The organism is Paenisporosarcina indica, from assembly GCF_001939075.1.
GTDB classification, from domain to species: Bacteria; Bacillota; Bacilli; order Bacillales_A; family Planococcaceae; genus Paenisporosarcina; species Paenisporosarcina indica.
In genome coordinates, this window is the sequence record NZ_MPTA01000002.1 from 1 (window position 1) to 461,373 (window position 461,373).

Below are 461,373 nucleotides of genomic sequence, written 5' to 3' on the forward strand. Positions count from 1 at the left end.
CTGTTTTGGCTACATCAGCATTTGCAATTGTTAAATTTGCTGACTCCATTGCTTGTGCCATTTTAGTGATCAGGACTGCTGTTTCATTGTTAAGGACTGCGGTTGCACTCGCTAATTTAGCCGATGCTGTATCTATATCAGCTCTCACTTTAAACGATTTGTTCACCGCTGTTTTTAATTCAGAAATTGCGGTATTTACTGCGACGTAGCTTGTGTCAGTCGTTAATCCGTAAGCTGCTGAATATGCTGCTTTGGCTACATCGGCATTTGCAATTGTTAAATTTGCAGACTCAATTGCTTGTTGCATTTTAGTGATCAGGACTGCGGTTTCATTGTTAAGGACTGCGGTTGCACCCGCTAATTTAGCCGATGCTACATCTATATCAGCTCTCACTTTAAACGATGCTTTCACCGTTGTTTCTAATTCTGAAATTGCTGTTTCTACTGCGACGTAGCTTGTGTCAGTCGTTAATCCGTAAGCTGCTGAATATGCTGCTTTGGCTACATCAGCATTTGCAATTGTTAGATTTGCAGACTCAATTGCTTGTTGCATATTAGTGATCAGGACTGCGGTTTCAACGTTAAGAACTGCGGTTGCACTCGCTAATTTAGCCGTTGCTGTATCTATATCAGCTCTCACTTTAAACTCTGCTTTTACCGCTGTTTCTAATTCTGAAATGGCCGTTTCAACCGCGACGTAGCTTGTGTCTGTCTTTAATCCGTAAGCTGCTGAATATGCTACTTTTGCTACATCAGCATTTGCAATTGATAAATTTGCAGACTCAATTGCTTGTTGCATTTCAGTGACCAGGACTGCTGTCCTATCGTTAAGGACTGCAACTACACTCGATAAATTAGCCGTTGCTGTTTCAATATCTGTTCTTACTTTAAATTCTGCATTAACCGCTGTTTCCAATTCTGCAATTGCTGTTTCCACCGCGACGTAGCTAGCGTCTGTCGTTAAGCCGTAGGCGGCACGATACGCGATTTGCGCTAAATTGGCATCTGCAACTGTAAGGTTTGCAGACTCAATCGCTTGTTGCATTTCGGTGATCAAGACTGCTGTTTCGTCGGTAAGGACGGCAACTGCACTAACTAACTTAGCCGTAGCCACATCAATATCTGCACTCACTTTAAACGATTCATTCACTTCTGTTTCCAACTGTGAAATAGCTGTTACAACTGCCACATATGTTTCATCCGTTGTTAACCCGTAAGCAGCACGATACGCAGCTTTTGCTAAATCCGCATCCGCTATTGCTAGATTTGCAGACTCAATTACTAGTTGCATTTCAGTGATCAGGACTGCTGTTTCGCCGCTAAGGACTGCGACTGCACTCGATAAATTAGCCGTTGCTGTATCAATATCAGCTCTTACTTTAAATTCTGCATTCACTGCTGTTTTCAAATCTGATATTGCGGTTTCTACTGCAACGTAGCTTGTGTCAGTCGTTAACCCGTAAGCAGCACGATACGCAACTTTTGCTGCATCAGCATCCGCTATTGCTAGATTTGCAGACTCAATTGCTTGTTGCATTTTACTAATCAAAACTTGTGTTTCTGCTTCCATTACGGCAACAGCACTCACTAAATTAGCCGTTGCTGTATCAATATCAGCTCTCACTTTAAACGTTGCGTTCACCGTTGTTTTTAACTCTGAAACTGCAGCTTCAACTGCCACATACGTTTTATCTGTCGTTAAACCGTAAGCAGCACGATAGGCAGTTTTTGCTGAATCGGAGTCTGCAATTGCTTCATTTGCAGAACCAATCGCTTCCTTCATCTCTGCGATTAAGACTTCAGTCTCTTGTTGTAATGCTGTTACTGCACTGACTAAATTAGCGGTTGCCGCTTGAATGTCCGACTTGAATACAAACGTTGCAGTTAGAGTCTTTTCTAAAGCGATTAAGCTCGTTTCAACAGCCACATATGTTTTATCTGTCGAGGAACCATAAGCCTCTATATGTGCAATTTTTGCTGAGTCTGCAGTCGTTTTAGTTAAGTTTGCATTTTCAATGGCTTGCTGTAAACCAGGTTCTATAGGCACTGGACTTAAATCAGGATTCAGCACTCCATTGATCTTTTCAATGAACTTTTTCACAACGTCATAGTTTTGGATCAAGGCACTTATTTGAGTCCCTTCAGGAATGACAATATTTCCAATCATCAAGCCTACTTTTAAGATGATTTTCGCATTAGGGTCAGTAACTTCCAAATACTGTATTCTTCCATTAAAATCTAAGTTTATGACTCTATTATTCCCGTTCGGTTGCACAATTAGTTTATTAATAATTGCGTTACCATTCAATAATACATTCTCAGTATTGAAGATATTGAGCTGATTAATTGAACCCGATATCCCGACGTTATTAGCACCAATTTGAAGATTGACTTTGTTGACAGTCACTCCAGAAGTTGCTGAAATGCTCGCATTTGCAGAGATATTCACCTCATTCAATACGGTCGATCCTGTTGCTTCAATGGAAACATTTGCTTTGTTTACGTTCACTGTATTTAGTTTAGAACTTTCTAGGATGACATGAGAAAGCTCATTCGCTGCAGCCATTTGTAATTCATCGACAGATACGGTTTTAGTTAATGTTTTATAGAATTTATCGTGGCTCGCAATCTTTGCACCGTCTGAAATGATAGTCGTTTTTCCTTCAACCGATACATGATCGGCAGTAATCCGATTTTGAACCTGTGTCCCAATTTCAAAATTACCCTTAACTACAAGATTCGAAAGTAAAACGTAATCAGCACTAATCTTCAAATCTCCAGCAATTGCAGCACCACGTGCGTTCAATTCCACCGCTGCATTAAAGGTTCCATTATTAGTCAATTCTAAGTAAGTAATGGAAGTAATAACCCCAGCTTTTTCAACAAATTTGATTTTGGCATTTTTCAAAGCATTCGCATTGGATGCATTGAAAATGGAAGCCAATGATGGGTCTACTTTATAACTAGATCCGTTAATTGTAATGGTTTGATCCGTTACTTTTTCGATTATGAAAGGTTTAACCGATTGCGTTTCTGCACGGAACATAAATAAAGCGATTTGTCCCCTAGTTAGGGCTTGATTTGAACCAAAAACAGTCGGAGAAACCCCCTCTGTGATTTGATTTTCGATCAATGCTCCGACATATCCACTGTACCAAGAGTTCACATGTACATCTGTAAACTTTGTTGCGGGTTCTTTGTTTTCTGTTAATCCGTAAGCCAATGATAGGACTTTCGCAAATTCTGATCGAGTAATCGGTTCATTCGGCATAAAGCTATTTTTCGTTTTCCCTTGAAACACGCCAGCTTCAACTAAAGCTGCCACTGCCTCGTAGTACCAGACTCCTTTTTTCACATCAGAAAAACCAGGATCCTTTGAAACCTTTCCTTTCAAATTCATGGACGACGCAACAATCGAAGCCACTTCAGCTCGTGTAATCACTCGATTTGGTTTAAAAGTACCGTCTGTATATCCCTTAATCGTCCCTTGACCAGCTAAATAAGCAACCGCTTCATAATAGACATTTCCTTTTTTTACATCCGTGAAATCTTTGGCATCTGCGTACACATTAAAAGGCACCAAAGATGTAGCTACAACAGCAGTCGATACAGCTGCTGCTAAAAAATGATAACGAGACATCGATCTTTTCAGATATAGCCCTCCCATTTCCAATAAGGCATATTTTCCTAGATTCAAGACACTGTGCAAACGTAGATACAGGCATCATATCATGACTTTCGTTCTAATTAATCTAACTTTAGTAATATTCACGCAACTTTTTTGTTTCTTTCGAACTACATATAGGTATGTTAAAAAACATGATTTAGTTCGTACAAAAAAAGCGATCGAAGTTTTAGGATCGACCGCTATCTGCAAAAGATATGCTATTGAGGGAACTATGAAATTACCCTAATTCTTTATGGGTTCGCCATAATGTTTCACTTTCCAAAGGGGCGTTACTTAAATAACGTTGTGCAAATTGGACCATTGGTTTGTTCCGATCTTCTACAAAGAAAATGCCGTTGGTATAGTTCGATTTTGCAATCACATGCCGACTTGTTTCTGCCAATAATACTACTCCTTGACCTGTACGCTGATATCTCGGATACATATACATCGTTTTAAATAACACTGTATCTTGATTAAAAGCCTCAAGCATCAACCATCCCGCTAGTTTTCCTTTATATCTGACTAGCAAACTCAGTTCTTTATCAATCAGTTCTTCTTCCGGGAATGGGGAAAACATCTCGAGAAACACAACATCTACTTCAGATTTTACTTTTTCCCTCTCAGCTGGAGTAATCGATGTCCACGGCTCAATTTTATACCCCTCGGGGAAAGTGAGTGTCATCCATTCCAATTCCATTAAATACGCTAATGGACCTTGTCGAATATGAATTCCTGGTTGAGGGCTTTGAAAACCACAGCTTTCCAGAAATAGATGTATGTCCATTTGATCTTTTTCTGGTAAGAACTCAACACTCAAAAATCTAATCTCGCTCGACTGTAAGGTTTGTTCAAACGTTCTGATCAAACCTTTGCCAATTCCCTGTCTTCTAAAATCAGGAGTTACATAAATCATTTTTACATGTGCCACCGATTGGTTACTATCCAGCTCGGCTAATGCCAATCCAACCGGACGCCCTGAAAAGGTGGCTCCGATTGCATACAGGGAAGAGGGAAATTCCATAAACAGTGCTTTTGCTTCAGGTAATACGAAATGTGAGAAGTTCGATGAAGAGGTTTGATCTAGATGTACGTATTCTAACAACTAATTGACCTCCTTTTATTAGCATTCCAATGAGATTCTTAGATTTTGCAGTCATATTAGAAAGTATCTTACCACAATTTAGGTTACATATAATTATTTTTCGTAATTTTCTATCATTTGTTTTAATTCATTCGAACTACATTGTAATAGGTATGGATACATGCCTTCGTTCATGAAAAAGTGCGGTTTGAATGCACAATTTCAACTCCGATTATATAAGTAAATGCCGTGGGCAAGTTTGATTGATTTATCGTGACTTAATACTTTATTCCTGGTTTTTTTGATTTATTCCTGTTCACTGAGTATTTTTTCTCACTTGCGATACATTGTTTCTACACAAAAACACCCCTCAAAAGAAAGTATGAGGAGGCTAAGTTGTTTAATTTTCGCTGCGTTACTGTTTGGAGAGTAGCTGCAAATCCCAGTTTTTCAGAAGTAAACGCCAAAAAGCCCGACTGAGCAACTGCCCACTCGAACTTTTTACTGATCGATCCTATTCCTGACCTTTTTTGTAGCCTAAAGTAGACTCTCTTTTCCTTAATTGCACATCTAGCTTTGTGTATTCGCTGTTAACATTCTTTTTTTCAATCATATCAATCAGGTGTGTGGTTGCCATGGCGCCTAATTCGAAAATCGGTTGTTCGATCGTGCTGATTTCTGGGGCAACCATTTCTGTCAATTTGATTCCATCAAAGCCAATGATCGCTACGTCTTCCGGAACACGTATGTTCATTAATTTCAACGTTTTTAAGGCGCCTATGGCCATAAGATCATTGGCTAGAAAAATCCCATCACAATTGGGATAGTCAGTCATTAACTGCTTCGTGAGTTTTTGACCGCTTTCCAATGAGAAATCCCCCTCGTACACAGGTGTCTTCTGTTTTGGAAAATATCTTTCTATCGTTGCCGCATACCCCTTCAGACGCTCGGATGATGAAGGATATGAGTTCGGACCACTGATGTGGGCAATCTTCTTACAGCCTACCTCGATCAAGTGCTCGACAGCGAGTCTTGCTCCTTTGTGGTTATCTACACCAAAAGAATTGTTTTCATCATCTTCCGCAGCACGGTCAATGCGTACAAAAGGCAGGTTCATATTTTCCATCCCTTTTAGGACATTGCCGGTGAATTGAAAGGACACTAAGATCAAGCCATCGATAAAGCGGCTTTCTAGGTTTCTCCAAAATCCATTTGAATGAAGGACTTCTTCCTGTGTATTAATTAACACTAGATTGTAGCCTTTTTCTTTGGCTAGTCCTTCTATGGAAACAACCAATTCAGGAAAGAACGGATTGGTAATGTCTGGAATGATCAGTGCAATGGTATTGGTTTTTCGATTGGATAAACTTCTGGCAATTTCATTCGGCTTATAATCCAGACGAGCCATCACATCTTTGATTTTTTTCTCAGCCTGTTCGCTGATTGACCCTTTTCCGTTTAGATGCCTAGACACGGTAGCAATGGATAAACCAGCCTCTTTTGCCACGTCCCTGATCGTTACATTTTTTTTCACTCGAGCTCAAACTCCTTGTCACACATGTATTAGATAAGATAAAAAGGCTTAGAGAAAAGCCGAGAACCGATTCGACCCACTCTAAACCTTTCAGTTTAATTTATTTCCTTCACATGAAACGAGAAGATATCGGTTTCTCCCTTATCAAGACACCCAATTCCAACCATTCCGGAAGACAATTGGTGATCTTCATGTTCAATTACTAGTTGATCATCAATAAAGAAGCGAATCGAACTTTTTTTGAATTCAACCTTAAAGCAATAGTTTTTCCCAGCGTTCCATTCAAATGGCACGGTAGCCAATCTCTGATAGCCAAAATCATTTAATAGTAAGGATACTTTCCCATCACCATCAAAACCGACAAGATAGTGTCTTTGCGTTCCTTGAGCTCTGAAAATCAGGTTGTGGCTACCGCCAGTAATTGCTTGGATTTCAGCTTCAAGGATCGCATCTTTCGTGTAATAGTTTCCTGTATAACTTGAACAATTGTCCTCACATATACACTTCATTTTATGATCACTAAGCAGCCACTGGCCATTTTGATGAGCAAATGGCGTGACACATCTGTATTCGATCACTTGCTTTGAAAAATCGATTGAATACTCGGCTTTTCCGTGAATGTGGAAATTCTTCAGAAATACGGAACCAAACGCGCGTTCCAGTAAGATTGATGGACTCTCAAGAATGTAGCCAATTTCATCAATCATGGCGCCTTCCGTATTCGGGAGTGTGAACTGGATGTGATTCCAAGCCTGATTGTTAAGCTCGATTTCTTCCAATTTCACGCATTCTTTTGAATAGGTATTACGGATATATGGAGTGATGAAGATACCCGATCCTTGCATTTTATCCAAATAGATGTCGACTGACACTTGTTGCCCGCTATATGCGGTTGGTGCAAAAGTAGGTTTATATTTCTCATCATAGAATTCTTCACGTCGATAGAAAGGCTTGTAAAATATCTTGGCTTGGTCGCCTTCAAACATTCTATCAATAATGACTTCCAATGAACCGTCTCCCACTTGATCGCTATGACGCAAGAAGGCTTTAAATGCACGATCCATTTTGAAGCCATGAGTAGATCCGGGCATTTCGAAATCAAAAAATACTTCACCTGGTTTCACTTTATCCACAAGCTTTTCAGGAGGAGTCTCCCCTGCCATTTTATATCCTAACAGTGCAAGTTCTGCTGAAAAAGTTGGGATATCAAGTATATTCAAGTAACCAGATACACTAGAAGCTACGATGCAATCGTTTATCGGCTCTCTGTAGTGTGCTGGAATGCTGTCAATTCCACCTAATACACCTGTGATTGTTCCAACATTTCCAGCATTACAGTCGGTATCCCATGAACACATGGTAGCAATCTCTATGGTTCTAGCAAAATCACCTTCTCCATAAACTAGTGCTAGAATACAAACTCCCGCATTCGGAATGATGTGACAAATGCCAGGGTATTTATCGTAGCCCCATTCGTCTTCAAGATATTGACGGCAAGCCCGGAAATCGTTCGGATTTTGCTTATGAAAATCCAACACAGCATGGACAACTTTGGCGTAAGTTGAATCTGCAGGAATCATGGATAATCCAGCATCGATTGTTTCATCAACCGATTTTGCCGAGTAAGCTTTCGCAATAGCCGCTGCCATAAATCGAGCACCATATAGACCTTCTTTATCATGTGATACACTGGCAGCCATTTCTGCATAGTGAGCTGCTTTTTCGATATTGTCCGGGAACATCAACCCCCAGGTGTCAATGAAGATTTGCCCGCCGATTTGCTCAGCCAAGACAATTCCATTTTGTTCAACTGAACCTGATTCAGGTGCTTTGATCCCTCTTTTTAAATTGAGATAAGCGCGATGCTCTGTGCTTACATCTTCCCCGCCCCACCAAATCATGCCGATGCCTTCGCGACAATAATTGAGCCATGCTTTTCCTACGTCATCTGCTTGCATCTCTCGATTATATGCATCATCATAGAGCGCTCTAATAAAGAAAATAGGCCCATTAGCATCATCATCAGCAGAAAACATAGTATAGTCTTTTACATATCCTTTAATTTCCCCATGCACTTGTAAAATTCGTTCGTAAGTCCACTCCGCTGGTTCCAATGGTGCACCGAGACGAATTCCTACGTTCATTCCCAAGAATCCCGCGTACACCTTCTCTGCATATTTTTCGGGTATCACGTGATCCACTCCAATTCATGTATTAACGGTTAAATAAGGAAACTCGCTTATCGTTCAGAGCAAGATCCTCTTTTATGATCATTTCAGCCACTTCAGCGAACTGCTCCGCCAAGTACGTGTAATTTGTTTTATTGGTTTCTTCAAGCAATTGGATATCTTCGCTCTTTAGTGTACTAACGCCGTGCATCGCTCCAAGAATGACACCAGCCATTACACCAATCGAGTCTGTATCACGACCTGAGTTAATGCCGTCATAAATCGAATTGTAAAGGTCGCCATCATTTAACACGATGAATGCCAATGCCATTGGTAGTTCCTCGATTGAGAATAGTCTGCTCGGTGTATAGTGATTCGAAGGAACCCCTATTTTTTCAAATTTGCGGTGAACATCGTCTTTCATAGGAGAATACTTAGCCATCTCCCCATGAAGGACTTCGATTACCTCATCCATTTCTGCTTGACGATCGCGTAAATCTTTTGCAGCATCGGTCAAATCCTTGATGGCTGCCTTTGTGCCATCCTTCGCATACAATAGCGCTGTTTCAATGATTTCCTCGACCGTTACATTTGCTTCAAACGCTTTCGCTACGCAGGCGGCTAGAACTCCAGCCGCCTCCAAACCGTAACTACTTTGGTGTCCGATCGCGAAAAGAATCGCTTCATCATACGCTGCTTTAGGATTCCCTGCGTTCACCACGCCGATTGGTGCGATATACATCGCGGCACCACAGTTGATCATATTGCCGATGCCGCCTTCTCTTGGCTCACAGTTCGCTAACACATGTCTGATAAAGATATTTTTCTCGGGATAAAACAAGCGATCCATGATCATGGCTTCTTTGCCGAATTCAGGAATGAACGTCTTTTTATAGGCAATTTCTTTGACGAATTCATTCCCCATATCATAGGCATCTAGATGTCTTTTCTCTGTCATATAAACGTTCATTAACGCAGTCGTCATTAACGTGTCGTCTGTAACAATGCCGTTGCCACGCATTTTCCCTTGGGTTACTTCAAATGGAGCGTCCGCCTTATACCATTTTGTCTTTAAGGATTCGACGCGACCATATTGTTTTTTGATTTCTTGATAACTTAATTTTTCAATCGTTGCTCCCATTGCATCACCTAATGCTGTGGCTAAAACAACTCCCTTTACTCGATCTTGAAAAGAAATCATATTTAAAACCCCTTACTTTAATTGTTCATTCGCATATTCAGTAATTTCGTCGCCACCAGCTTTTTTCCATTCTTCAACGTATTTATCGAAGTCACTAACTGGGCGTTTTCCTGTAATTACATCAGCTGAGAAGTCTTTGTAGATGTTTTCCATCGCATCCCATTTAGAAACAAATTCTTCTGGAATAATAAAGTTGTTATCTGCACTGTAGTATTCATTTGCAAGGTCTCTAGATTCTTGAGCTGGCACACTTAGTAATGGTGTTACAAGTGGTTTTTCAGTTTCAAATGCCTCTGGCTCCCAGAAACGTGAGTACCATTCATTGTAATATTTCTCTGTTAATTCGTAGCCAGCGTCTGTTACGTTGTAATGTTCGCCTTCAAAACCTAGACGATCAAATAATTGACCTTCAGGACTTGCTAAATAATCAAGGATTTCAAATACCGTATCTTTGTGTTTTGATTGTGAAGAAATAGCTACACCGCGCGACTCTTTTGTAATGTCAGTTGCATTGAAGCCTTGGAATTCACCTTTTGCTGGAGGAAGAACGACAACTTCTGCTTCTGCACCATTTACTTGTTTCATTTTTCCGTTATAGATATCAATGATTTTACCGTTAGTTCCAACAATCACACCTGAATCTCCATCATAGAAAGCTTCTTCTTTTGTATCCCATTGTTTTGTTAAGTACTGAGGATCCAATAAGCCTTCTTCATATAATTCATTGTAGAACGTTAATTTCGCTTTTTCTTGTTCTGAAATCTTAGAGTTGATATATTTGCCATCTTCTTCAAGCCATGTTTGGTTTAGACCGAAAGCCATTTTGAAGATGAAATCTAGTTCAGAAATATCGCCAGCTACTGTTACAGCATTTGCAGGCTTGCCAGCTCCACCAGGAGGATTAGCAACTAGTTCTTTGAAGAATGTATGATAATTTTCAATTGATGGATCGGCCATTAGTGCTTCTGAACTAGCTACACTTTCAAACCAATCTTTACGAATAACCGGTGTTTTTGAGTCAAGTGGCTTAACCCAAAGTAGGTATGGATAGTTTTTCAGTCTGTCAACGTTATGTGGCAGCATTGCGTCCTTGATGTATTCAGATTTCTCAACATAAGGAGTTAGATCTTCTAGCAAATCTTGATTCGCAATTTGTTGATCCCCACCTTGGAAGTAAATCAAGTCTGGGATATCTCCACTCATTAATAATAAATTTAACTTTTCAGCATAGTTTCCTTGTGGCATTTCCACTAATTCAAACTTAACGTTAATGTCTTTTGCATCTTTTAATTTCTTAGCTAAGTTATCAAAATATGATACTGCAACTGGATTTGATGGACCTTCGTCTTTATAGGCAACTTTAATTGTTGCAACTCCATCTTTGTCTACCTTCGCATCTTCTTTTTTATCACTACAAGCAGTAGCGAATAGCATGACTAAAGCAATGATCAATACGAGCAATTTCTTCATTATTGTTCCCCCTAATATTTTGTTATTTCAATTAAACATGAACACCTGCAATCAATCTTTCACTCCGCCCTCCAGCGCCCCTTTCGCATAATACTTAAGAATAAATGGGTAGAAAATAAGCAGTGGTACTATGGAAATAATAATTGTTCCCGCTTGGAGTGAACCAAAATCTAGTGCTTGAACTTGATCATAAGAAAGGACATTTTGCGCCCCAAGTAAGGTGGTATTGTCTCTTTCTACGACAAATTGTCGTAAGACTACTTGTAACGGCCACTTATTTGGGTCCGTTAAGTATATTGTCGCTCTGAAATATTCATTCCAATGATAGACCCCATAAAATAATCCCAATGTAGCCAAACCAGGTTTGGATAACGGCAGCATGATTCTTGTGAAAATCCGGAAATGTCCGGCACCATCAATGCGTGCCGCTTCAAGGATACTATCAGGTACATCCTCGAAAAATCTCATTAATATAAACAGATAGAAAATGTTAATCGCTTTATATAGTAGTAGAGACCAGTAACTATTCAAGAGACCAAGATCTTTTACAAGAAGATATTCAGGAATAAGACCTGGTTCAAATACCATAATGACAATTAGGAAGAGAATCACAAATTTCTTTCCTACAAAGTTGGTTTTCGCTAACACATAGGCTGCGAGAGCCGTTAAAAACAGATTGAGTGCTGTCCCACAAATGGTTAGGAACAGACTGTTGAATATACTCCGCACAATCAGTGGATTTGAAAACAGCACCTCATAGTTGATGAAAGAGAATCCTTGTGGAAGAATCCCTAGCCCGCTAAGTTTATGCACTTTCAATGGATCCGAAAAGGACATCGCCAACAAGTTCAGAATCGGAATTAAAACTGAAAATGAAAGTAACAATAAGATTGAAGCGATAATAAACTGAGACCATGTAAATTTCTTAAATATACGACGCATCGCTTACCACACTCCTTTCCCCGTTAGCCTTTTCGAAACAAAGTGCGTGCTGAGAATTAAAATAACCCCAATCACACCTTTAAACAAACTGGCTGCCGTGGCATAAGCATATTGCCCGTTGAGTATCCCGATTCGATACACATACGTATCGAGGATATCGATTTTGCTGATGGTTGAGTCATTGATCAAGTTAAATACTTGGTCAAAACCAGCATTCATGAAGAACCCTAAATTCAGGATGAACACCACTACAACCGTATTCATCAGCTGTGGCAACGTGATAAACCGCATCTGCTGGAACGTCGTAGCACCATCAATTCGTGCCGCTTCATATAAGGCAGGGCTGAATTTCATGATGGCTGCGAGATAGATAATGGAATCCCAACCTGCACTGCGCCACATTTCAGAAAATACGAGCACCCATCGAATATGATCTTTACTTGTCATAAAATCGAGTGAAGGCAGTTGGAAAAAGTTTCGGATGACATTCACGCCACCGTCAACTGGACTTAGTAAACTAATCCATACACCTGCAATGACGACCCATGAAAGGAAATGGGGCAAATAGACAACAGATTGTATGTATTTTCTGAACGGACCGTTTCTAAGTTCATTGATCATCAATGAAAGGATGATCGGGATCGGGAAGAAGAATATCATTTTCATTGAGCTGATGATGACTGTATTTTTCAACACATCCATAAAAGCAGGAGAACTGAGCAATACTTCAAAGTGCTTCATGCCGACCCAAATATTATCCCCAATAATTCGGTAATCTTGGAAAGCCAATTTCATTCCAATGATTGGAATGACATGGAAGATTGAAAAATATAAGATGGCCGGAAACAGCATCAGGTAGATAACCCAGTCTTTTTTAATTCGTTGGAATATGCCCTTTTCGGTCATGGGAAAGCTCCTTTGTCATAATTTGGTCTACTTCTTGTCGATTGGGCATTCCAGCTTGAGCACCCCTCTTTCGAACTGACAAGGCTGCGGCTATATTTCCAAAACGAATACTTTCGCTTAACCCTTTTTCATCCGCAATTGCAGCGGCAAACGCCCCACAGAATGTATCTCCGGCACCCGTTGTGTCAACGGCATTTACTGTATGGGCCGGGACATGGATGATTTGATTTCCATCAAAGAATTTAACCCCGTTGTGCCCCCATGTAATCATAAGCTGATTTGGATAAAGAGACAATGCTTCTTCCATAGTTCCTGACTGATTGAGAACCACTTGATACTCATGTTCATTCGGTGTCAGGTAGGTGATTTTTTCAAGAATCTCCTGTTTGATCGACAACGCTGGAGCTGGGTTCACGATAATCGTCTTGTTGTTCGCGTGCAAGATTGGAATGAGATATTCAATCGTTTCCATCGGGATTTCAAGTTGGAAGATAAAGATATCATGTTCCAAGATTCTTTCTAAGTGCTCCTTTACATAGACCGTATTCGTAAAGTTATTCGCACCCGGAATCACGATGATGCGATTTTCCGAGTTACTGATTTCAACGAATGCCGCACCAGTATGAGCGTCATCTGTGAAGTTTAGATAAGAAGTATCGATTTTCTCCTGACTGAATGTCTCTTTTACAAACTTCCCATGATCGTCATTGCCGACAGAGCCAAAGAATGAAACTTCAGCACCCAAACGTGAAGCGGCCACTGCCTGGTTGGCACCCTTGCCGCCCAGTGCCATGAAAAAGCTGTTCCCGAGAATCGTCTCTCCTGACTTCGGAAGTCGGTCCATCTCCACAAAAAAGTCACTATTTATACTGCCGATGACTGCGATTTTTTTCATAAGTCCAACACCCTAATCTATTAGTATGTTCATCAATGGAGCGTGCTGCTGTGCGCCATAAACATCACGGTCGCCTACTGTTCCAGAAGAAACGTCTCTCAGAATCGTGATTTTTATCCCCATTGCTGGATCAAAGAACACAATATGTCGAACTTCGTTTTCCGTAATGTTATACAGGTCACAGATTGTCTCCATCGAAATTTTATTCGAATCTTTCACTCTTTGATATTTTTCTGCACTATCAAACAAAATATCCATCGTCAGCTCAAATGGTCCTGAGTTTTTACTTCTTAATACCTTTGCCATATCGAATAGTGTTTCCATGGTTGCAAGCTCCTATCTATATTCAATTGGAAACGGATTCGTTTCTATCTCCATCAGGTGATAGACAGAGAACTCATATACGGGTCCGAACTCGATGTCACTTGGTGCAAATGGAAAAGCAAGATTTCCTGCTGTAGACTTTCTCTTTTCATGTGCAAAATGCAAGAAGGTTGATCTAGCTGTTGCACAAATACTGTTGGCTAGCTCTTGATCTTTTCCAATGACTTCTATCATGACACCGATTTCATGTCCACTGAAGACCGCTTTTTCCTTATTTCCAAGTACTGCGTTCATTCCATAATTATAAAAATTCACATCGTAATCACTTTGTGGAATTTCATCATAATAATCATTCACCTGTTCTTTGACTCTGCGTTCAATGTCATCGATGTTTTCCAACAAAATTGGATCTCTTATACCGGCTAATACAAATGTACGATATGCTACTTTTCGTGCGCCTTCCAGCTTAATGAAATGTTGTTCAGCTGGAATGTACTTACTATTCGAAACCTCTACGATTTCGCCTTCCAATTCTTTAAATTCGCACTCTTTTAAGTCCAATGTGAAACCAGGACCGTGCAGAATGTAAGGATGTTCTTTTTCATAGAATGTGTGTGCAGCAACCGAGATTGGCGTACATCTGCGTGCTGGGTTCAATGATTTCACCTTAAATGAAGTGTCCCCAATCATCCCCAAAATACTATCTTTCGTAGTTCCAGGTTCTGCACAAAGCGCTCCACATTCAAGGATCTTTCCTAGATGGTATGAAAGACCAGGATCTTTCCCATGGAAGATTCCAATAGCCGCAAACGGTGAAGGGTCATATGCTCTTCCGCAGACAATAATATCTGCACCCTCTCGTAGGGCTTCAAGGATAGGCTCATGTCCCATTTGTGCCACAATGCCATTTGTCTGTTCGATGATTTCATCTGTCAATGCAGGGATGTTCGGGCTTAACGGATTGACTTTCCCTTGACGATTTGCTTCGATGACCATTTCATTTGGAATATCTGCCCAAATGATGGCAATCTTCGCTTGTAGATTTTGTTCCTGTAAAATTTCATTAATGATGTCCAATGTCCACTCAACATGGACGCGAGCCCCTGCTCCACCGGCTGAACCAATGATGATTGGTACTTTTTTAGGAACGCCATTTTCAAGGATAATTGTTAAATCTTTCTTTGCAGCGCGTCTACTGACAATCGACACACCAGCTCCAAGTTTATGAGGTCCCGCATCAGTTGACCCGGCATCCACCACTATCCCATGTGGCTGTTCTTCCATCCCTCTTAAAAATGATTGTTCGGGAAATCCATATCCCAACATACCGCACGGAGATAAAATTTTTATTTCATTGGTCATTAATGGTCACCTCTCTGTATTTACAGCTATTTTATATCATATATCAGTTCTTTAGTTACTAGTCTTGTAACCGGTTACATATTGATGAAAAAAATAAGACTCCTAATGTAACCGGTTACAAATATAATAATTCTCAATACTCTAACAGTCAATAGAATTTTATAAATTTATATATTAAGAGTGTATTATTGCGAGGGTGAGTTCATACGTGGAAGGTGATTTTTCCTATATAACGTCCATAATTCCTACGTCACGATCTATTTTTCCTACGTGACCCTAGATTATTACAACTGAGCAGTTGCTCAGTCATATCGTAATCTTGTCTTTCACAAAAATACCCGCTAAGCGTCAGCGTGCGGAGCATTCAAAGGTTTTCGAGTGATATAAAAAACCGCTGAATGGGGCTATGCGCTACGCTCGGCAGCCTTTTCTGTGAAGGGAAGAATCGAAAAACTTTCTAGTTTGAGCTAATTCCTACGTGAATGGCAATTTTTCCTACGTGACCGCCCAATATTCCTACGTCACGATCTATTTTTCCTACGTGAACCTTGATTTTTACAACTGAGCAATTGCTCAGTCATATCGTAATCTCGTCTTTCACAAAAATACCCGCTAAGCGTCGGCGTGCGGAGCATTCAAAGGTTTTCGAGTGATATAAAAACCGCTGAATGGGGCTGTGCGCTACGCTCGGCAGCCTTTTCTGTGAAGGGAAGAATCGAAAAACTTTCTAGTTTGGGCTAATTCCTACGTGAATGGCAATTTTTCCTACGTGACCGCCCAAAATTCCTACGTCACGATCTACTTTTCCTACGTGACCCTAGATTATTACAACTGAGCAGTTGCTCAGTCCATAAGGATTAATAATTACTATCTAAAAAGAGAGGGTATACCTAAAAATCCTTTATACTGATAAGAACAGTTAAATTCAATCCATATTTATGAGTAACTCGCATCGATAAAGGAGAGCCGTCGCAGTGAAGACTAAATTAACCGAATTATTCCCATCGTACCAGCTATTGTCCGAATGCCCTGTTGAGGACGATAACGAGTCGTACATATTTCACAATACCTATACGAATAATTATATGAAGATTAAAAAGAAAGAAGTATCTGCTCGCGAATTCGCTTTGCTTTTATCTTTATATAAATTAATTACAATAAATACTAGAGCCAGTGATTCCGTATCGAAAAAATGGATTCAGTTTTTGTATGAAAATGGTGATGCGCCAGTTAAAGAAACAACCGATATCCGAGTCATTCAACTCCTATATCAAACGGACACCGTCAAAGAATCTGATTTGGAAGAAGCGGTCACGGCCTACTTTGGCGATTCTTTGCAACTCGTCGTCCTCTCTTCTCAAGAAGCAGTCCTTATTGAACAGAGGTCAGAATATATTCAGACTGTCGAAGATTTCTCTTCTTTTCTAGTTGCACTTGAAAGTGATTTCTTTATTAACGTAAAAATGTATATTGGAAAATTCCATTCGATATCTCCCCCCTTCTCCAGTCATTTCTTAACCGAAAAAGAATGGTTTAGTAAAGGGATCTCGACAATCCGGGCTGAACGAATCTACACGATGGAAAAAGTGTTCCCGTTTAGCTTGATTGCCCAAATGTCTGATGAAATGAAAGAAATCATCATCAAAGAAGTGCTGCTGCCAATAAACTATGACATGGAGTTACTGCAAACGATGCAACAATTTTTCGAAAGTGGCTTCAATGCATCAGTTACAGCAAAGAAATTGCATGTCCACCGCAACACGCTACAATATCGCCTGACTAAGTTTCAGGACATGACGGGTCTGTCCATCCGTAACTTTGATGGTGCACTGGTTGCGTTTTGTGCAAGTTTAATTGCCACCGAACAATAATCCAACGTGCACAATGAAACTATCAAAATATTGTGCACTTGGTACATATCCTTTTCTTGCAACTATTTGTTAGGCTTGTTTTATAGAAAACAAGCCTAAAGGGGTGCTGACCATGGCGAAAATGGTGCTAGAAAATGTATTTAAAATTTATGATAAAAACGTAACCGCTGTATCGGATTTCAATATAAGTGTAGAAGATCAAGAGTTTATTGTTCTAGTTGGTCCTTCGGGATGCGGAAAATCGACGACACTTCGGATGATTGCAGGTCTTGAAGAAATCTCTAAAGGAGAATTTCGCATCGATGACAAGTTGATGAACGACGTCCAACCAAAAGACCGCGATATCGCAATGGTGTTCCAAAACTATGCGCTTTATCCTCATATGACCGTCTATGATAATATGGCTTTCGGCTTGAAATTAAGAAAGTTTAATAAAGCGGATATTGATCAACGTGTGAAAAATGCTGCTGAAATTCTTGGTCTAGAGACTTTCTTGAAAAGAAAACCAGCAGCTTTGTCAGGTGGGCAACGTCAACGTGTTGCACTCGGTCGTGCGATTGTACGTGATGCTAAATTATTCTTGATGGATGAACCATTATCAAATCTTGATGCCAAACTACGTGTTCAAATGCGTGCGGAAATCGCTAAATTACACCGTCGCTTGAAAACGACAACGATTTACGTAACACATGACCAAACAGAAGCGATGACGATGGCGAGCCGTCTAGTTGTAATGAAAGACGGATTTATTCAACAAATCGGGACGCCAAAAGAAGTGTATGAAACGCCTGAAAACGTATTTGTAGGCAGCTTTATCGGCTCACCTGCGATGAACTTCTTTAATGGGAAAGTTGTTAATGGCTATTTCGAGGTTGGGAAAGTTAAGTTGAAAATCCCTGCAAATAAACTGACTCAATTGATTGATCAAGGATACAATGGCAAAGATATGATTATTGGGGTAAGACCTGAACATATTTCGGAAGATGCTTCGTCACTGGCTAAATTTGCCGAATCTACAGTGAATGCACATGTGGAAGTTTCTGAATTAACGGGGGCTGAAATTATTATTTATTCATCGCTCGAAGGTCAACAGTATGTGGCACGTGTAAGCTCAGAGTCATTTATCCAACCTGGTCAAAATCTTAAACTTGCGTTTGATTTAGATAGTGCTCATTTCTTTGATAAAGATACTGAGAGTCGTATTCGATAATTAAATTTGAAACCTTAAATAGGGCTGCCGATAATTACGGCAGCCCTTTTTGTTTGCATATCCTTTATTTCAGACGTAGATTTCTATTTCCCATGCGTTTTCCTTGTAGATATTTACAAATTTTTCGTTTGCAAATGTTTAATATGGGCGTTTTTTACACCATCATCAACACGAACATAACTTTGCAAATAATTATATAATTGGTCAACCTCTGCGATGGTCATAAATTTATACGAGCTTTCCATATCCCGCATAATTATTTTTGTTAATGCATTTCGTTTTAGCACGATCACATTTGGAGAACTGACCGTTATTTTCTTAAGTGTACAACGTTCACTGAACACAATGTAGGACTTAAAGAGGTTGTCGTCTTCTAAATCTATAACGGATTTTAAAGCACTGATATGCCCTTTATTCTGCCAAATGGGATTATAAAAGTGATTTTTTTGCCTGTTCTCAAAAGTCTGCATCCAATTTTTGCTCTTCTCATCACCAAAAATCCAGCCACTATAATTCTTTGATTCAACTACATAAATACCTGTTTGGGAAAGCATGATCAAATCAATCTCTGTTGTGGAGCCGTCTTTCTTCGGTATGTATAGATTGGTCATGAGCTTATGAGGACCTTTCAACTTTTCAAGGATGACAAAAGTCAAAAACTCCCCATGGTTTCCTTTATCTAATAGGGTTTTCCAAAAGCTATTTCCACTTGCTGCTTTGTATTTCGAGTTTTTATATGTAAAATACTTTGGTAAAATAATTGCAGCAATTATGAAAACCGGAATCAAATAACCCAACATTATTCCCATTACTATCTTGTCTCCATTCCTTGATATAAGTAAAGCGACTGGATTTCGGCCTCTCCGTTCTGATGTTTATCACGATTGATATTCAAGCTTCGCTAAAGGGAGAATCATGCTGATAATATTTTGGTCTTCTTCATTAAATTTCGTAATGAATGGGCGATTGATCTTAAGCGTCGAGATCAGATTCTTAAACTTGGTTAAATAATTTAGGGAAGAATAGCTGGTCTTTCGATTAGTACCTATTAGTTTAGCACCTATTTATGTAAATATATTGAATTTATTATATGTCCAACTACTCATTTTCGCAACCAATTTATTACTAAAACTGTAAATTCTCGAGTAAATTGAAAAAGAACCGGATACCTTTAACGGATAAGGTACTCAAAAACTAGGTTGCCAATGTTCATGCCATGTAGTCATTTGCTCATACTTAAAAAGTTTTTCAGATAGGTCCCTTCACAGAAGAAGATGCCGAGAGTTACGACAAGCGTTATTCTGGGGTTTTCCATCACTAAAATAAAAAGAGAGTACCATTAGAATACATACGTATTCCCATGGCGGCTCTCTTGGCTGTAGTTTTATTAGGCTCTATTAAAGAACAAGGTTGATTAATCATGAAGGAAATTTGAGAATGGGTTTCCCTATATAATTTTGCGCTGGATATTTATATTAAAATAAATATAAGATCGTGAAAGTGTCCACTTAAACTAACGAGGCAGGTTAGTTCAAGAAGGAATTGTTACTATTTTGTCGGTCATTACGTCTTATAATTGAGGTGAAGTTGATGAAAAGATTGTTTGTTTTAATACTTGCAATTGGACTTATTTTAGTTGGATGTAATCAAGATGTAACGTTTAGTAATGATGAAAAAACCAATGCGACGAAAGACAGGGTTTATAGCAATTCGTGGGATGGCAATCCCATAATTGTTAAACAAAAAAACGTTAATGAGGATTACGAAAAAGTTAATGAAGTAACTGATAGTATTGAAGTAGAGAAAGTAATAGAAGCCTTGGGAAATGCGGACTGGCAAGAGAATATTAAAGTAGATATACGTCCCCCAGATTATAGTTTTACTTGGAATTCATATAAACACAACGTTTGGATAAATGAAGAATCTGATAGATTAGAACTTATAATTGAAGGGCAATCAAATTATGGAACTTTATCTAAAGAATCTTCTAAAATTGTATTCGAAATCTTGACAGGCAAAAAACGCAAGTAACCAGGTTGACTTATTCAACTAACGGGTGCTTTAGTAAAAATAAGACAGAAAAAAATGAGCTTGAAAATGCTTATCCAAGCTCATTTTTTTCTATACAAAACCAACTATTATCTTTAACATAGCCTTTTATTAAAGCAACTTAATTATTCCCACCCAACTCACTAGTGGCGGTTATATCTACTCCATTTAGTGCCTGGGTAGCGAGTCGATCTGCTTCTGCGTTTGACTTTCTTGGTACCAACTCAAATTCTGGTTGGATGCCAAGGTTTTTTAGTTTTTCATCAATGCGATCCGCCCAATTTGATAAGTCTCTCTCGAGTGCCGGCCAATCGCCTTTCATTTGATTGATGACCACTTGCGAATCTCCGATAAAGTGTACCGGCATATGATGGACATTTAGTAGTTCGAGCTCTTGTATACTCAGAAAAAGTGCGGCATATTCGGCCTCGTTATTGGATGTGAGCTCAGCAGAAGGTGCGTTTCGACGCAACCTGTATGATTTCCCACTTTGCTCATAATAAATGACACAACCGAGTCCTGAGTTGCTGGTTGGATGATCGAAACCACCATCAAAATAGACTTTAACATTATGCGGTTCGGTTTCGATTCCTTTTAGATAGGCTTTTAACTCTTTGACCGTCCAGGTGCTGTCGAATCGGTCAGTAAGTGTCATGCTTTTTGTACGCTTGGTACGCTCCAAGTCTTCCACAATGAGCAGCGCATGTGCTGCTGGCATTTCATCGGAGTGGAATGTGGTTTCAGTACCCTTGGGTGTTTTGTATTGCCATTCAATTCGGATATGCATCAATCAGTCCTCCTTACTCCTTTGAGTTGGTCTATAAAACATATTTCCTTTTCATACACATATAAACAGGATTAGTTTCCCCAAAGTAGTCTTGATTTATAAATCAACCCATAGTAAAAGGCCAGACCGGACATCGTATTAACTAATTACGTGCAACTTAAGTGGTCTTCAACAGGTATGCCTTCGAGGTTAAAGGCATTTACGAAAATGGAAGCCATTGAATTTGAACTGGTAGTCGGGTTAATCAAATGTGTAAAACTCTTCACTAGTGGTTACTTGATATGGAGAAAATTCTTCAATCCTTCCACTTAATGTAGTGTCGTATTCCAAACCATCAGGAGTGAATCGATAAATATCAGTTCCAAACACACGGTAACCAGTTTCGTAAAACAATTCCATCCATCCATCTTGTTCGATGTCATAGAGGTATAGAACTGGTGCATTGTCAGCACTCACTGTAGTGGAAGCTCTACTTCCATCTTTGAACTCAACTGTGATTTCTACATTAGAATTGGAGTAACTGTCATCTTCATCAGTACCGCCTGTAAATGTAACGGTTTCTAACAATCCATCATTGTTTACATCAATATCCTGAGTTTCATAAAAACCGAACATGTCAGGAGCTTCCAAAACGAAATAGTCAAATGCAGCTGGGACGGCATCTTCTAAAGTTTGATCACGATTCGTTTCATCAAAATACGATACGGACTCTACTTCACTTGTCGAAAACTTCCATGTCCCGTCTTGTGGTTTAAATGTATGAATGAGAATCGAATCATTATCTCGGAAGTCATCTCCTCCCTCTAACAATGTTGTCGTTTGTGTTAATCGTACTTTTACTTGTTCATCTGTTACTGATAGGAACTCAATATCACGTATGTCATAGGCAATGTCATAGTAGTCAAACAACGATTCGATTGTCTCTTTCGTTTGTTCGTATAACGAAATGTCACTGTTTTTATGGATCATGGACATATACTTTTCCTGGTCTTCACTTTCAAGAGCCCGTGTATTTTCTTGGATAAGGTCCAAAATCTCTTCTTCAATAATCGATTGTGAATCTTCTACATCTGATGTTTGACGGGAAGCATTCACTAGCAATGCTTCCTGTGACTGGTTAATGGAAGGAATATACGTGAAAATCACCATCGTCACCACTAAATAAAGTGCAAATAACCCTAGTGTCAAAAATACACCAGTCCAACTACCATTACCTTTCAACTTAATGTTGTGTTGTAGTTGTGCAGGATCCTGGTAATAACCCTTCATTTTATGAATGTTCTTGTTGGCATGATGGCGGTAAAGGGAATTCCCCAAAATTCCTAATGTACACCCAACACCAATGCCAATTGCATTACTCTGATAGGTGTCTTCTATTCCAAGTAGGGCCATTCCTAGATCAATCACCATGAAAATACCCAGCATGATGAAGATAGGCGTGAACATCTTGCGATAACCCAACCAAAAAACCCCAAAGATAAATGCTGCCCAATTCCAGGTATAATCCTTTTTAGACCATTTATGTAAGTAATAATCCTGCTTTTTTCCTCCTACAAACAGCCTCAGTAACTGTTCGTCACTAGCGGAAGTGCTATTTAGGAGTGATGGTTCTTGATGATCGCTACTTCTGGAAAGTACTCCACTGTCTTCTTCTTTGCTAAGATTCACTTCTTTTTTTATCGAAATCGCATTTCCACAAACTTGGCAAAACTTTGCTTCATTATCTAACTTTGAACCGCACTGACCACAAAACACGTACTCTCCTCCTAATAATTCACACTACATATAGTTATATTCTACTAAATTTATAAATAATTTAATAGTCTAAATTTACTGTGATTGAAAAGCGGTTTATTGGTCCAACGTTGGCAAAGTGACTGTCTGGATTAAATGATTTCTTCAGCACCTTATTAAGTATGTAGTAGAAGCTAACGTTATTCAGAGGTCACCTCGATTTTTCAGATATAACCCTCTAAAAGTCAGATTGAGCCATTGCTCACCCTTCTCATGCCAACAATCTGTCCACGAAAAAAGAGCCGAAACGATTTCGGCTCTTTTCCCCATTACTATTTCAGTAGTTCAAGTTTGTCCAATGCACGATACAGCATAACTGCTGCTTCAGCACGTGTTGCATTGTTCTTAGGATTGAACTGACCTTCATTCCCTAGAATTACACCAAGTGCAGTTGCTTTGTAGACGGATTCAATGGCAAATGCACCAATTGAACCATGGTCCTTAAAGTTAGCTGGTGTTTCAAGGTTGTCAAGTTTTGCTTTGTTTTGGTATTCAACTGCTCGTACGACCATCGCAGCAATTTCTTCTCGTTTGATTGGAGCGTCCGGATTGAATGAACCATCCGTTGTTCCGTTAACGATTCCTGCTTTAGCAGCAGCTTCAATGGCAGCGAATGCCCACTTCTTGCTTGTGTTGACGTCATTAAACGTACCTTCATAAGCATTTAATGGAAGGTTTAGTGCACGGGCAAGCAATACAGCGAACTCGGCACGTGTAATTTGTGCGTTTGGTGCAAAGTTAGTTTCAGTTTTCCCTTGGATAATTCCTTTCGCTGCAAGAATATTAATCTCTTTTTTAGCGAAAATATTTGTAATATCCGAGAATACTGGTGGTGTTACTGGTTTAGGGTCCACTGGTTTTGGATCTACTGGTGGGTTCACGATAACAGGATCTGCCACTGACACATTGACAGTCACAGTTTTACCGCCGTAAGAAACAGTGATAGTTGTCGTACCTTTTGCTTTCGCAGTCACTAAACCTTTCGTGACGGTTACCACTTTTGGATCTGTTACTGTATAAGTCGCTTCTTTCGTTACGTCTTTTTCAGTTGGTTCCCCATCTTTAGCTGTTGTTATTTCTTTAACTGTCAGCTGGGATGTAAACCCTGTTGTTAAGCTAACTGTTGTTTTGTCTACTGAAAGTGATTTTACTGGTTCAGGAGTCGATTCCACAACTGTTACCTTCACTTCGACAGTATTACCGTCTAGTCTAATGGAGACGGTAGCAGTACCTACACCTTTAGCTGTAATCAGGCCTCTGTCTACGTTTACGACTTGACCATTTTCAAACGAGTAATGCACTTCATCCGTAACATCAGTTGTTACAGGATCTTTGCCTTCTTCTTTCACTGTTTTGAATACAGTGATTTGTTCAGTTTCGCCTACCTTCAGGCTGACATTTTCCTTGTCTACCGATAAAGTTACTTTTGGATCTGGAGTCGGGTCTTTTACTGTTACATAAACTGTTACTTCATTGCCACCGTAGGAAACGGTAATAGAAGTGGAACCTTCTCCAACAGCATCTAAGTAACCTTTACTTGCTAATACCACATTTTCATCCGCCACAGTATACGTAGCTTTTGCAGTCACGTCTTCAGTTGTTGCTTCACCTTCATAAGGTGTTGTTGTTTGCGTAACGGTAACTTTTGCCATATCACCTGTTGTTAAATCAAATAGTGATTGATTAACAGAAAGTGTGACAACCGGTTCTGGAATCGGATCTGTCACGGTTACTTTCACAGTCAATTCATGACCGCCGTAAGAAACGGTAACATTTGTTGAACCTGCAGACACTGCTGTAACCACGCCTTTATTAACAGTTGCTACTTCTTCGTTCGCCACAGTGTACGTAGCTTCAGTTGTTACGTCTTTGTTTGTTGCTTCACCATTATAAGGTTTTGTTGTTTGTGTAACCGTAAGGCTTGCTGTGTCACCTGCTGTCAGATCAAGTGTTGCTTGGTCAACAGAAAGTGATACCACTGGTGCCGGAATGACGGTTACTTCTACAGTCACTTCGTTTCCACCATATGAAACAGTGATGGTTGTTGAACCTGCAGATACTGCTGTAACCACGCCTTTATTCACAGTTGCTACTTCTTCGTTCGCCACAGTGTACGTAGCTTCAGTTGTTACGTCTTTGTTTGTTGCTTCACCATTATAAGGTTTTGTTGTTTGTGTAACAGTAAGTTTCGCTGTGTCACCTGCTGTCAGATCAAGTGTTGCTTGGTCAACAGAAAGTGATACTCCTGGTACCGGAATTACGGTTACTTCTACAGTCACTTTGTTTCCACCGTATGAAACAGTGATGGTTGTTGAACCTGCAGACACTGCCGTAACCACGCCTTTATTCACAGTTGCTACTTCTTCGTTCGCCACAGTGTACGTAGCTTCAGTTGTTACGTCTTTGTTTGTTGCTTCACCATTATAAGGTTTAGTTGTTTGTGTAACCGTGAGGCTTGCTTTGTCACCTGCTGTCAGATCAAGTGTTGCTTGGTCAACAGAAAGTGATACCACTGGTGCCGGAATGACGGTTACTTCTACAGTCACTTTGTTTCCACCGTATGAAACAGTGATCGTAGTTGAACCTGCAGACACTGCCGTAACCACGCCTTTATTTACGGTTGCTACTTCTTCATCGGCAACTGTATAGGTAGCTAAAGCAGTCACGTTTTCTTTAGTCGCTTCCTCTTTATGAGGTGTTGTTGTTTGTGTTACTGTAAGATTTGCTGTATCTCCTGCTGTCAAATCAAGTTCTGTTTGGTCGACAGATAGAGTGACAACATCAGGGATCGCCACAGTTTCTACTGTGTATTCCTTAAGTGCCGTGTTACCTGCAATGTCTTGAACAACGACAGATACGATATATTTTTGACCTTTTTCAAGATTCGTTAAATTGATGGAGTATGAACCATCCGCACCAATTGTGAATATACCTTCATCAACTGTTGTATTTTCTCTGTCCTGAACGACATATTTTGCTTTAAGATAGTTATTCACGTCGAAGTTCACGACTTTGAAATGCTGTTCCAAAGGTGCCTTGAAGTCAAAGAACTGATCGGTTACTTTTCCTTTCATTGCATATTCAGGACCTTCTACGTCTGTAGCACTTCTACCCGTAATGACAGGCACCGCCGTTTTCACGAACATAGGCTGGATTGTTGCGTCCAAGGCAGGTTTCCCGGTGCCCGTTCCATTCAATCTAAATCCATACACGCCGTTTTTCAATGGTCCTTTTGCAAAAGTATAGGCACTTGTATAACTCCCATCGAAAGTACCCGATTTTGATAAGGACTTTGTGGTATCAAACAAAATATCACCGATATATCCCCCTGGTTTCGGAGTGTTGGTGTATTTCTGTGGATCCAAAACGTAAAGTGTCATAATATCGCGCGTTTCTTTTAAGTTAAATGACCAATTCGCCGTATCATTGATCCCGTCCCCATTTGGAGAAATCGCGATGCTACTGAAACCAAATGAATTGACATATGGATTGGTTGCAATCGGTTCAGATGGTATCGGAGGAAGCGGTGTTACTTTGATTGGTTGTCGTGGCTCGACAACACCTAAGATTAATTTTTCACTAACATTACCTGACGCATCTTCAACACGGATTGTAATAGAGTCTTTTTCAGCATCCAATGACCCTACAGGAATTGCGAACGAACCATTCTGAGCCAATTTGAATGATACACGTGGTTTGGCAACCCCATTTTTAGTAATTACATAGGAAGCCTTCAACTTTTCATTCAAATCATAGCTAAGAGAATAATTAGCCAACGCTGCATTATAGTCGATATACTTATCGGTTACCTGTCCTGTTACCTGTCCACTTGCAACAGAGCCAGCGATAGCAGGTTTGGTAGTCTTGACGACAATAGGTCCGACAAAGTCACCGATGCTAGCTGGATTGCCTGATACCGGTATTGCCGAGAAGTCCATTGTGTATAGTCCATCCGGAATGGTCGTTGTCGGAGCAGACCCCCATGGCTTGTACTGCCCTTTAATCGGTAGCGTATAAGAACCCGTAGCTAAAGTAGTACCTGCATATACATATCCAATGTATCCATCTTTGTAGAACCCACCGGTAGGATTATTGATGTCCCAAAGTTCGACGTAGGTTGTTTTAACATCACCTTTTAGTGTGAATGAAAGCACCGCTTCATCCTGCACTCCATCGCCATCGAATGACAAGTCGGTTTGAGTAATGTTCATGTTCGTGACTTCTGTTAAAGGTTTTCCGTTAAAGTCTGCCGCGAATGGTAAAGACAGGTCTTTGCCACCTACAGACGTGATGTGGATGTAACCTAAAATTTCATCACCTGCTTTGGTCGCCGTATTTTTCGAAGCCGTCAATGTTACGTTCAACAGTTGCTCGCCATTTAACGTGAATGAAGATTTATCAACCGTCAGTTTTGCATCGGCAAACGGTTTTGTCACCTCAATTGTTACGTTGTAGTCTCCACCGAGACCTTTCAGATCTTTGACAAGAATCTGTTTCTTCACTGAAATATTTTCAGCTAGTGGCTGTGGACCGAATGTGACAGTTCCTTTCAGGTTTTCCACGATTGCCCCTGTTGCATCGCGCTTCGCTGTATCAAGAGCGTAAGCTAGAACACCTGAATGTGCTGCAGCATAGGCATCTACGCGTCCAGCACCTTGGGAAAAGACATCGTATTTCGTTGTATCAAGTATTTTTGCTGTATTGGATAATGCCACTTTTACGTCAAAAGCGCTCCAAGTTGGGTTTGCCTGTTTGACAAGTGCAGCAATTGCCGCGATATGTGGCGTTGCCATAGATGTTCCAGTGTAGCGATCATATGCTGCCGCATAAGATGCGTTCGGGAAATCCGCTCCGTACATCGCAATCGATGACATGATGTTCGTACCAGGTGCCGTGACATCCGGTTTGATATCGAAGTTCGGAGTGGATGGACCACGTGAACTTGAGCTGTTGACATCGTCACCCAAAGTCGAAGTGGATGCAAAGTTTCCGAATGTCACTTTTCCAGCTCCGCTTTGCAATGCTGTACGCATCGCTTGTCCGTCTGTTTGAGACAGGTCAAACGTCGGAAGGAACCCGAATGAATCACCTAGGAAAGTGCCCGATGGATTCGGTGCATTCGTTCCACCAGCTATGTTGTGGATGATAACCCCTGCTGCCCCATTTGCTTTTGCAAAGGCGATCTTGTCTACAAATGCAATATCACCACGTGCAACTAGGACGATTTTTCCAGTCACATTTAGACCATTATAGTTCGTTGCTGAACCGCTACCTGGAACAGCTATCAAATCAAATTCACCTTGAAGTTGCGTTGCTACATTTTTTCCGAAAGTTGTACCCATCAAGTTCAGTTGTTTAGAAAGTGAATAACTGCCAACAGTAACATTCACTTTTCCATTATGCATCGTTTCAGGATTCGTCGAGTTACCGACCGCGATTCCTAAACGTGAACTCCCAGGTGTTCCCAATGTTCCACGGTTAGGACCAGAGTTCCCTGTCGCTAAAACAGAAATCGTCCCAGCCATCATGGCGTTGTTGATGGCAAAAGATCCACTGTCTGTTTCCGTGTTCGTTCCCCCACCAAGTGATAGGTTGATGACGTCCATTTTTTGTATTACAGCGTGTTCAATAGCAGCGATGATGCCTGAAGTAGCGCCACTGCCGTAAGCACCGAGTACTCGGTATGCATAAAGTTCTACTTTAGGTGCAATCCCGCTGATTCCGTATTCGTTCGCTCCAATTGCAGCAATCGTTCCCGCTACGTGCGTACCGTGTGATGTGTAGAATGAACTGCCGTTTGTGTTGAATTCCGGTGTACCTGCTGGACGATCAAGTGGCGATGTCTCAGAAGGATCATTATCGGCACGTGGTCGAGCATACGTAGTTCCAGTGTGGGGAACAAAGTTTTTACCGCCTTTGTAGACACCCTGAAATTCCGGATGGTTCATGTCAATCCCCGTATCGATTACAGCAACCTTGATGCCTTGTCCTTTATAGCCTTCATCCCATAGTTTTTTGATTCCCAGGAATGATAGGCTTGTATTCATTGCCGCTTCAATTTGATCATCCTTTATCAATTTCGATGATGTGGTTGGAGCAGGTGATTTCGAATCTTCCAATGCGTAGACCGTTGTGTCAGGTTCAACTAACGTAACGCCTTCTATTGAAAGGATTTTTTCTAGGTCATCCGCTTTTACAGTCGCTGAAAAACCGTTCAGTACTGTATTGAATGTATGACCTTGTTTCAAAGAGATTCCTTTTGTCGTGAATTCTTTTTTGACAAAAGCCTGCTGAGCTTGTACATTCTCTTTCACTTTTTCTGCTTGAGCAGTCGTGAATTTTTTACCTGCCAGCTCCGCGATTCCTTTTTCGAGAGCTACCGGTTTTTCAGACAGGTGAATGATGACTGAAATTTCTTCACTACCTGATACCCCTTGCAGCTCTTTATGCAGCTTGGATCCGCCTTCCAACATGCTAACTTGCTCAGCAATGGCTGCTTTCAGTTGCATCGTGCTCTCACTTTGACCATTCGGCTTGAATGGTTCTACTTGGTTCTCGTTTGCAGATGCCGAGAATGGCGTCAACAACGAAAGAACCATAACGAAAGCTAGAAAACTACTGAAATACTTCTTAAAATAAAGTCTCTTCAACTTTCATTTCCCCTTTTTCTTGGTATTATCGGACTAATGCAAATAGTGCGATAATACCGATTATACAGAAGTTTAATAGAATATAAAGTGCTATTCAGAAAATTTTTATTTATTAGTTTAGTTCTATTTTTCGTCTTTGTGACCATAGTATTTTGGAATAGAAGATTGGATTTGGACTTTTTTCAAACTGACGAGCAGTCTATTTAAAGTTTTTCAAACACTTACTGGTCACGAATACTAACGCTTAGCGGGTGTTTTTGTGAATAAGTGAAGGAATTTTGACTGAGCGTTGGCTCAGTTGTAAAAATGGAGGGTCACGTAGGAAGAATGGGGTGTGATGTAGGAAAAAAATGAGTTCACGTAGGAATAAACGACCTTCACGTAGGAAACACCTTTTTCCACAAAGGAGAGGCAACAGAAAACTATCATTTTAATAATTTGTAAGTATGGATAATAATAAAAGGCGGCATTTCGTTCTATTTTGAACGAAATGCCGCTTCTTTTACTTACTTTATTCAACTAATTCAGACACATGCATCATGATTCGATAATTACAAACGCACTGGCATTATTTTCAGTATGTGTAATGGTAAGGTGGTAAATGGTGTTTTCAGGATACAATGCTCTTACTTTATCGGACAAGACTAAATCGGGTTTCCCAAGAGAATCACAACTAATTTCGATATCCTTTAGGTTTACCTGTTTTCCGATGCCAGTACCAACTGCTTTGGCAAGGGCTTCTTTTGCTGCAAATCGACCTGATAACCATTCCATCTTTCTTTTTTCTGAGTCCAGTCGGTGAAATTCTTTGAATTCCTTTACAGTTAGGATCCGTTTAACAAAGCCAATGGATCTTCTATTATAAGCTTTACTAATTCGTTGGATTTCAACTAAATCGGTTCCAATTCCTAGAATCATATTTACCCCCATTAAACATTTCTACTGGTGTTTCTTCCTATTTATATTGACCGACAACGAGTGAATTGTAATTGCCACCGTAAGCAAACGAGCTGATGACAGCATTCTTAACACTAGTTTTGCGTTTTTCTGTTACTAAGTCCAGATCGATTTTAGTATTTGGTTTAGTTAAGTTTTGAATGGAAGGAATCGAACCTTTAAATGCTAATATGGCACTCAATATGCCTATTGCACCAGCCGTTCCATGGGTTTCTCCAAACACTGACTTTGGTGCACTTACCGGTATTTGATTTCCGAAAACCTCTGACAAGACGTTTGATTCAACTAAATCAAATGCTTTATGTCCACTGGCAGCTGAAGCAACATAATCTACCTCACTCGTAGATATTCCGGCTTCTTCCAATGCGTCTTCAAAGGATTGTTTCCACGCTTCCCCTTTTGTATCAATTCGACCGATTCTAGTATTGTCACTCGTCATACCAAAACCTTTAATTTCTGAAAGGATTTCTACTCCACGAGCCTTAGCAGATTCATCACTTTCAAGGATAAATGCTACGCTACCTGAGCCAAGCACAATTCCATTTGATTCCTCATCGTAGGGTTTCGGTTTATCCTTTGTTAAGTAACCAGGTATCCGGTCCATTCCTGCTAACATGGGTTCATTGAACTCATCCGAAGAAACCACCACTACTTGTTGGCAAATTCCTTGTTGAATCAGGCTATTCGCATAGAAAAGCGCATTTATAGAAGACACGCCCCCTGCACAAATCGTAGATGTAGAGCCTTTTAATTTGAAATTCAGCCCAATATGGCCAGCTGCTGCGTTCATTACTGTGTTTGGAAATAGACGTGCATTTGCTTTTTGAGCACCTTCGGAAATAACGACACGATTAAAAGCTTCAACCGTTTCAATCGGACCCGTGCCAGTTGCAAAAATTAAGCCAATTTCTTCACTATTATCACGCGTGATTTTTAAACTTGAATTCTTGATTGCCATATTAGTAGCCACAGCCGCCTGTTTACTAATTGAATCCATTTTGCGAAGTAGTTTAGGATTCACAAACTTTCCGTACTTCATTTCCGGGATAATGCCTGCTTCGGTAAACCCATAGCTACTGGCATCAAATTCCTTGATTTCGGAAAGACCACTTTCCCCGTTTTCAAGTAATGAATAAATATCTTCTACATTTTCGGCATTCCCTGCTATCGCACCAATTCCAGTTATAACGATCCTTTTTTTATCAAACTCTACGACTGGTTTTTCATTTTCAGTGTGAGCACCAATCATAATCGTTGCGTTGTTACCACCAAATGCAAATGAGTTGGATAACACCAAATTGAGATCTGCTTTACGTGATTCATTTGGAACAAAGTCTAAATCAAATTGGGCACTTTCCGCTTTGAAATTGATCGTTGGTGGGATGATGCCGTTTTTTATTGCTAGAACACTGGTCACTGCTTCAGCCGCTCCAGCTGCCCCAAGCATATGTCCAATCATTGATTTGGTTGAAGAAATAGGTGGTGAATATTCCTTTAACAACGAACGCATTGCTTTAGGTTCTGATGAATCATTGGCAGGAGTGCCTGTCCCATGCCCATTTATGTAGGAAATATCTTTCGGCTCGTAACCCGCTTGTTTTAGGACATTTTTCATCGATTGAAGTGCACCCGATCCTGCTGGGTCTGGGGCAGTCTGATGGTAACAATCGGCTGACATCGAATAGTCCATCACTTCTGCAAGGATCTCTGCACCTCGATTTTTAGCGTAGTCCAGTCTTTCAAGAACCAAGAAAGCTGCCCCTTCACCGATGTTAACCCCATTACTTTCACTATACGGGGAACACACACCATCACATAAAGCTTGTAGACTGTTGAACCCACTAAGTGATAGTTTGGTTAATGGATCTACTCCCCCTGCTAACATCACATCTGCTTTTCCAGAACGAATGGTATCCAGTGCATATCCGATAGAGTTTGTTCCCGCTGCACAAGCATTCGATATGATGCTTTTATGTCCTTTTATTCCGAGATCACTTGCCACATTGTCTGCTGGTACATGGATCGGATATTTATAAAGGAGTGAACGGTCTGAGTTTTCAATTCCTTTATTAATCCACTGCTCATGGAATTGTTCACCGCTAAGTATGCCACCTAGTGACGTTCCTAAAATGAGACCAACACGATAGGCATCGGTTTTCTTGAAGTCGATTTTTGCTGATGCCACAGCTTCACGAGCTGCGAGGACAGCGAACTGCCCCGCTCGATCAAATTGCAATAGTTCTCTTTTCGAAAAATGTTCTGTAGGGTTAAAATCTGCTACTTCTCCACCAAAGCCAGTAGTCAGGTCAGACATATCTATTTCTTTAACCAACTTAATCCCACTCTTACCCTCGACAATATTCGTCCAGAAATCTTCCACTTTTTTTCCGTTTGCACAGATAATGCCGATGCCTGTTACTACAACTTGATATTTTTTGTATTGCATACTATTTCCCCCCTCTTACTAAACGATTTTAATTCCCCATGATTTCGGTGTAATGTAAGGTGAAGAGGCTGTTTTGATATCTACTCTGTTGCCTGTTTCACTACTCATGGCGCCCATTTCCAAGCCTGATACGACAAATTCGTCATTGACCAGTGCCAATCCTAATTTCTTACCAAGAGAATAGCTGTACTCAACTTGGACAACTGAGCCGATATTTTCATTTTCAACTAGGATGGTATCGCCAATTGTCAAGGTCTCTTTTTCATCAAATACAAACCCAACAAGTCGTCGTTCTACAGGCTGTTCTTTTAATTGATCGATTGCTTCCTTAGCTAAAAACTCTTCTTTTTCGAAACTAATCAACCATTCTAAACAAGATTCAAAGATCGATAGATGATTGACTTCAAATTCAACATTTGGCTGTCTTACCTCTAACATCGCGATATTAATTGCCTGCGTGCCAACAGGTTGAACCGTAAATTGGTCGTCACTTTGTGTTAATAAAAAACTCCAAATTTTCAATGCGGATACCGTCGGTAGAAACACTTTATATCCATATTCACCAGTAACTCCTGTACGCGCAAAAATCAATTTCTCATCGTTCCAAGTTGTTTCCACAAATGATTGGAATGGTAAGGAAGAAATATCAAAATCAATAAGTGGTTGTCCAAGTTTCCAAGCATATGGACCTTCAAAAGCAATCGCAGATAATGTATTACTAACGTCTTCGATCACGATTTCATCACTGTCGTTATTCTTACTTAAAAATTCATATACTTCATTACGTTTAGCAACAGATGTTTCAATCAATAGGTAATCTTCCTGTTTATAAAGAGTAACTAAATCAACAACTTGACCTTCTTCATTTAAAATTAGGCTGAATGCCGTTTTTTCAATATCCAAATACTCAATATCAAATGACAGTAAGTTGTTTACAAATTCAACATGTTCGTCACCGGTCACCTTGAATTTCCCGTTAGCCGAATAGTCGATTAGCGCGACCTGATTCCGGATTACATTGTACTCAGATTCCACGTCACTATATGAACCTACTACCTCATAACCACCCTTATTTAAAATGTTTGAGAAGTCTTTTACACTTTGAGTCAAGATCTCTGTATTTGCATTCTCTGTTATCATCTTGAAATCCCTGCTTTCTGTTTTTGGTTTAGTATGAACTCTAGCATCTCAGTGGCATCAGGCGTTTTGAGAATCATGTCAATATACGTCTGTTGCTTGTCATGAACTTGTTGTTTCGTCTTTTCCGCGTATAGTAATCGATGAATCATTTCACCTGTTTGACGAATATTGAAGATCTCGGAAACATCGATTGCTTCCATAAGCGGATTGTTCGTTAACAGTGGTTTCAACTCTTCTACCCAGCCGTTAGGAAAAGTTAAAAATGGGTAAATCCCTGTTGGTAAAACCTTGGTCCACTTCTCTAAAATGGACGCTCGTCCTTCGTGTTCTTCCCACTCATCTGGGAAAACAGTTTCACCATGTTCATCCGTGTAAACTTTGGTGTTCACTAAGCTAAGCACGGGAACGTAGCCAAATAATGCCTTAGCCATAGAACAGGACGTAATATTATCTGTGATAAAAAGATCACAAGAGAATAATAAATCTTCATATTCATCTAAGTTCATAAAAGGCATTCCAACAAACTCGATCATCGAATTTTCGGCATTTCTAATAAAACTGTTCTCTGGAGCGATTCCGACAATTATTACTTTAGAAGGGAGCTCGTGTACTTCCAAATAACATTCAATCAATTGCTGAATGAAGAATTCATAACTATAGTTTTTATTTGTATATAGTTTAGCTTCCATCAATCGCATTTTGACAAATAAACTTGCCCATGCTGCTTTTGAAACCATCACTAATTTATCTTGTGGAGAAGTACACCCAAACCGGGTACGCATCGATTCTTTTACTGTTTCTTCTATATAAAAGGGTTCCTTGTAGAGAGTAACCGGCTGAATCCTTTCATTCTTAATGCGCGGGTCATTGATCGGACACGTGCGAATTACCTTCATCGATTCAGGGATTTCTCTTAAAAGAACCTTTGCTTTACTACCGATTCTAGATTTTTCAGTAGAGGCTTCATGGAATAACTGGTTTGTTAATACTTTGGCGTCTACCCCTAAATGTAAGGAGTCAATGGTAGCTGTTGGTATGCCTAAATTCATGACATAATCCAGGTCAATTAAAGGTGATTCCAAATCAAGGTTATGGTAATCTGCTACAATGATCGCATTTGGTTTGAATTCGTCTACCAGTTCTTTAATAGCCGTTGTTTGCATCGTATTCTTCTTTAATGGAGTGGCTTCAACTCCTGAGTTTAATGCGTAGTCGATATGATTTTTGCTCGTTAAAAAGTGAGTCTTAATCCCGTTTGATTCCAACTGCCTTGATAAATAGATGGCATTGTGTAACTCCCCAATACTAAATTGGCTGGGGGCGATAAATAGTACCTTCATTTACTCCCTCCTCTCAGTTCTAGTTGATGTACTTCAACGCCTCATTTAACGTACGGCTAACAGCCACATAAATCGAAAATTGACGATTCTTCATTTCACTCTTTTTCAGTCGTTGTAAAAAAGATAATTGAAAGCCTTTGTCTGGCCATTCAGACATGACAAATTGCAAATCTTGTTCATTTCCCCAAATAGATATATAGAAGTTATTGCCTAAATCCAAAACTGCTTTTGACTCATTTGAATGGAAGTTGCGTCTTGTTTTTGATTCTTTAAGTGTTTTCTCCCCTAAAGAATTCCAGTAATACAGCTGGCGTTCTTTGCCGAATTTATTCCAAAAAGCGTGCAAGGCAAAGTTTTCAATTTTAGAGATTTGATGATTGTCTGAAAAAGTTACATCTATTTTTACTAGCGGCGTGTTTGGTAGAGTCAAGTAATCGATGGTATAATCCAACGTACTGCAACGAACCCCTTGCCAAACTTTCTCATGCTTTTCAGTACTTTTAATTTCACTGCAAGTAAATGTATCGAGATCACCTTGATGAAAAACAATTCCTTTATCTATGTTCACCTCATGTGTTAGCTTGTGTGGATGGATTCCAGCAGGTGTCGACGTATTTTGACCATAAGACTTTAATGCAGGAAAATGTGAACTCACGAGATTTTTGGATTCATATTTCAAACTTGTCAATGATGCTTGAAGATCAGCTGAAATCTCAAACTCGAGACACCCATTATTAACTGAATAGACAGGGATGTTCTTTTTTTCTGTTCGTTCGATCTTTACTTTTGCAAGTTGATCCACAATGTGAAAATGAAAGTGTTTAGAAATGACAATCCCTTTTGCTTCATTTGTAAACGTAATCGTTCCAACAATTCTCTTCTTATCTGTCTCGATTTCAATTGGAAAAGAATGAACAACAGGATGTTGTGATGTGAATTTTTCTACTGTTTTCATTTCATGAATGTGTAGATCCGGAATATTCATCTCCAATTGTCCGGTTAAGCCGCTAGCATGTTGAGTATCCAAGTTAACTAGTAATGAAAGTGATTCCCCGTTCATTACTACGTCAGGATTATTCACCTGAATTGTTGCTCTGCCTATGTAGTCCCGATTAATTTCTTTAACGCCACCCAAGGATTTCCATACTCGTTCAACTTCATTTCCCCCAGCATAACCAACCGTATAATAATGAGTGGCATCTGGCGTCATAGTCGTCGTTAGCTTTTCTGCTATTTTCAAACTCTGTTTTTTGAGTGAATCATCAACATTGATCAGTCCAAACAACGAGTTTGCTGTTGGTGTTTGTATGGTCCTTTCTTGCGACAGGCGATTAAAAACAACGGAAGGCATCCAGCGTAATCCATATAAAATCGATTCTTCTTCCCCTTCCCAAATTAAACCGACTGCCAGCTCTTTATTTTCAAATGAACTCCACGGCATCGAGTAGGCATTCGGATCACTAGGATAATCTTGATCACGCATATATTCAAAATCATTTGTAAGGAATGGGAAGTCTTCATATACAAAAGTGTCTTTAACGGAACCTGCCTTAAACGGGATTGTGACTACAGCTTCTTGTAATGTGCACCAAGGAGTGATTTTCAAGAGTTTCCCTTCACCAAGTGCAAAGTCTTCTATTTTTACCAACCCATCGCTGCCAAGCAAACATTTTCGCACTACGTTTAGTTGGTTATCTTTAATTTCTATCACTATCAGCACATTTACTTCACTTGGTTCAACTACGATTAATTTTCGGTTTGTCATACGCTTGACCGTTCCTCTAAACGGGGAACCTAAATCGGGCCAGGCTTCTTCCACCAATTGTTTTCCTGTCGTTCGCTCAATCACACGCAAGCCGCCAGTTTTGTGATTCATTTCCACTCGTATTCGAAGATTTTCCAAGTAAGAGTGATCATGACTACTAAACCGTATTGTAGAAAGAGACGTTAATACCGGTATTTTTATTTCTGTCGATCTTATTTTTTCTCGATTGCTGTTATATAGAGAAACCTCAGCTTTACTAATGCCGTGTTGCGAACAAGTTAGTTTAAGTGGAAGTAATATCCCTTCATGTCCATCTATTGAAATTGGGTTGAATTCAACCGCATCATCCAATCTCATCACGGAACGGTCAATTGGCAACATACGTATATATCCCTGAAATGGCTCAGACGTATTGTTCTTGATTTTCAAATCAATCGTTGCAGGTCTATCACGATTAATGGACGTCATTTCGTTTAATGAAAGTTCAATTGGGATCGTTGCCTTAAATCCGTAATGGAACGTAAATGCACATTCGCCAAACCGTATACTGGTTTGTAAGGAACTACTATCTTCCATTTGAGAAGAAATTATCGTCTTTTCTTCCCAGCTAATCGATTCACCGGGGTCTAGTAATCGTCTTTTCTTCCCATTTTTATAGGAAAGTGATGTCTTTCCCATGTGTGTGTTAAAGGTTACTAATACTCTCCGATCCAGTCGATTTTCATATTCAAATCGAAGAGTTACTTCTTGCCCCACATTTAGTTGCTGCCCCTCTAGGATATAGCTACAAAAACGAAACCGTGGATCCTCCATCATGGCGACTTTTTCCGTCATTAAATCCATCCAGCATGAGATGATGTCATCTCCGAATTTCATTTCGTATTGATAGGTTTCCATGCCATTGATGTCAAACGTATCGCTGTCGAATGAACGGATATCCTTTGCACTGACTAAACTTCTCCAGCCGCTTTCAACTAAAGAATCATCCAATTCTTCAACCTTATAGCCAGTTTTCAGGAAATTGATGATCAGTGGAAGGTAACTCCGTAATTCCAAATAGCCGTCATAGTCAATATACGATTGCTTATTTCGAATGAAACCGACACGCTTATAGAGCGGTAAAGCAGCTGAATTTGTTGGATCAACATCAACATCGATGTACTTATATCCCAATTCGGTTAATTGTTTAATAGAATCCGAAAAAAATTTCCCCGGTAAAGGTCCATTACGAAATTGGGGGTGAATCAAAAATTTACTTCCCCACACGGAGTCAGGGCCTGCCGCTTTTTGTCCACAGTACTTTGAAAACAGCATCGTCCCGATAATTTTCTCTTCATACTCCAAGCACAGGAACAAAATAATCTCGGTGTGAGCAAACAATCCACGGATATCACTTTCTTTTATTGGGTATCCAGCTGTCACTGGGCCATATCCAAACTTATTAAATAAACTTGAAATTTGCCCTGCATCTTCTATCAAACACTTGCGAATTTTAACTTTACCTAGCTCCATAATGGATAACCCCAATCAATTCTTTGTTACTCAGGACGTTGTGAAACTACGAGTACTCCTGATGCTACACACTCATGATTGACATGAGCCGAAACCTTTACTTTTGATAGGATTCCATAGCTCTTCCCTATATCTGCTCGTAGTCGCAGCTGATCTCCAGGAACGACAGGCTTCATAAACTTCATATCTTTTATTGAAACGAGATAGCCAACTCGCGAGGAAATATCAATGTCTTCCGCGACAGTTTCTGCGGTTGCTGCTACTTCCTCATTCGATTCCTTCATTGCTTCCAAAGCTCCCTTACAGTACACGACCGCTGTAAGTTGAGCCATTGCTTCTACAATCAGAACGCCTGGCATGATCGACTCATTCGGAAAGTGTCCTTCAAAAAAAGGCTCACTGATGGTCACGTTTTTAAGCCCAACGCCCGTCACGCCTGGTTTGAGCTCAACAATGCGATCTAATAAAAGAAAGGGCCATCGATGTGGAATTGTTTTCTTGATTTCATTTACATCCATTACCACTTTCATCGCCATCACTCCTCCGTGTTCTCAACAATATAATCGGCTAACTTGTTGATCGAGCTAAATACCTCAATATTGTCATCATAAACAGTGACATTAAACTCATCTTCAATCACAACAAATAATTCAAGTGCGTCAATTGAGTCCAATCCTAAGCCCCGTCCGAATATAGGTTGATCATCGGTGATCAATTTCGGATCGATTTCCAAATCCAATCTTTCGACAATAATTTCCTTCAATCGATCTGTTAGTTGTCTTCTTTCTTGTGCAAGTTCTTTCGTTTCTAAATATGTAAGCATGTTTTCACTACCCTCTCTCTTTTCATTATCCGTTTATTAATCCACCATCGATGGTGAAGACTTTTCCTGTGATATAGGAAGAATCATTTGAACTTAAGAACGATACTAATTTCGCGACTTCTGCTGGCTTGCCCATCCGTTTTAAGGGGACTAATTCCATCATTTGAGCCAATGTTGCCTGATCCATTGATTTAGTCATATCTGTTTCGATAAACCCTGGTGCTACAACATTTGCACGAATATTGTACTGCGATGCTTCTAAAGCTAAACTTTTTGTAAATGCGATAATTCCACCTTTTGAGGCAGAATAATTTGCTTGCCCCCTTGCACCTGAAATCCCACTAGTAGAGGCCACATTTACGATGGTTCCTTTTTTATGGATCATCATTTGCTTGACGGCTTCTCTTGTACACAAGTAAGTACCGCGGAGATTGACATTGATTACATCATCCCACTTAGCGCTGCTCATCAATGGAAGGAAACCATCTTTAGTAATCCCGCTGTTATTGACGAGAATATCCAGTCTTCCATAGAGTTTTTTCACTTCTTTAAATAACATTTTGATTTCTTTCTCGTCTGACACATCGACTTTCATGGCAATTGCTTTGCCGCCTGCGTTCTTGATTTCTGAAAGTGTTTCTTCCATTTGAGTGCTACTGCTCACATACGTCAGGACCGTAGTGACCCCTCGTTGTGTCAATTCCATTGCAATGGCTTTTCCAATTCCTTTAGATGCACCAGTCACAATCGCGACTTCATCTCCTGTATACAATCACTTCACCTCTTTTTGAAATGTAACTCCCTTTTTATAGGGAAACTCTTTATACCTGCAAAGATAGTTTCTTAACCTTTTTCATGTTCTTTTTATAAGACATGACAGATTCAGTAGAGATCGTTACGACGTCTTGTAAATCAAATGCTCTCAATAAACCCGATAAGTTTTTACTCGGCCCTACTTCAAAAATATCTGTTGTGTCAAAAGTGGAAAGACAGTCAATCGTTTGTCTCCATAAAACTGGTCGTGTACATTGTAGTTGGATGTCTTCAAGGATTTCATTTTTATTTGTTGCTACTTTCGCATTGCAATTCAAGATGACGGGGATTGCTGCATCTTCTACTGAAAACTGATAGATATAGTCCATGAATTCCTGTTCCATTTCTTGCATTAAACTTGAATGGAACGCTTGGCTGACATTCAATAGTTTTGTTTTGATACCAGGAATTTCGTCTACGGATTGTTTAAACTTTGCAATCTTTTCGAGTTCACCCGAGAAAACAACTTGTATGGGCGAGTTATGAGCGGACATCTCGACTCCAAAATCAAACGCTTTTTCAAGAACCTCTTCTAATTGTTCTTCTCTTGATCCCACTACCGCTACCATATTTCCGAGTTTCTTGACTGCCGCCATACACTTCCCTCGTTGATGAACAATCTGTAAAGCATCTGCAAAAGTAAGTGAACCCGCAGCGACCAATGCGGAGAATTGCCCGACACTATGACCAGCCACAACATTTGGTGTAATCCCTTCGCTTTTCAATAAGCGATACATCCCAATACTGGAGGTCACAATTGCAGGTTGAGCGATCTGAGTTGCGGTCAATTGATCATTTGGACCAGAAAAACAGAAATTTTTTAGATCGACCCCCAGAATGTCGTTTGCTTCCTCGAATAACTCTTCATAAATGAATTCGTATTGGTTATAGAAGTCTTTTCCCATCCCTACATGTTGAGATCCTTGTCCAGGAAATATAAAAGCTGTACTCATATGTCGCCTCCAAAGAATGTATCAATTTTTTCATTAATATGATCTGGCAGCCTTAAAATCAATGTCCCATCCGTTCGAGTGAAGGCATGTTCAGAACTCCCTTTTGCTAAGAGCGTTCTGCCATGTTTTCTGTAAACGTTGTAAACAAACGTAAGATAAGCTTTACTAGGTTTGATCAATGCCGTCTCCACAATGACGGTCTCTCCAAATTTTGCTGATTGCTTATAGTTACAATTGATGTTGATGACGGGCATATAGAGTTGATTATGGGCTTTCCCAAAATCGATGCCCGCCTCTTTGGAAAGTTGAATTCTCCCCATTTCAAACCAAGTAAAATAATTGGAATGATGGACAACCCCCATCGGATCACATTCCTTATACCGAACAGGAATCTCAACTTTAATCCATTTCATTTAAGTACATCCCTCCATTCGATGCGTTGATTGTTTTCATGCAAATCCCATCTTTTTGAAGTCAGTTAAAACGGAACATACGGACAGATAGGAATAGAAAGACAACGCCCATCCCGAATAGAACACTGATTGAAGGCAAAATGGATGCCATTCCTTCTCCATAGATTAAGAGATTATTAAATGCACTCATGGACCAAGCTGTTAATGTAACGTGTGCAACGGTTTGAAGCCATTCAGGGACGATATATAACGGCCACCAAGAACCACCAAGTGCTGACATGGATAAAACAATTAGTAGAGATACACCACTAGCTTGGGCACGCGTCTTGCAAACGGATGCAATCAACATAGCTAGTCCAGTTGCAGCAAAAGCGGTTGCTACGATTAATGTAATTAAACCTAGGATTGAATTTCCTACCCACATGCCAAATGCGAAATGTCCGACTAAAAAGAGGACAAACATTTGGAAGAGCGCGGTTAAAAAGTTTGAAAGCATTTTTCCACCTAAAATGGACAGTCTCGAAATGGGCAGTGTTTGCAGTTTACGCAATGTCCCGCGTTCACGTTCCTCTAGTAAACTAGTTGCCGCAGCAGTTGTTCCTAAAAGGACAAACATGACCGCATAACCTGGAACATTTGATTCAAACGGCGTGGTTTCACGTGCTTTGTCGCTAGTTTCCATCTTTTCAACTTTCACTTGAACGGGTGGATTTGCAGTGAAATGCTCACTTTGCTCACCAATGGTTGCGATCTCGTTCGTCGGATCGATGGTCACACCGTTCAGCTCTTGCGTTTTGCTTACAATACTTTGTACAGCTGTAACACCAACTGAATTCACGACGTTTGCCATGGATAGTTTTGAGGTATATTGAGACAATACATCCGTTACTACACCAGGAATCACTCGGTCTACTGGATCCGTCAAGACGATGAGTTCAGCGTTCTCACCATTTTTCACATTTTCAGAAAAACCTTTCGGAATGATAATCGCTGCTTTCTTATCGACGACCAAACGTTGAGCTTCTTTCCGAGTCATCAGGGATTCTTTGCCATCATCTGATTCATACGTATCGATTAATTTCAAGATTGGTGTTTCCTTCAATACACTGAGCAATTCATCTGTAACTTCACCTTGATCTTCTACCACGATTGGAATGGAAAACTGTTCCACTTCACCTTCCGTAAACATTCCGGATAATGCAAAACTAGCAATCGCGATAATGATGACGGGAGTTAAGATTAAATAAACAAGTCCCGGTATATCCCGTAAGAAAATACGTAAATCTTTAGCTGCCATGTTCCAAATATTCAATTTTTTCTCTCCGTTCTAATCCCGTAATTTTTTCCCTGTGAGCTTCAAAAACACATCTTCTAAATTTGATTCCCTCACATTAAATTTACTGACAACCAATCCTTTCTCACGTATGATACGCAACACTTCTTCAGTTCTTTCTAGTAGTTCACTGGAATTAATATACAAGGTTTCATCTATGTAATTAACTGAATCCACATTTTTCATATTCTTGATTTTTTCAATGAGACTTTCATCAACATCTTTCATCTTGATTTCCAGTTGTTTATGTCCATGTTTCTGCAATAAAGAAGAGGTATCGTCAATATCCAACACAGTTCCTTGATCATATATGGCTACTCGATCACAAAGGGTTTCTGCTTCCTCCATGTAATGCGTGGTGTAAACTACGCTCATATTAAAGTCACTAACTAACTTCTTGATCGTTTCAAAAATATGATTACGAGATTGTGGATCGACTCCAACAGTTGGCTCATCCAGGAGCATTAATTTTGGATGATTTAATATACCAATTGCTAAATTCAGACGTCGTTTCATCCCTCCTGAAAACGATCCGACTTTTTTGTTAGCGTATTTATGAAGTTGGGCCATTTCTAGTGCTTCATGAATTCGTTCTTTTTTCAGTTTCCCTCTTAACCCATACAAGTTTGCAAAAAAAGCAAGGTTATCATAGGCCGTAAGTTCCATATAGAGTGCGAGATCTTGAGGGACCAAACTGACCATTTTCTTGATTTTGTTTAAATCTTTTAGGATATCGTGTCCACCAACTGTGGCTTTCCCTCCATCAGGTCTTAATACCCCAGAGAGCATCGAAATTAATGTGGTTTTCCCTGCGCCATTCGGACCAAGGAGACCAAGTACCTCACCTTCATACATTTCAAAATCCACACTCTTTACAGCAACAAAATTACCGAAGGATTTTGATAACCCTGTGGCAGAAACAATCTTGTTCTTGCTAATACTTCCTCCAACATGTATCTCATCATTTTGATCAACATCTGCTAATAACACGCTCATTTTCCCCCACCTTTATTCAATTTCCCTTTTTAAATATGCACAAATTAATCACCTAAACTAACAGTAAATAACGTACCACATTACTATTACTGCAGTATTAATTTAGTGTAAATTCATGCTGATTCTTCAATAAAAGGATAAATTTGAGAAACACAACTTTACTCACACTCCAAAATCTATATGTAGTGTACATAGAGCTATATTCTATTGCTTTCGTCTATATCCTTTATATTTCTACAGTTTTTTCAATACACTGATTTTAAAATTATGTAAATTAATGTATTTTAACTAGGTATAAATATTTTCTTAATTGGTTCTATTGTTATTATTTTCTAATTATTATTTCAAGTTTTCTTGCTAATATTCATTTTTACTGGATATTTACTCCCTCTTAATTGGTATTATTTTCATTGTTTTTATTTTACAATTCCATTATTTGAGTTTTCTTTTTATTTTCAAAATCACTAAAATTAATCATTTTGTCCTATAAATAATTAATCGCGCGTAAACTAAATTAAAGGAAAAAACAGGAAACACTAGGTGGATTCACCTGGAAGTTCCCTGTCTTTGTGAATAATTTGGCACAAATCTACTACTTTTCTTGTAAGTCAAAGTAAGTCTGATAGGACCCATCAATAATTTGTTCCCACCATTCTTTATTTTCCAAGTACCACCCGATTGTTTGGAAAATTCCTGTTTCAAATGTAAAGATAGGGGTCCATCCCAATTTCTCTAATTTAGATGGATCAATTGCATAGCGTTTATCATGCCCTAGACGATCTTCGACAAACTTGATTAATTCTTCCGATTTACCTAGCGTGCGTATGATTGTTTTCACCACGTCTAAATTGGTCCGTTCATTATGACCACCGACATTATATACTTCCCCATTTACCCCTTTATGTAGAACTAAGTCAATGGCCGTGCAATGATCGTGAACATGCAACCAATCCCGAATATTCTTGCCATCCCCATACACTGGTACTGCTTGGTCATTTACAACTCTTGAAATCGTTAAAGGAATCAATTTTTCAGGGAAATGATAGGGTCCATAATTATTTGAACATCGCGTAATGTTCACTGGAAGATGGAAAGTTTCATGATATGCCCGTACGAGTAAATCAGATGAAGCTTTACTGGCACTATATGGGCTATTCGGTTGCAATGGAGTTTCTTCCGTGAAGAAAGTGGTCGGATCAAAATCCAATTCTCCATATACTTCATCTGTTGAGACATGGACAAATTTTTGAATTTTGTATTCTTTCGCTGCATCTAACAGAACTTGCGTACCCAATACATTGGTCACGACAAAAATCTCTGGATTCGTAATGGAGCGATCGACGTGACTTTCTGCAGCAAAATGAACCACATAGTCAAATTTTTCGGATTCAAAAAGAGATTGAATGGTACCATTATTCGTAATATCTGCGTGAATAAAATGATAATTAGGTTGGTCCTCTATATCTTGATGTTTCGTCAAATCACCTGCATAGGTCAACACATCTAAATTGTAAATATCATAATCTGGATACTTTTCCACCATATATTGAACGAAATTCCCTCCAATGAAACCTGCTCCACCAGTCACTAACACCTTCTGTTTCTTCATACTTCCACCTCCTGTTTTAATTCAGCCAAATAGCGTCCAACTGCGTCTTGCCAGGATGGTAACACGTTAAATCCACATTCTCTCAGTTTTTGTTTGGACATTTTTGAATTTTTTGGTCGTATTGCTCTTGTTGGATACTCCTCTGTTGTAATGGAATTGACGATTACTTGTTTACCCGCTTGCTTAAAAATTTCCTCGGCAAACTCAGACCAACTACAGACCCCCTCATTCGACGCATGGTAGAGACCATAGTTTTCCGTTTCTATCATATCTAGTATTAAACGAGATAGGTCTGCCGTATAGGTCGGTGAACCCATTTGATCATGTACAACGTTTACTGTGTCATGTGTTTCCGAAAGTCGCAGCATGGTCTTAATAAAGTTATGCCCATTTATTCCAAACACCCAAGAAACACGAACAATAAACCATGCATCAAGAATTAGTTGAAGTACTTGCTCCCCCTCAAGTTTTGTTTTTCCGTAATACCCAACAGGTTGAGGGACACTCATTTCAGTAAAAGGCTCTGTTCCTTGACCATCAAACACATAATCGGTACTGATATAAACCAATTTAGCCCCGATTTTTTTCGCTACTTGAGCAATATTTTTTGTGCCAATGACATTGACGTTATAACACATCTCTTGATCATCCTCAGCTTGGTCCACTGCGGTATAAGCAGCACAATGAATAATCACAGTTGGATTTAATGTCTCTACATATGTATGTACCTTTTGTTTGTCGGTTATATCTAAATCACTTGAACTCGTTCCATACATGTCATAGTTTCTCGACTTTCCTTCTTTCACCACATCATAGCCAAGTTGACCACTATACCCGGTAACTAACACTCTCATTGCTTGTCACCAAATATAAAATCATTTTCTGCTTCTTTTAATAAGGGAGCTTGTTCATCCTTTGCTGAAAGGACCGGTATTAGATCAACCGGCCATTCAATCGCAAGTTCAGGATCATTCCAACTAATTCCGCGATCATGTTCAGGTGAATATAAAGCGTCCACTTTATACTGTACCTCCACATCATCCGTTAACGTCATAAATCCATGAGCAAATCCTTTTGGCACGTATAATTGCTTTTTATTGTCTGCACTTAACTCAATTCCAACCCAACCGCCAAATGTTGGACTGCCTTTTCTGATATCTACAGCCACATCAAAAATCGAGCCGCGGGTACATCTGACGAGCTTCGTTTGTGCTTGTTGATTCAATTGATAATGTAGGCCACGTAATGTACCTTTTGACGCAGAAAATGAATGATTATCTTGAACAAACGAATGTGGAAGTCCAGCTTGTATAAGAGTTTGATCGCTATACGTTTCCATAAACCACCCACGGTGATCACCAAAAACAGCTGGCTCAATGACCACCACTCCGTCCAGTTTGGTTTTATTAATATTCACCCATTGCCACCGCCTCTAGCTTTTTCTCCAGTTCTACTTGGTTAGCTAACCGTAATAAATAGTGTCCATATTCACTTTTTGTTAATGGTAGTGCCAATTCTAGCAATTGTTCTTTCGAAATATATCCCTTTCGATAGGCAATTTCTTCTAGGCAGGCGACTTTTAAACTTTGACGTTTTTCAACTGTTTCGATAAAAATGGATGCTTCCAATAATGATTCATGTGTCCCAGTATCTAGCCAAGCAAAGCCCCGACCCAACAATTCGACCCTCAATTTACCACGTCGCAAATAGATCTCGTTGACTGTGGTGATTTCTAATTCCCCTCGTGCAGAAGGTTTGATTGATTTTGCAATTTCAACCACATCGTTATCATAAAAATAGAGACCTGTAACCGCATAGGTAGACTTTGGCACAAGAGGTTTTTCGACGATGGAGATGGCTTGTCCTGCTTCATCAAACTCCACTACACCAAAACGCTCTGGATCTTTGACGTTATAACCAAAGACAGTTGCCCCCTCAGTCCGACCGGCTGCACGCTCCAATGTTTTGGTAAATCCATGTCCATAGAAAATATTATCTCCTAATACTAAAGCAACCGAATCCTGACCAATAAATGATTCTCCGATAATAAACGCCTGGGCAAGTCCATCTGGAGAGTGTTGAACTTCGTAGGTTAAAGTAATCCCAAGATCGCTTCCGTCACCTAGAAGTTGTTCGAACCTTGGGGTATCCTCTGGTGTTGAGATAATCAAGATTTCACGAATACCTGCCAGCATTAAGACAGATAAGGGGTAGTAAATCATCGGTTTGTCATAGATTGGAATGAGTTGCTTTGATATGGATCGAGTTATCGGGTAAAGTCTTGTTCCGCTTCCACCAGCTAGAATGATGCCTTTCACATGATCTACTCCATTCAATTTAGATTATTCAAAAAGTGTTATCATTTTCCTAATTTCGACAGATAGTTGGAAAATCCTTCAATCCATATGAAATGGCATGGTGAATTCAAACAATAGTCCTCGCAGGAATGCCAAACCCTTTGAGATTCATAGCTTCCTTAACAAACATAAAAGGATTCATTTTGCTTCAGTAATGCCTATATCTCTAATCATATTTTATTATGTGAATTATTAATGTTTTTTTCTTGTAAATTCTTGGTTCACTTTATAGAAAAAAGCCGTCGAGTATACAAATTCGGCAGCTTGATACTTCAATTGCGACGGCAAAATGTTTAGCATGAGATTCAAGAAGTATGATATGCACATACCCGTGGGCCTCATGCTGAACTCTCTTGCGGAAGATGTTCTTTCAGACGTCGGTCCCTATTTTTCAGACGTTACCTCGCTTTTTTCAGACGTCGCCCCTCTTTTTTCAGACGTGAAGTTCAAAAAGTCAGATTGAACCACCACTCACCCATCCAATCTATTATCCTGAGAGTTAGATCAAAGGGTAAGTAAATAATGCAACATGTAAATAAGAAACGACCGAATAATTTCGGTCGTTGTCTGCTATCTATATTAAGAACTCATTTAATAACTTCAAACTCATCCTCTAGTAAAAACCTATTCTCGGAAGATCCTAGTTTGCCCACTAGCTTATACTGTCCTTTTTTTAGCGAAAACCTATCTAAAACTATTCTGACATGATTACCGGGTATTAAGAGGACAGAAGTATCGTCTACATCCAAGTAATCCATATTCCATGCCGATGGGATGATTGCATGGCCAATATCAGTGAATGGACCTTTTTCTTCTTCCTGAGCAACTTTTTCCCATTCATCGATCTTTTTCTTATAGATCTTCCAATCCATGCTGCAGGTTATATGGTTAGGTCCCCAGTTTTCAACCATTAACGTGATGGTCTCATTTTCTTTGTAAGTAGGCTTCATGACATTAATGGCCATATTGTAATCTTCGAAGCTTGTATAAAGGGGATCAAATCGCACGTCCTTAAAATCTCTGTTTGCATCTCTGATCGTGATCGTATAACGATATAATTTTCCTTTTTCATCCGGCATTTTCACTTTAGCAATTCATAATCAAGGATAGGGCTCGTCACAACATTATGTTTATATTGGCAAACCTTCGCAGAGAATCCTTCCACTTTACTATCTTCATCTAAGAAAATCTCATCTATTTCAAACCCAACCATATCCGGTCTCTTAATGGTCGGGCCCATGATATTATAGTAGTGTTTTTGAGTTTTATCTAAATCGAATTTGGGGATTTCTGTACTCGTAAGTTTGGAAAACCGCAAAAGATTTTCCTTAAGCGGATAAGAAAAATTTTCTTTCGCCTCGTGAATGACGATAGGATATTTCTTATCAAATAAAGCTAATAACTCATACTCGAAATATATTTTTTGTAAGATTTTATTTTGATAGTCCACAAACTCTGGTCGAGTGGAAACATGATAAAAATCTTCTCTTTCTTCGTCATACTTATTTTTATTTGGACCATTCTTTATAAATCCCACTAGCTTTTTAAGTAGATTCACTTCGAAATGTTCTTTCAGTGTTCGATTAACAAACAGCGATTAATATAAATAAAATGATGGATCCCATTATGCCATTTGGACTACCCATAACTTTGAAAAGCTTTCCTAACGCTGACCAGTTAAACACTTCGCTGAAATTTTCCATCAACAAAACCTCTTTAATCTATGTAATTTGTCATATAAAGCTTATTATATTGGAATTACTTATGAATAAACAGATAAGAATCTCGACAACGTTCGACATGAAAAGGACTACTTTTATGAAGGACCTACTAGTTTTATAGGTTGACGTCGATTATGATTAATCTAAAAGAATTAGGAATATTGGCGTATCTATAATGAAGCAAAATAGGAGTGGGATAAATGGAGATTAGTTATAACCTAACGGAAGACGATTACATATCATTTAACTTGTACCATATGAACAATTCAAAAACTGGCATCCGAGCTTTAAGGATCCAAAGATTTTTACTTCCAGTCTTTATTATTGCGTTATCTTATTTTATGACGCTTATTTTGGATACATCTTTGTCTGCGATGCTAGTAACTAGCTTATTGTTTAGCATTGTATGGATCATCTTCTATCCAAAATATTTCACACGTACCATTGCTAAAAATGTAAAGAAAATGCTAAAAGAAGGTGACAACAAAGGGATTCTTGGTGACCAGCACATGTCGATTAAAGAGGATGGCATAGTCGTTACCACCAAATTTGGTGAAACCAAAGTGAGTTGGGAAGGCTTAAAAACCTTGAAAGAGGACGACAACAATTTTTATCTTTATGTTGGCGCAATGAATGCTTACTTAATTCCTAAGAGACAGATAGCGGTTTCAAATGAGTTAAGAACTTATATTAATTCGAAAATCGAGTACAACTAATCAATGAAAAGGCGGCTGATGAGACAAAATCAGCCGCCTTTTTCAACTTCAATTTCTGGCAGATTTCCGTAACACCGTAATAAAACCATCCAATATGTCATGACTGACAGAAAACCCTTTTCGTTTATAGAATTCCAATGCATCATCATTGCCATTTGAGACAAAGATAAAATAATCCTCAACATCTTCAAATTGCTTCAACCACTCCATCGACATAGTGAAAAGGGTAGATCCAATCCCATACTTTCTGTATCCTTCTTTAATATAAAATTGGGACAGACAGCCTACATTATTTCCACTGACAGTGGCAAGATTAAAGAAAGTTGCAAAGTCATTTGAATAGGTCTCTTTTGGAGAAATATTTGAATATACATACCCTACTATTTGATCTTCATCTTTAACTATCACTGTATAATTGTGGATTGCTTTATTAATGGAAGGAATCAACCGTGTGTCAAAATTCATGTTGTCAAACAGTTCGGGTGTGATGGAAGCTTTCGATTTCTGAAAGGCCATAAGTTCATTGCAGGCATCTCTACAGAGTTCAATATTTTCATCTGGCAGTACTTCATAGGTTAAGTTCATATTTCTCCACTCCTTTTATCATAATCCGTCTTTATATATCTAAAATAAATTATACAATTGTTGTACATAAACAGGTATCTGCTGATTATAAAAAAAGAAACCAACACCTAACTAGCTGTTGGATTCCCTAATTCACACTATTAAACTATTACAATACTTCGAATCGAATGCCACCAAAAGATTCATTATCGATTGTCATAGTGACCGATAGGAGTAGATGATGGGCAGGTGTCATCCAGTATGCATATAACGAATAGTCTTCTTCGTCATCATTCCAGTCACGATTCAGGTCATCCGCTACTCCATATGTTTCCACGAGATCATCATACATTCCATAGAAGTAATCTTCCAAAATCTCAACCTCGGTTTGATTTGCAATATAGTGATAGACAGTCATGGCAAACAGTTTATTGTTCTGGAATTCGTAAATGACGTCTGCTTGATAGCCGAATGCATTTACATCCGAATAGAACAGTTCAGTTGCATCTTCTTCTACATAGTTTCCTTGTGTCAATTGTTTCACTTGTTCCATCGTCATACCCAAAGCCACGTTCCCAAGAACAGGGACCTGTGTTGGTGATGGAATGAAAGAAGCAGGGACGCTGCCGAAGTTCATCGTTTTATACTTGTTTACGAGTGGTACAAACTCTTCAGTGGCAATAGCAAAATTGAGATTAGCCATTACGTCGTCATAACCACTGCTGGTCATGCCGATTAGTTGTCCATTTTCATTGAACAATGCCCCACCAGAACTTCCTTGGTCAATATCGGCATTTGTTTGGATGGTGGATACCCCATCAATGACTCTTAATGCACTGATAATTCCATCCGAAACAGTGTTTTGTAAGCCTTGTGGACTGCCAATCGCGACCACTTTTTCACCTTTTGACAACCCTTGGCTTGAAGACCTTACGTTAACACCCGAAACATTGAAAGTCTTGGATGTTTTGATAATGGCAATATCCTTCTTAGGGTTTGATTCAACAACCCCGCTAACCTGATATTCTGTTCCGTCATTGAAAATAACTGTTGCACTGCTTGCGCCCCTCATGACATGATGGTTCGTCAAGATTAAGCCATTGGCAATAACGATCCCGCTTCCTTGAGAGACATCCGTCTCGATCAACACTACTTTACTATCATTCATAGCCACGATTTGTTTCGTGCTATAAGTCTTAGCGGCTCCGCTTTCCTTCCCTGCACCCATTGCACGAGCCAGGAATGCGGAAATCTGACCGCGTGTCAATGTTTGAGTCGGTCGGAATGTACTGTCAGAGTAACCGGTTGTTATTTTGGCCTGAACAATCTTCTTGACTGAAATGTAAGAAGCCATTGATGAAGACATATCTTTGAATTTTGTTGTGGATTCTGTCGTTAACTTGAATGCCTTGGCAAGGAAAATTGCCATTTCACCACGATTAACGATTTGTTTAGGACGGAATGTGCCATCCGTAAAACCTGACAGGACACCTGCATCCACTGCAGATTTGATGTAACCTGATGATGCAGATGTTGAAGGAACGTCTTTAAAAGGCGTTTTTGTCTTTCCTCCACTCAACCCGACAGCTTTTGATACCATGACAGCCACTTCTTCACGTGTCACTTTCTGATCGACACCAAATGTGCCAGTCTGAGAAATGACCCCTTTATCTACTAAATACATAATCTCAGTATAGAAGCCATGATTCGATGGTACATCACTAAATCCAGCTGCACTGACGCGCGAAAAGCTGAATGTTGAAACGGTTAAAATGACAACCAATATAAGTGCTAATAACTTCTTCAATTACTTCTCCTACCTCTCATACTTCCTTTATATTACAATAGTATAGGAGAAGTCAATGGGATGAATAGTTATTTATTTTCATCTGCTCAACCACAATATTTAACGAATACTAGAGGTTTCAACAGTATTGTATATATGTAGTGAATATTTTGATTACGATCGACATTCACTACTATATATATGTCTAGCAACCATTAGAGACGATCTTCACTTTATCCTCGATAGAGTTTGAGTTTGGACGAACGAAAGAATCGATTCCGGTTACATAGAAAAAAGCAGCCGAAGGTTTTTCTCTGGCTTCCAGGCTTTGCATTTCCAGTTAATCGTCCAGTTCACTTGTATAGTTCATCATTAGGGTCTCACCTCTTAGTTTATAATTTTTCAATAGTATTTCTTCGTTTTTCAATTCGTCCATCTATTCTAGAAAAGAAAAAACCCAACTCCATTGGAATCAGGTTCAAATCTTTAATAATTAAACAGCTATTTATTATGGCCGTTTTCCTTGGCTGCCGACGAGAGTAAAAATTCCATCTTGTTTTGCATAAAATCTGATCATTTTTTGATCGTTATTAACCAGAACCATATACAAGTTTATTGTTTCGATGGTATTTTCGATGTCATCTTCAATGGTTTGTCGAACTCCTTTACGGTTTCGCCGCATAAATAGATGACACAAGTTTCCATTTTGTGAATACAGGGTCCAACCAATGTAGTTAATCATCTTAGTTGCTTAATACAAAGGTTCCTGATATCAAAAATTCCTTCCAGTAAATCCAGAGTAATGATGTACATGGCCATCATTAAAGGTAGTGGTTCCTGCAAATTCATGGTAGTGTGTCCCATCGCTCAAATATACAGGAGGTCTCGTCATTCCTGAAAAATGATGAACATGCCCATCTACAAGAGTAGTGGTTCCCTCATAATAGTGAACATGGGCCATCATATTATGGGCTGGAGCGGTTTCTCCCTGCACGGTATGTGCATGCCCATCATTTATCGTCGTTTCCGTGGAATATTGGTGAATATGAACATCTTGGTCGTTCCATCTCATTCCTAAAATATCATGTCCGTGCACAAAATCCACTCCTTATTCTTTACGTACCATTTATATGTTTATGTTAATTGCATCTAATTCGACACATGAACTTTGTTCTAAGGAAAGGCTGTTCCGTTTAATCGATCACAGTCTTGATTATTTGTAGTCAAATATCTAACTTGTTTTCTTGAGTGGCACGATGAAATTCATGACTACTTATGCACCTTCATCACTATGCACCCAAAGAAGCCAACAACTAATTCGTTGATGGCTTCTAGAAAATTTATATAAATATAGCTAAGAATCTTATTTGTTTGCTACAAAGGTACCAGTAAATAAATATTTTTCCTGAACATACATACAATTATTATCATTTTTGGTACTCTTATAGTGTCTATTAGAATAGATACATACTATATTAAGATAGGGGATTAACAATGCACTGTACTAATTGTAGTGAGACAATTTCTGATCAAGCTGAAATTTGTCCTAAATGCGGGGTTCGTACTTTTACCGTCAAAAATTATTGTCATGGTTGCGGTTCAAGTGTTAAAGAGAATCAGGAAATATGTATCTCATGTGGGGTCAGTTTGAAACGTAAGAATAATAATTCAAACGGCGAAAAAGAACCTTGGTTAATGGCATTACTTTCATTTTTCATTTTAGGATTAGGTCAAATTGTTTTGGGTCAAACGGCTAAAGGTATAACAATGCTTGTTGTAGGCATCATTATTGGAATGATAACATTTGGTTTATCTGCTATTATTACGTTGCCTCTTGCTGTTATCGACGCGTATTTAATAGCGAAGAAGAAGAAAGAAGGTAAAGTGGTTCGAGATTGGGAATTTTTCTGATTCCTAATGGTTTAGTGAGGTGAAAAGCATGGACAGATTAGTAAGTTCCTTATTTATGTGTCATCGAATACCAGAACGATCCTTCTTTTTTAGAGGAAAACAATTTCCTATTTGTGCTAGGTGTACCGGAATTATGTGTGGTTATTTAGTTGCAATCATTTGTTTACTTTTTGTTATTTCTTTTACTTTCATAGTTTCAATTCTATTACTCATACCTATGGTTATTGATGGTACCGGCCAACTTTATAAGAAGTGGGAAAGCACGAATAGTAGAAGATTTATAACAGGCTTATTAGCAGGCGTTGGGATCATTTTATTCATTGTAGATGTTACCATGTTTAATGTTCATCTAGGTCAAAATTTATATCAATTATTTAGTGAGTAGATTCATAATATATTATTTCTGGTTGGAGGTTTTTTTATGTATTGTCCACATTGTGGTGAGCAGATTTCTGCTCAAGCTGAAATTTGTCCTAAGTGCGGAGTTCGTATTAAAAATGGGCATGCAGGAAATGTAGGAGATGATAAGCCGAATATTGCGGTAAACTTACTTTCATTTTGCTGTATCCCAATTTTAGGTGTTGTATTATTTTTCGTTTGGAAGGATAGTAAGCCAATTGCTGCAAAATCAGCACTCATTTGGTCATTAGTTTCATTGGGTATTTGGATTATCTTGTCGGTTGTTTTTGGCATCTTTGGCGCAATGTTTAGCGATCCATCTTATTATTATTAATAATTTAGTAAAGAGTAGCGTTCAAAATGAATGCTACTCTTTTTTTATGTCGTCTCGGGGAAGGTTTCTTGGAGGGGATTACGTTACCATCTAAGATATTTAGTGTCGGATTTTTATGGCTTGAATGCTGGATTCCAATAAATCTCATATACATTTGCAAATTTATCTGTCAATGATTGAGATGCTCTGCAAACTGTTCCACTTCAGTCGACCCTTTCAAAGCAGTGGTGGATGAAGTGCCTCCTGAAATGACTAGGGAAACTTCGTCAAAGTATCCTGTTCCGACTTCACGTTGATGTCGAGTTGCGGTATAGCCACTTTCTTCAGCCGCGAACTCAGCTTCTTGTAATTCGGAATAAGCCGCCATTCCAGATTCTTTATAGCGTTTGGCTAAATCGAACATGCCATAGTTCAGAGCATGGAAGCCTGCCAGTGTAACGAACTGGAATTTGTACCCCATCTTGCCTAGCTCCTGTTGGAAGGTTGCAATCGTTACCTGGTCCAGTTTCTTTTTCCAGTTGAAAGACGGTGAGCAATTGTATGCCAGAAGCTTTCCTGGGAATTTTTCGTGAATCGCATCTGCAAACTTTCTTGCTTCCTCAATGCTCGGCTCGGAAGTTTCACACCAAATCAAATCAGCATAAGGCGCATACGCCAGCCCACGGGAGATGGCTTGATCGATTCCATCCTTTGTATGGTAGAAACCCTCCGGCGTGCGTTGTCCTGTAATGAATGGGTGATCATACGGATCAACATCACTCGTGATCAGGTTTGCCGCATTGGCATCGGTACGTGCAATAATAATCGTTGGCACGCCCATGACATCCGCTGCCAATCGTGCAGCAATCAAATTGCGTACTGCTGTTTGAGTTGGGAGCAATACTTTGCCACCTAAGTGACCACATTTCTTTTCGGAAGATAACTGATCTTCCAAGTGAACACCGGCAGCTCCTGCTTCAATCATCGACTTGGTCAGTTCAAACACGTTTAGCGTTCCTCCAAATCCGGCTTCCATATCTGCGACGATTGGAGCGTACCAATACGTATCGCCTTTTCCTTCAGCTTGCTGGATTTGATCGGCACGTTGTAGCGTTTGGTTTATTCTTTTTACAACTTGAGGTACGCTATTGCTTGGATATAGGCTTTGGTCTGGATACATGTGACCAGATAGATTGGCATCTGCAGCTACTTGCCATCCACTCAGATAGATGGCTTGTAAACCTGCTTTGACTTGTTGCATCGCTTGATTGCCTGTCAGAGCTCCAAGTGCATTCACATAGTCTTCCGTATTTACAAGATTCCATAGTCGATTCGCGCCTAAAGTCGCAAGTGTTTGTTCCACCACAATTGATCCTCTTAGCTTCACTACATCTTCCGCGGTATATGGTCGTTCTACTCCTTTCCAACGCTTTTGATTCCAACTCTCCATTAATTGTTCCGCTTGCAGCTTGTGATTTGTCATTAAATTCTCTCCCTTTACAATTTTTGTTATAATACATACTTATAATTAATTATTTGTTATATAACAGATGAGACAAAAAATTAATCCAGATAGGCACAGCACTGAATGGAGTCTTTAAAACTAGCGTAATCCTGACCGCATGCACAGCACATATTGATTGGTTCGGATTCTTCTTCTTTTCTAAAGACAACTACCTGCGGAACATCTTGGGGCTCTAACACCCAATCTCCCGCTGATGTTTTTAGTAAGCTATGAACTTCGTTGCCATATACAAATAGTGTTCCTTCAAGTTCATCATTTGTTTTTCCATTTAATACATGCTGGTTAATCCATCTCTCAATCAGTTCTCTACTATGCTGTACCGCTTGTCGTAATCTCAATTAAATTCCTCCATCATTTTATTTTTATTCTTACATTTAAATTCTCGGCGTCGGCGATGTAAAATAGGCTCTGTATAACCACTTGGCTGGTTGTGTCCATTAAATATCAACTCACAGGCTGCTTGGAAAGCAATGGATTGTTCAAAATCGGACGACATAGATTTATAAGCTGGATCTTCACTGTTTTGTTCATCCACGACTTTGGCCATTCTTTTGAGCGTTTCCATTATTTGATCCTCTGTGCAGACCCCATGATGAAGCCAATTGGCCATATGCTGACTCGAAATACGAAGCGTCGCCCGGTCTTCCATCAAACCAACATCATGAATATCAGGCACTTTTGAGCAGCCAATGCCATGCTCTACCCAACGAACCACGTATCCAAGAAGCCCTTGCGCATTGTTATCGAGCTCTTGTTGGATTTCACTTGGTGACCATCCGTCTTCAGCTAATGGTAGTGTTAATATATCTGTACTTCTGTCGCGAATCTCGTGTATTAGTTTTTCATGGACACGTGCAACAGACAATTGATGATAATGTAATGCATGCAATGTTGCAGCCGTTGGAGAGGGTACCCAGGCTGTATTGCCTCCTGCTAGTAGATGACCCATTTTCTGTTCCAGCATATCCTTCATACGATCCGGCATTGCCCACATGCCTTTTCCGATTTGTCCACGACCTGGAAGTCCACAAGTCAACCCCGTATCCACATTCGATTTTTCATAGGACTGAAGCCATGTGGAATGTTTCATTTCATTCTTACGAATAACTGGACCGGCATACATGGAAGTATGAATTTCATCTCCTGTTCGATCCAAAAAACCAGTGTTGATGAAAACGATTCGTTCTTTAACTTGACGTATACAATTTTCAAGGTTCAAGGAAGTTCTTCTTTCCTCATCCATGACACCGATTTTCAGCGTATAACGGACAAGCCCAAGTAAATCTTCCACTCGGTTAAACAGCTCATTGGCAAAAGCAACTTCTGCCGATCCATGCATTTTCGGTTTGACGATATAAACAGAACCCTTTTCGGAATTATGCAAATTGCCTTTTCGTAGTAAGTCGTGTTTAGCTAGTAAACTGGTGATCACTGTATCTATTATTCCCTCAGGAACTTCATGATTTTGTTGATCCAATATCATATTGGATGTCATTAAATGACCAACATTGCGGATAAGTAATAGCGAACGTCCACGTATAATAAGTTCTTTTCCGCTAATCGTGTGATACATTCTGTCAGCATTTAACTTTCTAGTTACATCACGCTGCCCCTTTTTGAAAGTTGCGGTGAGTGTTCCGTTCATCAGGCCCAGCCAGTTTTGATACACAAGCACCTTGTCTTCTGCATCAACCGCTGTCACTGAATCCTCGCAATCCATAATGGTTGTTAAAGCCGATTCAATCAGTAAGTCTTTTACTCCTGCTGCATCCGTTTTTCCAATGGAATGGTGTCGATCAACTTGAATCTCTACATGCAGCCCATTATTTTGAAGAAGGATTGCAGTGGGCGAAGCTTTGTCACCAGTGAATCCGATACATTTTGAGGGGTCTTGCAAAACCGTTTTCTCTGTCCCTTGAACAATGACCAGTTTATCTTGTTCCATTCGATATTCTGTCGTAAGAGTGTGTGATCCCTTAACTAAAGGAGCAATCTGGTCTAAGAAGTTACGGGCAAACTCAACCACTTTTTGTCCCCTAACCGGATTATATGCAGCTCCCCTTTCCGCACCATTTTGTTCACCAATTGCATCTGTTCCATAAAGAGCATCATACAAGCTTCCCCATCGCGCATTTGCTGCATTTATGGCATAGCGCGCATTATTAACCGGGACTACTAACTGGGGTCCTGCCAGTATGGCAACTTCATCATCTACATTAGTTGTGGAAATCTTGAAGGACTCCCCTTTTTGCTCCCAATACCCAATCTCTTTTAAAAAGGACTCATACTTTTGTCGATTTCCAGTCCAAGTGTTTTGCTGATGCCACTGATCAATCCTCTCTTGGAGCTGTTCCCTGTTGTGTAACAGTTCTCGATTCCTTGGACCCAGTTCGTTGATAATCTGACTGAATCCAGCCCAAAATGCATCACTTGAAACTTCGCTTCCCGGTAACGCCTCTTCTTCAACAAAGCGATACAACTCACTTGCGATCTTTAAGCCGTTTCGTTCAATCACCTGATCGCCCCTTTATTTGTTATATAACAGATTTTATTTTTTATATTATTATATAACAATCGATTTTGTGAATAATTTTATTAATTTTTTCAGAAGCAAAGGAGAAGCAAAGGAGAAGCAAAGGGACGGTTCTCTTGCTTCCTACTTTCCTGCTTTAAAAATAAGGTTGGGAGAAACACCCAAAATTCTTGCAGCTTGTCGTTGTGATAATCCATCAATTACTTTTACTTGGCACAATATTTCATTTCTTTTCGCCTTACACAAACTCTTTACTTGGGGAAGCTCAATCGCGCCAAGCAACTGCTTGATTTCTTGCCTTGCCTCTTCATCTGATAAACTTCTTCTTTCATTCACTCGATCATCTAGACATTGGTCTATATTTTTTCTTTCGTTGAATTCTTTAAACCTTTCTTTTGCAATTTTTAAATCCTCAGAAATCAGCCTAAGAATAAACTCACCATTCAGTAAATTCCTCGGATGAACATATTTATCGTAGTACTCCGGGCAACTACTCCATTTAAGAAGCAAGAGAACCGTCCCCTTGCTTCGGTTAGTGAAAAGGATATTTATGAAGAAATAGAGAATATAGTACTTTAATCACAAATTAGGAGGTGAAGTTTTGGGGAAGAATATTTTTGACGGTAGGTTTACTGCAAATACTGAGGAGAGTTTAGTCTTATTTATTATTGGAATGCGTATTAATAAATTTTTTTCATTTACAAAGTGGGTACCAGTTTTTCAGGCAATGGGTCCTATGATAAAAGAATTATATCAAAATCCTGAACTGGGGTTCCGCCACACTGAATTTCTTTTTAGCTGGAGAGGAGTCACACTGATCCAGTATTGGAGGAGCTTTGATGATTTGGAGGCATATGCTCATGGGAATACTCATGCTGTTGCTTGGAAAAACTTTAACCAAAAGATTAAAGATGACGGTAGTGTTGGGATATACCATGAAACATACATAATTGAAAAGGGTGCATCAGAGGCTATCTATAACAATATGCCAAAGTTCGGACTTTCCAAAGCCACTTCTCATTTGCCTGTAGCTTCAAAGAAAGATTCAGCTAGGAGTAGAATAAGTAAATAATTTATTGTTGCCTTTCCTTCATATGAAATGATTGGAGTCGTAATATTTGGGCGGAACACTACAACTTGGAACTTTATCTGACGGAGCTACAAAATCATAGAAATAATTGGAGGACTATAATGTATACAAAAACCGAAATCACACGTAGTTTCAACGCTCCTCTTGAGCTGGTATTCAAGGCATTTACCGAATCAGAACATCTGCAGAACTGGTGGGGCCCAAAAGGATGGGCTTTTGATATTTCAAAGTTTGAGCTTCATCAGGATGGTGTCTTCCATTACAGCCAGACGTCTCCTGACGGTCATGAAATGTGGGTCAAATTTGTTTATCATGAAGTAATTGCTCCAGAAAAACTCGTTTACACCTCTTTCTTTTCTGATGAAAAGGGGAACATCGTACGTGCTCCTTTTCACGACAACTGGCCATTGGAAATTCTCAATACTTTTACATTCACCGAGCATGAAGGTAAAACCATATTGACGATGATTGGAACACCTGTATCCCCAACTGAGGAGGAAATGAAAACTTACGAAGAGTCGCAAGAAATGATTCATGAAGGCTTTTCAGGAACCTTCGATCACCTGGCTGATTACCTCTCAACTATTCCAGAACACTGATATAGGTCGCTGACGAACAAAAGAACACTGAGAACACTGTCATAATAGCAATGTTCTCAGTGTTCTTGGTAATTATTTTCACTGATTTTAAACGATGTGCTTTAGTTGAACTAATAACCATTGTTGGAGTTCCCGCTGTCGTTAGTGCATTAACAAAGCAAACAACAGTCCCACTCAATATTTGCTTCATTCAGTACAAAAACCATTTCTGCGCCCGTGGACAAAATAGTTTGGGGAAATGAAAGAAGTGACAAACTAATGATTTATGCTTTCCTATATTACCTACTTTACATTGTTCTTAAATTTTATGATAACGTTCATCATATTTTTATTATAGACATTTCTCATTTTCTATTTGCCCACTAAGAGGTACTTATTATCTTTGGTCTATTTGTAACTTATCGCGAGTTCCTTGCTTAACAGGATCAGACTTTCCATAATGTAATAATGCATAGGTTGTACAAATGGTAATAATAGCCAGAACAATACTCTTCCAATTCATTATTATTATATATGGCCAATTCGTACTAAGTTCTAAATTTAATTTGAATATTAGATGATTCAGACCTACAAAGAACCAAATGGCAACGACATATAAACTTAAGAGTTGATTAACTTTTGAAACTGAGTATTTATCCTCTTTATGTAAATGCCACCATTTTAAGTCCCCAGTCTGAATTACCGTCTTATAAAGTGGTCCCATAAATTCGTCTTCTAGTAAATCAACATGTCTCTCCCAGTTATTTTGCCAGAATTTACTCCCCCTATTAACTAGGAACCAACTGAGAGAAAATATAAATCCAACACAATTAACCAGAAAAACTAAATTTGGATACTTCATTAAACCACCGGCATTAACTAATAAAAAATAACCAGTAAAAATGACTGCAATAATTGTCCAAAAATACGTGGCTCGTTTCCAATACATCTCAATTTCAAATTTCCGAATTTCTAAAGCATTCTTTAATGCTTCTTTTCTTTCATCTCTTGACTTATATCTTTTGTTATATACATTTTTCACTTCTGCATTTGTATTTTGTCTATGATTTTCTGCATCCATAAGTTACCTCTTCTATTTTATTGTTACAAATTTTGCCAACCATGATAGCCACTTCTTCACGCGCCACTTTCTGATATACCAAATGTACCAGCCTGTGAAATGACTCCTTTATCTAATAAATGCATAATCTCACTATTAAAGCAATGATTCGAAGTAATATCACTAAATCCACCTGCACTGACGCGTGAAATGCTAAACTTTAATACTTTAATATGAAAACCAATATAAGTTCCAATAACTTCCTTAATTACTTTTCCCATCTCTCTACTTCCGTTATACTACATTTTTGTAATTGAAGTCACTGGAGTAATAATTTCACAAAATGAATCCTTCTGCCTTAATCCACCTACTTCCTCTGTAAATAAAGGAATATACTCCCATCAATAGTTTATATCATTTGTAGACTTTAATATAAGTAACTATTACAATCTTTTAAAAAGAAGAACATATTAATTTGTACAATTTACCTCTGATAAACTTCATTTTGTTTTTAGCCACTTTATTAACCATGTCGAATAAACTCGAACCATAACAGGAAATATTTTATACCAAATTAATTATGTATTATCCATATTCCTACCATCCAATATGATATTATTAAGACACTTTAACATCTTACTTTTTAAGGAGTTTGTTATGACCATTAAATTAGATACTCAGTTTCTTAAGTTAGACTATCAAAAGTATGACAAGATTGATTTAGTTCCTGTTATTCATACGATGATTCATGAGCATACTGGTGAAGGGTCTGACTACCTTGGATGGTTGGATTGGGCTAGTCGTGTGGACGAGCGTTTCTTTCAGGAGATTGAAGAGACGGCTAAGAGAATACAAGAGAATTCGAATGTTTTAGTGGTGATTGGAATTGGTGGTTCTTATTTAGGATCGAAAGCGATCATTGAGATGCTGAAACCACATTTTCCGGAAGATAATCAAACTGAAGTTATTTATGCAGGTCAACATGTCAGTGGTTCTTACTTGAAACAATTGATGAAGTATTTGGATTCAAAAGAAGTTACGTTGAATGTCATTTCGAAGTCTGGCACTACAACTGAACCCGCTATTGCGTTTCGTGTGTTAAGACAGTACATGGAAGATCGGTATGGCTTTGAAGCGAAAAGTCGGATTATTGCGACTACCGATGGTGAATCAGGGGCACTTCTTGAATTGGCTGCTCAAAATGGCTATCAACGATTTGTTATTCCAAGTGATATTGGTGGAAGATACTCGGTGTTCACTGCGGTGGGCATGTTACCGGTAGCTGTTGCGGGACTTTCCTTTCGTGACTTGCTTGATGGGGCAAAAAACGCTGAACTTGAGTTGAATGAAGCTGACATCGAGAAAAATGTTGCTTATCAATACGCAGTTCTTCGTCAAGATTTTTATAACAATGATTATTCAACAGAGATTTTGGCAAGTTTCGAACCTCAATTGATGTACTTGCATGAATGGTGGAAACAGCTTTTTGGGGAAAGTGAGGGGAAACAACAACGTGGGATCTTCCCGGCTTCCGTTGTATATACGACCGATTTACATTCTTTAGGTCAGTATATTCAAGATGGAAAACGTAATATATTTGAAACGATGGTTTCTTTTGTGAATAAAGCAGATGATTTTTACATTAGTGAAGATCGACAAAATCTTGATAAATTGAACTATTTATGTGATACATCACTCCATGACTTTAACAAAAAGTCACTTATTGGTTCAGCTTCTGCTCATACGGATGGCGGCGTACCGGTGATGCATTTAGAAATTGAGAACTTTGATGCCTATCATGTCGGTTATTTAATGTACTTCTTTATGAAAGCATGTACGATGAGTGCCTACTTAATGGACGTCAATCCGTTTGATCAGCCAGGAGTGGAGTTTTATAAAAAGAATACATATAAATTGTTACAGAAAAATAAAAAGCAGGAAGCATAGGGACGGTTCTCTTGCTTCCTACTCCCCTATACTATCACCCCCTGCAAAGTTGTTTAACAACCATGCAGGGGGTTTTTTATTCAAAAAGAAAACCTAACATCTTAGTGATTGATAGGTTTTCTTATATGACCACCTGGTGATTTACTGATTTAAGGTGGTCTTGTTATCTTTAATTCAATTGTGGTTCATAATCCAAGTTATTTGTTGCACTTGTAACTGTCACTCAAAATTCCTTCTTGTAAATCCCGAGTAATAATTACGTGGCCATCTTCAAAGGTGGTAGTACCTGAAAATTCATGAACATGCCCATCTACAAAACTAGAGGTTCCCTAATAATAATGAACGTGGCCCATCATGTTATAGGCTGGTGAGGTTTCTCCCTGCACTGTATGAGAAAGGCCATCATTGATTGTTGTTTGCGTGGAATATTGGTGAATATGAACACCTTGGTTGTTCAATCTCATTCCCAAAATTTCATGTCCATGCACAAAATCCCCTCCTTTTTTACGTGCCATATATATGTTTATGTAACCTTCATCTTTTTCGTCACATGAACTTTTGGAATAAGGTAAGGGATGTCCAGATATCTGAACTGCTTCCTTGGGTGGCACCCAACCTATATCTTTATACATATAGAAGAATCCAACAATTGTATCGGTTATTGGATTCATGAAATTCTATATGCAGCTATATCTGTCAAAAGAAAAAGAAGCAAGAGAACCGTCCCCTTGCTTCCTAAATTCGTTTTTCACTCATAAGTTCGCTGACGGTACCTAGTTGGTATCCTTTTTCATGAATACCATTGATCATCATCTTCAGCCCCTCGGCGGTAGGTTTTGTAGGATGCATAAGAACCATTGAGCCATTTCCCACTCCTGTCACAACTCGCCTAACCATTTCTGATGTCGATGGTTTTTTCCAATCAACCGTATCGACCGTCCATAGAATGGTTTTCATGCCGAGTTCATTGGCAACATGAATCGTTTCCTGATTAAAACTTCCGCTTGGCGGAGCAAACCAGATCGGTTTCAGACCAAGTGTTTCTTCAATAACATCATTCGTTTTTTTCAATTCCTCCATTGTCTCATCCCTAGAACGTTGTTTAAGATTAGGATGACTGTACGCATGGTTTCCGATTTCATGTCCCGCTAGATTAATCATTGTAACTAAATCCGGGTTTTTTTTAACCCAACTGCCATCAAAAAAGAAGGTAGCCTTGACTTTTGACTCATTCAGAACTTCTAGGATGTCTGGGATGTATTCGTTGCCCCACGCAACATTTATTAATAAAGCGACCATAGGTTTTTCAGGGTTTCCTTTATAAATAGGTGATGGGGGTAAGTCTTCCAAATGAACTTTTGGTGAAACCTCTTTATAAACCAGCTGATTGGTTTTAAAATCGTTACCTGCCAACATCTTTCGGTAACTTGCTTCGATATCAACTAGTAATCCGTTATAGCCTGGAATTGCTTTCCATACTCTATCAACAGTTGCATCAATTGGTTTTATATCATGCTCCTCTGCATATGATTGAATCTTCCTATGTAAATCTTCATTTTCTACATTCTTTTGTGGTGCCAGTGTTGTAATGGAATCCCCTGAGATCTCCATTGGTTTCGTCGTGGATGAACCTTTCAAATTCCCTAGATTCAACATAACCGCACTAATCAATAACACGCTAAGTATTAGAAATGTATTTTTCACGTTATCCTCCTAAAATGCAATTGTATTCATCATAATCTCCCCCAATTTTGATTTTCAATACAAAAAAAGAAGCAGAGGGACGGTTCTCTTGCTTCCCACTTGCCTATGCCTTAAATATAAGGTTTGGTGAAAAACCCAAAATTCTTGCAGCTTGACGTTGTGATAATCCATTGATTAATTTTACTTGCCGCAACACTTCATTTCTTTTCACCTTAGATAAACTCTTAACTTGTGCAATCTCAATCGTGCCAAGCAACTGTCTAATTTCTTGCCGTGCCTCCTGATCTGATAATCTTTTTCTTTCATTTACTCGATCATCTAGACATTGATCATTACTTTTTCTTTCATTAAATTCTTTAAATCTATCTTTAGCAATCGATGTATCCTCAGAAATCAGCCTAAAAATATAATCAGCATCCAGTAAACCCCTAAGATGTACATGTTTACCGTAGTACTCTCGACAACTACTCCATCTCCATTCATCCGCTCGATTGACGATTCCCGCTTTTACTGGATTTTGGTGGATATATCTGATGACCGTTAGTAAATATCTACGCGTTTCTACATTTTCACTTCTAAACCGATCCTGAAATAGATGACCAGTTGTGCTGTACTTCCAGTTATAGAACCAGACAAAACTCACACCTATACGTTTCATTGTAATTGAAATTGGTTCATTGCCTTCTTTTATAAGAAGATGTACATGATTATTCATTAAACACCAAGCAAATACTTTCATTTCTGATAACCTTTTATATTTTTCGATAATCTCGAGAAACCTTACACAGTCCTCATCATCGTGAAATATCTCCTGCTTATTGGCACCTCTCAACATAATGTGATAGATTCCATTTTTACTGCTTACCCTAGCTACCCGAGGCATCTTGATCACCACTTTGAACTGGATTTTTCTTTCTCATTTTCATTGGCTCCTTACGAAATCTGAATTATCAACAAAAAAATTGGGAATAAAAGTTAAATAAAACCGGGAGTGGGAGGGAAATGACATTAGGAAAAAAAGGGGGGATCATTCTATGTTTTATTCCACATCTAAATCGGTAATCCTTCAAAACCTACTGATAAATTCAATAAAACAAATAAAAAAAAGAAGCAAGAGAACCGTCCCCTTGCTTCCTTCATCATGCAATATAATCCTCTTCTGGTATGTCATCTGGATCCTTTTTAACATAGTACTTCCCTTTTGTTGTAATCGCTATAATAACAGTGAGGATCGCTGCTAGAATTGCTGCAAAAAATGCGGCTGTGCTTTGTAAAAATGGACCCATGTATCCCAAGGCCGCAATCGTGCCTAAACCACTTGCTACAATTAAAGGAACGACTCCAACTGGATTCCATCTATACAGATTCTCTTGTCTTGCTTCAAAATAACGTGGACCAATCTTTAATAGTTTTTTCACGATTAAAGCGTCAGTCACTAAAATGGCTGCCCAAGTTAACAAAAAGACTCCCTGGAACGTCATGGCAGTATCTAAATGATTCACGATGCCACCTAGCATCAATATCATCGATACTACACCAGCCACTACAACCCAAAATCGTCTGCCTGGTTTGAATCTAAAAACATTTTCAAAGAAATTGGAAAGTGACAGGGAACTACTGTATATATTCGTGATATTAATTCGGATTTGAGTCAGCATTGTAAACAATACGCCCCCAAGACCTAAGAGTAAAACAATGTAAATGCCCGGATTTGACTCTCCTATACGAACCCCAAACCATATTCCAAGGCCGCCCATGACACCAAAACAAAAAATTTGCGGAATAAATCCGATTGCTAAAGATCCGATTTTAAGATCTTTTGGTTTAAGGAAACGTGCATAATCTGATGCAAGGAGAGCTGTTAAGCCCATTATTCCGTGTTGCATACCGATACAAAGCAGCAAAGCAGAACCACCAGCTTGTACCCCTTCAGGCATATAAGTCCAAAAACTTCCCTCATATATTGATGGTTTGTTGAGCGCAACTAAAATAGCTGATATTAAAAAAATACCGAATAACGGTAAGGACCATTTTTGCAATTTATCTAGTTGCTTAATACCAAACCAATTTAATGGAATAACGATTGTTCCAAAAATAATAATTAAAATCCACATGGGGATGGATGGGAAGTATGCTTTGATAGCGGATACTAATATCATGCCTTCAAATGCACAATACATAATAAAATTAGATGCGTAAATTAATGAGGTTAAAGAAGCGCCTATGTAGCCAAATCCCCCTCTAGATAACAAGTTTACGTTCATGCCAGATTTAGCAGACAAATATACAATGATTGTGCCCAGAATACCTGCAACAATGATTGCATAAATGGCTGAGATGATGGCATTTATAGCACCAAATTGAAGCGCCATAACACTGCCCATTTGAAAGTAAAAAATGGCTGTGGCGATTCCAAAAGTAATATTGGTAATACTCAACCAACCCATAGTCCTTTTTGGACGTGGGATCCTATCTAATGAATAATCATCATTCATTCCTTCTACTATGTGATCTGCTACTTGGCCAGATCTCATACATATCAACTTCCTTTCTATGTGTGAAACTTCAAATTTTATTCCTGCCTTTTGTGGGAGAATTCAAAATTTTGTAAAACCCAATAGTTAATAAAACAAACAAATCAAAAAAAAAAATCTCATGGTTCTTATTTGGTTGGAATAACTGCTAATAAAGATGTGTATCATGGGTAACTTATTAGTCAGGTCTGTTAGTGAAAACACGTTTGTCAATATGGTTTTTCACTTATTAAATGATAAACAATTTAATGGTCATTTATCGGAGCTCATTGCGATGGTCTAAATCTGGGTGGATAAAGTGGGTTTGGAAAGGCCATTCATTTCTTTCTCCAAAAGGACAGGAAAACAGGTAAACCCTGACTTAATCGAGCTGAGCATGTTGATAATTACAACAACAGTCTACCCATTAAGTGGTTACTTGCATAACTATTATAACATACTTGGCTTTATTTTTTTGTGTAGCCATTTGTGCCCATAAACACGATGAGTTCATCTCTGATTGGTTGTCTGAAAATGGCATTCTTTCTTATTACACAGGTACTTGCAAACAAGACCTATGCTCAATCAATCGCATTCGTTGGATTTGAGTTCTATCTGGCTTCGCTTCTGCCCACTCTCCTATTTGTGCACCTAAAATGGACGTACAACTAAAGTAAGCTGCCGTAGATGCGATTTCGGCTGCCTTTTGCTTATTTTAAGTTGGAAATGATTTTCTCCACAAAACTTGTTGCAATCAAAAGCGTTCTATAAGCCCACCCCTTATGTTCGAAGCTCCCATATGTTAAAAGGAAAGAAAAAAGGAGTGATCGAATGGTTAGACCATTTCAAGGAAGAGAGTTTGAGCATGAAAGAGATTTTCGTCATGAAAGAGAGCATCGTCATGAAAGTCCCAACTTTCATTTTGGACACCAGATATATCCAATTTATCAATACCCTTATTATCCGTATCCTTATTATCCGTATCCATATCCATATTGGAATCAAGGGCATTCATACCCATATGGACATCAAGGGTATCCCATGCATCATGATCATATGGGGCATCAAGGACATTACTAAAAACCAGGACTTACGATTATTTAGCAGTCTCATAAATAAACACAGAGTAGGGGTACCTTTACAAAGGCTACCCCTACTCTTAATCATACATAGCCCATTCTGGAAGCTTTACCATACGTTTTTCGAATTTTATGTAGACAAGCTTTAAACAACTTTCACTTTTCTCACAACGTACGGAATAAAATAGTTCAACTCGTTTTCTTTCATTAATACTAGGACTAGAATCTACAAAAATGCTGGTCTAAGAATCAAGGCACGTTTTTAAAAATTATGCAGACGTTATAGTTAATAATCCGAATAGGTTTTTGCACAGGTTACTGTTTTTTAACACCGTAGTTTAATCGCTTTTTCTATCTACTCTCTTCTCGATCATTAAAGATCTTGTACCTTTCAGAATTCGAGCTCTTTTATAAGGTGGTTCATAGGCGTATACCTTAAATAAGGTGTGATCAATTGCATCTACAAATGCTTGGTCGACAAATGTAAAGTCTTTTTGTTTGTGTACTCCTTTGACAGTATGATCCACGATGAATACAACTTCATGTCGGTTTTGAAGATATTTTGCCGGACCTATTGAGTCCTCATTTAACCCCATTATTAGATGAATATTTAACCTCATAGTATCGATATCACTCCTTTATTAAAAGATTTATTTTCTTACTGGCTATGTACTTTCCTTCCATCCGAATTCATTTTAGTATCAACCTTATTTCGACAAATATCTGGAAAATCCTTTAGAAAACAAATAAATTGTAAATTTTATCCCATTAAAAAAGGCAGTCGAAGATGCAATTCTGGCTGCCTTTTTCTTTCATTATTTTAGTTGTTAACCCTAACATTTATCACGTGCGAAGTTCTTAGAGAAATTTGTATTTCTATTCGGACACTAGCACGTGATCTCAGAATTGTTTCATTGGGTCGCACTTGAAAATCAATCGATATTCTCTATTTATACACTTATAATTCTATGCATATCAGGATTGTGTTGAATTTTTGGATTTTACAATTGTAGTTATATCGTTTACACACGCCAGGGACCTGTTTTTAACAAGGAGATCTCATTTTTTATTTATTTCATGTTCAATTAAAGTTGATGACCTTATTCCAAGTTTAGTACAGTACGAGATTTTTCAATGTAGATTTTTTTGCGATGCATCGACCGATATGCTTCCATCGTAGAATATAACCTCTGTTGTTGTTTTGTTATCACTTTTTTGGAAACATTGACTTGAATGGTATAACCATTGCTGAAAATGATTTCCGATACGTTAGGACTCAACGCATTAATCTGGTAATGGTGATTGAATAGCCAGACACATTCCGCTTGTAAATGCGAAATAGTTGGAACTGCCCCCACCGTATCCGGAATTATCAGAAGAGGTGTTTTATGCCGATATTCCATAAACTTTTGAATCGCCTGTATACGACCATCAAACGTTGAAGCATAGCGAATACATGCCTCTTCCAATAAGGATCTTATCGACATCTTTGAATAATATACCCCATGCATCGTTCCGATTCGACTCTGGAAGCCATCCACAAAAACGGGTTCCAATGTCAATGTATCTTCATTGATATAATACGAATCACACTGCAACATATATTCTCCCTTTCGATCTCCCTTGACATAATTCTACTAAATAATACTTAAATTGTAAACTTATAATCCGAATAATCAGTTTATATTAAGAGTTTTTTTAAAAATTTTTAAACTTGTTGGCACTTTGAAGTTTACTAGAAGGAAACGTCTTCTTTTACTAGCTCGAAACATGGCGTTTCTCCCCCTCAAACGTCATGTTTCGTCATTCGAACGCATCAGGTACATGTCGTACAATGACGTCACCTAGGAATAACTCTGATGTGCACATTGGCAAGGCAGCAGCTTAAAATGGAGATTTTCGAACAGTTATTGGATCAGTATGAACCGATGATTTATTCGTGTATGCGGAAATTGCACATCTATAAAAATCAAGATTTATTTGCTCAAGTTGGGAGAGTAGGACTTTGGCATGCTTGGCAGCGCTATGATGAATCAAAAGGCGATTTTGCACCTTTTGCTTATCGTAGTATTTATGGGAGCTTGCTGGATGAACTGAAAAAAGCATCGAAAGAAGAGAACCATATTCCAACTGAACATCAGATACTTGAACTTATAGCAAATCCTCAGATGAGCCATTCCGATTGGTCCGAGGGGGTATTGGTGGCACTAAGCCAATTAAACAGGAAAGAAAAGCAATTGATCCAGCTGTTGTTCATTGATTGCTGTTCATTAGATGAAGTGGCGCTTCATGTCGGGATCAGCAAAGCTGGGGTTAAAAAAAGAAGAGAACGTACATTGGAAAAACTGAAACATATTTTGTTGGAGACGAAGAAGTAGTAGAAATTATCTTGGTAAACAAAGGTTGAGTTTACCTCTCTTACAATGGAATAAATATAGGCTGAGGATTCAATTTCAGCCTATTTTTATTCTATATACCATTTCTTTGTAATGGACAATAGCTTCAAGGTGAGATTAAGTACCTGGTTCTCCAGTGGAATTGTAGTTAATGATCGGAACAACCGTTTAGGAATTTTTAGGAATTCATGGGAAACCGTACAGTCACAGTAGTACCTTGATTCACCGCACTCTGAAACCGGATTGTTCCTTTATATTTTTCAACAATGTTAAAGCAGATCATGAGCCCGAGTCCGGTCCCTTTCGTTTTTAATGAGTAAAATGGAGTACCCAAGGCCTGTACCTGTTCTTCGGACATGCCAAATCCTGCATCAATTACTTTTATTTCAATTTCATTGTTTTTTTCTTCTGCTCTGATTACGACAGAATCATCTTTTGTAGAAACTTCAATGGCATTTTTCACTAAGTTCATGAATAATTGCTTAAATTCTATGGTATTGGCCGCTATGTATAGGTCTTCGTCCACTTGCAAGAGGATCTTATTTTGATGGAAAAGTCCATAGGACATGAGCAAACCTGTCACACTTTGCAAGGCATCGCGGACATTTACGGTTTCCATATGTTGATGCTCATCCGGTTTTGCTATAGACAAAAATTGGGATAAGACATGTTCCGCCGTCTTCAGCTCATCAATCATCAAAGTTAAGTGCATTTTCCCTTCCTTGCTGAATGAGTTGTTACTATCATAAAACTGCAATAGACCCTTTACGACCGTCAACGGATTTCGTATTTCATGTGCGACTGCGGCTGCTAATTGGCCGGTTGTTTTCAGTTTCTCTGATTGCTGCAACTTTTCAAAAAACATTTGCTGTTTTTTGATCCTTTCAGAAGTTAAATGGAAAATGAAATAAAGGATGACTTGGGTTCCCATGAAATTGTTGACATTCCCGAATAAGTCCTGCTTGATATGCGCAAAATCATTCCCCTGGTCAAAGAACAGAATATAAATGAACGTCGAAGTGATCAATAGTATATTAAAAACAAAAGAGAAATAAAACAGCTTCGAATCGAAAAACAAGATTGAAAACGCCGGAATAAAACAGAGCAACGTAAAAGAAGACCATGTATCAGGATATAAAAAGAAAAGCATATATAAGTAAATAGAGGCAATGGTAATAATGAGCTTTCTAAAAAAGTGGTTTTCATACCTCGGATAGATAAACAAACTCGTTGACAATAATAAGACTACTACACATTGAAAAATGAATCCGAGGTCTGTCCCTCCAGATCTCGGATTGAAGAACAAAAGTCCAATCACCATCAGCACGGTGGAAACAAATGCGGTGAGGTAATATAATTTTTGGTTTCTATCTTGTTTAAAATACTTCACGGTCACACACCTTTTGTAATCATAAATTCCTCAATTATTCTATTATACTCGCTTTGACACTTTCTGACTATATAGAAAATTCAAATATAGGAAACTGGAACTATTTCAGGTTTTGATATTCTCCGATTCGTATCTCACATCTGGGCCGAATTCCCCTCCTCAACACTACTAAATGATCTGCAAAGACTGGCGAAGTGAAATTATAGCCTACTTCGATCGTCTATTTTCACCGGGAGGAAAGTGGCAGAATTATAGGACAGCATTCATTTGAATGTTGTCCCCCCCCTCCTAATTCGAATGATACAGAGCACCGTAATATCGTGCATAATCAGTCGCTCTAATTGCAGCTGGAGGATAGTAGCTTTCATTAATACATAGTTAATAGTTTCTTATACTGACTCCTGTTTTTCATAGTATCTTAGAACTACATATAGTAAAATTCTCAGAGAAGGTATTATTTCCCTATTAATTCCGTTAATCTAAATAAAAAGGGGGAATCGACATTGAAAAAATTATTGATAAGTGGTTTAGTTGCTTTAAGTTTCGCACTCACTACGACAACATTCGCTGAAGCGAATGAATTCACAGATGTACCCAAGACACATCCAAACTATGAACATATTCACTATTTATTTAATGAAGGCGTAATAAAAGGTATCGATAAAGACAGCTTTGAACCTGATTTAAACCTTACACGAGGACAAGCAGCACTTATGTTAGCTCGTGCTTTCGATTTAGACCTTACACCTCGTGAGACAGTTTTTAAAGATGTTAATAAAAATTTATCTGGGGCTGTTCAATCAGCGTTTGAAGCAAAGATTATTAATGGAAAAAGTGCGACTTCATTTGAGCCAGATGCCAAAATTACTCGAGAGCAAATGGCCATGTTATTGGCAAGAGCATTCAAGCTTGAAGAAGAATCGGCAAAAGAATTTAGTGATGTCGGGATGCAGACTACAGCCTATACGGCAGTGAGAAAAATTCATGCATTTGGGATAACAGGTGGAGTGGATGAAAATCACTTTAATCCTACAGGCCTCGTTTCACGAAAACATTTCTCAGCATTTCTTGCCAGGGGATTGAACGAAGATCTTAGACTCAACACATCAAGTTGTGGATATGATAAAAATTCACGACTCAACCCTAATCGTCAAACACTCAATTGTATGATTACGAATGAAGCTCGTAACGCTAATGGAATCATTCCTCCTGAAATTGTTAAAGGAATTGTTAACGTTGAGAATGGTGAATGGAAACATTTTACATCTAATGGTGAACCTATTATTTCTTTTGATGGCGGAATCGGGTTGATGCAAATTACTAACTTACAAGATTATGATGTAGAGAAATTAAAATACGACATTGAATACAATATTGAAGTCGCAATTGATATGCTTCTCTATCATTTTAAACGGTCAGACTTACCAAAAATAGGTGCTCATGATCCGAAACAATTGGAAAGTTGGTATTTTGCGGTTATGGCTTATAACGGGACTAAATCAGTAAATAGTCCTTTCTACAAAACGACTGGTGAACCTAATCCAACTGCTTATCAAGAAAAAGTATTCTCGGCTATCAATACTTCTAGCCAATTAGCAACAAATATTCCAGCGATTCAAATGTCTTTAAAAGACTTTACCTATGGTTCAGAAACGAATGAAAGAATTATTTTTAATCAACTTAAATTTACAATGAGTTCGGATGGGACTCTTACGAAAGACCGATACAAAACAGGTGACCGATCAAAGATGGTTAATACTCGTCTTCGTGAAAAACCAAGTACTTCCTCTTTAAAAACAGAGGTACCGGTTGGAACGCCAATTAAAATAATTGGTGGTCCATTATATGACTTCTCATCAACTGCCCCAAATAACTTTATTTGGTATCCAGTTGAAATAGTGATTAACGGGAAAAAAAATTATCTATATGCTCCTTCACAAAGCATAGAATAATAGAATCGAGCCAATAGTTAATGAAACTAATAAATCTAACAAAAAGAGCGTTACACTTCGATAAGTTTTGAAGTGTAACGCTCTTTTTGAATAGCTTACATTTGATGGATTCGGCTGAAGATTCCGTCCATAAGAGTCCGTTTAGTCCTTACTTCAAGAAAGACAAACGGACGGCTAAACAAATCGAACAGACCTATCGGTTGGCAGGCTTCACGATTTCCAATCTTCCTTGCTCACCATCATCGCTGAAGAACGGCGTTTGACAGCAGGAAAGTAAGAATGGTTCTACCTGCAATTCGTGGAGGAGAATCTTTACACAGTTACCTGTTTTATGACGGGATATTAATTAAAATGAGAAACGTCATTTCGCTAACGCTATTCCTCATCTTTCCACTCAATTTCATCGGTTATATCCACTGCCTCGACCTTTAACTCAAACCCTTTAAAGGACCTCAACATCTTCACGATTTCCTCCCATGTATAAGGCTTTCCATCCAAAACCAGAACCGGGTGCCGTCTTCTTCCCTGCTTGATTCAACTATTCCTACCAATCGTTCTTTCTTCAGAGAATGATATTGGTTATCTATATTTCTGTTGTTTCTAACAGCCAATTAATTAAACAGTAATTTACTAATCGTTCAAATAAATCAAGAATTGTATGGTCTATTAATGATAGTGTCCCATAATTTATTCGGAGAATGCCCTTCATGTACATGATTATTTCTAGATTTATAAATCATTCCAATGAAAGATCTCCTGTCCAAAGTTGTATTTCCCTTTCCAGTCTTTAAGCCATCTCTCATTAAATCTTTAGCAATACTTGGACATCCGTTCCCACCTAAAATCTCCCGGAAAATTCTTCTTCCCACTTCTGCCTGTTCATCGTCAACAACAATTCCCCCATCTTCAGTCGTGTCATATCCCAGGAAAAACGTGGTCGGCATATGAACATTTCATTGTTGGAACCGCTTCTGCACGCCCCATTTCGTATTTTCACTCACAGAACGACTTTCTTCTTGCGCAAATGGTAGATAGAATGGTTAAGAAAAGCTCTGACTTGGAATCTAATGTGTAAATATTCCCCTTTTCAAAGAACACACACGGCAGGTTTTAGCTCATTAATCGCCTAGTAAGCTACTCATGTCGAGTTTCTTCTAAATAATAAACTCTAGTTATCTTGTTCCACGGAAAATAAAACTTTTTCTTCTTTTAAAATGCTGTTTGACTTTTTATAATTTCGGTAACCATATTGGACCTCAGATACTACTTGATCTGTTCCAGAAGTTATAGGTTTTGCACTTAAATGATAGTACATATCAAACTTTTGTAATAACTCCACTTTTACTAACTCAGGTGGGGTTACAACAATCCATTGGAACTTCAGCTCCTCAGCGATAGCCAAAATTGGATCAACGATATGATCACTAACAGCTACACTAAACGGGTTATCCGTTATTAAAAGCTTCCAACTGCTATTATCTTCATTTGTGCGTTTAAACGAGGTCAACATCATTAATATTAATGTTCTGGCGCTAAATAACTGTCCACCACTTCCAGAAGGATCCGTTTTAGAAGATTCATTAATTGTTTCCCACTCTGTATAGAACTCTTCTTTTGGCGGCTCATATAAGAAGCTATTTTCTTCGTGTAAACGATACATCCATAAAACAGGATATTGATAATTGAATGCAGCCAAGATAATATTTTTTGTGCTTATCTTATCTTTGAATACCTTTTGTGGAATTTCATTCACATCTTGATATTCAACAAACATTTCAGTTATAACCCTGTCGAACAAATCATCAATATTTCCTTTAATTTGATCTGTTTCTCTTGGAAGTAAATTATCCCTTTTTAATTTAACAAGCGGAAAGTTCAGTCCACTTCTATTAGTAATACGCATAGCTTTAATCATTTTTCGTAAATGTTCAACTATTTGAAGTGCATATTTACAAGCGTGTTCTACCCACTCTTTTTTGGCTTCTTCTGCTGTGTTTCTTTCTTCCTCAGCTTCTGCAATTTCATTACTTGCCAATAAATCTAAACCTTCGATAGATGCCTTTACTTCCTGTAATTCTTCAAAGTCCATATCACTGTATACTTTTAAAGCAACATCTTTAATTTCTAAAACCCACTCACTTCGTTCAAAAACTTCTTTCTTCTTTCGATGGATTGATTGTACGGCTGACTTTTTAGTAATTACATTTCTTTGTAATGTCATGAATGTTTTAATCCATTCATCACCAGTTTTGACAGGATTCTTTTTGACAATTTCCTGCACATAAGGCACAGGGTTTAAACCACTACTAATATTTAATGTATTCAAAGTCGCACTCAACTTTTGAAATATAGTATTAAAATTACTTACCTTAGTTTCAATGTCTCTAATAATAGCATTTGTATCATTTAAATCATTTTTATTTTCATTAATTGAATGCTCAATTTCAATTTTCATTTTATTAAAATCATCATGCTTCCATATTTCAGGTTGCTTCCGAAAGTCTTTAATAATAGATGCTTTCATTTCATCCAATTCTTTTCCTAATCTTTCTTTCTGTGAATTAGCATGTTTTATATCTGATTTTAATAGAAGAATGGCCTCTTTAATTTCATTCACACTTTCCTCCTTCTGTTCCAGCCTTTTCTTTAATACTGGGATTGGTTCCTGTGGTACTCGGAACTTCATCCACTCATTATTTAATCGAGACAATTCCTTTTCTTCATTATGAACTGCCTTCTGAAAATGTTCTAAGTTAACTCCTAACTTCACTAACTCAGTATTACGGCTTTCCATTTCTTGTTGTACAGCTTTCCATTTGTAAGAATGGTCCCTTAGGTTATCTACATCCATATTAAAATTAGGTTGAACTTCACGAAGAGCTTCTGTTTTTACATCTTCAAAGTAAATCAAAGGAAGGACTTCCTTGACTGTTTCCATTAATTTATTCTTACTGTCCTTCCAGTCACGATAAGAATCCTTCCAATCATCAAAATCATCATTTAGTGTACTAAGTTCCTTTTGTTTAGAACTTATTTTACTGTTCATGCTTTGAACCTTAAGTGATAAATCATATTGTCTTTGCTTTTCGCTCTCGTATATTTTCTTATTTTCTAACCAAGTTTTGAGGCTATCTATTTCTTTTTTCAAACTCTCTATCGCATTTGAAACGGAAACGATTGAATCCGATACAATTTTTAGTTCTTCTTTAATGACTTCTATTTGTTTTTCTACCTCAGGTTTTTCTTTTATTTTTTTAACCAGCTGTGTTCGAAAAGTATGATATTGCTTCTCTAATTCCACAGCGGTAGTACTATGGTCAAAAGATTCTAGTTCTGCAACGACTGCTGTAAGTTTATCTATATATTCCTTCGTGTTCTCAATTTCTGATTTAACTTCATCGCTTTTTAAGTATAAAGCTTGTTTACGTTCTGACAATTTGTCATCATGGATGGAAAACTCTGCTGCTTTCTGGTCTAAAATAACAAACTGCATATCACTTTTCTTTTCTAATTGGTTCACCCAAAAAATAGGAATAGGAACATGGAAGAACTCTTTATCTAGCTTTTTAATCTCATCAACATATGCCTTATTTTGATTTGGCACTATTAACCCGTATTTTAAAAGTGAATGATTCTTATTAAGTTCTTCCCGTTTTTCCGGCCCTTGTTGTTTTATGTATTCATCTCCGTATAGGACAGGAACTCCTTTTTCCGCTAGTAGGGATTTTACTTTATAAACTTCCTCATTCGGAATCAAATAAGGTTTATCATTTTGTTTCACTTCAAATGCTATCTCATATAATTGAATGTTTAACTGATTTAGAGTAAGTTCCCACTCACTTTTTCTGTTTTTTAAAACAGGAATCTGCTCATTCAACCATTTACGGAAAACTACTACTTCTACAGGATTTATGCGAAGAACATTCCATACCTTTTGCATGATCCCACGTTCTTTTTCTTTTTGTTGCTCCCATTGTTGTTTGATTCTTTTTACTTCTTTTTCTTCTGATACTATTTCCACTTCTAAAGTTGCATGCCTACGATCTAAACTAGTTTTTTCATCTGCTTTTTCAGTTTGATCTTTAGTTAATTTGGAATAGTTTTTTTCAGTGTCTTTTAACTCTTTACTTTTTTGTGAATGAATTTTTTCGATATCGTAATAAAAATATTCGCCATATATTTCTTTTTGTTTATCAAGTTCCAATTTAAATTTTTCAATTGACTTTTCAATGACTCCTTTGTCAACTTCATATTTCGTAAGCTGCTCCGTAAAGGACCTAACTTGTGTGTTTTTAGATTCACGTAATTTACGAATATAGTTTTTGTATGATTCACTTTCCGTACTTATTCTGTTGATTTCCATAAGTACAGCATTCCATTCACTTTCAATTTCAATTTCTAGTTGAATTTGCAGCTCTTTTGATTCACGATAATCTTGCGATTGTTCAATGGCATTTTTTTTTCTACGAATATTTTGAAGTTCCTGTTCGGCCTCATTCCATTTCTTTAACTGTAGTTGAAGTTCCGCTTCATCTTTTTGGTTTGTTAAAGTCACTTTTTGTTGTTCTTTATCATTTTGATTTTGTCCAAAAGATAGGAGGGAAGCATTGAGTTCATTTAACTCATAATGTTTAATTACATATTGGAGGTTTCTTTGCTTCCAATCTAGCTCTTGTTTTAGTTTATTTAACTCAATTAATTGCTCCTTATGGTCGTTTGTCTCTTTTTCTAGCGAGGATATTTCATTTGATAGAGCTGTTAATATGGAGCGCCCTTTTTCAATATGTATATCGAATTTTTCCCTTTCTTGTATGAGCTCCGATAAACTAGAGTAAACTTCTTCATTATGACGCTTAATTTCAGCATATGCCGAAGCATTCTTTTTCAATTCAGGAAGGTTTTTAGTTATTGAAGCTATGTTTTTAAATAGAGTAATAAGGTCACTTTCTTCACCCTTTTCATTCAATCTAGCCTCAATTGCTGGAATAATCATTTTAGAGAAAAGACCGTGATTTGTAGTCGCGTTCTTATCATCGAAATAATATGCCACACCGCCTTCATATTGGTTTATATCGATTAGTTGTTCCCAATCTTTTTTAATAATCCCGTAACTATCTAAGGTGCTATAAAATTTTGATTTAGAATTTTCGTTAAAAGTAAGAAATTCTTTTTTATTTTCCCTTAGGTACTCCAAAAATTCACTATATGGTGTTGGAGCTCCTTTTTCTTTGTTATAAAGGGGAATATTATCGATAGTATATGGATCGTATAAGCTGTAACCATACTCCCTTACGAATAGTGTATATAAAGGTTCACAATCGTTCTTCTCATTCAAATGCGAAGTCATAGCTACCCCAACCAACAAGTGCCTACCGAAATCTAAATGAAAATCTATACAACTATAAAATGTATAAGGTTTAAATTGACCTTTACTTGCATAGAAAAAGTGATTAACTTTATTTTTCCCACGACTCCAAGAAGTCTTTGGAATCATAGGTTGAAATAATAGCTGCAACAGTACACCTTTACCAAACGTGTTTTTAGCTGTAATAATCGCGTTTTTTGGTCCCTCATCAGAACTAAACTGAAAGACTTCATCTTTATAAATTCTGGTTTGCTGTTTGTAACGTGTACCAACTACTCGGTATTTATTTATAGCTGTCATTAACCTCACCCTCCTTTCTTCGTTTGGCTTCTACGATTACATCTCGTAACATCGTATACCTTTCATAATTGTGGAAAAGCCCCTCAATTCGTTCAAATAATTCAGGATAAGCATAAACAATATGTTCATCTCCTTCTAGAATGACATTTAATAAGTGTTCATTCTCAAACAGATTTAGTGCTTTTTTCATAATGCTAAATTTAGTTTTCATAGAAGGAGTTAACTTGTTGCTATCGTCTTTCAGATCTTTACTTAACCAAAACTCTACTTGTTCCCTAATATTCATAGCCCATTTTTTCTCGTAATCTTCTTCGATTTCAATCTTTTCTTTCCAATGGCTAAAAACATTCGTTACAAGTTCTTCCATCCTAAATAAAGATAAACCACGCAGTTCATATCGGGAACGAACAGATAAGTCACCATCAATTTCACTAAGGTAAATCATTAAAATATTACATAACAAGTAAAACTCTTTTTTATTTTCAATGTCACTATATTTTTCTTTTAAATGAGTGAATGATGTAGCAAAAATAGACTCTTTACCATCGGAGATTAGTTGGAGCTTTTCATGTCCTTCTAAAATTATCGTTCCGAAACTTCGTGCAATTTGTTGAACTAAGTCATGTACTTGAGTGTCATCAAAGTAAGATCTTAAGACACTTTCATTCCGATCGACCATTTTGTGCTTCATCAACTTAGCATAAATATCTGTGGCTATTTTTATCTTTTCAGCAGCCATTCATTATACTCCCCTTTTATATCGTAGTACGTAGGAAGACATCTGAACATCTTCTGTTACGATTTTCTCACCAGGCTCATACGTAGCATAAATTATTTTCCCTTCAAAGAAGCTTATATCAGCATCTAGTTTTAGCATCTTTTGTAATAGTGTAAACCGTTCATCATTATACTTTCGATTCTCCTGTATTTCCCCAACAGTCAATTTAGATTGTGCAAACAATGGCCAGAAGTCAATAGCATCCCGATTCCAATGATCAAAAGAACTAATATCCTTTGCATGAAATTCACCAGTGCTAGCTAACCCTTTAAATATTGGATACCAACAAGTTACTACCACATCCCAATTCACTTCATGCACATATTTATTCCAAATCTCCTCTTTTTCTTCTTTAAAGTCTGTTTCTATCAGTTCTTGTTCATTTACCAATTCCTGTTCCTGCCATATCCATTCCATCGGAAGAATGACATCCTGTTTTGGAGAAAATAATGGACCTAATATTAATTCATATATCTCTTCGGTTGGAATACCGTTCTGATAAATATGCTTTTCCCATATTTCTTGATGAAAGTTAGCCGTTTTTCTATAAACAAGGGATAATGGATTGTTTTTTCGAATATCTAGTTCTAGAGCAATATTTTTATAAACCTCGTCCGATAAACTAAGGTGTAATTTCGAGGTAGAGAAGATTTTATTTTCAAGCTCTATGTGCTCCAATCGTGATAATTCGTTACCTCTTTCAATCATTTTTAAAGTAGATAACATTTTCTTGTATAATTCCTGTGCTTCCTCTGATTGGTTCCAGACATCTTCTTTAGATTTTTTCCTAACTTCCCTATTAGTAAGGAGCACCTTTGGATTTCTCTCTAATTCATATCTATAATCCTTTTCTTTTGCTAATAAACGTCTTATTCTCAATGTCAATGCGTCTAATACACCAACTGCCTGATTAACTCTACCAGCTCTAATGAGTTGCAATGTATACAATTGTTCAACACTCATATCCATTTCTTCTTCAAATTCTCGAGACATTAAAATCATTCGGATGCTTTCATCCGTCAACTTATAAACTACTGTCCCTTTTTTAAGTTTCGTATATTCCCTGTCTTGTTCTAAGTAAGAAAAACGTTGGTCTTCAAATGTCTGTTTTTCATGATTATAATAATGACCTTTAAAAGAATCCATTCGTTTACTATCACCAAAATAAAAGATGCCATTTCCTAACCTCATCACATCTTCTTCTTTATGATCAAGTTTAAAGGTTTCAATTACATCACGTACAACTTCATATATATCATCCTTTGTCCTGGCTTCATCATCACGCAGCTCTCGATAATAGATTTCTAACAAGACGCATAGCAATATATCACGAACATAAGGATTTAATTTTTCACCGAGACTCATCCCCGCACCAAACAAAAAAATTGGATTTAACGACCTTTTTCTTTTCTCTATTCCAAACCATATATCTTCATTAAGCATGATTACCTTCTCCTTTTAATAGTAGGTCAATTGGTAGGACTTCTTGAGGGATACGCTTATCTTCATTCCAAATCTGATAAGCAATCGCAGTGAAGCCTTCATTATCCCTCCCAATTTCATCTAAGAAATAATTAAAATGATCGTTGTTTTTTGGCTGATCCTTTTTTATAGTGGTCGGGCAATGACATTCTTTCACCATCATGTAGTAAATATGTTTTGCTAAAGTTATGTAAAACTCTGGGTTTTTAGTTTTCAGTCGAGCATAGATGGAATATCCTGATGGATCCATATCTCCTACATAAAAAAGTTGAAAGTCGTTATGCTCTAATATGTCTTTTATATATTTAATGCTTGATTCGATATGTGTTCCTTCTGCGTATATAATCATATCCAATTCCATTCCAATAATCGGTTTGTACATTTTAAATAATCTTCTACAAGCATGGAAAAATGATAAATTTTCAATGATTAAAATACGTTTAATTTCAGTGAAATTATTAACTCTAGGATGTACAAAATATGAGAATGGCTCACCATAGTTTTCAATTTCCAAATCGTTTTCAGTTAATTTTAATCTACTTAAAAGGTGTCGACCTTCTTCATTAAGGAACTTCTCATCCTTAAATAATTGATAGGACCGACTAGCTTTAGATTCCCACTCCCATTTATCCTTTTCCCCTAAAAAATTATAAATGCTTAATATGTTTTCCCAGGTTGATACATTCTGCTTTTCAGGATTAGTGATAAAATAATTAATATCTAACCGGTCTGACACCTGAAAAATTTGTTCTTGGGTCCAAGTAGGAATAGCCCTTGTTCTAATGATTCTCCATCTTATTGGTAATGGTGTTTTACGGTTGTTAGTTTTTTTGATAGAAGATTTTATTGGTTCAATCTTTGAGGAGGAACTTAGTTCATTTATGATGGTGTAAAATAAATCATACCCTCCATCATCTTGATAATCATTAAGGCTGTCATATCTATCAATAATATAATTCTCCAGTTCTAAAATATTGAACTCTACATTTTAATGCTGATTTAAGAAGGCGATTATTAAATCCTTCATTTTCTCAAATTTGTTCATCCAGTTCACCCTCTTTACAGTGGTCTTAATAGTAGTTAGTTCTAAATTCCTATCTAAATAAGATATTGAAATAACCCCTCTCATCGATTCTTGAAAGGGGTTGCTGTCAATTTGCCCATTTATATGACTTTTTTAATCGATTTAACTTTGTTGGAAATGGAATATGTCCATCTTGCTGAAGCCTTCCAAGAACAACCCCCGGTGCAATATTAATTTCACTTTGCAAAAGTGAGGCAAATGCCTCACCAATTATGTTACAGTTATTTACTACTTTTACCTAAGGGGATAGGTATCAAATACCACTCTTCATTCAATATCTCAACTACCTCATTATTAATCACTAGTGTTCTAGAGATTGGTACTATACTAAATGATCGTTGTGATCTAAGTTATGTACTCAGATCTATTGCAGCACAAAACTTAAGAACAAGTATCCTTTTACAATCAAATAAACTGAACTTAGATGTTTCATTACTATAATCATACGACAAATGAACTGCATATTCGTTATATTCTTATCGACAATATCCGACAGATATTCAAGTAGTTCAAACACAGGATTCCAGTTATCACTAACCCTCTATTCTTCAGGGGCGCGTTTTTAAATCCATTTGATCAACCTGGTGTTGAATTTTATAAAAAGAATACCAATACTCTATTACAGAAAAACAAAAAACAGGATGCACAAGGCCAAAAGCCGAGTGTTTCCTGTTTTTTGACTAATCATTTGAACCTTCATTATAAGTTCTTCAACAATTATACTCAATAAACATTTCATCCTGGTAAAATTTATTAATACAACTGTATCCGGCTCCATGATTTTTAAAAGTAAATTGTAGTTAATTGTCAGAATTCTGTAGAATTGTTTTCAACATAGGGGCCGTTTTTAACCAATTATTCCTGTTTTGATTTTTTATGGAGTCCACTATTCTCTAGTTCCTTAATTGCCTCTATTAAAAAACTAACATCACCGATTAGTGGATGGTTAAATAACTGTGGTATTGATTTATCTTGAAAAGGAAATTTCTCTTGCTCATTTAAGCTTTTAGAAAGAAATAGAACCAGCAAACTAAATGCAGCTGCCGTAACCAATCTTATTTCTTCACTAAAATATTGGAAGCTTTCCTTCCCACCGTGTGCATATTTATTTCGATATTTTTGAATAACGTTAAAAGTTTTATTTTTACTAAACCCTAGTTCAGATATATAGTCAAATAAAGCTTTTTTATTAACGGATGGCCTAGTGACATTGATATGTCCACACTTTTCGCACGTATTTTTAATTTCGGTTTCTTCAGAAGTTAGCTTAGATATTAGTTCTAAAGCTGTAATCCAAAAAATTATTTTTTCCTCGGGAAAATAAGAAAGGGTTCCTTTTCTGTACCATCTTAAAATTGATTTATATTCATTAGGAATTTTTATTTTCATCCATTTTCCCAAGTGATTAATGGTGGTGCTGGATTCGATTTTATGAGATTCTGAAAACTCTCCAGCTTCATTTATTGGTGATGTGTCTGTCGGAATATTAAATTGTCGTCCCACTGAAAGAACAATTCTTCCATTTCTAGTAATAGGTTCTGAATGGACGTCACCCCAATGTAGAATTCTACACTCTTGTAACATTAAATAAGAACACCAGGATACAAAGTCTTCTATATCAGATATAGCGCTGATAGTATCATTTTTCGGATTCTTATCATCGTTTTCCTTGAATTTCTTTTCAATTATTATCGTTCGCGCTTCTTTCAGAATCTTTTCTACATCAGAAAACTCATTAGGATGTAATAAACGGTTTGCAACCACTTTATTTGGCATTTTCCCAGTAATAACAGTCACATTATTATGGATGTCAATTTGAATCTCCTTAATTATTTTCTCTTCAGAAAGCTGAATTAGTGGATAGAAACAAGTGGCAGCGATTGTCTTAATTGTCATTTCGTTATACCTTCTTTCCACTCTTCTTCCCTTATTGAGAAGTCCAAAAGTGATTTAGTTAATTGGTCGAATATTCAGTATAATAACGGTACATAATTTTACTAAAGAGAAACGTCCTTCTAGTCGATCTGTAGACAGGTAAAAACATAACAATGTGACAACTTGAGATTACAATGAAAGTTTGTTACATAATCAACATTACCGATACACCATCGATTAGATGTCTCATTCTCGTTCACTAATGCTTTTGAACTTCGAAGAAGTTGTATCCTTTTATATGGGGGGGAATAGGAATAGGCATATACCTATAAAGGTTGTAATCGAGTTCATCGACAAATTTTTGGTAACAAAGGTAATATTATTTCGCTTGATTGATTTCGTTGCAATTGCTTGACTAGTTCTAAAGAATTCTTCATTCAACTCCATGATCACATGAATTGTCATATTCATTACTGGTTCTTATCATTTGCTTCTATTCAAATTCTTCTTTATTTCTTAGTTATTTCGACAAATAGTCGGAAAATCCTTTTGATAATTAATGAATTGTAAATTTTTTTCCACAAAAAAAAGACTTCCAAAGATAATTCTGGCTGCCTTTTTTGTTTCTTTATTTTAGTTGTAGCTGTTAACATTGAATTATAGTTAAATTTCGAATCGTTTAAAATAGTTTCTGTCACAGGGACCTATTTTAAAGATCTTGATAAATTAAACTATTTATGTAACACATCTCTCCATGACTTCAACAAAAAGTCACTTACCGGTTCAGCGTCCGCTCATACGGATGGCGGCGTACCGGTCATGCATTTAGAAATAGAGAAATTTGAATCCTATCATGTCGGTTATTTAATGTATTTCTTTATGAAAGCATGTGCGATGAGTGCCTACTTAATGGACGTCAATCCATTTGACCAACCTGGTGTTGAATTTTATAAAAAGAAACAAACAAACTCCTACAGAAAAACGAAAACCAGGAAGCACAAGGTCAATCTGACCTGTGTTTCCTGGTTTTTTCATATAATTGTTCTTTATGAATAATTCTAATTTAGTCCACTTCCAACAGTATTCCATCTTTATGATTCTACTATTAAAGGTTGTAGTGAAATGTCAGGTTTCTATTTTCCAACTTCAATCCGTTCCAATAAAGTAGATTCTGTTTTAGAACCATCCAGCTTAAATTTGGTGAATGCATATAGTTCCCCTGTTTCCTCTACATAAACCAGTCGATCGATTTTGCCATAGGCACTCAAAGTAGAAACGGGATCCAATGTACCGTATTTATAAACAGAAATCAGTCGTGAACGATCAGCAAGATACATGTCCTTACCCGCTTCATTGAACGTCATGGTTGTAAATGGCGTAGCCAGTTTACCAAGCGGAGCCAGATCTTCGGATGGCTGGATGCTTGATGCGTAAACTGTCCCATCCCCATTGTAAATAACCTTACCGTCAGGGGTCATTTGGACATAGCCCCTCAAGTTACTGGTGTCAAAGAATCGAGGCACCATTGTTTCTTGCTTGATTTTTCCTTCTATTAAACTATATGTCTCGATTTTCCCGGTATAGTGGGAAGTCGCAACCGCATAGACTTTGTTCTGGGTCGGTGACAGTTCAATCAATTTTTGTTGGGAAATACTAGCAGATGATAGATGTTCTGACGTTTGCCAGTTATACGTTTGAACTTCTGTACTATAGCCTTGGCCCGAGCCGGATGAAATAATCAGCGTTTCCGCATCATCCACTGCGATGTCATAAGGATCAATGTTTACGTTTACTTCTTTCAGGAAAGAAAGAGTTTCGGCATTGTACACATTGATGAGTCCTTTTTGCATCTCGATGGAGTTAAATGGACTTCTTGCCTGGATTAGTTGTGTAACAAAAACCTTGCCATTTTTGATGGCGAGCCTTTCTGCAGGATGTGTCAGTTCCACAACCTTTTTAGTTTCAGTTTCCAAGTTTAGCATGACGAGTGATTTTGACTTCGCATCGATATAGTAAATGATCGGTTTGTCTGGGTTCTTCACCAAATCGATGATCGTTGATTCCATTGTCAGTTCAACAATCGAATGCTTTATTTTTCCGGTGGACGGTCGGAAGTTGGGCTTCATGATGCGTGCAAGGAAAGCTGAAAACTGTCCACGGTCAATCGTTTGGGTTGGACGGAATGTTCCATCATTAAACCCGACAGTGATATTGTTCGCAGCCAATGATTGTATGAATGGATGTGCCCATGAGTTAACGGCTACGTCTTTAAATCCTGGCTGGAACACTCCACTCAGGTCATAAGCATTCGCTAATACTTTAGCCATTTCCGCACGGGTGATATCCCCAGTAGGATCGAAACGATCATTACTTTTCCCATTAATGATTTTTGCACCAACAGCGTAGGCAATTTCTTTATACCCGAAAGTGGACGGGCTTACATCTTTGAATCCTGGATCTTTCATTTGATACTCTGGCATACCGATTGATCGCATAATCATGACAATCGCTTGCGCACGCGAAAGCTTGGTCGATGGACGGAATGTGCCATCGTTGTAGCCATTGATTACTTCTAGTTGGGTCAGATATTCGATTTCTTTCTTAAAACCAGATACATCCGTGAATCCCGCTGCTTTGGCTGATCCGGATGGAAAAACAATTATGGAAAGACTTAATGACATAGCCATCAAGACATATAATAACTTTTTCAATGAAAACTCCCTCTCTTATTAAACTCTATTAATTATAGTGTCAGAACAAGTCATTTACACGTTACTAATGGACTAAGTTGGATATCTAAGCGAAAAAGACCGATACAACAATTGCTGTAACGGTTCTTTACGCGTGCGAGATACACATGTATGCAGTTACGCACGAAGTTACTTCACTACGTGCGTCTCTATCTTCTTGGAGTATTGCGACTAGAATTCTTTTAAATGTCACATTAGTTTTCTATTTCTTTTGTTAAGTTCATTGTTTTCAACACTAGGGCGCGTTTTTTAGTTGAATTTGTGATTTTGTGATTTTATCTCTGGCCAAATAAATCCTCCGACCTTACTTAAAGTAATTATAGAGGGGGAAATAAATATTTACATACAAAACCCCGAACCTCGGGACGCTTTTTTAAAGTGTCCGAGATTCGGGGTTCAGTTCAATGTTCCAACAATATCCCATTTTCATAATATAAAAATGAATTGTAGTTAAATCTGAATCGTTTAAATAGTTTCTGGCACAGGAAAAGGTTTATTGATACACAGCTTCTTGATTGTTCAGCACACTCACCATATCCTCCAACCAAGCCTCACAGCGTTCCGGTATCCATGGATTCGGGTGTTTCGGATACCCCTTCACTGGATGCCAAACCGCAATGGGCTTCTTTCCATAGGAAGTTAACATATTATCAAAATCAAGCAACCCATATGCATTCGCCATTTTCTTTGGTTCTGGCTTATCTCCCCAACCATAGAGGAGTCGGTCCGCACTTGAAATTATTTTGGACCATTCCGATACAGAGTTATTTGCAAATCGGGAATGTACAATTCCTCCAATTTCAGATCTCTTTAACAGCGCCAAAAACTTCATACGGTTTCCTTCACAAACATCGGATAAGTTCACAATCTTCATTTCGTCCCAAGACATGCGCTCCATCAAACGCATTAGTTGGAACTGAGTTTTATCTGGCTTCGCTTCTGTCCACTCACCTAATTGTGCAGCTAAAATGGGCTTGCAACTCCCCGGATTTAACATTACGATTACTGCATCTGCGCGTTGTTTTTCGGTATTAATCGAACTCGTGTTTTGTCTACGCTCAATTCGCGCCTCTGGTCGCATCCACACTCGATCACCAGCAATGGTCACTTCAAAAAATTGACCCCATACTATGTACTTTTCTTTTAATAACGCTTCTGACAACAACTCCAACCCGTCACCCCATAAGAACTTTTTATATTTCATTATTTCGACAAATGTTTGGAAAATCCTTTAGAAAACAATAAATTATAAATTTTCTACCATAAAAAATATGCAGCTGAAATTGCAATTTCAGCTGCCTTTTGCTTAGTTTATTTTGTTGCAGTAATAATAACATTTATCACTTACGAAATTCTTAGAGAAAGTAGTCTTGCTATTAGGGCTTTAAGGACATTAAGAAGTGAATTGTAGTTAAATGTCAGAATTGTCTCATTGGATGGCACCTTAAAATCTATAGATATTCTATGTTTTTTATGCTTAGCATTCCAAGTAAATCATTATTTTCAAGTTTTGATTTTTTTGAATATACAATTGTAGTTTATAATCTGAATAGTTTTTTACACAGGTACCTGTTTTTGAATATACCTCTATGATGAATCAAAAGGAGATTTTGCACCTTTTAATTATGTTTTCAGAATTGTTCCCTGTTGTGGCACCCTGTAATTTATGACAATTTATATACCTACATCACTATACAATAAAAGAATCCAACACCAGTCTTAATTATTGGATTCTTAAAATTCATATACAATTGTAATTTATAATCTGAATAGTTTTTTATACAGGTACCTGTTTTATGAAACTTTCAATTATTTAAACTTTCAATTGCGTGTGCTATCACGACTGTTCCTATTTTTTTAGCAGGGACACCAGCAATTATTGAGTTACTTTCAAAACTTTTTGTCACTACTGCTCCTGCCCCAATAGATGAATTATCACCGATGATAATTGGTCCTAATATATTTGAGCCAGAAAAAGCAGTAACATTATCCCCAATAATTGGCATAGTCTGTTCATTGTTATTTTGATTTCTTCCACCCAATGTAACATTATGAAATAATTCGAAGTTATTTCCTATCTTCACGTCATTGCCGATTACAATACCAACCGAATGGACGATTCTAAATTTCTGTCCAATTTGAGCCGCAGGCGATATATCAGCGCTATAGAATATTATCCCTAAAGTCCTCAAAAGACCAGGTAATATTGGAATTTTCTTTTCTAATGACCAATGAGCCACCCTGTATAAAAAAACCAACCAAAATGTAGAAAGTAGGAATACACCTTTAAAAGCCCCTAAAACACTTAATTTATAGGTTTTCAAATCCTCCTTTATAGTTTGCATTTATGCACCTCCAAAATATTTGTTAAATATTATCATATACTATTAAATATTGTTAGAACAAAATTCCCTTCGTTCTAAAAAGCTTACTGCTATTCCACTCCTGTAAATAAAGTTTCTTTAAATATGTGATAGTGTATATTCAACCCCGACGACGATTAAGCACACTTATATAGCCAATAACAGTTTGAGTTCTAGATTCTAATAAATTCATTTGAATTCAACTCTTAGAAGGGTTATCATTAATTACGTTATATTCAGTTTGTTTTTTTAATAGTATTATTGATCTTGCTAGCTTCATTGAAGGTTTTTCAATATATCTATAACTTAATAATGATATTACAATTGTCATCAAAAGACTAATCAAGAAAATTCCTAATATAGGTATAAAAGCACCTAATAAAATTTCTATGGACAATAGGACCAGTAAATGGAACAAATAAAAGCTGTAAGAAATTTTACCTAACACAAGGAATGGTCTAGTTAATAAAAACGGAACTCTTACTGAGAGAACATAAATAATAATAATTACTGCTCCTAATGAGATTAACCAGTCACCTATGTAATACCCTAAATCATTGTTCCCCCTTAATGAAACTGCATATCCATACATAAATAATCCAAATAATAAGATACTGATTCTTGTTAATTTGTTTGATTCTTTAAATTTCTTAACTAAATGAACATGATTTTTTTGCAAGGATCGCACCAATAATAAACATCAATATATAATGGAATGAAATAATTATATTAATATTGTTATCAATCTTTAATGTTACAATAAAAGCAATTGAAATTACTGAAGTCAGGAATCCAAGAGTCATAATTTTTTTCCATTCAAATTTAATAAGTAACATTATTAATAAGGGGAAAACTAGCGAGATTCTCATTTCATGAACTAATGACCAAATTACAGAATCAAATGCATTAGAATTGTATGTTCCAATAAATAATATATGTTTAATAATAGTATTTAATCCAGATTCCCCTGTCCAAGTTCCCGCAATGTTATTAAGAGAAAATACACCTCTAAGAATAATACCTAATAATACAGCTACTATGAAGGGAAAATAAATACGAAGAGATCGTTTAATTATAAATGTAATATAATTATGTATGTAATTTTTCTTGTAAAATGGAAGTGATAAAACAAACCCACTTAGTATAAAGAAAAATATTACTGCCTCGTGTCCAGCCCATAAAATCCTAAGAGGTGAATAGGCAATAATATTCCAATATCCGACTTGACCACGATTCTCCCAACTAACATTAAAAAAATGATATACAAAAACTGTAAAAGCTATGATTCCTCTTAGTGAATCCAATTCTTCAAATCTTTTACTACCATTGTTAACTTTCATTTATCCACCTCAATATATTAATCAAACAAAACTACTTTAAGACAATATATATGACGTCCATCTACTTATTTGTATGAACGTCACCTTAGTTTTATTTCATTGCAGTTTTTGTTAAATTATGAATAATCACCTCAATTACTTTATGTTGTTCTTCAATACTCATATTCGACCCACTAGGCAAACAAAGACCTCTTTCAAACAACCTTTGGCTCACGTCATCATTCTCACCATGAGCATAAAACTTACACCCTTCAAACACTGGCTGCAGATGCAATGGTTTCCATACAGGACGAGCTTCAATGTTCTCTTCAGCTAAAGCATCAATCAATTTATAAGGTGTTACCTTTATCTTCTCCGGATCCAACGTCAAAGTAGTTAACCACCGATTACCGTATGTGCCTTCGAGTTCAGGCATAAACTCCAAGCCATCAACTTCACCTAAAGCTTCTACATATCGTTCAAATACCGCACGCCGTGCCTTAACACGTTCATCCAATACTTCTAATTGTGCACGACCTATTCCAGCCAATACATTACTCATACGGTAGTTATAACCCACTACACTGTGTTGATAATGTTTAGCTTGATCACGTGCTTGAGTTGCTAGAAATCTAGAACGACTTATTTGCTCTACGTCATCCGAAACTAACATACCACCACCAGAAGTTGTGATGATTTTATTCCCGTTGAATGAAAAAACACCAAACTTACCGAACGTTCCACTCTTCTTCCCTTTATATGAAGCTCCAAGTGATTCTGCTGCATCTTCAATGACTGGAATACCATAAGCATTGCAAAGTGCCATCAATTCATCCATTTCGGCACTTTGTCCATATAAATTAACGATAAGGACAGCTTTAGGTAATTTATCTTCTGCTTTCGCTTCAACCAATGCACGTTCTAATGCAACCGGTGAAATATTCCATGATTCTTCATCAGAATCGATAAATACAGGGTCTGCACCAAGGTAAAGAATTGGGTTTGCTGTTGCAATAAAAGTTAGGGATGAACAAAACACAGTGTCCCCCTGTCCAACTCCCAATAAATCCAAAGCTAGATGAATAGCGGCAGTTCCTGAACTAACGGCCGCTGCTCCTTCACTTCCTGCATATGCTGCAATTTCAGCTTCAAATCCATCGACATTTGCCCCCAGTGGAGCAATCCAGTTTGTATCAAAAGCTTCTTTTATGTATGCTTGCTCATTTCCACTCATATGAGGGGAAGATAGAAAAATTCGGTTTTTCATTTATAGTCCTTCTCTCTTAATAACTTTAGCTGGAACACCTACTGCAGTTACTCGATCTCCAATATGCGTAATTACTACAGAACCTGCTCCTATTACTGACCATACACCAATTGATTTCATGGGGATAATAGTAGATCCAGCCCCAATATGTGAACCTTCACCTACTGTAACACCACCAGTAAGTATACTTCCAGGTGATACATGACTATAATCTCCTACTACACAGTCATGTTCTATAACACAATTTGTATTTAGAATGACATGTTTGCCAATCCTTGCATCCGCATTTATGACTACCCCTGGCATTACGATCGTACCTTCACCAATTTTTGCACTATCACTTATTGTCGTGTTTTCATGTACAATTGAAATTAAATCATTGTCCTGTAAATTTAGGTTGTCTATTATTTTCTTACGGATATTATTTCCACCAATAGCAATCAATATTTTTGCTGAATATTCAATCTTCAACTCATGCAAAATGTTCAAAGGACCTCTAATGAGTCCTTCGACAAAGTGCTTTTCTGTATACTTGTCATCAAGTTTAGCAACGACTTTAAAACTCTCAATCGAATGCACGCAATCCGTAATAACTTTAGCGTGACCACTGTCACCAATGAGTATGATATTCATGATTATTCACGACCTTCGTGATTGGATTTTGGGTTCCCTTGAAATTTGGTCATCGTTGCTTGTCCTTCTTGACTGATACCTTCAGATTTAAAGACCTTTAATACCGTCATAAAAAGAATTTTATTATCTAACCAGAATGACTGATTTTCTACATACCATACATCGTATTCAAACTTCTGTTCCCATGAAATTGCATTACGACCATTAACTTGTGCCCAACCGGTAATACCAGGTCGGACATCGTGTCTTTTGGCCTGTCGTGAATTATATAAGGATAAATATTCAACCAACAAAGGGCGTGGTCCTACAATGCTCATATCGCCTTTGAAAACGTTCCATAATTGTGGAAGTTCATCCAAACTAAACTTACGAAGTGTTTTTCCAAAAGCAGTTAGCCTAATATCATCAGGCAATAAATGACCATACACATCGCGATCATCGGTCATAGATCTAAACTTGTATACATAAAATGAATTACCATTAAGACCCGGTCGTTCTTGTTTGAATAGTACAGGCGAGCCTATTTTCTTCTGAATTAATAATGCTGTTAAACCAATAATAGGTAATAGCAAAACTAAAGCAATAGAACTAACTAATAAATCAAAAGTTCTTTTCATTTCATTCTCTTTTCTCATCTAAAGTATTTCGTAATTGATGTTTATGAAAAACTTATCTAGTTAAGGTATTAAACAACTCAATCTGTTTACTTAATACTTTCTCTTCATCAAATAATTCTTCTACAATTTCTCTACTTTTCATACCAAATTGTTTAACTAGAGTTGGATTGCTAATTAATTTTTCCATTGCTTCATATAATTCTTGTACATTTTCTTTTTCTACTAAGTATCCATTTTCGCCATCAAACACTTCTTCACGGCAACCGCGAATATTTGTAGCGATAACGGGTTTTTCCATAGCCATCGCTTCAATAATTGAACGAGGTAAACCTTCACGATAAGAAGGCAGTATGTACACATCAGATGCATTCATTAATAAAGGAATATCTTTTCGAAAACCTAGGTAACGTATACTTTCATGCTTGATATCACTAATTAGCTTTTGATAACTTTCCAAATCACGTTCTCCCTCAGGCAACCCACCTATTAAAATCAATTTAGCATGTGGATATTTTATATTTAATCTCTTAAATGATTCTATCAATTCAAAAATCCCTTTCTCTTTTACTAGTCTACCTGTAAAAGAGAATACAAAATCTTTTTCATTAATATTTTCATTTGAGTAGAACTCAGCAATATCATTTGATGGAACTAATGTATTATTAAACTTCATCCATATGTCCACACCATTACTTAAATGAATAATCCGTTTTGGAAATTTGAATTTATCGTTCACTGCCAATTCATAGTCTTCTTTGCTTTGCAAAAAAAGCCAATCTGTTAAATACCGTGCCGCATATTTCTCTAAGGAATAAAACAATTTGTATTGTTTTTTGGACATCTCATCATGAAAATAAAAACCATGAGCTGTATAAACCACATGTTTTACTCCAGCAAGTTTAGCGGCAATTCTTCCTAGAAGTGCTGCTATTGGAGTATGGACATGCACAATATCGTATTGTTCCTTCTTCATTAACTTAAATAATTTCCATATTGATTTTGCATTTTTTAAGGGATGAATTTTACGATCAATTGATATATTGATCATATTTAACCCTTGACTCTTTAATTCTTCAAATCTACCTAAATTAGTACAGACGTTGTGAACCGTATAACCTTCAACCATTGATCTTTCAATCAATGGTTTTAATAAAGCTTCTACACTTAGGTCTATCGCACATACTTGCAATATTTTTACTTGATTTGACATTTATAATCTCCAAAGTTCAATTGATTCTGGAGTAGAATCCTTTGCCAATGCACTCTTAATGTCTACAACAATTCCCGATACATCTTTTAGTAAACGATTTACTAAGTTCCATCCTTCAGTAACGTATTCCCGATGTGGTACTGCAAAAACAACTGCATCAGATCGTTTTAAGTCATCTAATTCAATTAATGACACATTGTATTCTCGAACCGCTTCTTTAGACTCAGCTTTTGGATCTGTTACTTGAACATTCACTCCATACTCCTCGAGTTCTCGAATCACATCAATCACCTTAGAGTTACGCAAATCTGGAACATTTTCTTTAAAAGTCAACCCTAATACAGTAACCGTAGAACCTTGCACTGCTATGCCTTTTTTAATCATTTTTTTAACTAATGTACTAGCAATATATTTACCTAAACCATCATTAATTCGTCGACCTGCTAGAATAACATCCGGATGGTAACCAACTGCTTGTGCCTTATGGGTTAAATAATATGGATCAACACCGATGCAGTGCCCCCCTACTAATCCAGGTGAAAACTTCAAGAAATTCCACTTAGTTCCTGCTGCAGCTAGCACTTCTGATGTATCGATATCCAAACGATCAAATATCATAGCTAACTCATTCATTAATGCAATATTTACATCACGCTGTGTATTTTCAATCACTTTGGCTGCTTCTGCTACTTTGATTGAACTAGCCTTATGGACTCCTGCTTTAACAACACTTGAATATGTATCTGCTACAATCTCTAAAATTTCAGGAGTTTGCCCCGAAACTATTTTTGTTATTGTAGTAAAGGTATGTTCTTTGTCTCCCGGATTAATTCTCTCAGGTGAATAGCCAACAAAGAAATCTTTACCATATTGCAAACCTGACATTCTTTCTAAAACCGGTACACATTCTTCTTCGGTGGCTCCTGGGTATACGGTAGATTCGTATACAACAATTGTCCCTTTTTGCAGATGTTTCCCCACTGTTTCAGATGCTTTCAAAAGTGGGGTTAGGTCCGGTTGGTTATGTTCATTAATCGGTGTTGGTACGGCAATAATAATAAAATCAGCTTCTTCTAACTTTTGTCCTTCATTCGTGAAATCAATAGAAGCTTTTTCTAAATCTGCTAATATTACTTCATTCGTATAGTCTATATTTTGTTTCAATGTATTTATTCGATTTGGATTAATATCAAATCCAATTACATGACGTTCTTTACCAAAAGCAACTGCTACTGGCAATCCTACATAACCCAAACCCACAATTGCTATTTTACGATTCATTCTGCACCTCATTCAAATTGATTTCATAATAGTCAACGTACCAATCTACAAATTTTCCAACTCCATCTTTTATAGAGGTTTCTGGTTTAAAATCAATATCTCTGAATAAGTCGTCAACATTTGCATATGTTGCTGGAACATCACCGGCTTGAAGTGGCATAAAGTTAATTATTGCTTTTTTCCCTACCTTTTCTTCAATTGCTGAGATGAAATCCATTAAATTAACCGGTTTATTATTACCTATGTTATAAATTTTATAGGGTGCATAGCTTGTACCTGGATCAGGATTCTCTCCTGTCCAATATGGATTAGTTTGGGCTGGTTTTTCAACTAGTCGTGATATAGATTCTACAATATCATCCACAAATGTGAAGTCCCGCATCATTTCACCGTTATTAAACACATCAATTGGAAGACCTTCAATGATATTTTTCGTGAACATAAAAAGTGCCATATCAGGACGACCCCATGGACCATAAACGGTGAAGAAACGAAGTCCAGTCGTTGGTATATTATAAAGACTACTATAAGTATGTGCCATTAATTCATTCGCTTTTTTTGTTGCTGCGTAAAGACTTAGAGGATGGTCAACATTATCATGAACAGAAAATGGTAGAATTGTATTAGCTCCATAGACAGAACTCGATGAAGCATAAATTAATTGTTTAACACTATTATGCCGACATCCTTCGAGGACATTTAGGAATCCGACAATATTTGAATCAATATATGCATGAGGATTATCTAGACTATACCGTACACCAGCTTGTGCTGCTAAATTAATTACGATATCTGGCTTCTCTTGTTCAAATATCCCCATAATGGCTTGACGGTTTTGTAAATCACACTTATATAATTTGAAGTTTTCATTAATTAATAGATTTAATCTTGATTTTTTTAATTCAACATCATAATAATTATTAAGGTTGTCAACGCCAACTACTTTATAGCTCTGTTCTAATAATTTTAATACTAGTTGACTGCCAATAAAGCCAGCAGAACCAGTAACTAAAAGTTTTTTCATTAAAATTCTCCTAATTACTAAAATTTCACTACTATAAAAATCTAATTTAATTTGTTTCTAATAGAATTAAAAATTCTTTTTATTAGAATAATAAGATATGATTGCCTTCGACATAATCATACGTTGATTATTAAATGAATGATTTTCTTTAACAAATTTATAAGCAATTTCTTTCATTTTTTGCATTTCTTTAGGATTTTCAAGATAATACTCAATTTTTTCAACTAAATCATTCACTTGTCCAACTTTAAAAAGAAGTCCCGTTTCATTATTTCTTACAATATCAGGAAGACCTCCCACATTTGAAGCTATCACATTAGTTGAATTAGCCATCGCTTCTAAAACAACTTTTCCTAGACCTTCAGAATAAGAAGGAAGAACAAATATATCTGCTTCTCTATATTCCTTTAAAAGGGTATCTCCATATGCAATTTTACCTTTAAATTCAATTAAATTCATAATATTCAATTTAATACAAAGTTCCTTAAGCTCTGTTATTTGTGGACCATCCCCAATAATTGTAAGATTTAAATCATATTTTTCTTTTACTATATTGAATGCTTCAATTAAAAGATTAATTCCTTTTTCTTTTGATATTCTCCCAACAAATAATATTTTAATAGGTGACAATATTTGTTTCATTACAGGAGGGGAAAAATGTTCTTGGAGTAAAGAAGATTCATTAGATATTTTGATTTTTTTATTCTTAGATCCATATTTTTTACTCAGATAACTTGAAACAGCAAACCTTATATCTGAATTAATAATGATAAACTTCATTACTAAAAATGCTAGTTTTCCAACTTTTTTGTTACCTGAAATTGAGTTTAACGTTTCTTGAGGATCCCCTACAATCTGTGATACAATAATTTTCCGATAAATTTTACAAAAAACAAAAGCTGGTATAGAGGTTAAAAACGGCAGCTTTAAAATTACCACATCACTTTTAAATATAATTTTTTGTAATGATAAACTTATATTAATAAGTTTTTTCATGAAGTCCTTAATACCATTAAAATTGTCTATTGAATAATAATTCAGCTTACTATTAATACCAATTTTAAACAATTGTTCAATATTATCCGTATAAACAACTCTTCCTACTAAATTTAATATTGTTAATTTTTCTCCATATAGATCTGCAATTTTATCAAAAAAATCTGGAGCGGTAGTATAATAATTATTATTTTTATCAACAAAGAATCTTTGTTCCGAAACAATAGTAATTCTCACTTATTAACCACTCTCTCTAGTTTTTCTATTAAGTTTTCAGCAAATAATTCTTCATTAAAATATTTAAAAGCAATATCTCTATAAAGCTTAACGTTTCTATGTTCTAAACAATCTATTTCGGCAATAAGCTTCTCTGGTACAACTAAATTATCTACATTTACTAAATAACCTAAATTATTGTTTTTCACAATTTCAGAGGCCTCTCCCACGTTTTCCCCAATAATTATTTTTATTCCAGCAGTTAAATACTCTGCAAATTTGTTTGGGGAAGCTACTTTATTAGTAAGATTATTTTTTCTTAATAAAAACCCATAATCCGAAGCAATAAAATAATTTTTTATATCATTTGGTTCAACTGAAAGAGTGGTATAATCATTTTTATCTATTGAAGATTGAGATAACATTTTCTTTGCTAATTCAACTTCAGGTGTTAAAAAAAGAAGATGTATATTTTCTTTGTTTTTCTGTAGCAATTTAAAAAAGTAAATTGTTTCTTCAACACATTGCCAAGGAGCTAGGGAACCTCCATAAACAAAAACTTTTGTTTCGTTTGATATTTTTAAATTTTTTCTAACTTTCTCTCTAATTTTCTTATACTCTTCTTCTACTGGCCAATCTCTTATATCAAATGAGCATGCATATTTTGACCAGTTTCTCACTTTATATTCTTCTTCAATATAAGCGCCTAATTTATTGGATACAACAATACTTAAATCTACAAAGAAAGAAAGATATTTTTCAATAAGCTTCATAATATAAAAAACAATTTTTTTAATTTTCCTTTTTTTGAAAATCCTGATCCTTCTTGTATTTCTTCGATGGCACCATGAACATCCCAAATAAGAATTACTTTTGGGAATATTATTTTTAATAATGGTGCAAAAAGCAGCACTGGTGATCCACTCAAAATAACAAAATTAACACTATTTTTTTTTATAAAAATTACTCCTTTAAAAAATAGTGAAAAAATATCTAAAAATATTTTGAAGAAATCAGTGAAAATAACATGTGATATAATACCATTGGGCACTTGTGGTTTTCTTTTAAATTTTTTGTTTTTATGAACAAGTGAAATGATTGTTGTTTGAATATTATACATTTTCCAAAGTGTCGAAGCTCTTTGGAAAATATATCTTTGTTCTCCACTTATACTAGCAGTGTTTCTTGTGGCCAAAATCAAAATTTTCTTATCCATATTTTTCCCCTTAGAATATACTTTGAATTAGTCGGTGAATTTCCAAAACTTGATGGTCTAAAGAAAAACTTTTTTCTGCTTTTATTCTGGAATTTTTACAGAATTCGAAATATAATTTATTTTTATCTAGCAATTTAATTAAATATTTTTTAATTTCATTTTTATCACCAGGTTTCGTTAAGTAACCATTCTTTTCATGATCAATTACTTCCTTAATTCCTCCAATATCTGAACCAATTACCGGTCTTCCTATTGCCATTGCTTCGGCAAGAACCATGCCAAAGCTTTCTTCAACAATTGAAGGCAATATTACTGCATCCATAGACTTCATTAATGCGATAATATTCTCTTGCCAACCTAAAAAGAAGACATTATTCATTAAATTATTTTTATTAACATACTCTTCTAGTTCTGTTAAGTATAATAAACTCCCACCTTTTGGAACGCTACCAGCAATATATAAATTTATTTTGTAATTTGCTTTGAATAATTCATTTATTGCACTTATCAAAATGTCTAATCCTTTGCCTACGTGAATACTACATGCGATAAAAAGATTGAAATTTTTCATATCGTAATCATAATTTTTAGGCACACTTACTTTTATTTTATCGATCGCCTTAATATCAACCCCGTTATATACAAGGTGTATTTTTTCAGCATAAACACCTGATTCTATAAGTTTGTTAACTACATCTTTAGAAACTGCTATTACAATATCAGACCTGTTAATACAGTGTTTAAATAGCAATCCAATATCACTTGATTTATTAAAACCGTGTGCATGGTATACCACTTTTTTCCTAAGAAGCAAATTAACTAAATGTGTAATTATTAGAGATTTTTTTTGATTACAATATATAAGATCGAATTTTTTCATAAACATAGTTAACTTTAACAAATAAAACAAATAAAATGGTCCCATCGCTAACAATAAAATGAATCTTGTTCTTTTATTCTGCCAGCCAAGAGCAGTTTTTTGTGGCCAAATTGGGAGTTTTTCTTTCTTTACAAAAGCATTCTTTATTTTATTTGTAAATTGATTATTGTAGGGATCCAAATAAGAAATAGTGTAATAGTTTCCCATATTACTCATTTTTTCTAGAATATTCAGTAATACAGTTTGTACTCCACCAACGGAAGTTACAAAGTCAAAGAAAAGTATTTTTTTCAAATGAGTTCATCCCCAAATATCTTTTAATATTTTTTATTATTAACTATTTTAGTTTCATTAATATTTATTTCCCAAACTGCAAATGAAAATAAATACCAATACATAGCTGAACTAAAAGGAGAATAGAAAGAAGGCATTCCAAAGCCAGCGAAAATAAGTAAAATAAGATTAGCCAAACTTATTTTAGCAAAAGTAGACCCAAAAATATGTTTTAATAGGTATTTTAGCATTAGAAGAATACTAATAATAAATATAGCTAATCCTACTATTCCTCCTTCTAATAATATATCTGTGTACTGATTATCAGTTGTTTGAATTTGATTATTTATTAATAAAGCATTTTCATTGACATAATTTCCGCTAAATTCGCTAAAATTGCTGTTACCATAACCAACGATAGGGCTATCTAAAAACATTCTTAATCCTACCTTTATAGCATCACCTCTATAAGCTACTGATGCTGTATCTTCTTTATTAGATAAAAGATCATTCCATCTATTGAGGGAGTTTGAATTTGATAATACAAAGATTATTAATATAAAGATTCCAAATAAAATAATTGATCTTAACTTTAATTTCGCTTTCTTTTCTTTTTGGGAATATAGCCAATATATAGTAACTAAGAAAAATCCAAACATAGCTGTTCTTGAACCTGAAATTACAAGTCCATAAACACAAAATAAAATAGATACTATTAGACTAACCTTAAGTAAGGGACCTTTTACGTATGTTGATGTAATTAAACCTAACGATATATTGAAAAAGAAAACACACATTATTCCATAAACATTCGGATTTTGAAACACTGATACTATTCTAAGCTGCTCACTACTAATAATTGATAATATATTCAAACCTAACATGATAAGTATTGTGATAATAATAATTTTTAAATTTGCTTTCCATGAATTACTATTCATAAATGGAATTAATAGCAAAAATACTGAATAAATTAACCACTTCTTCATGCCAAGTAAAAATGAAATAATTGCGATATTAATTCCGCTAAAATAAAAAGCTGAAATAGTTCCTGGAATTAGAAATAAAATTGTTAAGATTAAGATAGGATTTATTTCGTCTTTCTCTTTCTTAATTTTATTTTGATTACCAAATCTTTTTATTAAAAAATACGAAATTATTAGTACTAAAAAACTATCAAGGATAGTAATATTAAATTCCCCAATTTTAAAAATGGGTATCCAAAAGACTATTGCAATCAAACTTAGTGAATAGATATACTGTATTCTAAATATCACCAACACTAAACTAATAATAATAAACATGGAAATCAAAAAAAAGGTCGGTTGGAATTTTGTCGAAAAATAACCAATTAATACACTTGCCACTATAATTAAAAAGTTAATTTGTATATTATTAATTTTTTTGAGACTCATATGTTCACCTTTAATCCCAATCTAACTTTTTTTATTAATAAGAAAAACTAAATATTCTGATTTCCAACATAAAAATCAGAATGAGCTTTGTGATAAACTTCTTCGATTTTTTTTATCCAAACTTCCTTACTATGATTTTCAATAACGTATTCCCTCGCTCTTTTGCCAATTTGATTACTAAGATCAAGGTTTGAATTTATCATTTTAATGCTTTCTGATAACATATAAGAATTTCCTGCATCGAATAATAAACCATTACTTTTATGTATAATCATTTCTGCTAATCCACCTATATTTGAAGCAATTACTGGTTTAGATACGCTCATACCTTCTAGAGCAGATATTGAACTAGCTTCTATCACCCCATTAATAGGAATCGAGGGAATTATTATTCCCTTTGAAAAGTTCATAATTTCAACCATTTCTCTTTGGCTTATTGCCCCTAGGAAACGAACTTTCCCACTTAATTTTTCCCTTTTAACTTGTTCTTCAAGTGAAGATCTGTCAGGACCTTCTCCAGCAATCCACAGCTCGTCAGTTGTATCCTCCAATATCTTAAATGCCTCTATTGCTATAGATACACCGTTTTTAGGAACTAATCGTCGTGGAACTAAATAATATGAAACGTTATGTTTATTATTTTTTATATTTGAAGTATCAATTGGTGCAAACAATTCAGTATCAACAGCATTTAGTATGACACTTATTTTTTCCGGCATTATACCAAAGTCATTTATTATTATTTCTTTTTGACCAGTATCAACCGCTATTATTCTATCTGCCCTTTCATACCCCTTTTTTTCACTTTGATACAAATAAGAATAGTAAATATTCCCAGTTTTACCATGCATTCCAACTTCTCTTGATAAAGGTCCATGGACAGTTAATACTAAAGGCGCTTTTAGATCATTAACAATACTTGCGCATAATGCATCTTGAACATGTATAATACATTTTTTCTTATTTTGAATATTGTTCAATATATTAATCATTTTTTTTTGAGTACCTATTGCTTGAAGTTTAATCAACTCTTTTCGAGCTTTATCTTTATTACCATAAGACATTAATGATGCAATCATCTTATTCTTCAAACCCAGGAGATTAGGCTCCGCAATATCAAACTCGTGCCCATTTATTTCTAATGCTTTTTTTAATGTATCCACATAAGATCGTACACCGCCTATGCCTAAAAATAGAGCAGAACCGACTATTATTTTCATATTAATATCCCTTCTTTCACTCTTACTTAATTCTTGATTTTTTCCATAGAAAAATCCTATTACGAATAATTTCTCTAAATTCTTTATCACATATAATTAGTAGAAGTAAATATATCGTTAAAAATAATAATATACCAAATATTGGACTAATGGTTTGTATGTCTAATAAATAAAAAACAAGGTAAATTAAACAAAATAATAATATATTTATTCCTGCCCCTTTTTTAAACAAAGTCCAACCTTTCTTATTAGCAAAGATGAAAGCAAGAACTAAATAAAGTTCAGTTATAACAAGTGAAAACGCTGCCCCAGTACTCGCATAACTTTTTCCAAAAATATAGTATGCAAGAATAGCTATTATTACACCAAATATTAGTATAACTGTTCTGCGTCCTTGATAACCTTTAGTCGTTAATCCATCTGCAAGGGGGAAACTAATAGTCTTGAGCAGGACGAATACCGAAAGAATAGAAAGTACTCCCGAGGCGTTAATCCATTCATCTCCAAAAATAAATAATATAATGAAATCACTATAGAAAAGGAAGGGAAAGGACATTATTACTCCTAAAATTGTTGCCATTTTAAGTTCAAAAATGTTAACTTTCAAATGTTCCACTTCATTTTTTTCATTCCCTAATCTAAATAAAGCTGGATAGAAAGCTACTGCCAAGACACCAGGGATTGCTAGTAATAATCCCGGAATTCTCATTGCAGCTACAAATAGCCCAACCTCTTCTAAAGTTGATATTTTCTCTAAAATAATAGGTCCTAGCTGAGGTAAAATTAAAAATGCAAACCCGCCTAAACTAAAAGAAAAAATGCCATTTAATATCGAGAGGTTCCAACCTTTAATTTTAATTTCCTTAGAAATCAATAATATACTAAAAATACCACCGACTAGACTGGAAATCCCATATATTAATGCAATGTTATGAAGTTCCCAATTTAAAAATACCCCGATAAATAATGAGATAGCATTCACAATGCCAAATACAGAGTTAATAAGTGCAATGTATACCATTTTTTGAACAATCTGAAAGTAAGTAGAGCCCACACTTTGCAAGACACTACCCAAAAGGGTTGGTATTACCAAGAAGTATATTACCTTTTGTATATATGGATCATCATACGAAAACTCAATTATGCCAAAAAAACATAAGATTGTAATTGATAATAGAATCACTTTAATCTTAAACATACTGCTCAATAATTCACCTAGATTAGCATTTTCTTTAGTTCCTTCCCTAATTATAGTCTGTGACAAACCAAAGTCAGTAAAGTAAGTCATTATTGCAGAATAGGCAATTCCTAAACTTAGAATTCCATAGTCAGTAGTACCTAATTGTCTGGCAACCAATATTACAGCTAGTGCCGTCAAAAACTTTACAAATACATTACTAAACATTAAATACGAGGCATTCCTCATGATGTTTATCAAAATTAATACTTCCTTTTATATTTTATTTCTATTATCATAATGGAATGGAATTAGCTAATACTTAATATAAATACAAATATTTTTTAAAAAAGAAGGAACTTAGGAATTTAAAGTAAAAATTGTATCTTTATTCTAAAGGATTCTGGAGTTAGCACTTACCTTATTTAGGAAGCCTTAATGTTTAAATTATTCATTAAAAATCCATTTATACAGTTCATAAGAATATTGCTAATTAGCTGGAAGAAAATTATGTACTGCCAATTGTATCCTTAATTTCTTCAACGTTTCGCCGGTTAGCAGTACCTACAAGTAATTCCTTCAACACAGCCCCCGTAAGGCTAGGAATCTTCTCAAGTAAATAAACCAATTCGTGCTTGGTAATCGGCGTAGCCTTCCCAACATAAATCTTAGGAAACACAACCTCACTCTGTCTCTCACTCTCATTCAACAACTCTTCAAACAACTTCTCACCAGGTCGAATCCCACTCTCACGAATCTCAATCTCACCCTCCGAATACCCAGAAAGTTTAATCAAATTACTCGCAAGATCGAAGATTCTAACAGGCTCACCCATATCAAGAACAAAAACTTCCCCACCGCTCGCAAGAGCACCAGCCTGAATAACCAGCCGTGAGGCTTCAGGTATCGTCATAAAATAACGAGTCATTCTCATATCAGTTATAGTAACCGGTCCACCAGCGGCAATCTGCTTCTTAAACAAAGGAACAACACTACCACGAGACCCCAACACATTCCCAAAACGTACAGCAGCAAACTTCGTCTTACTGCCCTTCGCCAAATTCTGTACGATCATCTCCGCAAATCGCTTTGTAGCACCCATCACATTCGGAGGATTAACTGCCTTATCTGTCGAAACTAAAACGAAATTAGCAACGCCAAAGGTGTCCGCAGCCTCTGCCACATTCTTAGTCCCAAAAATATTATTCTTCACAGCTTCCATCGGATTATACTCCATCAAAGGAACATGCTTATGAGCAGCCGCATGATAAATCACATCCGGTCTATACTCTTCCACAAGGTCGAAGATCCTTGCTCTGTCTTGCACATCCGCAATCACAGGTCGAAGGTCTGTAACTCCATCAAAGTTATTCCGAAGCTCCTGATCAATCAAATAAATAGAATTCTCCCCATGCCCTACCAAAATCAACTGCTTAGGACTAAATCTCATCACTTGTCTACAAATCTCAGACCCAATCGATCCGCCAGCACCCGTTACCATAATCGTTTTATCAGTAATCTTCTTCGAAATGGCTTCCATATCAAGTTCGACTTCTTCACGACCCAGTAAATCACTGATTTTTACGTCTTGCATCGCATTGACCGAAATTTTACCTGTCATTAAATCTTCAATACGGGGGATTTGTTGCGTTTTTGCACCTGAATCGATACATATTTTAATAATATCCGCCAATTCGTGTTTTGATAAAGACGGAATGGCCAGTACGATATTTTCAACACGGTGTTTTTTGACAAGTTCAGGAATCTCTTTTAAGTATCCTATTACTTTCACACCGTAGATTTCCAAATGTTGCTTTGTTCGTTCATCGTCCACATAACCAACTGGACTTAGTTCAGCTTCATGACTATGTAATAACTGACGAGCCACCATCGTTCCTGCAGCACCCGCTCCCACAATCAACGTACGTTTTCGTCCATTTGTTTTTTCTTCTTTGAATCTAGAATCTGCATAAACACGCCATGAAAAACGTGATCCACCGATTAGGATGACATGAAGCATCCAAGTCAACGATAGAACACGCCAATAAATATCTTGTATAAGGGCAAATTGAACGATCATTACGGCAACTATGGTAAACGTAACCGCTTTTACAATGGATTTCAATTCTCCTACTGAAGCATACGACCACACTTTACGATATAATCCAAGGCGCCACGCGAAAAGATGATGGGCAAGGAAAATCGTAAGAGAACTAACTAGTAACATGTTATTTGTGAAGACATTGAGGTAAGGATGGAGGACGAAGTAACAAGCATAGATTGAGAACAATACAATCGCTGAATCTAACATCATCAACAAAGATGTTCGTTTATGGATGTTCATCGCCCCTACCTCCTTTTCAATCAATTTATTAAACAATGCCAAACAACTTCTTTCGTTGTGAAATTCGTTCTGGTGGATATTTCGCAATCGGAATCCCATTGAAGATATCCGTAGCATTTGAAGTGAACGTATCCACACCATCACGGCCAAACTCTTTCTCTACCACTCTCCAAGCCTCTTTCCACTGGAAGTTGCGAGTGGTTAGATTATGTACATCGGAAGCTATTACATGTGCCAAGTTATGATCTAAAAACTTAATGGACATCTTTTGAATATTCTTCCCAAACTTGCCCGCTAGACTTCCCGCCGTGATTTGGGATAATGCGCCGTTCTTGATAAAACGGTACAACCGATCCGGGTTTTTTACTAACTCACTGTTGCGCTCAGGATGAGCAATAATTGGTGTATACCCTTTTACTTGAATGTCATAAAACAACTGATCTGCAAATTTCGGTATTTCAGAAGAAGGGAACTCAATTAATACGTAATTCGTCTCATTTAAAGGAAGTAACTCCGTATGCTTAGATAAATCATCCGTTAATTCTCCATATATACGAATCTCTTGTCCGGCAACAACTTTCAAAGGAATCGAATGTTTCTGCAGCTCATCAGTTAATAATGCAAGTTGTTTCTCTACCTCAGATTTGCTGTTGTTGTAACTTGGATGTTTATGATGAGGTGTTGCGATCATCGTATGAATACCTTCTGCAACTGCTTGTTTTGCCAGTAATAAACTATCTTCCATTGTCTGTGCTCCATCATCAAGAGTCGGTAATATATGCGCATGGATGTCTATCATCTTGAGCTCCCCTTTCGAAATAGTTGAATGTTGAATCTCTCTTTATCTACCTAACAACACTCTCTTTTTTTATCTATTAACATCACATAATTATCATTTTAACACAATTTTATATGAAACGATTGGTATTTTTTACATATTATTGAAGCAACAAGTCCAATCAGCTACTTCCGTAGTAATAGTAATATTGTGAGTCTTTTGCTTTTTTCTTGTTCAACACAGCCCCTAAAAGCTTCGATTTTGAATTACTCAAAATCTCTTTTGTTTTCACCGCCGCTTCGATATTTGTATCCCCGCTACTAAATACTAAAATCGAGCCATCCACTTTGTTCGCTAAAATTTGTGCATCTGTTACGGCTAGAACTGGTGGTGTATCAAAAATAACGATTTCAAAGTGCTCTTTTGCGTTCGCAATGAACTGAGTCATTGATTCCGACCCAATCAGCTCTGCAGGGTTTGGTGGAATCGGTCCACATGTTAAAACAAACACATCTTTGATCGCTGTCATCTGAACTGCTTCATTCATCGTTGCCTGTTTTGTTAAGACGTTTGTTAGTCCAAATGTATTGGCAAGACGGAATGTGTAGTGCACAGTTGGGTTTCGCAAATCGGTATCGACGATTAGCACTTTTTTTCCTTGTTGTGCAAATACAATTGCTAAGTTCGCAGCGGTCGTAGATTTCCCTTCACCAGGTGCAGTAGATGTTAATAAAATTGTGCGAACCGGTTCATCGATGGAAGCGAACTCGATGTTGGTACGTAGTGTACGGTATTGCTCAGAGATTGGCGATTTAGGTGATTGATGTGCAATGAGTTGACGTTCTTTTGAGAAGCTTTGTTTGGACTTCTTGTTTCGAGTGCCTAATTTCATTTATAGAGATTCCCCTTCTTGTAGACGTGTTTGCTGATATTTAGCAAGCTTGTCCTGTTCTTTTTGCTCCATCGACGAGATGGCACCAATGACCGGAATGACTAATAGTCTTTCAATTTGTTGTTCCGTTTTTATTGATGTATCTAAATACTCTAACAAGAAAGCTAACCCAACACCAAGCATTAACCCTACTACCATGGCAATTGCCATATTGAGCATTTTGTTTGGCTTGATTGGTCCCTGATTTTCTGTTGCGATCGCTTGCGATAAAATGCTGACGTTATCTACATTCATAATGTTTGAAATTTCCCGTTGGAAGACCGACGCTGTCGTATTCGCAATATCACGAGCGACAAATTGGTCCGGGTCTTGCGCAGTAATCGTTAGTACTTGTGATTCCCCAACGCTTGATACACTAATCCTTGCATTTAATGCATCGGTAGTTAGCGTTTCAGATGCCAACTCATCACGAACGATGTCTAGTATCGCCGGACTTTTTATTATGACGTTATACGTATTGATCAATTGAAGATTGGTTTGAATCTCACCCACATTTAAAATCGGAGTCTTAGATTTTTCTTGATTCACTAGAAGTTGGGTAGACGCTTGATAGATCGGTGTTATATAGAAATAACTAACGACTCCCGCTATCAATGTTGCCAACACGGTCAAAGAGAGAATTAACACGATTCTTTTCTTCAACGTTTGGAAAATTTCTTGCAAGCTAATAGTTTCTTCCATAGTGTAGATGGTCCCCCTAAATGCGCTATAAGTTAGTATTATTATATCACAAACATTTGATGTCCTTTTGTCTTCTTTTGTCGAATGTTGCTAAAAAAATGGTATAAGAGGGGAATAATTCCCCACATCTCAATGAATATTTATGGAACATATTTTCATTATAGGTCATTTGGCATAACTGGTTTATAGGTCTTTTTTATTGTAAGCCCTTATATTAATAGTAGTTTTCTGTTGGTGTCTAATCTTGGTGTCAGACTCAGTGGCAGTGTAGGTTCTTTCCAGTGTTTAGAGGCGTTTACTTTGTGAAGAGTGTGACACCAACAGCTACGCTTCTTTTAAACAGCAGCGTAGCGAAAACCAAACTAATTAGTCCCCTCACACTTCGTTTTAAGGGGTGTGTTTGTGGGAGAAATTGAGTGAACGGGTGGAAATCAAATTGAACGGGTAGAAACCCGCCACTAACTAAAAAAAGGAGCCAGCGGTAATCGCTGACTCCTTTTGTTTGTTTCTTATAGATCGCCTAATTTGTTTAGTGCGCGGTATAGCAATACTGCTGCTTCAGCGCGTGTTGCGTCATCTTGTGGGTCGAAGACGTTGCCGCCACGGCCGTTGATGATGCCCAGTGCTACTGCTTGTTTTACGCTTTGTGTTGCGAATGCACCGATGTTGTTAGCGTCTTTAAATACTTTAGAAGTATCTAAGTTGTCTAGCAATGTTGAATCGGCGTATTTGACTGCACGCATGATGATGACTGCGATTTCTTCACGTGTGATTTCAGCATCTGGATCAAATTTCCCGTTAAGGTGACCATTGATGATGCCAGCACGAGCTGCTGCTTCAATTGCTGCGTATGCCCAATCTTTATCTGTTTTCACATCCGAGAATTTGCCTTCGTATGCTGTTACAGGAAGGTCAAGTGCACGAGCTACAAGAACTGCAAAGTGTGCACGTGTTAATTTCGCATCAGGTTGGAAATCATCTTTCGTTACGCCGAGGATGATCCCTTTTGTTGCTAAAGCTTCGATTTCTTTCTTAGCCCAGTGAGTTTTTACGTCATTGAATGTTACTGGTTCCGGTTTTGGATCTACCGGAGGGTCTACCGGTGGGTTAACCGGTGGATTTACTGGTGCATTTGTAACTGTTACGTTTACAGTATGAGTGTTGTCACCGACTTTGATTGTGATTGTTGCCAGTCCTGCTGCTTTCGCAGTAATTAGTCCAGCGTTTACAGAGAGGATGTTGCTGTTTGATACTGTGTACGTCGCTGTAGCTGTTACGTCTTCTGTAGTAGAAGTCTTGTCAGCTTTTGTAGTTGTTTCTGTAACTTTAAGTGTTGTTGTATTGCCAACAATCAATTGTACATTTGTTTTGTCTACTAATAGTGTTTTCACATCTTCAACTACTGGCACTGCTGTTACTGTCACGTTTACCGTTTTAGTATTTTGACCAACAATGATTGTAATTGTTGCTGTACCTGCTGCTTTCGCTGTGATTAAACCAGCTGTTACAGAGATTACGTTGCTGTCCGATACTGAGTATGTTGCTGTTGCTGTTACGTTTTCTGTAGTGGAAGTTTCACCAACTGTTGTTGTTTCATTCACTTTTAATTGGCTGGATGAGCCAACCAGTAACGCTACGTTTGATTGATCTACAGCAATTGTTTTAGTTTCTGTGGCTGTATTTTCTGTTCCATTCAGTTCTTTCGTATCACGAACCCGGATACGTTGTCCGCCTGCAAATCCACCGGAAAGCCCTACTGCTTCCAATGTGTCGCCTACGTTCAACTGTGGAACTGCCCCGCTTTGATTCACGATATAACCATCTGTAAAGACGAGTACATCACCTGAACCATCGTTGATGACATATGAATTGTCATCGTATTTTGAAACGACTTTCCCTGTTACTTTTACAAGTGTTCCTTGGTTTTCAACGGTGGTTGCATCTCCTGTTGCGACTACTTTCGGAGAAACCGGAGCTCCTTCACCAATTTTGATGACATCTACATCGAATGTTGTGAATTCGATTTCGACGTTGTTGTCAAATGTGATCATGTGTCCGTATACGCGTACTTTGTCCCCTAATTTCAAGGAATCAGTAGCAACTTCCTGGAACGCCATGACCCCGCCCGTTTCATCTTGCAGGTAGAACGAATCAAAGAATATGCCTGCTGCAGAGGTAACGGTTCCTTCAATCACGACAGAACTGTTTTCCGGTAATGTGCGTGCTTCTTTAATATCTGTTACCTTAGTTTCGCGGTGTGCTAACCAGTTTACTGCATTCAGTGAGAATTCATCATTGCCTTTTGGCTCAAATGCTTCGTCTAGTTGTTTGTCGTTAAAGATGTTCATACCTGAAACGATGACGCGACCTTTTTCCCCTATTTCTTCAGAAGCAATCAGAGGAATCTTCGAACCGCCTGTGTTGTCAGATACTGTATCATAAGCAAATCCGTTTGCTTTGATATTGCCTTGGTACGTTGTTTCATTCCCTGTTACGAGAAGTGTTACATGTTCATTGTCTGTTAAAGCTGTGTTGTTTGCGGCACTTAAACTTGCGCCACTATAGTAATCCACGAAAGGTACTCGGTCTGTAATATAGTTGCTTACCAGACCTGGATGTGGACGCACAGCATACGGGCTCACTTTCGGATCACTCCAGAAATTCCCCTCTTTACTGTCATCGAAGACGCCATCACTTTGGATACGGATGGTCGATCCCGCTTGTTCCAGTAGGCTGTTGTTCACTGTTGGATCTGTTGAGCCATTGTTACTCTTACCAGCTACCAGCAGTGATCCGCCATCTTGGACAAATTTTGCGACAGCCGCTTGTTCAGCTGTTGTCAAGGCTGTTTTTGGATGTGTCAGCATTAATACATCCACACCATCGAAAGTTGCATCTGTGATTGGTGCTTTGTTTACCGCTACGGTATAGCCTTCTTTTTGAAGTAACAGAACAAAGGCTTTCAAATTGTCTTTGTATGATCCACTATCGCCACTTGTGTTTTCATTTCCATGGGAACCGTCGATCAATACTTTAATCCCAAGTGGTTCTTTTACATTGATTGGAAGTGTGAACTTGACATCGCCAATTTTCAAACCATCATTTGATGTAACTACTGCAATAATGTTGTGATTTCCTTTTGTCGGGTTCGCCCACGTTGTTGTTGCAGTGCCTGTCCCTTTTGAAAGGATGGATGCTACTGTGCTTGTTCCGATCAAGTTTGTTTCTTTCACTTCATCGTAGTAGAAGTCAACTTTTAAGTTTTTCACTTCTTGCGTACCGAAGTTTCCGATTGTTGCATTTAATTTCGCTGGGTTTCCGTCTACAATGACTTCCCCATCGATATCAATTGCATTTACTTTTACATCAACTGATACCTCTTTTGACCAGATTGGTGCTGAGTAAAGGCGTTCTCCATCTTTTTGTGTTGTGCGAACGACGAACCATTGTTGACCGTTTGGCACTGTCACTTCTGGAGACCATGTGTAATCTACTGTATTCGGTGAATACGAATCGATCACTACTCCACCGTTTGTCAGAAGTTCCACTTTTGCCACTGCATCGTTTGATACGTATGAGTTTGATAAGTAATCATATTCAGCTTTTGTTTCCGTTACTGCGTCTCTTCCAGAGATCGTGAAGTTCAATGTATTGCTATCCACTGTTGAACCCATGTAATAGCCGTTTGCCGTTACATCCAGTTCAGCATTTGGATCTTCACTCATGTAGACACGCATATTGCGCATGGAATGAAGTAAAGATGCTTGTGATAAATCATCTGCCACGATGACTGTACGGGCATTTGTTTTCCCCCATGTAGCATCGTGGTTATCTTCACCATATGTCGGTGCTAAGTGCCAGCCTAAGTCTAATGTAGAGAAATATTTTTTCTCCGCGTTGGCATATGCGTAGTTTCCTGAACCATTACCGACTTCAATCATCGTGAACAGTTGATCTACTTCTTTGTTGTAAGGCTTGAAACTATTGAATGCATTTGATGACATGTCCGGGTGATTGAATTGTGCCACGACATCATCGTAAGACAATACCCATGCATAGTATTGATCCAAGCTTTGATATTGCTTGCCGTTGATATTACGGTCGATAAAGTTTTCTGTCGCGAATACATTTGAGTGACCCCAAGTTGTTGATGTCATTTCAAACGCTGGGAATACAACGAACTCGCCGTTTTCTGTGTATTGGGTTGCTAAGTCTTTCGTTAACTGCCAATCCGAACCACCACTACGTTCAGGTGTTGTGCCACGTACCACCGTGTCCGACCCCAATTTATCTGCATCGATGTCATGTGAGTGATCTGAGAATGCAAAGAAATCGTAGCCATATTTCAGACCGGCTTGTAATGCAGCTTCAGGTGATCCGGAACCATCATGAGAGATGTTCGTGTGGTTATGAGTTGTTCCTCTGTAGTGATTCCCGCCAGTAAATCGTGGCACGACTTCGAATGTCCACTCTTTCGTGCTCGTATTTCCTTTTAGGTCGGTTGCTGTTACTGCTACTGTGTGAATTCCTTCTACAAGGTCTTCAGTTGGTTGGAAGCTTGCTTGTGTAGCTGAAATTGGTGCGTCAGCTAGTAAGTTTCCATCTAACGACAATGTCACGCTAGACTTATCCACTCCGCTTGCATCTCCAATTAATACTGAGATTTCAGGGCGAGGTGTTTCAACTCTCGTGCCATTCGCTGGTGTTTCACTTGCAAATTGTGGTCCTTCTTCATCTGCAACCATTTCAACTGTAAATGGTCCAACTGTTTGTTCATTTGTGCCATCAGTTGCCGTGATTTTATAGTCAAATCCGGTTTGTGGTACGTCTGCAGCCAAGATTTGAGCTGTATAACGACCTTCAGCGTCCCCAATCATTGGAACCGTTGTGTAATCTGAAGCTGTCGTTGCTTTATAGCTTAATGAAACACTTTGTGCGCCATCTGCAAATGCTTCAATTAATACATTTGTATCTAGGTAAGCCGTTGTGATTGGTTCATGCGTGATTCCTAAGATTGGTGAGATATCTGCTACGTCACGTGGGAATAATTGATAGCCGCTTTTTGGTGAGGCAGCTGTGCTATATTGACCAATTACGCCTGTGAATGTGTAGCTTTTGTTTGCCACGATGTCTTTTTCGATATCAATTTTCGTTCCGCCGATGATTCGAACTGTGGTTGATTTATTATTTTCATCGACCAATGTGACGTTTGCATTTGTACCAGTAGGAGCAATAGCCGAAACTTTTCCGCTGACTTTTGCTAAACTACCTTCTAGTGGTTCTGCAACTTCAAACTTAGTCAAATCCAAGATTGTTACTGCTTTAGCTGCAGGCAGTTCTTGATCCGCTCCAATTTTCTTAATGGAAGTAGGTTCGAACTCTGTCAATCCGTTATAAGCAATGACTTTACCAGTCACTCGAACTAAATCGCCGCGTTTAATTGATAATTTATGATCTAAAGCAGAGCCAAAAACGTTGATTCCCGCTGTATCGTCTTGCATATAGAAATTGCTTTTTTGGGATCCCAGTATGTCATTTTCAAATGTAACAACACCTTCAACAGTGAATGATTCATTTAAATGGATTGGATGTCCGTTGGTATTTGATTCTCGTACATCTTTTAATTTCGAGATGACCGATAAGTCCGGTTTTGTTACGGCCACTGGAATACTTTGTAACATGATTCCTTGTGGTGTAGCTGTTTGTTGTGTTACATAGACTGTTTCCAGTGACTTTGTATCCGTAAAGTTATACGTGAATTCACCGTTACCGTTGACGATTACTTGTTCAGTGCTAGGCAATAACTCCGTCATGTCTGCATCCGTGTAGACTGAAATGGTAGAAGACGTTATGCCTGCTTTTGCATTCCCAATAACTGTGCTGATGTTATTGCTATCTACACCGAATGCAAGTTTTGTAGTATCTAGTGATTTACTTGGTGCAGCCAGGCGTATTTCTGTTGCCATACTTTCAGGCTTTTCTTCTGTTGACGTAATATATATAGATGGCAAAGCTTTTCCAGCATCAAAAGTCGATTCGAAAGAACCGTCAGTTTTTGCAGTTACTGAACCAATAGCCGTCGAGCTGCCAGTTGGTGTGCTTTCATAAAATTTCACGGTAGCATCCGGGGATACTGTGCCCGCTAATCCTTTTACGACTACATTTGTATTTTGTTGAACGAATTGAATGCGATTGCCAATCGGTTTAAGACTTTCGTTCAACTCGAATTTCTCTGCAGGACTTGCAGAGTTGTGCGGGAATGGTGCAACTGCTACAAAATCAGCTTTATTGTCATTTGTATCCCAGCCATTACCTTGACCTTTTTCACCTACTTTAGCAGGTAAGATGCCAGAGTAAGGGATACGCTGGACACTTTTTGTTGCACTTGGTGTTGGTGTTGGTCCAGTACCTTCAAAAGATGTAGCCGTTGAACCAAAGCCAACGAAATCCACAACATCTGCATTATCAACACTTGAAATTGGAGAAGTCGATTTAACGAGAACCACTTTTCCTGCACCGGCAGCCATTGTGATTCCGCCGCTCGCATCTGGGTCTGGCAACGCAGGAACATCACCGGTACCCGCCGCTTCTTGTACTAGATAAAAACTATGTCCTTTAATAGTACCTGCCAGTGGGGTTACTTGTGTAAAAGCACCTGTTGCACTACCGTATTGAACTGACCAACCTTCCAATGAAACGTCGTTTTCTGTTGGGTTGTATAGTTCAATGAAATCATTTTTATAAGGTGCTCCCCCGTTCCCTCCGCCACCATATACTTGGCTGATGACGACTTGCCCAGCAATTTGAGCTGATGCTTTATGACTTAATCCAGCTGGCAACATTGTACTGATTAGTAACAGTGCGGCTAAAAACATACTGACCAAGCGTTTTGATTGGTTGTTCTTCCTCACGAATTCTACCTTCTCTCGTAGTAGTATACATACATATTATTACCAATTATTGGTAAGATGTCTGACTTTTCTAACAGACAACTATTCCATTCTACTGAATAATTGATATAAAGGGAATATTAAATATAAATTTATTAATAACGGGAATTTCTACTGTTTTTATATCTTTCTGAAAGCTCACCATTTATACTTTAAAATGTTGAAAAAGGAATATTAGGAGGATATTTTTTGAAAAAACATATATTACAATCGCGTTTCTTTCCATTAATGTGCATCTTGTTGTTAGTGGCACTGTCTTTACCTAAACCAGTTGAAGCACATGCCTATAGTGCTAGTTATACTAGTATCGATATACAAGAATCCCAAACCGAGTTAACGTTTACCATAGATAGTCTATCTTTAATCGAATTAGTGGAAGACATTGATACAAATGAGGATGAACAGTTGAGTCAGGATGAGTTGAAAGAGGAAGAACATCATCTAGAAGAGTTAATTTCAGAGATGCTCGTCATTGATAAAAACAATGGGCAACTGGCTTCTACTTTGGAAAGTACGGAAATAGAAGAGATTGATCGCAAAGAATTTATTCGTTTTCATTTCGTGTATGACGGATTTGCCCCTGGAGATACATTAACTTTAATGGATGGATTTTTCATAGATGATTCCGCTACGAATTACGTAAATTTGGTTTCCTCTTCCTATTTAGGCGAAGCGAGTGAAACAGTTTTACAAGGAAATGACCGTACGTGGTCACGTTTGATTACAGAAGTACAAGTGGATCAAGGTGGTGAAGTGGCGGAGGAGGGTTCTACTGGAGAGCAGCATAAGTCCACTCCAGGGAACTCCTCTTCTTGGATGGCATTTTTCAAGCTTGGTGCCCTTCACATTTTGACTGGTTATGATCATTTGTTATTTTTGTTCGCCTTGCTATTACGTAAGCAAACATTAAAACAATACATCGCGATTGTAACGGCTTTTACAGTAGCACATAGCATCACGATCAGTCTATCCGTTCTCGACATTATCAGCCTGCCCTCATTATTCGTTGAAGCAATGATTGCATTGAGTATTATTTACGTAGCGTTAGAGAACATTTTCCGAAAAGAAGTGAAAAATCGCTGGGGACTGACATTCGCGTTTGGATTAATTCACGGACTAGGATTTGCTTCAATCTTAAAAGAAATGAATCTTGAATCGAATCGATTGGTCATGGCATTGTTTAACTTTAATATCGGGATTGAATTCGTACAGATCCTGTTGGTTCTGGCCGTAGTACCTTTACTAAGATATTTACAGAAATTAACATATGCCCGTTCAATTGTGAAATATGGTTCATTGGTTATTGTTGTGATGGGTAGTTATTGGTTAATAGAGAGATTGTTATTTTAGGTGATTTGGTCATAGTGTGACCCCTCAAAACTTTGTTTGAGGGGTTTTTTTGTGGGGGGAATTAGGGTGAACGGTTAGAAGCCGGATGCGAACTGTTATAAATCGATTTGAACGGGTGGAAATAGTAAGGGCGCCCCTGTTTTTTGGAGATTGTTAGGAGGTCATAATTCAAGTACGACAAAAAGGAGCCAGCATCCGCTGACTCCTTTTGTTTGTTGCTTATAGATCGCCTAATTTGTTTAATGCGCGGTATAGCAATACTGCTGCTTCTGCACGTGTTGCGTCATCTTGTGGGTCGAAGACGTTGCCGCCACGGCCGTTGATGATGCCTAGTGCTACTGCTTGTTTTACGCTTTGTGTTGCGAATGCACCGATGTTGTTAGCGTCTTTAAATACTTTAGAAGTATCTAAGCTGTCTAGCAATGTTGAATCGGCGTATTTTACTGCACGCATGATGATGACTGCGATTTCTTCACGTGTGATTTCAGCATCTGGATCAAATTTCCCGTTAAGGTGACCATTGATGATGCCAGCACGAGCTGCTGCTTCAATTGCTGCGTATGCCCAATCTTTATCTGTTTTCACATCCGAGAATTTGCCTTCGTATGCTGTCACAGGAAGGTCAAGTGCACGAGCTACAAGAACTGCAAATTGTGCACGTGTTAGTTTTGCATCAGGTTGGAAATCATCTTTCGTTACGCCGAAGATGATCCCTTTTGTTGCTAAAGCTTCGATTTCTTTCTTAGCCCAATGAGTTTTTACGTCATTGAATGTTACTGGTTCCGGTTTTGGATCTACCGGAGGATTAACTGGTGGGTTAACCGGTGGATTTACTGGAACGTTTGTTACTGATACGTCTACAGTTACTGTGTTTTTGCCAACTGTAATCGTAATTTGAGTTGAACCTGCTGCTTTAGCAGTGATTAACCCATTGTTGCTTACGGTAATTACGTTGCTGTTAAATCCACTATAAGTAGCTTTTGCTGTTACGTCTTCTATAGTAGAAGTTGCATCCGCTTTTGTTGTTGTTTCAGTCACTTTCAATTGACTTGTTGTACCAACAGTTAGTGCTACGGCTTTTTTGTCGACTGCCAATGTTTTCACATCTTCAACTACTGGCACTGCTGTTACTGTTACGTTCACCGTTTTAGTATTTCCACCAACAGTGATTGTGATTGTTGCTGTACCTGCTGCTTTAGCTGTGATTAATCCAGCGTTTACAGAGATTACGTTGGTATTTGATACTGCATATGTTGCTGTTGCAGTTACGTCTTTGTTCGTTGAAGAACCATCTGCTTTAGTTGTTTTTTCTGTTACAACTAATTGATTTGTTTTTCCAACTTCCAGTGCAACATTGTTTGTGTTAACTTCCAAAGTTACTACGTCTGCCACTGGTACTGCTGTTACTGTTACGTTCACTGTTTTAGTGTTGTTGCCAACTGTAATCGTGATTGTTGCTGTACCTGCTGCTTTAGCTGTGATTAATCCAGCGTTTACAGAGATTACGTTGGTATTTGATACTGCGTATGTTGCTGTTGCAGTTACGTCTTTGTTGGTTGAAGAACCATCTGCTTTAGTTGTTTTTTCTGTTACGACTAATTGATTTGTTTTTCCAACTTCCAGTGCAACATTGTTTGTGTTAACTTCCAATGTTACTACGTCTGCCACTGGTACTGCTGTTACTGTTACGTTTACTGTTTTAGTGTTGTTGCCAACTGTGATCGTGATTGTTGTTGTACCTGCTGCTTTAGCTGTGATTAATCCAGCGTTTACAGAGATTACATTGGTATTTGATACTGCATATGTTGCTGTAGCTGTTACGTCTTTGTTCGTAGAAGAACCATCTGCTTTAGTTGTTTTTTCTGTTACAACTAATTGATTTGTTTTTCCAACTTCAAGTGCAACATTGTTTGTGTTAACTTCCAATGTTACTACGTCTGCCACTGGTACTGCTGTTACTGTAACGTTTACTGTTTTACTGTTGTTGCCAACAGTGATCGTGATTGTTGCTGTACCTGCTGCTTTAGCTGTGATTAATCCAGCGTTTACAGAGATTACGTTGGTATTTGATACTGCGTATGTTGCTGTAGCTGTTACGTCTTTGTTCGTTGAAGAACCATCTGCTTTAGTTGTTTTTTCTGTTACAACTAATTGATTTGTTTTTCCAACTTCAAGTGCAACATTGTTTGCGTTAACTTCCAATGTTACTACGTCTGGTGCTACGACTGGACCTTTTAAGTCTACTTGAACCAATACTGGATCATGGTCAGATGCACGGCCGTGCTCTTCCATGAAGTTCGCATTGATGTGAATCATGTCAACTTTAGCTGTGTTTGCTAGGTTGTTTGTTACTAATACATGGTCAAGTACTTGGTTGTTTCCTTGGTAGTAATAAGAGAAACGTTGGCCAGCTGGTACTTTTTCCACCATGTTTGTTAAGATGCCGCCTTTTAATGCTGCAAGAGTTGGTGTGAATTCGAAGTCATTCATGTCACCAGCTACGATTACATTAAGGTTTGGATTTTGTACTTGTCCTTTTTTGATGAAGTCGCTAATCATTGTTGCAAGCCCGATACGTTCTGCTTCAGAACCTAAGAATGGAGGTTGGTTTTTCCCGAATAACGGTTGGTCTCCAGATTTAGAGTTTAAGTGAGCACCGATTACGACTACTTTTTCACCTTTGAATTCAAATTGAGCTGCGATTGGTTTACGTGTAGCTGGTTGTGGAATGTCTAAAATACGACCAGGATTTAGAGAAAGTTCTCCATTTACCCATTGTACTTTATCAGTAGATCCACCTTTTGTTCCTGCAGAAAGTGTTACACGAAGTGGGTTGTATAGATAACCTACACGAATGTTCCCGCCTGGTGCCCCACCATCTTGATTGTATTCAGGAGCGATGTCCGTCCACTTGTAAGTAGGACCGCCAGCAGCTTTGATTGCTGCGATTAAACGCTCATAACTTTGTGATGCGTCTGTATTGCCTGATGCTGTTTCGCCATCATTATCTTGCACTTCTACTAGTGTAATAATGTCAGGAGATTTCATGTTATCCACGAATGACTTCGCGATTTTCACTACTTTTGCATCTGGTGTATTTGATTTGTTGTTTGAGAAGTTTTCCACGTTATAAGCAGCAACGTTCAGTTTGTCTGCTTCAATTTCAATTTCTGTTATTTCTTTAATGATTGGTGACTCAACTAATGGTGGTAGTGTAGCCACAGTTGTCATAATGCGGAAGTTTCCGAATTCATAACTTACTGGACCTGTAATTGTTCCGTTGAATTTATCACCAGATTTAGCTTTAAATGTTTCTGAGTTCATATCAACCGTGATGCGTTCAGGGTTGTAGTCTGTGTCAGAAATGTTGATCCCGCCAAAGTCGTTGAAGATTGTTTTGCCACCGTTGTCAGTAGCTACGATTACTTCACCGTATTTTTGTGGTCCAACAACTTTTGCATCTTTAACTGAAACTAGCATACCTTCGATAGATTCCCAGAAATCGATTCCGTCTTCAGCTGGATCGAAACTAGTCAAACCATCGTTGTCGATAATTTCAGTCGGTGCTGAAAGTTCTTCCCATTTAAGTGCAGCAGGAACTGGTGCTTTACCTAACTTGTCAATTGTCGTACTTGAAATTTCTGTTGTTGATAAATCAACAGATTTCATATCAGAGTATCCCGCGATGAAGAATTCAGTCACTTTTCCGTCAACCGATACTAGATCTCCTGGTACAACTGTGTGTCCTTTGCTGTATACAAGGATCGCATCAGATGTAGCTGGGTCGTTATCTGGTGTTGCGTCTTGCATGAAGAAGTTGTTGTTATCAAGCTTGTAAGTTACTACACCTTCGATATCAACTACTAATTGTTCTGCGTATGGTGATTTATGTTGTTTGCCTTGAATGTCCGCAATTTGAACATTTGTAGATTTGATCACTTGGTATTCAAATGAGAACACTTCAGATGTTGCTCCAGTTGTAACTGCAATTGCTTTGATTGTTGTGCTGTCTGTAATAACAATTGGTGCAGTGTATTTCGTGCTTGAAGGTGTTGGAGTCGAACCGTCTACTGTGTAGTAGATTGTTGCATTTGCCCAACCGCTAGAGAGCGTGATAGCTGTATTTTCAGATACGAAACCTGGGAATACATCTACGTATACTGCTGGTTTGTTTACTAGTTCAAAACTATCTGAACCTAGTGCTTTTACTTGGAACACATCGTTAAATTTAGATGCGATACCTGAAACATGTACTAGATCGCCTTCGCTGTAATATTGAATGAAGTTATCATATGTCATACCTGTACGGTTATCGTTACGAACGATTACTGATTTTCCTGCTCCATCAACAGCAGAGAATTCAAATGTACCGAAATCGTCCTTTTTAGCTAAGCCAGTGATTGTAACATTGTTTAATTGAATGCGTTCCCCTTGAGTATCTGCATTCACTCCAGTTGGATCAATAACTTGTGCCGCTGGAAGTGGGTTGCCAGAAGATTTCACTGTGATTTTTGTTGGCTGGATTTGAAGTTCTCCACTGAATGGAGTTATTTTCCCTTCAAGCTCAACGATGTCGCCTGGTTTAACGTCAGCTGCAGAGACAAACGCATAAAGACCCGCAGTGTTGTCTTGGATGTAGAAACCTTTTTGGCCCCAGAATCCAACGCCAGTTGTTACTGTCCCTTCAACGCTGATTAATTTAGCTGGATCGGTTACTGCACGAGCAGCAGCAATGTTCGCTACTTTTTCAGCTGTTGGTGGTGGAGGTGGCTCTTCTCCTCCATCTTCAACGAATGTCATTGCAGTAACTGGTGCCTTTAGACCAGCATGAACACCGAAATATTTTTCAAGTGAAGCACTAATAGATACTTTTTTGCCAATATTACCTGGGTTTGTTTTAAGTCCAAAAGTTGGTCTTAAATTTGTTGGAGTAGCTGGTAATTGAACATAAATCATTTTTGAAAGATTTGTTTCAGTTGGAGAGTCCGCAATTGCATAGTTTAAGTCATCTGTAGCACCTGTTCTAACAACAGATGTTTCCGACTTAACATAACCGACAATATAGCCATCAACTGTAACATTCTTTTTACCATTTACATCGTATTGTAGAAGTGCTTCAGCTACTGTCAGTCCTGTAGCTGCCGATGCACTCGGTACCGTGATAAATGGTGAAACCATCGAAACTATTAGTAAGAAAGCTAGTGCTATTTTACTAATAGAGTGTTTCAAAAATCCTTCTTTCGTCATCCATTTCACTCCTCATAATGAAAGTTTTATATTACTTTCTGATTATACCAAATAAATGAAAAGGTTTTCATAAGATTTTGTAAAATTTCTTAATATTTCGTGAAAATAGGTAAGAAGTCCGACGTTTTTGTAAATTTACGATACATATTTGTAAAGACTTTTACATTTAAACGGAAAAAATTGATTTATTGTGGAAACTCTTTTCTATTATTGTAATAATTGGATTGGAAACTCGTTTATTGAATATAGGAGAAACTATTATAGGAGAATCTCAATTAACAGTAGCGTAGCGAATACGGAACTAATTAGCTTCCTCATACTTTGTTAGAGGTTAGTAAAAAGTTCAGCATTATAAAGCCTGATTAAGTGTTATCTATTATTCATGCTTCTGCGCTTTGTGGATGCCTCCCGTGAGAAGCCTGTCAGAAAATCACTGCCAGTCTTCTCGCTCCGGCTACCACTTGAAAGGCGCATACGCTGGTTCTGCCTAGAAATAATGTTTGCAACAAATTTTAATAGAAAGGAAAAAGGAGCCAGCAATGTTCGCTGGCTCCAACTTTTTATAGTTCGCCTAGTTGTTCGAGTGTACGGTATAGCATGACAGCCGCTTCAGCACGTGTAGCGTTTGCTTTTGGATTAAATTTATTGTCTGCATTGCCAGACACGATTCCTAAACTTACTGCTTGGTTAACGGATAGTCTTGCAAATGCTCCGATTTCTCCGTGATCAGAAAATGAATTTGGTTTCACTTCACTGGTTAATATGCCTGGATTGTGGTAATTGATTGCTCGTATCAGAAGTGTTGCCATCTCTTCGCGAGTGATTAACGCATCGGGACTAAACATGTCTTCAGATGTACCTTTTATTATGCCTACTTTATAAGCGGTTTCGATTTCTTTATACGCCCATGCTTTGCTAGTCGTTACATCTTTGAAAATCCCTCTGTAATAATATCCAGGAACTGCATAGTCAAAACCTTTGAATTCATACTGAGGTATATTTAATGCCCGAGCGATGAGTACAGCAAACTCAGCCCGTGTCACGTTTCCTGTCGGATTAAATGTAGTGGCGGTCTTTCCACTTGTAATGGTGCGAGAGGCCAGTACTTCTATTTCGTCTTGGGCCCAATAGCCATTGATGTCACTAAATGTTTTGGCATTTTCAGTCACAACTAGATTTGAGGTGATCATTGACTTGAACACAAATATAGCAACATCTTCGTATGTTCCTCCTACATATTCAAATGATTTACTAGTATCGTCCATATGATATGCAGTAACATTCTGTACCTTTTTAACAGAAGTTGTTAAAGGAACAGAAAATTGTATTGGCTCAGAGAAATCTCTTTTGACTGGATATCCCCAAGGTTTTTGAGTTGGCCATGATCCCACATCTGATAATTCCACATTTCTCACAACACTAAAATCATAGATAGCTGATACGGCTCCCCTTATATCCGTGGATTTTTTCATTCCTAGCACAAATGTGATGGAATCAATAAGAAGTGGATCTATATCATATCCTTTTAAAACTTGGTTCGGTACAACAACATTCACTTTATCTGAGGTAATGTTTAATGATTTGGTTGAGCTTTTTAATAAGTTTAATGAGGCAATTGTCATTTCTACTCCAACTAACGGTTTTTTATCCGATAAGGGAATGATACTGACTTTTATGTCTGCCTTCGAAGTGTCTGCAATTTGTTCTGATATCATGTAATCAGGAATAACAACTATGTCTTGTAATGGGGGTAAAATCCTCTCTCCACCACTCGTTACTAGCCTTGCAGCATTAACTCTCTCGTTATCTGGTGAAATAATTGGAAATAGAAGTAGAACCACCATTACACTTACAAACCACTTTCCTTTGAACCCCACCATACATTCGTCCCCTTTTTCTCTATATAATACTATATTCCTGAATTTACCATATAATGAGATTATTGTGAATAAATTATTAGCATTGCCAGTTTATTCAATAGAAAACCTTCAAAATGCAGTGTGGCGGGTATGTATCCCGCGGACGGGTGGAAATCCATTTGAACGGGTAGAAACCCCCTCCACTCATCCACATAAAAGGAGCCAGCGATAAACGCTGACTCCTTTTATTGTTTGATCTTATAGATCGCCTAATTTGTTTAGTGCACGGTATAACATTACTGCAGATTCAGCGCGTGTTGCATTGTCTTGTGGAGCGAAGACGTTGCCTGCACGGCCATTTACGATTCCTAGAGCAACCGCTTCTTTAACACCTTGTTGTGCGAATGCACTGATTTTCTTATTATCAGCGAAGACTTTAGACGTATCAAGATTTTTCAATAATGATGCATCTGCATATTTCACGGCACGGACAATGATTGTCGCGATTTCTTCACGTGTAATTTGAGCATCTGGGTTGAACTTACCGTTATCCAAGCCGTTGATGATGCCTGCACGAGCAGCCGCTTCAAGACCAGCGTATGCCCAATCTTTGCTTGCTGGTACATCTGAGAACTTACCTTCGTAAGCTTTCAATTCTAGATCAAGAGCACGAGCCACTAAAACTGAGAATTCTGCACGCGTTAATTTAGCATCTGGTGCAAATAATTCAGCTGTTTTACCTAAGATGATTTTCTTAGTTGCTAAAGCTTCGATTTCTTTCTTAGCCCAGTGAGTAGAAACATCACTGAATGTTACTGGTGGATTTACCACTGGTGGATTTACTACCGGTGGGTTCGGATCAGTAGTCGGTGGTGTAACAACGTCTGCTTTGTTTACTGAAACAGTTTGAGTTGCTTGGTGACCTACTAAGTCAACCACTTTTAGTTCGAATTCATTTTTACCGTCTTTTAATGGAAGAACAACATCTACTGTTTGGCTGAAACCTAACATTGCGTATGGCTCAGAGAGTTCTTTCGCAAATACTTCACTGCCGTTTAGGTATAAGCGTACCTCATCGAAATTGTCTCCAATTGTTACTTTGATTGTTGGGTCAACAGCGTTTTTACCTACTGTTGATGGTACTGATGATGCAACAACTGTTGGTAAAGTTGTATCAACAAATATTTTACGAGAGATAGCCATTTTGTTTCCATGCTCATCGATTGCTTCAACATTTACGTTTTTCACGCCGTCTTCAAGTGTTAACGTATGAGTGAAGTATCCTTCTGCTCCGAGTTTAACTACTTCACCGTTCACTTTAAGTGAAACGATATTTGAATCATCTTCTACAGTCCCGGATACTACTACTTCTGAAGTATCATACTGCCAGAAATAATCTTGAGGTGTTTCGAAGTAGATCACTGGATTTTTCGTTTCATATGGTTTTGGTGCTTTTGGAAGATCGAAATCTTGAACAGTTACGTTACCTGCGATATCCCATACTTTAACAGTGACTTGATCGCCACCAACTAAAGCTTTCTCAATTACATATGACTCAAGTGTTGCTGATTGTGTTACTTCTTTACCGTTTACTAATACTTCAACGCGATCGATTCCTACTCCGCCTTGATTGTCTTTAGCGTTCGCAATCGTTACTGTTTTTGTTTCAGCATTAAATGCTAGGTCAGCAGTTGGTGCTACTGTATCTAGGATTATTGGGAATTCAACTGATTGCCATTCTGCACCCTCAAAGTCGATTACCGCACGCAATTCAATCGAATATTGACCATCTGCAGCTAATTTACCATTGATTTTCCCATCCCAGCCGTTAGATTGGTTGTATGTGTAACCTGGGCTTGTTGCAGTGTCTGCGTAGTGCTTCGTTAAGTTTTTAGCAGTACGGATTGTGCGTACTTTTTTGCCATTTGCATCCAATACATTAACTTCGAAGTTTTTCGCGTTACGGACTAGAGAGTAAACTGGAATCGCTTTATCAACGTTGCCATCTGCATTTGGAGAGAAGGCAAATTTCGTTGGATCGAAATCTTCACCTAAAGAAGGACCAGAGATAAAGTCCCCATGCTCGTCTGCTAATGCTTGATAGCCCCAGTATGTTAAATCATCCCATAGGAATTCGTCAAAGATTGACGCGTCATCCCATGAACCATTGAATCCAAAGAAAGGTACTGTTAATGGTACATTTCCTGATGTTTCTTCAGTTGGATCTTTAAGAGTAACGAATCCGTCAATAAAGAATCCGTTCACGAATGTTTCGAAACCTTCCATACCAGCCAATTCAGATGCATCAACTGATACTTGAATTTCAACTTCACCGTTTGCAGGAATTGCGACAGTTGAAGGAGCATCTACATCTACAAGGTCAGTAACAACGGTAGAACCTGCGATGTTTGGTACAACTACATCATATCCAGACGTTGTCAATGCATAGTCTGTTTGAAGTTGAACGTCTACATTGTAGTTTTTCGCTTCATCCGAGTAGTTTTTCGCTTTCAATGTGAAGCTGAATTTTCCGTCCTTGATTTCTTTTAATGCTACTTTTGCTTCGCCAGTTGCTTTGTTTGTTACCAAAACATCTGTTTCCAAAGCGTTGGCAAGTTGCATAATACCAGCACCTTGACGACGTGGAGAAACGTATTCAGTTACATTATTTCCATCTTGATCAGGATATTCAGCCAATACAACAGGTTTCGATGTGTTCATCATTAAGTTTTTCGCGAATTGTACGCGAGCTGCACCAGTCAAGTTGAACTCTTCGTTAACACGTTCCATCACTAATGCCGTACCACCAGCTACGTGTGGTGCTGCCATTGATGTACCGCTCATCAAACCGTATTCATCGTTATTCAATGTCGAGAAGATATTTCCACCTGGAGCCGTGATTTCAGGTTTGAAATCCAAGTTCGGTGTAGGACCCCATGAAGTGAAGGATGACATTTTGCCTGCAGTCGGACTTGCCGTTTCAATGTATTGACCATCGAAACCTACAGTAACTTCTTTTCCTTCATTCAGTGCTGCTTTAAGTGCCAAACCATCTACTTGAAGTGCAGACATGAACGGAATCTTAATTTCAGAACTTGAAGCCATGCTGATTGTACCCGCAACATTGTTAAATACGATAACACCTGCTGCGCCTGCAGCTTGAGCATTCAGACCTTTATCCACGAAATTAATTCCATTACCACGAGAAACCAATGCAATTTTACCTGTCAAGTCTTTACCCGCAAAATCAGCAGCTGATCCAAAACCTGCAAATTCAATTGGGTATTCTTCTAGAGGTAAATCATTAGGTTCTGCATCGTTTGCAAGTAGGAACATTGCACGTCCAGTTGGAACTCCATCAACTTCATATGTGAAACTTGAAGCCGTAACATAACTGTTTTCGAATGAAGCTACACCGAATGAGTCTTCAGAAACAGATGGTGAACCCGTTAAACCATAATCTTGGTTATTAGCCATTGGATAGAATGCACCTGAGCCAAACATATCCGAGTTACCAGCAGAAATAGCTACTAGCAAACCGTTTTCTTGTGCACGAGTTACCGCCATTTGTTCAGGGTTCGAGTTATCTACATAACCTGCAGTTGAACCTAATGACATGTTAATAACGTCCGCACCAAGTTTAATCGCATCGTCCATCGCTTTAACGTAAATGTCCCCAAAAGTAGATGGGAATAATGGATCGTTTCCGAATACTTTAAGTGCCAAAAGTTGAGCTTCAGGAGCTACACCTTTAATACCACCTTTTTCCTCGTCCCCGTTTGCACCAACAGTACCTGAAACGTGCATACCATGCATTGAAGCTCCCGGACCGAGGTCACGGATTTCCTGGTTGCCATCCATGTAGTTGTAACCGTAAGGCACTTTTGCAGTGTAGTATTTACCTGGTTCGATTGAACCACTATCAATCAATGAACCTACTTCAGCAGAAGTTATATCACCTGAAGCGTTGTCTGTTAAAATAAAGTCACGGTGAGATGGGTCAATACCAGTATCGATAACCCCTACTACCATTCCCTCGCCTTTGAAGTTGAATTTTTCCCACGCAAGTTGAGCTTGTACTAACTCTTTTGAGTGCGTCATTTCTGGTTGTGCTACTGGTCGAGCATATTCAGTAGATTCAGAGATTGATTTTACACCTGCAATTTTCGCGATTGCCGGTACATCTTTTGCATCTACTTCAGCAGAGAACCCGTTGAATACAGTTGTGAAGTTTTCTTTAAATGAAATATTTTTTGATAACTTACTAATGTTTGCTTTAACGTTTACTTGATCTTTTTCGATTGCTGCTTCTAAACTATTACGTTGTGAAGTTGGAAGTTCTTTATATAGAACACCTTTTCGTGTAGCAGTTTCGATTGCAGGTGCTTTTTCAAGCTCAACAATGATACGAACTTTTTCACTTGGGTTCTCAGGGTTAACTAAACGGTCCGGGATTTTTACAGCAGGTTTCTCTAACTGTAAGATTGGCACCTGTTTCGCTAATTGTGCTGCAGCAGTTGGAGCTGGTGCACCGAAAGATGCTGTGCTAAGGGCTAATGATGCGGCGATTGCTAACATCATGCCTTTTCTAGTCTTGTTACTCATTCTTCTTTCCTCCCTTTATTTAACAGTTCACAATATATACTCCGAAATCTGAAATATATAACAATTTTAAATTTACCATATTATTAGACTGTTGCAAATATATTTTTAGATTTTCTAGTATTACATTTACATTTCAAAAATGACGAAAATTGTCGAATGAATGAATTAATAGATATATTCTCTTTGGAAACAATCAACCAAAACATAGTACTTTAGTGTAATTAGAGGAAGTTTGATACAAACTCAGCAATTCCAATAGAAGGGTAGTAGATGATATGTTGTGATAAATTAGGTAGTTTTAGTGGATACCATTAAACTAGAACACTAGAAAAGGAGTCAGCATATAGCTGACTCCTTGTTTGTTAAAATTCGCCTAGTTTGTCTAGGGCACGATATAACATGACTGCTGCCTCTGCACGTGTTGCACTTGCTTTTGGATCAAATTTGTTGCCACTACGACCGTTTACAATGCCTAAAGCTACTGCTTGTTTGACGCTAAGACTTGCAAATGTGCTGATGTTTGCATCGTCTTTAAATACTTTAGAAGTATCAAGGTCTTTCAATAATGATGCATCAGCATGGTTAACAGCACGGACAATGATTGCTGCTATTTCTTCACGAGTAATGTTGGCATCAGGATCGAATGAGCCGTCTAATTTACCGTTTATTATGCCTGCACGAGCTGCTGCTTCAATACCAGCATATGCCCAGTCTTTGCTTGCAGGTACATCAGAGAATTTACCTTCGTATGCTTTTAAGTCTAGTTCTAGTGCACGAGATACCAATACAGCGAATTGTGCACGTGTCAATTTAGCTTCTGGCGCGAATGAATCATTAGCCACTCCTAAGATGATTCTCTTAGTTGCTAATGCTTCAATTTCTTTTTTCGCCCAATGAGTTGTTACGTCACCGAATGTTACTGGTGTTGGTGCTGGTGTTGGGTCAGGTTTAGGATCTGTAATTGGTGGTTGTGGTGGAATGCTGCTTACCGTCACTAACACTTTTACTTTGTTATCGCCAACTGTTACGTCGATTGTAGTCGAACCAACACCTGTAGTTGTGATGACCCCTTTATCCACTTTTACGACTTTTGAGTCATAGCCACTGTAAACAGCCGTAGCTGAAACATCGGTATTTGTTGATGAATTTCCTTTTGTTATTGTTTCAGTGACAACAAGAGTTTCTTTATTACCATATATCATTTGTACATTTGCTTTATTAACAGAAAGAGTTTTAGTTTCTGTAATCGGAGCTTCCGTGACATTTACTACAACAATGACTGTATTGTCTCCAAAAGTAACATTAACTTTTGAAGTTCCTACAGTTTTAGCCGTAATTACCCCTTTTTCAACTGCTATAACTTCTTTATTCTCCACAACGTACGTTGCTTCTTGTGTTACATCTGTTATAACATCGTCTTTTCCTGCTTGTTTAAGTGTTTGTTTAACAGTAAGTTGATCTGTTTTACCCACATTTACGTTTACGTTAGTTGGGTTAACGGAAAGAATGATCTCATCTGCTTTTTTCACAGTGACTGGGACTGTCAACACTTCATTCTCAAAGTTAATTGTAATGTTGGTTGTACCTTCTCCTACTGCAGTAATTGTTCCTTTATCAATGGTTATGACTGATGTATTAAAACCACTGTAAGTTGCAAGTGCCGTAACATCTTTTTCCGTTTTCGAACCGTCATAAGCTGTGACCGTTTGTGTCACTACCAGGTGATCAGTTTCGCCGACTTTTAATGAAACACTTGACGGGTTAACTGATATCCCATTAACGTCTGCTTTCTCAACTTTTACTTGTACTGTTGACACTTCGCCAGCATATTCAATTGTAATTGTGGCAGTCCCTTCTGCTACGGCTGTCACAACTCCGTTTTCTACAGAGACAATTGAATCATCAAAAGTATAAGTTGCAACGTCTGTAACATCAGTTTCTGTTTTCGTACCATCATATTTTGTAACAGTTGAAGTAACTTCAAAGTTACCTGATTGTCCTACTTTTAACTGCAAGTTTGATGGACTAACAGAGATTGTTAATACATCTGCTTTGTTTACTTTCACGGTTACTTTTGCTTCGAAGTCAGCGTATTTAACTGTAATCTCCGTTACGCCTTCTCCAATAGCTGTTACAATCCCATCCTCAAATGAAATAATGTTTTCGTCATAGTTGCTAAATGTAGCTAAACTTGTAACGTCAGTTTTCGTTTTCGTGCCGTCACTTTCAGTAACCACATAGTTTACTGCAAGTTGTTCTTTTTCCCCTACTGTAAATTCAATGTTCGAATCTACGTCAAGACTCTCCACTCCATCACGAATGACACTGTACTCGGCAGTAGTCTTATTGCTTGCTGCATCAACAATATTTATCGTTAGAGTATTGGTTCCAAGTGGTACATTTGTAAATTTAATCTCGAAATTGCCATCTTGTTCTAGTAATACCGGACCTTCTTGTGTAACATTTCCGTTCTTATCTTTTAAAACGTAACTTGTGGTTAGTTTTGAGTTCACATTAAACCCTAAGCCATATTCACTTTCAAGAATCTGTTGATAGTCAATATATTTATCTAGCACTTTTGCGGTGAATGTGTAATCATTTCCATTCACTTCATGTGCTTCTGTTGTTTCTATCGTAGCAGGCGTGCTCTTAACGAATAATGGTCCAAGGTCGGCAAATGAAACCGGGTCCGCTCCCGTTTGCGGATTTGCTGCAGTCAAATCAACTGTATAAAGACCGTCGGGCAATGTCGCTTTTACAGATCCACCCCAAGGTGTATATGACCCGTTATTAAATGCAACTGTCTTGGCACCAGTTGTTGTTCTGGTTGCATTAACTAGATAGCCGATATATCCATCTTCGTATAAATGACCATCTGGGTTCAACATGTCCCAGAATTCAATGTATGTTGTATTGTGAGTGTTAAAAAATTCATAACGTACTGTAGTGTTTTTCTTCGTGCTTGTAGGAGCATACGACAGATCTAAGCTATCAATTGAGAATGCTTTGATCCCTGTTATCAGTGCAGGTGAAAAATCTGCCGCGAATGGAAGACTTAGGTTTGTTTTGCCGTTAGTAATATGGATATACCCAAGAATTTCATTTCCATTTGTATTTGTTCCTTGTGGAGCATTTAGTGTAACCTTCAGTGTTTTTTCATCAGTCAATGTAAATGAAGTTTGATCCACCGTTACATTAGCGGCTGCCAATGTACCGGTTGCTTTTTTCGTTACTTCAACTGAAACATTGTAATCGCTAGGATTACCCGTTAGATTTTTAACTAAAATATTTTTTGTAACTGATGCTGGTGCATCCTTTAGATTTCCAAGTTTTCCGAAAGTAACTGTGCCCTTTAAATTTTGTTCCGTCTTACCATTCGATACAGTCGTATCTACCGAGTAAGCTAATGCTTCCGTAAAAGCAGCTGCGACAGGTTGAACTCGACCTGGACCTTGTGCAAATACGTCAAACTTTGTTTTATCTAATATTTTTGCAGTGTTCGATAGTGCCACCTTAATATCAAATGGACTCCACTCAGGGTGTACATTTTTTAATAGAGCAACAATTCCTACGATGTGAGGAGTGGCCATACTTGTTCCTGTGTAACGATCATATGATTTTGAGTAGTCTGCTGAGGGATTGTCTTTCCCGTATGCAGCTACTGATGACATGATGTTCGTTCCTGGAGCAGTTACGTCTGGTTTGATATCAAAGAACGGATTCGCTGGACCACGTGAACTTGAATCGTTCATTGCATCACCTAATGTATTCTGTGAAACAAAGTTGCTAAACGTTACTTTTCCTCGGTTAATTGCTAACGCATCACGAACTTTCATTCCCTCAGTGTAAGACATATCGAAAGTGGGAATAAATCCAAATGCATCTCCTAAGAAAATATTTGTAGGTCCAGGAGTGCCTGTTCCAGCAGCAGAGTTGTGAATAATGACACCAACTGCACCTTTTTCTTTTGCATTGGCTACTTTATCTACAAATGCAATATCTCCACGTGCAATTAAGACTATTTTCCCCTTGACGTCAATTCCATCGAAGTCTACTAAATTACCAACTTTCGGTATCGAAACCAGATCGAATTCGCCTGTCAATTGATTTTTCGGATCTACACCAAATGTCCATGCCATCATATTCACATTAGTGTCAGATGAAAAACTACCAGCAGATATTTTTACATTTGCAGATTTATTTATTTCAGGATTTGTTGAATTCCCAACAGCAATTCCTAGTGCTGCAGTTGAAGGGTTTCCAATTGTTCCTCTGTTAGGTCCTGAGTTTCCTGTAGCAATAACTGCTACAGTACCTGATAACATTGCGTTGTTAATCGCTATAGCATCTGAAGCTGTTGAGCTATTTGTCGAACCACCTAATGAGAGGTTAATAACATCCATATCTTCTTGTACTGCTTTTTCAATTCCTGCAATAATCCAAGAGTTATTTCCACTTCCATATGCACCTAGTACACGGTACGCATGAAGTTCTACTTTTGGTGCAAGTCCCTTGATACCATAAGGGTTATTCCCTATAGCAGCAATTGTTCCAGATACATGTGTGCCATGAGATGTAAAGAATTCGTTGCCATTTGCATCCACGATTGGTTTGCTAGAAGGACGTTCTGATGGCATCGTTTCGTACGGATCATCTGCTGCACGATCTCTTGTATAGTTCGCAGTTGATGTTTGTGGTACAAAGTTGTGTCCGCCTTTATACACGCCTGCAAATTCGGGGTGTAGGTAATCAATTCCTGTATCGATTACACCCACTTTTATGCCTTGTCCTTCAAAACCTTGTTCCCAAAGAGTAGGAATTCCGAGATGAGGTGCGCTAGTATTCATCGCAGCTTCCGCAGTTCCTTCTTTAACAGGATTTCCAAGTGTGGTTACTTGTGTATCTGGTTCGACCAATACAACATCATCCAGTGTTGATAATGTTTTCAAATCTGATTGCTTTACAGTCATTGCAATTCCATTTAAGACTGTATTGTAAGAATAGCCTTCTTTAAATGTAATTTTTTTACTTCGTAAAATCTTTTTCGCATTGTCTTGTTGTGCTTTTATTTTTGACTTCACTTTGGTTATATCCGATTTTGTAAATGACTTACCTGCCAGTTTACTAATTCCTTCTTCCAATCCAACAGGTTTCTCTGAAAAGGTAACAATGACATCAATTTCGCTGTCTCCCGTTAAGTCTTGTAACATTGGGTGTAGAACTTCGTTTTGGCTAAGAAGTTTTGTTTGTTGATTTACCGTATTTTTTAATTCAGTAACACTTTCATTCGGCGTTACATTCGTGTCCTGCGCAGCAGATGCATATGGTGCGATCATGGATAAAATCAGCAACATAGTTAGAAAACTGCCGTACAATCTGTTTAACTTTTTCTGTTTCAAATCTTTTCCCCCTTTTTTCCTTGAACATTTGGACTTAGGTCTTTTTACCTTTCTCCAAAGTCATCTAACTATCAGACTTAGTTGAATAGTCCGATAAATTAGATATTACTAATGTATCATTTTACCAATAATTTGCAATAGTTTAATTGCATATTTTTTCATATACACAATCTAAAGTAGAACATTAGTAATTATAGGTTATGTTTTAAAAACGATTTGTATGAAATTCCAATATCTAGAAGGGAGATTGATAATGTTATTATTAATATTTAATTAGCTCTAAATAAGGCTCCTTTCCAAGTCGGAAAGAAGCCTTTATTTACTAGCTAGAATATAAGATGTCTGAGATAGAACTTCCATCCATCGTCTTTGACCGATTGCCATGTTGCTGTGTCCATTGACATTGGGAAGAAGATTGCTGGAGGGCTGTTCATAATATAAAAAAAGGCCCATTTCCGCAATGGAAATGAGCCCTTTTGTGAGTTTAGAAGATGAGATGACGAAGATAGAATTTCCATCCTGCGTCTTTAACTGATCGCCATGTTGGCGTTTCTAGCGGCATCGGGAAAAATACCGATGGTGCGTAGTTAAAGTCATTAATCAGCGGTTTGTTGACAACGATTGACTCAGCTTGTAGACCTTCACTGATGACGGATTGAGTTTTCCAGTCAAAAGCAATGGACACCGGTGTCTTTACTGCCTTGCCCTTTTCATTAATGACATGAGCAATGGCATTGTTTTCAAAGCGATCATAGAGCCATGCTGTTTTGATCGATACCGCTTCTTTTGCTTCATTTACAATGACCACTGCATTGGCATTATTTCCAAATGGTAGCGTGTTGATCGGTTGGTTAGGTTGAATGCGCATCTCATAGTAAGCAAGTGGATTCGTTTGTTCTTCAGGGTCTAATACTTTATACGCTGATAAGAAATCGGAATCATTTGCTGGCACTTGGGATATTTCTAAAATAACCCCATCGATTGCGGCATCCATGCCGTCTGCTTGGATTTTCACACGATCATTCGCTTGCATGTCTTGCCATTGCTCGCCTGTTGCGTACGTTACAATGATTTTTTCTGCGCTATAGATATCAATTGCAAGTGAACCGTTGTCATCGCGGATTTTTGAAATGACGCCTTCCACTGGACTAAGTACAGCAGCTGTTCCTTCTTGGGACAATTGGGCATCCACAACCATTAATTTTTGATTGATTTCAGACAGATTTTGTTCAGCCTCGGCGATTGCCTGAGCGAATGTACCGTCTTGGTATACATCTACCCCAACATCGACGTTAATTCCCAAATTCAATGTATTGTCATCAGGACCTTCTATCAAGTTATCTGATGAATTGTCTGTTGAACTGTTCGTGCTTTCTGCATTGGCACGCTCAGATTCCAACGTACTGATGGTTGAATTAACTTCGGTGATTTGGCGTTCTAGGGATTGTTTTTCAGTTTCCCAAACAGTGCGTTGTTCGTCAGCCGTTGACGTGTTGAGCTTCGCAAGTTCCTGGCCTACTGATACAACATCGCCTTCTTTGACTACCCAATCTTGAATTGTATCTTCATTTTTTAAGTAAACAGTCGACGTAGTAAGAGGTGCAACAAGGGATTCTTTCGGAAGTCCTTCCTCAAAATCACCTGTCGTCAGTCGTTCATATTCATCTACATAGACGGTCTTTGGAATGATGCTTTTGTCGCTGAAAAGTAAAACGGCATTGCCCCCGATAAAACAAGAGATGGCAATTGATAACCCAATGGCTGTCCATTTATTCATTAGAAGCACCTCCTTCTACAAAACTCACAAACCATTCTTCGAGTGGAAGTAGGCCGATAGCAGCTGTAATAAGGGACATCGCAATATGTATGGCAATGAGCATGCTGACAATGGTGCGTGGATTCATTTCTGTAAACGCTCTGATAAACCGAACTTGCAGTCCAATAATAAGGGCTGTAAAGATGGTTAACTGATTAAAGAACAGAATTAAAAATGGATTTTCAAACACGATTGTTGCTAATGGTCCAAATGAAAATAATGAGATCGGTGTTGTGGTACCACTCAACACGAAAATGAAGAACATCAAGCCTTTTTCAATCAATAAAATACCAACTACAAACAATTGCAGCACTGCTAGTTTTGAAAGTGTAATGCCAGTTATTTTGTTTAATAGAAACGCAATGCCAAAAAAGTGAAAAGCCATGTAGAGCACTGCCCAAATAACGATGCCAATGAGAGACATCAGACGTGCAATCGTATATGGATCTTTGCCGCCAAATGCATACAAAGTCGTAAGTTGCTCTGAGTTCATTCCCCAGATTTCTTGCAAAACAAACAGGAGTAGGCCGAAAAGACCAACCATCCAAACACGTTTCTTAAAGTCTCGCATTGTCGAAGAACCGAGATTTGTAATTAATTCTTGCTGATTCGCAAGACCACGCCAAAACCGAAAGTCAAAAATCATATCATCGCGTTCCCTTCCCATAACCAATTGCTTTAATTATCCTTAATTCTACCAAATTTCGACATCATATGTAACCTGCTAACCCTATGTATTCTATTAAAATGGGGAAATAGTTTTACTCCACGTCTGTAATCCTTGTATAAATGTGCATTTATAGTGAAGTCCCATTCCTGTTTACCCTACTGGACCAAAATAAAACACCCAAATTAGAAAATATTTACTCTTCCTTTATCGCGCATTTGCGTTCCCGCACGTTCCGCAAGAGCCAACAAGTATGAAATCAAGGAGTAGGTGGATTATGTCATATAAACAAAAAGCTGATCCAAACGCAAAAAAGTGCGAGTCCCACCGGTGGCTCACACTTTTTTGCGATGTTTCAGTTGCAAGACTTAGGCCCCCACCTAAATAGGCTGCTGGGAGAAAACATATCGAGCAGGTCGGCGTAGGAATGAGATGTGATCTCCCCCGCTTCGTTATGTATGCAATCCAACTTCCTCTATCATCCTGATCCCACAGTTTGATAGCTCTCCTATATTGTAAATCGAGTTGAACTATATGGGAACATTTGTCCCCAAGATAGCATTTTGACCCCTTATTTTAAAAGTAAAATTGAATTTCACTCCAACAGAACGGATCATAATCCAATTTTCCCATTTTCGAAAATCGTGAATAAATCTCTTACTCTATACCTACACTCTTACTATACCCTCTCAAAGAAAACTTTCTGCATATACTATACCATCCGGATTTCTATGAGAAGTGCTCACCTGGCACGACACCATGTCAGATTCTACCCGCAATAAGATTATGTTAAGCCGACCAGACGGTTTCATTCCCTTCTAATAGAAAACCAACCCAAAAGGATGTGAGATTATGAAAAACGATAAAATATTTGGACTTAATACAGTCGATATTCTATTCGGTGTCATTGGTTCAAGTATTTCTGTCATTGTTCTGTATCTGTTGACTTCAATCTAGGAGCGTGTTGTATGCTGAAGCCAAAATAAAGCCCTTCCCCGATTCAATCACAATCGGAGAAGGGTTTTTACATGTCTTGGTGAGGACCGAGCAACCGCTCAGTTGTAATAATCGAGGGTCACGTAGGAAAAAACGATGTTGACGTAGGAATTTTGTGCTGTCACGTAGGAAAAATTGCCATTCACGTAGGAATTACCCCCAATCCCCGAAAGATTTCCGATCCTTCCCTTACAGAAAAGGCTGCTGAGCGTAGCGAACAGCCCCATTCAAAGGTTTTCGTACACTTGATAACCCCTGTAAACGCTTGAATTGCCCCGCACGCACATGCTTAGCGGGTATTTTTGTAAGAGAAGTGAGTAATTTAGGACCGAGCAACCGCTCAGTTGTAATAATCGAGGGTCACGTAGGAATTTTGTGCCGTCACGTAGGAAAAATAGCCATTCACGTAGGAATTACCCCCAATCCCCGAAAGATTTCCGATCCTTCCCTTACAGAAAAGGCTGCCGAGCGTAGCGAACAGCCCCATTCAATGGTTTTCGTACACTCGAAAACCCTGAGAACGCCTGAATTGCCCCGCACGCACATGCTTAGCGGTTTTTTTGTAAGAGAAGTGAGTACTTTAGGACCGAGCAACCGCTCAGTTGTAATAATCGAGGGTCACGTAGGAAAAAACGATGTTGACGTAGGAATTTTGTGCCGTCACGTAGGAAAAATAGCCATTCACGTAGGAATTACCCTAAAATGGGGAAAGCAGGCGAGCCAACTGCCACGGTTTTTAAGGCTGTGAATCCAATATTCTAAAAAAAAATCCACACAAAAACACCTACCAAAAAATCTTATAAGGTAGGTGTTTTCAAAATGGCTCCATTTCCATGATATCCTCCAAAGGTTTAGTGTAGTAAACGTTTAAATAGATCCTCATTACGTGTTTGTAGTGCGTAATCGATCATGCGGCTAAGGTTTGCCTCTTCCAGCAAAGTAATGAATTCGCTAGCTTCTTCTATGATTTCGCTCGTAGGTTCGCGTTCTTCTTCACCATGTTGTAAAATGGTTTGCAAATGCATATGAATATCAGACACTAGCAATAATTGATAGAGTGGCAAACGGATAAAACGATTGCCTTTTTGGAAGACAAAAACTTCGGATAAGTTTTCGACTTGGTACGTATGCATATTGACAATGATTTCTTTTCCTTCAATCGGAATGAAGTGGAAAAGATCTTCATCTTTGAGTATAGAAAAATACTGATAGGCAAATACCAATTTCATTTTTTGGCCTTCTCGTTTCGAATAAAATGGTTTCATCAATTGAACTTGTAACATTGTAATTCCCCTCCTTGCTTATCAAAATATTCTGATTACTATAGTGTATCACAACAAGGTCTTTTTCGTGCAGGATATTTTCAAAAAACTGCCTTTAAAAGGCAGTTTGGCAATGTTTATTTCTTCGGTTTTCGATATGTATAAAAAGCGATGGATTGTTCGTGGTATTGAATCAAAAATCCTCGCAATATGCGGTAAATGATTGATGCCATGTCTTGTCCAATTCGATCCTTGCAAATAAACGAACATTTATTATTGAAGAAATCAATCCTGATATCTTCAATTTCAAAGCATTCAAATGTCATTCGTTTAATTGTGGCAACCCCTTGATCATTGGAAGCAATAATAGCGGATTTTCTTTCTCCATTTGGTGTAACGTAGAGCAGGAATTCTTGACCATAATGATTATTTCTTGCACTTTGTTTTAGTCCAGGTAATACGACTTCATACGATGGGCATACAAATCAACCTTTCTATGCATAGTCATAAAATATGGTGTTTGTTCCAATATGTGTCATTATCTGATTGAATTCTACTAAATTTTCAGATTTATTCAAGAAAAATATATCATTTTTGAAATGCCGTTTTAAAAATGCGGTAATTCCAAACAAAGGAGCTGTATTTGTCTAGACTACCTGCATCTAAGGTGGTGTTGATTTTGCAGTTACATGAATTAATCACAGATTCTCGAAAACTGGCTAAATTTACTCAAAAAGAGGCGGCAAAACTACTTAATATTTCACCGAGTACATTGTCCCGTTATGAAACAAATCCCGAAAGCATCTCTCTTCCAGTCTTTCGTGCCATGTGTTCCCTCTATCAAATCCCAAGAGAGATTAGTAATGAAGTCATTTATCATTCTTCCACAGTCTCTCGAAAAAAAATATTGCGTGTCAATGACCCTTCCTACAAATATGGGGGAGAACACATCGATCCGGTCTATCATGCATATAAATCAGACCCTACTTTTTTCAAGTTATTTCAAGAGTTCACGAGTAAACCCTCTCCTGATAAAGAGAAGTTTAAAGAATTTTTACATGCCTACCTACATTTATAATCAAATTCTTTCCTTTTGTTTACGGTTTCCACGAAAAAGCCGTATAATGAAAGGAAAGTTTTTTTTTGGAGATGTGATCATTGAGCCATTCATTATTTAATATAGCAGTGCGTTATCAATCCCAGATTCAACAATGGATGGAAACGATTTCTGAAGACTTGCACCCTTCGCAACAAGATGACGAAGACCTTGTTCGTCGAGCTTCTTTCTCCGTTCGCAACGGGGCTGTACGTATACTTTCATATGATCCGTATGAACATGAATTAGAAGCAAAAGTACAAGATGTAACTCCGGTTATGGTCACCGTTTCTTTGGTGGAGGAGCAAGTGACGTGTTCTTGCCCAGATAAGAGTTTATGTCGGCACAGTTTAGCCGTTATTTTTAGTTTATATATGCAAAAGTTTTCATTATCTGAGTGGCTTCAAGAATGGCGTTTGAAAAAGTCCGAACAACTTTCGTTGCTGGCTAACAAGCGAACTCCCCGTTCTTGGGATGCGATTGTTCAATCGACATTTAACGCGGTTTCAGGCGAATGGTCTTGGAAAGAACGATATTATATCGACAATTCCATTAATCAGATGAAACAAAAATTAAAGAAATTCATGCCGTTTGAACGTGAGTGGCAGCCGCTTTATGTCGTTTACACCCGTACGGTCCTTATCCGTCTATTGTTTGAAGTAAGCAGTGACATGGATCCGAATTTGTTTCGCGCAACGATTCAAACCGATATTGAGGATATGCAACACCAATTGATGATTCTTTCTAGTAAACCTCGACTATTTGCAGCGGACCCTTTTTATGATGCTCTTGTATCGCAGGTACGTCATATTGTGTATGAGCTGGAAGTGATGCCCGATCTTCGTTTCAATTTATTCCATGCATTTTGGGTGATTTTGTTTACGGAAAAAGGACGTCGCGAAAGTGAATTTGCGTATTTGGAAGAACAAAAAAGTTTCGATAACGAACTATTTCGCGCGTTATTTTGCGTGTTGTTAAAGCAGCCTGAAGAGTTACGTGCGATTACGGATAAAATCCAAGCCACCGATATGCCGGAATGGATGCACCTTGCAAAACTTGCGAAGGAACAAGATGATTTGCTTTCATTAACCATCATCTTGCATGCGATGCGCCCCCATATTTTTGAATATGTGAATACGTATTTATCGGCATGGAACCGCTCGGTGTTTGTTTCAAAATTATATGAGCTCTATAAATCAATCGACATGCCGGATGATGAACGTGAACAACTGTTTTGGCAGTTTGGTTCATTCGGTGTGCGTGCGTACTCTGATTTTTTAATTGATCAACAACGATTTTCCGATTGGGTCGCTCTTCACCACCGTTTTGGGTCGACACTTGATTATGCAGAATCTTGTGGCATGAAGACGGTGATTCAAGAAGCACCCGAAACGGTGTTGCCACTTTATCATGTCTTAGCTCTGAAAGAAGTGCGTGAACGCAGTCGTCATAACTATAAACAAGCGGTGCGGATTTGGAAGAAAATGAAATTGGCTGCCAAAAAAGGCGGCAAAACCGACTATTGGAATTCCTATGTTAACGAGATCCAAGCGAAATACCGCCGCTTACGTGCACTTCAAGAAGAGATACTGAAAGGAAACTTGCCTTTATGACTTCCCATGTATCGCCTTTTATGAAAAATTTAATCCTTTCTTTCGAACCACTGGCTGAGGATGGACTTACCACGGTGCATGCCTATAACGAAGAGGGCATGCGTTTATTTACCGAACAATGGATTTCTTTTCTTGCATTTCAACATGAGACTTCTTTTTATGGGTTGCACCTCGAAGAAGAAGTTCGTTTTTCGGCACTTGAATTGGTCGAATTATTTTCTCCTTCCATCAAACATCCCTATGTTCATGTAAGCGGAAATTCTCAGCAAGATGAGTCAACGATTGCGACGATTCAGCAAGCTTCGAATCTTTGGAGCTCGCCTACGTTGTGGAACGATATCACGTTTGACGAAGGTTCTCTCCTTCTTTCTTCTGATGAAGTATCGGCTGACGCGAAAAGTATGCTGACTTTAGCTATTCAACAGAAGTTGTATGGTGCTGGTTTAACATTGGCGGATATTCCAACACTCTTGCCCTTCTTCAAACAAGGTGGTTGGCCGCTACGACCTCAGGTGGGTTCAGCTGATGTTCAAGTTGCACTGCGCTTAAGCGAACCTGAGTCCTTGTCTGATGAATGGACGCTTGAAACGGTTATCCGTGGCAAAAGAAGTTCCGTTCACTGGACACCACCATTTCGCAAGAAACAAGCGATCATTGCGGATGCTCTGCCTGATAAGTGGAAAGTTCATGCTTCTTTTGTGCATGAGACCCAATCCAACATGATTGATTTAATGGATATTGAAGCGGATCCTCAAAAGTTTTTATCGGTTACTTTCAGCGATTTGGATGTTCGTCATTTCTTACGAGACGACGCTGCCCGCTTGCAAGCACTTGGTTTTGAAGTGATTTTGCCTTCTTGGTTAAAAGCCGTGAAGGAATCCAAACTTCGTGTCAAATCGAATGCCAATACGACGTCATACAAAACGACTGCTGGGTTAAATGAAATATTGACGTTTGATTGGAATTTCTCATTGAACGGGCATGCGATCACGGAAGATGAATTCAAGCAAATGGTCGATGAAAATCGCGAATACATTCGTGCAGGTAATGAGTGGTTCCGAATTGATTCACACTGGATGCATGAAATTCGTCAATTAATGGACCAGACAGAATCAGAAAATTGGACAGTTAAAGAACTGTTATTCCGCGAATTGCCGGATGCCCTTGTTCAAAATGACGATGACGATGACGAAAATGACGATCCATTATTCCAATTTGAATTGAATCAGTCGTTGCAAAAATATTTGGAGCAATTGCAAGATAAAAAAGAATTGCCGAGCACTTTGTTATCCCCTCATTTATTAGCCGAATTACGCCCGTATCAACAACAAGGTTTTGATTGGCTTGTGTTTATGCGTGAGCAAGGATTTGGCGTCTGTTTAGCGGATGATATGGGTCTTGGGAAAACAGTGCAGTTGATTGCCTATTTATTGCATGTGCATCGGACCAATATTTCGGATAAGCCTTCCTTTATTATTTGCCCGACATCGGTTTTAGGAAACTGGCAGAAAGAGTTGGCACGTTTCGCTCCTGATTTAGACGTTCATGTGCATTATGGGCAGTCGCGTTCGAAAGATGAATCGCTTGCTGCCGAACTGACTCAGATGAAACCAGATGTGGTGTTAACGACGTTTGGTACAGCTTCTCAAGATGCGGAATCGCTGAGTGAAATCGAGTGGGCAAGTGTGACGCTTGATGAAGCTCAAAACATTAAAAATATGCACACGAAACAAAGCCGTGCGATTCGCAAATTACGAGGAGAACATCATTTAGCACTGACAGGAACGCCGGTTGAAAACCGCTTGTCGGAGCTGTGGGCAATCTTTGATTTCATTTATAAAGGGTATTTAGGCAGTTTCCGTAAGTTCCAGGAAAACTATATTGCACCGATTGAACGCGATGATTCAGATAGCATTAAGCAAAAATTACGTACGAAAATCAGCCCGTTTTTATTGCGCCGGACCAAACAAGATCCGGACTTACTATTGAATTTACCGGATAAGCAAGAGCAACGTGAGTATTGCCCATTAACGACTGAGCAAGCGGCTCTCTATGAAAGCTTGATTCAAGAGACACTATTTAAGCTCGAAACGTTAACGGGCTTTGAGAAAAAAGGCCTTATCTTAAAAATGTTAAGCAAGCTGAAGCAATTGTGTAATCACCCAGCCCTTTATCTGAAAGAGGGGTTTGGTGAAGCGGAGTATATGATGGAGCGTTCTGAAAAATTAGCTCGCATTGTGACACTCGCAGCCGAAATCGCCGCTCGCGGTGAACAGTGTCTCATTTTCACGCAGTATATTGGCATGGGTAACCTGTTGCAGCACTGTTTGAGCGAGTTACACGACATCGATCCGCCGTTCCTGACAGGCAGTATGCCAAAAGCTCAGCGTGACCGATTAGTTGAATCATTCCAGGAAAAAGAATTCCCAATCTTTATCTTATCCTTGAAAGCTGGCGGAACGGGACTGAATTTAACCGCTGCAAACCACGTATTGCATGCCGATCGCTGGTGGAATCCAGCAGTTGAAAATCAAGCAACCGACCGTGCCTACCGCATCGGGCAAACCCTGTTTGTCCATGTGCATAAGTTTGTGACGATTGGCACCATCGAAGAAAAAATCGACAAACTGCTTGCCGATAAACAAGCATTGTCCGAAGATCTAATTCAATCCAGTACGTGGATTACCGAGCTTGCAGACGATGATTTGAAAGATTTGCTAACACTAGGGTAAAGATTCAATGGGTGCCTGTCGGACTGACCGACAGGCACTTTTTTTGTTGGAATTGGCTGTTTTGAAGGGATATCTGGATAAGGTATTGCGATATCTGTACAAGCCTTTGTGATATCTGGACTAATCATTGATTTATTTGGACAAGCAATCATTTGCTGATAAATGTTCCCCAACAATCTCGTTTTCTGTTATTCGTTTAATAGGATTAGCTATTTTGAGGGATATCTGGATAAGGGATTGCGATATCTGGACTAATCATTGATTTATCTGGACAAGCAATCATTTTGGCCCCAATTCGTGGTTGCGTCCGTTCCGTGGTGTTGGTTCTGTAAAGCGAGAGTCTGCCACTCGCTCGCAAGGTGATTCTCTGAGATACAGAGAGAGCCACAATTGCCTCTTAAATTGTGGCTCAAATCACTCTAGCTATGAAAAATACTTACCAGATTCGTTATGTATAACAAGACCGGCCGTGCTTCACGCGGCCGGTTTTCCTCTCTTGTCATTCAGGGTGTTGCTTAGTTCCCCACTACTTTTAAGCAGGGTTCTTGGTGTTTGTGCTCGAGCACTTGTATTCTCTCGTTTAAGTTGGCAATCATTCGAATGAGTTGTTCGATATGTAGTTCCATTCGAATGAGATGTTCAGGTGATGCATTCATGTTGGGTGAATTCCTTTCTTTTTGAGTTGAGAAATGTTGTGTTGGCCTACGGTGCGGTCAGCCGAGGCGTTTGGTGTTACACAACTGGTAATTCTTTGTGCTCTTCCTTTGTGAAGATAAAGTCACTCTTGGCTTGGGCTTCTTTATTTACATAAGGTCGTTCAGAAGATTCTTCTGTATTCGTTTTTGGTTTCGTTTGTAAAAACTGGACTGCTTCGACGATCACTTCTGTTACGAAGATGCGGTTTCCATCTTCTTTTTGATAGGATCTAGAATGGATGTGTCCGTTGATTCCAACGAGTGAGCCTTTGCCACAATACTTGGTTGTGTGTTCTGCGAGTTTCCCCCATACGGTACATAAGATGAAATCGGCTTCATCCGCCTTTGCACTTTTGTAGGCACGCTGTACAGCGAGGACAAAATTTGCTTGCACTCTTCCTTCTGACAATCTCCTTAATACCGGATCCTTTGTCATGCGTCCAATCAACCCGACTTGATTCATTTATTCACCTCCTTCCCGCTTATTGAATTCATTGTACAAAGAGAAATAAATTGTAGGCAAAGGACCAAAAATTTAGTTTGCCTGGTTTCATCGAGGGAATAATTCATTTTTGTGGGATACAAAGATCTTTAAAAGTCATCCCATCCTTTGTTGCTGTAAGTCAGAACTCACTATGCTACAATTCGATTTTGGCTACTTTTTAAAGTTATTTTGATATGTGGTATACTAGATTTAAGTAAACTTGACGGAAAGGCTGTGATCAGATTGAAAACATTTAAGATGATGTCCATGACAGTTATTCAAGAGGACCAAAATATTTCCATCCCCCTCATAGATGGCATCATTATTAATCAAGAAAACAGCCATCGTTCGTGGATTATTGAAATGTATGTCGATAAAAAGGATAGTACGTTTTTCGAGAAATTTGAGGGAACTGGCGAAGTGATGGAAGTGAAAATCGTCATTTCGTATCCTGAAAATGAACCGGCGAGTTTTGAAGTAGCTGTATACTCGGTGAAAAAAATCGGGGATTATGTTTCAGTGTTATTTAAAGGAACATTAAAACGTATACGTCGTAAATATGCGGAGCAGTTGCTAGCTGAACTAATCACAGAAGGCTTATCAGGTGAAGCCCTGGTCACTCGTTTCGAAAAAGATATGCGTAATCGTCCTCAACTAAAAAAAGACTCGGCTAATGTTTAGCCAAGTCTTTTTTGTTTTCTATTTGTTCTTATTCATATCGTCTTTTAGAATTTCTTCTTCATTGACGGTTGTTCCGTTTGTAGTAGTACCATTTGTACCGTTGTTATAAGTACCATTTGTACCGTTTTCAATGCCTTGATCATTAGTTCCACGATTTACGTCTGGTTGTAGATTTCTATCATCATCCGTTAAATCGTCTTCCAATCTTTGACCAGCATCTTCTACATCATTTCCCAAATTGTTTCCTTCGTCACGGACATCCTCCATCGGTGTTTCATTTGCTGGGGGCACATCATTATCATTATTATTACAACCCACCAATAACAACGCACTTGCAGCTAAGACAAACGACGCTTTTTTCCACATAAAAAGTCCCTCCTTTCATGTCGAGATCATCACACTAAATGTGATTCTCAGTATATTGCCCAAGAAAGGAGAGAACTATCCGATTATGTAATAACTTTTTGTTTCAATATTGATTCAACGTATGATGCTTCTGCTTTACACGCATAATCGTAATGAGTGTTCAGTTGTTCCTGCATGATTTCAATTTTTGCAATTTGGTCTTCAGACGGTGGCTCATTCAATATTTTGTCAATCACCTGATTTATTTTTTTAGCAATTTCTTCATGAAAATCAGGATGTAGCATGGATTCTTGCGACACTTTGTCTTTCCATGATGCGGATTTTATATATTTGCCCCACTCTTGACTGAAATCTTCCATGCTGAATCGATCTTCGGCCCACTCTATGGAAGCCATATATTTTTCAAAAACGATGGAAATGGAGCGAGTAATGCTACTTTTGACTCCAGATGGTAATTGTTTATACATGAAGAATAGTACCTCCTACTTAGCTGAACCCTCTATCCTATTATTCCCATAGACGGTCAGCATTAAACAAAGTGGGTAATAGTTGACCATTAATTAGTTTTTTCAACGATTGGACCGAGTGCAAAAAGGATATCGGTTTCGCATGCAATTTCCCCGTCTACTGTAGCGATTGCATGTCCTTTGCCCATGGCACCTCGAATTTTAGTGAATTCCACTTCTAAGCGAAGTTGATCACCTGGTACTACTTGACGTTTGAAACGACAGTTATCAACGCCAGTTAAGAAAGCAAGACGGCCTTTGTTTTCTTCTTTATTTAATAATGCCACACCGCCCACTTGAGCAAGTGCTTCGATGATTAAGACGCCAGGCATAACTGGATAACCAGGAAAATGACCATTGAAAAAGTCTTCATTGATGGAGACATTTTTTAAGCCAACCGCACGTTTTCCGTCTTCAATTTCCGTAATTCGGTCAACGAGTAAAAATGGGTAGCGATGTGGTAAGATCTCTTGTATTTGTTGAGCTGATAATATCACGTGAATTCCCTCCATTTGTGAAAAGCATTCTTCCAGCAGTTGAAAGTAGCTAGAAATTATTGAGCATGATCTATAAATAAGGCTATGTTAAATCCGTTGATATTCCGCAAAACAGCTCCGCTTTCCGCGGGCGTCTCTACTGTTTTGCTCCATATCTATAAATAAATAGAAATTAACGATGAAATTAAACCAATCTATAAATAAAGGAAAGAGCCGGGTTACGACTCTTTACCGTTTAGTATATCCAAAATGTGTTGCCACGTTTTCCATTTCAGTGCATCTGCGGGTTCACCGTCTCCGATGTAGCCAAAACCAATCACCAATCCTGCTGCAATGGCACCTACTAAAAGAGCTGTTACGAGAATGATTCGAAGCCAGATTGGGAATAGACGGATTTGAACCCACCAAGTTTTCTTTTGAGATTTGGCTTCTGCTTTTTCAGCCTTGTGCTGTTTCCGCTTCGTTGGGGTTGGTTTATTCACTTGTTCGTCTTTCACTTCATTCGGCATTCTTAGTTCTCCTTATCGTCTATCAATTGTGCATGAATTTGTGTTGGTACGTTTACATTCGAGACGAAGCTTTTCCAATGTTATTTAGCATGATACCGGTACCAATAGCTACACAATCCATTGGGTTATCTGCAATCAATACAGGTACTTTCAGTTCTTCAGCAAGCAATAAATCGATGCCGTGCATGAGTGCGCCACCACCTGTTAAAATCACGCCGCGGTCGATAATGTCTGCAGACAGTTCTGGTGGTGTTTTTTCTAATACGTTTTTTGCTGCTTGAATAATCATGGAAACTGATTCACGTAAACATTTTTCAATTTCTTCCGATTCGATTGCAATCGTGCGTGGTAATCCAGTTACCATATCGCGTCCACGAATGTCCATCTGTTCGTTGCGTCCACCAGCGAACACCGTACCGATCGTAATTTTAATATCTTCTGCTGTACGTTCACCAATTAATAATTTATATTCACGTTTTATGTACTGTAAAATGTCATGATCAAAGACATCGCCTGCTACTTTGATGGATTCAGATGTCACGATGTCACCCATTGACAGGACTGCTACATCCGTTGTTCCGCCACCAATATCAACAACCATGTTACCGCTTGGTTGGAAAATATCCATCCCCGCACCAATCGCTGCCACTTTTGGCTCTTCTTCTAAATACACTTTCTTGCCACCTGATTTTTCAGCTGCTTCACGAATTGCTTTTTGCTCCACGCTTGTAATGTTCGTTGGGCAACAAATTAATATGCGTGGTTTTGATAAAAAACCTTTAACATCTAATTTATTGATAAAATGTCGCAACATTTTTTCAGTTACATCAAAGTCTGCGATTACACCGTCTTTAAGTGGACGAATGGCTACGATATGCCCTGGAGTACGCCCAACCATTTTGCGCGCTTCTTCCCCTACTGCTAACACGTTTTTTGTTTTACGATCCAATGCTACGACTGAAGGCTCATTTAATACAATGCCTTTTCCTTTTACATGTATTAAAACATTCGCCGTACCAAGGTCGATTCCGATATCTTTTGCAAACAACAACCTTGTTTCTCCTTCCTGCAATTCCCTTTATAATGTACCTTCATAATCTTTCACTCTACTAACTGATAATTTTATCATAGAGAACAAATTATTTCATCTTTTTTTGTTACTTTTATCCTGTCAGATTGACGTCATTTACTCGGGGCAGGTTCCATATTCCTAGCGAAAAAACACCATGACGATGATTCCGTCATGGTGCTTCTTCGGTTAGCTCTTCTTTTTGTTTCCACATTTGTTTCGTTGCTTCCCCACCCCGAATATGTCGGATCGACTTATGGTAGGCAAGAATTACTCCAACTTCTTTGTACAGTGCTTCGTTTACTAGTTTTAAACGTTCTGTTAAATCTTTGTGCACCGTGCTCTTCGAGTAGCCCGATTTCTTTGCAACCGCGCGTACCGTCAAACCCGTTTCCTGCACTAATTCACCAAGCTCAAGGCAACGTTTCCGGATCTGTTCGTGCAAGACCGCATCCTTCCGTACCGAACGTTTCCTATACCGTATGCCTTAAACTGATCAATTAGAACGCTAAATACGTATGTGGGCTTACTGCTTCACCATCAGCAAGCACTTCGAATTGTAAATGTACGCCTGCTGTCGCGTTGAAGTCATTTTCAGCAGCTGTTGCTAGAGCTTGACCTTGTCGCACAATGTCTCCAGCTTTCACTTGAATTTCCACTACTGAACGGTAACGGGTAAGAAGGCCATTTTCATGTTCAAGAACGATTTCGTCACCAAGGAATTTATCTTCATTAACTTCTTTTACTGTGCCGCTCAATGCAGCTAAAACTTCAAACGGTTCCCCTTCAATGGAGATTGTTACACCGCTATTTGTTTCATACGATTGGTTGAATACAAGAAGAGAATTTTCTTGTGTTTCATCCGATGCTTCAATATCATAGAAATCTTGAAGAATGGTCATTTGATCCAGCATCGCTTCGTCAAATGGAAATTTCATTGTTTCGTTTTGAGTCGTTACTGCAACTTTATCTTCCCCCGAAACTGCTGGATCTTTTGAATCTGCTACTTCACTGTCTGGGCCGATTAATGCATTGTAGCCCCAAATCATGCCGACAAACAATAAAGCAAATCCTACGTAAATTGTCGGCCATAGCCAAGCTGGTTTTTTCTTAAATTCTTTTGGTAGAGAAGGATTATTAGATTTTTCCTCTCGCATATTCATCACCTCTGTTGCTAGTGTTGTCAGCGATTTAAGATTTTAAACACCCTGGATGCAAAGATTGGAAATTTTTTATTTCTGTCTTCGGATAATAGTGATTTAGGATTTCCTCTACATTTTTTCCCTCTTGTGCCATCGCATTGGCTCCATATTGACTCATGCCAACCCCATGTCCGTATCCTTTCGTTGAGACGGTGATTAGATTAGGATTGGACGCATCAATTTCAAAATCCGTTGATGGGAGTCCAAGAATGTCACGAATTTCACGACCTGTCCATTCGTGCTGTGCCGTTTTCATCGTTTCGATGCGTTGTGACTCATTTGGTTGTAACTTCAGCGTTTTAAAATGATCGGCTGTCCAAGTAAAGCCGAAAGCATCATTCCACTCTTTGAGTGTAAAAGATTTGGACTGGTTAAACTTCGGCGAGATGGTATCCCCTATACTTGCGGTCGTAACCAAATAAGGAATTTCATTTCCACTATAACCTTCCGCACTTTCAGTCAGGCCGTTGCTAGTTGAAAAAAACATGGCTGTAATGAGCTCGTCTTTATAGGTAAGAATTTGCGATTCTGTGTCTTTGATGGCTTGTACAATTTGTGGAGTGGGCTCACGTTCACTTTGTGATATGAACGCTTGGTGTGCAGTTGTTGGTTTAATGGCTTTTTTGCCAAAGTTAGTCGTTTTTATCGCAAATGTTCGAGCTGCAATGGCTTGTGCTTTAAACGCCTCTAAATGGAACGTAGACGGCATTTCCGCTTGTACTACACCAATGATGTAATCTTCAAGTGGAAGCGGCTCAGCAAGCCCCTCTACGTTAATAAAGATTGGTTCACACGCCAACGCTGTATCAATTGCAGGTTCCTCTTGTTGTGCATGTTCTTGCTGTTGCGGAAGTTTCTTAATTAACTGCAGTGGCAGGAGGAACAAAAAGAGACATGCGATTACAATGGCTAAGTATCTCATGGTGGAATATATGAAAAGAGACGGGAGAATATGATTTGATTGGAGAGGAATAGGTTTGCAGGAATTGAATGGCCAGCACGCTCGCGCTTACCGGGTGTTTCTTTGAATGAAGCGTGTACTGAATGACTGAACATGGGCTCAGTTGTAAGAATCGAGGGTCACGTAGGAAAAAACCAAGATGACGTAGGAAAATAGTGTGGTCACGTAGGAAAAATCATCTTCCACGTAGGAATCACTAAAATTTTCCCTACCTGTCATGTTTCTGTCCGTGACATTCCCTTTAAAGGATAAAATATACGGTGGCTGACGCAGTGAAACAATAAAATGCGACCCAAATCAGCAATCCACAATCTAGCGGAACGCTCGAAACAAAAAAACCGACATCTGGGTATACGATGTCGGTTTTTAGCATAGGATAAGATATGAGTATTATGTGGTTTGCATGATTTTTTGATCAGAAGATTCAGATGGAACACGTTCAATATTTGCCCCAAGAGCCGCTAATTTTAAGTGGAAATTCACATATCCACGGTCTAGATGGTAAAGTTCTGTTACACGTGTAATGCCTTCTGATGCTAAACCGGCTAGGATGAGGGCTGCAGCTGCACGCAAGTCGGTTGCTGCTACTTCTGTGCCTTGTAAATCTGAAGGGCCTTGCATGATCACAGAGCGGCCTTCAATTTTAATATTCCCATTCATGCGGCGGAATTCTTCCACATGCATGAAACGATTTTCGAATACAGTTTCAGTCAACATACCTGTTCCTGTTGCTGTTAACATAAGTGCCATAATTTGTGACTGCATATCAGTTGGGAAACCTGGATGTGGCATTGTTTTAATATCAACCGATTTCAACGTGCCAGTTGCACGTATACGAAGTCCGTCAACTTCTTCGTTGATTTGAACACCCATTTCTTTCATTTTGGCAATAAGTGCTGCCATATGCTCAGGTACTGCATTTTCGATGATGACGTCACCTTTCGTGATTGCGGCTGCCACCATGAATGTACCAGCTTCAATACGGTCAGGAATGATATGGTGTAGCGTACCTTCAAGTTCTTGTACCCCTTGAATGCGAATTGTGTCGGTTCCTGCACCTACAACACGTCCACCCATTTCGTTAATGAAGTTAGCTAAGTCTACGATTTCTGGCTCTTTTGCAGCATTTTCAAGAATTGTCGTACCATCTGCTAAAGCTGCCGCTGTCATGATATTTTCTGTTGCTCCAACACTCGGAAAATCTAAATATATTTTCGCGCCTTTTAAGCGTCCGTTTGTTTTGGCTTCCACAAATCCGTGACCAAATGAAATTTCAGCACCCATAGCTTCGAAACCTTTTAAATGTTGGTCGATCGGACGTGAACCAATTGCACAACCACCTGGTAGAGCAACGCGAGCAAAACCATTACGTGCCAAAATCGGTCCCATTACGAGAATCGATGCACGCATTTTACGAACGTACTCAAATTGAGCTTCACTTGAAATGGTTTCAGATGAATCAATGGTGACTTCATTGCGTTCCGGGAAATATTCTACTTTCGCTCCCAAACTCTTTAATACTTCATTAATCGTATAAACATCAGCTAAATCGGCAACGTCACGAATGATGTTCTTCCCTTTTGTTGCTAATAGAGCGCCTGCTAAAACCGGCAATACCGCATTTTTTGCACCTTCTACTCGCACTTTACCTTGTAATTTACGGCCACCGCTAACAACTATTTTATCCACTTGATTGACCCTCCATGTTCTATAAATTCTATTTCTCTATGTGTCGATTAAACTCGTATGATGTCATTAATTAGGAACAAAACATTACTCATATTACAGTCGTTTTGTGTAAAACACAAGTGCCCAAAAACTCATTTTATAAAAAGTTTTTGCAAGAAACTGTTCTATATGATACGTAAGTCACGAGTCGTTTGTGTCGGTCAAACATAAAACTCTTTAAAACTATTTTTAATATGTTATTCTACCTACTATTTCCCCAAAAATTAAAGTTACAAACGTCTTTCGACAATTTATTTCCCGGGTAATAATTTTGTCTCTTCATGTCCATACATATGAACCACATTCATCTTTATGGACATAAAGAGAATCGATTAAGTAAAGATAAATGGTATTTGTCGAGACCAGCCAGACATCGATAAGAAAAAATTCGAGACCGATGAACCTATTGCAATGCTAACTAAGATATACAGAAGTTGAAACTGGAAAACATGATGTTTCTTGACGACTTTCTCGATCATGACTGATCGTAGTGCGTAGAAAGTGATTCCGATAAAAAATGCATGTGATAGTACCCCCAGGACTGCTTGCTGTCCAAAATCATTATACATAGGAATGGCTCCTCTTCTAGTTGCTTAGTATTAAGCTATGTTTATAGTTACGGTTCTTTATCGTACTGCACGTTGCGAATGAGTCGAAAAGTTTAAAAACGGTCTCATTCTTCATGCTCTTGCGCGAGCTCGTCGCAGAAAAGCTGTGCTGTCGCAAATGCACTCTTTTGTTTTTATTGCATCAGCAGCATTCTTTTACATAGCCATTTATTAAAAAAACGAGTCGAGGAGTGAACTCCTCGACTCGCCATCTGTGATTAGATGTTACCCTCATAAACGTTGATACGATTCGTTGCGCGTCGTAGTGAAAGATCAGCACGTTTGAAATCTAGATCGTCTTGTTTGGTTTGAGCAAGACGTTCTTCAGCACGTTTCATTGCTTCTTTTGCACGAGTTACATCAATTGCACTTGCTACTTCAGCAGCTTGTGCAAGGATGGTTACCTTTTCAGGACGAACTTCAAGGAAACCGCCGCTTACAGCAACGATGTCTGTTGTTTTTCCGTCTGTTTTCATACGAACGGCGCCCACTTGAAGTGGAGCAACCATAGGAATGTGTCCAGGTAACACACCGATTTCACCAGTTGCAGTGTTGGCAATCAGCATGTTGACTTCAGAATCGTATACCGGGCCGTCGGGAGTGACAATATTGACTTTGATGGTCTTCATTTTTTCCCCTCCTGGTCCCTGTAATTAAACTTCTACACCCATGCCTTTAGCTTTTGCGATTACATCTTCAATGCGTCCAACAAGACGGAATGCATCTTCAGGAAGGTGATCATAAGTACCTGATAGAATGTCTTTGAAACCTTTAACAGTTTCAGCCACTGGTACGTAAGAACCTTTTTGTCCTGTGAATTGCTCAGCAACGTGGAAGTTTTGTGACAAGAAGAATTGGATACGACGAGCACGGTTAACGGTTAACTTGTCTTCGTCTCCTAATTCGTCCATCCCTAAAATAGCGATGATATCTTGTAACTCTCTGTAACGTTGAAGCGTTTGTTGTACTTGACGAGCTACTTCATAGTGCTCTTCGCCCACGATTTCAGGTGAAAGTGCACGAGATGTTGAAGCCAATGGATCTACCGCAGGGTAGATACCCATTTCAGAAAGTTTACGCTCTAAGTTTGTTGTTGCATCTAAGTGAGCGAAAGTTGTTGCTGGAGCTGGATCCGTATAGTCATCGGCAGGTACGTAAATCGCTTGAATCGAAGTAACTGACCCTGCGTTTGTAGATGTAATACGTTCTTGTAATTGACCCATTTCTGTAGCAAGTGTTGGTTGGTAACCAACGGCTGAAGGCATACGGCCTAGTAGGGCTGATACTTCAGAACCTGCTTGTGTGAAACGGAAAATGTTATCGATGAATAGAAGTACGTCTGCACCTTGTTCATCACGGAAATATTCTGCCATTGTCAAACCAGTTAATGCTACACGCATACGTGCACCAGGTGGCTCGTTCATTTGACCGAATACCATTGCTGTTTTCTTGATAACGCCAGAATCCGTCATTTCGTGGTATAAGTCGTTACCTTCACGTGTACGTTCACCAACACCAGCGAATACCGAAATACCGCCATGCTCTTGAGCAATGTTGTTGATTAATTCTTGAATAAGAACTGTTTTACCTACACCGGCACCACCGAAGAGACCGATTTTACCACCTTTGATGTAAGGAGCAAGAAGGTCAACTACTTTAATCCCAGTTTCTAAAATTTCGATTTCTGTTGAAAGATGCTCGAAAGTTGGTGCTAGACGGTGGATCGGGTTACGTAATTCTGAAGCTGGAATTTCTTCACCTAAGTCGATTACTTCACCAAGGACGTTGAATACACGACCAAGAGTGACGTTACCTACTGGTACTGAAATTGCATTGCCCGTATCTGTAACCACTGAACCACGTTTTAAGCCATCCGTTGATGCCATAGAGACACCACGAACTGAATCGTCCCCTAAGTGAAGCGCAACTTCAAGAGTTAAAGTTGTTGGAGCTTCGTTTGGGCGTTGAATTTCTACAGTCAAAGCGTTATAAATATCTGGTAATTGGCCATTGCTGAATTTTACGTCAACAACGGGACCCATTACTTGAAGAACGTGTCCTGTGTTCATGCTGTTCCCTCCTGTCGTACTTTGGTTATTACATTCGGATTCCGGTTTTAAGTGATTAAAACTGGAATCCGATTAATTTTTGTACTATTCTAACGCTGCTACGCCACCAACGATTTCCGTAATTTCTTGGGTAATCGCCGCTTGACGTGCACGGTTAAATGATAGTGTTAATGAGCCGATCAAATCACTTGCGTTGTCGGTTGCACTCTTCATTGCTGTCATACGTGAAGCATGTTCACTAGCTTTACCGTCAAGCAATGCACCATATATCAAGCTTTCCGCGTATTGTGGAAGTAACACTTCAAGAATTGCTTCACCTGATGGTTCGAATTCATACGAAGCGTTAGCACCTGAATTAGTAGTAGCAATGTCTGTTAACGGCAGTACCTTTTGCCCTGTAACTTCTTGCTGGATGGCACTGACATAATGACTATAGTACATATAAAGTTCATCATACGTACCGTCTGTGAACATACCAACAGCTTTGCGCGCAATTTCCTTAATGTCAGCGAATGACGGATGGTCAGGAAGTGCAACCACCGATTCGATTACATTAGCACCGCGTTTAACAAAGAAGTCACGACCAACACGACCGATTGCAAAAACAACATATTCATCTACTGATGTGTGACGATCGCGGATTGCATTGGTTACAGCACGGATTACGTTACTGTTATAAGCCCCTGCAAGTCCACGGTCAGAAGTAATCACTAGATAAGCGGTTTTTTTAACTGGACGAGATAATAGCATTGGGTGACCACTATCTGCAGTACCTGATGCTATAGCCGAAACGACGTCAGAAATTTTCCCCATGTACGGAACAAACGCTTTTGCGTTAAGTTCTGCACGGTTTAATTTAGACGCTGAAACCATTTGCATGGCACGTGTAATTTGACTCGTTTTCTTTGTTGAAGAAATTCGGTTTTTAATGTCGCGTAATGATGCCACTGGTATTTCACCACCTTATCGTTTTTTCATCTATTTCGTGCTGTCAAAAATCTTACTCAGATTTTGAGAATGTCTTTTTAAATGCGTTTAATGCATTCGCCATGTCTTCATCAGCTGGAAGATCTTTTGTCGTACGAATATGATCTAAAACGTTTGTGTGGTTTGAAGTTAACCAGCTTAATAAGTCTCTTTCAAAACGAAGGACATCTTTTACTGGAATATCATCTAAGTATCCACGAGTTAGTGCATATAGAGACATAACTTGTTGTTCAACTTTAAGTGGTCTGTTTAATTCTTGTTTTAGGATTTCAACGGTACGTGCACCACGGTCAAGTTTAGCTGCAGTAGATGCATCTAGGTCAGAACCGAATTGAGCGAATGCTTCAAGTTCACGGTATGCAGCCAAGTCAAGACGAAGTGTACCCGCAACTTTTTTCATTGCTTTAATTTGTGCAGAACCACCAACACGAGATACTGAAAGACCTGCGTTGATTGCTGGACGAACACCTGAGAAGAATAAGTCAGATTGTAAGAAGATCTGTCCATCTGTAATCGAAATTACGTTTGTTGGAATGTAAGCAGCGATATCGCCAGCTTGCGTTTCAACGAATGGAAGAGCTGTAATCGAACCTGCTCCAAGTGTTTCATTCAATTTCGCAGCACGCTCAAGTAAGCGGCTATGCAAGTAGAATACATCCCCTGGATATGCTTCACGGCCCGGAGGACGACGAAGTAATAATGAAAGTTCGCGGTAAGCAGCTGCTTGTTTAGATAAATCATCATAAACGATCAGGACATGCTTGCCATCAAACATGAATTCTTCTGCCATTGTGATTCCTGCGTAAGGAGCAAGGAATAATAATGGAGCTGGTTGTGAAGCTGAAGCCGTCACTACGATTGTGTATTCTAAAGCGCCGTTTTTACGAAGCGTTTCAACTACGTTACGTACAGTCGATTCTTTTTGTCCGATTGCTACGTAAATACAAATCATGTTTTGGTCAGCTTGGTTTAAGATTGCATCGATCGCAACAGATGTTTTACCTGTTTGACGGTCACCGATGATTAACTCACGTTGACCACGGCCGATTGGCACTAATGCATCAATCGCTTTAATTCCCGTTTGCAATGGTTCATGTACCGATTTACGGGCCATAACCCCTTGTGCTGGGCTTTCGATTGGGCGTGTTTTTGTTGTGTTGATTGGGCCTAAGCCGTCAACTGGTTGGCCTAAAGGATTGACAACGCGTCCAATCAATTCTGGTCCAACTGGTACTTCCATAATACGGCCTGTACGACGTACTTCATCGCCTTCTTTGATGTCTGCGTATGGTCCAAGGATAATAATACCAACATTGTTAGCTTCCAAGTTTTGTGCCATACCAAGTACACCAGTTGAGAACTCGATAAGCTCTCCAGCCATGACGTTGTCGAGACCATGAGCACGAGCGATACCATCACCTATTGTGATTACTGTACCCACATCGCTAACTTTCATCTCAGATTGATAATTTTCAATCTGCTGTTTAATCAGTACACTGATTTCTTCAGCCTTGATGCTCATGCATGTCACCTCTCACATTTCATAATAGTCATATTAAACAATAAGTTGTTTTTTCAAACGGTCAAGTTTTGCACTTACGCTGCTATCGAAAATACGATTGCCGATTTGTAGACGAATGCCACCAATAAGTGATGGATCAATTTCGTTTTCAATACGTAAAGCTGATTTGCCGACTTTTTTTGCAAATGCAGTTGAAATTGATGCACGCTCTGCATCCGATAATGGATAAGTAGAGTATACTTTCGCTTCTGCAATGCCACTTGCTTCATTAGATAGAATCGCGAATTCATTCGCAACTTCCACTGTTTCCGTAAGACGCTTACGGTCAATCAGAACTAAGAGTGTATTTAACACTAATGGATTCGCTTGTCCGAAGATTGTACGGATTAGATCTTTTTTACGGTCTAAAGAAAGCTTAGGTGAACCTAGAACTGTCAGTAATTCACGGTTTTCTTTAAATACCGCTTTCACTTCACGTAGATCATCTTCTACTGAAGCTAGTTGTTGGTTTTGTTGAGCTATTTCAAATAATGCTTGGGCATAGCGTTTTGCTGCAGCTGATTGACTCACACTACATCGCCTGCCTTCGCAATCGTTTCTTCGATTAACGCACGATTATCTTCTTCAGAAATTTGCTTCCCAAGAACTTTAGAAGCTGCAAGAACAGTAAGAGATACCACTTCGTTGCGTACTGCTGCAACAGCTTTGTCTTTTTCTGTTTCAATCTCACGGATTGCTGATTCTTTCAAGCGGATTGCTTCAGCGCGTGCAGTTGTGATGATTTCTTCACGTTGTACATCGCCTTGTTTCTTCGCGTTTTCAACAATCGCTTGTGCTTCCGTGCGTGCTTCTTTTAATAAACCACGTTGTTCTTCTAGTAATTGCTGTGATTCTTGGCGGCTTTTTTCAGCTGCTTCGATTTCAGTCGCAATCAATTCTTCACGTTGTGTCATAATGCCCATCAATGGACCCCATGCAAATTTCTTCAATAGGAACATTAATAATGCGAATATGACCAACGTCACTAAGATGTCTCCGGTATTTAAGAATTGACCAGATGCACCAATTACGAGGTGATCTAAAAACACGATTGTTTCACTCCCTTCAAGAGCTTAATTCTATGTGTGAATCTGTAATAGATTTGCTTTTCAACTTAAGTATTTCATGTTGCCTTTTCATAAGAGAATGGCGAAGAATCGTCAAAGATGAACTTCGCCATTACTTAGATTCGTATAAATTATTGATTTAATACGATAAACGCGATAACTGCCGCGATGATTGGAAGGGCTTCAACTAATGCAACCCCGATGTACATTGTAGTTTGAAGAACGCCACGAGCTTCTGGTTGGCGAGCGATCCCTTCAACTGTTTTTGAAACGATTAATCCGTTACCAATACCTGCACCAAGTGCACCTAAACCGATAGCGATAGCTGCTGCTAATAAACCTATTGAACCTGTCATAGTAATAATTTCCTCCTTGGAATGTTGTTTTTTGTTTTGTTGCGTTAATTGATGTTGCTTATATTATTAATGGTCTGAGCTCACTTTGTGAGACATATAAACCATTGTTAACATACAGAAAATAAATGCTTGGATGGTACCAACGAAGATTGAGAAACCTTGCCAAGCCATGGTCGGGATAATTGCGCTAGCAAATCCTACAGCTCCTGTTGCTCCTAAACCAGCTAGTAAGCCAAGTAAAACTTCACCTGCGTAGATATTTCCGTAAAGACGAAGACCGAGTGTCAACGTATTTGCGAACTCTTCAATGATTTTCAGCGGGAACAAAAACGGAAGTGGACGTAAGAAGTCTTTTCCATATTCGCCAATTCCCTTCATTTTGATCGCATAGAAATGGGTTAATAGAACAACCATTACTGCGAGTGTCAATGTGATTGTTGGGTCAGCTGTTGGTGATTTCCACCAAAGTTCGCCATAGATTACGATTGAGAATGGTAAGCCTAACATGTTTGCCACAAAGACGAACATAAGGATAGTAATTCCTAGAACGTGGAAACGGCCACCCGTTTTCCAGTCCATGTTACTTTTAATAATGCCCTTCACGAAGTCCATAACCCACTCCATGAAGTTTTGCATACCGGTTGGCTTTAAACTAAGTTTTCTAGTAGCCGAAATCGCAATTAAAAATACAATAAGTGCCGTAACCGATAGCATCAAAACGTTAGATAGATTGAACGTAAGTCCAAGCCATTCAACGGTTGGATTCTCATGATGCACGATGCATTCACCTCTCTTTCACAATTTGATTTGATTAATGGTGTTTCACATGGTATATAATTCTGTCTACGAGTAAGTAGATATACGGAATCATCAACCCTATGACCGTGCTCACTAAATTGAAATGTTCCGGAAGTGAGATTGCAACGGCAACTGATGCTACACCTGAGGCGAACCTGAGGCCAGAACCGAGAGACCCAGCTTTCTTCTTCCCTTCAGTTATTGAGCGGTCGAATTTCTCCAATCTTCGTACGAGGAGCCAAAAATTATATAACCCGAACAATGCACCGAGTGCTAAGCCAGCAAACACCGAATTGTATGGTGTTAAACCCCAGCCAAGTGCACAAAATGCGAGCAAAAAAAATACGAGTTTCTTTTGCCTTGCGTATACTTGTTGCAAATCTTGCATAGGTTATGTATCTCCCGAGTCGTATTTTGGAATGGACAGAATCATGGCTGTTCAATTGATAGCTTGACCAATGAACAGACAAAGCACTAATAAATAACGGGGTGGTGCCTATTTTGCTGTCGAGCCACATACCTGTGTACACACCGATAAAATAGAACCAACAAGTTGTGAGAGAATAGCCAGTTATAGGGCCATCCCATGTAAAGGACGTCAAATTCGACGCATGATGATCCTCACGTCTCCGCAAAGTTCGTAAACTTGCGAATCGGATAGAAAGTAGAGATAACAAGGTTTCAAGAGCATTTCCGCTACTTGAAAACCCTCTCATAACATACCTAAGTAAGCATACAATAGGGCTAAAATGATGTCAATTGATTCCCGTGAAAAACTTCACAAACTAACAGCTATCGACATATTGTCGACAAATTTAGGAACAGCAGGCTGAGTTGTTTCGAAAACTGGAAAGTTTAGTGTATAAATATCTTTACTGAAGAGGATTTTTGGACAGGAATTTGTATTATCTGGACAAGCTTGTGATTTATCTGGATAAGAATGCGTTTTATCTGTACAAGCCTGTGCGATATCTGTACAAAGACTGGTGTTATCTGGACAAGCCGTTATTTTGCTAATAAAGGTAACTTAAACAGAAAAGAGGCTGCCAAGGCAGCCCCATTTCAATGTTACTTCTTATTTAAATATTCTTTTAACGCTTCGACGATGCGTCCTGATGCTTCGCCATCACCATAAGGGTTTGAGGCTTGTGACATCAATGCGTACGCAGCTTCGTCTGTTAACAATTCTTTCGCTAAACCGTAGATCGTCTCTTCGTCGGTACCTGCAAGTTTCAATGTACCTGCGGCAATTCCTTCTGGACGTTCAGTCGTATCACGCAATACTAGCACCGGTTTCCCAAGAGAAGGCGCTTCTTCTTGCACGCCGCCCGAGTCCGTCAATATTATGAAAGAGCGTGCTGCGAAGTTATGGAAATCCAGTACTTCAAGCGGCTCGATCAAGTGAATTCTTGGATCGTTTCCTAGTATTTCATTCGCTATTTCACGTACCGCAGGATTCATATGGACAGGGTACACAACTTGTACATCATCGTGTTCTTCGATTAGGCGTTTAATGGCACGGAACATATTGCGCATCGGTTCACCTAAATTTTCACGACGGTGAGCTGTTAATAAAATCATGCGGTCGCTACCGATTTGTTCTAATACAGGATGCGTATACTCGTCACGAACTGTCGTTTTCAATGCGTCGATTGCCGTGTTTCCAGTTATGACGATTGTGTCTTCTGCTTTGTTTTCACGACGAAGATTGGCAGCTGATACTTCCGTTGGTGAGAAATGAAGATCTGCCATGACTCCAGTTAATTGGCGGTTCATTTCTTCCGGGTATGGTGAATATTTGTTGAACGTACGTAGTCCCGCTTCAACATGCCCCACTGCAATCTGGTTATAAAATGCAGCTAAGCTTGCAATGAATGTAGTGGTCGTATCGCCATGTACTAAGACGATGTCCGGTTTCGCTTCTTTCATTACCGCATCCAAGCCCTCAAGTCCACGCGTTGTCACGTCGATCAAAGTTTGACGGTCTTTCATGATGTTTAAATCGTAATCCGGCTTGATGCCGAATGTATCCAACACCTGGTCCAGCATTTGGCGATGTTGTGCAGTTACGGTCACGATCGATTCGATTTCATCTGCATGCTTTTCAAGTTCTAAAACAAGTGGTGCCATTTTAATAGCTTCCGGTCTAGTACCGAAGATTGTCATGACTTTCCATTTTTTCGTCAACATTCAAGCACTTCCTTACTTAATTACTTATTTCGTTCCGAATAAACGGTCTCCAGCGTCGCCAAGTCCAGGTACAATATACCCGTGGTCATCCAATTTCTCATCAAGTGCCGCAATGTAGATATCGACATCAGGATGTGCATTTTGAATGACTTCGACACCTTCAGGAGCAGCGATCAAGCACATAAACTTAATATTTTTTGCACCGCGTGTTTTCAATGCGTTGATTGCCACAATTGCAGATCCGCCTGTTGCTAGCATTGGATCGACCAATATAAAATCACGCTCTTCCACATCCGCAGGGAGCTTCACATAATATTCAATAGGTTGTAACGTTTTAGGGTCACGGTATAAGCCGATATGTCCAACTTTTGCAGCTGGAATTAATTTTAATATGCCATCTACCATGCCGATTCCTGCACGTAGAATTGGCACGATGCCGATTTTTTTACCAGATAAAACTTTTGCTTGTGCAGTTGTCACAGGTGTTTCAACTTCCACATCATCTAGAGGCATATCGCGTGTAATTTCAAACGCCATCAGCGTTGCTACTTCGTCTACCAATTCACGGAACTCTTTTGTACCCGTATTTTTATCACGGATATATGTTAATTTATGTTGGATCAACGGATGATCAAATACATATACTTTTCCCACTATGTCCTCTCCTTTACGTTCAAACTTCATCTATTATAGCAGAAAATATCGGAGAGGTAGGGTTATTCCTGTTCATTTTGATTTATTCCTTATTGCGAGGTCTTTCTGCCTGTTTAATTTGATTTCTACCCGTTCATTTTGGTTTCTAGCCGTTCGCTAGCACTTTCCACCCGTTCGCGCAATTTCTTCCACAAAAATACCCCTCTACACAACGTGTGAGGGGGCTAATTAGTTTTAGTCTAGGATTCGTTCAATTTCGGTGAAGGTCATGGGTTTGTAGAAGTGGAATCCTTGGCCTGATTTGCAGCCAATTGAAAGTAAGGTCGCCAGTTGCTCTTTAGTTTCGATGCCTTCTGCGATGGATTGCATGTTCAAGTTGTCTGCTAGCTGGACAATTGTTCGCACAATGGCGAGGGTCCCTTTGTTGTCGATATTCGAAATGAAGCTGCGATCGATTTTGATTTCGCTTACTGGGAGTTGTTGCAAGTAACTAAGAGACGAGTAGCCCATGCCGAAGTCATCAACGGAGCTTTCAAAACCTTTTTGCTTCAACTGTGTGAAGATGTTTTTTGCTAACTCAAAATCTACTAACCCTATGCTTTCTGTAAGCTCAAGTCGCACATATTTTGACTGTATACCAAATGCCTTCAACGCTTTTTGTAAATCTGCGACAAAGGATGGATCGAAAAAGTGGTCCGTTGAAATGTTAATCGCCACGGGGTATAGCTTTTTCTTTTGTTCTTTGCGAGATTGAAGCCAAGTTAACACTTTCGTCAGTATCACTTGGTCGATTTCACGTATTTTACCGGAATGTTCAGCCGCCTGAATAAAAACGCTTGGTGCAATTTGACCTAACTCTGGTGAATTCCATCTCGCTAACGCTTCGAAAGAAAAGATTTCACCAGTCATTAAGTCTACTTTTGGTTGTAGATGTACATCAAATTCACCTTTTTGTAGTGCATGAGCTACTTGATTGCTAATGAGTAAATCTTGTTTTGTTTCCTTGTCTTGATCGATTGTAAAAAACGACAATGCATTTCCTGCACGTTTTTTGGCGTTTGAAATGGCTGTATCTGCGTAACGAATGAGTTCTTCGATTTCTACTTCTTGCCCAATAAATGGCGTTACGCCAATCTTCATCGTTAGAAATACTTTTTCCCCCTGAATCATGAAAGGATCATTGCCAATTTTCATGATTTTTGTTGTGAAGCTGTCGATTTTATTTGCTGGAATTAAGCTAGAAACGATTAATGCTGGCGTCGAAAACCTTGCCACAATATCGTCATAGCGTTTACACACACGTTGGATTCGCTGGCACATTTGTTTAATAACTTCATCGCCAGCCGCTCGACCGTATACATCCACGATATTCGTGAATTCAGTTGGCTCAATAATGGCGACAAATCCCGGCTCGTTTTCTTTCAATAAATCAGTCAGTTCATTGATGAAATAATGCCTATTTGGAATCCCGGTATCCGCATCCATATAGGCGAGTCTCAATACTTCCTCTTGGTGGTCCGAGTACTTCACGGCCAACGAAATGAGAGGTGCGATACGTGTCATAAATTCCAAATCGATTTCACGTGGTTTATTGGGTTTTATGTAATAGGTAGTAATCGTGCCGACCACTTTATTATCCTGCGTCAGAACAGGAACTGCCCAGCATGCCCGCAAATTGTGTGAGAGTGCGAGGTCTTTATACCCTTTCCACTTTGGGTCTGTTTCGATGTCTGTTACGATGACCGTTTGTTTTGTAAACGCAGCCGTGCCTGACGATCCTATATTCTTCCCAATCTTTGTGCCATGAATGGTTTCGTTATAGCTTTCAGGAAGTGACCTTGCCGCAGCTACAATTAAGCGATTCTTCTCATCAAGTAATAAAATTGAACATTTCGAGTCTTGTTGGAAAAAGCTTTCTACAACATCACATACTTTTTGAAGCAACACGCTCAATGCATAGCCTTTTTCAATGCCCTTATAGATTTCTTGTTGCACGTCAAATAGAGCTTCTGTTTGTTTACGGCTCGTTATATCGATGGGCAGGCCGATATAAAACAAAAGATTTTCTTGTTTATCACATATCGGGTGAAAGACCGCTTCACTCCAAAATGGCGTACCTTCTTTTTGATAACTTAATAGTTCAATATGTATGTGTTTTCCATTAGTCATTTGTTCGTCCATGGTATTGATTGAGTCAATAGAAGTTTCTTTGCCATGTAAGATTCGGTAATTTTTCCCTATCACTTCATCACGGCTATATCCTGTCATATGTAGAAATTCATCATTTACATAGATGAGTGGGTTATCTGGTATTTCCGGATCAGCAACCACAAAACTCGTTTGATATTGGTCACCTAAATGGCATAACCAATCAAACAGCTTCTCTTTGCTTAGTTCTTTTGAATAATTGGTTTCCATACCGTCCGCCCTCCCTTTTAGTTCTTCGCCATTCTATAGTAGAGGAATTCGATAAAAGAAGCTATATTTGATTTCTCAAATATAGCAATTTTCTAACTATTAATTTTTAATTTATGATTGGTAGAGTGGGAATTTAGCCGTTAATGCCGCTACACGCTCTGCCGATTCTTTTAGTACCGCTTCATCTTCATGATTTTTCAATAATTTTGCCATGATCGATGCGATTTCCTTCATTTCTTCTTCTTTAAAACCACGTGATGTTACGGCTGGCGTTCCAATACGGATTCCTGAAGTAACGAACGGACTTTTCTCATCAAAAGGAATGGTATTTTTGTTAACTGTAATGCCGACTTCATCCAATACTTTCTCCGCGACTTTACCAGTTAAATCTAAAGATTTTAAGTTTACAAGTAGTAAGTGATTGTCCGTCCCGCCAGAAACGATATCGATTCCTTCTTCGATAAAGCTTTCTGCTAATACTTTGGCATTTTTCACCACTTGTTGAATATACGTTTTGAATTCAGGTTGTTGTGCTTCACCGAAAGCCACAGCTTTAGCAGCGATTACGTGCATCAATGGTCCACCTTGAATTCCAGGGAAAATCGTTTTATCAATTTTCTTTGCAAATTCTTCTGTCGTTAAAATTAAACCACCACGAGGTCCACGCAAAGTTTTATGGGTAGTTGATGTAACGAAATGTGCGTGTGGTACTGGATTCGGGTGTTCGCCTGCAGCTACTAATCCCGCAATATGAGCCATGTCTACCATTAAGTAAGCACCCACTTCGTCAGCGATTTCACGGAATTTCGAAAAATCAAGTGTACGAGAGTATGCACTAGCACCAGCAACAATTAGTTTCGGTTTGTGTTCTAACGCTTTTTCACGAACGTCAGCGTAATCGATCGTTTCTGTTTCTTTGTCAACACCGTATTCCACGAAATTGTATTGAATCCCACTGAAATTGACAGCAGAGCCATGAGTTAAGTGACCGCCATGTGATAAGTTCATCCCAAGTACTGTATCTCCCGGCTGAATTGCCGTCATGTACACCGCCATATTGGCTTGTGAACCTGAATGTGGTTGTACGTTTGCATGTTCTGCACCGAAAATTTCTTTTATGCGATCGCGTGCAATATTTTCTACCACGTCTACGTGCTCACAACCACCGTAGTAACGTTTCCCTGGATAGCCTTCTGCATATTTATTTGTTAATACAGACCCCTGTGCTTCCATTACAGCTTCTGAAACAAAGTTTTCTGATGCAATTAATTCAATGTTCGCTTGTTGACGTGTTTTCTCCGCATTCATTGCTTCAAATACCGCATTGTCTAGTTCAGCAATCTTTTTCATTTGTCCCAATCCCCTTTATGTCTAGTAGTTTCTTGTATATTGCCCGCTCGCCGCCAATTAGTTTTGGACGGGTTGTCGCGAGTGTGACAATCGCTTCACCAATTTGTTTAACAGACGTTCGGATCGGCACTGCCACTGGTTTTAAGTTCATTCCGATAAGTGTTTGTCCAATATCAATGCCACCATGGGCTTGTACATATTCGACAACGACTGGATCTTTGAAATGTGTATACGCGTATGCCGACATGGACCCACCCGCTTTTTGTACAGGAATGACCGAGACTGGTTCCAGCCCGTAAGCTTTTGCCGTTTCCCGTTCCATCGTCAAGGCACGATTAATATGCTCACACCCTTGGAATACCAGATGAATGTCCTGCTTTTTTGCAAAGGTTTGAAGCGGAGTGAATAAACTTTCCGCTACTTCCATTCCACCTGCAGAGCCAATTCGTTTCCCTTCGATTTCAGAAGTCGAACAGCCAATTACTACTAGCTGTCCTGGAGAGAATGTGACTTGCATCGCGAACTCTTCCAACAATTTCTCGAGTTGCATGTGCACGGATGAATGAACACTCATGTGAAATAAACTCCTCTATTATTTATCTAGTTCAGAAAGTTTGGCGATACGGGCTTCATGACGACCGCCTTCGAACTCGCCTTCTAACCAGGTTTTCACGATTTCACGTGCCAAGCCACCGCCAATTACGCGTTCGCCCATTGCTAATACATTGGAATCATTATGTCCGCGTGTTGCTTTCGCACTAAACACATCGTGAACCAGTGCGCATCGGATCCCTTTTACTTTATTTGCTGCAATTGACATGCCGATTCCGGTTCCACAAATGACGATTCCACGGTCGAATTCTCCCGATGCAACGCCATCTGCTACTGGTTTTGCATAGTCCGGGTAATCAACAGAATCACTCGTATGTGGTCCAAAATCTTGATAGTTATATCCTAGCTCGTCAAGTAATGAAGTGATTTCTTTGCGCAAGTTATTGCCTCCGTGATCGGATGAAATCGCGATGTTCATTATATTCCCTCATTTCTGTTAATACTCACATTTATCTTACCATTTTTAAATTAGAAAAACACATCTTGCCCTAAAAATGGGCATGAGGTAATACCGGGATTAACGGCTGGCTGAAGGAACATTAATTGTCCATCGCTTTGTGGATGCCTCGTCATATGGAAAATATTTGTGAAACTAGGGTAGACTATTTGACTGAGCGAGGGCTCAGTTGTATTAATCGTGGGTCACGTAGGAATGACCCCGCACGCTTTCGCTAAGGACTCTGAAAAGGTTCACTATTACAGATTGGACTAAGTATTCCCTATAATAACGCTTCGGGGCTTTGTGGATGCCTCCCGCGAGAAGCCAGTTTTTGACTGAGCGAAGGCTCAGTTGTAATAATCGTGGGTTACGTAGGGAAAATTGGGGATGACGTAGGAAAAACGGGAGTTCACGTTGGAATTATTGGCCTTTACTTTAAGTAGGAATCAACCCAATCACAGAACGTTTCCGATTCTTCGCTTCACTAAAATGGCTGCAGAGCGTAGCGAACAGCCCTATTCAAAGGTTTTCAAACTCATGAATGGCCCCGCACGCTATCGCTTAGCGGGTGTTTCTGTGAAAGAAAAGAGTGTTAAATGACTGAGCAATGGCTCAGTTGTAACAATCGTGGGTCACGTAGGAAGTATTGGGGATGACGTAGGAAAAATCGGAGTTCACGTTGGAATTATTGGCCTTTAGGTAGGAAACTATGCATTTGCTCCTGCATGGCCGCCGGCGCATAACTAATGAGACCCACACTTATGTGATTTTCATACTTGTTGGCTCATACGGAGCGTATGGCTAGCGCTAATGTGCAATATCATTTTACATCGCCATGATATTAAAAAGAACAGATACCAATCTCATACTTAACGATGCAGAGCCATAATTGCCTTTTTAAATTGAGGTTCAAATTAGCAGAACGATTAAAATTAAAAAACAGCCCTCGTTTGAATGAGAGCTGTACGTCGTTATTCTTCAGTTAATTTAATATGTAATTCTTCATTTAACCTGGCGAGTTCTTGGAATGTTTGTCGGTACATTTGAATGTCTCCACCAAAAGGATCCGAGACGTCATGTGAACCGTATGGCCGGACGTATTCCTTTAGCGTGAAAATTTTGTCCGCAGCAAAAGGAAATGCTTGCATGACCATTTGTTTATGAGCGGAAGTCATGGTTAAGATTAGATCCGCCCAGCGTACATCTTGTTCATTTATTTGACGTGAAAAATGAGTGAACTCTATTGCGGCTTCTTTAATCACTTGTTTCGTATTTCGAGATATATCCCCATTATCCATAGCATAGATTCCCGCTGAACGGGCTTCCATCCCAGCTTTATTTTTAGACTGAAATAGAGCTTCCGCCATCGGGCTGCGGCAAGTATTTCCTGTACATATAAAATAAATATTCATAGTTATCCCTCATTTATTGATTAACGTGAGCAGTCCCATCAACATTAGACACACTCCAGATATCCTTGTTAGCATCGGTCCTTGAATGAATTTACTTTTCAGTGCTATGTAAGAACAGAGTAATGCAAAAAAGCCGGCACTCATTAAGAATATCCACTTTTGTAATTGAAGCATACCAAAAGATAAGCTAACTGAAAAGGTATCCACGCTGACCACGATTGCGAGAAGTATCGGCGGAATGAGTGTCGACGTTGGTTTTTGTTGATGTAAAACTAAATGTGCACCTGTTAGAAATAACAGGATACTTGATATATAGCGGCCACCTTCCACAATAAAAGACGTTACCCATTCCCCCGCTAGAAACCCCAGGAGTGGGAAAAGCATATGTAAAAACGCTGTCCAAATGGCAAGGAAGAGCGGAAATCGAATTTTCGGTAAGACGCTATACAGTGCCACGACATCAAGTGCAGTTAGGAGCCCTGCGATTAGTTCTGTTCCCAATGAAAAAAATCTCCCCTCTCTTTTGCACTGCTATTAGCATATGCAAAAAAGAGAGAGATTAGGATGACCACCAGTTGCCATCTGCCGCTTTTTCTAATCGATTGAAAATCGCTGCCCCAACACCAGCTTTATCGGGTACTGTAACCAGGATGATATCGGCAGTTGTTTCATCGCATGCACGCAGATGTGCGTATAAATGATGGGCAAAATCTTGTGGGTTTTGTTGATTTCCAAGGGACCAGAACCAGTCTGCATCGGTTGTTTTAAAATCATCGGACGCAAGCAAGGCGACCTTTTTTCGACTCGTATGTATGGTTTTAATCGCTTGTTCAATTAACTCTTGGTTCGGTTGAATTAAATAGACTGGGGCGTCAGGAGCATAGTGTGCATATTTCATACCTGGTGCTCTAGGTGTTGTTTCATCCCCCACTTTTGTCGAAGCCGGTTCAATCACTTCACCAATGACTTCGCGCAGCATGTCTGCTGTGATTCCACCTGGTCGAAGGATCACTGGAGGTTCTACCGTGAAATCCACAACAGTTGATTCAAGTCCAATTCCTGTAGCACCGCCGTCTAAAATCAATGGAATGCGCCCAGTTAAATCTTTTTCCACGTGCAGTGCAGTCGTGGGACTTGGTTTGCCACTACGGTTTGCACTTGGTGCTGCGATGGGTTGTCTGAGCTTTCGTAGTAACTCTAGTGCGACTGGATGATCCGGCATGCGGACACCTACGGTTGATAGCCCTGCTGAAACATTTGTTGCAAATACATTTGGTTTTGCTGTTAAGATCAGCGTTAGAGGACCTGGCCAAAAAGCTTGGATGCAGGTATCTGCTTTTTCCGGAATTTCACTGACATATTCAAGAATGTCTTGCGCTTCACCAACATGAACGATGAGCGGATTATCAGCGGGTCTGCCTTTTGCTTCAAAAATTTTAGCAACCGCTGCTTCATTCGTTGCAATCGCACCTAACCCATAAACCGTTTCTGTCGGAAATGCCACAACTTCACCCGCTAGCAATTTTTCCACAGCTTGTGTATAAGTTGAAATGTTATTCACATCGTTATCCACAATCAGTCTTTTCGTTTCCATGCTGTTTTTCTCCTTTCTTTCGCGTTTTTAGTGTATGTTATGCACAACATGTGGATAACCACCTGTGTAAATGTGTATAACTACGTTAAAACTTGCTTTTAATCCATTCCCATGTCCAAAACTTCACAGGCTCTTTTTCTATTTTTTCTATCTTTTCTTCATCTTCTTCTTGGTAACAAATTTTTGGAAATAACGCACACCACCAGTTATCGCCTTTCCCGCTTCCAATTGTCACAACAAATGCATGGTGGAAGTCTTGTGCATAATAGTTTGTGCCATCTGATTTTGGCGGGATTAATGTTTCGCCTAAGCTAATGTTAATCGCATGCTCTGTTATATCTTTTGCTTTGTTTGTAATTTCGCTGGATAAGTTCATTAGTGCTAAATCCAGTTCTGCAGGTGTTTGTAATTTAGCTCCAACTTTTTGCAATAACGGTTGAATTTCTTGTTGAATGAGCCATTTCACTTCTTGATCTTCTTTACTGTTGCTGTTCGCGACGATTCTTATTTGAATAGCATCGGCTGGCACTGCATTTGCTGCACCGCTTCCAGCTGGTAAAAGAAATAGTAATGTTTGAATGAATACAAGTGCCATGATTAGTTCAATCCAAGGTGATCTCTTCGTTTGTGGTTCTTCGTTTCTCAAAATCTCGTAATCTTGTATCATGTTCATTCCCCCTTGCCCTCATTGTGGACAAGCTGTTGATAAATTATTCAGAAATCTCACAAAAAATTATTCTTTCTTTTCCATTAATATCTTTTACAATTTCCACTCGTGCATCTGGGAACGCTTTTTGGAAGAAAGATTGCACGGCTGGACCTTGTAAATAGCCAATTTCTAAGCCGATCAATGCCGGACGGTTCATGATTTTCGGAAGTTCTTGTGCGAGCCTTTTATATAAATGAAGACCTTCATCATCTGCAAAAAGCGCGCTATGAGGTTCATAGTTTAGTACTGTGTCTGATAGAGTAGGAGCTTCGTCATACCCAATATAAGGTGGATTTGATAGAATGATGTCCCACATTTCACTGGCAATCGGTTCGGTTAAATCCCCTTGTTTAAAGGTGATTGCTGCTTGTAGGTCTTGTGCATTTGTTTGGGCAACTTTCAGTGCTCCGGATGAAAGGTCTGTTGCAGTTACTTGTAGAGATGGATTCTCTAGTTTCATGGTGATGGCAATTGCACCACTGCCTGTCCCGATATCCGCAAGTTTTACTGGTTGGTTGGATGTAAACATACGATTCATTCGATTCGTTGCTTCAACAATAAGCTCTTCCGTTTCTGGACGAGGAATGAGCACTTCTTTATTGACCTGGAATGTCCGACCGTAAAATTCTTCTGATCCGATGATATACTGGACCGGTTTGCCAGACTGGTGTTCTTTAATCATGGCCCAGTAGCGGTCGAATTGTTCCACTGTGATTTCTTCTCGCATATCTGACAGCAGCTGAACATGTGTTTTTTGCAACACATGTTGAAGCAGCAGTCGTGCCACCGGTTCTTCACGACCGTTTTGAGTTAAAAAAGAAGAGGCTCGCGTGAGAGCCTCGTATACATATTTACACATTGGACTCATTCATACGCTCAAGTCGCTCCGTTTGGTCAGTGATCACTAACACATCGATGATCTCGTCAAGCTTGCCTTCCATGATTTGATCCAATTTTTGAATCGTCAACCCAACACGGTGATCGGTCACGCGGTTTTGTGGGTAGTTGTATGTGCGAATACGCTCAGAGCGGTCACCAGAGCCTACTGCCGATTTACGTACTGCATCATACTCTGCCTGCGCTTCTTGACGGAATTTATCCGCTACACGCGCACGAAGAACGGTCATTGCTTTTGCTTTGTTTTTAATTTGCGACTTTTCATCTTGGCATGTCACGACAGTACCCGTCGGAATATGCGTTAATCGAACGGCTGACATCGTGGTATTAACCGACTGGCCACCTGCACCTGAAGAGGCGTAGGTATCTGTGCGAATATCATTTTCATGAATTTCTACGTCCACTTCTTCTACTTCAGGAAGACATGCAACCGTAGCTGTTGACGTATGAATGCGTCCGCCAGACTCTGTTTCCGGTACGCGTTGAACACGGTGTGCACCGTTTTCATATTTCATTTTCGAATAAGCCCCTGTACCTTTAATCATGAAGATGACTTCTTTGTAGCCGCCAATTCCTGTTGGTGATGCGTCCATGATATCAATTTTCCATCCTTGGACATCTGCAAAACGACTATACATACGGAAAAGGTTTCCGGCAAATAATGCTGCTTCGTCTCCACCTGCTGCTCCACGAATTTCCATGATTACGTTTTTATCATCATTCGGATCTTTTGGAATGAGCAACAGTTTCATGTGTTCTTCCAGTTGTTCAATTTGAGGTTCTAATTCGTTCATTTCTTCCTTTACCATTTCGCGCATATCTGGGTCTAGCTTTTCGTCAAGCATGGCTTTTGCTTCAGCTAGTTGTTCTTTGATTTGTTTGTATTCACGGTATGCAGTCACTGTGTCTGCCAAGTCCGATTGTTCTTTAGAAAGTGTACGTAATTTATTCATATCATTAACAATCTCAGGGTCACTGAGTAATTCATTTAAGCGTTCATATCGGTCTTCTACCGACTGTAAGCGATCAAACATACTTTCACCTCATCCGTTCATGTGTTTAACATTACAATTATACAGAAAAAAAGCGGAATGCGCCACTCTAACTCGACGCAATGAAATGCAGAATAGGCCGCTCAACTCCAATTAAAATCCCGACCATTGAAAAAAAGAAAGAGCAGCAATCGCTACTCTTTGTCATACGCAAATGAAGTTTGATGTGTTACTCCTGCCGGCACTTCGTGATGGTGTCTGCAGCGTGGTTCATAGGCTTCAGTTGCCCCTATTAAGATAATGGGATCTTCATAGCCAGCAGGTTCGCCATTGATTAGACGTTGTGTACGACTTGCAGGTGATCCGCATACCTGACAGACCGCCTGCAATTTTGTTACTAGTTCGGCAGTTGCCATAATCGTTGGCATTGGGCCAAATGGTTCGCCTCGGAAATCTTGATCAAGTCCCGCAACTATAACGCGGAATCCATGATTCGCCAGACGCTCAATTACGTCGATGATTCCTTCGTCGAAAAATTGTGCTTCATCGATTCCAATGACGTCATATTCATCAGAGATGTATTCCCAGATGTCTTTTGAACTCTCAATGGGCATCGCAATCACTTTCGAGCCATTGTGGCTTACTACTTCTTCTTCACTATATCGATTATCTAAACGCGGTTTGAACACGGCAATTGTTTGTTTGGCAAATTGCGCACGTCGAACACGACGAATTAATTCTTCTGATTTCCCGGAAAACATACTTCCGCAAATGACTTCTACCCAGCCAGATTGTGACATCACATACATGGAAGTCACTCCTTTCAAAAACACTCTAATCACTATCATACCGAAAAATGACCTAGATTTCGCGTCTTTTATTTATTTGGTTTTTGTGATACAGGCAAATTGAATCCCCGAATTTCAAGGTTCAATCGTTAACATGAAGACTCATTTTATCATCTTTACCCACAAATAGTACACAGTGAACCATGAAAAGAATCATTAGTCATAGAAATACACGCTAAGCGTTCGGGTTCGGATTACGTGAATCCCACTAGCCGTTGCACAGTGATTTAGCACGCTCTTCTCTCATAGAAACACCTGCTAAGCGATAGCGTGCAGGACCATTCTTGAGTTTGTAAAACCCTTGGAATGGGGCTGTTCGCTACGCTCGGCAGCCCTTTTTTTGAAAGGAAGGATCGGGATTGATGACGATTCTTACGTGGAGGTCTATTATTCCTACGTGAACTCTCTTTTTTCCTACGTGACTCAAGGTTTTTCCTACGTGACCCATCGTTTTTACAACTGAGCCTTCGCTCAGTCATTTAGCACGCACTTCTCTCACAGAAAAATCTGCTAAGCGACTGTGTGCGGGGCTATTCCAGTGTTTTAAAATCTTTGAATTGGGCTGTTCGCTGTGCTCGGCAGCCATTTTTGTGAAAAGAAGTTGCCGTTAAACAAAAAAAATACCCGCTCAGAGTCTAAACTCTAGGCGGGTATTTTAGTACTATTCTTGGATATCTTCTTTAAGACCGTATTTTTTGTTGAAACGATCAACACGACCATCCGCAGATGCGAATTTTTGTTTTCCAGTATAGAATGGATGACATTCTGAGCAAAACTCTACTTTGATGTCTTCTTTTACTGAACCTGTTTCAAATGAGTTACCACATGAACATGATACTGAAGCGACTTTATAAGCTGGGTGAATTCCTGGTTTCATCTTAAATCTCCTCTCGCCCTGAACCATCTGGAACAGAGTGGTTTATTAGACTGTCACCTTACACGACCCGTTCAATTCAGTCGCATATGTTACAGATATGGTAAATCTACCGACTTATAGTATAACAAGGTTTCTAAAATAAATCAAGTGATTTAGTAAAATTCACTTTGACCTTTTATAGTAAGCCTTTGCCGCCTCTTTTTTCTTTCATTTCGGTATTTAGCTGTTCAAAAAATTCTTCATTGGTTTTTGATTGGCGTAATTTTTTCAAGAAACGCTCTCCGAAATCATGTGAATCGGAGAATGTTTTGCGAATTGCCCATAGTTTTTCAAGTTGATCTTTCGGAAGTAGTAATTCTTCTTTACGTGTTCCAGAGCGTCGGATATCTAGTGCTGGGAAGATGCGGCGTTCTGCAAGGCTACGATCTAAGTGAAGCTCTAGATTCCCTGTTCCTTTGAACTCTTCGTAAATAACTTCATCCATACGAGATCCAGTTTCAACTAAAGCTGTTGCTAATATGGTTAAACTTCCGCCTTCTTCAATGTTTCGTGCTGCACCAAAGAAGCGTTTTGGACGATGGAATGCGGCTGGGTCAATCCCCCCAGATAACGTACGACCACTTGGTGGAATGACTAAGTTATAGGCACGTGCCAGACGTGTGATTGAATCCATTAAGATGATTACGTCGCGTTTATGTTCAACTAAACGCATCGCACGGTCCAACACTAATTCAGCTACTTTTACATGGTTTTCAGGAACTTCATCAAATGTTGAGCTTACTACATCTGCGTCAACAGAACGTTCGATATCTGTTACTTCTTCTGGACGTTCGTCAATTAGTAACACGATCAGTTCTGCATCGGGATAATTGGTCGTGATTGAGTTTGCTATTTCTTTCAGTAGCATCGTTTTCCCCGCTTTTGGCGGTGCTACGATTAATCCACGTTGACCAAAACCAACTGGTGCAACTAAATCCATGATGCGCGTAGATAAATTGTGTGAATCTGTTTCTAATTTAATATGACGATCCGGGTATAGCGGTGTTAACGCTGGGAAATGAACGCGTTCTTTCGCAGAATCCGGGTCTTCTCCATTTACTAATTCTACGTGTAATAACCCGTAATAACGTTCGTTTTCTTTTGGTGGGCGCACTTTACCTGTTACTTTGTCTCCGTTACGTAAGTCAAAACGGCGGATTTGAGATGCTGAAATATAAATATCTTCTGAACTTGGAGAATAGTTGATGGGGCGCAAGAAACCGAATCCTTCAGATTGAATGATTTCTAAGACACCTTCCATAAAGAAAAATCCTTCTTGTTCTGCACGTGTTTTTAGGATTGCGAAAATAAGTTCTTTTTTCGTTAGTTTGCTGTAGTATGAGATTTTGAACTTACGCGCAAGCGCATACAGTTCTTTTAACGTCATACTTTCTAGTTCAGCAATGGTTAAATTCGGCATAAAATGGCACCACTCTTTACATATTTTGTTGTGTCTAATCAATTGAAGTTGGATTGGTTTTGCATGAATTGGAATTAGTAGAAGATGCCTGACCAAACACTTGGCCAGGCACATGTTATGAAGTTAGTCTTTCATCATAAGATGAGGTTTTTTCTTCAAGCTGTGACGTCCTTCTACGAAACGGACTGTGCCAGATTTAGCACGCATAACAAGTGAATGAGATTCTGCGTATGCACCTTTGAACTGAACACCACGAAGAAGCTCGCCGTCTGTTACTCCCGTTGCCGCAAAAATTGCATCATCACCTTTTACAAGGTCTTCCATACGGAATACACGATTGACGTCAAGTCCCATACGGATACAACGTTCTAATTCTTGTTCGCTTTGTGGAACTAATTTCCCTTGAATTTCTCCGCCTAAACATTTTAAACCAACTGCAGCGATTACGCCTTCAGGAGCGCCACCTAGTCCGAATAAAATATCTACACCTGTTTCATCAAATGCCGTGTTTATTGCTCCCGCTACGTCTCCGTCATTGATTAATTTAATACGAGCACCTGATGCTCGGATTTCATCAATGATTTTTTGGTGACGAGGACGGTTTAAGATTGTTGCTACTACGTCTTCGATGTCTTTATTTTTCGCACGGGCAACCGCTAATAAGTTGTCGGTAACTGAAGCATTAATGTCAACTAAACCTCTTGCTTCAGGACCTACTGCTAATTTGTCCATGTACATATCAGGTGCGTTGAGTAGGTTCCCTCTGTCCGCAATGGCTAGAACCGCTAATGCATTCCAGCCACCTGAAGCGACAATATTCGTGCCTTCTAATGGATCAACCGCGATGTCAACTTCTGGTCCACCATTGCCAAGTCCTAATTCTTCACCAATATATAACATAGGTGCTTCGTCCATTTCGCCTTCGCCGATTACGACGATGCCTTGCATTGGGATTGAATTAAAAACGTTCCGCATGGCTGTCGTTGCTGCATCATCCGCCTCATTTTTCAAGCCACGGCCCATCCATCGTGCCGAAGCGATTGCTGCTGCTTCTGTTACACGCACTAATTCCATTGATAAACTGCGTTCCATTTTGTGTGTTCCTCCCGTTGTACGGTTATATATTCGTATAAATCTTCCATTTTTCATTGTACCATACATGGCAAGTGGTCGATTTTTTTACACTAATTAGTCTTCTTTGGTAGATCCTTGTGCCACTTCAATCGATACCCGACGAATGTCTGCACCTAATCCACTCAACTTTTCGACGAGGTCGCTGTAGCCGCGTTCAATATGGGAAATGTCACGTATTTCGGTTTCACCTTCCGCTATTAAACCCGCTAAAACTAGTGCTGCACCTGCACGTAAATCTGAAGCACGAACAGAAGCCGCTTGTAGGTGTGTTGGTCCTGCTATAATCGCTGTTCGTCCTTCTACACGCGCACTCGCATTCATGCGGCGAAGTTCGTCAATGTGTTTAAAACGAGCGGAATAAATCGTGTCTGTAATAACAGAGGAACCTGTCGCTTGCGTCATCAGAAGCGAGAATGGTTGTTGTAAATCAGTTGGGAAACCAGGGTACACTAAAGTTTTCACATCTACAGCATTCAAATTCACCGATTTCGGAATGAAGATTGATTCTTCATTTTCTTCGACTTTGACACCCATTTCACGAAGTTTCGCAGTTAACGCTTCAACATGGAACGGAATGACGTTATCAATGGTTACACCGTCTCCAGCAGCAGCCGCCATAATCATAAATGTACCCGCTTCAATACGGTCAGGAATGATGGTATGGTTTGTACCATGGAGTTCTTCGACTCCATCGATTCGAATAATATTGGTCCCTGCCCCTTTAATTTTCGCACCCATATTGGTCAATAGAGTCGCGACATCAATGATTTCAGGTTCTTTCGCTGCATTCTCAATCGTCGTTTGACCTTTTGCCATAACAGCCGCAAGCATAATATTGATTGTTGCCCCTACACTCACTACGTCTAAATAAATTTTGGCTCCACGTAGTTCGTCGGCACGTAAATAAATGGCACCATGTTCGTTCGTTACCTTGGCACCAAGGGCTTCAAAGCCTTTGATGTGTTGATCAATCGGGCGTGGACCTAAGAAACAGCCACCTGGTAAGCCAATGACCGCTTTTTTGAAACGGCCAAGCATGGCACCCATTAAATAATAGGAAGCACGCAATTTTTTTACGTTTCCATTCGGCAAAGGCATGCCTTGCATTTTCGATGGGTCAATGGTCATCGTACCGTTTTCAAACGATACGTCGCCACCAATCTCCTCTAGTAATTCTTTTAATGTCCATACATCCAATATTTCAGGCAGACCTTCAATTGTGACAGGCGATCCCGCTAAAATAGAGGCTGGAATTAAGGCTACAGCGCTGTTTTTGGCACCGCTGACTTTAATCGTTCCTTGCAAGCGTTTTTGCCCATTAATTTTATACACATCCATGTGAGTCACCTACAATCAATTCAATAGTTAACTTATTGTGCACTATTTCCCTTATTCCAATCCGCTAAAAATGCTTCAATTCCTTTATCCGTTAAAGGATGTTTGAACATTTGTTTCATTACGTTAATTGGCATTGTACCGATGTGTGCTCCATGAAGTGCAGCATCCGTAACATGTTGAGGATGACGAATTGATGCAGCAATGATTTGTGTATCGATATTGTGTAATTCAAAAATTTGTGCAATCGTGCCAACTAAGTCCATCCCGTTGTGACCGATATCGTCTAAGCGACCTACGAATGGCGATACATATGTTGCCCCCGCACGTGCTGCTAGAAGTGCTTGGTTCGCACTGAAAATTAATGTAATGTTCGTTTTAATGCCTTCTTTTGAAAATACTGAACATGCAGCTAAACCAGCAGGTGTCATCGGTAATTTAACCGTGATATTTGGTGCAATCTCAGCTAATTCACGACCTTCTTTGATCATGCCTTCTGTATCCAGTGCAATTACTTCTGCACTCACTGAACCTTCAACAAGTGCTGTAATTTCACGTAAACGGTCATGGAAGGAAATATTTTCTTTTGCTACTAAAGAAGGGTTAGTCGTAACTCCTGAAACGATTCCCCATGAGTGTGCTTCTTTGATTTCTTCAAAATTAGCTGTATCGATAAAAAATTTCATTAATAATTGCCTCCGGTTGTTGGAAGAAGAGGAGAAGGCCGTATTTTTCAGACGAGCACTTCTCCTATATCCACTACTATTTGTTATTATCATTTGTAATTTATTATTGTCTAGCTCAAGGCGCAAGTTCGCGGGCGATAGGACCGTCGCGTACTTAGCCTACGTTCCATCATGTGTAGTTCCAAGCACCAGCCCACACCTAAGCTTCAGGACCTCATGCGAAAGCAGGCTTTCGAATCGGACCTTCCAGCGCCGGCGTTGGGCTAGAGTGGTGCTTTACACTTGGGCCCACAGGATGTGGGTCATGAAGGCATCGCGACACGATGTCGCGTACTTAGCCTTCGTTCCTTGATTAAGCTTTACCTGAGCTTCCAAAATCACGCATTTTACCTTGAACTGTCGCTTTGATTGCTTCGCGAGCAGGAATCAGGTATTTACGTGGATCGTAAACTTCAGAATCGCTATTTAACTTTTCACGAATCGCTTTTGTTGCTGCGATTTGATTTTCTGTATTTACGTTAATTTTAGCTGTTCCTAAAGAGATTGAACGTTTGATATCTTTTACAGGAATCCCCGTTCCGCCATGGAGAACAAGTGGAAGCTCTGATAATTTCGAGATTTCTTCCATTTCAGCAAAACCAAGGTTTGGTTCACCTTTGTAAGGACCATGAACTGAACCAAGAGCTGGAGCTAAGCAGTCGATATCCGTGCGAGAAACGAGTTCAGCACATTCTTTAGGGTCCGCGTAGATTACGCCTTCTGCAATGATGTCATCTTCTTGACCGCCAACTGTTCCAAGTTCAGCTTCTACAGACACACCTTTTGAGTGTGCATATTCCACTACTTGAGCTGTTGTCGCAATGTTTTCTTCCAATGGATGATGGGACGCGTCAATCATGACTGATGTGAAACCAGCGTCGATTGCTGCTTTACAATTTTCAAAACTAGAACCGTGGTCTAAGTGAATCGCCACTGGAACGGTAATTTTATAGTCGATCATTAACCCTTTCACCATGTGAACAACCGTAGTGAAACCGCCCATATATTTAGCTGCACCTTCAGAAACACCTAAAATAACTGGAGATTTTTCTTCTTCTGCTGCTTGTAAAATGGCTTGCGTGAACTCTAAGTTATTGATATTGAACTGTCCAATTGCATAGCCTTCTTGCTTCCCTTTGATCATCATTTCTTTCATTGATACTAAAGCCATTGCGAAGTCCTCCATTCATCTACTAGAAATTAGGGTATGTCTATTTCACTTTTTTATAGCATGTTCCCAGCATTGCTGTCGAACTTTGTAAGTCTTTCTGTATTTCTAATTGTCGAGCGCCAGTGTCTAGTTCTACATTTCATTGTGTCGAGATAGAGTGGCGCCTTCCGCTTTGGCCCACAGGATGTGGGTCATAAAGGCGTTTCGACACGATGTCGCGTTCTTAGCCTTCGTTCCACTTAAATAATAACAAAAACAGGCTGTGTTTGCCACTGCCTGCTTTTGTTATTATTTTATATGATTTAACATTCCGTTCACCGTGTCGCGAATTTCGTAAATATCAAATGGCTTTGTAAAATAGTGGGAAGCTCCTAAATCCATCGCTTCTTTTATTAAATCCAGCTCTCCATATGCCGTCATCATGACAACTGGCAAATCTGGGGTACGCATTTTTATTCTTTTCAATATTTCGATTCCATCCATCCCTGGAATTTTCATGTCTAAAAGTACCCCATCCGGATTTACCTTTTCGACGATATCTAATGCTTCAATCCCGTTTGCTGCAAGATGAGTAGTATACCCTTCTCGCTTAAAGACTTCATTCAATAACAAGCGAATTCCTTGTTGATCGTCCACAATTAGTAACTGTTTCATGAAAATTTCCCCTTTTTTGTTCGTGTCCCCATTTATAGCATTCTACAATATTTTCCACATTCCTGCTTTTAAAAATATATTTTATATTTATATTTAATTTGCAGTTGTTTACTATTCATGTATTTGTAGAAGAAACGTTGTTCTGTAGGCGTTTATATAGGGTTTGAATGCAATGTAAATAATCCCTTTATATTTTATTGGGTAACTAGTAATTAGATAAAATATTTACAAAATAATTGGTAAAATGAGGAATTACGACATTCCAGTACTTTAATTCAAAAAACATCGGCACTTTTGACGTAAATAATCCTTCGCACATTAAAAAAGCCGCTCCCCTGCAATTCACAGGGGAACGGGCCTTCGAAAAGTTATTCTCCTACTGCCGCTTTTATGAATTCGCGGAATAGTGGTTGTGGTCGTTGTGGTCGTGAGATGAATTCTGGGTGGAACTGAGATGCCACGAAGAATGGGTGATTTGGAAGTTCAATCACTTCGATTAATCGGCCATCTGGACTTGTCCCAGAGAAGATGAAGCCTGCAGCTTCAAATTGCTCACGGAATTCATTATTGAACTCGTAACGGTGACGGTGACGTTCGTACACTATTTCTTGTCCATATGCTTCATATGCTTTTGAGCCAGGGATTAATTTACATGGTTGCAAGCCTAAACGTAATGTACCGCCTAAGTCTTCCACGTCTTTTTGTTCTGGCAATAAGTCGATGATTGCAAATGGTGTTTCCGGGTTTAGTTCGGCAGAATGTGCATCTTTTAAGTTTAATACATTACGTGCAAATTCTACTGTTGCCAGCTGCATTCCTAAACAAATACCTAGGAATGGAACGTTGTTTTCGCGAGCGTATGCAGTTGCTGAAATTTTCCCTTCAACTCCACGGTCTCCAAATCCACCAGGAACTAGGACGCCGTCTACATCGCTTAGGTATTCAGCTACATTGGAATCATTTACGTGTTCTGCGTTAATCCATTTCACTTCGATGTCTGCGTCATATACATAACCAGCGTGTTTCATTGCTTCCACTACTGAAAGGTAGGCATCTTGAAGTTCTACGTATTTTCCAACTAAGCCAATACGCACTTTTTTAGACAGGTTTTTCACGCGTTCTACTAGTGCTATCCAATCTGTCATGTCCGCGGGTTTTGCTTTTATGCCTAAATGATCTAATACGATTTGGTCCATATTTTGTTGTTGTAACATCAATGGTACTTCGTATAACGTATCTGCGTCGCGACATTCAATTACTTCGTTTGCATTAATGTCACAGAATAACGCGATTTTGTCTTTCATTTCTTGTGGTACTTCATATTCTGTACGCACGACGATAATGTTTGGTTGAATACCCAAACTACGCAATTCTTTCACGCTGTGTTGTGTAGGTTTTGTTTTCATTTCACCAGCTGCACGGATGTAAGGAATCAATGTACAGTGAACGTACATGACGTTGTTTGCACCGAAGTCACCTTTCATTTGGCGGATGGCTTCTAGGAATGGAAGTGACTCGATGTCCCCAACTGTTCCACCAATTTCCGTAATAACAACATCTGCGTTCGTTTCTTTTGCAGCACGAACTAAGCGTTCTTTAATTTCATTCGTTATGTGTGGGATTACTTGGACTGTTCCACCCAAGTAGTCTCCACGACGTTCTTTTTTCAAGACAGCCGAGTACACTTTCCCTGTTGTAACGTTTGAGAATTTGCTGACATTGATGTCAATGAAACGCTCATAGTGACCAAGATCCAAATCTGCTTCTGCTCCGTCATCGGTTACATAAACTTCACCATGTTGGTACGGGCTCATTGTCCCTGGGTCCAAGTTGATGTACGGATCGAATTTTTGAATCGCTACGTTCAAGCCACGATTTTTTAGTAGGCGACCAAGTGATGCCGCCGTGATGCCTTTACCAAGTGACGAAACTACGCCGCCTGTTACGAAAATATATTTAGTCAAAGCTAACTCCTCCTGAAAAATGTTTTTTAAATCATGTTGTATAGGGATTACTCTGTCCAGCAGCTTGCACCAGTTCGCATGAATCTTAACTATAAAAGGCATCGAGCTTTTGTTGCTCTTTGTACTTTTTAATTAAAAAAGCGCTCCGCCTGCAGTATTTGCAGAGGGAGCGCATTATATAAGCGTTCAATCTCCCTTTTTAGGGAGCCCAAGTAAAAGAGTAATCGGAATTACGTTAGAAGTCAAGAATTAATCTTCTTCTTCCTCTTCCTCATCTTCTTCGTCAACGATTTCAAACTCATCATCTGTTTCTAGAAGTTCTTCGACCACTACTTCTTCGATTTCTTCTTCTTCTTCATCTTCATCGTCGTCATCTAAATCAAAATCTTCTTCGCCATCAACATCTTCAACGAATTCATCGAAGTCTTCTTCGAATGAGATTTCATCGTCATCTGAATCGTCCAAATCATCGTCATCCACAGCTTTTGTTTTTTTCTTGCGGACTTTTACGGTTGGTGCAGTTTCTTCTTCGATTTGTTCAACAGGATACCACTCACGCAGGCCCCAACGGTTTTCTGAAATCGCAAGGAAACGACCATCGATATTCATATCTGTATAGTACTGAAGCATGCGTTCTTTCATTTGTGCATCAGTAAATTTGTTTAATTTTTGAATCTCATCCAATAGTTCTTGTAATGTTAAAGATTCGTGTTTTTCTTCTAAAATAGCATGTCCTAATTCGATAAACGATTCTTCACTTATTTCTTCTAATGTCATTTCACGAATATTCAAATCGTGCACGTCCCTTCTACATACGTTGGCATAATACCCATTATATACAAACCTTCATCAAATATGCTACCGTCATTTGTTGTTTTTTCCTTCTCGAAGCAAGTTCCAGCCAAAATAAAACAAGTAAATCGATAATAATAATAAAGGAATTGATCCCATTTGTTTGTTATATAAGAAAAATGTCACGACAAGGCATGCCAATATCACAACAATATGCAAGCTATTTTTCATGTATTTGACAGCCTCCTAATCCTCTAGTTCTATTATACCTAAAACCGTGACAAAGGTCGTTATTTCAATAGAAAATTTCTATAAATATTTTTTAATTTTGACATTTCAGTTTTTGGGAATCTATGGCATAATTTAGTGGGAAAATACAAATAGAAAAGGACTAATTTTATGCCAAGAACAATGAAATACATAAGTTTGGGAATCGTTCTGCTAATGATTGTTTTTCAATTTTGGATTGTACTTAACGAACAAAGAACACCCTCTTCATCGGAATGGAGTCGTTCATTTCCTTCCAATGTACCTGCAGGTGATTATGCCAAAATAGGGTCAGTACCTAATGAAAAGGGCTATGCGATTAGTCTACTTAACTTCAAAAAAATGGATTTGCTGCAATGTTCTGAGGAGATGCAATGTACCAACACGTGGTCAAAATCGGAAGTTGATCCTTACAAAAACACGTGGAGTGATGGTGACACAACGTACTTTATTACTAAGGATGATTCCTTTATTCATTCAACCTCGGACGATGGTGACACAGAAATTTCACCTAATGTAGAAAATTTTTCAAAATCAGACCAGACACTTGTCTATTGGCTAACCGATCAACAAGTCATGATTCAACAAGACGATAACCAGCCTGTTACATACAAAACTGAGTTTCCTATTTATACCACTCTTATCGCTGATGAACATGTTTTTGTTGTGACACAGAATATACAAAAAAATTTATACATCGTACTTGATGGGACGAATGATTTTAAAGAATTGTTTCAGTTCCGCTTAAGCCCAAATGAAAGCATATCCACAATGTTGATTTCGTCCGATTATGGAATACCTGGTAAATATAGATTATTGCTTGATATGTCCAAATCTTCCGGTGGTTCAATCACAAAAGTGATTCGTGATATGTCATTTGATTTGTCTGAACATCAAACAGCTGACATGTCGAAGCTTACGTTTGTGGACCGAAATTCCGATTCTAACTTATTCAATGTACGAAATGTGTTTTTACAAGACGATAAAACCGGGACTAAAATCACGTTCTCAGCTTTGATGTACGATTCATATGGGGAAATTGTGAATAAAGTATTCACTGGAAACTATGATGATTTAGTAATTGAAGCTGATGCCGTTACGAAAAAAGGCGATGCTTATATAAATCCGATTTTTGTGAACGACGGAACGATCGCTTATTTCAGATTAGATGGAGATAAAAAGCATCTTATGTACTCTTCATCTAGCGATGCAAAAATCGCACAAAGTGCTGACGGTTTAAAAGGAGATGTTAAAGAATCCTTGTTCACCTTGATTAGCCTAGTGTTTAATGGATTGGTTCTCATTTTGCTTTCTATCACCTGGTTAATTCCAACACTTATCCTGGGCTACGGGACATTAAGTCTACTCAATAAATTGTACAAACCGTATGCCTACACGGTTGCTTTTTACGTAAATACGATAGCGCTCGTTGTAAGTCAACTTGTTCTGTTTAATACCCTTTTCAATTCAGAACAAATCGTATCAAAAGCACCTTATTTAACAGAGGCTTGGCATGTTTCTGTCGTTATTATCATTTCTGGTCTACTGTCTATATTGCCCGTCTTGTTGACACGTACAAAAGTTAATGATGACAACTTTAATATGTTGATTCTGTACACCTCGGGGATCAATTTAGTCTGTTTGTTCTTCTTATTGGGTCCATATTTTTTATAGGGGAATAGTGAAAAGTGTCTGACAAAGTGTCAGACACTTTTCTTTGTTTTCACCCGCCAAGCGTTCGGAGACCACTGAAGTGTTCCCTTTAATTCACGCTCCGGCTACCACTTGAAAGTCGCCTACGCTGGATTTGCCTAGGCATATTGATTATTTCTAATTCGATTCAGATGTCTACAAATAAGTGTATTAATTCTATTTTCATTGCTGAGCCATCGCTCAGTCATACCCCCAAGCGCAAGCGTGCGGGCATCAAAGTGCTTGAAGATCTTTAAATGGGGCTACTCGCTTTGCTCTGCAGCCTTTTCTGTGAAGGATGAGAAGCTATACTTTCTATTTTATGGCTAATTCCTACGTGGATGCCGTTTTTTCCTACGTGAATCCGCTTTATTCCTACCTCACCTTCCGTTATTCCTACGTGCCCCTCCATTTTTACAACTAAGCCATCGCTCATCCGCGCACCATGTCATGACACATCCCCAAAAAGAAAAGCGCCCCGACAAATCGGAGCGCTCAATCATGCTGTTACATATTGCGACGGTATTGTCCGCCTACTTCGTATAGTGCGTTTGTGATTTGACCAAGTGATGCGACTTTTACTGTGTCCATCAACTGTTCGAAGATGTTGCCACCGGTTACTGCTACTTCTTTCAAGCGTTTGAGGGCAGCTTCCGATTCTGCAGAATTGCGTTCTTGGAATGCACGTAAGTTCAGAATTTGTGATTCTTTCTCTTCAATTGTTGCACGTGCGATTTCCATATTATCCACATCTTCTGCTGATGGTGGATTTGGGTTCAAGTATGTGTTTACCCCGATAATCGGCAATTGACCCGTATGTTTCAGCATTTCGTAATGCATGGATTCTTCTTGAATTTTTCCGCGTTGGTACTGAGTTTCCATCGCCCCTAGTACGCCGCCACGGTCATTGATGCGATCGAATTCTGAAAGCACCGCTTCTTCCACTAGATCCGTCATTTCTTCAACGATGAATGCGCCTTGAAGTGGGTTTTCATTTTTCGATAAACCGTGTTCTTTTGTAATGATCATCTGTATCGCCATTGCTCGACGAACGGATTCTTCGGTTGGTGTTGTAATCGCTTCGTCATACGCATTGGTGTGCAGCGAGTTACAGTTATCTTGCAACGCCATCAATGCTTGAAGTGTCGTACGAATATCATTGAAATCGATTTCTTGCGCATGCAGGCTTCGACCTGATGTTTGTACGTGATACTTCAGTTTTTGACTGCGATCGTTTGCACCGTACTTATCACGCATAACCACTGCCCAGATTCGACGAGCAACGCGACCAATTACTGTGTATTCCGGATCTAAGCCGTTTGAGAAGAAGAACGATAAGTTCGGTGCGAAATCATCGATGTTCATTCCGCGACTTAAATAATATTCAACATACGTAAAGCCATTCGATAATGTGAACGCCAATTGTGAAATCGGGTTCGCTCCCGCTTCAGCAATGTGGTAACCCGAAATCGATACCGAATAGTAGTTACGCACTTTTGTATCGATAAAGTATTGTTGAATATCCCCCATCATTCGAAGTGCGAATTCCGTAGAGAAAATACACGTATTTTGACCTTGATCTTCTTTCAGGATATCCGCTTGAACCGTACCACGCACCACTTGCATCGTGGTTTCACGAACTTCAGAGAATTCTTCAACCGTTAACGTGCGACCTAATTTTTCTTCATTAATTTTCACTTGTTGATCAATGGCAGTATTCATAAACATCGCCAAAATAATCGGGGCTGGACCGTTAATCGTCATCGATACAGATGTGGATGGCGCACATAAATTAAAGCCATCATACAGTTTCTTCATATCATCCAGCGTACAAATGCTGACCCCTGATTCGCCGACTTTTCCGTATATGTCAGGACGCGTATCTGGATCTTCTCCGTATAAAGTTACTGAATCAAACGCTGTAGATAAACGTTTTGCATTGTCGTCTTTAGATAGGTAATGGAAACGACGGTTCGTGCGTTCAGGTGTACCTTCTCCTGCAAATTGGCGTTTAGGATCTTCCCCTTCACGTTTGAATGGGAAAACCCCCGCAGTGAATGGGAAGGAACCAGGTACGTTTTCTTTATACACCCAACGCAATATTTCACCGTAATCCACGAATTTCGGTAATACCACTCTCGGGATTTTCAAGCCAGATAAGCTTTCTGTACGAAGAATCGTGCGGATTTCCTTGTCACGTACTTTTGTGACAAATTCATCGCCCGCATAGGCTTCTTTCAATGCTTTCCAGTTGTCTAGAATGCGTTTTGATTCTGCAGTTAATTCGTCTCTTACACCAGTTGCAAGGGAAGTTAATGATTCGATTAATGCGTCATTTGGTGCTTTTTCGTTTACCGCTTCAATCGCACCTTCTAGTTGGAACAAACGACGAGCCAACCCCGCTTGTTGTTCCGCCTTTTTATGGTAGCCACGAACTGTATCCGTAATTTCACGCAAGTAGTAGCGGCGATTGTTCGGAATGATGATGTCTTGTTTTTGTGTTTTCACAAACTGTTCATATGAAGTTTCCCAGTTTGATCCCGTTACTTCATTTACGCGTGCAACTAAAGCTGCGAATAACGAGTTGGTTCCTTTATCATTAAACTGACTTGCAATTGTACCGTAAACAGGCATTGTATCAATGCTTTCATTCCATAGACCACGGCTTCGCTGGTATTGTTTTTGCACTTGGCGAAGTGCGTCTTCAGAACCTTTGCGTTCAAATTTATTAATGACGATTAAGTCTGCATAATCAATCATATCGATTTTTTCTAATTGAGAAGGAGCTCCGAATTCACTTGTCATGACATACATGGAAACGTCTGCCACGCTTGCGATTTCTGCATCCCCTTGTCCGATTCCGCTTGTTTCCACGATGATTAAATCGTATCCTGCCACTTTCACCACGTCTAACACGTCACCTAGTGCACCCGATAATTCCGTACGGGAACCACGAGTTGCCAAGCTACGCATGTAGACTCGTTTATTGAAAATCGCGTTCATGCGAATACGGTCTCCAAGTAATGCCCCACCCGTTTTTTGCTTCGTTGGGTCAATCGAGATGACGGCTACTTTTTTGTCCGGTAAATCTGATAAGAAACGGCGAATTAATTCATCCGTCAATGATGATTTACCTGCTCCACCAGTACCTGTAATTCCTAGGACTGGCGTGCCTTTAGAAAGTTCACGCGCTTTTTCAACAAGTTGAAGAGCTTCGTCGTTTTTATTGTTTGCGCCATCTTCTGCGACACTGATTAAGTGAGACAAGATTTCAGGGTGATCAGTATCGACTTGAGCTAGCTGAGCAACTGCGTTTTTCGCTTCAACCGCTTTGTCACAGTCCTCTACCATGCGGTTGATCATGCCTTGAAGACCTAACTTACGGCCGTCTTCAGGAGAGAAAATCCAGGCGATCCCGTAGTCATGCAAATCCTTGACTTCTTTCGGAATAATAACTCCGCCACCTCCGCCATATATGCGAATATGCGGAGCACCACGTTCAGCTAATAAATCATACATATATTTAAAGTATTCAACATGCCCGCCTTGGTAAGACGAAATCGCGATTCCTTGTGCATCTTCTTGAATCGCTGCGTTTACCACTTCTTCCACTGAACGATTATGTCCCAAATGAATGACTTCTGCACCGGTTGATTGTAAAATACGACGCATAATGTTGATGGATGCATCATGCCCGTCAAATAGACTTGAAGCTGTTACAAAACGCACATGGTTTTTTGGACGATAAATTTCCACTGTTGCCGTCATGCTGTTCCCCCATTCCCTTGAATCCCTTGTAAGAAAAATGTTGTTTGTTCATCAATGAAATCATTGATTTTTACTTCGCGTTGCAGTCCCCAGCGTCTAAACGCCCACATTTGGCCTTGCACAACCAAATGATGTGCGGCAAGTTTCACCGAATTCTCAGGAATTTTGATTTCTCCTGATTTGCGGCAAGCATGAAGGATGTCCTCAAATAACGCGACCATTTCGAGTTCTTTATTCAACACATATTGTAACGCGTCTTTTGGCAACGATTTTGATTCCTGGTACATCACGACGAATTCGTCTTGCATTTCGTCAATCAATAAGTAATAGTGGCGAATGGCTGTTTTCAAGCCATCCACCGTGCCTGCCTGTGTTGGCAGCGTCGATAAACGCTGCTGCACTTCTTCGTAAATGCTGTCACAAACCAAATACAACACGTCTTCTTTCGAGCGAATGTATTCGTAAAGTGTACCGATGCTAAATCCTGCCTCTTTTGCGATTTCGCGAGTCGTGGTGCGATGAAACCCCTTTTGCTTGAAGAGCGCGACAGCTCCGCGAATCATTTGATTCCGGCGTTTTGATATCAGGCTTTCATCTTTCACGGACGACTGCACTTCGCGTTTGGCTTTCTTTTCCGTCACGAGTTACTTCGTCAGCATACGAGAAATAACAAGACGTTGGATCTCTTGTGTTCCCTCGTAAATTTGAGTGATTTTCGCGTCGCGCATATAACGTTCTACTGGATAATCTTTTGTATAACCGTAACCACCGAATACTTGAACAGCTTCCACTGTTACTTTCATCGCTGTATCTCCAGCCATTAATTTCGCCATGGCTGATTCTTTGCCGTATGAATGTCCGTTAGACTCTAACCAAGCAGCTTGGTATGTCAATAAACGTGACGCTTCGATTGAAGTAGCCATGTCCGCTAATTTGAATGAAACGCCTTGGTTTGCAACAATCGGTTTACCGAATTGAACGCGTTCTTTTGCATAATCAACTGAAGCGTCAAGCGCACCTTGTGCAATCCCAACAGCTTGTGCAGCAATTCCGTTACGACCGCCATCAAGTGTTTTCATTGCGATAATGAACCCTTCGCCTTCTTCACCAAGTAAGTTTTCTTTTGGAACGCGACAGTTATCAAAAATGATTTCAGTTGTTGGCGATGAACGAATGCCGAGTTTCTTTTCTTTCTTCCCAACTGAGAAGCCTTCGAAATCAGCTTCAATGATGAAAGCACTTGTTCCTTTATGTTTTGAAGATGGATCCGTTACTGCAAATACCACATAAATGTCAGCAATCCCACCGTTCGTGATGAAGATTTTTGATCCGTTTAACACATAGTGATCGCCATCTAATTTAGCAGTTGTTTTCATGCCACCTGCATCCGATCCTGAACTTGCTTCTGTTAAGCCATAGCCACCGATTTTCGTACCTTCTGCCATTGGACGAAGATATTTTTGTTTTTGCTCTTCGTTCCCGTATTTGAAAATTGGCCAACCAGCAAGTGACGTATGAGCTGAAAGTGTTACCCCTGTAGAAGCACAAACGCGTGATAATTCTTCCACTGCGATACAGTAAGCCAAGTAGTCTGAACCAATTCCGCCGTACTCTTCTGGCCAAGGAATCCCTGTTAATCCAAGCTCCGCCATTTTATCGAAAATTTCACGGTCAAAACGTTCCTCTTCGTCACGCTCTGCTGCAGATGGAGCAACTTCTTTTGTAGCAAAGTCACGTACCATTTTACGGATCATTTCATGTTCTTCTGAAAGTTTAAAGTTCATTTTAATTCCCACCTTTTTTAGATTGTCTATTTTAAATCCTACTAATGATATTGCGCAAAACTGCTCCTGCGGTTACTCGTCACATGAAAACACTTGCTCCATATCTTATTAACTAAAATCAGCTATGAAATATAATATAGCTTTTAGATTTGTAGTTAAATAGTTGATATTATTTATATTGGCTGCGTTAAAGAATGCTGAAATTGTTACAAAACAAAGAGTGCACTTGTGCCTATCAAGCCGCAAGAGCGTGAAGTGTGAGACCTACAAGTATGTGATTTTCATACTTGTAGGCTCATGCGGAACGTGCGGCTAGCGCAAATGTACGATAAAGAAAAGTGTTATTTGATCATCTATTTAATCAAATGTTTCCCAATTACAAGTCGTTGGATTTCAGATGTGCCTTCGTAAATTTCTGTTACTTTCGCATCGCGGAAATAACGTTCAACTGGATAGTCTTCTGTGTAGCCGTAGCCACCGAAGACTTGCACAGCTTCGATCGAATTATCTACTGCTGTTTTTGAAGCAAATAATTTCGCCATGGACGCTTCTTTTCCACAAGCGATCCCACGTGAACGTAAATCAGCTGCACGGTAGACTAATAGTTTGGATGCTTCCACAGCTGTTGCCATATCCGCAATCTTAAAGCCTACCCCTTGTTGAGCGGCGATTGGTTTTCCAAATTGCACACGTTCTTTCGCATAGCCAACTGATGCTTCAAACGCAGCTTCAGCGATTCCGAGTGCTTGTGCGGCAATCCCAATTCGGCCGACATCCAGGTTCGCTAAGGCAATTTTAAAGCCGTCCCCTTCTTCACCAATCAAGTTTTCTACAGGAACTCTCATGTCCTCAAACGTCAACTGCACGGTACGAGAACCATGTAAGCCCATTTTGTGTTCATCTTTACCGATGATCAAACCAGGTGTGTCTTTATCGACGATAAAAGCAGAAATGCCACGTGAGCCTTGTGCTTGGTCAGTTGATGCGAAGACGATGTAGACATCCGCTTCTCCACCGTTCGTGATGAACACTTTTGAACCGTTAATCTTGTAGTGATCACCGTCTTTTACTGCTTTTGATTTCATTGATCCTATGTCTGACCCTGCAGAAGGTTCTGTTAAACAAAACGCTCCTAGGTATTCACCAGCGGCCAATTTGGTCACGTACTTTTGTTTCTGTACTTCATTTCCAAAATAAAGAATCGGATTCGTTCCAACAGATGTGTGTACTGACAAGATCACACCAACGACTGCACTCACTTTTGATAGTTCATGAATCGCGATAATGTAGCTGACGAAGTCCATTTCTGAACCGCCATATTTTTCCGGAATGGTGATGCCCATCAATCCAAGTTCGGCCATTTTACTTAAGATTTCACGAGGGAATTCACCGCGTTCCATTTTTTCAATGTTCGGCTCGATTTCCTTTTTTGCAAAGTCTCGCACCATATCTCGCATCATTAATTGTTCTTCAGTAAATTTTAATTCCATCGTAGTGCCTCCTATTCGTAGACGTAGAAGCCCCGACCTGTTTTCTTGCCTAACCAACCGGCTTTTACATACTTACGCAGCAATGGGCATGGGCGGTATTTGCTGTCCCCGAAGCCTTCATGCAAAATTTCCATGATGTATAAACATGTATCCAGACCGATGAAATCTGCTAATTGCAGAGGACCCATCGGATGATTCATCCCAAGTTTCATGACATCGTCAATTGCTTCTTTCGTTGCTACACCCTCATATAAAGTGTAAATGGCTTCGTTGATCATTGGCATCAAGATACGGTTTGAAACAAATCCTGGGAAGTCGTTTACTTCTACAGGTACTTTATCTAATTTCTTCGTCATTTCTTCTATGGCTGCATACACTTCGTCAGTCGTTGCAAGCCCGCGAATGATTTCAACTAGTTTCATAACGGGTACCGGATTCATGAAATGCATCCCAATCACTTGTTCTGGACGGCTTGTCGCAGCCGCGATTTCTGTTATTGGAAGTGAAGAAGTATTACTTGCCAAGATTGCATGCTTTGGTGTAATTTCATCCAGTTGTTTGAAAATCGATTGTTTGATCTCCATGTTTTCAACTGCCGCTTCAATGACCAAATCAACATCTGACGCATCATTCAAGTCCAATGATTTTGTAATGCGTGACAAAACTTGTGATTTTTGTTCTTCTGTCATGCGTCCTTTTTCCACGCTGCGTGATAAGTTTTTCGTGATGGTAGTAAGACCACGTTGGAAGAATTCTTCTTTCATGTCGTTTAATTTCACATCAAACCCTGCTTGTGCACACACTTGTGCAATCCCAGCCCCCATTTGTCCTGCTCCGATAACTAGTACTTTTTGAATGGTCATCTATTTGTCCTCCTCTACAATTAAGCTTTCGGTACTTCGATCATGATCGCGTCGCCTTGACCGCCACCCGAACAGATTGCTGCGATTCCAATTCCACCGCCACGGCGTTTTAATTCATATGCCAACGTCAGGATCACGCGTGCTCCACTTGCCCCAATTGGGTGTCCAAGTGCTACTGCACCACCGTTGACGTTTACTTTGGATTCATCCAAGTTCGCAATTTTTGAAGATGCCAATGCAACTGCTGCGAATGCTTCATTGATTTCAAATAAATCGATTTCTTCCAGCGTTTTTCCTGTTTTCTCGAGTATTGCGTTGATGACAAGACCCGGTGTTTGTGGGAAGTTTTCTGGCTCAATGGCTATTTCTGCGTGACCGATGATGGTGGCAAGTGCTGTTTTGCCTTCCGCTTTTGCTTTGTCTTCATTCATGAGGATAAGGGCAGCTGCTCCGTCGTTAACGCCTGGTGCGTTTCCAGCAGTGATTGTGCCATCTTTGCCGAATGCTGGTTTTAATTTTGCCAATGATTCTGTGGACGTATCACGTCGTGGTGCTTCGTCTTGATCAATGACTAGTGCATCGCCTTTACGTTGTGGCACTTCCACTGGCGTGATTTCTTGTGCGAATGTTCCGTTGTCGATTGCTTTTAATGCTAAGTCATGGCTACGGAAAGCCCAAGCGTCTTGCGTTTCACGAGACAATTCAAATTGCTCGGCTGTTGAGTTTCCGTAAGTTCCCATGTGCACTCGTTTTGGATCAAATGAACATGAAAGACCGTCATAAATCATGCCATCTACCATCTGAGCATCGCCCATGCGTAAACCGAAACGACCTTTTGGCAAGTAGTAAGGGGCATTTGACATCGATTCCATCCCGCCAGCGACGATGATATTTTCTTCACCGAGTCTGATTAGTTGATCCGCTAAAGTGACTGCGCGCATACCAGATGCACATACTTTGTTGATCGTTTCTGTTTTCACGCTCCAAGGTAGTCCTGCTTTTGTAGCTGCTTGACGAGAAGGAATTTGGCCTTGGCCCGCCTGAAGGACTGTTCCCATAATCACTTCGTCTACTTGATCGGGTGAGATTTGTGCGCGGTTTAACGCTTCTTTAATGGCGATGCCACCTAGGTCGCTTGCTGTAAGAGAAGCTAATGCGCCGCCCATTTTTCCGAAAGCTGTACGTGCTCCTTCTAAAATCACTGTTTTTGTCATTATGTTTGCCCCCTTATGTATGTATCCGCTTACAGTTCTTTCTTTTTTAAGAATTGCGATAATTCGAAAGGTGAGAATGTATTACATTTTGTGTGACGTAGGAAAAAACGTGCTCCTTGGTTGTAATTTTGCAAGTTGACGTTGTAAATATGAACGTTGACGTAGGAAAAAATAGAATTGTCGTTGTAAACGTGACAATTTAATTACATTTTCATTTATTGACCGAACGCTCGCTCGATATTACGTCAAACAAAAAGGGAGTACGGCGACTCCCTTTTCTATTTGACACCATTGTATCTGAAATTTATGAATATATCAATCGGGCCCACACGACGTGGGTCATGAAGGCGTTTGCGACAGGACGTCGCGATCTTAGCCTTCGTTCCTTAGTGAACGGGTGCTTCTTCCGTGACTTCAACTGGAGTCACGGAATCCCCTAGTACTGAACGCTCTAGTAATTCAGCGATATCGTATGTGCCGACTGTTTCTTCGACTTCTTTTGCTTTCGTGCCATCTGAAAGCATGGTTAAGCAGTAAGGACAGCCAGATGAAATCATCGTTGGGTTGACTGCCAATGCTTGCTCCGTGCGGGCTACATTGACTCGGTTCCCAACATGTTCTTCCATCCACATCATTCCGCCGCCTGCTCCACAGCACATTCCTGTTTCACGGTTACGGTCCATTTCCACAAGTTTGACGCCCGGGATGGCACGCAAGATTTCACGTGGCGGATCGTACACGTCGTTGTAACGGCCTAAGTAACAAGAATCATGGAACGTGATCGTTTCATTGATTGCGTGTTGCGGTTTTAGGATACCTTTTTGTACTAAATCAAATAGCATTTCTGTATGGTGGAGAACTTCCCCACTCCAGCCGAAGTCTGGGTATTCATTTTTAAAGATATTATATGCATGTGGGTCGATGGTTACGATTTTGGTAACGCCCGCTTTTTCAAATTCAGAAATATTGGATGAAGCCAGTTCCTGGAATAAGAATTCATTTCCTAGTCGACGTGGTGTGTCGCCAGAGTTCTTCTCTTTGTTCCCAAGGATTGCAAATTTAACGCCCGCTTCATTCATCAATCGTGCAAATGCCAGTGCGATTTTTTGTGAACGGTTGTCGAATGAACCCATAGAGCCCACCCAGAACAAGTATTCAAATTCTTCGCCAGCTTTTGATACTTCTTTCACAGTTGGAATGTGCACGTCTTCACGTGCGTCACGCCAGTTTTCTTTTTCTTTACGGTTAAGACCCCATGGATTCCCTTGACGTTCGATGTTTGTCATCGCACGTTGTGCATCCGGGTTCATGCGTCCTTCAGTCATGACAAGGTAACGACGAAGGTCGATGACGTGGGAAACGTGTTCAATCATTACTGGACATTGGTCTTCACAGTTACGGCAAGTCGTACATGCCCAAAGTTCTTCTTCAGTAATAACATCACCTATTAATGCAGGGTTATAGATGTCTTCGATGACTGCCCCATCCACACGAGCTGCAACTGCTAAACGATTTCCTTGCGTATTGGCGAAGGCCATTGCAGGAACCCATGGATTTTTTTGTGTTACGACAGCACCTGTATTGGTTAAGTGGTTACGTAATTTCGTAATTAAGTCCATCGGTGACAGCATTTTCCCTGTTCCCGTTGCAGGACACATATTTGTACAACGTCCACATTCTACGCAAGCGTATAAGTCGATCATTTGTTTTTGTGTGAAATCCTGAATCTTCCCGACACCGAATGATGCTTCTTCTTCTGACTCTTCGTCTTCAGCTTCTTCAAAATTGATTGGGTGAAGCTTACCCACATTATCCACACGGTTAAAATACGTATTCACAGGTCCAGTAATTAAGTGGAAATGCTTTGATTGTGGTACATACACTAAGAATGTCAGAAGGAACAGTAAGTGAACCCACCACATGACGTAGAAAATCGTGATCGCTGCTGCATCCGGTAAGAATCCGAAAATGGTAGCGACAGCAGATGCTACTGGTTCAGTCCAAGTTGCTGCGTGGTCATGCCAAATCATGCTCATCCCGTTACCGACAAGTACAGAAACCATTAATCCACCGATGAAAATGAGAACCAAACCTGATTTCCATCCTCGTTTCAAGCGTACTAGCTTTTCAATATAACGGCGGTAAAATGCCCATACAACCGCTACTAAAATCGTTAATGTCACAATTTCTTGAAAGAATGTGAACGCCGGATACAATGGACCTAAAGGTAAATGTGATCCTGGTTTCAATCCTTTCCAAATGTAATCAATTGCCCCAAATTGTACAAGAAGGAATCCGTAAAAGAACATCACGTGGATAATTCCACTTTTCTTATCCTTCATTAATTTCTTTTGACCAAATACATTTACCATGATTTTACGCATACGCTCTTTGAAGTTATCTTCAAACTCAACTTTCTTGCCGAGTTTAATGTATTCATAGCGCGTTTTCAGCAAATAAGTGAAAAGTGCGACTGCGTAAGCGGTTACAACTAAAAATAAAACCCAGTTTGCAATTAATAGCGGGCCCATTTCTTTCTCCCCTTTCTTTGACTAAACATGAAATATTTCCCCTGATATAAACAACAGTTTAGTAGAATCCTAGATCATTGTCGATGTTATTTTCTAGTTTAAAACTGAATGAGCATTCAGTCAATAGGGAATTTAGGGAACTTTCTAAATTTTGAGGTGTTCTTTCGCTACGCTCTTTATAATGAAAGAATGATTCTTCGCTACGCTCTATACGGGATGAAAATGCAAACCCAAGTGTTGGAATGGTGGCACGGCTAAGCTTTCTGCCACTTTTCTGTGGGTGACACTCTCGCAATGCTCGTTGATGTATGAAAGAAAAATTGCTGGCTGGCAGTGCCACAATTGTTCCTCAAATTGTGGCTCAAATCCTTTTTAAGGGGTGTTTCCTACGTGAAGCTCGATAATTCCTACGTGAACTCGTTATTTTCCTACGTCATCCTCGATTTTTCCTACGTGACTTACGATAATTACAACTGAGCACTTGCTCAGTTAGTTTTCGAGTCAGATGGCTCATGCAGAAGCTACTGCAAGCGTAAATGTATGATAAAGCAATATCCACAACACTCTCTCGAAACGAAAAAATCGGATGCCTAACATTTCGTATCCGGTTGATCACCGAGAAATGTTTGGCACCCGAAGGGCATTATTGAATTGCAGCATCATAACGTAAAGACTAATTCTCGCCATTCGCTAGTGAAATGCTGTCTTGCTTGCTCAACCGATTCAGGCGAGACCCCAATGAATACTACGGTACTTGGACCAGCCGACTTCTCAACATCTAACTCTGATTTCACACAAAGTGTGTCGTCAACGAATAGTGCCCTTGCTTCTGCTTGGATCCCTTTCGAACCGACTGGCCAAATTTTCTTTACTACCCCACTCGTTATGGCTTCTTTTATTTTTTTCAAGTCTGCAATGGCGTCGGTATGTTCCAGCACGTCGCTTCCCACAAAAGGTTGTCCGTAAATGAACCATGTGACTTCGCCATCCACTTCTTCTTTGATGCGACCAATCATCGTCACTGCCATTGCCGATTGCATGAGTTCCATATTTGTTTCGCTACTTCCGCTTATTTGAAGGGATGCCAGGTCTACTTCTTCCAGTAATTTTTTCACGCCGTCTTTATAGGCTTGCCATGCCGTTTCACCAGAAAAATTTTGGATGATAACGGATTCTACTTCTGCATGGGCAGTCCACTGTTCGAGTAATGTGACACGGGCTGCGAAGTAACTGACCACATCATTTGGTGCAACAACGATGTCGGCTTGTTTTTCACCAATTCCGCCGGAGTTATCTGTCGTCACTACAAAACCATTCGCCAACTTCAGTGCATTTCTCATTTCACACCCACTCTCTTATAGACTCTTTCCACCAAGGGAATCAATAGAAATGAAATGCCAGCATTTAAACAAGCAGCCAAAAGTAAGGAAGGTAATGCCGTGAAAAAGAATGCAGGTGCAATTAAAAAGTAAAATGGCAAAGGTGCAACTACTCCATTTGCCAAAACGAAAAAGATCCATTTCCCTACATGTTTGCCGTTACGATGAAGATTTGCAAAGATCCATACAATCACAAACATTTCCGCAGCAATCAACACATGGAATGGTCCGAGTGGCATGCCGGACGATAGCGCAGAAACCAAATGGCCAATTGTTGCTGCTATTCCTGAAAAGAGCGGAGGTAAAATAACGACGGACACTAAAGCTGGTACTGTATCTAAAGCTGCCGTGCCCATTCCTACCGGCAATTTCACGAGTGCTCCGAGCGCACATAATGTCGCAATCATCGCCGTTAATGTTAATAATCGAACGTTCATCGCTTATTCCTCCACTTTTTTCGCACGTCCACCGTTTCGAAATACCTTGGCTGAACGGACATATTCGTTGTCAGGAATATTTAAGCGTGAATTGGCTACTCGTGATGCTGCAAATAAGTAATCGGATAAACGATTCAAGTAGCGTAGCACCACTCCTGGAATGTCATCTTCTACTTTTGATAATGTCACCATTTGACGTTCCGCTCGTCGCGTGATTGTTCGTGCAATATGCAGGGTTGCTGCAGCCGGTGACCCGCCTGGTAATATAAATCGTTCAAGCAATGGTGGTTCTTCCATTAATTCATCAATGCGTTTCTCGAGCACTTCCACTGGTTCCTCCGACATTTTATATGTACGATTGGGTTTCATGTTCGCTAAATCCCCTCCACAATCGAATAATTCATTTTGAATCGCTTCCAAGTCAGTCAGTAAGTCCTGGAAAATAGCAGGATCCAGCTCTGTCATGGCTTTGCCGATAAATGAATTTACTTCATCAATCGTGCCGTAAGTTTCTACTCGTGGTGCGTCTTTATCTGTGCGAGCTCCGATTAAACTTGTTTGTCCTTTGTCACCCGTGCGTGTATAGATTCTCAAGCTACATGTCCCCTTTTGAATGGTCTATTTTAATGTCTCCGTTAACCCGTACCAAATCCTTGTTACTTCTGTCGCTTCCTTGAAAACCTGTTGCGCTAACCTGCCACATCGATCTCGAAGTTCACGTGTTTCTGGTTCAATCGGTACGATTCCTCGTCCATTTTCCGTGATAATCACAATGACTTCACTTTGCTTCCCATATGTATGTAATTGCTTCATGAACTCTTCCATCATAACTTCTTCTGATTTTTTCAGGTGATGCTCCACAAAGGATTCCACTCCGGCAAGGACAATCGTTTTCGCCTTCGCCTCGGGTAAACGATCCACTTCTGCACATTCAATCCATTGTACATCTTGATTTTCCACAAGCTGCCTTACATGAGCTCGTTTTCCATTAAACGCTCCACCGACAAAAACTCGCATCTTTTCCCCTCCTCAAAGCATTGCTGACTTGCCCAGCGCAACGTCCATTGGTCACCATGTTTGACATCCCATGACCAAAAATTTCTGTCTTCAGGTGCAAATCGCATCAGCATATATCGAATCGGCCCGCCATGCGTCACCACCACAGAATCATCATGCCGTAAGCTGTTCAATCCCTTCAGCACCCGGGACCCCATTTCGTGAAAAAGCTCGCCGTTCGGGGGGGAAACCGTCTCTGGATTGGACAACCAATTTTGATAGAGTGGATCGGCCTTCAAGTCTTCATAAGTCTTTAGCTCCCAGTTTCCAAAGTTCATTTCTCTAAAAGAGGCCGTCCCTTGGTAGGGTGTATTGGGATAAAACAGAGCGGCAGTCTCCTGGCAACGCCGTAAATTGCTCCCGTAAATCAAATCTGGACTTCGATTTGGTTGGCTGAAAACCTGTGTCGGAGGGATAATCGATTCATCGCTCCAGCCTATGTATCGACGCTCGACATTTGCAAGGGTCGGTAGATGGCGAATTAACGTAAGCTGAAAATCACAAGCCATAAAACCACTTCCATCCCTTCAATGAAAGCGCCTGAGGTATCTCCTGTTACGCCTCCAAAATGTTTCTTGGTCCACAATTTATACGCATGCGCACAACCGAATATCGCAAGTACGCTAATTCCCGCAGCGAGCATGTTTTCACCCACAAACGCGATAAATCCGACTCCTAAACCAATCGAGATTAACGTGAGGATAAGCAAGACTCGCTTGTCAAAACGTTTTTTGAAAAATGCAGCCAAACCTTGATCTCTCGCTTCTGGTGTAATGACAAAGTAGTACACCATTCCTGACCTCGCTAGAAATGGAAATACAAGTAACCATTCCCAAGACATGATGTTTAGCGTAATCAATTCTGCTAATAGGAGTATTTTTCCGATGATAAAAAATGCTAACACCATCGCGCCAAAAGCTCCGATACGAGGATCCGCCAGAATTTCATGACGTTTAGCTAGATTCCGATACGAAAAAAAGGCATCACTTGTATCAACCAATCCATCTAAATGAAGCCCACCTGACACAACAATGCCAATTAAGACAATCGAAAATGCTAAAAATAATGGACTGATGTCTAGTACTAACCACATCAATGAGGTAAAGAGTCCAATGCCTGCGCCAATCCAAGGAAGTACGACGAACATGGCTGTGACCGTCTTACGATTTAGATCTACTTCTCGGTTCACTGGGATGATGGTGAAAAATTGCAGTGCCAGCAAAATCCCTCGCATCATGGTTTTCCTACCAAAGCCTTTATTTTTTGCCAATCCACATGAGCTGACACGTGGGTTGCCCATTCATCGTATTTATCTACGCGCTCAGTGCCTGAATCTAGATTATGATGCGTGATCAATGAATCTTCCTCATCAATTTCATGGTTATCCATAAATGGAAGTATACCTAGAACTGGAATTTGTGTGTAGGACTCAATAAAAGATACGCCTTCTTGAAATAAATCCTTATCGCCTCGGAATTTATTAATAATAATGCCTTTTACACGCTTACGATGATGTGGTGGAAGTAATTGAAGCGTGCCGACGATTGATGCAAAAACGCCGCCACGCTCAATATCAGCGACTAGAAGTACGGGTACATCTGCTAAATCAGCGACCCGCATATTGACAAGTTCTCGATCGGTTAAGTTCATTTCAACTGGACTCCCCGCCCCTTCCAATACCACAACATCAAATGTTTGTTCCAAATATGCGAGTGATTGTTTGATGACATCAAACCCTACGTCATAGAAAGATTCGCGATAGTCGGTTCCAGACATTTCATTTACTTTTTTACCTAGCATCCACACTTCAGACGACATATGCCCAGATGGCTTCAATAATAGTGGGTTCATTTGTAGAATGGGAGGGACCTTGGCTGCTTCTGCTTGGGCAAATTGAGCGGTGCTGATTTCCAGTCCATTCTCCAGTTTTGTTGAAAAGTTCGACATGTTTTGGGACTTAAAAGGGGCTACACGAAATCCGTCATTTGCAAATAAGCGGCAGAGTGCTGTACACAACATGCTTTTCCCAACATTTGATGCTGTGCCTTGAATCATGATTCCGTTCATGTATATTCCCTCATTTCCACTTTTTCGCTAATCCATATGTCAGTTCAAATGCTTGATCACTTTCTTTTACAAGCCACTGATGAAGCCTCCCTAACCACTGTTGGTAGAGTTTGACATCCTGGCTGCTTGATAGTGGTTCGTCCAATATTTCATTGGAGACAATGACTAGTGTGGCTCCATTGTTTAACATGGTGAGCACAGCTTCTTGAAAACGTAGCTCCTTTTCTTCCATGCAGTTTGTACGTTTAAAGCATGGTTCTCCAGTTCCCCATCCTTCGTACAATTCATTCGCCAACCATGTCGTGACACAGTCCATTAAGACACCATCGCCAGACAATATATGTTGCGTGATATTTTCTATTTGATGCGGTTGTTCAATTGTCATCCATTTTTTCTGGTAGTCATTTCGATCTTTTTGATGCCGGTTGATGCGTTGTTGCATTTCGTCGTCAGATGCCACGCCTGTTGCGAGGTAAATCAGTCGAGAGCAGTGAGTCATTAACCAATTTTCAGCAAATGCCGTCTTCCCACTTCTCACTCCACCAGATACAAATATTAATGTTCCGCGAACCATACTTTTAACTCCTTTTTTAGGATCCCCATTTCTACTTCGGTTTTCATTCCGATTCGGTACCAGTGGCCGTTAAGTCCATGAAAATTCATGGTATGTCTTAACACAATTCCTTTTCGCAAAAGTGATTGAAAAAAGTCGGGATGGGTGTGTTGAAGCTTAAACAATAAAAAGTTGGCTTGCGATTGCGTCACTTCACATCCATGGTCTGTTAAAAACAAGCTGAGGTTACGTCGCATCTTTACACTATGGTGAATCGTTTTTTGTCGGTATGCTTCTTCTTTTAGCACGAGTGAGCCAACTTCAGCGGCAATCCCATTTACATTCCAATGGGGGGCAAGCTGTTGAAGTTCTTGGACAATGGACGGAGCAGCTACCATATACCCTAATCGCAATCCTGGCATTGCATACATTTTGGTCATTGAACGCACCACGATGACATGAGGTGCAAGTAGACTGGAAATAAATGACGACTCTTCTGAAATGAAATCAATGAATGCCTCGTCCAACACCAATTCACAATTTGAAATCCATGCGTGTGCGATTAAATCATTGATTACACTACGTTTTGGCAACGTGCCAGTCGGATTGTTCGGCGTGCATAAATATAGCACGTCTGCATGATTCATCTGGTTTTTCAACTCATCTACTGGCAGTTCGCCTGTACTGATCTTTTTCATGAATACGTTGACAATGTCCACATTCCGAACCTTTAAAGTTGCTTCATATTCCGAGAAAGTTGGATGAACTAGAATCGCTCGCTTACCTCTGAACCTTTCGGCAAGTAAAGAAAAGATCTCGGCTGCCCCATTTCCAACGAATACCGAATCTTGAGAAATGTTGTGGTACTTTGCCACATTCGTTCTAAAAGGTTCACCTAGTGGATCCGGATAAAGTCTCATGGATTTTTGAAAGTCTTTCCAAGCCAATTGTATCGATTCAGGCGGACCTAACGGATTAACATTTTCACTAAAGTCAATAATCCGAGCGGGCGCTGTGAGACCAAGATTTTTATATAAGTGATGCGGATTGGCACCATGACTAGGCAATGACACGTAAAACACCTCCGATGACCATCATCCACAGCCAAAATAGGAAAACGGCGATATGCATTTGACGAATAGTATGTAAAATATGAATGGCTCTAAGTGGGGTTTCTGATATTCCCATAAGGGCACGATTAGACGTGATTCCTTTATACGTGTTTCTCCCACCCAGTTGAACACCTAGTTGATAGGCGGTTGCAGCTTCCAAGTAGCCACTGTTTGGACTTGGGTGTTTTTTCGCATCTTGCCACCAGCCTCTCAAGCGTGTACGAAAGGATTTATTGCTGAAGTTTCTAGTCCACGTTAACATGATATAACCCGTGATGCGGCTGGGAATATAGTTCAACACATCGTCCATTTTGGCAGAAGCAAAGCCGAACTCATGGAATTCCTCATTTTTATGACCCACCATCGAATCCAGGGTATTCACTGCTTTATACAGCCATAAACCGGGAGCCCCTAATAGAAACGCAAAGAAAAGAGGTGCTGTAATGCCATCACTTGTGTTTTCAGAGACCGTTTCCACGACACCTCGTGTCACTTCCGATTCGGACAATTTCTCAGTATCACGCCCTACAATCCATGACAATTTTATTCGTGCATCTTTGATGTTGCCGCCAACGAGTGGTTGATACACTGACATTGCCGCGTCTTTTAAGCTTTTTTGAGCAAAGCCAACCGCACATAAGATACTTTCTACAGCAATGCCCACGATAAAGTGAATATTGTAGGCTGCGTACGTAAGGGCAAAGACTGCGCTGAATGTGATCCCAACAACCGCAAACAAGAGTACAATTCCCTTCCCCTTACGATGGCCTCCCTTATTCAACAAATTCGTTAGTCTCGAAATAAAGCTTCCAATCCAGCGAACTGGATGTGGCCAAGTTGGTGGATCCCCGATGATTCGATCCAGTAGCAATCCAATGGTAAGTGCAATGATATGAGCGGACATCCTTACATTCCTTTCGCTACTTTATAGCGTTTGATGGCAAGGGTTGTACATTCGAACACACCTCGTCCAATATATTTCCCTAGTTCTGTAATTGGTCCTGCATAAGGATGAAGTTCCCCTTTTTGAGAAGCCGCTACGAGTAAACTATCCGTTGAAGTCCCTGTTGCAACGGTATTGGTGATAGGGTCTCTGACATCTTCACTTTGCAGAGCTTTCGTTTTCGCTTCTGTTGCCGTAATCATGGCTTGAATGAAGGCTTCATCAGACAATTGACCGTTGACGATAATCCATGTATTGATGGTACCGACATACGGTTTCTGATCTCGTTCGAATGCTTTCGATACATCGACCGCATTTCCGACACCTGCTGTCACTGCAATAAGGATCGAGCCAAAAGTGCCATGATACTCTTCAATCACCACATCTTTCGTTTGTACAGCTGTCATCATTCCAACGGTATCTGATGTAGGGAAACCTTTCATTTCTAAATAATTGTACATCTCATTTGTGCTGTCATTACACGCATAGTCTGCTGGCACATGACGGTTTACAAATGTACGAAACCAACCAGACCCTGCATTCACGACAGCGGACGATATGGTTTTCAATGGCATTTTCGTCTGTAATACCACGCAATCATCCGAAATGGAAAAGTGCTCTTTTGTAATTACACTGTTTTTCTGTGAATGGCCCAAATCAGGTAATAAAGTGATTTGTGGTTTCGGTTGTTCTGGATGTGGATAACTGCTAACACGCGCTTTGTACACACTTTCGATTTGTTTTTGTTTAAGAACGGCATGCGGTTCGTCAATTATCTTGACGGCACCATTTTCCATTAATAACAGTCTGTCACAATATAACGAGGCCAAGTTAATATCATGAAAGACAGAAATAATTGTCAAGCCATTTTCAGTTGCCTGCATTTTTATCGTGTCTAGCAATTGCTTTTGGTGAGCAATGTCCAAATGGTTGGTCGGTTCATCTAGCAAGATCACTTTTGCTTGCTGAGCGAGTGCTTGTGCCACAAACACACGTTGTTGCTCTCCCCCAGAAAGCTCATCCAGATACTTATTCTCATATACTTTTACGCCAGTTAGTTGCATTGCATCTTGAATCGCTTTCTCATCTTGATCCGACCAAGATGAAAAGAATCCACTTTGATGTGGATATCTTCCAAGAGACACCGTTTCTCGAACGGTATGTGAAAAAGCGTTGGCATGTAATTGCGGCAACACGGCCATATGTCTAGCCAATTCTTTAGATGTATACATCTTGATTGCTTTGTTTTCTAATTCAACTGTGCCTGCTTTTAAAGGAAGAACTCCACTCATTACTTTCAATAGAGTGGACTTCCCGCTTCCATTAGGGCCTAAAATTCCCAGCATTTCACCTTTAGCTACTTGAAATGACACATTTTTAAGGACAGGTACTTCGTGGTAACCACCTGTTAATCCTTCAACTTTGATCATGGTCACGCACTCACCTTTCTTCGTTGTTTCCAAAAAATAAATGCGAACACTGGAGCTCCAATGAAGGCGGTAATTACGCCTATTGGCAACTCGGATGGTGAAATGACGGTGCGTGACACCAAGTCACAAATTATTAATAACGTTGCGCCATTAATAAAGGACAATGGCAAGACATGGCGGTGGTCAGCCCCCCATAACATGCGTGTCATATGAGGGACAACAAGGCCGACAAAGCCAATCGTTCCAGAGACGGATACAGCAGCACCCGTCAAGATCGAGCCGCCAGTTAAAATCAACATCTTTCGTCGTTTCACATCTACGCCAAGATGCTGTGCACGTTCTTCTCCATAAACGAGTGCATTAAGCTCCCGTCGATTCAACCACAGCACGACAGATCCGAAAATCATGAATGGCAAGGCCATCGTGACATAGGGCCAGCCTCTCATCGAGACACTGCCAAGTAACCATCCGATAATTTGTCTAAGTTCTTCCCCTGTCAGTGCAATCATGAGGGATATGAGAGATCCTAAAAATGAACTGAAAATAATCCCGGTCAGAATGATGGTTTCCATTTTCATCGAACGGTCAATGAGTTTGGCAAAACCCATGACAAGGAGCATCGTTAAGAAAGCACCAACCATGCTGAGGATTGGCAGGGTGAACAAGCCCAAAAAAGGGATTGAAATTCCGAAAAAGAGCGTCATCACGGCGCCTACTGAGGCACCGGACGACACTCCTAACGTATACGGATCAGCTAATGGGTTCTTCAATAATCCTTGGAATGCCGCGCCCGCCATTGCAAGTGAAGCGCCGACTAAACCCGCCAACACAACGCGTGGCATACGAATATTCCATAGAATATTTGCCGAAGCCTCATCCAAGTCAGGATTCCACAACACTTGTAGTGGAATCCTGACCGAGCCAACCGTCACTCCTACCAACACTGCAGCAACCAATACGAAAACAGAAGCTACATATGCCAACGGTGTTTTATTCACTGAAAACCTCAGGATAAATTGCTTTTGCCATTTCCATTAAACCTTCTGTTAAACGAGGACCTGAACGGCTTGTCGTATCAGCATTCACATCAATTACTGCTTTATTTTTTATAGCAGTCACCGTTCCAAAACCTTCGCGAGATAATACTTGCTCAACCGCGTCCGGTACATAACCACCATAGGTTGTTAGGATTACATCTGGATTACGCTTAACAATTTCTTCAGGGTCCATTTTGATCCAGCCTTCACTATCACCTGCTCCATTTTCTGCATTTAACATTTTAATCATTTCATGCATGAACGTGTTATTGCCTGTCGTAAAAATTTCTGGAGCTCCAGACACTTCTACAAAGACAGTTTTCTTCGTATCGACTGTAGAAGCTTTTTCTTGAATATTAGCCACTTCATCCTTCATCGTTTGTACCATTTCTTCAGCTTCTTCAGTTGCTCCAGTTGCCTGTCCAATGGTAATCATTGTGTCGTACACTTCTTCAAAATTTGCTGCCGTTTTAACGACAAACACGTTTAATCCAGCATCACGAAGCTGTTGAAGTCCTGCATCACCCACTCCAAGACCAGATTCATGTGCTAGTACGAGATCCGGATTCAATGAAATGATTTTCTCTACATTAAATTCTTGCCCGCCAATTTTTTCAATTGACGCTGCTTCTTCTGGATAGTTATCGAAGTCAGATACCCCAACTACTTTTTCACCTAAATCTAAACCGAATAGGATTTCCGTGTTACTTGGAACCATCGAAACAATCTTTTTCGGCTCTTCTTCCAAGGTGATTTCTTGATCAACTGCATCCGTAAGTGTCACTGGGAATGCCGTTTCTGCTTGCTCGGTTTGACCAGTCCCATTTTGTTTTACCGGTTTCGCTTCCTCTTGTCCACATGCTGTTAACAGGATTGCTGCCAGTGCGATCGCTATCCATAATTGCCAAATCTTCTTCATTTGTCTGTTCCTCCTTGATGTATGTAGGGTTTTTGAACACAAAAAAATCCTCCGCGAATAATCGGAAGATGGTTGGTTGAATATAGGCTACTGCTAAAATAAGCACGAGCTGATTCACACCATTCCTATCCTCGTAGGGTTGCGGGTGTTACGCACGTAGGCAGGTCTCCTGGCTTGTGATCAGTGGTTGGCGCGTCTTCCCATAGCAGCGTGTGCTTCAGTGACATGATGCGCTTTCCTCTCACATACAGTGGCGGGACCGCGTCGGATTTAAACCGACTTCCCTTTTAACTCTGCGATTGAAGCAGAGCACCAACGCGATGGACTATGTAATTCAAACTTTATTATACAGGAATTCAGTTTGGTGTCGAGGGGCTTTTAGGATGAGCAATGGATATATGTGGATAACGGTTGGATATATCCGGACAAGCGAGAGCTTTATCTGTACAAGAACACGCTATATCTAAACAAGCTCCTATTTCTCGCATTTCATCCCTAGGCATTTCATGATAAAAAATAACAGCCATCTCACTTTCATATGAGATGGCTGTTCTTATTTATTACATTTTCTCCGGTGCACTTACCCCAATCAATCGAAGTGCGTTAGCAATGGTTGTGCGGACCGCTGTGATGAGCGCAAGGCGTGCACGCGTCTTGTCTTCGTTTGATGCGTCTAGCACTTTTTCAGCGTTGTAGAAACTATGGAACGTTGCCGCTAGTTCTTGGATATAGGTAGCGACGCGGTGTGGTGAGCGGTTTTTGGCTGCTTCCGCCACGATTTGTGGGAAGTCACCCATCTTTTTCAGGACGTCGATTTCTTTTTCTGCTTGTAATAGGTTTAGTTGGTCAACTGACACAGTGAATCCTTGTTCTTCTGCTGAACGTAAGATTGAGCTAATGCGTGCATGTGCGTATTGTGCGTAATACACTGGGTTTTCGTTTGATTGTGATACGGCTAAATCTAAATCGAAGTCCATATGTGAATCGCCTGAACGCATGGCGAAGAAATAACGAACGGCATCCAAGCCCACTTCTTCCACTAGTTCGCGCATTGTCACGGCTTTCCCTGTGCGTTTACTCATCTTCATTTTTTCCCCGTCTTTATAAAGTTGAACCATTTGAATGATGTTTACTTCAAGGGTGTCTTTGTCGTAACCAAGTGCTTGGATCGCTGCTTTCATACGTGGAATGTAGCCGTGGTGATCGGCACCCCAAATGTTGATCAGTTTTCCAAACCCACGATTAATTTTATCTTCGTGGTACGCGATGTCTGGTGATAAGTAAGTGTATGATCCATCATTTTTAATCAAGACGCGATTTTTGTCATCCCCAAATGTAGTGGAACGGAACCAAGTGGCACCATCTTCTTCATAAACATGGCCATTGGTACGTAATTTATCAAGTGCTATCGTGATTTTACCGTTTTCATATAATGATGTTTCTGAATACCACTCATCAAAACTTACGCGGAAATCAGCTAAATCTTGTTGTAGTTTCGCTAACTCCACTTTCAGTCCATGTGCACGGAAAAATGCAAAACGTTCTTCAGCCGTTTTTTGAAGTAACGCGTCGCCATGTTCATTTACCATCACTTGGGCGATATCTTTAATGTCTTGCCCATGATAGCCATCTTCAGGCATTTCTACTTCTTGGCCTAACGCTTGCACATAACGAGCTTCCAATGAACGTGCTAAGTTGTTGATTTGATTTCCAGCATCGTTAATATAATATTCGCGAGACACGTCGTAGCCTGCAAAATCCAGAACATTACATAAAGAATCGCCTACAGAGGCTCCACGTGCATGCCCTAAATGTAAGTCTCCAGTTGGGTTTGCTGATACAAACTCGACTTGAATTTTTTCGTCAGCCCCCGATTTTGAACGGCCGTAATCAGTACCTTGGTCTAACACTGCTACGACGACGTCGGCCAAGTAATCTTTTCGAATCGTAATATTGATAAATCCAGGACCTGCAATGTCGATTTTTTCAATGACTGTACCAGTTGTGTCAAGGTTTTCTAAGATTGCTTCTGCGATTGCACGTGGTGGTTTTTTCGCAATTTTTGTCAGTTGCATTGCAATGTTTGTTGCATAATCCCCGTTCGCTTTATCTCGAGGAGAATCTAGCTGAATGGCAGGTATGCCTTCTACATCGGTTATCTCCGCTTTCAAAATCGCTTCTTTTAACGCTTCTTTAATGGATTGTTGAACCTGTTCTACTGCGTTCATTGTGATCCCTCCGTGTAATGAAATTCAAGTGTGTATTCGCCGACAGGTTCGCCGCTAACATTTAAATCATATTGAACGACAAATCTTCCATCGTGCTCGTTTTTTTCATAAGCCATGTGCTGTGTTGAGGTCGTTACCATGAGGGTGCCGTATTCACTTTCGTAACTCCCATTTTGCGTTGCGTTCAATCGAAACGGTAGTCGCATATTGAGACCGCCACTACGTAACACAAGTGCTTCGTTTTTCCCCATTTTAACCGTTGTTTTAATATTTTTATCTTCTTGTCCTTGTACTTCTTCATATTTCAAATAGGCGTGATCACCTTTTTTAATTAATGAGCCTGTTGACCACAATTCATAAACTTCCGGTTCTTCATTCGGTTGCCGGATGGTCGTTTTCATTTTCACTTTTACTTGGCTTTGCACGACAAGTCCACCCGCTTCCTTCTTATGTATGTTTTTATGCTTTTCGATGTTTAACCTTTTTATTATATGTCATGTTGCCCTGTCATTTCAATCAGTTCGTTAATAAGCCCAAGAAGAGTTGTTCTTGGGAAAATATCCCTTCTACCATGAATATAGGTATGTTATACTAACGCTAGAATTTTGACTTGGAGGTAAAAAGTCATGATCTTCGAATTGCTCATTAATTTTTGTATATTATTCACCTTTGCTGTCTTATCTTATTGGCCTTTTCAAGATTCTGTCCGTTCTAGTTTTCCTTTCCAGAAGGCACATCCATACCTCATTGGTATAATGGCCGGTTTCGCTGGCTTTATGTTAATGGAATCGGCAGTCCATGTAACGGATACGATTTTTGTAGATGCCAAACATGTAATTGTTGTTTTTGCAGGAATCCTTGGTGGTCCGATTGCCCCAGTGATTAGTGGACTCCTCATTGGCATCTCTCGTATATTAATGCCTGATGTCTTAACAGCGAATGACATACTAGCTGGCGTGAATATCATTGTTATAGGAATTGTGCTTGGTGCTTTTGGTTTTAGGCATCCGATGACCTTAAAGAATGCACACAGATACTTTTACTACGCCACCGCTCAATGTGCATTGATATTTGGCGTAGTTATTTATAACTCTGTAATTAATTATATACAAGTTGTTTACTTTGTTTTATTTGCTATTTTTTCGTTCTACACAGTGTTATTTATCTTAATGGAGTTAACCGAGCATTTCAAGAAAATCCGCCATACTGAATTGTTATCGGAAACCGATTATTTGACAGGTCTGTTCAATAATCGGAAGTTTCATCAGTTGACGGAAACATTTATTACCGATTCGACGCAGCCTTTCAGTATGATTTCAATTGATATTGATCAATTTAAAAAAGTAAATGAAAGATACGGTCATCAGGTTGGGGATGAAATTTTGAAAGAGTTGGGTTTACGTTTAAAGAGTCTTGTATCTATAGAAGATGGCTATGTGACACGTAATGGCGGAGAAGAATTTGTCGTGCTATTACCCAACTCGCCTCCTGCCATGGGAATAGATTTAGGTGAACGTATTCGATCCAGTGTGGCTCGATCGCCAGTTAGAGTAAGTGGTGATCTAGATGTGTCCATTACGGTTTCTGCTGGTGTCAGTTCGTATCCTGATAATGGGTTGACCATACATGATTTGTATAATGCCGCGGATATGGCGTTGTTAGAAGCAAAAGCAACTGGTCGCAACCGTGTCGTTCATTATAATAATCAAAAAGCGTGATGCCCTCATTCGTGAGTCGCATCACGCTTTTTGATTTTTTCAGACGTCCCCTTTTAGTTTTCAGACGTCACCTTCTAGTTTTCAGACGTCAAGCCATTTTTTTCAGACGTCAATTGCATTTTTTCACACGTGAAGGCTAAAAAGTTCGATTGTTGGAGGTCGAAATTTCTTCTTCGGACGATTTTTCCATAAACGAAGGATCTATTCTCTCGTTTCCCAACAGGATGCTATAAGAAAAAAGGGATGGAAGAAGTGACATTGTCACCTCTCCCATCCCTCTTGATCGTTACCTACTTATTTCACCCAGCCAAGAAGCATTTCACGAATGAGCTTGCTTGCTGTGTTTGCTGTTTGTTCAGATGAATCATAGATTGGGGCTACTTCCACTAGGTCGAAGCCGACAACGTTGACGTCTGATCCTGCGATTGCATGAATCGATGCCAGTAACTCACGAGATGTAATCCCGCCTGCGTCCACTGTACCTGTACCAGGCGCGTGTGCTGGGTCAAGAACATCGATATCGATCGTTACATAAACAGGACGACCTGCTAGTGTTGGTAAAACTCCTTTTAACGGCTCAAGCACTTCGAATTTCGAGATGTGCATGCCGTTTTCTTTTGCCCATACAAACTCTTCTTTCATTCCAGAACGGATCCCGAATGAATAGACGTTTTTAGGTCCGATGTGATTGGCAATTTTACGAATCGGAGTCGAGTGAGAAAGAGCTTCCCCTTCGTACGATTCGCGTAAATCGGTGTGTGCGTCCATGTGGATGATCGCAAGATCCGGATATTTCTCCGCAACTGCTTTCATTACTGGCCACGACACTAAATGTTCGCCACCCATCCCAACTGGAACTTTTCCGTCAGCTAATAACTGAGTAACAAACTTTTCAATTTCGTCTAAACTTCTTTGCGGATTACCGAATGGTAACGGGATGTCTCCTGCATCAAAGTATTTTACTTCTTCAAGGTCACGGTCCAAATACGGGCTGTATTCTTCAAGACCAATTGACACTTCACGAATTCGCTGAGGGCCAAAACGAGAGCCGGGACGGTAAGAAACTGTCCAGTCCATCGGCATGCCGTAGATCACCGCTTGTGCTTCATCGTAGATTGGATGACTTTTAATAAAGACATTGCCTGAATACGCTTCATCAAATCTCATTGATTACTCCCCCGCTAAATCTTTCACGAACTTCGGTAACACGAATGCCGCTTTGTGCAATTCTTTCGTGTAGTACTTCGTGTCGATGTCGTGGAAACGTGAGTCTTCTACTTCAAGAGGATCATATTTTTTCGAACCTACTGTAAAGCACCATAGACCACTTGGGTACGTAGGAATGTTTGCCGTATATAAACGAGTGATTGGGAAAATTTCTTTCACGTCTTTTTGAACTTGCTTGATTAAATCTGGTGTGAACCAAGGGTTGTCCGACTGTGCAACAAAGATCCCGTCTTCTTTTAATGCTTTCGAAATTCCTGCATAGAAACCTTTTGTGAATAAGTTCACTGCTGGTCCTACAGGTTCTGTTGAGTCTACCATGATGACATCATATTTGTTTTCAGATTCAGCAATATGCATGAATCCGTCTCCTACTTGTACGTCAACACGTGGGTTTTCTAATTCTGAAGCAATGCTTGGTAAATATTTTTTTGAGTACTCGATTACTTTGCCATCGATGTCTACAAGTGTCGCTTTTTTCACTTGTGGGTGTTTCATGATTTCACGAATAACGCCACCGTCTCCGCCGCCGACAACTAATACGTTTTCAGGGTTTGGATGTGTGAATAAAGGCACGTGTGCCACCATTTCATGGTATACGAATTCGTCTTTTTCCGAAGTCATTACCATGCCGTCCAGGAATAGCATATTGCCCCATTCAGCCGTTTCCGCCATTTCGAGCAATTGAAAATCAGTTTGCTCTGTATGCAAGGTACGGTTCACCTTCATCGTAATGCCAAAATTCTCGGTTTGTTTTTCTGTAAACCAAAATCCAGCCATAGTTTTTAATCTCCTTTACTTACGAGGTTAGTGGATCCGTTCCCGGCATGTAGCGAAAAGTGAACGCGGTCTGCCGAAAAACAAATACAGGAAAATTATAGATGTTTTTAGCGAAAGTGCAAGTATTTTTTCTTTACACTGTCGTTAAATTTTCTTTCCACCTCTTATTCTTTAGTATAAATCATTTTTTATGCCTTTATTGTGTCGTTTATATTTCACTAATTCTTACGTTTAAGTATACCTCGAACTTCCCATACTAAAACAAAAGCGGAAAGCGCCACTCTAGCTCGACATTAAGAAATAATTTGATCAACTTTCGGACGGAACTGATCAATTTTCAGGCTGACAGAAAAGAAAACATACGACAATCTTATTTTCTTAAAAGAATAAATCAACGGAGTGATGGCAAATTGGGACGATCGGAAGTACAACTTCAAAAACGAAAGCGACAAAAGCTGCGATCCGTTGTTTGGTGGTCGGTTGTTTCAGTAAGTGCACTTTGCACCGTGCTTCTGGGATTACGCATTTATGCTCAAATTCTCGGTCCACCATCACTTGCCGTAGCAAATGCCACTGTCTTTTTAGATCAAAATGGTCATTCAATTGGCGATCGTTTTGCCGAGCAGCGACGATACTGGGTGAAACTTGAAGACATGTCCCCTTTTATTAGTGACGCCATTCTAGCCGTGGAGGATCAGGAATTTTATGATCATCATGGTTTTGACTATACCCGTATTGCAACAGCTTTAATGAAAGACGTCAAAGCCATGAAAAAAGTGGAAGGCGCCAGCACGATTACACAGCAGTATGCACGCAACTTATTTTTAACGCATGATAAAACCTGGACGCGTAAAGCGAAGGAAGCGTTGTATACGTATCGTATGGAAACCTTTTATGAAAAAGATGAACTGTTGGAAGGTTATTTGAATACCGTTTACTTTGGCCATGGCATGTACGGAGTGGAAGCGGCTAGTCGCTTTTATTTTGGCAAGTCGAGCAAGGATTTGACACTTGCTGAATCCGCCCTCCTTATATCCGTTCCAAAAGGACCTAGTTATTATTCGCCACTAATCAATGAAAAAAATGCTTACAATCGTCAAAATATCGTTCTTACATTAATGGAATCGCAAGACATGGTGACAGGCGAGGCCGTGACCCGTGCACGTGATGAGAAAATCGGCTTGAAAAATGAAGAATGGAAAGAGACGAAAAGTGTGGCTCCTTACTTCTTGGACGAAGCTTGGCAGGAAGCGGAACGTATTCTAGCCTCAAAAGGTCGGGCTATTGCAGAAGGCGGCTGGACAATCGAAACGACCCTTAACACAAATCATCAAAAAGTGGCTGAAGAGGTTGTGGCTGAGTGGTTGCCAAATAATGAGTTAGAAGTTGGGTTTATCAGCATTGAACCGAAGACGGGATACGTGACTGCCTTGGTTGGAGGTCGTAATTATAAAGCTAGTCCGTTTAATCGTGTTACACAAGCAAAACGGCAACCCGGCTCGACCATCAAACCTTTGTTATATGCGGCTGCTCTTGAAAAAGGGTTTTCTCCCATGACCTTCTTAGAAAGTGAGCGCACGATTTTCACTTACGACGATGGTCGATCGAAATATGAACCGAAAAATGTTAATGGCAAGTTCGCAAATCATCCCATTTCATTAGCACAAGCACTGGCAATCTCAGATAATATTTATGCCGTGAAAACATTGGAAAAGGTCGGCTATAAACCTTTCCAATCGATTTTAGAGCGGTTGGGCGTGGAAGCGACGATTAAAAACACTCCCTCAATGGCACTTGGGGCAGCTGAAGTGACCTTAATCGATTTAACGGGTGCTTTCAACAAAATCGCAAGTGGTGGACTCGATCAACAAGTAAAAACAGTCCTATCCATTAAAGATAGTCATGGGAAAGTCGTTTTTGAAGTAGCCCCCAATGAACGTGAAGATGATAACCGTGTAATGGAAGCGGATGATGCGTTCATTCTGACTCATTTAATGACCGGTATGTTTGACCCCGTTTTTAATGACTATTCTCCAGCGACGGGCTTGTCTATTCGCGGGAAACAAACAAGACCGTATGCAGCAAAATCGGGAACAACCGTCTCTGATCAAGTAATCATTGGTTACACACCTACTTTAACAGCGGGCGTGTGGAATGGTTACGACAGTGGTACGCAGCTTCAGTTAGCTGAAGATAAACAAACAACCAAAAATATATGGATTGATTTTATGGAAAAAGTCCATCAAGGCATGGCAGCTGAGCCATTTCTTCCCCCTAAAGGAGTGAACGGTGTCATTGTGGACATCGAAACTGGTGGAATAGCCGTGGATTCTTGTACAAAACAACGATTGATTTATGTAAAGAAAGAAGACATTCCAAGAAAATTATGTACGGACTCTAAATTGCAAAAACAATTGTTAGAAGATGTGAAGGATTCTGAAGAAGGCATTACTGAAATGGATGGCGATGATCCATGGTCATTGTTCCCATTCTCATTTTTCAGGAATTAGCAGGAAAGTTTCATTCAAGAGTTTCCAAATTTCCTACAGCAGCGCAGCGAAAAACAAACCAATTTGCCCCCTCACACTTCGTTTTGAGGGGTGTTTTTATGGAGAAAATTGGGTGTGCGGGTAGAAAACATGTGTGAACGGGTAAAAAGTGATCATGAACGGATAGATACATCTCGCGAACGGGTAAAAATCAAAATTCCACACGCCACAGCACCTCACCAAAGTGGACATTTAAACTTCCAGTATCGGTTAAAATCAAAAAAAGCTTTCTCTTCCTCGGAGTTTGTCCGATGGAACAGAAAGCTTTTTTCTTGGTTGGCGCAGACATGAGAAACATGGGGCATTTGGCTTGGGTTTGACACAAATGTCGCACGGCGCTCATGTACAGACGCTTTTCCAATTGTCCTAGCTTACCTTTTGCAAGCTAATTTTAAGTGTACTTGCTTTCTTTAACAGTTTCAACCATTGTTGATACATGTAGAAAAATGTCACATTTTGTACAACTGTTTGTAAATTATTAGGAGTTTAATTTTGTATGCAGTGATTCTTGACTACGTGCCCACATTTCCGGGTTGTGTGATTGCAAGAAGTCACGCAAAGTTTCTTTGGATGAGTCATCCATATGGTCAACGATAATGTGTCTTTTCATTGATTTGTCCATGCGATTGACATGGTCAGCCAGAATTTTGAAGCCCCGGCGCTTTTCACGATTGATGACCATTTCACATGCCGTTACCCCAGCATAGTAAGGTCCGTCTTTTTTATAATCGATGGTTACCCAAACTAGCCAAAATAATTTGCCGCCTTCAGAGTCTTCACGATTCGTTGTGAATTTTATTCCACGTTCTGTGTCACTGCGCGCATGCATGGCACCAATTTCAACTTTTGCGGTCTTTTCTTCCACGTCAATTATGACTGGGGATACATGTTCAAGAGTTAATGAACCTATGCCGAATCCACCATGACCATCTGTCGGGTCATTTTTTATGATGGTAAATCCAAGTTTTTGTTTTGGTTTTTCTTCATTATTCATACGTAAATCCCCTCCGTTCTGTTATTATAACGAATATACTAATTTTTGTGAAAGAGGAGGATTCTTATGCCATACGTAACAGTAAAAATGCTAGAAGGCCGCACGGAAGATCAAAAACGTGCACTTGTTGAAAAAGTGACTGCTGCAGTCTCAGAAACAACTGGTGCCCCTGTTGAAAACGTAGTAGTTTTCATCGAAGACATGCCAAAAAACCACTACGCCGTAGCAGGTAAGCTATTTAGCGATAAATAATGAATTATTTGAAAGAGACAGTTGGCTCGCCGACTGTCTCTTTCAAATGGAGACCAATCGCTCTTAAAACACCATAAACGGTGGCAGATGCAAACACAAATGTTCCCCAATTTGTGGCTGTGTCTGATCCCGTGAGAGTAGTTCTTTGGATGTTAAACGCCTGCGGTAGTGCTTGCTTCGATTCAGATACACAATTGCCCCTCAAATCAGCGATCCCAACTCTCGCGGGACCTTCTACACAGTCACACAACTTTGTAGCTCCTCTATAAAAATAAAAGCATCCTCTACTTCCTTGTCAGAGAAGTTCAATTTTCCTTTTACCACATGCAACTTTTCAATTTGTGCTTCTCGACCTAACGTATCGAAATACAACAATGTTGAGACCATTTCGAGAAAGCGTGAACTTTTGTCGTTTAAACGATTAATACACTGATCGAGTCTTGGATAATTGCTATCGATTGTGGATAAGAATTGTTGTCCCTCGTCTGTGCAGGCATATGTATATTGCACATAGGAACCCTTGTCCTCCATTTTCTCCGATAAGAATGCCATATTGCACAATTCCTCTATCCGTAGTGTGAGCTCTTCCGAATAGGGTCCATAAATATGGAATTGATATTTTTCTTGGAATGGAAAGTTCATTTTCTTGGCAATGTACACCATCTTTTGTAGCTTTTTGCGTCCTGTCACTTCACCAGCAAGTGTGATAAACTGCACGATTTTCGCATGTTCCTCTAACAAGTTGTTTCACCTCAAGTTTTGGATTTCCCTATTAATAACGCCATGATTTGTTTTTTAAGCATTTTCTTCTTCCCGTCTTGTGTCAGTAAATCTTCAGGGAAATATAATTTGTGATTGGTTCTGCGTTTACCAGTAATGGCCTCCACGATATCTGATGATCGCGACAACTCACTCAACTCGTTATTGGGCATTAACAAATGGATTGGCACACGTTCGCCTTCTTCCCCAGGACGATAGAAATCATATGGCAAATCGGATGACGAATCAAATACTAAATAATATTTTGGGTTGATGCCCGCTTTTTTAAAAAGCTGTTCGAGTTCTGTCAGTTTTCGATAATCCTTCGCCGGATCAAATTCTATGTATTGAAATAAGCGTCGATTAACAAACCGATCACATAAATCAGCGAGAATTTCATCCTTTTCGTGTACCCACTCTTGGAAATATGTCATGACAATTCCCTCATCCAGTGCCAGATAATCCGCTAATGAAAAAGTAGAATCGAAAAATTTCTTAAAATGGCGTGGTTCGTAGGTAAATTGATAACCCGTGGAACTCAATTCTTTTGCACGATGTAGGGCTTTCGTCAAAATCACTTCCGCACTTCGCGACACCGGATGGAAATACACTTGCCAGTACATTTGATAACGACTCATAATGTAATCTTCCACCGCGTGCATGCCGCTTTTCTTAATCACGACTTGATCTTCCCGAGGACGCATCACGCGTAAAATTCGTTCCATATCAAAATGGCCGTAGCTCACGCCTGTGAAATACGCATCGCGTTGCAAATAATCCATGCGATCGGCATCGATTTGACTGGAAATTAAGCTTACCGCCAGTTTATTGCCGTACGTTTTGGCGATAACATCGGACACATGTTGCGGGAATTCTGGATCAACCCGTTTTAAAATGGCATTTACTTCAGTTTCACCAAGCAAAATGGCCTGTGTGTATTTTTCATGATCGAGATCAAATACATGTTCAAACGCATGTGAAAACGGTCCATGCCCGAGATCATGAAGAAGTGCGGCACACAGAACGAGGAGTCGCTCCGACTCATCCCACTCCGGACGACCTTTGAAAATGTCATCGATGATGCGTCTTACTACTTCGTAAACGCCGAGAGAATGATTGAACCTACTATGTTCAGCGCCATGGAATACGAGGTAAGTAGTGCCAAGTTGTTTAATTCTACGTAAACGTTGGAATTCACGTGCTCCGATTAAATCCCAAATCACTTGGTCACGTACGTGTATGTAGCGGTGGACCGGGTCTTTAAAAACCTTTTCTTCTGCCAGCTTTTGTGTAGCATAACTCACATGAACACCTCCTCGTCAGTCTTATTTTTCGAAGACTAAAGTCGCGACAACGTCACAATGCCTTCGTAATCTACAATCCTGTAAGCCTAAAGAAAAAGCCGCCTTGATCTAAGGTGGCGAAAGAATGACTATCTATAGTAAATCGGTTTATTCACGAGATTATCCCTTTAGTTTGGCACGTACTTTCACCATTAATTCTTCTTCAGTAAGTGCAGCAACGGGGCGGTTGTTCACAAATGCGAACGTTTTTTTTCGTCCAGGACCACAGTACGACTGACACGCGATATCTACCGAAGCGTTCGGGTCTATTTCTGATAACTTAGGAATTAAGGTTTTTAAGTTCACGGCCTGACAATCATCGCAAACTCGAAATTCGTTTGCCATTTGCCAACAACCTTTCTTTTTTTCATTCAAAGTCTATTGGTCATTGTATCGTATATTTCCTCTCTGATTCAAGCAAATCAAAATGTTTTCATGAATAAAACCTGCGAATCTTGTACATGCTTGAAGTAGAACACAGAAACTATTAACAATTGAGGAGGGTCTCTATGGTAAAGATACGACAAGATGCCTGGTTAGATGAAAACGATGAATTGCTAGCTGAAACCGTGCTCCGACACGTTAGAGAAGGAAGTACGCAACTAAATGCCTTTGAAGAAGCAGGCGATGCACTGAACCGCACGGCCGCTGCTTGTGGATTTCGTTGGAACGCTGTTGTAAGGAGAGAATACGAGAAAGACTTAAAAGATGCGAAAAAAGATCGCAAACAAAAACTACGTGTACTTGGTAAGGAATATCGCCGCCGTGGACAATCTCTGTTTCTCGTAGGAAGCGAAGAAGAACCTCAAGAACGCGTCCAAATCCCACTTTCTGCACTGTCCCTAGATGTCGTCATTGCTTACTTATTACGCTTGCAACAAACTGGCACGGGTGAAGGAGAATCGCATCGCTGGCGTACACTTCTGTCCCATGCTCAAGAAAAAACAAAGCAACTGGAACGTGATATTGCCCGACTTGAAAAAGAAAACTCCACTATTCGTGAAGATTACGAGCAATTTGTTCATATCATGAACCGTGCCCGCCGTCTCGTAACGTTGAATGACGATGCAGATAATATTTCACCAGTCTTCCAAATGGAACGTAACGGCAATCTAGTAGCAAAAGAGCCACCAATTAGTTAATTGGTGGTTTTTGTTTTGGGTAGAGGGCTTTCGCCTCCTATTTGTCTGTTTTAGCCAGCATTTTTTGGTTGCGTTCAACGACGCGTGTTAAATAGAACATATACAAATCTGTTTCAGTAGGTTGCAGTGACTGCATACGGACATTGGACATCATATGGTTCATTAACCGTTGGACATGAATCACCGTGTCTTGAACGGTCACGCTCACGCCCATAATTTCGCTCACGGAAGCCATCACTTCCGGCATGATGACTGGATAGACAAACTTTGTTTCTTCGCCGTCCAATCCGCTTTCATAAAAATCACGAATGAGTGCGGCACGCTCCGATCCAGATCCTTCAATACATAAATAAATTTGGACTGCGATTCCATGACGCAAGCGTCTTTGTGAGATCCCGGCAAACTTTTTGCCATCCACGCTTAAATCATACGACCCAGGACAGTATGATCCAACAATTTCGTAGGCCTCAATGCGGTCAGCGATTTGTGGAAATAAATGTCGAACAAATTCAACCATGATATCGTATCCTGCATGAATATCAATCGCATTATGTTGTTCGGATACTAGAATGGAGATATTTAACACGCCACCGTCCAACACGACCGCAAGTCCACCTGAGTTCCTCACAATGGATTGATACCCATGTTCCTCAATCACCTTTCGTCCCGCTCCGATATGTGGAAGTCGATGATCTTGTATGCCGAGAACCACGGTTTTTTCGTGTACCCATGTGCGGATCGTTGGCAAGGACTCCCCTTTCCCAACTAGTTCACACAGCATATCGTCTGCCGCAAATGATTCCAGCGCGGAACTTGCTCTACCACTCATGGATTGATCCCAAAATCGCCACTCTTTATTCATAAATAATTCAGTAAATCCAGACATTATGATTCTCCTACCATCACGCTTTGATAAGCGGTCATTAATACTAGTTTATAAATATCCTCTGAGGAGCAGTCTTGTGACAAACTATTCACCGGCTTGTTAAACCCTTGCAATAAAGGACCAAACGCTTCAAAACCACCGAACTGCTTTGTTAAATTATAGCCGATATTTCCGGCTTCAAGTGACGGGAAGACAAACACATTGGCATCACCTTGAATCGCGGATCTCGGTGCTTTTTTTTCGGCTATTGCCGGTACGAAAGCAACGTCAAATTGAATTTCCCCTTCAATTGTAACAGCTGGTGCCTTCTCTTGTGCGAGCTTTGTTGCTTCCACTATTTTTTGTGTTTCTGGTGATTGAGCTGAGCCTTTTGTAGAGAATGACAGCATCGCTACTTTAGGGTCGATCCCAAATACCTTCGCTGTTTGTGCACTTTCTACAGCAATTTCGGCTAACTCCTCACTCGTTGGCGCAATCGTTATGGCACAGTCTGCGAAAAGATAGCGTTCATCTCCACGTACCATCAGGAAAGCCCCACTAGTTTTTGTAATGCCTCGTTTGGTTTGAATAATTTGCAACGCAGGACGCACAATTTCGGCCATCGTATGGAGCGCCCCACTAACTACGCCCTGTGCATAACTGGTGTAGACCAGCATAGCCCCAAATGTATTGACGTCTTTTAACTGGATGCGTGCTTGCGTCGGAGTTGTTTTCCCGTGCCTGCGTTCTACATATTGAAGGATGCATTGATCCAATTTTTCAAAATGTACCGGATCCACTATTTCAATTCCTGACAGGTCCACTTTCGCTTGAGTGGCCGCTACGGATATGAGCTCACGTGGTCCAATTAAAATCGGTGTGACAATGCCTTCATGGGTAAGTCTTAATGCAGCTTGCAACACACGCTCATCTGTACCTTCCGGCAATACGATTTTCACGTTTTTGTCAGCTAAAGCTTGTCTGATCTCGTCAAATAAGTTAGTCATGATTGCATCGGCCTCCTTGAAATTGAAATAAGAAATTCGGCGTGACAGCAAGTACTTTTGTTTTAGCATCATTCGTTCTATATGGCACTCTCCACTTTTTCTTTTGTCTAGCTACGAAGCCATCTCGATGACCCAATCATGGGGTTAGAAAGTCGATTTGCCTTTCTATCTTCCAGCGCCAGTGTCAGGCTTGAGGGGAGCTTTCCGATTTTTATTAAATCATACACGAATTTGTCATACTTCGTCATGTCGGAGTGGTGACTTTGTGGGTTTCTGTAGGGCTTTATGCTAAACTTGATTTGAGTATTTTTATTTAAGAAGGAGTGTCTCATAGATGATAGAAGCAGCACAAACTTTAGATGGTTGGTACGTTTTACATGACTTCCGTTCAATGGATTGGACGTCTTGGAAACAAGTATCAGCTGAAGATCGCACAACAGCTGTAAATGAGTTTTTGGCATTTTTGGAAGAGTTGAACATTGCAGATGAGGCGAAAACAGGAAGCCATGCTTTCTATACGATTCTTGGCCAAAAAGCTGACTTCATGTTAATGACTTTGCGTCCCACGATGGATGAATTAATCCAAATTGAAGCTAAATTCAACAAGTTAACGATTGCTGAATACACTGTTCCTATGTATTCTTACGTGTCGGTGGTTGAGCTTTCAAACTACCTGGCTGGCGATTCAACTGAAGATCCATATCAAAACGCTCATGTACGTAGCCGTCTGTACCCGGAGCTTCCACGTTCTCAGTATGTTTGTTTCTACCCAATGGACAAGCGTCGTGATGGCGATGACAATTGGTACATGCTTGAAATGGATGAACGCAAATCCATGATGCGCAGTCACGGCATGATTGGTCGCGGATATGCAGGAAAAGTGAAACAGATCATCAGTGGTTCGATTGGTTTTGACGATTATGAGTGGGGCGTTACATTGTTCTCTGATGACGTACTTCAGTTCAAAAAATTAGTTTACGAAATGCGTTTTGATGAAGTGAGTGCACGTTTTGGCGAGTTCGGTTCATTCTTCGTTGGAACATTGCTGGATCACGAAAAAACTACGGCATTTTTAACTGTTTAATCCTATTGGCTGCGCGATTTTGCGCAGTCTTTTTTTGTGGGTTTTTTCAAGGATGGAGAATGAATAGTGCGAGAGGAACATGAATAAATTGAAACCATCCAGAATATATATAACTTAGTACAACCCTACATCTTTTCTCTTCCACTATAGAATCGTCGAAACTAATATTCTCCTGGTCTACTTGGAATGGGCTTGGCATATAGTGATTTCGAGGAGGGTTGTGCTGTGGCGGTTATTAAAGCAACTGAAAAAGATGTAGAAACGTTGGCTCGTTTAATGCGGGCGGAAGCTGAGGGGGAAGGCGTACAAGGTATGCTCATGGTGGGAAACGTTGGTGTGAACCGCGTGCGCTTCGATTGTCTTGATTTTGGTGATATTCGTAATGTGCAACAAATGGTATTCCAGAGTCCTGGTGGTTTTGAAGCCACCACCAAATCCTATTTTTATCAGCGTGCTCGCCCACAAGATATTGCACTCGCCCGGCGTGTGATTAATGGTGAGCGATTCCATCCCGCTAGCCGTTCGTTGTGGTTTTTCGAACCTCCAGGAGATTGCCCAGCAACGTGGTATGACCAACCGAATACAGGTCGTTACAAAGCCCATTGTTTTTTCTCTCCGATACCTGAAAACTGTCCACGAATTTAAATTTGAAAGGATGATCAAATGGTACAATATTATTGGAATCCAGCCTATGCACAACAAATGCAACAACCTTTTCAAGGACAACAACCTTTTCAGCCACAACAACAACAGCAACTCCCACCGGCAGCGCCTGTCGCACCAAGACCTCGGCAACCCATGGCAGAAGAGGAATCATACATTGAAAACATTTTACGTTTCAATAAAGGAAAAGTAGGTACATTTTACTTAACGTTCCCAAATAACCGTGAATGGAATGCCAAAGTGGTCACTGGAGTTGTGGAAGCGGCGGGTAAAGATCACGTGATTGTGAGTGAGACTAGTGGAAAGCGTTACTTGCTGCTAATGATTTATTTGGATTATGTAACGTTTGATGAAGAGATTACTTACTTTCAATGATTTGACTGAAGCATTAAGACGACCCAGCTAGTTTTTTCTGACTTCGGACTTATTTTTCAAATAGCTCGCTCATATAAAAATGCCCTTTCCAATTTAGTTTGGAAGGGCATTTTTGTTTTAAACGTTATTGGAGACAAAAAAATTTGGTTATATTAGCGCAATTGTACGATAAAGAACAGGTTAGTATAGTGAAGCTCCGTTGCTTGAATCTTGTTGATAAAAATAGGATTCCTACGTCAATGACGATTATTCCTACGTGATCCTGTTATTTTCCTACGTCATCCCCGAAAATCCCTACGTGCCCCACGATAATTCCAATTGAGCACTCACTCGATGGGCTAGCGCAGGATCACAGCCGCAAGAACGTGCGCCTAGCGTAAACAGGATAGAATTACATAGCTAAAATTGAAAAAGCATCTTCACTCACGAAGATGCTCCAAAACTAGTTCATATGTTTGACAACAGCTACGATAACAAATATCCATGCTGCTAAAAACGCTACGCCACCGATTGGTGTAATCGCACCTAAGATACCGATTCCACTCAAACTAAGGACATACAGTGAACCTGAGAAAATGACAATCCCAGCTAACATGAAATAACCTGCCCAATTAAGCTGCGACACATTTCCAATGATGCTTGAACTCATTAAGATTCCAATTACGATCAAACCAATGGCATGATACATCTGGTATTGTACAGCTGTTTCCCAAATGGCTAAATATTTTTCGGATAGTTTTTCCTTTAAAGCATGTGCACCAAAAGCTCCAAATGCTACAGCAAGAAATGCGTTAATGGCACCTGCGATAATAAAAAATGGCATGAATTTCCCCTACTTCCTAATTAAAAATCAAACAGTGAGTCTCCGTTTGCACCGTCTTCTTTCATTCGTTCACCAGAAGAAACGGAAGGGATCGTTGACGAGGGTTGCTCGACTCGAATAGGTGCAGCAACCGATCTGAATTCTACTTGTTCACTTAGGGCCACGTCACATAGTGCGCGGATGGCAAGCAATGAATCTCGAATACTTTGATCATCGCCTCTAAGTTTTGCAGCTGATGCGTGTTTGTCGATTTCGGCGAGTACTCTACTTAATGGGATCATGAGTCTCCCTCCTTTTCCACTTACCACTTTACCACGAAATTCACTTCAAGCAAAAATCAATGGGTTCATTCCCCCACTCGATTAATTGTTTATTGATTTTCGAATAAGGTTTGCTGCCTAAGAATCCTCGATGTGCACTAAGAGGGCTTGGATGAACGGACTCCAAAATGGCATGACGTGAAGGATCAATAAGCTGTCGTTTCATTTGTGCAGGTCGACCCCAAAGCACGAAAATGATTGGATTGTCTCTTGCTGACAATTTACGAATCACTTCATCCGTAAACGTTTCCCACCCTTGTCCTTTGTGTGAATGAGCCGCACCTGCTCGTACTGTCAGGACTGTGTTAAGCAGCAATACGCCTTGTTTCGCCCACTTTGTCAAGGATCCGTGTTCCGGCATGTCGCAACCGAGGTCAGCTTGCAGTTCTTTTAACATATTGCGTAAGCTTGGGGGGATCTTAACGGCTTCCTTTACTGAAAAGCTCATGCCGTGAGCTTGACCAGGTCCGTGGTAAGGGTCTTGTCCAATGATCACCACTCTGACTTCTTCAAATGCCGTTTCTCGAAAGGCACTCCATAAATCATTCATAGGCGGGTAAATGGTTTCGTTTTCGTATTGTTCTTTCAAAAACTCGCGTAGCTTCAAATAATATGGTTTTTCGAATTCGCTAGCGAGCATATGCCCCCAATCACTTCCTATGTTTATAGTCATTAGAGTCACTCCTCAAATTCTACAGTTACCTCATATTCCACTAGAGAAAACATTTCTGAAACGGAGCGGGCTGCGTTCTCTTCTGCAAGCTCTAATACGCCTTGCCCAGATGTTTCTTCAATCATGAGCTTTTCCGCCTCTGCTGCTAATTTATAAGCTTCTTTTATGTCCGCTTTCTGTCTGAATAATCCTTCATAAGAATATATCTCGACTTGATCGAAAAATATTTCAGGACCGCCTAAAAATTCGGCTTTTGGCAAAGTCAGCGTCGCTGTTCTTGAGTCTTCATTAAGCGTGATATCCTCTTCCTCTACTTTGGAAAAGTCAATTCCTGCTTTGATGGAACCTGGAATGACGACTAATAGTTGACGCTTTGTTCCGGGTAGGTCCATCCCAATCTCTTGTCCAAACAGTGTATTATCTTGTCTATTAACAATGACTTTCGTGAATGCTTCTGCTGTTACCAGTTCATTTAGGGATTGAATTCGTTCTAAAAAGGCACCATTATTTTCAGTGAAGGTACTTCCTTTGATCATCCAAAAGGCAATGGAAGGAATGGCAATAATTAAGATGAGTAATCCTGCGAATAACCATAGGAATTTTCGTTTCCAAATCGATAGGACAAGCGAGCTGACCCGCCAAAAACCCGATGGACGTTGTCGCACACTTTCGACAGTAACGGCTGTTTCATCTTGTGCTTTCAGTTCTTCAAGCAATCTTTCAATCTCATCAATACGCTGATTTTTCGACATAGTTCTCCACCCTTCTATCATTTTTGCTATAGGTTTATTACGTTTACGATAATAGAAAGTTTCACTTTGTACAACTTTAAAACGAGTGTTAGGATGAGAACAGAGGTGAAAAATGGTGGCAGATTTTCAGTTGCGAGAAAAAGTTCGCAAAATCGTTCGCTCTACAACAGAAGAAAGCCAGGTACCCGAGAAGGCAAAGTCACTCGGCTTTGGCTGTTTTACCATCGGGATGATCGTAGTCATTCTCCTATTTGCCTTTATTAGCGTGGGTCTACTGATACAAAGTTACTGGATTGCAGGAGGAGTCATCCTTACTTTTACGCTTGGACTTTCCTATATTACAGTCCAACTCATTCGTGCTGATAAGCTACATAATTGAATTTTCATGAATTTTTGGTACGATGAATATAGCAAATGAATGAAATGAGGAGTTCACTTATGTCTTTGAAAAAAACATTAACGATCGCCGGTTCTGATACTTCAGGTGGTGCCGGGATTCAAGCAGATTTGAAAACTTTCCAAGAACATGGTACTTACGGGATGAATGCTTTAACTGTTATCGTAACCATGGATCCTGAAAATGGCTGGAGTCATGGCATTTATCCGATTCCGGTCGAAACCTTGGAAGCCCAATTGAAAACAGCACTTTCTACAGATATTGATGCACTGAAAACAGGCATGCTACCGACAGTTGAAATCATTGAAACTGCAGCTGCTGCGATTGATCGCTCGGGACTTGAAATTGTTGTCATCGATCCTGTTTTGGTATGTAAAGGTGAAGATGAAGCGTTATTCCCTGAAAACGTTGAGGCTATGGTCAAATTATTGCTTCCACGTGCGTTGGTTGTGACGCCGAACTTGTTTGAAGCGGGTCAACTTTCTGGACTTGGGACATTGACAACAATTGAAGATATGAAACGTGCAGCCGTGAACATTCATGAAGCCGGTGCTAAAAACGTAGTGATCAAAGGTGGCAAGGCGTTGAAACATGATAAAGCGGTTGACTTGTTCTATGATGGGCACACGTTTACGTTGCTTGAATCAGAAAAAACTGAAACGACTTATAATCATGGAGCGGGTTGTACATATGCAGCGGCAGTAACAGCTAATTTAGCAAATGGACTATCTGTCAGTGATGCGGTGCTTGAAGCGAAGAAATTCGTATCAGCAGCAATCGCTAACGGTTGGAAGTTGAATCAATATGTAGGACCAGTTATGCACGGAGCTAAAAACCGTTTTGGCGCACCTGAAGTAACGACTACAGAAGTATAATTGATATTATGAACCACCTAATCCACTGTGATTGGGTGGTTTTCTTTCTAGTTGCAGAGGTGAGCGGTCGCTCAGTCTGATTTTTTGGGAGTGACGTCTGAAAAAAGCGATTCACGTCTGAAAAAAAAGCTACCGGCTCACCCGGTAGCTTTCTCAAGATTTCACTTTTTGTTCTTCTTTCAATTGAAGTAAAGTCATTTTTTCTTTTAGTTGTTGGTGGTTCCATTCAATGGTTTCGTCTGAAACGAACGCTAGTTTTTTTCGTTTAGGTAATTCCACTTGTCCATTTGATGCACGTGTGTACCCTTCAATCATTGCTGCAATCGCTAAGATAATAAGGGCGAAACTAATGGCTGGCCCAAGCGGAAGCCATGGTGCTCCTTGCAAATAGCGGAAGGAGTTCCCGAATAATCCTGCCCATTCATAAGCAATTGATTTCGGAGGATCTGCAAACATTGGATCATAATCGACCTCGGTTCCCCCTAGAAATAGTTCAAGTAAACCTAAATGGGCGAACACGATGAGTGTTTCCACTATTTGCTGGCCATATAAAACAAACATCTTTTCACGCATTTGTGGAAATAAATGACGCACAATAATTCTTCGACGACTGGCACCCAGTGTACGTGCGGCCAAAATGTATTCCTGATGGTACAGTAGATTGGCTTCGTTTCCGATTAATGCGGCCACGATCGGAACCGTAATGAGTGCCATAATCACGACTTGGATAATCACTCGTTCTATCAAACCAGTAGAAAATCCTTCAGGTGGCATCCAAAGTACTGGCTTTAATAAAATGACGGCAAAAATGGTCATCGGCACATAATGGATGGGATCAATCAATCCATTGATCCATGACCGGTGACGTTGTAAATATGTACCAAGAGCAAAACCTAAAGGAACCGCGATAAACATACGCAAGGCGGCGACCGCCATCGCCGCAAGAATCGTGTATTTTGCACCAAGCATGATTTTCGATAACATGTCATAGCCGAATTGATCCGTGCCAAGGGGATGCAACCAACTTGGTGAAATGGGTGGTCCTTCCACAGCACGCCCATTTTCTGTTATGAAGAATGTTTGCCTTGGTTCATTTCCGAAAATCCATTCAAATACAAAACTTCCGAGTAAAAAGAATACAATAACTCCAAAACCCAATAGAAATAAAGGTTGTTTCCAAACAGACTTCATAATGCTGCACCTCCCCGCTTCAATCGGCGCATGAATGCCCATTCGCCAAGACTATACAACAAAAAGACGGGCAGGAAGAAACTCAATACGGTGATTAAAAATAGTGCTCCACTCATGTTTTGAGACATGAAGTACATGATGCCTGGGATGTTAAACATCAATTCCAGGATGAATAAGTTGGATAACATGAACCACATCGTTTTCTTCGATTGGAAAAAAACACTGATGATTGCATTTCTGAAGATATGTGCAAATAAAATAAACACTTTGGCAAAACCTAGTGCTTTCGCGAGTTCTACGTACAATTGCCGTTCTTCTGCTTCAAATGTCAACATACTTAAGCGATACAATTGAATCATTGGCAGAATCATTAAACACAACACCGGTAACCAGTAAATGCGTTCATCTCCAATGACAGCAATTGACGATATTAACACACCGGTTTGTTTGTAAATAATAACGACAATCAATTGAGCCAATAGAATGATGAGAATATCAGGAATCGATTCCAAGAAATAAAACATCATCTTCACGCGTTGGCGTGCACGTTCTTTTAATAACATGGTGAAAAATGTACCGAGTAGAGCGAAAAATACTGCTGCTGCGAGTGCAAGAAATAATAGTTGCAATGAATACTCGATGTACTCAGCTAAGTTTGGAAACAATGGGATTTGTTTAATCGTCCACCCCCCCACGTAGTGCTCAACTGCAAAATCTTGTATAGGAAACAAGGATTCTACTAGTTGCTTCAATTTATCTATGTATTCTTTCCACAAAAATTCCCCTTCTTGAAAACCGGAAATCAGCAATGGAACACCACTTATTAACCAAATTGAAACAAGGGCTACACCCAGTTGTATCAACCATTTGGCAAAACCTTTCATATAAAAATCCTCCTGGTATCTTAAAATTCAGATAGTTCGATATTATCATAATTTCTTCCATATTACGAACTATTCTTCAAAAAATGAAGCAGTCTAATCGCTTTCGTTCATTATTTTCATTATACTTAGGGGTAGATGTTTTGAACGTTAACAGGAGGTCGAAAATAATGGAGCAAGTGCAGGTTGGGAAGTTGCAAGTATTGTTGGATTCATTCGCCAATAAAGATGTATTTCTTCATCTTGAAACGACAAATGGTGCGTATGCATCACACTTTAATGAGAACGTCTTTAATGCGGGTGCGTTTATTCGCAATATTGCCGTAAAATATGAGCTAGGAAAAGTTGCGGGTGAAAGTCCTCATCGTGTGGGATTGAAATTGCCTCATGGATGGGTTTATGCACAAGGCATTACGCATTTTGAATTAGATGAACATGGACGCTTATTGATGGCAGGACATGATCAAGCAGGGAAACTAGCGGTGGCTCTTCAAATCAGTGAAACGCCATTCACCTATTAATTAAGGAGGAAATCACATGACCATTGAACAAGAAAGACATGTACTCGTTGTATTTCCTCATCCTGATGATGAATCTTTTGGTGTCTCGGGAACGATTGCAACGTATATCAAGCAAGGAACTCCTGTGACATATGCTTGTTTAACCCTTGGTGAAATGGGCCGGAATTTAGGAAATCCACCTTTTGCGACGCGTGAGTCTTTGCCTCATATCCGTAAGCAGGAACTGATTGCGTCTGCTGAAGCGATGGGTTTAACAGACCTTCGTATGATGGGCTTGCGTGATAAAACAGTGGAATTTGAAGACGATGAAGAAATGGTTGAAATGATGAAGAAATTAATTGATGAAACGAATCCATCTCTTGTCATCACCTTTTATCCAAACTATGCGGTGCATCCAGACCATGAAGCAACAGCACGTGCGGTTGTAAGAGCCGTACGTAGAATGGATGAATCCATTCGTCCCAAATTGTATGGTCTTGCCTTTGCCAATAGTACAAAAGATGATCTCGGCGAACCCGATGTTGTTCATAATATTATGGAAGCACGTGATCAGAAAATGGGATCTATGCGTGCACACATTTCTCAGACGTCTTGGATGTTGGAAGAAATGGATAAGCGTTTAGCCGCTGGAGAACCAGAAGCCGATAATTGGTTTACATACGAACGCTTCTTCTCGTATCGTTGGCATGAAGATTTCGAAGACTCATTTTAAATGGAACAGCTTTGTTAAACAGTGTACTATCCGTCATCGTGCATATGCAGCTTACTCCTGCTCAAGCTCGTCGCAGAAAAGCTGCTTGCACTCTTCCGTTTTTTCACACAAGTCAGCACCTTCTATAACCTAGCTAATTAAACAAGAGTGATCCAAAGATGTCTTTGGTTCATTCTTGTTTTTATTTATTTACTCATTGTATTTGCAGTGGTTATTTTCAGGCGATCATACATAGAGTTGGGTGTTTCTGTATTTGGCCATACTATTTCTAATAAAACATTTTCTGTTGTAGTTGGATTACACTCAAATGTACGTGTTTGCTATCAGTATTTACAATAATGCTCCATAAGGATTATTTAAGAATATTCCGCACTTTTAGTAAACGCTAGACTTCTCTTAACTTCCCTAGTAACATGTATAAGGTCATATAAATTATGTATATTTATTCATCAGAAATGAGGTTGTTTATTTGAAAAAGTTCTCCATGTCTACATGGTTATTATTCTTATTACCTTCAATTATTGGAATATTATTATTCATGATCCCATTCAAGATTGGTGGAGAATGGAAGATTCCAGTTGCTATATTAGCAAATATTGTTGCAGGAATTGTTGAGCCAATCATGCCTTGGACGGTTACGATTACCATGATTTTGGCTGCACTTGGATCAATTGTTTATCAGTTTATAAATAATACCAATCCCAAAACTCAAACCTTTTTTGAAAAGTTATTCAAAGTAAACTGGTTCTGGACAATCACTCGAGTAGTTGGTGCAGTATTTGCTGTCATGGTCGTTGCAAATATTGGACCTGAGGCTGTTCGAAGTGGAGATACAGGAGGTATGTTGCTGTCAACTGATGGACTATTATCGTTCCTATTCACTATTTTCTTATTTGCTGGACTACTTTTACCTTTGTTACTTAACTTCGGATTACTCGAGTTCTTCGGAACCATGATGGTCAAAATCATGCGTCCACTATTTAAATTGCCAGGCCGCTCTTCAATTGATGCCCTTGCTTCTTGGATTGGTGACGGAACCATTGGTGTCCTATTAACAAGCAAACAATATGAAGAAGGTTTTTACACAAAAAAAGAAGCCGCTATTATCGGGACGACGTTCTCGGTTGTATCCATTACCTTCTCGATTGTTGTCATTGAACAATTAGGATTAGGAAAGTACTTCATCCCTTATTATGCGACGGTTGTTCTATGTGGGATTGTATTGGCCATTATCATGCCTCGTATTTATCCATTATCTCGTAAAAAAGAAGAATATATCGATGGTCGCCCATATGACGAGAATGCAGAATCTTTGCCAGAAGGTTATAACGTAGTAAGTCACGGCTTGGAAAATGCGTTGACTACAGCAAACAAGAACCGTTCTATCGTGCATTTTCTTTCGGACGGCATAAAAAATGTTCTAGATATGTGGATCGGAGTTGCGCCTGTCGTCATGGCATTTGGTACGATTGCATTGATGCTCGCAACTTATACGGATGTGTTTGTTTGGCTAGGAAAACCATTTGAGCCTTTGTTAATGGTCCTTGGTATTCCTGAAGCGGCTGTAGCGGCACAAACGATGGTCGTTGGTTTTGCCGACATGTTCCTGCCTTCGATTTTGGGTAGTCAACTGATTGAATCTGAAATGACTCGTTTTGTGATTGCTACCACTTCTGTTATTCAGTTAATCTACATGTCTGAAGTTGGTGGATTGTTACTTGGTTCTAAAATCCCTGTGAACTTCTTCGATTTAGTTGTTATTTTTGTTCTGCGTACAGTGATTGCATTACCAATCATCGCTGTCGTAGCTCATTTATTGTTCTAATTCATACACAAAGGCAAAGTGGCTTCCCTCACTTTGCCTTTTCTTATTTCTATAGATAATCTCAGTTCAAAAGCATGTAAACTTGGTTAAAAAGAGACAATTCTCAAAATCGGGTGTTTATCGCTCAAACTGAGGACTTTATCGCTCAGAATCGCCTCATTGCCAAGTTTACTTGTTGAAACTGATTCAGCAGCGTAGCGAAAACCAAAGCATAGCGTGGCGCATCTTCAAACAAAAAAGCTGTTTCTTTGGTTGCTCAAGGCAACTTTAGAAACAGCTTTTTATGTTTATTTTCTCGCTAATTTTTCCAACATGTCTGCTGTCATTGCGTCTAGATCATATTGTGCTTTGAAACCCCACTCGTTTTTCGCAGTGGTCGCATCAATTGCATCCGGCCAGCTATCTGCGATGGTTTGACGAACTGGATCCACTTCGTACGATAATTCGAACGTTGGAATGTGTTTGCGAATCGATGCTGCAATTTGTTCCGGTTCAAAACTCATTGCAGTTACGTTGAAAGCATTACGATGCTCAAGTTTTGAAGCATCCGCTTCCATTAAATCAATGATTGCTTGCAATGCATCAGGCATATACATCATATCCATATAAGTTCCTTCTGCAATATAAGATGTATATTTACCTTCTTCTAACGCTTTATAGTAAATATCAACTGCATAATCCGTTGTTCCACCACCTGGTGCGGTTACATACGAAATGAGGCCCGGGAATCGAACGCCACGCGTATCCACGCCAAACTTGTGGAAATAGTAATCACATAGCAATTCACCCGCTACTTTGTTCACCCCGTACATGGTCGTCGGACGTTGTAATGTGTCTTGAGGGGTATTTTCTTTTGGCGTTGAAGGACCGAATGCCCCAATTGAACTTGGTGTAAAGAATTGAAGTCCCAGCTCGCGTGATGTCTCAAGAGCATTCATCAAACCACCCATATTCAAGTTCCATGCAAGTAACGGTTTCGCTTCCGCCGTTGCCGACAACAAGGCAGCCATATGCATCATCGTATCTGCACCAAAGTCTTTCGCAAGTTTGAACATTCTTTCCTTGTCCATTACATCCAGTAATTCAAATGGACCATTTTCAGTTACTGGTGAATCCACTTTGCGAATATCTGTCGCCATGACATTGTCCGCGCCGTATATTTCACGTAATCTCACAATTAATTCCGAACCAATTTGACCTAATGCACCGGTTACAATAATCTTTTTCAATTTAATTTCCTCCGTTCCAATTAAACAACTGTACGCTCCAAAAATACATGTTATTTCAATAAAACATTGATATAAGTGACTTTTATCTCTTCTTCATTATAGTTTGTTCCTTGTAAAAGCACAACAAGCCTTGAAGTAATTGAGTATTCACAAAATTAAACTACGCATACAGACTGTGGTTAAATAGCATTGGGATATGTAGATGATATATTCTTTTGTTAATGAAAATGGTGAACTCCTTCCAAATATATAAATAGAAGGTCTTACATTTTGATATAATGATCATAAAAAGGAAGTAAGCATTATGAATATATTCCGTCTCAGTTTTACTTTTATCGTAGGTTTCATCCTTGCAACATTTTTATTTTTCTTGGATCTCCAACTGTGGGTCATCATTTTAACTATGTTTATCTTTTTCTTGGCCTTTGTGGTTCTGCCACAAATATTTACTGCTTACCGTTCGAATAACATAAAATCGATTGAGAAGTTTTTGAAGGCGAATAAGAAGAACCCTCTTTTTGCGTATCCACTTGCCACGGCAGGCGGGAATCATGTAGAGATGGAGGAGAGTTTACGCGCCATACTTGCTAAACACAAACAACCTTATATGCAAAATGTCTACCATACCATTCTTGCATTGCATTTGGACAAGATTGAAACCGCAAATACATATGCACAAAAAATCGATAAAGAACCTTTGAAATCGTATTACGCAGCTTTCATCGCTGCCAAAAAAGGGGATTTTGAAGAAGCTTCTCGCCACGAAGAAAACGTGAGTGTGGAATGGATGCTTCACGCATTGCATGCACTTTATGCACATGAAAAAGGACAACACTCGGTATTCGAAACCGAAGCCCAAAAGGCAATTGACGAATCACGTGGTGTTCAAAAGTTTATTTTGGTTCATTCTTTTAAGAATATGTAAATGATTCGTGGACCACGCTGATACTTCGCGTGGTTTTTTTGTGGTGGATTAGGAGGATATTGGATAGTTAATTAAGTCGCGCAGTTAGTTGATCAGGTTACCGTGAAAATTGATCAAGTTGGACCTTTAGTTGATCAGGTTACCGTGACAGTTGATCAACTTGGACCTTTAGTTGATCAAGTCAGCATGTTCACAAGGTGTGAGCACTTTTCGATGTATGTCGGGGCAGCCTGGTACTTTACATGCGGTTCCGTCCAGATTTACGTTGACTTTGCCGATTTTCTCGGCTATCCGTCGTGCTTCTTCTCGCAGTTACGGAACATGGATACCTACTCCATTGACTAATTCATTCATATCTTAGCGGACACGGTTTGAAGCTTATTGACATGAAAAAACACCCGAATGCACCTTCACATTCGAGTGTTCATTTTGATTGTCTAGCTCCAAGCACCAGCCCACACCTTTCAGACCATCATGCCAGAGAAGGCTTTCGATTCAGGTAATCCAGCGCCAGAGCCGGATTAGAGTGGACTGTTACACTTTTCATGGTGCTGGGCTAAGACGGTGCTTTCAACATTTCTATTTAATAACGCCGAGTTCTTTCCCTACTTTTTCATAGATGGCAATGGCATCGTCCAGCATTTGTTTTGTATGTGCTGCGGTTGGCATGTTACGCACACGGCCTGCCCCTTTTGCTACAGTTGGGAAGACGATTGATTTTGCATAGACGCCTTCTTCAAACAAACGTTTAGAGAATTGTTGGGTTAACTTTTCATCGCCGATGATACAAGGAGTGATTGGCGTTTCAGATGCCCCGATGTTGAATCCTAATTTGTCGAGACCCGCTTTTAAGTAATCACCATTTTCCCATAGCTTATCGTGAAGCTCCGTTGAGTCGATGATCATTTGTAGAGCTGCTGTAATTGCTGCTACGTCACCTGGTGGGACAGCCGTAGAGAATAGGAACGGACGTGAACGGACTTTTAACCAGTCAATTAATGATTGTTTACCGGCAACATATCCACCGACAACGCCAACCGCTTTGGACAATGTGCCCATTTGGAAATCGATGTCTTTTTCCAAGCCGAAGTGTTTGACTGTCCCTTTACCTTTACCTGTCACACCTGATCCATGTGCATCGTCGACGTATGTAATTAAGTCGAACTCTTTCGCAATTTCAACAATTTCTGGAAGTTTGGCAATGTCACCGTCCATAGAGAAGACGCCGTCAGTGATGACCATTACTTTGTTATATAGACCAGATTCTTGTGCTTCTTTTGCTTTGGCACGTAAATCTTCCATATCAGAGTGTTTGAACGCGATGATTTTCGCTTTTGATAAACGACACCCATCAATGATTGAAGCGTGGTTTAATTGGTCAGATAAAATCGCATCGTTTTTATCCATGACTGCCGAGATGGCTGCCATATTACAATTGAAACCAGATTGGTAGGAAATCGCTGCTTCGGTGCCTTTGAATTCAGCCAATTTCTCTTCCAGTTTTACATGCAGGTCAAGCGTTCCGTTAATTGAACGAACAGCACCTGCTCCCACTCCATATTTATCAATGGCTTCTTTTGCAATGCGCTTAAGTTCTTCGTTAGTTGCTAATCCTAAATAGTTATTTGAAGATAAGTTAATCAGTTCTTTCCCGCTAACTTGAATGGTAGCTCCGTTCGGTCCTTCTACTGGATCAACTTCGTTATATAAACCTTGATCTCGTAGTTCTTTCAAGTTTTCTGTTAAAAAAGCATCTAATACGTTAGACATATTGCATCTTCCTTTCAAGGCGAATATCTTGCCACAGAACCTCATGATCTGGACACGCTCTTTCTTATAATCTTTTCCATTTTATCATAAGCTATTCATGAATGCGTAATTTGCATGAAGCGAGCTTAAAGAAGTGACTACACAGGAATAGCGAACACAAAAACACTCAACCAATAGGCAGAGTGTTTTCACGTAATAATTCTAAAAGTAATAACCAACGCGCTGCTTTATTCTACTTCATGAACTTTTACAAATACGGTTCCAAATAGGCTGTCACCTATATAGGCATCTAACTTCCACATTCCGCCTTCGGGCAATGACATGTTGGAAGGTGCATGTCTGTCTGCCCCATTATTTGCTCCACCTAGCCCACCTTCATACACAAGTATTTGTTCGACACCACTTTCGTGTGTGCCCATAACTCTCAAGTCTCCATCAAACTTGTTTTCGTCTCCCCAAAAATGCCACATATATTTTTGTTTTTTATTTGGATAAAATCTTGATACGTCATCTTCATTGTCGTAAATAAAACCTACATGTCCTTCTTCCCCAATCATAGTGTAACCACCCGCTTCAAATAAAGGACTTTCATTCCTATTCGGTTCCTTACTTTCAGTGGCTTCCACTACACTGTTTGATTTTGAAATATGAATGAATGATTGGTCGGAAACTTCATTTAGATATCCTTTTAATGCAATTGATATTCCATCGACATTTACCTTGCTTTGATCAAAAATGGAGGAAGGGACTTCTGATTCAACTACAGCAACCTGTCCTGGCGATATTTCTTTATTAATGTCTATGGAAACTTTAAAGGGATTTCCTTTTAAACCATTTGAAATATTTATATCGTGGCTTAGCAACATGGTCGATTCCAAAAGAGGATACTTGGAATTGTTCTTTACTTCAATAACATATTTGTGATCTCCCTCGTTTACTTCTTCTTCATTCTGGATGGTGATTTTAATTTGTTCCGCTTCGGCTAGGTACGGGTTGGCATTCTTGAATTCCGAACCTGCTAGTTCACTGTTTTGTATGTTGCTTTTCCCATCACTGATGAAAGTTAGACTAAGTATGAATACGATAATGGCTGTAGAGGCTAAAACTGTCCAATAAACCGGATGGAAATGCCTTTTGTTCCGATTCCTATGTTCAATTTTCTCTAGAATTTCATTTTTCTCGTCATTCCTGAATTCTACATTCTCTTCCAGAAAGTTCTGCACCCTTGTTGATATTTTCTTGTCGAAATTATCCATATTATTTGCCCCCTTCAAGCTTTGATTGAAGCATTCCCTTGCCACGTAGCAACCGGGATTTCACTGTGTTTATACTGATTTCCAGCACCTCGCTGATTTCACTCATGCTCATTTCCTGATAATAATATAAAATCAGCACTTCCTTATATTTGGTTGATAGAATTGATATTTGCTTTATTATTTCTGTTGAATTAAGTCCTTGTATGTACTGGTTCTCTGCTGAATCATTTGTTTCTACTGGGAAAACCTCTGACTTATATATCATATTTTTCACGCTCCACCGTTTCCGATTGTCCTTGCATTTGTTGATGGTAATGCGGATGAGCCAAGTCTTATAACTTGATTCATGTCGGTAATTAGATAAATTTTTGTAACTAGAAATAAATACTTCCTGAATAATATCCTCGCATTCAGCCAAATCGTTGACATACAGATACGCTATCCGTTTCAATTCAGTAGCATAATCCTGTATCAACTGTGACAGAAGTTTATCTTTATCATTCTCAAAGTACATCAGATTATCTGAATTTAGATTCAACACCTTTTATCCCCTTCCTTCATCTATTAGACGATTACCATCCTGGTTTTGACCCGTAAACTAAATAAAAGATCGAGACGATTCTAAAGGAGCGGATGTGCTTCCAAATTCCTCACTGTAAGAAGCAGGCAATCTCTCTACCTATTGTAATAAAAAAAGATACCTTTAAAACTGCCGAAATTATATGTTCGGCAGTTTCCTATGATAAACAGTAGGTATAATCCTTTCTTTGGCAGACACAAAAAAAGCGAGCTCGATTTGAGCCCGCTCATGAAGATTACTTCTTTTTCGCTTTGCCATTATTCGTTTTCAATCCTACTTCATACGTAAAGTCTTGTGCATTTTTTTGACCTGGTTTAGCAGCGTATGATGTAATCATTTTCACATTCCCTTTTGTCAGGAAATTACGAACTTGCAGCGCTTCTGTTTCCGTTACGTTAAACGGATCAATCTGCACTACTTTTTGTTTGCCGTTTGCGCGCGTTTGTATCAAGGTCACTGTAAAATCGACGTACTCACCTTTTAATTCAGCAAGGGACTTGAATGCCTCAGTTGATGAACCGTCTGCTGAGAAGTCACCAAGTTGAATATTTTTGATGAACCAACCTTGTTCATTAGAGCCCCAGTCTGTCAGGTTTCTGAATGATACAAGTACATCTTTTCCAGCATATGGAGATAGATTAAACGATTCTGTTGACCAGTCTCCATTCGTTCCTGTGAAACCTGGTACATTTTCTTTGATGGTTGGATATCCTTCTTCCACAACATCAGATCGTGTATTGGCATTTTCAAGTGACGTCCATGTTTCCCCATTGTCTGTAGATACTTGAACGATTCCGAAATCCCATTGTTCTTCAATTTTGTAGAAATGCTCAAATGTCAGCGTTGGGTTTTCTGTTGGGACCTTCGCATTGAAAATTAACGCTTGATCCGCTTCATCTCCATTGTTTGCATGAAGTACTTGTTCCCCAGAAGCTTTTGGATTAGCTACCGTTGACCATTGTAATGGCAAGAAATCTACGCCATCAAATTTCAGTGAACGCACATCATTCCCAAAGTTAAACTCTTTAAAGTCTCCCCCCCAAGCTGGTACGCCTACTTTTTCAAATGTTAATGCTTTTTCGAAGTCCACTGTTTTCCCGCGAAGGTCTCCAGCAGCATTGATCGGTAATTCACGTAAATTGATACTATCAAACTTGTAATCACTGCTTACACTACTGTCATCTAAAGTAAGAGCTGTCATAAAGTCTTGATATACATCCGTGAATGTTTTGTCTGAACCATAAGCCGCTAAGCGTTCATTTACAGAGGCAATCCCTTGAGACATGCCATCTGTTGCTAATTCTCGAATAAATTCTTTCCCAAATTTATCGTACATATAAAGGGTGAACAAATACGTTTGACCATAATCTGCAATGGTTTCAGGCCCAGTTGCAGCTCCTTGATGCTCATCCCAGTTTACTAACGAGTTTTCAGGATGATCCAAGTAGAAGTTAATTGAACCTTCTCCATGACCATATCCACCTAGGAACTCAGAGAAGGTAGACATCCCTTCGTTTAACCACGTTTCCTCAGAACCATCATTATCCGCTTGAATCAAATGTTGCAATTCATGAATGGTTGTTCCAAAGAATGTGTTTTCCAAGCGAGTTGCCCATGAATTCGTATCGATCGTTACAATGTTTCTATCTGTATAGTTTTCTAGTGTTTGCCAGAAGAAACCTGCTACGAAGAATGGATAGCTAGGATTATTCCACCCTTCATCTCGAATGTTGTCAACTAACATAATTACTTTGTCTGATCCTTCATAGTATCCTTTTGGAACTGCTCCTATATCAACTAAACCAGCATTAGAACCATCCAATGCATCTGGTGTACCGAAGAACTCGGTAGCTTTCGGGTATATATTCGAGTCAAATTCATCTCGTAATTTATCTACTTGAGCTTGTGTCACAACATCGGCAGGTTTCGGGTTATTTGGGCCGTAAGCTAAATCGTCCGCTACCCAAATTTCAACATTGTCTCCGACACTGCGTAAAGTGAATTTCTTAAATGCTAGATTGCGATTCAAGAATGATTTCGTCCCACCATCAAAAGTAAACGGGCTTTCTACTGTAGCTGAATTCTGGCCATGACCAGTTTCATCTTCCAATTGACCTGCTTGAGCTTTTAGTCTCTCTTCTGCTTGCTCCAGAAAACTTTCATTTTGAGAAATATTTTGCAAATATTGATCAATATCCACTCGATCTCCATATTTTGCGGTGTTAAAATTTTCATATGGGCTTGTTGTTTCTACTGGAGCTGCTGTTGCGGCTGGTGCGAATAATGATGCTGCAAGAGCTCCTGTAGATAAAATTGAAAATAACTTCTTTTTACTCAACTGAATTTCCCCTCTCGGCTACTATACTGACTAATAATAGATTTGAGGTTAAGTGTAACACTTGTAATAAATCTGAAGAATACGATTATTGAATCAATTATACGAGGTGGTATTATCTATCTTTTGGAATAGTTCTTCCTCAATTTCTTGCCATTTATAGTTATTTACACACGCATCCAAAGTCTCTCTGACGGTTTCATCATCGGTAAAATGGACCTGTAAATACTCCGTTGCATGCAGGATTTCTTCACGATATCGAGCAACTATGTCATCCACCACTAGCTGTTCTTTTTCGTTCAATTCCCGGAATTTTTTCACATCGTAAATTTCGTCTCCCGGACGTTCGGGCTCGTATTCATGCGGACTAGTGCTATCAAAAATAATTGTTTGGAGCTCTGGGAGCCACACATAATCAATGCTGCTACAATCCAGTCCGCACCAGCCCCACTGAGTATCAAGGCCTAGACTCTCTGCTTTCTCCGCAAAACTCTTCATTAGCGTGGATTTACCCCCACCTGGAAACCCTTTGATGAAGATGCGTCTTTTGACCCCTTTAGTTAGGGATGCGAAATGATCTTTTGCTCCAAGTGGCGTTAATGTTCCCATAAGTCGGTGTGTTCGGTGAGGTGTTTTATCAAATTGCAGGGTTGAAAATGTCGTGTCGAACAATTTTTTCGCTTGTTCATCAAATCCATTCCAATCCATTCCTGATACATATGGAAGTTCCCATTCATCATGAATGTTTTTGGCATTGGTCATCGTCTGTAACGCTTTAGCTAACCACTGTTCACTATGAATCACTTTTTCTCTTATAAATCCACCATGTATGCGTAAGTTCAGTTCATCATAGGCTTCATAAAATGACACGACATGATGGACACTGCCATAATATTTCGGTTCGAATGACACCGGATGTGAAGCCTGCAAAAATAAGACGCGGAGCCCCTTAACATAGGTAGCTTCAATGATCTCTGTGTGTAATGGATCGTAAAACCACTCAATATCATACCCACGTTTTACATAATGAAAGCCGACTTGCTTAAACAACTCCGATAATTTGAATGTTGGAGGAGATTTGATATAAAACACTTTTTGGGCTTCATTAATTAAGTCACCATAGATATTTTTCATTCCTTGGCCAGTAAAAGCTCGCCCAAATTGATGCGTAATTGTTCCGTTCATAGTCTCATTCCTTTCATTGTTTTAACTCATCTAGTGTATGAATGGACACCTGAAAACATGAAAAAAAGTGCACACCGAAGTGTACACTTTTGAACTTACATGGGGTGTTAAATTATGATGTTCTTTATCATGCATTTGCGCTGCCGCACGTTCCGCATGAGCCAACAAGTATGAAGACCGCATACTTGTGGGTCTCACGCTTCACGCTCTTGCGGCCGTGTAGGCGCAAATGCACTCTTCTTCTTTTCTAACCACAAGTAGTATTCTTTAACATAGCCAATAATAAAAGCTGAGTGAGTGCTCAGTTGTAATTATCGTGGGTCACGTAGGAATAATTGAGGATGACGTAAGAAAATAACGAAATTACGTAGGAATTATCGTCGTTCAGGTAGGAAACTCCCCTTTATTGGCAAATTTTAAATAACAAAGCTGTACTAAACTAACCTGTCCTTTATCGGGCATTTGCGCTGCCGCACGTTCCGCATGAGCCAACAAGTATGATAGAACACATACGTGTTGTTCTCATTCTTCACGCTTTTGCGGCCATACAGGCGTAAATGCACTCTCTCGATTCTAATTCGATTTGGGAAGCGTTCTTTAACATAGTCATATATTAAAAGACCTCTCAATAGAGGTGGCCACCGAAAAAGTCTATAAAGTCTAACTTAAGCGAGCCTTTCCCGATAAATCAAGGAAAGGCTCGCTTCTAATTTGTATACACTGTACTGAATTGTCTAGGCAGAACAGCGTTGGGGCCTTTAAGTGCTAGCCGAAGCAAGAAGACGGGCAGTGCTCTACTTCCTGGCTTCTCGCGGGAGTCATCCACAAAGCGACAAAGCATTATTAGACAGTTTCTTTTAATAAAGCATCATCACAAAAGAATTTACACTTTTATCGTTGAGGAGCGGCTACTTGTTGTCTTTCAATGCATTTTTGTAACCTTGCTTGAGACCATGGCAACGTCATCTGAACAATTTGACCAAGACATAACGCGACGAGAATTGTGCCAATTCCTACTGGACCACCCAGCAACCAGCCGATGATGCCCACCCCAGTTTCTAGAAGTGTACGAACCCGTTTGATTGACCAGCCCGTCTTTTTCATTAATACGAGCATTACCGAATCACGAGGTCCCGCTCCAACGTTGGCTGATACATATACCCCTACACCCAGTCCCATTATTACTACACCCAGGATAAATAGGATGATCTGTCCGGCTAAATTCGATACGTCAGGAATCATCCAGTTAAAGAGATCAATAAATAACCCAATTGCAATCATATTTAACCAAGTTCCAATTTGTGGCCAACTTTTTGTTACAAGCGCTGTTCCTGTTACAAGGAGTAAACCTGTAATAATCGACCATGTCCCAATGGTCAGACCAAAATGTATATTTAAACCTACATGAAGCACATCCCACGGACTAATACCGAGTGATTGTCCCTTAATGCATAACGTAATACCGAGCGAGAATATAAGTAACCCTACAAAGAAAAATGTCCATCTCCATAAGCTTGAATTCATCTGCTCACCTTCTTCCTAAGAAAAATCCATTCACGTCATGCATGAATGGATGTAAAATCTTATAATTAGTAGTATAGCAATTAATTGTAAATTCGTGCATCAACTTAGGTTCGTTCATGTCAACGCCACATAGGTACCTAGCGTGCATGCCACCAAATCTCTTGGTTTAAGGTGAATTTGCATGCCAATCTTCCCTGCACTGACTATCATTGTGTTCAGTTCTTTTGCGGAATCGTCGATAAAAGTGGGAAACAGTTTTTTCATGCCAAGTGGTGAGCAGCCTCCCCGGACATACCCTGTTAGACCAAGTAAATCTTTCACTGGGAGCATCTCAATTTTCTTTGCCCCTGCAGCTTTTGCGGCTGCTTTCAAGTTTAATTCTTGTGCTACAGGGACCAAGAATACGAATACTTTTCCTGGTCCCGTTGTAGCCACTAATGTTTTAAAGACTTTTTCAACCGGTTGCCCAATTTTTTGTGCAACCGATACGCCATCGATTTTGCCATCTGTCACTTCATATTCGAACAACTGATACGTTACATTTTGTTGATCGAGGAAGCGTACTGCATTTGTTTTCGAGATTTTTGGAGACTTTGCCATAGAAACTTCCTCTTTCCATCAAAACATCCTTATTCTTGGTTCAATAACTTCTTCAATGCTTCTGCCATTGCCGTATTTTGCGGTTCATCTTGCTGTTTCAAGAATTTCTGTACATCTTTTTTGTTCGCTTTTGCTCCACCTGATGATTCACGTCGCTTTTCAAAGGCTGACAATTTTTCACGATGTCCACATTTACAAACAAAGATTTTGCCTTCTCCTTCTCCGCGCATCTCTAACTTTTTATGACACACCGGACAACGAGCGTTGGTTTGCATCGCAACATTCTTTTTGTAGCCACATTCACGATCTTGACAGACCAGCATTTTCCCACGCTTGCCGTTTACTTCGAGCAAGTTCTTGTTACAAGTTGGACAAGTTTTTCCTGTGACGTTATCATGCTTGAATTTTTGCTCGCTTTGTTTGATCTGAGTTACGACTTTCTTCGAGAACATGACCATGTCTTTCATAAATTGCTCTTTTTTCATGGTGCCTTTGGCAATTTTCGTCAATCGTTGTTCCCACTCGCCTGTTAATGATGGGGATTTCAAATCGTCTGGCACTAATTCTAAGAGCTGTCTGCCTTTCGATGTTGTGTAAATATCTTTGCCTTTTTTTTCAATGACAAAGCTATTAAACAACTTCTCGATAATGTCCGCACGTGTTGCTACGGTACCAAGTCCGCCTGTTTCAACGGCCGTTTTGATAATATCCTTTGATTCTCCCGCCATAAATGATGAGGGGTTTTCCATTGCTGCAAGTAAGGTCCCTTCGTTGAAGCGTGCTGGCGGTTTTGTTTCACCCGTCGTCATGGTGATGGCACGCAGTTCAATTGTTTCTCCTTTTTGAACAGGTGGTAAGGTACTGTCATGATCCTCATCATGATCTTGTTGGTACACTTTTTTCCAGCCTTCATCTCTTACAGTCTTACCTTTTGCCGTAAATGTTTCGCCCATCACATCCAGTGTGATGATGGTTTGGTCGAATGCATACGGCGGTAAGAACACGGCTAAAAATCGCTTGACGATCAAGTCATATAGTTTTCGTTCTTTGTCCGATAAATTCTGCATAACCGGTGATTCTTCAGTTGGAATGATTGCATGGTGATCGCTTACTCGAGCGTCATCGATTACGCCTTTTTGCGGTAGCACATTATTTGAACGTAATATTAGGTTTGTCGCTGCGCGATACGGTTGTAAATCAACTGCTTTCACACGGTCTTTTAAGGTCGACTTCATATCACTCGTTAAGTGCTTAGAGTCTGTTCGTGGATATGTAACGATTTTATGACGTTCATAGAGTGCTTGCAATGTGGATAATGTTTCTTTTGCAGACCACCCAAAAATGCGATGTCCTTCTTTTTGAAGTTCTGTTAGATCGAATAATGCAGGCGCTGACTGTTTTTTAGGTGTTGTTAAGACAGAAACAATTTTTCCATCTTTTGCTTTGTCCAGTTTTTCCAATACTTGATCCACTTGATTTTTATTAAAGTTGCTCGTTTGTTTATTTGCCCCGAAAGCCCAAGTATAGGTGGCATCTTTTGTTAAAGCTTGTAAGCCGTAATAGGTTGTTGCTTTAAAATCACGGATTTGTTTCTCACGTTCTGCAATCATCGCAAGAGTCGGTGTTTGTACACGACCTGTGGATAATTGTGCATTGTATTTTACAGTTAATGCACGCGTGGCGTTGATTCCCACTACCCAGTCAGCTTCAGCTCGTGCCACTGCTGCTTCGTATAAATGTTCATACTCTCGTCCGTCTTTTAGTTCACGGAATCCTTTTTGAATCGCTTGATCCGTGACTGAAGAAATCCATAAACGCTTGACTGGCTTACGACTTTTTGCTTTTTCTAATATCCATCGTGCCACCAATTCGCCTTCACGGCCGGCATCCGTTGCGATAATGATTTGGTTCACATCTTGGCGATTGAGTTGTGCTTTTACTGCGTTAAATTGTTTCATTGTTTGCTTGATCGGCACTAATTTGAATGGTTGTGGCAAAATCGGTAAATCTTCCAGTTTCCATTCTTTATAACTATTGTCGTATTGTTCTGGATCGGCGTGCGTCACTAAGTGCCCGAGTGCCCAGGTCACAATATATTGAGTACCTTCTAAAAAGCCGTTTCCTTTTTTATGACAACCGAGGACGCGAGCGATATCGCGTGCTACGGATGGTTTTTCTGCTAATACTAATGATTTCGACAAATTTGTCCACCCCTCTCTTACTGTAAGTCCATTATAACGGATGGACGACTTTTTCTCTCCATTAACTGCCGCCGGTTGAATAGGCGAAAGGGGAAAGGTTAAGTTTAATCGGCATTAAGCGAGATTTAATCGGTTTCGCTCAATTATCCCAGACAAAAAAACACTTCGCAATCTCTTGCGAAGTGGCATAGCTAAATTTTAATGTTCATCCAGTGTTTCTTTGGATAAGTTCTTGCCCATTTCAGCATATTGCACAAATACGCGAGCGAGTTCTCTCAATCGATCATGTACATCTTGATCGACAATGACGTTGCCTTCTCCAAAATGATTGGCCGTCGTGTATACGTAATTCGGTGTAACGAGACAGCGGAAGTAATCCAATATTGGTTTCAACTGATTCTCGATTACTAAGTGATGTTGATACGTGCCTCCATTTGCGACAATTGACACTGGTTTGTACCGCATCGTGCGTGGATGTAAGAGATCAAATGCATTTTTCAATACTCCTGGTATGGATCCTTGGAAAATGGGTGTAGCTAAAATATAGCCTTCCGCCTCTTCAAATTTACGTACGAGCAAACGCATGTCATCGTTATATTCACCAAGTGGACGGCCATCCACAAACTGATGATCAAACTCCGCAAGTTTCATGATTTCAAGATCCAAATTACTATTTAATTGTTCAATATATACTTTCACTTGATCGAGAATGGCTCCTGTTTTAGAGCCAATAATCGTCCCGTCTATGAGCAAAATTTTCATGTCCATCCTCCTTCAAACACTTTACTATATTGGTATTGTATCAAAAAGAACGCCTTTGACTATGCACGGTGCTCCACAGCGCCCTAATTTCATCCTTTTGACGGAGATGGTTTCGCACGATTGGCTTTCAATCGATCTTGGACTTTCAAGATTTCCTTTGTTGGTGGAGTTAAGCTGACCACCGTATCGCCAGGTCCACCTTTTAGTTCTGTATTCGGCAAATAGAATTCAAGATCGCCATTTTCTTTCAGGATATATAAAAGCAAGGTGTCTTCCTCTCGTTCGTGCAGGTACTGTGTATATGGGTATTGTTCGGTAATCGCGGTTTTGCGAATCACGTCGCCACGGCTGATTCGTCCATTCAGATGATAGTATGTCATATTTTGATTGAACAGGATGCATCCGGCCAGCGATTGATTGTATTTGCTTTTGGCCCCATGATGGAGGGCTATTTGATACAAAGATTTACGTTCGAGTTCGTGCACGAAATTCGAGCAGACTAGGGCATTGTAAGAATCGGATTCTGTCGCGGCAATCAGCACTGGATATGGTGTCAGATCGACATGGTACTCGTGTTGTTCGGCTATCACTTCACCAACCGCTGTCATCAGTCCGAAGTTGCGTGCATCACTCAATCGTTCAAAAGAATTATCCATGATTAATACATTATGGTTTAAATCCTGAAGCGACTTCGCCAATTCCGTGGTGAATGGATTTCCACCGATAATTAACACACCTGGGCAATCAGAACAGGCTAGATCCAGCTTCTTCGCGAACCATCCAATCGTGAATCCGTGTGCGACAACTGTGGAGAAAACGAGTGCGAGCGTCAAGGCGGTTATGATTTCTGCATCCTCGTATCCTTTTTCCATCAGGACATTCGTGAAGTACCCCGACACCGTTAATGCAACAATTCCTCGTGGGGCAATCCACCCCATCAATGTTTTTTCTTGATTTGTAAGGTCCGTGCCAATTGTGGATAACCAAATGGATAACGGACGCACGATAAATAACATCGACGCGACAAATATGATAATCTTCCAATCAAACATGCTAAGTAACGTTTCGGGGCTTAATGACGCGGTCAGCATGACAAAAATACTCGAGATCAATAAGACGGAGATGTTTTCCTTGAATTGTCTCATCTCCTGGATCGAGGCAATGCGCATATTGGCCATCACCATTCCCATTGCTGTGACTGCCAACAACCCGGTTTCGTGTATGATTTCATCGGACAGGACAAACAGGAACAGGACCACCGCAAAAACAACTGGCGACTTCAAAAACTCTGGAACATTGCCCCGCTCAAACATCCACCCAATCCCACGACCTGCACCTACTCCGAGTAGAATGGCAAGGACGCTTGCACCAGCGAACAGCAGCAATGTATCCAATGTTACATCTTTATTAATAAATTGAATGAATTCAAATGCAGACACGGCTAAGAGGACACCCACCGGATCGACCACAATGCCTTCCCATTTCAGGATTGCTGCAGGTCTGGTCTTCAGTTTGGCCTGTTTCAGTAGAGGCAAAATCACGGTAGGTCCCGTGACGATAAACAATCCACCCAGGACAAACGCAACAGCCCAGGACAACCCGACCAAATAATGGGCCGCAATCGCCCCTGCAACCCATGCAATAAAGGCACCTAACGTAACGATTCGGAGTAACGGCTTGCTAAATCCGCGTATTTCCCTAAGATCTAGGTTCAAGCTTCCTTCAAATAAGTTAATCGCAACTGCGACGGAAATGACGGGTCCGTATAAATCGCCAAAGCTTTCCTGTGGCTTGATCAACCCGAAAATCGGACCCACCAGCAATCCCGCAATCGCCATGAGGACAATAGCCGGAATTCTTAATCGCCAGGCGAACCATTGCGAAACGACTCCGAGGAAAATCACGAACATCAATTCAAATAATAGAGAATCGAACATGGAATCACCTCATGTTACTATTCTGCCTTATTTAATTTGAGCCATACTATCCGATTCATAAATCGCAACGGATTCTGATGACGCATCCAGTGCGATTTGCAACATTGAAAATGCCACTTGTTCCGCTTCGATGGCACAGTATTTTTTCAATGGTCCAATAAAAACAGGTTTCAGAATCTTCATGGCAAACTCTCCAATACGCTCACCCAATCGAAATTCTTGTCGCACTCCTAGTAATAATGATGGTCTAAAGATCGAGACTGTTGGAATTGAAAGACTTGCTAGTTTTTCTTCCATCGTTCCTTTGACACGGTTGTAATAGATTTTTGATTGACTATTTGCTCCCATTGCAGAAATAACTAGGACGTGTTTGACGCCTTGTGCCTTAGCATATTTTGCCATTTGAATAGGTGCGATTAAATCCACTTGTTCAAATGCTTCTTTTGAGCCTGCTTTTTTTATCGTTGACCCTAAGCAACAAAAGAAATCATCTACTCCTTCAAAATCACTTTCCGTTACTTGATTGAGATTTTTTATTTTCGTCTTCAATTTGGGATGGCTATAGGGTACTGCTTTTCTCACAATGATCGTTACTTTTTCATAGGCGTCATTTTCACATAGGAATTTAACTAGGTGGGAACCCGTTAATCCAGATGCACCTGCTACCATCGCTGTTTTTTGTCCCATGTTCATTCCTCATTTCTCAAATTCTAGTAGGTGTAGTTTATCACAGAAATAAGCAAATTCTGAACATTTACTCATACTGTGTATAATCTTCCCATACGTTAAATAGAAGATGAAAGGTGGGAATGAAATGAACAACCAAATTCAACAAAAAACCATTTTATTTACGATTGGACGTGCCGGCTATCCTCTCACGAGATGTCTTACTCTCGCGAAGTTACTGGCTTCTCATCGCATTCTATTCGCGGCTCAGGAAAAACAAAAAGTGGTTCTTCAAACGCTTGATCAACAGGGGTTTGCCCCTCTCTCATATGCAAGAAATGCAGATTTAAAGAAACTCCTTACAGAATATGAACCCGATGTCGTCATTTCAGATGGTTTAGATATGGACATTGATGAAGGCAGACTACTCTCTTCCCTCGTTCCAATTACACTGCATTTCGATGATTTTGGTGAAGGTGGCAAAGTGGCGACACGTGTCATCCAGTCTTTATACCATGAAAATCGGGAGCAATCGCCTTCTCATTATATATTGGGTCCGTCCGGGTTTGTTATTCCCGAAGAATTAGAGCCTTATGCCAATTCGGGTTTAGGACCAGGACCAACTCTTCCACTCCCCCATGTCGTCGTGACGTTTGCAGGGGAAGACGTGGATAACTTGTCGTATCGAACTTTACGTCACTTGTTACACTTGCAAATTCCACTTGCTATTACAGTCGCTCTTCATTCAAGTTATTCTCATAGCCGTGATGATTTGAAATTAATGGCGTTAGGACGCAAGCAAACGCGTATCGTTGAGTGTGATGATCCCATTCAACTCATTAGCGAATCTAATCTTGTGGTGTGCGATGCGAGTTATACCCCGTATTTCGTTGCTGTTATTGGTAAGCCTTGTATTGTCATAGCTGAGGATGAAAAAGAAGCGCAGCATGCATTTCCTAGAGAATCAAATGGCTTTATATATTTAGGGCTTGGTCGTAAGTTAAAACAATCCCACTTGCAAAATGCCGTAATGGAGACGATTCTTCATCCACATCGCAGTCAGCGTGCAGTGAAAAAGCAATTAGCCTTTAAATTGACAGCGAACAATGGGAATATGCAACTATTATTAGAAAAAATCCTCAAAGAAGAAGCGCGAGAAATCACCAGATGACTCCATCCTGTGATACAATAGGTGAAAAAAGAGGAGTTTCTCTTACATGACGTCACAACAAATACAACAACAAATTGCCGAATTGAAAAATGATTATATACGTTTGCAAGGCGACATGGAAAAACTAGAGTCCACTGGACATCCGACCATGATTGAACAAGCCGAACAACGTTTAGCAAATATGGAAGTACAACTCGCAGAACTAAACAAAAAGCTCGCGGCGCTGTAACAAGCCTGCGAGCTTTCTTTATGGAGGAATGGAAACATGGCATTATTGACAGTTGAAAATCTCGGTCACACATTTGGTGATCGCACACTATTTAAAGACGTATCATTCCGCTTAATCGAAGGCGAACATGTAGGGCTAGTAGGTGCGAACGGTGTTGGTAAATCAACATTGATGAGCATCGTAACTGGCGAACTCATTCATGATACAGGTAAAGTAGAATGGCTCCCTGGAACTCATTATGGATATTTGGATCAACATACACGTTTAGAACAAGGTCGTTCTATGCGCGATACGTTACGTGATGCGTTCTTGCCTCTTTACAAAAAAGAAGCAGAAATGAATGAAATCACGGGCAAAATGGGTGAAGCATCACCTGAAGAATTAGAAGAATTACTTGAGCAAATGGCAGATATTCAAGATGCATTGGATGCCGGTGATTTTTATACACTTGATATGAAAATCGAAGAAATCGCACGTGGTCTTGGTTTGGATGCAATTGGCCTAGAACGTCCTGTATCGGCTCTTTCAGGTGGTCAACGCACGAAAGTATTACTAGCTAAATTGCTTCTTGAAAAACCGAAAGTATTGCTTCTTGATGAGCCTACCAACTATTTGGATGAAGAGCATATTGGCTGGTTAACGAATTATTTAAAGAATTACCCGCACTGTTTCCTACTCATTTCACATGACACGGAATTCATGAACGGAATCGTGGATGTCATTTTCCAACTGGAATTTTCAAAGCTTTCTCGCTATACGGCTTCTTACGAGAAGTTCCTCGAGCTTGCTGAGATTAACAAACGTCAACATATCGATGCATATGAAAAGCAACAAGATTTCATTAAAAAACAAGAAGACTTTATCGCTAAAAACAAAGCACGTTACTCGACTACCGGTCGTGCCAAATCACGTCAAAAACAACTGGATCGCATTGAGAGAATTGACCGTCCAGAAACAGCAGCAAAACCTCAATTCAGTTTCAAAGAATCTCGCAGTCCGAGTCGCTATATTGTAGAAGCAGAAAACTTATTGATTGGCTATGATAAGCCGTTATTACCACCTCTATCGTTTTCAATCGAACGTGGCGAAAAAATCGCCCTTGTTGGGATGAATGGTGTGGGTAAATCAACCTTACTCAAAACCATGCTCGGCAAAGTGCCTGCACTTGGTGGAAATGTAACTCGTGGAGATTTCCTATCCATCTCATACTTTGAACAAGAAGTAAAAGCAGATAATGTTACGCCGATTGAAGAGATCTGGAAAACGTATCCGAGTATGGAACAAAGCCAAGTACGTGCTGCATTAGCACGTACCGGTTTGAAAAACGAACATATCTCCCGCCCAATGAACAGTTTAAGCGGTGGTGAACAAGCCAAAGTACGTCTATGTAAATTGATGATGGAAGAAAGCAACTGGATGCTTTTCGATGAGCCGACCAACCATTTAGACATCCACGCAAAAGAAGAACTCAAGCGCGCAATGACTGAATACAAAGGAACGATTGTATTAGTCAGCCACGAACCTGAATTCTATGAAGGTCTAGTTACAAAAGTTTGGAATGTTGAAGACTGGTTCCAAACTGGCGTGCAAGAAAAAGACGAGGATAATTGATTAAAGGCCGCTGACATTCAGCGGCCTTTTTTTAGTGGGCTGTTGGGTTATTCGCGTTCATTTTGGTTTCTACCCGTTCACGTTGTGTTTATTCCCGTTCAACTATGGTTTATTCCTGTTCACTCAGTTTCTCCCACAAAAAAACCCCTCAAAAGAAGTGTGAGGGGACTAATTGGTTTCTGGTGTTCTGATAGAGTATGGCTCGCATCAAACTAAAGCATTACCGCTGGTGATTGGTACATCACATCTTTAGAGAACTCCCCCATGGGGCAATTGCCACCATTTAAAAGGTTGTTATTTTCACTGCTTTTTGGAGTGTGTAGATGAAACGTTGCCACTTTGTGGTTTCATCTTGGAATTTTTCCAAGTCCACTGTATACATGGCATCTTCGTTTTTCCAAAGACGTTCAAAATAATCTTCCATTTGTGCGACTAATTCGCTGTCATTTGGTGCGATTACCCGTAAATTATTTTCAAGGTTGTAATCATCTAATGTTCGTTCTGTATAGTTCGCAGAGCCACTTGATATTATCGTCTTGTCGTCGGATTGAATCCAGATGGCTTTCGTATGGTATTGACCGACTACGGTATTGTACCAACGAACGTTTATTTTGCCTTTTGAATCTTCAACCATTTCTTGAACGACCGGTCGATTCGGCATGCCTGATTTTTCTTGACCAAATGAGTTTTTATTTGGATCCAAGATCATATTGACTTCAACTCCGCGATTTGCCGCATCAATCAATGCGTTAACAATGTCGCGTTTAGCAATGAAGAACATCCCAAGCCAAATTTTATCGCCTTCATTTGTTTTCGCCAAATCTGAAAGTAGTGCATCCAAGATTTTTTTCTCGGTTATATATTGAACTTCGTATTCCCCTTCTTCCTTCTCTTCTTCAATTCGAGGAAGTTTGGGTCCACCAGAAAATATGGAAACGGCTTCTTCCGACTCTAAAATGTCATTTATTATTTGGCCTGTTACTTTCAATGCGATATTGCCATGGAATCCACTCGCATCGTGTGCATTTGACGAAGTGATCATGGCCTCGTTGTCAGTCACTACTGCTTTTCGGTGATTGGCCTTGATATTCAATAGTTTCATATACGAGGCTATTGTCATTTTCGGTGCATCACTCGCCATCGCATTATCAATCCAACCTTCTCCCCCAATATCAAACCATTGGAATATTGTACGATAAATTCCAGAATAAATTGGTGTAGAGTCACGCAATTGATCTAAATCGGTATACACAATTTCGACTCCCGCTTCTCGCATCTTTTTGAACCATTCATTTTCGTAAGAACCATATCCACGATTAAGTGGATCTGTGATAAACACGACTGGCATATCTGGATGTTCGATCTTTTTATTAACTAGTTTAGTAGTAATGGTATCCACAATTTTGGGAAAGTCTTCTTTCTGATCATAATAGCCATCAAATAAGAAAAAATCGATTACTATAAAATCTTCAGCCTCGTCGATCATGGTGTATACAGAATTAAAGATGTTGTTTTCATGAACCATTTCCGACCCTTTTTGATCTTGAGAATAGGTCAAATCGGTAACGAATTCGACCGTATCGGTTTTATGCATTTCTCCTACATATGAAATTCCAGCAGGGAGTGGTTTAAATGTATGCCATAAAATGGCGGCAATATAAATCAGCGCAAACACGCCTAAAGAACCAAGCACAATTCTTTTGCGCTTGCTCCACGGTTTACTCGGCTTGTCAGCCATTGATGTTTCCCCCTTGGCAAATGAAAATTAATCTATTATCCATTCCCTTTTTGTACAGATTACAAACCGTATTTCCTACGTGGAAGGCTATTTTTCCTACGTGACACCTCTTTTTTCCTACGTCACGATCGTTTTTTCCTACGCGACCTCCGATTTTTACAACTGAGCGATTGCTCACCTTCATGTCATTAAAAAAGTCACAGCCCTGAATGGCTGTGACTTCTATTATTATGCTGGGAGATAATCGACGGCAGCGCTGTCTGCAATTAACATCTCTTTCAAACGTTGTTTGGCACGGAATAGACGTGATTTGACTGTCCCTATTGACACCTTCATCAATTCAGCAATTTCAACGAGTGAGTATTGATGCACGTAAAAGTACAGGACTGTCGTTTTGTAGATGTTATCTAGCTCTGCTATTTTTTGTTGGACCATTTGTGATAAATCGCCTTTTTCTAAAATATCTTCCGCAGTCAGTGTTTCACTTGGTATTAAATCAAGTACAGGTACATCCAATTGTTCTGGTTGATTTAAAATATGCTTGCTGCGACGAATCGTTTTGCGATAACGATCGCGGAATGTATTCATACAAATAGTGGTTAACCATGCTTTCACATGTTCCACATCTTTCATATATGATTCGTAACGCACGACTTTCATCCAGACTTCTTGCATTAAATCTTCTGCTTCGGTTTTGTTTCGAGTAAGTTTTAAACATAAGTGATAGATATAGCGATTATATTCCTCATAAACTTGTTCTACTTTTTCATTCATTCAATTTATCCTCCGTTCGTTCTTTGCTGTTGACTTTATTTTGCCAAAAACAAACCTTACGCTCCATCGGATTCACTTTCAATTAGCTTACAAAAGTGTAAGACAACAAAAAAGTGCTGAAAGACTATTCGTCTTCAAGCACTTTCTCAGCTTTTATTGTAATGGTCAGTTGTAAAATACGGTTACGGTCCATTTGATTTATTTCAAAATGAAGATTCTCGTATGTAAACTGCTCGCCGCTTTCAGGCATGTGACCGAATTGTTGCAAGACAAAACCACCAATGGTTTCATGATCATTTGGAATCTCCACTTTGAACATTTCATTGACATCTTCGATTTCTAATCGACCGTGACAAATAAGACGATTTTCGGTCATTTCATAAACTAAAATATCCTCATCTTCATCTGATTCATCTTCAATCTCTTGACCGATCATTTCCTCAATAATATCTTCATGCGTGATGATTCCTAGTGTTCCACCGTATTCATCCAACACGATTGCCATATGTTTTTTCTTTGAGAGCATTTGTTTAAAGACTTTTTCAACGCTGATCGATTGGACGACAAACATTGGTTCGCGGTCAATTATTTCATGGAGTTCGATTGTTGGATCCATTGACCACTCGATAAGTGTCTTCGAGTAGAACATACCGACAATCTGGTCCATACTTTCTTCATATACTGGATAACGAGTGTAGTAATGTTCCAGGATTATGTCCCGTACTTCTTCATATGTACAATCGATATGAACCCCAATAATTTCCGTGCGATGTGTTTCCAAGACGTCCTGTACATCTTTATTTGGAAAGTCGAGCACTCCTTTTAATCTTTCAGACTCTTCTTCCTCAAAAGTACCTTCCGTTGACGCAATATCGACCATCGTACGTAGTTCTTCTTTAGTTAAAGTAGCCTCTTTTACTGCACCATTTGAAATAATCCGAATAAATACATTCGTGAATTTAGCAATTAAAAATGTAATGGGTCTCACTATTTGTACCAAAAATGCAATAATTGGTGCCACGATATATGCGATGCGATCCGAGAATGTAACTGCAATTGTTTTCGGTAATACTTCACCGAAAATAATGATGATTAAGGTTAGGATCGTCGTTACAACCAATACTGACCAACCGTGTCGAATGGCAATAATCGTTAGTAACGTTGGCATTAAAATATTTACGATATTATTCCCAATCAATATCGTGGTAATCATGCGGTCCGGCTTCTCTATAAGCACGAGGAGCTTTTGTGACATACGATCCCCTTGCTCAGCACGAAGCTGGACCTTCATCCTACTTATTGCGGTTAGTGCCGTTTCACTACCTGAAAAGAAAAACGACAACAATAAACAAATGGCTAAACCGATAAATTCCATTAACCGTGTTTCCTCCTGTATGAGTCAAAAATCCCGCTCAAATTCTAGTATTTTAATAATACCATATTCTAAATTCCTATGTCTCATTTCATTCGCTGCATTTCCTTGAAAAGAATATGCTATACTATTTTCATTCTCGAAATTTTGTGAAAAGAGGGATTTTATGAGTCATTTACAATCATTAAATACGTATTTTGAAACAAAACGTGAAGAACACTTAGACGAGTTAAAACAATTTTTACGAATTCCTAGTATTAGTTCATTGTCTGAACACAAACAAGACATGCAAACAGCAGCAGAATGGTTAGCTGGATCCTTGAAAGATGCAGGGTTGGAAAACGTATCAATCGATGAAACCAAAGGACATCCTGTAGTCTATGCAGATTGGTTGCATGCTGAAGGAAAACCAACAATTTTAGTTTATGGTCACTATGACGTTCAACCAGTGGATCCATTAAATTTATGGAAATCAGAGCCTTTTGATCCTCAAGTTCGTGATAACAAATTGTTTGCACGTGGCGCTAGTGATGATAAAGGACAAGTATACATGCATGTAAAAGCGATTGAAGCTTTGTTCCAAACGGAAGGTAAATTACCTGTCAATGTGAAATTCTGTATTGAAGGGGAAGAAGAAATCGGTAGCCCGAACTTACCGGAATATGTAGAAGCAAATACTGAAAAACTGGCAGCTGATATCATTGTCATCTCTGACACAGGTATGCAAGGTCCAGGAAAACCAGCTGTATGTTATGGATTACGCGGATTAGCTGGTGTTCAAATCGAAGTTACAGGCGCCAATAGCGATCTTCACTCCGGGCTTTATGGTGGTGGCGTTCAAAACTCAATCCATGCATTAGTTGAAGTACTGGATTCATTCCGTGACGCGGAAGGTACAATTCTAGTTGAAGGTTTCTATGACAATGTTCGTCCCGTTTCCGAGGAGGAACGTGCTGCATATGCCGCACTGGAATTTGATGAAGAAGCACTACAAGAAGAGCTTGGTGTTGACGCGTTATTCGGTGAAAAAGGGTTTACTCATCTAGAGCGTACTTGGGTTCGTCCAACTTTAGAAGTCAACGGCATATTTGGAGGTTTCTCAGGCGAAGGGATCAAGACTGTCCTTCCTGCTGAAGCTGGTGCCAAGATCACTTGTCGTTTAGTGCCTGATCAAGATCCAGATGAAATTGTGGCTAAGTTAAAAGCACATATTGAAAAACATAAACCTGTAGGTGTTTCTGTTAAAGTGACTGAGTTTGATAAAGGGAAACCGTTCATTACTCCTTTTGATCACCCTGCGATTCAAGCAGCCGGTCGTTCTTATGAAAAAGTTTACCATGTGCCTACATCCTATGTTCGTGGCGGCGGTTCCATACCGATTGTGGCGTCATTTGATGAAATCTTAGGTCTTCCTGTTGTGTTAATGGGCTTTGGTCTTGCTTCTGAAAATTTCCATGCTCCGAATGAACATTTCCATTTGGAGAACTTTGATCAAGGCTTGCGAGTGATTGGCGATTACTATTATGAAATCGCTCAGTTTTCTTCAGGAGATTTGAAAAAGTAATTCTACTACTTGACTACAATTCCAGGGTGCTCTGGACGCTTTACTGCTGCACCTTGATCTAAGGAATAAAAGGGATGGATGTTGTGACTTAGTCGCAACATCCATCCCTCTTTTTTTCAGACCATCCTGCGGCGGATATGCGTTGTCGCCCCCTTGCATTCTGTTAAGTCATAGTGTTTTTGGTTTGGGGAACTAGTGAATAGATTACTTCCTATTTCTAACAATCGGTCAAAGATGAAATTTTGACCTCCCACTGCTTTCTTTATTTTCATATTACCTTCCCTAATATGTCACTTTATTTTCCCCGTCATAGTCCTACCTTAAAGAATGCCTCCTGTTCTCTTGCACTAATACGTAAACATGTAAAAAATATCATACACAAATAAAGGAATGCCATAGCAGCCGAAATTCCATCTTCGGCTGCTCATTTTATTGCAGATAGTGACGATTCTCTAGTAACCCAATGTCAAAAAACGATTTGCCTGAAAGTTATAGGGGGGCCCCATTATCAAATTCAAAGAAAATCCCGGTTCACGCATACTATGCGTAAACCGGGATTTTTTAGTTTGTGCCGAAGAACGAAACGAATTCTTCCACTTCTTTACGTGGTTTTGGTTTTGGCATTTCATCGAAATAACCAAATTGCAACATGCTGATGATGCGTTCGCCTTGCTGGACGCCAAGTGCTTCACGGAATTTTGGTGTATCAAGGAACCCTGGTGTTTTCCAACAAGAACCAATTCCTAAATCCCATGCAAGCAATTGTGCATTTTGAATGTACGTGCTCGCTGCAGCGTAATCTTCCAGACGCTCTTTTTGACGTGCATCTTCCGGAACAATCATAAATGCATAAGCTCCAGGTGTCGTGAATTTTTTCATTTGTTTTGCTAAATCTTCTTCTGAAAGTTCTTTCCATTTCGCTACACCAAACTCGAGTAACACGGTATGTAGTTCGCTCAATTCTTTCCCACAAGCGACCACTAAACGCCAAGGTTGACGAGCGCCGTGATTTGGTGCCCATTTTGCATCATCTAAAATATTCATTAAAGTGTCGCGTTCAACTGGTTGACCATTAAAGACTTTGATCGAACGACGTTGAAGTATGGCGTCACGTACTGATAAAGATTGTTCATTCATAATGTATAAGTACCCCTTTTCACTATCAAGTTATGTATTGCATCCTACTTAGAAATTTATAAGCTATGGACCATTGTAGCACATGTTAATACCGTAAAAAACAAGCCACTCGTTTGCGTCGTTTATTTCATGGTGACGCAATTTCTTCCTTTTTCTTTCGCTTCATAAAGTGCTTGATCCGCTAAACTTTAATTTAGGAGGAGAATGAGGAATATGAGAATGTAAATCTGTTTCTTCAAGTGAGAACTTCCTTAATCTATATTTATTATATCCTAAAACCACCTCTTCCTTCATAATAAAGAGAAAGGATTTTGGGGGGCTCACATGTTTGTCTATCTCATAGGTAGCTATTTTTTGGGAACTTTACTAACTGCCTGGTGGGTAGGTAAGTTTTATAAAACCGACTTACGTAAGCATCGCAGTGGGAATTTAGGGGCTCGCAATGCTGGGGCTGTAATAGGGAAAAGTGCATTCTTCCTCACCTTATTGGGCGATGCTATAAAAGGTGTTGTCGTCATACTAGTTGGACGATATCTCGATTATCCAGAATGGATTGTCGCAATTGGTGGGTTACTCGTTATTTGTGGTCACATCTTTCCCTTTTGGTTAAAAGGAAAAGGTGGTAAAGGCATTGCTACTTTCGTTGGCATCGGACTCACATTTAACCTCTTTTTTGCGCTTGCTTTTACGATTGGCTTTCTTGTAGTACTTCCCTTCCTGCGCAGCGCGACACTAAGCATGTTATTTGGTTTCCTGGCGTACACTGGGACAATCATCTATTTTCAAGATGTCCAAGTTTCCTTGCCTATAATAGTTGCTATTCTCTTGATTATGTATCGTCACCGCTTTGATTTCAAACAATCCTATTATGAACAAAGATGGAAACGTTCTTAATATTATCTTCTAAATAGCTTTATTTTAATCTAAAGTTACGACTATCGTGAAAGAATACTATTCATGTTATAATATTTAAAAATCAAAATTTTTAATTAAAGATAGGATGATTCGTTCATGTCAAAAAAACCGATTGCCTGGGTTGTTGATAGTACCGCTTTTATTAGCGATACGCTTGCAGCTCACCCTGATGTACATGTCGTCCCATTGACCATTCATTTTGGGCAAGAACAATATGCAGACGGGATTGAATTAACATCAGATCAACTCTATGATCGTATTCGAAATGCGCAAGAATTCCCGAAAACATCACAACCAGCTGCCGGTGAATTTGCCAAGCTGTATGAAAAAATCAGTGAAAATTACGAAGCCATTTTAGCCGTACATGTTTCTGCAAAATTGAGTGGTACCTTGTCTTCATCAAAATCTGGTGCAGAAATCGCCGAAGTTCACATGGAGTGTGTGGATTCACTTTCTCTATCCACAGGGATTACCAAACTTGTAGAGCGTGGACTGGACTTGCAGGAAAGTGGAATGAAACTTGAAGATATTGCAAATGAGCTTCGCAATCAAGTGAAAAATTTCCGTAATTACATCTTGATTGGTAATTTAAACCAACTATATAAAGGCGGGCGCATGAGTAGCGTTCAATTCTATTTAGGGAGTTTACTACAAGTCAAACCAATCATACAAATAACGGCTGAAGGCGAACTGAAAGCTCTGGATAAAGTACGCTCTCAAAAGAAAGCCCTTACTTATTTAGTCGATAAAGCCGTTGATGCTTTTACTAATGATGGCGTACGATCTATTGATTTGATGCAAGGAAATATTCCAGAGCAAGCAGAAGAATTGAAGAACTTAATTCAAGCAAAAGTGCCTGACTTAGAAGTTCGTATTGGTGAGATCAGCTCTGTACTTGCCGTACATGCTGGCGAAGGAACACTTGCTATTCTTTGGTATACTCCATCAAAGTAAACGTCAGAAACCCTTGGGCAACTTGAGCCCAAGGGTTTTCTACGAGAAGGAATCTTTTATATGGAAGAAAATATACTTCGTGGTGCCGGCATACGCAGGAGATGTATCATAGCGCCAATCACGTTGCCTACTACTAACCGTGTGAGCATTTACTAGTGGATCACTGCCATTAAAGCCCGTCACAATGGTTGTATGATCAAATCGGCCATCACCTTGGAAATCGTAACTGATCACATCCCCGAGTTGTAAATCGCTGGCGTTTGCGACTTTTACAGCTTGCAAACCGACCTTCGATGTATCTAAATACCACCTTAGAGCGTGTGATGTACTCCAACTAAAACTCCACGTGCCCCCTTGTATCCACCATCCTTTACCACGTGCCGGATAGCCACGCATGGGTGCACCCCCTGCTCGAAGGCATTGAGAAATATAATTCGTGCAATCAACATCAAATTTCGGATATGCAGGATTGTATGCATTCCACCAAGTGTTGGCGTACTGTACGGCTGCTTGACGATTATACAAGTTATCCCTCCTATGACCAACGTATGTATGGTGGTTGGTTTTTAGAATGGTTTCCCTGCGACCTCTTAATCTTCTGCCCTTCTGCATTTCAATTCATTCACTCATGAAGAATGCGACATTATTGTATTCAACGCTTGCGCTCAGCGTAAATATACGATAAACAACGGTATAGCTTTGATTTATCTATAATAATGAATGCTGTTGATTCGTATATAATCTTGTAACTTATTTAAATTCAACCAAATACCGCGGAAAACACACTCATCACAACATCAAGACTAGTTCTAATATACGGCACAATCGTATATTCACCAATTGGGGTCAACACCACGATCAAAAATAGGAGTGATCCATATACTTCTAACGGGATGAGTTTTCTCTGTATCTTGGCTGGCAATAAACTAGATACGATACGATAGCCATCTAATGGTGGGAGCGGCAATAAATTAAATGCGCCCAGAACCACATTGAGGATGACGAATATGTTCAGAAATGCTTCCAATGATGTACTCATTGGCATGAAGTACCAAACGGTAAATCCAATAAAGGCTAATACAAAGTTACTGAGTGGTCCGACCAAACTCACGATGATGGATTGGAGACGTCGTGTGGAAAAATAGAAACTGTTGACTGGCACTGGTTTTGCCCATCCAATCCCTGCAATGAAGATAAGCAGTGTTCCCACTACATCCAGATGTTTCAGAGGGTTTAGCGTTACTCGTCCTTGATTTTTTGCCGTGTCATCTCCGAATAAAGATGCCATCCATGCATGCATAAACTCGTGCAGTGTAAAGGCAATGACCAATGTGATTAAGACATTTGGTATTTCTGATAAAGAATATGCTAAAAACTCTATATTGTCCGCCCGCCTTCAATCAAAGTATGTCTTCTTTCAGCTGTTAATAAATTCATAATTTTCCTATTTCGCTGTAAATCTAATGTACCATTTTACTAATTGGATTTCACTAGTATCTTTTATATTGTATTAATTTACTAAAAGCTACTTTCACACTAAAAACTGCAAATTTTATAATCATGAGCAGTTTTCTTATTAGTACATCTAGGCGGGGTTTGAGTTAGAGATTTCTTGTATTACTGCTGGGGTTAAGGATTTGGCACTAGTACAGTTCCTGTAAATACAATCGGTCCTACGACTGTAGGAGGATTCCCATTACCTACTAGTCTTGCAGTTAAATAATACTGATAGGTTTGGTTTGCCATAAATGATCCTGCATTCACGACACTAAAACTAGTTGCGATTCTTTGATTCCCCTGAGAATCATCGATTATTCGCACAACCTCATTTCCTGCGGCTATACTACCTCGGTAAATAACAAATTCAACTTGATTGGCTGCACCAGATTGCCAGCCAACTGTTGCTGTGAGTAGTACTCGACTTAACGGGTTAACAATTGTAATTGCATTTCCATTGGCTACCGATAATTGGCATAAAGTTGCACCAATTGGGGTGTTCGGTAGTACGATACTTGCTGTTAAAGTTTGGCAATACTCAAACTTTGCAAGTAAGCCAGGTGCTCCCGCTGGTCCAGTGTTCCCTTGTGGTCCAGTGTTCCCTTGTGGTCCTGTGTTTCCTTGAGGTCCTGTGTTTCCTTGAGGCCCTGTGTTTCCTTGAGGCCCTGTGTTTCCTTGAGGCCCTGTGTTTCCTTGTGGTCCTTGATCACCTGTATCTCCTTGTGGCCCTTGATTGCCTGTATCTCCTTGTGGTCCTTGAGGCCCTGTGTTCCCTTGTGGTCCTTGATCACCTTTATTTCCTTGTGACCCTTGAGGCCCAGTGTTCCCTTGTGGTCCTTGATCACCTTTATTTCCTTGTGGTCCTTGAGGCCCTGTTTTTCCTTGTGGTCCTTGATCACCTTTATTTCCTTGTGGTCCTTGAGGCCCTGTGTTCCCTTGAGGTCCTTGTGGCCCCTGATCTCCAGTTTCTCCTGGAATACCTTCTGGGCCTCTACTACCACGAGGTCCTTCTGCACCAGTGTCTCCTTTTGATCCTGGAGGTCCTTGTTCACAACAATGTTGATGTTTACAATTACAATCATGACTGCTTGATTCATGGCTACTTGATTCATGAGTGCTCGATTCTTGGCTACTTGATTCATGACTGCTCGATTCATGATTACTTGATTCATGACTGCTTGATTCATGGCTACTTGATTCATGACTGCTCGATTCATGGCTGCTTGATTCATGACTGCTCGATTCATGATTACTTGATTCATGACTGCTTGATTCATGGCTACTTGATTCATGACTGCTCGATTCATGACTGCTTGATTCATGACTGCTTGATTCATGGCTACTTGATTCATGACTGCTCGATTCATGGCTACTTGATTCATGACTGCTCGATTCATGATTACTTGATTCATGGTTGCTAGATTCCTTGCATTTCTTTACCTCGCATTTTTCTTTACGTTTTGGTTTTGGTTTTGGTTTTGGTTTTTTATGATGATGTTTCAAATTTTTTCACCTCCTCTCTATCTACATACTATTCAGTACTAGAAAGGAGGTCTGGACAATATACTAATAGTTTTTTCAGTAGTTTTAAGTTATATCTATATCTACTGTTGAACTCCCCACCCTTTATAACCATTTCTCAATAGCTCCTTTTAATGCTTGTGAATATGAAAATCAGGATGTGCGACGGTTTTGAGAGATAATTCCCTTTTTTGAACGCCAAACTATCCAATATGAGCGTTAAATTTTTCATAATTTGGCCGAGCTGTCTTTATTAGTCCAATCAAACATAGATATAAATAAAGGGAAACGCATAGTAGTGTGGAAATAATAGGGATAAGGGAGAATGATAAAATATGAAAATTATTAATGGGAAATATAGTGATGCCACCGTATTTACGAATAACATTGATGAGGTCACTGTATCTCAAATCGAGACTTTTTTGAATGAAGAATTGACAAGAGGGGCAAATGTTCGAATCATGCCTGACTGCCATGCAGGAAAAGGAGCGGTCATCGGGACAACAATGAAGGTGATGGATCGTGTAGTTCCAAATCTTGTGGGTGTCGATATTGGGTGCGGTATGCTTTGTGTGGAAATTCATAAGCAGGAAATTGATTTTTCTAAACTTGATGCAGCGATTCGGGCATTGATTCCCTCTGGTCAATCCGTTCGAGCAACTGCTCATGATTTTATAAGCCATATAGAATTGGAGAAGGTATTGGCGAATTTTTCTATGGAAGTGGCACATCTCTCATTAGGTTCATTGGGTGGAGGCAATCATTTTATTGAAATGAACGAAACAGAAGATGGTCGACTGTTTTTGGTCATTCACTCTGGCAGTCGTCATCTTGGGACCAAAGTGGCAAACTACCATCAGAAGAAAGCAATCGCACAGTTAAATTATGATAAAGATGGACTTGAAGAATTAATTAATCAGTTGAAAGTCGAAGGCAGACAAAGAGAAATTCAGGAAGCAATCAAGTCTTATAAATCAGTGAATCCCAATATCCCAAATGACCTGGCCTACCTACAAGGTGCTCATATGGACGACTACCTGCATGATTTGAAAATCGCACAAGAATACGCTAAATGGAATCGAGCTGCAATGGTACAAATTATCTTAGAAGCGATGGGCTTTAGTGAAATTGGACGAATTGATACAGTTCATAACTATATTGATTTAGAACATATGATTTTACGAAAAGGTGCGATTTCTGCAAGAAAAGATGAAATGGTGTTAATTCCAATCAATATGCGGGATGGTTCACTTCTTGCAAAAGGAAAAGGCAACGATAATTGGAATCAATCTGGCCCACATGGAGCGGGTCGTATCCTTTCCCGGACAAAAGCAAAGCAACTTCTGCAATTGGAGGACTTCGAAAATGCCATGAAGAATGTCTATACCACGAGTGTAAGTCAAGATACGATCGATGAATCTCCTTTCGCATATAAAACTATGCAGGAGATCATAGATAATACAAAAGAGACAATTGAAATACAATCTATTCTAAAGCCTATCTATAATTTCAAGGCAGCGGAATTTCTAGACTGGAAAAGAAAATAGGTTATGAAGGATTGGCTTAATTGTCGCTCTTTTATTTACACCGATATGAAGACATAAAAAAGAACCAAAAAAATTTGGTTGGAGTAACTTTCTTCGATTTCTAACAAATTGATTACAAAAGAAGCATGTTTTGATTACAAGACGTATAAATCGGCCTATAAACAATAAAAATGAATAGAGTCAACCACAACAAAAAACCACTCAATCCCTTGATATGAGTGGTTTTTCGTAAATGGAGTATATCGGGTTCGAACCGACGACCTTCACACTGCCAGCGTGACGCTCTCCCAGCTGAGCTAATACCCCTTGTTTGAAATTTTTGGTATAATACGTATTATAAATCATAATGGTTCGATGAATCAATAGTCGAGAGGGTGTCAACATGCAGAAAGTCCAACAACACGCAGAGCGTGAGATCTTAGCTCCAACCCTTTTATGTGATGCAAAAGGAAATTTGAACCCGGCAGCTATTGGTTTTTCACGAAAACCGTTCATTGATAGTAATTTAAAAGGTCATTTTATGCGAAAGAAAAAATGGAATTACTGGTGTGTGTATGGCGAAGATATTTTGTTTTCTGCAACAATTAGCCATTTAGATTATGCAGCCGTTTGTTTTGTCTACTTCCTAGATTACGAAACCCAACGTTTTTACGAAAAGACAGTGACGATTCCACTTGGTCAGCGAGTTCGCATGCCAACCCAAGTGTTAGAAACGGTGAAGTTCTCGAATAATGAAATGACGATTCAACTTTTACATATGCAGGACGAAACGCATATGACGGTGACCATTTCAGATTTTGATGGGGACATGCTTCATGCCGATTTGCTTATTGAACACCCTGCTAAAGATGACTCATTAAATGTCGTCATACCTTGGAATCGCCAGCTGTTCCAACATACAGCCAAACATCATACTCTTCCAACAAGTGGATTTGTGAAGATTGGGGACAAACGTTATTCCTTCAGTCCCGAAGATAGTTTTGCCGTGCTGGATTATGGTCGTGGCGTTTGGCCAAGAGAGGCATCATGGAACTGGGCGATGGCTTCTCAACGCGTCGGTAAACAGCGCATCGGACTCAATTTTGGTGGAAAATGGACAGACGGTACAGGCATGACTGAAAATGCCGTGTTTGTAGACGGACATATGACCAAAATTCATGAAGATGTGATTTTCACGTATGACGAAAATGACTTCATGAAACCTTGGCGTATTCGTTCAAAATTTACGTCCGATGTCAATTTAACCTTTACTCCCTTCTTCAAACGCGAAGCAAAAACAAATGCTAAACTCGTGACATCAAGTGTGTATCAACTGGTCGGATATTTTTCCGGGTCCGTCATTTTAGAGAATGGAAGCAGACTTGCCATCCCACAGATGCTCGGTTGTGCGGAAGAACATAAAGCAAAATGGTGAAATCCTCATGTCCCTGCTATAAGGGTCATGAGGATTTTTTAAAAAGCTATTTTGAATCAAAACAAAAGAGTACATTTGTGCCTGTATGGCCGCAAAAAATCATCGATTCACGTTCGATTCAAGTACCCTCATCATTTTTTCAGGAAAATCAGTAAATATCGCATGAACACCAAGTTGCTGTAAAGCTAGAGCATACTCCACTTTATTAACCGTAAATACACGAATAATTGCCCCTTTTAATAAGGCTTCTTTGGTCATTTTACGTTGTGCGGTGGACAGGGAGATATGCAAGGCATCCGCTGGAATGAACCGTGCATAGTCATACGCATCAACCAGCACATCCGATGTTAATATAGCGACTTCGATGTGCGGAGCCATTTTCTTAAACTCACGAATAGCTTCATGATCAAATGAAGAAATCACTACACGTTGTGCCATGTCCATTGTTTCAATCGTAACCAAAACCTTCTCCCCCATGCCTTCATAAGGAAAAACATCCGATTTCAATTCAATGTTCACATGATGTTCAGTGTCTTGATAAATTGCTAATACTTCTTCTAATGTCGGAATGGTTTCCCCTGCAAATGAGTCTCCAAACCACCTTCCGTAATCAAACGCACGTAACTCTGTAAGTGTTAAGTCTTTGACAAAACCTTCTCCATTCGACGTTCGATTAATGGTTTCATCATGAATCACAACGAGTTCCCCATCTTTCGTTAAATGAACATCCAATTCGACGCCATAAATGTTGAGTCCGGCAGCTTCTTTGAATGCGGCTAGTGTATTTTCGGGATGTGTCCCTGATGAACCGCGATGTGCATAAATTTTCATGTTAAAGTCTCCTTAAATTTCTGTGCGCAATGTCCAAAGTTCTGGGAAGAAATATTGATCCAGTACGCGCTTCAAGTAATTGACGCCAGAAGATCCGCCCGTTCCCGTTTTGAATCCAATGATTCTTTCAACTGTCTTCATATGACGGAAACGCCATTGTTGAAGCCAGTCTTCAATGTCCACGAGTTTTTCAGCTAATTGATACAACTCCCAATACGTATCTACGTCGCGGTAAACCGCTGTCCACGCGACTAGCACACTATCGTTAGGTTCATACGGCGTTGATACATCTCTATTCAGAACGGCTTGATCAATTGAAAATCCGGCACGAGCTAGTTTCCGTATGGTTACATCGTACAATCCAGGTTGATGGAAAGCTTCTGTTAATGTGCTAAGCAATTCTTCATCTTTTTCATAAATCTTCAACACATGTTTCGTTTTGTATCCGAGTGCAAACTCGATCATGCGGTATTGGTATGATTGAAATCCACTGGCATTTCCAAGTGAAGACCGGAACTCCATATATTCTGCGGGCGTTAATGTCGATAATACGTCCCACGCGTGAATGATTTGTGTTTGGATTTTTGTTACGCGTGCTAATTCTTTAAATGCCGGCTGTAAATCGTCTTTTTCAATATGGCTAATTGCCGCTCGAAGTTCGTGCAAAATAAGTTTCATCCATAATTCTGAGACTTGATGAATGATGATAAACAAAGATTCATCATGGTGATCAGTTAACCCATCTTGAGCTGTTAATAGTTTATCTAAATGAAGGTATTCCCCATACGTCATATTTTGTTTGAAGTCCGTATGTAATCCCGCTTCCCCGTGTGCTGCACGGTTTTGTCCGTGGTCTTGTGGTTTCTTTTCCATTGTTAATTCCCCTTAAGGCTCTATTTAGTCTCATCTCATCTACCTATATTATGACATGAGCCCTGACGTTTTAACAGACTACTTACATTTTTGCAAAAACTCTATTGCTGAGACTGGTAAACTATGTTAAGATTCTATTCTGTTTTCAAACCCCTTAGAAAAGCGGATAGCGCCGATTTAGCTCGACACCGGTGCTGGAAGAACCGATTCGAAAGCCTGCTTTCGTATGAGGGTCTGAAGCTTAGGTTCGAGCTGGCGCTTGGAGCTAGACAGTAAAGAAAAGCGGAAAGCGCCGTCTTAGCCCAGCACCGGCGCTGGAAGAGCCGATTCGAAAGCCCGCTTTCGCATGAGGGTCTGAAGCTTAGGTGTTGGCTGGCGCTTGGAACTAGACAGTAAAGAAAAGCGGATAGCGCCGATTTAGCTCGACACCGTCACACTTCGAGATTTGGTCGCAACTTTCGTTCAGATTGTCGCAACTTTCCCATGGATTGTCGCAACTTCAAGTGATATTGTCGCAACTCTCACTTTTCGATCAACGCTTCTTCATTTAATCAAAATATCGGAGGACTGTATGACGCAGAAACATCCTGATTTTGAACAAGAACAAGAACGCCTAACCTACACAAAACACTATATGCAAAAACTTCTGGACGAGTCCAAGCGCGATGTAAAATCTGCGCAAGAAAATATTCGTCACGCCATGGCCGATTTAGATTATTTAGATTCCAGTTTAAGCTATATGAATATTTTAACGAATGCGCGGTTTTTTGAAATGGCTCGCTCTCAAAAGGAAGGACTTGAAGCGATTCAGCAAAAGCCGTATTTTGCACGTATTCATTTCCAAAAAGACGGCGAAGACAGTGAGATGTTGTACATCGGCAAGACTTCTTTATTCCACCGTGAAACACAGGAACCCATCATAGTAGACTGGCGTTCACCTGTCGCCAATGTGTACTATGACGGGCGTCTTGGGGATATTGAATACGATGTACGCGAAGAGAGATTCACGGGTCACTTGTTTTCCAAGCGTCAATACGCGATTGAACGTGGAGAATTGCAATCCGTTCGAGACATTGATTTAACGACCAATGACGAGTTGCTACAAGAAGCCCTCTCCGGTAAAGCAGATGTACGGCTGACTGAGATTGTATCCACCATTCAAGCTGAGCAAAACCAAATTATTCGTGCCCATTTGAAGCAACCGATCATCGTACAAGGCGCTGCAGGCAGTGGGAAGACAACCATTGCATTGCATCGAATTTCTTATTTTCTCTATACCATGGGTGAACATTTCCCTGCGGACAAATTAATGATATTAGCACCTTCCAAATTATTCATGGACTACATAGCGGACGTTTTACCAGAGCTCGGTGTCGGTCAAATTTGCCAGACTACCTATTCGGAATATGTCTTAAATGCGACGGGTATCAAAGTAAAGCTAAAAGACGTCAACTTGAAACTAGCCGCTTTAACAGAACAAGAAGCGCCAGATCAAATGATGCTTTGGCTTTCCCAAATGAAAGGTTCTCTTTCTTATACGATGTTACTAGATGCCTTTCTTTTTGAATATGAAAAGTCGATAGCCGATCAATTTGAAGACATCTTCATTGAAAAGTACCGCATCATGCGTGGGTCCAGGTTAAAAAAATTGTTTCTGGGTGACTTTGCTTATATGCCGATTGAAAAACGATTGGAACGCATTAAAACCATTCTACAATCGCATGTACGTCAAAAGAAAAAAGAAATTTTGTTATTATTAACTAAAAAGTACGATGATGCTTTGGATCAAGCTTTGTATTTACGCGATGACGCGAGACGAAAATCGGAAGTCACAAAATATATTGATGAACGCGATCGTCGCATCCCTCTAATTGAAAGAGAATCAAAAACCACAGCTTCGACTTATATGAAGCGATTTAAAAAAGCGAATATCAAAAAGATGTATCGCGAATTTGTGACAAATGGCAATTTAATTGAACAACATGCCACCCTTTGGACAGCAGATCAACGTCATGCATTTCTTCAAACGCATGCCATCGAGTCGTGGGAAATAGAAGATCTAGCTCCCCTTTATTACATGCATGCAAAGGTAAAAGGAATTTCGGATAAATGGAAAATGCGAGTGGTCTTTATTGATGAAGTGCAAGATTATAGCGTGTTCCAACTGGCTGCTTTAAAAGAAGGGTTAGGAACCGATATGTTTACGATGGTCGGCGATTTAGCCCAAGGGATTCACAGTTACCGTGCCCTTACTTCATGGGAGCCGATTATCGAGCTATTCCCCCGTGCCACGTATACAACTTTGCAAAAAAGTTATCGAACAACCATCGAAATCATGGAAATGGCCAATAGCATTTTAATGCAAATGGATGAAGATTTGCCTTTAGTTGAACCAGTCGTTCGTCACGGAATCGATCCACAATTCCATCAAATGAATACGCTTGAAAGAAAACGAATCGTCGCTTTACTGGAAGACATACGTAGCCGTGGACATCGTTCCATTGCACTCATTTGCAAAACGACGACAGAGGCTAAAGTGGTCGCCAAACAGCTGGACGGAGCAATCGCAATTCAGTTGCTTAGCGATCATTCGGATATTGACCAGGAAAAATTACTCATCGTACCGAGCCACTTGGCAAAAGGTTTGGAATTCGATGTCGTGATTGTAGTGGCAATTGACACGCCGTTTCGTGAACATGCCATCAACCGCAAGCTGTTATATGTGGCGATGACACGACCGATGCACGAATTACATTTAGTGGGACCGAGCCGGGAGTATTTTTTGTTGGCACCGCAATAACCTTTTTCGGCTAAGTGAGAATGGGACCCAACGAAACGAAAAGAAACAGGCCAAAGATGCAATTTTGGTCTGTTTCTGTTTTTTAGCCAGATGGATTGCATATCACAATCGGTTTGTTAAGCTCAAAGTATAAGCAATTCTATTCAGAGTTATTGAAAACATGGGGAGAGATTAAATGAACAGCAATCAAAAAGCAATCCAGGCACTCGAGAATAACGACTATGAAGATGCACTGTTGTACTTTCAGAAAGCTTTAGTTGAATCAAGAGATGTGCAATCTCTAACCAATCAAGCTTGGTTTTACATTCATGAAGAAATGGAATACGAAAAGGCTCTTGCCTTAGTGGAAGAAGCCATCCAATTGAATCCAACTTCTTACTTCCCCTATTGTTTACTGGGCGAAATTTACCTTTTGCTGAAAAAGTGGCAGGATGCAAAAGAAATATTGGCTCAGGCACCAACACTCCCTTCATCTAAAGCAACTTACAATAATCTCGCCATCGCCAATTACCAACTTGGAAACTTGAAGGAAGCTTCTGCCAATTTCCTTTTGGCAGCGGATAAATCCGATTGGGACATGTTCGGTCATGTTAAGTGCCTAATAGATCTAGGTGAAGCAAGTGAGGCAAAAGGTAAACTGGGTCAGTTTTCCGAAAACGACGATGAATTTGTCGGTTCGATTGACGTAGCTGATCTATACGTTGAGTTGGGGCTATATAAAGAAGCGGTTGAGTGGTTTGAAAAGGGCTGGGTTGAATATTTGAAGCAATCTGAATGGATCAGTCGATATGTCTATGCACTGTTCAAGTTAGGAAATTCAACACGTACTGAACAAATACTTGAGGAATCAATTGCTCATCAAACTATAGAAATCAAAAAAGCCTCTGCAGAAGAATGTGATGAAGATTGGACCCAAAGCGATAAACAAAATCATATCAAGCAATTGTGGGAGGAAAAAGAAGAGTATGAACAATTGATTGAAAGAATCTCGTCCGGCCACATTCCTGCCCTGAAATTTGAGCCTGTCATTCAATCAGATTGTTACTTATTCGGATGTACTCGCCATAATCACGCGGAGTATTAATAAAGATGAATTCTCCAGATAAGTGCAGTAAGATAGCGACCGAAATTACAACTTCGGTCGCCTCTTCCTTTTTACCCAAGACTGCTGTCTATAAATGTTTCTCCTGTTTATGAAAAAACGAAATGGCTTTATTAAGTAACGAAACCTCTCCCTTTTTTCCACGGTAATTCACCAAGAAAATGCTGATGACCACCAGCAGCAGTCCTGTTAATAAGGTGAAGGTAACGGGTTCATTTAGAAAAACAGTGCTGACGTATACGGCAATGACTGGGACTAGAAATGTGTATGAACCTACTTTGCTCGCGTCTCCAGAATTGACTAATTTATAGTAAATCACATAAGCAACAGGAATTCCCATCGTTGCACCCCATCCCAATCCAAACAGAAAGATGGCATTCCATTCAATAGCCGACCAACTTTCAAAAAACGATCCGAACGCTAACAGAACAACCCCGCCAATGGTAAATTGCATCGCTACCATCCAAAATGAATCCACATCGACAGACACTTTCTTCACATAAATCACGCCAATTGCCCAAAACAAGGCTGTAAGTAAACCTAAAACAACACCAATAGCCGATATGTGCTCGATTAATCCATCCACACTAACTACGACAATTCCAAGGAATCCAATAATCAAACCGATCATCTTTATCGAGGTCATATTCTCGCCAAGCCATATCCAAGCAAACAACCCAAGCAGCACTGGCTGAAAATAGACCAGAACAGAAAAAAGTCCCCCTGGCAAGTAGATCAGTCCAATGGTGTGTAACCCAAAAAACAGTATGGTATTGAAAAACGCTGAAATGCCGTATTTCATCCAATTTTTGCGCCAATTGAGTTTGTCTCGCATTCCAAATATAATCGCTGCTAATAAAAGGCCTCCCAACATTGCGCGTAAACCCGCAAATAGTAAGGGAGGTGTGTACGCAACGGCTAATTTATATATTGGCCAACTAACACCCCAGATCACGATTAAAGATAGAAGTGCAGCAGTAGATTTTGTGAACACTATATCTTCCTTTCAAAAGTTTAGATTTAACTCGCTTCCCTCATTGGCGTAACATATTTGGTTTGAAAATCTTCCATCTTCTATGGATTATATATGTCTTTACAACACGAACCATGTATCATCCTGTCATTTTTTGTTGATGATCGGTCTCTCGAATTTCCTTCTTTGTTTAGACATGTATATCAAAAAACACTAACAACCTTAAGAGGCTGTTGATGTCTTTACATAATAGTCTACTTGGAACAAGGGTTGGAATCCCGCTTTTTTATACACGGACAATGCTTTATCATTGTCTATTTCCACGTCCAACATGACGGATTGACACGCTCTTCGTTTCCCTTCTGCTTGGGCAAATGCCAGAAGTGCTGACCCTACCCCTTTGCCTTGGTGTGCTGGATCAGTAGCTAATGCTGTCACCCATAAGTTTTGTCCTTCTTCTACAGCGGTCACGGTCCCAACCACTTCGTTATCAACTTTTGCTACAAATATATGCCTGGTAGGATTTGATTCGTTAAAGTCAATCATCGTATGTACTTCGTCTTGGGTGTCCCCAAAAGCATTCATTAATATCTGTGTCAGTTGTTCTCTTTCCGTTGTAAATGGAATGATATCTACATTCGGATGTTCTTCAACTGATTTACTCTCTGCTTTTAATGTGGCTTCAGAAAAGTTCAATTCGTAGTCGACTTTGTGCAAAAATGCAGAGCCCGAATCGGATTCTTTTACATTCAAAGCAAGTTCACTTTCTGCACCTCGAAGCTCTAAATTCCGTTGCAATTCACTTAGTAGTGCTTGTCCAAGTCCTTGTCTTCTGAAATCTGGGTGAACAAGCCCGCTCCATTCATACGAATGTATGCCAATCATATCAATGGCAGAAAAAACGCCCAATACTGCGTCTTCTGCGTACGCGAGGACCACAAATCCTTTTGTTAAAGGATCTGTCATCGCAGATACATTCAATACTTGTTCATACATGGAACCCTCATACACTTTGCTGGCAAGCAATAAAGCCTGAATTTCTTGTGATGTCTCCGGGTCTATTGGAAACGAAACTGTCAATATGTCAATATCCACAAATATTTCCACCTTTCTTTCAATATGATGTCTATCGTGTTTCATTACAGCAACATCTGTTTATTTCCCCTCATAACGGATATACACTAACCATAGTTTGTTTTTTGAAGGAGAATGATTATGGAAAAGAAACGTTTATCTTGGGTAGACGTCACTAAAGGTTTCTTAATGATTCTTGTCGTGATTGGTCATTACCCCGGACAACTTGACTTCCCGCTTGGGAAATATATATATTGGTTTCATATGCCAGCCTTCTTCATTTTGAGCGGCATGTTTTTCAAACCCATGGTTGAAAAAGGACAATTGAAACTAGCGATCCACAAACGTTTTATGCAATTAATCGTACCATATTTGTTTTTCCTTGTAACGATAACCGTCATTCGTTATGGCATGGAAATCGGTTCGGGAAATTTGGATGTATCGTGGTATTTAAATGACGTGTGGACACTGGTCATTGGTGGTCGCTTTGCTCGTGGAGCTTATGGCGTATTTTGGTTTGTGACTACTCTATTCTTTACTCATTTGTTCTTCTTATGGATGACGAAATACTTTAATCGTACAAAACAAGTCATCATTTTGATTTCCTTTTATTTAGTTGCCCATATCGAAAGTTTGTTTGCAATGCGTGTGATTGGTGGAGCACCAGATGAGGCATCTCAAAGCATTCCGATGATTTGGAATCTCGATGTTGCACTGATGGCGATTGTGTACTTCGCCATTGGTTACTATATGAAGCATATTTGGATGAATGTCACGAAACCTTGGTTAATCTCAGCATCGGTTGTGAGCATAACCGCGATTTCGCTTGATTGGTACAAAGTCATTGATTATCACTTGAGCATGAAGTTTTTACGTTATGAACATATCCTATTAGATTTGATTATTCCTTTATCATTTACCCTCGTGTTTGTTGGCGTATTCCAGTTGATCGCTTCGCGAATGTCTCTTAAATGGTTACAAAAAATTGAGTCACATTCGATTTCCATTATGTATTTACACATTTTTACGGATATTTTGTTAAACGATTACTTTGAATATGGCATCATTGGGTTTACGGCATTTGGGTTAGTGATTCCTATACTTACTTCGATCCTAATCCAGAAGATGGTCCCATACGGGAAGTTATTCCTCGGTGGATTCTCGCCGAAAAAACGCAAAACTTCTGCTAGCCCAGTGTTGAATAGCTAATTCTATTTCGGTTATAGCAAAATGCCCCTTGGAACAAATTGTTCGAGGGGTATTTTAGTGTTTATTTATAATGATCCTAGGAATGTTGGTTGAATAAATTCCTCAACCTGTGAATATTACAATATAAGAGAATGGGAATTCAAAGAAAAAGAGGGATGTAGTTGAAGATATTGGTTACTGGTTCAACAGGACTACTTGGTTCTGCTTTACTAAATCAATTATCAAGTTCTGCGTATAAGATCAAAATAACTTCGAGAAGTAAACGTGAACAATCAGCGCCATTCGAGTGGGTTTATAGTGACTTATTATCTGGTGACGGAATTGAAGAAGCAGTAAAAGGCGTAGACGTAATTATTCACGCAGCAACAAGTCCACTTAAAAATTCAAGAATTGTTGAGGTTTCGGGTTTTGGGGAGTTTCTAGGAAAGATCCAACACATAAAACATTTTATTTATCCGTCAATTGTCGGCATAGATGAAATACCATTCAAGTATTATAAGCTCAAATATGAAGCAGAAGATTTATTAAAGAATAGTTCTATTCCTCATACAATTGTACGTGCCACTCAGTTCCACAACTTTGTTGAAAAATCATTTTTATCAAAACCCCTCTTTAAGAGATATATTGTCCCTGGAAACATGAAATTTCAAAGTGTCGATGTAAGTGAATTTGCCAATCATTTAATTGGTTTAGTGGATAAAGGTCCTCAAGGAAGAACTGATGATTTTGGTGGACCCGATATACTGACATTAAGAGAAATGGCTGAACTGAAAATCAGGATTAATAATGAAACGAATAAAGTGCAAACCTTTTCTTTACCAGGGGAACTTTACAAATCATTTAAGAATGGTAAAAACACAAATGATAATCAAAAAATGGGGAAAATCACATTTGAGGACTATCTAATAAATAAGTTGGATTAAGAAGCAGGGGGACGGTTCTCTTGCTTCATTTTATGGATAACTATCTTTCATTTGTTAAAGTTAATCAAAAACAAGGATTACTCACTGAAACTTTGAAGGATTCCAGGGGAGATTTGGAAGCACAACTGCTGCACCATGCTCTAGAGAATAAAAAGGGTGGGGCAAATGACTTCGTCCTTTTGCCTACCCTCTTTTCTTAGATCATCCTGCGGCGGGTATGCATCCGTCGCCCCCTTATATCCTATATAGTCACAGTGTTTTTGATTTTGGCAACTAAAGAATTGATGTCCTCCTTTAAAGAACAATCGGTCGAAGATGGAATTTCGACCTCCCACTGCTTTCTTTATCTTCATATACCCGTTGTTAATAAGTCACTTTCTTTTTCATTGGAACTATTAGGAGTAATTAAACAAGTTGCTACTATGCAAGATTTAAAACATCTCAGTTGGCATATAATCTCTGGAAAACCTTTAAAATAAGAAAGTACCTAAAGCAAGTGACGGAGGCAGCAAGAGAACCGTCCCTTTGCTTCCCCCGTCACTAAATTACTTTCTCTGTTGAAGAATTATATTCTACATATAATTGACCCTTGGCAACCTTATCCAGATACCACCACCACTGTTCCAGTGGAATTCCATTTGTTTCAGAAAGAGAAAAATCATATACGCTGCTAATATGTTTAGCCATCTGTTCCGCTTTTTGCAAGAGAATTAAGTCATACATGGCTAATAGAACTTTCTCACTCATATCCAATTCTTGTTTTACGCACTCGAGTTGAGTTCTCTCTTGCAGCATTCTCAAATGCTCATATGCACTGTAATCGATATCATTTACATCGTCTCCATAGTTCAGAACATCTTTTTTATATTGGCTCATTTCAACACATCCTTCACTTTGCCAAAATAGGTCTAACCAGGATTATTCACGAAATAATTTTGCGGTTTCCCCTTCATGCATGTGACCATCACACCATTTTCTCCACACATTACTATCCATTCTCCATCATTGAAACAAAAGTCTTTTTGAGTAAAGTGGCTCAACCAATAGATGTGCACATCATTATTCTTACCAGACATTATATTCACTATGAGCTGGTCATAGTCATCAATAGTCCATGATGTATCAATCTCATGTCTCGTTTGTCGTTTCTTTAAATGTTTTTCTCCATAATGAATTCCGTTATCTTGTTTCCAGATAACTCCATACTGGATATGGGACTCTATGATGGATTTTATTTTCACTTTTGTCGTTAGGTTCAATGAATTTCCCCCTACACCTAAACCCCTATTCTATCCCTTATTATAATATGGACTATCAAAAAGCGACAGCTACTCCCCTTATTGAATTAATGTCACCTCCCAGTATTTGTTCCGTTTTGGATGGAGATCAACAAAAGAAAGTTCACTCGGACCTTATTTACTTCACTTAAAAAAAACGTAATTGACGTCTGAAAACTAAAAGATAGCATATGCCAATAAAGGATTGCTAAAGCAGCCGAAATTTTCATCTACGGTTGCTCATTTTTTTGAAGTAAGTGACGATTCTTTAATTGACCAAAAATAAAAAACCATTTGCTCAATGATTTCTAGGGGTCAACGGAAACACGAGTGTCGCAGGATTACCTATAAAATGAATTGAGAGTTTGTGACGAAGTCCAATTTATTCTTCGCTAGGTAAGGTGGGATGCCATGCTTCCAAGCACCTCTAAATCAAAAGCGAAAATGGTTTTAAAACAACTCAAGTTGCATGAACTCCGGGTTAACCTATTAACATGGGATGGAGGAAGCAAAAGAACCGTCCCTCTGCCTCTGCTTCCTTTAGTCACAGTCGTATTAAATTTGGCAACGAAAAAATAGTTTCTTCCCTATAAATAACAATCGGTCGAAGATGGAATTTCGACCTCCCACTGCTTTCTTTATCTTCATTTCCCTTCTGTTAATAGGTAACTTTATTATTTATCGTCCTTCTTAAGAGTAGTTTTTCACTTTCATGATATTATTAGACATATAGATTAAAAGACAGAAAGTTATTTATTTTCAATTAATGAAACTTATCAATCATTAGAACGTATCACTATTTATCATGCCCTCTTAACTAACATGACAGGTTACTGGCCAAATGTTTTGTAGTATTGAAGTAAAGTGAAAGATTTGTTGACTATCATTTTTTCAGTTTAAGAATTTTCAGCAATTCAGGAGGTAGTTATAGTGGAATCAATGACAGTTTTATTACCTGGTTTAGGATTTTTATTTTATATGTTGCCAATTATCTTTGTAATTTGGTTTATGATCACGCTAGTTAAACAGCTAAAAATTCAAACTAAATTGCTTGAACAAATTAATGAAAAATTGAGTCGTACTGAATAAAATGGGTATTTCTTCGATTAGTGAAAGACGGGATTGGAGGAAGTAACTTTTGGGGATTAGTCTTGCTACTATTGTTTTTACTTATTACAACATCCTACATATTAACGAATAGAAGTAATTAATATTGTTTTTCTTATGCGCAGGTCAGTTTAACAAGACACTATTTTCGTGATAAACGTAAACAAATTGGGGGGAATATGAAACATTTAATAATGTTCGTAGTTATATTCTTTATTTTACTAGTGGCAGGTTGTAATGGTTCTCCAGGTGAAGACACACCAGGTTATTTAACTAAAGAACAAGTGCTGAAGGAAAATCCTGAAGCAGACTATTTTGAACTCAATAATAAAGATTATGTAAGGGGAAATGGTTGGATAGAGGAAGTAGAATTAACAAAAGAAGAGATAATCGGTGAAATTGAAGTAGGTATGGCAAGTGATTTACCTCTGGGAACTAACATTGTCGCACCAAAAGAAAGAAGAGATATTCTCATTGTGGAACATAACGGAATAGAGATAAGGTATTTACTTCAACTGGGCGAGTAATCCAAAAGTTCTTTTGGATAGATGATTAATCTCAAATAAGGAATTAGATTAGATTATTTTAAAACTACGGAGGTGGTTTCATTGATAAAAGAACAATTAAAAGAACGAGCAAGAACAATAGTCGAACTTCCTGATCACTTTCAACCTGTCATAGAAGAATATTTTGAGGGTGAGAATGGCGAAGGTGAAGCCATGTTTTCATGGATAGATGAACAACAAGATGATGGGATCTCGATTTCACTCGACTTAGATGGAAATTTGACAAGTTTATCTATTGAACTAAAGAAAACTAACACCGATAAGGTCTCCCTAAATGAAAGTGAATTAAAAGAACAAGCGGAGCAATTTTTGCGTAGGCATTACCCACATGCCTTACAAGATTTAACCTATTATCAAACAAAGAAATTAACCGATACCTACCGCCTTTACTATGAACAAATTGTGATGGGCTTGCCATTAGCTCATGCGGGTTGCTATATCGATGTAGCACCTAGCGGGGAGATTGTTAACTTTAAATATTATGGATTACAACCAGAACCAAAAATCCCAAAAACATTGGTGGCAAAAGAAAACCTAATTGAACATGTCCAAAATCAACTCGATTTTCAGCTTATTATAACAAATTTGGATTCTGTTATTCATGATGTAGCCGAAGATGGACTCCGCTTATTATACAATTCCGAGCTTTTCATGACATATAAAGCCGACGCTGTGGAGCCGACGTTCACGATAATTTATGAGGAAGACGAAGATTATTCGGAAACATATGTTTCACTACCGCCACCACATTCAGTAATGCGAAAAGATGTTTCCATTGAAGAGATCATTGGAATTACCGAGGAGATGGAAATCATTCGTGAAGTCGATTGGGGGGAAGAAACTGGGATTGTCTGGCGTAATCGGGACTGGAAGATGGAAGAAAACGATTTATCGATGAATAGCTATTTTCAAAGTCATAATGAAGATACCGTAAAAGCTTTCATTTCGAAAAAGACAGGGGAAGTTAGAAGATTTGTGTGGTTTAAGGATCGAAGTGGCGACCTTTCCCTAAATAGTGAAGAATGTTATCAAAAAGCCATCGACTTTCTACAAATGACTATTCCAAATTATGATCAATATTTGCAATTGATTGTCCGTGATAATAACGACGAGCTGGATGATACTAGAATGAAAGAAGTGTTTAGTTTCCACGTGCATAACGGACATGGTATACCTGTTTATTCAGAAATAGTAGCAGTTACCGTTAATCGGCAAACAGGTCTAATCGATTATTATAGTGGACCTAGTTTTGACTTTGAACAACTTAGGCATATGGCATCTGAACCTGTTATTTCGAAAAAAGAAGCGTATGACATTTTTCTCAATCATTTGGATTTTGAATTAGTATGGAACAAAAATTATGAAGAAAACGAAGAGTCCTATACACTTGTCTATCAACCGTGTGATCGCCATACAAGAAAATCTATCCGATACATTGATGCGATAACAGGAGCAGTTATTACTGAAAAAAATTAATAATATATGCGTAGAGTATGAAAGCTGTTAAAGCTGCTGCTGGAAAATTAGCAGCAGTTACTGCTTAATCTTATTTCAAGACAAACCAAAGCCATCTACATTCAAAATTCATTTGAATATAGATGGCTTTTATCTGTTCATTCTTTAATACGCTTGTTTGATCTCTTCTGTTAATATCGCTATAAAGATTGTGAAGAAATCCTCTTCAACTTACGTATTAGGTTAATTGAACAAGAATATTGTTTTATATTAAGCAAATACTACCTTTTCAAAAGGTAGGTGATTAGATGAAAAAGATATCCGTAATATTTTTACTGTTGTTAATTAGTTTAACAACAGTTTTATATGTAACTTGGATAAAACCACCAATAGTAGAGAAAGCCAGTGCTGAAGAAATACATTCCGATTTTTATGATGTATTATTGGTGTTATTAGACCCATATGCAAGAAAAGTGATTAATAAGGAATATCCAAATCGTAGTTATGCACTTTGGGATGCAGAAATATTAGAAGTTAAACGACTAACAGGTGGGTATTCTCATTATGATTTTACTGTGAAAGTAAAATATGATACGTATACAGGTCCTTTTAATCCACCTGAAGGTCCTATTACATTAACCTTTCATGTAACGACAGAAGCGGTTTCAGTAATAAAAATTCAAAAGTAAGTCCTTATAAAGTATGGTACTCTATTGAACTAACGTGTTGCTTTAATTCAGAAAGAACTAAAAAGGACTTTATAATTGGCCTTTTTTTTGAAATATCAACATGATTATTTAACAGAGCAAAATTAATATGTCTCACTCATCGTTTAAGGTTTTCAATCTTTCTAGAAGGGCTCAATCGCTTTATTCACTTGACGTTTGAAAACTAAAAATAGTAGAAATAGGAAATGGTTTTACCCCATCCTCGGATTTCAATTTTATAAAAATTTGAAAAGGACCTTCTAATTGAAGGTCCCTTCCGATCTTCTCATTTCAATTAGTTGTGAGATGTCCCAGTTAACATATTGTAATACAGCCCTTTTTGGGCAACGAGTTCTTCCTGGCTGCCGGACTCGACCAATTGTCCTTGGTCCATGACATAAACGATATCAGCTTTTCTGATGGTGTTCAATCGATGGGCAATGACAAAGCTGGTTCGCCCTTCCATTAACCGTTCCAGGGCTTCTTGAATTTTGATTTCTGTTACCGTATCGATGCTACTTGTTGCTTCGTCCAGTAGCAAAATGACTGGGTCTGCAACGAGTGCGCGTGCAATGGACAGGAGTTGTTTTTGTCCTTGACTGATTTCTCCCCCGTCTGCCGTTAATACCGTATCGTATCCTTCAGGTAACTTTTGAATAAAGTCATGTGCGTTTGCTTGTTTTGCTGCTTCTCTTATTTCTTCGTCCGTTGCATTTAATCTGCCGTAGCGAATGTTTTCATTGACCGTCGCCTCAAACAAAAATGGATCCTGTAAGACGAAGGCAATTTGACTACGCAAGGTTTGACGTGGCAATTCATGAATCGGAATATCGTCAATTCGAATTTGACCCTCATTCGTTTCGTAAAAGCGAGCGAGTAGTTGCATGACTGTTGTTTTTCCAGCTCCTGTTGCTCCAACTAATGCCGCAGTCTCCCCTGGTTTTACCATAAAACTAACATCACGAATGGTATGATCCTCATCTGATTTTTCATATTTAAAGGATACATTGTCGAATTCCACTTTCCCACTTAACACGGTATCTGTGTACTTGGTGGCTTCGTCTTTCTCGATCGGTTCATCGATAATCGCGAAAACTCGTTCCGCACCAGCGATCGCAGAAAGGACTGTATTAAATTGATTGGCCAAATCGTTTATTGGACGTGTAAATTGACGGGCATATTCCGAGAAGATGACGATCGTTCCAATCGTTACATGACCGCTTAAAGCCAGCAATCCCCCAACACCCGCTACAATTGCAAAACTTGCATTGTTCAACATATTCATAACCTTTGGAATGAACCCTGAATAGGTTAACGCCCAAAAACCAGTGCGTCGCAGGCGTTCACTTTTGACGAGAAATTCCTCCGTTACTCGGTCTTCTTGAGAGAATGCTTTGACAATGCGTTGGCCGGAAATGGTTTCCTCGATCATCCCATTTAAGTCACCCACTGCTTGTTGTTGTTCTTTAAAAAGTTTCCCGGTACGTCTTGTAATCCAACGCATCGCGATGAACATGACGGGAATGATGGTCATCGTTAACAGTGTTAATAACGGACTTAATGTCAACATGACGATAACCGTACCCGTTAATGTTAGTACACTCGAGAAAACTTGGATAAATGAACTATTTAACGTTGCACTCACGTTCTCAATATCATTCGTCAAACGACTCATTAATTCCCCATGTTGTCTTTTATCGAAGAATGACACAGGTAACTTTTGAAAATGAGCGAATAAACTCGTTCTCATTCGGTAAATCGTTTGTTGAGCAATGCCGATCATCCAATAGTTTTGGAAAAACAGTGACAGCGAAAGGAACAAATAAACGCCGATTAACCACAAGATCATCTTTGGTAAACCGCCAAACTCACCTGGCACAATATATTGATCGATGATGACACCAATTAAGTAAGGACCAATCAACGCGAGTGCGGAACTGACGATTACAAGTAGCAAAACCGTGATCAGTAGTGCCCGCTGCTCATCTACAAGTAGCCAAATTTTCTTTAAGACATCTTGCCAATTCCCAGCACGTTCCCCTTTTTTCTTTTTGACCGTTTTAATATCTTCTTTTGATAATACGGGTTCATAGCCAAACGGTTTAGATAGAAGATTACGCATCTGCAGCCACCTCCTGTTCTTGTTGCGACTCCGCAATTTGACGATATAAATCGGACACTTTGAGTAATTCGTCATGTGTTCCATATGCCGCAATTTGCCCGTTATCCAGAAGCAGGATTTTGTCCGCTCCCATTGCCGTACGAATCTTTTGAGTTACGACTAACATGGTGGCTTTTTCTTTTTCTAACGCTTCCCAAAGTGCTGCTTCCGTTTTCACATCTAGCGCACTGGTGCTATCGTCGAGTAATAGGATTTCTGGCTTTCTCACCAACGCACGGGCGATTGATAGACGTTGTTTTTGACCGCCAGATAAGTTCACACCTTTTTGACCGACTCGTGTGTCATAGCCATTCGTGAATTGTTGGACCGATGTATGAATTTGCGCTTGTTTGGCGGCGTGCTCTAACTCTGCGGCCGTTGCTTCAATTTTGCCCCAAGCCAAGTTTTGATAAATACTGCCTGTAAACAATAGGGATTGTTGTGGTACTAGACCAATCGCTTGTCGTAATTGTTCAAGTGACCACGTATTTACGTCCTTGCCGTCCACGGAAACTGAGCCATTTCTCACTTCAAAGAAACGCGGAATCAGTTGTAATAATGTGGATTTTCCTGCTCCTGTCGCCCCCATGATGGCTAGTTTTTCACCCGACTTGACGTCAAAGGAAACATTTTTCAACACCGGTTCGGAAGAGTTCGGATAAGTAAATGTCACATTGCGGAAACTAATTTCTCCTTCGGCAGTGGCATTCATCTTGCCTGATTTTTCATCGCGTTCCAGTCCTTCATTTACTAGCAGCACTTCTTCCATTCGTTCAGCAGATGCTTTCGCTCGTGCTACTGCCATGATAATAAAGGCAAACATAGAAAAGGCACCCGTCATACGCATCGCATAGTTCACAATCGCCACTAGCTCCCCAATTTGAGAATCATTCGTTTGGATTTCACGTGCCCCAAACCACAATACAGCTAGCAAACTGACGTTCATTACAAATAGCAATAAAGGCAAAATTAGCTCCATAATGCGGAGTGCTTTCACCGTGTCCATTTTTAATAGTCCAGATACTTTTTCAAATCGAGATGACTCATATGTACCCCGTAAATAGGCTTTAACTAGACGTACTGCTTGCAAGTTTTCTTGCAGCACCCGGTTGACACGATCGAGTCGTACTTGAACGAGTGCAAAGTAATTAACCCCTTTTTTTACCATGATGTATAAGAAAACTAGTAAGAATGGTGCACCGATTACCAAGAACATCGCGAGGTAGGCGTTAATGATAAATGCCGCAATGATGCTACCAATGACAAGTAACGGAGCACGCAACATGATTCGTAAACTCATGAAGAGTACGTTTTGCACCATGGTGACATCACTGGTCAATCGTGTGATTAATCCAGCAGTTGGAAATTTTGTTAAGGTGGCAACCGAGAATTGCTGCACTTGCTTAAACAACGCACTGCGTACATCGAAGCCAAAACTTTGTGAAGCATGTGAAGCAAAGAACGAGTTGGTTGCTCCTGATAAGAAGGCAAATACGGCCATGAGCATCATGACCCCTCCCCATGTCCAAATCACGGTTTGGTCATTTTGCATAATGCCATCGTCGATAATTTTTGCAATGATGAGCGGTTGGACCAGCTCTACGGCTAGTTCGGTCAACATTAGGAACAACGCGATGACAATCGGCCACTTATATGGTTTAGCGTACGAAAATACAGTTTTCACAATCTATCCCCCTGGAACTTCTTCGTTTTACGAATTAATTATCTGATTGTTCACTATTATGCCATAACGTTGATGCTAAAGGTACCATTCATTTGGATGAATTTTGTTCGAAGTGAGTTTTTTGAAGTGAACGATGTCTTAGTCTGAGTTTTTATGTGTGACGTCGGAATAATGGAGATCAACTTCTGAAAAATAAGGCACCACGTCTGAAAATTTGAGGTCGACGTCTGAAAACAATCAAATGTCTCTTCAGAATGTGTTCCCTCTCCCACAGCAAAGGCTGCCAGTCACATCGGCAGCCCCATTAAAGGTTTTTCCTTACAATAACAAATGGGAAATCCTTTAAATGGCCCCACCCGCTGGCGCTTGCCGGGTGTTTTTTGTCAAAGAAGTAATAACATTAGACCGAGCGAGGGCTCAGTTGTAAATATCGTGGGTCACGTAGGAATAAAAGAGGTTGACGTAGGAATAAAACGAGTTCACGTAGGAATCTCCCATAAAAAGCAAAAAAGCCAAGGTTAGTGACATTGTCACTAATCTTGGCTTAAAACCTATCGTATCTCTCAATGAGTCAATTTCACTTACTCTCTACAACTATTCGATCACTTTCATTAACTTCCTCGCTAACTTTCTTTCGTTCCCCAGCGATCGATAGCCAGGTTACGCATATTAACATCACAAGTGAACCTACCAGTTGCCACTTCCCTAATACTTGTTGTAACCAGATGACAGAAATAATCATGGCTGTCAGCGGTTCCATACTTGATAGAATACTTGTCTCAACCGCACTTATGTATTTCATGCTACTTAGGAATAAGATAAAAGCCACTGTCCCGATAATGATAATTGTCAAGAGTAGGAGATTGAACTTCCAGTCTGCCAGCAATCCCCATTCTTTGGAAAGCCAGACACGACTGACGATTCCGAGTATCGCACCACCTATTAGCATGGACCAACCTACCACTAGCAGTACTCCCCATTCTTCCATCAGATGCCTTGGATACAACGTATAAAAAGCAAAACTTAAGCCAACAGCAATTCCCCATGCAAGCGCAGTTGGAGTCAGTAATATATTGGTCAGCGAGCCATTTGTCAATAATAAAAACAGGCCGAATAAGGTTCCCACAATTCCCATCACTTGATAGATTGGTGGCCATTTTTTCATTCGCCAGGACACAAAAATCACAACGAAAATTGGAGCTAAAAACTGAAGCAATGTAGCAACGACCGCATTGCTCGCATCAATTGCGGCAACAAATGAATATTGCACACCTAACATACCGAAGATCGCAAAAATAAATAATCGCTTCACCCAATATGATTGATGCCATATCGGCTTTATTTTTTTCCCTTTGAGCTTAAGAAAAGCCAGCAATCCCGCTCCCGCAACAAGTAATCTAATGGTTAACATAAAGGAAACCGATAGCTCATAGTTAGATAATATCCATTCCATTAATGGACCTGTTGCCCCCCATAACATCGCACCTGTTACGATTAATAGAATCCCTTTACCCCGAATCATCCAACCACCTGCTTTCTTTCCACACTAGTCTCCATGTTACTCTACTTATCAACGAATTCAATGACGAAAATCGTAATATTCATTTTCAAGACTTGGTCGGTTGCTATACTTTTCAGAATAAACTTATTGTATTTAATGACTTGGTGCTAACACTTCTTTATAATGAGGGTAAGCTAAAGGGCAAGGAGTGTTGCAAAATGAATGGTATGCAACAAATATTGGAAAATGGCAGTCATGTATTAGATCGTGTTCCATTTCCGATGATGCTGGCTACTAAAGATATGACCGTATTATGGTGGAGTATAGAAGCAGAAAAAATATTTGGTTTTACTTCAGAAGAAGTTGTGGGTCTTCAACATCCATTTATGGAAGAAAATCGCACAGTCATCCAGACATCAACTTGGGAACAAGTACTTCATGCGAATGAGCCGGTTCGATTAGAAAAAATCATCCTTCATACGAAACAAGGAAAACCCGTTCAAGTATCCGTGATTGTCAATTCAATGACAATTGATGATGAACTTTGTTTAATGTTCGTGTATGAAATCGGAAACTACCAAACTGCCGATCAACCTCCATTTAATCAGGAGTTAGCTAGTTTAAAGAATGGTCTAGACGAGACATTTATGCTCACCTATTTGAACGTAGATGGACTCATAACATATGCGAATGCCTTATTTATCAAAACGAGCAAATGGACACCGAAACGTGTAATCGGTAAGTCCTTTTGGCAGCTTTTCCCCGAACACTCGACAGATAAAGGGGTCACTCAAATTTGGCATGCCTTGAAAAGCAATCGTGTTTGGCAGGGTTCAGTGGAAAAAATTTCGAGAGACGGAGACGCGTATTGGGTAGATATGACGGCGATTCCTGTGCTCGCTTTAAATGGAGAGCCACTCTATTTTGCTATTTTAGAAATAGACATTACTGAAAAAAGACTTTTACAAATGCATCTTGAACAAATTGCCTACGTGGATCCAGAAACCGGCTTAATGAATCGGCATCACCTTGAAAGCATTGTGTCCAAAATGATCACGGAAAAACGCAATTTTTATTTCCTCTACTTGGATATTGATAAGTTTTACACCTTAAAAGACATGCATGATGATGAATCAGATACCACTTTATTAGTAGAATTCGCAAAGCGGATGAAAATGTACTTCCAGGATAGTCATATCGCACGAGTCGGTGAGGATGAGTTTGTGGTAATTACTCCATTGAGTGATTGGTTTATTCAAGGGTTTCTGACTTATTTGAAACAGCATCCAATTTACATTCGCCATAAAGCCATCCCAATTTCAATTAGTGGTGGGATTACGCGATATCCTGAAGATCAATCGACCTTCTTGCATTTAATGAAAGCATCGAGTGCGATTATTCATAAAGTGAAACAGCAAGGCGGAGGCAACATCGTAAGTTTGTCAAAGGCTAATCATGCCGCTTTGAGCAGAAAAACAATCATTGAAAAAAGATTATTAGAAGCTCTTAATCACAAAGACTTGCAAGTAGTCTATCAACCACAAGTAGATTTGCACACAGGGAAAGTGAATACCGTGGAAGCTCTTGTGAGATGGGAAGACAACGTTCTCGGTACAGTATCACCAAACGAACTGATTCCCATTGCGGAAGAAACCGGTTTAATACATGATATTGGGACTTTTATGTTTGAGCAGGTTTGCCAGCAAGCAGCTACTTGGCACAATGAAGGCAACTCGAGAAAAATAAGTATCAATACATCCGTACGCGAATTTCGCGATAAAAATATGGTAAAGATTGTTCGCCGTTCATTAGAAGAATCCGGATGTCCAGCACATTTAATTCAAATCGAAATCACAGAAAAATTCGCCTTGGAGGCGGAATCAGAAAAATCAATCATTCGGCAAATGTACCAATTGCAAAATGACGGAATTTCTTTTGTTCTCGATGATTTTGGGACAGGCTATGCATCGTTCCGTTACTTGCAATTATTACCGATTTCGGAGCTTAAGATTGATCAGTTATTTATCTCAGGGTTATTGCAACAAGAAAAACTACAAAAGCTTGTGCATGGGTTAATTCAATTTGGCAAGTCGATGGATATTCGTGTAGTTGCTGAAGGTGTTGAAACGCGCGAACAATTTGATCTGTTAAAGGAGCTTGGTTGTGATGCCATTCAAGGATATTATATCAGCCGTCCTGTACCCGCAAATGATTTGGAACGAAGTTTAAAAAACTTAGAAATATGACTTCTTTAATACATCACTGATACACTGAAAAAGTCCTTTCAATCTAAACAAACGATGCATTCCACAAGAAAAATTAAGAAAAAATCGTTTAATATTTGTATACACTGTACTTAATTAGATGGAATCAATACGACTAGGCAGAACCAGCGGAAGCCCCTTTCAATTGATAGACGAAGCGGTAATACCTATTCCAGTCTTTAATGGTTATATTAAAAAAGACGATTTCTCATGAAATTTGAGAAATCGTCTTTCTTTTTCTTATATATCTTAAGATTAGTTGCATCAACACTTCCGCGAATACTAGACCCATCGCAATGGCACCTGATGTCATAAATGCTTTTGCTGCATATGAAATTGCCGTTAAGTAATCATTTTCAACGATATGACGCATGGCGTTGTACGCAAGACCGCCTGGAACCAATAGAATGATTCCCGGAACACTAAAAATGATCATCGGCATCCGAAGTCGTTTCGATAGAATATGAGCAGCCAATGCGACGACGAAAGCCCCTGCAAACGATGCTTGAACGGAATCTCCTGATACTAAGGCATAGATACTAAAAATGAGCCATCCAGACATTCCAACCAGTCCGCAAGATACCAGTTGTTTTCTAGGTGCATTAAACATGATGGCAAATGAACACGCGATGATGAAACTCAGAACCGCTTGGATAATCCAAGTCATGATAACCCCTCCTAGAATGATAGTACGAGTGCTACACCTGCTCCGATGGCAAACGCAGTCAATAAGGCTTCTGCCCCTTTGGAAACACCCGATACAAAGTGGCCTGCCATGAGATCACGTACAGCGTTGGTAATTAGTAATCCTGGAACTAGGGGCATGACACCACTTATGATAATGGTGTTTAAGTCTTCTCCCACATTGAATAAGACGGCTAAAAAAGCAATAAAGCCAACAAACGACGCCGCCAAAAACTCGGCAAAAAACTTTACAAGCGTCAACGCATGAATTAATGTGACCACGATGAATCCGATACCTCCAGCAACAATAGCCGCTGGCACATCCCACCATGTACCTTCAAACAGGATAAGAAAACAACCACTTGCAATGGATGCTGCAATAATTTGCCAAAGCATCGGAAACATCAAGTTTGCACTTGCAATCCGATGTAATTCTTCATAAGCTTCTTCAATGGTCATTTCTAAGCTCGTTAGTTTTCTTGATATTTGATTGATAAGTGCAATTCTTTCCAAATCAGTAACTCGCAAACTAATTGTCATAATCCGTGTTGATCCGTCTTTGCCAAGAGAAAAAATAATACCAGTAGGCGTTATGTAGCTTTGTGCTCCGATTAACCCTTGTGATATCGCCATGCGAGTCATTGTATCTTCCACGCGATACGTCTCTGCACCACTTTCAATCATCAATCGGCCCGCTAGCAGGCAACAATCGATTGCCAAATCATTTTTCTCATTCAGCATGGTTTTGCCCACTCCTTTCAAAAACACCTTTGCATTATCTTATCGAAACGCGAGCTAAAAGACAATTAACCTAGGAAATTGTTAGGAACAAATTTACTTGCATAAACCTAACGCATAGATGGAGTCGTTTTCAACCTTGTTATAGTATAATATTCACAATTCATATTTCTTCTGAATAAATGGTAAGAAACTAGTACATTTCCATAAGGAGTCCATCACATGAATAAGACCGTAGACAAACTTAAGAAACGTATAGCTGTATCTCAACAAAATCACCCTGCTGATTTCATCTTGCGAAACGCATGTGTGGCCGATGTGTTTTCGTTGAGTTGGACCACTGCTGATGTGGTCGTAGCAGATGGCATGATTGTGGCGATTGATTCCACTGGTTCATTTGAAGCGCGAGAAGAAATGGATGCCATGGGTAGATATGTGGTACCTGGGTTAATTGATGGTCACATTCATATCGAATCGTCTATGTTAACCCCCTCTGCTTTCGGACATGTATTATTGCCGCACGGGGTGACAACGGTAGTGACTGATCCGCATGAAATCGCCAATGTCTCAGGAATGGCAGGCATACGGTTTATGCTTGATGATGCAAAAAATAGCCCGATGGACATTTTCGTCATGTTACCTTCAAGTGTGCCTTCGGCATCGTTTGAAAACGCCGGTGCCATACTTGAAGCAAGTGATTTGCAACCGCTACTCTCCCACCCTTCCGTTCTCGGACTTGCAGAAGTGATGGATTATCCTTCCGTTCTTAGTGGCAGTGATAAGATGCTGACCAAACTTGCAATAACACAAGAAGCAGGAATGCGAATTGACGGTCATGGAGCTGGGTTGCAAAACGATGAGATCCGTGGATATCGTGCAGCAGGCATTCAAACCGATCATGAGTGTGTATCTGCGGATGAAGCTCGCAACCGTGTTGCTCAAGGCATGTATGTCCTTATTCGTGAAGGCTCGGCTGCTAAAAACTTACATGATATACTCCCTGCAGTGACGGAACATAATGCGAGAAGATTTTTATTTTGTACAGATGATAAACATTTGGACGAATTAGTATCTGAAGGGAGTATCGACCATGCCATCCGCCTGGCGATTGCTGCTGGGATGGTACCGCTTCAAGCGATTCAATTAGCTACGTTAAACGCTGCTGAATGTTATGGATTATCCCAAAAAGGGGCACTGGCATCAGGTTTTGAGGCAGATTTTATATTACTGGATGACCTTGACACATTCGCCATTTCAGCAGTTTGGAAAAAAGGCATGAAGGTCGCAGAAAATGGAAAGATGGTTGTGTTTCCTACTTCCACTACCAAGTGTCCCGAAAACATCCTGCATTCCGTTCACTTACCAGACCTGACTGAAGAAAAGTTATCAATTCCTTTCCACAATGGAACGACAGCAAATATCATGAAAATCATTCCAAACCAGTTGGTGACACAACACATCATCGAAACAGTGGATGTAGTGGATGGAGCATTTGTTGCAAATGTTGAACATGATCAGTTAAAGCTAGCAGTAATCGAACGTCATCATCTTAAACATTCGATTGGTTTAGGGATCGTCAAAGGATTCGGCTTGAAGAAAGGTGCCGTGGCAACTACCATTGCACATGATTCACACAATGCGATTGTATTAGGAGCTAACGATTCAGATATGATGGTTGCTGTAAAAACACTACAAGACATGCAAGGTGGATTAGTCGTCGTTAATGAAGGGCGTGTCATCGCGTCACTTTCTTTACCCGTTGCAGGATTAATGACTCAAGTTCCTTTAGACGAAGCGGTTAGATCCCTAGCTACACTACATGAAGCCTTGCATTCTATTCACCCAACGATTGATTTTCATTTATTCCTAACTTTGTCATTTCTCAGCTTACCGGTCATCCCGGCTCTCAAATTAACTGATACTGGTCTGTTTGATGTCACGTCATTCAAACATATTCCAGTTGAACAAATATAAAAAACAGGCCACTAAGCACTTTGCATAGTGGCCTGCCTTGTATTCAATATGTGACAATACCAATCTCTTTAAACGTTTTTAAATCAAAACTCTTAATTTCTTTTGCAGAAATGGTATAAAGAGTGTCTCCTACATAGACCATTCGTTGAATGGATTTCTCCCAATCTTCATATGGTTGATCCGGTCTTCTCTCATTGATCATATTTGCTACTTCTTGAATTCCATTTTCAGCTGTGATCTCGTACATCAAAGCACCTTCACCTGCAAATTCTCCATAACCATCTTTATTTATTCCTTCATATAATGTAATCGGGAAACCGTAGAACCCTTTTCCACGATGTTGGAACAAAGCTTTGTGATCATATTGTAGGGGACTGTATGTTCCTTGATCACCAATAATTTCGATGTCCTGTTCTTTTGGGTTGTTGAAATCGCTGACATCAAACAGTGAAATTTTCATCCCTCCCGTGACAATGCGTGGAGGTTGCCCTTTCTCACCAGGTATCGATTTCGTATCATAGCCAAAGCCGATGAGATGATTTTCATCAAGCGGATGCAGATAATTACTGAAACCAGGAATTTTTAACTCGCCTAACACTTTAGGGCTAGTCGGACTGGAGAGATCCATCACAAACAGCGGGTCAGTTTGTTTAAACGTCACCATATATGCTTTGTCGCCCATAAAACGAGCTGAATAAATACGCTCACCTTTTGCCAGACCTTCAATTGCACCTACTTGTTTCATACCTGCGTCCAGAATATACAAATTGTTTTCAGACGGTGTTTCCTCATCCCACGCAAAGCCTTTTGTCGTGACAACTCGGAAATAGTCTTCGTGTTCATCCATTGAAAACTGGTTCAACAGCATGCCATCCACTTCTCCGGATGAGGCAAACGAGATATTAGTGCCGTCCAATTCAAACTTAAAGATTTCCGTATTTGATGCACTTGGGTTCCACATCATTGTCCTGTTCATTTGATTATTTTGATCGATTGGCAAATACACCGGAGCAGTTAAATATAGACTTTCTTTCGTCATATACATCGACTGACTCCCACCCAAATATCCTTTTGTCTCTATTTTTGAGTCTTTTGGATTATTTAGATCCATTGCCGTGATAATGCTGTACGTTCCTTCGAGTGAACCAGGCAAGATTGAAATGTTTGATAAATCCATTGGGGCAGCTTTTGCATCAATTTCACTATCAAAAGTATAAGGGCGAACTTCCACATCATCCCCTTGTTCCCATGCCCAATAGTTAGGTGAAATGTTCGTAACAAAGTACAACATATTGTCTGTTTTACGAGCCCCGTTCAAATACCCTTCCGCACCAATTTCACGAACCATTGTAGGTTTTTGCGGATTGGATACATCATAAAAACGTACATTCGTCGAATTGCTGAATGGAGCAATTATCAATTTTTCCGTGGGTTCTGACACATCACTATATTCATAAGGGATATGGTGATCGCCTAAAACAATCAACGTATCTTCATGTAGAAATAATTGTGATGGATAAAAGTCTTCAGCAGCTGGAATCCCAGACATTTTCGCCATGGATTTCGGATTCCTTATGTCTGTAATATCCACCCGTCCATTCATGATGGTGTAAATATATTCCCCATCAGTTTTCACCATATCCGCTTCATCAACACCTTCTACTTGGTTGTTGGTTTCTGAATAATTAGATTCTCCCTCACTATTTGCAGAAGATTTATCTTCACTCGACGCCTCCATTTCCAACGTCTCACCCAAAAAATTAGTTTTATTACGACTTGCATACATGGAAGCAACTTTTTTCAAGTAATCTTCTAACTCTTTTTCCGATTTTACAGTCTGCAGATTTTTATGGACCGTAAACGATAATTCATTAATCGACATGGATTTAAGGAAGCCACCTTTTACGGCATTCCGATTCACGTGAAGTGTGTAAGAACCTGGTTTCAAGTTTGACACTTCCAGCGAATGTCCATTTTCTGCAAATGTTAAATCGGCTTTTACTACTTTCCCTTGTTGATCCACTAAATAAATATCCCCATCATCAATGGCAGACGTTTTTAACGGAGTCGAAAAATTCGCCTTCCACCCCTGCTCCGATAGTGCAATGGATGAAGCACTAACCGTCACTTTATCGATTAAAAAGGCAAACGCTAAGACAATTGACGCCACCATTAAAGCGATGAATAACCATACACTTCTCTTTTTCACTTTGCTACCTCTCCTTCTTCATTTCCTTGTTATTCCATTAGACTTATTCCTTTCATTTTGGTTACAAATTTTTTGAATCTTTTTTTATTACTTGCAAGGAATAGCTTCGTCCGCTGTCGCTGAGAACTTTATGACTGAGCGAGGGCTCAGTTGTAATTATCGAGGGTCACGTAGGAATAATCGGGGATGACGTAGGAAAAAAGGGAGGTCACGTAGGAATAATCGTCCTTCAAGTAGGAAACTCACATTTTCTAGAACATTTCTCCTTTCTCATTTTCATAGAAAAGGGTAAAAAACACCCTATTTCTCCTCACAATGGGTGTAAGGCTAAATAGGGTGCGTTTTTACCACAGCGGCTCTTCTTCATTAGAGAGTTCTAGTGTATTTGGATACGTAATTGTTATGACCATAAGTATTAGAATCGCAACTAAGATCGTTACGCCCAAGTTCAATTTAAGAACCATACTGGAAAAAATAATTATTGGTGCTGGAAAAAGACCGATAATTCCTGATTTTCGCATAGATTTTGTCGATGCATATTGAACTTCCTTACAATTAGGACACTTCATTCTTCTTTTAAATGAAAAAGCTTTTTTAAACGTTGTTTTCCAACTCCAGTGATGATCACAACTTTGACAGATTGGCATTCAAGTACCTCCGATCAAAATATGACTTAATTTCTTTCATCTAAACTTGCCATTAATCTTCAAGAACTCTCCAGCCACTGCTCCAGCAATCTTTCTAGCTTTGATTCTTTCTCCGTTTTTTCAGAACTCAGTTGCTCATATACTTCCCAATCCGCTTCATGTTCAATGCGGTTGGTTATTTCCAGGATGGTATGCTCCAACTCTGTGATTTCTTCTTCATATGAACGTGTCACTTGTATTTTCTCTCGAACAGGTTTCACTTTTTCCGTTACTTTCTCGACACTTATGATTTCCACTTCACGCCGTGATTGCAATTCATCCCATTTGCCGCGTGCCCATTCATACGGACCTTCAAATGTGGTCAACTCACCAGCATTCAGCCATGCTGTACGGGGGAATAATTTATTTAAGAAGTAACGGTCATGAGATACCGCCAAAATGGTTCCTTGGAAATCTTCCAAGGCTTCTTCCAATACTTCACGCGAATCGATATCCAGATGATTGGTCGGTTCGTCTAGCATTAATAAATTGACATCTTGATGCATGAGTTGTGCCAATCTTAAACGCATACGTTCCCCACCACTTAGGTCACCCACTCGTTTATAAACATCTGGACCGTAAAACATAAAGCGTGCCAGTACATTCCGTGCTTCCCCTTCATACATGGAGACTTCTTTTCGGAATACATCAATCAATCGGGCTTTTGGATCAGTGATTTCAAAATGCTGCGATAAAAACCCGACACGCACATTGCTACCTAAACGAGCCACTCCTTCATCCACTGCCAGCTCACCACGCAACAGTTTCAAGATTGTTGACTTGCCCGTTCCGTTGCGACCTACAATAGCAATCCGGTCTTTCCAAAACACATTAAAATCGGATTTCCATAGTAACATTTTGTCCCCAAAGGATTTTGACACACCTTCCATCACTACGACTTCTTTTCCGCTCCGGGATGCCGTATCAAATGTTAACGTCATTTTTTTCGGGTCAATCAATGGCTTTCTTACTTTTTCCATGCGTTCGAGGGCACGTTCCATATTGCGGGCCCGGCGATGCAAGGCGGCATTTGGCGGAACCGCTTCATTTGCCCACAGTCTCAAACGTTTAATGGCTTCTCTCATTTTCTTGATTTTCTTTTGTTGTTCTTCATATTCCTGGAATTCACGCATTAGTCGTTCTTCTTTTTGGATGGCAAATGAAGAATAGTTGCCATGGTAAAGGGTTAATTCGCCTTCTTCTAAATCTGCCACTTTTGTCACGACCTGGTCCAGGAAGTAACGGTCATGCGAGATAATGACGACCGTGCCTTCATACGTCACTAAATATTGCTCCAGCCATTCGACTGCAAATAAATCCAAATGGTTTGTTGGCTCATCGAGCAATAATAGATCCGGTTTAGTGAGCAACAATTTACCTAGCATGATTTTTGTTTGTTCCCCACCGCTTAAACTGATGAATGAACGATCGACAAACGCAGTCAATTGTAAACCTTGCACCACTTTTTCAATGTCCGTGTCCATGGAATACCCATCACGACGTGTAAACTCTTCTTGTAGATCTCCATATTGTTTCAGCAGTTTATCCATCTCAGTTGGTGTAGCTTTTGCCATCTTTTCTTCTAGAGCGTTCATTTTTTGCTGCATGCCGACTAACTCTTCAAATGCCAGTAGCAATACATCGTGACCTGTTACTTCCACAGAATAAGAAGGAATCTGTGCCAAGTAACCGATTTTAGTGCCTTTCTTGAAATGAATGCTCCCTTGATCGGGCGTTTCAATTCCTGAGATCAATGTAAATAATGTGGTTTTTCCTGTACCATTGCGGCCAACAACGCCTAATTTATCACCCGTTTTGATTGCTAAAGATAAATCTTCAAATATTAAATTTCCACCGAGCATCTTACTAATTTCTTGAATTGTACATATCATTGATTCCGCTTCCTTTCAAATTCATCACAGATGGGAAGCATCCAATCTCTTTTTTGGATACAAAAAAAGACTGCCTGAAAAGCAAGCAGTCTTTTCTCATACGATTTAGCGCAAAGCGCTCCATGGAGAAGAAAGAATGTCTAATCAGCTGTGATGTTCATGTAATTGTCTAAAAAAGGGCATACCTATCCCGTTAATAGAATTTTCATGAGTAATCGCACATGATGTGGATAAAAATTCCAGTATAAATCCATGTGCCTTCACAGTGTTATTCATTCTTTCCTCACCTCCGTTCGTCGATTTTAGAATATTCTATCATACATCTTTGTCGATTTCAAATGGCCATTTTGGTAACATCTTCGATAATTTTTTATCTTCCCGATAACCGAGTACATATTCAGCTTGCATGATCGTGTGAATTTCGCGTGTTCCTTCATAGATAACTGGTGCTTTTGAGTTTCGCAGGAAACGCGCCACTGGATAGTCATCTGAGTAACCATATGCCCCGTGAATTTGTACCGCATCGTCTGCAGCTTTGTTTGCAAAATCACATGCTTGCCATTTGGCTAAAGAAGTCTCGCGTGTATTTCGAACCCCTTTATTTTTCAACTCACCCGCACGATAGACAAGAAGGCGACTCATTTGTAATCCAGCCTCCATATTGGCAATCATTTGTTGTACTAACTGATGTTTGCCAATCGGTTTACCAAACGTTTCGCGTTCATGGCAATACTTAACGCTTGTTTCGATACATGCTTGAATGAGTCCTGCAGCTCCTGCTGCCACTGTAAACCGCCCATTATCCAAAGCAGCCATAGCAATTTTAAAGCCTTCCCCTTCTTCACCTAAACGATTGGCAGCTGGTACACGGATCTCATCAAAGAAGATCTCACCTGTATTTCCTGCACGGATCCCGTATTTCCCTTTAATCGCTTTTGAAGAAAAACCTTCCATGGTTCGTTCCACAATAAAAGCACTGATCCCATGGTGTTTCTTTGATTTATTAGTATATGCAAAGACAATAAAATGGTCTGCATGATCGCATAGAGAAATCCAAGTTTTTTGACCTTTCAGTACATAGTCATCCCCATCGCGAGTGGCTGTTGTGGACATCGCCGCAACATCGGAGCCAGCACCAGGTTCAGTTAGGCCAAACGCTCCGATTTTTTCACCTTTTGCTTGTGGAACTAAGTATTTTTGCTTTTGTTGTTCCGTGCCCCATTGCATGAGTGTCATGGAGTTTAAGCCAGTGTGCACCGAGACAGCGGTACGAAAAGTCGTATCGCCTCGTTCCAACTCTTCACAAACTATGGCCAGTGCATTGTAGTCCATACCGCTCCCACCGTACGATTCTGGCACACACACACCCATTAATCCTAATTCCGCTAAGCGTTTCCACACTTTCGGATCAAACCCACCTGATGAATCCCACTCTGCAATGTATGGAATAATTTCATCGTCCACATATTGTCGAACTGTTTTACGAAGTAATTGGTGCTCTTCCGAAAATTCGAAGTTCATGATGATTGCCTCCCGCTCCCGTTATCCGTTACCAACTGAAGTTGATTCAAGTTCTTGTATCGTTTCGATAATGTTTACACCGCGTTTCTTCATTTCAGCGATATACGCATCTCCAGGTACGATTTGTTCCGGTGGATACACCCCACGTTTGGAAATGTCTCCGTTCCCAATCATTTGTGCCACGACTGAAATGGTATTAGCGGTTGCGCGCGCCATAGCGGTCACTTGATCATCCATGTCTTTTTTCGTTACAAGATCGTACTCATACGTTACGTCATCCCCGTTTTTAGTACCTGCGACGATGACACGCAACAACACGGCATCTTGTTTTTCACCGAGTAATAGACCAGGCGTCAAAGCTGCTTTCAACACGTCACGTGTGCTGACCGTTTTTCCATCCACTTCAACTATTGTATTTTTATTTGTTAATCCAAGGTCTACTAATACTTTAAATTTCTCAGCATGCCCCGGATAACGAATCGTTTTGTATTCAAGAGTCTCAACATCCGGGAAAGTTTTCGTCAACGTCGATGTTCCACCCGATGTATGGAAAGCTTCCAGTTCACCAAACTCATCGAAGTGAATCGATTCGACCTCAGATAGTGAAGGGACTTCATACAATACTCCGTTTTTCACGACATGTGAAGTGTCTGTGTAATGATCAAGCACGCCGTCCAATGAGAACACAATGTTGTATTTCAAAGGTCCTTCCGGCTCAACGGGAATGCCCCCGACATAGATTTTAATTGATTTCACATCATCTAATTTACTAGCACCATAACCAGACAGGATATTGATCATTCCAGGAGCTACCCCTAGGTCTGGAATGACTGTAATCCCTTTTTCTTGAGCTTGCGCATGCAAACCAAGTACAGCGTCTGTTGCACCGCCAATATGGCCACCGAGATCAACTGAATGAACACCGACTTCCACTGCCGTACGCGCTACTTTTTCGTTAAATGAATAAAATAATGCATTGATAACTACGTCGCCTTTACTCATAACGTCTTTTAATTGTTCATCATTATTGGCATCCAACTGAACTGCTTGAAGTTTATCGGATTGTAATTTAGCTTTAAAAGCTTCCACTTGTTCCAACTGAACATCAGCTAAAAATACTCGTTCAACGTTCTCACTTTTCACCAAGTCACGAGCTGCTTCTTTCCCCATCAGTCCTGCACCTAATACAACAACTTTCATTCCTTACATCCCCTTTGTAAATATGTCAGTTTGTATTACTGCCTATGCTGCCTGTTTTGACACCTAAGCTTTGGTTTCAATTATCAATCTGCGCTCGTTGTAACTTGCCACTGAAGTCTACGTAAATACTCTTCCACTCAGTGTAGACGTCGAGTGCAGCGACTCCCGAATCGCGGTGTCCGTTCCCCGTTCCTTTTGTCCCACCGAAAGGTAAATGAATTTCAGCACCTGTTGTGCCTGCGTTCACGTAGACAATCCCTGTATCCAGATCACGTTGTGCTTTGAATACGGTATTGACATCACGTGAAAAAATACTGCTTGATAATCCAAATGTTACGCTGTTGTTCACTTCAATTGCCTCATCTAAACTAGAAACTTCGATGAGTGATACCACTGGACCGAAGATTTCTTCTTGTGCGATTCGGCTGTCACGATCTACATTTGTGAAGAGCGTCGGAGCATAATAGTTTCCTTTAGCTAATTCCCCATCAGAAAGAATTTCGCCTCCGACTAACAGCGTAGCCCCTTCATTTTTACCGATTTCCACATAGCTGTGGATTTTTTCCAACGCTTTTTTATTAATAACGGGACCTATTTTCACGGTTTCATCCATGCCGTCTCCAATAGTCAATTGTTCCATCGATGTTAACAGACGTGATTCCAGTTCTTCTTTTACATCTTTATGCACAATGACGCGGCTACATGCTGTACAACGTTGTCCAGCTGTTCCGAAAGCACTCCAAAGAATCCCTTCAACCGCCAACCCTAGATCTGCGTCATCCATGACGATAACTGCATTTTTCCCACCCATTTCAAGTGACACTTTTTTCAGATTCCGACCGCCACGTTCTGCGACTGAGCGGCCTGTTTCCGTTGACCCCGTGAATGAGATTACCTTGACATCCGGATGGTCAATCATGGCCGTCCCTACGTCAGCACCTGAACCGAAAACGATGTTTGCCACGCCATCTGGGATTCCTGCTTCTTCAAAAACTTTTGCCATTTCATATGCCATCATCGGTGTTTCAGTTGCTGGTTTCCATAAGAATGTATTGCCCGCTACCATTGCCGGGAACGATTTCCATGTTGCTATGGCTACTGGGAAGTTCCAAGGTGTAATGAGCCCGACCACGCCGATTGGTGCACGAACACTCATTGCAAACTTATCCGCAAGTTCCGATGGTGTAGTTTCGCCAAATAAACGACGACCTTCTCCCGCCATATAGAACGCCATATCTATGCCTTCTTGCACTTCTCCACGGCCTTCTTCAATCACTTTGCCCATTTCCTTCGTTAGCACTTGTGCCAAATGCTCTTTCTTTTCTTTCATAATACGTCCTACTTCATATAAATAGTCAGCCCGTTTCGGAGCCGGAACAAGGGCCCATTTCTTTTGAGCTTCCTTCGCAGCTGCCACAGCCAGGTTCACGTCTTCCTGTGTTGACAGTCGAACTTGCGCTAACTCTTCCCCATTTGCAGGATTCGTTACCGAAACGTATTTCGCGTCTCCCGCTTCCTGCCACTTACCACCGATATAGTTATTTAATTGCATATTCAAAACTCCTTTCGACTTGAAAACGCTTCCACTTTACTTATTCGACATCAAGATCTTTAACCCTTCCAATTTTCAAATTAATTGGTATATTCATATAAAAGGTAGTGAAACTTTTTGTTCCTTAAAGCGTATGAATGAATAGAATTAATTATTTGGAGGAATGAGCAGAATGAACAATCACGAAATTGATTATAAATTGTACGGGGATGACATGCAGTATGTGGAAGTGGAGCTTGATCCGAAAGAGACAGTTGTTGCAGAAGCTGGCAGTTTAATGATGATGGAAGAAGGCATTACAATGGAAACCATTTTCGGTGATGGTTCGAAAGGTTCTGCTGGTGGTGGTGTGATGGGCAAACTCATGGGTGCCGGCAAACGCCTCCTGACGGGTGAAAGTTTATTTATGACGACTTTTACAAATAGCGGTTCAGGTAAACGTTTGGTATACTTCGCTTCTCCGTATCCAGGAAAGATCATTCCGATGGATTTAAGCAAAATGGGTGGCAAAGTAATCTGTCAAAAAGATGCGTTCTTAGCCGCAGCAAAAGGTGTTTCTGTGGGTGTCGAATTCCAACGTAAACTAGGCGTAGGTTTCTTTGGTGGCGAAGGCTTTATTATGCAGAAACTTGAAGGTGACGGAATCGCATTTGTACATGCTGGCGGCACCATTCACCGTAAAAATTTACAAGTCGGCGAAGTCATTCGCGTGGATACCGGGTGTTTGGTTGCCATGACGAAAGATGTAAATTACAATATCGAAATGGTCCCAGGCATTAAAACAGCATTATTTGGTGGAGAAGGCCTGTTCTTTGCTACACTCCGTGGACCTGGATCAGTATGGATTCAATCTTTACCGTTTAGTCGTTTAGCAAGTCGTGTTTTTGCAGCAGCTCCTCAAACACCGGGTGGTGGATCTAAGGGTGAGGGTAGTTTAACGGGCGGATTGTTTAATTTACTTGGTGGGAAATAACAACGAAAAGGGGCTGTCCCAAATGTCATAAAAAATGACTTTTAGGGCAGCTCTCTTCATAGTAATATGCTGATTTCCGTTCCAGGCGGACGCGTTCCGCGGGGCGGGCGGTGAGCCTCCTCGTCGCTTAAAAACATGTGCTCCTGCATCGCTGCGCTAGCTTCGTCGCAAACGAGTTGTGCACAACTCGTTTCCTGCGGGGTCTCACCTGTCCCGCTGATCCCGCAGGAGTCGCCGCCTTCCACTACAATCTATAAAGTGTTTAAAAATCAACGGGTATATACAACCTAGCTATAAAAAGGAGAACAAGTGAAAACATAAAAACAGGTGGAGAAAAACGACTCGTTTTTCTTCACCTGTTTCATTTTAGGAACTTTTTAGACAGCCCCTTTTCGTTGTTTTTCATTGAGTATGATGATTTAATAATTTTGACTGTTTTCTCCAAAAGAAACAAGAAAACAGTTAAATTTAACACAAATAATAAGCATTTGTTCTATTCGTTTATCACATGCAAAATCTTATCCTAATCGAAGCCAACAGAACTTAACTTATGAGACATTCATCTTTCCTTTCATCCGCCACAAGAAATACAGCACGGGCAAAACAAGCAATGCTGAAGCCGAGATACCTCCCGAAATAGACGTGTATAAAGCGAGCAACCCAACTATCGGACCCCCTGCAATTTGTCCAAAAGCATCAAGTTGGCCGAACATAGACAGAGCCGTCGCACGACCTTTCGACTCCAAACGTTCATTTGTCAGAATGCTCATCAATGGATAATTCACATTGCGCAGTGCACTTGTTACCCAGAACATCGCGACGGCTAACCAGAAGTGCCCCGTCCATGCGAAAACAATCATCGTTCCGATCAATAACGTATTCATGACCAACAGAACCTCAGCATATTGCCCCTTCACGTTTTTCTCAACGATACGAAGAACGATGATATTGAGTAAAAAGGCTACGGCATAAAATGCACCGAACCAATAAATGGACTCACTTTCGGACAAGTCATAATCGGCAATGAAATGGGCTCCATACAATCGGTCGAATCCTTCGCTCGCAAGTCCCCAAAATAGTGTCACCATCGCAATACTTACGAGCACCGTGTTGCCGCGGATTTGTGACACGCCACCTTTTATGGTCGTAATCATATGCGTAAGTCCAGAGACACCTTTTTCACGCGTGACTTTGACAAATTTTGTTTCTGGCAATTTGATCCAGGTCCATACGGCAAGGACTATCAGCATGACCCCTGCAAATAAAATCGCCGTTTGCACCGACCAAATGGACGCAATCGCCACACTTGCTAAAATCGCTGTAAATCTTGCAAGTGATCCATATTGTGAACCACGCAAAAATGTTTTCTCTAAATTTTCCCCACTCAACTCATCCGCAATCCAAGCTTGCTCAGCCCCACTGATGAATGTCCACCCAATTCCCCACATTGCCGAAGCCACAGCAATTGCCCAGAACTCGGGGGTACTGCCTTCTAAAATATGAGCGAATCCGATTACTGAGATCCCTAAAGCTAGCGAACGTTTTCGACCAAAATGATCCGCATATAAACCCGTCGGCATTTCAAATAAGAGAACGGACACTTCCATAATCGTCCCGATCAGTACAAGTTGTAGTGCATTGAGATCCGCTTGTGTCACATAATAAATGGCGCTAAGTGTAAATACCATTTGGATAAAGAATGATCGTGAACTCGTCACGATGTAATAGAAATTTTGTATACTCATTTAAAAACTCCTCCGATTTTATTGATTCTGATTCGAATCAAATCGGAAATCATCTGTATTAGAACAACATGCCCTCCGATTTGAATGAAGTTGACAGTGTTTTTCTTTTCATATGAATCTCTCCCTTACTTAAACTTAATTTAGTATAAATTCTATTCAGAATATTGTCACTAAATACTTGTTAAGCTGCTGCTGTAGTAGGTGAGCGTTCGCTCAGTCTGACTATTTGGCGTTGACGTCTGAAAAAATGGGGATCACGTCTGACTTTTTGCCCTTCACGTCTAAAAATTGCCATTCACGTCTGACTTTTTGGAAATCCAACTGTTGCCAACTCTCGCACGAGTTGTCATACTAGCAATAATTATATGAAACGAGTGAGAGCTTTGAAGAATCTATCTTTACAATCAAAAATCTTTGCTTACGGAGCATTATTTGTGACTGCTATTGCACTTCTCATTGGAGCTTCGTTCTATTTCACGATGTCTGAGAGTATTGAACAGCAAATTGGAAATCGTGCTCTTAACATAGCTGTGACAACGGCAAACCGACCAGATGTGATAGTTGGGTTTGCAAATGAAGACCCTTCAATTGTTTTACAGCCAATCGCTGAAACGGTTCGAGAACTTTCAGGTGCTGAATATGTGGTAATTGGCAATGATGAAGGAATTCGTTATGCACACCCCGTACCTGAACGAATTGGTCAAAAAATGGTTGGTGATGATAATGAGCGCGCGTTAATTAATGGGGACTCCTATATCTCTGAAGCAACTGGAACATTGGGTCCAGCTTTACGAGGAAAAGCGCCAGTTAAAAATGAATACGGGGAGATTGTTGGGATTATCTCAGTCGGGTTTTTAAAAGATGAAATCTCTCATACCTTTTTTGAATATGTAGATTCGATTGTTATTATTGTAGTATTGGCAATCATCCTTGGTGTTATTGGTTCTACGATATTAGCAAGAAGTATAAAAAAAGTGCTTTTCAATCTCGAGCCTGCCGAAATCGCTCAACTTTTTACAGAACGAAATTCGCTGATTGAATCAGTTCGTGAAGGGATAATAATGGTCGATCAAGAAGCACGTATTTCGATGATGAATCAAGCAGCGTATGAAACGCTTTCCCTACCAGAAGATATACCACTTATCGGTCGTCACATTGAAGAAGTATTACCGAACACACTCCTCCCCAAAGTTCTGCTCACTGGAGAAAAACAGTTTGATCGAACAATGGAAATACGCGGCAAAAAAGCCATTGTGAATCGTATACCGATTCTCGTGGGGAAAGAAGTAGTTGGAGCCGTATCAAGTTTTCGTTTGCAATCGGATTTTGATCAGTTAACAACCGAACTTTCTCAAGTGAAACAATATACAGAAGCACTTCGAGCACAAACACATGAATATAAGAATTTTCTCTATACAATTAGTGGTCTTATTCAACTCAACTCACTGGACGAAGCACTATATCTAATCCACGATGAAACGCAGGAGCATCAGTCCCTAATCCAGTTCGTCACGAAAAGGTTACAAGACCCTTACCTAGGTGGACTCGTCATAGGTTTATTCAATCGGGCACGCGAATTAAAAGTTCGCTTTATTTTAGATGAAGATAGTCTTTTACAGAATCTGCCTAAACATCTAGAAAAAAGCTTATTTGTTTCAATTATAGGAAATCTAGTAACAAATGCATTTGAAGCGATTGAACACTTAGCTGAATCAGATCGAATGGTCCGATTGTTTATACATGATAATGGACAAGAAATATTACTTGAAGTTGAAGATTCAGGTAGTGGCCTTAGTCCTGATTTACAAGATTTCATTTTCAAGTCACGTATTTCCACGAAAGATGGGCATGATCGCGGGTACGGTTTAGTGAAGGTTGCTAAAAATATAAGAGATTTAAATGGAGTTGTAACGATTGAAAATGGAGATTTAGGAGGTGCCCTGTTCGTCATCTCTATTCCAAAAGGAGGATTTTCAACATGACCGAAGTAATTGAAGTATTAATCATTGAGGATGACCCTAGAATCGCTGACATTCACCGTCGTTTTATCAGTAAAATCGATGGATTTGCTGTTGTAGGTTCCGCACATTCTGGGTCTGAGGCAAAGGATTGGGTTACGTCTATGAAACCAGATTTAGTCTTACTAGATGTCTATTTACCCGATATGATGGGTACTGAGTTAATGGCTTTTATTCAGGCAGAAAGTGCTGATACAGACATCATCTTTATTACCGCCGCAGCCGAAGTAAGTGTGGTGAAACAAGCTTTTAGAGGTGGCGTCATTGACTACATTTTGAAACCTTTAACTTTTGATCGATTCCAAGATAGTTTGCGCTTTTACCAGAAAAAAAGAAAAACACTTGCAAACACAGGTAAATTACAAGAAGAATCCATTCAATTGTTGTGGCACTCAGACAAGTCGGCAATTTCCTCCGATAGTATATTGACACCAAAAGGAATTGACCCCATAACAAAGGAAAAGGTCATGATGCATTTAAAACAACAATTAAATGGGATAACGGCAGAAAAGCTCGGACTCGCCAGTGGACTCAGTAGATCAACCGCAAGACGATACTTAGAATTCCTGGTATCAGAACATAAAGCAGCTGCTGAACTAATGTATGGAACAATTGGCCGTCCAGAGCGCAGATATTTTCCTATTAACCTATGAATTTTATGAACATAATGATGAGAAAGACGTTTATTCCACTTATGACCCAAAACATTGAATTGAATAAGTGTTCTGATAAGTTAAAGACAACGCAATGAAAGCGTTGTCTTTTTCAATTCAAACAAGGGGGATATTATGTATGTGGGGAAAATTATCTAAAGCTGTTCTGGTAAGCTCATTGGCTTTAAGTTTAGTGGCATGCTCTGCCGCGGATAGTGAAGGTACTTCGTCGAAGTATCCAGAGAATACGATTACAATTGTCGCACCTTCTGGGGCAGGTGGCGGATGGGATTTAACGGCTCGCGCTATCGCAAAAACAATGAACGAAACAAAATTAGTTGAAAAGCCAATCACGGTAGAAAATAAACCAGGTGGCGGCGGTGCCGTTTATATGGCGCAATTTGCTACAAAAGAAGCAAAAAATGATTATGCATTAATGGTGAAATCACCACCAATCTTAATTAACGCTAATAAAGCTGAGGGTAACAGTGCCTACGGTTATAAAGATACAAAACCTCTTGCTCAATTAACTCGTGATTATGGCGCTATTGTTGTTCAAGCAGATTCTGAATTCCAATCGTTACAAGATGTTTTAGATGCAATAAAAGCTGATCCAACTAAAGTGACATTAGCAGGTGGTTCAGCTCCTGGTTCAATGGATCATTTGGTCGGAATCCTTCCTGCCTTTAAATTCGGCATTGACCCTAAATCAGTCAAATACGTTTCTTATGACGGCGGCGGCGAAGCGGTTGCAGCACTACTTGGGAATAATGCTGATGTAATTGCAACTGACGCTTCTACAATTTCAGAGTATGTGAAGTCTGGTGATGTTCGAGTGCTTGCTGTTAGTTCTACTGAACGTTTAGAAGGTGTCTTAAGTGAGGTACCAACTTTCAAAGAAGAAGGTATTGATGCAGAATTTACAATCTGGCGTGGATTGTTCGGACCTAAAGATATGTCTGATGCAGCTTATGACTATTGGACTGAAAAGCTTGATAAATTAGTAGAAACAGACGAGTGGAAAGCAGAACTTGAAAGAAATGGTTGGCAAAGTGAATATCGTAATGCCGAAGACTTTACTACTTATTTAGAAGATCAAGATAAAGTCATTGTTGAATTATTAACTGCACTAGACATGCAAAAATAATAAATTATGGCGACGGCATTAGCGGTCGCCTTTTCTTTAGGAGGTGTGAAAGGATAATGAGTAAAACGTTCGATCGTTTCGCAAGTATCGCCTTTTTACTGATTGGTCTTTTATTTGTAATTGAAAGTCGTTCAATATCAGTAAGTTCATACGGTTCTACAGTTGGACCAAATATCTTTCCTATGGCACTTGGGGCTATATTAATCTTGCTTAGTATTCGTCTACTATTTGAAACAACTAAATATAAACCAGAAGATGGATCAAAAGAACCTCTTCAATATAAAAAGTTCATTATCATTTTTGTTAGTGCTGCAGTGTATGCAGGTGTATTGGAGCCAATTGGTTACGTAATTTCTACGTTCATTTTCCTACTTATCGCATTCCAGACAATGGAGCGCGGCAAATGGCTTAGCTCAATCATTATCGCCGGTGTTTTTTCATTCGGTGTTTACTACTTTTTTGTGGAATTTCTTGGCGGGTCATTGCCTGGATTCCCTCAATTTTAAAGTGAAAGGAGTCATCGCATGAGTACATTAGATTTTCTATTTGATGGGTTTGCCGTTGCATTCCAATGGCAAAATATCCTATTTGCTTTTGTAGGAGTTGTTATCGGAACAGCTGTTGGAGTTTTACCAGGGATTGGACCTATGAGCGGTGTAGCTTTACTGATTCCTGTAACTGCTACTTTGACATCCGGTTTGCAGCCCGAAGCAGCAGCAGCAAGTTCAATTATTTTGTTAGCTGGCGTTTATTATGGTGCGATGTATGGAGGATCTACCACCTCTATTTTGTTAAACACCCCGGGAGAATCTTCTTCTGTTGTCACAACATTAGATGGTTACCAAATGGCTAAACAGGGACGCGCAGGAGCTGCCCTCTCCATTGCAGCCATTGGTTCATTTGCTGCAGGTATTATTTCGCTAATTGGCTTAGTTTTATTAGCAAAACCATTATCGAACATAGCGATCAAGTTTGGACCTGCCGAGTATTTCTCTCTTATGCTTCTTGGACTTTGTGCAGTAAGTGGATTAGCCGGTAAGTCAATGACTAAAGCATTAATTATGACTATTTTTGGTTTACTATTAGGAACAATCGGAATTGATGCCGTATCTGGGATTGCTCGTTTTACATATGATATGCCGATTCTGTATTCAGGCCTTGAATTCTTAACAATTGCGGTTGGATTATTCGCTCTTGGTGAAGTATTTAAAACAATTCTTGAGCGGGACAAAGAAGATGGTGCAATTGCCAAAATCGATCGTGTCTTACCAACGAAACAAGATTTGAAAGACAGTGCGGTACCGATTGTGAGGGGTTCATTATTAGGATTCTTCATCGGTGTTTTGCCAGGTGCTGGTGCAACACTTGCATCGTTCTTCTCTTATATTGCAGAGAAAAAGTTCAGCAAGCATCCAGAGATGTTTGGTAAAGGTGCAATTGCAGGAGTAGCTGGTCCAGAGTCTGCCAATAATGCTGCTTCTGGTGGTGCTATGATTCCATTGCTTACTCTTGGAATCCCAGGTTCAGGAACGACAGCTATATTAATGGGCGCGCTCATCATGTATAACATTCAACCAGGTCCCCTATTATTTGAAGATCACCCCGATGTTGCCTGGGGACTCATTGCAAGTATGTTTATCGGGAACTTAATGTTACTTGTTCTGAACATGCCTCTCGTTAAAGTATTTGCTAAAATTATTCAAACACCTAAAAAGTATTTACTTCCAATTATTGTGACGATATCGTTTTTCGGAGTTTATGCAGTCCAATATACAACATTTGATTTGTATTTATTATTAGCATGTGGTGTTCTCGGTTATTTGTTATCTAAAAATGACTACCCGGTTGCCCCTTTAGTGTTGGCACTAGTTCTGGGACCAATGATTGAAAATAATATGCGTCGTGCACTTACAATTTCAAATAGTGATTTCTCTATTTTTCTTACAAGACCATTATCATTATCATTTCTCATTGTGGCAGCGATATGGTTGCTTGTTCCGCTTTTATTGAAATTAAAAGGACGTAGTGTCATCGTCAATGACGAAGAATAATTAAAAGCTGAGCGTTTTTAACGCTCAGCTTTTTCTATTTTTGCTATATTCCCATCCATGTTCCCATTTCAACACAAAAAAGGGATACCTACGGAAGCCCAATTTGTCATTAAATACTTGTAAACTGCGTGCTGTTTCAGCTGTGCGTCCGCTCAGTCGCCCAATTTCGTGTTGATGTCTGAAAAAAGGCCGATTTCGTCTCACTTTCTCTACGTCGCCCCACAAAAAAGGCTCCCAGATTCACCGGCAGCCCCATTAAGTCTTATTTTGCTTGTCCTTTTTCAAAGTTCAGATCCCATGTATAGCCGAATGGATCGCGTACTTTACCGTATTTTGCTCCCCAAAAAGTATCTTGAAGTTCCATGACGGCTGTACCGCCTTCAAGCAAGGCACTATACAAACGTTTGATTTCTTCTTCACTTTCACAATCAATCATCAATGAAACATTTGTTGCCCCTGATTCACCTATAGTTGTTGAATCAGCAAGCATGATGCCAAAGTTCCCATTAGATAAAAGGCAGTGAAGCAGAAAATCTGCAGCCTCAGGTGGCGATGGATAATCACTTTCACCGTATGTCTGCATCCCTTTGATTTCTAATCCAAATGTTTTTTCATAAAAAACCGCTGCTTCTTTTCCGTTTCCGAAAAACGTTAAATATGGTATTGGTTGTTTCATATCCTTCATCTCCTTACTAATTAACCTTCTAAAGTAGATTCGGCATCCATGTATAAAAACCTTTATTTGAGGGTTATTTCTTGCCAAAGCTTGCAGGCATCACAACCGCAACTACTTCGCCATTGGCTATATGTTCTTCTCCAGCGTATACCTTAATATGCACTTTGTACTTTTTCGGATGTATTTCTTCTACTATACCAGTTGCCTTTAACTGTACACCTTGGGGAGTAGGCTTTACATAATCAACATGTAACGAAGCCGTCACAAAACGTGGTGGCTCAGCACCATCCCCTGGCTCATGCCCATTTTTTCGATGCAAAAAGAGTGAAGCCGATCCAGTGCCATGACAATCAACAAAAGATGCTAATACTCCTCCATACACAAATCCAGGCATTGCGGTATGTATATGCAAAGGCTGAAAAACCGTCTCCGTTTCCTCATCGTTCCAAAACGTTCTAAAATGGTTTCCGTCTTCATTTAATCGACCACACCCATAGCAATATGCAAAATCATCTGGATAGATATCTTGAATAGCTATTTTAGCGTTTTCCATTTCAACAACTCCTTATGTCTTGTTGTTGTACAATTCTACATTTCATCCGGTGTTTCCTTTATAGAAGAACTAAGTTTCCTTATAAATCATCAAAGCCATTGTCTTGTACATTTACTTTCACGTATTGGCGAGATTTTTGTTCAAAGAAGTCTGTTTTGCCTAAGTCCACTTCTTCATACGCTTTGATCCATTTCAATGGATTTTTGCGATAGGCCGGGAATGGGCGTTCATAGCCTAGTTGCGTGCAACGCACATTTGCGTAGAAGTAAATGTATTCCTCCACGTCTTCCACATCGAGTCCATCAATTCGATTCCCAATGACTTCACGTGCCCATTCAGTTTCAAGCTGTGCCGCTTCTTTGAAAATCGCCTCTACTTTTTGAGCTCTATCAGGCGTATCAAATTCAGGGTACTCACTCAACAACTCTTGATAGATTTTCACGAATAGATCGACGTGAATCTGTTCATCCCGATTAATATAGTTAATCATCGTACTCGTGCCGACCATTTTTTGATGACGGGCTAAATGGTAGAAAAACGCAAATCCAGAGTAGAAAAATAATCCTTCTAAAATGACGTCGTAAACAATGGCCGTTAATAACGAATCTACATTTGGATTCTCGACGAATTCCTCGTACCCTTTCATCACAAAATCGTTTCGTTTCGCCAAAACCGGTTCCGTTCTCCAAAAATCAAACACGCGGTCCTGCTCCTGTTTTGATACCAAACTCGATAGCACATAAGAATAGGAATGATTATGAATGACCTCTTGCTGTGCCAAGATTATCATGAGTGCATTCAAGCTAGAATCCGTTAAATAATTCGCAACTTTCCCAGCAAAATCGGTTTGAATACTATCGAGCAATGCCAGTAAGCCGATAATTTTCAAAAACGCTTCACGCTCTGCATCGGACAATGATCCGAACTGTTTGACATCAGAACCCATATTGATTTCAAATGGCGTCCAAAAGTTCCCTAACATCCGTTTGTATTTTGGATAAGCCCAACTAAACCTTACATCATCCCAGTTTAAAATATTCGAAGAGTCACCGTTTACGATGCCCGTCGAACGATTTGGTGCCGTTTTATCCATGAGCTTTCTTTTTTCAATCGTCTTCACCAAACTCTCCCCCTTAGCTAGAACAAGATTCACAATCTATCAGTTCAATCGATGTGGAACGCACATAATAGGTTGTTTTCAATCCACTTTGCCAAGCATCCAAATGCAGACTGAGCAAATCTTTCGCTTTAATTGTGTTTTGCACATATAAATTCAGCGACACCCCTTGGTCGATATGACGTTGACGGGCGGCGTTCTGTTTTAACGTCCAGTGTTGATCAATAAAGTAAGCCGACTTGTAAAACCATGTGGTATCTTGATTCAAATCCGGGACCGTTACTGGGATTTTGTAGTCTTTCTTTTCTTCTGAATAGCTTTTTTGGAAAATGGGATCAATACTTGCTGTGCTTCCTGCTAATATCGATGTGGATGAATTCGGCGCAATGGCCATTAAATAACCATTTCGCATACCATTCATGGCCACGTCAAAGCGAAGCTCACGCCACTTCCCACCTGTGTAATCTCTTGACGTAAAGTATTCACCTGTATGGAAATCTGACCCGTGAAATAATGGATAAGGTCCTTTTTCACGTGATAAATTCATAGAGGCTTTCACCGTTAAATACGCTATTTCTTCATATAGCTCATCAGCAAACTCTACAGCTTCATCAGATTCCCAACGAATTCCTTTTAAAGCCAATAAGTGATGCCAACCAAATGTACCAAGGCCAATTCCACGATATCTCGCGTTGGTCCGCTGTGCTTGTGGTACAGGAATCATATTCAAATCAATGACATTGTCGAGCATGCGAACTTGAATTTCTATCAGTTGTTCCAATACACCAGCTGGAACCGCTTTTCCTAAATTAATGGAAGATAAATTACAAACCACAAAGTCGCCTGGCTTACGTCGTGTCACAATGACATCATCTTCCAGCGTAATCGATTCAAATTCAGTTGCACTCATGTTTTGAAAGATTTCCGTACATAAGTTACTGCTATAAATCATGCCTTCATGTTTATTGGAATTCCTACGGTTCACTTCATCTCGGTAAAACATAAACGGTACGCCGGTTTCTAGTTGGCTCCGCATGATGCGTTTCATAATATCAATCGCGGGAACCACTTCCCTCGACAATCTCGCTTCCGCTATACATGCCTGGTACTTTTCACGGAAAGTCCCTCCCCCTTTAGTTTCATCGTAGAAGTCTTCCAAGGAGTAGCCCATCACGGTACGCACTTCATGAGGGTCAAATAATGCCCACTCTTCCCGAGATTCTACTTTCTCCATAAAAATATCTGGCAAACAAACACCTGTAAAAATGTCATGAGCGCGTAAACGTTCATCCCCATTATTCAACTTCAAATCTAGAAACGGCATGATATCTTTATGCCAAACATCTAAATAAACTGCAATTGCACCTTGTCTCTGCCCAAGTTGGTCTACGCTGACGGCTGTATTGTTCAATTGTTTAACCCAAGGAAGCACGCCGCTTGAAGCCCCCTGGAATCCACGAATCGATGAACCACGACTTCGTACTTTCCCCATATAGACGCCTATTCCACCGCCATATTTCGATAACGTCGCTACATCCGTATTCGAGTCATAGATTCCTTGCAAACTATCGTCTACCGTATCAATAAAGCAGCTTGATAACTGGCCATGTGGTTTCCCGGCATTCGAGAGGGTTGGTGTTGCCACCGTCATATACAGATTACTCATGGCCCAGTAGGATTCCTTCACTTTTGTTAAACGATCCGTAGTTTCATTTTGCATTAACGTCATGGCAATGATGAGCCAGCGTTCTTGAGGTAGTTCAGCCGGAGTTTTATCAAAGTCTCTTGCCACGTAGCGGTCCATCAACGTTTTCAAACCGATATATGTAAACAGCATATCTCTATGAGGTTCAATGATTGCTCCCAAAACTGTAATCTCTTCTTTCGTATATGTTTGAATCAATCGACTATCATATAACCCCTTTTCTGATAAACGGGTAACGTGGTTGTAAAAGTTCGTATACACATCTCCTATTAAACAGTCTCGTAATGCCGCTTGATCACTGTAAACTTGTGACAAATAGATTTGAGCTGCAACAAATGTCCAAAATGGTTCTTCTTCATCCAAATGACTGAGCGCTTCCAACTCCATGGCTTTTGACCATTGGGCATCCGTTCCGTCGTGGTTTTTCTTCGACCACTTGTCATGTGCACGCAATAAGGGAGCTAATTGGCCTTCATTGTACATAGTAAGTAATTCCTCAATCATCTTTTCTTTTTTGGATTGTATCTTTTGCATCTGATGTAATCCCCTTTCAAATTATAATTTTCGGGTACACAAAAAAGCGATCGCACAGCCATTTCGGCTGAGCGATCGCTCATGATTGATTGAATGGAAAAGAGTTATACCGGTACACGAGAAATGGATAATTGCTCGCTACTGATAGCTCGCTTCCACTCCTCAACCCCCGAAGAAAGTGTTGCTTAATCGAAAAGATGGCAGGTCTCCTGGCTCGTGTTTCACCCTTCCGTACGCCTTCCCATGCTGTCGCACAGTGGACTTTGTACAGTCGTTCACACTTACAGTTGCGGGGACAGCTTCGGCATTTGACCGAATTCCCTATTAAACCATTGCTGGTACCATTCTTTCGCATACATACTATATATTGTGTTTTATATAAACATTAGCCTAACATATTGTGTTTTTTCGTTCAATAGACGAAAAGTCTCTGAATCTTCTTATCCCTTATTAACACTGGCTAATTCATTTAAATAATATTTTTTGTCTTCCTCTTATTTTATCATTCCAAGTAATGTGAATGCTTTAAATTCAAGAAGTTGAGACACCAGCTATCAGTAATCGATCGGCAATTTTAATGTTGTTTTTAAGATAAATCGGTACTTCTTCGCATTCCAGAATTTCCTGTGTCGACATCCAATGTACTTCATCTACTTCGTCAGGACTCTTAGCGTAGGCTTCGCCAGAATGGTGACCGCAAAGAAAAACGATGTCTACCACATGGACCCCTGAATCGGTAACAAATGAAGAACTATTGACATACCGAAGATTTGAAACCACGATTCCAACCTCTTCAGCGAACTCTCTTAGTAGCGTTCCTTCCAAAATATCCGAAGAGTTTCCTTCGAGTTCAACCTTGCCACCAACAAGAGACAGTGTTCCTCCTGCATGTTCTTCTTTTTCGCTGCGTCTTATTAACAGCCATTTTTCATTTTTGTAGATCGCACCTTCCACGTTAACAATGAACATAAACTGACCTCCAAGAATGAGCTTTCTATGTATTCTCTTTAACATTATCAACCGTTCTTTATCGTACATTTGCGCTGGTCGCACGTTCCTTATGAGCCAATATATCGGGATTTTAGCCTTCATTCGCGAATGTACCCACTCGTCTATTAAGTTACATCAACAGCATTCTTTAACATAGCCTTGTATAAAGGTTCTATTTAATTAAACAAACGTCGTTGTTTATCATGCGAATAACCTCGTTTAAATCCAATAAATCGTCAACGATATAGTCGGCACCGACATTTGTGTAGTGAACGTTCCGCTTCCAAATGCCCTTCATTCCTACGTTCTTAGCAGCTTTCACATCATTTAATGGATGGTCTCCTATAAATATACTTTCATGAGGAGATACCGCAAGTTTCTCGAGTGCTCTATGAAATAACCTAGGGTCTGGCTTTTTTAAACCTTCCCACTCAGATACTAAAATTACATCAAAATATTTTTCTATATCTAATGACATAATATTATCTGTTTGAAACTGACCATATCCATTTGTAATCATTCCTAGAATAAGATTGTTGCTCTTTAGCTCTTCCAGCATTCCAGTAAGATTTGGGAAGGGGACACAGCTATGCTTAAATTCACTGATATAATCTTTCAGTAGTTCTTTCCACGTTATTTCTTTAATTGATAATTCCTCGACTAATTGCTGATACACTTTATCTTTCCAAACATATCCATGTTGATCCAGCTCGATAAATCTAGCCATATACTGCTCTTTTGGAATATGACCTACGAAATTTATCAATCTTTCATATTGCCTATTTATGAACAACTTTACTGAATCATCTCTATTTAATAATGTGCCATCCAAATCAAATAATACAGCTTTTATCAATACATCCACCTCTACCCTGTAATTTTTAGAACGACACACAAAACGGATGTTCTTCTTCATTTAAAATTTTTAGAATTCTCTCTTTGAAATTCGACCATGTGACCAGTTTTAATACTTCTTCTAATGTAAAATAACCAACCTCTAGACTTTCACTACTCGTTTGCAATTCACCGCCTATTGCTTTCCCTAACCAACAGGTAGCACAAACACTTGCATTTAGATTTTGATAGATACCACAGAACTTGGTCACTTCAATATCAATGCCAGTTTCTTCTTTTACTTCTCTGATAATCCCCTCTTGAATGGTCTCCCCCATTTCTATTATTCCACCTGGAAATTCCCATCCTCTCCGAGGGCCTCTAATAAGCAGGATTTTCCCTTCATCATTCAACACTACTGCCCCTGCAGAAAGGGAGTGCTTAGGACTGGACATGTTAAAAACCACCTTAATTGATTTATTTTTTCGTTTGTTCAATTAAAAAAATCTGTTTTAGCAGCTCCAATGTCCTCCTAGTTAATAATTTCGGATGATCCGTATAATCATTTTTGGAATAAACAATATGATCTGCCCAACTACTTCAAGGAAGACGGATTCTCGTATTTCACCAAATATCACTTTTATAATTCCATCGTTTTTCTTTTCATGCCCCTCATCATTTTTCATCATTAATCTCCCATATACATTTATTAGGAATGTGAGTATTGTTTAATAAGATTTTTAATTATGGGATTTAGTCCTTCTGGCAGTTCATTTACTTTGAAAAATTTCACTTCTGTTGTTTCTTTTCCGTCCGCTTTCAGGACACCGCCCTTGATTTCCTTTGTTACATAAGCGATGGTCACAGGATAAAACTCGTCACCATTTGGTAATGTAACATAATGCTGTTTTCCTGAAAAAACACCAACCAAATCAAGTTTTCCTATTTCTATTCCTGTTTCCTCCAACACTTCTCTTCTCCCGGCTTCTTCAGTAGATTCTCCTAATTCAATGAAACCACCTGGAACTCCCCACAGCCCATCACTTCTTTTCTGTAATAAGAATTCCCCGGATTCGTTAATTACAGCAACAGCAACACCCACCAATATTAGTGGTTGATTCCCTACAACCTTGCGCAGATCTTCTATATAGCTCATAACACCCTCCATAATATTACATTTATAAAAAAACAATTCGACATCTTTATAAAATCTCCTTCTTCTTATTCGACTACGAATGTTCACTAAGCTAAAAGTCATAAAAACGTTCGAGAATTTAATTAATTCGGAATTGTGATTTTTACCCGACTTGTCGAATCGAGTCGTAATCTGTTAGACTTTTATCTAATTAATATTTTGCAATTATCTGATTTAATTACACTATCAGTTTTTAACAGACAAAAATTTGCAAAGAACCTAGAACAACAGGGAGTGGGGAATTATATGCCGGAACAAGAATTGTCTAGAGGTCTAAAAAACAGGCACGTACAACTCATCGCCATTGGTGGGGCGATCGGGACGGGATTATTTCTCGGAGCAGGAAAATCCATTCATTTAGCAGGACCATCGATTTTATTCGCATATTTGTTAACAGGTATAATTTGCTTCTTAATCATGCGTGCACTCGGAGAACTACTTTTAAGCAATTTGAAATATCATTCATTCGTTGACTTCGTAAGAGACTATTTAGGTAATATGGCAGCATTCATTACAGGTTGGACATACTGGTTTTGTTGGATTTCAATCGCAATGGCAGATTTAACTGCAGTTGGTCTCTATACACAGTTTTGGCTTCCTGAGGTTCCACAATGGATGCCGGGATTAATTGCACTTGTCATTTTGTTATTCATGAACCTAGCAACCGTCAAACTTTTTGGCGAAATGGAATTCTGGTTCGCATTGATTAAAGTCATTGCTATTCTTGCTCTGATTGTTATCGGGATTTTCATGATTGTAAAAGGCTTTTCCACTGACGCAGGAGCATCCAGTTTCACGAATCTTTGGAGCCACGGCGGCATGTTCCCAAATGGCTTGAATGGATTTATTCTCTCATTCCAGATGGTTGTATTTGCTTTTGTCGGCATTGAACTTGTTGGACTTACAGCAGGTGAAACAGAAGATCCAGAAAGAGTAATCCCAAAAGCAATCAATAATATCCCTATTCGAATATTAATTTTCTACATTGGCGCACTTATTGTCATCATGAGTATTTATCCATGGAACGCCATCAATCCAATGGAAAGCCCATTTGTCCAAGTCTTCGTCGCGGTGGGCATCGCTGCAGCCGCTGGTATCGTCAACTTTGTCGTCCTGACTTCTGCAGCTTCGGCATGTAACAGCGCCATCTTCAGTACAAGCCGGATGATCTATTCACTTGCCAAAGACAAAAATGCACCTGTACCGCTTGCAAAACTCACTTCGGGGAAAGTGCCTTCCAATGCATTGTTCTTTTCGACTGTCATCATTCTGATTGCCGTTGTTTTGAACTATTTAATGCCAGAAGGTGTATTTACGCTCATTACAAGTATTTCGACTGTTTGCTTCATCTTTATATGGGGAATTACGGTCATCAGCCATTTGAAATACCGTAAAACAAGACCTGATCTAGCGAAAAAGAGCAAATTTAAATTGCCACTTTACCCATTTTCAAATTACTTAATTTTGGTTTTCCTTGCTTTCATCATTGTCGTGCTTGCATTGGCGGAAGATACGCGTATTGCCTTGTTCATCACCCCTGTTTGGTTCATTTTATTAATTCTGATTTATAAAATGCGCGAAAAAAAGGTTTATCAAAGTAGATAGAGGGTAAAAAAGAGATAGTAAGTAGAATATTCACTCGTTTGAAATAGACCTCCTTATGAAAAATAATGAGAGGTCTTTTCTTTTTCATGAGTCTATATATATCTATCTATAATCCAACCTACCATTTTAGGACTATAGAATCGTCATTGCATACTGTAAATTTCCTAGAAAACAGGTAATTCTACATAAAATTGACAATTTTGATATATATAAATATAATTTACTTAATTCAGAAGTTTTAAATAAAATGTTATACATAGTAAGAATGTTTGACTTTAGGAGGAAAAGAATGATTTCGTTTGATAAGGTGAATAAATTTTATGGGGATTTTCAAGTACTGAAAGATATTAATCTCACAATCAACAAAGGTGAAGTTGTTGTAGTAATAGGTCCTTCCGGTTCCGGTAAAAGCACCTTGTTACGGTGTATCAATCATCTTGAAAAAATCACGGATGGAACACTCAACGTAAATGGCCTATCAGTTGCGGATAAAAAAACCGATATCAATAAACTGAGACGTAATATCGGAATGGTTTTCCAGCATTTTTATCTGTATCCACACAAAACGGTGCTTGAAAATATCATGTTGGCTCCTAGGAAAGTATTAGGACAATCGGAAAAAGAGGCCAAGGAATTGGCCATGTACTATCTCGACAAAGTTGGAATTTCGGATAAGGCAGATGCTTTCCCTTCCCAACTTTCCGGTGGTCAGCAACAGCGTGTGGCAATTGCCCGTGGACTCGTGATGAAACCGGAAATCATGCTTTTTGATGAACCTACCTCGGCACTTGATCCTGAAATGATCGGTGAGGTCCTGGATGTCATGAAAGCACTTGCTAAAGAAGGCATGACAATGGTTGTAGTGACTCACGAAATGGGATTTGCGAAAGAGGTAGCCGACCGAATCGTATTTATGGATGAAGGACAAATATTGGAAGAAGCAGTTCCGGCTGAATTTTATGAGAATCCCCGTGAAGAACGGGCTCGCATGTTCCTTAGCCGTATATTAAATCATTAATTGGGGGAATTTGGATGTTAAAGTCAAAAAAGTTCTTTAAAATGGCATTCGCGACAACAATGGCTGCCATGGTACTTGCAGGATGCGGAGATGATAAGACCGATGAAAATATTGACGTACTTGCACAAATCAAGGAAGAAAAGAAAATCGTCTATGGAGTGAAGTATGATACTCGTTTGTTTGGATTGAAAAACCCTTCAACTGGCGATGTGGAAGGATTTGATATCGATATTTCCAAAGCACTGACTGAAGAAATGTTTGGTGATGACGTCAAGCCTGAGTTCCAGGAAGTTACTTCAAAAACACGAGTTGGTCTTTTAAACAATAACAAGATCGATGCGGTTATCGCTACAATGACAATCAATGAAGATCGTAAAAAAGAAGTCGATTTTACGGATGTATATTTTGATGCTGGACAATCATTGCTTGTGAAAAAAGGAAGCAAAGTTCAAGGCATCAAAGACTTGAAAAAAGGGACAAAAGTTCTTGCAGTTAAAGGCTCTACATCTGCAGTGAACATTCGCGAGAATGCTCCCGAAACCGAAGTACTTGAATTTGAAAACTACGCTGAAGCTTTCACTGCCTTAAAATCTGGTAAAGGTGATGCCCTTACTACGGATGACTCAATCCTCTACGGAATGGCCGAAGAAGATCCTTCATTTGAGCTTGTGGGTGGAACATTCACGGAAGAACCTTATGGGATTGCTGTTAAAAAAGGAAATCAAGAGCTAGTCGATGAATTGAATAAAGCATTACAAAGCCTGAAGGACTCAGGCGAATACGATGAAATTAAGGATAAATGGATTAAGAAATAATTACTTATATCAGGTTTCTTGTCAGGATGGGCAGTATTCCGTAAGCAATTTTACGGTCCTGCTCATCCTGATTAATTAGGAGGAGATCGTTTGCTGGATTTCTCGATTTTAACGGACTATATGGATGTATTTTTGGAAGGATTTAAAATAACCATTATTGCCAGTTTTATAGCTTTAATATGCAGCTTTATTTTGGGAACGCTTATTGCAGTTATGCGAATCGCCCCATTTAAACCACTTAACTGGATTGGTACAGTTTACGTGGAATTTATCCGTAATATCCCTGTGTTGGTCATCGTGTTTTTCACGTACTTAGCTTTTGATTTTGGCGGAATGACCGCCGGTATCATCGGATTGACCGTCTATACAGCAGCCTTTATTGCTGAAGCAATCCGTGCTGGAATCATGTCTGTTCCAAGAGGACAAATGGAAGCTGCCCGCTCGTCAGGTTTGACCTACGGACAGGCAATGAAATCAGTTATCCTTCCTCAGGCTATTAAAATAGTAATTCCACCTCTTGGCAACCAATTTATCAATTTGGTTAAAAACTCATCTTTATTAGCAGTAGTAGCAGGTGGGGATTTGATGTATCAAGGAGATTTAATATCTGCAAGTACATTCTCAACCTTTGATACTTATATTTTTGTTGGTCTATTCTATTTAATTTTAACTATACCTTTAAGTTTTGGCGTGGGGTTCTTGGAAAAACGCCTGGCTAGAAGTAATTAAGGAGGTGCATAGATGGATTTCCTAGCACCGTTCATTGAAGTATTGACACCGGACAACATGAAGTTTTTACTTGAAGGATTTTGGGTCACGCTAAAGGTCGCTGCCATTTCAATTGTGCTTAGCTTCATTATCGGCGGCCTGATTGGGATCCTCAGATACGCGAAGATTCCTGTGGTTTCGCAATTGCTTGCCGTGGTTGTCGAAACAATACGTAACCTTCCCTTACTGTTGATTATATTCTTTACATATTTCGCATTGCCTGAAGTCGGGATTGATATGGAAATCATAACAGCAGCCATCGTAGCACTGACTATTTTTGAGTCAGCGATGCTATCGGAAATTATCCGAAGTGGCCTGAACTCAATCCATAAAGGACAGATTGAAGCAGGTCGTTCGTCAGGACTGAACTATATCCAGACTTTACGTTATATTGTTATGCCACAAGCTTTAAGAAGAATGGTTCCGCCTCTCGTCAGTCAATTTATTTCTCTACTTAAAGATACATCATTGGCTGTCGTCATCGCGTTGCCCGATTTATTGCACAACGCACAAATCTTATACGCTCAAAACGGATCGAATGTCATTCCTATTTTCATCATCGTCGCCTTGATGTACTTTATCGTCAATTATGCATTGTCCCTCATTGCGAAAAGATTGGAATTGAAACAGGCATAGGAAACCCCAGCAACAAGCTTTGTTGCTGGGGCTTTTTTATGCCTGTACGTTAAAAGAATTCTATAAACTTCTTACGGGTCTTCAGCGGTATTTTAATCACCGATAGACCATTTATATTGATAATTATAAAATTAATCAACATATGTTTCTACTTACTAAACAACCAAATACTTGTAGAACTTTTTATCGACTTGTAAAATCGGGAAATTCTCAGGTAACTCTTCAATGCTAATTTGTGTAAATCTATTTTTTTCATAAAATCTATGAGCTGCTAAAAATTGTGGTGTGGTACCAAGATACACTGTTTCAACTGATTTTTCTTTTGACCATTTTAGTGCATTAATTAATAAAAGGCTGGCTGTTTTATAAATGGATCCTCGAAATTCTTTATTTACAAACATTTTTCTAAGTGCAACTTGCTGGTTTCCTAAGTCTAATAGACTGATTGTCCCAACTACTTTATTATCATAAAGAGCTACCCAAAAGTTTCCGTTCCCGGTCTGATAAAATTCAGGAATGTTAAACAAATCCGGCTGGTCTTCTTTCGTTATTTGAATGTTGTATTCTTGTTGCTGGATATGAAGAATCAAATCTACAACTTGTTCTTGAAATTTATGCGAGTACACTTCCACAATTAGACTATTGCTCATTTATTTACACCACCTGAAAAATTTCTGATTGCTGAAACAAACCTGCATTGTTTCTTAATTAAGAAAGGCTAACTATGAACTGAAGTAAGTGTAACATTGCCTCAGTAAGGTTGCCTGGACAAACGTTTGAAACTTTTCTTCCTCTTCTGAAAATGGATTATGGTTACTATCTTCACGAGTAAATCATTTTTAAGAATTCAAACCTACTACCATTTGTATCTTGCATAAACGTATGATTCTCTTTGAATCCGACTTTTTTATATACTTTTATGGCTCTCTGATTAAAAGTAGCTACTGATAATGTTATGCTTTTGGGATGATATGTAGTTTTTGCGAAATCTAAACCCGCTTTCAAAAAATCTTGGCCGTTGCCTTTACTCACTAAATCTGGTCTCATTCCTAGTCCTATATCAATCGTATGGTCAGCCACTTTAGTAAAACTAAAAAATCCTAAAACCTCATTGTCATTACTAACAACGAAGTAGGATCTCCCTCGTTTTTCAGGATTAAGAAACTCGTCTAAATCTTCCTTATCTGACTCCATATCGTAGAATGAAAAGTAATCATGATAATGCCAATTATAAGCAATATCCTCTGCCTGTTCTTGAGTCATTAACTCGAATTTATACTCCATATTTCTCCCACCTTCTCTAAAAGAAGAGTTGAAGATTAAATTAAACAAATTTCAACTCCGTTTCGTTAGCAAATCACTATTTAGTCCATTCATCAGCGAGCATGCCGTAGACAACATGGTCAACATAATGGTCAGACAGCCATTCTGCTTGTCTGATACATCCTTCATTTACAAAACCTAATCTTTCGGGAATACTTCTACTTTTCTTGTTTTCCACTGCAGCCCGAATTTCAACTTTATTTAAGCTCAATTCAGTTAATGCATAGTCAGTCAATGCCTTAGCTACCCTCGTCATAATTCCATTTCCTTGATATTCTTCTCCCAGCCAATATCCGATATAGGCAGTTTTGTTTGACCAATTGAGATTATTGAAACCAGCAACCCCAACAAGATCTCCTTTATATAAGATCACTGCATTCAGGCTTTTATTCTCAGCAAAACCTCTTAAACACATCTTGATAAACCCTACTGTATCTTCATTTTCAATGGTCATATCCACCCAAGGAAGCCATTCCCGCAGATAGTCGCGTGAGTTGCTGGTTAACTCAAATACTCTTTCTGCATCCTTTAATTCAATCAGTTTTAACGATAATTCATCATCAATTTTATGTACGAACATGTTTATCCCTCCGGAAAATGTACTTATTAAATTTTCTTTTTAACTTTTCGAAGAAAGTTGTCAGTATAATTATCCATTGACTACATAACCTATCTTTGTTCAGGAGGTGAAATCAAATGGCTAATCAAAATAACAACCAAAATCAACAAAATAACAACAGTGTAACAAAGGACGTTAAGAATACTGCAGGCTCTGCATTTGAAACCGTGCATAATGCTTTAGAAACAACAGAAAATGTTGCTATGAGTGCTGTTGATGCAACTAAAAATGCTGCAAAACATTTAACAGGCAACGCAGATCAAAATCAAGCCCGACAATAATGAATAAAGCATAAACGCCATTAATTTGGCGTTTTTTCATTTTTCACTTTTATTGCATCATGTCTATTCTTGGAAAGTCAGCGGCCTGCTTATCATGTTCCATAAAGTAAAGATTATTACCATTAATCCCCCAAAATCCTTCCTGGATTCAATCCTTCAAGTTCAGGAATCACAAAACGACCATCTTTTCAGATCAGTTTCCCATCGAAATAGATTTCTCCTCCACCGTATTCTGGACGCTGGATGGAAATCAAGTCCCAATGGATTGCCGATTTGTTGCCGTTGTCTGCTTCATCAAAGCAGCTACCTAACGCGAGATGAAAACTACCGTCAATTTTTTCATCAAATAAGGTATTGTTCATCGGAACTTTTACTTTTGGATTAAAGGCCAGTGCAAATTCACCTATATAACTTGCCCCTTCATCGGTAGCTAGGATGTCCCTCAATTTTTCTGTATGATTGGCAGTGGCTTTCACTACTTTCCCTTTTTCAAAAGTGAGTGAAATATTTTCGAATGTAAAACTATTCATTGTAGATGGTGTATTAAATGCAATCGTGCCATTTACTGAGTCTCTTACTGGAGCTGTATATATCTCTCCATCCGGAATATTATCCGTTCCGTCCCCTTTTATTACTCCTATATTTTCGATGGAAAAGGACAGATCCGTTCCGGGTCCTTTAATCTCAACCCGTTTGGTTTTTTCCATATAGTCTTTTAATGGGTCCATCGCTTTTGAGAGCTTTTTATAATTGATCGTGCATATGTCAAAATAAAAATCCTCAAAAGCTTCTGTACTCATCCGGGCTTCCTGTGCCATGGATGCATTGGGAATACGCGTTGTAACCCATTTTTTCTTATAAATCGCTTCTGCTTGAAGTTGTCCGTAGGTTTTCGCATAGAGTCCCATTTTTTCACTTGGGATATCTGATAGCTCTGCTGTATTCACTGGACTTCTCAAGTTTATGTAGCCATCCATTTTTTCGAGACGTTTCACATCCCATTCAGCTAACATGTCAAACTGTTCCTTTGTTCCCCCCAAAACCAATTGTCTGGTTACCGTTGCATTTCTTAAATCCGCGTGAGCAAAACCACCAGCTTTATGAATTTCGCTAATAATTTCTTTAACAATATCAATTTCTATTTCTGTTACGGCTTGAACCAATATGTGTTCATTAGGCTGTACCTTAATTGAATGAGTCACCAATAATTCAGCTATCCTTTGTATCCTCGCATCCTTCATAACCAATACCCCTATATTCCACTATTAATTTTATTGACTAATCTTACCTTCGACATATTTGGAGAATTCCCTTTAAATATGCATAAAAAACGATACTTTTCATTACCTCTTTCGTCTATGATTTGTAAGAGGAGGTTGAAATTTATGGAAGTAGATTTGGAACAATTGTATGTCGATAATAGCGACAAGGTTTACCGCTTTATTTATCTGCTCGTACGTCATAAAGAAACCGCTGAAGATTTAACACAGGATACATTCTATAAAGCTATCAAAAACCTAAATCATTTTAATAACCAATCTTCGGTACTGACATGGCTGTTGAAAATTGCGCGAAATGTGACCTATGATCATTTTCGAAGGAAAAGAATCATTCAGTTTTTCAAATGGGGAAATGAAAACGATATTGACACTCAGAACCTTTCCCCCGAGAGCACAGCCGAAAAGAATGAGGATCTGACTCAATTGTATGCTGCCTTAAGTCGATTGAAGAATGACTATCGCGATGTATTGATTTTGAGAAAAGTGAATGAATGCTCGATTAAAGAGACGGCATTTATATTAGGTTGGACTGAAGCCAAGGTGAAGACGAAAATGTCACGAGGATTTGAGTCATTACGAAAAGAGTTTTATGGAAAGGAAGGTTTTACAGATGGATCCTTCAAAAGAGTTTGACGAGCTTTTCCAGGAAATGCAGCATAGTGACCGTAGCGATCATGCTCGCAGAAATAGTTGGCTGAAAATACAAAATAAAGTCAGCAAAAAGAAACGTCACATCGCACCAATTTTCATTTCAGTCATCATGGTTGCAGTTGCTTGTTTCCTTGTCTTTACGTTGGTAAATCCAAATGCAAATACAGACAATAAGTTAGCAACTGAAATGGCGATTGAGGATAATAATAAAGCTGCCGTAACAGCCGTTCTAAAATCGGAATTCACGGCTCCTAATGAAGAATTTATTCTTATACAAAAAAACCTTGATAAAAAAGCCGATGAAATACGAGAAAGCTTACCAGAAGGTAGCGGTGGTTTCGAAATTCCAGCTGATTCCCCCGAATGGCTTGCATACGAAGGATTAGTTGAAGAAACATACAAACCTTACTTTATGGACTATATGTATGATCATCTCATTCCTACTAATATCGCTTTCTCTTACCACTATGAACTTTATCATCTAGACGAAGAATTTCAGGGTGAAATGAAAGTCAGTGATATACAAGTGAATAAAAGTGAGAATGAATTAACACCAAAGCATTATGATTTTACTGCTCAGGTAGAATATAAAAACAATGCCGGGGAAGTTTCACAACACGGAATCAGAGGAAGGGCGATTCTATCAGAAGAAGGGAAAATGGGAGATTTCAGAATCCGTGATGACGGTGGTTTACGGGAGAAAATAAGTGAGGCTAGAGGATATTAAAAGAGTCTAGAAGTTTGGCACTGCCTATGGGTGGTGTTTTTTCTAGTTGATTCAGCCCATATACAATTTATAACTCCAAACCAATAAAGCAATAGCAATCAAAAAATATAAACTTTTAGCTACCCAATATGGAAGTTGATCAAAGATCCAAAAAACACTTTCAATAATGACTGAAATTACAAGTGATTCACTAACAACACCAGAACCTGCTCCTTCATCTTTATGTATTCTTTTGTTATGTCTAATTCCTAGAATTAAAAACCCTATGCCCATTATTGCTGCAATTATGGCTTCCCACAAAGTATTCACCTCCAATGTTCCAATAAACTTTAGGTTTTTGGTGTCAATTATTCTTGAGTATTTAAATAAGAAATGGCCACCCCTTTCAACAAGGAAAAGTTATCTCATTTGTTTGCCGTTTCATATTCCATTATTACCTTACAAAGATATCCAACGATGTATTCTCGTCGTGTTGTTTCTTCGATATCGTTATTTTCAACAAGGTCTTCTATTCCTTTATTTATTACTGCCCATAATGGTGTATGTTCAAATTTTATATATGGATTGGACATGGTCGGTGAATCCTCCTGCTTTAGTTATGATAACTTAATCTTAGTTGAAAAGTCCCAACTGTTCATTCTTTTTAGTTAAAGAATTCCAACCATGAAGGATAATCAAATTGACCATCTGATATCTGATAGAAATCGCCAAATATCCCCAAGTGGGTGATTCCGTGCTCGTGAGCGACTACTGGGGTATAGGTTGAAAACAAATAAAAGTTGATTCTTTCAATATAAAAACTCGGTGTAGTTGGTATGTGATTCCAATCTGTGGACTGTAGGTATTCCTTTTTGGTTGGATTTGTCGCAATGGATACACCAATCAGAAGCACAAGTATAGTACTAACGATATACCTCTTTTTCCTTTTCTTCATGATTATCCCTCCAGCCTAATTTAATAAAAAACGCCAACGACTACTTATTTCCCTTCCCTAATTAAGCTTCATTCCACTTTAAGTATGTTTAGGTGTTTCGTGGATGAGATCAAATCTATTTTATTTTTTCTTTTGTATAATAAACTGAAGCACCTTCTCTTTCACCTTTATTCCAGCCATTCGCTTGGAGAGCTAATTCGTAACCAAGTGGTATTCCATTTTCTTCAGACGCTGGGACCAATCATAACTTGTTAACAAACTGTTGATAATTTAAAAAGCTCTTTTCGCCTTCAATAAATTTTTAAAGCATCAATCTTCTTCCGTATTTCTTTTACTCTTTTAGACTTAAGAAACTCATCTATACACCAGAAGAGACAGGAAGATAGAATAGCGGTATACAAGAAGAAATTCTCTAACAGGCTCTCGATGTCAGAGAGTAAAATATTCCTTTCCCATTCTGAAAATAAAATTGGAATTAAAATAAATAAAGTGGCTAAGATTAAGTGAATCAATAATGCCAAAACCCCACAAATTACTCCTCTTAATTTTTTTGTAGCAAAATCAGACAATATAGATGCCGGAATACCATAAAATAAAAGAATCGGCAGTAAGTACATCCCTAAGAGAATGACAAACCCTGATTGTTCTATTATGAAGTAAATTATCATGACTAGAACACAAGACACGATTGCAGAAACAAGTTTTCTAATGATCAATTGAACCACTCCAGTTTCATATTACCTTCAAGAATCAAATATAATTCAGTTTTAATTCTTCTTGTACTCCTAAATTATTCCTCTTGCACGTCAAGGTTCTTATAAAAATCATCAACAATTGGATGTATATCTGGTTCCGTGTAGTAGTAATGATCATTTACTTCAGTTAGCCCAAATTGGAAAGTTTGCTCATCGTCTTGGAAAAGAGTAATTGAATAACGCCAACCTTCTCTTTTTTCTTGATTTTCTTCAGGAATGAATTTTATATCTTTAATTTGCTTTAAAAAGTCTTTTATCACTTCATGTTCCGTGATTGTTTTTTCGTATCCCGAGCTGCCATCTACTATAAGAATCTTCGTTACCTAATCTAGATCTTTCTCATAGAATTGGGAAAGTGTTCTTGTTTCTAAACCACATCCCGCTAAAGTGAACATAATTAATATTATGATAATGACTGATTTTTTCATTGAATCTCCCATCTTAGATTGAATATTGGAATTGTGCTTCCTCTACATACACGCTGAATTCAACCATTTCACCAATTGTTTTCGTTATGCTCTAATTCATAGTCCACTCCATTATTGGTGGAATAACTATGCTGATTAATATTATTTTTGTTTTTTACCCAATAATAATAGGAAACTTCTGGTTCGTTTTCAAAAACAACCATTATGCTGTAGGGACTTTGACTCTCATAGCCATCTTCACGATGAGGGACTGTTGAGATCGTCCATTCTTCACCTGGATATTGTTGTACTAAATAGGTGCTTAATAATTCAACTTTCTTTTCTATCTGTCCATCAATCCAATAAGGACGCACCACATACAAAGTACAAAAAGCTAGAAACACAACTAGTGTTACTAACCAACCACGTTTTCGCCATTTGCCTTTTAAGAAAAGAGAGATGCTTGCTAATGTTCCAATGATTGCCCCGACTATCAAGAACTCGATAACTTCGATTGGATGCATGTTCTAAACCTCCCCGCTTCTTCCCAAATCTTATTCTTTAAGGATTTTTATCTTGTTTGCTACCTTTTTTCCTTCGATTTCTTCTACCCATACTTTTACTTCTTGCCTCTCTTTTAAATCCATAACTGAATTGACTTCCCCAACAACTTTAGTGCCGTTTGAGAAGTATATTTCAGGAAGATTATAATCTGCTTCAGGGTCTACTTTAATTGGATACAATACGAAATTACTTTCTTCCAATTCTCCTATTTTCCCATGTTCATCCGCTCTGTTGATGAAAAGGAAAACAAGGAATGCTACGATTGCAATAATCACAAAAACGCTTAACCAAATCCTTTTCATTTTACTCTCAATCCGCCTTTTACTTTTAAAAATTCTTTGTATTTCTTTATTCTTCCTTTTTCCACTTTTTATAGGTGTAAATTAATGTACTACTCGTTAAAGTAATAAGAATTACATTCAAAATCACAGTAAAATATGATGATATATCATCTAAGAGAAGACTCCATATGATGAGTGCTATAACAACAGGAACTAGGCTTATGTTCCATATGAATTTCTTTTTATAACTTAAGTTCCAATAAAACAAATTAAAAACTCCTTTCCTGTTCATTAGTCAAATAAATATAAAATAAAAATCAGCAACATGGATACCGCAAAGAAACCAAAAACAAAATAACCGAAGTATTTCAATGGCTTTGGTAATTTTTCGAAATCACCTTTTGCAGGATTTAGAGCGTTACCTTCAACTTTGTTCATATGATCAATCACATCATTAAATGGTTTATTTTCTTCTTCCATCTAATCACCTCTTTACTAAATTTTAACATATCGTATAATTAGAAGTTTGAATTTTTCGTCAACATTTTGTTTTATTTTATATCTTATTCAAAAAAGCATTCAATAAGTAAGTTTCTACTTTTTGAATGCTTAATTCCTTCATATTCACTTTTCAATACCGATGATGATCTCGTTAAGTTCAAATTTTTCAATGTCGGCTTTACTATTTTCCAGGCGATAGTTGGCTTTAATCCGTCGACCATTCTCCCCATATCCAAGAGTTTCGTTATCCGAGAGCTCAACGACTGGTGTAACAATGAGTTGTGTTGCTTCCGGATCAAGTTTGCCAAACGTTTTACTCCAGCTTAAATCATATGAACTATATGAACCATAACCACCATTATCCTGGTTTATATAAACGTTTCCAAGATTATCTTTTACTTCTATATCTACTCTAACATAATCCCACTGGGTAACTATGTCGCGTGAAACCATTTGTTCAAAATAAATCAGAAAAGACATTGGTGTGAACGTCACTTTCTCGATGCTTGCAATAATCCCATTCCCCTCAACACTTTGATCTACAAGTTGTGTTTTGCTGTCTACTGCTACTAAGTCAAAATGAAACTTCCATTCGCCTTCAATTACCTCTGCGTCTTCACTATATCCATTTGGCATGATACCCTCCAACACCCAATCAACGTTTACTTCACTAAGTTCTATATCGTTAGGATGGGTAACAGTTGTCATACCGATATATTTATTTTCCTCAATCTTAGTAATCTCATGATATCCACCAGCGCCTCCCTCATACATTGGGATCCCTGTAATCCAAGCACTCTCCCCCAAATCTTTATCCGATTCAATTGTATAGGTGACAACTACCGATTTCCCGTCAAAAATCGCATTATTTACAGTGATCTTAATCCCATTGCTCTCCTCGGTGACATTCAACTCATTGGCATTTTCTTCATAGTTATCATAGACGCCATCCTTATTGAAGTATTTAAAAACATTCCCTAAAAAAGGAATTTCTTCGGCATATGCAGAAAACGATAACCCAACTAAAGCCGTTGAAGTTAAGCTAACTGCAATCGCAGCAGCCATTAAAGTTTTCTTCCATTTCTTCTGTTTTGATTTTGTAATCCTTCTTTTTAAAGCTCTCTTCACCTTCGTTTTTTCGAATTCACTAACTTCCATTTCTTCAAAAACTTCGTCATCTAGATTTAGATGATTTAAATGCTCATAAATATCCTTCATGCAAAGCACCCCCTAAGTTACGATTCGAACGTTGTTGTTGTAGTCTTTTCTTTCCCCGATAGATTCGATTGTCGACTGCAGCTTTCGTCAAACCTATATTCATTGCAATGTCCTCACTCGTCATGTCCAAAAAAAACTTCATTACCATAATATCTCGATCCATTACTTCCAACCCGCTCATTAATTTTAATAATTCGTTTTTGTTTTCAGTAATTAATATTTCATTTTCCACTGAATGAGTACTCCCCACCTCTAGATCATCAGCAACCATTTCAACCTCAACTCGTTTGATTGTTTTCCGATAAGTATCGATTGCTTTGAACTTTGTGACCGCACAGAGCCATTTGCGAAAATCTGTCGTATCACCTTCAAATTTACTTGCATGATTCCAAATAGTTAAAAACACATCATTTATACATTCCTCGATGAGACCTGGGTTTTCCAATGGATGCAACACTTTGTAGACGATGCCTTTGACTAACGGTAAATATTCATCAACGGTATATTCCAAAGCATCTTCTTTCTGACGTTTAAGCCTTTTGATGAAATTTTTTTCAGTTGATCTCATAAGTTTTTCTCCTTACCTATTTGTAAAAGCTTTTACACTATATACAACGAAACCACTTCACTTTTTTTCTCACGTTTATGTATAGCTATTATACTTATTATTTTTTGTCCAAAAATACAGTAGCCTTCTGTCCATGTGAATGACGGAAGGCTTAAGATTACACGTACTTTATCGTACATTTGCGTTGACGTAGGTTCCGCATGAGCCAACAAGTATGAAAAGCACATACTTGTGGGTCTTATTCTTCACGCTCATGTGGCTTGGGGGGCGCAAATGCACTCTCTTGTTTTATTTAACATCAACAGCTTTATCATAGCGAAAATAAAAAAATTAACCTTTAATCGAGAAAAATTCCCATATAAACTAATCCTGCACCTATTAGTAAGAAAAGAAATTTAGTTAACCACCATGGAGCAATACTTAACATAAATGCAATCAATAGCGCAATTATGGTTGCAATTATTGAATCTGAAGTAGCCGATGAAGATGCATTATCGCCAAATCTCTTATGATTTTCTTTATTGTAAAATAAACTAGCTAGAAAGATTACTATTCCTATACCAGAAATAATTATTTGCATAATCAAGATATCTACCACCCTTGGACTGCTTTTCTAGATACAGACAACATAAAAAACAGTGGGAAACTGACGCTTTCCACTGTTTTCATTTATTTAGCTGCTTTTTTCATTAATCGTGTTTTAAATCTGATTGAATTATTTTCACTAACAAATGTTGAACCTAAGAGTAAGACACCACCAAGCAGTTGAACAACTGTCACTTGCTCTTGCAAGATCAAAGCAGAAATCACTAAGGATGTGATTGGGTCCGCATAACTTAATGCAGCGATGCTCTGCCCTTTTAATTTCTGCATACCTGAGAAGAATAACAAGAATCCAATACCCGTGTGTACAATCCCTAAAAGCAATATAAATGGAATGGAAGAACTTGATACCTCTAAAATACCGAAACCTTCAGTAATGAATACATATGGCACTAGAAGGAATGTTGCAGTTCCAAGCTGAATGACTGTAGTTATTAACCCGTCCATATTTTTGATGAACTTGTTTAGTAGCATTAATGAAGCATAGAATACAGCAGCCATTAATCCATAGCCAATCCCAATTAAATCATCAAATCCAGACGTACTGAATCCACCATTACCAATAATCAATAACATACCTAACATGGCTATACAAATACAGACTATTTTCTTTGTTGATAATTTTTCCTTAAGTACAAGTGGAGAAAGAATCAGCACAAACACAGGTGCAAAATAATAACTTAGTGCGGCATTAGCAACGGTCGTATGTTTGTATGCTTGGAAAAAGAAAATCCAATTCCCCCCCAAAGCAATACTCGAAAGCAATAAAACGAAAGCATTCACTTTAACCAATGCCCATGATATTTTTTTCTTCATTATTAACATGACGGTCATTAAAAATAAACTACCAATTAAACCACGTAATAAAGCAATTTCACTCGAAGATAAGTCAATATATCTTACAAATACACCAATTGTACCGAAAATGATCATTGATAATAAGAATTGAATTTTAGATTTCATCTTCTACTCCTTCGAATCCAGGTTTTTCATTTATATTATTTTATTATATTAAACTAGCTTTTGCCTTGAAACAAGTAGCATGTCATACAACCAATCTGCTGCTCTTGTTCGACAAGTAAGGATGCTCTTCATTATTTGAAGAAAGTATCAATAAATTAAATCAGACTTCGGGGTCACACAAATTAATTAAATCGGCTTCCCATTTATGTGCAGCAATCGTAACGCCATAATTTTTCCAGAAAAGCTTCCAATCAATTATAATACAAAATTATCAGAATAGCGGAAACAACTTCACTATTCTTTAATTGTTGTTAAGAAGAAAGAAGCTAATTGCAAAATTATTCACATCAACCAAATTCGGCACTAGTTAAATTGCATAATCAATCAATTCGAATAAGTAAACAATTGTATTATCTTTTTGCGGATATCAGTCTTGAATTCGTTTATCTTGAATATCTTGTTAGTTCAAAGATCTTTTAGTGTTTTTTGAGATTGAAAGAATTAGGAGGAATGTTGATGAAAGCCATCCTTTGCAACAAATATGGGTCTCCCGATGTTCTTGAACTAACAGAGGTGGAAAAGCCAATTCCCGGTGACAATCATGTGTTGGTGAAAATTCATGCAGCATCCGTGAATTACGGTAACTTGGTTCTTTTGAGAGGAAAACCGTTCTTGGCCCGCTTTGCGTTTGGTCTTCTAAAACCGAAATACACCATACCCGGGGGTGATATAGCTGGTCGGGTTGAGGCAGTTGGCAAAGATGTTAAGCAGTTTACACCAGGTGATGAAGTGTTCGGAGATCTATCCGGTTGTGGTTGGGGTGGTTTTGCTGAATATGTTGCTGTTCCTGAAAATGCACTGGTTTTTAAACCAGCCAATCTGTCATTTGAGGAAGCTGCTGCTGTACCTATGGCGGGAGTTACAGCCTTACAGGGTCTACGCAATAAAGGCAAGATTCATTCAGGACAGAAGGTATTGATAAATGGGGCCTCTGGAGGTGTGGGAACTTTTGCGGTACAGATTGCCAAATCATTTGGGGCTGAGGTTACTGGTGTGTGTAGTACGAGAAATGTAGATACTTTACGATCGATTGGAGCAGACCATGTCATTGATTATAAAGAGGAAGATTTCACTCAGAAAACGGAGAGCTATGACTTGATTCTTGCGGTCAACGGATATCAACCGATTTCAGCTTATAAGCGTTCATTAAGTACCAATGGTATTTACGTTATGGTGGGAGGTTCCGGGGCTCAACTAACCCAAGCCATGGTCCAGGGGCCATGGATTTCAATGACTGGGAGCAAGAAAATGGGGTGCATGTTACAAAGGGCAAACCAGAACGATCTGATTTTCATGAAAGAACTTCTTGAAACCGGCAAAGTACGACCAGTTATAGATAGAAGTTATAAGTTAAGTGAAGTGCCCGAGGCTTTTAGGTATTTTGAAGAAGGGCATGCGCAAGGAAAAGTTGTTATTACTGTGTGAAGTGAAAATATAAAAAATGCCCGTTTTAGATTTTTCTGAAATGGGCATTTTAAAATTAACATTATTCCATTTCCAAAGGGCCAAATCGATATACACTTTGACGTTAAAGGCATTAACTTAACCAATTATTGAAGAAGAACCCACATTTTTGAAAATTCATCCTCATTAACTTTAAAATACACATCTACGAATCCATAGTAAATGTAGCCACCTTTGAGGAGTATGAGACTAACCTTTGAACCGTCATTTAAGCGAATGGTTAATTCTCTAAAATCTTCGTCATTCCGAGAATCATTGATTGGTTCTGAATTTATCCCACGTAGAAAGGGCTTTGCTTCATTTAGCTTTGCAATAAATGAATTTACACTATTCATATCGCTAATAGAATGATAATTGTCCATATTGTTATCCCAGTCACTAAATATTCTATACTGAGCAGTTGATACATTTCCAACCATGTTCAATTTCCCTAACACGTCTTCACCACTATTTACCGTGATGCCGTTAAGACTTTCATAAAATACACTATTGTCTACTCCATCACTTTCTTCGTAAGCCATAATCCGAAAGTCCTTGTCATATCCTACAACGGAATAAATATCGGACTTGCCTATTGTCGATGCGAACTCCTCATCATACGCATCTTGCTCGCTCCATTCATCAATTGTTCCTTTTGTCGTTCCAAGTTTCACTCCCAATAATGCATTGGCATCTTCTGCATCGATCTCTGAACTTGTTTGTGTATAAATTTTTCCGTTATATACAATTAATCCAATCATGTCTGCTGTTGACGTATCTTTTGGTAATTGCATCATCGGAATTTCTACACTTCCATCTTCTTTAACAATAAGTGAGTTCGGATTCTTCTCTGTACTAACTTGCATGAAGTTATTGTATAGAGCATAGGTACCGAATGATAAAATGAGACTGGCCGCGACAATAATAACTTTTAAATTAATGTTTTTTTATTTTTTGTTTTTCAAACTTTGCTTTTGATATTCCCACTTTACTTCTGTTGCTTAATTCACTTGGAATCTCAATTTTATTTATCTCCTGCTTAATTTTATTACTCATAAATATCCTTCCCTTCTATTTCTTTACGGAGTTTTTTTAGAGCTCGGTATAAAACAGATTTTGCCGTACCTAATGGGATCTCCAACAACTCGGATATTTCTTTAAATGTATGATTGTGATAAAACCTTAAAAGGACAACACTTTTTTCTTCTTCTTGCAAAGTATCTATTAAGTCTTGGAGGGATAAATTAAGAGGGATGTCTTCATCTTCTGAACCAAGGAAATCGTCATATTCCGGCTTTAGTTGAACGTTCTTTTTGTCTTTTTTCATCAAATTAATTGCACAATTAATTGTGATTTTAATTAACCATGTTTTGAAAAACTCTGGATTAACTAAAGTATGAATATTTTTAAACGCACGATATGCAACTTCTTGAACCACATCTAAGGCATCATCATTGTTTTTGACATATACATAAGCCATTCTATAAATCTCTTCTTCATATTCTTGGAAAAGCATTGAAAAAGCTTGTTCATCACCTTTTTTTGCCTTTTTTACTAATCTAATGATAAGTGATCACCCTCTCATTGTTTGCCTTACACCTATTAGACAAACAAAAGCTTTATTCGGCTTAATTTTATTGAAATTATTTTAAAAATAAATAATCGCCCAAATTTTGGACGATTTAATGAGTGATATTTTATATTGACCGCTACGATTGTTTAATATGAAGTAAAAAGAACTGACTTAACACCACTCTAAGATTTCAATCTCTTGCACCCATTTGAAGATGTTCTCGGTGTCTAATTATTCTTCCATCGCTTTATTCACAGCTTCAATCGCATGTATCACCGTTGTATCAAATAATGGCACTTCTGAATCCTCTGGTTTTACTAATAATCCAATTTCTGTGCAACCTAATATTATTCCTTTTGCTCCAGCATCAACTAAACTCTTAATCACCTTTTTGTAATATTCTCTTGATGATTGCTGAATTATTCCTAAACACAATTCTTCATAAATTACTTTATTTATCACGTTACGATCCTCATCATTTGGTATCAAGACCTTAATTCCATTTAACTCTATTCGTGATTTATAGAAGTCTTGTTCCATCGTATATTTAGTGCCAAGTAACCCTACTGTACTTATTTCCGACTTTTGAATTTGTTTGGCAGTTGCATCAGCAATATGTAAAATAGGGATGCTGATTTTTTCTGCAATATTTCCAATTACCTTATGCATCGTATTTGTACAAATCACGATCATTTCTGCTCCCGCTTTTTCCAAAGATTGAGCAACGTCCCCTAATAATTCACCAGATTTTTCTCAATCGCCTTCAGCCTGATAACGTTCGATCTCTTCAAAGTCTACGCTATATAAAATACACTTCGCTGAATGCAACCCCCCCAATTTGTTTTTCACTTCTTCGTTCATAATTCGATAATATTCTAACGACGACTCCCAACTCATGCCTCCGATAAGACCAATCGTTTTCATAAAGATTCTCCTATCCATATTATTTATGAGTTTTCATCCATTAAATCTTCCCATAACAACGGTGTTGTAATATTCACCATCTGCAAGAATTTTGTCATTAATTAAAATGCCTTCGGTTTTGAAACCATACTTTTTATAGAGATTTATCGCTTTGTCATTTGTTTCTAAAACGTTTAATGTTATTTTATGAATTCCAATTGAATCAGCCCAAGCAATCGATTCTTTTAGAAGATTTGTTCCAATACCGAAACCCCAATAATCTTTTAAGACACACACCCCAAATTCCACCTTATGAGCGAAACGTTTCAATTGGTTTCCTTCACACCTTGAAAATCCGATAATCTTGTCGTTAGCTACCGCCACAAGGAAAAGGTTATTTTCACTTTCCGTATCACTATGGATTAATTTTTCAAAACCTGGTGTGTCTATGTATGCTTCGCCTTTTTCTCGATCAAGATTTTGAGACTCCCCATCAATCTGCAATCTGATGTCAGATAACTCCATTGCATCATTATTAACTGCAGGTCTTACTATGTAGCGTATCCCGTTCACACTAAACTCCCTCTGATTATCCATATATATTCCCTCCATAAATCTATATACTCTTCAAATTCTTGAATATTCATTTTTTCTAACTCAATCATTTTATCTCTCCTCGTTAATACCGCTTCCAAAATCCACTTTACAAAGTACTCCATGTGACACTGAAATTAAAGTTATTCACACGTTACTCCTCTTAGTATTTCCCCTAGTTAATATCCATTTTTTTATTATGAATTTATACTAGCCTCTTCTGTCTCTCTGCCAAATTCTATATAAAAAGGCTGAAAGCTTTCGTTTAAACAATACTCAATTCTCTGTCTGAAATTTTTCCATGTGACCATTTCCAAAGCTTTTTTTATTGGGAAGAAACCAACTTCTAAACTCTCTGAACTAGTAGTTGGTACTCCACCGATGGCTTTGGCCAAAAATAATGTATTACAAATTGAGCGATCTACATTTTGAAAGACTCCACAAAATTTGGTGATTTCAATATCGATTCCCGATTCTTCCTTTGTTTCCCTGATTGCCGCGTCTTTCAATGATTCGCCTTCTTCAACTTGTCCACCAGGCATTTCCCATCCTCTGCGTGGTCCTTTTATTAATAAAATTTCTCCTTGATTATTTAATACAATTGTAGCTGCTGAAAGTATATGTTTTGGTGGTGTCATATGTATTTTTCCTCCGTCGTTTTAGTCCTTGAATTTTATTCCTTCACCAATTAACCTTAATCCAAATTCGAATCATGGTTTAGCTTGTTTATTAACTTCTTTATTGCTTTAACTACGATCAAAGGTTCATCATACTGAATATAATGAGCACTATTTTCTGCAATAACAAACTCGCTATTATTTGAAATAGAGAGCATTTCTTTCTGCATCTCGTTCCACAAGTCTTGCGATTCCTTAGAGTAGTGTGCTTTGTTGCCGGCCGATATGATTGTTAAGTTCAAATTACCCAAGTGACTTTTCTCTTGTCTAAGTTGACTTAAACTTTCCATAAATTCATCGTATGTTCCTTCGTAAATAAACTGTTTATTGTATGCTTCTTGGAATTGTGAAGACATGGTTGGAAGAAACCTTTCCCTATATTCTTCGGGAGTTGAATCGATTAACACCATGCCTGCTACTTCAATTGGGAATCTAGTAGCAAATAAACGCATATTAACACCACCGAACGAATGTCCGACCAAAATGTAAGGAGGCTTGATATGTAACATTAATAACACTTCATTCAGCTCTTTAATCATTTCTAGACTGGTACGAGGGGTGGAACTTTTTTCGCTTTTTCCTAAGCCCGGTCTATCATAGACGAATACATTCGCTATTTCAGCAAGATCCGGGATTAACGTATCCCAAGCTTTTGAGTAATCTCCATATCCGGCGTCCATCACAATCGTTATTTTTTTCTTATCTACACCATAAAGTTTTGTAAATATTTTTGATCCATTTATTTCAACCAATTCATCTCTTACCGTTAGATTACTTACATTCATCCTAATCCCCCTGTATTTGTAAACTTATTGAAGTTAAATTAAATTATTTAAGAAAGTAAGAACATCTTTGTTCACGTCGTTAATGTCGGCTCCTAACGTCAACAAATGAGTAGAGTTCGGATACCCCTTCATTGTTTTCTTATTTGTCGTAACTGATCGAAAAATAACATCCGCACTCTCTTTATACAATGGTTCGTCTAATTCACCATACAATATAGCAATTGGTGAAGTAATGAGAGTTAATTGATCCATTGTTTCATTAATTAGCTGCTGGAACTCGACTAATGAATCCATAGACATATTTTGAAGAAGTGTCATTTCTGAATTTATTTGTTCCTCATGCTTCCCCTCAATTCCCTTATATCTTTTTCCATAATGGAAGACTCGTTTTTGTAATGCAGAAACTTTCTTATGTATGGGTACTGACATTGTCACCACACCATTTACCTCCAACTCTTGCCCAACTTTTAACGCAAACACACCACCAAGAGAAAGACCAATCACCGATATTTTTTCATATCCTTCATCCTTCAAGAACTGATAACCCTTTAGTACATCTTTCCACCAATCTGATGGTCCATAGCTAATGAGTTCTTCCGCCGATAAACCATGTCCTCTAAATAATGGTGCATAGCAAGAATAATTATTCTGCTGTAAATACTTCCCCATTTTTTTCACATCAATCGTGTTGCTTGTAAAGGAATGGAGTAGTAATACGGCTTTCTCCCCACCTTTATAGAAAAAAGGTTTAGGAGGTACGATTTTCATCATTATTTGAACCCCTCACTTCTGCCAATATTGATCATGGCAATCTACTTTCTAAGTTCTCCGAGTTGAGAAAGACAATATTCTTAACATTCTCACTGTCATTTATTGTTAGCGTATTTATGAAATTTCCAAGTTTTTCACTTTGTTTGGATTAAAAGTTTGTATCCACTTTTCTGCCTCGTAAATCATCCAGTTACCAAAATTATTTAATATAACTAAAATATCTTCAGGATTCTTAGACGGTTCTATCGCATACTGAAGTGCTTGCTTCATTTCAGGCTCTTTCTCTGGAAAATGCTTCGCAAATAATTTATAAGCTGGATACAGATCCCTTGTGTAGAGATTTTCCTCAACAATAACAAGTGCAAGTCCTGCTCTGACTAAAATTTTCATTATCCAAACACAACAATCAATTATATCTTCATCGTCATCATTATCTACAAGATCATTCTTTGCTTGTTCTATTTGATTTTTTAAGTTTATTAAATGCTCATTACCAACTGTTTTATCCGCTCGGAAATCAGGTATATGCGATATCAAATCTTCTCCATACACGCACACACTATGGGTTTTAATCATAAATGGAATAATTGAAAATGTAGTAGTTTCTAAGATGTCTTCTATATAATAGAAACTGAATTCAACGCCATTCACAGCACTGAATTTATTGTTTATTTCTTGTTCAGCCTTATCTACCCATTTTAAATCTATATGATTGGTCTTTTTATTCGTAATGGCTATTGTGTCTAAATCCGAAACACCTTTCATACCTAATCCACGAGGAACCGAACCCCTAATATAAATACTATGTAAATTTGATCCCAAATGAGTTTGATAATTCTCCACTACTTCTTCTATTATCATTAGAAATTCAGGGTTAATCTTCTCTATACTGGAGTCATTGAGTATGTATCCTTTGTTATCAGTTGCACAGAATCGTCCAATATTTTTAATGCGTGTCATCTTTTTCCCCTCTCCATTAGTTCAATAGGAAAAGCTGCAGAAGCTCCCTTGATTTTTAACCAAGGTATCCTTTGGTTGAAGTTGAATTAATATCGTCTTAAATTATTTAAAGAAATATCTAAATACTTGATATATCTATTTGTTTCAATTTCTTGATAAATCCTGACAAATCTAACCTCAAAAGTTGGGAACGGATTAAATTCTTTTTCAGCCAATTTCCCCATATCTATAAGATCCTTTTTTGATAAACCATAATTTGTTTTACCCAAAGTCAGATGTGGTATAAAGTCGTCCAGTTCAAAATACTGTTTTATTAAATTATTGGAAGGAGAAATTTCTCGAACGATAGTTTTATGCAGTTCATTTAATTCACTTGAAGTAGCACTTAAATATAGAACATCATCACCAAAGAACCTTGGTTGATCAAGTGTTACTTGAAACGATTGAAAGTTATTACAGACCCGTTCAACTTTACTCAGCCACTTTTCATCTGGGGTTAATCCCCCCTGTGCCTTTAGTGTTATATGTGGTTCGACAACATCTGTAATGCGATTATTTTTCCATTTATGTTGAAAGTCTATTAGCTTCTCTTTGTATTCATCAGGCGGTACAATTCCAATAAAAAATTGCACTTTATATCACTCCCAGACTAATTAATTCACCCATTTTAAATTGAAAGAGGATTTTTCTTCCCAATGTAAAGCAAATGCGACGAAATACCTAAAACGGTTGGATCAGTTGCCGTTTCTAGTAACAAGTTTAGAAGCTGATTAAATTCATCATCCCCACGGTTTTGCCAGTAAGCCCATTGCTCTTTTGATAGTAGTGAACCGATGTTAGATGAGCCAATCAAGTCCATTGTCTTAAATCCGTGAGACTCCATAAATGGTTTTATGTCCTCTACGTTAAAGTAATACGCTCCTGTAAAGCGTCCTTCGTCACTATGATTGAATTTACCCGTATGTAAAAATTGCTGAATGGACTCCATATTATCATTCGGTCTCCAGTTTCCAGGAGACAATAACGATGAAAGGACATGTTTAATTCGTGGCATGAACGCTACAAAAACAGTCCCATCGTTTTTGGTCACTCGATATAATTCTTGCATGGCTTTGTTGCGATCCTGTTCCTCTTGCAAGTGATACATTGGGCCAAGTACAAGTGAAGCATCAAATTGTTCATCATGAAAAACGGAAAGATCTCTGGCGTCCGCCACATGAAATCCTTCAAATTGTTTTGAAACACCCAATTCATTTGCCTTGTCCTGTGCCATTTCAACGAGCCTCGGAACCAAATCAGTTAATGTAACATCATATCCTTGTTGAGCTAATTTCATCGCATATTTCCCTGGCCCTGCCCCATTGTCCAAAACTTTTCCTGCTATCGGTAAATACTTTTGTATATAATGCCAATTAACCTGAAATTCTAATGGCTCGCGATCAAGTCGCCCCCATTCATCGAACATTGAATAATATTCTTTTATCGTGCTCATCGTTCATTCTCCTTTTTAACTTATTTTAAGTTCTCAATTCCTAAGTACTTATTTCTATATGTTGGAAAGAATCTCCTGTTTTCAGTTGAAAAACTTCAATGTTTGCACAGGTTATTTGCGAGAAATTGGACGAACGGGTAGAAAGGTAAGGTGAACGGGTAGAAAGTGTTTGTGAACGGGTAAAAACATCTCCCGAACAGGTAGAAACCTAAATGAACGGGTTTAAAACCATTCCCTCGTCGCTGCATGACTATAAGGGACTCCCAATTTGTCACTCTCCGTAAAAAACCACAAAAAAACGGCCTCCATAAGAGACCGCTTTCGTATTTAAGTCAAATAGATGAAGAATAATAACACGGCAGCTAACACTAAACGATAAATCGCGAATGGCGTTAACTTAATGCGTTCTACTAATACCAAAAAGAACTTGATTGAAATCAGCGCGAAGACAAATGCACTGATGAATCCAACGATATAGAACTTCAAATGAGCAAGTTCGACGTATTCCCAGTTCTTCAAGAGTGACAAGAAACTTGCTCCTGCCATGATCGGAACTGCCATAATAAACGTGAAATCAGCAGCCGTTCGGTGACTCAATCCTAACAAAACACCACCTGAAATTGTTGCTCCTGAACGTGAAAATCCTGGCCATAACGAGAAACATTGCACAAGCCCTACTGAGAAAGCTTGTTTATATGTAATCTGATCCAGTGATTTCGTTTTCGGTTCTTTCGGTCCGAATTTATCTGCAACAATCATTAAGATGGAACCGATCACCAAGCCAATTATCACTGTCTGAACGGTAAACAAATGCTCATCAATATAATTTTCGAATAACAAACCCAATACGCCAGCTGGAATAAGTCCAACCAGTACGTGTGTTAATTTCAACTGAGTACCAGGTTGTACATCTTTCATTTTATAAAGCCCAACTAGACTCAACAAACGTTTCCAAAAGACTACAACAACTGCCAAGATTGATCCTAATTGAATTACTATTTTAAAGGTGTTTGCCGAATACTTTCCTAGAAAATCTTCTGTTTTTAACCACATTTCATCCACAATAATCATATGTCCGGTTGAAGAAACAGGAGCGAACTCCGTCATCCCTTCGACAAAACCTAATATCAAAGCTTTTAACAAATCAAATAGTTCCATAATATCTCCTTATGCTCTTCTTTTTCGGAATCGTAAATACCATATAATCACGGCAATTCCTGCAATTGCAATCAATGCATACGCAAAGTTTGAATACACATCCATTACACTAACGATTGATTCCCAGTTATCCCCTACAGCCGCTCCAACTGATACTAAAATTGTATTCCAAATGAGCGTACCTACTGTCGTAAATAACAAGAATAAACCAAACTTCATCTTCGCCATCCCAGCAGGAATCGAAATTAAGCTACGAATCAATGGAATAAGTCGGCAAAACAATACTGTCCAAATGCCGTATTTTTCAAACCAGCGATCGGCTTTATGAATATCTTTTTTCGTTAATCGTAACACCTTACCCCATCGATCGACGATTTTTTCCAAACGTTTGACATCTAACAAATTACCAATCCAATATAAAATGATTGCCCCAGCGACGGAACCAGCAGTTGAAACCAAAATAACACCTATTGGCGTCATATCCGTTCGGGTCGTCATATATCCCCCAAACGTCAAAATTACTTCAGACGGAATTGGTGGGAAAATATTTTCAAGCATAATCAGTAAAAATATCCCAAAATATCCGTATTGGCCCATAATGTCAATAATCCAATTTTCCATGTATACCTCCAACCAATAAATTATCTACAACTACCATCGTAACAAAAACACACGTCACATACCTATTTATTATTTTGTCTAAACACGATTTTGATTGACCAAAGCTCAGAACGGGAGCCTATTCTTATAGGTGGGCCCCAAAAACCGAAACCACTGGACACAAACGCATGCATTGACTCCTTCAGCTTATACCCGTAATCCAACTCAAACAAACGGCGCGTAATCAGATGATTTGGCCACATTTGACCGCGATGGGTATGACCGGAAACATGCAGATCGACTCCGAGTTCGGACGGGGTCTTCAAATCAGTTGGGGTGTGGTCCATCACAAACCATGGAAGGAAATCTTTCTCTGGCTTTAAACTCACCAATGATTTCCGATTGCGATTCGTACGATCTTCCCTCCCAGTAATATTAAACGCATTCTCAACACAAATGGTTTCATCCAACAGCATTTGAACGCCCGATACCTTCATCTCTTCGATTAATAACGGAATTTTACCTCCATAGTATTCGTGATTCCCTAACACACCATACACACCATATGTAGGGCTCAACTGTCTCATCACTTCTGACATGCCATCATTGACAAACCAAATTGGATCATCATCCACCAAGTCCCCTGCCAACAACACGACGTCTGGTTTCTCTTCATTTGCCAAATTCACAAACCGTTGTAAATGCTTCTTATTGGATAGAAGACCTAAGTGAAAGTCAGAAGCTAGCACAAGCTTTAACTCACTCAGTGACGTTGATTCTTTGTTCACATGAATCACTTTACGGTGAACCACTGGGGAAAATGCAAAATATGTACCTGCGGTTAAAATAACTAGAAAAATAACCAAAACGATAGAGCCAACTATAAATATGGTTTCTTCTGTCGGCCAAATTAAATAAATAATGGTTGTGAGAGGAAACAAGATCAATCCATACTGCATAACAATAAACCAATAAAAACCGAGCACGCTGAAAAATCGCAGCGAATGGCTCATGCGTCCAATCAAGAAACCAAATGCCAAACAAAACCAACCTAAGCCAAATAGCCAAGGATTAATTTGTTTGGCCCAAGATTGAATCCAATTATACGTATTAAAACCAAAATAAATGACGAGTAGAGCATATACGAGAATGATTAAACTACCTATACTAATTCTTTTCATCTTATTAATTCACCTTATCGTCTGTTGTTCTGTCATACCGAATCGTAAATTTAACTTCCACTTGCGATTTAGCCGGTACCGGTACAATGATTTGAATATCTCCGTTTTTTCGTGTCCATGGATGGGTAAAGTCAATTACATCAAAGTAACCGTAACTCGTTCCGTGTTTAATGACTAGACTAATCGGTTGCTCTTTTTGGTTGCGGATACGGTAGACAATTTCTTCAAATTCATCACCATTTTTCTTATACTCAGCAACCACTTCACTTTCGACCGTGATATCGAACGCTTCACCTGATTGAATTCGGACGAGTTCGCCGACAGCGGTATGAGGAATTGAATCTTCCCCAATAAATTCGGAAGATCCGTCTTTTGGGTTTTCTTTATATAACTTAAAGCGACCTTTTGGTAGTGGAATCCCGAGTCCATTTTCCACGCTATTCCTAAATGTAAAAAAGATGGTTGGATGTTCACTATAGGCATTTGCTTCATATACCATTTCCGATTTGATTTGATTGGCAGTTAAAAGTTGCACTTGCTTTTGTTGGTGGTCTTTAACCGTTACTCTTTCTGGCAATGTGTACAAATGATAATCGGCAAATGTTTGATGTTCAGGTTTATTGGTTTCGGCTTGTGCGTAAGCAATAGTTCTGTCCAAGCGACGTGGTGCTCGGCTAACGGTTCCAGCCATCAATTTTAACTTAGCATCTTGATACGTCATCCCCGAGTTGTTGATTAACGTTACCCAACCTGTTAGATCAAAATCATTCTCCCTCACCTGTGCAATGTAATCAACATCCCAACTGAGACCACGTGTCAAATACGTTACCCGTGCGTCTTCAGCTGTCTGCTCCCTGATTTTCCATACAAGTGTTGGCTTTAAAATAAGGCCATCCGGCAATTCCGGTAAACGAATAATTCCTTCTGCATCAAGGACGATTTCGTTTGTTTGGATGTCTTCGAGCACTAAACCGTTTTGTGCACTTAATAAACGGTACGTCTTTACGAGACCTGACTCTTTATCCACAAGTTTCAGTTCACGTCCTACATACTTTTCGAGCAACTTAAACTTATCCACCAGATCATATTCATAATTAAGTTCTGCGATTTTCAGACCCTTGACTTGTAATGAATTCGCTTCGATAAGTTGCGGGACATCTAGATAATGGATGAGACGATCTTCAGAAAGTGGAGGAATGGTTCGAACTTCTTGAATTAACGCAAAACCATCATTGTATACCGTCAACGCTAAATCCTTTGTCAAACTGGCAGGCATCATGGTAGGCATTTTAATGGTCCCCCTCAGGTTTTTTGGTCAGTATACCATGATATTTCTAACAACTACGAATAATTCCAACATCGACAGAATCGTTCCGTTCGCTTACTCCGTTAATTTCGGCCAAATCGTTGACCACTTTTTCTTCAATAGTCTATCTTGAAATATTTGCGATTCCTTAAAATAGGGAGTTGGACAAATTTTCATTGCGATTAAATCTTCAACTCCATATGGAGCAATTACCCGGAGGTCCCCTTTTTCATCCAATTTGATCCCAATCGCAGTGGCTGTCTCTGGAAACTTTGATATGCCATCCGTTGATGATTGATAAGATGCCACTTGGTTCACCTTATGCATCCTTGCTTGGTTTTTAACGGACCATGGAATTGTTGCATCTCTCCTATTTAATTCGTTTTCGTACTGTTTTTCAATTTCCTCATCTAGCAGGTTGGATTCAAAATAGATGACATCCACATCTGGCAGTTTGGTTCTCTCTTCAAATCCATGCAACGTATCCCATACCTTCGACCGAACAAAACCTGCACATATCCACCAATCAGGTAATGATAGAGACTGTGCATGTTCCAATACCTTCATCATCCACTCATCTTGAACTATGAGCTCTACAAGATCCTGTTCATTTAATAACTTCATGCTTTTCCTCACTTTCTGAAGTTGATAACATTTTCTCATGTCACTCGAGTTAAACTGAAAGACGAACTCACTGTGCTAACCGTCTCCCGTTAAATTAGCTCTCAGAAGAACTCCTCTTTATCTCGGTTGCATGCGGATCGCCCCATCCAATCGAATGACTTCCCCGTTCAAAAATGAATTTCTGACAATACTTTCTACCAATAAAGCATATTCACTAGCCTTCCCTAGACGATTGGGGAAAGGAACAGAACTTGCAATTGCGACGCGTGCTGGTTCAGATAACCCATCAAGAAGTGGAGTTTCAAATAGACCAGGTGCAATCGCCATGACTCGGATGCCGTCTCTCGCAAATTCTCTGGCTATCGGTAAGGTCATACCCACGACTCCCGCTTTAGACGCACTATACGCTGCTTGCCCGATTTGCCCTTCAAACGCTGCGACGGAAGCTGTGTTGATGATGACTCCCCGCTCGCCCTCTTCGTTCGGTTCATTTTGTTGCATGCATTGAGCCACTACCCGCAATACATTAAATGTCCCGACTAAATTTACTTGAATGACTTGTTCAAATTGAGACAACGCAAGCGGTCCTTTTTGCAACACGACTTTTCCTGGTGTTGCAATGCCTGCACAACTGACGAGAACATTCACCTGACCAAAATGCTCTACGACTTTGGCTACATGTTGTTCCACTTGTAATGCATCAGCTACATTTGTTTGAAAGTAGACAACTGAATCATTTCCCAGTTCTCGCACAAGTGCATTCCCTCGTTCTACATTCAAGTCAAAAATGGCAACCTTACCTCCCGCTTCAACAATTCGGCGTGTAGTTGCTTCTCCTAGACCAGACGCACCTCCTGTTACAATGGCAATCGTTTGTGAAAGCTCCATCTCTAAACCTCCGATTCTGACAATCTCTCAATAATGGTCGCGTTTGCCATCCCCATCCCTTCGCAAATAGCCAGGAGACCATATCGACCTTCTGTGCGTTCTAATTCATGCAATAAAGTTACCAGTAGTTTCGTACCCGTTGCTCCAAGCGGATGACCGAGTGCGATCGCTCCTCCATTTGGATTCAACTTTTCTGGGTCTGCCCCAAGTTCTTTCAACCAAGCAAGTGGCACGGGTGCAAATGCTTCGTTTACTTCATATAAATCAATCTCTTCCAAAGATAAGTTTGCTTTCGCTAACACTTTTTTCGTAGCAGCAATTGGACCCGTTAACATCAATGTGGGATCAGAACCCACTACTGAGCGTGCTACTATACGTGCACGTGGCTTCAAACCGAGCTCCTTTGCTTTTTCTCGTGACATTAATAATACAGCGGAAGCACCATCACTCATTTGACTCGCGTTTCCAGCCGTAATTTTCCCCTTTTCATCAAATACCGTTTTCAACCCACCAAGAGTTTCCATCGATGTTCCTGCACGCGGGCCTTCGTCAACAGAAAACAGCTCCGTTGAACCTTCCGCATCCGCAACCTCGACCGGGACGATTTCATTGAAGAAGCGTCCATCTGCAATCGCTCGGAAAGCACGTTCATGGCTCTGAACGGAATAGGCATCCAATTCATCCCTTGATAGTCCCCATTTCTCGGCAATACGTTCAGCCGATAACCCTTGGTTAATGACTTCATATGCATCCGTCAGTTTTTTACTAGGTTTGGCGTCACCCATATTTGAAAACATCGGCACCCGTGACATGCTTTCAACGCCCCCTGCGATGACAATGTCCATATCGCCACAAGCAATCGCCTGGGATGCAAAGTGGACTGCTTGCTGACTCGAACCACACTGACGATCAATGGTGACTCCCGGAACATGAACAGGAAAGCCGGCTATCAGCGCTGCCATTCTTGCGACATTGCCGCCTTGTTCCCCCACTTGCGAGACACATCCCAGGATGACATCTTCTACTAAAGCCTTCTCTATCCCAGAACGCTCGATCAATTTATCCAACAGCGTTGCCGCTAAATCATCTGGTCTTGTGTGCGCAAGCTTTCCTTTTCTACGTCCGACTGCCGTACGAATTCCTTCTACTATCACTACTTCTCTCATCGTCACACCTCTTAATCTAAATTTAATGAATATTCACATATAACTAGTGTAACGGAGATTGAATCAGCTTTCTAGGTGGGACTTGGAATCTTCTACGTCTCAGGTCTTAGTGGAAAATGCATTTTAAGACCGTTTGGCAAAATCCTTTGCGTTGGTACGATAAGGGTACAAATTGAAAGGGGCAAAACACTCATGAAAAAATTCGGTTTAATCGTACTCGGCTCTATCGCAGGAATTGTAGCACTCGCGAATTTAGGCTCAATGCTTGGTCTTGCGTTATCAGCATTACTGGTTTACGCAGGAATGCACTACTACTTAAAAGGCGGATCTACTTTCCGCAAAATCTTATGGGTAGGTGTAGGAATTTTCGGATTGTTAACAGCTATTGCAAACGTACCTGGTTTCTTCGGAATTCTAGCAATCGCAGGACTATGGATTGTGATTCGCAAATGGAAACAACAACCGCTAGTTATGACTTCTAGCTCAAACGCTTCATCTTCAGACCCATTCACAAACTTTGAAAAACAATGGAACGAACTAAACAACAACTAATACTAGGGGGCAACACACATGACAACATTATGGAAACGATTCAAATACGCATTCGAAGCTGATCTTCACACTGCATTTGATAAAAAGGAACAAAAAAATCCCATCGCAATGTTAAATCAATACATTCGTGAAGCTGAAAAACAAACGGAGCAAACAGGTCGATGGGTTGAACGTCAAGCTCAACTAAAAATCCAGTTTGAAAAAGAGCTGAAAGAAACACAAGATATGCTGGCAAAACGCTCTAACCAAGCTGAACTTGCTCGACAAACAAATGAAGTGGAATTAACATCTTTTGCTGACCAGGAGGTTGCCGCATATGCGAATCGTGCTGAAGTATTGCAAACTAGTATCGCGCGTACAACTGAGGAGTTATTTGGGCTTGAACAAAAGTACGAAGAGATGAAACATAAAGTAAAAGATATGAAAGTCCGTCAACTTCAATTAATGGGCAAAGAAAATGTAACTCGTGCACATCATCAAATGGACCGCGTCTTGCAACCCGAGTCGACAATGAATGGCGATAAAAGCTTACTCGCTTTTAATGAAATGGAACAGTATATCGAACGCCTAGGTCAACGCATTGAACAGCAACATGACATCTCATCGATGGAACGTCGCCTAAACATGCTAGAAATTGATCTAAAAAAAAATGAACAACCGAAACAAGAAATTGTGTAAACTATAAAGGATGAGGAGAGGACTGCTTGTCTTCTCCATTCTTCTATTTTTTTACCCGCTACGAAAAAGGAGGAATATGTATGCAACGAATTTCAACAGATCGCATTACGTTTTGGCTATTGGCAGCATTGCTACTCGTATTTGTGGAGGCAATGATTTTTCATAATGGCAGCGTGTTATTCGTTCTTTTTGGTATTGGGTTACTTTATGTAAGTTTGCGTAGAAAAAGCAAATTATTCTTTTGGAGCGGTATCGCATTTTTAGGAATCGCACTCCTATCTATGTGGAGTTTACGACTATTGATTGCCGCAACTTTGGTATATATCTTGGTCCGCTTATGGAAAGGTGATAGCTCAGAACAAGTGATTGAACCATTTGTTGGAGATGATGATTTTGAAACGCCTAACTCCATCATTCAAAATAAACTCTTTTCTGTTCAAAGCACACCATTCCAAGCATATGAATGGGAAGATGTTCATGTACAAGGTTTCTATGGTGACATCACCATTGATACTACGCAAACGGTATTGCCAAAAGGAACGTCTCTGATTTCTGTCCGTCAAGGGATTGGCAAAGTTCGAGTGGCGGTCCCTTATGAAATACCTGTCCGCATTCATTACACCACTTTACTTGGAGATGCTCGGCTATTTGGTTCACACAAAAAACGTTTATGGAATCAGTCACTTGTTCTTAAAAACGGCTATGTGAAAGAGCAAAGCTTGGCATCTGCTGAACTGATCATCACCGTATCCACTTGGCTGGGAGATGTTGAGGTGATTCGCAAATGAGTGGATTTCTAGGAAGAACGTTCACGTTACTGTTACTTCTAGTAGCCGTACAATTTTCATTTCTATCCTATTTTTGGGGTTGGCCAACACTCGATCGTTGGCGCCCTCTTTGGTCGATGGAAGAAGGTAACTTGCCTATCGGGATTTGGTTAGGATTGATGCTTCTGGCAATTAGTATGGGCGTAGCCATATCGACGACTCAACTCGCTAGACGTCGCGAACGTGCAATTGAGACTTATTTACAGTCTTACATCGATGCCGATCAATCTCATGAAGGAGTTACGATTCCCGCTGTTGCATCAAGATTGAATAAGACACTAAGCAAAATCACTCTATTGATTACCACTCAAAAGAAAAGTTTACAAAGAATGTCGGACGAACGTGTTGAAGGAGAAGATCGACGTATTCAAGAGCGTATCATCCAAGAACGGCAGCGGCTTGCCCGCGAACTCCATGACTCCGTGTCGCAGCAATTATTTGCGGCTTCGATGTTATTGTCGGCCATCACAGAACAACAAGAAAATGAACTTGGGGAAATTCCCAAGCCACTTGCTCAAGCCGAGAAAATGGTGCAACAAGCTCAACTTGAAATGCGTGCCCTCCTCCTACACTTGCGTCCTGCTGCTTTACACAACAAATCGTTGGCACAAGGGCTTGAAGAATTGCTTTTTGAATTGCAGCAAAAAGTCCATTTCACCATCCGGTTCCGTCTAGAAGACGTGTCCCTTTCAAAAGGCGCTGAAGATCATTTGTTTCGCATCGCACAAGAGACACTTTCGAATACGTTGCGACATGCGAATGCCAGCGAAGTCGATATTCTTTTCATTGAACGTGATGGACTCGCCATTTTCAGAGTCCAGGACAATGGGGTTGGCTTCATGAGTGAAGATGGAAAAGCCGGTTCCTATGGATTGCACCACATCGAGGAACGGGCAATTGAAATGGGTGGAACGAGTAAAATCGTTTCCGTTCCTTCACAAGGAACCATTGTGGAAGTAAAAGTACCTGTAGAGAAAGAGAAAGGGGTAGAACCAGATGATACGAATCGTACTCGTGGATGATCATGAAATGGTGAGAATTGGCGTATCTGCCTATTTGCAAGCTCAGTCTGATATGGATGTAATCGGTGAAGCCGTCAATGGGAAAGAGGCGGTTGATTTAGTGCTCTCCCTTCGACCTGATATTGTCTTGATGGATATGGTAATGCCCATCATGAATGGTGCAGAAGCGACAAAAGCCATAATAGATCAGTGGCCTGACGCAAAAATCATGATTGTCACCAGCTTTTTGGATGACGACAAAGTGTATCCCGCTTTAGAGGCTGGTGCAGTCAGTTACGTAATGAAAACGTCAAAAGCGAAGCAAATCGCAGAGGCTATTCGAGAAACATTAAGAGGGCAAGCGGTTTTAGAACCAGAAGTAACCAATAAAATGATGAAACGCATGCGCAAAGGCCAAGACCGCCCTTTACATGAAGAACTGACGGAACGCGAAAATGAAATCTTATTATTAATGGCAAAAGGTCGTAGCAATCAAGACATTGCTAATGAGTTATTTATTGCAGTGAAAACAGTAAAAACGCATGTCAGCAATATTTTATCGAAACTGGAAGTCCAAGATCGAACCCAGGCTGTTGTCTATGCATTTCAGCAAGAGTTGGTTCCGAAAAATTAGAAAACCCTCAATTAGCTAGTGTGATCACTAAAAAGTCAGCACCAGAATTAACAAGCAATTACCATAAGAATTGGTTTTATAAAACTCAGAGTATAGAAACTTTGGGTTTTTTTATTTATTTGCTTGTTGAACTAATTAACGAGTTGAATAAGAATCTTTGCTTCTATTGCACATTTTGTTCTGACTGTGATAAAAATAATAACTTTTTGTAAGTATGGTTACCTTGTCTCCATTTAAAGTATCACTTAATATTTTCAGACATATACTTATAAAACTGATAAATGGAGATGAAAAAATGGATTTATTTTTATGGATGACTGTTTTCTCAGGCGTCTTTATCGCAATTTATGCCGCTAATAACAAAAGCAAAAAGAAAAAATAAAATTTCTTATGACAGAAAAGTAACTGATAATCCAATAAGCCATCGACAACATGCTGCCTAGGTAAAGTGAACAAAAGTCTTTTTTCTTATTAATAGAAATAGGTAAGGCTTTGAAGTTATCGCCCCTTTCCCCCTCCTTCACACCGTACTTGCGGCTTTCTCCGCATACGTCGTTCCAACTAATCCAATTCTATTTCATCATCAAAACTATTAATTTCAAATGAACTTCAGTGTCTCAATTCTTTCGTTTCAATAAGTCGTGCCATCCATTGGAAGGTGAACCTCTTTTAGTCTTACGAGAACCTAATTAACCGATAAAGATTTACAGGTATCAAAAGCTTTCTGTAACGTTTTTTGAATGTCATCTTGCTTTTTCAATGTACCGTTAAGTATAAATGAATAAGGAGTGGCGTTAACATTTAACTGTCAACGCCACTCCTTATTCATTGCACGATCAAGCTGTTACTTTATTCAAGGCAAAAATAATTCCTGCGTGAATTCCTTCATGCCAGACCGCAAATTGCATGACTGCTTCTATGGTTGCCATTTCATGAAATTTTCCTATATTCATTGCCTCAGGAAGTTTTTGATCCATTTTCCCAGCCAAAACTTCCATTACTCTAGTTGGTTGATTGGCAAGTGCTGCCAAAAGTTCCTCTTTCGTCGGTGGTTCCACTGTCCAATCTGCTGGCTTAGTGCCCCCTTTAAATAAAGGAATCCACTCTGGGTGAACGGGTTCATACGAAGGGATTACATTTTGAATAAATGACTCCATAGATGTGAAGATATGCCCTACATTCCAACGAATGGTGTTGCTGAATCCTTCAGGTTGGAAATCCCACTGCTCATCTTGTACGGGTTGTAAACGACCTTGAGTATACATACGTGTAAATTTTAATTGATTTAAAGTTTCCATTTATCGACACCTCTTTAACATTAATGAAGTTAAGCGTAGCTGAATTTCCATCAAAAGGATACAAGAGTTTCTGATTGTGTGTTACGTAAGTCTACAATTACAACGTGAAGTGCAATTATTCCTACGTCGAGGTCTATAATTACAACGTGAATCCCCAAAATTACAACGTAAACCATCATAATTACAACTGAGCCATCGCTCACCTCCTACCTGCCCACAAAAAAACGGCAAACCCAAGTTATTCTTGGGATTGCCGTCTAACTCTTCAACCTATTAAGGTCTGAATGGACTGTCACCTGGTTTGGTGTTGTTCCAGTTATCATGAGCATCTTTGTTAAATGATGATTTTGTTTCTTCATCATATGGGTGAATTTCGTCAGGTGTAGGTGTGTTATATCCTTCATCGACAGGCTTCACAACAGGATCAACCTTTACTTCATCCACATGAGCTGTATTTCCGTATAAGCCTTTTTCTGTTTTTTTGTTGTTTTTAAAAGTTTCTTTTACTGTGTCTTTCATCGTTTCTTTTTCTTGGTTCAAATTCTCTTTTGACACTTCCGCTTCTTCTAGACTCTTTTCCATTTTAGTTAGATAGCGAGAGGCATGGTCGCGTCCACCTAGTCCGAATGCTAAACCGAATGCCAGTGCCACTCCGCCTAGGATTAAGATAAATGCTGCATTAATGATTGAATGAGCAATCCCTAATTGGTCGAGAGCCATAAAGAATGCAAATGCTAGAATCGCATATTTAGCAACATAGCGCAATACATGAGGCGTGCCTGATGAATGTCTCATCACGCTGCCTACCACTTGCTCAGCTAAATTTGCTAACCAGAAACCGACAGCCAAAATGATAATTGCTGCAATGACTGATGGTAAATAAGCAAAGATTGCCGTTCCTAGTGTTACCATAAATTCTAGTTCCAGTAATTGTAGAGCTTCCACAACGAACAATAAAATGATGACAACTTGCACCACTGTCCCTAGTAAATTCGCTACAGTTGGGGCTGAGCCTGTTTCAGATTTGAAGCCCATTTTCCCGAAAATCGAATTGACACCCAATTTCTCTAAAAGGGAAACGACGATTTTCTTCACCCATTTAGCTGCTACAATTCCGATTAATACAAGCGCGATAGCTACAGCAATTTTCGGTAACATTGCTAAAATATCATTCAGCATTCCAATCGCTGGACCAGAAATCCCATCTAAATCCAAGATCTCCAGTGCAGTAATTGATACAGGAATCATAATTAAGATAAACGCAATGATCCCTACTACTTTCGAAATACTTGAGCCTTCAAAGAATGTTGACAAGTTAAAACGTTCAGCTAAGCGATCGGCACCAGCTGATTGCAAGAACTTCTCTAGTAAGTTACGTACTAGTTTTGCAACAAACCACCCTATAAAGAAGACCACCGCTGCAGATACTAACTTCGGAATGAAGTTAAAGAAACTTGCAAGCATTCCTTCAAAAGGACCGCTTAAACCATCAATGCCAAGTGCATTTAGAACTGCTGGAATGAACAATAAGAAGATTAAGTAATATGCAACATTTGCTGCCGTATCTGTCCATTTGGCTTGTTCCGCGGGATTTGGATCCATGCCCGTTTTAGCTACATATTTATTAAGGTTGAGCTTGTGTCCAGCCATTTGAATCAGCTTTTTGACGACTGTTGCCAATACCCATGCAAATAATAGAATCAATCCCGCTTTCAAAATATTCAAGAAAGCTCCTGTTAAACCTGAGTACATTGATACGAACGGTGCCGCCATCGAATTCAAGTTTAAAATATTAAAGAATAGTACAAATGCTAGAATTAAGACTACAAAAAAGACGACCTTACTTATAATTTTTTCAACCGTCCATTTTTCGTTTTTGTTTCCTAAACGTTCATTTACTCTCGATTTTCGTAACATCTTGTACGTAAGGTTTTCCAAGAACTTTGCTACAAAAAATCCAATTAATAAGACCAACAATGCAAGTAAAAGTTCTGGTAAGAAGGAGAGCGAATCTCTCCAATAGTAATCATCCATCATAGCGTATCCTCCTGTGAATTCATAATCAGTTATAAATCTGATTTACCCTTCACATTTCTTTTTAAACGCTTTACTCGCTTGTTGATCACCGTAAATGATGAGAACATCCTGTGTTTTCAACTCTTCGTCAGCTGCAGGGTTCGTGATTAAATCCTCTCCTCTTCGAATTCCAAGGACCGTCACGCCCATTTCTTTGCGAATGGCTGCCTTCTCTAAAGTCATTCCTATAAATTCACATGATTCTCCTAAGGTTACTTCTTCTAACGATTGTTTCTTTTCTTTCGTATGAATGAGCAAATTCACCAAGTTTGTCCCTTCCGGATGCAATACCGAACTGACTAATTCACGACCACCTATAGTAGACGGATTCACTACATTGCTAGCTCCGGCTCGAAGTAAAACATCTTCGGACCCCCTACTTTCCGCACGTGAAACGACCTCGATTTTTTCGTTTAATGCTTTTGCTTTAATGGTGATAAACACATTATCAGAATCGCTGGACATAGCGGCAATTAATCCTTTTGCATGTTTAATATTGGCTTCGATCAATACTTTTTCACTTAATGCATTGCCAACAATTTGCAGTGTGCCCTTTTCGAGATAATCTAGCATTTCTTCCTCAGAATCATGTATATAGACAGCAGGGATTTCCTCTTCTTTCAGCTGCTCATAAACTTGTTGTCCAACCCGTCCCAAACCACATACAATGATATGATTTTCTAAGTTTTTAATGGCATGTTCCATTCGTTTATTCCACACCTTTACGGATAATTGATGTTCAATGAAGTATGAAGCGACTGCTCCCATTGCATAAGTTACAACCGCAACACCTAATGGGATGATGATTAATGCAAAACGTTTTCCGGCATCGGTTTCGGGTACGAGATCTCCATAACCTACTGTCATCAAAGAAATGATTGTTAAATAAAACGCGTCAAATAGTTCAATATTTTCAAAGCTCATAAATCCAGCAGTGGCTGCAACGACTAAAAAGAATAACCCAATAACTGCAAATAAGATATGGCGAAATCGTGTTCTTATATTCATCCATTTGGAAGTATTCATTTCTCCACCTGCTTATTTTTATTCGTTCTGCTAGTATTTACCCGATTGGAATCCTTTTTACACGGCGTACGTCTATTTAGTGAGGTGGTAAATTTATGAAGAAATGGTCGATACTCTTTCCTATAATTTGTATTGCGATCTTGCTGTGGATTGAACAAGGGCTGGAAGTATCCTACATGTGGAAAACAGCTGCAAAAGTACTTTTATTTTTTGCTATCCCCTTCTTTTTCTTGAAAGCAACAACATTCCAATTTTTACACGTAAAGAAAATACAGAAAAAGAGCATGATGTTAGCACTTGGATTAGGTATCGTGATTATCCTGACCATTTTAGGTGCATTTATTTTGCTCATGGACTCCATTGATCTAAACGCTTTGCAACTAGACCTGGAAACTCGAGTCGGAGTCACTGCTTCTGTATTTCCTTTTGTCGCGCTTTACATATTGTTTGGTAATTCTTTTCTCGAGGAATATTTCTTTAGGGGTTTACTCGTGGAATTATTGAGAGGATCCAAGCTTAAATGGTTCCTTCCGAGCTTCTTTTTTGCGATCTATCATGTCGCTATTTTCCTTCCATGGTTTGAATGGCCGATTTTAGTATTAGCTGTTTTTGGTTTATGGATTGGTGGTCTTATCTTTCAATGGCTCAATGAAAAAAGTGGAACGATTTTCCCATCATGGATCATCCATATGTGTGCCGATATCGGCGTTCTGCTAATTGGCGTATATATGTTTTATTTATAAAACTACACAAAAAATGTGAAGGGAAATTTCCCCTTCACATTTTTACATTGTTTTTATTGTTACTGTCACTTTAAATAAGTCTCCATCTACTTCGATTCGCATCGATCCTCCATGCAAATCAACAATCGATTGTGCAATGGCTATCCCTAATCCTGAGCCATCTGTGTGACGAGAAGTATCGGCACGTTTGAAACGTTCAAATAACTCATCCACATTTTCACCAAGTTCATATTTCGTTATATTTTTAACCGTAAATTCGGCAAATCCATTTGTCTCTTTCAATGTTACATAAACACGAGTGCCTGAAAGTGTGTATTTAACTGCATTCACAATTAAGTTATCCAAAACTCTCCACCATCTTTGTCCATCGACATAAGCGTGTAAAGAAGTTTCTGGCGTCGACACACGGAAATCCAATTCTGATTTTTGAATTTCTTCTTGGTGTTCTGCTAAAGCTTGTTGCATCAGTTGCGTTAGATCCACACGTTGTTTGTGTAATTCCAAGTTGCCACTTGCCATTTTCGATACTTCAAATAAATCTTCGATTAACGTTTTTAATCGCTGAGATTTCCGATCTAAGACTCCTACATAAGACATGCGATCTTCTTCAGATAGAGCAGGTTTTTTCAGTAAATCCGTATACGTAATAATTGAAGTTAATGGTGTGCGTAAGTCATGGCTAACATTCGTAATCAGTTCCGTTTTCAAACGTTCACTCTTCGCTTGCTCCGATTGAGACATGCGAACCCCCTCACGCAGTGTATTCAAGTGTTTTGCATGGGCTGCTAAAACAGATTTCCCTCGAATAACTACATCTTCCACAAACTGTCCTTTTGCCATTTTCTCCGTTGCAATCGCCAGTTTGTTATAATCGGCAAGTCGTTTAAACAGTGTATACATCGTAGGCAGTACTACAATAACAAATAACGGAGCGTACACTAGGATTAGCATTGGTTGCAGGATTACCCCACCAAAACCTAGCCCTGCTAAAAATATTATTCCCAATAATGCTACGATTTGCTTTCCTAGCGAACGATTTGCAAACGCATCTTGCATTGTACCTATCAATTTCCGAATCATGCTATCTTCCCATAGTTGTATATGCCTCTCATCTTTAACATCTTTAATAAACCAAATACATTGTGCGATAGTGAAGATGGTAAAAGCCATGAAAAAGATGACTAGAAATACGATATCTCCAAAGTAGTTTCCACCAATGCTTTGAGGATTTGCTAAATAATAGGTCAATTGATCATGCGTAATGAGCATTCCAATCAATGTGATGAATATTCCTGTTAAACGACCTTCCAGCTTTAGTTGGTTAATCCATTGAATTGTTGGAAAATGTACAATTTCCTGTCTTTTTGTTTTAAACAACCAAAAAGCTGCACCCGCTGCTAATAATCCAAAAATCCATATCCCAATAAAGATTCCCTTGCTTCTCTCATAATGATTAAACCCTAAAAGATGTTCGCTATATTTTGCACTCTTAGGCATTGTGATTGTTCCCTCATATTCCGCAAATTCGAATCCAATCATGTCGCTGATATCATTGGAAGAGAGTATTTGAAGTTCCTCATTTTCAAAGGATGAGTGACTTGGACTAATTGCTAAAATAGGTAGATAGCCATTATGTTTATTGTACGTTTTTTTGTAAATAGACGGCTCATCTACATCTCCATATGTAAACCGTTCTTTTGTTTCAAGATTAACTAAATCGTAAGCAAATGAATTACGTTCTTCTTTAGCTCCTGACTCTGCTTTTGATACTTGTGCATCGTATTTACGCAAAATGTCTTCCTTGGCTGTCAAGATTTTCTCTCGAACTACTTTATCATCTGCGAAATTTGCACGTATGGCATCAATCTTACCATCCCGCTCTTTTTCAAGTTCCTCTTTTAGCACATCGTTGTTATTAATTTCAGCATCATTGATTAATTCTAAATATTGATTTTGGACTGACCTAATTTGATCTACTTGAGAACCATAATAGGTACGGTAATTTTCTATCTCCATGTCGCTTACTGTCAGTTGCTTAATCGATTCGTCTACATCTAAACGATTGATTAGAATAGGGCCAAATTCTTCAATTTTATTATCAAAAGTCCAGTGAAAGTCTTCTGTTTCATAAAAAGAACCCCCAAGATATTTTGGAGCATACGATGCAAATGTGCTCACAGCAAATAATGCCACACTAATAAGGGCGAAAAAGACCCATGTTAATTTTTTCATCTCTTACGCTCCTCCTTTTAAGATTCGTGTCAATTGCACGACTGTTCGATTGGACTTCAAAAATCCTTGTTCAAACAGATGTTGGATAAAGTTAAAGCAATACATCAAACTCAGCATCGCAATGGCGAGTGCGACAATGGATAACCAGTTGGCTGCTCTACTTTTCGATTTTGTATCCAATGCCCCACACCACCTTAAGATATCTTGGATTTTTAGGATCAATTTCTATTTTCTCGCGGATTTTACGAATGTGAACTGCGACAATATTTTCTGCATTATAAGCAGGTACATTCCACACACGTTCATAAATATCGCTGATTGAAAACACGCGACCTGCATTCGTCATCAGTAATTCAGTGATTTTGTATTCGATGGGTGTTAATTTGATAGACTCCCCAAGAAATTTCACTTCTTTCGATTCCATATCGAGTTCAAGACCATCGATTTCGATTGTGGCTTTTTGTTCTTGGAATGTGCCGAGGTGAACGTATCGACGCAATTGAGATTTCACGCGGGCGATCAGTTCCATTGGATGGAATGGTTTTGTGACATAGTCATCTGCCCCAACAGACAATCCGTGGATTTTATCCGAGTCCTCTGATTTGGCACTTAACATGATGATGGGTATATTTCGCTCTGTACGTATTTTAAATGTAGTCGAAATGCCATCCATATTCGGCATCATGATATCTAAAATGATTAAATGAACTTCATTTGTTTCAAGTATGGTGATTGCTTCTTGACCATCTGATGCTTTTAATACACGATAGCCTTCGTTTTTTAGATAGATTTCGATCCCATCTCTGATGTCTTGGTCATCGTCAGTTACGAGTATTGTTAATTGTGTCATCCGTTGCACCTCTTTCCTACCTCTTATGATACCAATTGTACCTGCTAATTCTTAATAAACTCCAAGGATAAAAATGAAGAATTTCTTAAGAAGCCGTTTTATTTTCTTGTATTCAAAAATGGTAATCGTAATCTACACGCTGTCTTATCTATGAATTCTGACACTTGGGGGGTTATTTTATAAACGTTAATCTCATTTTAAAAAGGGGGATTTATAGGGGGCACCGTTCTGAATAATGGGGGACGTGGGGGTTAATAAAAATACCGGACAGGTACAACTAGTTATTAGAAGGAACTCTACACAAATGGAAATGATTCCTCAATAAAAAACAAGCACAATCACAACTCACTGTGGTTGGGCTTGTTCATTACCCTCATTTGCGATATAAAAAATGACGATTGCATAAGTAATTGCACCACCCATTCCCAATATTTGATCAATAACATTTGCTAGGATAATCGCCCCAAATACTAACAACAAGCGAAGAAATGACAATCTCAATGAGGTTGTCATATTTTTTAAATTTTTCTCCTTCACCTAATATGTCAACTAATGGTTGAACTGTTGGTTAATTAATAAGTTCGAACAATGATAACTGGTTTGCCACATTTACATTTCTGTTTTTTTTCGATGTCTTCAAACTTTTCGACGATGCCCTCCTCTTCTAATCTACGGATAAAACGTTCTCTGGTCATAACTCCGAAAATATTAAATTCATTTTTTATATGTTGGACATTGCACACTTTTGTTGCGACGACATAGGATTTCACTTCTTGATAGTAATCTTCGAATGATTTACTCAACGCCGTTCACTCTCGTTGTTACGATCACTCTGTATCAGTCATCTGTTGGTTGAACTGCGACTTACGCTATTAATACTCTGTAATGATGACTAGCTGATTTTCTGTGTAAGGTGACCGTTGCTTGTAGTTCGTCACCATAATCCAATACAGACACATCAAAACTTCCGTGTTTCTTTTCAAGCACATCGAAAACTTTATTAAATGTAGTCTCTTCTTGCCAATCTATGTCTTCAATCTCACTACCTGCACCAATCGCTTGAATTTCAAAATCGTTAGTTTCATCTAATTTTTTATCACCATCTTTTAAAAATTTCGCCATCATATAATTCCACTTCTCCCTTCACCTTTTGTTGTCATCTGCTTAGCTGTACACCTATTAATTAATTTCCTTTTCTAACATCAATAATATTGCCATTACCAACGAGATTAAGAAACTTCTAAACGAAGTGGGAGCATGTGAACTTCGTCACATTACTCCCACTTCGTTTAGATCGAGATGCAGTGTGGTGCTTTCCACAGCTCATGGAAAGCTAAGTCAAAAGATTTCCACATTCATTCAATTTCACTTCGAACGTTTTCGCCCACTAAACGTTAATACAAGAATTCCACCAAGTAAGAGCAATATGCCCACCCATGATACAGGACTTAACACTTCTCCAACCCAAAACACACTCAAAACGGCAGCTGTTAATGGCTCTCCTAAAGATAGGGTAACGGCGGATGATGAAGGAACTTTATGTAAACCTTTTAAATAAAGTATGTATGCTACACTTGTTGTCAATAAACCTAAATATAAAACGATGGAAATACTTGAAGGATCGACAATCCAGGTATTGTCAAAGCTCAATATAAAAGGCATTAACATCAGTGCACTCATGGAAAACGTCATGGCTACTGCAGGAATGGCTTCCACTTTTGTCAGCACTGCTTTCGTCACAATCGTATAGATCGCAAAGACTAAACCTGCAATTAACGAAAACGTAACACCTATCGGATTAACGGTTAATGCATCTTTATTTAAAAACAATAAACTGCATCCGATGACAGACATTGCTGTTGCCATAGCCCAAGAACGGGAAGGTCTCATTTTCAAAAACAACCATTCAATCAATCCTGAAAATACTGGGGCACTCCCAATCGCCACTACTGTTCCGATTGCGATACCAGTCAGACGAACCGAAGTGAAAAATAAGGGCTGGAAGATGGCCATGCATATGGCAGCTACAACTGTCGCTTTCCAAGGCCAGGTTCGGAAATTGATTTTCTTCATCAAGATCATCACCAATAATAGAGAAAAGCCACCTACTGCTGAGCGTGCTGCTGCAATCGTTAATGGTTGTGCACTATCTGGCAATAATGTGGTTGCCGTTCCAGTCGTCCCCCATAACACAGCCGCTAGTAACACAAGGAAATAAGGGATTACTGTTTTCATAAAGTCACCTCTAGTTGTCATTGACTGTACCTTACCATATTTTGCACATATTGAGATATGAAATTTTGTCATTTATACTAAAATTAAAAGGAGCGTGTTTCCTATGTACTTAACAATAGAAGAAACTGCCGTGTATTTATCCATGCCTGAACACCAAGTACGCAATTACGTTCTGGAAGGTCGAATCAAAGCAGTTCATGATGGCGACCAATTTTTAATTAATCAATCACAATTTGAGCGTCATTTAGAACAAGTAGAAGATGTAAAAAGACAAATTGATGAGTGGCGTAATACACCAATCCCAGAAGATATCGATGTAAAAGACGAAGATTGATAGAAAAGCTGAAAGTACCGTTCTAGCTCGACTCCGGTGCTGGAAGGAAGAAAGGCGAATCACACAAACATGGTAAAAGTGATTTGGGGATTTGCACAATCATCGATTGCGGTTATCTGACTGTCATCTGGAGGTTTGGATGCCTTGCAGAATATGCTCATTGTTGCTACATTCCCGTTCTCCTTTATTATGATACTTTCACTGTATAAATCATTGTCTCAAGAAGTAAAAGACACGAAAGTTAAAAGGCAAACATCAAAAAAACCGTGCATCAAGCTGCTCGGTTTTTTATTCTTAATAACATTTTACTGGATTATCAAAGTTGGTCGCTTTGATTGCCTTACAATGGAAAGAGGGATTGTCCTGACTCTGGTGTTTATGCGACAATTATCCGCAGAAGCAATTTCGCATTTCCAATGCTCCCCAGAAACCTGATTGAAAATTGGTTTTCACTCTTTCAATACATAAATTTCACATAATCCAGTGAGGGACCATATCCTTTTTGAGGGATTTTTGAAGAAAATGATTTTAGATAGGTTCCATCTGTTACGGTTTCAAAGTCTGAGTCTGCTTTGACCTCGACACGCCATGTCGAATTCGAAAGGACGACTTCCACACTGGCATGGTTAGCTTTATTTGCCTCAATTGTGGATTGTACCGCATGGTATAAGCGCCCACTGAGTCCTGAATCACTGAATTTATCCTTCATTACACTTTTAAATTGAGGGTGCTTGTTCATTTTTTCTGGAATAATTGAATTATAGGCTTTAATATAGGCGAGTTGCAGATCTTCACCCTGCCCCATTAATTCTTCCACTTTTTCATCAATCTGATCTTGAATCGTTTTTCCACCGTCCAATACTTTTTGGGCAGCGGACTTCGTCAAATCACTGTCAAAATCCTCAATTCCTTCTTGAGTTGTTTCCAACAAAACGATGGTCCCAGCAAATGCGGCTTGTTGTGTGGCCGTTGCGGTTTGTTCTTTGACTAAGTATACTTTGGTGATATTCACCACGATCACAAAAATCACTGCTGAAATACCCAGAATCCAAATGAGATAAAAGGCAGAATTACCTCGTTCATTTTTCAAATACTTCATGGTACAAACACCTTACCTGATGCTTGCGAGTTTAATGAGACGGAGGTTTGCTTTTTCCATTCGGCAGGTACAAATACAAGTGGATGTTGCGCGCTAACCGTTAATGTAAAAGAGCCACTTCCCTGCGGAGTAACTGAAATGCTTGCTCCTGTTAATAGCAAACTGCCACCAATGGATTGCTGCATGGCTGCCTGTGCCTCGTTCGCATTTTCAGTCATAGCATAAACCGAAGCTGCATCATTTGCTGCAGATTTCAGACTTAACACGGCATAACCGGAAGCAACCACTTGCCAAAGCAATAGGAAAAATAGGAAATAGAAAGGCAATATCCCTAAAAACTCAATACTCAATGCGCCTTTTTCATTCCTGATAGCTTTTATGCCTTTCATCAAAACACCTCTTATCTCTCATAGTTCTCTTTCTCGCAATTCTATTATTTTTACTGACGTGACTAGCATCGAATACTCCCATACCAATTAAAAGTAACCAAAAATAGATAGACGAATATAACCTCTTAAATACAGGTGACAGAACAAAGTATGCTATCCCTATTAACATTTACTATCATCTTGCCGCTTATTAAATTGAAGGTAATAAATAAAAGGTAATGCTATGGCAACAGCTGGAGTAATGAATAATCGATTTCTAATAATGGGTCTGAGTTTTGATTTGCAACATACTGAGCTTTCTCTCTCTTCGTGCCATACTTTAAGACTTCGCTAGACGATCCACTTCTGTTTTCGATAATAGAAACATGGGTGCCAGTACAATAAATAATACGCCTACTAGATAAAATAAAATGGACACACCAGTATTTTCAGGTGCTTCTTTCGTCTGCATCATGGCAATCAATACAAGTGCTGCGAAAACTAATATAACCACATAAACGGATGCAATTTTCATAAGATTTTTATTATTTCTATTGACGAAACCTACTGTGGTTTTTTTCTTTAAAACATGTGCTGCGATAATGATAACGACGGTAGCTAAAGCCATTAGCCAGAAATAGATTGTTCCGCTCAATAATTTGAGCAAAGGAATTACTGCAAAAAGCACAATCCCCATCAACATGATGTAAACCTGAAATGAATAGTATTTAACCGTATCATTTTTGTATTTCTGCCAAACTCCAAATTGTATGCCCACTATTAATAAAAGAATAATGCTATTAATAATTAGCCATTTCACAACCGTTTCTTCTGGCATGAAACTGGATGGCAACATTACGCAAATTAGTAAAAAGACGGTCATCTTGATACGACTATCCGCAACTGTTTCTGATGATTCATTCGGTATGTTTTTTTGCATCATGAGCCTCCAATCTTAAGTAGTCTGTAACTTATGTTCTTTGTTTACTTTGAATTGGATGTAGAAAAGATTGAATAAAGTCAACAGAATACGATTGAATCTGATGTCAGTTTTCGATTCTAGTGTTTCTGCTAAACGAAATGATGAATAATTCAGAAGTCCAATAAAGAAAAAGGTGAAAATTGTATCAAAGGATTCTATGACTAGAAATCCATAATCAGTGAAGATAAAAGCCCTCAGAATATTCAATAGGAGAAACATAAATAAACCCAACGCAAAAAACTTCCACCATCCAAAAGGAATATAATTTTTCTCCGATAGTTGTCGAATATCATCTTTTCTTTTCAACCACCAAACACTCATATAGAAACCGAGTGAAAAAAAACTAAGAAGAATCATCACGAATAAATTAGTTTTTTTCAAAGGTTGGCTCACATTCAAACTCATTTTGTTCTTCATTTTCTCACCCCAATCCGGTTTTAGTGGTTTCAGTTCGATATCTTAAGCTTAAATATATATAAATTACTGGCAGAGAAAAAGTATTCAATATTCCACGAAGTACCATATAGCCATAAATATTATTTTCATAGTTATGTAAAACATACATCATAAGAGCCCAGACTAATAAATTAATTGAAACGACGATGATCAAATCAATAAAGATTACAATATTTTCGTCCATTATTTTAGTGAATGTTTTTTTCACCATACTCTTCAAGCCTTGTTCATCCGTAAAGTATGGAAGAACCATCAAAAAGATCAGAATCACTGCAGTAGGAATAAAGAACATCCACATACTATAAATCGCTGCTAAATAAAGTAGAATGGTCAACATCAATAAAGGCCCGAATTGTTTAATGAAAAAAAGAATTCCCTCTTTCAAGGTCATTTTTTCATCTTCTTTGTCACGTAAGACAAGTTTTAAAAATGGAGGGGCACAAATGATAAAGTTTATGAGCATAAGCAGTCCAGCAAAATAGGTAGGTGTTGATAATGCGTCGATTTCATACGACATCATTGCCGCAAAGTAACCTGCCATTGTAATCGGGAAAATGATTAACACTGATAATAATAGAATCAATATTAAATGACGGCTATAGATGTCTACCATTTCTCGGATCATGCGGGGACCCTACTTTCTTTCTTACTTATTATGAATTTTGTTGAGAAAGCAAAAACCATTGAAACAATTACTGCCCATGACATACTGCTATTGATCCCGGTAGGATCGGCAAATATCAGGACATTGAAAATATAATAGGAGAAAAGAATATTCAATAGAGACATTGTTATAGCTCCTAGATAGGCAGAAATATAAGGTGTGTCCGGTAACCAGAAGACCGATAAAACCCCAATTGTTCCATATGTAATCAAAAGTTGTAGTGTAATAAAAACATGATATCCATCAAAATTTAGAAGTCCCATTAGTATGGATAAGAAAAATGTACTGATTATTGCAATTCCCAACATTTGAAGAAATTTCTTTGTTTGAAACATCCCTATCGCCTGCCTTCAATTTATTGATAGTGGAAGCCACCAACAACGACTCCCACCATCAACTATTAATATTATCCAAATAAGGATCCGACTAAATTGGTACCTGCATTCCAAATACCTTTGGCCGCGTGAACTGCACCATCGTAAACTGCTTTTACACCGTCACGCACGAATTTCTTGACAGCCTTTCCTGCATTTGTATTCATCAGTAGCGTTGCACCTGCACCCACTAGCAAGCCAACACCTGCTCCAACCAAAGTTCCTACGATTGGGATCGGAATGGCTGTTCCAACAATAGCACCAGCTGCCATACTGCCGGCTACTGAAGATAGTGCAGTTATTCCAACACCTACAGCAACGTCGGTCGTAATATCAGCTGCAAAGTCGGTGGAAGCATACCCAATACTTGAGTTTTTTCCTATTCCCGAATAATCAATGATACTATTGGCAGAGCTCAGTAAGACATTGACTGGTCCATTGAGTTTGCCCCAGTTTTTGAGTTTCCAAAATGCACTTGTTTTCACATTAATTGCGTCATCGACACTCGATTTTGCTGCTGCTTTAGCCAATTCCCAACGAGATAAATTCGTTGCACCCGGTGCCGCTATTTTTCTGGATTTATTAAATGCATCGATTTTCGCCTGACTTACTTGTCGTGCCCCAATCCCAAGTTTCTTAGTCTCACCATTTACCTTGTATTCTTTGAAGTTCTGATAATAGTGATTCAAAATTGGGTTTTTGACATTGGCTTTCCCTTTAACTGCAATATTGCCTTGTAATCTACCTGATTCAATGGTTTTAAAATCAAATCCGGCATTCCATGCAACCAGTGGACCAATTACCTTGTCTCCAAAACCGAACCAATATGTTTTTACATCTCGAAGGCTACCAGTAATAGTACCCCAGATCCCTCTTCCATCATCAGTACCTTTGAACAACGCTTCCATATTCGTAGGTCCAGCTACTTCCCCAGTACCAGATTCACCCTGACTTCCTGATCCAGAGGAGCCACCCGATCCCGCTCCATCTTGACCTCCACCACCGGTTGAACCACCTGTTCCGGTTCCGCCTGAGCCACTAGTACCACCGTTTCCACTGGAACCGCCTGAACCTGTGCCACCTTGACCACCGTCAATGGTAGAGCCATTCGGACCTGTTCCTCCTGTGCCAGCTTGTCCACCGTCAATGGTAGAGCCATTCGGACCTGTTCCTCCTGTGCCAGCTTGTCCACCGTCAATGGTAGAACCATTCGGACCTGTTCCTCCTGTGCCTGCTTGTCCACCGTCAATGGCAGAACCATTTGGACCCGTTCCTCCTGTGCCAGCTTGTCCACCATCAATGGCAGAACCGTTCGCACCCGTTCCTCCTGTGCCTGCTGAACCACCGTCAGTTGTTCCTCCATTTGGACCTTGTCCACCACTTATCGCTGTTCCCGTTTGTAACCAATTAAATGGGTAGCTAACATAGTTCGGCGTTATAAATAATCCAGTAGTGGTTGGCGACCCATAGATTATCGGTTGACCAGACATTGAAGGTATGCCGTTCGAGCCAGGTTGCCCAGGCAAGTAAGACTGTCCTTGAGCACCGAAATCACCAGGTGCAATAAATTGTCCCCCCGGAAATGGACTTCCTCCTGTTATGGCTGAACCCGGTGTGATTGCTTTCCCTGGAGTAAAGTTTGCCAATATGACTGATGGTCCCGCGGTCCAAAACAATAGAAAAGAAATCATGCTAACGGCAAAAAACTTTTTAAAAATCGTCTTTTTCATACGTACACCTCCTGCTTATGGGGTTACATTTTGGCTGTATTCCTGTTCAAGGGTTTCTATGGCTTCGGCGTAATTCTTGTCGTTCAATACCTCTAATTCTTTTTTGAGCTTATCGTATTCCTGCTCGATCCATAAATGATAGTCCACATTTTTCTGGATTAAGTAATCATGGCTTTCCTGAGACATTTTCTCATGTTCTTGCAATAAGTAAGTTAATGTAAAGCCTACTTGTTGTCTTTCATCTACATACTTTTTGAATTCCTTTGAATGGTAACCGAAAATATCCAAGTAATTATTCGTTTGTTCCAGTCCAAGATTTCCTTCTTGTGAGGTCTTCCACTGTTTCCACTTCTCTGCTACTTTTTTTGCTTGGTCTAACTGATTTTGAAGACCTTGTGCATTTTGTACGTCCTGATAAGAACCTTTTGTCGCTTCAGCTACCGCTCTTAACTGTTGTTGGCCTTCACTGTCTACATTAAATCCGATTACATTGACAATCGGTGTAATATCCGAATTGTACAGATTTTCTGCAGCTCCAACTGGATCATCATCACATGTCGAAATACCGTCACTTACCAAATAGACGATATTGGTATTTTTATCTCCCTTAAAGGAGGACAAATCTTTTTGCGCTTCGTTCAAAGCTAACTGAATGGGCGTCCATCCTGCTGGCACGGCCTTGGTTAATGCTTGCGTGAACGTTGCTGAGTTGTACTTACCAATCGGGTAAATCAGTTCGCTACTGCCACAAGAAAGTGCCTTGTCTGCTGAAGAGCCTGTACCCTCTTGCCCGTAAATGCGCAGACCAACGTTCGCGTTTTCAGGAAGTCCTTGCACAAAGTTGGTAATCGCTGATTTTGCAGCTTCCATTTGAGTCTGGTTGCCGAGACTTTTCCCCATACTTCCGGAAGCATCGAGAATCACCATCACATTTAAGTTTTCTTTGAATTGCATGCGTGGATCTTCTACATCTGGACTGCCTATCGATTGGAACTTCAACTGATTGATTAGATCCTCTGGTCCTTCAAAGTCTTGTTGATAGACTGATAGAAGATGACTATAATAGGCGTCCAGATCTTCTTCACTTGGATTCCCGGAAATATCCGGCAAGTCTTTCGTTAATTCATCAATTTTCTTTTGATCCTCTTTATCAATGGTCGCCAAGTAACCTGTATATCCAGGTGTACGTAAAGCCAATTCATTTAAGGTTCTTGGCAGAGGCACTGCTTCCTCTTTTTCCTCTTCTTTTGGTTCAGATGGATTCTCTTGCTCAGGAGTTACAGTAGTTGGCTTTTCTTCTTTTGTCTGTTCTTTTGGTGGTTCTTCTGCATGTGGTCTTGCTTGCTGTTCATCACTACACCCATAAAGAGTCATTATGAGTAAGCCTGGAATCATGAAATGTTTCCAATTCATTCTCTTACCGCCCCTCTTGATGTCTGAATTACGAGTGTATTAGCCTACCATTCCGCTGATTTTTGAAATAATACTGCTGATCAAATTACCAATTGCTCCTGATTGTCCACTCACTGCCGTTGAAATGATCCCTAAAACTAAAATCAATAATGCTGCTAGTCCCAACCACTCAAGTGATTGTGCACCTTTTTCGTTTTTCACAGGTACCACGATATTCATCATTGCGTTCATAAGTAAGTTTTTCATTTTGTTTTCTCTCCCTCGAGTTGTTTTTTTATTGGAATAAATCAAAAATACCCTTGTTTTCGTTGAATATATTTATTATCATCAAGCCTCCGATTAATACAAGCGAAGACGGCAGTATCATGAATGTCGTAACAAGTGTTACTTTCGGTGAAGCTTTTGCAGCCTTCTCTTTTATCATTTCTTTTTTTAACTTTCGCATTTCTTCGGCTTGTTGTTTAAACGTATCAGCAATCGGTACACCCAATCGTTCGCCTTGAATCAAGGACTTGATTAATATTTGAAACTCTTTTGAATCATTGCGGACCAGCAAAGTACGATAGGCTTCTGATCTTTGAACCCCTACGCTGATCTCCTGAATAAAGCGTCCGAACTCTTCTTTCACCGGACCATCAAAGTATGGCACGATGTCACGTATAGCTTGATCCATCGCTACACCAGCTTGCAATGTAACGCTCATCGTATCGAGAAAGTCCGGTAAACGATAAGAAATTTCCTCCTGCCGTTTTTTTGCTTTTGAACGAATCCACATAATGGCACTCATGTAACCGAAAATCGGGAGCAGGATGATCATAAATTGTGAAAATGGCAGAAGTAGAATTAGAGATACTCCCCCCACAAAGAAACCGACAATCGATAAGAATATCTTTAATCCTTGGAATCGCTCCACGGTTAATTCATATGGATATCCTGCCTGAAGCAACCACTTCTTCACATCATCGTTTTCACTGAAAAAGTTTATGCGTTGCCCCAGGTCAGCAAAGTCATCGGCAAACTGAAATGTCTTGGCGACCAGCTTTTCCTTACGTGTGACCTTCCGGTAAAATGCATCATAGACAAACAGTGATTCGACGACCTGTTCTTTTATTGCTTTACGTTCACGCCAGTAAACATAGGAAGAGCGAAGGGCAATACCGACAAATACGATAAACATCAGTACCGCCAAGGCGATAATTCCATCCATTACATCACACCCTTATATTCGTGATTTTTCGTACAACCACAAATGTTAATATGGTTCCGGTTAAGAAGAATGCTAATAAGATAATGCCTATTCCGGTAAAGAGTGGATCCAAAAATCCTTCAATAATGTTATTCATCATGAGGACAAGGAAAATAGGAATGACAGGCACTATATACGAAATGTAACGTTGTTCTGCTGTCATAGTTTTGATTTCCTGCTTCAAAAGCTTTCGCTCTTCCAATGTCTGACTCATTTCGTCCAGGACAGCGTATAAGTTACCCCCTGCCTTTTTTTGGATGAGCATCGTTGCGGTGAATAATTGGAACTCTTTGTCTTCCACTCGTTTTTCCATACTACGAATCGCAGCATTAAAATCAATACCTAGTGAAAGTTCGTGTGCCAATCTTTTAAACTCTGATTTTGCAGGTTCCGAAATTTCCTGTGAAACAAGCTGTATGCCTTGATTGAGTGTCATACCAGATCGTGTTGAATTGGCTAAAATACGACAGATTTCAGGTAGTTGCTCCACCAGCATTTGCTTCTTCTTGTTCTTTCGAGCCATGAACAGTACGCGACGAGCACCTTCAATAATCAATAGAGCTATGATGAGTCCAGTTAACAAATTTAAATTAAAGAAAGTTTGCAGGCCAATCACTAATCCCATGTATGCAACAATGAGTGCTCCTATAAATTCTGAAGGTGTAAAGCTGATATTTGCATCTATCAGTTTGTGTTCCAATAGTTTTGCAGATTCAGTTTGGTCATATTTTGTTCCAATAACGACCAAGACACTCTTTCTACGTTCACCATCTCTATAAAATTGCTGAACATTTTTACGCCATTCTCTTTTTTCCTTGCGGTATCCTAAATGAAAGTAGAAAGCAATAACTACAACGAGAATGGTTGACATTGCTAAAATCGCTTCAGTCATACTGCAGCACCCCGCTTCTCGGGCTGGAATAAAGATTCATCCATTTCAATGCCGAACACACGAATTCGTTCCAGGCACTGCGGAACTTCACCTGTTGGCGTAAAATGACCTTCTACATCCCCATCTTTCGTTAATCCCGTCCGTTGAAACTTGAAAATCTCAACTATCCGGTGTTTGCCATCATTTTTCTGCACTTCCGAAATGGAGACAATTTTACGTGTTCCATCCGTCAAACGAGTCGCTTGGACAATAATATCCAACGCACCGACAATATATTCTCGAATAACCGTAGACGGCAAATCCATTCCTGCCATGATGACCATCGATTCGACACGACGTAGTGCATCATCGGCATTATTGGCATGGACTGTGGTTATCGATCCTTCATGACCAGTATTCATGGCCTGCAGCATATCGAATGCTTCGCCACTTCGAACTTCCCCGACGATGATACGATCAGGTCTCATTCGCAGAGCATTTCGCACTAAATTTCGAATGCTTACTTCCCCTTTCCCTTCAACGTTTGCGGGTCGCGCCTCCATACCTACGACGTTTGGTCGGTCAAGACGTAATTCCGCGGAATCTTCTATAGTAATTACTCGTTCCCCAATAGGAATCGCGGCTGCTATGACATTCAACAAAGTCGTTTTACCTGAACCAGTTCCCCCACTGATGAGCGTATTTAACTTGGCACGAACAATGCCATCCAGGAACTTCGCCATATCTTCATTTAAAGAATTGAACTCCAGTAAGTCCTCCACTTTAAATGGATCTGCCCTGAACTTACGAATGGACACCAAAGTTCCAGATAGACTGACAGGTGATATAACGGCATTGACACGACTTCCATCAGGCAATCTGGCATCCACCATCGGGGAACTCTCATCGATTCGTCGACCAAGTGGAGCTACAATGCGGTCCACGATATGTCGTACATGCTCGTCGTTCCTGAAAGAAATTTGAACTTCCTGTAGTTTCCCTCTTCTTTCCACATATACTTCCTGAAATCCATTAATAAGAATTTCCGTGATATCAGGGTCGTTAATAAGTGGTTCCAAGGGACCAAACCCTACGGACTCATCCAGGATTCTAGTAATCAGAAGCTCTTTATCGTGTCTAGAAATAATTACTTTTTCTTCAGACATGAAGGTCGAAACATATTGCTCTATACGTAACCGCATCTCGCCGGAGGAGAGCTGCGTTAAAGCTTCCAAGTTCGTATCTCGTAATAAACGGGCTTTGTAGTGTTCGACTAATTCATCGACGAGGTGATTTTCGTATTCGTAAGAGGTTGGCTTTTTCTGCACAAGCTTCTCTTTTCTTTTTTCAAACAGTGAGCTCATCCCTCTTCACCTCCTATTGCTTTAGTACATCTCGTGCGAATTTTCGAATATCTTTTGCAAATGGAATCAATTTCCGTTCTTTTTGGATTTTACGAATTGGCATTCCTTTGTTTATGAATGGTTGTAAACCTTTGATGTCTCTGCGAATTGAAGCCGCTATTGGAAACCTCAATACATTTTTCAAATCGTTTTGTTGAACTTCGTTTTCTTTCGCCAGTTCATTCATTACGATTTCCATTCGGTTTGCCAAATGAATACCCAGTCGAGCGCTTAATGACTCAAATTGTTTTAGCGTTTTTAATGCTGGTGTTTCAGGTGCCAGTATGTAATAAATCTTGTCTGATTCTTCTAAAGCAGCTACGACCTGCGCATTGATGTGACTCGGCAAATCGATTAAAACGTAATCAAACGATCGTCGGCAAGTCCGAACCAACTTCGCGATGAATATTTCATCAATTGATTCCGCAATTTCAGCATCACACGGACTGATCAATATCTCCAATTTTGAATCTACCTGTGTCTCTGATACGTTTCTAATATGACTTTCGTTCAATTCTTCAACTACCGGCATTAAGTCGGCCATTGATCGATTGGATTCAATGGAAAAGACACTTTCAATCCCACCGTACTGTGTGTTCAGATCAATCAAGATGACTTCTGCTGTTGATTCAAGCTTCAGTGTTTGCGCAACAGACGATGCAATCAACGTACGTCCACTTCCACCTTTCCCACTATAGAACGAGAAGATTTTCCCTCGATTGCGGCCGTATGTAACCGCTGCTTCTTCCATAGAATTCTTTTTATTTTCGTAATTTTTAACGATTGTTGGAAATCTGCTGGCAAACAAACTTGCTTCATCTGGGAAAACAAAGAATTCATCTGCTCCAGAACGGATAATCGATCGAAGCAAAGTGAAATCCGAAGCATTTGCAACGAATAACAATAGACATGCTGGGTTAACCAGCCGTATGGATTGAACTACCTCGACAGACGCATCCGTTTCAAATTGGGAGACTATGACAATATCACGTGTTTCCCGATTCATTTCCCGGATAGCATCTGAATAATTCACAGTGGTCACATGACTTGAAAAGCTCTCGGCAATTGTTTTCAACTGTGCTGTATTTTGTTCCCATTCACTAACAATTAATATATTTATGGATGTTTCCATCATGTCAGCCTCTTTTCCGTCTTACTGTCCACTTCCTGTAGCCGGTGTTCCTTCTTTCGGTGTCTCAGTTGCAGGAGCACTTTCGGTTGGTGTTTTTGCTGCAGGTTTTTCTTTTGCAGGTTTTTCTTCCACTTTAGTTTCTGGCTTTTCTGGCGTTTCGGTTTTTGCTTCCGTTTCATCAGTCGGCACTGCATTTATCCCCACATTGGCTTTTAATATCCGAATGTGGTCGGCATAGTTTTGCATATGTATTAGTTCTGGTGCTTCTTCGGCTGTCACTTCGACTGAAATTCCTGCCATTGAGTCTTCTGTTCCTACGGCGAAACGTACAAGTACATCTTTCATGAATACAGAAGTACTACGCTTACCATTGTTATCCGTTGAAACGACAATATCTACTCGATCAAGTGATTCAATGATTTGGTCGAATCTAATCTTTTCCGTACTTGATAAACTGACCAATCGATTGTTTTCATTTTGTAAAGTCGAAGCTGGTTTTATCATGCTTTGCGTAATCATGTCCCCATTAGCAAGAGGTAAAACTGATACTCGATTTTCTAATTCCTCGAATGATGTAATGTGCGAATCCTTAACAACAAACTTATTGGGTATTTCCATAACGGTTACTTGATTTTTCTTAATCAAGGTCCTAGGATCTATATTTCCTTTTGCTATATAGACTTTCGTCATGGCTCCTAAATCTGAATTCAAGTCTTCCACTTTTTGAAGGACCATGTATCCAGTTGCTGCTGCTAATATAAATGCCAAGATGAAAAATATAGTCGCTCGCCTTTTTGCCTCTAACATTTAACAAACCCTCTTTCCAAAACATGATCAATAATACCTATTAGCATATAATTCTTTCTTTTTCCACAAGGAATACCTATTATTATTTACCATTCCCTTTCCTCTATTGTCAAAGTTTGATTATTTTCCCAACTCCACCTACTAGTTCCCTTGTACCAAGTATATAAACCTATTTACCGACATTATTTTTTACCTACTCTGAATTTGGAGGTATTTCGCAATACTAATATGTTTGAATTAGAGCTAATCATCCCTTTAATAACCACTAATTGGATATTAGCAGGACTAATGATTCTTTATTTTTATCCACCTATTTCCATATATTTCGGCTTCAAGATACTTTATTTCAAAATAATTAACTATAATTCCTCTCTTTCGAGGTTATTGCATAAGAAAAGCGCAAAGCGAGTTCTAGCCCAACGTCGGTGCTGAAATGATGAAAGGCGAAATTCGTGACTTTTTAACCCCATGATGGGACCTGAGGGATTGCGCTTGGAGCTAGACATAAAAAAAGACTGCCACGCTTCTCCGGATAGAGAATTCGTAGCAGTCCATTATTCTTATATGGTTGCATTAATATCTATAAAAGTTGACATTTATTGAGTGTACAAAAACCTAATTTTCCTGCTTTAATCGTAGCCACTTTTTCTCTTCCAGATGAGTCGTAAGGATATGACCCCACTTTTCAAATTCAGTAAGGAATCCATCATGGCCAAATGGTGTGTTCACAATATGAAAATGGCTATCTGGTACATGAGTCGAGAAGGAATGAATCTGGTCGAAAGGATAAATTAAATCATGTGTGAATGCGATCGCAATCAGTTTTGCCCTGTATTGTTTAGAAGCTGCTTCGATTCCATCTCTCCCACGACCGATATCATGCGTATTCATCGCTTTCAATAGTGTCAGATAGCTATTCGCATCAAAACGTTCAGCAAGTTTGATCCCTTGATATTTCAAATAGGATTCAACTTCAAACATGCCATCAAACTTGGTTTTTCTGGCGAATCGTTCTTTATGTAACGCTTCGCTGCGATACGTGACCAATCCGGCCATTCTCGCTGTCTCAAATCCTTTAATATCTGACGTGCTTTCGTAATTCCCATCCTTATAATTAACATCCGACTCGATTGCATGAACACCAATATAGTTAAAGGCAATCCCAGTATCACTTAAATATGGAGTTACTGCTAAAGGGAAAAGTAGATTCATATCATTGGGGTATAGCAACCCCCACTCCAACACACGCATGCCACCAAGTGATCCACCAATGACTGCATGCAAGTTGTCGATACCTAATGCAAGTAAGGCTTTCTTTTCGGCATACACCATATCACGGATTGTAATCTCGGGAAATGAAGAACGATATGGTGCTTTTGTGACTGGATTGATTGACAATGGTCCCGTAGAACCCGAGCACCCACCCAGAGCATTGAAAGTAATGACCTTGAATAAATCTGTATCAATACTTTTTCCAGGTCCAATTAAACCACTCCACCAACCGCTCGATTCGGTTGAACCAATTGCGTATTGAGTACCCGTCAAGGCATGACAGATTAGCACAACTGGAGCATCTTCATCTTCAGGACCAAACGATTCATATGAAAGTTCTGCATCCTCCAGCCATTCATCAGACTCCAAATGAAGTTTACCAATAGAGACACTACCAGTTGCCACTAGATACCCCTCCTCTTTAAACAGTTACAGTTGTCGCTTTCTCAATTGCTTGTGAAAGATCGGCAAGTAAATCTTCCACAGATTCCAAACCTACAGATAGACGAATTAACTCTTCTGTTACGCCTGTTTGCAGTAATTCTTCTCCTCTTAATTGTTGATGTGTGGTTGAAGCTGGGTGGATAATCAGTGATTTTGCATCCCCCACGTTTGCAACATGAGACCAGATTTGAATGTTGTCGATCAGCTTACGTCCTGCATCGCGACCACCTTTAATCCCAAAGTTCACAATTGAACCAAAGCCATTTTTCAAGTATTTTTTTGCCAATTCATGAGATGGATGTGTGGCAAAACCATTGTAATTGACCCATTCCACTGCAGGATGATCCTGTAGGTAGTCAGCAACCGCCTTGGCATTTTCATTATGTTTAGGTAAACGTAAATGCAGTGTTTCTAGACCTTGCAAGAAAGCAAACGCATTATCCGGACTCAAACAAGGTCCAAAGTCCCGCAGTAATTGAACCCGAAGTTTAATCGCAAATGCGACTTCTGGAACATCCAGTCCATACCGCAGACCATGATAACTTGTATCTGGCTCTGTAAACCCTGGGAACTTATCACTATTCCAATCAAATTTACCTGCATCGACAACAACCCCACCAATCGATGTACCATGACCTCCAATCCATTTAGTTGCAGAATGAACAACGACATCCGCACCGAATTCTATTGGATTGCAACCATACGGAGTGGCAAAAGTATTATCAATAATTAGAGGAATTCCATTATCATGAGCAACATTTGCTATTGCTTCAACATCTAATACATGTAAGCTTGGATTTCCAATGATTTCCCCAAATAAAGCTTTCGTCTTATCAGTGATTGCCGCTCTGAAATTCTCTGGATTGGTAGCATCAACGAACTTCACTGTAATGCCATACCTTGGAAGTGTATTGGCAAATAAATTATAGGTCCCACCATATAAATTACCTGCAGCAACGATTTCATCTCCAGTTCCAGCCACATTCAGTATGGAGAAAGCTATGACAGCCATCCCACTGGAAAGTGCTACTGCCGCAGTTCCGCCTTCAAGTAAGGCAATCCGTTGTTCAAATACGTCCACAGTCGGATTTCCGATTCGCGAATAAATATTACCAGCTTCCTGTAGTGCAAATAAATTTTGTGCATGCTCTGTGTCTCTAAAGACAAATGATGTCGTTTTGTGAATAGGTACCGCTCTTGATCCCGTAATTGGATCAGGCTGTTGCCCACCGTGTAAAAGAAGTGTTTCTGGTCGAAGATTTGCCATTGTTTTTCCCTCCTGGATTGTGTTATAGATGGAAGTGTGGAGGCGAAAGAGGATTTTTTAAAAACGAAAAATCCCCATCTTCGCTTAAGAAGAGGGGATCGCAAGTGCGTATTCCTCCTCTTATCTTTCAGATCCACATAAAGAAATCTGTAGGAATTAGCACCTTTTCAAGTTTTCACTTGCTGGTTGCCGGGCATCGCAGGGCCTAGTCCCTCTGCCGCTCTTGATAAGAGTATTTGATTTAGTTTTCCATCTTGAGAACAAGTATATGTTTTAAAAATCAGAATAGTCAAGAATTATTTGAAATATTTTTTGAAACTTCAGCCAATCGTGTTACGTTTAATAAAATGAGAGTTTAGGAGGTGAGTACATTGAATCTATGGCTATGGATTCTTTTGATTGTCTTATGTGGGTACTTCCTCGGAAGTTTGCATGGATCAAAAATGGCTCAATTATTATCTGGCGTGAATGTAAAAGAACAAGGGGTGAAAAATTCCGGTGCCTCTAATGCTACCATGGTTTTAGGGTGGAAATATGGAGCTCTTGTCGCATTAATCGATATTGGAAAAGGGATACTAGGGGTCTTAATTTTATCTTATTTCTTACAATCTACTTCTTTTTCGAATGAACAAATCGTGTCTCTACTATTTTTAACGGGTGCGGCTGTTGTCACCGGTCATAACTTTCCCGTATGGATGAATTTTGATGGAGGAAAAGGAACTGCATCGGTGATCGGTCTACTTTTTGCCATCGACTTGAAACTGGGTCTGATTGGGTTGTCTGTATTTGTTATTACCAGTCTATTAACCGATTTCATTCTTTTGGGTGTGCTCGGTTTATATGTTGTTCTTTGTGGTTATGCAATTTGGTTTACCGACGGATACTGGTCATCAGCCATCGCAATTGGACTTTTCCTGATAGCTATATGGAAACACCAAGACAATGTAAAGCGTTTTAGAGCACATGCAGAACCTCGACTATCTTCCGTCATTAAAAAGAAAAAAACGGCATCTCCATCGAAATGATGGGGTGTCGTTTTTTCGTTAGTAATGTATCTGAATTTAGACACCCCTTCCAATTCTACGAAACAATTAATCTAGAAAACAGTAAAGGAAGTATATTCCGCTTTTCGAAAGAAAATGGTAAACTACAACTATTCAGGTAATTTTGAAGGAGTGTAAAAATAATGCAAGAAATACTAATTGAACGTCTCGTTCGCTATGCAAAAATCGATACTCAGTCGGATGCAGAAAGCACGACTTGCCCATCAACACCAGGACAATGGGATTTACTTCATGAGCTTGAAAAAGAATTGGCCTCTATTGGGATGGAAGACATTACATTAGACGATAACGGATACCTATTTGCTACTTTACCTTCTAATACTGAAAAAGAATTACCAACAATCGGTTTCTTAGCTCACGTTGATACAGCAACAGATTACACAGGTAAAAATGTTAATCCACAACGCATCGACTGTTATGAAGGTGGAGACATTCAATTAAACGATACGACCATCATGTCACCAACAGATTTCCCTGAACTCAATAATTATATTGGGCATACATTACTAACGACTGACGGTACTACTTTACTAGGTGCTGACAATAAAGCGGGTATTGCGGAAATCATGACGGCAATGGAATTTTTAATTAATAATCCAGAGATAAAACATGGAAAATTACGCATTGCCTTCACACCAGATGAAGAAATTGGCCGTGGCCCTCATAAATTCGATGTTGAAAAATTCGGTGCAAAATATGCTTACACGATGGACGGTGGTCCTCTTGGGGAACTTCAGTTCGAAAGCTTTAATGCGGCCGGTGCGAAAGTGATCACCCGAGGCACAAGTGTACACCCAGGTTCTGCTAAAAATAAGATGGTCAATGCACTAACGATTGCGATGAAATTCCAATCTCATATGCCAGTTGATGAAGTTCCTGAAAAGACAGAAGGTCATGAAGGGTTCATTCACTTAATGAACTTTAACGGACATGTAGAAGAAGCCAAATTGTCCTACATTATCCGCGACTTTGACCGTGAAAAGTTCGAGGCGAAAAAAGCATTGTTCGAAGAAGCTGCCACTAAAGTGAAAGCAGAATACGGCAATAAAGCGATTTCTGTTGAAGTGAATGATCAATATTTCAATATGGGAGAGAAAATTGAGCCAGTTAAAGAAATCGTAGATATTGCACATTTAGCCATGACAAATTTAGATATCAACCCGTTAGTCATCCCGATTCGTGGTGGTACAGATGGTTCTCAGTTATCTTACATGGGGATGCCTACTCCTAATATTTTCACAGGTGGCGAAAACTATCACGGAAAATATGAATATATTTCAGTCGATAATATGGAAAAAGCAACCAAAGTGATGCTTGAAATGATTCAACTGTTCGAAAAACAAGCATAAGTTGATACGTACTTGACAGTAATAGGGCTTGGTATTTATGCACACTTTTTATACGAAAGTGATGAAAATAAAACAAGCAAGATCCGTCGCATAAGACGAATCTTGCTTGTTTTTTGATTTGATTATATGTATTTGTGTGGATTTTTTTGATTTCTACCCGTTCATTTTGATTTGTAACTTTTCACGATGTGTTTTTACCCGTCCATTTTGATTTGTAACTGTTCACCACTCGTATCTACCCGTTCAATCTATATTTTTCTCCATTCGCCCAATTTCTTCCACAAATTAGCCGCAATTAATGATAGAAACCTTTAGATGAGACTGTTCGCTTCGCTCTACAGTCTTTTCTGTAAAGGGAGATATCCCATTCTTTCAGGCAGAGGCTGATTCTTACGTGGATATTGGTTTTTCCTACGTCACCTTCGTTTTTTCCTACGTAACCCTCCATTTTTACAACTGAGCCATCGCTCAGTCACTCAGAATTCTCTTCTCCCACAAAAAACACCCGCCAAGCATAAGCAGGCGGGTCCATTTGTCTTTAGATTTCATTTCATCTTTCTTAATAAATACAGCAAATACGGAGTGCCGATTAGAGCAACCACAAGTCCACTGGGAATATCTTTTGGTGCAATAATTATACGACCGATAAAGTCTGCACTCACTAGTAGCAATCCGCCGATTAATCCTGATACAGTGAGTAATGGCAAGTGACGGAAACCAACAAGGCGACGTGCAATGTGTGGTGCGACTAACCCTACGAAACCAATAGTGCCGACGAGTGCTACACCTGCAGTACTGATCGCAACACCAATAATCATCGCACCAATTCGTGCGTTTCGAACGGATAAGCCTAGCCCTGAAGCCACATCATCTCCAAATGTTAATGCATCTAAACTCCGCGTAACATAGATAGCCGGACCTATGAATATCACGAAAAATAGTAGCGCTAACTGAACATCATCCCACCCTTTAGCATAGGTACTTCCAGATAACCAAACAAGTGCCGCTGAGACAGCAAGCTTGGCTTTTACTACGAATACTTGAGTGGCAGCTGATCCAAACGCAGATATCGCAATCCCCATTAAGGCGACAAGCATTGGTTGGAAATTGTTTTTCCATGATGTGAAAAGGATAATTCCTAATGCTAAAGCTGCTCCTACTACTGCACCTAACGGCATATATTCAATAGGGATGGCCGGGAATAGGACAAGTAAAAGCATCGCTCCTGCACCTGCCATGGAAGTCACACCTAGCACACTCGCATCAGCAAGTGGATTTCGTAACACTCCTTGAAGCAATACACCCGTGATTGCAAGCATCACACCGACTATGAACGCAGTTATGACACGCGGAACACGGAAGTTTACAATGACTGGTTTCATCCAATCGAATGACCATTCGGAACCATTAAACGATAGAGCTAAAACAAATACAACGACAATAAGTGACCCTATTATCCCGAGAACGACAGGCAGTTTCTTTGGTTTTAATGCCCCACCCATTTGTCGATCCCCACGTTGATGCGTTTTCGCAGTTTTCCAAGCCAAGTAAAGCAACCATGGTCCACCAATTAATGCAGTCATTGCACCCACCGGCACCTCTTGACCCGGTTGAATGAATCTTCCTAAAACGTCAGCTCCTATTAGCATTACACTCCCCCATAAGAAGGAATGGGAGATAATCCAGAAGTGACCTTTCACTCCTAACATGCGTACGATATGAGGAGCCATTAATCCGATAAAACCGATTGGTCCTACGACACTTACGGTTACAGCTGCTAGTAATATGGCAATTGTCCACGTCACAATCCTGATCATGCCCACATTTTGCCCGAGAGAAGTCGCAATGTCTTCTCCAAGCGAATAAATATCCAATGATTTGGCTATGATCAGTGATGAGATAAATGCCAGTATTATCACTGGCGCTGCAAACTGCACCCCTTCCCAGTTCAATTGAACAAGTGTACCCGAGCCCCATAAAAATAATCCGTTAGTTTCATTTTCAAATAATAATTGTAGGGATCCAGTTAACGATGCAAATAGCAAAGAAATAATCATTCCCGTCAATGCCACACGTACCGGTTCCATTTGCTTTCCTGCCAAGGTTATGACCATGACGGCTGATAGAATTGCTCCGAATAAAGCCATCACAAATGGCATGCCACCTAAAAAGGATGGGAAAAAGATCGTCGAGACAACAACAAAGAAAAAAGCACCGGCATTTATGCCGAGCGTACTTGCGGATGCAAGCGGGTTGTTTGTCAACGTTTGTAATATTGCACCTGCTACAGCTAGTGCCCCACCCGCAAGTATGCCAATCACTAAGCGCGGCATACGGAATGACAGCAAAATATCTTGAACGCGACCTGGTTTCCACACTTCCGTAAGAAGTTCACGAATGGTGTAATCAGCTTGGCCTTGTGTAAGGTGAATCAAGGAAAGCAGTACAAGCAGGAAAAAGCCCCCTGCTAAATAAGCAAAGGACTTGGTTCCATTTTTCTGAAACATTATTTATTCACCAATACATCTGTGATTTGGTTAACTAATGTTTTTGCTGATAATGGTCCACCGTACAACCAGGTTGCTGCCCCTAAATCATACGTGCGATCTTCTTTGACAAACGTAAGGTTTTCCCAAACTGCATTTCCTTTTAATTGATTCTTATAAATATTATCTTCATCCGGTACCGTAAACATGTAATTGGCATTTTCGTATTTTGTTAATCCTTCAACGTTTAAAGTACTTGAACCAAATACTTCAAATTGATCTGGCTGATGAACATTCTTCAATCCAATTTTTTCTATGATAATGGAAGCCATTGAGTTCGGTGTAAATACTCGGATTTCTGGTGCTTGTGCTCCAGTATAAGCAAGTGTTAGGATCGTATCTTTTGTTTTTAAATTAGCAGCTTCTACCTCAGCAGCTTTTTCTTCATACACTTTTTCTAAATCAGCAAGTACTTCTTTTGCTTGATCTTCTTTACCAACAGCTTTCGCCATTTCATTAAATGTTGTTTCCATTTCTTCATATAAATCAATACTTTCATCTTCTGGATAAGGATTGAAAATGACGGTTGGTGCGATTAACTCTAAATCTGCTAACATTGCATCGTGTCGGAAGTTAACACCAATAATTAAATCTGGTTCAAGAGCAGCGATTGCTTCTAGGTTTGGCTCTTGACGACCACCAACATCTACGACAGAATCATCTAATTGTGGCTCAATGTTCACATAGTCACCATATAAGTCTATATCCGCCATACCAGCAGGTTGAATTCCTAATGCTAATAAATTCTCAGCATATGTCCATTCAAGAACGACAACTTTTTTGGCTGGTTTATCAAGTGTAACTTCCCCGTTCGATCCTTGGATTGTTACAGCCTTTTCTTTCGTACCTGTATCTTCTGTCTTATCTTCATCTGAAGAACAAGCAGTAAGCATGATTGTGAACAGTGCTAACATCAGCACATATATAGAAAGTCTTTTCATTTTCAATCCCCTTTTTCTTGTTTTTATTTGATAATCATTCTCAATACGTTTTTAGTCTATTCCGTCTTCACAACTTTGTAAAGACTTTTTCTATAAATAATGAAAATCATTCTCACTTAGTACCCAACATGTGGTATGATATTTTTTAGTGAGAACAACTATCATTTAGATGGAGGCTACACAAACATGCAAACTGCAGTGAGAACTGAATCGCTATCCATTGGATATACGGATCATTTATTATTCGAAAACTTAGATTTACATATACCTCGTGGTGAGATTTCCGTTTTTGTTGGCAGTAACGGATGTGGGAAGTCAACACTTCTACGTTCCATTGCACGTTTATTAAAGCCAACAACGGGTTCTGTTTTATTAGAAGGAAAAGATGTACATCACATGTCTTCAAGAGATGTAGCGAAAAAAATGGGTATTTTACCTCAATCTCCTGTATCACCTGAAGGATTAACGGTTCATGAGTTAGTAAAGCAAGGTCGATATCCGCATCAGACATGGTTAAAGAGATGGTCAGCAGAAGACACTGAAAAAGTGGAAGCTGCTATGGAAGCAACTCGTATTAGCGATTTACGTGACCGTGCAGTCGATACATTGTCTGGTGGTCAACGTCAACGTGCATGGATTGCCATGACACTTGCCCAAGACACAGATGTCATTTTATTGGATGAACCAACCACTTATTTAGATATGACACACCAAATAGAGATTTTAGATTTGTTATTTGAATTAAATGAGAAAAAAGAGCGCACAATCGTGATGGTCCTGCATGATTTAAATTTGGCTTCTCGATATGCACATAATATTATCGCGATTAAAAATGGCGAAGTTCATGCACAAGGTAAACCAGAAAATATCATCACTTGCGATTTAGTTCGTTCTGTTTTTGGGATGGAGTGCCAAGTTTCTGTCGATCCAATGTTCGGTACACCTCATTGTATTCCTTTTGGACGCGGACGCTGTGTTGTACCTGAACTACGCGCTTCAACTGGAGCTTGATGTATGAAATCATCACTCGAACGACTCTCTGTTTTTGTAGATAATGCTCACGAGCCCTTCATGACGCTTGCTGAAGCACACACCGAACATGGCAGTAAACGATTGCTTCAAACCGTTCGAGACGTGACGGATGCTCCTACGGATGCCGTAGCTGCGTCCGTTTTTTTTCGCCGTCTTGGATTCTTTTTGGCAGCTCAATTTCAAACGATAGCAATTCATCAGAAAATGTTTGCCGGTCCTTTGGAACACGTCAACGTTTTCCATGAAGATAAGACGTTCAAGTTCAGCGTACCAAGCACGGATTTCATCAGAGTGGAAGCATCTGAACCTGCCCTTCGTTTTGTCCTGGAAACCTATGGCCACCCATTAGTCGAACTGTTCAGCAAACAAGCGAAAATTCCGAAATTGATTTTATGGGAAAACATATGGGGTTATGTGATTTGGATCTACAGTCAAATGATTCAAGAGAATGTCGAGTCCGCCGAGAAGGATCTCAATGTTTTGTTGCTGGATGAGACATGGAAACCTTATATGAGACGATCTCCATTCAAGCAATATTTGCAAAATGAATCAGCACTGGATGCGATGAAAAACTATAAGCGTGTCACTTGCTGTTTATTGAAAGAAATGCCCGAAACTGATAAATGTCCCTACTGCCCACATGCTAAATAAGCGTGTGGGTTTTTTGTTGATTTCAAATAGCTAGGTTATCTTATGCCATTCAAACTGAGCAATTGCTCAGTTGTAATTATCGTAAGTCACGTAGGAATTATCGTGGCCCACGTAGGAAAATAACGTGTTCACGTAGGAAACTCCCCTTTTCCACTTTGTAATTCTTCCGATTTCTTTCCACATCAACAGACGGAAAGCGGAGCAGTTTTACGGAATATCTTGAGTAGGAATTACCATAGACTTTCTTCAAATATAGATGTTAAACTGTGCTATCCTTTATCGTGCATTGGCGCTTACTGCACATTCCGCATTAGCCAAACCAACAAGTATGAAGACCGCATATTTATTAATAAACTCGTCTCAAATATTATTGCTAAAAAGGCACATACTATACTTGATTAAATTTTGTATACTACTAGTATGACAACTTTAACGAACGACCAAATCAGACAATTAAACATGTATAGTTCTTACATTACTCCACCTGTACACCCTTTATTCACTCGGAAACAATTAGAAGAGATTGACTTTTTGCCCATTGTACAAGCAATTACTGGAATCAATAACAAAACGGTTGCAGCTTCCTATTTCATGCGCCGATATGGAATGTTTGTATCCACTCAATTCGTCATGCTCGCAACGTATGATGAGGTGTGGATGGGTGATGCAGCGGACTTAATGTTTGGAACTAACGTGGAATATGGAAATAAAGGCATCAGTATGTACATCAACAAAAATCACTATATGGATGTTGAAAAGCAACCACGAGAAGAACTCATTCGCAAGATTTTACATGAACAAATTTATTCTGTCATTCTAGAAATTCGCAAACAATCTTCTGTCTCTCCACTTACTTTGTGGGAAAACGTTTTCGGATTTATGCTATGGCATTATGCGGTCCTACTAGGGGAACCTTCAACAGCTTCACAAGCACGGATCGATCTGGAACTATTAAAATCAAATTCAACCTGGCATGGAATCTCTTCGACGTCCCTCTTCAATACCTATTTGAAAGGCCTTGAACCTTCCCAACTTTTGCATACACAAGTTCGAACAACTTGCTGTTTTTCAAAAGATGTACCAGGACTTCAAAAATGTGGATTTTGTCCATTGATATAGTCTAAAAGCACTAATTCTTATCATTCGATGTTTTTTTCTCGGTAATTAGGATAAACCTATTAATAACAAGATGAAAAGGAGTGTGTTACCCAAATGGATAACCTTCAAGGTAAAGTTCAAGAGGAATTAAATAAAATTGATCCTGAGAAAAAAGATGAAATTTTAAAGAGCTTCACTACTTTTAAATCTTATTTAGCAGATAAAGTTGCTAAAGGTGAAAAATTGGGTCTTGGCGAAGAACAATTAGCAAAAACTACCGAAATGGTAGCTAACTACTTAGCAAATCATGAAGAACCAAAAAACCGAGAAGAACACTTACTACAAGAACTATGGAAATCTGGGGATAAAGAGCAACAACATTCCTTAGCCCATATGTTACTCAACATGGTGAGAAAGTAAGCAGTTACTGAAAGGATGGATTGATATGGAAATGGCAAAGAAATCTTTTACTGACAGCGGTCGTAAGGATGAAAAAGGCCGTGAATTAGACAATCCTGATGTAGTAAAAACGGATAAAGAAAGTCTTTTTGATATGCATGAAGACATGAATACCGTTGATCCAATCCCGGTTGAAGAACTCAATCAACAAGTAAAAGACGAAAAGAATCACAGAAAAACGAAAGATACTTCTTCAAGTGAAGAACGTTATCCAGATTAAACAAAAGCTCCTAACCCATAAAAGGTTAGGAGCTTTTTCTGTCCTCTAGAGCTTACTCTTCTTCTACCGTGCTGTTTGCTGCCTCTTTAATTTCAGAGCGTCGAGCATAGACATTTTTAAGAATGGTTTTAATAATGGCATAGGTTGGGATGGCTAAAATAATCCCCCATAAACCAGCAATATTTCCTGCGGCCAGAATGATCGTAATAACTGTTAATGGATGAATATCGAGTGCTTTCCCCATCACGTTAGGTGATATTAAGTTACTTTCAATTTGTTGCGCTACCAACATAATGATGGCTACGTACAATGCCAATTGTGGTTCTTGTACATAACCGATCACTAATGCTGGAATGACGGCAATAAAAGGTCCTAAGAACGGAATAACGTTCGTAACCGTACCGAAAAGTGCTAAAAGAAGAGCATAATCTAAATCGATGATTAAATATCCAATGAGCAGCATAACTCCTACAGCTATACTGACTAATAGTTGACCTTGAATATACGCTTTCAATGTCCCATCGATATCTGCCAGCGTTTTACGTATCCACGTTTTTTGTTCCCCTCTAAAGAAACCGGCAATGAATGGCGCAAACTTTTCATGATCTTTTAGAATATAGAATAGGAAAAATGGCACTAAAACCAATGCAAACAGTCCCTGGGCAAAACTTTGAACAAATATTACCACCCAATTTCCGAATCCCTTTGCAATTTCGGTAATTTTACTTGATTGATTATCAATCGATTGTTCAATTGCTTTTGGCAACAATTTCTTTTGATCTAATGCATAGTCCACCATTTTCTCAACATCTTGTGTGATTTTTGGTGCATCACTTACTACAGCATTCACTTGTTTTGTAATTGCCGGTCCAACCATGGATGAAAAAATCCATAATACGACCCCGACGGTAACAAAAATGGCTAATATGCCTGTCCATCTTTTCCATCCTCTTGATTCCACAAAACCAAGTAATGGTCTAGATAAATAAAATAATACCCCACCCAATAAAAGTGGAAGGAATATAGTTTGTGCAATAATAATAAGCGGTGAAAATATCCCACTTACTTCAATAAACATCCGAATTATTACTAGAGTCAGTAAAATTCCAACGCCTACTTGAAACCAAAGCTTTTTCGTCAAATTCTTCACGTCCTCGAATATGTGTTTTACCTATTATAAGTTATCTTTGTCCACAATGGGTATAATAATAAGAACCTGTTTGCCGAAGAGGGATATTACCCATCGTATAAAAAAGTTTATAAATTCATGTTTATAACCATTAGAAAAGGGAATATATATATTCGAGGGTTTTTTCTGACCTACTTTGTTCTTCACTTATTACGTCATAAATAAACACTCCGGGCAAAATATAGTTTTAGAAGGAGACTGTTTACGTGAATTGGTATGAAAAACTAAATCAATACTTTCCAGTGGAAGAGATGAAATCAAAAGAACATATGGAGACATTGCTTGCTGAAAAAGGCAATGTATACATTAAAGATGAGGGTCCGAAACATGTTTTGATGTACGTTGAGTTCGAAAACTTTATATTTGTCGATTATTTATTTGTTTCAAAAGAAGCTCGCGGTGAAGGATTAGGTCGCAAGCTTTTAAACATGTTAAAAGAAAAAAACAAAGCAATTTTACTTGAAGTTGAGCCCATAAACTATCAGGATACAGATACTGAAAAACGCTTAAAGTTTTATGCACGTGAAGACTTTAAACATGCTTCTCGCATCGGTTATTCTCGTCGATCTTTAGCTACGGGTGAAAATACCATTTTGGAAATTCTTTATTGGTCACCGATTGAACAAGATGAAGAAGAAATTTATGAAGCGATGAAATGGACGTATGAAAACATCCACACATTTAAGGATCAACATTTTTATGGAGAATCATATGACCCATCTCATGAAGTTCTTGAATATAACGACAAAAGAAAACCAAATATGTTAGATCCGTATTAATGCTGGATCATGAGGGATGTGAGATGTGACACTTGGTCACTTGCATATCCCTTTTTTCTACAGTTTTTGGGCATCCGTTAATCTGCTAAAATCTCCTCTAAGATTAGAGGACCTAAATAGACGATAAATCACCAGCATGATCAACATGATTATCCGCTCTTTTTCCGCCATTCGTAAATGCCACAATTTGTACCTCATGATTTTCTGCCACAAATACATAGTTCCCATCTTTAAATATATTTTTGATACATGATTCTGTCCTTTGTTTATAAGACAGTTTCTCTAAAAAACCTCTAGGTATGATGTTTGTATAAGTCGTTCTCCAACAATCTACTTGTACTTTTGCTATGCCTTAAGCATCATCCACTGTGCCTTTCTTATTCTCATAGTATTCCCCTTTCTAAGGTTTCACCTATATTGAAATTCGGTTTTGGAAGCAAAAATCCCTTCATTTACATTGAATCGAAATCACAATAAGGATGTTCATTCTTCATGAAAATGATATGATAAAACACAATAGACTAAAAATTAAATTAATAATTTATTTGATGAATTTAGAAGGAAAATGCAACAATTTGAAAGGGGACAATCAATTGAATCAAACATTATTAATCATCGATGCTCAGCAAGAATTAATTGAGGGCAATGAAAAAGAATGTCCGGTTTTTAACAAAGAAATTCTTATTAAAAATATTAATAGAGTGATTGAACAAGCAAAGGAAGCCGATGTTCCTGTTGTGTTTGTCAGGGATTTTGACGTTGCTGAGGGCAAAGGTGAAGGATTTCAAGTTCACAAGGAGATCAATAAGCCCTTGGCTGCACAGACTTTCGATAAGTCGGCGACAAATTCCTTCCATGGAACTGGGCTTCTGGAGCATTTAAAAACTCAACAGATTGAACATGTGGTCATTATGGGCTGCCAAACCCAACATTGCATTGATAGTGCTGTCAGAACAGCTACGATCAGTGGTTTCGATGTAACACTAGTCGGTGATGGGCATTCAACAAATGGCAATGACATTTTGAGTGCAGAACAAATTATAAAGCACCATAACCGAACTCTTCATGGCCATTATAATGTCGAACACTTTTCAGTTGTCAGAAATGCAGAGGAAGATTTGTTTAGTCCAACTCATGACTCTTATCGGTAATATTTAGGGTTCCTCCGTGATGAAACTGGGACTTTGAAGATTTCCATTCGTTTTAGGACTCACAACTGCTGCGCCATAGACATAAGAATAATAAGAGAAGGGCAGGTAACTTCGTCACTCCGCCCTTCTTTTTTTCGTTCCATCCGATTATTGAAGAAAACCTAAAGCCTTAAAGGATAATTTAATGACTTTTCCGCAAATGATAGCCCTTTCTCCTTAAGAGTATCATTCAGTATTCTTACTGCTTTCGGTCCAACCCCATGGATTTTCAAAATATCAGGTTCCGTAACTTTTGTAAATTGCTCAAGTTTATAAAATCCAGCGTTATGGAGTTCACGATTTGCAGGCTTACTCATCTTAGGTAGTTCGCTTTCTGGTGTTTCTTTATTAAAATTGTCCATGTTTATACTCCTCTCATTAGTGAAATTAATGATTTATTTAAGTATAATCTGTTATTCCAATGTTAAACTTCTTGTCCCCTTACTTCAAAATGAAACATAGCTAACTCCCCCCATGATTTTCAACTTTTACTAGGGTTTCCTACATTTTTTACTGTTTAATCGCCAGATAATCTTCAGAAACACTTTTGTATTAATGAGTGTAACCGAATAAACATGAGTTTTATTTAAAAATTCACTTATTCTCAAAGAAGAGTAAGTGAATTTGCTAATTCTATTATGCCCAAGTAAAAGGCAACACTCCATGAATTTAATGGTTCCTGAAAAAGAGTATTGTCATAACTACTTTAATCCTTATCATCATCAAAAACAATTTCTAGTACGGCAAGCAGCAATGCAATAATAATCTCTGTATTAAAGGAGAGTGTAATACTTTCCATAAACTCATCCACTATAAACAGGACTAGCCAGTTCGATGTGCCTTCAAAACTGATTCGAATTAAAAACACCTTTATTTTCCCTGTTATATTTCTGACGGACAGCATGAAAATTGCTTTGAAAAACAATTCGACAATGATGCCTAACATAAAGAAACTGATAACAAAAACTACCAATGACCAGCTAGATTTATACTGAACGCCGAGCAGCTCAAAAACCCCTGCCATTCCAAAAAAAATAAGTCCAAATAGAAAACCCGCCACCATGATAATGAGAAGTGCTATTCCGACAACTGTTGCTATCTTTTCTTTTATATTCATGTCACGAAATGAATCATTTTTAGATTCTGGCATAGATCTATTTCTCCTTCTGTAAGTATTCGTCTACTTTAGTTCAATAAAAAAAGGCTTTACTCCTTCTTAAAGTAAAGCACCCATTAGTTGAATTAGGAGCTTTTTCAATTGTACTTTTACTATATATAGAGTGGCTTTTTAACTTAGAAAAATCAATAGATTGCGTTCCTTATAATACGGTATTTCTTCTGGTATTCTGTTCCAAGACTTGAAAACTCGGACTACAAAGTGATGATAACTGAACCAAATGCATCCTAATTTAACAAATAATCCGATCCGATTTTAGCCGCTGCACTTTTTTAAAAATCCAATGAGTTGCGCCTACTATCGTGATGTCTTTTTTGACTGTCGGTGATTTTAATTTTCATGGGAGTTCAACAAGAAAAAACGTTTCTCCTTTTGGAAGAAACGCCTATTTAGATGCATAGTGTAATCAATAATCCCTGTACGGATATGGGCCTGCGTTTTAAAAATAGAGACGAAATAGTCCTTGATTATTATCTCTCTTCAGACAGGTATATTACCTCAATCCCCTAATTTTTTTTCAGTTTTGTTTAAGAATTTCTCCAATGCTTCACTGCTATCAATATTCATACGTTCAGCCAAAATAATCAACCACCACATGCATTCACCAATCTTATGTTCAAGTTCAGATGCAGTATCCCCACTTGTTGGCCAACGCCCTTGTTGAGACATTGTTAGACGACCGACCAAACCAGCATCTGTCAGGAAAGCTAACGCATCTTCTTCTACTGTCCATTCTTTTTCATGATACTGTTGCTCTAAACGATGGTAGACATCTCTTAATTGTTTAGAACGTTCAACGGCTTCACTAAAATTCATATTTTTCATTTTGTTTCCTTTCATCAATACATTTAAATTAAACAAGGTTAAATAAAATAGTTAAAAAAACAGTTTATATAAAACGTATCCAACTATTAAAACAGCAATTAGTATTCCTGTCCCTTTCCAACCCATACCACCTGTTAAATCAGTTAAATTTCCATTTTCGCCTCTATTAAATCCATCTCTTAATGCACCGCCAGGATTTTTTATAAGTTCTTGTTGTCTTAATCTCTCTCTTTTTTCTTTTGGAGCTTCTTGTCTATTATTCAAACCAAACACCCCCTATGAGTTACTGTATTCTCCAATTTCTTAGTTTTACCTCCTTTTACTAACCTGCTTCGTTAATTCAATAAGAAAAAGATCTGCATAAGCAGCGTTGATCTTCAACTAAAGCACCCGTTAGTTTAATAAGAACAGAGACGCTTCTTATACAATCGCACCGATTATGGAACAGCTCGGTCTTCACTAATTCGGTCATTTGATTCACTTGTTACGCTTCATTCTTTTGATATCTCGTCGTGCTTTCAAAATCCTTCTAACAAAAATTATAGCTATAATGACAAGCACGAAGAAAAAGACCGCTAAACAAAACAAATCAATCCCTTCATATATCAGCAATTTTGTAACTTACTTTTACCAAATGACCATTTTCCTTGTTAAACTAACCTGTCTTGTTAGTTTAAGTGTAACATTTCAAAATGGATCACCGAAATCAACTTGATGTTTTGGACGTAAAAATAGACCATCAAAATGATGGTCTTGTTTAACTAAAGCACCCTTTAGTCAAAGAAAATGTATGCCGAAACTGAAAGTACACCTACTGATATTACAAACGAGATAATAGCATTTGTTTTTCGTTTCGACTTCAATTCAGATAACCCGATGAATAAAATTATTGTCCCTACAATTGACAACATATAGGGAGAGAAACTTTTAGTAACAGTACCAGTAATCAAAGCCCAAATAGATAAAATGACTAGCACTACTGCAAGAATAGTTCTCATAACCCTCAAGGAAATTCTTCCTTTCCTTCTGTACCAGAATCGACAGCCCTGTATTGCTATCTTACCCATTACTTCAACAGGCAATATGCTTTCCAATTCACTAACGACTACGCTTTTCGAATAAAGCAACAAGCCACCAAACCAATATACCAAAAGAGAAAAATAGTAAAAATGGAATGATTGTTGTAAATAAATATCTATCTCTTTCGTGACTTCTTATTGAATAAACCTGCTTTGTTGATAAAATAATTATTGTACATGAATCGATTTTCGTAAGTCTTCTAAAAGTGGGTTCATCGCATCTGCACCTTCTATTGAATATTGAAAAGTAATCACTAGTGCATGTTCATCAATCTCATATGCAATAAATCCTTTCATTGGATGGTCTCCATAAAATTGTGTTTTTCCTATCAAACCATTTTCTTCAACCGGTGTGCTTTTCAATTCATAACCTTCTTCAAAACTTTCTTCATATCCTTCTGTTTCAAATCTTTCTTGCAGATTCGATACAGCTTTTTCAAGATTTGTGTGTTCGATCATTTCTAATGTGATCTTATAGTCAGCGTATTGAGATGAATAATTTATTTGGTTGTTGATCACTTCAGGAACACCGAATACCTCGTCTAATTGATAGGCAATACCATATGTTGTTATATGATAATTAATAACTTTAATTTCCTGATCCTGACCTTCATTATTTCTAATGACTGTTTCGGTAGAGCCTGTATGAATCTCCATGCTGGTTTCATTAACTTCAACCACATCTTTTGAATTCGATTGGTTTTTATCATTTTCTGGAATTTCTTTTCCCACTTCTTCTTCATGATTATTCGTATCATCGCTAATTTGATTATTATTTGTTTGATTCCCCTCGTTACTACAAGCCATTAATAATCCAATTATTGTAATAATACCTAGCAACTTTTTCACCATTAGTCTTCCACCCCCTTTACGTTTAAAATAGTACTTCAATAGTAGACAATCCTCCTATTATTCAGAAAATACATTTGATTGATCTTAACTTAACAATGTTATCCATTATCCCTCTAGTAAAAGAAGCACTACCGCAGAATTTGCAAATAAATTTTTGTTCATCCATTGTTATCACCTAAAAAAGTAGTATTTATTAATGTATACACTTATTTGATAGAAAAGTTTCAAAAGGAAAAAAGAACATAATTTACAGTACGAACACACTATGCTTGTTGAATTAACCTGCCCCGTTAGTTGAATAAGAAAAAAGGCTATACTCCTTCTTGGAGTAAAAGCAACCGTTAATCATATACAAGTGCTTTATTTAAGTTTTACTTTTACCTGTAAATATAATAACCGCACCAACAACAATGACAAACATAAACGCCATTAAAGCAAGACCGAAAACAGACTGTTTTAAAAAGAAAGTAAAAATAACGATAGGTGAACCAATCATAGCGACAATTGATGTAAATTTCATATAACGGATAACATCTGAAGAAACCTCAGGTTCTTCTTCGTATTTCCATCGTCTTCCAAACAAAAAACTATCTTCAGGGCAATTATAGGTCCAAATAAAGAATGCATAAAGTGGAATCATAAAAATTAATGCTATAACGATTTCGCCTATCATATTTCTCCCCCCTGAAAATTCGATAACATAACACTCTAAACTAAACTGCGGCTTTACTTTAATACAAATAAAACGAATAGAGGTTTCAAACCTAATTAAATTTTCCATTTAAAATTATCTAACCCTGCTTTTCTTATTTACTAACCTGCCCCGTTAGTTCAATAAGAAAAAAGAGTCGTCTAAGCCTATTACTGATCTTCAACTAAGCACCCGTTAGTTTAGTAAAGTACTGCAGCGAGAATAAACGTAATTGGTAATACCAAGAAAAATGAATAAACTGCCCCAAGTATTTTCTCGTTTTTGTAATTTCTATTTTCTTTTATTTTCTTTAACAATGAAACGAGATTCAGAAACCACAAAACAGCTATCACAGGTAATATTAACAATAAATATAACAAATTTAAGCATCTCCCTTTTTCTTGTACTTAAAGTACAATTCAACATTTAATAAGGGTATCCTTTTTTAAACTAACCTGTTTCGTAAGTTCAATAAAAAAAGGGCTGCTTAAGCAACCCCTGGGTCTTCACTAATGCTCCCGTTAGTTAATTCCATTTCCTTATGCCGGAAAGAAACTCCGTTTTATCAGTAGAACTATGCCATTTACTTCCTAACTAATTATTCGTTGGAATGGGTAGTGTACCTTCTTCAATGTGACTTTCGTTATAGTTATAATTATCATTGTCATAAACATGTTTTTTATAGCTGAATGTACCGTCCTCATTGGCTTTAATGGACATAATCTCTTCTCTTAGATTTAGGTCTTCAATTACTGGAGTAACGATATTATCCTTGATGTTCAGCATATAAAGCATGCCGCCTCTTGTTATTGTTCCATGAGCATAGCCAATGATCACAAAAAGTCGATTTTCATCAATCCACTCTACATATTTCGGGGTATATTGACCTTGATCGTTTTCTTTTAATTGATATATCATCGATTCGCTCGTTTTAAGGTTTTGTATTACTAGCAAGGCTTCACCTTCTTCCAATACCTTTTCGCCTTTCCCATCAATTGTTGCTTGTTGTAAACCATCAGGAGATGTTTTCCATCCTGAATGATAAGTTGCTTCATAATTTGTGTCTATTTGCGCATCAAAGCGTGAAGGTGGTTTTTCAACTTCCGCAGGAGCTGGTGTAACGGAAGCCAAGTCAGTAGTCATGAACCGTTCATATTCACCACTCTCCTTATTAAGATACGCAGTTTCCCATTTCACCTCACCAAGTCCTTGTACGTAATACTTTCTCATTCGTACATCATCATATGCATTTTCGACAACAAGCACATTTGAGAAACTTTCATAGGTGGTCGTTACCTGTCCTGACGTTTCAATCACTTTCCAATCACCCGGTTCATCTCCAATTTCAAATGGAGCTTTTAAGATAATCTCCAGTATTGACAATTTGTTCAATTGTTCAATTGACCACTGTGTTCGGTCGGATTCATCTATCATCCCTACATATACTGATTCAATCTGGTTCCCGTTCAAACGATAAACTCGCTCTACAATTCCTTCATCATTACTAATGACTTGTTGGACATAATGATCACTTAACCAAAATGTTTGTGTTTTGACACCGCCATTTCCATATCCACCAGTGAATACAGCTTCCGACCCGTCTGGAGCAAAGTATTGTTTTAACAGCTCAAAGTAATCTCCCTTTTCTGGGACTACTTCATCTTCGCCATCTTCATTTGGAACGCTTACTTTATCATCGTCTTCTTCAATCGGAGGAAATAATGTTTCCGTCGGTTCCGGTCCAGTTAGCTGCCCAACCTCTTCATTTAAAGCAGAAGGAATTAAATTGATACATAATACCAGGACACCTATAAAAGCAACAATCGTTGCATAATACCCCCATTGCACTTTCTTCATTTTGAAATGCTGGTTTTTTTTCAAGTTCACATGTTGTTGTACACGAGTTGCACGATCCGACGTATCCCCGATTTTCGCAATTAACTGATGTTTAATTTCATTCATGGAGAAGCACCTCCCATTGATTGCTTTTTAATTGATCCTTTAACAGTGCTCGTGCCTTCCTTAGCCTCGTCTTTACGGTGTTGTCCGAAATCGATAACATTTGAGCAACTTCTAACACTGAAAACTCCTCATAGTAATAGTAAATAATGACCTCGCGATATTTTAATGAGAGCTGCAAGACTGCATCGGCAAGCTCCAATTTTTCATCTTGTTCAACGATTCGATTACGCGATTTCTTCGTTTGATTCGTAAAGCTATCCGTTAAAACTTGCTTACGGTAACGCCAGCTTTTTAAATAATCCTTACATTTATTGATCGTCATCTTTGCTAAATAGGTCTTTAAAGTTGAGCGCCCTTCAAACTGCTCGAACTCTTGATAAAATTTCAAAAATACATCCTGCACAATATCCTCTGCAGCTGGCCAATCTTTTACATACAAATAAGCAAGCCTTAATAAATAGTCTGTTTTCTCCTGCATAACTTGTTGAAATTTATGTTCTTCAAGAAAATTGATCAATTCACAATCCCCCCTTCCTTGACTTTACCTATTAGACGAAGTACAAATCCATCACGTTTTCGGATATGTAAAAAGTTTAAACTATTTTTTTAAGCTGTTCTTTTGAATGAACAAAATTAAGAAGGGGATTTTTCGAAAGATGTATTTCCGAAAAATCCCCAGTGTCTTCTATATGTTTTAACATAATTCTTCTTCAACTAAAATACCAGTTAGTTTAAGTGTATTTCTTTACATTCTTTTTTACTTCAGGATAATTGCCGGCGTATAGATATAATAAAACTAACACCGCTAATTTCAAAGGAGAATATTCAGGTAATGCAAAGTCGTCAAATGGAGGGGAATTCAATAATCAATTTAATTTGAGGTGAATAAATATATCTGTCCCAATTTCTAACTTCTTCAACTCTGTGAATAATATTAATCAGTTTTGTTTTAATGACATGTTGAAAGTTAAGGTCAATAATATAACATATTTCATTATTTACTTTATGATTTTTAATTACTAGTTCTGCTAATGCACTTTCATAGTCAATAAAGTTAGAAAATATCGTTTTGTAACACATAAGTGTCCATTCAATTCCATTATTACCAAACGGAAATTCTCCAAATAATTTATCTATAATTTTTTCAGAATCCTCTTTTGATAAAATTTCTACTTCTTCTTCAGTTTCAGTATTCGGAAATAACTCATTAACTTCCTCTAAAACAGTTTCGTATTCTCTTTTTTCCTCTTCTTCTATCCCTTTTTGTTTTTGCTTGTCTAGCAATTCTTTTAAACGTTCCTTTTTATCCTTCACCATCTTCATCCTAACTATTTATTCGAGTGATATATCAATTCCATTTTTTCACTAACCTGCTTCTTTAGTTTAAGTGTAACATTTCAAAATGGATCGCCGAAATCTACTTGATGTTTTGTGTTTAAAAATACCATCGAAATGATGGTATTTTTTAACAAAAGCACCCTTTAGTAAAACTAAGTTCTTCGATTTTTCCAATGCAGAATAAAAGCTATAACAATTAGTAAAATAATTAATATTGGTAGAACTTTTATAATTATATCCATCCAATGAAAAGGTGCTTTGTGGACATAGACTGCTTTTACCCATTGGTTATTTTCAACTTCGACAGCAATTGAAGTTTCAGTCAATTCTCCGTTTATTTCAAAATATCTTGTTCCTTTAGGATAAGCATTTGAAGCATCTCCGTAGTAACTTCCAGTCATATCATTTGGTTTTGTCTTTACTTCTCCTAAATGCCGAACAATATCACTTTCCGAAATCTTTTCCTTAGTGACCTCGTAAACATTCCCTTTCCAAACAACAAAAGAATACGACCAACTTAGTGCCTGTACTGACGTAGTCGAAAATATTAAAAGAAAAAACAAAATAATTACCTTTTTCATTAAAATATCCTCCAGCACTTTTATTTATTTTCCAAACTCCATCGTTATTTAAATACTTTGCCGTCCTGACAAAAACACCTTCTTGTGCAACTAACCTTCTGCGTTAGTTGAATAACTTCAACAATAAATGCGTTATCCTGTTGGATCAACGCACAGTTAATGATTATGCCAACCTTCATTAGTCAATAGGCTAAGTCAGTAAAATAAGTAAGCTAAATAATCCTCATACGTCTTCCGTAGTTTAGAAGACTCTCATATGGATCTCCTTCTAACCCTAAAACTTTACAAAAAGCAGGCTCTGTTTTAATTCCTTGTATTTTTAACTTTATTACTTCAGCTCTCATGTTGGGTATCTGCTTCAATAAGGAGTTTTCAATTATCATATGGAGATAAGCATACTGTTCTTTTATGGTCTGAGGTTGAGCAAATAATTCAAATTCAAAACCGCCAAAAATAAAATTTGCTTTAACTACTAAAACTTCTCTAATTACAAGTCTTTTTATATTGAAATTCTCTTTATCACCATACAATGTTTCCACCATTTTTTCATACGGCAGGAAGTCATTAACTTCCATAATAATATCTAAGTCGGAACCTACTATATCAATTCCTAGGGGAAACGTACCACAAAGTGTAGGTTTATACTCAGATAAGTTTTGCATTATTCCTAAATTACTAATAGCCTCAAAAGCATGAATTTGTTTTTCGTTCCCTAATTGTAAATAATCTATATTATCGAACATTCAAGCCCTCCAAAGGTTAAGGTAAATTTTAATTTTAATTTTTTTATCATAATATTATAAATTCCTTAATTAACTATCCCGCCCCGTTAGTTGCAGTAAGCTTAACCTCACAAATATGAATAAATATTAGTATTCATTCATTTTCCCCTTGATCAATGATTCATAAGGATTAATATACATACTGCAAAAACATACATCAATTAATTGCCAGAAACCGTTTTATCGATTTTTATTGTAAGGTTATTGTTATAGAAATATACTTTTATTTTTTGACAAAGATAAAAAGCATTCCTATTACAAAGAAATGCTCGATAAATTTTCACCACCTGTAACCTAACCTACCCATTAGTCAAAAAAAGAGCGTTAATCATTCGCAGATTAACGCTCCCAGTAGTTGTGTTGTTATCTTCTTTTATATTAATGAATATCGGATTTTTTGAACTTACCTCCACTGACTTCTGCAACTTCATATACCGTAACAAATGCATTGGCGTCAATTTCGTTAATAATTTCTTTCAATTTACTTTCTTCTAAACGATTAATTACACAAGTGATTTCTTTATATTGTTCATTTGAATAACTGCCATGAACAATATTATAAGTTGCTCCACGTCCTAAGCGTTCACGAATTGTCTCTACCATTATTTCGGGTTGAGTCGTAATGATTTTAAAGGTTTTTGAACCGCTTAAACCTTCTTCAACGATGTGAATAACTTTAGAAGCGATAAAGTAAGCGATTGCCGATAAAATAGCCCCTTGAAAACCGAAGACTATCGAGACAACAATAAAGACAAAAACGTTTAAAAATAAGATGAGATCGCTTGTTCCAAAAGGTAACTTTCTTGAAAGCAGTACAGCCAGCATATCAATTCCATCTAAGGCGCCGCCATTTCTTAATGCTAACCCCATTCCGAAACCAATAACAATACCACCGACAACGGTGACTAACAATGTATCTCCATGAATGATGGTTGGTACATGATGCATAAGCATTGTACCAACTGCTAATGATGCAATTCCAAGCACCGAGTATATAGCAAAACTTTTACCGATTTGTTTATATCCCAAAAATACGAACGGGATATTCAGAACAGCAATAAGAGCTCCTAAAGGCAACCCGAATAATTGTGAGCCTACAATACTAAGGCCTGTCACACCACCATCTGATACGTTATTTGGAATTAATACCGCTTCTAGTCCATATGAAGTAATAAAGCCTCCAATAATGACTAATAATCCCCGGGCAATGATTTTAAGCATATTGGTTTTTTGCTTTGCCTTTCCCATCAAATTCCCCCTGGCTTAAACTACACGCTAGATACCATAATTTATTTTCAAATAATTTTATCATACTAGTAGACTTTAGAGCCATAACTTCGCCTAAAAATGACCTGATTCCTCTTATCTCGCTGTCTTTCTATTCAATATAATTCACCTTATTTAGTAATGAAAGTGACTCTTCCATTTGAACTTCCATTTCTTCAATTATATCTTTAAGCATTACTTGAATACTCATAGTATAGATCACCTTCCATTTTTCTAGTGATATCATAAAGTTAATCAACATTTTATTATCTAATTTTGAAGTATAAATACAATAATTATTAGAAGGTTCCAAATGCCATGGAGAATAATTGGAATTAATAATCTATTTGTTCGATAATAAATATATGAATAAATGATTGCGTGCATAAATAACATTAGAAAACTGGAAGAAGACACAGGCAGATGAACAGTTGAGAAAATTAATGACGAGAAAATAGATCCAAATAGAATATTGAATCTCTTGGAAGATACTTTAAATAATATCCTTCTAAATATTAACTCTTCCAAAATTGGTGTTATTAAAACAGTATGAATAATAGCTAGGGGGAGAAATTTAAAAATAGTGTTTATATCGGAAAGGTTTTCGTTAGATGTGTAAAATACGACAGATGGTAATAATGCAATGACTATAGTTACAACTATATCTAATATCACTCCCATGATGATTACTAATAAAGATTTTTGAACAGTTGATTTTTTTGTCTCAAAGGCAGCTATTTTCAAGTCATTTCTTAATAGATGTAATACAGATATTAATATTGTAGAGATAAGAACTAAATCGAAAAGTATGACTAACACATCATCTGCATATTTGAAATTATTTTTAAATAACGTTCCTAAAAGTGTAAAACCAAAATAGATTAACAATGCATATAATTGGTTTTTTTTCATTTATTCCTCCCCTAAACCAGTTGTGCAATTAAGCTTTCACATTGGATTTATGCACCTTTTAATAACAAATCAGATTCCCAAGATCTGGACTATTTCAAAAAATTGCATGAACTATTTTTAGTTTTCATTAATAAACATTCAGAAACTATCGGCTGGTTTCGTTTAAGCGAAAACCTTCACAATGTTTATAATTCAGAAAAACTAAAAGTTGAATTTGATGTCATTACTAGGATTAACATCGGCAAACCAACGTAACACACCGTTGTGGTGATTAATAATCTGTTGGTCAGTTAATTCCTCCGAATCCCACGTACTATGTGTATCGGAAACTAAAGTTACCTTATATCCCATACTAAAAGCCCTTCTACAAGTAGTATCAACACAAGCTTCTGTTTGAATTCCTGTAATAATCAGATGTTCAATACCTTGTTTTTTCAATTCCTCATCTAAAGAGGTATTAAAAAATGAATCTGGGGTTGATTTATGAATGATTATATCTTCTTTTTGTGGGGTTATAGCAGAATGAATGTTCCATCCCATTGCACCATACTCCAATGGATGCCCTACTGATCCATTGTGCTGCACATAAAAAATCGGTGTATTAGTTAATCGTGCTTGGATTAATAAATCTTTTAATATCTGAAGCAATGTGTCTCCCATATAGACAACATTCCCTTCTTGGAACATCCCGTTTTGTACATCAATAACTAACAGTGCTTTCTTTGTCATAATTCTCTCCTTTCAGTTAAACTTACGTTCGTTTGTGATCTAATTAGAATTTAATATATTCCTCTTATTGAATTAACCTGACGCGCTAGTTCTATAAGTTCTATAGAAATAGCGTTAATTCCTTCCAATTCAATATCCGATAGTTGAATCAAAAATTCATCTTACTGTTTTTCATTTAAGTCGTTAATTAATTGAATAGCTTCCTCTACATTTGATACATCAAAAATTTCCACGTTTGCCTTTAGTTCGTTTTGAATTTCCGCTACTTCTACCGCATTTTCACTAGGAATAATCATAAATGGAATACCAGATTTTTCAGCGATTTGTATTTTTTCTTTCATGTACCCGACAGGTAAGACATCTCCCTTTTCATTAATTGCTCCAGTAACAGCAATTGGTATTTGATTTTTCAAATCGCCTCGCTTGTATAACCCAGACAGCACTAAGCTAAGCCCAGAACTATCTCCACCAATTTGTTTCCGACTAAAAAATTCATCGAGCCATTCATCTTCTTGTCCTAAATACTTTTTCACATTATCTTCTGTCTCTTCTATTGGCTCTTTTTGGAGATGAAGCCACAATAGTAGTTGACTATTTTTAACTCCATAGATCATACGATTATTAAGTTTAGTAATCGTTAATACATCACCATTCTGTGTTGCTAAAATTTCTTCGTTATCATGTTTGTTCCTTAAAGTCACCTTATTAACCGCTAACAAATAGATTCCTGAATCTTCTATCGCTTGTGTTGGTTCTACATACAAGTTGGCCAAGTGTGATGGTGTTGTGTATCCTAGAAGTAGAAACTCATAGCTAAATAGAAGGAATAAAATGATTATAGCAATTGAAGTTTTTCGTTTGCTCGCACGTCTTTTTCGAAATACGATCAATGTAAGCAGCAAAATTACTAAGCCGATAAACAATATACATAGAAACATCAATTCATTAATAACATCTTGAAGATAGAAAAATAGAAATACAAGATAGAAAAGAATTGTTAAAATGATAGTTACGACACTTGGTTTAATCATTAAGCCCCTACCCTTATATGTTTTTATTAAGCCATCTTCAATTAAACTGCTGCGTTAGTTCAATAAGTTCAACAAAAAAAGCGTTAATCCTTCTTGGGACCAAACGCTCCGTCTGTTAAAAGAGAACTATTTAAAAAATATTAGGAACAGGAAATATAATTTTTTGCATTTAAATTGTCCTGAAAACTCACCTATTATACTTCTAACTTCATGACTTCATTGCCATCGGACAAAGAGAATTTATTGTACTTATTTGCGACTAATAAAATCTCCTTTTTCATTTGATGGTTCAATTTCATCATTCGAAATTTGCATAGCCACATTAAGTCTATATCCACCCTACCGATGAACAGTATTTCCCTCTACGGGTTCCACTAAAAATGGCGCATACATTGTAATTGCATGGTTTTCCGTAATGAACTCATCGTCAATGCATTCTTGATTCATATTATATACTTCCCGGTAAATGGTATTGTGCCGGACATATCCTCCCCATTGTTCAAGAGTAAATGAATGGTCTTTTTCATAAACTTTGTACGTCTTCGTTGCGGTTTTACTTGATCGCCATTCTCCAACCAATGATAAATCGGTTACATACACCACCAATTGATATGGTTCATTTGTTTCATTTTTGATTTGAAGATCCAAATAGTTATAGGCACAGGTAGCACCGCTTCCAAATGGTTGACTGCGTTTAGAATCTGGAAAGACGTCATAGCTATGACGGTATCTTTCAGTTACTGTAAGGGGGGTATGTAATGTCATCCAGTAAATCAGATTTGATAGTTGGCATAATCCCCCGCCCAGACCCGATTGAACTTTCCCATAATGTAAAATCATCCCGTCAACATACCCTTTTCGCTTCGACGTACTCCCGATTAGACGCCAATATGAAAATGTTTCTCCTGGTTGAATGATGATGCTGTTCAAACTCTTTGCAGCAAGCTTTAAATTTATGATTTTATTATATTGCATCTGCATGTCTATATCTTTTAACTGGCGCAACAGAGGGGTCTTATGTTTAAAGATGACATTTGGCAAAGGAATATTATTACTTTTTCTTCTGGCATATTTTTTCTCATCAAATGCCCATTGAGCATACCGTTTTATTCGATAGAATTTTTTCCCTAAGTAAATGCGGAAATCGCTTCTTCTAATTGGTTGCAGTGATTTCATAACGGTCTCCTTTTCAGAGAATGATAGATTTTATCCCTATGTAATTCTAATAAATCTCATATTTAACCTTTAATACAACCAAAAAACCGATAGGAAACAGATTCCGTTTCCTATCGAAAAACTGTTGCTTGTTGCCCGTTACAATATTGGTACTTTTCTTTTTCTGATTCAATTTTGCCTTTCCAGTACAAAGAATCGATCCGCAAATCGACTATTGAGAGTCATGAATAATTGATTTTATTTAGCTATTGCACTCGTTAGCTTAACAAGGGGTCACTCTTTTTCCTGTTGTTTCACCCATTCTTTGTACTCAGGTAAAGTGTATTCGTCAGTTTTTACGACTGTCCAATGATTGTCTTTCTGTTCTAGGAACACCTTTATTAAGTGCTCCCCTCCAGAATCTCCGAAATCATTTCTCAAATAAGCAATCCCGCTATGAATAAGAACGATTACCTCATTATCATTAATTGTTTTCACTTTAATTCTTCCATTACTTTCGATGTTGAAATTGGCATCTATCAATTCGAAACTTTCATTTAAAGATTCAACCTCGTATTTCTCTACGTTGATACCTTGTTTGAGGTCAATATTATCTTTTAGAGCTTGATACTGATCCCACAGAATATTAATATCGTTGTTTACCACTGCTTGTGTTCTATAATACATATACTCTGTTATAGGTTTAATATATTTCACCCAATCAGATGGTTCTGGCTCTACAAAACCTTTCATACCTTCTTGTACACTATTGTTTTCTGTTTGGGTTTTATTTTGCTGACATCCTAATAAGGATAGTAAGATAACAATCATTAAACTTCCTATAAGAAAATTCTTCATAATGCCCTCCTTTTATTAGTAGACGGCATTAATTTACAGAAGTTTCAAATAAATCTCACTACGATTCTTTCTAACACCTATTTATATGTATAGTAATCCTGTGCATGCACTACTTTAAAACCTATGGATTCATATAAACTTAAGGCATGGGCATTTTTCGTTTCCACTTCCAGGTGGACGGTATGCCCCGCTTCACTTTGTTGTTTGACGATATGGCGCAATACTTTGCGACCAATTCCTTTTCCTTGGTGTTCGGGAAGAATCGAAAACCCGTAGATCCACGCTTGGCCGTCTTCTCTTTTCACGCGAATTTTCCCGATGGTTTCATCATTGAGGTCGATCATAAACATATCGGTGTCTTCATCTCCGTCGATCCGTCTTTCCATTGCCGTGGCATCTTCCAACGGAACGTCAAATGCTTCCACATCAAGACGGATTCTCATGCCTAAATCCGCAATTGTAGCCTGGCGTAAAACAAAACCTGTTGCAGCATCAAGAGATTGTGGCTGCCACTGCATTTGATGTTCTGAAAGTTTATAGCTCGCTCCTTGTTTCTTCAAGAATTCCTTAGCTGAGTCTGAGCTAGCTGGGGCGTTCAACAGGATTTTCTTGTAACCCACTTGTTTTGCTACAGCCATCGCATCCACGAATAACTTTGTGAAGTGGCCTTTTCGGCGTTCTCTTGGTTTTACCATCCCCGTGACTTCAACCGTTGAACCAAATGCATACAAACCTAAAAAGGCTATCAACTCATCGTTTTCATAGTACAAGAAATCAAGTTGATCAGATTCTCGGTTACGAAGCATTTCCCAGTTCAATTTAAGTTGCAGTCCATCATGTGTTTCTACTTCTTTTCGAAGTTGTTCAATATCGTGCAGTTGTCTTGTTGTTAACATATAATTCTCCTCAATAAACATAAATTTCTAAATATTCCCCATAAAATAAGCTTCCCATATTTTCACATGAGAAGCTAGTAGTTATTTTGTTTTTGTGTAGCTCGCAATTACCGTCGCAATTTGATCTTCTATTGGCGTGACAGTTTCTAAATCATTGTTAATGAGAATGGAGAATACCAATAGCTCACCATCTTTAGTCGTGGCATAGCCGGATAAGGAAGATACGGAAGTCAACGAGCCGGTTTTCGCTCTGACATTTCCGACTGTAGGTTCCGTCTTCATGCGATTACGAAGAGAACCACCCACAAATCGATCTTTTATTCCCGCTATTGGTAAAGAGTTCAAGAAGGCGTTATACCATGGCTTTGCTTGTACGGCATATAATAACTCGGTTAGTTCATTTGCAGGAATTAAGCTAATTTGGGATAGTCCTGAACCATCTCGAATCATGATGGTTTCCTTGTTCATTCCAAGTTTAACCGCGGTTTCTTCAATGACTCGAATTCCATTTTCCCAGCTTCCTTCTCCATAAACCACTTTGCCCATTTCTTTCGTCAGGATTTCGGCGTGTGCATTGTTGCTCAGTTTCATAAACGGGATGAATAAATCTCTAAGTGGCATTGATTCTTTCGATGTTAAGATAACTGCATTGGATGGGGTTTTCCCTAATACGACCTTTGACTGTCCAGTAAATTTGATTCCGTTTTCATCTAGCGATTTCTTAAATAAGTGCAAGGCATAATTGGACGGTTCCCAAACCGCAATCCATTCCCGTGTCACGGGTCCACCTTTAGGAACTGTTCCGGTAATGAGGATCGTATTCGTTCCGTGTTGACGCTCTATCAGAAGATCTTTTTCCGCCCCTGCTTTCCCGGTAATTGAACGATTAATTACTTTTACAACACCTATTTCTGGCGTCACCTTGAACGTTGCGGGTTCTCCCACTTTTTTATTTGGATGGGCTTCTACGATTACGGTTCCTGCATCGTAGTCATCATTTGGCGATGCTGTTAATGCTGAAACTTGGGCTGCATAATAATAGGATTCATCTGATAGGGTAATGTCTGGCGACAAGCGATCATTGTCGTACCACGTATCATCTCCAATTAAATTTCCTTTCACCGTTTTTATCCCTTGTGTTATCAAGTTTTTGGCAAGTAGATCGAAATCTTTCTCCAGTAAAGTCGGATCACCTTTCCCTTTTAAATAGATATTCCCCTGAAGAACACCTGCTGCTACTTTTCCATCCGCTAATACTTCTGTTGAGAAACGGTAATCTTCACCGAGCGTTTCTAGCGCAGCTGCGCCCGTCAGTAATTTCATGTTCGATGCCGGATGGAGTCTGGTATCACCCGAATGATTGTAAATGAGTTCTCCAGTCGTCGCATGCCTCACACTCACGCCAACCGTGGCACCTTTCACTCGTTCATCCTGCAATATTTTATTAATTTCATGTCCAAGTTGAGCGTAATCGACATCCGCTGCAACTGATTGTTCTTCTTTAACATTTATGAAAGGTAAAAATGCCAATATGACAATTACAAAAGTAATCACTAATTTATGTTTCAAGTTCAGAGCATATTCCCCCTTGGAAGATTCATTCCCGTTTGGCAATAGTACATATTTTATCTTGTGAGGAAAAAGCCTTCTTTACTCATTCCTTTTCGATTGTCTATTTATATATGTACAAGTTGGGCAAATTATTCGGTCAGGGGAATCACTTCTTATCATCGAATATATAAAAAAACTCACTTTTTGAAAGTGAGTTTGGGGCGGGTGGTTAAGTAAACGCCACATAGGATGACTACTAAACCGATCATCATATGTATGGTAATAGGTTCTTTCAATAAGAAGTAACCCCAAAAAATAGCGGAAATTGGGATTAAATAAGTTACGGAAGTTGCAAATTCCGGACTTCTTTCTTTCATCAAATAAAAGAATAATAAGTGGGCAATTCCAGAACCAAAGCACCCTAGACCAATGATAGCAAATAACACTTCCCCGCTCATGTTTCCTGCGAGTGTTTGTAATTGATTCGCATTGGTAAGTAGCATCATGACTCCACCGACAATGGCTCCGACAATCAATGTACACGTTGTAACAAAAATGATGCCAGCGTCTTTTAGGTGTTTGCGGGCGTAATGGGAAGAAAAGCCATAACACATCGTAGCTAATATCATTGTACCAATCCCCACAAAACTTTCACCAAACAACAACGAAATATCAAACTTCATGATAATTAAAATACCGACAAACCCTATCGCGATTCCAATCCATTGTTGCTTAAGCAATATGGAGCCAAAAAATAACAAGCCAAGGATTCCTGTAAATATTGGTGTAAACGCATTGAGTACAGCAGCCAAACTGCTGTTTATTTGTGTTTGACTCAGTGCGATTAGCCCCCATGGTAATCCTGCATTCGCTACACCAACTACCATTAACGCTTTCCAAGGAACGGGCTTCATTATATCCTTGCGTTTAAACCAAAGGATTGGCAATAACAAAATTGCACCCGCTATGCACCGGATAAAAACGGTGCCCCATACACCCGCGGGTTCGCTAAGAATGGAGATAAATACAAAAGATAGACCCCAAATAAGACTGAGGGCAACAAGTGCTACATATACACGCATAATAAGTACGTCCTTTACTGAACCTTCGTTCGATATTGTATCGGAAATGCCCGATCGTTGATAAGTGAATTTATTCTTGGGATATCGGTTGAAAGATGAACTATATCTTCTTTCTAATCAAATCCTTCAGAAAAACCACCGTGTTATTAAGAGACATAAAGATTCCTAAAATGATTCGCTTAATTCTTTCATATTCCCTCCAATTTATTTGGATTCAATGAATCTCGTTTAATGAAAGTTTAGCATAATCAAAAGAAAAGCGAGAGTTGCAACATTATAGCTTGAAGTTGCGACGATATGGCCGGAAGTTGCGACAACACAAAGAAATTGCACAGGAGCATTTCCTGTGCAATTTCTTTGTGTTGAATCGTCAATTCATCCATGATGCCAACTATTTTAAAGCCAAAAAAACAATCCTACAATGACCAGTACCGGAATTAAAGCGATATATATCAATCCTAGGTTATTCATACTTTTTTTACTGCTATAAACAGCGTCTCTTTCTTTTGTAACGAACAGTGTACCTACTAGAGCACTCCCCATAATGATGGCAACGATAATTAATATAATGAGATTGTTCATATTTACTCCTCCTTGATGTCAAAGTAATTTATAGTAAACGTTCGTTTAGAATCTATGCTGGTATTCATTATTGAAGTAATTACTTTTAATACCCAAAAATTGAATTTCTATCACATTATTATCATAAAGGATTTATTGAATTTATGACCATCCATTTCATTATTAATTACACCATCCACTTGCAAAAATAAATTTATTCTTGAGCCGCCTGAACGGCATCTGCAAATCGTTTTATTCCTTCATGTATATTTTCTTCATTCTCCCTCGCATATGTAAAACGGACATATCCCTTTTCTGAACCCATTGTTGTTCCGGGGACATATATAATCCCTCTTTTTATGGATTCTTCTAGTAATTTCATTTCATTAATTTCTTTTCTCAACTTGCACCATATATGAATGCCGCCCTCGGGAACATAAAAATCAACTTGATCCCCTAGAAAGTATTTAAGGCTTTTAGTTATTTGATCTCTACGTTTTTTCAACTGCACGATTAACCTATTGATATGTGCAGGAAATTCTTCTGAATCCAGGAAATCATTTGCAATCCATTGCGTGAAGCTCGAATGTCCAAAATCAATCTGCTGCTTCGCATCGGTCAATCGTTCAATCACCGCATTTGGACCTATGATCCACCCAATCCTTAAGCCGGATGCCACGATTTTTGATAATGAACTAATATAGAGGACATTCCCATGAGGGTCCAGCGACTTTAATGTGTTGACTTCATCGCCCCTAAAGGAAGTTAAACTGTATGGATCATCTTCCACAATGGGAATTCCATACTCTGATGAGATGTCCAAAATAGCTTTTCTCCTACTCTCGGACAGAGATGTTCCAGTGGGATTTTGGAAAGAAGGATTTAGGAAAATCATTCTGATTTTGTGCTTTTTATATAAGGAAACTAGGTCATCCGGGTTAATCCCGTTCTTGTCCACGGGCAAATGATAGGTCCTAATGCCTGAAGATTTGAATATAGGGAGACTGTAAGAATACGATGGATTTTCTATAGCTACTGCATCGCCTGGCTTTAACAGGCATTGGACGACTAAATGCAAAGCTTGCTGTGCACCTGAGGTAATAAGGATTGAGGAAGCATCAGTTCCCTCTATTTTCCTATCATGAATTACATGTTTTGCAATGGTATTTCTTAATATCACATTTCCCTGAGGGTGATCATAGCCCAAGCTCCCGACAAACGATCTGTTTGTTCCAATGCCTCTTAGTGAGTCCCTTGGAAAGAGATCTTCTGACAATTCTCCACTAGCTAAATTGATCAATTTTTGCTCAGCCACTTCTTTTCGGATTTTTTGCGTTATGGGTAAATTGGGCAATATAGAACCAGCCTCAATATATCGATTCCAACTCGGAATCCGTTTCTTCGTAATCCCCCATATATCTTTATTAATGGTTGTTCCGCTACCCCTTTTTCTTTGGATAAGCCCATTAGATTCTAGTTCGTCGTATGCTGACACAACTGTACTGCGGTTAAGGTTATATTCCTTGGCAAGGAGCCTTTCAGACGGAAGTGGTTTATCATGCGGAAAAGTACCATCCGCAATTCCAGCTTCGATAAATTCGGCAAGCTGTTTATAGATCGCTTTCTTGGCATTTCTATCCGGCATCCAGTTCATTTTCCACATTCCCCTTTGTACATTAATCAATGAAGTTGATTGTGTGTTTTCTGTCACGTTCTCATTATAATTTTCTTTACTTGTCTCTATTATGGCACCAAAAACACCTGGAGATAATATTTACTTGCAAATATTAATGAGGATGATATCAATCTAAGTGTTACAGGAAAGTACTTAGGTAGCATCGGAAACGAAGCAGTAAATGAGGGAACAAAGGAGTATTTTGAATTCCTATCATTTCTAAATAGGCAGAAACACTTCGTTTAGTTGAAAAAGAAAAGGAACTATTTTATAACAGTTCCTTGTTCTTTAACTAAAGCACACGTGAGTTCAACAATATATAGTTTTAGCTATTACTTTATAAGCCATTTTTCTTTGAAAGTTGGACTTAATTCACTCCACACATCAAATTTATTTCCATCTAAATCATAAAAAACAAAATTCCTTCCAGCATGTCCTCTGTCTTCAACTTCTCCAACTCTTATCTCTTTTTCTGTAAAATCTCTATGTATAGCTTTTAAGGCATTTAAGCCATTAACTTCAAATGTTAAAGAAAAACGCTCAACACCGTTACTATCAGTAAAATTGGAGCTTTGAATTTCATTAGATTTAACAAGAAATATGCTTTGGTTTGCAAAATCAAGAATTGCTTTATCTTCGTCTTTGTAGCTTAACTCTGCATCTAATTTGTTTACGTACCATTCAGAAGATCGTTCTACATTAGTCACCGGTATATAAATAGTTCCTACCCTTAATAATTTATCGCCCATTCTATCGACCCCTTCCCATATTTCATGGTATATACTTTCTCCTTTTATGTCTCTTTATCCTTCCTCCATTTTTCTTGTATTTTTATTGAACGATACTGCCGCGTTAGTTGAGCATGAGTCGCCCTATTCATATTGAAGTAAAGCCACCGAGTTGAAGAACACATAAAACTTTTTAATAAAAATGAACCAGAAATTATTTATGGTTTATATCATGTAGTAAAATTGCGTCAAAAAAACACCCTCTTACCAAGAGGGTGTATGTTTCTTGCATTCAATTGGTGTATGTTATGGCAAAGAAGCATTAAGAAAGACAAACATAGAAATCATGTCCAATACATTGAAAGAAATGAGAATCTGTGGTAAATTTATATAGATATATGCCAATTTATAATAATGAGCATTATATCCCTATTTTAAATTATACACCATGTTTTTTCGTTTGTCAAATCCATTATTTTAAGGAGTCGTTGCTATGGATTCGGAATTTCAGCAGGAGCAAAAACGAGTGGACAGTGTAATCGAGACAATAACGGAGCGAATCAGCAGATTAGAGGAAGAAACTTCTCGGCGAAGGACCGAACTGGTTACTATACGCAAACACTTTTGGGATGAAGTCAAGGTGAGTGTTGATACTTTCGACGATTATCTTGAGACCATCATCGGCTTGAGACAAGAAGCCCAAGCTCTATCAGTAAACCAAAGCACAGTTAGACATGCATCCAAGAACTTGTCCAACCTGCGACGTTTGCAGGAGGTTCCCTACTTCGGCCGAATCGATTTCATTGAAGATGGAGATTCTACCCAGGAACAAATCTATATTGGAACATCCACACTTACGGATGCAAGTGGCGAAGAATTTCTTATCTATGACTGGAGGGCGCCTGTCTCAAGTGTCTACTATGAGTACCAGACTGGACCGGCCAAGTATGCAACACCTGGGGGCGAAATCAAAGGTATATTGGAGAAAAAGGGGCAATATCTTATCCGTGGCGGCGTTGTCCAATCCATGTTCGATACGAGTCTCACCATTGGTGATGAGATTTTACAACAGGTTCTGGGCAAAGGAACAGACAAACATATGCACAATATAGTAGCTACCATTCAACAGGAACAAAACCGAATCATCCGCCATGATCGTGGGAGACTTCTCATTGTACACGGCGCAGCTGGCAGTGGTAAGACATCGGCCGCCATGCAGCGGATTGCTTTTTTGCTCTACAAATATCGAGATAGTCTGAATGCTGATCAAATTATTCTATTTTCACCTAATGCGATGTTTAACAGTTATGTGTCCAATGTGCTGCCAGAACTTGGAGAAGAGAATATGCAGCAGGTCACATTCCAGGAATACTTGGATCATCGGCTGAGTAAAGAGTTTCAAGTTGAAAATCCCTACGAGCAATTGGAATATGTATTAACTGCTACGAATACCCCTCCCTACAGGTCAAGGGTTGCAAGCATTCGATTCAAAGCATCACCCCTTTTTTTCGAAGCGATTGAATCATATAGGAAGTCGTTAGAGTTATCTGGAATGTTATTCAAGGACATGATTTTCAGAGGACAGCCGATTGTCACCGCTCAACAAATTGCAGAAAGATTTTATAGTAACGACACTTCACTCCGCTTCCATAATAGACTTGAAAAGTTGAAGGATTGGCTAATCAAGAAAATAAATGAAACCCAAAAGGCTGAACTGGATAAACCGTGGGTACTGGAGAAAATCGAGCTGCTTAGCAACGAGGACTATCATAAGGCCCATACCTACTTAGCGAAAAAACGCGGCTTTGAAAGAGAATCAATTGCCGATTATGAGATAGAGCCAGAAGCACTTGCCAGATTGATTGTTCAACAGAAATTGAAGCCGTTACGTAAACGGGTCCAAACATTTGGTTTCATCGACATTAAGGGGATATATAAGCAACTTTTTACTAATTCCCTGCAGATCAAACAGTGGATAGATGGGGAAACACCCACGGAGTGGGCGGAGATTTGTCAAGCGACGCTGGAAATGCTAAATGAAGGTAAACTATCTTACGAAGATGCTACTCCGTTCTTACTTATGAAAGAGCTGATTCAAGGCTTCCAGACGAACGGCTCGATAAAGCACGTACTTGTTGACGAGGCGCAGGATTATTCACCGTTTCAATTCGAGTTTCTAAAACGTTTGTTTCCATCTGCAAGGATGACTGTGCTAGGTGACTTTAATCAGGCGATATTCGCACATGCCAGCGAAATGCTTGATTTTCACACACTGACCGATTTATATGGACAGGATGAAACGGAAGTGATCAACATGACACGCAGCTACCGATCCACAAAACCGATTATCGAATTCACACGCAGACTAATACCTAACGGCGAACGGATTATCCCTTTCGAAAGGGACGGCAAGATGCCTGTTCTGAAACAAATGGTCGATCATGCAGAACTCCACCGCTTCATTACATCCAAAGTCTCAGATTTGCGAATCCTTGGCTATAATAGTATTGCCATAATATGCAAATCTGCTGAGGAAAGTAGAAGTGCATTTGAAGCCCTGTCTAACATCGATGAAATTAAGCTCGTGAAGAACGGCTCAATTGAATATGAAGAAGGTGTTATTGTCATCCCTTCGTATTTATCCAAAGGCATCGAATTCGACGCCGTCATAATTTATGACGCATCCGAGCATGTATACGGCGATGAGAGTCTACGTAGAGTTTTTTACACCGCCTGCACCAGGGCTATGCATTTTTTACAGCTTTACAGTGTAGGTAAACCGAGCCCATTCTTGCGAAACGTTTTGCAGGGAGGCTTCATCCAAGCGTGACGTAGTAGAAATATTAACGATAAAGACTTGATGCGTTACTCCTTCTTTCCATAAATTTGCTAGAAATTAAAAAACGCCCAAAACCCTTATTTATCTGGGTTTCGAGCTATTCATTAATGGTGCCTTATTTGTGTTAAAACAATACATGCGGAGCGTACCTGCAAATAACGAAAGCAAACGTCTTTTATCAGACGTTTGCTTTTTCTTTTTTCCTCTTCATACAGATTCATCTTCGGCTTTTCTCCCAGTTCACGTACGTGCGAATGAGATAAAGATTACATTCGAATCCCATGTACCTTTTTTGCAAGGAGCCATGGGTTTATTGTTTAATTCATAGTTACATGGGTCAGAACGGGTATTGATCATTATGGTTGGTGAAGAAGGTCGATGAACTATGGTGCCAAAAAGCCAATTCGTTAGTCTGACTCCAATGACCGCGGTGCATCACAGACCGTCGCACCCAATATGGGTAGCATTCCTTTATTTACTGATGAACGGAGGTACTTCTCAATAACTACCAACTGAATCTAATCTCTTTTAAGGCTCAGCCTTTTTTGAAATAAGTTCTTCTGGGTCTTTTTTGTTATGGGCAATTATGAAATTTGAGTGTTTTTTAATTTTCACGGGAGTTTAAAAGAACGGCATAAACAAGCCAAGAACTTTCACTTATGTTTCCCTAGATGAGTATCTTATTGTTGATGCCATTTTAATTAAACGGAGGGAACAACATGGGATACTTTGTTACAGTGGAACCTGGTGTGAAAATATATGTAGAGGATGTAAACCCGGAGGGAAATAAAACAATTCTATTTATACATGGTTGGCCATTAAACCATAAGCAGTTTGAATATCAGTTTAATGTTCTTCCAGCAATGGGATATCGATGTATAGGCATTGATTGGAGGGGTTACGGTAATTCGGATAAACCATTCAATGGCTATAATTTTGACAGGTTGGCAGATGATATCCATGCTGTGATTGAGGCATTGCAGTTAAAAGATATCACACTAGCAGGACACTCCACAGGCGGGGCAATCTCGATTCGATATATGGCGCGATATCAAGGTTATGAAGTAACCAAACTTGTCCTTATAGACGCTCAATCTCCTTATAGCGTTCAAGAAGAAGTTGCAAATAACTTCATTACAGGAACACTAAATGATCGCCCCAAAATGTTGCAGGGATTAACGGATCTCTTCTTCTTCCAGTATCTCACTGCCCCCTTATCGGATTGGTTTTTTCAACTAGGATTACAAGCAGCCGGTTGGTCGACTGCTGCAGTCATGATGTCACTAAGAGACGAGAACGTCTACTATGATCTTGACAAAATACTAGTACCTACACTGATTATTCACGGAATACATGATAAAATTGTTCCGTTTGATAAAGCACAGGAAACAAATAAGCTAATAAAAAATTCACTGCTTGTTCCATTTCAATACAGCGGTCATGGTCCTTTCTGGGAAGAACGTGACAAGTTTAACCAGCTTTTAATACAATTTATTGGCTGATAGTGCACTTCAACTAACGGATAACGATATTTTTTTACCGCTCTTCTTATGGGCGGTTTTCCTTTGGTAAAAAATCAACAATAAACGAGAACTGAGCCAATTATTTAATCTTTCAAATTCTCTCTTCCTCTTTATACAAATTGGTAAACCTTTGAAGTTATCTCAGTATTTTCGCCTCTTTAATTGCGTAATTTTTTTATAAAAGTGTAACGATCCTCAGTTACAAAACTACAATCCGGGACTAAAGTGGCCTTTCGAAGCTTTATAGCAAGTTTATTTAAAATTGGCGTAACCTCAGCACGTTTACTCTCATCAATGGCATATTCTAAGCCATATTGATAAATATCCTGTCTTATTTCATTCATCCAGACAATAGTGCCCTGTAGCTTAATAGTTTCTCCAAATAAGTAAGTCTCAAATTCAAGAATGATATTAGGATTTACTGTAAGCTTTAAATCTGTTAAAAAGCGAAGACCAACTAATCCAATATCATCGATTAATACTACTGTTTTTCCTAGGTCTACCGTACGGCCATTGATTCTTGTAAGAGTCATTGAACCACTGAGCGGAAAATGAAGAGGGACTCTGAAAAATTTTCTATTTTCCTCAAATGTTTGATTTTCTAATTTGTGAGCATCCGGTAAATCAATTGTCCCAATCTTTAATAGTTCTTCAAATTCAGGGGCAGGTAGAGGTTTTGAAAATAAATATCCCTGAACAATCTTACATCCCATTTGCTTTAAAATATTGTATTGCTCAAAAGTTTCTACTCCTTCAGCTACAACGCTCATCTTCAGGCTTTCTGCAAGTGTAATCATGGTTTGAGTGATCAAGTTCGATTCATTCTCTTCATCGGGATTTAAATGGGTTATAAAAGAACGATCAATCTTCAAAGTATTGATATACTTATTAAACCTGGTTAAATAAGAAAGCGATGAGTAGCCTGTACCAAAGTCATCTAAGGAAATAGATATTCCTGTTTTAATGAGATCATTTAAAGTCGTCAACACAATTTTCTCATTTTCTAACATAGAAGTCTCAGTAATTTCTATTTCGATAAACTCAGAATCAAGTTTCGTGTCCCTCAAAATTTGCTGAAAGTTACTTACAAGGTTTTTGTCTAGAAATCGCTTTGCTGATAAATTCACAGAAATAGGTATTTGTGGTAACCCCATATCTTGCCAAGCTTTAATTTGCTTGGCTACCTTCCAATTCATTTTAATTCCCACTTCTGCTATTAACCCATGTTCTTCAATAATCGGAAGGAACTCATTTGGAGATAGTATTCCCCATTCCGGATGATTCCATCTAATTAACGCTTCTGCACCTACTATCTCATTATTCTCTGTGCTTACCTTTGGCTGAAAGTAGTACTCTAATTGATCACTTTCAAGTGCTAAACGGATGTCAGACCCTAACTTAAAAGCCCTAAATGTTCGAATATCCATTGTTGAAGAATATACTTTAAAAGTATTTTTCCCTTCTCGTTTTGCATTATGTAGGGCTGCATCTGCATTTTTCATGAGGGAGATTGTATCCTCACCATCTGTCGGGAAAAGACTGATTCCAATGCTTGTTGTCATGAATAGGCTATATGTATCGATGATAAATTGATTTTCCATTGAACTAATAATTTGATTTGCTATGTCAATTATCATGTTAATAGTTTTACAGTTAGGAGAAATAATTGCATACTCATCTCCGCTAATCCTAAACAGTTGATGTTCATCTCCAAGTACTATCTGAAGGCGTTTAGAAATAGCTATCAATAACTCATCCCCAACATGATGACCGAGTGTATCATTTGTATATTTAAATCTATCTAAATCAAGATACATAATTGCCAGCTTCTGATTCAGCGTTTTAGCAATTACTAATTCCTTTTTCATGGTTTCTTCAAAGGACTTTCGATTTGGTAACTCTGTCAATTGATCATAATAGGCAAGAAAATTGATTTGCTCCCAAGATTTTTCTCTCTCTGTAATATCTATAATTGTACCCAAAATTATCGGTTCTCGGTCTATATAAATTAATTTGGAATGTGATTCGACTCTTATCTCAGACCCGTCTTGACGAATTACACGGCAATAATATGTGATTCCTTCTTCTCCGGCTTTTAACGAATCAAAGGTGGATTGGAGTTCATTAATGTCTTCAGGGTGAACAAAATTATTAATATTGAAGTTGGTGTCGCAGTACTTAGTTCCGAGTAGTTTATGATAGTATGGATTACCATATAGGAGATGGTTATCCTTTAAGATATAGACACCTACTAATGCTTCTTCCACAATAGCTCTAAATTTTAACTCAGACTCCAGTAAACTATTTTCAATTTTTCGAGCTTCAGATTTATCTTTTATAATTCCGAAAACACCCGTTACTTTACCCTCTACAATAGCAGGAATCAATATAATATGAATCGGTATGCTATTTCCGTTGTTATGTATAAAGAAAGAATCCATACTTGTTGGTTCTCCGTTAAGAACTTTCAAGAAATTGTTCTGATAATTATCCTGTTCATGCTTTAGTAAATACTTGATAAATGGGGTTGCCGAAACTTCATCAACCGAATAACCAATCACTTTGGACAGGTTTTGATTTGCTTTAGCAATCATACTTTCTCTATCTAAATAAAGGGTTATGTCCGGGTTATGCTCAAACAAGGAACGGTATAAAGTATCTTTATCTATATGTTTAATCATGGAAGAAATCCCCCCTTTTTTAATTATAAAGACCTGTATTAATACAAATAAGTTATGATGATACTATGATATTACCATAAATAACTAAAAAGTAATTTCGCCAAAAATTAAAAGGTTAATTCGAAGATCTTATCAAAAGCTACACGGGAATGAGATACCTTATATGTACTTATTCTGCCAATATATAAATTGTTGTTCATACGAATAGTTTTAATCCGTAAACTGGATGATTCGAATGGAAAGGATCTCGTTATTCAAGGACTTGATACTAATTCTGAGAAAGTATTCGCTTTTACTAAGGAGTTAGACATTCCTGTTGTTGGCGGAAGTGATTCACAGCATTTCTTACAATATGGAAGTGTTTATAATTAGCTCAAAAAAGACTTAAGCTTAATCGCTTCAAGTCCTTTTTTAGTTTTGAGGTTAAAATGGATATTTTTGGTATAATGCAATTGAAGAAGTGGATATGAACGATACTATTGTGATTATCCAGAAAAAGAAAGATGGGGGGATAAAGTGCTATTCTTATGGTCGCTTTCATTTGTCGTTTCAATTGTTGCTTTAATTGTGGGGGTTGCAAAAAAGTCGTGGATATATTTATTAATTAGTACAATTACGTTCTTACCGATAGCATATTATTTTTCAGGAGCAAATAATACCTGGAAATATGTTGGCTTGACTCCAATTGTTCTACTTGTTCTAACAATATTCATTTGGCTCTTCAATAAGAAAAAAATTGATGCAGATATATAAATCCAAAGATAATATAAAAATTTTATAAAGCTCGTATCTACGGCATTCTGTTCGAAGATTTGAAAACTCGGACTACAAAGTGATGATAACTGAACCAAATTCGTCCTAATCCAACGAATAATCCGATCCAAGTTTAGGCGCTGTACTGTTAAAAAATCAAATGAGCTGCGTCTACTTCCTTATTGTCTTTTTTTGACTGTCGGTAATTTTATTTTCATGGGAGTTATATAGGGTTCCGTCCAGAAAACGCGAAGAGAGTTATGAATATCTAATGTAAAAAGCCGGATTCCAGTAGTTATGGAATCCGGCTTTTATGATGGCTTTTATTTCAACTCGTTTTTCAATTATCGCGTAAATGTTAGCTTAAAAAACCCCCGCAATTTAATAAATTAGACAAATGAGATCATTATTTACTTTTGTTCAATGGAACAACCAATTCGAGTTCTTTTATTTCTTCACTAATGCCTTCACTGTTTGTATGACTTGGTTTGAGTGTAAATGATTGTGGTATTGGATCCATCGGTGGAAGTGTCAGAATCATATGATGACCATAGTTCCCAGCCGCCATACCTGATTGTAGTTTTAGTTTATCGTATACACGACCGTTATCATCAACTACGGATACATCGAACCACGGCCATGTATCATTTTCATCCATTTCAGTAGGGTAATCAATCGTTAGATCCATTCTTGTTGATAGCGATGTAAATATTACTTTATCGGCTGTTACACTATACATCCCATCAACAGTTGCCTTTTTAACAGCTGGATAAAACTCTGCGATGTCACCAGATACTTTTTTTAGTGGGAAATCAACTGCCCACTCCCCCTCGTAGCCAAATAAATCTTTTCCATGTAAAGCAACCTCAATTTCATCACCGTATTCATCATAATCTGAAAAAGTATATTGATGATGCTCAATGATTGTTTTCGAATCTATCTCATCTTGCCCTGTACTACCACTCGCCGGTTCGATTGGTTGACCATTAATCGTTATATAATTACTACCGACAGTTTCTTCTTTAAGCGAAAGATCTTTTTCCCCAGTGTAGATTACCGATACCATTAACCGATTGCCATCGTAAGCAACTTCCTTCACTGTCATAGTTAAGCCATTTTGACTGTCTTGTCTATTGATTACTGTTGCAAGTTGATCATGCTCAATTTTATCAGCTGCAATATCTCTAAAATCCTTATAAATTGGTTTAAGTAGAGGAATATTGGACAATGCCTCCGCCATGCCAGTGGAAACGAATCCAGAACTAAGTAGAGACATACATAATGCACACGCAACCCCAAGTGTTAGTTTTGTTTTTCTTCCTATTTTTCTTTTTTTCTTAGCTTGAAAGATTGCAGCTTTCTCCCTTGCTACCAACTTCTCAACAGGAACATTTATATTGTCGATAGATCGACTGAATTTTTCTCTATTCATGACATGTAGCCCTCCTTCAAAATTGGTCTTAGAGCTTTTTTCGCTCTATTCAAATGCGATTTCACAGTTCCTTCGGGATACTTCATTATGGTGGCAATTTCTTTAATAGAAAGATCGTGATAATACCTCAATAAAATAATGGTCTTTACAGTTGGATTTAAGAATTTAAAGGCTTCTGATAAATCCAATGAATGTGGGATAAAATCGCCATTTTCGGAAGCTAACAATTCGGCAAAGATTTCCTCGTCGTCTGTAGTAAAATGGCGGGACTCTTTTCGAATAAAATCTATAGATTTAAAAACTAAAATTTTGGTAATCCAACTTGAGAAGCTTTCAGGTTTGTGTAGTGTCTTTATTGAAATATAGGCTGTGTAAATCGTTTCTTGATAGATATCAAGAGCATCCTGTTCATTTCTCACGTATGCATAGGCTGTCCGATACAACTTTTGTCTAACAGAACCAATTAGTTGTTCAAATGCTTCATCTTCCCCTTTTTTTGCTTTTTGCACTAATTTTACAATATCCATTTTGGCTCTCCTCTCCGTTACGTATTAAAGTCGAATGAGGAAGTAAATTGGTTGCAAAAAAAGTAAATAAGCAACATTTCTACTTCGATTTATTTTTAGGTTACATAAAATGCAACCATTTTCTATAAATGGCCGTACACGCTTTTCTTTAAAACACTCATAATATATTGACCATATTTTGTAGTACAATGTCGGTTTTGAGGAAAGCTAAAAATACCTTTACCAAGTGATGTTTTTATTTTCCTTATATAATTATTCTGTATGTCATTTCAATAAGAAACGAGTACTGTTTTATTATCTCTCCGTTAGTTGAATAGATCTGGAGTTTTTTTATCTATGCCCCTTCTCCCAGGAAGGATAGTAATTAGAATAATCCCCCATAGGCCGCATAAATTTCTCTCCAAAAAGAAAACATTTGAAATGTAGCAATAGCACCGTAAATAGACAATGCAATTTTTCCAAAGAGACCATTCTTTTCTTACAGTATAGGAAAACCTATAATGGAAATAACGAATTTTTCGGAGGAGAGTGACAGAAATTGACTACAATAGAAAAAAAAACAGATTCTAAGAAAATTGCAAACTGGTCGCTCGGCATAATGGGTATGGGTTTCTTGGCTACCATGCCGATTAATGATTCTATAACTGGAAAGTTGTTGCAGGGAGGATTTGAAGCAGGTCTTATAGGAGGTTTAGCCGATTGGTTTGCAGTAACTGCGTTATTTAGACATCCACTAAATATAAAGATTCCCCACACAGCACTCTTACCTAAAAACCGCGAACGGATCATTCAATCAATTTTACACGTATTAGAGAATGATTGGCTCACGAAAGAAAGTATAGTTAATAAAATTAATCACGTCCAAATTGCCCATTTACTATTAGACAAAGTAGAAACGGAACTTCAAAGTAATGAAATGAAAAGACAGCTTCAAAAAGCCATTATTTATTTATCTAGTAATTTGGATTTAAACCCCTTCAAGCCTCAATTGGAAATGTGGGCAAAAGACCTTGTGAATGACATCAAGGCAGAATACGTGGTCCAAAAAGCCATTGATAAAGCATTAGAGAATCAAATGGATGAAAAAATATATACAATGTCCCTTAAAGTATTAGATAGCAAATTATCTGACCAAAAGACTAGAGATAACATTACTAAATTGATCATAAACGCAATCGAAAAAAATTCAGAAAACAAAATTTTTGGGTTTGCCTTAAAATCTTTTAAGACTACGGTCAGTGGAAAAATGACAGATATCACCAATGGATTGATCACTGAGCTATTAATAGACTTAAATAGTGAAACCAGTGAAAATCGTAAAAAAATCATTGGTTATATCCGAACCGAAATGGAACAAATTAAAAACAACGAGTCCGTTATTCAACAAATCGAAGCCATTAAACAGAGTTCTGTAAATGAATATGACATGAAGCCATTATTTGAAACGTTAAATAAACGTATCCAAAACATTTTGTTGGCTTACGTTCAACAAGAAAATTTCATAGAGGACATACTCTCACCAATTATTAATAAAGGAATTGCCAAATTGAAAGAACACCCGACCGCCCTATCGAAATTAGATGCGTGGATAAAGGGGGAAATTCTTGATATTATCGAAAAAAATCACCAAAAAATCGGGCAATTAGTGAAAGATAATTTGGATAAGATGACAAACGATGAAATTACAGTCTTGCTTGAAAACAAAATAGGAAACGACATCACTTGGATCCGTGTAAATGGGGCATTATGCGGCAGCTTAATTGGACTAGCCTTAACTGGAATCAAATTAATCACAGGATAAATTTTGTCTCCAAATTCAGGGTTTTTCAGAAGTGTTCCAATACAAGAAAGAAAATGGCCTATTTAATACTGACGTGTTCAGTTATCTAGTACAAAAAAGTAAAATCAAACAAACAAGCTGAGCCCAAATTTGCAATGAATTGGGCTCAGCTTGTTTTCTTCGATGAAAATGTATGAACACATCAATGAATCAAGGTAATTAAAGAGTTACGTTTTCTGTTAGGCATCATTGTTTGTCCTTTATTATCTGATTCAAGTTCTTTCAGTTGTTTATTTAACATCTTCCCCACAAAATCATCTTTCTCGTTTCTTCCATACGGCAGTTGAAAAGATGGATACTTCTTTCTTCCCTCCACATGTGCCATCTACGAAGGTATTTTTATTATTAATTGCTTTTATTGAAAACAACTCTAAATATTTTTTGCGAATTAGGAAAGAATAAATTTGTCATGATTTAAAAAGCAATTTTCACGTATTAATCATCACTACTTTTAGAAATAGCCATTGAAAGGCGGTCTTATATACCATGGGTAAAGTAAAAGTTAAACTATGGACAAACCAATATTTAATTATTATATTATTGTCTTTAGTAATGTTCGCTGCTTTTTATATGATTACGGCAGGTTTCCCTATTTTTGTATCAACCATTAGTGATAACCCTGCGATTGCAGGAATCATGACCACAACCTTAATGTCAGCATCACTAATTACTCGCTTCTTTGCAAGTGTAATTATCCAAAAAGTGAATATGAAATTGCTCCTCATTATTTCCCTTCTTTATTTTTTGGGCACAATCGGGCTTACTTTTGTAAACGACTCAGTTGGATTTTTAATATTCATTAGAGCACTACAAGGTATTGGATTTTGTATGCTATCGAGTTTAGTCTTTACGATATCAAGTAATATTGTTCCTAAATCTCGGTTAGGTGAGGGAATCGTTTTTTTCGCGATGTCTACAAGTGTTGGGACGACAATCGGGCCACTAATCGCTATTTCTTATCTTACAAATTATTCATTCCAATCGATGATGATGTTAACTCTGGGTCTTATGTTTTTTTCGTTGGTGTGTAGTTTTTTCACAAAAAATACGGTTAAAAAAGAAAAGGAAAGTCCACAGGCGACAAATAAAGAACCTTTCTATAAGTACATGTTCGACAAGCGTGTCCTTCTTCCATGTATTTTGGTAGCGTTCAATTATATGGCACTTGCAGGAACTGTCAACTTTATGGGGGCGTTTGGTAAAGAGATCAATGTTGGCGCAAGAATTTCACAGTTTTTTATCGCACAAGGAATTGCAATGATATTAGTTCGTTCTTTCTCTGGTAAAATATTTGATAAATTCGGTCATAGAATTCTTATTATTCCGGGTGCCATTTCAGGGGCCGTAGGTTTGATCTTATTAGGCTTCTCAACTAGTATGTGGATGGTTCTCGTTTCAGGGGTATTATTCGGAATCGCTTTTGCCGTGCTCCATCCAATTATCCAAGCTTGGGCATTGACTCTTGTTCCACCCGAGAAAAAAGCAACAGCCAATTCTATGCTTCTTATTTTTATAGATTTTGGTTTAGCCATTGGATCAGTAGGACTTGGATTCTTAGCAAAAAGCGTTGGGTACGGCATGACTTTTAGTTATTCCGCAGCTTTTATGATTATTATTTTGTTATTGTATCTAATTGGGAGCAAGAAAACGGCGACATTAGAAGCTAATAAGGAAAAATCATCCTGAACGGATCATACTAGCATACGAACGGGATAAACTTTAACAAACTGGGTCTGTACCATGTAACATTGACTTTTGGGACAGCCCCTACTTTACTAAAGCATACGTCAGTTAATTTCATCGAAAATAACCTTTACCTTCACATGATATATCTCTTTCACTTCCACCTTGACATATCGATAAATCTAGATATACAATAACGCACATGGAACCTATTGATGTATTCAAAGCGTTATCTAACGAAACAAGGCTCAATATCCTAGAGTGGTTAAAGGAACCCGAGAAGCATTTCCCAAAACAAGGTGCTCACCTGCCAAAGGAGGTAAGTTACAAAGGCGGAGTATGTGTTGGGGATATTCAAGAAAAAGCCAAAGTTTCTCAATCTACCGTTTCTAGCTACTTAAACATGATGCAAAGAGCTGGACTACTTGAATCAATTCGACATGGACAATGGACTTACTACAGGCGTAATGAAGAATTTATTCTACAGTTAGCTAAATATTTTAAAACAGAGATCTAATTTATGTTGATTTCTGTTTTTTTTATCTTATTACATCTACATTTCTAGATATATAATTATATACAAAAAAGGAGATCTTATCTATGCGCTATGTATTCTATTTACTAGCACTATTAGCTGGAGCAGCACTTAGCTTTGAAGGAGCTATCTATGCTGAACTAGGAAAAACAATTGGACAAATAGAAACAAGTTTTTATAACTTCTTTATGGGCTCGATAATCATGGGGCTCCTGTGGCTCTTTTTCGGAAAAGGAGATCTTTCCTATACACTTAAAGCACCTAAATGGTCATTACTTGGAGGTATCTTGGGTGTTGTTTATTTAACCTCCATTGTTGTAAGTGTGCCTTACGTTGGTGTTGGCATAACAATGGTTGCTGTAATTCTCGGGCAATTAGTAATGAGTATGGTTATTGAACATTTTGGATGGCTAGGAAGTAAGAAAACTAAGATTAATAAAGAAAAGATTTTAGCAGTTCTTTCAATGATTATCGCACTGATATTAATAAACTAGGAGGTCTATAATCGTGGGCTTATTTATTATTTTATTCACATTGATTGGCGGTATCACATTAAGCGCACAATCCTCTATTAATGGTACATTTAGTCGAAAAGCTGGAACAATCGAAACAACATTTCTAACCTTTCTCACTGGAACAATGTTTCTTTCCATTTTCATGTTATTTTTTGGCAGTGGAAATGTACTTGCACTTGTAGAAGCACCTAAATGGCAATTAAGTGCAGCCTTTTTGGGTACTATGTATTTACTTCTGACTGTCATGGCAGTTCCTAAAATTGGGGTTATTGCCACTAGTATTGCTGGTATAGCTGGTCAACTTGTGATTGGTGTAATTATTGATCACTTTGGATGGTTCAATAGTTTAGTCATAGAAATTGATATTAAACGTGCCTTCGCATTACTATTTATGATTATTTCTCTTTATTTTATTTATAAAGGAAATAAACGCTCAAGCGAAGAAACTGACTGACTGTAAAATTATTCAAAATGCAGTTGATGTCATCCCAAAAATGAAAAGGATTATTGGTTAGAAAGAGTTTTATCTAATCTAGCCAATTGGCTACCTGTTTTGGTGTACCTCAAATATGTTGTCCTTACGGATATCTATTTGGGGTTTTTCAATTTTGATTGCGATTTTTAAAACCTCTTATTGAAATATCCTGCTTCGTTAATTGAATAAAAAAAGCTGTCTAAGCAGCCGGATAATCTTCAAGTAAAGACCCGTTAGTGATTAATAAAATAATATTAGATGTTAACTTTTTTAGATTTGAAGAACCTTACTATTTTTATAATTATCCCACTAATGAAGAAAACTAGAGCATTAGCCAAAAGGACCAATGCGATAAATGCAGCTGCGAATGCAGAACCTTCGTGAGTATCAGAGGGATCGACAACTCTGGAAATTTTTAAAAATACTGCCCCTATAGTAAACCCCAAAATTGGAACAAGTACAGCCATAATGATTCCAGATATCCATAAAGGCATTTTATTATTCTTGTGTAAGTAGATAGCTGTCCCATCAAAAAGTAATATCAATAACAAAAGAATTAACCAAACTAAACCATCTCCACTCACTTATCCCACCACTTTGCATAGTTTTTTTCAATAAATTCCTAAATTTATAACACAACCCTTGATGACCTTTTACTTCAACATATTATCTCTTTACTTAAAACGTTCAAACCAAGCAGAAGTTCCAATTTTCAGTGAACTTTCCATTTGAAATTGGGAAAATCCATTTCTGCTAATTGAACTAAACGGCACCAGCCTTGCCTTTACTTTAAGAAAGAATGGAGTTGGTTCCTGATTTCAACTTTCGACTCAATATATTCATTCTGAAGGCAAAGCCTTTTTCAAAAAATTTCCGAGTCTCTTTTGTTATGCAGTTTATAGACTTTGAGTGTTTTTATTTTTCATGGGAGTTCAATAAGCTTATTCATCAAACTTCTTGTAATTATAGTAAGTTTTTTCGTCATGAATCTTTATTTCTCTTCCCTCAATTATTAATGTATCGTCATTTTCCCATTCAATTACCATGGACGCTTCTGAAGGATATCTCCAGTAGATGGTTTTATCGTTAAATTCATTCCCTTTATCATTTAAAGACGTTATCGAGATCCTGTCTTGATTGCTATTAGTGGCATCTCCTAAGATTAAGTGATATTCAGCCTTATATTTACTTTTTGGCGAAATAAAGGTTTCTTGTAACTCACCTTTCCCATCCAACTCGGTTAATCGGGTATCGAATAAATTTTGCCCGATGAAATATACGACAACTCCAATAACAATAAATAATCCCAATACATAATAGATAATTTTTTGCCAATCTTTCATAAAGCACCACCCTACCCAAATTAATTTTCAACCTATTTTATAATCAAGTTCATTTCCTTAACTAACAACCACGTCGGTCCAATAAGATGTAGCTCCTTGTTCTGAAAATGAACTCAATCACTTATTTTAATCTAAAGTAAATTATCTTTGGATCTCCTTCGTCTAAATTTTCAACAATTCCACTTTGTATAAATCCATTTGCTATAAATACTTCATGCATTCTTTTATTTGATTGATTGGTTGAAGAGAATATTTTCTTAGTTGACGATATGCTTATAAAATACTCCATAAGGAAGGTTGCATAACCTTTTCGCCTTTCAGTCGGTTTGACTATTATTAGGGATATAAAACTACAATCAAAGAAATGATTATTGAAAATCAAAAACCCTACAATATTGAACTCGTTTTTAACAACTATACATCTTTCTTCTTCAATAGCTTTTTTTATGTATTTCCGCCTGCTATCACTACCAATTACTTCCCTATCAATATTCACTATTTCATCTAAATCGTTTAATTGAGATTTAACCACATATTCCATATTAAAGTTCTCCTTATTGAAATTCGACTTTTTTAAAACTGCCCTTTAGTGAAAAAGCGTTTCCACTTATTGTAGAAACGCCACGTTATTTGAAGAAGGTTTAATACTTAATCACTCATAGGTAAAACGGTTCCATTGCTTCCTACAGTTTTTTAGTCAACGGAAATAAAACACAATCTTTAATTGTATCACTGTCAGTTAGTACCATTAACAAGCGTTCAATGCCAAATCCCCAACCAGAAATGGGCGGCATCCCATATTCCATAGCTGTTAGATAATCTTCATCCATCTCCATAGCTTCTGAATCTCCATTGCTCTTAAGAAGAGCTTGAATCTCTAGCCTTCTTCTTTGTTCAATTGGGTCAACCAGTTCGGAATAGGCATTTATAATTTCCACTCCATTTACCACCAATTGGAACCGATCTGTAAGTGTAGGGTTATCATCATTAGCTCTAGCTAGTGGAGATAAATCGATCGGGTGCTCGATTAAAAATGTTGGTTTTATAAGTTGAGGCCGACACATTTTTTTGTAAAGAAGATCAATGAAATTTCCTCTCCCTAATGATTCAATATCCACTTGTTCTAGGTCTATATTTCTTCTCCTCGTTTCTTGGTATAGATCTTCCACATCAGGATAAAGGTCTATATCAATCCCTGTTTCTTTTATAATTAAATTCCTGAAGGAGACAACGTTCCATTCTAGTGAAAAATCTATCGTTTGACCCTTTAACGTGATTTTAGTTGTATTAAAGGTTTGTTCCAGAACAAACAGAATCATTTCACGCATTAATTTCATTGTATCCTCATAATTCCAGTATGCTGCATATCCTTCAACCATTGTAAACTCTTGAAGATGCTGAGGGCTGACTCCTTCATTCCTAAAACTCTTTGCAAATTCAAATACTTTGGTAAAACCACCTACAATTAATCTTTTTAAATAGGTTTCCGGGGCAATTCTTAAGTTTAATTCAGCATTAAACGAGTTATGATAGGTGCTAAAAGGTTTAGCAATTGCACCCGAGGAAGTATGTTGTAATATTGGCGTTTCCACCTCCAAGAAGTTTTGATCCTCAAAGAATCTGCGAATGGCACGTACCATTTTTGTCCTTGCTAATAACCTGCTTTGTGTGTCTTTTGTCATTATTAAATCTAAATAGCGCTGTCTATATCGAAGGTCGACGTTGCTTAATCCGTGCCACTTTTCTGGAAGAGTACGTAATGCCTTCCCAAGAAACACATAGCTTTCGATACGCAGTGTTTTCTCGTTCGTTTTAGTCTTATACATACGTCCTTCTACTCCAATAAAATCACCAATGTCCAATAAATCATGAAATTGTTGAAACAACATCTCTCCGATTTCTTCTTTGTTTAAAAGAAGCTGTAAGGTTCCCTCTATGTTTGATAACGTAATGAAGCTGAACTTGCTGAAGCTTCTAATGCTTATTATTCTTCCAGCAACCCGGACACCAGAGGTACCATCTTCAAGCAAAGACGCTGCATATAGTTCATAATTTATTGAGAATCTTTCTGGGTAAACTTGAATTCCTCGAGATCTTAAAGTCTCCATTTTTTCTACCCTTAGAGCAGTTTGTTCATTACTCATTCTTGTTCACTCCCGTTTTCATTTTAATTTATGGGTCTTGAAAATATAAATTGATACGATTTAGACAACAAAAAAACCCTCACCCCCAAGATTCTTCATCTTGAGGGCGAGAGTTATTAGCTTCGCGGTACCACCTCAGTTTATTGATATGTTTCCATATCAACCTCTTCGGGTACGGCAATTTGAATAAAATTGATTATACCCTATCTCTTTAACGAGAGATCCCGTCGCAGTATCACTAAAATTACCATCTTAGATCCGTGCGAAGCTCCAAGTCTTTTTTCATTAAGAACATTATTACTCCTTTTCCACCTACCAGGAGCTCTCTGGAAATAATTAATCAAAATTACTCTTCTCTTCTTAGCCTTATATTATATTTTTAATATTATGTTTATATTAGCCAAATTCAGACTTTAAGTCAATCGCTTATCATCTTTCCTATCATTCTATAAATCACTCTATTTACACAGCTTTTACTTTCGCTTCATAATACCTATACAATTCTCCCGTAAACTGATAAAGGAATAATTTAACTGGGGAGGAATAATGAGTAATGAATAAGAAATTTATGGTACCGATTGCTTTGATGAGTAGTTTAACATTTTCGACATTAATCAGTTCACCCACCGAATTATTGTCGGGCGGACAAACACATGTGGAGGCTGCAACAGTCTCTCCTATCCTGATTACGGAACTGTTGCCGAACAGCAACAATGTAGCCGATTCGTCAACGGATGCTTATGAGTTCATCGAACTTTATAACAATAGCACCCAAACGATTGATTTGAAGAATTACAAGTTGGTCTACGGATATCCAGATGGAAAAATGGTAGATTGGACATTTAAAGAAGACAAAGCGATTGCTCCAGGCGAGACTCTCGTCATATGGGTTAAAAATAAAGAAAATACGAATCTGACACTTGCCGATTTCAATACAGAATTTAATACCCAGCTATCTGACAGCCAGTTTACTTATATCGAGTCGGACGGAATGGCAAACACTGCGGAGCGAACGTTATCGGTCGCGGATACGTCCAACAATATTTTCACGTCAGCTACTTATGTTAAAACGGATGTTGGCGTGAATAAAGGCATTCAATACAAAGTTGGGCAAGATGGGAAAACGATGGACATCCTAACATCCTCAGAATCCCCGACTCCTGGTGTATTGATCGATGGACAAGCTCCTGCCACTCCAATTGATGAGGATAAAGTAGCACCTGTCATTGCACATCAAGCAATTGAAAAAGTAGTAGCTGGTGAAAATTTCAACATTAAGGCCGTTGTAACGGATGAGACAAAACTCGAAAACGTGAAATTGGCATATAAATTGACCGAAGACGGCAGCTGGCTTGAAAAAGATATGATCGCTTCAATAGAAGAAAATACATTTGAAGTCCACATTGACCAAGCTGAATTGCTGACGAACAAAGTAACCTACCGCATAGAAGCATTCGATGGACAAAATACAGCCATGACGGAAGAATACGAAGTGGTTATTGAAGGTATGGTCTATGATCCACAATCTGTTCCTGCTCTTCTTGTGACCGAACTAGTACCGGACTCGACGAATGTCGGTTCACTCGATGGCTATGAATTTATAGAAGTATATAACAACTCTACAGAAGCCATTAACTTGAAAGACTACAAGATTCGTTACCGCTACCCAGCGGAAGGCCCGGAAGCAGACTTGATATGGAAAGCCGATAAAGAGGATATCATCCTACCTAGCGGCAAGACCATCGTTTACTGGATCAAAAATGCGGATAATCAAGAAAAGACGGTTGCTGATTTCAACCAATTTTACAAGGTAAATCTGGTGAAAAATGTAGACATCACCGAAATCCAATCGGGTGGTATGGCCAACTCGAGTCATCGTGGTCTAGCCATCGCAACCAATACTGGCATTGATATGTCAGCCGCTTACTATTACGACCAACCGGATGTGGATGACACGGTTGCGAACAAAGGCATCTTATACACATTTCCTTCTGATGGAAAATCAGTTGTCATGAAAAAATACAGCTATGGCATAGAAAATGCAACACCAGGAAGCCTGTCTTCAATTCAGATACCAAAAGCCAAGGTCAAGGTGAATGAGGATCACGCGGCACCTTCACTTACCGATTTAACGGAAGCCATTCCGACGTCGGGGTACGAGAATCTGGATCTTTCATTCGATGTAACGGATGAGGCCATGGTTAAAACGGTGCGTCTTTTCTACAGAACGAATGAAACCGAAGAATACCGAATGGTCGATTTAACCAAAACCTATGATTCAACGGTTTATACTCATACGGTTCCATCTCCAGACCTAATCGGTAAAGAGAAATTGAGTTATTACGTTCAAGCATCCGACGGCATCAATGAAGTCACGTCGAAGGTTAAAGACATCGAAATCTTGTCCGATGACTCAGTGATGACAGGATTGAACGTGGAGGATGGCTCCTATTTAAGTAAAACGGTCTTGTTGAAAGCCTATGGCAAGGATTCCAAGCTGTTGATCGATCAGAAGGACGTCACAGCCGAAACAAAACCGGCACTACCAACACAGGCGTATTTCGCCTTTGATGCAAAAAATGTTAATCTTTACTTTAAAAACGGGGTCACGATCGGAGATGAAACGCTTCACATTTTCGATGACACAATCAACACCTACACGACCCTGACCATCCCTGTGAACCCGAATCACTTCACACAAGGACTAGATACCAAAATTTCGATTCGTGCAGGCACAAAAGTATCTCCTTTCGATACGGATTCTGAAGAAAATCGCGATGATTTTTATGTCAAGAATGTACGACTTGTCTTGGCGGATGGCACCACTCTTTATGATCCATCATACAACGATATCGAAAAAGAGCTTTCTGTCGGAGACGGCGCAAGTGCCAAGCCGGTAATCGATTTCAGTTTCCATTTGCCAGACGAGAAATTTACAGCCAAAGCGTTCACTTGGGACACGACGAGCGTGAATGAAGGTACGCATACGGTTGAAGCGCAGGATGCAGAAAATACAAAAGCTGAAGTCATTGTCGATAATAGTGCACCAATCATTACCCCTTCGATTGAAGAAGGAAAAGAATATAAGGGATCATTTACGATTCAAGCGGAGGTTGAGGACAAATACTCTTCAGTTGAAAGCCTAACAGCTTTGCTAGATGGGAAAGAAATCACATTGCCCTTTGAAACGTCTTCCGCAAAATTGACGCCGGGTGAACACACGGTATCATTCACGGCAAAAGATGTTGCTTTGAACGAAGTCCAAAAAGACATACACTTTACCGTAATGGAAGAAAAACCATACACACCGGAAATCATATCACCAGTAGACGGGGCGGAAAACGTCAACCCGAACAATACGAAATTGCAAGTGAAAGTGACGGATCCTACCAATGACGACTTGGATGTTTCATTCTATGAAGGACACAAGTTTGAAGCCGATGCGGAAGAAATCACGGTATATGAAAACAGCTCAGACCGGGAACCGCCAAAAGAGCTGATTCCTGCAGGGGAATCGATTGTCACGGCAAAAGACAAAATGGCAAAAGTGGACGGTGAATACATTGAAACCACTTCTCTTGATAAATTCCCATATCACCGATTTGAAGTCGCAGTCGGTGAAGAGATTGATGAAGATGACGAAATTGTTCTGAACTGGGAAGGGAAATCACTGATTGGCCGTAAAGTATCCATGTATGTATGGAATCATGTAAATGCTTTATGGGAACTGCAGGAGTGGAAAGTCGCAAAAGACAATCAGAACTTCACTTTACATGGATCTGTCATCGGAAAAGAGTTTGTCCAGGACGGAAAAGTGCAGGTGATGGTACAGGATGAAATCGCATCCACGACGGAGTTTGACTACTCATTCATCTGGATGTCCGATACACAGTATTATTCCGAAAGTTACCCACATATCTTTGACAGAATGACGACGTGGATGGCAGAAGAAAAAGAAAAGCTAAACTTGAAATACGTCTTCCATACAGGAGATTTGGTAGATGAAGCCGATCAACCTGTTCAATGGGAACGTGCGGATACTTTCATGGGTACGCTAGACGATGCAGCCATTCCTTACGGCGTATTGGCAGGAAATCATGATGTTGGCCACAAAACCGGGGATTATGAAGAGTACAGCAAATACTTTGGGGAACAACGATTTGTGGACAAGGATTATTATGGTGAATCCTATAAAAACAACCGTGGCCATTACGATCTAATTAGTTCAAACGGCAATGATTTCATCATGATGTACATGGGCTGGGGAGTCAATGAAGAGGATATAGCTTGGATGAATGCAATCCTCGCCAAATATCCTGAAAAGAAAGCCATTCTTTCCTTCCATGAATACTTATTGGTATCGGGCAATAGAAGTCCAATCGGTGAAAAAGTATTCAACGAAGTCGTCAAGACCAATAAAAATGTAATTGCAACCCTATCCGGCCATTACCATGACGCTGAAACACTGGTTGACGAAATTGACGATGACTTGGACGGAACAACCGATCGGAAAGTGTACCAAATGCTCGCTGATTACCAGGGTGGTCCTGAAGGAGGACAAGGCTTCCTGCGTCTCATGAAAGTGAATCCAGTTGAAAATACAATCCAGATGCAGACCTACTCGCCTTATTTGGATCAGTATAACTATTATAATCCGGTAGACTATCCAGGAAAAGATGAATTCACGATTGAAACAGACCTGACACCGAAAGAAAAAGTCGTCGCCACAGATATGTTCAAAGCAGAAGTATTCACAAATGAACTAATCGATGAAGTTGAAAATATCACGGATGGTTCCATTGTAGACGTGAATTGGAATCATCTCGAACGTTCGACGAAACATGGCTGGTATGTTCAAGTGAAAGATTCATTTGGTGGCGAAATGCGCTCGGATGTTTCCGTGTTCACGACAGGTAACCAAGAAATTGACAACGGTGGAAATGATGGTGGACCAATCACTCCTCCTGCACCAATTCCACCGGTTACGGACGAACAAGTCATAAACGTAACAGAAGGTCAAATGACCAAATCGGATGAATCTTGGACCTTGAACCAAACGCCAACTTCTGAAAACACGATATGGGTCATTCCGAAACAAGTAATCGACAACGCAATCGTTGCAGACAGACCTCTTCGTTTCGTGACGAAGAACGGTCATGAAATAAAAGTTCCAGTGGATGCAGCGAAGCAATTGCAGCAGCGAAATCAAGACAGCATCTCAATCGTTTCAAATGTGAAGGTTGAAAAAGAGGCAAATCTTCCAGCTGGTGAACGATACAGTGACATCGTGGATATCTCCTTAGTGGCAGGCAATCAGAAGATCAATTCACTCAAATATCCAATTGAACTGAAACTGAAGCTAAGTCAACCGGTCAATCAACATGTGACGACAGCAGTCTTTTACAACAACACAGTAAACACATGGGCTTACGCTGGAGGAAAAGTTGAAAATGGCTATTGGACCGTTTCAACCAAAAACCCATCCATGTTTACGGTCATGTCTGCAAATGTTGCATTCAAAGACACAACCAAGCACTGGGCAAAAAATGAGATTGACTCCATAGCCTCTCGCTTTATTACAGAAGGAAAAACAGCTGAATTGTTTGCACCGGAACAAAAATTGACACGTGCTGAATTCGCCGTCCTTCTTGTAAGAGCACTTCAAGTGCCTCTGGAAGAATATAAGGGAACATTCAAAGATGTCCCATCTTCGAAAAAGTGGGCAGCACAACAAATTGAAGCTGCTCATCGCACGGGTATCGTAAACGGTAAGGGCGACGGGTCATTCGATCCGGACTCATATATCACACGTGAGCAAATGGCGGCCATGATGATGCGTGCTGTGGACTATTCAAATCCAGAACTGACAAAGAATTTGCCACAAAAAGACAAATTCAAAGATGACTCGAAAATCAGTAATTATGCAAAAGAGGCAGTTAGCAGCGCAAGTAAACTTGGCTTAATCAATGGTCGATCAAACGGAGTGTTCGATCCAAAAATGCAAACGACAAGAGCGGAAACGGCGGTAGTTTTATACCGCATGCTCGACAAACTGAATTCTGTTGAAAAATAATAAATAAAGATTAAAAGGCTTCCGTGAAGTGACCCAATAGAATCAGACATAGTAAAAAGCACCCCACTAGTCGTATTTAGTAACTAACGACAAGTGGAGGTGCTTTTTTTACATATTTAGTTTCAATTGAACTCTAGGAAGATAATTTGAGTAGATTATCACATTATTCCAATTGACCTGGAATGTATGATTTATTAACGTTACCGAATTAATTGTAAAGAATTTATGAACTCTATTCCCCTTCTGATCTATTAGTCCGTTCTTCCCCCCTCTTCAATAGAGTAAAATCACTACTTATAAATCTACTATTAAACCAATGGTCCTTTAACTGTAATAGAAGAACACCATCAAAAGTTGTGTCTTTTCCAATATTGACTATTAATCTGCGTTGCTTCTAGAAGGTCTAATATGACCTGAAGTATTGATATATCAGCATTCCTCCACTTATAGAAACAATTTATATACAGATAATATCGAAATTTTTCTATTTTTAGAAAATACAGTTTTGGTATATTTACATTTTATTAACAGCCCTTTAATAATCAATAATTATACTTAAATAGTAAAACACTATTTGAAAAGAGGGATTGTGCATGTCGAAGAAATATCGTTATTTAATAGGATCAGTAGCGCTAGCAATTGCGGTATCTGGAGTAGGAGAAACAAGTTCGGCTTATGCGGAAAAGGGTAATACACAAAAAGTTACTGTATCTGATACAAATAAAATGAAAACAAAACAAACAGTAACTGAAGAGAAAACGGAACAAGTTTTCATCCCGGCCAATTCCCTCTGGAGCTACAACGATTTAGGTAGAGACTTGGGAACAGCATGGATCCAATCAAATTATGACATTTCCTCTTGGAAGAGCGACAATGCACCACTCGGCTTCACAGCTACAGAAAAGGGTGCATTTGGTACAATTGGTACCGTGATTAGTTATGGTGATGACTCAAGTATTAAGTATCCAACAACTTATTTCGCAAAATCCTTCACAATTGATAAATTACAATCATTAAGAAATACAACTGAAATTAAAATTGCAGTAGATGATAGTGCCATCATTTATTTAAATGGTACGGAGATTGAACGTGTGAATTTAAATGAAGGTGGAAATTCTTACAATAAATATGCTCAAGATTTCGGTAATTCTGAATCACCAGAAGGGACGACAACTATTATTACCCTTTCAGAAGAAGAAATTGCTTTATTAAAAGAGGGAACAAATACGTTAGCTGTTGAAGTTAAAAATCATCGCCCAAGTAGTTCCGATTTATACTTCGATTTAACATTCAAATCTTATGATAAATCATTCGCTTCTAATATTGCCTTTGCACCAGGATCTGATGAAACACAAAGAACGCTTAATTGGTATACCGGGAAAACGGAACATTCAGGTGTGGTCGAACTTACAAAACAAAATGCAAAAGGAAAAGTGGTTTCAAAAACAACATTTGAAGCAACTGTTGCTGATACATCAAGCGGTGAATCTAGTCATAAGGCAACAATTACGGGATTAACTGAAGACTCTAATTATTCTTATCGAATTGGTGATGGAAACGGTAATTGGACTAAATCCTATGAATTTGAAACACAAGATACGGAAGAGTTTAACTTCCTATTCTTTGGGGATGTCCAAATCGGTGCTAGTGGAAATGCTAAGACAGATGGAGATAGTTGGGAAAGTACACTATCAACAACAATGGAACGTTATCCTGATACGGCATTCCTTGTTTCTGCAGGTGATCAAGTAAATACGGCAACAAACGAAAGCCAATATGATGAATGGTTTGCACCGGAGGAACTAACAAAATATCCGATTTCGACTACAATCGGTAACCATGACAATAGTGCTGTTTTCTCTGAGCACTTCAACGTACCAAATGCAACAGGCCTAGGCGATTCTGTTGCCGGTAGTGATTATTATTATGTATATGGTGACACACTATTCATGGTATTAAATACACAAAGTTCAGACAATGCCGAACATAAACTAGCCATGGAACAAGCGATTGCAGACAATCCAAATGTGAAAAACAAAATTGTTGTGTTGCACAAATCCATCTATAGTACTGCAAGTCATGCAACCGATTCAGATATTCTAAACTTCCGTGCAAACTTAGTGCCAATTTTTGATGAGCTAGATATCGACGTTGCTTTAATGGGGCATGATCACGTTTACGTTCGCACATTCCAAATGCTAGGTGATGCACCAGTCGAAAAAGTGACCTATGACGATAAAGGTGCAGCAGTGAACCCGGAAGGTACATTATATCTAACAGGAAATTCTTCAACCGGTTCAAAATTTTATAATTTAAAAAGTGAATCGATTTATGCCAATTATGCCAATGTCACTTCACAACTAAAAGAGCCAACTTATATGAATACGGAAGTGGATGGAGATTCCATGACTTTCACAACTTATAATGTAAGTGACAATTCAGTCGTAGATACGTACACAATTGTAAAAGAACCGACAGTCATTGAAAGAATCGAAGCTGAAACGGCAGAAGTAAAAGAAAAAAACAATCTAAAATCGATAACATCGTATCGAAAATCAATAAAGGTAAAACACTTAATTTCAAGAATGAATTTGCAAAACTTTACACATTCACAACAGCACTAACAAAGGATGAAACATCTGCATTAAATAGTTACGCAGACAAAATTAATCTATATACAGCCACAACAACTACTGAAGATGTGATAGTAAGTGACATTGAAAACTTTGCTAAAAATAAAGAAGTGAAAATTACATTTGCCAATGCACAAAATACAAAAAAACTGAAAGCATCTAAAGTATATGTGATGAAAAATGGGAAGGAAATTAAACATATCAACGTGAGTATTGCAAAAACTGGTAACGAGATTACTGTAAAAGCGACTAAAACGCTTGAAGCTGGCAACTACACAATCTTTATCAACAATGGTAATGGAAATTCAGAAACAGACAATACAACTTTCCCAGTTGCTGTGAATATTACAGTAGAATAAAGTTAGCGACATGACAGAGGTTGTCTAAAAAGTATGCCGTACATGCTTTTGGACAACCTCTTCTCTTTAAGATTGTCATTAATTAAGAAAGGTATTAATCACATTGTAGTTTAGGTTACAGTGACCGAAACTTCTTTGTAAAGGACGTAACAGGTCACTGGATGAGTGTTTTAACTGTCAATTTTGTGCTATATCTACATAGCCAACTAACTAAATTAGGGGCTGTAATTCTTCGTTGGAAATAACATGGTATGCTGTTTCATTGGGAATGCCCTCTTGTAAATTGTTGTTCGCACTTACATTTACAAGAGGGCATTCCTTTTTGGTATTTATTTATAGGAGATTATTCATAATCAACATGCACGGCATCAAATGTCTATTTGATGGCGGATAGGACTGATTGGCTGATATCTCACAATTTTACCGTTCAGATTGGTGATCAAGGACAACATTAGGTTCTTATATATACTTTTAAAAATTGATTTTCGCATGTTGACTATTTTTGTTTTAAAAGAGGCATTTGTTCCAAAAAATTGAAACTTTTCATCATTCATAACGTATTTATATGACTGCATCCATTAGTAAATTCTGCTATTAAAGTTTATGAATGTGAGAGGAGTAACAAAATGAAGCGATTACTTAGCATGGCTGTCTTATCAATATTTCTACTGGCAAGTTGTTCGAGTAAAAATGAAGAAGCCAAGTCGGAAAAAAATCATATTCCTTCTCAAAATGAAGTGAGCTTTTCACATAACGGACAGGATTTTAAAATAATTCCATTTTACGAAGAAATACTTGATTATACAGGCTATGTGAAAGAGAATCCTTCCGAAAGTAACCCAGGGGCATATGTGGAAAAAGTGTTAGATCCTATCAAGGAAAAATCCGCTATGGACTATTTAACTTTGGATTACCCTTTTAATTCATCAACAGAAATTGACCAGTTAGAAGATAACACAATTAAGCTCCTTCAAAACCAAGACCAAATTAATGAGTTAATAAAAGAAGCACTTATAAAGTCCTCAGAACTTCTACCTGGTGGAGACAAAAACATTTATGTTATGCCTCTTAGACCTGAAGATAACTTTGTAATTGAAAAAATGGAGGGTGTGTTTGGAGTTGTTTATAACGATAACGCAATTTTTATCCAATTAGACACTTCTTTTAGTGAAAAGTTGTTAAAATATACGGTTGCTCATGAGTATCACCATACTATAAATATACAGATCAATCGTGATATGGCGTATCATACGGTTTTGGATTCAATTATTACGGAAGGGAAAGCCGATTCGTTTGCTGGTATTGTCTACCCTGAAATAAGTGCCCCTTGGACTGAATCATTACCAGACGAAACAGAAGAATTGGTTTTGGAAGAGTTGAGTGAATATGCAGATTCTACTTCCATTAAAATATACAATGATTTCTTTAAAGGAAAATCTTCAAAAGGAATCCCATTATGGACGAATTACAAAATAGGCTATCAAATTACTCAAAGTTATATTGAGCATAATCCGGAAATGCCCATTTCAAAATGGACAAGTCTTCTCACAAAAGACCTCCTTCAAGACAGTGAGTACAATAATTTATTACAGTAAAAACGTTTTAATGCTCAGTGAAATACTCTGAGCATTTTCGATTGAACTAACCTGACCAGTACCCACCCACGTGAGTTCATAAAAAAAGTGCTTACCCCCTATTTGAAGTAAAGCACTCATTAGCTGCTATCAATCGTACAAGGAAAAATCTGTTATTAAATAATTGCCGTATCGATCCATCTCGATTGTATAGTCTCTTTCTCTATTAATACTGGTGGTTTCCCCATTAGTTTCTACAAGCTTAAACTCTTCCGAAACGCTTACAATTGCCTGATTATTCTCGATCAAAACATTTAGAGCTTTACCCGAAATAAAATCAAATCTCATTTCTTTTCCTTTAAATTCGCTGATATGGGCCATCAATTCCTCATTTGCTTTGCTAACGGGTTTCAATAAATTTTCAATGTAGAAGAAATCCCCAAATTCAACTGCCATCTCATAGAGTTCCAAATAGTCCTCTGCAAAATCCTTTAAGGTGACTTCATCAAAAGTATAGTTCCCCCCGTAATCAAATTCAAAGCTGTCATCAAGAATATCTTCATATGGTTTGACTTTAGCCACTTCTTCTCTCGGCATGGGAGAAGAAGCCCATTGTTCAAGCTGGGCATACATATTTTTCGACGGTATGGAAAACCCGATTGAGTTATCTTCCGTCAGAAAAGCTGTATTGATGCCAATGACTTTTCCTGTATCGGCATCCAGTAATGGACCGCCGCTGCTACCAGGAGATGTTTGCGCGTCGAATTGATAAATGTCTTCATAGTGATACCCAGCGTCAAAATCTCGGTCAATTCCTGTCAGATACCCTATCGACGCAGTATTATTCCAACCCAATGGACTCCCAAATGCAATAACTTTAGTGCCAATTCTCGAAAGTTCTCTATCCAATTTCAAAGGAGTTTTGCCTGCATACTCAACTACTTCCAGTAATGCCACATTATATTCCTCGGAAATGCCAATTACACGACCTGTAGTAATACGGCCGGTGTAGTCAGTTAACCAAACATCCGTAAAACCCGCCACCAAGTGGGCACTGGTTACAACCGACCCTTTATCATCGAATAAAAAAGCTGATCCCATCCTGTCATCTATAGAAACGGTATAAACTCTAGGTAGTGTTTCTTTAATCAAATCAGTTTTATCATTCGTAGACATGTCCGTATTGCCGGATGCACTTACAAAGCCTTCTTTTGGTAATGTGAAAGAAGAAGAGAAGCTGCTATAAGCTACACCCATGATGGATAACAACACCACTGAACAGCTGATGATCAAGTATCTTAATTTCTTATCCGATTTGTCTTGCGTCTCATGCAACTTCAATCCGCAGTCCAAACAGTATGATGCATGTTGCTTATTTTTCCATCCACATCTCCCACAAAACATCCGTATACCCCTCACAGTCAAATCTTGTTGTCTATCACTAACTAAGTCCTTTTTTATGCAATCGTCCAATTAATAGTAGTCCGAAATTTCCGAAACCGCATAGTAGCCGTAATCATCAAAAATAATCGTATAGTCCTTTTCTTTCTTGAAGGTTGTCCGCTCCCCTTTGGCATCGATGCTATCGTAAACTTCATAGGTACTGACAATGGCATGGTCATCCTTGATTACGACATTTGTTACTTCATTCAACGTCATTTCAAATACCGTGTCACTTTCCACGAGCAGACGGATTGTTTCTGCTATTTTCTCATAAGCTTCATTTTCATAATCAAACATGTCTTCAATATAGTAATAATCATCTTCCTCAATTGCCATCGCATAACTACTACGGAAATTATGCACAAAGTTAGTTAAGCTCGGAACTTCGAAAATACGTTCTTCCTCGTCTTCCCCAGTTTCAAAATCATACTCATCGTACTCATGCGGCACAATTTTAGCTACTTCTTCTTCAGTCATCGGAGAATCGGACCACTTTTTCAGCATCACTTCCATTGCCGTTATTGGGATGGCATAACTAATTGTTTCATCTTCAAACAGCGAGCCTGAATTGATTCCGATCACTTCCCCATTTTTCGCGTCCAATAAAGGGCCTCCACTACTACCTGGATAGATCTGAGCATCTATTTGGTATACTTTCCCATTGTTATAATCCGCATCTTCGAACGTACGATCGAGACCCGTCAAATAACCAATCGATGCTGAATTTTCCAACCCTTGTGGACTGCCCATGGCGATGATTTCAGAACCGAGTTCCATGACATCCTTCCCTATTGGTAAGGGAGTTTGACCTTCATAAGCATCTACCTGTATTAATGCCACATCAAAAAAATCGGATATGCCGATTACATGTCCAGGATTTTCTACGCCCTTGTTATCGCGGACCGTCACATCTGTAAAGCCCGCCACTACATGTGCATTGGTAACTACTGTTCCTTTCTCTTCATATAAAAACCCCGAACCCATGCCATCTTCCGTAAAAATAGTATAGACACTTGTTTGCGCTTTCTTAATGATGTCAGTTTTGTCATCTGCATGTGCCACTACACTATTGACCAAGGCAGTCGGTAACATGGCCACTTTCTCAGAAGCATCCAAACTTTGGAGATAACCGTATCCCGCTCCCCCTATGGTCAGTAAAAGCACGGTCATCCCCGCCAAAACAAACCGTTTCTTTTTCTTGGCTTTCGACTGGGACCTCACCAAATGCTCCTCACAAGCTACACAAAAATCATTCTCTCTATCATTCTCATTTCCACAACGAACACAAAACATTCCCTAACCCCTCACTGTCAAATCTTGTAGTCTTTATCATACTATTTGCTCAGAAAAATAAACACATATTTTTGTCGGAATAGTTAGTAAAAATAATTTAATTAAGAAAAAAAGACCGATGATAGAATTCGATAGAGTGGATAGTATAAAGAAGACAAAAGCCCTTTCATCAACTTTTATCTTCTTAACGTTTACGCTTATTTTATTTTTCCTTTTGTTTTAACAAAAAGTCGGGAGGCATTTAAGAAATTAATGAGAGAGGGGGGGCCAATTGGTTTGGTTTTCGCTACGCTGCTGTTACAAAATAGTGCGGGATTTGTTTTCTACCCTTTCGCGAGGCGTTTCTTTCCTTTCAAGACCAGTTCTACCCGTTCGCGAGACGTTTCTACCCTTTCACGATCAGTTCTACCCGTTCGCGAAGCGTTTCTACCCGCTCACCCAATCTATTCCATAAACCTCATAACGAAGGAGGAACTGAAAAAGACTAATCAATCTAATTAAGCGAGCCTTTCCTCGATTTATAAAGGAAAGGCTCGCATTTTATTTGTATACACCGTTCTGAATTAGATATCATCCATATGCCTAAGCAGAACGAGCGTAGGCGCCTTTCAAGTGCATTGCTATACTTGCATTTTCATATTGAACTAAACTGCTTTCTTAACCATGGTGATAAATTTTCCAGAACCAGTGATAAATTCGTTTTTCATAACAAAACCAAGTTTTTCATATAGATGAACAGCACGCAAATTAAATTTCGCCACCGTTAATCGAATTGGAATCCCTTTATATTTTTCTTCAATATGACGAAAAATAAATGAGCAAAATTCAAAACTGAGCAGTTTCCCAATGCAAAAAAATCCAACTAATTCTTTAACATCATCAACAAGTGCGTAATATGTACCGTACCATCGAGCCTTTCCTTTTTCTCTTCATCTGCACATTCATTATTGTAAAAATCATATGGTTTATCATATTTCCAGTTGTGTAGGTCTTGGGCTGTTTGCTCATTCATACTCTCAATAAATAATTGCATTGAAAAGCCCCATCTCTTATATCCATTCGTTTCTTAATTATTTTGTACTTATAATCGCTCGTAAGATTATTTTTTCGTATGAGCGATCCAACCACCAAATAAAGTCGTAGAAAAGAATTGTGACACTCTTTCAAATCCCGCTTGCTCTAAAAGTTCTTCAATCTGAACAGCGGAAATAAATGACAGACCACGAACGGATTCCTCCATAGCTTCTACGTCTTCCGTGGTTAAATCAGTCAAGTCTAGCCAAATCGATTTCCATAAGTTCATGCGTTCATCAAATTCAGGTTTCGATTGGTCACCGAACATGGTAACAAGTGCGAAAGGTGCACCTGGCTCCAAGTTTTCCTTCACCGTTTTTAATAAACTTAGCTTTTCTTCGACTGTTTCAACAAAATGAAGAACAAGTAAGCAAGTTGCAGCTTCAAATTTTTCATTAAACTCCACTTGTTCGATGGTGCCTGTATGAATGGACACTCGTTCTTCTCCGATTCCTTCCTCTTTCGCTTTTTGAATCGCTACTGCCAACATATCTTCAGATGGATCCACTCCAGAAAATGTCCAGCCAGGATTTGCTTTACCAAATGTCACGATTTCATTTCCGCCACCCGCTCCCACGACCAATACGTTTGCTGAGTCTTTCACATTTGCACGTAAAAAGGACTGCACCATCCGGAACAGTGCGTCGTATGTAGGCAAAGCGCGTCTTATCCCTTTATCGTATTCTCTTGCCATTTCCATATCAAACTCTAAATCATCCTTCACTGCTATTCCCCCTTCGTAATTCGCTTGCTATCTTTCATTATGAAATAAACTCAGAAAACTTACAATTCATGAGGTGAATGGCACTTTCTCAGATACCTTTTTACTTCAGACCCAAAAATTATAAGAATAATTTAAATATTACTTGTAATTAGATTATTCAGTATTGTATAGTCTTATACAATACTGAATAAAGGAGATCATTTATGGATTCTATGCTCTTACTGCCCAATACAGATGAAGAGATTATGGATACGCATGACGAGGATATCATTATTACGACTCGTGAAGGCAAAATAATCAAAGTTACACAAATAAGTGGAGAACATTACGGAATGACTCCATCCGAGCTACTTGGCAAATCCGTTTTTGATTTGGAATCACAAGGGGTTTTCTCACCCGCCATTACGCCAGAAGTTGTCGAGAAAAAGAAAAAAGTTGTGACCGTGCAAACAACACCCTCTGGACGAAAAGTGTTGATTACAGGAATTCCACTTTTCAATGAACAGCGAGAAGTAGAATACGTCATCAGTTATTCCTACGAGCTATCAGAACTAATTGTCATGAAAGAGTACTTGCAAGATCTAGAGACAGAAATGTCCAAAGTTAAAGAAGAACTTGCGCACTTAAGAGAGCAACATATTCAAATCGATGATTCAATCATGGAAAGCCCATCATCTGCGCGTGTGTTAAAAACGACTCTTAAAATTGCACGTATCGATGCCCCAGTTGTCATTCAAGGTGAACGTGGTGTTGGCAAAACATCATTGGCGAAGTTTATCCATTCACAAAGCAATCATAGTGATGGTGCCTTTATTGAAGTGAATTGCAGTACGATTCCTGAAGCAATGTTTGAAATCGCTTTCACTGGTCACCCGAATTCTAATTCTCAAGGTTACCTATCCCTAGCAAGGGAGGGCTCACTCGTTTTAAAAGAAATTGACCAACTGTCAATCGCTTCTCAAGCCGTCCTATTCAATCTTCTAACCAAACAAACGTCTACCCGGATTATTGCAATCAGCGAAACTCTATTAGATGAACTAGTCAAACAAGATAGGTTTCGGGATGACTTATTCTACTTACTTCATATCGCACCTATTCAGTTATTGCCTTTACGCGACAGACCAGAAGATCTTGAAAAAGCAATTTTTCTTTATTTACAAGGCATAAACGAAAAATATAAAGTACAGAAAAAATTAACCAATGAGGTTTATTACCACTTTCTGCAACTTGAATGGAAAGGTAATTTCAGAGAGTTGAGAAATGTACTTGAACGAATTGTAATCGAAAGTGAATCAAATATGATTACCATTCAAGATTTGCCCTTGCAATACCAACCTTCAAAAGAAGAACAAATTGGTATTGATTTTGATGGGCAGACGTTACCTCATATTTTGGAGTTCGTTGAGAAGAAAGTGTTAATGAATACGCAAAAACGTTATAAGACGACGACGGAAATGGCCCATGCATTAGGAATCAGTCAACCTTCTGTCGTTCGAAAGTTGAAAAAATATTCCAGTACATCTTTAGAGAATGACATTGAATAACAACAACTTGATTACACGACTGGCAACATGTAAAGGAGGCGTTGAAGCAATCATAAAATTTTTGAGTATATAACTTGCTCTACCTTATCATCAGTTTAGGAATAAGATTCACTATTAACAGTTGAAAAAATAGGGGGAAATTAGGATGAAGAAATGGTTATTGATTGCATGTTCGCTTATGTTGCTGATTACGTTGACCGCTTGTGGTAAAAAGGAAGGATCTATTCCTGTAAATGGAAAATCATCGGAGCCGTTGAAAGTAACGCTACCGACATGGACTGGTTATGGACCTCTGTTTTTAGCTAAAGAAAAAGGCTTTTTCGAAAAAAATGGTGTAGATGTGGAACTTTCGATTGTTGAGGGATTGGGAGAACGCAAAGCAGCATTAGCAGGCGGAAAAATTGATGGGATGGCAACTGCATTGGACGTTCAAGTGACGTTAGCAGGAGGAGATATCCCAGTGCAAGTGGTTTGGTTATTGGATGATTCTTATGGTGGTGACGGAATCCTTGTAAAAGATGGGATCAATGAAGTGAAAGATTTAAAAGGAAAAAAAGTAGCATTTGAGGTAGGTTCAACAAGCCAGATGCTTGCAGTGACAGTGTTAGAACAAGGTGGATTGACAGAAGATGATGTAACAGTCGTACAAATGTCAGCTGGGGATGCTGGTGCAGCGTTTGCTGCTGGAAAAGTGGATGCTGCAGTTACATGGGAACCTTGGTTAACTAAAGGTGCACAAGCGAACGGTAAAGTATTATTAACGACAAAAGACCTACCAGGCATTATTGTAGATACCGTCGCATTTAAAGAAGATGTGATTAAAAACCGTCCCGAAGATGTGAAAGCTTTTGTAAAAGCGATGGGTGAAGCAATGGCCTACTGGAAAGAAAACGAAAAAGAAGCGAACGAAATCATGGCAAAAGGACTAAAAATCGATCTAGCTGAATTTGAAGCAACAGTGACCGGCTTGAAATTCTTTACAAAAGAAGATAACGAAAGTCTATTTGGAACTGAAAGCGAAAAAGGCTCAATTTATCAATCAACCGAAAATGCGATTCAGTTTTACAAAGGCCAAAAAATGCTTGAAAAAGATTTGAAAGCAGACGATGTAATTAATTCAAGTTTCTTGAAGTAGCACAGAACTTTTAAAAAAGGTATGAGATTTGCACTGGATGTACCGTCAACGTATGCCACCATGGTAAATTTTGACGGTACTTTTCAAAAAAGTGGCATGGATGGAGGGTTTTAATGGAAACGAAATGGTTTACTCCGAATAAAGAAATATCAAAAATGATTTATACATCGGCTGGATTCGTTACGTTTATTGTTGTTCTTGGGATATGGTCGCTTCTTAGCTATGGTGGTTTTGTTAATCCTCTCTTCTTACCTACACCTACGGCAGTATTAGCCGCAGCAATAGAGTTATTTAAAAGTGGCGAGATCCTTTCTGATATCGGCATCAGTTTTTCGCGGGTTCTCACTGGGTTTCTTGTTGCAGCATTCATTGGAATACCTTTAGGAATTTTAATGGGATCTTTGCGAATTATGGAAGGTGCTTTTGAGCCCTTAATTGGTTTTATTCGCTATATGCCAGCTTCAGCATTTATACCTTTATTAATTTTATGGATAGGTCTTGGCGAGACAGAAAAAATGGCTGTTATTTTCTTGGGGACGTTTTTCCAGTTAACTCTTATGGTGATGGATGTTACCAAGAATGTGCAAAACGATTTGATTGATGTTTCTTATACTTTAGGAGCTAAAAATTTCCAAGTTTTCACAAAAGTTATTTTGCCGGCGTCGTTACCGGGAATCGTTGATACTTTGCGTATTACGTTTGGATGGGCTTGGACTTATTTAGTGGTAGCGGAAATTGTCGGAGCTTCCAGCGGATTGGGCTATATGATCATGCAAGCTTCGCGTTTCCTACAACCAGAGAAAATCATCGTGGGGATTTTAATAATCGGCTTGCTTGGATTGATCACAGATATCTTGTTCAAATCAATTTACCGCGCTTCGTTTTCTTGGATGAGAAAGGATGGTTATTAAGATGGTCGCACCGAAAATGGAAGTTCATGCATTGGATAGTCAAGAAAAGATTGTTCCTAAAATCATCAGACCAAAGTTGGAAATTAAAGATGTAGGAAAAATATTCAAAACGAAGTCGGGTGAAACAACTGCACTCGAAAAAACTTCATTTACTGTGGAAGATGGAGAGTTTGTAACCATTCTAGGACCTTCTGGTTGTGGCAAATCAACCATTTTACGTATTGTAGCAGGCTTGGAAGAATCAAACTCGGGTCAAGTCCTCCTGGATGGGCAAGAAATTAACGGCCCAGGACCTGATCGCGGCATGGTATTTCAGTCCTACACTTTATATCCATGGTTGACTGTGAAAGAGAATATTACATTCGGCTTAAAGCTAAAAGGTGTTTCTCAAAAAGAACGCGATGATCTGGCAAGGCACTATTTGCAACTGATCGGTCTGGAAGGCTTTGAAAAGCATTACCCCATTCAGTTGTCTGGTGGTATGAAACAACGCGTTGCCATTGCGCGTGCATTGGCAAATGACCCGAAGATTTTATTAATGGATGAACCTTTTGGAGCACTAGATGCCCAAACAAGAACCATCATGCAAGAAGTCTTGCTAAAAGCATGGGAAGAGTCCAAAAAGACAATTTTATTTATAACGCACGATGTAGATGAATCCATCTTTTTGGCAGATTCAGTTTATGTGATGACAGCACGACCTGGTCGGTTAAAGAAAAAGATTCCGATTACACTGGATCGTCCTAGAGAATTCAGTATGAAAAGCTCGGTAGAATTCGGGAATTATAAAGAAGAATTATTGTCTTTAATACGGGAAGAAAGTTTGAAATCAATAAAATAGCCCCTTCCCTGTCAGTTATTTTTAAAGTTTGGCAATACGATCATGGAGGTCAATTGAATGGAAAAGAAATGGGATCATCTTGTGAAAAACATGCCGAATCGGTTAGCTCCGAGTATGGCAAAGGATCATCCGAATCTACCCGTTGTAAAAGAGGAAGGCTGTTATTACTTCGGAGTCGATGGCCAGAAATATCTTGATTTCACGTCCGGTATTGCAGTCACGAATGTCGGGCATCGCCACCCGAAAGTCGTTCAAGCGATTAAAGACGCAGCAGATGGTTTGATGCATGGTCCTTCTGGAGTAATTATGTATGAATCCATTTTACGACTAGCGGATGAGCTTGCTGAAATCATGCCGGGTGATTTAGATTGCTTTTTCTTCGCCAATAGTGGAACAGAAGCGGTGGAAGGTGCCCTTAAACTTGCTAAGTACGTAACGAAACGACCGTATGTGATTTCATTTACAGGTTGTTTCCACGGACGTTCATTGGGCGCGTTAAGTGTCACCACTTCAAAAAGCAAGTACCGTAAATTCATGCAACCATCAGGTCTGACATATCAAATCCCTTATGCAAATGTTAAAGAATGCCCCTCAGGTTCCGATCCTGAAACATATGTAATCGAAAAATTAGAAAAGGACTTTGCTTCATTGTTTAGCCACCAAGTAACACCTGAAGAAGTGGCCTGTGTAATAGTAGAGCCTGTCCTTGGAGAAGGTGGATATGTTGTTCCACCAAAAGGCTGGTTGAAAAAAGTTCGCGAAATTTGTGACCGTCATCAAATTTTACTGATATTTGATGAAGTACAAACTGGATTTGGGCGTACAGGTGAATGGTTTGCAGCACAAACATTCGATGTGACCCCTGACATTATGGCAATTGCAAAAGGAATCGCATCAGGTCTCCCTCTTAGTGCTACCGTTGCGTCCAGTGCATTAATGAAACAATGGCCACTTGGAAGCCACGGTACAACGTTTGGTGGGAACCCCATCGCCTGTTCCGTCGCACTGGCTACACTGGAAGTAATGAAAGAAGAAAATCTCCTTAACAACACTAGAGTGATGGGTAGTTACGCAGTGGAGCAACTTGAACGTATGAAAGAACGACATCGTGTGATTGGTAGCATTCGTGCTGTCGGATTAATGATTGGAATTGAAATCATTGACCCTAGAACCGGAGAACCTAACGGAGAAGGATTACTGAAAATTCTTGATATCGCATTAAAAAAAGGAGTTCTATTCTATCTATGTGGAAATCACGGTGAAGTAATCAGAATGATACCACCGTTAATCGTCACTAAGGAACAAATTGACGAGGGCTTACACTTACTCGATGAAGCATTAATGGAGTACGAATCAACATTTGTAAGTCTTGAAGTAATCTAAACTCTATAAATGACGCAAAAGGGACTGACTCAATTGAGTCGGTCTCTTTTTACATATTCCTTAAAAGTGCCAGTCGTAACCTGATGCCTCATATTTATTTTTACCATTGAAAACTTTCCCTCCACTCTAAAGGTAAGTATAGTATTAGCGTGAAAATTGATTTCAAGAAACATTGCATGCTGAAATTTTAAAATAATTTTATTACCACCGAAAACTTTTCAGCCATACTGAGGGTAATTATAGTAAGAGCAACAAATTCACAGTTGTTCAGGAAGGTGTGAGACTTGATTGGAGAAAAATGAATGGCTAATAAAAATTCAATCCGGTGACAAGGATGCATTTCGTCATTTTTATGATGCGTATGCCGATTCTGCAATTCGTACGGCGTCTGCAATAACACGCAATCGTGAAATGGCAAAAGATGCTGTACAGGAAACGTTTATCCGTGTGTACCGACAAATAGAGAGCTATAACCCGGATCTACCATTTGATCCATGGTTTTACAGGATTTTGACAAATGAATGCATGAGGTTACTGAAGAAGGATTCCCCCTACTCCAAGTACGAACATCACAACTTGGAGAATGAACCTTCCTTGGCAGAGGAATCTTTCGACAGTCTTTCTGATTTATACGATATGATTCAGTCGCTCGATGACGCACACCGCATCCCGCTCATACTAAAATACGTAAAGGGTTTCAGTGAAAAAGAGATAGCCGAAATTCTTGGCCTTAATCAAAACACGGTAAAGTCCAGATTATTCAAAGGAAGGAAACGACTGCAAGAACAGTTGGTTCCATCCGAAAAGGAGGATGCATAAACATGAGTAATATTGATAAAAAAGCAAAAAAAGACCTTCATGCTCGAACAGAAAAAGATAGTCTTGGCATGAAAGATGAAATTTGGAATGCGTTAGAAAATGAATTGTTCAGCGAAGAAGAACACGCTAGAGGAGACGTGAGAAAAATGAAAAAAAGAAATCGAGTAATTCCACTCATACTTACAGTGGCTGCTGGGGTAGTCATTGCATTCAGCTTAAAAACCGATACAGGAGAGGCGTTTGTGAAAGGGATCAAGGATATGTTTGTCCGAGAAAAAGAAGTAATCCAAAGCATAGAAGGCCAGGATGAAGAAACGAAAGTTAATTTAAACGAAGGAACGAACTCGGAGTACGTAATCTATATCGATGAAGAGCGTTACAAAATGATCAAAGGCGAAGAATCGGATGTCATCACGACGAAAGATCCACTTCCTGAGAAGTACCCAGATGTAACAATGGAAATCAAACAAGTGCCGAATGTGAAACCAGAAGTGCTTGTTGAGCAATATGAAACTGATTTGAAGAAAGATTTCCCTGAATTAAGAGCCATTGAAGCAGTTACTGAACCAGTTACTGGTTATTTGTTGCACGGGATTAATGGGAATCAGGCAGATAGTGTAGTGGTCCATGCTTATGTCATCAGCAATGGCAAAGAAGGCAGTTTCATCATTACGGAATACTATTTCCTTGAAGCTGCAGAAGGTCATGGTGCTAGGTTCCACCGTATGCTAGAAACATTTGAAATAGTCGAGTAATATGTTGAAATGAAAAGAGAGGAACGGATATTTTCCGTTCCCTTTTTTGTATGCAAATCTCTCTAACTAAAATACTTTCTCCCAAGAGGTTATATCAACATAGATTCAATCATAGTATGTGAAAAGGAAAGGAGTTTTTCACATGACAGATCCCATTAACACGATGATCCAAATATTAGCAGCAATTATCCCTCTGATAATTGGAATCATTCTTTTTTCTAGTACGATATTATCTAAATGGAGATGGCTTGTTGCGATCCTTCTACTCATTGGAATCAGTGGACCTTTCTTTTATACGCTTATATTTCCCAAATTCCACCCAGCAATTGGGGTCAATATCAATCTTGTTCTCTCCTTGTTTTTTGTGTGGACTTGTTCTGTGACATTAGTCCTCATCGCAGGCATTCGGATTTATCTTGCCATCAAATCAAAAAAACGCTAGAGAAATGCACACTTCATAGTGCATTCTCTAGTGTTTTCATTTTGAGACTT

General features: G+C 39.0%; 417 protein-coding genes, 1 tRNA gene, 1 pseudogene, 3 riboswitches and 1 other annotated feature (1 of these 423 only partly in view). Of the genes and pseudogenes, 102 read left to right on the top strand and 317 right to left on the bottom strand.

All coding sequences use genetic code 11. From position 1 onward, the window contains the following. From GY23_RS05640 to GY23_RS05690, 11 genes are all read right to left on the bottom strand, one after another. Positions 1 to 3,640, bottom strand: a 3,640-nt coding sequence (locus GY23_RS05640) for an S-layer homology domain-containing protein (RefSeq protein ID WP_075618256.1), incomplete at its 3' end; no start/stop codon positions are given. Between the two features lie 265 nt (positions 3,641 to 3,905). After that, complete coding sequence (locus GY23_RS05645; RefSeq protein WP_075618257.1) at positions 3,906 to 4,772, bottom strand: GNAT family N-acetyltransferase; 867 nt, start codon at positions 4,770 to 4,772, stop codon at positions 3,906 to 3,908. Positions 4,773 to 5,265: 493 nt separating this feature from the next. Then, positions 5,266 to 6,285 carry a LacI family DNA-binding transcriptional regulator gene (locus GY23_RS05650; protein ID WP_075618258.1) on the bottom strand — a complete coding sequence of 340 codons (1,020 nt, stop codon included), beginning with the start codon at positions 6,283 to 6,285 and terminating at the stop codon, positions 5,266 to 5,268. Between the two features lie 95 nt (positions 6,286 to 6,380). Continuing rightward, positions 6,381 to 8,477, bottom strand: a complete 2,097-nt coding sequence (locus GY23_RS05655; protein ID WP_084544032.1) for an ADP-ribosylglycohydrolase family protein — start codon at positions 8,475 to 8,477, stop codon at positions 6,381 to 6,383. A 22-nt stretch (positions 8,478 to 8,499) separates the two neighbouring features. Then, entirely contained in the window at positions 8,500 to 9,654 is a 1,155-nt protein-coding gene (locus GY23_RS05660; protein ID WP_075618259.1) for an ADP-ribosylglycohydrolase family protein, read from the bottom strand. A gap of 12 nt (positions 9,655 to 9,666) precedes the next feature. Then, on the bottom strand, positions 9,667 to 11,124 hold the full coding sequence (locus GY23_RS05665; protein ID WP_075618260.1) for an extracellular solute-binding protein: 1,458 nt from the start codon (positions 11,122 to 11,124) through the stop codon (positions 9,667 to 9,669). 51 nt (positions 11,125 to 11,175) lie between these two features. Beyond that, the gene (locus GY23_RS05670) at positions 11,176 to 12,066 is read right to left on the bottom strand and encodes a carbohydrate ABC transporter permease (protein ID WP_075618261.1); all 891 of its coding nucleotides are present in this window, start codon (positions 12,064 to 12,066) and stop codon (positions 11,176 to 11,178) included. Positions 12,067 to 12,069: 3 nt separating this feature from the next. After that, on the bottom strand, positions 12,070 to 12,972 hold the full coding sequence (locus tag GY23_RS05675) for an ABC transporter permease (RefSeq protein ID WP_075618262.1): 903 nt from the start codon (positions 12,970 to 12,972) through the stop codon (positions 12,070 to 12,072). Beyond that, positions 12,941 to 13,867 (bottom strand): ribokinase, encoded by a 927-nt coding sequence (gene rbsK / locus GY23_RS05680; RefSeq protein WP_075618263.1) that lies wholly within the window; start codon positions 13,865 to 13,867, stop codon positions 12,941 to 12,943. The genes GY23_RS05675 and rbsK overlap by 32 nt, the downstream gene beginning before the upstream one ends. 12 nt (positions 13,868 to 13,879) lie before the next feature. Beyond that, positions 13,880 to 14,191, bottom strand: a complete 312-nt coding sequence (locus GY23_RS05685) for a DUF4387 domain-containing protein (RefSeq protein ID WP_075618264.1) — start codon at positions 14,189 to 14,191, stop codon at positions 13,880 to 13,882. 12 nt (positions 14,192 to 14,203) lie between these two features. Beyond that, on the bottom strand, positions 14,204 to 15,553 hold the full coding sequence (locus tag GY23_RS05690) for an acyclic terpene utilization AtuA family protein (protein WP_075618265.1): 1,350 nt from the start codon (positions 15,551 to 15,553) through the stop codon (positions 14,204 to 14,206). Positions 15,554 to 16,527: 974 nt separating this feature from the next. Here GY23_RS05690 and GY23_RS05695 point away from each other — a divergent pair. Both GY23_RS05695 and GY23_RS05700 read left to right on the top strand, forming a co-directional pair. After that, a complete protein-coding gene (locus tag GY23_RS05695) occupies positions 16,528 to 17,424 on the top strand; it encodes a PucR family transcriptional regulator (RefSeq protein ID WP_075618266.1) in 897 nt (298 codons plus the stop codon). A gap of 112 nt (positions 17,425 to 17,536) precedes the next feature. Further along, positions 17,537 to 18,634: an ABC transporter ATP-binding protein gene (locus GY23_RS05700; RefSeq protein WP_075618267.1), complete on the top strand. Its 1,098-nt coding sequence runs from the start codon at positions 17,537 to 17,539 to the stop codon at positions 18,632 to 18,634. Positions 18,635 to 18,747: 113 nt separating this feature from the next. Here the strand turns inward: GY23_RS05700 and GY23_RS05705 are convergent, their stop codons facing one another. Next, positions 18,748 to 19,431 (bottom strand): nuclease-related domain-containing protein, encoded by a 684-nt coding sequence (locus GY23_RS05705; RefSeq protein ID WP_245827593.1) that lies wholly within the window; start codon positions 19,429 to 19,431, stop codon positions 18,748 to 18,750. A 793-nt stretch (positions 19,432 to 20,224) separates the two neighbouring features. On the opposite strand from GY23_RS05705, the gene GY23_RS05710 reads away from it, so the two are divergent. Next, complete coding sequence (locus GY23_RS05710) at positions 20,225 to 20,665, top strand: YhfM domain-containing protein (protein WP_075618269.1); 441 nt, start codon at positions 20,225 to 20,227, stop codon at positions 20,663 to 20,665. Between the two features lie 139 nt (positions 20,666 to 20,804). On the opposite strand, the gene GY23_RS05715 is transcribed toward GY23_RS05710, so the two are convergent. The 21 genes from GY23_RS05715 to GY23_RS05815 all read right to left on the bottom strand — a co-directional run bounded on the left by GY23_RS05715 (position 20,805) and on the right by GY23_RS05815 (position 49,929). Continuing rightward, entirely contained in the window at positions 20,805 to 21,470 is a 666-nt protein-coding gene (locus GY23_RS05715) for a ribonuclease H family protein (protein WP_075618270.1), read from the bottom strand. Positions 21,471 to 21,710: 240 nt separating this feature from the next. Continuing rightward, the gene (locus GY23_RS05720; RefSeq protein WP_075618271.1) at positions 21,711 to 23,225 is read right to left on the bottom strand and encodes a DUF2628 domain-containing protein; all 1,515 of its coding nucleotides are present in this window, start codon (positions 23,223 to 23,225) and stop codon (positions 21,711 to 21,713) included. A gap of 311 nt (positions 23,226 to 23,536) precedes the next feature. After that, entirely contained in the window at positions 23,537 to 29,914 is a 6,378-nt protein-coding gene (locus tag GY23_RS18545; RefSeq protein WP_075618272.1) for a S8 family serine peptidase, read from the bottom strand. 537 nt (positions 29,915 to 30,451) lie between these two features. Then, positions 30,452 to 30,832: a holo-ACP synthase gene (gene acpS / locus GY23_RS05730; protein WP_075618273.1), complete on the bottom strand. Its 381-nt coding sequence runs from the start codon at positions 30,830 to 30,832 to the stop codon at positions 30,452 to 30,454. 37 nt (positions 30,833 to 30,869) lie between these two features. Further along, positions 30,870 to 33,317, bottom strand: a complete 2,448-nt coding sequence (locus tag GY23_RS05735; RefSeq protein ID WP_075618274.1) for a beta-ketoacyl-[acyl-carrier-protein] synthase family protein — start codon at positions 33,315 to 33,317, stop codon at positions 30,870 to 30,872. Positions 33,318 to 33,335: 18 nt separating this feature from the next. Next, on the bottom strand, positions 33,336 to 34,457 hold the full coding sequence (locus GY23_RS05740) for a glycine cleavage T C-terminal barrel domain-containing protein (RefSeq protein ID WP_075618275.1): 1,122 nt from the start codon (positions 34,455 to 34,457) through the stop codon (positions 33,336 to 33,338). Then, positions 34,454 to 35,797, bottom strand: coding sequence for a DUF6365 family protein (locus GY23_RS05745; RefSeq protein ID WP_075618276.1), 1,344 nt, complete (start codon positions 35,795 to 35,797; stop codon positions 34,454 to 34,456). The genes GY23_RS05740 and GY23_RS05745 overlap by 4 nt, the downstream gene beginning before the upstream one ends. A gap of 19 nt (positions 35,798 to 35,816) precedes the next feature. Further along, the gene (locus GY23_RS05750) at positions 35,817 to 39,074 is read right to left on the bottom strand and encodes a GNAT family N-acetyltransferase (RefSeq protein WP_075618277.1); all 3,258 of its coding nucleotides are present in this window, start codon (positions 39,072 to 39,074) and stop codon (positions 35,817 to 35,819) included. A 26-nt stretch (positions 39,075 to 39,100) separates the two neighbouring features. Next, positions 39,101 to 39,604 carry a 3-hydroxyacyl-ACP dehydratase FabZ gene (gene fabZ, locus GY23_RS05755; protein ID WP_075618925.1) on the bottom strand — a complete coding sequence of 168 codons (504 nt, stop codon included), beginning with the start codon at positions 39,602 to 39,604 and terminating at the stop codon, positions 39,101 to 39,103. Positions 39,605 to 39,609: 5 nt separating this feature from the next. Continuing rightward, a complete protein-coding gene (locus tag GY23_RS05760) occupies positions 39,610 to 39,897 on the bottom strand; it encodes a phosphopantetheine-binding protein (RefSeq protein ID WP_075618278.1) in 288 nt (95 codons plus the stop codon). Positions 39,898 to 39,922: 25 nt separating this feature from the next. Beyond that, positions 39,923 to 40,669: a 3-oxoacyl-[acyl-carrier-protein] reductase gene (fabG, locus tag GY23_RS05765; RefSeq protein WP_075618279.1), complete on the bottom strand. Its 747-nt coding sequence runs from the start codon at positions 40,667 to 40,669 to the stop codon at positions 39,923 to 39,925. Between the two features lie 49 nt (positions 40,670 to 40,718). Further along, entirely contained in the window at positions 40,719 to 41,663 is a 945-nt protein-coding gene (fabD, locus tag GY23_RS05770) for an ACP S-malonyltransferase (protein ID WP_075618280.1), read from the bottom strand. Continuing rightward, the gene (locus tag GY23_RS05775) at positions 41,660 to 42,076 is read right to left on the bottom strand and encodes an acyl-CoA thioesterase (RefSeq protein WP_075618281.1); all 417 of its coding nucleotides are present in this window, start codon (positions 42,074 to 42,076) and stop codon (positions 41,660 to 41,662) included. The genes fabD and GY23_RS05775 overlap by 4 nt, the downstream gene beginning before the upstream one ends. A 61-nt stretch (positions 42,077 to 42,137) precedes the next feature. Further along, entirely contained in the window at positions 42,138 to 43,388 is a 1,251-nt protein-coding gene (locus GY23_RS05780; protein WP_139311081.1) for an ABC transporter permease, read from the bottom strand. Positions 43,389 to 43,403: 15 nt separating this feature from the next. Next, positions 43,404 to 44,405: an ABC transporter ATP-binding protein gene (locus GY23_RS05785; protein ID WP_084544035.1), complete on the bottom strand. Its 1,002-nt coding sequence runs from the start codon at positions 44,403 to 44,405 to the stop codon at positions 43,404 to 43,406. 592 nt (positions 44,406 to 44,997) lie between these two features. Further along, positions 44,998 to 46,014 carry a dTDP-glucose 4,6-dehydratase gene (gene rfbB / locus GY23_RS05790; protein WP_075618282.1) on the bottom strand — a complete coding sequence of 339 codons (1,017 nt, stop codon included), beginning with the start codon at positions 46,012 to 46,014 and terminating at the stop codon, positions 44,998 to 45,000. Continuing rightward, positions 46,011 to 46,868 (bottom strand): dTDP-4-dehydrorhamnose reductase, encoded by an 858-nt coding sequence (gene rfbD / locus GY23_RS05795; RefSeq protein ID WP_075618283.1) that lies wholly within the window; start codon positions 46,866 to 46,868, stop codon positions 46,011 to 46,013. The genes rfbB and rfbD overlap by 4 nt, the downstream gene beginning before the upstream one ends. Continuing rightward, on the bottom strand, positions 46,865 to 47,431 hold the full coding sequence (gene rfbC / locus GY23_RS05800) for a dTDP-4-dehydrorhamnose 3,5-epimerase (RefSeq protein ID WP_075618284.1): 567 nt from the start codon (positions 47,429 to 47,431) through the stop codon (positions 46,865 to 46,867). Before rfbC ends, rfbD begins: the two co-directional genes overlap by 4 nt. After that, the gene (gene rfbA / locus GY23_RS05805) at positions 47,421 to 48,332 is read right to left on the bottom strand and encodes a glucose-1-phosphate thymidylyltransferase RfbA (protein ID WP_075618285.1); all 912 of its coding nucleotides are present in this window, start codon (positions 48,330 to 48,332) and stop codon (positions 47,421 to 47,423) included. Before rfbA ends, rfbC begins: the two co-directional genes overlap by 11 nt. Before the next feature lie 626 nt (positions 48,333 to 48,958). Next, positions 48,959 to 49,450: an immunoglobulin-like domain-containing protein gene (locus GY23_RS05810; protein ID WP_161487573.1), complete on the bottom strand. Its 492-nt coding sequence runs from the start codon at positions 49,448 to 49,450 to the stop codon at positions 48,959 to 48,961. Positions 49,451 to 49,452: 2 nt separating this feature from the next. Then, a complete protein-coding gene (locus tag GY23_RS05815; protein WP_075618287.1) occupies positions 49,453 to 49,929 on the bottom strand; it encodes a hypothetical protein in 477 nt (158 codons plus the stop codon). A 363-nt stretch (positions 49,930 to 50,292) separates the two neighbouring features. Here GY23_RS05815 and GY23_RS05820 point away from each other — a divergent pair, with 363 nt between their 5' ends. Beyond that, on the top strand, positions 50,293 to 50,808 hold the full coding sequence (locus GY23_RS05820) for a YcxB family protein (RefSeq protein ID WP_075618288.1): 516 nt from the start codon (positions 50,293 to 50,295) through the stop codon (positions 50,806 to 50,808). Between the two features lie 48 nt (positions 50,809 to 50,856). Here the strand turns inward: GY23_RS05820 and GY23_RS05825 are convergent, their stop codons facing one another. From GY23_RS05825 to GY23_RS05835, 4 genes are all read right to left on the bottom strand, one after another. Then, positions 50,857 to 51,393: a GNAT family N-acetyltransferase gene (locus GY23_RS05825; protein WP_075618289.1), complete on the bottom strand. Its 537-nt coding sequence runs from the start codon at positions 51,391 to 51,393 to the stop codon at positions 50,857 to 50,859. Positions 51,394 to 51,541: 148 nt separating this feature from the next. Further along, positions 51,542 to 53,179, bottom strand: a complete 1,638-nt coding sequence (locus tag GY23_RS05830) for an S-layer homology domain-containing protein (protein WP_075618290.1) — start codon at positions 53,177 to 53,179, stop codon at positions 51,542 to 51,544. A 487-nt stretch (positions 53,180 to 53,666) separates the two neighbouring features. Beyond that, entirely contained in the window at positions 53,667 to 53,900 is a 234-nt protein-coding gene (locus GY23_RS18210) for a hypothetical protein (RefSeq protein ID WP_211270644.1), read from the bottom strand. A 30-nt stretch (positions 53,901 to 53,930) separates the two neighbouring features. Then, a complete protein-coding gene (locus GY23_RS05835; RefSeq protein WP_075618291.1) occupies positions 53,931 to 54,254 on the bottom strand; it encodes a YmaF family protein in 324 nt (107 codons plus the stop codon). Between the two features lie 398 nt (positions 54,255 to 54,652). On the opposite strand from GY23_RS05835, the gene GY23_RS05840 reads away from it, so the two are divergent. The 3 genes from GY23_RS05840 to GY23_RS05850 are packed head-to-tail and all read left to right on the top strand — an operon-like array spanning position 54,653 to position 55,802. After that, positions 54,653 to 55,069, top strand: coding sequence for a zinc ribbon domain-containing protein (locus GY23_RS05840; protein WP_075618292.1), 417 nt, complete (start codon positions 54,653 to 54,655; stop codon positions 55,067 to 55,069). Positions 55,070 to 55,124: 55 nt separating this feature from the next. Continuing rightward, complete coding sequence (locus GY23_RS05845; RefSeq protein WP_245827620.1) at positions 55,125 to 55,454, top strand: DUF2085 domain-containing protein; 330 nt, start codon at positions 55,125 to 55,127, stop codon at positions 55,452 to 55,454. A gap of 36 nt (positions 55,455 to 55,490) precedes the next feature. Then, positions 55,491 to 55,802 carry a zinc ribbon domain-containing protein gene (locus GY23_RS05850; RefSeq protein ID WP_075618294.1) on the top strand — a complete coding sequence of 104 codons (312 nt, stop codon included), beginning with the start codon at positions 55,491 to 55,493 and terminating at the stop codon, positions 55,800 to 55,802. 169 nt (positions 55,803 to 55,971) lie between these two features. Here the strand turns inward: GY23_RS05850 and aceA are convergent, their stop codons facing one another. The 4 genes from aceA to GY23_RS05870 form a co-directional block, all read right to left on the bottom strand. After that, positions 55,972 to 57,264, bottom strand: a complete 1,293-nt coding sequence (gene aceA / locus GY23_RS05855) for an isocitrate lyase (RefSeq protein ID WP_075618295.1) — start codon at positions 57,262 to 57,264, stop codon at positions 55,972 to 55,974. A gap of 80 nt (positions 57,265 to 57,344) precedes the next feature. Beyond that, entirely contained in the window at positions 57,345 to 57,644 is a 300-nt protein-coding gene (locus GY23_RS05860; RefSeq protein WP_075618296.1) for a hypothetical protein, read from the bottom strand. Then, positions 57,641 to 59,821, bottom strand: a complete 2,181-nt coding sequence (locus GY23_RS05865; protein WP_075618297.1) for a malate synthase G — start codon at positions 59,819 to 59,821, stop codon at positions 57,641 to 57,643. The genes GY23_RS05860 and GY23_RS05865 overlap by 4 nt, the downstream gene beginning before the upstream one ends. 141 nt (positions 59,822 to 59,962) lie before the next feature. Beyond that, positions 59,963 to 60,349 carry a hypothetical protein gene (locus GY23_RS05870; RefSeq protein ID WP_211270645.1) on the bottom strand — a complete coding sequence of 129 codons (387 nt, stop codon included), beginning with the start codon at positions 60,347 to 60,349 and terminating at the stop codon, positions 59,963 to 59,965. 91 nt (positions 60,350 to 60,440) lie between these two features. Between GY23_RS05870 and GY23_RS05875 the strand changes: the two genes are divergently transcribed. Next, the gene (locus tag GY23_RS05875; RefSeq protein WP_075618298.1) at positions 60,441 to 60,911 is read left to right on the top strand and encodes a DUF4188 domain-containing protein; all 471 of its coding nucleotides are present in this window, start codon (positions 60,441 to 60,443) and stop codon (positions 60,909 to 60,911) included. A 119-nt stretch (positions 60,912 to 61,030) separates the two neighbouring features. Then, on the top strand, positions 61,031 to 61,528 hold the full coding sequence (locus GY23_RS05880; RefSeq protein WP_075618299.1) for an SRPBCC family protein: 498 nt from the start codon (positions 61,031 to 61,033) through the stop codon (positions 61,526 to 61,528). 376 nt (positions 61,529 to 61,904) lie between these two features. Here GY23_RS05880 and GY23_RS18550 read toward each other — a convergent pair whose 3' ends face one another. Next, complete coding sequence (locus tag GY23_RS18550) at positions 61,905 to 62,588, bottom strand: RipA family octameric membrane protein (protein ID WP_075618300.1); 684 nt, start codon at positions 62,586 to 62,588, stop codon at positions 61,905 to 61,907. A gap of 56 nt (positions 62,589 to 62,644) precedes the next feature. Continuing rightward, positions 62,645 to 62,848 (bottom strand): hypothetical protein, encoded by a 204-nt coding sequence (locus tag GY23_RS05890; RefSeq protein ID WP_075618301.1) that lies wholly within the window; start codon positions 62,846 to 62,848, stop codon positions 62,645 to 62,647. Positions 62,849 to 63,224: 376 nt separating this feature from the next. On the opposite strand from GY23_RS05890, the gene GY23_RS05895 reads away from it, so the two are divergent. Beyond that, positions 63,225 to 64,514 carry a glucose-6-phosphate isomerase gene (locus GY23_RS05895; protein WP_075618302.1) on the top strand — a complete coding sequence of 430 codons (1,290 nt, stop codon included), beginning with the start codon at positions 63,225 to 63,227 and terminating at the stop codon, positions 64,512 to 64,514. A 329-nt stretch (positions 64,515 to 64,843) separates the two neighbouring features. Here the strand turns inward: GY23_RS05895 and GY23_RS05900 are convergent, their stop codons facing one another. The 4 genes from GY23_RS05900 to GY23_RS05915 all read right to left on the bottom strand — a co-directional run bounded on the left by GY23_RS05900 (position 64,844) and on the right by GY23_RS05915 (position 68,752). Beyond that, positions 64,844 to 65,185, bottom strand: a complete 342-nt coding sequence (locus GY23_RS05900) for a hypothetical protein (RefSeq protein WP_161487575.1) — start codon at positions 65,183 to 65,185, stop codon at positions 64,844 to 64,846. A gap of 64 nt (positions 65,186 to 65,249) precedes the next feature. Next, entirely contained in the window at positions 65,250 to 66,218 is a 969-nt protein-coding gene (locus tag GY23_RS05905; RefSeq protein WP_245827594.1) for a polysaccharide deacetylase family protein, read from the bottom strand. Between the two features lie 103 nt (positions 66,219 to 66,321). Further along, complete coding sequence (locus tag GY23_RS05910; RefSeq protein WP_075618304.1) at positions 66,322 to 67,101, bottom strand: transposase; 780 nt, start codon at positions 67,099 to 67,101, stop codon at positions 66,322 to 66,324. 256 nt (positions 67,102 to 67,357) lie between these two features. Further along, a complete protein-coding gene (locus tag GY23_RS05915; RefSeq protein ID WP_075618305.1) occupies positions 67,358 to 68,752 on the bottom strand; it encodes a purine-cytosine permease family protein in 1,395 nt (464 codons plus the stop codon). Positions 68,753 to 69,562: 810 nt separating this feature from the next. Between GY23_RS05915 and GY23_RS05920 the strand changes: the two genes are divergently transcribed. Next, positions 69,563 to 69,811 (top strand): hypothetical protein, encoded by a 249-nt coding sequence (locus GY23_RS05920; RefSeq protein ID WP_075618306.1) that lies wholly within the window; start codon positions 69,563 to 69,565, stop codon positions 69,809 to 69,811. Between the two features lie 337 nt (positions 69,812 to 70,148). Here GY23_RS05920 and GY23_RS05925 read toward each other — a convergent pair whose 3' ends face one another. Together GY23_RS05925 and GY23_RS05930 are read right to left on the bottom strand one after the other, a co-directional pair. Then, positions 70,149 to 70,430 carry a hypothetical protein gene (locus GY23_RS05925; protein WP_075618307.1) on the bottom strand — a complete coding sequence of 94 codons (282 nt, stop codon included), beginning with the start codon at positions 70,428 to 70,430 and terminating at the stop codon, positions 70,149 to 70,151. Positions 70,431 to 70,910: 480 nt separating this feature from the next. After that, positions 70,911 to 71,411: a competence protein ComK gene (locus GY23_RS05930; protein ID WP_075618308.1), complete on the bottom strand. Its 501-nt coding sequence runs from the start codon at positions 71,409 to 71,411 to the stop codon at positions 70,911 to 70,913. Positions 71,412 to 71,699: 288 nt separating this feature from the next. On the opposite strand from GY23_RS05930, the gene GY23_RS05935 reads away from it, so the two are divergent. Then, positions 71,700 to 72,188 carry a sigma-70 family RNA polymerase sigma factor gene (locus tag GY23_RS05935; protein ID WP_075618929.1) on the top strand — a complete coding sequence of 163 codons (489 nt, stop codon included), beginning with the start codon at positions 71,700 to 71,702 and terminating at the stop codon, positions 72,186 to 72,188. A gap of 196 nt (positions 72,189 to 72,384) precedes the next feature. Here GY23_RS05935 and GY23_RS05940 read toward each other — a convergent pair whose 3' ends face one another. Continuing rightward, positions 72,385 to 73,233 carry a sensor histidine kinase gene (locus GY23_RS05940; RefSeq protein WP_245827595.1) on the bottom strand — a complete coding sequence of 283 codons (849 nt, stop codon included), beginning with the start codon at positions 73,231 to 73,233 and terminating at the stop codon, positions 72,385 to 72,387. Positions 73,234 to 74,099: 866 nt separating this feature from the next. Here GY23_RS05940 and GY23_RS05945 point away from each other — a divergent pair. After that, the gene (locus tag GY23_RS05945) at positions 74,100 to 75,548 is read left to right on the top strand and encodes an S-layer homology domain-containing protein (protein ID WP_075618310.1); all 1,449 of its coding nucleotides are present in this window, start codon (positions 74,100 to 74,102) and stop codon (positions 75,546 to 75,548) included. A gap of 375 nt (positions 75,549 to 75,923) precedes the next feature. On the opposite strand, the gene GY23_RS19030 is transcribed toward GY23_RS05945, so the two are convergent. The 30 genes from GY23_RS19030 to GY23_RS06090 form a co-directional block, all read right to left on the bottom strand. Continuing rightward, positions 75,924 to 76,082, bottom strand: a complete 159-nt coding sequence (locus tag GY23_RS19030) for a DUF7713 domain-containing protein (protein WP_425434982.1) — start codon at positions 76,080 to 76,082, stop codon at positions 75,924 to 75,926. A gap of 113 nt (positions 76,083 to 76,195) precedes the next feature. Beyond that, positions 76,196 to 76,492, bottom strand: a complete 297-nt coding sequence (locus GY23_RS05950) for a recombinase family protein (protein ID WP_075618311.1) — start codon at positions 76,490 to 76,492, stop codon at positions 76,196 to 76,198. A 224-nt stretch (positions 76,493 to 76,716) separates the two neighbouring features. Beyond that, the gene (locus GY23_RS05955; RefSeq protein WP_075618312.1) at positions 76,717 to 81,213 is read right to left on the bottom strand and encodes a coiled-coil domain-containing protein; all 4,497 of its coding nucleotides are present in this window, start codon (positions 81,211 to 81,213) and stop codon (positions 76,717 to 76,719) included. After that, entirely contained in the window at positions 81,197 to 81,952 is a 756-nt protein-coding gene (locus GY23_RS05960; protein WP_075618313.1) for a DUF6063 family protein, read from the bottom strand. The genes GY23_RS05955 and GY23_RS05960 overlap by 17 nt, the downstream gene beginning before the upstream one ends. 3 nt (positions 81,953 to 81,955) lie before the next feature. Beyond that, positions 81,956 to 83,434, bottom strand: a complete 1,479-nt coding sequence (locus GY23_RS05965; protein ID WP_075618314.1) for a hypothetical protein — start codon at positions 83,432 to 83,434, stop codon at positions 81,956 to 81,958. Beyond that, positions 83,427 to 84,209: a Wadjet anti-phage system protein JetD domain-containing protein gene (locus tag GY23_RS05970; protein WP_075618315.1), complete on the bottom strand. Its 783-nt coding sequence runs from the start codon at positions 84,207 to 84,209 to the stop codon at positions 83,427 to 83,429. Before GY23_RS05970 ends, GY23_RS05965 begins: the two co-directional genes overlap by 8 nt. A 1,203-nt stretch (positions 84,210 to 85,412) precedes the next feature. After that, entirely contained in the window at positions 85,413 to 86,453 is a 1,041-nt protein-coding gene (locus GY23_RS05975; protein ID WP_075618316.1) for a HEPN domain-containing protein, read from the bottom strand. A gap of 1,112 nt (positions 86,454 to 87,565) precedes the next feature. Next, on the bottom strand, positions 87,566 to 89,143 hold the full coding sequence (locus GY23_RS05985) for an S-layer homology domain-containing protein (RefSeq protein WP_075618318.1): 1,578 nt from the start codon (positions 89,141 to 89,143) through the stop codon (positions 87,566 to 87,568). A gap of 532 nt (positions 89,144 to 89,675) precedes the next feature. Then, positions 89,676 to 90,386, bottom strand: a complete 711-nt coding sequence (locus GY23_RS05990; RefSeq protein WP_245827596.1) for a DUF1643 domain-containing protein — start codon at positions 90,384 to 90,386, stop codon at positions 89,676 to 89,678. Between the two features lie 601 nt (positions 90,387 to 90,987). Then, positions 90,988 to 91,527: a serine O-acetyltransferase gene (locus GY23_RS05995; protein WP_075618320.1), complete on the bottom strand. Its 540-nt coding sequence runs from the start codon at positions 91,525 to 91,527 to the stop codon at positions 90,988 to 90,990. A 217-nt stretch (positions 91,528 to 91,744) separates the two neighbouring features. Continuing rightward, a complete protein-coding gene (locus GY23_RS17800; RefSeq protein ID WP_342742393.1) occupies positions 91,745 to 92,233 on the bottom strand; it encodes an acyltransferase family protein in 489 nt (162 codons plus the stop codon). Then, entirely contained in the window at positions 92,196 to 92,885 is a 690-nt protein-coding gene (locus GY23_RS17805) for an acyltransferase family protein (protein ID WP_084544041.1), read from the bottom strand. The genes GY23_RS17800 and GY23_RS17805 overlap by 38 nt, the downstream gene beginning before the upstream one ends. Before the next feature lie 91 nt (positions 92,886 to 92,976). Continuing rightward, positions 92,977 to 94,131 (bottom strand): aminotransferase class I/II-fold pyridoxal phosphate-dependent enzyme, encoded by a 1,155-nt coding sequence (locus GY23_RS06005; RefSeq protein ID WP_075618321.1) that lies wholly within the window; start codon positions 94,129 to 94,131, stop codon positions 92,977 to 92,979. Beyond that, complete coding sequence (locus GY23_RS06010) at positions 94,132 to 94,764, bottom strand: acetyltransferase (RefSeq protein WP_075618322.1); 633 nt, start codon at positions 94,762 to 94,764, stop codon at positions 94,132 to 94,134. A 2-nt stretch (positions 94,765 to 94,766) separates the two neighbouring features. After that, a complete protein-coding gene (locus tag GY23_RS06015) occupies positions 94,767 to 95,381 on the bottom strand; it encodes a sugar transferase (protein ID WP_075618323.1) in 615 nt (204 codons plus the stop codon). A 52-nt stretch (positions 95,382 to 95,433) separates the two neighbouring features. Next, a complete protein-coding gene (locus GY23_RS06020; protein ID WP_075618324.1) occupies positions 95,434 to 96,591 on the bottom strand; it encodes a glycosyltransferase family 4 protein in 1,158 nt (385 codons plus the stop codon). Then, the gene (locus GY23_RS06025) at positions 96,592 to 97,872 is read right to left on the bottom strand and encodes a nucleotide sugar dehydrogenase (protein ID WP_075618325.1); all 1,281 of its coding nucleotides are present in this window, start codon (positions 97,870 to 97,872) and stop codon (positions 96,592 to 96,594) included. It lies immediately after the preceding gene. After that, the gene (locus GY23_RS06030) at positions 97,862 to 98,896 is read right to left on the bottom strand and encodes an NAD-dependent epimerase (protein WP_075618326.1); all 1,035 of its coding nucleotides are present in this window, start codon (positions 98,894 to 98,896) and stop codon (positions 97,862 to 97,864) included. The genes GY23_RS06025 and GY23_RS06030 overlap by 11 nt, the downstream gene beginning before the upstream one ends. Positions 98,897 to 98,962: 66 nt before the next feature. Then, the gene (locus GY23_RS06035) at positions 98,963 to 100,129 is read right to left on the bottom strand and encodes a glycosyltransferase (protein WP_075618327.1); all 1,167 of its coding nucleotides are present in this window, start codon (positions 100,127 to 100,129) and stop codon (positions 98,963 to 98,965) included. Further along, positions 100,126 to 100,881, bottom strand: coding sequence for a glycosyltransferase (locus GY23_RS06040; protein ID WP_075618328.1), 756 nt, complete (start codon positions 100,879 to 100,881; stop codon positions 100,126 to 100,128). The genes GY23_RS06035 and GY23_RS06040 overlap by 4 nt, the downstream gene beginning before the upstream one ends. After that, positions 100,878 to 101,324 (bottom strand): hypothetical protein, encoded by a 447-nt coding sequence (locus GY23_RS06045; RefSeq protein WP_075618329.1) that lies wholly within the window; start codon positions 101,322 to 101,324, stop codon positions 100,878 to 100,880. Before GY23_RS06045 ends, GY23_RS06040 begins: the two co-directional genes overlap by 4 nt. Before the next feature lie 10 nt (positions 101,325 to 101,334). After that, positions 101,335 to 102,498, bottom strand: coding sequence for a glycosyltransferase family 4 protein (locus GY23_RS06050; RefSeq protein ID WP_075618330.1), 1,164 nt, complete (start codon positions 102,496 to 102,498; stop codon positions 101,335 to 101,337). Between the two features lie 23 nt (positions 102,499 to 102,521). After that, entirely contained in the window at positions 102,522 to 103,718 is a 1,197-nt protein-coding gene (locus GY23_RS06055; RefSeq protein WP_161487576.1) for an O-antigen ligase family protein, read from the bottom strand. Between the two features lie 221 nt (positions 103,719 to 103,939). Next, entirely contained in the window at positions 103,940 to 105,202 is a 1,263-nt protein-coding gene (locus tag GY23_RS06060) for a glycosyltransferase family 4 protein (RefSeq protein WP_161487577.1), read from the bottom strand. Next, positions 105,135 to 106,538 (bottom strand): oligosaccharide flippase family protein, encoded by a 1,404-nt coding sequence (locus tag GY23_RS06065; RefSeq protein ID WP_075618930.1) that lies wholly within the window; start codon positions 106,536 to 106,538, stop codon positions 105,135 to 105,137. The genes GY23_RS06060 and GY23_RS06065 overlap by 68 nt, the downstream gene beginning before the upstream one ends. A 259-nt stretch (positions 106,539 to 106,797) precedes the next feature. Next, complete coding sequence (locus GY23_RS06070) at positions 106,798 to 108,633, bottom strand: polysaccharide biosynthesis protein (RefSeq protein WP_075618333.1); 1,836 nt, start codon at positions 108,631 to 108,633, stop codon at positions 106,798 to 106,800. 28 nt (positions 108,634 to 108,661) lie between these two features. After that, positions 108,662 to 109,432 carry a tyrosine-protein phosphatase gene (locus GY23_RS06075; protein WP_075618334.1) on the bottom strand — a complete coding sequence of 257 codons (771 nt, stop codon included), beginning with the start codon at positions 109,430 to 109,432 and terminating at the stop codon, positions 108,662 to 108,664. 160 nt (positions 109,433 to 109,592) lie between these two features. Continuing rightward, positions 109,593 to 110,303 carry a CpsD/CapB family tyrosine-protein kinase gene (locus GY23_RS06080; RefSeq protein WP_075618335.1) on the bottom strand — a complete coding sequence of 237 codons (711 nt, stop codon included), beginning with the start codon at positions 110,301 to 110,303 and terminating at the stop codon, positions 109,593 to 109,595. Further along, a complete protein-coding gene (locus tag GY23_RS06085; RefSeq protein WP_075618336.1) occupies positions 110,304 to 111,044 on the bottom strand; it encodes a YveK family protein in 741 nt (246 codons plus the stop codon). A 509-nt stretch (positions 111,045 to 111,553) separates the two neighbouring features. Then, positions 111,554 to 117,955, bottom strand: coding sequence for a DUF4350 domain-containing protein (locus GY23_RS06090; RefSeq protein WP_075618337.1), 6,402 nt, complete (start codon positions 117,953 to 117,955; stop codon positions 111,554 to 111,556). 228 nt (positions 117,956 to 118,183) lie between these two features. Between GY23_RS06090 and GY23_RS06095 the strand changes: the two genes are divergently transcribed. Next, positions 118,184 to 119,344: a HupE/UreJ family protein gene (locus GY23_RS06095; protein ID WP_245827597.1), complete on the top strand. Its 1,161-nt coding sequence runs from the start codon at positions 118,184 to 118,186 to the stop codon at positions 119,342 to 119,344. A 219-nt stretch (positions 119,345 to 119,563) separates the two neighbouring features. Here the strand turns inward: GY23_RS06095 and GY23_RS06100 are convergent, their stop codons facing one another. From GY23_RS06100 to GY23_RS06135, 7 genes are all read right to left on the bottom strand, one after another. After that, positions 119,564 to 124,591, bottom strand: coding sequence for an S-layer homology domain-containing protein (locus GY23_RS06100; RefSeq protein ID WP_075618338.1), 5,028 nt, complete (start codon positions 124,589 to 124,591; stop codon positions 119,564 to 119,566). A gap of 560 nt (positions 124,592 to 125,151) precedes the next feature. Beyond that, entirely contained in the window at positions 125,152 to 126,471 is a 1,320-nt protein-coding gene (locus GY23_RS06105; protein WP_075618339.1) for an S-layer homology domain-containing protein, read from the bottom strand. 237 nt (positions 126,472 to 126,708) lie between these two features. Beyond that, positions 126,709 to 131,055, bottom strand: coding sequence for a S8 family serine peptidase (locus GY23_RS06110; RefSeq protein ID WP_075618340.1), 4,347 nt, complete (start codon positions 131,053 to 131,055; stop codon positions 126,709 to 126,711). Between the two features lie 362 nt (positions 131,056 to 131,417). Beyond that, positions 131,418 to 136,454 carry a S8 family serine peptidase gene (locus tag GY23_RS06115; protein WP_075618341.1) on the bottom strand — a complete coding sequence of 1,679 codons (5,037 nt, stop codon included), beginning with the start codon at positions 136,452 to 136,454 and terminating at the stop codon, positions 131,418 to 131,420. A gap of 484 nt (positions 136,455 to 136,938) precedes the next feature. Next, complete coding sequence (locus GY23_RS06120; protein WP_075618342.1) at positions 136,939 to 138,231, bottom strand: efflux RND transporter periplasmic adaptor subunit; 1,293 nt, start codon at positions 138,229 to 138,231, stop codon at positions 136,939 to 136,941. Continuing rightward, complete coding sequence (locus GY23_RS06125) at positions 138,224 to 138,916, bottom strand: hypothetical protein (RefSeq protein ID WP_075618343.1); 693 nt, start codon at positions 138,914 to 138,916, stop codon at positions 138,224 to 138,226. The genes GY23_RS06120 and GY23_RS06125 overlap by 8 nt, the downstream gene beginning before the upstream one ends. A gap of 1,868 nt (positions 138,917 to 140,784) precedes the next feature. Beyond that, the gene (locus GY23_RS06135; protein WP_075618345.1) at positions 140,785 to 141,216 is read right to left on the bottom strand and encodes a transcriptional regulator; all 432 of its coding nucleotides are present in this window, start codon (positions 141,214 to 141,216) and stop codon (positions 140,785 to 140,787) included. 658 nt (positions 141,217 to 141,874) lie between these two features. Here GY23_RS06135 and GY23_RS06140 point away from each other — a divergent pair. The 3 genes from GY23_RS06140 to GY23_RS06150 all read left to right on the top strand — a co-directional run bounded on the left by GY23_RS06140 (position 141,875) and on the right by GY23_RS06150 (position 146,636). Continuing rightward, on the top strand, positions 141,875 to 142,273 hold the full coding sequence (locus tag GY23_RS06140; RefSeq protein ID WP_075618346.1) for a helix-turn-helix domain-containing protein: 399 nt from the start codon (positions 141,875 to 141,877) through the stop codon (positions 142,271 to 142,273). A gap of 80 nt (positions 142,274 to 142,353) precedes the next feature. After that, complete coding sequence (locus GY23_RS06145; protein ID WP_075618347.1) at positions 142,354 to 143,904, top strand: SWIM zinc finger family protein; 1,551 nt, start codon at positions 142,354 to 142,356, stop codon at positions 143,902 to 143,904. Next, complete coding sequence (locus GY23_RS06150) at positions 143,901 to 146,636, top strand: DEAD/DEAH box helicase (RefSeq protein WP_075618348.1); 2,736 nt, start codon at positions 143,901 to 143,903, stop codon at positions 146,634 to 146,636. Before GY23_RS06145 ends, GY23_RS06150 begins: the two co-directional genes overlap by 4 nt. A gap of 515 nt (positions 146,637 to 147,151) precedes the next feature. On the opposite strand, the gene GY23_RS18435 is transcribed toward GY23_RS06150, so the two are convergent. Beyond that, positions 147,152 to 147,292 (bottom strand): hypothetical protein, encoded by a 141-nt coding sequence (locus tag GY23_RS18435; protein WP_169834554.1) that lies wholly within the window; start codon positions 147,290 to 147,292, stop codon positions 147,152 to 147,154. 76 nt (positions 147,293 to 147,368) lie between these two features. Further along, positions 147,369 to 147,794 carry a single-stranded DNA-binding protein gene (locus tag GY23_RS06155; protein ID WP_075618349.1) on the bottom strand — a complete coding sequence of 142 codons (426 nt, stop codon included), beginning with the start codon at positions 147,792 to 147,794 and terminating at the stop codon, positions 147,369 to 147,371. A gap of 264 nt (positions 147,795 to 148,058) precedes the next feature. Here GY23_RS06155 and GY23_RS06160 point away from each other — a divergent pair, with 264 nt between their 5' ends. Further along, positions 148,059 to 148,496 (top strand): YwpF family protein, encoded by a 438-nt coding sequence (locus tag GY23_RS06160; protein ID WP_075618350.1) that lies wholly within the window; start codon positions 148,059 to 148,061, stop codon positions 148,494 to 148,496. A gap of 18 nt (positions 148,497 to 148,514) precedes the next feature. Here GY23_RS06160 and GY23_RS06165 read toward each other — a convergent pair whose 3' ends face one another. From GY23_RS06165 to GY23_RS18440, 42 genes are all read right to left on the bottom strand, one after another. Then, positions 148,515 to 148,862, bottom strand: coding sequence for a hypothetical protein (locus GY23_RS06165; RefSeq protein WP_075618351.1), 348 nt, complete (start codon positions 148,860 to 148,862; stop codon positions 148,515 to 148,517). Between the two features lie 83 nt (positions 148,863 to 148,945). Continuing rightward, entirely contained in the window at positions 148,946 to 149,329 is a 384-nt protein-coding gene (locus GY23_RS06170; protein ID WP_075618352.1) for a hypothetical protein, read from the bottom strand. 89 nt (positions 149,330 to 149,418) lie between these two features. Beyond that, entirely contained in the window at positions 149,419 to 149,862 is a 444-nt protein-coding gene (gene fabZ / locus GY23_RS06175; RefSeq protein WP_075618932.1) for a 3-hydroxyacyl-ACP dehydratase FabZ, read from the bottom strand. Positions 149,863 to 150,083: 221 nt separating this feature from the next. Beyond that, the gene (locus tag GY23_RS06180) at positions 150,084 to 150,374 is read right to left on the bottom strand and encodes a DNA-directed RNA polymerase subunit beta (RefSeq protein ID WP_075618353.1); all 291 of its coding nucleotides are present in this window, start codon (positions 150,372 to 150,374) and stop codon (positions 150,084 to 150,086) included. 52 nt (positions 150,375 to 150,426) lie between these two features. Then, positions 150,427 to 151,422: a rod shape-determining protein gene (gene mreB, locus GY23_RS06185; protein ID WP_075618933.1), complete on the bottom strand. Its 996-nt coding sequence runs from the start codon at positions 151,420 to 151,422 to the stop codon at positions 150,427 to 150,429. 193 nt (positions 151,423 to 151,615) lie between these two features. Continuing rightward, the gene (locus GY23_RS06190) at positions 151,616 to 151,888 is read right to left on the bottom strand and encodes a sporulation transcriptional regulator SpoIIID (protein WP_075618354.1); all 273 of its coding nucleotides are present in this window, start codon (positions 151,886 to 151,888) and stop codon (positions 151,616 to 151,618) included. Between the two features lie 55 nt (positions 151,889 to 151,943). After that, positions 151,944 to 152,600 (bottom strand): M23 family metallopeptidase, encoded by a 657-nt coding sequence (locus GY23_RS06195; protein WP_075618355.1) that lies wholly within the window; start codon positions 152,598 to 152,600, stop codon positions 151,944 to 151,946. Between the two features lie 34 nt (positions 152,601 to 152,634). Next, complete coding sequence (gene spoIID, locus GY23_RS06200) at positions 152,635 to 153,567, bottom strand: stage II sporulation protein D (protein WP_075618356.1); 933 nt, start codon at positions 153,565 to 153,567, stop codon at positions 152,635 to 152,637. A 429-nt stretch (positions 153,568 to 153,996) separates the two neighbouring features. Continuing rightward, positions 153,997 to 155,295, bottom strand: a complete 1,299-nt coding sequence (gene murA, locus GY23_RS06205) for a UDP-N-acetylglucosamine 1-carboxyvinyltransferase (RefSeq protein ID WP_075618357.1) — start codon at positions 155,293 to 155,295, stop codon at positions 153,997 to 153,999. Positions 155,296 to 155,666: 371 nt separating this feature from the next. Continuing rightward, positions 155,667 to 155,903, bottom strand: coding sequence for a DUF1146 family protein (locus GY23_RS06210; RefSeq protein WP_139311082.1), 237 nt, complete (start codon positions 155,901 to 155,903; stop codon positions 155,667 to 155,669). 257 nt (positions 155,904 to 156,160) lie between these two features. Then, a complete protein-coding gene (locus tag GY23_RS06215; protein WP_075618359.1) occupies positions 156,161 to 156,571 on the bottom strand; it encodes a F0F1 ATP synthase subunit epsilon in 411 nt (136 codons plus the stop codon). 24 nt (positions 156,572 to 156,595) lie between these two features. Further along, positions 156,596 to 158,011, bottom strand: a complete 1,416-nt coding sequence (atpD, locus tag GY23_RS06220; RefSeq protein ID WP_075618360.1) for a F0F1 ATP synthase subunit beta — start codon at positions 158,009 to 158,011, stop codon at positions 156,596 to 156,598. 84 nt (positions 158,012 to 158,095) lie between these two features. Continuing rightward, complete coding sequence (gene atpG, locus GY23_RS06225; RefSeq protein ID WP_075618361.1) at positions 158,096 to 158,959, bottom strand: ATP synthase F1 subunit gamma; 864 nt, start codon at positions 158,957 to 158,959, stop codon at positions 158,096 to 158,098. 52 nt (positions 158,960 to 159,011) lie between these two features. Continuing rightward, positions 159,012 to 160,520 (bottom strand): F0F1 ATP synthase subunit alpha, encoded by a 1,509-nt coding sequence (atpA, locus tag GY23_RS06230; protein WP_075618362.1) that lies wholly within the window; start codon positions 160,518 to 160,520, stop codon positions 159,012 to 159,014. 33 nt (positions 160,521 to 160,553) lie between these two features. Continuing rightward, positions 160,554 to 161,090, bottom strand: coding sequence for a F0F1 ATP synthase subunit delta (locus tag GY23_RS06235; RefSeq protein WP_075618363.1), 537 nt, complete (start codon positions 161,088 to 161,090; stop codon positions 160,554 to 160,556). Continuing rightward, positions 161,087 to 161,608 carry a F0F1 ATP synthase subunit B gene (gene atpF / locus GY23_RS06240; protein WP_075618364.1) on the bottom strand — a complete coding sequence of 174 codons (522 nt, stop codon included), beginning with the start codon at positions 161,606 to 161,608 and terminating at the stop codon, positions 161,087 to 161,089. Before atpF ends, GY23_RS06235 begins: the two co-directional genes overlap by 4 nt. 149 nt (positions 161,609 to 161,757) lie before the next feature. Beyond that, the gene (gene atpE, locus GY23_RS06245; RefSeq protein ID WP_075618365.1) at positions 161,758 to 161,982 is read right to left on the bottom strand and encodes a F0F1 ATP synthase subunit C; all 225 of its coding nucleotides are present in this window, start codon (positions 161,980 to 161,982) and stop codon (positions 161,758 to 161,760) included. A 66-nt stretch (positions 161,983 to 162,048) separates the two neighbouring features. Further along, entirely contained in the window at positions 162,049 to 162,759 is a 711-nt protein-coding gene (gene atpB / locus GY23_RS06250; RefSeq protein WP_075618366.1) for a F0F1 ATP synthase subunit A, read from the bottom strand. A 34-nt stretch (positions 162,760 to 162,793) separates the two neighbouring features. Continuing rightward, positions 162,794 to 163,168: an ATP synthase subunit I gene (locus GY23_RS06255; RefSeq protein WP_075618367.1), complete on the bottom strand. Its 375-nt coding sequence runs from the start codon at positions 163,166 to 163,168 to the stop codon at positions 162,794 to 162,796. A gap of 680 nt (positions 163,169 to 163,848) precedes the next feature. After that, complete coding sequence (wecB, locus tag GY23_RS06260; protein WP_075618934.1) at positions 163,849 to 164,967, bottom strand: non-hydrolyzing UDP-N-acetylglucosamine 2-epimerase; 1,119 nt, start codon at positions 164,965 to 164,967, stop codon at positions 163,849 to 163,851. A gap of 27 nt (positions 164,968 to 164,994) precedes the next feature. Beyond that, positions 164,995 to 165,624 carry a uracil phosphoribosyltransferase gene (upp, locus tag GY23_RS06265; protein WP_075618368.1) on the bottom strand — a complete coding sequence of 210 codons (630 nt, stop codon included), beginning with the start codon at positions 165,622 to 165,624 and terminating at the stop codon, positions 164,995 to 164,997. 234 nt (positions 165,625 to 165,858) lie between these two features. Further along, positions 165,859 to 168,042 (bottom strand): bifunctional diguanylate cyclase/phosphodiesterase, encoded by a 2,184-nt coding sequence (locus GY23_RS06270; protein WP_075618369.1) that lies wholly within the window; start codon positions 168,040 to 168,042, stop codon positions 165,859 to 165,861. 111 nt (positions 168,043 to 168,153) lie between these two features. Further along, on the bottom strand, positions 168,154 to 169,392 hold the full coding sequence (glyA, locus tag GY23_RS06275; protein WP_075618370.1) for a serine hydroxymethyltransferase: 1,239 nt from the start codon (positions 169,390 to 169,392) through the stop codon (positions 168,154 to 168,156). Next, the gene (locus GY23_RS06280; protein WP_075618371.1) at positions 169,376 to 169,966 is read right to left on the bottom strand and encodes a TIGR01440 family protein; all 591 of its coding nucleotides are present in this window, start codon (positions 169,964 to 169,966) and stop codon (positions 169,376 to 169,378) included. The genes glyA and GY23_RS06280 overlap by 17 nt, the downstream gene beginning before the upstream one ends. A gap of 18 nt (positions 169,967 to 169,984) precedes the next feature. Beyond that, a complete protein-coding gene (gene rpiB / locus GY23_RS06285; protein WP_075618372.1) occupies positions 169,985 to 170,422 on the bottom strand; it encodes a ribose 5-phosphate isomerase B in 438 nt (145 codons plus the stop codon). Between the two features lie 992 nt (positions 170,423 to 171,414). Next, positions 171,415 to 171,855, bottom strand: a complete 441-nt coding sequence (locus tag GY23_RS06295; RefSeq protein ID WP_075618374.1) for a low molecular weight protein arginine phosphatase — start codon at positions 171,853 to 171,855, stop codon at positions 171,415 to 171,417. 9 nt (positions 171,856 to 171,864) lie between these two features. Beyond that, positions 171,865 to 172,356 carry a manganese efflux pump gene (locus GY23_RS06300; RefSeq protein WP_075618375.1) on the bottom strand — a complete coding sequence of 164 codons (492 nt, stop codon included), beginning with the start codon at positions 172,354 to 172,356 and terminating at the stop codon, positions 171,865 to 171,867. A 58-nt stretch (positions 172,357 to 172,414) separates the two neighbouring features. Further along, positions 172,415 to 173,449, bottom strand: coding sequence for an L-threonylcarbamoyladenylate synthase (locus tag GY23_RS06305; RefSeq protein ID WP_075618376.1), 1,035 nt, complete (start codon positions 173,447 to 173,449; stop codon positions 172,415 to 172,417). A gap of 85 nt (positions 173,450 to 173,534) precedes the next feature. Beyond that, positions 173,535 to 174,116: a stage II sporulation protein R gene (locus GY23_RS06310; protein WP_075618377.1), complete on the bottom strand. Its 582-nt coding sequence runs from the start codon at positions 174,114 to 174,116 to the stop codon at positions 173,535 to 173,537. Between the two features lie 43 nt (positions 174,117 to 174,159). Next, the gene (prmC, locus tag GY23_RS06315) at positions 174,160 to 175,026 is read right to left on the bottom strand and encodes a peptide chain release factor N(5)-glutamine methyltransferase (protein ID WP_084544047.1); all 867 of its coding nucleotides are present in this window, start codon (positions 175,024 to 175,026) and stop codon (positions 174,160 to 174,162) included. Then, the gene (gene prfA, locus GY23_RS06320) at positions 175,010 to 176,089 is read right to left on the bottom strand and encodes a peptide chain release factor 1 (protein WP_075618379.1); all 1,080 of its coding nucleotides are present in this window, start codon (positions 176,087 to 176,089) and stop codon (positions 175,010 to 175,012) included. The genes prmC and prfA overlap by 17 nt, the downstream gene beginning before the upstream one ends. A gap of 152 nt (positions 176,090 to 176,241) precedes the next feature. Further along, positions 176,242 to 176,856: a thymidine kinase gene (locus tag GY23_RS06325; RefSeq protein ID WP_075618380.1), complete on the bottom strand. Its 615-nt coding sequence runs from the start codon at positions 176,854 to 176,856 to the stop codon at positions 176,242 to 176,244. 700 nt (positions 176,857 to 177,556) lie between these two features. Beyond that, entirely contained in the window at positions 177,557 to 177,772 is a 216-nt protein-coding gene (gene rpmE, locus GY23_RS06330) for a 50S ribosomal protein L31 (RefSeq protein WP_075618381.1), read from the bottom strand. A gap of 175 nt (positions 177,773 to 177,947) precedes the next feature. Further along, complete coding sequence (gene rho / locus GY23_RS06335; RefSeq protein ID WP_075618382.1) at positions 177,948 to 179,231, bottom strand: transcription termination factor Rho; 1,284 nt, start codon at positions 179,229 to 179,231, stop codon at positions 177,948 to 177,950. A gap of 123 nt (positions 179,232 to 179,354) precedes the next feature. Beyond that, the gene (gene glpX, locus GY23_RS06340) at positions 179,355 to 180,323 is read right to left on the bottom strand and encodes a class II fructose-bisphosphatase (RefSeq protein WP_075618383.1); all 969 of its coding nucleotides are present in this window, start codon (positions 180,321 to 180,323) and stop codon (positions 179,355 to 179,357) included. Positions 180,324 to 180,419: 96 nt separating this feature from the next. Then, the gene (locus GY23_RS06345; RefSeq protein WP_075618384.1) at positions 180,420 to 181,703 is read right to left on the bottom strand and encodes a UDP-N-acetylglucosamine 1-carboxyvinyltransferase; all 1,284 of its coding nucleotides are present in this window, start codon (positions 181,701 to 181,703) and stop codon (positions 180,420 to 180,422) included. 32 nt (positions 181,704 to 181,735) lie between these two features. Beyond that, positions 181,736 to 182,386 (bottom strand): fructose-6-phosphate aldolase, encoded by a 651-nt coding sequence (gene fsa / locus GY23_RS06350; RefSeq protein ID WP_075618385.1) that lies wholly within the window; start codon positions 182,384 to 182,386, stop codon positions 181,736 to 181,738. Positions 182,387 to 182,738: 352 nt separating this feature from the next. After that, positions 182,739 to 183,596, bottom strand: coding sequence for a class II fructose-bisphosphate aldolase (locus GY23_RS06355; protein ID WP_075618386.1), 858 nt, complete (start codon positions 183,594 to 183,596; stop codon positions 182,739 to 182,741). Positions 183,597 to 183,884: 288 nt separating this feature from the next. After that, a complete protein-coding gene (locus GY23_RS06360; RefSeq protein ID WP_075618387.1) occupies positions 183,885 to 184,250 on the bottom strand; it encodes a response regulator in 366 nt (121 codons plus the stop codon). 368 nt (positions 184,251 to 184,618) lie between these two features. Further along, positions 184,619 to 186,214 (bottom strand): CTP synthase, encoded by a 1,596-nt coding sequence (locus GY23_RS06365; protein ID WP_075618388.1) that lies wholly within the window; start codon positions 186,212 to 186,214, stop codon positions 184,619 to 184,621. A gap of 249 nt (positions 186,215 to 186,463) precedes the next feature. Continuing rightward, the gene (rpoE, locus tag GY23_RS06370; RefSeq protein WP_075618389.1) at positions 186,464 to 187,006 is read right to left on the bottom strand and encodes a DNA-directed RNA polymerase subunit delta; all 543 of its coding nucleotides are present in this window, start codon (positions 187,004 to 187,006) and stop codon (positions 186,464 to 186,466) included. A 72-nt stretch (positions 187,007 to 187,078) separates the two neighbouring features. Next, entirely contained in the window at positions 187,079 to 187,237 is a 159-nt protein-coding gene (locus GY23_RS18440; RefSeq protein ID WP_169834555.1) for a hypothetical protein, read from the bottom strand. A 168-nt stretch (positions 187,238 to 187,405) separates the two neighbouring features. On the opposite strand from GY23_RS18440, the gene GY23_RS06375 reads away from it, so the two are divergent. Beyond that, the gene (locus GY23_RS06375; RefSeq protein WP_075618390.1) at positions 187,406 to 188,947 is read left to right on the top strand and encodes a hypothetical protein; all 1,542 of its coding nucleotides are present in this window, start codon (positions 187,406 to 187,408) and stop codon (positions 188,945 to 188,947) included. Between the two features lie 271 nt (positions 188,948 to 189,218). On the opposite strand, the gene GY23_RS18220 is transcribed toward GY23_RS06375, so the two are convergent. From GY23_RS18220 to GY23_RS06490, 23 genes are all read right to left on the bottom strand, one after another. Next, positions 189,219 to 189,401, bottom strand: coding sequence for a hypothetical protein (locus GY23_RS18220; protein ID WP_075618391.1), 183 nt, complete (start codon positions 189,399 to 189,401; stop codon positions 189,219 to 189,221). A gap of 71 nt (positions 189,402 to 189,472) precedes the next feature. Continuing rightward, positions 189,473 to 192,733: a fused isobutyryl-CoA mutase/GTPase IcmF gene (gene icmF / locus GY23_RS06385; protein ID WP_075618392.1), complete on the bottom strand. Its 3,261-nt coding sequence runs from the start codon at positions 192,731 to 192,733 to the stop codon at positions 189,473 to 189,475. After that, a complete protein-coding gene (locus GY23_RS06390; RefSeq protein WP_084544087.1) occupies positions 192,730 to 193,296 on the bottom strand; it encodes a TetR/AcrR family transcriptional regulator in 567 nt (188 codons plus the stop codon). The genes icmF and GY23_RS06390 overlap by 4 nt, the downstream gene beginning before the upstream one ends. Before the next feature lie 81 nt (positions 193,297 to 193,377). Further along, positions 193,378 to 194,517 carry an acyl-CoA dehydrogenase gene (locus GY23_RS06395; protein WP_075618394.1) on the bottom strand — a complete coding sequence of 380 codons (1,140 nt, stop codon included), beginning with the start codon at positions 194,515 to 194,517 and terminating at the stop codon, positions 193,378 to 193,380. A gap of 353 nt (positions 194,518 to 194,870) precedes the next feature. After that, positions 194,871 to 196,007: an acyl-CoA dehydrogenase gene (locus GY23_RS06400; protein WP_075618395.1), complete on the bottom strand. Its 1,137-nt coding sequence runs from the start codon at positions 196,005 to 196,007 to the stop codon at positions 194,871 to 194,873. Positions 196,008 to 196,018: 11 nt separating this feature from the next. Then, positions 196,019 to 196,870, bottom strand: coding sequence for a 3-hydroxybutyryl-CoA dehydrogenase (locus GY23_RS06405; protein WP_075618396.1), 852 nt, complete (start codon positions 196,868 to 196,870; stop codon positions 196,019 to 196,021). Between the two features lie 20 nt (positions 196,871 to 196,890). After that, complete coding sequence (locus GY23_RS06410) at positions 196,891 to 198,084, bottom strand: acetyl-CoA C-acetyltransferase (protein ID WP_075618397.1); 1,194 nt, start codon at positions 198,082 to 198,084, stop codon at positions 196,891 to 196,893. Between the two features lie 386 nt (positions 198,085 to 198,470). Further along, positions 198,471 to 200,615, bottom strand: a complete 2,145-nt coding sequence (locus GY23_RS06415) for a (Fe-S)-binding protein (protein WP_075618398.1) — start codon at positions 200,613 to 200,615, stop codon at positions 198,471 to 198,473. 659 nt (positions 200,616 to 201,274) lie between these two features. Continuing rightward, positions 201,275 to 201,955, bottom strand: a complete 681-nt coding sequence (locus GY23_RS06420) for a hypothetical protein (RefSeq protein WP_075618399.1) — start codon at positions 201,953 to 201,955, stop codon at positions 201,275 to 201,277. Next, the gene (locus GY23_RS06425; protein ID WP_075618400.1) at positions 201,952 to 202,431 is read right to left on the bottom strand and encodes an ECF transporter S component; all 480 of its coding nucleotides are present in this window, start codon (positions 202,429 to 202,431) and stop codon (positions 201,952 to 201,954) included. The genes GY23_RS06420 and GY23_RS06425 overlap by 4 nt, the downstream gene beginning before the upstream one ends. Before the next feature lie 3 nt (positions 202,432 to 202,434). Further along, on the bottom strand, positions 202,435 to 203,025 hold the full coding sequence (locus GY23_RS06430; RefSeq protein ID WP_075618401.1) for a cob(I)yrinic acid a,c-diamide adenosyltransferase: 591 nt from the start codon (positions 203,023 to 203,025) through the stop codon (positions 202,435 to 202,437). A 24-nt stretch (positions 203,026 to 203,049) separates the two neighbouring features. Continuing rightward, on the bottom strand, positions 203,050 to 203,448 hold the full coding sequence (locus GY23_RS06435) for a bifunctional adenosylcobinamide kinase/adenosylcobinamide-phosphate guanylyltransferase (protein WP_075618402.1): 399 nt from the start codon (positions 203,446 to 203,448) through the stop codon (positions 203,050 to 203,052). Next, positions 203,400 to 203,996 (bottom strand): histidine phosphatase family protein, encoded by a 597-nt coding sequence (locus GY23_RS06440; protein ID WP_075618403.1) that lies wholly within the window; start codon positions 203,994 to 203,996, stop codon positions 203,400 to 203,402. The genes GY23_RS06435 and GY23_RS06440 overlap by 49 nt, the downstream gene beginning before the upstream one ends. Continuing rightward, positions 203,969 to 204,724, bottom strand: coding sequence for an adenosylcobinamide-GDP ribazoletransferase (gene cobS / locus GY23_RS06445; RefSeq protein WP_075618404.1), 756 nt, complete (start codon positions 204,722 to 204,724; stop codon positions 203,969 to 203,971). Before cobS ends, GY23_RS06440 begins: the two co-directional genes overlap by 28 nt. Beyond that, on the bottom strand, positions 204,721 to 205,554 hold the full coding sequence (locus GY23_RS06450) for a cobyric acid synthase (RefSeq protein WP_075618405.1): 834 nt from the start codon (positions 205,552 to 205,554) through the stop codon (positions 204,721 to 204,723). The genes cobS and GY23_RS06450 overlap by 4 nt, the downstream gene beginning before the upstream one ends. A 10-nt stretch (positions 205,555 to 205,564) precedes the next feature. After that, positions 205,565 to 206,128 carry a bifunctional adenosylcobinamide kinase/adenosylcobinamide-phosphate guanylyltransferase gene (locus tag GY23_RS06455; protein WP_075618406.1) on the bottom strand — a complete coding sequence of 188 codons (564 nt, stop codon included), beginning with the start codon at positions 206,126 to 206,128 and terminating at the stop codon, positions 205,565 to 205,567. Then, on the bottom strand, positions 206,110 to 207,180 hold the full coding sequence (locus GY23_RS06460) for a pyridoxal phosphate-dependent aminotransferase (protein WP_075618407.1): 1,071 nt from the start codon (positions 207,178 to 207,180) through the stop codon (positions 206,110 to 206,112). Before GY23_RS06460 ends, GY23_RS06455 begins: the two co-directional genes overlap by 19 nt. Beyond that, on the bottom strand, positions 207,167 to 208,123 hold the full coding sequence (gene cbiB, locus GY23_RS06465; protein ID WP_075618408.1) for an adenosylcobinamide-phosphate synthase CbiB: 957 nt from the start codon (positions 208,121 to 208,123) through the stop codon (positions 207,167 to 207,169). The genes GY23_RS06460 and cbiB overlap by 14 nt, the downstream gene beginning before the upstream one ends. A gap of 2 nt (positions 208,124 to 208,125) precedes the next feature. Beyond that, on the bottom strand, positions 208,126 to 209,592 hold the full coding sequence (locus GY23_RS06470; RefSeq protein WP_075618409.1) for an adenosylcobinamide amidohydrolase: 1,467 nt from the start codon (positions 209,590 to 209,592) through the stop codon (positions 208,126 to 208,128). A gap of 2 nt (positions 209,593 to 209,594) precedes the next feature. After that, on the bottom strand, positions 209,595 to 210,590 hold the full coding sequence (locus GY23_RS06475; protein WP_075618410.1) for a FecCD family ABC transporter permease: 996 nt from the start codon (positions 210,588 to 210,590) through the stop codon (positions 209,595 to 209,597). Next, entirely contained in the window at positions 210,583 to 211,548 is a 966-nt protein-coding gene (locus GY23_RS06480) for an ABC transporter substrate-binding protein (RefSeq protein WP_075618411.1), read from the bottom strand. The genes GY23_RS06475 and GY23_RS06480 overlap by 8 nt, the downstream gene beginning before the upstream one ends. 142 nt (positions 211,549 to 211,690) lie before the next feature. Continuing rightward, a riboswitch (cobalamin riboswitch) is annotated at positions 211,691 to 211,880 on the bottom strand. A 228-nt stretch (positions 211,881 to 212,108) separates the two neighbouring features. Beyond that, positions 212,109 to 213,776: an arginine--tRNA ligase gene (gene argS / locus GY23_RS06485; RefSeq protein WP_075618412.1), complete on the bottom strand. Its 1,668-nt coding sequence runs from the start codon at positions 213,774 to 213,776 to the stop codon at positions 212,109 to 212,111. Further along, positions 213,773 to 214,201: a YwiB family protein gene (locus GY23_RS06490; protein ID WP_075618413.1), complete on the bottom strand. Its 429-nt coding sequence runs from the start codon at positions 214,199 to 214,201 to the stop codon at positions 213,773 to 213,775. Before GY23_RS06490 ends, argS begins: the two co-directional genes overlap by 4 nt. 201 nt (positions 214,202 to 214,402) lie before the next feature. Between GY23_RS06490 and GY23_RS06495 the strand changes: the two genes are divergently transcribed. Continuing rightward, the gene (locus GY23_RS06495) at positions 214,403 to 215,494 is read left to right on the top strand and encodes a diguanylate cyclase (protein ID WP_075618414.1); all 1,092 of its coding nucleotides are present in this window, start codon (positions 214,403 to 214,405) and stop codon (positions 215,492 to 215,494) included. A gap of 294 nt (positions 215,495 to 215,788) precedes the next feature. Here the strand turns inward: GY23_RS06495 and speB are convergent, their stop codons facing one another. Together speB and speE are read right to left on the bottom strand one after the other, a co-directional pair. Then, positions 215,789 to 216,661, bottom strand: coding sequence for an agmatinase (gene speB / locus GY23_RS06500; protein WP_075618415.1), 873 nt, complete (start codon positions 216,659 to 216,661; stop codon positions 215,789 to 215,791). 3 nt (positions 216,662 to 216,664) lie between these two features. After that, positions 216,665 to 217,498: a spermidine synthase gene (gene speE / locus GY23_RS06505; protein WP_075618416.1), complete on the bottom strand. Its 834-nt coding sequence runs from the start codon at positions 217,496 to 217,498 to the stop codon at positions 216,665 to 216,667. A gap of 410 nt (positions 217,499 to 217,908) precedes the next feature. Here speE and GY23_RS06510 point away from each other — a divergent pair, with 410 nt between their 5' ends. Next, positions 217,909 to 220,008 (top strand): transglycosylase domain-containing protein, encoded by a 2,100-nt coding sequence (locus GY23_RS06510; protein ID WP_075618417.1) that lies wholly within the window; start codon positions 217,909 to 217,911, stop codon positions 220,006 to 220,008. Between the two features lie 517 nt (positions 220,009 to 220,525). Here GY23_RS06510 and GY23_RS06515 read toward each other — a convergent pair. Continuing rightward, a complete protein-coding gene (locus GY23_RS06515; protein ID WP_075618418.1) occupies positions 220,526 to 221,041 on the bottom strand; it encodes a YwhD family protein in 516 nt (171 codons plus the stop codon). A 66-nt stretch (positions 221,042 to 221,107) separates the two neighbouring features. Between GY23_RS06515 and GY23_RS06520 the strand changes: the two genes are divergently transcribed. Then, positions 221,108 to 221,293 carry a 2-hydroxymuconate tautomerase gene (locus tag GY23_RS06520; protein ID WP_075618419.1) on the top strand — a complete coding sequence of 62 codons (186 nt, stop codon included), beginning with the start codon at positions 221,108 to 221,110 and terminating at the stop codon, positions 221,291 to 221,293. Positions 221,294 to 221,297: 4 nt separating this feature from the next. Here GY23_RS06520 and GY23_RS06525 read toward each other — a convergent pair whose 3' ends face one another. The 4 genes from GY23_RS06525 to GY23_RS06540 form a co-directional block, all read right to left on the bottom strand. Beyond that, positions 221,298 to 221,543 (bottom strand): hypothetical protein, encoded by a 246-nt coding sequence (locus GY23_RS06525; RefSeq protein WP_075618420.1) that lies wholly within the window; start codon positions 221,541 to 221,543, stop codon positions 221,298 to 221,300. After that, positions 221,528 to 222,034, bottom strand: a complete 507-nt coding sequence (locus GY23_RS06530; protein ID WP_075618421.1) for a YwgA family protein — start codon at positions 222,032 to 222,034, stop codon at positions 221,528 to 221,530. The genes GY23_RS06525 and GY23_RS06530 overlap by 16 nt, the downstream gene beginning before the upstream one ends. An 11-nt stretch (positions 222,035 to 222,045) precedes the next feature. Further along, positions 222,046 to 223,356, bottom strand: coding sequence for an HD domain-containing protein (locus tag GY23_RS06535; protein WP_075618422.1), 1,311 nt, complete (start codon positions 223,354 to 223,356; stop codon positions 222,046 to 222,048). Between the two features lie 159 nt (positions 223,357 to 223,515). Beyond that, the gene (locus GY23_RS06540; protein ID WP_075618423.1) at positions 223,516 to 223,740 is read right to left on the bottom strand and encodes a YuzB family protein; all 225 of its coding nucleotides are present in this window, start codon (positions 223,738 to 223,740) and stop codon (positions 223,516 to 223,518) included. Positions 223,741 to 223,904: 164 nt separating this feature from the next. Between GY23_RS06540 and GY23_RS06545 the strand changes: the two genes are divergently transcribed. Continuing rightward, a complete protein-coding gene (locus GY23_RS06545) occupies positions 223,905 to 224,537 on the top strand; it encodes an RsfA family transcriptional regulator (protein ID WP_075618424.1) in 633 nt (210 codons plus the stop codon). Between the two features lie 37 nt (positions 224,538 to 224,574). Here the strand turns inward: GY23_RS06545 and lipL are convergent, their stop codons facing one another. Both lipL and pta read right to left on the bottom strand, forming a co-directional pair. Next, on the bottom strand, positions 224,575 to 225,423 hold the full coding sequence (gene lipL, locus GY23_RS06550) for an octanoyl-[GcvH]:protein N-octanoyltransferase (protein ID WP_084544049.1): 849 nt from the start codon (positions 225,421 to 225,423) through the stop codon (positions 224,575 to 224,577). Next, positions 225,423 to 226,409: a phosphate acetyltransferase gene (gene pta, locus GY23_RS06555; protein ID WP_075618425.1), complete on the bottom strand. Its 987-nt coding sequence runs from the start codon at positions 226,407 to 226,409 to the stop codon at positions 225,423 to 225,425. Before pta ends, lipL begins: the two co-directional genes overlap by 1 nt. A 334-nt stretch (positions 226,410 to 226,743) precedes the next feature. On the opposite strand from pta, the gene hemQ reads away from it, so the two are divergent. The 3 genes from hemQ to gerQ all read left to right on the top strand — a co-directional run bounded on the left by hemQ (position 226,744) and on the right by gerQ (position 228,531). After that, positions 226,744 to 227,493, top strand: coding sequence for a hydrogen peroxide-dependent heme synthase (gene hemQ / locus GY23_RS06560; RefSeq protein ID WP_075618426.1), 750 nt, complete (start codon positions 226,744 to 226,746; stop codon positions 227,491 to 227,493). Positions 227,494 to 227,718: 225 nt separating this feature from the next. Then, complete coding sequence (locus GY23_RS06565; protein WP_075618427.1) at positions 227,719 to 228,138, top strand: cell wall hydrolase; 420 nt, start codon at positions 227,719 to 227,721, stop codon at positions 228,136 to 228,138. An 18-nt stretch (positions 228,139 to 228,156) separates the two neighbouring features. Next, positions 228,157 to 228,531: a spore coat protein GerQ gene (gene gerQ / locus GY23_RS06570; RefSeq protein WP_075618428.1), complete on the top strand. Its 375-nt coding sequence runs from the start codon at positions 228,157 to 228,159 to the stop codon at positions 228,529 to 228,531. A 442-nt stretch (positions 228,532 to 228,973) separates the two neighbouring features. On the opposite strand, the gene GY23_RS06575 is transcribed toward gerQ, so the two are convergent. Genes GY23_RS06575 through GY23_RS06590 form a run of 4 tightly spaced genes read right to left on the bottom strand, consistent with a single transcriptional unit; the run spans position 228,974 to position 231,099 of the window. Further along, complete coding sequence (locus GY23_RS06575) at positions 228,974 to 229,354, bottom strand: DUF423 domain-containing protein (RefSeq protein ID WP_075618429.1); 381 nt, start codon at positions 229,352 to 229,354, stop codon at positions 228,974 to 228,976. A gap of 20 nt (positions 229,355 to 229,374) precedes the next feature. After that, on the bottom strand, positions 229,375 to 229,635 hold the full coding sequence (locus tag GY23_RS06580; protein WP_075618430.1) for a YwdI family protein: 261 nt from the start codon (positions 229,633 to 229,635) through the stop codon (positions 229,375 to 229,377). A 40-nt stretch (positions 229,636 to 229,675) separates the two neighbouring features. Beyond that, positions 229,676 to 230,347 (bottom strand): uracil-DNA glycosylase, encoded by a 672-nt coding sequence (locus GY23_RS06585; protein ID WP_075618431.1) that lies wholly within the window; start codon positions 230,345 to 230,347, stop codon positions 229,676 to 229,678. Between the two features lie 5 nt (positions 230,348 to 230,352). Next, the gene (locus GY23_RS06590; protein WP_075618432.1) at positions 230,353 to 231,099 is read right to left on the bottom strand and encodes a DUF4230 domain-containing protein; all 747 of its coding nucleotides are present in this window, start codon (positions 231,097 to 231,099) and stop codon (positions 230,353 to 230,355) included. A 112-nt stretch (positions 231,100 to 231,211) separates the two neighbouring features. Between GY23_RS06590 and GY23_RS06595 the strand changes: the two genes are divergently transcribed. Then, entirely contained in the window at positions 231,212 to 231,478 is a 267-nt protein-coding gene (locus GY23_RS06595; RefSeq protein WP_245827598.1) for a hypothetical protein, read from the top strand. Between the two features lie 59 nt (positions 231,479 to 231,537). Continuing rightward, the gene (pdxK, locus tag GY23_RS06600) at positions 231,538 to 232,371 is read left to right on the top strand and encodes a pyridoxine/pyridoxal/pyridoxamine kinase (protein WP_075618433.1); all 834 of its coding nucleotides are present in this window, start codon (positions 231,538 to 231,540) and stop codon (positions 232,369 to 232,371) included. A gap of 153 nt (positions 232,372 to 232,524) precedes the next feature. On the opposite strand, the gene GY23_RS06605 is transcribed toward pdxK, so the two are convergent. Beyond that, the gene (locus GY23_RS06605) at positions 232,525 to 233,562 is read right to left on the bottom strand and encodes an ABC transporter permease (protein WP_075618434.1); all 1,038 of its coding nucleotides are present in this window, start codon (positions 233,560 to 233,562) and stop codon (positions 232,525 to 232,527) included. Next, the gene (locus GY23_RS06610; protein WP_075618435.1) at positions 233,559 to 234,446 is read right to left on the bottom strand and encodes an ABC transporter permease subunit; all 888 of its coding nucleotides are present in this window, start codon (positions 234,444 to 234,446) and stop codon (positions 233,559 to 233,561) included. The genes GY23_RS06605 and GY23_RS06610 overlap by 4 nt, the downstream gene beginning before the upstream one ends. A gap of 167 nt (positions 234,447 to 234,613) precedes the next feature. Here GY23_RS06610 and GY23_RS06615 point away from each other — a divergent pair, with 167 nt between their 5' ends. From GY23_RS06615 to GY23_RS06625, 3 genes are all read left to right on the top strand, one after another. Then, positions 234,614 to 234,964 carry a YojF family protein gene (locus tag GY23_RS06615; protein ID WP_075618436.1) on the top strand — a complete coding sequence of 117 codons (351 nt, stop codon included), beginning with the start codon at positions 234,614 to 234,616 and terminating at the stop codon, positions 234,962 to 234,964. A 16-nt stretch (positions 234,965 to 234,980) separates the two neighbouring features. Continuing rightward, positions 234,981 to 235,676 (top strand): bacillithiol biosynthesis deacetylase BshB2, encoded by a 696-nt coding sequence (gene bshB2 / locus GY23_RS06620; RefSeq protein ID WP_075618437.1) that lies wholly within the window; start codon positions 234,981 to 234,983, stop codon positions 235,674 to 235,676. A gap of 469 nt (positions 235,677 to 236,145) precedes the next feature. After that, positions 236,146 to 237,501, top strand: a complete 1,356-nt coding sequence (locus GY23_RS06625) for a YjiH family protein (protein WP_075618438.1) — start codon at positions 236,146 to 236,148, stop codon at positions 237,499 to 237,501. A gap of 287 nt (positions 237,502 to 237,788) precedes the next feature. Here GY23_RS06625 and GY23_RS06630 read toward each other — a convergent pair whose 3' ends face one another. Further along, positions 237,789 to 238,730, bottom strand: coding sequence for an L-threonine 3-dehydrogenase (locus tag GY23_RS06630; protein WP_075618439.1), 942 nt, complete (start codon positions 238,728 to 238,730; stop codon positions 237,789 to 237,791). 304 nt (positions 238,731 to 239,034) lie between these two features. Here GY23_RS06630 and GY23_RS06635 point away from each other — a divergent pair, with 304 nt between their 5' ends. Then, a complete protein-coding gene (locus GY23_RS06635) occupies positions 239,035 to 239,655 on the top strand; it encodes a hypothetical protein (protein WP_075618440.1) in 621 nt (206 codons plus the stop codon). 579 nt (positions 239,656 to 240,234) lie between these two features. On the opposite strand, the gene GY23_RS06640 is transcribed toward GY23_RS06635, so the two are convergent. From GY23_RS06640 to GY23_RS06690, 11 genes are all read right to left on the bottom strand, one after another. Further along, positions 240,235 to 241,425 (bottom strand): glycine C-acetyltransferase, encoded by a 1,191-nt coding sequence (locus GY23_RS06640; RefSeq protein ID WP_075618441.1) that lies wholly within the window; start codon positions 241,423 to 241,425, stop codon positions 240,235 to 240,237. Positions 241,426 to 241,652: 227 nt separating this feature from the next. After that, positions 241,653 to 242,681 carry a hypothetical protein gene (locus GY23_RS17975; protein ID WP_139311083.1) on the bottom strand — a complete coding sequence of 343 codons (1,029 nt, stop codon included), beginning with the start codon at positions 242,679 to 242,681 and terminating at the stop codon, positions 241,653 to 241,655. A 1-nt stretch (position 242,682) separates the two neighbouring features. Next, positions 242,683 to 243,222, bottom strand: coding sequence for a sigma-70 family RNA polymerase sigma factor (locus GY23_RS06650; protein WP_084544050.1), 540 nt, complete (start codon positions 243,220 to 243,222; stop codon positions 242,683 to 242,685). 274 nt (positions 243,223 to 243,496) lie between these two features. After that, positions 243,497 to 245,599, bottom strand: coding sequence for an immune inhibitor A domain-containing protein (locus GY23_RS06655; protein WP_075618442.1), 2,103 nt, complete (start codon positions 245,597 to 245,599; stop codon positions 243,497 to 243,499). Between the two features lie 93 nt (positions 245,600 to 245,692). Further along, entirely contained in the window at positions 245,693 to 246,781 is a 1,089-nt protein-coding gene (locus tag GY23_RS06660; protein ID WP_075618443.1) for a hypothetical protein, read from the bottom strand. An 891-nt stretch (positions 246,782 to 247,672) separates the two neighbouring features. Next, positions 247,673 to 248,305, bottom strand: a complete 633-nt coding sequence (locus GY23_RS06665; protein WP_075618444.1) for a YczE/YyaS/YitT family protein — start codon at positions 248,303 to 248,305, stop codon at positions 247,673 to 247,675. Between the two features lie 114 nt (positions 248,306 to 248,419). Further along, positions 248,420 to 248,905: a Cys-tRNA(Pro) deacylase gene (gene ybaK / locus GY23_RS06670; RefSeq protein WP_075618445.1), complete on the bottom strand. Its 486-nt coding sequence runs from the start codon at positions 248,903 to 248,905 to the stop codon at positions 248,420 to 248,422. A 29-nt stretch (positions 248,906 to 248,934) separates the two neighbouring features. Continuing rightward, positions 248,935 to 251,106, bottom strand: coding sequence for a DNA topoisomerase III (locus GY23_RS06675; protein WP_075618446.1), 2,172 nt, complete (start codon positions 251,104 to 251,106; stop codon positions 248,935 to 248,937). Positions 251,107 to 251,304: 198 nt separating this feature from the next. Then, a complete protein-coding gene (locus GY23_RS06680) occupies positions 251,305 to 251,868 on the bottom strand; it encodes an NADPH-dependent FMN reductase (protein WP_075618447.1) in 564 nt (187 codons plus the stop codon). Between the two features lie 89 nt (positions 251,869 to 251,957). Then, a complete protein-coding gene (locus GY23_RS06685) occupies positions 251,958 to 253,805 on the bottom strand; it encodes a cation:proton antiporter (protein ID WP_075618448.1) in 1,848 nt (615 codons plus the stop codon). Positions 253,806 to 253,832: 27 nt separating this feature from the next. Then, entirely contained in the window at positions 253,833 to 254,492 is a 660-nt protein-coding gene (locus tag GY23_RS06690) for an NAD(P)H-binding protein (protein ID WP_075618449.1), read from the bottom strand. Positions 254,493 to 254,619: 127 nt separating this feature from the next. Between GY23_RS06690 and GY23_RS06695 the strand changes: the two genes are divergently transcribed. The 3 genes from GY23_RS06695 to GY23_RS06705 are packed head-to-tail and all read left to right on the top strand — an operon-like array spanning position 254,620 to position 257,482. Beyond that, a complete protein-coding gene (locus GY23_RS06695) occupies positions 254,620 to 255,642 on the top strand; it encodes a hypothetical protein (protein WP_075618450.1) in 1,023 nt (340 codons plus the stop codon). Positions 255,643 to 255,688: 46 nt separating this feature from the next. Further along, the gene (locus GY23_RS06700) at positions 255,689 to 255,871 is read left to right on the top strand and encodes an SE1832 family protein (RefSeq protein ID WP_075618451.1); all 183 of its coding nucleotides are present in this window, start codon (positions 255,689 to 255,691) and stop codon (positions 255,869 to 255,871) included. Between the two features lie 36 nt (positions 255,872 to 255,907). Then, positions 255,908 to 257,482, top strand: coding sequence for an ABC-F family ATP-binding cassette domain-containing protein (locus tag GY23_RS06705; protein ID WP_075618452.1), 1,575 nt, complete (start codon positions 255,908 to 255,910; stop codon positions 257,480 to 257,482). A 283-nt stretch (positions 257,483 to 257,765) separates the two neighbouring features. Here GY23_RS06705 and GY23_RS06710 read toward each other — a convergent pair whose 3' ends face one another. From GY23_RS06710 to GY23_RS06720, 3 genes are all read right to left on the bottom strand, one after another. Continuing rightward, positions 257,766 to 259,220, bottom strand: a complete 1,455-nt coding sequence (locus GY23_RS06710; protein ID WP_075618453.1) for a phospholipase D family protein — start codon at positions 259,218 to 259,220, stop codon at positions 257,766 to 257,768. A 228-nt stretch (positions 259,221 to 259,448) separates the two neighbouring features. After that, a complete protein-coding gene (locus tag GY23_RS06715) occupies positions 259,449 to 259,994 on the bottom strand; it encodes an RNA polymerase sigma factor (RefSeq protein WP_075618454.1) in 546 nt (181 codons plus the stop codon). A gap of 124 nt (positions 259,995 to 260,118) precedes the next feature. Further along, on the bottom strand, positions 260,119 to 261,369 hold the full coding sequence (locus tag GY23_RS06720; RefSeq protein ID WP_075618455.1) for a hemolysin family protein: 1,251 nt from the start codon (positions 261,367 to 261,369) through the stop codon (positions 260,119 to 260,121). 163 nt (positions 261,370 to 261,532) lie between these two features. Here GY23_RS06720 and GY23_RS06725 point away from each other — a divergent pair, with 163 nt between their 5' ends. Next, entirely contained in the window at positions 261,533 to 262,930 is a 1,398-nt protein-coding gene (locus GY23_RS06725) for a dipeptidase (RefSeq protein ID WP_075618456.1), read from the top strand. Positions 262,931 to 263,491: 561 nt separating this feature from the next. Here GY23_RS06725 and GY23_RS06730 read toward each other — a convergent pair. Continuing rightward, on the bottom strand, positions 263,492 to 264,067 hold the full coding sequence (locus tag GY23_RS06730; RefSeq protein WP_075618457.1) for a nitroreductase family protein: 576 nt from the start codon (positions 264,065 to 264,067) through the stop codon (positions 263,492 to 263,494). A gap of 324 nt (positions 264,068 to 264,391) precedes the next feature. Here GY23_RS06730 and GY23_RS06735 point away from each other — a divergent pair, with 324 nt between their 5' ends. After that, positions 264,392 to 264,961 carry a glycerol-3-phosphate acyltransferase gene (locus GY23_RS06735; RefSeq protein ID WP_075618458.1) on the top strand — a complete coding sequence of 190 codons (570 nt, stop codon included), beginning with the start codon at positions 264,392 to 264,394 and terminating at the stop codon, positions 264,959 to 264,961. Positions 264,962 to 265,078: 117 nt separating this feature from the next. Continuing rightward, a complete protein-coding gene (locus GY23_RS06740) occupies positions 265,079 to 265,936 on the top strand; it encodes a DegV family protein (RefSeq protein ID WP_075618459.1) in 858 nt (285 codons plus the stop codon). Positions 265,937 to 265,975: 39 nt separating this feature from the next. Here GY23_RS06740 and GY23_RS06745 read toward each other — a convergent pair whose 3' ends face one another. From GY23_RS06745 to GY23_RS18910, 3 genes are all read right to left on the bottom strand, one after another. Continuing rightward, positions 265,976 to 266,461 (bottom strand): amidase domain-containing protein, encoded by a 486-nt coding sequence (locus GY23_RS06745; protein ID WP_075618460.1) that lies wholly within the window; start codon positions 266,459 to 266,461, stop codon positions 265,976 to 265,978. 235 nt (positions 266,462 to 266,696) lie between these two features. Next, positions 266,697 to 267,236, bottom strand: a complete 540-nt coding sequence (locus GY23_RS06750) for a site-2 protease family protein (RefSeq protein WP_245827599.1) — start codon at positions 267,234 to 267,236, stop codon at positions 266,697 to 266,699. Positions 267,237 to 267,565: 329 nt separating this feature from the next. After that, positions 267,566 to 268,936 (bottom strand): collagen-like domain-containing protein, encoded by a 1,371-nt coding sequence (locus GY23_RS18910; RefSeq protein WP_075618462.1) that lies wholly within the window; start codon positions 268,934 to 268,936, stop codon positions 267,566 to 267,568. Between the two features lie 353 nt (positions 268,937 to 269,289). Here GY23_RS18910 and GY23_RS06760 point away from each other — a divergent pair, with 353 nt between their 5' ends. Further along, complete coding sequence (locus GY23_RS06760) at positions 269,290 to 270,501, top strand: RtcB family protein (RefSeq protein ID WP_075618463.1); 1,212 nt, start codon at positions 269,290 to 269,292, stop codon at positions 270,499 to 270,501. 233 nt (positions 270,502 to 270,734) lie between these two features. Here GY23_RS06760 and GY23_RS06765 read toward each other — a convergent pair. Further along, positions 270,735 to 270,807, bottom strand: a tRNA-Ala gene (locus GY23_RS06765). Between the two features lie 76 nt (positions 270,808 to 270,883). On the opposite strand from GY23_RS06765, the gene GY23_RS06770 reads away from it, so the two are divergent. Then, positions 270,884 to 271,915, top strand: coding sequence for a DUF2804 domain-containing protein (locus GY23_RS06770; RefSeq protein ID WP_075618464.1), 1,032 nt, complete (start codon positions 270,884 to 270,886; stop codon positions 271,913 to 271,915). 99 nt (positions 271,916 to 272,014) lie between these two features. Here GY23_RS06770 and GY23_RS06775 read toward each other — a convergent pair whose 3' ends face one another. Together GY23_RS06775 and kynA are read right to left on the bottom strand one after the other, a co-directional pair. Continuing rightward, entirely contained in the window at positions 272,015 to 272,746 is a 732-nt protein-coding gene (locus tag GY23_RS06775) for a glycerophosphodiester phosphodiesterase (RefSeq protein ID WP_075618465.1), read from the bottom strand. A gap of 12 nt (positions 272,747 to 272,758) precedes the next feature. Beyond that, entirely contained in the window at positions 272,759 to 273,619 is an 861-nt protein-coding gene (gene kynA, locus GY23_RS06780; RefSeq protein WP_075618466.1) for a tryptophan 2,3-dioxygenase, read from the bottom strand. A gap of 571 nt (positions 273,620 to 274,190) precedes the next feature. On the opposite strand from kynA, the gene helD (GY23_RS06785) reads away from it, so the two are divergent. Together helD (GY23_RS06785) and GY23_RS06790 are read left to right on the top strand one after the other, a co-directional pair. Next, positions 274,191 to 276,419 carry an RNA polymerase recycling motor HelD gene (gene helD, locus GY23_RS06785; protein ID WP_075618467.1) on the top strand — a complete coding sequence of 743 codons (2,229 nt, stop codon included), beginning with the start codon at positions 274,191 to 274,193 and terminating at the stop codon, positions 276,417 to 276,419. Between the two features lie 175 nt (positions 276,420 to 276,594). Further along, the gene (locus GY23_RS06790; protein WP_075618468.1) at positions 276,595 to 277,503 is read left to right on the top strand and encodes a tetratricopeptide repeat protein; all 909 of its coding nucleotides are present in this window, start codon (positions 276,595 to 276,597) and stop codon (positions 277,501 to 277,503) included. A gap of 88 nt (positions 277,504 to 277,591) precedes the next feature. Here the strand turns inward: GY23_RS06790 and GY23_RS06795 are convergent, their stop codons facing one another. Both GY23_RS06795 and GY23_RS06800 read right to left on the bottom strand, forming a co-directional pair. Beyond that, positions 277,592 to 278,515, bottom strand: a complete 924-nt coding sequence (locus GY23_RS06795) for a DMT family transporter (protein ID WP_084544053.1) — start codon at positions 278,513 to 278,515, stop codon at positions 277,592 to 277,594. A 201-nt stretch (positions 278,516 to 278,716) separates the two neighbouring features. Continuing rightward, complete coding sequence (locus tag GY23_RS06800) at positions 278,717 to 279,589, bottom strand: GNAT family N-acetyltransferase (protein WP_075618470.1); 873 nt, start codon at positions 279,587 to 279,589, stop codon at positions 278,717 to 278,719. A gap of 120 nt (positions 279,590 to 279,709) precedes the next feature. Between GY23_RS06800 and GY23_RS06805 the strand changes: the two genes are divergently transcribed. The 3 genes from GY23_RS06805 (at position 279,710) to GY23_RS06815 (ending at position 281,900) form a co-directional block, all read left to right on the top strand. Continuing rightward, positions 279,710 to 280,777, top strand: a complete 1,068-nt coding sequence (locus GY23_RS06805; RefSeq protein ID WP_075618471.1) for an acyltransferase family protein — start codon at positions 279,710 to 279,712, stop codon at positions 280,775 to 280,777. 161 nt (positions 280,778 to 280,938) lie between these two features. Further along, the gene (locus tag GY23_RS06810; RefSeq protein WP_075618472.1) at positions 280,939 to 281,700 is read left to right on the top strand and encodes an SDR family oxidoreductase; all 762 of its coding nucleotides are present in this window, start codon (positions 280,939 to 280,941) and stop codon (positions 281,698 to 281,700) included. A 20-nt stretch (positions 281,701 to 281,720) separates the two neighbouring features. Then, a complete protein-coding gene (locus GY23_RS06815) occupies positions 281,721 to 281,900 on the top strand; it encodes a hypothetical protein (protein ID WP_075618473.1) in 180 nt (59 codons plus the stop codon). A gap of 340 nt (positions 281,901 to 282,240) precedes the next feature. On the opposite strand, the gene GY23_RS06820 is transcribed toward GY23_RS06815, so the two are convergent. Further along, positions 282,241 to 282,576 carry a hypothetical protein gene (locus GY23_RS06820; RefSeq protein WP_075618474.1) on the bottom strand — a complete coding sequence of 112 codons (336 nt, stop codon included), beginning with the start codon at positions 282,574 to 282,576 and terminating at the stop codon, positions 282,241 to 282,243. A gap of 32 nt (positions 282,577 to 282,608) precedes the next feature. After that, positions 282,609 to 282,959 carry a hypothetical protein gene (locus GY23_RS06825; RefSeq protein ID WP_075618475.1) on the bottom strand — a complete coding sequence of 117 codons (351 nt, stop codon included), beginning with the start codon at positions 282,957 to 282,959 and terminating at the stop codon, positions 282,609 to 282,611. A gap of 948 nt (positions 282,960 to 283,907) precedes the next feature. Between GY23_RS06825 and GY23_RS18225 the strand changes: the two genes are divergently transcribed. The 4 genes from GY23_RS18225 to GY23_RS06840 all read left to right on the top strand — a co-directional run bounded on the left by GY23_RS18225 (position 283,908) and on the right by GY23_RS06840 (position 286,794). Beyond that, positions 283,908 to 284,066 carry a hypothetical protein gene (locus GY23_RS18225; protein WP_161487580.1) on the top strand — a complete coding sequence of 53 codons (159 nt, stop codon included), beginning with the start codon at positions 283,908 to 283,910 and terminating at the stop codon, positions 284,064 to 284,066. A 197-nt stretch (positions 284,067 to 284,263) separates the two neighbouring features. After that, positions 284,264 to 284,611, top strand: coding sequence for a hypothetical protein (locus GY23_RS06830; protein ID WP_075618476.1), 348 nt, complete (start codon positions 284,264 to 284,266; stop codon positions 284,609 to 284,611). A gap of 72 nt (positions 284,612 to 284,683) precedes the next feature. Next, complete coding sequence (locus GY23_RS06835; protein ID WP_245827600.1) at positions 284,684 to 286,126, top strand: YcdB/YcdC domain-containing protein; 1,443 nt, start codon at positions 284,684 to 284,686, stop codon at positions 286,124 to 286,126. Positions 286,127 to 286,413: 287 nt separating this feature from the next. Beyond that, positions 286,414 to 286,794 (top strand): DUF3888 domain-containing protein, encoded by a 381-nt coding sequence (locus tag GY23_RS06840; RefSeq protein WP_075618478.1) that lies wholly within the window; start codon positions 286,414 to 286,416, stop codon positions 286,792 to 286,794. A gap of 313 nt (positions 286,795 to 287,107) precedes the next feature. Here the strand turns inward: GY23_RS06840 and GY23_RS06845 are convergent, their stop codons facing one another. The 3 genes from GY23_RS06845 to GY23_RS06855 all read right to left on the bottom strand — a co-directional run bounded on the left by GY23_RS06845 (position 287,108) and on the right by GY23_RS06855 (position 292,179). Continuing rightward, on the bottom strand, positions 287,108 to 288,934 hold the full coding sequence (locus GY23_RS06845) for an ABC transporter ATP-binding protein (protein WP_075618479.1): 1,827 nt from the start codon (positions 288,932 to 288,934) through the stop codon (positions 287,108 to 287,110). Next, complete coding sequence (locus tag GY23_RS06850) at positions 288,927 to 290,657, bottom strand: ABC transporter ATP-binding protein (protein ID WP_075618480.1); 1,731 nt, start codon at positions 290,655 to 290,657, stop codon at positions 288,927 to 288,929. The genes GY23_RS06845 and GY23_RS06850 overlap by 8 nt, the downstream gene beginning before the upstream one ends. A 577-nt stretch (positions 290,658 to 291,234) precedes the next feature. Beyond that, complete coding sequence (locus GY23_RS06855; RefSeq protein ID WP_075618481.1) at positions 291,235 to 292,179, bottom strand: DMT family transporter; 945 nt, start codon at positions 292,177 to 292,179, stop codon at positions 291,235 to 291,237. Positions 292,180 to 292,376: 197 nt separating this feature from the next. Between GY23_RS06855 and GY23_RS06860 the strand changes: the two genes are divergently transcribed. Next, positions 292,377 to 294,404: a bifunctional diguanylate cyclase/phosphodiesterase gene (locus tag GY23_RS06860; RefSeq protein WP_084544054.1), complete on the top strand. Its 2,028-nt coding sequence runs from the start codon at positions 292,377 to 292,379 to the stop codon at positions 294,402 to 294,404. Positions 294,405 to 294,630: 226 nt separating this feature from the next. Here the strand turns inward: GY23_RS06860 and GY23_RS06865 are convergent, their stop codons facing one another. After that, a complete protein-coding gene (locus GY23_RS06865) occupies positions 294,631 to 295,089 on the bottom strand; it encodes a threonine/serine exporter family protein (RefSeq protein ID WP_075618482.1) in 459 nt (152 codons plus the stop codon). Positions 295,090 to 295,100: 11 nt separating this feature from the next. Further along, positions 295,101 to 295,847, bottom strand: coding sequence for a threonine/serine exporter family protein (locus GY23_RS06870; RefSeq protein WP_075618483.1), 747 nt, complete (start codon positions 295,845 to 295,847; stop codon positions 295,101 to 295,103). 219 nt (positions 295,848 to 296,066) lie between these two features. Between GY23_RS06870 and ade the strand changes: the two genes are divergently transcribed. After that, positions 296,067 to 297,818, top strand: a complete 1,752-nt coding sequence (ade, locus tag GY23_RS06875) for an adenine deaminase (protein WP_075618484.1) — start codon at positions 296,067 to 296,069, stop codon at positions 297,816 to 297,818. A gap of 43 nt (positions 297,819 to 297,861) precedes the next feature. On the opposite strand, the gene GY23_RS06880 is transcribed toward ade, so the two are convergent. The 7 genes from GY23_RS06880 to GY23_RS06905 form a co-directional block, all read right to left on the bottom strand. Next, positions 297,862 to 300,027: a beta-propeller domain-containing protein gene (locus GY23_RS06880; protein WP_084544055.1), complete on the bottom strand. Its 2,166-nt coding sequence runs from the start codon at positions 300,025 to 300,027 to the stop codon at positions 297,862 to 297,864. Positions 300,028 to 300,371: 344 nt separating this feature from the next. Further along, entirely contained in the window at positions 300,372 to 300,674 is a 303-nt protein-coding gene (locus GY23_RS06885; protein WP_075618485.1) for a TIGR04104 family putative zinc finger protein, read from the bottom strand. Between the two features lie 59 nt (positions 300,675 to 300,733). Beyond that, positions 300,734 to 302,605 (bottom strand): ribosomal protection-like ABC-F family protein, encoded by a 1,872-nt coding sequence (gene abc-f / locus GY23_RS06890; RefSeq protein ID WP_075618486.1) that lies wholly within the window; start codon positions 302,603 to 302,605, stop codon positions 300,734 to 300,736. Between the two features lie 144 nt (positions 302,606 to 302,749). Beyond that, entirely contained in the window at positions 302,750 to 302,881 is a 132-nt protein-coding gene (locus GY23_RS19035) for an RAxF-45 family protein (protein WP_425434970.1), read from the bottom strand. A 39-nt stretch (positions 302,882 to 302,920) separates the two neighbouring features. Next, the gene (locus GY23_RS06895) at positions 302,921 to 304,126 is read right to left on the bottom strand and encodes an acyl-CoA dehydrogenase family protein (RefSeq protein ID WP_075618487.1); all 1,206 of its coding nucleotides are present in this window, start codon (positions 304,124 to 304,126) and stop codon (positions 302,921 to 302,923) included. 21 nt (positions 304,127 to 304,147) lie between these two features. Further along, positions 304,148 to 305,326: a saccharopine dehydrogenase family protein gene (locus GY23_RS06900; RefSeq protein ID WP_075618488.1), complete on the bottom strand. Its 1,179-nt coding sequence runs from the start codon at positions 305,324 to 305,326 to the stop codon at positions 304,148 to 304,150. A gap of 76 nt (positions 305,327 to 305,402) precedes the next feature. Beyond that, positions 305,403 to 306,878 (bottom strand): aldehyde dehydrogenase family protein, encoded by a 1,476-nt coding sequence (locus tag GY23_RS06905; RefSeq protein ID WP_075618489.1) that lies wholly within the window; start codon positions 306,876 to 306,878, stop codon positions 305,403 to 305,405. A 172-nt stretch (positions 306,879 to 307,050) separates the two neighbouring features. Here GY23_RS06905 and GY23_RS06910 point away from each other — a divergent pair, with 172 nt between their 5' ends. Continuing rightward, positions 307,051 to 307,851: a TIGR00266 family protein gene (locus tag GY23_RS06910; RefSeq protein ID WP_075618490.1), complete on the top strand. Its 801-nt coding sequence runs from the start codon at positions 307,051 to 307,053 to the stop codon at positions 307,849 to 307,851. 548 nt (positions 307,852 to 308,399) lie between these two features. On the opposite strand, the gene GY23_RS06915 is transcribed toward GY23_RS06910, so the two are convergent. Then, positions 308,400 to 309,596: an MFS transporter gene (locus GY23_RS06915; protein WP_075618491.1), complete on the bottom strand. Its 1,197-nt coding sequence runs from the start codon at positions 309,594 to 309,596 to the stop codon at positions 308,400 to 308,402. A 365-nt stretch (positions 309,597 to 309,961) separates the two neighbouring features. Between GY23_RS06915 and GY23_RS06920 the strand changes: the two genes are divergently transcribed. The 5 genes from GY23_RS06920 (at position 309,962) to GY23_RS06940 (ending at position 315,465) form a co-directional block, all read left to right on the top strand. Next, a complete protein-coding gene (locus tag GY23_RS06920) occupies positions 309,962 to 311,578 on the top strand; it encodes an ATP-binding protein (RefSeq protein ID WP_075618492.1) in 1,617 nt (538 codons plus the stop codon). Continuing rightward, positions 311,575 to 312,267: a response regulator gene (locus tag GY23_RS06925; protein WP_075618493.1), complete on the top strand. Its 693-nt coding sequence runs from the start codon at positions 311,575 to 311,577 to the stop codon at positions 312,265 to 312,267. The genes GY23_RS06920 and GY23_RS06925 overlap by 4 nt, the downstream gene beginning before the upstream one ends. Before the next feature lie 139 nt (positions 312,268 to 312,406). Continuing rightward, a complete protein-coding gene (locus GY23_RS06930) occupies positions 312,407 to 313,414 on the top strand; it encodes a Bug family tripartite tricarboxylate transporter substrate binding protein (RefSeq protein ID WP_075618494.1) in 1,008 nt (335 codons plus the stop codon). Positions 313,415 to 313,470: 56 nt separating this feature from the next. After that, the gene (locus tag GY23_RS06935) at positions 313,471 to 313,920 is read left to right on the top strand and encodes a tripartite tricarboxylate transporter TctB family protein (RefSeq protein ID WP_075618495.1); all 450 of its coding nucleotides are present in this window, start codon (positions 313,471 to 313,473) and stop codon (positions 313,918 to 313,920) included. Between the two features lie 18 nt (positions 313,921 to 313,938). Next, positions 313,939 to 315,465, top strand: coding sequence for a tripartite tricarboxylate transporter permease (locus GY23_RS06940; protein WP_075618496.1), 1,527 nt, complete (start codon positions 313,939 to 313,941; stop codon positions 315,463 to 315,465). Positions 315,466 to 315,727: 262 nt separating this feature from the next. Here the strand turns inward: GY23_RS06940 and GY23_RS06945 are convergent, their stop codons facing one another. From GY23_RS06945 to GY23_RS06980, 9 genes are all read right to left on the bottom strand, one after another. Continuing rightward, positions 315,728 to 316,141 (bottom strand): VOC family protein, encoded by a 414-nt coding sequence (locus GY23_RS06945; RefSeq protein ID WP_075618497.1) that lies wholly within the window; start codon positions 316,139 to 316,141, stop codon positions 315,728 to 315,730. Positions 316,142 to 316,214: 73 nt separating this feature from the next. After that, positions 316,215 to 316,694, bottom strand: coding sequence for a PaaI family thioesterase (locus GY23_RS06950; protein ID WP_075618498.1), 480 nt, complete (start codon positions 316,692 to 316,694; stop codon positions 316,215 to 316,217). A gap of 79 nt (positions 316,695 to 316,773) precedes the next feature. Beyond that, positions 316,774 to 317,814 (bottom strand): ribonucleotide-diphosphate reductase subunit beta, encoded by a 1,041-nt coding sequence (locus GY23_RS06955; protein WP_075618499.1) that lies wholly within the window; start codon positions 317,812 to 317,814, stop codon positions 316,774 to 316,776. 13 nt (positions 317,815 to 317,827) lie between these two features. Then, the gene (locus GY23_RS06960; RefSeq protein WP_075618500.1) at positions 317,828 to 320,050 is read right to left on the bottom strand and encodes a ribonucleoside-diphosphate reductase subunit alpha; all 2,223 of its coding nucleotides are present in this window, start codon (positions 320,048 to 320,050) and stop codon (positions 317,828 to 317,830) included. A gap of 182 nt (positions 320,051 to 320,232) precedes the next feature. After that, positions 320,233 to 320,411: riboswitch (cobalamin riboswitch) on the bottom strand. Between the two features lie 170 nt (positions 320,412 to 320,581). Continuing rightward, positions 320,582 to 321,019 carry an NUDIX hydrolase gene (locus GY23_RS06965; RefSeq protein ID WP_075618501.1) on the bottom strand — a complete coding sequence of 146 codons (438 nt, stop codon included), beginning with the start codon at positions 321,017 to 321,019 and terminating at the stop codon, positions 320,582 to 320,584. Between the two features lie 193 nt (positions 321,020 to 321,212). Beyond that, positions 321,213 to 321,896: an HAD family hydrolase gene (locus GY23_RS06970; protein ID WP_075618502.1), complete on the bottom strand. Its 684-nt coding sequence runs from the start codon at positions 321,894 to 321,896 to the stop codon at positions 321,213 to 321,215. A gap of 25 nt (positions 321,897 to 321,921) precedes the next feature. Then, on the bottom strand, positions 321,922 to 322,329 hold the full coding sequence (locus GY23_RS06975) for an NUDIX hydrolase (protein ID WP_075618503.1): 408 nt from the start codon (positions 322,327 to 322,329) through the stop codon (positions 321,922 to 321,924). Between the two features lie 81 nt (positions 322,330 to 322,410). Next, a complete protein-coding gene (locus tag GY23_RS18230; RefSeq protein ID WP_161487581.1) occupies positions 322,411 to 322,560 on the bottom strand; it encodes a hypothetical protein in 150 nt (49 codons plus the stop codon). A gap of 23 nt (positions 322,561 to 322,583) precedes the next feature. Continuing rightward, positions 322,584 to 323,030: an NUDIX hydrolase gene (locus GY23_RS06980; protein WP_075618504.1), complete on the bottom strand. Its 447-nt coding sequence runs from the start codon at positions 323,028 to 323,030 to the stop codon at positions 322,584 to 322,586. 285 nt (positions 323,031 to 323,315) lie between these two features. Between GY23_RS06980 and GY23_RS06985 the strand changes: the two genes are divergently transcribed. The 5 genes from GY23_RS06985 (at position 323,316) to GY23_RS07005 (ending at position 327,911) form a co-directional block, all read left to right on the top strand. Next, positions 323,316 to 324,674, top strand: a complete 1,359-nt coding sequence (locus GY23_RS06985) for an amino acid permease (protein ID WP_075618505.1) — start codon at positions 323,316 to 323,318, stop codon at positions 324,672 to 324,674. Positions 324,675 to 324,963: 289 nt separating this feature from the next. Next, positions 324,964 to 325,692 (top strand): amino acid ABC transporter ATP-binding protein, encoded by a 729-nt coding sequence (locus GY23_RS06990; RefSeq protein WP_075618506.1) that lies wholly within the window; start codon positions 324,964 to 324,966, stop codon positions 325,690 to 325,692. Positions 325,693 to 325,706: 14 nt separating this feature from the next. Beyond that, positions 325,707 to 326,507: a transporter substrate-binding domain-containing protein gene (locus GY23_RS06995; protein WP_075618507.1), complete on the top strand. Its 801-nt coding sequence runs from the start codon at positions 325,707 to 325,709 to the stop codon at positions 326,505 to 326,507. Positions 326,508 to 326,597: 90 nt separating this feature from the next. Next, entirely contained in the window at positions 326,598 to 327,236 is a 639-nt protein-coding gene (locus GY23_RS07000) for an amino acid ABC transporter permease (RefSeq protein WP_075618508.1), read from the top strand. 12 nt (positions 327,237 to 327,248) lie between these two features. Then, positions 327,249 to 327,911 (top strand): amino acid ABC transporter permease, encoded by a 663-nt coding sequence (locus GY23_RS07005; protein WP_075618509.1) that lies wholly within the window; start codon positions 327,249 to 327,251, stop codon positions 327,909 to 327,911. 155 nt (positions 327,912 to 328,066) lie between these two features. Here the strand turns inward: GY23_RS07005 and GY23_RS07010 are convergent, their stop codons facing one another. The 3 genes from GY23_RS07010 to GY23_RS07020 all read right to left on the bottom strand — a co-directional run bounded on the left by GY23_RS07010 (position 328,067) and on the right by GY23_RS07020 (position 329,814). Beyond that, positions 328,067 to 328,561 (bottom strand): GNAT family N-acetyltransferase, encoded by a 495-nt coding sequence (locus GY23_RS07010; protein ID WP_075618510.1) that lies wholly within the window; start codon positions 328,559 to 328,561, stop codon positions 328,067 to 328,069. A 172-nt stretch (positions 328,562 to 328,733) separates the two neighbouring features. Next, the gene (locus GY23_RS07015; RefSeq protein WP_075618511.1) at positions 328,734 to 329,195 is read right to left on the bottom strand and encodes a GNAT family N-acetyltransferase; all 462 of its coding nucleotides are present in this window, start codon (positions 329,193 to 329,195) and stop codon (positions 328,734 to 328,736) included. Between the two features lie 76 nt (positions 329,196 to 329,271). After that, on the bottom strand, positions 329,272 to 329,814 hold the full coding sequence (locus GY23_RS07020) for a GNAT family N-acetyltransferase (RefSeq protein WP_075618512.1): 543 nt from the start codon (positions 329,812 to 329,814) through the stop codon (positions 329,272 to 329,274). A gap of 116 nt (positions 329,815 to 329,930) precedes the next feature. Here GY23_RS07020 and GY23_RS07025 point away from each other — a divergent pair, with 116 nt between their 5' ends. Continuing rightward, the gene (locus GY23_RS07025; protein ID WP_075618513.1) at positions 329,931 to 330,134 is read left to right on the top strand and encodes a hypothetical protein; all 204 of its coding nucleotides are present in this window, start codon (positions 329,931 to 329,933) and stop codon (positions 330,132 to 330,134) included. A 188-nt stretch (positions 330,135 to 330,322) separates the two neighbouring features. Here the strand turns inward: GY23_RS07025 and GY23_RS07030 are convergent, their stop codons facing one another. Beyond that, the gene (locus GY23_RS07030; protein ID WP_075618514.1) at positions 330,323 to 331,375 is read right to left on the bottom strand and encodes an aminopeptidase; all 1,053 of its coding nucleotides are present in this window, start codon (positions 331,373 to 331,375) and stop codon (positions 330,323 to 330,325) included. Positions 331,376 to 331,519: 144 nt separating this feature from the next. Between GY23_RS07030 and GY23_RS07035 the strand changes: the two genes are divergently transcribed. After that, positions 331,520 to 332,047, top strand: coding sequence for an RNA polymerase sigma factor (locus GY23_RS07035; RefSeq protein WP_075618515.1), 528 nt, complete (start codon positions 331,520 to 331,522; stop codon positions 332,045 to 332,047). Next, the gene (locus GY23_RS07040; RefSeq protein WP_245827601.1) at positions 332,025 to 332,792 is read left to right on the top strand and encodes a hypothetical protein; all 768 of its coding nucleotides are present in this window, start codon (positions 332,025 to 332,027) and stop codon (positions 332,790 to 332,792) included. The genes GY23_RS07035 and GY23_RS07040 overlap by 23 nt, the downstream gene beginning before the upstream one ends. Positions 332,793 to 332,843: 51 nt before the next feature. Here GY23_RS07040 and GY23_RS07045 read toward each other — a convergent pair whose 3' ends face one another. The 13 genes from GY23_RS07045 to GY23_RS07100 all read right to left on the bottom strand — a co-directional run bounded on the left by GY23_RS07045 (position 332,844) and on the right by GY23_RS07100 (position 339,586). Next, positions 332,844 to 333,092, bottom strand: coding sequence for a hypothetical protein (locus GY23_RS07045; RefSeq protein WP_075618516.1), 249 nt, complete (start codon positions 333,090 to 333,092; stop codon positions 332,844 to 332,846). A gap of 104 nt (positions 333,093 to 333,196) precedes the next feature. Next, positions 333,197 to 333,364: a hypothetical protein gene (locus GY23_RS18445; RefSeq protein ID WP_169834556.1), complete on the bottom strand. Its 168-nt coding sequence runs from the start codon at positions 333,362 to 333,364 to the stop codon at positions 333,197 to 333,199. Between the two features lie 71 nt (positions 333,365 to 333,435). Beyond that, positions 333,436 to 333,726: a hypothetical protein gene (locus GY23_RS07050; RefSeq protein ID WP_075618517.1), complete on the bottom strand. Its 291-nt coding sequence runs from the start codon at positions 333,724 to 333,726 to the stop codon at positions 333,436 to 333,438. A gap of 115 nt (positions 333,727 to 333,841) precedes the next feature. Then, positions 333,842 to 333,967 (bottom strand): hypothetical protein, encoded by a 126-nt coding sequence (locus tag GY23_RS18915; protein WP_281251490.1) that lies wholly within the window; start codon positions 333,965 to 333,967, stop codon positions 333,842 to 333,844. 49 nt (positions 333,968 to 334,016) lie between these two features. Further along, complete coding sequence (locus GY23_RS07055; protein ID WP_211270649.1) at positions 334,017 to 334,451, bottom strand: hypothetical protein; 435 nt, start codon at positions 334,449 to 334,451, stop codon at positions 334,017 to 334,019. Between the two features lie 65 nt (positions 334,452 to 334,516). Beyond that, positions 334,517 to 334,741 carry a hypothetical protein gene (locus tag GY23_RS18705; protein WP_245827602.1) on the bottom strand — a complete coding sequence of 75 codons (225 nt, stop codon included), beginning with the start codon at positions 334,739 to 334,741 and terminating at the stop codon, positions 334,517 to 334,519. A gap of 236 nt (positions 334,742 to 334,977) precedes the next feature. Beyond that, positions 334,978 to 335,412 carry a hypothetical protein gene (locus tag GY23_RS07065; RefSeq protein WP_075618519.1) on the bottom strand — a complete coding sequence of 145 codons (435 nt, stop codon included), beginning with the start codon at positions 335,410 to 335,412 and terminating at the stop codon, positions 334,978 to 334,980. Between the two features lie 30 nt (positions 335,413 to 335,442). Next, the gene (locus GY23_RS07070; RefSeq protein WP_075618520.1) at positions 335,443 to 335,754 is read right to left on the bottom strand and encodes a hypothetical protein; all 312 of its coding nucleotides are present in this window, start codon (positions 335,752 to 335,754) and stop codon (positions 335,443 to 335,445) included. 270 nt (positions 335,755 to 336,024) lie between these two features. Then, positions 336,025 to 336,213, bottom strand: coding sequence for a hypothetical protein (locus tag GY23_RS07080; protein ID WP_075618522.1), 189 nt, complete (start codon positions 336,211 to 336,213; stop codon positions 336,025 to 336,027). 144 nt (positions 336,214 to 336,357) lie between these two features. Then, positions 336,358 to 337,452, bottom strand: a complete 1,095-nt coding sequence (locus GY23_RS07085; RefSeq protein ID WP_075618523.1) for a DUF4179 domain-containing protein — start codon at positions 337,450 to 337,452, stop codon at positions 336,358 to 336,360. Continuing rightward, on the bottom strand, positions 337,436 to 338,020 hold the full coding sequence (locus tag GY23_RS07090; RefSeq protein ID WP_075618524.1) for a sigma-70 family RNA polymerase sigma factor: 585 nt from the start codon (positions 338,018 to 338,020) through the stop codon (positions 337,436 to 337,438). Before GY23_RS07090 ends, GY23_RS07085 begins: the two co-directional genes overlap by 17 nt. 337 nt (positions 338,021 to 338,357) lie before the next feature. Beyond that, positions 338,358 to 338,606 (bottom strand): hypothetical protein, encoded by a 249-nt coding sequence (locus GY23_RS07095; protein WP_075618525.1) that lies wholly within the window; start codon positions 338,604 to 338,606, stop codon positions 338,358 to 338,360. 83 nt (positions 338,607 to 338,689) lie between these two features. Continuing rightward, on the bottom strand, positions 338,690 to 339,586 hold the full coding sequence (locus tag GY23_RS07100; protein ID WP_075618526.1) for a DMT family transporter: 897 nt from the start codon (positions 339,584 to 339,586) through the stop codon (positions 338,690 to 338,692). Positions 339,587 to 340,102: 516 nt separating this feature from the next. Here GY23_RS07100 and GY23_RS07105 point away from each other — a divergent pair. After that, positions 340,103 to 341,071, top strand: a complete 969-nt coding sequence (locus tag GY23_RS07105; protein ID WP_075618527.1) for an NAD(P)-dependent alcohol dehydrogenase — start codon at positions 340,103 to 340,105, stop codon at positions 341,069 to 341,071. Between the two features lie 125 nt (positions 341,072 to 341,196). On the opposite strand, the gene GY23_RS07110 is transcribed toward GY23_RS07105, so the two are convergent. The 17 genes and pseudogenes from GY23_RS07110 to GY23_RS07190 form a co-directional block, all read right to left on the bottom strand. After that, the gene (locus GY23_RS07110) at positions 341,197 to 341,955 is read right to left on the bottom strand and encodes a hypothetical protein (RefSeq protein ID WP_139311085.1); all 759 of its coding nucleotides are present in this window, start codon (positions 341,953 to 341,955) and stop codon (positions 341,197 to 341,199) included. Between the two features lie 182 nt (positions 341,956 to 342,137). Beyond that, positions 342,138 to 342,656 carry a sigma-70 family RNA polymerase sigma factor gene (locus tag GY23_RS07115; protein ID WP_075618529.1) on the bottom strand — a complete coding sequence of 173 codons (519 nt, stop codon included), beginning with the start codon at positions 342,654 to 342,656 and terminating at the stop codon, positions 342,138 to 342,140. A 237-nt stretch (positions 342,657 to 342,893) separates the two neighbouring features. Beyond that, positions 342,894 to 343,586, bottom strand: a pseudogene (locus GY23_RS07120) (aspartate/glutamate racemase family protein). A 33-nt stretch (positions 343,587 to 343,619) separates the two neighbouring features. Beyond that, positions 343,620 to 344,162: a GNAT family N-acetyltransferase gene (locus GY23_RS07125; RefSeq protein ID WP_075618530.1), complete on the bottom strand. Its 543-nt coding sequence runs from the start codon at positions 344,160 to 344,162 to the stop codon at positions 343,620 to 343,622. 194 nt (positions 344,163 to 344,356) lie between these two features. Then, the gene (locus GY23_RS07130) at positions 344,357 to 344,797 is read right to left on the bottom strand and encodes an NUDIX hydrolase (protein WP_075618531.1); all 441 of its coding nucleotides are present in this window, start codon (positions 344,795 to 344,797) and stop codon (positions 344,357 to 344,359) included. A gap of 56 nt (positions 344,798 to 344,853) precedes the next feature. After that, positions 344,854 to 345,621, bottom strand: coding sequence for an alpha/beta fold hydrolase (locus tag GY23_RS07135; RefSeq protein ID WP_075618532.1), 768 nt, complete (start codon positions 345,619 to 345,621; stop codon positions 344,854 to 344,856). A 33-nt stretch (positions 345,622 to 345,654) separates the two neighbouring features. Further along, complete coding sequence (locus GY23_RS07140; RefSeq protein WP_075618533.1) at positions 345,655 to 346,392, bottom strand: alpha/beta hydrolase; 738 nt, start codon at positions 346,390 to 346,392, stop codon at positions 345,655 to 345,657. 114 nt (positions 346,393 to 346,506) lie between these two features. Continuing rightward, entirely contained in the window at positions 346,507 to 347,352 is an 846-nt protein-coding gene (locus GY23_RS07145; protein WP_075618534.1) for a nucleotidyltransferase, read from the bottom strand. Between the two features lie 86 nt (positions 347,353 to 347,438). Continuing rightward, positions 347,439 to 347,984: a 2'-5' RNA ligase family protein gene (locus GY23_RS07150; RefSeq protein ID WP_075618535.1), complete on the bottom strand. Its 546-nt coding sequence runs from the start codon at positions 347,982 to 347,984 to the stop codon at positions 347,439 to 347,441. Positions 347,985 to 348,019: 35 nt separating this feature from the next. Beyond that, on the bottom strand, positions 348,020 to 348,844 hold the full coding sequence (locus GY23_RS07155) for a class I SAM-dependent methyltransferase (protein WP_075618536.1): 825 nt from the start codon (positions 348,842 to 348,844) through the stop codon (positions 348,020 to 348,022). Between the two features lie 327 nt (positions 348,845 to 349,171). Continuing rightward, positions 349,172 to 350,002, bottom strand: coding sequence for an undecaprenyl-diphosphate phosphatase (locus tag GY23_RS07160; protein ID WP_075618537.1), 831 nt, complete (start codon positions 350,000 to 350,002; stop codon positions 349,172 to 349,174). Between the two features lie 9 nt (positions 350,003 to 350,011). Then, the gene (locus GY23_RS07165; protein ID WP_075618538.1) at positions 350,012 to 350,623 is read right to left on the bottom strand and encodes a DedA family protein; all 612 of its coding nucleotides are present in this window, start codon (positions 350,621 to 350,623) and stop codon (positions 350,012 to 350,014) included. A 62-nt stretch (positions 350,624 to 350,685) separates the two neighbouring features. Further along, the gene (locus tag GY23_RS07170) at positions 350,686 to 351,783 is read right to left on the bottom strand and encodes a metallophosphoesterase (protein ID WP_075618539.1); all 1,098 of its coding nucleotides are present in this window, start codon (positions 351,781 to 351,783) and stop codon (positions 350,686 to 350,688) included. A gap of 4 nt (positions 351,784 to 351,787) precedes the next feature. After that, entirely contained in the window at positions 351,788 to 353,071 is a 1,284-nt protein-coding gene (locus GY23_RS07175; protein WP_075618540.1) for a DUF4139 domain-containing protein, read from the bottom strand. A gap of 93 nt (positions 353,072 to 353,164) precedes the next feature. Next, a complete protein-coding gene (locus GY23_RS07180; protein ID WP_075618541.1) occupies positions 353,165 to 353,713 on the bottom strand; it encodes a nucleotidyltransferase family protein in 549 nt (182 codons plus the stop codon). 117 nt (positions 353,714 to 353,830) lie between these two features. Beyond that, positions 353,831 to 354,601 (bottom strand): SDR family NAD(P)-dependent oxidoreductase, encoded by a 771-nt coding sequence (locus GY23_RS07185; protein ID WP_075618542.1) that lies wholly within the window; start codon positions 354,599 to 354,601, stop codon positions 353,831 to 353,833. A gap of 2 nt (positions 354,602 to 354,603) precedes the next feature. Continuing rightward, positions 354,604 to 355,767 (bottom strand): thiolase family protein, encoded by a 1,164-nt coding sequence (locus GY23_RS07190; protein WP_075618543.1) that lies wholly within the window; start codon positions 355,765 to 355,767, stop codon positions 354,604 to 354,606. A gap of 192 nt (positions 355,768 to 355,959) precedes the next feature. On the opposite strand from GY23_RS07190, the gene GY23_RS07195 reads away from it, so the two are divergent. The 5 genes from GY23_RS07195 (at position 355,960) to GY23_RS07215 (ending at position 359,459) form a co-directional block, all read left to right on the top strand. Continuing rightward, positions 355,960 to 356,319, top strand: a complete 360-nt coding sequence (locus GY23_RS07195; protein WP_075618544.1) for a lmo0954 family membrane protein — start codon at positions 355,960 to 355,962, stop codon at positions 356,317 to 356,319. A gap of 18 nt (positions 356,320 to 356,337) precedes the next feature. Then, positions 356,338 to 356,997 (top strand): PspA/IM30 family protein, encoded by a 660-nt coding sequence (locus GY23_RS07200; protein ID WP_075618545.1) that lies wholly within the window; start codon positions 356,338 to 356,340, stop codon positions 356,995 to 356,997. 80 nt (positions 356,998 to 357,077) lie between these two features. Continuing rightward, entirely contained in the window at positions 357,078 to 357,785 is a 708-nt protein-coding gene (gene liaF, locus GY23_RS07205) for a cell wall-active antibiotics response protein LiaF (RefSeq protein WP_075618546.1), read from the top strand. Further along, positions 357,782 to 358,846, top strand: a complete 1,065-nt coding sequence (locus GY23_RS07210) for a sensor histidine kinase (protein WP_075618547.1) — start codon at positions 357,782 to 357,784, stop codon at positions 358,844 to 358,846. Before liaF ends, GY23_RS07210 begins: the two co-directional genes overlap by 4 nt. Further along, positions 358,821 to 359,459: a response regulator gene (locus GY23_RS07215; RefSeq protein ID WP_075618548.1), complete on the top strand. Its 639-nt coding sequence runs from the start codon at positions 358,821 to 358,823 to the stop codon at positions 359,457 to 359,459. Before GY23_RS07210 ends, GY23_RS07215 begins: the two co-directional genes overlap by 26 nt. Before the next feature lie 836 nt (positions 359,460 to 360,295). Here the strand turns inward: GY23_RS07215 and GY23_RS07220 are convergent. The 3 genes from GY23_RS07220 to GY23_RS07230 form a co-directional block, all read right to left on the bottom strand. Beyond that, complete coding sequence (locus tag GY23_RS07220; protein WP_075618549.1) at positions 360,296 to 360,757, bottom strand: DinB family protein; 462 nt, start codon at positions 360,755 to 360,757, stop codon at positions 360,296 to 360,298. A 273-nt stretch (positions 360,758 to 361,030) separates the two neighbouring features. Next, positions 361,031 to 362,791 carry a mechanosensitive ion channel gene (locus GY23_RS07225; RefSeq protein WP_084544090.1) on the bottom strand — a complete coding sequence of 587 codons (1,761 nt, stop codon included), beginning with the start codon at positions 362,789 to 362,791 and terminating at the stop codon, positions 361,031 to 361,033. Positions 362,792 to 362,836: 45 nt separating this feature from the next. Further along, entirely contained in the window at positions 362,837 to 363,859 is a 1,023-nt protein-coding gene (locus GY23_RS07230) for a potassium channel family protein (protein WP_084544058.1), read from the bottom strand. 95 nt (positions 363,860 to 363,954) lie between these two features. On the opposite strand from GY23_RS07230, the gene GY23_RS07235 reads away from it, so the two are divergent. Beyond that, positions 363,955 to 364,602: a CPBP family intramembrane glutamic endopeptidase gene (locus tag GY23_RS07235; protein ID WP_075618551.1), complete on the top strand. Its 648-nt coding sequence runs from the start codon at positions 363,955 to 363,957 to the stop codon at positions 364,600 to 364,602. A 42-nt stretch (positions 364,603 to 364,644) separates the two neighbouring features. Here GY23_RS07235 and GY23_RS07240 read toward each other — a convergent pair whose 3' ends face one another. From GY23_RS07240 to GY23_RS07265, 7 genes are all read right to left on the bottom strand, one after another. Beyond that, entirely contained in the window at positions 364,645 to 366,834 is a 2,190-nt protein-coding gene (locus GY23_RS07240) for a sensor histidine kinase (protein WP_075618552.1), read from the bottom strand. A gap of 3 nt (positions 366,835 to 366,837) precedes the next feature. Further along, positions 366,838 to 367,014 carry a hypothetical protein gene (locus GY23_RS18235; RefSeq protein WP_161487582.1) on the bottom strand — a complete coding sequence of 59 codons (177 nt, stop codon included), beginning with the start codon at positions 367,012 to 367,014 and terminating at the stop codon, positions 366,838 to 366,840. Continuing rightward, positions 366,992 to 367,684 (bottom strand): response regulator transcription factor, encoded by a 693-nt coding sequence (locus GY23_RS07245; RefSeq protein ID WP_075618553.1) that lies wholly within the window; start codon positions 367,682 to 367,684, stop codon positions 366,992 to 366,994. The genes GY23_RS18235 and GY23_RS07245 overlap by 23 nt, the downstream gene beginning before the upstream one ends. Positions 367,685 to 368,029: 345 nt before the next feature. Further along, the gene (locus GY23_RS07250) at positions 368,030 to 368,197 is read right to left on the bottom strand and encodes a phage holin family protein (RefSeq protein ID WP_139311086.1); all 168 of its coding nucleotides are present in this window, start codon (positions 368,195 to 368,197) and stop codon (positions 368,030 to 368,032) included. 59 nt (positions 368,198 to 368,256) lie between these two features. Next, positions 368,257 to 368,487: a hypothetical protein gene (locus GY23_RS07255; protein WP_075618554.1), complete on the bottom strand. Its 231-nt coding sequence runs from the start codon at positions 368,485 to 368,487 to the stop codon at positions 368,257 to 368,259. 61 nt (positions 368,488 to 368,548) lie between these two features. Further along, complete coding sequence (locus GY23_RS07260) at positions 368,549 to 368,806, bottom strand: hypothetical protein (protein WP_161487583.1); 258 nt, start codon at positions 368,804 to 368,806, stop codon at positions 368,549 to 368,551. A gap of 243 nt (positions 368,807 to 369,049) precedes the next feature. Then, on the bottom strand, positions 369,050 to 369,919 hold the full coding sequence (locus tag GY23_RS07265; RefSeq protein WP_075618556.1) for an EamA family transporter: 870 nt from the start codon (positions 369,917 to 369,919) through the stop codon (positions 369,050 to 369,052). A 103-nt stretch (positions 369,920 to 370,022) separates the two neighbouring features. Between GY23_RS07265 and GY23_RS07270 the strand changes: the two genes are divergently transcribed. Beyond that, the gene (locus tag GY23_RS07270; protein ID WP_075618557.1) at positions 370,023 to 370,253 is read left to right on the top strand and encodes a helix-turn-helix domain-containing protein; all 231 of its coding nucleotides are present in this window, start codon (positions 370,023 to 370,025) and stop codon (positions 370,251 to 370,253) included. A 457-nt stretch (positions 370,254 to 370,710) separates the two neighbouring features. Here the strand turns inward: GY23_RS07270 and GY23_RS07280 are convergent, their stop codons facing one another. The 16 genes from GY23_RS07280 to GY23_RS07355 all read right to left on the bottom strand — a co-directional run bounded on the left by GY23_RS07280 (position 370,711) and on the right by GY23_RS07355 (position 385,781). Then, on the bottom strand, positions 370,711 to 371,352 hold the full coding sequence (locus tag GY23_RS07280; RefSeq protein ID WP_075618559.1) for a hypothetical protein: 642 nt from the start codon (positions 371,350 to 371,352) through the stop codon (positions 370,711 to 370,713). After that, complete coding sequence (locus GY23_RS07285; protein WP_075618560.1) at positions 371,349 to 371,741, bottom strand: hypothetical protein; 393 nt, start codon at positions 371,739 to 371,741, stop codon at positions 371,349 to 371,351. Before GY23_RS07285 ends, GY23_RS07280 begins: the two co-directional genes overlap by 4 nt. Positions 371,742 to 372,060: 319 nt before the next feature. Next, on the bottom strand, positions 372,061 to 372,660 hold the full coding sequence (locus GY23_RS07290) for a hypothetical protein (protein ID WP_075618561.1): 600 nt from the start codon (positions 372,658 to 372,660) through the stop codon (positions 372,061 to 372,063). Positions 372,661 to 372,675: 15 nt separating this feature from the next. After that, positions 372,676 to 373,119, bottom strand: a complete 444-nt coding sequence (locus tag GY23_RS19040; protein WP_075618562.1) for a DUF4234 domain-containing protein — start codon at positions 373,117 to 373,119, stop codon at positions 372,676 to 372,678. Positions 373,120 to 373,123: 4 nt separating this feature from the next. Further along, positions 373,124 to 373,783, bottom strand: a complete 660-nt coding sequence (locus tag GY23_RS07300; RefSeq protein WP_075618563.1) for a hypothetical protein — start codon at positions 373,781 to 373,783, stop codon at positions 373,124 to 373,126. Further along, on the bottom strand, positions 373,780 to 374,157 hold the full coding sequence (locus GY23_RS07305; protein WP_075618564.1) for a hypothetical protein: 378 nt from the start codon (positions 374,155 to 374,157) through the stop codon (positions 373,780 to 373,782). Before GY23_RS07305 ends, GY23_RS07300 begins: the two co-directional genes overlap by 4 nt. A 71-nt stretch (positions 374,158 to 374,228) precedes the next feature. Continuing rightward, on the bottom strand, positions 374,229 to 375,926 hold the full coding sequence (locus tag GY23_RS07310; RefSeq protein ID WP_075618565.1) for a hypothetical protein: 1,698 nt from the start codon (positions 375,924 to 375,926) through the stop codon (positions 374,229 to 374,231). Positions 375,927 to 375,941: 15 nt separating this feature from the next. Further along, a complete protein-coding gene (locus tag GY23_RS07315; RefSeq protein WP_075618566.1) occupies positions 375,942 to 377,339 on the bottom strand; it encodes a vWA domain-containing protein in 1,398 nt (465 codons plus the stop codon). A gap of 39 nt (positions 377,340 to 377,378) precedes the next feature. Continuing rightward, positions 377,379 to 377,585 (bottom strand): hypothetical protein, encoded by a 207-nt coding sequence (locus GY23_RS07320; protein WP_075618567.1) that lies wholly within the window; start codon positions 377,583 to 377,585, stop codon positions 377,379 to 377,381. A gap of 28 nt (positions 377,586 to 377,613) precedes the next feature. Next, positions 377,614 to 378,546 carry a type II secretion system F family protein gene (locus tag GY23_RS07325; RefSeq protein ID WP_075618568.1) on the bottom strand — a complete coding sequence of 311 codons (933 nt, stop codon included), beginning with the start codon at positions 378,544 to 378,546 and terminating at the stop codon, positions 377,614 to 377,616. Positions 378,547 to 378,550: 4 nt separating this feature from the next. Beyond that, on the bottom strand, positions 378,551 to 379,477 hold the full coding sequence (locus GY23_RS07330) for a type II secretion system F family protein (RefSeq protein ID WP_075618569.1): 927 nt from the start codon (positions 379,475 to 379,477) through the stop codon (positions 378,551 to 378,553). Next, the gene (locus tag GY23_RS07335; protein ID WP_075618570.1) at positions 379,474 to 380,820 is read right to left on the bottom strand and encodes a TadA family conjugal transfer-associated ATPase; all 1,347 of its coding nucleotides are present in this window, start codon (positions 380,818 to 380,820) and stop codon (positions 379,474 to 379,476) included. The genes GY23_RS07330 and GY23_RS07335 overlap by 4 nt, the downstream gene beginning before the upstream one ends. Positions 380,821 to 380,833: 13 nt before the next feature. Continuing rightward, a complete protein-coding gene (locus GY23_RS07340) occupies positions 380,834 to 381,991 on the bottom strand; it encodes a CpaE/TadZ family protein (protein ID WP_075618571.1) in 1,158 nt (385 codons plus the stop codon). Between the two features lie 21 nt (positions 381,992 to 382,012). Next, positions 382,013 to 382,798 carry a Flp pilus assembly protein CpaB gene (cpaB, locus tag GY23_RS07345; protein ID WP_075618572.1) on the bottom strand — a complete coding sequence of 262 codons (786 nt, stop codon included), beginning with the start codon at positions 382,796 to 382,798 and terminating at the stop codon, positions 382,013 to 382,015. 615 nt (positions 382,799 to 383,413) lie between these two features. Further along, a complete protein-coding gene (metX, locus tag GY23_RS07350; RefSeq protein WP_075618573.1) occupies positions 383,414 to 384,475 on the bottom strand; it encodes a homoserine O-acetyltransferase MetX in 1,062 nt (353 codons plus the stop codon). 16 nt (positions 384,476 to 384,491) lie between these two features. Further along, a complete protein-coding gene (locus tag GY23_RS07355; RefSeq protein ID WP_075618574.1) occupies positions 384,492 to 385,781 on the bottom strand; it encodes an O-acetylhomoserine aminocarboxypropyltransferase/cysteine synthase family protein in 1,290 nt (429 codons plus the stop codon). Between the two features lie 117 nt (positions 385,782 to 385,898). After that, positions 385,899 to 386,014: riboswitch (SAM riboswitch) on the bottom strand. A gap of 138 nt (positions 386,015 to 386,152) precedes the next feature. On the opposite strand from GY23_RS07355, the gene GY23_RS07360 reads away from it, so the two are divergent. Continuing rightward, positions 386,153 to 386,806: a glycerol-3-phosphate acyltransferase gene (locus tag GY23_RS07360; protein ID WP_075618575.1), complete on the top strand. Its 654-nt coding sequence runs from the start codon at positions 386,153 to 386,155 to the stop codon at positions 386,804 to 386,806. Between the two features lie 161 nt (positions 386,807 to 386,967). Then, complete coding sequence (gene pepT, locus GY23_RS07365) at positions 386,968 to 388,194, top strand: peptidase T (protein WP_075618576.1); 1,227 nt, start codon at positions 386,968 to 386,970, stop codon at positions 388,192 to 388,194. 545 nt (positions 388,195 to 388,739) lie between these two features. Here the strand turns inward: pepT and GY23_RS07370 are convergent. Next, on the bottom strand, positions 388,740 to 390,701 hold the full coding sequence (locus GY23_RS07370; RefSeq protein ID WP_075618577.1) for an iron ABC transporter permease: 1,962 nt from the start codon (positions 390,699 to 390,701) through the stop codon (positions 388,740 to 388,742). Continuing rightward, positions 390,701 to 391,681 carry an ABC transporter substrate-binding protein gene (locus tag GY23_RS07375; protein ID WP_075618578.1) on the bottom strand — a complete coding sequence of 327 codons (981 nt, stop codon included), beginning with the start codon at positions 391,679 to 391,681 and terminating at the stop codon, positions 390,701 to 390,703. The genes GY23_RS07370 and GY23_RS07375 overlap by 1 nt, the downstream gene beginning before the upstream one ends. 186 nt (positions 391,682 to 391,867) lie before the next feature. On the opposite strand from GY23_RS07375, the gene GY23_RS07380 reads away from it, so the two are divergent. The 5 genes from GY23_RS07380 to GY23_RS07400 all read left to right on the top strand — a co-directional run bounded on the left by GY23_RS07380 (position 391,868) and on the right by GY23_RS07400 (position 395,141). Beyond that, positions 391,868 to 392,692 carry an ABC transporter ATP-binding protein gene (locus tag GY23_RS07380; protein WP_075618579.1) on the top strand — a complete coding sequence of 275 codons (825 nt, stop codon included), beginning with the start codon at positions 391,868 to 391,870 and terminating at the stop codon, positions 392,690 to 392,692. A gap of 3 nt (positions 392,693 to 392,695) precedes the next feature. Then, positions 392,696 to 393,364, top strand: coding sequence for an IucA/IucC family C-terminal-domain containing protein (locus tag GY23_RS07385; RefSeq protein WP_075618580.1), 669 nt, complete (start codon positions 392,696 to 392,698; stop codon positions 393,362 to 393,364). A 420-nt stretch (positions 393,365 to 393,784) separates the two neighbouring features. Beyond that, on the top strand, positions 393,785 to 394,483 hold the full coding sequence (locus GY23_RS07390) for a hypothetical protein (RefSeq protein WP_075618581.1): 699 nt from the start codon (positions 393,785 to 393,787) through the stop codon (positions 394,481 to 394,483). Between the two features lie 93 nt (positions 394,484 to 394,576). Continuing rightward, complete coding sequence (locus GY23_RS07395; protein WP_075618582.1) at positions 394,577 to 394,882, top strand: DUF3243 domain-containing protein; 306 nt, start codon at positions 394,577 to 394,579, stop codon at positions 394,880 to 394,882. Positions 394,883 to 394,907: 25 nt separating this feature from the next. Continuing rightward, positions 394,908 to 395,141: a hypothetical protein gene (locus tag GY23_RS07400; protein WP_425434973.1), complete on the top strand. Its 234-nt coding sequence runs from the start codon at positions 394,908 to 394,910 to the stop codon at positions 395,139 to 395,141. Between the two features lie 52 nt (positions 395,142 to 395,193). Here the strand turns inward: GY23_RS07400 and GY23_RS07405 are convergent, their stop codons facing one another. Further along, the gene (locus tag GY23_RS07405; RefSeq protein ID WP_075618583.1) at positions 395,194 to 396,282 is read right to left on the bottom strand and encodes an AI-2E family transporter; all 1,089 of its coding nucleotides are present in this window, start codon (positions 396,280 to 396,282) and stop codon (positions 395,194 to 395,196) included. Positions 396,283 to 396,536: 254 nt separating this feature from the next. On the opposite strand from GY23_RS07405, the gene GY23_RS07410 reads away from it, so the two are divergent. Together GY23_RS07410 and GY23_RS07415 are read left to right on the top strand one after the other, a co-directional pair. After that, a complete protein-coding gene (locus tag GY23_RS07410) occupies positions 396,537 to 397,109 on the top strand; it encodes a GNAT family N-acetyltransferase (protein ID WP_075618584.1) in 573 nt (190 codons plus the stop codon). Positions 397,110 to 397,702: 593 nt separating this feature from the next. After that, positions 397,703 to 398,260, top strand: a complete 558-nt coding sequence (locus GY23_RS07415) for a cysteine hydrolase family protein (RefSeq protein WP_075618585.1) — start codon at positions 397,703 to 397,705, stop codon at positions 398,258 to 398,260. Between the two features lie 161 nt (positions 398,261 to 398,421). Here GY23_RS07415 and GY23_RS07420 read toward each other — a convergent pair whose 3' ends face one another. From GY23_RS07420 to GY23_RS07540, 24 genes are all read right to left on the bottom strand, one after another. Then, positions 398,422 to 398,661 (bottom strand): helix-hairpin-helix domain-containing protein, encoded by a 240-nt coding sequence (locus GY23_RS07420; protein WP_075618586.1) that lies wholly within the window; start codon positions 398,659 to 398,661, stop codon positions 398,422 to 398,424. Between the two features lie 344 nt (positions 398,662 to 399,005). Next, positions 399,006 to 399,449 carry a YrvL family regulatory protein gene (locus tag GY23_RS07425; RefSeq protein WP_075618587.1) on the bottom strand — a complete coding sequence of 148 codons (444 nt, stop codon included), beginning with the start codon at positions 399,447 to 399,449 and terminating at the stop codon, positions 399,006 to 399,008. 525 nt (positions 399,450 to 399,974) lie between these two features. Then, on the bottom strand, positions 399,975 to 400,301 hold the full coding sequence (locus GY23_RS07430) for a nucleoside triphosphate pyrophosphohydrolase family protein (RefSeq protein ID WP_075618588.1): 327 nt from the start codon (positions 400,299 to 400,301) through the stop codon (positions 399,975 to 399,977). Positions 400,302 to 400,352: 51 nt separating this feature from the next. Beyond that, a complete protein-coding gene (locus GY23_RS07435) occupies positions 400,353 to 400,565 on the bottom strand; it encodes a DUF6366 family protein (RefSeq protein WP_075618589.1) in 213 nt (70 codons plus the stop codon). A 509-nt stretch (positions 400,566 to 401,074) separates the two neighbouring features. Then, a complete protein-coding gene (locus GY23_RS18555) occupies positions 401,075 to 401,452 on the bottom strand; it encodes a DUF3953 domain-containing protein (RefSeq protein ID WP_211270650.1) in 378 nt (125 codons plus the stop codon). A 96-nt stretch (positions 401,453 to 401,548) separates the two neighbouring features. Continuing rightward, the gene (locus tag GY23_RS07445) at positions 401,549 to 402,271 is read right to left on the bottom strand and encodes a hypothetical protein (protein WP_139311087.1); all 723 of its coding nucleotides are present in this window, start codon (positions 402,269 to 402,271) and stop codon (positions 401,549 to 401,551) included. A 325-nt stretch (positions 402,272 to 402,596) separates the two neighbouring features. Then, on the bottom strand, positions 402,597 to 402,905 hold the full coding sequence (locus GY23_RS07450) for a hypothetical protein (RefSeq protein WP_075618592.1): 309 nt from the start codon (positions 402,903 to 402,905) through the stop codon (positions 402,597 to 402,599). Positions 402,906 to 403,517: 612 nt separating this feature from the next. Next, a complete protein-coding gene (locus GY23_RS07460) occupies positions 403,518 to 404,885 on the bottom strand; it encodes a DUF4652 domain-containing protein (protein ID WP_075618594.1) in 1,368 nt (455 codons plus the stop codon). After that, positions 404,878 to 405,402, bottom strand: coding sequence for a sigma-70 family RNA polymerase sigma factor (locus GY23_RS07465; protein ID WP_245827604.1), 525 nt, complete (start codon positions 405,400 to 405,402; stop codon positions 404,878 to 404,880). Before GY23_RS07465 ends, GY23_RS07460 begins: the two co-directional genes overlap by 8 nt. A 326-nt stretch (positions 405,403 to 405,728) precedes the next feature. Then, on the bottom strand, positions 405,729 to 406,199 hold the full coding sequence (locus GY23_RS07470) for a CDI toxin immunity protein (protein ID WP_075618595.1): 471 nt from the start codon (positions 406,197 to 406,199) through the stop codon (positions 405,729 to 405,731). A gap of 176 nt (positions 406,200 to 406,375) precedes the next feature. Next, the gene (locus tag GY23_RS07475) at positions 406,376 to 406,804 is read right to left on the bottom strand and encodes a hypothetical protein (RefSeq protein ID WP_075618596.1); all 429 of its coding nucleotides are present in this window, start codon (positions 406,802 to 406,804) and stop codon (positions 406,376 to 406,378) included. A 212-nt stretch (positions 406,805 to 407,016) separates the two neighbouring features. Beyond that, positions 407,017 to 407,547 (bottom strand): DUF4269 domain-containing protein, encoded by a 531-nt coding sequence (locus GY23_RS07480; RefSeq protein ID WP_075618597.1) that lies wholly within the window; start codon positions 407,545 to 407,547, stop codon positions 407,017 to 407,019. Positions 407,548 to 407,964: 417 nt separating this feature from the next. Beyond that, a complete protein-coding gene (locus tag GY23_RS07485) occupies positions 407,965 to 408,834 on the bottom strand; it encodes a YitT family protein (protein ID WP_075618598.1) in 870 nt (289 codons plus the stop codon). Positions 408,835 to 409,122: 288 nt separating this feature from the next. Beyond that, a complete protein-coding gene (locus GY23_RS07490; RefSeq protein ID WP_075618599.1) occupies positions 409,123 to 409,764 on the bottom strand; it encodes a CPBP family intramembrane glutamic endopeptidase in 642 nt (213 codons plus the stop codon). 201 nt (positions 409,765 to 409,965) lie between these two features. Then, complete coding sequence (locus GY23_RS07495) at positions 409,966 to 410,493, bottom strand: cysteine hydrolase family protein (protein ID WP_075618600.1); 528 nt, start codon at positions 410,491 to 410,493, stop codon at positions 409,966 to 409,968. Positions 410,494 to 410,654: 161 nt separating this feature from the next. Beyond that, a complete protein-coding gene (locus GY23_RS07500; RefSeq protein WP_075618601.1) occupies positions 410,655 to 411,524 on the bottom strand; it encodes a S16 family serine protease in 870 nt (289 codons plus the stop codon). A gap of 339 nt (positions 411,525 to 411,863) precedes the next feature. Further along, positions 411,864 to 412,700: a VanW family protein gene (locus GY23_RS07505; protein ID WP_075618602.1), complete on the bottom strand. Its 837-nt coding sequence runs from the start codon at positions 412,698 to 412,700 to the stop codon at positions 411,864 to 411,866. Between the two features lie 273 nt (positions 412,701 to 412,973). Next, positions 412,974 to 413,537, bottom strand: coding sequence for a hypothetical protein (locus GY23_RS07510; RefSeq protein ID WP_075618603.1), 564 nt, complete (start codon positions 413,535 to 413,537; stop codon positions 412,974 to 412,976). 77 nt (positions 413,538 to 413,614) lie between these two features. Continuing rightward, positions 413,615 to 414,433 carry a GNAT family N-acetyltransferase gene (locus GY23_RS07515; RefSeq protein ID WP_075618604.1) on the bottom strand — a complete coding sequence of 273 codons (819 nt, stop codon included), beginning with the start codon at positions 414,431 to 414,433 and terminating at the stop codon, positions 413,615 to 413,617. An 81-nt stretch (positions 414,434 to 414,514) separates the two neighbouring features. Continuing rightward, the gene (dacB, locus tag GY23_RS07520) at positions 414,515 to 416,002 is read right to left on the bottom strand and encodes a D-alanyl-D-alanine carboxypeptidase/D-alanyl-D-alanine endopeptidase (RefSeq protein ID WP_342742395.1); all 1,488 of its coding nucleotides are present in this window, start codon (positions 416,000 to 416,002) and stop codon (positions 414,515 to 414,517) included. 179 nt (positions 416,003 to 416,181) lie between these two features. Then, complete coding sequence (locus GY23_RS07525) at positions 416,182 to 417,066, bottom strand: DMT family transporter (protein ID WP_075618605.1); 885 nt, start codon at positions 417,064 to 417,066, stop codon at positions 416,182 to 416,184. 396 nt (positions 417,067 to 417,462) lie between these two features. Beyond that, positions 417,463 to 417,648: a hypothetical protein gene (locus GY23_RS07530; RefSeq protein ID WP_075618606.1), complete on the bottom strand. Its 186-nt coding sequence runs from the start codon at positions 417,646 to 417,648 to the stop codon at positions 417,463 to 417,465. A gap of 193 nt (positions 417,649 to 417,841) precedes the next feature. Continuing rightward, the gene (pdxR, locus tag GY23_RS07535) at positions 417,842 to 419,281 is read right to left on the bottom strand and encodes a MocR-like pyridoxine biosynthesis transcription factor PdxR (RefSeq protein ID WP_075618607.1); all 1,440 of its coding nucleotides are present in this window, start codon (positions 419,279 to 419,281) and stop codon (positions 417,842 to 417,844) included. A gap of 353 nt (positions 419,282 to 419,634) precedes the next feature. After that, positions 419,635 to 420,051 carry a VOC family protein gene (locus GY23_RS07540; RefSeq protein ID WP_075618608.1) on the bottom strand — a complete coding sequence of 139 codons (417 nt, stop codon included), beginning with the start codon at positions 420,049 to 420,051 and terminating at the stop codon, positions 419,635 to 419,637. 472 nt (positions 420,052 to 420,523) lie between these two features. Here GY23_RS07540 and helD (GY23_RS07545) point away from each other — a divergent pair, with 472 nt between their 5' ends. Both helD (GY23_RS07545) and GY23_RS07550 read left to right on the top strand, forming a co-directional pair. Beyond that, positions 420,524 to 422,860 (top strand): RNA polymerase recycling motor HelD, encoded by a 2,337-nt coding sequence (gene helD, locus GY23_RS07545; protein ID WP_075618609.1) that lies wholly within the window; start codon positions 420,524 to 420,526, stop codon positions 422,858 to 422,860. A 728-nt stretch (positions 422,861 to 423,588) separates the two neighbouring features. Next, complete coding sequence (locus GY23_RS07550; protein ID WP_075618610.1) at positions 423,589 to 424,371, top strand: alpha/beta fold hydrolase; 783 nt, start codon at positions 423,589 to 423,591, stop codon at positions 424,369 to 424,371. Between the two features lie 179 nt (positions 424,372 to 424,550). On the opposite strand, the gene GY23_RS07555 is transcribed toward GY23_RS07550, so the two are convergent. After that, a complete protein-coding gene (locus GY23_RS07555) occupies positions 424,551 to 427,073 on the bottom strand; it encodes an EAL domain-containing protein (protein ID WP_075618611.1) in 2,523 nt (840 codons plus the stop codon). Positions 427,074 to 427,589: 516 nt separating this feature from the next. Here GY23_RS07555 and GY23_RS07560 point away from each other — a divergent pair. Next, a complete protein-coding gene (locus GY23_RS07560) occupies positions 427,590 to 427,826 on the top strand; it encodes a hypothetical protein (RefSeq protein WP_075618612.1) in 237 nt (78 codons plus the stop codon). Positions 427,827 to 428,232: 406 nt separating this feature from the next. Here the strand turns inward: GY23_RS07560 and GY23_RS07565 are convergent, their stop codons facing one another. From GY23_RS07565 to GY23_RS17990, 3 genes are all read right to left on the bottom strand, one after another. Then, positions 428,233 to 429,258 carry a DUF4179 domain-containing protein gene (locus GY23_RS07565; protein WP_075618613.1) on the bottom strand — a complete coding sequence of 342 codons (1,026 nt, stop codon included), beginning with the start codon at positions 429,256 to 429,258 and terminating at the stop codon, positions 428,233 to 428,235. Next, on the bottom strand, positions 429,255 to 429,785 hold the full coding sequence (locus GY23_RS07570; RefSeq protein ID WP_075618614.1) for a sigma-70 family RNA polymerase sigma factor: 531 nt from the start codon (positions 429,783 to 429,785) through the stop codon (positions 429,255 to 429,257). Before GY23_RS07570 ends, GY23_RS07565 begins: the two co-directional genes overlap by 4 nt. A 364-nt stretch (positions 429,786 to 430,149) precedes the next feature. After that, positions 430,150 to 430,239, bottom strand: coding sequence for a hypothetical protein (locus tag GY23_RS17990; protein WP_139311098.1), 90 nt, complete (start codon positions 430,237 to 430,239; stop codon positions 430,150 to 430,152). Positions 430,240 to 430,323: 84 nt separating this feature from the next. On the opposite strand from GY23_RS17990, the gene GY23_RS07575 reads away from it, so the two are divergent. The 5 genes from GY23_RS07575 (at position 430,324) to GY23_RS07595 (ending at position 434,812) form a co-directional block, all read left to right on the top strand. Then, the gene (locus tag GY23_RS07575; RefSeq protein ID WP_075618615.1) at positions 430,324 to 431,586 is read left to right on the top strand and encodes a DUF445 domain-containing protein; all 1,263 of its coding nucleotides are present in this window, start codon (positions 430,324 to 430,326) and stop codon (positions 431,584 to 431,586) included. A gap of 525 nt (positions 431,587 to 432,111) precedes the next feature. Further along, positions 432,112 to 433,311: an MFS transporter gene (locus GY23_RS07580; RefSeq protein WP_075618616.1), complete on the top strand. Its 1,200-nt coding sequence runs from the start codon at positions 432,112 to 432,114 to the stop codon at positions 433,309 to 433,311. A 199-nt stretch (positions 433,312 to 433,510) separates the two neighbouring features. After that, complete coding sequence (locus tag GY23_RS07585) at positions 433,511 to 433,825, top strand: ArsR/SmtB family transcription factor (RefSeq protein WP_075618617.1); 315 nt, start codon at positions 433,511 to 433,513, stop codon at positions 433,823 to 433,825. An 83-nt stretch (positions 433,826 to 433,908) separates the two neighbouring features. Beyond that, the gene (locus GY23_RS07590; RefSeq protein WP_075618618.1) at positions 433,909 to 434,337 is read left to right on the top strand and encodes a DMT family transporter; all 429 of its coding nucleotides are present in this window, start codon (positions 433,909 to 433,911) and stop codon (positions 434,335 to 434,337) included. Positions 434,338 to 434,350: 13 nt separating this feature from the next. Next, positions 434,351 to 434,812, top strand: coding sequence for a DMT family transporter (locus GY23_RS07595; RefSeq protein ID WP_075618619.1), 462 nt, complete (start codon positions 434,351 to 434,353; stop codon positions 434,810 to 434,812). Between the two features lie 275 nt (positions 434,813 to 435,087). Here GY23_RS07595 and GY23_RS07600 read toward each other — a convergent pair whose 3' ends face one another. The 4 genes from GY23_RS07600 to lysS form a co-directional block, all read right to left on the bottom strand. Next, the gene (locus tag GY23_RS07600; RefSeq protein ID WP_075618620.1) at positions 435,088 to 435,417 is read right to left on the bottom strand and encodes a hypothetical protein; all 330 of its coding nucleotides are present in this window, start codon (positions 435,415 to 435,417) and stop codon (positions 435,088 to 435,090) included. Between the two features lie 357 nt (positions 435,418 to 435,774). Continuing rightward, positions 435,775 to 436,176, bottom strand: a complete 402-nt coding sequence (locus GY23_RS07605) for a DUF5412 family protein (RefSeq protein WP_075618621.1) — start codon at positions 436,174 to 436,176, stop codon at positions 435,775 to 435,777. 121 nt (positions 436,177 to 436,297) lie between these two features. Beyond that, a complete protein-coding gene (locus GY23_RS07610) occupies positions 436,298 to 436,717 on the bottom strand; it encodes a GNAT family N-acetyltransferase (protein WP_075618622.1) in 420 nt (139 codons plus the stop codon). 142 nt (positions 436,718 to 436,859) lie between these two features. Next, a complete protein-coding gene (lysS, locus tag GY23_RS07615; protein ID WP_075618623.1) occupies positions 436,860 to 438,320 on the bottom strand; it encodes a lysine--tRNA ligase in 1,461 nt (486 codons plus the stop codon). 99 nt (positions 438,321 to 438,419) lie between these two features. Further along, positions 438,420 to 438,691, bottom strand: a binding site (T-box leader). A gap of 182 nt (positions 438,692 to 438,873) precedes the next feature. On the opposite strand from lysS, the gene GY23_RS07620 reads away from it, so the two are divergent. The 4 genes from GY23_RS07620 to GY23_RS07635 all read left to right on the top strand — a co-directional run bounded on the left by GY23_RS07620 (position 438,874) and on the right by GY23_RS07635 (position 448,980). After that, positions 438,874 to 444,393: an S-layer homology domain-containing protein gene (locus tag GY23_RS07620; protein WP_075618624.1), complete on the top strand. Its 5,520-nt coding sequence runs from the start codon at positions 438,874 to 438,876 to the stop codon at positions 444,391 to 444,393. 593 nt (positions 444,394 to 444,986) lie between these two features. Then, complete coding sequence (locus tag GY23_RS07625) at positions 444,987 to 447,017, top strand: purple acid phosphatase family protein (protein ID WP_075618625.1); 2,031 nt, start codon at positions 444,987 to 444,989, stop codon at positions 447,015 to 447,017. A gap of 77 nt (positions 447,018 to 447,094) precedes the next feature. Next, entirely contained in the window at positions 447,095 to 447,385 is a 291-nt protein-coding gene (locus GY23_RS07630) for a hypothetical protein (RefSeq protein ID WP_075618626.1), read from the top strand. Positions 447,386 to 448,011: 626 nt separating this feature from the next. Next, positions 448,012 to 448,980 carry a DUF2268 domain-containing putative Zn-dependent protease gene (locus GY23_RS07635; protein ID WP_075618627.1) on the top strand — a complete coding sequence of 323 codons (969 nt, stop codon included), beginning with the start codon at positions 448,012 to 448,014 and terminating at the stop codon, positions 448,978 to 448,980. A gap of 129 nt (positions 448,981 to 449,109) precedes the next feature. On the opposite strand, the gene GY23_RS07640 is transcribed toward GY23_RS07635, so the two are convergent. From GY23_RS07640 to GY23_RS07655, 4 genes are all read right to left on the bottom strand, one after another. Next, positions 449,110 to 450,363 carry a S1C family serine protease gene (locus tag GY23_RS07640; RefSeq protein WP_075618628.1) on the bottom strand — a complete coding sequence of 418 codons (1,254 nt, stop codon included), beginning with the start codon at positions 450,361 to 450,363 and terminating at the stop codon, positions 449,110 to 449,112. 69 nt (positions 450,364 to 450,432) lie between these two features. Next, positions 450,433 to 451,623 (bottom strand): S1C family serine protease, encoded by a 1,191-nt coding sequence (locus GY23_RS07645; protein ID WP_245827605.1) that lies wholly within the window; start codon positions 451,621 to 451,623, stop codon positions 450,433 to 450,435. A 934-nt stretch (positions 451,624 to 452,557) separates the two neighbouring features. Further along, positions 452,558 to 452,728 carry a hypothetical protein gene (locus tag GY23_RS18720; RefSeq protein ID WP_245827606.1) on the bottom strand — a complete coding sequence of 57 codons (171 nt, stop codon included), beginning with the start codon at positions 452,726 to 452,728 and terminating at the stop codon, positions 452,558 to 452,560. Between the two features lie 66 nt (positions 452,729 to 452,794). Further along, the gene (locus tag GY23_RS07655) at positions 452,795 to 453,493 is read right to left on the bottom strand and encodes a class I SAM-dependent methyltransferase (protein WP_084544060.1); all 699 of its coding nucleotides are present in this window, start codon (positions 453,491 to 453,493) and stop codon (positions 452,795 to 452,797) included. 203 nt (positions 453,494 to 453,696) lie between these two features. Here GY23_RS07655 and GY23_RS07660 point away from each other — a divergent pair, with 203 nt between their 5' ends. The 8 genes from GY23_RS07660 to GY23_RS07695 all read left to right on the top strand — a co-directional run bounded on the left by GY23_RS07660 (position 453,697) and on the right by GY23_RS07695 (position 461,323). Next, the gene (locus GY23_RS07660) at positions 453,697 to 455,037 is read left to right on the top strand and encodes a sigma 54-interacting transcriptional regulator (RefSeq protein WP_075618630.1); all 1,341 of its coding nucleotides are present in this window, start codon (positions 453,697 to 453,699) and stop codon (positions 455,035 to 455,037) included. A gap of 145 nt (positions 455,038 to 455,182) precedes the next feature. Next, complete coding sequence (locus GY23_RS07665; protein WP_075618631.1) at positions 455,183 to 456,172, top strand: ABC transporter substrate-binding protein; 990 nt, start codon at positions 455,183 to 455,185, stop codon at positions 456,170 to 456,172. 113 nt (positions 456,173 to 456,285) lie between these two features. Then, positions 456,286 to 457,083 (top strand): ABC transporter permease, encoded by a 798-nt coding sequence (locus tag GY23_RS07670; RefSeq protein ID WP_075618632.1) that lies wholly within the window; start codon positions 456,286 to 456,288, stop codon positions 457,081 to 457,083. Beyond that, the gene (locus tag GY23_RS07675; RefSeq protein WP_245827607.1) at positions 457,073 to 457,924 is read left to right on the top strand and encodes an ABC transporter ATP-binding protein; all 852 of its coding nucleotides are present in this window, start codon (positions 457,073 to 457,075) and stop codon (positions 457,922 to 457,924) included. Before GY23_RS07670 ends, GY23_RS07675 begins: the two co-directional genes overlap by 11 nt. 57 nt (positions 457,925 to 457,981) lie before the next feature. Further along, positions 457,982 to 459,307 carry an aspartate aminotransferase family protein gene (locus tag GY23_RS07680; RefSeq protein WP_075618633.1) on the top strand — a complete coding sequence of 442 codons (1,326 nt, stop codon included), beginning with the start codon at positions 457,982 to 457,984 and terminating at the stop codon, positions 459,305 to 459,307. 288 nt (positions 459,308 to 459,595) lie between these two features. Continuing rightward, a complete protein-coding gene (locus tag GY23_RS07685; RefSeq protein ID WP_075618634.1) occupies positions 459,596 to 460,126 on the top strand; it encodes an RNA polymerase sigma factor in 531 nt (176 codons plus the stop codon). A gap of 2 nt (positions 460,127 to 460,128) precedes the next feature. Beyond that, positions 460,129 to 460,881 (top strand): hypothetical protein, encoded by a 753-nt coding sequence (locus GY23_RS07690; protein ID WP_075618635.1) that lies wholly within the window; start codon positions 460,129 to 460,131, stop codon positions 460,879 to 460,881. Between the two features lie 142 nt (positions 460,882 to 461,023). Further along, positions 461,024 to 461,323, top strand: coding sequence for a hypothetical protein (locus tag GY23_RS07695; protein WP_075618636.1), 300 nt, complete (start codon positions 461,024 to 461,026; stop codon positions 461,321 to 461,323). Between the two features lie 36 nt (positions 461,324 to 461,359). On the opposite strand, the gene GY23_RS07700 is transcribed toward GY23_RS07695, so the two are convergent. Beyond that, positions 461,360 to 461,373: the end of a VOC family protein gene (locus GY23_RS07700; protein ID WP_245827626.1), read on the bottom strand. It continues 391 nt past the right edge of the window; 14 of the gene's 405 nt are visible here — the last part of the coding sequence; its start codon lies off the right edge, out of view — the gene reads right to left on this strand; it ends in the stop codon at positions 461,360 to 461,362.

Excerpts from the sequence above, each read along its gene's own strand:
- GY23_RS05660 (WP_075618259.1), bottom strand. The coding sequence starts at position 9,654 with ATGATTTCTTTTCAAGATCGAGTAAAGGGAGTTGTTTTAGCCACAGCA.
- GY23_RS05665 (WP_075618260.1), bottom strand. The coding sequence starts at position 11,124 with ATGAAGAAATTGCTCGTATTGATCATTGCTTTAGTCATGCTATTCGCT.
- GY23_RS05670 (WP_075618261.1), bottom strand. The coding sequence starts at position 12,066 with ATGCGTCGTATATTTAAGAAATTTACATGGTCTCAGTTTATTATCGCT.
- GY23_RS05675 (WP_075618262.1), bottom strand. The coding sequence starts at position 12,972 with ATGACCGAAAAGGGCATATTCCAACGAATTAAAAAAGACTGGGTTATC.
- rbsK (WP_075618263.1), bottom strand. The coding sequence starts at position 13,867 with ATGAAAAAAATCGCAGTCATCGGCAGTATAAATAGTGACTTTTTTGTG.
- GY23_RS05685 (WP_075618264.1), bottom strand. The coding sequence starts at position 14,191 with ATGGAAACACTATTCGATATGGCAAAGGTATTAAGAAGTAAAAACTCA.
- GY23_RS05690 (WP_075618265.1), bottom strand. The coding sequence starts at position 15,553 with ATGACCAATGAAATAAAAATTTTATCTCCGTGCGGTATGTTGGGATAT.
- GY23_RS05700 (WP_075618267.1), top strand. The coding sequence starts at position 17,537 with ATGGCGAAAATGGTGCTAGAAAATGTATTTAAAATTTATGATAAAAAC.
- GY23_RS05710 (WP_075618269.1), top strand. The coding sequence starts at position 20,225 with ATGAAAAGATTGTTTGTTTTAATACTTGCAATTGGACTTATTTTAGTT.
- GY23_RS05715 (WP_075618270.1), bottom strand. The coding sequence starts at position 21,470 with ATGCATATCCGAATTGAATGGCAATACAAAACACCCAAGGGTACTGAA.
- acpS (WP_075618273.1), bottom strand. The coding sequence starts at position 30,832 with ATGATTCTAGGAATTGGAACCGATTTAGTTGAAATCCAACGAATTAGT.
- GY23_RS05735 (WP_075618274.1), bottom strand. The coding sequence starts at position 33,317 with ATGCAATACAAAAAATATCAAGTTGTAGTAACAGGCATCGGCATTATC.
- GY23_RS05740 (WP_075618275.1), bottom strand. The coding sequence starts at position 34,457 with ATGATAACAGAGAATGCAAATACAGAGATCTTGACTCAAAGTGTAAAA.
- GY23_RS05745 (WP_075618276.1), bottom strand. The coding sequence starts at position 35,797 with ATGAAGGTACTATTTATCGCCCCCAGCCAATTTAGTATTGGGGAGTTA.
- GY23_RS05750 (WP_075618277.1), bottom strand. The coding sequence starts at position 39,074 with ATGGAGCTAGGTAAAGTTAAAATTCGCAAGTGTTTGATAGAAGATGCA.
- fabZ (WP_075618925.1), bottom strand. The coding sequence starts at position 39,604 with ATGAAAGTGGTAATGGATGTAAATGAAATCAAGAAAACAATTCCACAT.
- GY23_RS05760 (WP_075618278.1), bottom strand. The coding sequence starts at position 39,897 with ATGCTTACATATTTAGAAACGAAAGAACTTGCACAAGAAAGAAGACAA.
- fabD (WP_075618280.1), bottom strand. The coding sequence starts at position 41,663 with ATGAGTACAGCTTTTATATTTCCTGGACAAGGATCTCAACATGTAGGG.
- GY23_RS05775 (WP_075618281.1), bottom strand. The coding sequence starts at position 42,076 with ATGAAATGGATTAAAGTTGAGATTCCTGTTCGGTATAAGGAATGTGAT.
- GY23_RS05785 (WP_084544035.1), bottom strand. The coding sequence starts at position 44,405 with ATGAGCGTGTTATTAGCAGATGTTGATCAAAATGATGAGATACATGTT.
- rfbB (WP_075618282.1), bottom strand. The coding sequence starts at position 46,014 with ATGAAGAAACAGAAGGTGTTAGTGACTGGTGGAGCAGGTTTCATTGGA.
- rfbD (WP_075618283.1), bottom strand. The coding sequence starts at position 46,868 with ATGAGAGTGTTAGTTACCGGGTATAGTGGTCAACTTGGCTATGATGTG.
- GY23_RS05810 (WP_161487573.1), bottom strand. The coding sequence starts at position 49,450 with ATGCCGGATGAAAAAGGAAAATTATATCGTTATACGATCACGATCAGA.
- GY23_RS05820 (WP_075618288.1), top strand. The coding sequence starts at position 50,293 with ATGGAGATTAGTTATAACCTAACGGAAGACGATTACATATCATTTAAC.
- GY23_RS05825 (WP_075618289.1), bottom strand. The coding sequence starts at position 51,393 with ATGAACTTAACCTATGAAGTACTGCCAGATGAAAATATTGAACTCTGT.
- GY23_RS18210 (WP_211270644.1), bottom strand. The coding sequence starts at position 53,900 with ATGATTAACTACATTGGTTGGACCCTGTATTCACAAAATGGAAACTTG.
- GY23_RS05840 (WP_075618292.1), top strand. The coding sequence starts at position 54,653 with ATGCACTGTACTAATTGTAGTGAGACAATTTCTGATCAAGCTGAAATT.
- GY23_RS05845 (WP_245827620.1), top strand. The coding sequence starts at position 55,125 with ATGTGTCATCGAATACCAGAACGATCCTTCTTTTTTAGAGGAAAACAA.
- GY23_RS05850 (WP_075618294.1), top strand. The coding sequence starts at position 55,491 with ATGTATTGTCCACATTGTGGTGAGCAGATTTCTGCTCAAGCTGAAATT.
- aceA (WP_075618295.1), bottom strand. The coding sequence starts at position 57,264 with ATGACAAATCACAAGCTGCAAGCGGAACAATTAATGGAGAGTTGGAAT.
- GY23_RS05880 (WP_075618299.1), top strand. The coding sequence starts at position 61,031 with ATGTATACAAAAACCGAAATCACACGTAGTTTCAACGCTCCTCTTGAG.
- GY23_RS18550 (WP_075618300.1), bottom strand. The coding sequence starts at position 62,588 with ATGGATGCAGAAAATCATAGACAAAATACAAATGCAGAAGTGAAAAAT.
- GY23_RS05890 (WP_075618301.1), bottom strand. The coding sequence starts at position 62,848 with ATGGGAAAAGTAATTAAGGAAGTTATTGGAACTTATATTGGTTTTCAT.
- GY23_RS05895 (WP_075618302.1), top strand. The coding sequence starts at position 63,225 with ATGACCATTAAATTAGATACTCAGTTTCTTAAGTTAGACTATCAAAAG.
- GY23_RS05900 (WP_161487575.1), bottom strand. The coding sequence starts at position 65,185 with ATGAATCCAATAACCGATACAATTGTTGGATTCTTCTATATGTATAAA.
- GY23_RS05910 (WP_075618304.1), bottom strand. The coding sequence starts at position 67,101 with ATGCCTCGGGTAGCTAGGGTAAGCAGTAAAAATGGAATCTATCACATT.
- GY23_RS05915 (WP_075618305.1), bottom strand. The coding sequence starts at position 68,752 with ATGAGATCTGGCCAAGTAGCAGATCACATAGTAGAAGGAATGAATGAT.
- GY23_RS05920 (WP_075618306.1), top strand. The coding sequence starts at position 69,563 with ATGGTTAGACCATTTCAAGGAAGAGAGTTTGAGCATGAAAGAGATTTT.
- GY23_RS05925 (WP_075618307.1), bottom strand. The coding sequence starts at position 70,430 with ATGAGGTTAAATATTCATCTAATAATGGGGTTAAATGAGGACTCAATA.
- GY23_RS05930 (WP_075618308.1), bottom strand. The coding sequence starts at position 71,411 with ATGTTGCAGTGTGATTCGTATTATATCAATGAAGATACATTGACATTG.
- GY23_RS05935 (WP_075618929.1), top strand. The coding sequence starts at position 71,700 with ATGGAGATTTTCGAACAGTTATTGGATCAGTATGAACCGATGATTTAT.
- GY23_RS05950 (WP_075618311.1), bottom strand. The coding sequence starts at position 76,492 with ATGCCGACCACGTTTTTCCTGGGATATGACACGACTGAAGATGGGGGA.
- GY23_RS05955 (WP_075618312.1), bottom strand. The coding sequence starts at position 81,213 with ATGACAGCTATAAATAAATACCGAGTAGTTGGTACACGTTACAAACAG.
- GY23_RS05960 (WP_075618313.1), bottom strand. The coding sequence starts at position 81,952 with ATGGCTGCTGAAAAGATAAAAATAGCCACAGATATTTATGCTAAGTTG.
- GY23_RS05965 (WP_075618314.1), bottom strand. The coding sequence starts at position 83,434 with ATGCTTAATGAAGATATATGGTTTGGAATAGAGAAAAGAAAAAGGTCG.
- GY23_RS05975 (WP_075618316.1), bottom strand. The coding sequence starts at position 86,453 with ATGACAATTAAGACAATCGCTGCCACTTGTTTCTATCCACTAATTCAG.
- GY23_RS05990 (WP_245827596.1), bottom strand. The coding sequence starts at position 90,386 with ATGAAATATAAAAAGTTCTTATGGGGTGACGGGTTGGAGTTGTTGTCA.
- GY23_RS05995 (WP_075618320.1), bottom strand. The coding sequence starts at position 91,527 with ATGCAAACTATAAAGGAGGATTTGAAAACCTATAAATTAAGTGTTTTA.
- GY23_RS17805 (WP_084544041.1), bottom strand. The coding sequence starts at position 92,885 with ATGAAAGTTAACAATGGTAGTAAAAGATTTGAAGAATTGGATTCACTA.
- GY23_RS06005 (WP_075618321.1), bottom strand. The coding sequence starts at position 94,131 with ATGAAAAACCGAATTTTTCTATCTTCCCCTCATATGAGTGGAAATGAG.
- GY23_RS06010 (WP_075618322.1), bottom strand. The coding sequence starts at position 94,764 with ATGAATATCATACTCATTGGTGACAGTGGTCACGCTAAAGTTATTACG.
- GY23_RS06015 (WP_075618323.1), bottom strand. The coding sequence starts at position 95,381 with ATGAAAAGAACTTTTGATTTATTAGTTAGTTCTATTGCTTTAGTTTTG.
- GY23_RS06020 (WP_075618324.1), bottom strand. The coding sequence starts at position 96,591 with ATGTCAAATCAAGTAAAAATATTGCAAGTATGTGCGATAGACCTAAGT.
- GY23_RS06025 (WP_075618325.1), bottom strand. The coding sequence starts at position 97,872 with ATGAATCGTAAAATAGCAATTGTGGGTTTGGGTTATGTAGGATTGCCA.
- GY23_RS06030 (WP_075618326.1), bottom strand. The coding sequence starts at position 98,896 with ATGAAAAAACTTTTAGTTACTGGTTCTGCTGGCTTTATTGGCAGTCAA.
- GY23_RS06040 (WP_075618328.1), bottom strand. The coding sequence starts at position 100,881 with ATGAAGCTTATTGAAAAATATCTTTCTTTCTTTGTAGATTTAAGTATT.
- GY23_RS06045 (WP_075618329.1), bottom strand. The coding sequence starts at position 101,324 with ATGGATAAGAAAATTTTGATTTTGGCCACAAGAAACACTGCTAGTATA.
- GY23_RS06065 (WP_075618930.1), bottom strand. The coding sequence starts at position 106,538 with ATGAGGAATGCCTCGTATTTAATGTTTAGTAATGTATTTGTAAAGTTT.
- GY23_RS06070 (WP_075618333.1), bottom strand. The coding sequence starts at position 108,633 with ATGAACATCCATAAACGAACATCTTTGTTGATGATGTTAGATTCAGCG.
- GY23_RS06075 (WP_075618334.1), bottom strand. The coding sequence starts at position 109,432 with ATGATAGACATCCATGCGCATATATTACCGACTCTTGATGATGGAGCA.
- GY23_RS06080 (WP_075618335.1), bottom strand. The coding sequence starts at position 110,303 with ATGAAATTAGGCACTCGAAACAAGAAGTCCAAACAAAGCTTCTCAAAA.
- GY23_RS06085 (WP_075618336.1), bottom strand. The coding sequence starts at position 111,044 with ATGGAAGAAACTATTAGCTTGCAAGAAATTTTCCAAACGTTGAAGAAA.
- GY23_RS06100 (WP_075618338.1), bottom strand. The coding sequence starts at position 124,591 with ATGACGAAAGAAGGATTTTTGAAACACTCTATTAGTAAAATAGCACTA.
- GY23_RS06105 (WP_075618339.1), bottom strand. The coding sequence starts at position 126,471 with ATGGTGGGGTTCAAAGGAAAGTGGTTTGTAAGTGTAATGGTGGTTCTA.
- GY23_RS06110 (WP_075618340.1), bottom strand. The coding sequence starts at position 131,055 with ATGAGTAACAAGACTAGAAAAGGCATGATGTTAGCAATCGCCGCATCA.
- GY23_RS06120 (WP_075618342.1), bottom strand. The coding sequence starts at position 138,231 with ATGAATAAATGGACAGCCATTGGGTTATCAATTGCCATCTCTTGTTTT.
- GY23_RS06125 (WP_075618343.1), bottom strand. The coding sequence starts at position 138,916 with ATGATTTTTGACTTTCGGTTTTGGCGTGGTCTTGCGAATCAGCAAGAA.
- GY23_RS06135 (WP_075618345.1), bottom strand. The coding sequence starts at position 141,216 with ATGTTACAAGTTCAATTGATGAAACCATTTTATTCGAAACGAGAAGGC.
- GY23_RS06150 (WP_075618348.1), top strand. The coding sequence starts at position 143,901 with ATGACTTCCCATGTATCGCCTTTTATGAAAAATTTAATCCTTTCTTTC.
- GY23_RS18435 (WP_169834554.1), bottom strand. The coding sequence starts at position 147,292 with ATGAATGCATCACCTGAACATCTCATTCGAATGGAACTACATATCGAA.
- GY23_RS06155 (WP_075618349.1), bottom strand. The coding sequence starts at position 147,794 with ATGAATCAAGTCGGGTTGATTGGACGCATGACAAAGGATCCGGTATTA.
- GY23_RS06165 (WP_075618351.1), bottom strand. The coding sequence starts at position 148,862 with ATGTGGAAAAAAGCGTCGTTTGTCTTAGCTGCAAGTGCGTTGTTATTG.
- GY23_RS06170 (WP_075618352.1), bottom strand. The coding sequence starts at position 149,329 with ATGTATAAACAATTACCATCTGGAGTCAAAAGTAGCATTACTCGCTCC.
- GY23_RS06180 (WP_075618353.1), bottom strand. The coding sequence starts at position 150,374 with ATGCCGAATGAAGTGAAAGACGAACAAGTGAATAAACCAACCCCAACG.
- GY23_RS06195 (WP_075618355.1), bottom strand. The coding sequence starts at position 152,600 with ATGCGAGAGGAAAAATCTAATAATCCTTCTCTACCAAAAGAATTTAAG.
- spoIID (WP_075618356.1), bottom strand. The coding sequence starts at position 153,567 with ATGAGATACTTAGCCATTGTAATCGCATGTCTCTTTTTGTTCCTCCTG.
- GY23_RS06210 (WP_139311082.1), bottom strand. The coding sequence starts at position 155,903 with ATGTATAATGATTTTGGACAGCAAGCAGTCCTGGGGGTACTATCACAT.
- GY23_RS06215 (WP_075618359.1), bottom strand. The coding sequence starts at position 156,571 with ATGAAGACCATCAAAGTCAATATTGTCACTCCCGACGGCCCGGTATAC.
- atpD (WP_075618360.1), bottom strand. The coding sequence starts at position 158,011 with ATGAACACAGGACACGTTCTTCAAGTAATGGGTCCCGTTGTTGACGTA.
- atpA (WP_075618362.1), bottom strand. The coding sequence starts at position 160,520 with ATGAGCATCAAGGCTGAAGAAATCAGTGTACTGATTAAACAGCAGATT.
- atpE (WP_075618365.1), bottom strand. The coding sequence starts at position 161,982 with ATGACAGGTTCAATAGGTTTATTAGCAGCAGCTATCGCTATCGGTTTA.
- GY23_RS06255 (WP_075618367.1), bottom strand. The coding sequence starts at position 163,168 with ATGCAAGATTTGCAACAAGTATACGCAAGGCAAAAGAAACTCGTATTT.
- GY23_RS06270 (WP_075618369.1), bottom strand. The coding sequence starts at position 168,042 with ATGGAAACCAATTATTCAAAAGAACTAAGCAAAGAGAAGCTGTTTGAT.
- glyA (WP_075618370.1), bottom strand. The coding sequence starts at position 169,392 with ATGAAAAAGATTGCTGAACTAGACAATGCGGTATTTGAAGCAATGAAT.
- GY23_RS06280 (WP_075618371.1), bottom strand. The coding sequence starts at position 169,966 with ATGAGTGTTCATTCATCCGTGCACATGCAACTCGAGAAATTGTTGGAA.
- rpiB (WP_075618372.1), bottom strand. The coding sequence starts at position 170,422 with ATGAACATCGCGATTTCATCCGATCACGGAGGCAATAACTTGCGCAAA.
- GY23_RS06295 (WP_075618374.1), bottom strand. The coding sequence starts at position 171,855 with ATGAATATTTATTTTATATGTACAGGAAATACTTGCCGCAGCCCGATG.
- GY23_RS06305 (WP_075618376.1), bottom strand. The coding sequence starts at position 173,449 with ATGGAAACGAAAAGACTGATTGTGGATAACGATGTGAATAACATTTCA.
- GY23_RS06310 (WP_075618377.1), bottom strand. The coding sequence starts at position 174,116 with ATGATACAAGATTACGAGATTTTGAGAAACGAAGAACCACAAACGAAG.
- prmC (WP_084544047.1), bottom strand. The coding sequence starts at position 175,026 with ATGAGTCCAATGTGTAAATATGTATACGAGGCTCTCACGCGAGCCTCT.
- prfA (WP_075618379.1), bottom strand. The coding sequence starts at position 176,089 with ATGTTTGATCGCTTACAGTCGGTAGAAGACCGATATGAACGCTTAAAT.
- GY23_RS06325 (WP_075618380.1), bottom strand. The coding sequence starts at position 176,856 with ATGTATGTGATGTCACAATCTGGCTGGGTAGAAGTCATTTGCGGAAGT.
- rpmE (WP_075618381.1), bottom strand. The coding sequence starts at position 177,772 with ATGAAACCAGGAATTCACCCAGCTTATAAAGTCGCTTCAGTATCATGT.
- rho (WP_075618382.1), bottom strand. The coding sequence starts at position 179,231 with ATGCCGAATTTAACCATTGCTGAACTAGAAAGTATGACGTTAAAAGAA.
- glpX (WP_075618383.1), bottom strand. The coding sequence starts at position 180,323 with ATGGAACGCAGTTTATCAATGGAATTAGTGCGTGTAACAGAAGCAGCA.
- GY23_RS06345 (WP_075618384.1), bottom strand. The coding sequence starts at position 181,703 with ATGGATGTGTATAAAATTAATGGGCAAAAACGCTTGCAAGGAACGATT.
- fsa (WP_075618385.1), bottom strand. The coding sequence starts at position 182,386 with ATGAAATTTTTTATCGATACAGCTAATTTTGAAGAAATCAAAGAAGCA.
- GY23_RS06355 (WP_075618386.1), bottom strand. The coding sequence starts at position 183,596 with ATGGCTTTAGTATCAATGAAAGAAATGATGATCAAAGGGAAGCAAGAA.
- GY23_RS06360 (WP_075618387.1), bottom strand. The coding sequence starts at position 184,250 with ATGAAACAGTTACTAATTGTGGACGATCAACAAGGAATTCGCTTGTTA.
- GY23_RS18440 (WP_169834555.1), bottom strand. The coding sequence starts at position 187,237 with ATGAAAAATAGCTTGCATATTGTTGTGATATTGGCATGCCTTGTCGTG.
- GY23_RS06375 (WP_075618390.1), top strand. The coding sequence starts at position 187,406 with ATGCCAAGAACAATGAAATACATAAGTTTGGGAATCGTTCTGCTAATG.
- GY23_RS18220 (WP_075618391.1), bottom strand. The coding sequence starts at position 189,401 with ATGAGCGATGGCTTAGTTGTAAAAATGGAGGGGCACGTAGGAATAACG.
- icmF (WP_075618392.1), bottom strand. The coding sequence starts at position 192,733 with ATGACGGCAACAGTGGAAATTTATCGTCCAAAAAACCATGTGCGTTTT.
- GY23_RS06390 (WP_084544087.1), bottom strand. The coding sequence starts at position 193,296 with ATGATTCGCGGAGCTGTCGCGCTCTTCAAGCAAAAGGGGTTTCATCGC.
- GY23_RS06395 (WP_075618394.1), bottom strand. The coding sequence starts at position 194,517 with ATGAACTTTAAACTTTCAGAAGAACATGAAATGATCCGTAAAATGGTA.
- GY23_RS06400 (WP_075618395.1), bottom strand. The coding sequence starts at position 196,007 with ATGGAATTAAAATTTACTGAAGAACAATTAATGATGCGAGATATGGTG.
- GY23_RS06405 (WP_075618396.1), bottom strand. The coding sequence starts at position 196,870 with ATGACCATTCAAAAAGTACTAGTTATCGGAGCAGGACAAATGGGGGCT.
- GY23_RS06410 (WP_075618397.1), bottom strand. The coding sequence starts at position 198,084 with ATGACAAAAACAGTGATTTTAGAAGGAGCACGTACAGCTTTCGGAAAA.
- GY23_RS06415 (WP_075618398.1), bottom strand. The coding sequence starts at position 200,615 with ATGGGCCCGCTATTAATTGCAAACTGGGTTTTATTTTTAGTTGTAACC.
- GY23_RS06420 (WP_075618399.1), bottom strand. The coding sequence starts at position 201,955 with ATGAGAAATGCACTGAAGTTGGCGAATGGTTTTGTAGTGACGACAGAT.
- GY23_RS06425 (WP_075618400.1), bottom strand. The coding sequence starts at position 202,431 with ATGAACGTTCGATTATTAACATTAACGGCGATGATTGCGACATTATGT.
- GY23_RS06435 (WP_075618402.1), bottom strand. The coding sequence starts at position 203,448 with ATGCGAGTTTTTGTCGGTGGAGCGTTTAATGGAAAACGAGCTCATGTA.
- GY23_RS06440 (WP_075618403.1), bottom strand. The coding sequence starts at position 203,996 with ATGGCTTGTGATTTTCAGCTTACGTTAATTCGCCATCTACCGACCCTT.
- cobS (WP_075618404.1), bottom strand. The coding sequence starts at position 204,724 with ATGATGCGAGGGATTTTGCTGGCACTGCAATTTTTCACCATCATCCCA.
- GY23_RS06450 (WP_075618405.1), bottom strand. The coding sequence starts at position 205,554 with ATGAACGGAATCATGATTCAAGGCACAGCATCAAATGTTGGGAAAAGC.
- GY23_RS06455 (WP_075618406.1), bottom strand. The coding sequence starts at position 206,128 with ATGGTTCGCGGAACATTAATATTTGTATCTGGTGGAGTGAGAAGTGGG.
- cbiB (WP_075618408.1), bottom strand. The coding sequence starts at position 208,123 with ATGTCCGCTCATATCATTGCACTTACCATTGGATTGCTACTGGATCGA.
- GY23_RS06470 (WP_075618409.1), bottom strand. The coding sequence starts at position 209,592 with ATGATCAAAGTTGAAGGATTAACAGGTGGTTACCACGAAGTACCTGTC.
- GY23_RS06480 (WP_075618411.1), bottom strand. The coding sequence starts at position 211,548 with ATGAAGAAGATTTGGCAATTATGGATAGCGATCGCACTGGCAGCAATC.
- argS (WP_075618412.1), bottom strand. The coding sequence starts at position 213,776 with ATGAACGCAGTAGAACAGGTTCAACAATCCATTAAAGAAGCGTTAAAA.
- GY23_RS06495 (WP_075618414.1), top strand. The coding sequence starts at position 214,403 with ATGATCTTCGAATTGCTCATTAATTTTTGTATATTATTCACCTTTGCT.
- speB (WP_075618415.1), bottom strand. The coding sequence starts at position 216,661 with ATGAGATTTGATGAAGCGTATTCAGGCAATGTCTTTATTAAAAGTCAT.
- speE (WP_075618416.1), bottom strand. The coding sequence starts at position 217,498 with ATGGCTGGATTTTGGTTTACAGAAAAACAAACCGAGAATTTTGGCATT.
- GY23_RS06515 (WP_075618418.1), bottom strand. The coding sequence starts at position 221,041 with ATGAATAATGAAGAAAAACCAAAACAAAAACTTGGATTTACCATCATA.
- GY23_RS06520 (WP_075618419.1), top strand. The coding sequence starts at position 221,108 with ATGCCATACGTAACAGTAAAAATGCTAGAAGGCCGCACGGAAGATCAA.
- GY23_RS06540 (WP_075618423.1), bottom strand. The coding sequence starts at position 223,740 with ATGGCAAACGAATTTCGAGTTTGCGATGATTGTCAGGCCGTGAACTTA.
- GY23_RS06545 (WP_075618424.1), top strand. The coding sequence starts at position 223,905 with ATGGTAAAGATACGACAAGATGCCTGGTTAGATGAAAACGATGAATTG.
- lipL (WP_084544049.1), bottom strand. The coding sequence starts at position 225,423 with ATGTCTGGATTTACTGAATTATTTATGAATAAAGAGTGGCGATTTTGG.
- pta (WP_075618425.1), bottom strand. The coding sequence starts at position 226,409 with ATGACTAACTTATTTGACGAGATCAGACAAGCTTTAGCTGACAAAAAC.
- hemQ (WP_075618426.1), top strand. The coding sequence starts at position 226,744 with ATGATAGAAGCAGCACAAACTTTAGATGGTTGGTACGTTTTACATGAC.
- gerQ (WP_075618428.1), top strand. The coding sequence starts at position 228,157 with ATGGTACAATATTATTGGAATCCAGCCTATGCACAACAAATGCAACAA.
- GY23_RS06575 (WP_075618429.1), bottom strand. The coding sequence starts at position 229,354 with ATGCCATTTTTTATTATCGCAGGTGCCATTAACGCATTTCTTGCTGTA.
- GY23_RS06580 (WP_075618430.1), bottom strand. The coding sequence starts at position 229,635 with ATGATCCCATTAAGTAGAGTACTCGCCGAAATCGACAAACACGCATCA.
- GY23_RS06585 (WP_075618431.1), bottom strand. The coding sequence starts at position 230,347 with ATGACTATAAACATAGGAAGTGATTGGGGGCATATGCTCGCTAGCGAA.
- GY23_RS06590 (WP_075618432.1), bottom strand. The coding sequence starts at position 231,099 with ATGTCGAAAAATCAGCGTATTGATGAGATTGAAAGATTGCTTGAAGAA.
- GY23_RS06595 (WP_245827598.1), top strand. The coding sequence starts at position 231,212 with ATGGTGGCAGATTTTCAGTTGCGAGAAAAAGTTCGCAAAATCGTTCGC.
- pdxK (WP_075618433.1), top strand. The coding sequence starts at position 231,538 with ATGTCTTTGAAAAAAACATTAACGATCGCCGGTTCTGATACTTCAGGT.
- GY23_RS06605 (WP_075618434.1), bottom strand. The coding sequence starts at position 233,562 with ATGAAGTCTGTTTGGAAACAACCTTTATTTCTATTGGGTTTTGGAGTT.
- GY23_RS06610 (WP_075618435.1), bottom strand. The coding sequence starts at position 234,446 with ATGAAAGGTTTTGCCAAATGGTTGATACAACTGGGTGTAGCCCTTGTT.
- GY23_RS06615 (WP_075618436.1), top strand. The coding sequence starts at position 234,614 with ATGGAGCAAGTGCAGGTTGGGAAGTTGCAAGTATTGTTGGATTCATTC.
- bshB2 (WP_075618437.1), top strand. The coding sequence starts at position 234,981 with ATGACCATTGAACAAGAAAGACATGTACTCGTTGTATTTCCTCATCCT.
- GY23_RS06635 (WP_075618440.1), top strand. The coding sequence starts at position 239,035 with ATGAATATATTCCGTCTCAGTTTTACTTTTATCGTAGGTTTCATCCTT.
- GY23_RS06640 (WP_075618441.1), bottom strand. The coding sequence starts at position 241,425 with ATGTCTAACGTATTAGATGCTTTTTTAACAGAAAACTTGAAAGAACTA.
- GY23_RS17975 (WP_139311083.1), bottom strand. The coding sequence starts at position 242,681 with ATGGATAATTTCGACAAGAAAATATCAACAAGGGTGCAGAACTTTCTG.
- GY23_RS06660 (WP_075618443.1), bottom strand. The coding sequence starts at position 246,781 with ATGAACGGAACAATTACGCATCAATTTGGGCGAGCTTTTACTGGCCAA.
- GY23_RS06665 (WP_075618444.1), bottom strand. The coding sequence starts at position 248,305 with ATGAATTCAAGCTTATGGAGATGGACATTTTTCTTTGTAGGGTTACTT.
- ybaK (WP_075618445.1), bottom strand. The coding sequence starts at position 248,905 with ATGGCAAAGTCTCCAAAAATCTCGAAAACAAATGCAGTACGCTTCCTC.
- GY23_RS06680 (WP_075618447.1), bottom strand. The coding sequence starts at position 251,868 with ATGAAAATTTTGCTCATAGACGGGACGATTATTGGCTCTAAAACAGGA.
- GY23_RS06685 (WP_075618448.1), bottom strand. The coding sequence starts at position 253,805 with ATGTTCGATTCTCTATTATTTGAATTGATGTTCGTGATTTTCCTCGGA.
- GY23_RS06690 (WP_075618449.1), bottom strand. The coding sequence starts at position 254,492 with ATGGGACAAAAAACAGCGATGGTAGCAGGTGCATCTGGATTAACGGGT.
- GY23_RS06695 (WP_075618450.1), top strand. The coding sequence starts at position 254,620 with ATGAACAACCAAATTCAACAAAAAACCATTTTATTTACGATTGGACGT.
- GY23_RS06700 (WP_075618451.1), top strand. The coding sequence starts at position 255,689 with ATGACGTCACAACAAATACAACAACAAATTGCCGAATTGAAAAATGAT.
- GY23_RS06705 (WP_075618452.1), top strand. The coding sequence starts at position 255,908 with ATGGCATTATTGACAGTTGAAAATCTCGGTCACACATTTGGTGATCGC.
- GY23_RS06710 (WP_075618453.1), bottom strand. The coding sequence starts at position 259,220 with ATGGCTGACAAGCCGAGTAAACCGTGGAGCAAGCGCAAAAGAATTGTG.
- GY23_RS06715 (WP_075618454.1), bottom strand. The coding sequence starts at position 259,994 with ATGAATGAAAAAGTAGAACAAGTTTATGAGGAATATAATCGCTATATC.
- GY23_RS06720 (WP_075618455.1), bottom strand. The coding sequence starts at position 261,369 with ATGGAATTTATCGGTTTAGCCATTTGTTTATTGTTGTCGTTTTTCTTT.
- GY23_RS06725 (WP_075618456.1), top strand. The coding sequence starts at position 261,533 with ATGAGTCATTTACAATCATTAAATACGTATTTTGAAACAAAACGTGAA.
- GY23_RS06730 (WP_075618457.1), bottom strand. The coding sequence starts at position 264,067 with ATGAATGAACAATCTTTATCAGTACGTGACGCCATACTTCAACGTCGT.
- GY23_RS06735 (WP_075618458.1), top strand. The coding sequence starts at position 264,392 with ATGTTTGTCTATCTCATAGGTAGCTATTTTTTGGGAACTTTACTAACT.
- GY23_RS06740 (WP_075618459.1), top strand. The coding sequence starts at position 265,079 with ATGTCAAAAAAACCGATTGCCTGGGTTGTTGATAGTACCGCTTTTATT.
- GY23_RS06750 (WP_245827599.1), bottom strand. The coding sequence starts at position 267,236 with ATGCATGCATGGATGGCATCTTTATTCGGAGATGACACGGCAAAAAAT.
- GY23_RS06760 (WP_075618463.1), top strand. The coding sequence starts at position 269,290 with ATGAAAATTATTAATGGGAAATATAGTGATGCCACCGTATTTACGAAT.
- GY23_RS06770 (WP_075618464.1), top strand. The coding sequence starts at position 270,884 with ATGCAGAAAGTCCAACAACACGCAGAGCGTGAGATCTTAGCTCCAACC.
- GY23_RS06775 (WP_075618465.1), bottom strand. The coding sequence starts at position 272,746 with ATGAAAATTTATGCACATCGCGGTTCATCAGGGACACATCCCGAAAAT.
- kynA (WP_075618466.1), bottom strand. The coding sequence starts at position 273,619 with ATGGAAAAGAAACCACAAGACCACGGACAAAACCGTGCAGCACACGGG.
- helD (WP_075618467.1), top strand. The coding sequence starts at position 274,191 with ATGACGCAGAAACATCCTGATTTTGAACAAGAACAAGAACGCCTAACC.
- GY23_RS06790 (WP_075618468.1), top strand. The coding sequence starts at position 276,595 with ATGAACAGCAATCAAAAAGCAATCCAGGCACTCGAGAATAACGACTAT.
- GY23_RS06805 (WP_075618471.1), top strand. The coding sequence starts at position 279,710 with ATGGAAAAGAAACGTTTATCTTGGGTAGACGTCACTAAAGGTTTCTTA.
- GY23_RS06820 (WP_075618474.1), bottom strand. The coding sequence starts at position 282,576 with ATGAGCCAATATAAAAAAGATGTTCTGAACTATGGAGACGATGTAAAT.
- GY23_RS06830 (WP_075618476.1), top strand. The coding sequence starts at position 284,264 with ATGAAACATTTAATAATGTTCGTAGTTATATTCTTTATTTTACTAGTG.
- GY23_RS06840 (WP_075618478.1), top strand. The coding sequence starts at position 286,414 with ATGAAAAAGATATCCGTAATATTTTTACTGTTGTTAATTAGTTTAACA.
- GY23_RS06845 (WP_075618479.1), bottom strand. The coding sequence starts at position 288,934 with ATGCGTAATCTTCTATCTAAACCGTTTGGCTATGAACCCGTATTATCA.
- GY23_RS06855 (WP_075618481.1), bottom strand. The coding sequence starts at position 292,179 with ATGATTCGGGGTAAAGGGATTCTATTAATCGTAACAGGTGCGATGTTA.
- GY23_RS06860 (WP_084544054.1), top strand. The coding sequence starts at position 292,377 with ATGAATGGTATGCAACAAATATTGGAAAATGGCAGTCATGTATTAGAT.
- GY23_RS06865 (WP_075618482.1), bottom strand. The coding sequence starts at position 295,089 with ATGACTTGGATTATCCAAGCGGTTCTGAGTTTCATCATCGCGTGTTCA.
- GY23_RS06870 (WP_075618483.1), bottom strand. The coding sequence starts at position 295,847 with ATGCTGAATGAGAAAAATGATTTGGCAATCGATTGTTGCCTGCTAGCG.
- ade (WP_075618484.1), top strand. The coding sequence starts at position 296,067 with ATGAATAAGACCGTAGACAAACTTAAGAAACGTATAGCTGTATCTCAA.
- GY23_RS06885 (WP_075618485.1), bottom strand. The coding sequence starts at position 300,674 with ATGCCAATCTGTCAAAGTTGTGATCATCACTGGAGTTGGAAAACAACG.
- abc-f (WP_075618486.1), bottom strand. The coding sequence starts at position 302,605 with ATGATATGTACAATTCAAGAAATTAGTAAGATGCTCGGTGGAAATTTA.
- GY23_RS19035 (WP_425434970.1), bottom strand. The coding sequence starts at position 302,881 with ATGAATAACACTGTGAAGGCACATGGATTTATACTGGAATTTTTATCC.
- GY23_RS06895 (WP_075618487.1), bottom strand. The coding sequence starts at position 304,126 with ATGAACTTCGAATTTTCGGAAGAGCACCAATTACTTCGTAAAACAGTT.
- GY23_RS06900 (WP_075618488.1), bottom strand. The coding sequence starts at position 305,326 with ATGAAAGTTGTTGTATTAGGTGCAGGACTGATGGGGAAAGAAGCAGCT.
- GY23_RS06905 (WP_075618489.1), bottom strand. The coding sequence starts at position 306,878 with ATGCAATTAAATAACTATATCGGTGGTAAGTGGCAGGAAGCGGGAGAC.
- GY23_RS06910 (WP_075618490.1), top strand. The coding sequence starts at position 307,051 with ATGAACAATCACGAAATTGATTATAAATTGTACGGGGATGACATGCAG.
- GY23_RS06915 (WP_075618491.1), bottom strand. The coding sequence starts at position 309,596 with ATGAGTATACAAAATTTCTATTACATCGTGACGAGTTCACGATCATTC.
- GY23_RS06920 (WP_075618492.1), top strand. The coding sequence starts at position 309,962 with ATGAAACGAGTGAGAGCTTTGAAGAATCTATCTTTACAATCAAAAATC.
- GY23_RS06925 (WP_075618493.1), top strand. The coding sequence starts at position 311,575 with ATGACCGAAGTAATTGAAGTATTAATCATTGAGGATGACCCTAGAATC.
- GY23_RS06930 (WP_075618494.1), top strand. The coding sequence starts at position 312,407 with ATGTGGGGAAAATTATCTAAAGCTGTTCTGGTAAGCTCATTGGCTTTA.
- GY23_RS06935 (WP_075618495.1), top strand. The coding sequence starts at position 313,471 with ATGAGTAAAACGTTCGATCGTTTCGCAAGTATCGCCTTTTTACTGATT.
- GY23_RS06940 (WP_075618496.1), top strand. The coding sequence starts at position 313,939 with ATGAGTACATTAGATTTTCTATTTGATGGGTTTGCCGTTGCATTCCAA.
- GY23_RS06945 (WP_075618497.1), bottom strand. The coding sequence starts at position 316,141 with ATGAAACAACCAATACCATATTTAACGTTTTTCGGAAACGGAAAAGAA.
- GY23_RS06950 (WP_075618498.1), bottom strand. The coding sequence starts at position 316,694 with ATGGAAAACGCTAAAATAGCTATTCAAGATATCTATCCAGATGATTTT.
- GY23_RS06960 (WP_075618500.1), bottom strand. The coding sequence starts at position 320,050 with ATGCAAAAGATACAATCCAAAAAAGAAAAGATGATTGAGGAATTACTT.
- GY23_RS06965 (WP_075618501.1), bottom strand. The coding sequence starts at position 321,019 with ATGTTCATTGTTAACGTGGAAGGTGCGATCTACAAAAATGAAAAATGG.
- GY23_RS06975 (WP_075618503.1), bottom strand. The coding sequence starts at position 322,329 with ATGTCCAGTCCTAAGCACTCCCTTTCTGCAGGGGCAGTAGTGTTGAAT.
- GY23_RS18230 (WP_161487581.1), bottom strand. The coding sequence starts at position 322,560 with ATGAAAAATGATGAGGGGCATGAAAAGAAAAACGATGGAATTATAAAA.
- GY23_RS06980 (WP_075618504.1), bottom strand. The coding sequence starts at position 323,030 with ATGAGCTATATAGAAGATCTGCGCAAGGTTGTAGGGAATCAACCACTA.
- GY23_RS06985 (WP_075618505.1), top strand. The coding sequence starts at position 323,316 with ATGCCGGAACAAGAATTGTCTAGAGGTCTAAAAAACAGGCACGTACAA.
- GY23_RS06990 (WP_075618506.1), top strand. The coding sequence starts at position 324,964 with ATGATTTCGTTTGATAAGGTGAATAAATTTTATGGGGATTTTCAAGTA.
- GY23_RS06995 (WP_075618507.1), top strand. The coding sequence starts at position 325,707 with ATGTTAAAGTCAAAAAAGTTCTTTAAAATGGCATTCGCGACAACAATG.
- GY23_RS07005 (WP_075618509.1), top strand. The coding sequence starts at position 327,249 with ATGGATTTCCTAGCACCGTTCATTGAAGTATTGACACCGGACAACATG.
- GY23_RS07010 (WP_075618510.1), bottom strand. The coding sequence starts at position 328,561 with ATGAGCAATAGTCTAATTGTGGAAGTGTACTCGCATAAATTTCAAGAA.
- GY23_RS07015 (WP_075618511.1), bottom strand. The coding sequence starts at position 329,195 with ATGGAGTATAAATTCGAGTTAATGACTCAAGAACAGGCAGAGGATATT.
- GY23_RS07020 (WP_075618512.1), bottom strand. The coding sequence starts at position 329,814 with ATGTTCGTACATAAAATTGATGATGAATTATCGTTAAAACTGATTGAA.
- GY23_RS07025 (WP_075618513.1), top strand. The coding sequence starts at position 329,931 with ATGGCTAATCAAAATAACAACCAAAATCAACAAAATAACAACAGTGTA.
- GY23_RS07030 (WP_075618514.1), bottom strand. The coding sequence starts at position 331,375 with ATGAAGGATGCGAGGATACAAAGGATAGCTGAATTATTGGTGACTCAT.
- GY23_RS07035 (WP_075618515.1), top strand. The coding sequence starts at position 331,520 with ATGGAAGTAGATTTGGAACAATTGTATGTCGATAATAGCGACAAGGTT.
- GY23_RS07040 (WP_245827601.1), top strand. The coding sequence starts at position 332,025 with ATGGATCCTTCAAAAGAGTTTGACGAGCTTTTCCAGGAAATGCAGCAT.
- GY23_RS18445 (WP_169834556.1), bottom strand. The coding sequence starts at position 333,364 with ATGTCCAATCCATATATAAAATTTGAACATACACCATTATGGGCAGTA.
- GY23_RS07050 (WP_075618517.1), bottom strand. The coding sequence starts at position 333,726 with ATGAAGAAAAGGAAAAAGAGGTATATCGTTAGTACTATACTTGTGCTT.
- GY23_RS07065 (WP_075618519.1), bottom strand. The coding sequence starts at position 335,412 with ATGCATCCAATCGAAGTTATCGAGTTCTTGATAGTCGGGGCAATCATT.
- GY23_RS07070 (WP_075618520.1), bottom strand. The coding sequence starts at position 335,754 with ATGAAAAGGATTTGGTTAAGCGTTTTTGTGATTATTGCAATCGTAGCA.
- GY23_RS07080 (WP_075618522.1), bottom strand. The coding sequence starts at position 336,213 with ATGGAAGAAGAAAATAAACCATTTAATGATGTGATTGATCATATGAAC.
- GY23_RS07085 (WP_075618523.1), bottom strand. The coding sequence starts at position 337,452 with ATGAAGGATATTTATGAGCATTTAAATCATCTAAATCTAGATGACGAA.
- GY23_RS07090 (WP_075618524.1), bottom strand. The coding sequence starts at position 338,020 with ATGAGATCAACTGAAAAAAATTTCATCAAAAGGCTTAAACGTCAGAAA.
- GY23_RS07100 (WP_075618526.1), bottom strand. The coding sequence starts at position 339,586 with ATGAAATCTAAAATTCAATTCTTATTATCAATGATCATTTTCGGTACA.
- GY23_RS07105 (WP_075618527.1), top strand. The coding sequence starts at position 340,103 with ATGAAAGCCATCCTTTGCAACAAATATGGGTCTCCCGATGTTCTTGAA.
- GY23_RS07110 (WP_139311085.1), bottom strand. The coding sequence starts at position 341,955 with ATGCAAGTTAGTACAGAGAAGAATCCGAACTCACTTATTGTTAAAGAA.
- GY23_RS07125 (WP_075618530.1), bottom strand. The coding sequence starts at position 344,162 with ATGGATAATCAGAGGGAGTTTAGTGTGAACGGGATACGCTACATAGTA.
- GY23_RS07130 (WP_075618531.1), bottom strand. The coding sequence starts at position 344,797 with ATGACACCACCAAAACATATACTTTCAGCAGCTACAATTGTATTAAAT.
- GY23_RS07135 (WP_075618532.1), bottom strand. The coding sequence starts at position 345,621 with ATGAATGTAAGTAATCTAACGGTAAGAGATGAATTGGTTGAAATAAAT.
- GY23_RS07140 (WP_075618533.1), bottom strand. The coding sequence starts at position 346,392 with ATGATGAAAATCGTACCTCCTAAACCTTTTTTCTATAAAGGTGGGGAG.
- GY23_RS07145 (WP_075618534.1), bottom strand. The coding sequence starts at position 347,352 with ATGACACGCATTAAAAATATTGGACGATTCTGTGCAACTGATAACAAA.
- GY23_RS07155 (WP_075618536.1), bottom strand. The coding sequence starts at position 348,844 with ATGAGCACGATAAAAGAATATTATTCAATGTTCGATGAATGGGGGCGA.
- GY23_RS07160 (WP_075618537.1), bottom strand. The coding sequence starts at position 350,002 with ATGGAACTATTTGATTTGTTAAAAGCTTTGATATTAGGTTTTGTCGAA.
- GY23_RS07165 (WP_075618538.1), bottom strand. The coding sequence starts at position 350,623 with ATGGAAAATTGGATTATTGACATTATGGGCCAATACGGATATTTTGGG.
- GY23_RS07170 (WP_075618539.1), bottom strand. The coding sequence starts at position 351,783 with ATGAAAAGAATTAGTATAGGTAGTTTAATCATTCTCGTATATGCTCTA.
- GY23_RS07175 (WP_075618540.1), bottom strand. The coding sequence starts at position 353,071 with ATGCCTACCATGATGCCTGCCAGTTTGACAAAGGATTTAGCGTTGACG.
- GY23_RS07180 (WP_075618541.1), bottom strand. The coding sequence starts at position 353,713 with ATGAAGTTATTAAATGAACAGGATCTTGTAGAGCTCATAGTTCAAGAT.
- GY23_RS07185 (WP_075618542.1), bottom strand. The coding sequence starts at position 354,601 with ATGGAGCTTTCACAAACGATTGCCATTGTAACAGGAGGTGCGTCTGGT.
- GY23_RS07190 (WP_075618543.1), bottom strand. The coding sequence starts at position 355,767 with ATGAGAGAAGTAGTGATAGTAGAAGGAATTCGTACGGCAGTCGGACGT.
- GY23_RS07195 (WP_075618544.1), top strand. The coding sequence starts at position 355,960 with ATGAAAAAATTCGGTTTAATCGTACTCGGCTCTATCGCAGGAATTGTA.
- GY23_RS07200 (WP_075618545.1), top strand. The coding sequence starts at position 356,338 with ATGACAACATTATGGAAACGATTCAAATACGCATTCGAAGCTGATCTT.
- liaF (WP_075618546.1), top strand. The coding sequence starts at position 357,078 with ATGCAACGAATTTCAACAGATCGCATTACGTTTTGGCTATTGGCAGCA.
- GY23_RS07210 (WP_075618547.1), top strand. The coding sequence starts at position 357,782 with ATGAGTGGATTTCTAGGAAGAACGTTCACGTTACTGTTACTTCTAGTA.
- GY23_RS07215 (WP_075618548.1), top strand. The coding sequence starts at position 358,821 with ATGATACGAATCGTACTCGTGGATGATCATGAAATGGTGAGAATTGGC.
- GY23_RS07220 (WP_075618549.1), bottom strand. The coding sequence starts at position 360,757 with ATGGAAACTTTAAATCAATTAAAATTTACACGTATGTATACTCAAGGT.
- GY23_RS07225 (WP_084544090.1), bottom strand. The coding sequence starts at position 362,791 with ATGGATGATTACTATTGGAGAGATTCGCTCTCCTTCTTACCAGAACTT.
- GY23_RS07230 (WP_084544058.1), bottom strand. The coding sequence starts at position 363,859 with ATGAATACTTCCAAATGGATGAATATAAGAACACGATTTCGCCATATC.
- GY23_RS07235 (WP_075618551.1), top strand. The coding sequence starts at position 363,955 with ATGAAGAAATGGTCGATACTCTTTCCTATAATTTGTATTGCGATCTTG.
- GY23_RS07240 (WP_075618552.1), bottom strand. The coding sequence starts at position 366,834 with ATGAAAAAATTAACATGGGTCTTTTTCGCCCTTATTAGTGTGGCATTA.
- GY23_RS07245 (WP_075618553.1), bottom strand. The coding sequence starts at position 367,684 with ATGACACAATTAACAATACTCGTAACTGACGATGACCAAGACATCAGA.
- GY23_RS07250 (WP_139311086.1), bottom strand. The coding sequence starts at position 368,197 with ATGACAACCTCATTGAGATTGTCATTTCTTCGCTTGTTGTTAGTATTT.
- GY23_RS07260 (WP_161487583.1), bottom strand. The coding sequence starts at position 368,806 with ATGGCGAAATTTTTAAAAGATGGTGATAAAAAATTAGATGAAACTAAC.
- GY23_RS07265 (WP_075618556.1), bottom strand. The coding sequence starts at position 369,919 with ATGAAAACAGTAATCCCTTATTTCCTTGTGTTACTAGCGGCTGTGTTA.
- GY23_RS07270 (WP_075618557.1), top strand. The coding sequence starts at position 370,023 with ATGTACTTAACAATAGAAGAAACTGCCGTGTATTTATCCATGCCTGAA.
- GY23_RS07280 (WP_075618559.1), bottom strand. The coding sequence starts at position 371,352 with ATGAAGTATTTGAAAAATGAACGAGGTAATTCTGCCTTTTATCTCATT.
- GY23_RS07285 (WP_075618560.1), bottom strand. The coding sequence starts at position 371,741 with ATGAAAGGCATAAAAGCTATCAGGAATGAAAAAGGCGCATTGAGTATT.
- GY23_RS07290 (WP_075618561.1), bottom strand. The coding sequence starts at position 372,660 with ATGCAAAAAAACATACCGAATGAATCATCAGAAACAGTTGCGGATAGT.
- GY23_RS19040 (WP_075618562.1), bottom strand. The coding sequence starts at position 373,119 with ATGAAGAACAAAATGAGTTTGAATGTGAGCCAACCTTTGAAAAAAACT.
- GY23_RS07300 (WP_075618563.1), bottom strand. The coding sequence starts at position 373,783 with ATGATCCGAGAAATGGTAGACATCTATAGCCGTCATTTAATATTGATT.
- GY23_RS07305 (WP_075618564.1), bottom strand. The coding sequence starts at position 374,157 with ATGTTTCAAACAAAGAAATTTCTTCAAATGTTGGGAATTGCAATAATC.
- GY23_RS07310 (WP_075618565.1), bottom strand. The coding sequence starts at position 375,926 with ATGAAAAAGACGATTTTTAAAAAGTTTTTTGCCGTTAGCATGATTTCT.
- GY23_RS07315 (WP_075618566.1), bottom strand. The coding sequence starts at position 377,339 with ATGAATTGGAAACATTTCATGATTCCAGGCTTACTCATAATGACTCTT.
- GY23_RS07320 (WP_075618567.1), bottom strand. The coding sequence starts at position 377,585 with ATGAAAAACTTACTTATGAACGCAATGATGAATATCGTGGTACCTGTG.
- GY23_RS07325 (WP_075618568.1), bottom strand. The coding sequence starts at position 378,546 with ATGGATGGAATTATCGCCTTGGCGGTACTGATGTTTATCGTATTTGTC.
- GY23_RS07330 (WP_075618569.1), bottom strand. The coding sequence starts at position 379,477 with ATGACTGAAGCGATTTTAGCAATGTCAACCATTCTCGTTGTAGTTATT.
- GY23_RS07335 (WP_075618570.1), bottom strand. The coding sequence starts at position 380,820 with ATGAGCTCACTGTTTGAAAAAAGAAAAGAGAAGCTTGTGCAGAAAAAG.
- GY23_RS07340 (WP_075618571.1), bottom strand. The coding sequence starts at position 381,991 with ATGGAAACATCCATAAATATATTAATTGTTAGTGAATGGGAACAAAAT.
- cpaB (WP_075618572.1), bottom strand. The coding sequence starts at position 382,798 with ATGTTAGAGGCAAAAAGGCGAGCGACTATATTTTTCATCTTGGCATTT.
- GY23_RS07355 (WP_075618574.1), bottom strand. The coding sequence starts at position 385,781 with ATGGCAAATCTTCGACCAGAAACACTTCTTTTACACGGTGGGCAACAG.
- pepT (WP_075618576.1), top strand. The coding sequence starts at position 386,968 with ATGCAAGAAATACTAATTGAACGTCTCGTTCGCTATGCAAAAATCGAT.
- GY23_RS07370 (WP_075618577.1), bottom strand. The coding sequence starts at position 390,701 with ATGTTTCAGAAAAATGGAACCAAGTCCTTTGCTTATTTAGCAGGGGGC.
- GY23_RS07375 (WP_075618578.1), bottom strand. The coding sequence starts at position 391,681 with ATGAAAAGACTTTCTATATATGTGCTGATGTTAGCACTGTTCACAATC.
- GY23_RS07380 (WP_075618579.1), top strand. The coding sequence starts at position 391,868 with ATGCAAACTGCAGTGAGAACTGAATCGCTATCCATTGGATATACGGAT.
- GY23_RS07385 (WP_075618580.1), top strand. The coding sequence starts at position 392,696 with ATGAAATCATCACTCGAACGACTCTCTGTTTTTGTAGATAATGCTCAC.
- GY23_RS07390 (WP_075618581.1), top strand. The coding sequence starts at position 393,785 with ATGACAACTTTAACGAACGACCAAATCAGACAATTAAACATGTATAGT.
- GY23_RS07395 (WP_075618582.1), top strand. The coding sequence starts at position 394,577 with ATGGATAACCTTCAAGGTAAAGTTCAAGAGGAATTAAATAAAATTGAT.
- GY23_RS07400 (WP_425434973.1), top strand. The coding sequence starts at position 394,908 with ATGGAAATGGCAAAGAAATCTTTTACTGACAGCGGTCGTAAGGATGAA.
- GY23_RS07420 (WP_075618586.1), bottom strand. The coding sequence starts at position 398,661 with ATGGACAATTTTAATAAAGAAACACCAGAAAGCGAACTACCTAAGATG.
- GY23_RS07425 (WP_075618587.1), bottom strand. The coding sequence starts at position 399,449 with ATGCCAGAATCTAAAAATGATTCATTTCGTGACATGAATATAAAAGAA.
- GY23_RS07430 (WP_075618588.1), bottom strand. The coding sequence starts at position 400,301 with ATGAAAAATATGAATTTTAGTGAAGCCGTTGAACGTTCTAAACAATTA.
- GY23_RS07450 (WP_075618592.1), bottom strand. The coding sequence starts at position 402,905 with ATGATAGGCGAAATCGTTATAGCATTAATTTTTATGATTCCACTTTAT.
- GY23_RS07460 (WP_075618594.1), bottom strand. The coding sequence starts at position 404,885 with ATGAATGAAATTAAACATCAGTTAATTGCGAAAATCGGGGATACGTCG.
- GY23_RS07475 (WP_075618596.1), bottom strand. The coding sequence starts at position 406,804 with ATGAAAAAGGTAATTATTTTGTTTTTTCTTTTAATATTTTCGACTACG.
- GY23_RS07480 (WP_075618597.1), bottom strand. The coding sequence starts at position 407,547 with ATGTTCGATAATATAGATTATTTACAATTAGGGAACGAAAAACAAATT.
- GY23_RS07485 (WP_075618598.1), bottom strand. The coding sequence starts at position 408,834 with ATGGGAAAGGCAAAGCAAAAAACCAATATGCTTAAAATCATTGCCCGG.
- GY23_RS07490 (WP_075618599.1), bottom strand. The coding sequence starts at position 409,764 with ATGAAAAAAAACCAATTATATGCATTGTTAATCTATTTTGGTTTTACA.
- GY23_RS07495 (WP_075618600.1), bottom strand. The coding sequence starts at position 410,493 with ATGACAAAGAAAGCACTGTTAGTTATTGATGTACAAAACGGGATGTTC.
- GY23_RS07500 (WP_075618601.1), bottom strand. The coding sequence starts at position 411,524 with ATGATTAAACCAAGTGTCGTAACTATCATTTTAACAATTCTTTTCTAT.
- GY23_RS07505 (WP_075618602.1), bottom strand. The coding sequence starts at position 412,700 with ATGAAATCACTGCAACCAATTAGAAGAAGCGATTTCCGCATTTACTTA.
- GY23_RS07510 (WP_075618603.1), bottom strand. The coding sequence starts at position 413,537 with ATGAAGAATTTTCTTATAGGAAGTTTAATGATTGTTATCTTACTATCC.
- GY23_RS07515 (WP_075618604.1), bottom strand. The coding sequence starts at position 414,433 with ATGTTAACAACAAGACAACTGCACGATATTGAACAACTTCGAAAAGAA.
- GY23_RS07525 (WP_075618605.1), bottom strand. The coding sequence starts at position 417,066 with ATGCGTGTATATGTAGCACTTGTTGCCCTCAGTCTTATTTGGGGTCTA.
- GY23_RS07530 (WP_075618606.1), bottom strand. The coding sequence starts at position 417,648 with ATGAACAATCTCATTATATTAATTATCGTTGCCATCATTATGGGGAGT.
- pdxR (WP_075618607.1), bottom strand. The coding sequence starts at position 419,281 with ATGAACTGGATGCCGGATAGAAATGCCAAGAAAGCGATCTATAAACAG.
- GY23_RS07540 (WP_075618608.1), bottom strand. The coding sequence starts at position 420,051 with ATGGGCGATAAATTATTAAGGGTAGGAACTATTTATATACCGGTGACT.
- helD (WP_075618609.1), top strand. The coding sequence starts at position 420,524 with ATGGATTCGGAATTTCAGCAGGAGCAAAAACGAGTGGACAGTGTAATC.
- GY23_RS07550 (WP_075618610.1), top strand. The coding sequence starts at position 423,589 with ATGGGATACTTTGTTACAGTGGAACCTGGTGTGAAAATATATGTAGAG.
- GY23_RS07555 (WP_075618611.1), bottom strand. The coding sequence starts at position 427,073 with ATGATTAAACATATAGATAAAGATACTTTATACCGTTCCTTGTTTGAG.
- GY23_RS07565 (WP_075618613.1), bottom strand. The coding sequence starts at position 429,258 with ATGAATAGAGAAAAATTCAGTCGATCTATCGACAATATAAATGTTCCT.
- GY23_RS07570 (WP_075618614.1), bottom strand. The coding sequence starts at position 429,785 with ATGGATATTGTAAAATTAGTGCAAAAAGCAAAAAAAGGGGAAGATGAA.
- GY23_RS07580 (WP_075618616.1), top strand. The coding sequence starts at position 432,112 with ATGGGTAAAGTAAAAGTTAAACTATGGACAAACCAATATTTAATTATT.
- GY23_RS07585 (WP_075618617.1), top strand. The coding sequence starts at position 433,511 with ATGGAACCTATTGATGTATTCAAAGCGTTATCTAACGAAACAAGGCTC.
- GY23_RS07590 (WP_075618618.1), top strand. The coding sequence starts at position 433,909 with ATGCGCTATGTATTCTATTTACTAGCACTATTAGCTGGAGCAGCACTT.
- GY23_RS07605 (WP_075618621.1), bottom strand. The coding sequence starts at position 436,176 with ATGAAAGATTGGCAAAAAATTATCTATTATGTATTGGGATTATTTATT.
- GY23_RS07610 (WP_075618622.1), bottom strand. The coding sequence starts at position 436,717 with ATGGAATATGTGGTTAAATCTCAATTAAACGATTTAGATGAAATAGTG.
- lysS (WP_075618623.1), bottom strand. The coding sequence starts at position 438,320 with ATGAGTAATGAACAAACTGCTCTAAGGGTAGAAAAAATGGAGACTTTA.
- GY23_RS07620 (WP_075618624.1), top strand. The coding sequence starts at position 438,874 with ATGAATAAGAAATTTATGGTACCGATTGCTTTGATGAGTAGTTTAACA.
- GY23_RS07625 (WP_075618625.1), top strand. The coding sequence starts at position 444,987 with ATGTCGAAGAAATATCGTTATTTAATAGGATCAGTAGCGCTAGCAATT.
- GY23_RS07635 (WP_075618627.1), top strand. The coding sequence starts at position 448,012 with ATGAAGCGATTACTTAGCATGGCTGTCTTATCAATATTTCTACTGGCA.
- GY23_RS07640 (WP_075618628.1), bottom strand. The coding sequence starts at position 450,363 with ATGTTTTGTGGGAGATGTGGATGGAAAAATAAGCAACATGCATCATAC.
- GY23_RS18720 (WP_245827606.1), bottom strand. The coding sequence starts at position 452,728 with ATGCAATTATTTATTGAGAGTATGAATGAGCAAACAGCCCAAGACCTA.
- GY23_RS07660 (WP_075618630.1), top strand. The coding sequence starts at position 453,697 with ATGGATTCTATGCTCTTACTGCCCAATACAGATGAAGAGATTATGGAT.
- GY23_RS07665 (WP_075618631.1), top strand. The coding sequence starts at position 455,183 with ATGAAGAAATGGTTATTGATTGCATGTTCGCTTATGTTGCTGATTACG.
- GY23_RS07670 (WP_075618632.1), top strand. The coding sequence starts at position 456,286 with ATGGAAACGAAATGGTTTACTCCGAATAAAGAAATATCAAAAATGATT.
- GY23_RS07675 (WP_245827607.1), top strand. The coding sequence starts at position 457,073 with ATGGTTATTAAGATGGTCGCACCGAAAATGGAAGTTCATGCATTGGAT.
- GY23_RS07680 (WP_075618633.1), top strand. The coding sequence starts at position 457,982 with ATGGAAAAGAAATGGGATCATCTTGTGAAAAACATGCCGAATCGGTTA.
- GY23_RS07690 (WP_075618635.1), top strand. The coding sequence starts at position 460,129 with ATGAGTAATATTGATAAAAAAGCAAAAAAAGACCTTCATGCTCGAACA.
- GY23_RS07695 (WP_075618636.1), top strand. The coding sequence starts at position 461,024 with ATGACAGATCCCATTAACACGATGATCCAAATATTAGCAGCAATTATC.